This window comes from Ramlibacter monticola, from assembly GCF_016722785.1.
In the GTDB taxonomy this organism is placed as follows: domain Bacteria; phylum Pseudomonadota; class Gammaproteobacteria; order Burkholderiales; family Burkholderiaceae_C; genus Ramlibacter; species Ramlibacter monticola.
The window spans coordinates 788,367-1,119,131 of the sequence record NZ_JAEQNE010000002.1; the positions used below are offsets into that span (position 1 = coordinate 788,367).

Below are 330,765 nucleotides of genomic sequence, written 5' to 3' on the forward strand. Positions count from 1 at the left end.
GACCAGATGCGCACCGCGCTCGACCCCGAGGCGACGCTGGAGGACTTCATCAGCCCCGGCAGCGAATGGATCGAGATCGGCCGCCAGCGCAAGCACGTCAAGAGCTACCTGGGCGACTTCCTGTTCTCGCCCGCGCGCTCGACCTCGCCGGTGCGCTCGCTCTCCGGCGGCGAACGCAACCGGCTGCTGCTCGCGCGCCTGTTCGCGCGCCCCGCCAACGTGCTGGTGCTGGACGAGCCCACCAACGACCTCGACATCGACACCCTGGAACTGCTCGAGGAACTGCTGCAGGACTACGAGGGCACGGTGTTCCTGGTCAGCCACGACCGCGCGTTCCTGGACAACGTGGTCACCAGCACGATCGCCTTCGAAGGCGACGGCCGCTGGCGCGAATACGAAGGCGGTGTCGAGGACTGGTTGACGCAATCCAGGCGCTCCCGCGAGCTGGCGCAAGCGGCGACCGCGGCGACGCTCGCCCCAGTGCGCGACAAGCCCGCGGCCCCGCCACCGGCGGCCGCCCCCACGCAACGCCGCAAACTGGGCTACAAGGAACAGCGCGAGCTCGAGGCGCTGCCCGCGCGCATCGACGCGCTGGAGCAGGAGCAGAAGTCCATCCAGGCCGAACTCGCCGCCGGCGCGGTGTACCGCGACGATCCCGGCCGCGCCGCGCAGCTCGCGCGGCGCAGCGAGCAGATCGAGGAAGAACTGATGGCAGCCCTGGAGCGCTGGGAGGCCCTGGGTCAGCTGTAGGCTTCCGCCGGCAAGGAGTCCCGGCCCTTGCCGACCTTGCGCGGCCCCGCTGCGCAGGCTGCGCGGCTACAGTCGCTGGACCCTATGTCGACCAGCAGTTTCACGATCGTCCGGCGCCCCCCGCAGTCCCTCTTGCTGCTGATGGTGCGCTGGTTCACGATCACGCTGCTGTCCTGCGGAGCGGGCGGCTGTGCGAGCCTGCCGGCCAACGACGGACGCACCCCGTCCACCCACTTCGCGCAGCCCGAGATCACGCCGCTCGGCCAGCTGATGCTGGCGCGGCGCGCCCAGGCGGCAACCCGCACCGATTCCGGCTTCAACCTGCTCGATGCCGTCGACGCGGCCCTGTCCAGCCGGCTCGCGCTCATCGAGGGCGCGCAGCGCAGCCTCGACCTGCAGTACTACGCCATCCACGCGGACGCCAGCACCGAGGTGCTGCTGCAGCGCCTGCGCGATGCCGCCCGCCGCGGCGTGCGGGTGCGCATCCTGCTGGACGACTTCAACTCGGTCGGCGCGGACGCGCAGGTGCTGCGCCTCGCCTTCGAGCCCAACGTGGAGGTGCGCCTGTTCAATCCGCTGACCGGGCCGCGCGACAACATGATCGGCCGGGTCCTCACCTCGCTGCACGATGCCGGCCGCATGCAGAAGCGCATGCACAACAAGCTGTTCCTGGCCGACAACGCCTGGGGCATCACCGGCGGGCGCAACCTGGGCGACCGCTACTTCGGCAGCGGCGACAAGCAGAACTTCGTCGATCTCGACGTGCTGGCCGCCGGGCGCATCGTCGGCGACATGTCGGCCAGCTTCGACCGCTTCTGGAACGACGAACTCGCATATCCGGTGCAGACGCTGCTCGACCCGGAAGACCTGGAGCGCCTGCAGCAGGCGCAGCCGGCCTCGGCGCCGCGCGCGCCCGATGCGGCGCCGCCCCGGCCCGCGCTGCCGGTCTCCGTTTCACCCACCGTGCTGCCGTCCGTCACGCAGGCGGCGGCCGGCGCGGCGGACCGGCCCGCGATGGACCTGCGCACGATCCCGCTGGTCTGGGCCTCCTCCAAGCTGCTGGTGGACGAGCCGGGCAAGGTCGGCCCCGGCGACGACGAGGTGAATGCCGGCGACACGGTGATCGACGGCCTGCTGCAGCTGATGCAAGGCGCCCAGCGCGACGTGCTGATCATCTCGCCCTATTTCGTGCCCGGCGCGCGCATGCTCGCGGTGTACGAGCAGCTGCGCAAGCGCGGCGTGCGCATCCGCGTGCTGACCAACTCGCTCGCCTCCAACGACGCGCCCGCGGCGCACGCGGGCTATGCGCGCTACCGCAACGCGCTGCTGGACATGGGCGTCGAGATCCACGAGATGCGCTCCGACCCGGAAACCGCGGCGGAACTCCTGGGCAGCAGCAACAGCAAGCCCCCGGAACGGGGCAGCGGATCCCTGTTCGGCGGCGGTCCGGGCGGTTCCAAGGCCGCAACGTCAGCGCGCGCCAGCCTGCACTCCAAGGCGGTGATCATCGACGGGCGCCTGTCGGTGATCGGTTCGATGAACCTGGACCTGCGCTCGCAGCTGAAGAACAGCGAAGTCGGCCTGGTGATCCGCAGCGCGACGCTGGCGCAGCTGGCGACGAAGCAGATCGAAGACACCCTCGCCACGGCCGCCTACCGGCTCGAGCGGCGCGGCAGCGACTTCCACTGGCGCGCGCCCCCTGGCGCGGGCTTCGGCGACGAGGACAGCGAACCGGGCGCCAGCACGAAGCTGAAGCTGTTCGTGCGCCTTCTGGGCCCCTTCGCGCCTGACGAGATGCTGTAGGGCGGGCGCAGCGACAGCGCGACCCCGGTGCTGCCCTCACATCCTGCGCACCAGCTCCCCGTACTTCTTCCAGAACGCCGCATCCTGCGTGGTGGCGAAGTTGATGCGCATCAGCGTGCTCGGCTCGCGCTGCGCATGGAACAGGGCGCCCGGTGCGAGCAGGTAGCCCTCGTCCAGCATGCGCTGCGACAGCGCGTCGGTGTCCACGCCGGTATCCACCCAGCCGAACAGGCCCGCGGGCTCGGCCACGAAGCGGCAGCCGGCTTGCAGCGCCAGCTTCACGCTGCGGCTGCGGGCCAGGTCCAGCCGCGTGCGGATGCGCTCGCAATGCCGCCGCAGCTGGCCCTGGTCGATGCACAGGGCCAGCGCCTTTTCCAGCAGCGCCGGCGTGGTCAGGGTCGTGAGCAGCTTCGTGTCCAGCAGCGGCTCCACCAGCGCCTCCGGCGCGGCGATGAAGCCGATGCGCCAGTTGGGTGCCAGGATCTTGGCGAAGCCGCCGACGTAGATCGTGCGCTGCAGTCCGTCCAGCGCCGCCAGCCGCGTCGCATGGGCCGGCGCGATGTGGCTGTAGGTGTCGTCCTCGACGATGTGGAAGTCGTGCTGGTTGGCCAGTTGCAGCAGGCGGTGCGCGCTGCCCGGCGACAGGCAGTAGCTGGTCGGGTTGTGGAACACGCTCACGCTGACGTACAGCTTGGGCTTGTGCACCGCGCAGTACTTCGCCATCACCTGCAGGTCGGGCCCGTCGGCGCGGCGCGGTACCGGCAGCAGGTGCATGCCGAGCGCGGACAGGCGCGCGAACTCCACCGCCCAGCCCGGCTCCTCCACCATCACCGGGTCGCCCGGGCGCAGCAGGGTGCGGCTCACGATGTCGAGCGCGTGGGTCGCACCGACGGTGGTGATGATGTGATCGGCCGGCACGGGCACATTCAGGCCCGCCAGCTTGGTCGCGAGCGCCTGCCGCAGGCCGGCATCGCCGAGCGGCTCGCCGTACTGCAGCGAGAACGAGTGCAGCGACGGCGTGGTAGTCACCTTGCGCACCGCCGCCGGCAGGAATGTGGACTCCAGCCACTCGGTGGGCAGCACGCCCATGCCCGGCTGCGGCTTGTTGCTGGCGCGGTGGAACATGCCGCGGATCAGGGAGGTGGCGTTCACCGGTGCCGGCCCGCGCGCGCTCGGCGGCTGCGGAGGGCCAGCCCGGCCGGGCGCCGGTTCCTGCACGGCGGCCTCGCGCACGAAGAAGCCGCGGTTCTTGCGCGCCTCCACCAGGCCCTGCGCCAGCAGCTGGTCGTACGCGGCCACCACGGTCGACGGGCTCACCCCCTGCTGTTCGGCGCACTGCCGGACGGAGGGCAGGCGGGCGCCGGCGGCCAGCAGGCGGTTGCGGATGCGCTCGCCGAAACGGGCGGCAAGCTGGTCGGTGAGCGACTGCGAAGAGGCCTTGAGCAGCATGGGCGGTTCCTCCCTGTACTGGCGCGTCGGCCAATACAGCGCATCTTGTGATCTGGAAAACTGTACTGATAGTGTACTGATGCCGCCCGTACATTGGCTCCATGCATTCCCTTCCTCCCGATTCACGGAGCCAGCCATGACGCCGTCCGAGCGCCACGGCCTCTGGTACGGCGTCGCCGGCGTGGCGATCTTCGCGCTGACGCTCCCGATGACGCGGCTGGCCGTTGGCACGGCCGACGCACCGCTGATGTCCGGTGTGTTCGTCGCCATGGGCCGCGCGGCGGTGGCCGCTGCGCTCTCGGCCCTGTTCCTGCTCGTCACGCGGGCGCCCTGGCCGCGCGCCGGCGAATGGCGCGCGCTCGCCATCACCGCGGGAGGCGTGGTGTTCGGCTTTCCGCTCCTGAGTTCGATCGCCATGCGGCACGTGGAAGCCGTGCACGCCAGCGTGATCATCGGCGTGCTGCCGCTCGCCACCGCGCTGGTGGGCGCACTGCTGCATCGGCAGCGCCCTTCGCCCGCGTTCTGGGCCTTCGCGGCGCTGGGCAGCGTGCTGGTGGTTGCCTTCGCGCTACTGCGTTCGGGCGCGGCCCTGCGGCTGCACGGCGCCGACCTCCTGCTGCTCGGCGCCGTCGCCTGCGCCGCCGTCGGCTACGGCTGGGGCGCGCGCCTGTCGCAGCGGATGCCGGCCGAGCACGTGATCTGCTGGGCCCTCGTGCTCGCGCTGCCAGCCACGCTGCCGCTCGCGTTCTGGTCGCGCCCCGCGATGCCGCTGCCGGCGAGCGCCTGGTGGGCCTTCGGGTACGTCGCCGTGTTCTCGATGTGGATCGGCTTCTTCGCCTGGTACCGCGGACTCGCCCTGGGCGGCACCGTGCGCGTGAGCCAGGTGCAGTTGCTGCAGCCTTTCCTGAGCATGGTGTTCGCGGTGCCGCTGCTGCACGAACGCCTCGACGCGCTGAGCCTCGGCTTCGCGCTCGCCGTGATCGCCACCGTGTTCATGGGCCGCCGCATGCCGGTCGCCCGCGTCCCCCGCCTGCCCGTCCTCTCCCCTGCCGTGGAATCCCGATGAAACCCGACGACCTGCAGCCCACCCCGGGCTGGACCCTGGCGCGCCGCACCAAGCGCATGAATCCTTCCGTGATCCGCGAGATCCTCAAGGTCACCGAGCGGCCCGGCATCATCAGCTTCGCCGGCGGCCTGCCCTCGCCGCGCACCTTCCCGGTCGAGGCCTTCCAGGCCGCGTGCGACAAGGTCCTGCGCGAGGACGGCCGCGCGGCGCTGCAATACGCCGCCAGTGAAGGCTATGGGCCGCTGCGCGAGGCCGTGGCCGCCATGCTGCCGTGGCGGGTCGACCCGGCGCAGGTGTTGATCACCACCGGCTCGCAGCAGGGCCTGGACCTGGTGGCCAAGGTGCTGATCGACCACGGCAGCCGCGTGCTGGTGGAAACGCCCACCTACCTCGGCGCGCTGCAGGCGTTCGCGCCGATGGAGCCGGAGGCGGTCGGCGTCGCCAGCGACGACGAGGGCATCGACGTGGCCGACCTGGCGCGCCGGCGCGGCGAGGCGCGCTTCCTCTACGTGCTGCCGAATTTCCAGAACCCGACCGGCCGCACGATGAGCGAGGCGCGCCGGCAGGCGCTGGTGCAGACCGCGCGCGAGCTCGCGCTGCCGCTAGTGGAAGACAACCCCTACGGCGACCTCTGGTTCGATGCGCCCCCGCCGCTGCCGCTGTCCGCCCGCTATCCGGAAGGCGCGATCTACCTGGGCTCCTTCTCCAAGGTGCTGGCCCCCGGGCTGCGGCTGGGCTACCTGGTGGCACCGCCGGCGATCGCGCCCAAGCTGCTGCAGGCCAAGCAGGCCGCCGACCTGCACAGCCCCAGCTTCAACCAGCGCCTCGTGGCCGAGGTGCTGCGCGACGGCTTCCTCGACCGCCACGTGCCCACCATCCGCTCCCTCTACAAGGCGCAGCGCGACGCGATGCTGGAGGCCCTGGCGCGCGAGATGCGCGGCCTCGACGTGACCTGGAACGCGCCCGATGGCGGCATGTTCCTGTGGGCGCGCCTGCCCGAGGGGCTAGCTGCGGTCTCGCTGCTCCCCAAGGCGGTCGAGCGCGGCGTTGCCTTCGTGCCCGGCGCGGCCTTCTATGCGGACGGCGCCGATGCGCGTACGCTGCGCCTTTCCTTCGTCACGGCCACCCGCGAGCAGATCGCCACCGGCATCGCCGCGCTCGCCGCCACGATCCGGGAGACCCTCCACCCATGAGCCTGCGCCCCTTCAAGCAAGTCGACGTGTTCACCGCCGTCCCCTACCGCGGCAACCCGCTCGCCGTGGTGCTCGATGGCGAGGGCCTCTCCGACGAGGAGATGCAGCACTTCTGCAACTGGACCAACCTGTCGGAGGCGACCTTCCTGCTGCCGCCCACGCAGCCCGGCGCCGACTACCGAGTGCGCATCTTCTCGCCCGGGCGCGAGCTGGCCTTCGCCGGGCATCCCACGCTGGGCAGCTGCCATGCGTGGCTGGAGGCGGGCGGGCGCCCGCAAGGCGAGCACGTCGTGCAGGAGTGCGGCGTCGGTCTCATCAAGCTTCGGCGGCAGGGCGAGCGCCTCGCCTTCGCCGCGCCGCCGCTGCGCAAGAGCGGCCCGCTGCCGGAAGAGGACGTCGAGTTGATCGCGCGCGGCCTCGGCGTTCCGCGCGCCGACATCGTCGGCCACGCCTGGTGCGACAACGGCCCCAACTGGCGCGGCGTGCTGCTCCAGTCCGCCGAGCAGGTGCTGGCGCTGAAGCCCGACGCCGCGGTGCTGGCCGGCCTCGACGTCGGGGTGGTCGGCCCGCGCGGCAAGGTCGGTGTCGTCGGCTCGCACGCCGCGGGCGACGAGTGCGCCTTCGAAGTGCGCGCCTTCTTCCCCGGCAACAACGGGATGGCCGAAGACCCGGTGACGGGCAGCCTCAATGCGGCGCTGGCCCAGTGGCTGATCGGCGCCGGGCTCGCCCCGCGCGGCTACGTCGCGGCGCAGGGCACGGCGCTCGGCCGCGCCGGCCGCGTGCACGTCGAGCGCGACGAGGCCGGCGACACCTGGATCGGGGGCGCTTCCGTCACTTGCGTCGACGGTCAGGTGAAGTTCTAGCATGCGCGCCCGCGTCGACCACCTGGTGCTCGGTGCCGCCAGCCTCGACGAGGGCGTGGCCTGGTGCGAGGCCACGCTGGGCGTCACGCCCGGTCCCGGCGGCGAGCATCCGCTGATGGGCACGCACAACCGGCTGCTGCGCATCGCCACCGTGGACTTCCCGCGCGCCTACTTCGAGATCATCGCGGTGCAGCCCGGTCGCGCCGCGCAACGCCCGCGCCGCTGGTTCGACCTCGATGACGAGGCATTGCGCGACCGGCTGCGGCGCGAAGGCCCGCGGCTGCTGCACTTCGTCGCCAGCGTGCCGGACGTGCAGGCCGCGGTGCGGTCGCTGCAACCGCTCGGGATCGAGCGGGGCGAGGTGGTCGCGGCCTCGCGCATGACGCCACGCGGGCTGCTGCAGTGGCAGATCACGGTGCGGCCGGACGGCCAGCGCCTGTTCGACGGCGTGCTGCCCACGCTGATCGAGTGGGGCGAGACGCACCCCGCCGCCGCCATGCCGGAGTCCGGCGTCACGCTGCACGCGCTCGGCGCTTCGCACCCGGAGGCGGAGCGCCTGCGGGCCGCCTGCCAGGCCATCGGCCTCGACGCGCTCACGCCGACGGCCGGCGAGCCGCGCCTGCGCGCGGTGCTCGACACGCCGCGCGGCCGCGTCGCGCTGCAGTCCTGAGTCCCCGCCGGGACGGGCAGCCCGCGCGCGGCTTTGCCAGAATCGCTGCATGGGCACGCTCTACCTCGTCCGCCACGGCCAGGCCTCCTTCGGCGCCGCAGACTACGACCAGCTCAGCGAACTGGGCCAGCGCCAGAGCCGGCGACTCGGCGAATACTTCGCCGGGCGCGGCATCCACTTCGACGGCCTGATCGCCGGCACCCTGCGGCGCCACAAGCAGACGCTGGCGGGCATCCTCGAAGGCATGAACCGCGCCGGCGAGCACCTGGCCTGGGAAGGCCTCAACGAATACGACAGCGAGGCGCTGATCGCCACGGTGCATCCGGGCAAGCTGCCCAAGCCCGATTCCCCCGAGCTGTACCGGCACCATTTCCGGCTGCTGCGCGATGCCATGGGCCGCTGGATGGCGGGCGAGACCCGGCCCGTGGGCATGCCCAGCTACGCCGACTTCGTGGCCGGCGTCACCGGCGCGCTCGACCACGTTCGCGCCAACCACTTCGGGCAGAACGTCCTCGTGGTGACCAGCGGCGGCCCGATCGCCACTGCGGTCGGCGCTGTGCTGGGCACCAAGCCGGAAGCGACCATCGAGCTGAACATGCGGATCCGCAACACGGCGGTCACCGAATTCGCGTTCACCCCCAAGCGGCATGCGCTGCTCACGTTCAACGGGATCCCGCACCTGGATGCGGCGGAGTACCGGGACTGGGTGAGTTACGCCTAGGTTACGCCTAGGAGAAGACGATGCGCCAGGCGCGCCGCGCGCCAGGCAGTTCCACGTCGGGCTCGAAGGTGGCGCCGTGCAGGGCAGCGACCTTCTCCACCACCCGGTGGCCCAGGCCGAGGCGCAGGGGCTGCAGCGGCGGCGCCGTTTCCGCGGGCGCGCCGGCGTGCTGCTGGCCGTCGTCGGCGACCTGCAACGCACGGCTGGCCGGGTCGAGTTCCACCTCCACCTGCGTGCCGCGCGGCGTGTGCGCCAGCGCGTTCTGCACCAGGTTGCGCAGCGCCAGTTCCAGCAGCACGGGGTGGCCCGACAAGGGAAAAGGCCCGGGACTGGACAGCCCCAGTTCGCGCCCGCCGGCGTGGGCGTGCGGGGCGAATTCCGAGACAACGCGCCGCGCCACCGCATCCAGGTCCAGCGGCTGCGCCGTCTCGTGCAGTTCGGCGCGGCTGGTGCGCGCCAGTGCGAGCAGGTGCGCCAGCACCTCGCCGGCGCGCAGCGCGTCTTCCTCCAGCCGCCCCAAGGCTTCCTGCTGCCCGGGCCCGGGCGGGGCCTCGCGGGCGCCGCGCGCCTGCAGCGCCAGCGACGCCAGCGGCGTGCGCAGTTCGTGCGCGAACTCGTTGGCCAGGGCGCGCTCGCGCGCGAGCGCCGCCTGGTAGCGGTCCACCAGCCGGTTGATCGCATCCACCGTCGCGGCCAGTTCCTCGAAGCGCACGGTCGCCTCCACCTTCTGCGCCTCGCGCGGATCCAGCGCGTGCACCTGCTGCGCCAGCCGGCGCAGCGGCCGCAGCCCGCGGTAGATGGCGAGCCCGAGCACCAGCGCCACCACCGGCATCAGCCAGAGGCCCGGCTCGACCACCTGGCCGGCGATATCGGCCGCCAGGTCGTCGCGCTCGCGCTGCGACAGCAGCACCATCAGGCGGTACCGGTGGTCGTCGTCCCAGCGCGAAAAGGCGCGCCAGGGCGCCGGCGGCTGTCCCAGTTGCAGCGTGGCGAATCCGTCCGGCCCGACGAACGGCGGCATCGGCGCGTCACCCGAGCGCGTCAGCACCTGACCCTGCGCATCCCACACGATCACGCTGATCGAACGCTGGTAGTCGTGCGACTTCAGGTCGTGGGGGGACACGGCGGGCGGCGGCACCACATCGGGCTGCAGGCCGCCCGGCGCCAGGGGCAGCAGGAGCGAGCTCACGCTGGCCAGGTGGCCGTCGGTCAGTTCGTCGGCCTCGTGCTCGCCGGTCTTGTACCCGAAGGCGATGAAGGTGATCCAGACCAGGGCCAGCGCCGCCAGCGCCCAGGCCAGCAGGTGACGCGTGAGGCTGGGGCCGCGGCCGGTCATGGCGCGGGCTCTGCCGGAACGTAGTAGCCGACGCCGCGCACCGTGCGGATCAGGCCCTCGCCGAGCTTGCGGCGCAGCCGGTGCACGTGGACCTCGATCGCGTTGCTTTCCAGGACGCTGTCGAAGTTGTAAAGCTTGGCCTCCAGTTGCGGTCGCGAGAGCACGTGCGGCCGCGCCTCCATCAGTGCCAGCAGCACCGAGAACTCGCGGGTGGAGAGGTCCACCGGCGCGCCGGCCCGGGCCACGCTGCGGGCGGCGGGGTCGACTTCGAGCTCGCCATAGCGGATCGTGGGATGGGCGCGGCCCGCGAGGCGCCGCCGCAGGGCCCGCATGCGGGCCGCCAGTTCGTCCGGGTCGAACGGTTTGGTCAGGTAATCGTCCGCACCGAGGTCGAGGCCGGCGATGCGGGAGGCGACCTGGTCGCGCGCCGTCATGATCAGGACGGGCGTGGCGGGATCCGGCAGGCGCCCGACCGGGGCGGCGCGCAGCCGCCGCAGCAGCTCGGTTCCGTCGCCGTCGGCCAGGCCCAGGTCCAGCAGGATCACGTCGTAAGCCTCCGCGGTCAGCGCGGTCCAGGCGCCGGCAAGGCTCGGGGTGCAGTCCACGGCATGGCCGGAGCGCGCCAGGTGGGCAGCCAGCCCGCCGGCGATGCCTTCGTCGTCTTCCACCACGAGCACACGCATGCTCCCATTGTGCCGTTAAGGCTCACGTAATCCTTACGCCCGACGATGCCGCCCGATGGGAAGAGGAAAGGGACGTCGGGCCGCGCCCGCGCAGGCGGGCTGGCTTACGTTGGGACTTCTGGTGGTGGTCCTGGCCTGGGACGCGAGCGGCATGGATTTGCCGCTCGCGCGCCTGGCCGGATCGGCCACGGGCTTCCCTTGGCGCGAGCACTGGCTGCTGGCCGGGGTGGTCCACGAAGGCGGCCGGCGCGTGGCCTGGTTGCTGGCCGTCGTCCTGTGCCTGGGGGTCTGGTGGCCGGTGGGGCCGCTGGCGCGGATCGGCCAGGGCGAGCGGTTGCAACTGGCTGTAACCACCCTGCTGGGGGCCCTGACCGTGACCTTGCTCAAGATCGGTAGCCGGACGAGCTGTCCCTGGGAACTCAGCGACTTCGGCGGATTCATTCAATATGCATCCCACTGGAGCTTGCTTTCCGACGGTGGCGCCGGCCGGTGTTTCCCGGCCGGACACGCGTCGTCCGGCTTCACCTTTCTGGGGGGATACTTTGTGTTCCGGCGCACGGATGAGCGGATGGCGCGGCTGTGGCTGGTCGGCGCCACGGTGGCTGGACTGCTCTTCGGGCTCGCGCAGCAATGGCGCGGGGCCCATTTCATGAGCCATACGCTGTGGAGTGCCGCGGTTTGCTGGACCGTCGCTTTCCTGGTGGACGCCAGGTGGCCACGCACCTGGAGCCTCGAGAGGATTTGAAGATTGGATAAGACCCAGCCGCGGCGACTTCCCGCCGCTGTTCTCGTTGCCGGCGCCAGCGCCTGGATGGCCACCGCCGGCAACGCCGCCCTCTGGCGGGAACTGCAGGCCGTGGGCGTGGCCCAGGCGCAGGGCGGGTGGCTGCTCACGCTGACGCTGGCCGGCATGCTGGCGGCGGCCCTCTACGCGCTGCTGAGCCTGTTCTCCTGGCCGCGGCTGCTCAAGCCGGCCATCGTGCTGCTGCTGGTGGCCACCGCCGCCGGCGCCCATTTCATGTGGACCTACCGCATCGTGATCGACAGCGCCATGGCCACCAACACCCTGCAGACCGACTGGCACGAGGTCCGGGCGCTGCTGACACCGCGCTTCGCCGCGGTGGTGCTGGTCGGCGCGGTGCTCCCCTCCTGGCTGGTCTGGCGCATCCGCGTGGACCACCGGCCCTGGAAGCAGCAGGCGCTGCGCAACGTAGCCGGGCTGCTCGCCGGCATCGCCGCGGTGGCCGCCCTCATCCTGCTGAGCTTCCAGCCGCTCGCTTCCACGATGCGCAATCACACCCAGCTGCGCTACCTGATGAACCCGCTCAACCAGCTATGGGCGGTGGGACAGTCGGCCTTCGGCCAGCGCAAGTTCCACGGCCCGGTGGCGCCGCTCGGGCTCGACGCCCGGCTCGGCGCCGCCGCCAAGCCGCGGCTGCTGGTGCTGGTGCTGGGCGAAACGGGCCGCAGCGGCAACTTCGGCATCAACGGCTACCAGCGCGACACCACCCCGGAACTGGCCAAGGCCCGGGCGGTGAGCTTCCGCAACGCGTGGGCGTGCGGCACCAGCACCGCGGCCTCCGTCCCCTGCATGTTCTCGCACCTGGGGCGCGACGGCTTCCTGGCGCGCAAGCAGGATTCCGAGAACCTGGTGGACGTGCTGCAGCACGCCGGCCTCGCGGTGCTGTGGATCGACAACCAGCCCGGGGGCTGCAAGGGCGTGTGCGACCGCATTCCCAGCGTGAACACCTCGGGCCTGAACGACCCGCAGCTGTGCCCGAACGGCGAATGCCGGGACGAGATCCTGCTGCGAGGCCTGGACGAACGGCTCGCGGCCCTGCCGGCGGTGCAGCGCGAGAAAGGCGTCGTGCTGGTGATGCACCAGATGGGAAGCCATGGCCCGGCCTATGCGCAGCGCACGCCGCCCGCCTTCAAGAAATTCCTGCCGGAGTGCACCAGCAGCCACCTGCCGGATTGCAGTTCCGAGCAATTGCGCAACGCCTACGACAACACGATCGCCTACACCGACCACGTGCTCGGCTCCACGATCGCCTGGCTGCGCCAGCGCAGCGACTTCGACGGCGCCCTGCTTTACGTGGCCGACCATGGCGAGTCGCTGGGCGAGAACAACCTGTACCTGCACGGCCTGCCGTACGCGATCGCCCCCGACGTGCAGAAGCACGTGCCCTGGGTGACCTGGCTGTCCGGCGGCTTCGAGCAGGACAGCGGCCTGACCATGCACTGCCTGCGCGGGCAGGCCGACACGCGCGTCTCCCACGACCACCTGTTCCACTCGGTGCTGGGATTGATGCAGGTCAGCACCGCCGCCTACCGCCCGGACCTCGACGCCTACGCTGCCTGCGCCGCGCCCTGAGGGGCCGCTACACTGCGGCCATGGACGGCAGCAGCGCCTCGGAGCAGACCCCCTGGTGGGTGGTTTGCCTGTGCGCAGCCTGGTGCGGCGTCTGCCGCGAATGGCAGCCGACGTTCTCGGCGCAGGCCCGTGCCAACCCGCACCTGCGCTTCGCCTGGGTCGACGTGGAGGACGAGGACGACGCCATGGGCGAGGTGGACATCGAAACCTTCCCCACCCTGATGGTCGCCCGCGGCGAGGAGGTGCTGTTCCTCGGCCCGATCCCGCCCTCGAGCACGCAGTTCACCCGGCTGCTGGCCACCCTCCAGGCCCAGCCTCGCCCGGCGCCCGGCGTCGATGCCGAGGCCAACGCCCTCTTCCATCGCCTCCGACCCCAGGTACTGCCGCAGACCGCCGTCTGACGAGGTAGGGCCGCTCCTACACACGGCAGCTTTGGTGCCTGACGAGCGTAGTGCGTACTTGCAAGCTCAATCACTCCATGGCTGGCACAGACCCGCCATGCAGTTCCAACATTCAGTTTGCAAGGAGATCCTCACCATGGCTTCCAACAACCAGGGCAACCAAGGCGGCAAATCCAACCGCGGCTTCGCCTCCATGGACCCGCAGCGCCAGCGCGAGATTGCCAGCGAGGGCGGCCGTGCGGCCCACGAGAAGGGCACCGCCCATGAGTTCACTTCCGAAGAAGCCCGCGAAGCCGGCCGCAAGGGCGGCATGGCTCGCAGCGCCAACCGCCGCAACGCCACGATGAACCAGAACAGCGCCGTCAGCAGCTCGCACGCGAGCGGCGGCAACAGCGGCAGCAGCGGTTCCAGCCACGGCGGCTCGCAGGGCAGCAGCAGCGGCGGCTCGCACAGCACGGGCGGTGGCAGCAGCGAACACTGACGCCCCTCCCGGCCGCACGACGGCACGGCGCGCACTGCAAGGCCGCGCAAGCGGCCTTGCTCTTTCTAGTACACCTTGTAGGGCAGGAACTTGCCCGAAAGGACCACCTTCACCCGGTCGCCCTTGGGATCCGGCTCGCGCGAGATGTCCATCGAGAAGTCGATGGCGCTCATGATGCCGTCGCCGAACTCCTCGTGGATCAGCTCCTTGATGGTGGTGCCGTAGACGTTCACGATCTCGTACCAGCGGTAGATCAGAGGGTCCGTGGGCACCGGCGTGGGGAGCGACCCCTTGCTGGGCACCACCTTGAGCCATTTCTGCTCCTCGTCGGTGAGCCCGAACAAGTCGCCGGCAACGCGCGCCTGCGCCTCGTCGAAGCACATCTGCCCCAGGCAGGCGGCGGTGGTCCACTCCTTGGAGCGGCCCACCCTGCGGGCGATCTCCTCCCAGGTGAGGCCCCGCGAAACCTTCGCGGCAATGATCTTCTCGGTGACGTCGTTCCGGTTCATGCTGGCTCCTTCCGTGGACCGGAAAGAGCAACGCCCGTGCCCGGGAAAGAGGCTCGGCAGCTTGCGCCGCCTACCACTCGCCGATCATGCGCACGCGAGCATCGAGGTCGTCCGGCAACTCCTGGACCGGTCCGGCCTGAACGACCTGCACAGTGCGATCGGCGAGCGCCTCTTCCTTCGGCACGGCGTCCCGCAACGGCGCGGCAGGCTGCTGCGGCACGGCGGGGAGCTGGAAGATGGAGGAGAAACGCATGAGGTTCACCTGCCGATCAGTTTGGCAGCGAACCATTACACGAGTATTTCGGGTTTACACGCGAGCCGCCCTTTTTGCGCACACCCGTGGCCGCGCGGCAACTACTCCCTCATCGGGAGGATGGACGCTCAGCGATCCACGGCGCGTTGCAGTTCTTCCTTGGTCATCGCGGAGCGGCCGCGGATGCCCTTGCGGCGCGCCTCCTCGTACAACTGGTCGCGCGTGCGGCCGCCCTCGCCGCGGTGCGAGCGCTGGCCGCCTCGCACCGGCGCGGGCAGGTCGTGCAGCGTCTGCGCGCTGGCGTGCTTCGCCTCGCCGTGCTGCGCCCGCTCCTTGTTGACGGTCCTCGCCGCGATCTCCTCCGCCAGCGCCTCTCCCTTTCCGCGGGCGCGCAGGCCGTCCTTGATGTGCTCGTATTGGCGTTCGCGCTTGGCGCTCCAGGCTTTGGGCATGGCGGACCTCAGTGCGGCGTCCCGCCCCGGGACTGGGATTGGGACTGCGATGGAATTCCGGGTTCGGAGCGATCCGGTTCGGCCGGCGTGGAAATGTCGCCCAGCGACATCGCCACGTCGTCCTGCGCGTCGGGGTTCTTGGCGGCAATGTCGCCGAGCGTGACGATGCCGACCAGGCGCTGCTCCTCGTCCACCACCGGCATGCGGCGGATCTGAGCTTCGGCCATCTCGCCGAGCACCTGGTCCACGTCGTCGCCTTCGTGCACGCAGCGGACGTGTGCGCTCATGACGTCGGCGAGCTTCATGGCCTTCAGCTCGCCTTGCTGGGCCGCCACCCCGCGCACCACGATGTCGCGATCCGTCACCATGCCGACCAGCTTGTCGCCGTCGCATACCGGGATCACCCCCACGTTCATTTCGTCCATGCACTTCGCCGCCTCGACCACCGAGTCGTCAGGCCGCATCGTGCGCACGTCCCGCGTCATGACATCCGCCACCGTCGTCATCGATTTCTCCTTCGCCGTGAGGGTCCAACCCCCAATCTAGCGATGCGCGCGGCGACCGCTATCGGCGCGCTCGGAAGCTGGCGTAGGACGGTACGGCTCAGGCGCCCGGGGCGTAGAGCGCGTCGGGCCGGGAGCCGGCCAGGGCCTGCAGGAGGTTGGTGGTGGCCAGGCGCGCCATGGCGTAGCGCGTCTCGTGCGTGGCCGAGCCGATGTGCGGCAACGGCGTGACACGCGGGTGGCGGCGCAGCGGCGAGTCCTGAGGCAGCGGCTCGACGGCGAACACGTCGAGCGCGGCGGCCCGCAGGTGGCCCGCATCGAGGGCCTGCAGCAGCGCCGCTTCCTGCACGGTGGCGCCGCGGCCGCCATTGACGAAGATGGCGCCGGGCCGCATCCGCGCGAATTCGCGCGGGCCCATCAGGCCGCGGGTCTGCTCGGTGAGCGGCAGGGTCGCCGCGACGATGTCGGCGCGGGCGAGCAGTTCGTCCAGCGGCACATGGGTGGCGCGGCCGGCCAGTTCCGGCAGCTCCACGGCGGCGGGGTTGTGGTACAGCACCGGCATGCCGAAGCCCAGCGCCGCGCGCCGCGCGACCGCCTGTCCGATGCGCCCGAAGCCCAGGATGCCGAGCGTCTTCCCATGCACGTCCCAGCCGAACAGGTCCTCGCCGATGTTGCGGTCCCAGCGGCCCTCGCGCACGTGGTTGGACAGTTCGACCAGCCGGCGGCTGGCGGTCATGATCAGCGCGAATACCGTGTCGGCGGTGGTCTCGGTGAGCACGCCGGGCGTGTGGCACAGCAGGATGCCGCGCTCCTGCAGCGACGCGATGGGGTAGTTGTCGACGCCCACCGAGATCGAGGAGACCACTTCGAGCCGCGGGGCGCGATCCAGCAGTTCCGGCGTGATGCGATAGCTGGAGCCGATCAGGCCCTGCGCCCCCGGCAGGGCCGCCTCGAAGGCGGCGAGCTGCTCCGGTTTGCGCGGATTGGCGGTCGTCACGTCGTGCAGCGCGGCGATGCGCGCGAGCTGGTCTTCCGGCAGTTCGCGGAACACCAGGACGGACTTGCGCCCCGCGCTCACAGGCCCGCCGCGTCGAGTTCGGCCCGCGTGGGCAGGCCTTCGGTGTCGCCCAGCACCTGCACCGCGCGGGCGCCGATCCAGGCGCCGCGGCGCACCGCCTCCACCACCGTTCGACCTTGCAGCAGCGCGCTGATCACGCCGACCGCGAAGCCGTCGCCGGCACCCACGGTGTCGACCACTTCCTGCACCGGGAAGCCGGCGACGCGGCCGCTGCCCTGCACGCCGTCGTAGTAGGCGCCCTCCGGCCCGAGCTTGACCGCCACCAGCTTCACGCCGCGCTGGCGGTAGAAGCCCGCGATGCCCTCGGGGGTCGTCTCGCCGGTGAGGAAGCGCCCCTCCTCCAGGCCCGGCAGCACCCAGTCGGCCTGGCAGGCCAGCACGTTGATCTCGCGCCGCATCTCGTCGGCCGAGACCCACAGCGAGGGCCGCAGGTTGGGGTCGAAGGAGATCGTGCCGCCGGCCGCACGCATCACGTCCAGCGTTTTCTGCGCGGCGCCGCGCGCCGTCGCGGAGATCGCGGGAAACACGCCGGTGGCGTGCAGGTGGCGCGCCGAGCGCAGCCATTCCTCGTCGACGTCGGCGGGCCCCATCTGGCTCGCGGCCGAGCCCTTGCGGTGGTATTCCACCGGCGGGTCGCTGCCGTCGGTGACGCGGCCCTTGAACTGGAAGCCGGTGCGCTGCGCCGGGTCGCAGGCGACGCGCGAGCAGTCGACGCCCTCGCGCTGCATTTCGCCGAGCAGGTAGCGGCCCATCGAGTCGGTGCCGAGCCGGCTGGCCCAGCCCACGCGCAGCCCGAGTCGCGCGAGACCGATGGCGACGTTCGTTTCGGCGCCGGCCGTGCGCTTGGTGAAGCGCGCGACCTGCTCCAGCGGGCCGGGCGTTTCGGCGACGAACATCTGCATCATCTCGCCGAAGGTGGCGACGTCGTAGCGGTAGTCCTGCATCACGCGGCTTCCAGCGCCGCCGAGGCGGCGCGCAGGTGGCGGATCTCGCTGCGCGTGACGGCGAGCAGGTCCTCGCCCACCAGCGGATATTCGATGGCCCAGGGCAGGCCCCGCGGCAGCGCGCGCAGCACCGCGCGCCATGGCGCGGCCGAATCGTCCAGCGGCACCGCGACCCAGCGCCGCGGCTGGCGCTGCACGCCCTTGCAGTGCACGTAGCGGACGCGGACGCCGAAGGCACGCGCCGTTGCCTGCGGGCATTCGCCGGTCCAGTGCCAGTTGCCCATGTCGAAGGTCATGCCCAGGTCCAGGCCGGCGCGTCCGGCGGCGGCGAAGAAAGCCTGAAGCGCGTTCAGGGTGCCGGCGGCAGCGGTCTGGTCGTTCTCGATCACCAGTTCGGTGGGGCCGTGCTGGCGCAGCAGCTCCGCGAGCCGCGGCAGGTCGGCCTGCGATTCAGAGCCGAAGCCGCCGATCGACATCTTCAGCCGCGGGGCATCCAGCAGTTCGGCCGCCTCCAGCCCGCGCTGCAGCGCGGCGAGGTCGAGCGCGCCGTGGTGCGCCCAAAGCCCTTCGGGACTGGAATAGACGACCTGCGCGCCATGCTGCGCCACGAAGCGGCGGATCTCGGGCAGTTCCTCCGCCGGGCGGTTCAGGAGTTCGCCGCGCACTTCGACGCCGTCGGCGCCGGCTTCCTGCGCCAGGCGCGCGAACCAGAGCTGGCCATGGCGGCGCACTTCCGCCGCCCCGAAGGACGACAGGGAAATCAGGACTTTCTGCATCAGGCGGCGACCGGCTGCGTGGGGTGGTGGTGCGAGCTCAGGATCTGCCCGAGGAACTGCTTCGTCTTTTCGTGCTGCGGGTGCATGAAGAACTGGTCCGGCGGCGCCTGCTCCACGATGCGGCCGTCGGCCATGAAGATGACGCGGTCGGCCACGCTGCGGGCAAAGCCCATCTCGTGGGTGACGACCAGCATGGTCATGCCCTCTTCCGCCAGGCCGATCATGGTGTCCAGCACTTCCTTGACCATCTCGGGGTCGAGCGCGGAAGTGGGCTCGTCGAACAGCATGATGCGCGGCGTCATGCACAGTGCCCGGGCGATCGCCACGCGCTGCTGCTGCCCGCCGGAGAGCTGGCTCGGGTACTTGTGGGCCTGGTCGGGGATGCGCACGCGCGTGAGGAACTTCATCGCGGTGGCCTGCGCCTCCTCCTTCGAAATGCCGCGCGTGCGCATCGGCGCCAGCGTGCAGTTCTGCAGGATGGTGAGGTGGGGGAACAGGTTGAACTGCTGGAACACCATGCCGACCTCGGCGCGCACCTTGTCCACGTTGCGCTTGTGCGCCGTGAGGTCGATGCCGTCGACGACGATGGAGCCCTGCTGCACCGTCTCGAGGCCGTTGATGCAGCGGATCAGCGTGGACTTGCCCGAACCCGAGGGCCCGCACACCACGATGCGCTCGCCCGGCGCGACCGCGAGGTCGATGTCGGTGAGCACCTGGAATTTGCCGTACCACTTCTGCACGCCCTGCATGCGGATGATGGGTTCGGCGCCGGCGTCGGCCCTCTGGTCCATGCTGTTCCCCGCGTGAAGCCTTACTGCATCTTGGGCAGGTCGGCGCCCAGCCACTTCTGGTACAGCTTGTTCAGCTCGCCGTTGGCCGTGTTCTTGGCCACGAAGTCGTTCACCGACTTCAGCAGCGCGTCCTGGCCGGGGCGCATCGCGACGGCCATCTCCTGCTGGCGCAGCACGAACTTGGGCTCGAAGGCGCCGGGCTGGCGCTTGTTGATCTGCGCGGCCACCGTGGTGGAGCAGCCGATGGCATCGACCTGGCCGGAGATCAGGGCCTGCATGGCGGAGGCGTCGTCGTCGAAGCGGCGGATCTCGGTGCCCTGCGGGGCGATGGCCGTCAGCGCCACGTCCTGCGTGCTGGCACGGGCCACGCCCACGCGCACGCTCTTCAGGTCGGCCGGGGCCTTGATGTTGGCCTTCTTCTCGCCGTACAGCACGATGGTGGCGGCGGAGTACGGCTTGGAGAACTGGACCTGCTTGGCGCGCTCCGGCGTGACGGCCAGCGAGGCGACCAGCAGGTCGACCTTGTTGGTCAGCAGGAAGGGGATGCGATTGGGGCCGGTCACCGGGACCAGGTTCACCTTCACGCCCCAGTCCTTCGCCAGCAGGCGGGCCACGTCGGCGTCGTAGCCGTCCGGCTGGTTCTGCGCGTTCGTGGTGCCGTAGGGCGGGAAGTCCACCAGCAGGCCGACGTTGATCTCGCCCTTCTTCTTCAGCTCGTCCAGCGTCTGGGCGGCGGCCGGCGCGGCCAGCAGGGACACGGTGGCGGCGAGGCCGAGGGCGGCGAACACGCGGCGGGTGATGGTTTGCATATGCGAAGTCTCCAGTGGATGAAATGGGTCAGCGCGCCAGCGCCCTGGCCTGCCGGCGCTCCATGCGCGCGGCCAGCAGCGACAGCGGCCAGCACAGCGCGAAGTAGATGGCGGCCACCAGGCTGAACACGATCAGCGGCTGGAAGGTGGCGTTGTTGATGATCTGACCGGCGCGCGTGACTTCGGTGAAGCCGATGATCGCGGCCAGCGAGGTGCCCTTGACCACCTGCACCATGTAGCCCACGGTGGGCGGCAGGGCGATCTTGAAGGCCTGCGGCAGGACCACGTCGCGCATGCGGGCGAAGTAGTGCAGCCCCAGCGCATGGGAAGCCTCGGTCTGGCCGTGCGGGATGGCCTGGATGCAGCCGCGCCAGATCTCGCCGAGGAAGGCGCTGGTGTTGAAGATCAGCGCCACGCCGGCGGCGACCCAGGGGTTGACGTCGATGCCGAGGACCGGCGCGCCGAAGAAGACCAGGAACAACTGCAGCAGCAGCGGCGTGCCCTGGAACACCTGGACGAAGGCGGTGGAGACGGCGCGGGCCGTCCGGCTGTCACTGGTGCGGCCCAGCGCCACCAGCAGGCCGCCGAGGGCGCCACCGACGAAGGCGATCAGCGACAGCGCGATCGTCCACTTCGCGGCCTCGAGGATGAAGAGGAATTCGGGGTAGCCGAAGGTGCGCATCAGCGGCGGTCCGGGTAGTCCAGCGCGAGCCGGTAGACGAAGCGGAACAGCCCCGAGAACGCCAAGGCGAGGCCCAGGTAGATCACGGCGACGACGATGTAGATCTCGAAGCTGCGGAAGGTCTGCGACTGCAGGTTGGCCGCCACCGAGGTGAGGTCGTCGGCGGAGATCGCCGAGACCACGGCCGAACTGAGCATCAGCAGGATGAACTGGCTGGTCAGCGCGGGGTAGATCGCCTTCAGTGCCGGCTTCAGGACGATGTCGCGAAAGACCTGGTGCCGCTTCATGCTGAGCGCGAGGCCGGCCTCGATCTGGCCGCGCGGGATCGATTCGATGCCGGCGCGCAGGATCTCGGTGGCGTAGGCGCCCAGGTTCACCACCATGGCGACCAGCGCCGCGGCGTGGGCCGACCAGCGCAACCCCAGGGCGGGCAGGGCGAAGAAGAAGAAAAACAGCTGCACCAGGAAGGGCGTGTTGCGGATCAACTCGATGTACGCGTTGACCAGCCAGCGCGCCGGCTTCGGGCCGGAGGTCTTGGCCCAGGCGCAGACGATCGCGACCGCCAGGCCCAGGACCGTCGCCGTCAGGGAGAGCTGGATGGTCATCCAGGTGCCCTTGAGCAGCAGGGGCCAGGCGGCGAAGACGTCCTGGAACTGGAAGGTGTAGTTCACGACTGGGTCCTGAAACCGGTTTCTTATGCCAATTATAGAAACCGGTTTCAGAAACTAATGAGGGAAAACCCGTAGCCCGGAGTCTACGCCTGCCGGGAGGAGCGCCGGACGACCAGTTCGCCCTGCAACAGGATCTGCCGCGGCGGGACGTTCAGGCCGGCGAGGCGTTCCAGCAGGCAGGCGGTGGCGAGCCGGCCCAGCGCGTCGGTGGGCTGCGCGATGGTGGTGAGGCCCGGGCCCACCAGCGGCGCCCACTCCGTTTCGTCGATGCCCACGAAACCGAGGTCCTCGCCGAAATTCCAGCCGAGCCGGGCCACCGCGGCGGCCACGCGCAGCGTGATCACAGCGTTGCTGGCCAGCACCGCCGGCCGGCGGCCGCGGGCGCGCAGTTGCTGCAGTTCGCGTTCCAGCGCCTGCGAGTCGCCCGCCACCGACTCGAACACCGCGCCCCGCGCCTGCGGATGCGATGCGAGGAAGGCGCGGAAGGCCGCGACCCGCTCCTCGCGCGAACTCACGCCCTCGGACGGTTCGGTGACGAACAGCAGCTCGTCCCAGCCGCACTCCAGCAGGTGGGCGCCGGCGGTGCGGATCGCCCCCGCGTTGTCCAGCGAGACGAAATCGGCCTGCATGTTGCCGTGGCGCCGGTCCACCAGCACCACCGGGCGGCCCTGCCGCGCCACGGCCGCGGCGGCGCCGGCGTCGCGCCCCAGGGTGTTCAGGATGAGGCCTTCGACGTGGTAGGACGCCAGGGCCTGGATCGCCTCGCGCTCGCGCTGGCTGTCGTCGCCCAGGTTGAACAGCATCAGCAGGTACCCGGCCTCCTGGCAGGCCTTCTCGGCGCCGCGCAGCACCGCCACGGAGAAGGGGTTGGTGACGTCGGCCACCACCAGGCCGACCAGGCGGGAGCGGCCCCGCTTGAGCGCCTGCGCCATCGGGCTGGGCGTGTAGCCCAGGGCCGCGATGGCGGATTCCACCCGGGTGGCGATCTCCGGGGTCAGCAGTTCGTCACGCCGGTTCAGGAAGCGCGAGACCGTGGCCTTGGAGACCCCCGCCTTTTCCGCCACATCGGCGATCGTCGTCCGGCCGGCGGCGGCGGCGAAGGCGGGTGGTGAAGGCTTGGTGGGCATGAAGGTCTGAAACCAGTTTCAGACCCGATGCTAACGTGAAGCCGGGTGCGAGCGGAAGCCCGGGGACTTACGGCGCGAGCGTGGTCAGGGGCAGCGCGGCCATCTCCCGCAGCAGCAGGGCGAGCTGGCTTCCCGCCGCTTCCAGCACCACCTGTCCGTGCGCCGCGTCGGCGGCGGCGGCGTTGCCGGCGGCGCCCTGCGGGTTGTAGTCCTGCATGGCCCAGCCCAGCTTGGCGCTGCGGCCGTTGCCGAGGATCGGGTAGCGGGCGGCGCGCTCGCGCGAGGAGGAAGGGAAGTCGCGGGCCTGCGCCATGCGCACGGTGGCGGGCGCCAGCGCCAGCATCAGCGAAGTCTCGATCTGCCCCCCATGCACGCCGAAGCGGTGTTCGTCGGCGCTGAAGCGGCCATTGACCTCGTCGCCCACCGGCAGGTTCCACCAGCTGCAGCCGTAGACGATCAGGTTGCAGCGCACGCGCAGCTCGCGCGCGACGATGTCGAGGAGGCTCGCCTGCCCGCCGTGGCTGTTGAACAGCAGCAGCTTGCGCACGCCGGCGCGCGCGACGCATTCGCCGAGGGCGACCCAGGTGGCGATGACGGTCTCGATGGAGAGGGTCAGCGTGCCGGCGAAGCGGGCGTGTTCGGGGCTGTAGCCGACCTGCTGGGTGGGCAGCACGAGGACGGAGGCTTCGGCGGGCAGCTGCGCGAGCGCCTGCATGACGATGCCGTCGACCAGGCACTGGTCCACGCGCAGCGGCAGGTGCGGGCCATGCTGCTCGGTCGCGCCGACGGGGAGGACCGCCACGGTGGTCGCCGGGTCGAGGGAGGCGAAGTCGGTGGTGGCGAGGTCGGCCCAGAAGCGGGAGAGGGGCATGCCGGGATCTTCGCATAACGCGTCATTCCCGCGCCCCGCCGTCACCCCCGCGCAGGCGGGGGCCCGGAGCACGCGCGCTGCGTGTGAACCACGGAAGCCCCCGGATTCCCCGCCTGCGCGGGAATGACTGCGGGCTTACCCGCGAAGCGCGTGCAGGGCCGACTTCACGATGCTCGCCGCGTCGACGCCGAAATGCGAGCGCAGCGCCGCGCGCGTGTCGCTGCGGCCGAAGCCGTCGGTGCCCAGGGTCACGTAGCGGCGCGACGGGGGCACGAAAGCGCGGATGCTCTCCGGCACCGCGCGCACGTAGTCGCTCGCGGCGATCACGGGACCGCCCGACCCACCGAGCTGCTGCGCCACGTACGGCACGCGCTCCACGCCGCCGTCCAGGGACTCGCGCTCGCACGCCCGGCCGTCGCGCGCCAGCTCGCTCCAGCTCGTCACGCTGAACACCTCGCTCGCGATGCCCTGCTGCGCGAGCTGTTCGGCCGCGCGGATCACCTCGGTGAGGATCGCGCCCGACCCGAGCAGCGTCACGCGCTGCCGCGCGTTCTCCGCCCCGTAGACACCGAAGCGGTAGCAGCCCCGCACCACGCCTTCGTGCGCCGAGTCCGGAAGGTCCGGCTGCGCGTAGTTCTCGTTCATCAGCGTGACGTAGTAGAAAACGTCGTGCTGCTCCACCAGCATCTCGCGCATGCCGGCATCGACGATCATCGCCATCTCGCCGGCGAACGCCGGGTCGTAAGCCTTGCAGTTCGGGATGGTCGCGGCCACGAGATGGCTGCTGCCGTCCTGGTGCTGCAGGCCTTCGCCCGCCAGCGTGGTGCGGCCCGAGGTCGCCCCCAGCAGGAAGCCGCGCGCCCGCTGGTCGGCCGCCGCCCAGATCGCATCGCCCACGCGCTGGAAGCCGAACATCGAGTAGTAGATGTAGAAGGGCAGCATGGCGAAGCCGTGCACGCTGTAGCTGGTGGCCGCGGCCGTCCAGCTCGCGATGGCTCCGGCCTCGCTGATGCCCTCTTCCAGGATCTGGCCGTCCAGCGCCTCGCGGTACGACAGCACCGAGCCGATGTCCTCCGGTTCGTAGCTCTGGCCGGCGCTGGAATAGATGCCGACCTGCTTGAAGAGGTTGGCCATGCCGAAGGTGCGCGCCTCGTCGGCCACGATCGGCACGATGCGCGGCCCGAGCCGGGCGTCCTTCAGCAGGCCCCCGAGCAAGCGGACGAAGGCCATGGTGGTCGACATCTCCTTGCCCCCGGCCTGCAGCGCGAACTGCGCATAGCTCGCGGCTTCGGGCACCGGCACCGGCGCCGCCTGGGTCTGGCGCCGCGGCAGGTAGCCGCCCAGCGCCGCGCGCCGCTGGTGCAGGTAGCGCATCTCGGGGCTGTCCTCCGCGGGCTTGAAGAAGGCGAGGTTCTTCGCCTGCTCGTCGGAGATCGGCAGGTTGAAGCGGTTGCGGAATTCCAGCAGCTCGGTCTCGTCCAGCTTCTTGTGGCTATGGGTGGTCATGCGGCCCTGGCCCGCCTTGCCCATGCCGTAGCCCTTTTTGGTGTGGGCGAGGATCACCGTGGGCTGGCCGCGGTGCCGCGCCGCGGCTTCGTAGGCCGCGTGGATCTTCACCAGGTCGTGGCCGCCACGCTTGAGGCGGTCGATCTGTTCGTCGGTCATGCCCTGCGCCAGCCGCGCCAGTTCCTCGTTCTGGCCGAAGAAGTTGTCGCGGTTGAAGCGGCCGTCCTTGGCCGCGAAGGTCTGCATCTGGCCGTCGACCGTCTGGGCGAAGGCCTTGACCAGCGCCGCGGAGGTGTCGCGCGCGAACAGGCCGTCCCAGTCGCTGCCCCAGAGCAGCTTGACCACGTTCCAGCCGGCGCCGCGGAACAGCTTCTCCAGTTCGTCGACGATGCGGCCGTTGCCGCGCACCGGGCCGTCGAGCCGCTGCAGGTTGCAGTTGACCACCCAGACCAGGTTGTCCAGCTTCTCGCGCGAGGCGAGCGTGAGCGCGCTCATGCTCTCGGGTTCATCCATCTCGCCGTCGCCGAACACACCCCAGACCTTGCGGCCCTCGCAGTCGACCAGGCCGCGGTGCGTGAGGTAGCGCATGAAGCGCGCCTGGTAGATGGAGCTGATCGGGCCGATGCCCATCGAGCCGGTGGGGAACTGCCAGAAGTCCGGCATCAGCCAGGGATGCGGATAGCTGGAAAGGCCGCGGGCGCCGTTCGCCGGCGCGGCGATCTCCTGGCGGTAGTGCGCGAGGTCCTGCTCGCCGAGCCGCCCTTCGAGGAAGGCACGCGCGTACACGCCCGGAGCGCTGTGCGGCTGGAAGAACACGAGGTCGCCGCCCTGCTGCTGGCCTTGCTCCCCACGCTCCCCCGCTTCGTGCGGGTCGCTGCCCTCCCGAGGGAGGCCTTCGCCGCTTGGGGCGGCCCCGCGCGTCTCACTGCGCGCGCGGAAGAAATGGTTGAAGCCCACCTCGAACAGGTCCGCCGCGCTGGCATAGCTCGCGATGTGGCCTCCGAGTTCGCCGTAGGCGGTGTTCGCGCGCACCACCATCGCCAGCGCGTTCCAGCGCATCAGCGACGCGAGCTTCTCCTCGATCGCGAGGTCGCCCGGGAACACCGGCTGCCGCTCCACGGTCACCGAATTGACGTAGGGGGTCACCAGCTCCGGCGACCAGCCGATCACCGGGCTGCGACCCAGCACGGCAAGCTGGTCCAGGATGTAGCGGGCCCGCGCCGGCCCTTCGCTCGCCACCAGGGCCAGGAAGGCGTCGCGCCATTCCTTCGTTTCGGTCGGGTCGGTGTCGCCGCCTTCGTCGGCGAGGAAACGGGTGATGCTGTGGTCGGCCATCCCCGCACTCTAGACAGGACGGCGCGGCACGTGGCGTCGAAATGCGCGGATCGCGCCAGCTCGGCGGCATAAAATGCCTGCACCACGCATCCAAACGGCATTTCATGCAACTCGACGCCACCGACCTCCGCATCCTGGCCCAGCTGCAGCGGGACGGGTCGTTGACCAACGTGGAGCTGGCGCGCCGGGTCCACCTCTCGCCCTCGCCGTGCCTGGCGCGGGTGAAGGCGCTGGAGGCCGCCGGCGTGATCGAGCGCTACGTGGCGCTCGCCAGTGCCAAGGCGCTGGGCCTGGGGCTCAACGTCTTCATCAACATCAGCCTCAAGTCGCAGTCGAAGGAGGCGCTGGCGGAATTCGAGCGCCGCATCGCGGAGCACGAGGAGGTGATGGAGTGCTACCTGATGACCGGCGACAGCGACTACCTGATCCGCGTCGCGGTGCCGGACATCGCGGCGCTGGAGCGCTTCATCCTGGAGCAGCTCACGCCCATCCCGGGCATCGAGAAGATCCGCTCCAGCTTCGCCCTCAAGCAGGTCCGCTACAAGACTGCCCTGCCCTTGCCGGTCCTAGATTGACCGACACGGATGCAAGACCACCCACGCACATGTAGTCACACGGCCTACGGCCGGGTTGCAGGGCCGCGACGTCGTGAATGCGAATCCGGCCGAACGACAGGCCCCGCCCCCTTGGAGACCATAAGGGCATGGGGACTCTTCGAACTATCGCTGAAACGGCCTGGCGCGAAAGCTGGAACCGCGCCTTCTGGCCCTCGTTGGCCCTGACGCTCATCGTCACGATGGACAACTACACCCGCGGACCTTCGATCAGCGGGATGGTGTTGACCTACCTCTTCAGCTGAGTCAGCGGCCCGCGGGCGCCACGCGCCAGACCGTGTTGCCGACGTCGTCGGCCACCAGCAGGGCGCCGCTGCGATCCAGCGCCACGCCCACGGGCCTGCCCCATGCATTGCCATCCGGACTGACGAAGCCCGTGAGGAAGTCCTGCGGAGGCCCGGCCGGCCGGCCGTTGGCAAAGGGGACGAACACCACCTTGTAGCCACTGCGCGGCTGCCGGTTCCAGGAACCGTGCTCGCCGACGAAGGCGCCGCTGGCGAACGACCCCGGCATGCGCGGATCCGAAAAAGTCAGGCCGAGCGGCGCGACGTGGTTTCCCAGGGCGAAATCGGGCGCGACCGCGCGCGCCACCATGTCGGGCCGCGGCGGCTGTACGCGCTCGTCGACGTTCGGGCCCCAATAGCTCCAGGGCCAGCCGTAGAAGGCGCCCTCGCGCACCGAGGTCAGGTAGTCGGGGACCAGGTCGCTGCCCAGTTCGTCGCGCTCGTTCACCACGGCCCACAGCGAGCGCGTCTGCGGCTCGAAGGCCACGCCCACCGGGTTGCGCAGGCCCCCCGCGAACAGGCGCTTGCTGCCGCTGGCGACGTCGATCTCCCAGATCGCTGCGCGGCCTTCCTCGATCTGCATGCCGTCTTCGGCGACGTTGCTGTTGGAGCCCACCGAGACATAGAGCTTGCGGCCGTCGGGGCTTGCCACCAGGCCCTTGGTCCAGTGGTGGTTGCGGCCCGCCGGCAGGTCGGTCACCTTGACCGGCGCCGCGCTGATCTGCGTCTGGCCCGGCTGGTAGGGGAAGCGCACCACCGCGTCGGCGTTGGCGACGTACAGGTCGTTGCCCACCAGCGCCATGCCGAAGGGCGAGTGCAGGTTGTCGATGAACAGGCTCTTGTGCTCCGCCTGGCCGTCGCCGTTGGCATCGCGCAGCAGCATGATGCGGTCGGGGCTGGGCACTCCGGCACCGGCGCGCGCCATCACCTTCTTCATCATGAAGGCCCGGATGCCCTTCTTTTCCTCGCCGGGCGGGGGTTTCGGGGCGTTGCTCTGGGCCACCAGGATGTCGCCATTGGGCAGCACGTGCAGCCAGCGCGGATGCTCCAGCCCGCTGCTCACGGCGCTGACCTGGAAGCCCGCCGGCGCCTGCGGTTGCGCGCCGGCGGGCCAGCCCTGGGCCGGCGCGATGTGCACCGTGGGAATCAGGGAATGGGAGGGGGACGGCAATTGGGGTTGGGGCCCCACCGAAGCGACGTCGGGAAGATGCGCCATGTCACCGCAGCCGGCGAGGGCCGCCGCTGCCACCAAGCTCGGGAAAATGCCAGGACGGAACATGGCACAAAGTGTGCAACTTCCCCCGGCGCGCGTGTGGCGCGACAGGGGAAATCGAGAACAGGGACAATCCAGGGATGACGCAAGAGCTGTTTCGACAGGACGCCTACCTGCGGGAAACGTCCGCGACCGTCGTGGCCGCGGACGCGCAGGGCGTCGTCCTGGACCGCACGGTCTTCTACCCGCTGGGCGGCGGCCAGGCCGGCGATGCCGGCGTGCTGGTGCTGGCGGACGGCCGCCTGCTCCAGGTGGCCGACACCCGCAAGGCCAGGGATGAGCAGGGCCAGCCCATCGCCGCGATCGCCCATGTGCCGCAGCCCGGTCAGGAAGCCCTGCTGGCCGAACTGCGCCCCGGCGACACCGTCGTGGCCCGGATCGACTGGGAGCGGCGCCACAGGCTGATGCGCTTCCACACCTCGACCCACCTGCTGTGCCACCTGGTGCCGCAGCTGGTCAACGGCTGCTCCATCACGCCCGAGTACGCCAGGCTCGACTTCAACATGACCGATCCGCTGGAGAAGGAAGCGCTCACCGCGGGCATCGCCCGCCTGGTGGCGGCCGGCCACGGCGTGGAGATCGGGGCGATCACCGACGAAGAACTCGACGCCAATCCCGCCCTGGTCAAGAGCATGTCGGTGCAGCCGCCGCGCGGCACCGGCCGCATCCGCACCATCCGCATCGGCGGAGACAGCGCCATCGATTACCAGCCCTGCGGAGGCACCCACGTGGCCAACACTTCGGAAATCGGAGCGGTGGTCGTCACCAAAATCGAGAAGAAGAGCGCCACCACCCGACGGGTGGCGCTCGGCTTCGCCTGAACGCCGGAACTTCGCCTGTAATGCAGAGCTCCACCTGCTTGCCATGAGATTCGCCCGCCTGCTTGCCGCCTTCAGCCTCGCGGCCGCCTTCCTGCCCGCCGCCAGCTTCGCCCAGGCGGACAAGGCCGTGGTGACCACCGAGCACGTCCGCGCGGAACTGCTGGCCCACGCGCCGGAGGGCCTGGCGGCGGGCAAGCCGGTATGGCTCGGCCTGCAGATCCGGCACAAGCCGGAGTGGCACACCTACTGGATGAACCCGGGCGACTCCGGCCTGCCGACCACGGTCGCCTGGACCCTGCCCGCGGGCCTGGAAGCCGGCGAGATCGCCTGGCCGGTGCCGCACAAGCTGCCGGTCGGCCCGCTCATGAACTACGGCTACGAGGGCACGATGCTGCTGCCCGTGCCGCTGACGGTCACGCCGGCCTTCAAGCCCTCGCTCGCCGGCGACGCCGAGATCCAGCTGAAGGCCTCCTGGCTGGTCTGCCAGAAGGAGTGCATCCCGGAGGAAGGCAGTTTCGTGCTGAAGCTGCCGGCTCGCGGCTCCGTCGCCCTGAACGGCGGCGCCTTCCAGGCGGCGCTGGACGCCGGCCCGAAGCCGCTGAAATCCGCCGCCCAGGTCCGGATCGAAGGCCAGAGGCTGGAAGTGTCCGTGCCGGGCCTGCCGGCTACCGCGCGGGGAAAAAACCTCGAGTTCTTCCCCGAAACCGGGGAAGTGATCGACCCGCCCGGCGCCTGGACGCAGGCCTGGAAGGGTGACACCTGGACGGCCAGCGTCCCGCTGTCGCCCCACCGCGCCGCCAGCCCCACGGTGCTGCCGGTCGTGCTGGCCGAAGGCGGGCAGGCCTGGAGGGTCGAGGCGCCCGTCACCGGGACGTGGCCGGCCAAGGCCGCGCCCGCGGCCACCATCTCCCCCGCGTTGCAGGAGGCCCTGCGCCAGAGCGCCGCGGCCCCGAACACGCGCGCGCCCTCTGCCGCCGGCACGAGCTTCCTCGCCGCCCTCCTGGGCGCGCTGCTGGGCGGCCTGATCCTCAACCTGATGCCCTGCGTGTTCCCCGTGCTGGCGATCAAGGTGGTGGGGTTCACCAAGCATGCCGACGACCGCCGCGGCCACCGCATCAGCGGCATGGCCTACACCGTCGGCGTGATCGTCTCCTTCGCCGCGCTGGGCGCGCTGATGCTGGCGCTGCGCGCCGCCGGCGAGCAACTGGGCTGGGGCTTCCAGCTGCAGTCGCCCGCCGTCGTGGCGACGCTCGCGGCGCTGTTCACGCTGATCGCGCTGAACCTCGCCGGCATGTTCGAATTCAGCTCCTTCCTCCCGAGCTCCGTCGCGACGATGGAAGCGAAGCACCCGGTGGCCAATGCCTTCCTGACCGGCGTGCTGGCGGTGGCCGTGGCCTCGCCCTGCACCGCGCCCTTCATGGGCGCGTCCCTGGGCTTCGCGGCCACGCTGCCGGGCGGCGAGGCCATGGCCATCTTCCTGGCCCTGGGGCTCGGCATGGCCCTGCCCTACCTCGCCGCGGCCTGGATTCCCGCCTTCGCCCGCTGGCTGCCCCGTCCGGGCGCGTGGATGGAGACCTTCCGCCGCCTCATGTCCTTCCCCATGTTCGCCACGGTGGCGTGGCTGATCTGGGTGCTGGGCCAGCAGAGCGGCATCGACGGCGCCGCCTCCATGCTGGCGCTGCTGGTCGCCCTGAGCATGGTCGTGTGGGCGCTGACGCTCGACGGCCGCACCCGCGTGATCCTGGCGTCCCTCGCCGTCGCTGGCCTGGTCTTCGTCGGCTGGTGGACCGGCGGCGCGATCACCCGCCCCGCCCCCAGCGCCACCGTGGCCGCGAAGCAGGATGCGCGCTGGCAGCCCTGGGCGCCGGAGCGCGTGCAGCAGCTCGTGGCGGCCGGCCAGCCGGTGTTCGTCGACTTCACCGCCGCCTGGTGCGTGACCTGCCAGCTGAACAAGAAGACCACGCTGGCGCGCGGCGAAGTGCTGGCCGACTTCGAGAAGGGCAACTTCGCCCTGCTGCGCGCCGACTGGACGCGCCGCGATCCGGCCATCACCGCCGCGCTGGCCCGGCTCGGGCGCAATGGCGTGCCCGTGTACGTGATCTATCGCCCCGGCCGCGAGCCCGTGGTACTGTCCGAAGTCCTCGGCGTGGACGAAGTCCGCAACGCCATCGCGCAACTGTAGGGCCGGCCGCGGCAGCCGTGGCGGCTCCGTGGAGGTCCCCGATGAAGCGTCGTGCCCTGCTGGCCCTGCCGGCCCTGTCGCTCGCCTTCGCAGCCCGTTCGGCGCCCGCCGTGGGTGAAGCCGCCCCGGACTTCATGCTGAAGGACGCGGCCGGAAAGACGGTCAGGCTCTCCGACTACCGCGGCCGCTTCGTGGTCCTCGAGTGGACCAACCCCGGCTGCCCCTTCGTGCGCAAGCACTACGACAGCGGCAACATGGCGGCCACCCAGAAGGATGCGACCAGCCTCGGCGCCGTGTGGCTGTCGATCAATTCGACCCAGCGCGCCAGCTACGAGTACATGGAGCCGGCGAAACTGGTCGAATGGCAGCTGCAGCGCAAGGTCCAGCCCACCGCCACCCTGCTGGACGAGGAAGGCGTGACGGGCCGCGCCTACGGAGCGCGCACCACGCCGCACATGTACATCGTCGATCCGCAGGGTCGGCTGGTGTACGCGGGCGGCATCGACAGCATCCCTTCCAGCAGCACCGTCGACATCCCCAAGGCGGTGAACTACGTGCGCGCGGGGCTGGCGGAAGCGGTGGCCGGCAAGCCGATCAGCGCCGCCACCACGCGCCCCTACGGCTGCTCGATCAAGTACAAGTCCTGAAGGGGCGCCGCGCCGGCGCCGGTGCGTACACTGGCGCGATGAGCACGATCCACGAACTGCGCCGCATCCTGGGCACCTGCCGCACGCTGGCGGTGGTGGGCCTGTCGCCGCAATGGCACCGCCCGAGCTACTTCGCGGCCAAGTACATGCAGGAGCACGGCTACCGTATCGTGCCGATCAATCCTTCCGCGCCCGAGATCCTGGGCCGGCGCTCGTATCCCAGCGTGACCGCCGCGGCGGAGGCGGGCGAGCAGATCGACATAGTGGACTGCTTCCGCAAGAGCGCCGACATCCCGCCGATCGCCGAGGAGGCAATCGCGATCGGCGCGAAATGCCTGTGGATGCAGATCGGCGTGGTCGACGAGGGCTCGGCCGCGAAGGCGCGCAGCGCGGGCCTGGACGTGGTGATGGACCGCTGCGTGAAGATCGAACACGCGCGCCTGTTCGGCGGCCTCAACTGGGCCGGCGTGAACACCAAGGTGATTTCGGCCCGCCGCCCGCAGCAGCTGTTCTACTGAAAACGAAATGGCCCAGGACCACGACTACGGCTTCGGCACCCGCGCGATCCACGCCGGCGCCATCCCCGACCCGGTGACCGGCGCGCGCGCCACGCCGATCCACCAGACCACCAGCTTCGTATTCGACTCCGCCGAGCACGCCGCCAGCCTGTTCAACCTGCAGACCTTCGGCAACGTCTACAGCCGCATCAGCAATCCGACCGTGGCGGTGCTGGAGGAGCGCGTCGCGTCGCTGGAAGGCGGGCGCGCGGCGCTGGCCTGCGCCACCGGCATGGCGGCGCAGATGACGGCGATCCTCGCGATCCTGAAGGCGGGCGACCACATCGTCGCGGCCTCGACGCTGTACGGCGGCACCGTCGGCCAGCTCGGGATCGGCTTCGGCCGCCTCGGCATCGAGACCACCTTCGTCGATCCCGAGGACCCGGACAACTTCCGCCGCGCGATCCGCCCGAACACGCGCGCCGTCTACGGCGAGACGCTGGGCAATCCGCTGGTGAACGTGTTCGACATCGAGGCGGTGGCGAAGGTCGCGCACGAGCACGGCCTGCCGCTGATCGTCGACAACACGGTGGCCAGCCCCTACCTGTGCAACCCCTTCGCCTTCGGCGCCGACATCGTGGTGCACAGCGCCACCAAGTACCTCGGGGGCCACGGCACGACGATGGCGGGCGTGGTAGTCGAATCGGGAAAGTTCGACTGGGGCAGCGGCCTCGCGCGCGAGAAGTTCCCGGAGATGCTGGAGCCGAGCCGCGCCTACCACGGCGTGAAGTTCTACGAGACCTTCGGCGACTTCGGCTACACGATGAAGGCGCGCATGGAAGTGAACCGCACTTTCGGCGGCGCGCTGTCGCCGCTCAATGCGTGGCTGATCCTGCAGGGCATCGAGACGCTGCACCTGCGCATGCAGGCGCATTGTCGCAACGCGCGGCGCGTCGCCGAGTTCCTGAGCGAGCATCCACTCGTGGGCTGGGTCAACTACCCGGGTCTCGAGAGCTCGCCGCACCACGCGTTGGCGAAGAAGCAGTTCCGCGCGGTCGACGGCCAGCCCGGCGCCTCCGGCATCCTCACCTTCGGCATCCGCGCGGACGACGCCGTGAAGGCGGGCGAGCGCTTCATCGACGCCTGCGAGTTCCTCTCGCACCTGGCCAACATCGGCGACGCCAAGACGCTGGTGATCCATCCCGCCTCGACGACGCACCGCCAGCTGGACGACGAGGAACTGGCCCGCGCCGGCGTGCGACCGGACATGATCCGGCTGTCGGTCGGGATCGAGGATGCGGAGGACATCCTCTGGGACGTGGACCAGGCCTTGCGGAAGGCGGTGGCCTAAGCCCTTTCGAGCCAGAAGAACAGGCCCGGGATCGGCACCCGCTGGTCCTCGCGCACCGGCCGCTTCTCCATCGCGTCCACGGCGAACCCGTGCTGCTGCGCGAGCCGACGGATGCCGGACTCCGAGTGCGCGTAGCGCAGGCTCGCGCGCAGTTCCAGCTCCGGCCCTTGCGACTCTTCGACGGTGAAGCAGAAGCTCCCGCCCGCGGGCATGCGCGCGGCGAGCAGTCGGAACACTTCGTCCAGCGCGCCCACGTAGATGAACACGTCCGCGGCCACGACCAGGTCGAAGGTCTCCTGCGACTGCGCGAGGAAGGCCGCGACATCGCCCTGCACGAGCGCGTCGTACGCGCCCTTCGAGCGCGCCTTCTCCAGCATGTTGGCGGACAGGTCCACGCCCGTCATGCGCTCGGCCCGGGCGCGCAGGAAGGGCCCGCACAGCCCGGTGCCGCAACCGAGGTCCAGCGCGTGCGACCAGCGCCGCCCCTGCGCCGCGAGACGCTGCGCCAGCACCCGCGGCGCGTCGTAGCGCAAGGTCTGCGCGAGGTGGGCGTCGAACTGCGCTGCGTAGCCGTCGAACAGCGCCTGCACGTACTGTGCGGGCGCGTGCCGCGGGGCCGCCCCGCCCTCCAGGCCCGCGAGGTAGTACCCGAGCAGTTCGGGATCGCCGCCGCGCGCCAGCGCCTCGCGGAAGGACCGGGCGGCCTCGGCGCCGCGCCCCAGTTCCTTCAGCGCGTTGCCGCGCAGGATCCACAGGGTGGGCGGGCGCGCATCGACGGCCAGGGCGCGTTCGAAATGTTCGAGCGCCTCGCGGGTGCGACCCAATTCGGCGAGCGCGCTGCCGCAGTGACCCAGTGTTTCCGCGTTGCCCGGCTCCTGCGCCAGGGCTTCCTGCAACAGCGCCAGGGCCTCCCCGGTGCGACCGAGCTTCAGGCGCACGACCCCGAGGTTGCTCAGGACGGACAGCCGCCCGGGCGCCAGGGCCAGCGCGGCGGCGAAGCTGCGCTCGGCCTGCGGCAGGCGGCCCGCCTCGCAATGGGTCACGCCGTCCAGAAAAAACGCCCGCGCCTGTTCGAAATCAACTGTCATGCTGCCCATCCGGAAGCGGGATGATAGGCCCCTGCGACAATGGAGGGATGCGCTTCCAGCCCCTTGCCAACGACACCTTCCTCCGTGCCTGCCTGCGCCAGGCGACGCCCTACACGCCCCTGTGGCTGATGCGCCAGGCCGGCCGCTACCTCCCCGAGTACAAGGCCACGCGCGCCCGGGCGGGCAGCTTCATGGGCCTCGCCACCAACGTGCAGTACGCCACGGAGGTCACGCTGCAGCCGCTGGACCGCTTCGCGCTCGATGCCGCGATCCTGTTCTCGGACATCCTGACCGTGCCCGACGCGATGGGCCTGGGCCTCAGCTTCGCCGAAGGCGAAGGCCCCAAGCTGGCGCGCCCGCTGCGCGACGAAACCACCGTGGGCGCCCTGCGGGTGCCCGACCTGGACAAGCTGAAGTACGTGTTCGACGCGGTCACCTCGATCCGCAGGGCGCTCAACGGCCGCGTGCCGCTGATCGGCTTCTCGGGCAGCCCCTGGACGCTCGCCTGCTACATGGTCGAAGGCGGCGGCTCCGGCGACGATTGGCGCGGGGTCAAGAGCATGCTGTACAGCCGCCCCGACCTGATGCACCGCATCCTGGCGGTCAATGCCGAGGCCGTGGCGTCCTACCTCAACGCGCAGATCGACGCCGGCGCCCAGGCAGTGATGGTGTTCGACAGCTGGGGCGGCGCGCTCGCGGACAGCGCCTTCCAGCAATTCAGCCTCGCCTACACGACGAAGGTGCTGGCCCAGTTGAAGCGCACCGATGCCGAGGGCAATGTGATCCCCCGCATCGTCTTCACCAAGGGCGGCGGCCTCTGGCTGGAGGAAATGGGCCGGCTCGATTGCGACGTGCTGGGCGTCGACTGGACGGTGAACCTGCGCCGCGCCCGCGCGCAGGTCGGCGCCACGAAGGCCCTGCAGGGCAACATGGACCCGGCGGCGCTCTTCGCCCCGCCGGAGGCGGTGGCCGCCGAGGCCCGCCGCATCCTCGAGGATTTCGGCACGCCCCACACCGGCGCCGGCACCGGCCCCACCCAGGTCTTCAACCTGGGCCACGGCATCAGCCAGCACACGCCGCCCGAGCACGTGCAGGCCCTGGTGGAAACCGTGCACGCCCATTCGGCGAAAATGCGCGCCAACGCCTGAGGCCCTGGTATTCGGGCGTACCCTACGCCACCGCAGCTGGAACCTTGGCCCTGCCGCTTGACTTATGCACAAAAACTGTGTTGCGGGAGCTCGACCGGGCCTTGCGCGCGCCTGACGCGCTGCAAAAAAGCTAGCGCAGCTAAGTCCTTGATTTTGCTGCATTTCACTTTATGCACTTTTGCGGTGCGGCCCCGCCAACTCCTTGATTTCTCGGGCCTGCAGGCATTGCCGCGCGGCCGTATCAACAAAGTTATCCACAACTGTCGCCGGGGCTGGCAATCTCGTGTGGAATCAAGGACTTACCCGGATTTCCCCCAATCCGGGCCAAGCCGCCGCCGCAAGGCGGCCTAGGATGGCCCACCTGGTCCACGTGGTGGTAGCCACCCCCGCCCATAGCACGGTGGGCGGGCCGCTCAGCTATTGGAGCGAGGCCTCGCTGCCGGCGGGGGCCCTGGTGCGCGTGCCGCTGGGTCGGCGCGAGGTCTGCGGGGTGGTGTGGGATCCACCCGAGGGGGAGGCCGCGCAGCCCGATCCGGCCCAGCTGCGGCCGGTCGGTGCCGTGCTGGACGGCCTGCCGCCGCTGTCGGCTACCTGGCGCCAGCTCGTGACCTTCGCCGCGGGCTACTACCAGCGCAGCCTCGGGGAGGTCGCCCTGGCCGCGCTGCCACCGCAATTGCGCGAGCTCGACGCGGCGCAACTCGCCCGGCGTCTGCAGCGCACGCCGGTGGCCCCGGAGGTCGCGACGGTGGCGGCCGCCCCCGAGCTCACGGACGACCAGTCGCGGGCGCTCGCCGCGATCGCCGCCGAGCCCGGCCCCTTCCTGCTCTTCGGCGCGACCGGCAGCGGAAAGACGGAGGTGTACCAGCGCGCCGTGCAGGCCCTGCTCGAGCGCGACCCGCAAGCCCAGGCCCTGGTGCTGGTGCCCGAGATCAACCTCACGCCGCAGTTGCAGGCCCGCTTCGAGGACCGCTTCGGCACCAGCGCGGTGGTGGCGCTGCACAGCGGCATGACCAACCCGCAGCGCCTGAAAAGCTGGATCGCCGCCCACCTCGGCCGCGCGCGCATCGTGCTCGGCACGCGAATGGCCGTCTTCGCTTCGCTGCCGCGGCTGGGCCTCATCGTCGTCGACGAGGAGCACGACCCCAGCTACAAGCAGCACGAAGGCGCCCGCTACTCGGCGCGCGACCTCGCGGTGTACCGCGCGCGCACCGAGGGCGCGAAGGTGGTCCTGGGCTCGGCCACGCCTTCCCTGGAGAGCTGGCAGGCCTGCGAGCGCGGCCGCTACCGCTGCCTGGAAATGCCGAAGCGCATCGGCGCCGGCGAGCTGCCCCGGGTGCGGCTGGTGAACATGAACAACCAGCCGCGCGGCACCGTGTTTTCCGCCCCGCTGCTGGCGGCGCTCTCGGAGCGCGTGGCGCGCGGCGAGCAGGCGCTGGTGTTCCTCAACCGCCGAGGCTATGCGCCTGTGCTGGCCTGCAACGCCTGCGACTGGAAGAGCGAATGCAGCCACTGCAGCGCCTACCGCGTGTTCCACAAGGTCGACCGCACGCTGCGCTGCCACCACTGCGGCTTCACCGAGCGGGTGCCGCGCGCCTGCCCCCACTGCGGCAACGTCGACATCGCGCCGCTCGGCCGGGGCACCGAGCGGCTGGAAGAGCAACTCGGGGAGTTGCTCGCGGAGGTGCGCCGGCCCGACGGCGAGCCCGTCCGCATCGCCCGCATGGACGCGGACAGCACGCGCCTGAAGGGCGCGCTGGAGCATCAGCTGGCGCAGGTGCACGCCGGAGAGGTCGACGTGCTGGTGGGCACGCAGATGGTCACCAAGGGCCACGATTTCCGCCGCATCACCCTGGTGGCGGCGGTGAACCCGGACGGCGCGCTGTACTCGAGCGATTTCCGCGCGCCCGAGCGCCTGTTCGGACTGCTGATGCAGGCGGCGGGCCGCGGCGGCCGCGATGCCGCGCGGGCCGCGGCGAGCGAGATGTGGGTGCAGACCTTCAGCCCGGAGCATCCCCTGTTCGCCGCGCTGAAGAAGCACGACTATGCCGCCTTCGCCGGGCAGCAGTTGAACGAGCGCCGCCAGGCCGCGATGCCACCCTTCGCCTACCAGGCCCTGCTGCGGGCGGACGCGCGCACGCAGGAAATCGCGCAGGCCTTCCTGCAGGCGGCCGCCGAGGCCGCGCCCGGGCTGGACGGCAGCGGCCACGTGGTGCTGTACGCGCCGGTCCCGCTGACGGTGCAGCGGGTCGCGAACGTCGAGCGGGCGCAGCTGCTGCTGGAGAGCGGCTCGCGACCTGCGCTGCAGGCTTTCCTGGCGGCGTGGCAGCCGGTGCTGCAAGGGCTGCGGGTGCGCGGACTGATCCGCTGGGCGATCGACGTGGATCCGCTGCTGATCTAGGGCTGCTCGCCCTTCATCTGCAGAGCCGCCTGGTACAGCGCATTGCGCGAAGCCCCGCTGATCTCCGCCGCCAGGCGCACCGCGGTCTTCACCGGCAGCTCGGCCAGCAGCAGCTGCAGCACCCGCAGCGCCTCCGCGTCGTCGCTCTCCACCCGCACCGAATGCAGCACCAGCGCGAACTCGCCACGCGAGCGCGCCGCGTCCGCCTGCAGCCACGCCGGGAATTCCTCGCAGCGCAGGGCGGCGATCTGCTCGAACTGCTTGGTGAGCTCGCGCCCCACCGTGAGGCGGCGAGTTCCCAGGGCGGCGAGCGTCTCGGCCAGCGCGGCGATGCGATGCGGCGCCTCCAGCAACACCACGGACCGCGTCTCCTGCCGCAGCGCTTCCACCGCCTGCTGGCGCTCGCCCCCTTTCGCCGGCAGGAAGCCGTGGAACACGAAGCCCCCTTCCTCGCCCTCGCCGCCGGTCGCGCTCAGGATCGCCGTAACGCTGCTGGCCCCGGGCAGGGGCACCACCCGCAAGCCTGCAGCCACCACGGCGGCGACCACCCTTGCGCCCGGGTCACTCACGCCCGGCGTGCCCGCGTCGCTCGCGTAGGCGACCCGCTGCCCCAGCTGCAGTCGCCGCACGACCTCCTGCGCGCCCTCGGCCTCGTTGTGCCGGTGCACGCTCAGCAGGCTGCGGGACTCGATGCCGTAGGCGCGCAGCAGCGTCTGGGTGTGCCGAGTGTCCTCGCAGGCGATCGCGTCCACCAGTTGCAGGACGTGCAGGGCCCGCAGGCTGATGTCCGCCAGGTTGCCGATGGGCGTGGCCAGTACGTACAGCGTACCCTGCGGGTAGTGCTGCGCAGCCGCCGCGTCACGCGCCGCGGCCAGCGCGGAGGCAAAGGAAGCGCTCAAACAGACTCCTTCGAAAGGCGCCCGGAAGGTGAGCACCAAGGACGACGGCGATGCCGCCGAAGACCGCGCGCTGGCCCACCTGCTCGGGCAGGGGCTGCGGCTGGTCGCGCGCAATTATCGGACGCCCGGCCGTGGCGGCGGCGAGATCGACCTGATCATGCGCGACGGCGACGGCACGCTCGTGTTCGTGGAGGTCCGCAAGCGCGGCGGCCACGGCTTCGGCGGCGCGGCGGGGAGCATCGGGTGGCAGAAGCAGCGGCGGGTCGTGTTCGCGGCGCGGCACTACCTGCTGAGGCTGCGGCAGCCGCCGCCCTGCCGCTTCGACGTCGTCAGCATGGAAAACGGCGCGCTCCAGTGGATGCGCGCCGCTTTCGATGCCGGCTAGGACCCGCGCCTGCGGGTCCCAACACGGTGGACACGGGCTTAACCGCGGTCGGCCTTGCGGGGCATCACCGCCGGGGCGGGCGCCTGCTCGACCGGCGCCGGGGCGGCACCCATCTGCTGCTGCTCCTGGACCACGGGCGCCGGGGCCTGGGCCACGATCGGTGCCGGCTCTTCGACGCGCGCCACTTCACGCACGGTGGTGATCTGGGCGGTCTGGACCTGGTCGATCAGGCCCGGAACGCCGGTCTCGCCCATGGAGGTGAGGTGGGAGCTCTGCTGGCCCGCGCCCAGCGCGGGGTTGGACACGAACGGGTTCGGCGGAATGCCTTGGGCGACGGCAACGCCGATCACGGCGACAGCGGAAGCACCGGCGATGAGGCCGGCGATTTTTTTCAGAACAGCCATTGCAACTTCTCCTTGAGCTTGATTTGTGAACCTGCGGGCTTCGAAGCCAGCGGTGTCAAGAGTAGTGAGCGGGAACTTGCGCGGAGTCAGTTCCGTGCGGGAACTCGTGTCGGGTCATGTCCGCCACAGCGTCGGCCATTGCTTCCCGCATCCGTCCGACCGGACCTACACCCGAGGCTCGGAAGCGCAGGAATGCACACCCCGCAATGCAGAGCCAGCCTGGAATTGCACTCCTAGGGCGCGGCGCGAAGGCCCTCGGGCCGGTGGCGCAGGCTGGCCGCCGCATGCGAGAGCGCGAACGCCAGCGCGTGGCCGGTCGAGTCCATCAGGCAGGCCTTGCGCCACAGCTGCACGCCCCTGCGCGGGGCACCGCCCTTGCGCATCTCCGCGGCGCCGGGCAGAACCCAACGCTCCATGAACCGACGGGTCGATGCGGGCAGCGCCGCTGTCATCGCGGCCTGCACGTCGGCGTTGGCAAACTCCGGAAACATGCGGCAGGCGAGGCTCAGTGCGCCGTACAACGCACGCGCCGTGTGCCACTCGCGAGCGCGCTCGGCCGCGGCCATCGCCATGCCTGTCCGACGCGCGAGCAGCAGCCAGAGATCGACGTAGCGGATCAGGCGCACGTCGAACTGGTCGATCCCCATGGAGAGCGTGTGGTAGACCAGCGCATCGACGTCGTCGAGGCGCAGCACGCGGCGGCCCTCGATCTCGAGCGGCACGGCGCGTTGCCACAAGCCCTCATAGTCGACACGATTTCGGGGACGCTGGATGAAGGACTGGTGCACCTCGACGAGGATGCGCCCGTGGAAAAACACCCGCTCGTGGTGGGCGGGGTCCCTGGAAGCGCCGAACGAAGGCTGGGCGCGCATTCCGGCGGCCAGCAGGCGCTCGCACACGGCATCCATGCGATCCACGGGAACCAGGATGTCGATGTCCTGCATCGGGCGCAGGACGGCGTCCGGATAGAGTCGCCGTGCGTAGTCCGATCCCTTGATCAACATCACCGGCTCGCCGGCCAGGGCGTCACAGACAGCAATGGCTGCTTCGCGAAACCAACTTGCCCGAACCTGCAGGATGCGCTCCCAACCCCTTGCGGACTCCCTCGCGCTGCGCACCGCAGGTGGAAGATCGGACGCCGCGAACAGCAGCGGCAGCAAGCCGGAGGAGGAGCAGCGCTCCACCAGCAGCGCCGCGCCCGCTGCACTGACGGCGGGCCAAGCCTCGCCCGTGACCAGCCCGCAGACCGATGGCCAGAAAGAACGCGGAAGCAAAAGGGACATCGCTACGGGATCCTGGTGAGAGCCGACCCGCAGGGCGGCGGGGTCTTTGCAGCCAATCGCTTAACAAGGACGAACGGGCCTTGCGTCCCCTTGACGGGCCCCCGGTGGTCGCAGTACCGTCCCGGCCGTTTCTGCCCTTTCGTCCTATCCTAGGACAAGCGTCGGGCAGCAAGCAAGGAGGACCCAATGAGGACTGTCTTTGTTGCGACCTCGGGAGTGGAAACCGCCCCGCTCGCCAATGGCTCGGTGGTCTACAACCTGAAGACCACCAAGTTCATCATGCTGAACCCATCGGCGAATCTGGTTTGGAGCTCATTGGCGAAGCCACACTCCGAGGATGACCTGGTCGACCTGGTCTGCGAACGCTACGAGAGCGTCGATGCTCCGGCCGCCCGGCAGGCGGTGCAATACACGCTGCGCGAATTGCAGAAGCTCGAACTCGTCGCGAGCCGCGAAGGCAGCACGGAGACCGGTGATTCGCGTCCCGCCGCAACCCGCGCCGGCACCTCCGATCCGGAGGATGGTTTCGCGGCGCCGTCCGTCAAGGTCCTCGACGAGGAGGATCTCCTGAAGGTGTTCCAGATCACGGCCGCCGAGATCAGCGTGGCATCGTGCTGGTGGGGCGCCTGCTCGGTCGGTTGTCCGTAAGCCTGCTACGTCGTCGATGACTCCCCCGCCGACCAAGGTCGTGCGAGGCGTGACGTTGCGGGCCGATCCGGCCCGCGAGGCATGCTTTCAGATCGTGCACGACCCCGCCCATTTGGCCGACTACGCCGACATGTCCGAGGTCGCGATGCGACAGCGGCTGCACAAGCACATGCACAACGAGATGCAAAGTCTCGAGATGGCTGCGCAGTCGCTCGCCGATTTTCCCGACGCGCCGTGGGAATTGCGCCTGTGCCTCGCACGCCAGTGCTGGGACGAGTCGCGCCACACCCGCCTGCTTTATCGGCGTCTGCTCGAGATAGGCGGGCGCAAGGGCGAGTTCCCGGTGATGAACTACGAGTGGAGCGTCACCTGCATGGCCGACTCGATCTGGGCGCGCCTCGCGATCCAGAACCGCACCTTCGAGGGCGGCGAGATCGACCTGCTCCGACGCCTCACGGGGATGTGGAAGGAAGCGGGCGACCCGGTGACCGCCGAATTGATCGAGGGCATCCTGGCCGACGAGATCCAGCATGTGCGGTTCTGCAACGTCTGGATCAAGCAGACGTCCAAGCAGGATCCCGGCGTGTTGTGGAAGCTGGCGTCGGCGGTCACTTTCGTGCGCAGCGTGACGAAGGCGCTCGAGCCGGGTCCCGGCGAGGTCAATGCCGTCGGCGTCGACCTGACGGGGTTCGAGCATGTCGAGGTGATGGCCAACATCCCGGACCGGCGCCTGGCTGGCTTCAGCGAAGCCGAGATCGCGGAGATCGTGGAGCAGGAAGAGGCACTGCAGGCGCACCCCCGTCGAGGGGACGCAGCACCGGCCTCGGCGGCCGGCTGACGGCACCCCGGCCATGTTCGAGGGAGGAACCTGGATCGGTCGCGCGCAGGCGCTCCCCGCCGCCCAAGACTCGACAGGCGAGTGGTTTCGCCTCGGCGACCTGAGCCTGCAACTCGCTTCCGAGCCGCAAAGCTTCCTCGATGCGTTCCGGGCGCAGTGGGGCGACTGCACCGTTGCGGAACCGCCCCCCGGCCTTCCCAGGCTCCACTGCAGCGCGCGCTTGCTCGCAGGTTCGTCGCGGCTCCTGCTCTCGTTTGCCGGCTGCGAACTGCCCGACCTGCTCGACGCCTCGGCTACACCCGTGCGGATGCTGCGCCACCTCGCACGCTATGCGGACCAAAGCGGACCGGCGCCGGGTTGGCGCATGCTGGCGGACCGTAACGACGGCAGCCGGATCCTGGCCGCAGCGCACCGCGATCGTCTCGTCGTCGACCTCGATGAAGCACCGCCCGACTTCGCGATCGACGCCTTGATCGCTGTCGTGCAGAGTGCGCAGCCCGGACTGCTGTTCCTGCACGCCGCTTCTTTCGGGGTGGCCGGCGCAGGCGCCCTGCTGATTGGCGCCGCGCAGGCCGGCAAGTCCACGACCGCACTCGCGCTCGGGGCGCGCGGCCATGCCGTTCTTGGCGACGACATGGCCGCCATCCGTGCCGGCAGCAGCGAGTTGCTGCCCTTTCGCAGGACGCTTCGCCTGCGACCCGGGCCCTCCGTGGCGTCACTTGCTGCGCGTCTCGGCACCGTCCCGCATGCGTTCGCCGTCGATCCCGGTGGCACCATGCGAACGTTGGTGCGCGCGGGCGCTCTGTTCGCCACGCCTGCATGCAGGCCGCTTCCCCTGCGCTTTGCATTCGTGCTCGACGGCTTCTCGACGCAACCCTGCCTCACTCCGTTTCGGCCGGACATCAGCTCGGTAGAGCCACTCAGGGGGATCGTGAGCGAATCGGTGCCGGACTGGGGCCGGTCGCCGGGCCGCGACCTGATGAAGTTCTTGACCATTGTCGACGTCCTGTCGAAACTGTCCTGTCATCGCCTTCGGCTCGGAACGCCGGAAGCGAGCGCGTCTGCGATCGAAACCCTGATGATGGAGGCTACATGCAACTCAACGTGAAGCAGAGAGGCGACCATGTCGCGACCTTCCGCTGGATCGAAGTGCGGTGCATGGAAATGCTCGCGCGCTGGGTGCCGATGACGCCGGAGACCGAGGTGAAGCTCGCATTCGGCACGCACATCTGGGATCTCGCCCAGCACGCCGACAGCCTTGGCAAGCGCACGCACGAGTTGCGGCTTCCGGCGCAATACAGCCTCGAGCCCGCGAGTGGTTACGTCCGCTTCCTGTCCGACCTGGCCGAGACGTCCGCCTCCGACCGGCGCGTGGCCGCCTTCTACGACTGCCTGCTTCCTGCGCTGGAGCGTCGCTACCGTGACTACCTTGGCCGGGTCGATTCGCTGCTCGACGGCCCGACGCTGCGCATCATCGACCACATCCTGTTCGACCTGGCCCGGATGAAGACCGAAGGCCAGGCGCTGCGCGAGGAGTTGCCTGCGGTTGCGTCGACCGATGCCGCGTGGCTCGATGCCTTGCGGCGCCACGAGCTGGAATTCACCGAGATCGTGGTCGGCCGTCCGGCCGAACAGGCCGCGGCAGCCTAGAGCGCGGCATGCACACCATGGAAATCGGTACGGTCACGGTGCGGGGCAACGTGGTCCTGCGGGCCAGCCCCGCGCGCGAGCCCTGCTTCAATGTCGTCGACGACCAGGCCCGGATGGCCAAGTTCCCCGAGGGGTCGCTGGAACACAGGCGCGAGATGCTGCATGGCGACGTCAACGAGGAGGTGCAGAGCCTCGAAATCGCGGCGCAGTCGCTGGTCGACTTTCCCGATGCGGACTGGGAGCTCCGGCTCCAACTCGCGCGGCAGTGCTGGGACGAGGTGCGTCACGCGCGTCTCTTCCTGCACCGGCTGATCGAGCTCGGCGGGCACAAGGGGGAGTTTCCGGTCATCAACCAGGAGTGGGGCGTGGTCTGCATGTTCGACTCCCTGGTCGGGCGCCTGGCCGTGCAGAACAGGCTGTTCGAGGGTGGCTCGCTCGATGTCTTCAAGGAGGGCGTGGTTTCCTGGGCCCGCTGGGGTGACCACGCCACCGCCGAGATCATGGACGCGGTCGCCGCGGACGAGGTTCAGCATGTCCGCTTCGCCAACGAGTGGTTCGAGCGCCTTCGCAAGGAAAACCCGCGCTCGCTGCTGAAGGCCATTGCCGCGATGGATGCGGTGCGCGTGTGGTCGCTGGCCCTGACGCCGCCGGAGATGAAGATGGAGCACGAGATTCCCGTCAACGTCGAGGACCGCCGTGATGCAGGATTCACTGTCGAATGAGCCTGGCGCGGAAGCGCCCGACGGCGAACTGTTCGCCATCGGGCCGGCGCGCGACGCGCGCTACACGGTCAAGGAGCGCTGGCGCGACTGCGAGAATTTCCCGGGCGATCACCCGCTGCACCACGTGGAGTTCACCCACCGTCAGATGAACGAGGAGGTGAACGGCCTGGAGTGTTCGGCCGCCTGCCTGGCCGACTATCCGCAGGCGGACTGGGAGCTGCGGATGTGGTTTGCGCGTCAGTGCGCAGACGAGGCGCGCCATGCGCGGATGTTCCGCCGGCGACTCGAAGGAATGGGCGCGCACGTGGGCCAGTTCCCGGTCATGAACTTCCAGTACCGGATCATCTGCAGGGCCGACAGCCTGCTCGGCCGCCTGACCATCCAGAACCGCACTTTCGAGGCCGGCGGGCTCGACGCCGTCGCCTGGGTCGCCCGGAAGATGCACGACGAGGGCGACGCGCCCCTCGCCGACTTCTTCGAATCCCAGCTGGCCGACGAAATCCTCCACGTGCGCTTTGCCAACGAATGGCTGCGCAAGCTGATCCGGGACGATCCGCGCCAGCTGCTCGACATGAGCAAGACTCTGGGACGAGCGGCCCGGGGCTTCAGGTACGTGATGGGAAACGAAGGCACCGAGGGGGTCTACTATCCGACCGATCGGCTTGCGCGCCTCGAGGCCGGGTTCACCGAGGACGAAGTGAAGACGGCGTCCGAACTGGGCACGCAGGTCGCGTCCGGAGAGCTTCGTGGCCATCCACGATCCTGAAGTCGTCGCGGCGATCGGGCAACTCCTGCGCGGCGACCCCCAGCGCACGCTCGTCGTCGCCGACAGCCTGCGCGGACCGGATCGCTACATCGAGTCGACCGTCAGCGGGTTCAGCATGGGACCCGACCTGCCTCCGGGGTCGCGGATCCGCATCGCGCTGCTCCCGCCTTCGGGGCACGCGGCAGGACAGATCGTTGCCTACCTCGCCAACGACCAGGTCATCGTTCACCGGGTCCTGCACTGCGGTCGAGCGGGCCCGGCACGCAAGCACCTGATCGCCCGCGGCGATGCGACCCTGGTGCCGGATCCTCCGGTCGAGCTCACCCATGTGCTCGGACCTGTCACCGGTGTCTGGTCCGCAGGCGGCTGGAAGCCCCCCGCGGATCCACGGCCGCGGTCCGCGCGCGCCCGGTTGGTGCGCGCCCTCCTCGCGGCGCTGGCGATCGCTGGGATGTACCTGAGCCCGCGCGCCACCGCGCGGGCACTGATAGCGGTGCACCGTGGCGCGGGAGCGCTGCGCGGCGCCTGGGGGGCGGCATTGCAACAGCGCCGCGACCGGGGACGGCACGAACCCTCCTGAGCAGGCGCCGGCGTCGGGCTTCGCCGGTCAGGCGGAGGAAGTCTGCGCTTCGACGACCCGGCCACGCTCCAGCGTGTAGCAGCGATCGCAATGTGCCACCGTGCTGGCGCGATGCGCCACGATCAGCACCGTGCGCGAACCGTGCGAGCGCAACGAACGCAGCACCTCGTTCTCGGTCGCGGTGTCGAGCGCACCGGTGGGCTCGTCGAGCACGAGCACGGCGGGATCGCGGTAGAGTGCGCGCGCCAATCCGATGCGTTGCATCTGCCCCCCCGAGAGGCGGACACCGCGCTCGCCCAGCATCGTGTCGAGCCCCTCGGGCAGGTCGCGTACCAGCTCCGCGAGCCGGACGGCCCGCAGCGCGCGCCACAGCGCCTCCCGATCGACCTGGTCCGCAGGCACACCGAAGGCGACGTTGCTCGCCACCGTATCGTCGATCACGCAGACCGACTGGGGCACGAAGGCGACCTGGTCCTGCCAGGCACGCAGGGCGTCGCGCACGTCGATGCCGTCGACGCGCACCTGCCCCTGCTCCGGCGTCAGCAGGCCCAGGATGATGTGCACCAGCGTGCTCTTGCCCGCACCACTGGGGCCGACCACCGCGACCCACTCGCCGCGGCGCAGGTCCAGGGACAAGTCCGCGAGGGTGGGCTCGCTGGCTCCCGGATAGCTGAAGCTCACGCCGCGCACTTCGAGGCGGGTCCTCAGCGGCGCGAGCGGCACGCCGGCCGCGGCTGCGCCCTGCGGAGTCCCGAGGCTCAGCTCGGCGTGGAGAAGGTCGATCGCGTGCCGTGCATAGTGGAGCGCCTGGGCCGCGTTCATCAAGCGCTGCACGGACGGCATGAGACGGAACGCTGCCACCGCGAAGACGCCGAGCAGGGGCAGCACGGATGCCGGTCCCCGCCCCAGGACGACGAGGACGACCGCCAGGACGGTGAGCCCCAGCACCGCCAGCAACTCGAGCAACAGGCGAGGCAACTGCACCAGCGTCGCGAGCCACTGGCCGGCCCGGGCGCTCTCGACTGTGTGGATGCGGCAACGTTCGGCGAATTCGAAGGTCCGGTTCGTCAGCTTGATTTCCCGCACCGCGGCCAGGCCCTGCTGGAGGTGCTGCAGCCGCAGGCCCTCGTGGTGCTGGCGCGCAGCTCCGGCCCGGGCGATGGTGGTTCGCGTGAGCCGGTGAAAGCCCCATGCAGCGCCCCCCATCAGGGGAGCGAACGCGAGCGTCCCCAGCGGTTCGACCGCGATCAGCAGGGTGCCGATGCAGGCCAGTACCAGGCTCTCGGAAATGAACGCCAGCATCGCCTGCAGGCCATACGGGGCGAACAGGTTCACTTCGTTGACGACGTTTCGGACCAGCTCCGCCGAGTTGCGCTGGAGATGGAAAAGCCACGGCCGTCCGAGGTAGATCGAGAACAAGCGGTGCGAAAGCTGCGTTTGCACCGCGAAGAGGAAACGCGACTGGCGGTGTGCGAGAAACGCGAGGAATACCGCCTTGAAGGTATAGACCGCTGCCAGGACGCCCAACCCCAGCGCGACCAGCCAGGGCCCGCGCTGCATCCCGAGGGCTTGCAGCGCCGCATCGAACCAGGGATACCGGTGCGCGGCCTCGCCCTCACCATCGCCCAGCAGGATGATCGCCGGCAGCATGACACCGACACCGAGCGTCTCGATCGCGGTGCCGACGACGATGAGCACGAGGAGGAAACCAGCCTCGCGACGCGCGGGCGGATCCAGCAAGTCGCGGACCTTGCGAGCGATCTGACCGGCGTCCGCGGCCGAGTTCGACATGGCGTCTTATAGCACCACAGCCGCAGGTCTGACGCCGGCCCGCGGGCGCGCACGGATGGCGACGTCGTAGTTCCCGAAGACGAGGCCGAGCGAGCGTGTGACCAGTGGCGCGCTCGACGCGGCGAGGCGCGTCCTGGCCCACGCGCTCGCCCGCGCCCGGGCTCCCTGCGGCCGGCCGGACGAGAGTCCTGCGCCGTGGGGAGTGAGGAAGCGCGGGCTGGTGGAGAGCACCTCGAATCCCGCCAGTCTCAGCATCGCATGCAGCCCGGCGGTGTTCGCGCGCCACCACTGGAGCGGCGCGGGCTCCAGCCGCGCGCAGGGACTCGACGGATGCAGGAGATCGAGCCGGGCATCCACGGTCTCCAGCAACATCAGCTCGCCTGCGCAAACGCCGGCGATGCGCCGCAGGGCTCGCACCGGGTCCCGCAGGTGGATCAGCAGGGTGCCGCAAAAGATGACGTCGAAGACGCCATGCATGGCGGGGTCGAGGTCGTAGACCGAGCAGGCTATGCGACGCACGCGCGAGGAACGCGCGGCCGCGGCCATTTCGAAGCGCTTCTTGCGCCTTGCGGCCGACCGGCGCAACTCCTCGATGTCGCGATCCCGGACCTCCTGGGGAAGGTCGAGCTGCCACGGATCATCCACGTCGATCGCGAGCACTTCGGCAGCCCCGCGACGCTCGATCTCGAAGGCCCAGAAGCCATCGCAGGTCCCCACATCGAGGCATCGCGCCCCCGTGAGCGCGGGCCAGTCCAATCGCGCGCTGCAGCTCCGCATGTCGAACACTCCCGGGGTGCAGGACCCGTCGGGCAGTTCGATGGTGTGGAACCAGCGCTCGGCGTGCAGCGCCTCGACGTCGGCGCAATTCACCGCGCCCGCCGGGCGAATTCGTGCACCCGGGCCAGGTTGACCAGGAGGAACAGCGGGATCTCCTCCGGAGCGGCGTCGCCGCGCTCGAAAAGGCGGTCGTAGTCGACATCGGGAAGGCGCATCCGCGAGCTCCTGATGGTCTCCAGGCAACTTGCCGCATCCACGCGCTGGCCGACCACTTCCATGTAGTCGGATTTCGGGCGCTCGCGGATCGAATCGGGAAGGTCGCTCCCCAACGCCTCCATCATCAGCGACTTGGCCCGCACGGGATCCGCCTTCGCCGCGCAGGGCAGCGAGATCATGAAGTCCACCAGTTCGCGGTCGGCGAAAGGATGGCGCAGGTCGATGCCATGGCGTGCCGCCTCGATTTCCTTGTGCTCGAACGAAATCACGGCGGCCGGCAACAGCGGATGGACCTGGCGGACCTTCCAGCGCTGTGAAGGCCAGGACCAGCGATCGATGTCCTGCGCGCGGATCCGCGTGGAGAGATCTCCGAGAAAGTACGTCGCGACGCTCTCCATGTAGGTCGGGCGACGGGCGTACCGGCCACGCCGCAAGCCCGGTGGCGCGAGATCCGAGAGCAGGCCGTGCACCGCCCGGCGGATCCCGTAGCTGCGCGACAGCGCAATGAGCCGCTCGATTTCCAGGCCGAGCAGCAGCTTTCCCCAGGCCCCGCCCGAGGGGCCGAGCACGCCGTCACCATCGTGGCCATCGAGGGCGACCCGGACACCGCTCGCGCGAAGATGCGATTGCACCGGTTCGTCGATGCCGAACGGCAGCCAGCTGTACGGCACGCAGTGGACGTCGAGCTCCGCCTCGATGTCCCAGGGGCCGAGCTCACCGGGCACGCAATGCAGCGGTACGTCCAGCGCGGACGCCACCGCCTGCGCGTAGCGTGTTTCCTGCGTGCGAGGCAAGGGCGCGAACTCGACATGGACGAGGTACGGCTTGTCCGCCGTCGCCGGAATGCCGGCCGCAACCGCAGCCGAGTCCTGGCCTCCGCTCAGGACGACCGCGCTGCCGGGCGCGTAGCAACGCGCCACGGCGCTACGGAACCGCTCGCGCAACTCCCCGACCGCGTCGGCCCGATCGCCACCAAAGGTGCCCAGGCGCCGCGCCGGGTCCCAGTACCGCAGGGTTTTGATGCGCAGTTCACCGTCGATCTCGAGAGTGCAGCCGGGAAGCACTCGCCGGATGCCAGCCCATCCCGTTTCCTCATCGATCGGAGCAAACCCCGCGCGCGCAGTCAGGGCCGACAGATGCGGAGCGTCGGGCTCGATGCCCAACAGCGCGTGGACCTCGCTTGCGAGCCACACGGCCCCTTTCGCGACCCGATAGAAGAGCGGCGCGAGACCCATCGGATCGCGGGTCGCGCGCAGCACCGCGCCATCCCAGTGGAGGGAGGCGAAGCGGCTGCTGCCCGACTGCAGCACGGCCAGCGGATCCGCGGCCCCGCCGTGAACGAGCACGAGGGAACCGGACGTGCAATCGACAGTCGGCCCGTCGCCCGGATCACAGAGCGCGGCGATTTCCAGCCCTTGCTTGCGATACCGCATCCCGCTGCCACGGTGCCAGCGCAGGCGTTCGGCGGCGCGTTCGAGCCGCCCGCCGTGATCCCCGAGGCAAGCGACGAAGCCGCCTCTCATCGCGGGCAAAGGTGGAATCGTCCGCCCGCGACGCGGATGCTGCCTTCGACGACGTGCTGGTCGCGCTTCACCGGCGTTTCCGCGCACGCGTCACGGCGATGCTCGCAAAAGCCGCTGCGCCAGCCGTCGACGCGGGGCTCGACCGCTTCGACGGTGTCGACGAGGGAGAACCAGGGGCTGGCATGAACGGGAAGCTGCGGGTTCAGGTCGGAAGACAGTATCGCAGGTCACGACGACGACGACGACCTCCAGGGAAACACGCAGTGGTTCGACATTCGAGCGTTCGACCACAACCCCTGGAGCAACCGGCGCGCGGCATCCCGCCCTTGGCGCAGGGCCGCGTCGCATCACCCAAAGCTCGGCCCGGAGGTTGGTCTTCGCAAGTTGCCGCGTCCACCAAAACGGTGGATGGCTCGCATGCTCATCGTTGCAAGCGATGGGAATAGGCGGACGGACGCCTCCTCGATTCATGCCACCTGGCGCTCGCCGGCCCCTGTTTCACAACGCCCCGAAAACGGAATTCATCTTCCTGATACATAACTCCATACCCGGACACAAGGAGCCCGGGCAGTATCATGGAGCCATGCTCGAGCAACGGATACAGCAGAACTTCATCGAAAGCGCGGACCTGAAGTACCAGGCCGCGGAAACCCTCAGCAAGCCGATCGCGCAGGGCGTGCAGGCCGTGCTGGCCTGCGTCACCAGCGGCGGCAAGGTGCTGGCGTGCGGCAACGGCGGCTCGGCCGCCGACGCGCAGCACTTCTCGGCCGAATTCGTGGGCCGCTTCGAACGCGAGCGCCCCGAGCTCGCCGCGATCGCGCTCACCACCGACAGCTCCATCCTCACCGCGATCGCCAACGACTACGACTACAACCGCATCTTCTCCAAGCAGGTGCGCGCGCTGGGCCAGTCGGGCGACGTGCTGCTCGCGATTTCCACCAGCGGCAACTCCGCCAACGTGCTGGCCGCCATCGAGGCCGCGCACGAGCGCGAGATGACCGTGATCGCGCTCACCGGCCGCGGCGGCGGCAAGATGGGCGCGGTGCTGCGCGAGACCGACGTGCACATCTGCGTGCCGCACGAGCGCACCGCCCGCATCCAGGAGGTTCACATCCTGGCCCTGCACTGCATCTGCGACGGCGTGGATGCGCAACTCCTCGGCGAACAGGACAACCCCGCATGACCCGCAAGCTTTACGTCCTCCCCTTGTACGCGCTGGCAGCGGCCTCGCTGGCCGCTGCGCTGTCCGGCTGCGCCCCGCTGGTGGTGGGTGCGGCGGCCGTCGGCACCGGGATGATGGTCACCGACCGGCGCAGCTCCGGCGCGCAGGTCGACGACGAGTCGATCCAGTTCCGCGCATCCAGCCGCCTGGGCGAGCAGTTCGGCGACAAGGTGCACATCAACGTCACCAGCTACAACCGCCAGGTGCTGCTCACGGGCGAGGCGCCCAACGAGCAGATGAAGCAGCAGGCCGAACAGACCGTCACGCGCATCGACAACGTGCGCTCCGTCGTCAACGACATCGCGGTCATGGCGCCGACCTCGCTGCCGCAACGGTCCGGCGACGTGTTCATCACGGGCAAGGTGCGCGCCTCGCTGGTCGACGCGCAGGACCTGCAGGCGAATGCCTTCAAGGTGGTCACCGAGCGCGGCAACGTCTACCTGATGGGCCGGGTGACGACGCGCGAGGCCGAGCGGGCCACCAACATCGCGCGCCAGATCTCGGGCGTGCAGCGCGTGGTGCGCATCTTCGAGGTCTCGAGCCCCGAGGAGCTCCGCTCGGCGGGCGTGGACCTGCCGGCGGAGCCGGCAGCGCGGGCGAACCTGGCGCCCCCGCCGGTCACGAACCTCGCGCCGGCCGCGCCGGCTTCCCATCCGCCGTCGGCCGAAGCCGGGCCGCCGGTATCGGCCTCGGAGCCGGGGGCAGGCGGCGCGGTGGCGACGCCGGTGCGCTGAGCCGCCAGCGACCGCGTCAGCGGATCCGCTGGATCAGACTGGACGTGTCCCAGCGGTTCCCGCCCATCTCCTGGATGTCCGCATAGAACTGGTCCACCAGCGCCGTCACCGGCAGCCGCGCGCCGTTGCGCTTCGCCTCGTCGAGGCACAGCCCCAGGTCCTTGCGCATCCAGTCCACCGCGAAGCCGAAGTCGAACTTGCCGGCGATCATCGTCTTGCCGCGGTTGTCCATCTGCCAGCTCTGGGCGGCGCCCTTGCCGATCACCTCCAGCACCTGCTCCATGTCCAGGCCTGCCTTCGCGCCGAAGGCGATGGCCTCCGACAGCCCCTGGACCAGGCCCGCGATGGCGATCTGGTTGACCATCTTGGCGAGCTGTCCGGCGCCGCTGCCACCCAGCAGCGTGAAGGCGCGCGAGAAGGCCATCGCAACCGGCCTGGCGGCATCGAAGGCCGCCTGCTCGCCGCCGCACATCACGGTCAGCATGCCGTTCTGCGCGCCGGCCTGGCCGCCGGACACCGGCGCGTCGACGAACTGCAGGCCGCGCTGCTTCGCCTCGGCGGCCAGCTCGCGCGCCACGTCGGCCGAGGCGGTGGTGTGGTCGACGAACACGGCGCCGGCCTTCATGCCGCCGAAGGCGCCCTGCTCGCCCAGCGCCACGGAGCGCAGGTCGGCGTCGTTGCCGACGCAGCAGAACACCAGGTCGCAGTCGGCCACTGCCTCGCGCGGCGTGGGCGCGGCGGCGCCGGTGAACTCCTTGCACCAGGCCAGCCGCTTCTCGGCGCTGCGGTTGTAGACGGTGACACGGTGGCCCGCCAGCGCGAGGTGGCCCGCCATCGGAAAGCCCATGACGCCGAGGCCGAGGAAGGCCACCTTGCGGGAAGGCGTGGTTTCGTAGGTCCTGGGGTTGGTGCTTGGCATGCGGAATTCCGTTGTTTGAAGCGGCCGATTCTAGGAGAGGCCGCGGGCGGGACAGGTCGTAAAACCAGACAGCCGAACGCAGAGGGCGCAGAGGTTACGCAGAGGACGCAGAAGAACATCCTTCAAGGATTGTTCTGCGTCCTCTGCGTACCTCTGCGCCCTCTGCGTTCGGCTGTTCGGTTTTTCTGTTCGGCCTGCGCTCACACGATCGCGAGGTGCTCGGTGCCCGCCGCCAGGTCCTGCGACTTGGCGCGCTGGGAGTTGAGCTTGATCTGCAGCCGCAGGTCGTTGACCGAGTCGGCGTTGCGCAGCGCGTCCTCGTACGAGATCAGGTTGTTCTCGTACATGTCGAAGAGCGCCTGGTCGAAGGTCTGCATGCCCAGGTTGCGGCTCTTCTTCATCACTTCCTTGATCTCGGAGACTTCGCCCTTGAAGATCAGGTCCGAGATCAGCGGCGAGTTCAGCAGGACCTCCACCGCGGCGGCGCGCCCCTTGCCGTCCTGCTTGGGCACCAGGCGCTGCGAGCAGAAGGCCTTCAGGTTCAGCGACAGGTCCATCAGCAGCTGCGGCCGGCGCTCTTCCGGGAAGAAGTTGATCACGCGGTCCAGCGCCTGGTTGGCGCTGTTGGCGTGCAGCGTCGCCATGCACAGGTGACCCGTTTCGGCGAACGCGATGGCGTGCTCCATGGTCTCGCGGTCGCGGATCTCCCCCATCAGGATCACGTCGGGGGCCTGCCGCAGCGTGTTCTTCAGCGCGGCCTCCCAGCTGTCCGTGTCCAGCCCCACCTCGCGCTGCGTCACCACGCAGTTCTTGTGCGGATGCACGAATTCGACCGGGTCCTCGATGGTGATGATGTGCCCGTAGCTCTGCTCGTTGCGCCAGTCGATCATGGCCGCCAGCGTCGTCGACTTGCCCGAGCCGGTGGCGCCCACCAGCACGACCAGGCCGCGCTTGGTCATCACCACGTCCTTCAGCACCTGCGGCACGCCCAGCTTGTCGATGGTGGGCAGGATCTGGGGAATGACCCGCAGCACCATGCCGACCTTGCTTTGCTGCACGAAGGCATTGACGCGGAAGCGCCCCACGCCGGGCGGGGAGATCGCGAAGTTGCACTCCTTGGTGCGCTCGAACTCGGCGGCCTGCTTGTCGTTCATGATCGAGCGGGCCAGCGCCAGCGTGTGCGCGGCCGACAGCGGCTGCGGCGACACCTTCGTCACCTTGCCGTCGACCTTGATCGCCGGCGGGAAGTCCGCGGTGATGAACAGGTCGCTGCCGTTGCGGCCGACCATCAGCTTCAGCAGGTCGTTGATGAATTTCGAGGCCTGATCGCGTTCCATGGTGGATCCTGATTCGCTGAAAGCTGACTAGCGCTCGCCGCCGGGCCGCCCCAAGGCGAGCACGGCCCCCTCGGGGGGCAGCGCACTACACGAAGTGAGAAGCGTGGGGGCCATGATCATCCGGGGAAATTCTCGGGGATCTTGGCCTTGCTGCGGGCTTCGGCCGGGCTGATCATGTTGCGCCTCACCAGGTCCGTCAGGTTCTGGTCCAGCGTCTGCATGCCCATGCTGTTGCCGGTCTGGATGGCGGAGTACATCTGCGCCACCTTGGCCTCGCGGATCAGGTTGCGGATGGCGGAGGTGCCGATCATGATCTCGTGCGCCGCCACGCGGCCGGAGCCGTCCTTGGTCTTGCACAGCGTCTGCGAGATCACCGCCTGCAGCGATTCCGACAGCATCGCGCGGACCATTTCCTTTTCCTCCGCGGGGAACACGTCGATGATCCGGTCGATGGTCTTGGCGGCGCTGGAGGTGTGCAGCGTGCCGAACACCAGGTGGCCCGTTTCGGCGGCCGTCATGGCCAGGCGGATCGTTTCCAGGTCGCGCATTTCGCCCACCAGGATGCAGTCCGGGTCCTCCCGCAGCGCGGAGCGCAGCGCGTTGGCGAAGGACAGCGTCATCGGGCCCACTTCGCGCTGGTTGACCAGGCACTTCTTGGACTCGTGCACGAATTCGATCGGGTCTTCCACCGTCAGGATGTGGCCGTACTCGGTCTCGTTCAGGTGGTTGATCATGGCCGCCAGGGTGGTGGACTTGCCCGAGCCCGTGGGGCCCGTCACCAGCACCATGCCGCGCGGCTTGAGCGCCAGGTCGCCGAAGATCTTGGGCGCGTTGAGCTGTTCCAGCGTCAGGATCTTGGAGGGAATCGTCCGGAACACGGCACCGGCGCCGCGGTTCTGGTTGAAGGCGTTGACGCGGAAGCGCGCCAGGCCCTCGATCTCGAACGAAAAGTCACATTCCAGGAACTCTTCGTACTGCTTGCGCTGCGAGTCGTTCATGATGTCGTAGACCATCGCGTGGACCTGCTTGTGGTCCATGGGGTCCACGTTGATGCGGCGCACGTCGCCGTGCACGCGGATCATCGGCGGCAGGCCGGCCGACAGGTGCAGGTCCGATGCCTTGTTCTTGACGCTGAACGCGAGCAGCTGGGTAATATCCACGGATCCCTCTTACTTCCTCTTCTGGAATGGTCTCGCCAACGGCGACCCCCGCGCGGTTGGGCCGACCCATTATGACGACGATTGCAGCCAACCTCCAGACCGTGCGGGAGCGGATCGCGCACGCCTGTACCGACGCCGGACGCGACGTGACCGAAGTCACGCTGCTCACCGTGTCGAAGACGTTCGGACCCGACGCGGTGCGCGAGGCGCATGCCGCGGGCGCCACCGCCTTCGGCGAGAACTACATCCAGGAGGCGGTGGAGAAGCAGGCCCTGCTGGGCGACCTCGATGCCGAGTGGCATTGCATCGGGCCGATCCAGAGCAACAAGACGAGGCTGGTGGCCTCCCACTTCGACTGGGCGCAGACGGTGGACCGGCTGAAGATCGCGCAGCGGCTGTCCGAGCAGCGGCCGGCGGAGCTGCCGCCGCTGAACGTGTGCATCCAGGTGAACATCGACGGCGGCCCGAACAAGTCGGGCGTGGCGCCGCAGGAGGCGCTGGAGCTGGCGCGCGCGGTCCTCGCGCTGCCGCGGCTGCGGCTGCGGGGGCTCATGAGCCTGCCGGAGCCGGCCGAGGGTTTCGCCGCGCAGCGCGCGGTGCACGAACGCGCGCGGGAGCTGTTCGGGGAACTGCGCCTGCAAGGGCTGCCGCTGGACACGCTGTCCATGGGCATGACGGAGGACCTGGAAGCGGCGATCCACGCCGGCAGCACGATGGTCCGGGTGGGGACGGCGATCTTCGGGCGGCGGGACAAGCCTTAGGCGCCTGGGCTCCTAGAGCCGCAGCGGCAGCCGGCTCGTGCTCTTCACCTCCTCCATCACCGCATACGTCCGCGTCTCCCGCACCCCGGGCAGCTGCCACAGCACCGTCCCCGCGAAATCGCGGTAGGCGTGCATGTCGGCCACGCGCGTCTTCAGCAGGTAGTCGAAGCCGCCGGCGACCATGTGGCACTCCAGGATCTGCGGGTGCACCTGCACGGCGGCCTTGAAGGCCTCGAAGACGTTGGGCGTGGTGCGATCCAGCAACACCTCCACGAACACCAGCAGGCCGGCGCCCAGCTTCAGCGGATCAAGCCGCGCCTCGTACCCCAGGATGTAGCCCTCGCGCGTCAGCCGCTGCACCCGCGCCAGCACGGCGGTCGGCGACAGCGCCACGGCCTCGGCCAGCTTGAGGTTGGACAGGCGCCCGTCGGCCTGCAGAACCTGCAGGATTCTCAGGTCGATGCGATCGAGATCGGGGGCGGTGTCGCTCATGGTCCGAGTTTTTATCTCCAGGCGACCCCAACTTTAGCGAATTATTCGGATGACAACCGGGGACGATTCGGATCGTTCACCATCCGATCCACCATGCCCGCCACCGCCCAACGCCTGCCCTCCCCCTACCGGCCCGAAACCGAAGTCGTCTCTCGGCGCCTGCAGTTCCTGCAGGGCGCGCTCGATTGGGCCGCCGCGGCGCAGGTCGCGTCGCCCTGGGTCCGCGCGGTGCGCCGCCACCCGCCGCCGTTCTGGGCGATGGAAAGCCTGCTGAAGGAATACCCCATCTCCAGCGCCGAGGGGCTGGCGCTGATGCGGCTGGCCGAGGCGCTGCTGCGCGTGCCCGATGCGGAAACCGCGATCGCGCTGACCGCCGACCAGCTCTCGCGCGCCGATTTCGAAGGCAGCGCCGACAGCGCCCTGGCGCGCCTGTCGCACAGCGCCATCGCCCTGTCCAAGCGCTTCCTCCCGGGCGACGGCGCGCAGCCGGAAGGCGGCCTGTTCGCGCGGCTGGGAGCCCGCACGGTGGTCGGCGCGACACTGCGCGCCGTGCAGTTGCTGGGCCGCCAGTTCGTCCTCGGACAGACGATCGGCGAAGCGATGCACGAGGCGGCCGCGGCGCGCCGCCGCCAGCCGAACCTGCGCTTCTCCTACGACATGCTGGGCGAAGGCGCGCGCACCGCGCCCGATGCCGAGCGCTACCTGCAGCACTACCGGCAGGGCATCGCCGCCATCGGCGCGAACGCGGATCCGGCGCAGCCGGTGCAGGCCAACGACGGCATCTCGATCAAGCTGAGCGCGCTGCATCCGCGCTACGAGGCGCTGCAGCGCGAACGCGTGCTGGAGGAACTGGTCCCGCGCGTCTGGTCGCTGTGCCGCATGGCGGCCGACGCCAACGTCAACCTCACCATCGACGCCGAGGAGGTCGACCGGCTGGAGCTCTCGCTGGAGGTATTCGAGGCGCTGGCCGAACGGGTCGGCCGCGAAACCCCGCAGTGGCAGGGCTTCGGCCTCGCGCTGCAGTCCTACCAGACCCGCGCGCTGGAGCTGATCGCCCACGTGGCGGAGATCGCGCGGCGGCACCGCATCCGCCTCATGTGCCGGCTGGTCAAGGGCGCCTACTGGGACGCCGAGATCAAGCGCGCCCAGGAGCTGGGCCTGCCGCATTACCCGGTGTTCACGCACAAGCACCACACCGACGTCTCCTACCTGGCCTGCGCCCGCGCCCTGCTGGAAGCCAAGGACGTGATCTATCCGCAGTTCGCCACCCACAACGCGGGCACCATCGCGGCGATCCTGCAGATGGCGCGGCGCAACGGCGCGCCCTTCGAGCTGCAGCGCCTGCACGGCATGGGCGAAGGGGTGTATCGCGAAGTATCGCGATACTCCCCTTCGGGGCAGGATGGGCTCCCCCCCACCCAGCCTCCCCCTCCAGGGGGAGGAGCAATCCCCGTCCGCGTCTATGCGCCTGTCGGAGTGCACCGCGACCTGCTCGCCTACCTCGTGCGGCGCCTGCTGGAGAACGGCGCCAATTCCTCCTTCGTGCACCAGCTCGCCGACGAATCGGTGGGCCTCGACGAGCTGCTGGAGTCCCCGCTGCACCTGGCGCCGGAGCCTTCGCTGCCGCTGCCGCCGGATCTCTATGGCGCCGAGCGGCGCAACAGCGCGGGCGTGGACCTGACGGTACCGTCCCTGCGCGCGACGCTGGAGGAAGCCCTGGCGCAAACCACGGTGCCCGCCATCGCCCTGGCGGACCCGGCCCAGGTGCCCGCGGCCGTGGACCGCTCCCTGGCGGCGGGCGAAGGCTGGTCGCGCGTCCCGGTGGCGGAACGCGCCGCGGCGCTGCGCCGCGCCGCCGACGCCATGGAGGCGGACCTGCCGCGCCTGTGCGCCCTGCTGGTGAAGGAAGGCTTCAAGGCCTGGGGCGACAGCGTCGCCGAGGTGCGCGAGGCGGTCGACTTCCTGCGCTACTACGCGCTGCAGGCCGAGCGGCTGCTGCAGCCCGTCACCCTGCCCGGCCCCACGGGCGAAAGCAACGAGTTGCGCCTCACGGCCCGCGGTGCCTGGGTCTGCATCAGCCCCTGGAACTTCCCCCTGGCGATCTTCACCGGGCAGGTGGCCGCGGCGCTGGTCACCGGCAACTCGGTGCTCGCCAAACCGGCCGAACAGACCCCGGCCGTAGCGGCGGAAGCGGTGCGCCTGCTGCATGCCGCGGGCGTGCCGCGCGACGCGCTGCAACTGCTGCACGGCCCGGGCGAAACGGTGGGCGCCGCGCTGGTGGCGGAGCCGCGCATCGCCGGCGTGGTCTTCACCGGCTCGACCCAGGTCGCCAAGGTCATCCAGCGCGCGCTGGCCGCCAAGGACGGCCCCATCGTCCCGCTCATCGCGGAGACCGGCGGCATCAATGCCATGCTGGTGGACTCCACCGCGCTGCCGGAACAGGTGGTCGACGCGGTGGTGCAGAGCGCCTTCCGCTCCGCCGGCCAGCGCTGCTCCGCGCTGCGCCTGCTGTGCGTGCACGAGGCGATCGCCGACGGCGTGATCGCGATGGTCCAGGGCGCGGCCCGCGAACTGGTGACGGGGGACCCGGCCGAGTGGCGCACGGACGTCGGCCCGGTGATCGACGACGAGGCCTTCGCCAACCTGCAGCGGCACCTGCAGCGCCTGCAGCGCGAGGCGAAGCCCCTGCTGCCGCCGTCCGAGTTCGACCCGCGCACGCGGATGGTCCCGCCGCAGGCCTTCGAGGTCACGGCCGTCGACCAGGTGAAGCACGAGATCTTCGGACCGGTGCTGCACATCGCGCGCTGGCGCGGCGACCCGCAGGCCACCATCCACGCGATCAACCGCATCGGCTACGGGCTCACGCTGGGCATCCAGACGCGCATCGACAGCCGTGCGGAGGCGCTCGCGCGCGAAGCCCGGATCGGCAACGTCTACGTCAACCGCAACATGATCGGCGCGGTGGTCGGCGTGCAGCCGTTCGGGGGGGAGGGGATGTCCGGCACCGGCCCCAAGGCCGGCGGGCCGCACTACCTGACGCGGTTCTGCGCGGAGCAGACGGTCACGGTCAATACGGCCGCGGCGGGAGGAAACGTGGCGCTGCTGGCCTGATTCAGCCCTTGAGCAGGTTGCGGGAGACGCGCTCGCGCACCGGATCCCCCAGCAGGTCGGTGGCGCTGGGCAGCTTGCCGTCGTACTTGCCCAGCACGTCCTGCAAGGCCTGCAGCATGCGTTTCAGCGAGTCGGCGTCTTCGCCCCGGGCAGCCAGGTCGGCACGAGCGTCTTCCAGCGCACGGAACAGCAGTGCCCGGGTGTTGCCGCGGATCACGAGGTTGCCGTCGGATTGCCAGATGGCCTTGTGCAGGTATTTCATTCGAGGTCTCCCTGGTAGGACTCCAGAATGACGCACGCCGCGGCGCCCGGCTGTGGGCCGCCCGCACATCTTCGGGCCGGTGCGCATTGAAGCGGCACGTCAGCCGTCAGCACAGCGGTAGGCGTCGAAGCGTCGGCAATGCGATGTCAGCGGAGGCCGCGCGGCTGGCTCGGCCGCGCCTCAGTGGGCGCCGGCTGCCGCATCGCCTCCGCCGGCCCCGGCGCGCTGCGCATGCGTGAGCCACACCAGCGGCACCATCAGCAGGAACAGCAGCGCGGAACCCCAGAAGATGTCGTTGGCGGCCAGCATGAAGGCCTGCTGGTCCACCAGCCGGTTCACCTGCGCCAGGGCCTGGTCCGGCGTGAGGCCGGACGAAACGAGCCCGGAGAGCGCCGCCTGCGCCGCGCTGCTGCCGGGTCCCACCGTTTCAGCCAGGTGCGCGTGGTGCAGCGAGGCGCGGCTTTCCCACAGCGTGGTGGAGACCGAGGTGCCGATCGCGCCCGCCGTGATCCGCACGAAGTTGGTCAGGCCGGAGGCGGCGGGGATCCGGTCCGGCGTCAGCCCCGACAGCGTGATCGTGATCAGCGGGATGAAGAAGAAGGCCATCGCCACGCCCTGGATGATGGTCGGCACCATGATCGTGCCGAAGTCAGCCTGCGTGTTGAAGTGCGAGCGCATCCACAGCACCAGCGCGAACACCACGAAGGCGATGCTGGCGTAGCGGCGCGGGTCGACCTTGCCGATGGTCTTGCCCACCACCGGCGAGAGCAGCAGCGCCAGCAGGCCCACCGGCGCCATGATCATGCCGGCGTCGGTCGCCGTGTAACCCATGAACTGCTGCAGCCACAGCGGCAGCAGCACCACGTTGCCGAAGAACAGCCCGTAGCCCACCGACACCGCGAGCGTGCCCGCCCAGAAGTTGCGGCGCGCGAACAGGCGCAGGTCCACCACGGGATGGTCGTCGGTGAGCTCCCAGGCCAGGAAGAACACGAAGCCCACCACCGCGACCACCGCCAGCGCGACGATCATGGGCGAGGCGAACCAGTCGTACTCCTTGCCCAGGTCCAGCATCATCTGCATGCAGGCGACCCACACCACCAGCAGGGCGAGGCCGACCTTGTCGATGGGCAGCGCGCGGCGCGCCGTTTCACGCTTGCGGTAGATCGCCCAGGAGGCGAAGGCGGCCGCGATGCCGACCGGGATGTTGATGTAGAAGATCCAGGACCAGGAGATGTGGTCCGTGATCCAGCCGCCCAGCAGCGGCCCCATCACCGGCGCGACCAGCGTGGTCATCGACCACATCGCCATCGCCAGCCCCGCCAGCGCCCGCGGGTAGCTGGAAAGCAGCAGCGCCTGCGACAGCGGGATCATCGGCCCGGCCACGAAGCCCTGCAGCACCCGGAAGGCGATCAGCAGCGGCATGCTGGGCGCCAGCCCGCACAGCCAGGAGGCGATGACGAACAGCAGCACGCTGGCGACGAACAGCCGGACCTGGCCGAAGCGCTGCGACAGCCAGCCGGTCAGCGGCACGGCGATCGCGTTGGCGACCGCGAAGCTGGTGATGACCCAGGTGCCCTGGTTGGGGCTGACGCCGAGGTCGCCCGCGATGGAAGGCAGCGACACGTTGGCGATCGAGGTGTCCAGCACGTTCATGAACGTGGCGGCGGACAGCGCGATGGTGCCCCAGACGCGCGCGGAGCCCTCCAGCGGCGCAAGCGGCTGTGCTGCGCTCACGGCTTTACTGCGGGTTGCGGGTTGCGGGAGGTCCGCCGTGCGCCATCAGGCGCTGGGAAGGCCCGCCATTGGCCGCGATCACGCGCCGCACTTCGGCGTCGGCGCCGTCGTCCTGGGTGTCGAACACCTGCGTCTGCGTCATGGCGGCGGCCCGCGGCGCGTCGGCCAGCGTCTTGCCGTCCTGGCGGCTCACGTCCACGCTGGCTTCCATCGAGAGGCCGACGCGCAGCGGGTGCTCCGCGAGCTCCTTCGCATCGAGCGCGACGCGCACCGGCACGCGCTGCACCACCTTGATCCAGTTGCCGGTGGCGTTCTGGGCCGGCAGCAGCGAGAAGGCGGCGCCCGTGCCCACGCCGAGGCCGGCCACGGAGCCCTTGTATTCCACCCGCTTGCCGTAGATGTCGGCCGTGAGCGTCACCGGCTGGCCGATGCGCAGCTGGCGCAGCTGCACTTCCTTGAAGTTGGCGTCCACCCAGACCTGGTTGAGCGGCACGATGGACATCAGCGGCGTGCCGGCGGCGACGCGCTGGCCCAGTTGCACCGTGCGCTTGGCGACGTAGCCGTCCACCGGCGCCACCAGCACCGAGCGCTGCTGCGCCAGCCAGGCTTCGCGCACCTTGGCCGCCGCGGCCTGCACCTGCGGATGCTGCTCGACGTCGGTGCCGGCGGTCATGGCCTGGTTGCTGGCCAGCTGCTCGCGCGCGCCCACCACCGCCGCCTGCGCCGCGGTCACCGCGCTGCGGGCGGTCGTCACCTGGGCCTGGGCGTGATTGAGCTCCTCCTTCGAGATCGCGCCGCTGCCGACCAGCGCCGCGCGCCGGTTGAAGTCGTCGTTGGCGCGGGCGAGCTCGGCCTGCGCCTTGCCCACGTCGGCCTCGCGCAGCGCGACCTGCGCCGCCAGAGAGCCGTTGTTGGCGTAGAGCGTGCGGACCTGGCGGACGGTCTGGCCCAGGTTGGCCTCGGCCTGCTCCAGCGCCACCCTGGCGTCGGCCGGATCGAAGCGAACCAGCGGCTGGCCCGCCTTGACGAAGTCGGTGTCGTCGGCGTGGATGGCCATCACGGTGCCGCCGACCTGCGGCGTGATCTGCACCACGTTGCCCTGCACGTAGGCGTTGTCGGTGGTCTCGTAGTGGCGGGCGACCAGCCACTCGTAGCCGCCCCAGGCCAGGCCGACGACGGCGACGATGGCGGTGAGCGTGAGCAGCGCCTTCCGGCGCTTGGGATTGCCCTTTTGCGGGGCGGCGGCGGTTGCAACGGCTTCGGTCATGGTGTCGGTTCGGTGTTCAGTGGGCGGCAACGGTGGTGTCCTCGGTGGCGCCGCCGCCGAGGGCACGGAACAGGGCGACGCGCGCCTCCAGCACGCGGGCGGCGAGGTCGACGCCGAGGCGGCGCTGCGCCAGCAGCGAGGTTTCGGCGCTGAGGACGTTCAGGAAAGTGCCGAGGCCGGCACGATAGCGCTGCACGGCGATGTCGTAGGCGTCTTCCGCCGCCTGCTGGGCCTGCCGCTGTTCGTGCTGCTGGCGCGCCAGGGATTGCAGGCTGGCGACCGCATCGGCCGCCTCGCGGATCGCTTCCAGCACGGCGCCGTTGTAGCTCTCGATCGCGGCGTCCACGTCGGCGGTGCGACCGCGCAGGTTGGCGCGCAGCCGGTCCTGCTGGAAGATGGGCAGGCGCACCGCCGGCCCCACGCCCCACTGGCGGCTCCCCGTGTCGATCAGGTTGCCCAGGCCCAGGCTGGTCAGGCCGGCGAAGGCGACCAGGTTCACGCTGGGATAGAACTCCGCCCTGGCTTCGCGCACTTCCTGCGTCGCCGCTTCCACGCGGGCCCGCGCCGCCGCCACGTCGGGACGGCGGCCGAGCAGGTCGGCCGGCAGGGCCGGCAGGCTGGTGCCGCCGCGCAGGGAGGCGATCGCCGGCAGCTGCGCGAGCGGCGGCAGCTCCGTCGTGCCGACCAGGGCAGCGAGCGCGTTGCGCGTCACCAGCGCCTGCTCCCGCAAGGCCTCCAGTTGCTGGCGCGCGTCGGGCAGCGCGCCTTCGCTCTGGCGCAGCTCCAGGTTGGTGTCGAGGCCGGCGGCGACGCGCTGGCGCACCAGGCGCAACTGCTCCTCGCGCTGCTGCAGGGTGCGCTCGGCGACGGCGAGCTGCTCCTGCACGCGCAGCAGCTCGAAGTAGGTGCGGGCCACGTTGCTGGCGAGGACGACCCGCGCGGCGGCCACGTCGGCCGCGGCGGCGCGGGCCGAGCCCAGCGCGGCCTGCAGCGCCGCTTCGTTGCGGCCGAAGAAATCCAGCTCCCAGCTCGCCTGCACCTGCAGCGTGGCTTCGTTGCGCGACGAGCCGCCCAGGGGCGGCGGCGCCAGGCCGTTCTCGCTGAAGCGCTCGCGCGTCACGTCGGCGGTGGCGCTGAACTGCGGCTGGTTCGCGGTGCGCGCGAGGTCGCCGGCGGCCTGGGCGCGGCGCAGGCGGGCGCGGGCCACGCCGAGGCCGGGGTTGTCGTGCAGCGCCTGCTCCACCAGCGCATCGAGCTGTGCGTCGCCGAATTCGCGCCACCACTGGGCCGACACGGCCGGCACGTCCTGCGACGACGCTTCCGGCACCGGCGGCTGGCGCAACTGCGCCTCGGGTGCGATGCCTTGCGTGCTCGCGCAGCCGGCGAGCACCAAGGCGGCGGCGAGGCCGGCCAGCCGGCCTCGGGAAATGCGGTACTTCATTCTTTTCTCTCGGGGCTGCCCTGCAGCTTGAGCCCGTTTTCCAGGATGCGCTGCAGCAACGACTTGAACAGCTGCCATTCCTCCAGGCTGAAGCCTTCGAGGAAGGCGTTCTGCACCTTGCAGAGGACGGCGGGGATCTGCTTGGCGGCCGCGAGGCCTTCCGGCGTGAGTTCGATGTTCACCACCCGGCGGTCCTCGGAAGAGCGCACGCGCGCGACCAGGGCCTTGGCTTCCAGCCGGTCCAGCAGGCGCGTCATGGCGCCCGTGTCGAGCTGGCAGCAGCGCGCCAGTTCGGCCACCGTGGACGCCTGGCCCATGTGCAGCTTCAGCAGCGGCAGCCACTGGGCGCTGGTCAGACCCTGCGGCTCCAGCGCCTCGTCCACCTGGGCCGCCATCATGGCGAGGATGCGCCGCATCGAGTATGCGGCGCTCCCGTCCGGACGGTAGTTCTCCGGCGTGTAGAAGACGGGATCGGCGGTAGGAAGGGCAGCCATGGCCCGGAAATATAGTTGCCTAGGCAAATATTGTCAAGGCTGTGACTGCCGGGTCAAACGAATGCCGACCGGACGGATCAGGCAGGGTCGTAGCCGTCCCGCAACTGGCGCTTGAGGACCTTGCCGATGTCGCTGCGCGGCAGCTCGGGCAGGTAGCGCAGGTCGGCCAGGCGCTGGATCTTGCCGACCCGCTCGTTGGCCCAGGCGCGCAGTTCCTGGGCCGTCGGCGCCCCTTCGTCGGGCACCACGAAGGCGACCGGCGTCTCGCCCCAGGCCTCCGAAGGCACGCCGACCACCGCCACCTCGTGCACCGCCGGATGCCCGCGCAGCACCGCTTCGAGGTCGCTCGGATAGACGTTGAAGCCGCCGCTGATGATCATGTCCTTGCGCCGGTCCATCAGCGTCAGGAAGCCGTCCTCGTCGAAGCGGCCGACGTCGCCGGTGCGGATGAAGCGGTTGCCGGCGGCGTCGTACCACTCGGCCTCGCGCGTCTTCTCCGGTTGGTTGCGGTAGCCGGTCATCATCGAACCCGAGCGGCCCACCACCTCGCCCACTTCGCCGCGCGCGACTTCGCGGCCCTCCTCGTCGATCAGGCGGATGTCGTGGCCCTCGGAGGGCTTGCCCACCGTGTGCAGCTTGTCCGGGAACTTGTGCGCCTCCAGGATGCAGGTGCCGCCGCCCTCCGTCATGCCGTAGTACTCCACCAGCCCGCCGGGCCAGCGGGCGAGCACCTGCGCCTTCAGGTGGGCGGAAAAGGGCGCGCTGGTGCAGAACTTCATGCGGAAGGACGACAGGTCGTGGCGGTCGAACTCCGGGCATGCCATCAGGCGCTGGTACTGCACCGGCACCAGCATCGCGTGCGTGGCGCGCGCGTCCTGGGCCAGGTCCAGGTAGGCGCGCGGGTCGAAGCGGCCTTCGGTCAGCACCAGCGTGCCGCCCTTGGCGAGGCAGGGAAAGGCCGACACCAGCGTGGTGTTCGAGCACAGCGAGGTGGCCACCAGGGTCACGGCCTCGGGTCCGTAGCCGTAGTTCTCGCCGCGCGCCACGTGGGCCCAGCGCATCTGGTGCGGCTGGACGATGCCCTTGGGCGTGCCGGTGGTGCCGGAGGAATAGATGATGTTGAACGCCCAGTCCGGCTGGATCTGCACCGCCCGCGGTTCCGTGGCGCCCGACGCATCCAGCCACTGCGGCAGGCTGGCATCGTCCATGCGGATGCGCGGCACGCCGACGTCGCAGTCCGGCACGGCCGCGTCGGTGAAGAAGAAGCGAGCCCCGCTGTCGCGCACCATGCCGGCCAGCTGTCCGGCGGTCGCGCCCGTGGGAAGCGGCGCGACCACGAGGCCGGCCCGCAGGCCGCCGAGGAACAGCACCACGTAGGGGATGGAGTTGGCGCCGCAGATCGCGATGCCCTCGCGCGGCTGCAGCCCATGGGCCTGCAGCGTGGCCGCGACCCGGTCTGCGGCGCGATCGAGGTCCTGCCAGCTCATGCGCCCGGCCCCTTGGCGCAAGGCCAGATGGGCCGGACGGGCCTGCGCGTTTTCGCGGAGGAGGTCGGGGAGGGCACGGAAGGGCGGCAGCCCCGCCGCGACGGGGGCGCTCGCGGGAATCGAAGTCACGACGGTCTCCTTGGGTGGAGCGACTGTACGGCACGGCTGCGTCCGACACTCCCCGGTCGCGGGTGCCGACGCCGCGCTGCCCGGTGGCGCGCCAGACTGGCGCCAACCCCAAGAGGAGCATCCATGGCATACAGCAGCATCTTGGGCGCCGACAGCGCCCCCGCCCAGCCCAGCGGCCGCGAGGCCGAACTGCTGGGCCCGAGCGACAACTCGGACAGCGGCAGCGACACCATCGGCACCGGCGAGGCGAGCGACGACAGCATCGACTCCACCAAGACCGGCGACCGCGGCGCGGTGGCCGGCCGCGACGCCCGTGAAGGAGCGGACATCCTGCCGGACCAGGTGGTCCAGCTCGCGGATGGCGAAGGCTTTCCCGAAGCCGACCCGGACGGCATGGAGATGACCGACCTGGACGACGGCGACGTCCAGCGCCTCGCCGAACTGGACGAGTCGCGCATCGGCGCGAGCGGCGAAGACTTCGGCGAAGACGAAGAAGCCTGATCCCCATGGCGGCACGCGCGCCCTCGTCCGCCGCGATGCGGCGCGTGCGCACCGTGCTGCGCGAAACCTTCGGCCTGGCGCGGCTGCGGCCGGGCCAGGCCGCCGTCATCGAGCGCGTGCTGGCCGGGCAGGCCACGCTGGCCGTGATGCCCACGGGCGCGGGCAAGTCGCTGTGCTACCAGTTGCCCGCCCTGCTGCTGCCGGGCCGCACGATCGTCGTGTCACCGCTGATCGCGCTGATGAAGGACCAGTGCGAGTCGCTGCGCGAGCTGGGCATCGCCGCCGTGCAGATGAACAGCGCAATCGAGAGCGACGAGGCGCGCGCCGCCGAACAGGCCGTGGCCGACGGCTCCGCGCGCATCGTCATGACCACGCCAGAGCGGCTCTCCGAGCCCGCCTTCCTCGACCTGCTGGCGGCGCACCCCGTCAGCCTGGTGGCGGTGGACGAGGCGCATTGCATCTCCCACTGGGGCCACGACTTCCGCCCGGCCTTCCTCGAGGTCGGCCACGCCGTGCCGCGCCTGGGCCATCCCGTGGTGCTGGCGGTCACCGCCACGGCCACCGACGAGATCGCCGAAGACATCTGCGAGCAGCTGGGGATCCCGCCCGAGGGCGTGATCAACACCAGCGCCTACCGCTCCAACCTCGACCTGCGCGTGCTGGCGGTGGCGAACGAGGCGGAGAAGCAGGCGCAGGCGCTGAAGCTGGTGCGCGCCACGCAGGGCAGCGGCATCGTCTACACGGCCACCGTGAAGGCCGCGCAGGCGGTGCACGAGGCGCTGCAGGGGGCCGGCGAATCGGTGGGGCTGTACCACGGCAAGCTGGCGGCATCCGAGCGCGCGGCGGTGCAGGACGCCTTCATGAGCGGCGGCACGCGCGTGATGGTGGCCACCAATGCCTTCGGGCTGGGCATCGACAAGCCGGACATCCGCTTCGTCCTGCACTACCAGCTGCCCGCCACGCTGGAGGCGTATTACCAGGAAGCGGGCCGCGCCGGCCGCGACGGCGGGCTGGCGCGCTGCACGCTGCTGTTCCTGCGCGGGGACAAGGCGATCCAGCAGTTCTTCATGGCCGGGCGCTACCCCGGCGAGGAGGATGCCGCGGCCATCGTGCGCGCCCTGCGCGATCCGCGCGAGGATGGCGCGGCGTGGACGCTGCCGCTGCTGCAGGCGCGGCTCGGTCGCCCCCGGGCCAAGGTGCAGGTCGCGCTCGGGCTGCTGCGCAAGGACAGGATCGTGGCGCAGTCGCGCGATGGCAGCCTGAAGCTGCAGGCCCGGCCGGCCAGCGGCGCGCGCATGCGCGAACTGACCGAGGGCTATGGCAGGAAGCGCGATCTCGACCGCGAGGCGCTGGAGCGCATGGTCTTCTACGCCCAGACCGGGCAGTGCCGCTGGCGCGTGCTGATGGAACACCTGGAAGGCACTTCCCTGTTCGAGCGCTGCGGGCAGTGCGACAACTGCCGTCGCATCGCCGCCCACGAGGCGGTGGTGGAGGACCTGCTGCGCAAGGCGCCGGAAGAAGCGCCCGAGGCCGACGCCAGCGGACCGCCGGTGTTCGCGCGCGGCGACCTGGTGGAAGTGCGGCGCTACGGCCGCGGGGTGGTGCAGGATGCGAGCGGCACGCAGGTCACGGTGGTGTTCGCGGACCGCAGCCGGCGGAGCTTCCTGCCGGAATACGTGCGCAAGGCGCGCGCTCAGAAGGACGCGAAGCGGCCGCCCGCGGGAGACCGGGCGACCGCCTAGGTTCCGAAAAGAAAGGAAGACCCTTGCGGGTCTTCCTTCCAGGGCAGCGCCCTGCTCTCCTTCCGGGGTCAGATCACTTGAACACGATGTCGATCGCGATCGTGCCGCCAAGCGAAGGCAGCGTCGAGAACGCGCGGATGAAGGTCGGCGGCGTCGTCCAGACGGTGGCGCCCGCCTTCGGGTTCAGCGCGCCGCTCACCCCGACCTTGTCGATCCCCCAGGTTCCGAGCCCGCTCACCGGCGAAGTGCCGATGACGCAGTTCGGGTTGGTGGTGGTGCCATTGCACGGCGCCGAGGCGCCCTTCAGCAGGCCGTTCTCGTACACGATGGTGATGGTCTGGCCCTGGATGATGTTGTCGGTTCCATCGACCGTCCAGCGGTTCTTGTTCTGCTGGAACTGGTGCTTGCCGAAGGTGATGATCTCGTTCGGCGCCACGGCCACCGTGCCGGTCGCAGTGTTCGCCGACAGCAAGCCCGCGACGTCCTTCACCTGGTACTGGAAGCTGAAGGTGCCGGCGGCGGCGGGCGTGTACGAGATCACGCCGTTCAGCGGGTTGGGCTGGGCGCCGAGCTGCGCGGGCCACGTGAGGATCACGGCGTCCCGGACGTCGGCGTTGCCGTCCGGGTCGGTGGATGCGCCGATCAGGTTGATCGTGTTCTGCTTGCCCACCACCGCGCCCACCGAGATGTTGCCCGCCACGGGCGCGTCGTTCACCGGCGTGATCGTGATCGTCGCCTGCGACTGGTTGGACGGCTGCCCGTTCACGGACACGGAGTAGCTGATGCTGTCGGTGCCGTTCGCGTTGGGGTTCGGCACATAGGTCAGGATGCCGTCCGCGGAGACAGTGGCCGTGCCGAGGCGCCCGGGCTGCGCGGTGACGACCACGGTGCCGAGGTTGTTCGTCACCACGTTGCGCAGCGACGACGTCGTGCCATTCAGGCTGATGGTGTCGTTGGCCAGCAGGTCGATGGTCACGCCCTGGCCGACCGGGCAGGCGGCCGCGGAAACGGGCGAGCAGTCCTCGTTCACCGTCGCCACGTCGGCGTTGGCCGTCGGCACGCCGAACAGCACGGTGGTGCCGGTGGACGTGTCGGTGTCGCGCCGGCCCGTGCCGCCCTTCGTCGAAACCACCTGCACCACGCTCGGCGGTGCCTGCAGGCCCGAGACCGTGGCGCTGCTGCCCGCGAGTTCGAGGCCGGTGCCCGCGCCCTTGCCGACGGCCGTGCCGGATCCGGCCGGGAGCGCCGGGCCGTAGCCCGCCAGCGTCAGCACCGCCGTCGGGTCGCTGGAGGTGGCCGTGACGCTCAGGGTGCCGTTGTTCGTGCCGTCGAACGCCGCGGTGGCGATGGTGACTTCGTCGGTCACGGTGCGCAGCGAATAGGACGGCACCACCTGGCCGGCGGCATTGCGCGCGGTCTGGTCCACGACGCAGACGTGGCTCGGGGGCAGGCCGCCGGGCTGGCTCTGGGCCCAGTAGTCCGTGCCGGTGACCAGCATGGTATGCGGCGTGCCGGCCGGTGCGCTGTAGGGCGGCGGGTTGATCGTGGTGGCGCCCGTCACCGGGTCCACGGTGATCGCGCCGGCGCAGGGCTGGTCGTAGAACGCCAGGATCGGCTGCACGGCGATCTGCTGCGGCTGCGCCGGCACCCGCGCCTGCGTGGTCGGGGCACCGGTGGTGAACACGTCCAGGGCGGTCACCGTGCCGGTGGCGTCGGCCTTGTACACCGCGCGGCCGCCGGCGACCTTGCCGTCGAGCGCGCCGCCCATGAGGCGGCCCATCAGGGAGAAGTTCGACTCGCCGTCGAGCGTGTAGAACACGGCGCCGTCATGGGTGGGCGACGGTGCGCGCACTTCGACGCGGAAGGTGTTGTGGTTGCGCAGGGCGGAGGTGCCGTCCGTGTTGAAGGCGGTGAAGTCCGGCAGCGGCGAACCCGTGACGGTGCCGATGCGGGCCGGGTCGGCCAGGTACTTCTTGCCGGTGCCGGCATCCGCCGTCGCGCCGCCACCCGCGGCGAGCAGCGCGTCGTAGAACGGGTCGGTTCCGGGCGGGGCGGTCCTCAGGTCGGGAATCGGCGGCACTTCGGCGCCACCGGCCACGGCCGACGCCAGCAGGAAGGGGCCGACGGTCGCATTCAGCGCGCACTCGAAGGTGGCGGGGCAGCCGGTGCCGATGTCGATGGTTTCGAAGATGCGCGCACCCGCGCTCTGGGAAAGGTAGGTCGTGTCGGAGAACGGGGTGATGACGCGGTAGTCGCCGTCGAAAGGCAGGGGCCGCAGGTCGACGCGCAGGCGGCCGAAGGCGATCTGGTCGCCATCGACCACCGCACCGTTGGCGAACGCGGTCTCGAGCGCGACCACCAGGACGCCGCGGAAGCCGTTGGCGGCGTCGAGCAGCGTGTTGCCGGCGGCGTAGTAGAAGTGCTCGTCGAAGAAGTTCGTGGGGAAGGACTCGGGGATGTGCACGTCACCGGGCAGCAGCAGGCACCAGCCGCCATCGAGCTCGGCCTGCGTCGACGGATCGCAGAATTCCAGGGCGACCCCGGTCTTGTCCTGGAACCACGCGGGGAACCCCCCCACGGTGGGTGCCTTGTTGACCGGGCCCATGCGTTCGAGCACGGCCCAGGCAGGGGTGGCGGCAAGCGAGCACAGCACGGCCGCCGCAATCAGATTGCGCTTGGTCTTCACCGGGAAACTCCTCCAGAAGCTTTCACTTCCCTTTTGTTTGCGTCGCGGGCCCCATGCCGCACGACGTGACGTTCGTGCGCAAGTTGCGGACCTACGATCGGTACCCCGATGTGAAAGACACTGGTGCGGCCTATTCCATACTTTTCATGGACCGTTGATTGCCAGAACGAGATGCCGGCAACAATTGCGGATGGTCCGCTGGACGCACGCGCGGGAGGCGACTGGTGGGTTTTCCCCTTCTCCGGGGAATGATCCCCAACTACGGTGGGGATAACTGCACCTTTCGCGTTGACGCGATAAGTAATTGGTCAAACGACAGTACGAAAGCGCGATTCTCCAGCGGAGACCGCGACACGCACGAGAGCGATTTTCATTGGGATATGGCACGGCAATTCGCCTGAGATTGGCGAAGCCGACCGGCTATCAAATGCGTTAATAAGAGACTGACGAAAGTATGAATCTTCCGTTGCAGGTCTCTTGCAAGATCGGCCGGTATTCGAAAGCGCAGCGGAACGAGTCGTGCCGCTTCCGGCAGCCAGGTCGGTGACCGCCGTTGCTTCGGTTGGCAGATATTACGGGCGGTCGCATTAAGGGCACCTTAAGGCCCCGACAAAGGGTCCCCGGGCACCCTCACCGCGCCGCCACCGACATCCTCATCCACGCCGGATCCTGCCAACGCTGGAACGGCCCCAGCAAGCCGGGCTCGCCCGTCTGCCTTTGCGTCGCCAGGGAATCCAGGCCCACCACCTCGTAGCTGCGGCGATAGCGCCCCTCCCCGCGCGCTTCCCGCGCCACCAGCACCTGCTTGCCGCCCGGCACCCAGCCCGCGAATTCGGCATAGCCGGCGCCGGGCTGCAGGCCCGCCGGCGGGAGCACGTCGATGGCCCACCGGCCGCCCTGCTGCCGGAACAGCCACAGCTCGCGCCAGGCCTCCAGCGGCTGCACCGCCAGCGCCACGGCGTTGCCCTCGCGGTTGACGCTCACCGACTGCAGCCACACCAGCGCGTAAGTGCAGCGCTTCGCGAGTGGCTTCGAGGCATCGTGCTTCGCGTCCACCAGCAGCACGCAGGTCTCGCCGGGCTGGCCCGGCTGCGTGACGACCGCGGGGCGCGTTCCGGCCGGCACGGCAGGCGCGAGGGCCACCGCCGCCCAGCGCGAGGCGCCCACCCGCATGGCGGCATCGTTGTAGGCGGGCTGGTCGTCCTCCGTCAGTTCGCCGCGCTGCACCGATGCCAGCTCCGCGACCGCGCGCTCCGCCGCGGTGCCGCCGTTCCCCACTGTCAGCCGGACCTGCCCGTAGGCCAGGGTGCTCCACACCGAGGCGCGGCGCAGCGCGACGCGATGCTTCACGTGCGGCGGCAGGGCGGCCACGTCCACGCGCTCCAGCACGTCCGCGCGCCACCGATCGCGTTCGTAACGCTGCAGCGGCGCCAGGGCCGGGTCCAGGCATTCCGGCTGCGTCAGTGCAAGCGCCGCCCGGGCCTTCTGCTCCGGGGTCGCCGGCAGCGCCAGCACCCGCCGGAACGCATCGCCGTCGTAGCAGATGCGCATGCGGCCGTCCTGCTCGTAGCTCGCGAACTTCAGGCCATAGCGGCCGGCCACCTCGAGGTGCGCCGACAGCGCCACCTGCGCCTGCCGGCTCGCGCCAGTGCCGTCGGAAGCGCGTTGCGCAAGCCGGTTCGCGAACGTACCGAGCGCATCCAGCGCCTCGGCGCCTTGCGGCCCGCGCACGGACTCCGCCGGCGCGGCCTGCAGCCAGGCCGCGGCGATGCCGATCCCGAGCGACTCGGCGCCCGGCGCTTCGCGGACGAAGCGCAGCACGGCCAGCAGATCCGGCGCGTCCGCCGCCGCCAGGGCGCTGCGCCGCACCTGCGTGGCCTTCACGTAGCCGCCGCGCTCGCGGGCGTGGTCCCACACCTGCAGGTAATCGAGCGCTTCGCCGCGCACCTCCAGCGCTTCGCCCTGCCAGAGCTGCGCCTGCTGCGGTGCCGAGTCGCGCGGCGCCGCGCGCAGGACGGCCTGGTCGGTGGTCACGATGGCCGTGTGCAGGGCGACGGCGGCGGCAAGGGCGGCGACGGTAGCGGCCACGGCTCAGTCCTCCTCCGGCTTCGCGACGGCGTGCTGCGGCTCCGCCTCGCGGGCTGGCGGAGTGCCCACCAGGTTGGCGCCGATGAAGCCGCCCGCGGCCCCGGGCGGCGCGATGATCACCTGCACCTTGTCGGACAGCTTGTCGGCCAGCGTCTTCTGGATCAGGAGCGGATGGCGCGACAACAGCATGCCCTCGCGCGCCATCTGCTCCGCGCCGGCCTGCCCGATCTTCTCCAGCCGGAAGGCCTCGGCTTCGGCCAGCCGGCGGCGCGCGTCGGCTTCGCCGTTGGCCTCGATGCGGCGCGCCTGGGCGTTGCCTTCGGCGACCTTCACGCGCGATTCCTTCTCGGCCTCGGCCTCCAGCCGGCGCTGCTCGATCTGGCGCTGCTTGAAGGGCAGCACGTGCTTCATCGCATCGTCCTGCGCCCGCGCCGCGATCACCTGCTCGCGGGCCGCCGCCTCGGCGCGCACCTCGCGGCGGACCTTGTCGGCGGCGGCCTCCAGCTCGGTCTCCTTCACGCGCTTGTCCTTCAGCTGCAGCGTGTAGTCCATCTTCTGCGCCGCCAGTTCCTCGGCGAGCAGGCCTTCGAGGCCGCGCTTGTAGTCGGCCGGAAGGTCCACCTTGCCCACCAGCACGCCCTTGAGCAGCATGCCGTCGGCGGCCAGGCGCGGCCGCAGGTCGGCCTCCAGCGCCTGCTGAATCTCCACGCGCTTGGTGGAGAAGATCTCGCGCACCGTGTAGCGCGCGAACACCTTGTAGACCACGTTCTGCACCGCCGGCTCGACGATCTCCGCATCGAAGTTGGCCGGCAGGTTGCGCGCGGTGGCGGCGATGCGGCCCGGGTCCAGCGCATAGCGCACCGCGAGGTCGACGCCCACCGACAGGCCCTCCACCGACTGCACCGGCGCGGCGCCGGCGGCGCTGGCGATGCCGGCCGGCCTGTAGCTGCGGTCGCGCAGCGAAAACACCTGGGCCTCGTGCAGCCCGGGCACGACCAGGATGCTGCCGTCGCGCCATTGCACGGCGCCGCCCGTCAGCAGGTTGGTGCGCACGCCGACCTCGCCGGGGCCCACGGTCTGCACCGGCGGATGTGCGGCCAGCAGCCAGGCGCCCGCGACGCCGGCCGCCGTGAGCGCGATGGCGCGGCGCGCCTGCAGCACGCGGACGCAGGCGCCTTCGGCATACAGCAGGTTGCCCTGGCCGGGTCGGCGGACGCGGCGCGCCAGGCCGATGCGGAGGGCGCGGACGAGGGACTTCAGGCGGGCCAGCATGGTTCTTCTCCTTCGGGATCGCAAGCGTTCAGGAACCTTCTTCGGTGTAGTGCGCGGTGGGGCCGTTGCTGCCGGGGCGCGCCTGCGTGGACAGCAGCAGGTAGACGCCGTCGTCGACGTCGACGACGAAGTCGGGCTGGCGGTCGCCGTCGAGGTCGGCGATCGCGCGCACCACGGTGTGGTCGGCGCCGGCGCCGCCCAGCACGTAGCGGTAGGTTTCGCCGCCGTAGCCGATCGTGTATTCGATGCCCTGGGCGACGTAGCCCACGCGCAGGCTGAAGCGGGTGTCGGCCAGCGCCAGCTCGTGGTCCACGCCCATGCGCGGCTGCTGCAGGCGCTCCGGATAGCGGTAGCCGACGCGGCGCCCTTCCATCAGTTCAATGCCCGGCAGGCGGAAGTAGAGGGCGTCGGCCGCGACCGTCGTGTCCGGGTCGCCCGGCTTCACGGAACGCACCTCCACCGCCCTGTCCTGCGGCACCAGGCGAAACCAGCCCTGTTCCGGCCAGGGCCCGGTGCTGGCCGTCACCACCTCCTCGCGCCAGGTCTGGGCATCCAGCAGCAGGCCGGTCTCGGGGCGGCCCTGCGCCCACAGCGAAGCAGCGGCGGCGCCGGCGGCGGCCACGAGCGCGAACTTCGCGACGGCGACGAGGGTCTTGCGGGCTTTCATCGTGCATCTCCTTGCGTTGACGATGAAGCCATTGTTCGGACCCGCCCGGGAGCGAACAATGCGCCCGCGGGGCGGCTTCGTTCACGCCCCGGAAGAAATCTTCACAGGGCGCAACCAGCAAAGGCCGGAAAATGCGGACTGCCGGACGCAGAGGACGCGAAAGGGCGAAAGGACGCCAAAGCAATCCTTTTTGATTGAATTCTTCTGCGTCCTCTGCGTACCCTTTGCGTCCTCTGCGTCCGGAAGTTTGTCTTTCACCTGTACCCACCCCACCATGACCCGCGTCGCCGTCATCGAGGACGACCTTCCCACGAGCAACCAGCTGGCCGGCTGGATCCGCGCGGCCCGGCCCGGCGTCGAGATCGACCAGTGGTTCGACCGCGACGCGGCGGAGGCGGCGCTCGGGCGCGAGCACTACGACGTGGTGCTGCTGGACATCGAGCTCGGGCGCGAACGCCACGCCGGCGTCGCCCTGATCAACGCGATCAACAAGCAGCGTTCGGGCGTGCCCGTGCTGGTGGTGTCGGCCATGCCGGCGGCAATCTACCGCAGCATCATGAAGGCGCTGGACGCCTGGGACTACCTGCAGAAGACCACCTTCGAGGAAGCCGATTTCATCGAGACTTTCCTCGAGATCCTGCGGGTGGCGCGCGAACGCCGCGCGCGCACGCAGGCGCCCGCCGCGGCGGCCGACGAGCTGGCCCTCGATCCCCTGTGGCAGCGCACGCCCACCTGGCGCGGCGAACGCATCAACCTGCCGCTGACCGCGCAGCGCATCCTCGCCACGCTGGTCCAGCGGCGCGGCGAGGTGGTCTCCTACGAGGACCTGTTCGACGTGGTCAAGAGCGGTCGCAACCGCGACAACGTGCGCAAGCACGTGAGCACCATCCGCGATGCCTTCCGCGAGGTCGACCCCGGTTTCGAGCGGATCGAGAACGTTCCCATGCGCGGCTTCCGCTGGGTGGGGCCGCCGACCGGCAAGCCATGAAGCTGGCGGAACTGGGCCTGCCGGACCTGTCGCTGGCGCGCCTGGAGGTGCCGCGGCTGGGGCTGGCCTCGTTCCGCCGCCGCCTCCTGATCCGCGGCGTGTTCCTGCTGCTGGCCCTGGCCACGCTGGCGCTGGCCGTGGTGCTGCTGCAGGACGAGAAGGCGCGCAGCTACGGCAACTACCAGCAGGCCTTCCGCAAGACGCAGGCGGACGTGATGGCGCGCCTGCGCCAGCCCTCCGGCCTGCTGGGCCTGCTCAACCCCGATGCGGGCGGCCCGGCCACGCCGGTGCGCCCGGTCGTGCTGCCCTATGCCTCGCTGGACCTCGACGATCCCGGCAAGGCGCAGCAGGCGGTGGAGCTGGCCGGCTGCTCGGTGGTCTACGCCGACGACAGCGCCCTGTGCGCAGGCATCGGCAGCAGCCCCTATGCGGGCGGCTTCATCTACCTCGTGGGCAGCTTCGCCAGCGGCGACCTGGTCGGGCGCCAAGAGGACGACCCCGACCTGCTCGGCGTGCACCGCGCCGTGATCCGCCTCGACATGCCCGGCGAGCAGCGCACCTGGATCGCCCCCTTCGAGCGCCAGTCCCTGCGCGGCGAGCCGCTGGTGCGCGGCCGCTTCGTCGCCTACCCCTGGCGCGGCGAGAGCGAGCTGGCGCCCGGCGCGCGGCCGCTGCGCGATTTCCGCGCCAGCGTGTGGCAGAGCGCGGCCTGCGCCAGCGGCGGCGATCCGTCCGGCTGCGCGCGCCGCGTGTCCTACGCGATGCGCGTCCCGGTGGAGAACTTCCGCGCCGCGCTGGAGCACTCGCCGACGATGTGGCCGCCGCGCGATCTCGATCGCATCCGCCTGCGCGTGCAGGTGCTGCCGCCGGAACGCGACAAGCCGCTGTTCGACAGCAATGCCGACGGAGCGGTCGCGCCCGCCGCGGTGCAGGACCTCTCGACCCTGCTGCAGGCCGGCGAGGAACTGACCATCTCGCGCCAGGACGGCGGGGCCACGCCGCCCGTCGCCGTGCTGCGGGCCCGCGACGAGGGCCCCGGCAGTTCGCCGCTGATCCTGCGCCTGATCGACAGGCTGCCCGTGGCCGCCCGCCCCGGAACCCTGAGCGCGCGCGAGACCATCGCCACTCCGCTCGGCACCTTCGAGGCGATCCTGACCGGCGACGCCCGCGGCATCGACCGCGGCCTCGGCGTGATCGCCACCCGCATGGCCTGGTACGTCGCCGCCATGCTGGGCGCGATCGTGCTGGCCTGGCTGGTGATCGAGGTCGGGCTGATCCGCCGCATCTCGGTGCTGACGCGGCGCGCCGCCGCCGTGTCGCACAACGTGCAGAAGGATGCCGCGGGCCACGAGCGCATCGGCCGGCTCGACGTCTCCGACCTGCGCGGCCGCGACGAGCTCGGCATCCTCGCCGGCGGCCTCGCGGACCTGCTGCAGCGGGTGCAGGGCGACGTGCAGCGCGAGCAGCTGCGCGCCGAGCGCGAGCGCGACATGCTGCAGGCCGTGGGCCACGAGATCCTGTCGCCGCTGCAGTCGCTGATGGTGCTGCACCCCGACCCGGACGATCCGGCGCACCGCTACGTGCAGCGCATGCAGCACGCGGTGCGCGTGCTGTACGGGCAGGCTTCGCCCAGCGAGGCGCTGCAGGCCGCGCACCTGGAGCTCGCGCCGCTGGACCTCGACGCCTTCCTGCGCGAGGTGGCGGACAACGCTCACTTCGCCGGCCTCGCCGACGTGCGCTACGCCCCGCTGGCCGCGCCGCTCACGGTGCGCGCCGACGCCTTCTCGCTGGAAGACATCGTCACGCACATCCTGCGCAACGCCGACCGGCATCGCCGCCCGGGCACCCCGGTCACGCTGTCCCTGCAGCGGCGCGCGAAGCAGGCGGTGATCGGCATCCATAACGCCGGCCCGGCGATCCCCCAGGACATGCTGGAGCGCATCTTCGACTATGGCGTGAGCGAAGCGCCGGCCGAGGACGGCGGCGGCCGGCGCGGCCAGGGCCTGTTCGTGGCGCGCACCTACATGGCCAAGATGGGCGGCACGGTCGCGGCAGCGAATGTCGCGGACGGCGTACTGTTCAGCCTCTCTTTCCCGCTGGAGGCCTGAGCGCGTTCCGACACACCCGGCGCCGGGACTGCGCTAGGGTGTGACCATGGAAAGGGTTTCCGGTCCGCGCCGGCTGGGCTTCGTGCTGGCCATCGCGCTCGCCCTGCTGGCGGGCTGTTCCCGCGGCCCCGCGCCGCAGCCGGGCTTGCAGGAGCCGCCGCCCGCGCCGGCGGTACCGGCACCGGCCACGCCCCCGCCGCCTGCGCCGCGGCCGCCGGCCCAGCTCACGGACGAGGAGCGCAACGAGGTGCTGTTCACGCACTGGCGCAGCAGTCGCGGCGAGGAGGTGGACACGTTCGCGGCCTACCTCGTCGACCAGAGCCTGGCCGACGTCGTGCCGCTCTACCAGCTGCTGCGCAGCGCCTCCATGTGGAAGGAATGCCACGCGGAGCCCTTCGAGGTGCCGCCGATGAGCGAGTGGGAGAAGGTGCGCGACGTGCTGATCCTGCTGCGCGACCTGCAGCAGCGCGGCGTACTGCCCGGTGTGGAGGTCGTCTCCGCCTACCGTGACCCGCGCCTGAACCGCTGCGCCGGCGGGGCGCCCGGCAGTTCGCACCAGCACTTCGCGGTGGACATCGCGCCGCTGTCGCCGGAAGTCGGCGCCAGTCTCTGCCGCTTCTGGCGCGAAGAGGGCCGGAAGTGGGACATGGGCGTGAGCCGCTACCCGACCGGCCGCATCCACATCGACCGCACCGGCTACCGCACCTGGGGTGCGAGCCACAAGCGCGGCAGCAGCTACTGCCTCGACTAGCAGGCGGGCGACGCGGCGGCGGGCGGGGCGCTTTCCCGCAGCAGCAGTTCCCCGATGCCGTCGAAGGCGTCGCGCACCGTGTCCTCCAGGTCGCCGCCCTGCGCCCGGATCGCGATCACGCCGCCGTCGCGCAGTTGGGCCTGCGCCCGCACGGCGTAGCCGCTGCTGTACCAGGGCGCCAGCGGAGGCTGCAGGCTCACGTCCCAGCGGATCACCTCGCCGTACAGCGCGTCGAGCGCGCTGACGCAGGCGTGCGCGAGCGCCTCGGCCCGGGTCGAGGAGAGCATGCCTACAGAGCGGACGTGGATGGCGGACAGTGGCATGGCGGCACTCCTTTGACCGTCACGATCGCTTCCGGCGGCCCGAATCCAATTGATGCACCTCAACCGCGTTCCGATGCCATCCTAGGGAAAGCCCGCAGCTTCCGCCGCTTCCGCCCGTCGCTTCGGGATTCTTTCGATGGGCGCGCGCGGCCAATCCCGGTCCAATCCGCGCAGACCAAGGAGGCGCATGATCCGAGCCGCCCTCATCGGCCTGGGGACCTGGGGCCAGAACCTCGTGCGCAGCGTCCACGGCCGCAGTGCCGCCATCGGGTTCGTCGCCGCCGCGACCCGCACGCCCGACAAGGCGCGCGAGTTCGCGCGGGCGCACGGCCTGCGGATGCTGCCGAGCTACGAGGATGCGCTGCGCGACCCCGGCATCGACGCCGTGGTGCTGGCCACCCCGCACTCCCTGCATACGGACCAGGTCGTCGCGGCGGCCGCGGCCGGCAAGCACGTGTTCTGCGAGAAGCCACTGGGCCTGGACGCGGCCAGCGCCGAGCGCGCGGCACGCGCCTGCGCCGACCACGGCGTCACGCTGGCCGTGGGCTACAACTGGCGCTTCCAGCCGGCCCTGCGCGAGATCCGCCGCCTGCTCGACGACGGCACGCTGGGCCGCGTCCTGCACCTGGAGGGCAACTTCTGCGGCCCCAGCGCCTACCGCTTCCCGCGCGGCCACTGGCGCCACGACCGCGAGGAAGTACCCGCCGGCGGCATGACCGGCCGCGGCGTGCACGTGATCGACGCGATGCTCCATCTCGCCGGCCCCATCGAGGCGGTGACGGCGCAGAGCTTCCGGCTGGCCCAGGACTTCGGCGTGGACGACACCACCTCCATGCTGCTGCGCTTCCGCGGCGGCGCCACCGGCTACCTCGGCACCGTCATCGCGACCGCGGAAACCTGGAGGCTGCAGGTGTTCGGCAGCAAGGGCTGGGCCGAGGTCGGGGACGTGGAGCACCTGCCCACCTGGTCGCTGCGGACCTGCTTCTTCGACCCGGAGCACATCACGGTCAAGCAGAAGCCGGTGGTGCACACCTTTGCCGAAACCAGCACCGAACGCGCCGAACTGGAGCATTTCGCCGAGGCGGCCGCCGCCCGCCGTCCGCTCGCCACGCCGGGCGGCGACGCCGTGCACAACGTCGCCGTGCTGCAGGCGATCCTCTCCTCGATCGAGCGCCAGGCCGCCGTGCGCGTGGCCTGAACCCCCGGAGGTCTTCCGATGCACCCAGCGATTCGCCGAACCGCCGTCCTGGCCGCGCTCGCCCTGGCGGGAGCCGCGGCCTGCGCGCAGGGCTCGCCCGCCGCGCGCGACTTCCCCAACCGGCCGGTCAAGGTGGTGGTGCCCTCGCCCGCCGGCGGTCCGCCCGACCTGATCCTGCGCGCGATCCTGCCGAAGATGGCGCAGGTGCTGGGGCAGCCGCTCGTGATCGAGAACCGCGCCGGGGCCGGCGGCCTCGTGGGCACCGCCTTCGTCGCGAAGCAGCCGCCCGACGGCTACACGTGGCTGTTCACCACCGCGTCGCACGTGAACATCCCGCCCTTCAGCGAGAACGTGCCCTACGACCCGGTCCGGGACTTCACGCACGTGACGCTGGCCGCGCAGAACTTCGGCCAGGCGCTGGTGGTGAACCCCGGCCTGGAAGCGAAGAACCTGCAGGAACTGGTCGCGCTGGCGAAGAAGAATCCCGGCAAGCTGACCTACGCCAACGCCGGCAACGGCACGGCGAGCCACATCCCGGCGGAGCTGATGAAGTCCATGACCGGCACCGACATCCTGCCAGTGCCGTACAAAGGCATCCCCGAGGCCACCACGGACCTGATCGCCGGGCGGATCGACCTCTTCTTCGTCGGCACCAACATCGCGTTGCAGCACGTGCAGAGCGGCAGGCTGCGCGCCATCGCGCTGACGGGCAAGAAGCGCTGGAAAGGCCTGCCCGAGGTGCCGACCATGGACGAACAGGGCCTCAAGGGCTTCGAGAAGGTGAACTGGTTCGGGCTGTGGCTGCCGGCGGGCGCGCCGCCGGAGATCGCCAGGCGCATCCACGCCGCCGTGGCGGCGGCGCTGGCCGAACCGGAGGTGAAGGCGCAGTTCGAGCAGCAGGGCATCGAAGGCGTCGGGCTGCCGCCGGTCGAATTCGCGGCCTTCGTCGCCGACGAGGCGAAGGCCGCGCAGGAGATCGCGCAGCGCATCCAGGCAGGAGCGAAGAAATGAACGCGCCGCAACAGCAACCCTGGGAATGGCCGGAGTCCCATTGGCGCGGACTCGTGAACCGCGTGCGCGCCGGCCGCAGCCTGAAGCCGCGCCAGTGGCCGGGCGGCGCCCGCTGCGCGGTCGCGCTGTCCTTCGACTCCGACCACGAGACCAACGAGCTGCGGGAGGGCGGCGAGTCGATCGGCCGCCTGTCGCAGGGGCAGTACGGCAACCGCCAGGGCGTCCCGCGCATCCTGGAGATCCTGGGCCGCCACGGCGTGCGCGCCAGCTTCTTCGTGCCGGCGGTGAGCGCCCTGCTCCATCCCGAGGAGCAGCGCCGCATCGTGGCGGAGGGGCACGAGATCGCCCTGCACGGCTGGATCCACGAACGCAACTCGGTGCTGCCGCCGGAGGTCGAACGCGAGCTGATGCTGCGCAGTGCCGACACGCTGGAGCAGGTCGCGGGCATCCGGCCGGTCGGCCTCCGCACCCCGTCCTGGGACTTCAGCGATGCGACGCTCGCCATCGCGCGCGACATGGGCCTGCTGTACGACTCCTCGCTGATGGCCGACGTGGACTGCCACGAGCTCCTGCTCGACGGCCAGCCCAGCGGCCTGGTGGAACTGCCGGTCGAGTGGATCCGCGACGACGCGGTGTACTTCAACATGAACCGCTTCGCCGGCCTGCGGCCCTACACCCCGCCCGCCGACGTGTTCGACATCTTCCGCCGCGAGCTCGACGCCGCCTTCCGCGAGGGCGGCATCTTCCAGCTCACCATGCATCCGCACATCAGCGGCTACCGCTCGCGCATCTGGATCCTGGAGGAGTTGATCCTGCACGCCAGGAACCTCGGGCGCGTGTGGTTCGCCACCCATGCCGAGATCGCGCGCTACGTGCGGCAGCCGGAGTAGCCCCGCCATGATCGACAACTTCTCCCACACCCAGGTCGTGCGCAAGACGGTGATCGCCACCGAGGGCGGCGTGGTCGCCTCGCAGCACAAGCGTGCCGCGCAGGTGGGCGCCGCGGTGCTCGCGGCCGGCGGCGACGCGGTCGATGCCGCCGTGGCGACCTCGTTCGCGCTCGGCGTGGTGGAACCCTGGATGAGCGGGGTCGCGGCCGGCGGCTGCATGGTGCTGTGGCGGGCGGACGAGCAGCGCGCGCGCGTCGTGGACTACGGCATGCGCTCGCCGCGTGCGCTGGACCCGGCCGACTATCCGCTCACCGCGGACGGCCGCAGTTCCGACCTGTTCCCCTGGCGCGCCGTGGTGGACGACCGCAACGTGCAGGGCGCGACGGCCGTGGCCGTGCCGGGCGTGGTCGCCGGCATGGCGCTGGCGCACGCGAGCTACGGCCGCAAGCCGTGGCGCGAGCTGGTCACGCCCGCCGTGGGGCTGGCCGAGGAAGGCCTGCTCGCCGACTGGTACTCCGGGCTGGTGATCGCCTCGGCGGCCAAGCCCCTGTCGCAGGACCCCGATGCCGCCGCGATGTTCCTCGACGACGGCCGCTGGCCGATCGTGGGAGCCTGGAACGGCTCGGCTGACCGGCACCTCGACCAGAAGGTCCTGGCCCGCAGCCTGCGGCAGATCGCCGAGGAGGGCCCGCGCGCGCTCTACCAGGGCAGCCTCGCGCAGGCCCTGGTGCGCGACGTGCGCGCCAAGGGCGGCTGCCTGGGCGAGGACGACCTCGCGGCCTACCAGGCGGAGTGGGCCGAGCCGCTGGCGGTGCCCTACCGCGGCGGCACGGTGTACGCGGCACCCGGCCTCACCGGCGGGCCCACCTACGCGCACGCGTTGCAGATGCTGGAGCGCGAACTGGGCGACCCGGGCGGCGCGCCCGACGCGCATGCCTACCGCGCCCTCGCGCGCTCGCTCGACGCGGCCTTCCGCGCGCGCCTGTCGGACATGGGCGACCAGGACGCGCCGCAGGCGCCAGGCTGCACCACGCACTTCAGCGTGGTGGACCGGCACGGCAACCTGTGCGCCGTCACGCAGACCCTGCTGTCCATCTTCGGCTCGCGCGTGGTGTCCCCCTCCACCGGCGTCCTGTTGAACAACGGGATCATGTGGTTCGACCCCGAGCCGGGCAAGCCGAACTCGCTGGCGCCCGGCAAGCGCGTGCTGGCCAATTACTGTCCCGTGGTGGGCGTGGCGGCGGACGGGCGCCGCTTCGCGCTGGGCGCCTCCGGCGGCCGCAAGATCCTCGGCGCGGTGCTCCAGCTGAGCTCCTTCCTGATGGCGCACGGCATGTCGCTGGAGCAGGCGTTCCACCAGCCGCGCATCGACGTCAGCGGCGGTGGCCAGGTCACGGCCGACGCCTCGCTGCCGCGCGAGGTGTTTTCCGCGCTGGCGCTCGAACTGCCCACGACGGCGGCGCGCCGCGTGGTGTTTCCCTACGCGTTCGCCTGCCCGGCCGGCGTGCTGCGCGACGGCCAGCGGAACATGGGTTGCACGGAGATCATGTCGCCCTGGGGCGACGCGGTGCACGAGGCAAACGCGCCCTGAAGGCGCCGGGGATTCCGCGCTTCGCGGCTCAGGCCAGGCCGAGCTCCGCGCAGGCGCCCATTGCGGCCCGGCGCGGCGAGAGCGCCAGCGTGACCGCCGTGTCGCCCTGGAGTGCGCTGGCCAGCCGCGCGGCCCGCGGCTGCCAACTGCTGGAGGGGCCGAGGCTCTGGCAGGTTTCGGCCGAGATGTGGATGGAGCCGGGCGGCAGCCGCTCGGCGGAGTCGCCCGCCTCGCGCGCCTCGGGACCGATCGCCAGGCGCCGCTCGCCGTCCTCGTGCTCGAACACCGCGCTGGTGGAGTCGGTCGTGAGCAGGGTCATGCGCAGGCTGTAGCTGGAGGAACGCTGCAGCAGCAGCGCCATCTGCAGGGCATCGCGCGCCCGCGCGAACACCAGGACGCAACGCTGGTCGCAACGTTCGACGCGGCCGTCGTGGCGGGCGGCCGTCCTCCCGATCTCCTCCGGAGTCCAGTCGAAATCCAGGGTGTCCGTGCACAGGAAGGTGACCGTCTCGCGTTCGAAACGGATGCGCTCGTAGCCCGGGCCAAGGAACACCTTGCGCCACAGCTCCTGCGTGTAGTCGGCCAGCAGCCGCTCCGACAACGCCTCGAGCAGGCTCGCGTGCTCGTTCGCTCGCATCTTGTCCACCTTTCCTTGCCCGCTCCCCCCACCCGCTCATTCGTTCATTGAATGTGTCGGAGTGTGTCAAAGGACCGCCCGGCCGTACAGGCTGACGATTCAGTAAAGACTGTCGGTGGAATGCCTAAGCGTGCCCGGGCGGGTGGTGCGGCGTGGCGGGGTCGCCCGCGGCGGCGGCGGCGGCCTGACGGGCCGGAATGGCGGCGGTCCAGGTCGCCACGTCCTCTTCCGTCATGGTGCTGGCAGCGGTGAGGCGGCCGTCCAGGTAGCCCAGCTGCTCCACGTCGTGCAGGTACTGCTCGCGCGACAGCAGCGTGCCGCCGCAGACGTGCGGGTCCTGGGCCGGAGCCTGCTGCACCTCGGCCGCCAGCCGTGCCAGCAGGTCCTGCATCACCCACGCCGGGATGCGATGGCGCTCGCCGGGGTAGATGAAGCCGAACAGCGTGAGATGCGCCAGCAGCACGCGCCAGTTGCGGCCGAAGCGCTCCAGCAGGCCGGGCCAGTCGAGCCGTTCCGCGTTGGCCTGCAGCAGGTGCGCGATGTCGGCGCCGTCGTAGCGCTCGCGCTCCATGATGAAGGCCTTGGACAGCATGCTGTCTTCCATGTTGGCCACGCGCACCGGCACGCCGAGGATCTCGGCGACGGCGTTGTCGTGGAACCAGCGATCGTCCACCGGCGTGACGCCGTTGCCCGAGTTGAAGATCAGGTCGATGAAGTCCTCGCCCGCATAGACCTTGGCCAGCCAGTGCGGGTAGCTCATTTCGGTATTCCAGCCCTGGCCCCGCATCAGCTCGGCGATGTGCTCGTAGTCCTGCCGGCGGATGAAGAGGTCCAGGTCCTTGGTGGCCCGGCGGATGCCGGTGAAGCAGGCGTGGGAGAAGGCGCCGCCGACCAGGAAGGGCACGCCTGCATCCGCCAGCGTCTGCAGGGCGCGCCGATAGAACGCGGCCGTTTCCGGGGCGACTTCCTCCTCCAGCGAAGGGGCGAGGGGCATGGTGGAACACATGGCCCGGAGCTTGGGTCCGCGCCGCGTTTCCCCACCTCGGCGGGGACGCTAAAACACACTGGACATGGCACCTCATCGACCGTCGGCGCGCGCCTACAGCCGTCCGCACGGATGGACGATGCTCCTGGCGCGGCAGCGCAGGCAGGATGACGGACCATGAGCCAATCCCCCAGCACCGTGCGCTTCGCCGTCGTGGGCGACATCCATGTGACCAAGGACTCCGCCGGCACCCTGCGCGGCTTCTTCGCGCAGGCGGCCGACACGGCCGACGCGCTGCTCCTGTGCGGCGACCTCACCGACTACGGGACGGCGGAGGAAGCCCACGTGCTGGCGGACGAACTCAGCGCGGTGAAGGTGCCCGTGGTCGCGGTGCTGGGCAACCACGACTACGAGTCCGGCACGCCCGAGGTCGTGGCCGAGACGCTCAAGAAGGCGGGCGTGCGCGTGCTCGATGGCGAAGCCTGCGAGATCCAGGGCGTGGGCATCGCGGGCGCCAAGGGGTTCTGCGGCGGGTTCGGGCGGGGCTCGCTGGGCGCCTGGGGCGAGCCGGTCATCAAGATGTTCGTGCAGGAGGCGCTGCACGAAGCGATGAAGCTGGAGGCGGCGTTGGCCAAGCTGCGCACGCCGCGCCGCATCGCGCTGCTGCACTACGCGCCGATCTGCGGCACGGTGGAGGGCGAACCGGCCGACATCTTCCCCTTCCTCGGCAGCAGCCGGCTGGAGGAGCCGCTGTTGCGCTATCCTGTCGACGCCGTCTTCCACGGGCACGCGCACCGCGGCACGCTGGAAGGGCGCACCATCAACGGCGTGCCGGTCTACAACGTGGCCCGACCCCTGCTCCTGCGCAAGAGGCCCGACCAGCCGCCGTTCCACCTCTTCGAGTTGCCGCGCGAACAGCCCGGCACCGAGACCCTGGTGGGCACGGTGAGCGCCAGCGCGGCCGCCGCAGCCCATGGACACCACTGAACACCACCCACCCCGCATCGCCCTCATCGCGCACGACCGCAAGAAGGCCACCATCGTCGACCTCGCCCGGGAGTTCAGGCCGGTGCTGCGCCAGTGCAGCCTGTGCGCCACCGGCACGACCGGCAGCCGCATCGCCGCCGAGACCGGCCTGGAAGTCACGCGCATGCTGAGCGGCCCGCTCGGTGGCGACCTCCAGATCGGCGCGCTGCTCGCCTCCGGCCAGATCGACATGGTGATCTTCCTGCGCGACCCGATGACGCCGCAGCCGCACGAGCCGGACATCAACGCGCTGGTGCGCGCCTGCGACGTGCACGACGTGCCCTGCGCGACGAACGAGGCCAGCGCGCGCATGCTGCTCTCGCTGGTCGCGGCGCGGCACGGGCTCAGCGCGGAATAGCCGACCGGGCCTAACATTCGGCGCATGAGGCGCCCGCCCGCTTCCCTGCAATGGTCCGCCGCCGTGGCCGCGACGGCCGCCGCGACGCTGGCCTGCGTGGGGCTGGACGCCAGCATGTCGGTCGCGGGGCTCGCGATGGTGTACCTCGTCGCGGTGGTGCTGACGGCCGTCACGCTGGACCGCGGGCCGGGCATCCTCGCCTCGCTCCTGTGCGTCTCGGCGCTCAACTTCTTCTTCGTCCCGCCGCGCTACAGCTTCGACGTGGCCGGCGCCGAATACTGGTGGACGCTGGCGGTGCTGCTGGGGGTCTCGCTGGCGCTCAACACCCTGATCGGCTGGCTGCGCAGCGGACGCGGGCGCGCCGAGGCGGGCGAGCAGCGGGCGGGGCAACTGCATGCGCTGAGCGAGGCGCTGGCGCAGTGCGAAGGCCACGAGGCGATGGCGCAGCGCGCGGCCGGATGGCTGCACGCCGAGCTGCGGCGACCCTGCGCCGTGTTCGTGGCGCAGGGTGAAGGCAGCGAAGCGCGCTGCTTCGCCGCGGGCGCCGCCGGCGAAACGTTCCATCCCGCGTCCGCCCGCTGGGCGATGGAGCAGGCGCGCCGGCTCGGGCGCGGCTGCGACGACTGGCCGGACCTGCCGCTGTGGTGTGCGCCCTTCCCGGGCCGCGCCCCCGCGGGCGCCGTGCAGTTGCTGCTAGATCGCACCGTGCGGCCCGCGGCCGGCGAGCAGCAGCATTGGCTCGCCCTGGTGCGGCAGGTGGCGCTCTCGGTGGAGCGCGAACGCGCCGGCGAAGCCGCGCGCCGGGCCCAGGACAGCGCCCGCGCCGAGGCGGCGCGCAACACGCTGCTGGCCTCGCTCTCGCACGACCTGCGCACGCCGCTGGCGGGCATCCTGGGCAGCGCCAGCGCGCTGCGCACCCAGGGCCAGGCCATGGCCGAAGCGCAGCGGGAGAAACTGCTGGCGAACCTCGAGGACGAAGCGCGCGACCTCACCCTGATGGCCGACAACATCCTGCAGATGGCGCGCCTGTCGCAGCCCCATTCGGAACTGAAGCTGCAGTGGGAGTCGCTCGAGGAGATCCTCGGCGCCGCCACCGTGCGGATGCGCCGGCGCTGGCCGCGGGCCCGGCTCGAGTTGCGCGTCGCGCCGCAGCTGCCGCCGGTGCGGGCCGAGGCCCACCTGCTCGCGCAGCTGGTGGCCAACCTGGTCGACAACGCGGTGCGGCACGGCGGCGAGCAGCCGCACATCGTCGTCCGCGCGGGGCGCAGCCGCGAAGGCGTGTTCGTCGCCGTGCGCGACCACGGCGCGGGGCTGCCGCCCGGCGATCCGCAGCAGCTGTTCCGGCGTTTCCAGCGGCACGGCGGCGAAGGCAACACGGGGCTCGGGCTGACGATCTGCCGCCTGATCGCGGAGGCGCACGGCGCCCAGGTGGAGGCGCGGCGCTGCGAACCCGGCGCCGAGTTCCGGCTGGACCTGCCGGTGGTGGTGCAGGAGCTGCCGCTGTGACGCGCCCGGCGATCCTGGTGGTGGAGGACGAGAGCGCGATCGCGCAGTTCGTCGCGGCCAGCCTCGGTGCCGCCGGCATGGCGCCGCGCGTGGCCGGCAGCATCGGAGGCGCCGAAGCGGACCTGGGCGCGGCGCCGGCGGAGCTGCTGATCGTCGATCTCGGCCTGCCCGATGGCGACGGCGTCGACTTCATCGCCCGCCTGCGGCAACACCGGACGACGCCGATCCTCGTGCTGTCGGCGCGCACCCAGGAAGCGCAGAAGATCGCCGCGCTCGACGCCGGGGCCGACGACTACCTCACCAAGCCCTTCGGCGTGGGCGAGCTGCTGGCGCGCGTGCGCGCCATGCTCCGGCGCTCGGCCACCCCGCCCGCGCCGGCGCCGCGGCTGGAGGTGGGCGAGCTCGCCTTCGACCGGGAGGCGCACGAATTGCGGCTCGCCGGCGAAGCCCTGCACCTGACGCCGCTGGAGTGGCGCCTGTTCGAGCGGCTGGCCCGCGCACCCGGGAAGGTGGTCACGCACCGGCAGCTGCTGGCCGACGTATGGGGCAGCGAGCAGGTCGACCAGCTGCATTACCTGCGCGTCTACATGGGGCACCTGCGCGCCAAGATCGAGCGCGACCCGGCCGAGCCGCGCTACCTGCTGACGGAGCTGGGGGTGGGGTACCGGCTGGCGGACGAGTAGCGTCTTTATGCGATTTTGATGCGGCGCGGGCGAGAACGTGGTCCTGACCCACGAAGGAACTGGACCGCCTCATGGAAGCCTCAGCCGCGCTGGCCCGCACGCCGGCGGAGCACCCCGCGCACCGGGGCGGCACCGCTGCGCTGACGCTCGCCGCGCTGGGCGTCGTCTATGGCGACATCGGCACCAGCCCGCTGTACACGATCAAGGAGATCTTCTCGGCCTCCACCGGCGTGCCGGCCGACGCGGAGAACGTGATCGGGGCGGTGTCCGTCGTGTTCTGGCTCCTGATGCTGGTGGTCACGCTGAAATACGTGGCGCTCATCATGCGCGCCAGCAACGACGGCGAGGGCGGCATCATGGCCCTTCTGGCGCTGGCCTCGCGCACGGCGGCCGGCCAGCCGAAGCTGCGCCACCGGCTGCTGCTGCTCGGGACCTTCGGCGCCTGCCTGTTCTATGGCGACAGCGTGCTGACGCCGGCGATCTCCGTGCTGAGCGCGGTCGAGGGGCTCGAGGTCGTGGCGCCGGCGCTGAAGCCCTGGGTGCTGCCGCTGGCCATCGCGATCCTGGTGGGCTTGTTCGCCGCCCAGCGGCAGGGCACGGGCACGGTCGGCCGGTGGTTCGGGCCGGTGGTGATCGCCTGGTTCCTCGTCATCGGCGCGGTCGGCGCCTGGCAGGTCGCGCAGGCGCCGGAGATCCTGCGGGCCGTCGATCCGCTGCACGCCTGGCGCTTCCTGCACGCCCGCGGGTGGGGCCTGTTCGTGGCCGTGGGCGCCGCGGTGCTCGCCATCACGGGCGCCGAGGCGCTCTACGCCGACATGGGGCACTTCGGCAAGCGGCCGGTCCGCATCGCGTGGTCGGGGCTGGTGCTGCCGGCGCTGGCCCTCAACTACGCGGGACAGGGGGCCCTGCTGCTGCGCAATCCCGCGGCCATCGACAACCCGTTCTTCCTGAGCTTTCCCTCGGCGGCGCTCGTCCCCGCCGTGGTGCTGGCGACGGCGGCGACCATCATCGCCTCCCAGGCCGTGATCTCCGGGGCCTACTCGCTGACGCAGCAGGCGATCCACCTCGGCTTCCTGCCGCGCATGCAGGTCGTCCACACCTCGGCGCGCGAGCGCGGCCAGATCTACATCCCCTTCCTCAACTGGGTGCTGCTGGCCGCGGTGGTGCTGGCCTCGCTCGGCTTCGGCAGTTCGTCGGCCATGGCGTCCGCGTACGGCATCGCCGTCACCGGGACCATGCTGATCACCAGCCTGCTGACCTGGTTCGTGGTGCGCCGCGCCTGGGGCTATCCGCTCTGGCTCTCGGTCGGCGCGACGGTCTTCTTCGCCGCGCTCGACCTGCTGCTGGTGCTGTCCTGCGCGACGAAATTCCTGGAGGGCGGATGGTTCCCGGTGGCGCTCGGCGCCGCCATGCTGGTCGTGATGAGCGCATGGCACCGGGGAAGGGAGTTGCTCGTGGAAACCTTGCGTGCCGACCTGCTGCCGCTGGCCGGATTCGTCGATGGCCTGGCGCGCGACGCCGAAGTCGTGCGCGTGCCCCGCACCGCCGTCTTCCTCTCGGCCCAGCCCCTGGTGGTGCCGCAGGCGTTGCTGCACAACCTCAAGCACAACCTGGTGCTGCACCAGCGCAACGTGGTCCTGACCCTGTGCTTCCACGAACAGCCGTGGGTGTCCCCCGCGCAGCGCCTGGAGGTCCAGGATGTCGGCCACGGCTTCTGGCAGGTCTGGCTGCACTTCGGCTTCATGGACACGCCCGACGTGCCGGCGGCGCTGGAGCAGTGCGCGGCGCACGGGCTGGCCATCGACCTGTTCGCGACCTCGTTCTTCCTCAGCCGCGAGACGGTGGTGCCGCGACCGCGCGCCGGCATGGCCCGCTGGCGGCAGAACCTGTTCGAGGCGATGTCGCGCAACGCCGGCCGCGCGGTGGACTACTTCGGCATCCCGGGCAATGCCGTCATCGAACTGGGGACGCGCGTGCAGCTCTGAGCCGGGCCGTTGCGCCCTCATCCTCCTGGGCCTTCCGCCGGGAACGCAGTTGGTGCATGCTCGCGCCCATCCACCTTCGCAGTAGAGGGGAACGCCGATGCGCACGTTCGGCCCGAGACCGAGGACTCCCCCGACGGCGGCGGCCCAGCGCGTCGCGCCACGGCACGATCCGGGCTCCATCGAAATCCTGCATCGGACGATGGGGAACCAGGCCGTGCAGCGGATGCTGCAACTCGGCAGTCCGGGAAGTCACGCACCGGCAACGGTCCAGCCGAAGCCGATGGTGGATCGGCCGGGCGACGCCTTCGAGCGGGAAGCCGATCGCGTGGCCGACCAGGTCGCCGGCTCGTCCGGGACCGGCGCCCTTCCGGTGAGCCCCTCGAGCGCGCCCGCGGCGGTGCGGATGAAATCCATCGGAACGCCGGCCGCGTCGCCCGCCGACACGTTGCCGATTGCGCAGCAAGGCCTGGGGTCACCCGGCCACGCCATCGACGGGGCGACCCGCCGGTCGATGGAGTCGCGGCTCGGGGTCGACCTGTCGAACGTGCGCGTCCACACCGACGGCGCGGCCGCGGCCTCGGCGAATGCCTTGTCCGCCAGGGCCTTCACCCACGGTGAACACATCGCGTTCGCCGAAGGCGCGTACCGACCGGAGACGACCGAAGGCCGCCGCCTGCTGGCGCACGAGCTCACGCACGTGGCGCAGCAACGGGGCGGCCGCCCCGTGGTGCAGAGAAAGGAAGCCCCCAAGGAGGAGGCGCAGGGCACCGTGGGCACCGCCGCCCCGATCGTGGAAGTCAAGGCGGTCCAGGGGCAGACCGGTGCCGCCTGGGGCTACGACGCCAACGGCGGGATGACGCTGATCGAAATCCTCGCCAACACGCTGGGGCCGGGCGCCTACACGATCTCGCCGACGGTGCCTCCACACGGATCCACCGATCCGGACTACGTCCAGTACGTGGGCCCCGGATTCTCCTGGCGGCAACCGGCCGCGAACTTCCGGCCCGGCGAGAAGGTCACTGTGACCATCGCGGCGAAGACGGCGGATCGCTTCGCCGCCCTGCCGGAATACATCAGGAACCACCTGCTGGCGAGGGTGGCGACCGGTTCCTCCGCGCTCGACCTGGAACGCCTCGCCGACGAAGGCGAAAGGCTCGTGAGCGAAGGCATCACCGCGGCGGATCTCGCCCTGGCCGCCAATGCGGGCAGCGCGATCGAGGTCGAAGGTGCTGCGCCCCGCGAAGATCTCGTCGACTCGCTGCGCCGGCGCGGGTTTTCCGACTTCCCGTCGCGCGAGGAATACGATCGCCGCCTCGCCTGGCAGACGGCGCACTCATCGGACTACCGCAGGTGGTGGACCAACGACGATCTCGCCGCGTGGTGGAAGGAGTTCCCCGAGGAGGCCCGCGACGACTGGAACAAGTTCGTCAACGACCTCTACACGAGCGACAAGCAGGACGAGGAAGCGAAGTGGCTGGAGGCCTTCCGCCGCATCGACTCGGCCGCGGGCATCGCCAACGTGATCGCGGTGGTCACCGTCATCTTTGCGGGTGGCTTCGTGGGCGCGGAAGCCGCGGCCGTGCTTCCCGAGATTCCCGCGCTGCCGGCCACGATCCAGGGCGTGCCGACGGCGGTGTGGGCCAAGACCCTGGCCGCCGCGGGATTCGGTGCGTCCTACCTGAGTCACGTGGTTTCGCGTTCCACGGAGGGCGCCGAGCACGGCGAAACCAATCCTTTCGTGATCGCGGCAACGGCTTTCGACGATGCGATGGGTGCGGGCAAGGTGTACGAATCGATCGGCAACCAATCGCTGCTCACGGGAGAGGACCTCCACCTGAGCACGTCCGAACGCGTCGTCGGCGGGCTGGTCGGGGGTCTGGAAACGCTCATGAATTTCTGGGGCGCCAAGGATTTCATCGGCGAGCCGGTGCCCACGGTCAAGGTGCCCGAAAAGCCGACCCCGCCGGTGGAGCCCCAGGCGCCCCCGCCGGCGCAGGGCGCGTCGGGCGTGGCACCCTGGACGGCCGATGAACTGGCCGCGATGCAGGAGCAGGGCATCACGAACATCGGGGAGTTCAAGGCCGCCCGGGAAGCCGGGAAGCTGAAGGTCGCCGAACAGCAACAGGCCGTCGAGATCGTGCAGGCCGAAGCGCAGCCCAAGGTGGCGCAAATGTCCGGCGGCGGAGGCGGCTCCCGCGTGACGCCAGTCCGCTCCTCGGGCTCCGGCACGACGTCGACGGTGACCTCGTCGGGCGCCGGCGGGACGTCCACCCGCATCGGCCCGTTCAAGCGCGTGGGCCCCTCCACGGGGCAACGCACCCCCTACGATCTCGAGGCGGCCGCGGGCGGGCAGGCCGACGAGGCCGACGACCTGCTCGAAAGCATGAACGCGCTGAAGGGCCGCGATCCCGCCGCGGAAGGCAAGCTGATCGAAGGCGAGTTCGACCCGGCCAACGTGCGCCGGACGCCCGCGGTGCGGGTGACCGAATACGACCCCGCGGTCGGCGATTCGGCGCTCCTGGGCAAGCGGCTGCGCGCCGAGGGCCGGCTCCCCTCCGGGCCCGGTGCCCAGGCCCACCACATGGTGCCCTCCAACGAACCGATGGCGGACCAGGTGCGCAACTTCATCCGCGAGCGCGGGTTCAAGGACATCAACGACCCCGACAACGGCGTCTGGCTGCCGACCGGCAAGCAGACCACCAACATCCGCGGCGAGTTCAAGCACGAATTCACGTTCGACAACGCTTCGTTCGGCGGCGAGTACTTCCACCGGCTGGAGGACATCTTCATGGTGGAGGGCATCACGGAAACCGGCATCCGGCTGAGGATGCGCATGCTGCGCGAGAGCCTCCTGAAGGGCGAGCTTCCGCCGGCCGAAGCCTTCGCGAACCTGCCGCTGTGAGGCGGTCGCGCCGGCGGGGCTACACCGCGCCGCGGTGGCGGTCGGCCCACCCGGCCCACAAGGGGAAGAGCCAGGCGGCGAGGCCGACCCAGGCCACCGCGCGCGCGTCCGGCGGCGGCGGCGAGACGAGGTTGGCGAGCCAGATCGCCAGCAGGAACAGCACGAGGGCTCCCAGCGCGTAGCGCCCCACGCCGTCGCGCGCCCGGGTGGCACGCAGGTACAGCCCCAGGCCCGCGGCCATCAGCATGCCCTCGACGAGCAGCGTGCCGGGGACGCTGTTCCACAGGCCCAGCCCCAGCTTCGTGCTGCCGCCCGGCGCGAGCGGCAGGTCCGGCCGGTGCGCCACGAAATCGAGCAGCCAATGGCTGAACACCAGGGCGGCGAGCACGCAGCGCGCGCGGCTGCCGCGCACCCAGGGCGACAGGGCCAGCGCGAACAGCGCCGACCAGGCGAGCGCCAGCACCAGGCTGTGGGTCCAGGGATAGGCCACGAAATCGAGCGGCGTGAACGCCGTGTTGCCGGGGTCTATGCGCACCTGCTCGATGCCGAGCAGCAGGAACACCGGCCACACCAAGTCCAGCCAGCCGGCGGCCGCGAACAGCACGCCCAGCGACACCTCAGGCGCCACCCTCTTGGCCGCCAGCGCCACGGCGGCATGTCCGATGAACAAAGGCCCCTCCTGCGTTCCCGCGAGGCGACTCACTCCAGCCGGATGTCCGCCTCCTTCACCACCTTGCCCCAGCGGGTGAGTTCCTGCTGCAGGTACTCCGCCATCTCCTCGGGACTGGAGGGCGTGGGCTCGACTCCGGCGTCGAACAAGGCCTTCTTCGTGTCGGGCGCGGCCATCAGCTTGCCGATCTCCGCATTGAGCTTGTGCACGATCTCCTTCGGCGTGCCGGCGGGCGCCAGCAGCGCCAGCCACACCGCAGCGTCGTAGCCGCCCACGCCCGCCTCCTGCAGCGTGGGCACGTCGGGCAGCTGCGGGGCGCGCCTGCCGGTGGTCACGGCCAGGGCCCTGAGACGCCCGTTCGGCACCTGCGCGAGGGCATTGGGCACGCCGGCGAAGCTGCTCTCGACGATGCCAGCCACCAGGTCCTGCGCCGCCCCGGAGCTGCCGCGATACGGCACGTGCTTCAGCGGCGCGCCCGTCAGCGACACGAACAGGCCGCCCATCAGGTGCTGCGCGCTGCCGTTGCCGGAGGACGCGTAGTGGATCGTGTCCGGCGCGGCCTTGGCCAGCGCGACGAACTCCTGCACGTTCTTCGCCTGCACCTTGGGATGCACCAGCAGCACGTAGGGCGACTCCACCAGCTTGCCCACCACGGCGAAGCTCTTGACGGGGTCGTAGGGCAGGCTTTTGTAGAGCCAGGGGCTGATCACGTGCGTGCTCGACACCATCACCAGCGTGTAGCCGTCGGGCGGCGACTTGGCGACGAAGTCGGTGCCGATGGTGGAGCCCGCCCCCGGCTTGTTCTCGATCACGAACTGCTGCCCCAGCGCCTGCGACAGCTTCTGCCCCAGGATGCGCGCGGTCACGTCGGTGAAGCCGCCCGGCGCGAACGGGACGATCAGCTTGACCGGGTGCGTGGGCCAGGCCTGTTGCTGCGCGAAGGCGGGCGCACCGCCAGCCGCCACGGCCGCCGCCAACACCAGCGCGGGGACTGCGAAGCGCATGGCGTCACCCCCTGTAGAGGGGCTCCTGCAGCGTGTAGAACGCGTGCAGGATGTGGTACACGTTCATGTAGTTCTTCTGCTGGAAGCTGGCGTGCGAGATGCCCTCCATCACGGTGAACTGCTTGTTCGGATGGGGCAGGCGCGCGAAGAAGGCGAGCAGGTCGCCCACGCTCGCGATGCCGTCGAACTCGCCGCGCAGGACGATGGTGGGCACCTCGATGCGCTCCGGGTCCACCAGCGGCAGCTTCGAGCACATGTCCACGTAGGTGCCGGTGGGCATGGAGGAATCGAGCGTGAGGATGGCGTCGGCGAAGGCCTCCACGGTGGCCTCGTCCGCCGTGCCCGGGTGGTCCCGCTCGAAGATGCTGTGCACGAAGGCGCGGTCGATCGGGCGCCGGTTCCTCGCCTGGAACTCGGGCAGCTTCTTGCGCCGCTGCTCCAGCGTGGGGCTGCCCTCGCCGGTCCACACGAAGGCGTCCAGCGCCAGCTTCGCCACCCGCTCCGGATGGCGCTGCGCGAACAGCGCGGCCTTCAGCGCGCCGGAGGAGATGCCGTACATCAGCAGGTTTCGCGCGCCGGTGGCCTCCAGCACGTAGCCGGTGCCGGCCTCGAGGTCATCGGCCCCGTTGGCGATGTCGCAGTTGATGGCGCGCTCCTTGCCGGAGCGGCCGTAGCCCTCGTTGTCCATGGTCCAGGTGTCGAAGCCCTGGGCCGCGAACCAGTCCATCGCGGAGGAGAAGGGTCGGCCCGGCACCTGCAGGTCGAAGGTGGGCTGCGAGGCCATGGAGGAGCCGTGCACGAAGAACAGCGTGCCCCGGTGCGGCACGCCCGCGGCGGGCTTCTTGTTCCACAGGAACAGGCGCACGTCGCCCTTGCTCGTCCAGTGCTCGGTGCCGCCCGTCCACTTCACGTCCTTCATGCTTTTCGTTCTCCGCTGGGGTTGTGGGTGCGGGCCATTCTGGAAGCCGCGCTCCGCCCTGCGTATGCGGGTTTGCCGGGAGGAGGCGCGCCGCGATTCCAGCTCATGCGGACCGCCTCCGTTGCCGGGGCCCGACACGCGGACGGTCCCCGGTTTTGACCCAGCTCATGAAAGTCGCATTCCGGCACCCTGGTGCCGACGCACGGGATCTTGTCCTACAGAAGGGCCGGCTCCGGCTCCTATGCTGGGGCCCGCGAGTAGGGAAGGGACCGAGGAGACATGGACATCTGCGACGGCGACAAGTGCGCCCGCGCCGGAAAGGGCGGTTGCCCCGAACCCGTGGGCTACCGCATCCGGAGCGCCCGCCCCATCTGGGGCGCCCTGTGGCCCCGGCCCGGAGCCCACGAACTGGACGTGGCCCACCGCTGCGTCGCGGTCGCGATGGCGGCGAAGAGCCGTACCGAACCGGGCGCGGCCATCCAGGTGATCCACGTCGACACCGGGCAGGTCGTGTACCAGAAGCCCTCCGAGCCGCCCCGCGAAGGATTCGCGGCCGCCTGAGGCCGGCCCGGCCACGGGCCGTCGCCACGGTCCGGCTGGGGCTTGACCTGGCGCAAACTTGTGGGAACCCACAATGTCGCGGGTTTCTCCCGATCCCCAGAATCCGCGGTTTCCTCTAGCCCCAGGATTCGCTGCCATGCTCCCCCCGACCTTCGAAGCGGCTGCGCGCAAGCCGCTCTACCGTTCCCTCTACTTCCAGGTGATCTGCGCCGTCATCGCCGGCGTGCTGCTGGGCCACTTCTATCCGCAGCTCGGCGCGGAGATGAAGCCCCTCGGCGACGGCTTCATCAAGCTGATCAAGATGCTGATCGCCCCGATCATCTTCTGCACGGTGGTGGTGGGCATCGCGGGCATGGAGGACATGAAGAAGGTCGGCAAGACCGGCGGCCTGGCGCTGCTGTACTTCGAGGTCGTCAGCACGATCGCGCTGATCATCGGCCTGGTGGTGGTGAACGTGCTGCAGCCCGGCGCCGGCATGAACGTCAACCCGGCTTCGCTCGACACCAAGGGCATCGCGGCCTACACCGGCCCGGGCAAGATGGCGTCGACCACCGACTTCCTGCTGAACGTCATCCCGACCACGGTCTTCGATGCGTTCACCAAGGGCGACATCCTGCAGGTGCTGCTGTTCTCGGTGATGTTCGGCTTCGCGCTGCACCGCTTCGGCGGCCGCGGCACGCTGGTGTTCGACATGATCGAGAAGAGCTCGCACGTGCTGTTCACCATCGTGGGCTACGTGATGAAGGTCGCCCCGATCGGCGCGTTCGGCGCCATGGCCTTCACCATCGGCAAGTACGGCGTCGGCTCGCTGTTCTCGCTCGGCAAGCTGATGGGCGCGTTCTACCTGACCTGCCTGCTGTTCGTCTTCCTGGTGCTGGGCACCATCGCCCGCGCGCACGGCTTCTCCGTGTGGAAGCTGATCAAGTACATCAAGGAAGAACTGCTGATCGTGCTGGGCACGTCCTCCTCCGAGTCCGTGCTGCCGCGCATCATGGAGAAACTGGAGAACCTGGGCGCCAAGAAGAGCACCGTGGGCCTCGTGGTCCCCACCGGCTACTCCTTCAACCTCGACGGCACGTCGATCTACCTGACGATGGCGGCCGTGTTCATCGCCCAGGCGACCGACACGCCCTTGACCATCATGCAGCAGATCACGCTGCTGGCCGTGCTGCTGCTCACGTCCAAGGGCGCCGCCGGCATCACCGGCAGCGGCTTCATCGTGCTGGCCGCGACGCTCTCCGCGGTGGGCCACGTGCCGGTCGCGGGCCTGGCGCTGATCCTGGGCATCGACCGCTTCATGTCGGAAGCACGCGCGCTCACCAACCTGGTGGGCAACACGGTGGCGACGCTGGTGGTGGCCCGCTGGACCGGCGACCTGGACATGGCCAAGCTCAACAAGCACCTGGCGCAGCCGAACGCGCTGGAAGCCGACGAGCCCGAAGTCGTGCTGGATGCGAAGACCGAGCACATGGCCGTCCGGTCCGCGGCCGCTCCCGCGAGCAATTGACCTTTCTTAAGCGCGGCCCCCGTGGGCCGCTCCAGAATCCTGCATGGTTCGCGCCTTGCAGGATTTTTTTTGGCCGGGAGCGGCACGCCCCTTCGCGCTCGCCGTCGCCCTGGTGAGCGGGGCGCTCTGCATCGTCGGCGCCGCCGTGGCGCAGGTCGCCCCCCCGGACTGGCCGCAGGACCTGTTCGGGTCGCTGCCCGAGGCCCCCACCGACGCACCACCCCCGCCGGTGCTGGACCCGGCCAACCCGGATCACGCGAAGCTGCAGCGGCCGCAGGAGTCCTTTGCGGTCCTGCCGGCGGACGGGCGCGGCAAGCCCGACTGGGTGCGGGCGCTGCGCGAGGGGCTGATCCAGCCGCGCGCCTCGGTGCGCGGCGAGCAGGAGGCCATGACCCTGCTGGACCTGGACATCCTCATGAAGAACACGGCGCAGATGCCGTACGTGAAGTTCCCGCACGCGGCGCACACGCCCTGGCTGGCCTGCACGAACTGCCATGACGGCCTGTTCGTCCCCAAGGCCGGCGCCAATCCGACGACGATGCCGAAGATCCTGGCCGGCGAATCGTGCGGCGTCTGCCACTCCAAGGTGGCCTTCAGCGCCATGTTCACCTGCGAGCGCTGCCACAGCGTGCCGCAGCCGGGGCAGCAGCGGTGGTGGTGAGGGGCGGGGGGGAAATACAAATACCTAAACCAGATACCGAACGCACAGGGCGCAAAGGTCCCGCAGAGGACGCAGAAAAAACCAATAAAGGGAAAACCTTTTGAGGTCTTTTCTGCGTCCTCTGCGTATCCTTTGCGCCCTCTGCGTTCGGCTGTTTGGTTTTCCAGGACCTACACGTACGACCCCCGCGTCGGCGGCGCGTGCCGCAGGTGCAGCGCGATGTCCAGCGCCGCCAGGTGGTTCGCGTCGCGGGTGAGGATCGCGTCGGCCAGCGGCAGGAAGACTTCCTCCTCCAGCTGCGCGTGCTCCAGGTAGATCTCCACCAGCGCCGCGATGTCCTGGCGGAAGCCCGGCGCGCCGTGCGGCTTGCCCTGCGCCGTCAGCGCCACCGCGGGGCGCAGCCTGTGCCACATCTTCTCGATGCGCCGGTGGTCGGCCGCGAGCCGCGCCACCAGTTCCTGCACCCGGTGCCCTTCGCGGATGTCGGTGCAGCTCTTCTGCACGTGCACGAAGAGCTCCTGCTCCTCGTCCGCGTGGTGCTCGTGCACCACCCGGTCGAACAGCGTCAGCGTCAGGTGCGCGAGCTGCCGCGCCCGCTCCAGCGCCTCGGCCAGTGCGGGCAGGTTTTCCAGGGCATGCAGCCCTTCGATGATATGTTCGTGGGCGCCGTGGAATTCGTTCACGGGGCCATGCAGCTCCACCGCCGGGGGCATTCCGGCGCCCTTCTTGCCTTGCTCGGCATCCATCGTATGTTTGCTCCTGCTAACCGCTGGCGCCAGTCTGGGCGCCGATCCGCCCCCGGGTCTTGACGTGCGTCAACCGCCTCTTTCCCACCGCGCCGAATGATCCGCCCATGAAGCTGGCGCTGCTGTCCGACCTGCACGCGAACCGGCGGGCGCTGCTCGCCTGCCTCGCGCATGCCCGGCAGCTGGGGGCGGACCAGTTCGCCTTCCTCGGCGACCTGGTCGGCTACGGCGCCGAGCCGGTGGCCGTCCTGGAACTCGTGATGGAGCTCGCCGGGCGCGGCGCCTTCGTCGTGCGGGGCAACCATGACGCAGCCGCGGCGCAGGGCCCCGGGATCGGCGGCACCGGCGAGCAGCTCGCGGCCACCTGGACGCAGGCGCAGCTGGCGCCCGAACACCGCGATTTCCTGGCCGCCCTGCCGCTGACCGCCACCTTCGAGGACGCCCTGCTGGTGCACGCCGACCCCCATGCCCCGGCGCGCTGGCAGTACCTGGACCGCCCCGCGCTCGTGGCGCGCGCACTCGGCGCCGCCCAGCGCCGCGGCGCGCGCAAGGTGTTCGTCGGCCACGTGCACCAGCAGCAGCTCTATTACCGCGCGGCCGACGGCCACCCCATGGCCTTCGCGCCGGTGCCGGGCGTGCCGGTCCCGCTGGCCGCGCACCGCATGTGGCTCGCCGTGGTCGGCTCGGTCGGCCAGCCGCGCGACGGCGACCCGCGCGCCATGTATGCCCTGCTTGACGTGGCGCAGTCGCGGCTCGCCTTCCACCGCATAGCCTACGACCACACCGCCGCCGCCGCGGACATCCGCGCCGCCGGCCTGCCGGAAAGCTTTGCGCTGCGACTGGAGCGGGGACGATGAGACTGGAAGAGGGAACGGCGATCGACGGCTTCGTGATCGGCCCGCGGGTGCACGCGGGCGCGATGGCCGAGATCTACCGTGTCCGCTACGACGGCGGCCGTCCCGACCCGGGCTTCCCGATGATGATGAAGCTGCCGCGCATGGGCGGTGGCGAGGGCGCCGAGAACCTGGTGGGCTTCGAGGTCGAGCACCAGATGCTGCAGGCGGTGCACGGCCCGCACGTGCCGCGCTTCGTCGCCGCAGGCGACATGGGCCGGCTGCCCTACCTCGTCATGGAGTACATCGAGGGCCGCACCCTGCAGCAGATGCTCGACGAGATGTCGCCGTTGCAGCGCCGCCCCGGCCCCCGGGAGATCGCGCGCTGGGGCCGCGCCATCGCGCTGGCCGCGCACAGCCTGCACCGGCAGAACGCGGTGCACCTGGACCTGAAGCCCGCCAACGTGATCTTCCGTGCCGACGGCTCCTGCGTGCTGCTGGACTTCGGCCTGAGCTGGCACGCGCACTTCCCCGACCTGCTGGCCGCCGACATGCGTCCCGCGATCGGCTCGCCCGCCTGGATGGCCCCCGAGCAGGTGGTGGGCATGCGCGGCGACCCGCGCAGCGACGTGTTCGCCATCGGCGTGATGCTCTACGAGCTGGCCACCGGCGAGCTGCCCTTCGGCGCGCCGAGCACCTCGGGCGGGCTGCGCCAGCGCCTGTGGATGGACCCGTCGCCGCCGCGCGCGCTGAACCCCGACGTGCCGCCCTGGCTGCAGGAGATCATCCTGCACTGCCTGGAGACGGCTGCAGCGAACCGGCCCCCCTCGGCCGCGCACCTGGCCTTCGACCTCGGCGACCCGCAGCAGGTGCAGGTCGGGCCGCGCGGGCTGCGCACCACGCGCACCTCCTTCAGCTCGCAGTTCCGGCGCTGGATCCGCGCCGCCGGCATGCACTACGAGCCGAGTCCGCTGCCCACCGAGCGCATCGCCGAGGTGCCGATCGTGATGGTGGCGGTGCCGCACCACGACACGACGGACGCGGTGCTCTACGGGCTGCGCGAAGCCGTCAAGCGTTCGCTGGGCATCCGCCCCGGTGCCCGGCTCGCCTGCGTCACGGTGGTGGACGGCAATCCGCAGGTGGAGGAAGCGGTCGTGCACCGCTACCACAACGAACAGCTGCGCCAGTGGAGCCGCGGCATCGACCTGCACGATCGCCAGGTCTCCTACCACGTGCTGCAGTCCGACGACGTGGCCGGCGCCCTGCTGGCCTATGCCGAGTCCAACCACGTCAGCCTGATCGTGATCGGCGCGGCCACCCACGGCCTGGCGCTGCGGCGCTGGATCCCCACGGTGCCCGCCCGCGTCGCGGCAGAGGCGCCCTGCAGCGTGCTGCTGGTCAAGGACGCGGCGCCCTTCGCCCTGCTGCGCCAGGCTGCCGCCGAGATCGAGGAACAGGAGTGGTGACCCTGCCGGGGTGATCGGGTAAGACCCCCTCCCCCGGCCTCCGGCCGCCTTGGGATACTGCGCGCTCCAAACCCGGAGCACGCATGACACAACAACCGGCGTACACCTCGCCCACCGAACGCGTGCAGGCCTGGGCCGAAGGGCCCACCCTGCACATCCGCTTCAACAATCCCGAGCGCCACAACGCCCTGTCCGTCGACATGTGGCAGGCGGTGCCGCCGCTGCTGCGGCAGGCGGAGCAGGACGAGGCCATCCGGCTGGTCGTGTTCTCCGGCGCCGGCGACAAGGCCTTCGTCTCGGGCGCCGACATCTCGCAGTTCGAGGACATGCGGGCCGCGCGCGAGGCGGTCAGGCAATACGAGGCCATGGCCGAAGAGGCGCTGATGGCGATCTATCACTGCGCCAGGCCCACCCTCGCCTGCATCCGCGGCTACTGCATCGGCGGCGGCGTGAACGTGGCGATCAGCTGCGACCTGCGCATCGCCAGCGACGACGCTACCTTCGCCATCCCGGCCGCCCGGCTGGGCCTGGGCTACCGCCTCTCGGCGCTGAAGAACCTGGTGGACCTGGTGGGCGTCGGCACGGCGAAGGACCTGTTCTTCACGGCGCGCCGCATCGCCGCCGCCGAGGCGAAGTCGCTCGGCCTGATCACCCGGGTGTGCCCAGGGGACGAGCTCGACGCGCTGCTGAAGGAGTACATCGACGCGCTGGCGCAGAACGCTCCGCTGACGGTGTACGCGGGCAAGCGGATCATGCAGGAGATCCTCGAGCCCGACGCCGACCTCGACCGCGACCTGTGCCAGGGCCTGATCCGCGCCTGCTTCGAGAGCGAGGATTACGCCGAGGGCCGGCGCGCCTTCATGGAAAAGCGCAAGCCGCAGTTCCGGGGGAAATGAGATGCGCGCCTGGTGGCTGAACACGGACGACCACGAAGCGCGCACCGAGCTGCGCGAGACGCCGCTGCCCGAGCCCGGGCCGCGCCAGCTGCTGGTGCGCGTGCGCGCGGCCGGCCTCAACCGCGGCGAGTTCATCATCGGCGGCCTCACCAAGGCCGGCAGCGCCAAGCCCCTGGGCATCGAGGGCGCCGGCGAGGTGGTGAAGGCGGGCGCCGAGGCCACGCGCTTCGCGCCCGGCGCGCGCGTGATGGGCCGCTTTCCCGGCGCGATGGCGGACTACGTGCTGGCCAACGAGGCCGACGCGATGCCGGTGCCGGACGCGCTCACCTGGGAAGAGGCCGGCGCCATGCCGACCACCTACATGGTCACGCACGACATGCTGGTGCTGCAGGGCGGACTGCGCGCCGGCGGCTGGCTGCTGGTCACCGGCGTGACCGCCGGCGTGGGCGTGGCCTCGCTGCAGCTCGCCAAGGCGCTGGGCGCGAAGGTGATCGGCACCTCGGGCTCGCGCGAGAAGCTCGCGCGGCTGCAGGCGCTGGGCCTGGACGTGGCGGTCTGCACGCGCGCGCCCGACTTCCAGGCGCAGGTGATGGACGCCACCGGCGGCACCGGCGTGAACCTGGTCGTCAACAACGTGGGCGGCACGGTGTTCGCGGAATGCGTGCGCTGCCTCGCGTTCGAAGGGCGGCTGGCGACCGTGGGCTACGTCGACGGCGTGCTGAAGTCGGAGATCGACCTGCAGGCCCTCCATGCGAAGCGGCTGGTGCTGTTCGGCGTGTCGCAGAAGATGACCAGCGCGGCGCAGAAGGCCGAGGGCGCGCGCCGCTTCGAGCAGGAGATGCTGCCGCTGGCGGCGCAGGGCAGGCTGCGGCCGCTGGTCGACCGCGTGTTCGCCTTCGACCAGCTCCCCGCCGCGCGGGCGCACATGGAGGCGAACGCGCACGTCGGAAAGATCGTGATCGCAGGAGGACAGTGATGTTCGGATCCTTCGTGGCCGGCGCGCTGGCCTTCGCGTTCTGCGGCGCCGTCGCCGCGCAGACCCCCGGCTGGCCCGAGCGGCCGGTGAAGCTGGTGGTGGGGTTCACGCCCGGCGGGGCGGCCGACTACGTGGGCCGCGCGGTGGGCGACGCGCTGGCCCGCGTGCTGGGGCAGCCGATCGTCATCGACAACAAGCCGGGCGCGGGCTCGAGCATCGCGACGGACTTCGTGGCCAAGGCCGCGCCGGACGGCTACACGCTGCTGATCGCCAGCCCGAGCTCGATCTCGGTGAACCCGGCGATCGATCCCAAGTGGGCCGGCGGGGTGCAGAGCCTCGTCCCCGTCTCCAAGCTCACGGCCTCGCCGCTGGTGGTGGCGGCCAATCCGCAGCTGGGGATCAAGTCGATCGCCGAGCTGATCGAGTACGCGAAGAAGAACCCGGGCAAGGTGAACTTCGCCCATGCCGGCATGGGCTCGGCGCCGCACCTCGGCGGCGTGCTGTTCAACCAGCTCGCCGGCGTGAACATCACGCCCATTCCCTTCAAGGGCGGCGCGCCCTCGGTGCAGTCGGTGATCGCGGGCGACACGCAGGTGACCTTCGCCACGCCGCCCTCGGTGCTGCCGCAGATCAAGGGCGGGCGGCTGGTGGGCCTGGGCGTGACCACGACCGAGCGCTTCCCGCTGGTGCCCGACCTGCCGGGCATGCGGGAAGCGGGCCTGCCGAACTACCGGATCGACTTCTGGTACGGCTTCTTCGTGCCCGCCGGCACGCCGCCGGAGATCGTGAAGAAGCTGTTCGAGGCGACCCAGCTGGCGCTGCAGAGGCCCGAGGTGAAGGCCGCGCTCGCCCGCGAAGGCACCGACGTCTCCGCCTCGGCGTCGCCAGCGGACTTCGCGGCGTTCATCCGGGAAGAGAACAAGTTCTGGGCGAAGCTGGCGAAGGATTCGGGCGCCAAGGCGGATTGATGGAATTCCTCCCTCCCCCGCCGGGGGAGGGCCGGGTAGGGGCACTCAGGGCGTCAGGTCCAGCGCCACGCTCACGTTGGTGAACGGAATCTGCGCCTTCTCGTTCAGCGCCTTCACCGTCTCCTGGTCCTGGCTCTCGAACAGGCACATGCACCGCCCGCTCTCCGGCACGAAGGTGGAGCGGATGTAGCGGATCGGCTTGCCCTCGGCCGTCATTTCCTGCGCCGTCGCGATCGCGCGCTGCTGCGCGGCGGCGAGCTGGTCCATCGGGATGCCCTTCAGCGAACGCTCGACCATGAATACTTCCATGACGCTCTCCTTCGAGGTGGTGTGTGTGGGGACCGCCAGTGTCGCGAGAGCCCGCCCACGCCGCAAGGGGTCCTGCTCTCGATTGGACAGACGCGTTGCGCGCCGCCTTCCGCGCCGGCGCGCCGACCCCCAGGGCCGGGGACAATCGCAGCCCATGAAGGAAATCCACGACGAGACCCGCGCCGTCCTGTTCGACCTCGGCGGCGTGGTGCTGGACATCGACCTCGCCCGGCCGCTGCAGGTGTGGCAGCCGCATTCACGCCTCGCGCCGGAAGCGCTGCGCGAGGCCTTCCGGCAGGACGAGCCGTGGTGTCGCCACGAGACGGGCCACCTGCCGCCCGAGGGCTTCCTGGCGCACCTGCGCGAGGTTCTGGCCCTCGACTGCGATGCCGCAACGGTGCGGGCCGGCTTCAACGCCCTGCTGGTCGCCGAGATCGAGGAGACCGTGCGCCTGCTGGACGCGATCCGGCCCGGCGTGCCGCGCTACGCGATCAGCAACACCAACCCCGTGCACGTGGCCGAGATCGAGCGTGCCTTCCCCGGGCTGCTGCCGCGCTTCGACCGCGTGTTCGTGTCGCACGAGATCGGCCACCGCAAACCGGATGCCGCGGCGTTTCGGTACGTGCTGAAGGCCATCGGCGTAGCGGCGCCCGAGGCGCTGCTGTTCGACGACCTGTTGCCCAACATCGAGGCTGCGCGCTCGCTCGGCATGCAGGCGGTGCAGGTGCGGGGGCCGGATGACGTGCGCCAAGGCCTGATCGAACGCGGCCTACTGAATCTTGGGCGGACCTGACGTCGGGCCGAGGGGCAGCCCAGCACCAGGGCCCCCGATTCCTTCGCCCACCACCATTGGGGGGGGAGCCGTTCCGGGCCAAGGTGCAAATTCGCGCCCTGACGACTCTCGTATTGGAAATCAACCATGAACTTCAAGCTCTTCTCCCCTCTTCTCCTCGCCGGCGTCGCCATGGTCTCGCAGCAGGCCCTGGCCTCCGACGGCACCATCACGTTCAACGGCGAAATCGTGGCCAATACCTGCGTCGTCAACGGCGGGAACGGCAACTTCACCGTCACGTTGCCGAAGGTGGGGGCAAACTCCCTTGCCGCCATAGGCGCCACCGCCGGGCGCACGCCATTCCAGATCGCCCTCAGCGGCTGCAGCTGGCCAGACGGCACGAAGGTGCACTCCTACTTTGAAGCCGGCACCACTGTGGATTCGACCACGGGCAAGCTCATAACCGGCAACAGTACCGTGCAGATCGCGCTGTTGAACGCCGACGGCAACCCCATCACGGCCGGCTCTCCCGATGCGACGCAGGCCTCCCAGCAGGCCACCCAAATGGTCGTCGTCACCAATGGCGCGGCGACCCTTCCGTACTTTGCCGAGTACTACGCCACCCAGAAGGCCGTGCCTGGCATGGCCAACACCATGGTGGTCTACACCATCGTCTACAACTGAGCGACGCAGTGCGGATGAGCGAGCGCAGGCTCCCGCCATCCGCACTCATGAACGTTGGATTCACCGACCCCCTGAGGACTGAACATGGACAGCGCGCGACTCATTCGGTATGCAATGAACCTGGCATTGTTCTGTGCCGGGCTCGGCATGGCCTTGGTCGCGCAGGCTTCGGTGGTGATCGCGGGAACCCGCGTGATCTACAACGCCAAGGAGCGCGAGGTCACTGTCAAACTGAGCAACGAGGGGCAGCTGCCGGCGCTCACCCAGGTCTGGCTGGACAAGGGCGACCCCGGTGCCTCGCCCGCGACGATCTCGGTGCCTTTCACGGTAACCCCCCCGATGGCGCGCATGGACCCCGGCAAGGGCCAGACGCTGCGCATCTTCTACACCGGCGAGCCCCTGCCGCAGGACCGCGAGTCGGTCTTCTGGCTCAACGTGCTGGAAGTTCCGCCCAAGCCCAAGGACCAGGCCGACACGAACCAGCTGCAACTGGCGTTCCGCTCGCGCATCAAGCTGTTCTTCCGGCCCGCCGGCCTCGCCGGATCGGCCCAGGACGCGCCCGCGCAGATCGAGTGGCGCCTGCGAGCCGAAGGCGGACGGGTCTCGCTCGAAGCGCGCAATCCATCCCCTTACTTCGTCTCGTTCAGCGCGCTGGAACTCACGGGGACGGGCACGCCGGCCAGGTTCGACGAGGGCGGCATGATCGGCCCGGGCGAGACCAAGGTGTTCCCCCTCACCGGCCTGGCACCGGCGGGCCCGCTGAAGCTGCGCTACCACGCCATCAACGATTTTGGCGGCGCCATCGAGGGGGAGTCGCCGCTGCGCTGACCTCCGCCGTGGCGTTGTCCACGGCCTTCCCCGCCAAACCCGTTCTTCACTGGGGTCGGCCAGCACCGCTTGCCGACCGGGGTCGAGGCTTGCCTGAGCGCCCTCAACTGCAATGCGTGTCTCACCTGCACCGCTGTCGAAGCGTTCCCGCATCCGCGAGGCAGCCTGCCTGCTGATTGCGGGCGCGGCCGCTGGCGCGGGCGCAGCCGGGGTGGGGGACACCGAGACTGCGGACGTCGAATTCGACGGCACCCTGCTGCAGAACACGGGCGCGCAAATCGACGTGAGCCGCTTCAACGGCCGCAACGTCGCATTGCCTGGCACCTACCGCGCCGAGGTGCACGTCAACCAGGTGTGGCTGGGGCGTTTCGACGTGTCCCTGCGGGAAGTCGGCGGCGACCGCCGGAACGTCCAGCCGTGCTTCGACCGCGCCTTCCTGGAGCGCATCGGCGTGGACCTGGACCGGCTCACCGCGCAGGCCGTCGGGCGCCTGGACGAAGGCGGGGGCGCGTGCGTGCCGCTGTCCGCCCTGGTGGAAGGGGCGGCAGCCAGCTTCGACATCGGTGAGCAACGCCTCGACGTAGGCATCCCGCAGGCCCTCATGGCGCACCAGCCCCGGGGCTACGTGGACCCGAAGTACTGGGACGATGGCGTCAACGCGGGCCTGCTGCAGTACCAGGGCAACGTCTTTCGCAGCGAAAGCCATGGCGTGGCCTCCACCCAGGGCTATCTCGGCCTGGAGGGCGGCCTCAACGTGGGTGCCTGGCGCCTGCGTCATCGCGGCAACTACACGCACGAAGAGCAAACGGGCAATCGCTACCAGGGCGTTCAGACCAGCCTGCAGCGCTCCCTCATCGGGCTCAAGAGCAAGCTCGTGCTCGGGGACGCGTTCACGGAAGGAGCGATGTTCGACAGCGTCGGATTCCGGGGGATCCAGCTGGCCAGCGACGACCGCATGCTTCCGCAGTCGCAGCGCGGCTATGCGCCCGTCGTGCGCGGCATCGCCCGCAGCAATGCGCGCGTCCAGATCCGGCAGAACGGCAACCTCCTCTACGAAACCACGGTAGCCCCCGGCCCCTTCGAGATCAACGACCTGTATCCCACCGGCTACGGCGGCGACCTGGAAGTGACGCTCACCGAAGCCGACGGCAGCTTGCACGTCTCGCGCGTGCCCTTTACCGCCATCGTGAATGCGCTTCGCCCCGGCAGCACCCGCTACAGCCTCACGGCCGGGCAGTTCCGCGGCGCGACCGGCGACTTCAAGCCCTACCTGGTGGAAGGCACCGTCCAGCATGGCTTCTCCAATCAGGTGACCGGCTATGGCGGCGCCGTCCTGTCCAAGGACTACGCGGCGGCGGGTGTTGGCGTCGCGCTGAACACGAACTACGGTGCCGTGGGCGTCGACCTCACGCATGCGACGACCCAATTGCTCGAGCAGCCCAGCCGCAGCGGCCAGAGCCTGCGCCTGAGCTACAGCAAGCTGCTGGAGCCGACCCAGACCAACCTGACCGTGGCCGCCTATCGCTACTCCACCCGCGGCTATCTGGGCCTGGCCGACGCCATGGCCGTGTGCGAACTGCAGGAGAACGGCGGGCCCTTCGTCGCGCAGGACGTCCAGCGCGCGAGGTTCGAGCTCATGCTGAACCAGAGCCTGAGCAAGGGCTATGGCGATGTCTACCTCTCCGGCTCCGTCCGGGATTACTGGAGCCGCAGCGGCCGCGACCTGCAATTGCAGGCTGGGTACGGCAACAGTTACGGACGCATCGCCTACGGCTTGTCGCTGGCGCGCCAGCTCGATCCCGGCAGCGGCCGCTGGGAGAACCGCCTCACGTTCAACGTGAACATTCCGCTGGGCGACGGCCCGAACACGCCCTACGCGACCACCGAAGTGCAGCGCGACTCCTCCGGCCGCAGCAGCTTGCGGGAAAGCGTGACCGGAAGTCTCGGCAGGGACCATGCCCTTGCGTACGGGTTGAACGTCGCGCGCACGAGCGACGCGGATCGCGCGGGCGACCGCAGCGTGGGGGGCAACGTTTCCTACGCTTCGCCCATGGCCACTTTCAGCGCCAGTGCCAGCAATGGCACCGACTATTCGCAGCTCAGTGCCGGCGTCTCCGGTGGCTTGGTGGCCTACTCCGGCGGAGTCGCCTTCGCGCCCAGCCTGGGCGAAACGGTGGCCGTGGTGGAGGCCAGGGACGCTGCCGGCGCGCGCCTGGCCGGCGGCACCGGCCTGCGGGTGGATCCCTGGGGACATGGGCTCGTCCCCAACCTCACGCCCTTTGCGCGCAACCCGATCGAGATCGATCCGCAAGGGCTGCCCATGAACATCGAACTCAAGTCGACCCTGCAGATGGCCGCGCCCACCGCCGGTGCCGTGGTCAAGATGAAGTTCGAAACGGAGAACCTCGGACGCACCGCCATCATCGACGCGACGCGTTTCGACGGCAAACCCTTGCCCTTCGGCGCCGAAGTGCGCGATGCCAGCGGGCGCACCGTGGGCACCGTGGCCCAGGGCGGACGGATCCTGGCCCGCGGCCTGAAGGAGGACAGTGGCGTGCTGACGATCATCCTGGACGCCGAGCGCAGGCGGGAATGCCGCCTGCCCTACCACCTGCCGGCCGGACCGGGCGCGCGGGCGGATGCGCCCGTGATGACGAGTGGCATTTGCAGCGACCTGATCGACGTGCATGAAAGCCGGCCCGCCCCGGAAGTCGTCTCGGGAGTCCATCCACGATGAAGCACATTCTTCTGAAGATCGCGCTGGCGGCCCTGCTCCCGCTGTTCTTGCTGCACCAGGAAGCCTGGGCCAGTTGTCCCAAGGACAAGGAAAGAACCATCAGGATCACCCTGCCGAACAAGGTGTACGTGTTCAGCAATGCTGCCGTGGGGACGGTTGTCTGGACCAGCACGGGAAGCGGCAAGGCGCTGCCCATCAACGTCGAATGCCAAGGCCAGACCTACGGCGTCCACAGGCTCGGAAACCACCAGAATGAGGTGACCGGAATGCCGGGTGTCTACAGGACCGATGTGCCTTACCTCGGCATCAAGGTGGTCGAGACCACCAGCTACACCACGGTCGGCGACGCCGTGACGCGTTGGTACACCCCAGCCGCCAACCTCAAGGGACTCTGGGCGCGCCCGTCGTACCAGGTATCCCTGGTGGTGATCGGCAAGGTGACGGAGAACCGATCGCTCAGCATGCAGAACCCGATCGCCCGGGACTATGCCAGTGACTCGCCTACCAGCCTGGTGAACGAAGTCTTGCGATACCAACTGGAGGTTTCCAGTACCAACATCGAGCTCCAGGAGGCGGGCGCATCCGCCTGTACCGCCGCCAACGTTTCCGCCAACCTGGGCACCCATCAAGCGTCCGCGTTCACCGGAATCGGCTCGACCACCGCAGCGACGAGCTTCAACATCCGGCTGACGAATTGCCCGACGACCGGCAAGAGCTCCGTCATGTACCAGGTCGATCCCATCACGGCGGTGGCAGACCCCGACCAGTCGGTCGTGACGCTCAATCCGGCTTCCACGGCGACGGGGGTGGGCGTCCAGTTGCTCGATGGCAGCGGGACACCGTTTCCGCTGGGAACTCCGACCAGTCCGGGCGCCACCAGCGCCAGCTACACGATTCCCCTGAAGGCCCGCTTCTACCAGACGGGCACCGCCGTCAAGGGAGGTGCGGCCAATGCGGCGATGACATTCACGATCACGTACCAGTGACGCGTCGATGCGGCCTGCTCAGGGGCGCAGACGCGCCTGCAAGGCCGCCCACGACGTCAGTTCGCCCGCCAGCGCGCTGGCCATCACCGTCGCCGGGCTGGCCAGCCACACCTGGCCCGGGCCCGAGCGGCCCGGGAAGTTGCGGTTGATGGCGCTCACCGTGACCTGGCCGGCCGCGGTCGAGGAGCCCGGCCCGCAGTTGGCGCAGGCCCCGCAGGAGGGCTGCAGGATGCGCGCGCCGGCGGCTGCGAAGGTGCGGTCGTAGCCCTGCGCGATGCAGTAGTCGCGCACCGCCGTCGTGCCGTACTGCAGGTACAGCTGCACGTGCGCCGGCACGCGCAGCCCCCTTGCCAGCCCCCACGCCAGCACGGCGTGATACTGGTCGAAGTCCTCGCGCTTGCCGGCCGTGCAGGAGCCGCCGTAGGCGATGTCCACCGGCACCCGCTCGCCGAGCTGGTCCAGCGGCAGGCCGTTGCCGGGATCGCCGGGCCGCGCGACCATCGGAGACAGCGCGCTGCAGTCGACGCGGATCGTGTCGCTGTAGGCCGCGCCCGGGTCGCTGCGCATCCACGGCTCCAGCGTGAACGCGACGCCCCGGCGCTCCTGCAGGAAGCGCAGGGTCTCCTCGTCCGGTTCCACGAGGCCGGTGAGGCCGCCCAGCTCCGCGGTCATGTTGGTGAGCGTCGCGCGTTCGTCGGTGGCCAGTGCGGCCAGGGCCGGGCCGCCGAACTCGAACACCTTGCCGACACCCGCGCCGGCGCGGATCGCCGGGAGGCGCAGCAAGTGCAGCGCCACGTCCTTGGCGGCGACGCCCGGCGGCAGCGCGCCTTCGAGCTCGATGCGCAGCACCTGCGGCATCGTCAGGCGCACGGCCCCGGTGACGAAGGCATTGGCCATGTCGGTGGTGCCGACGCCGAAGGCGACGCAGCCCAGCGCCCCGCTGTGCGGCGTGTGCGAGTCGGTGCCCGCCACCAGCTGGCCCGGCAGGGCGTAGTGCTCCGCCATCATCGCGTGCGAGATCCCGGCGACGTTGCTGCCGTCGTCGGCGCGCGCCTCGTCCTCGGTGAGCGTGCGGTGGCTGCGCAGCCCGTATGCAGCCGCGAAGTCCCGCTGCGCCTGCTGCATCGCGTGCATGTTGGGCAGCAGCGGCGAGCCGGCGTGCGCGGGGCTTTCCTCCACGTAGGAGGTGTGGTCCTCGAACACCAGGATGGAGCCCGGGTCGTGCAGCGCCAGCGGACGCCCCAGCGTGGCGTGCAGCATGTGCGCCGCCATGCCCGTGTAGTACTCGTGGATGAAGCGCCAGTCGGCGCGCACGAAGAAGCCCTCGCCCGGCTGCGGCGCGTCGGGCGTCACCGGCGTGTGCAGCATGTGGCGCTGCACGATCTTCTCGAACAGCGTCAGCGGACGCGCCCCGGAAGGCACGGCCACCGGCCGCGCGGCCCGCAGGTGCTGCTGGCCGAAGCGCAGCAGGCCGCCGCTCTTCAGGATGGCCGCCGCCAGCGCATCGCGGCCGGCGACCAGTTCCTCGATGGGGATCGCCTCGCCGCGCTGCAAGCGCTCCACCAGCCCGAAGTCGGTGGAGGTGAAGAGGCCGATGTTGTCGGCGTTCTGGCGGTAGATGCGCTCGAAGCTCTCCGCGATCACCAGCCGGATGCCGGCCAGCAGCTCCGCCGCCGGGCTGTGCTCGCGCGACGAGCCCTTGCCGTAGCGCCGCCCCGCGACGGCGACCTGGAAGCCGCCGGCCTGCACCGCGCCGGCCGCGATCGGCTGCTGCCCGTCGGCGGTGGTGAAGCCGGTGTAGGGGAAGCGCGCGAGCTTCGCGTCGTAGTGCGACATGATGCGCACCGGGCTGATCTCGTCGGTGGAGATGTCGTCGCGCAGGGGGCCGGCCTCCGCGCGCGCGAGCTGCCGGCCGGCAAGCTGCGCGCGCAGGGCGTCCGGGTTCTGCGCGAGGAACAGGAGGCGCGGCTGGGCGCCGAAAGCGAGGACTTCGTTCATGGCGTTGGGGCGAGCGACGCCAGGTGCTCCACCAGGGCCTGCGCCGCCGGCGTGAGCGACGGGGCGTCGCGGAAACAGAGGATGAAATGCCGCCGGGCCCAGGGCTCCTCCAGCGGCAGCAGCACGAGGCCGGCCGGCGCGCTCGCGCCCGCTTCGGCCACTTCGCGCGGCACGATGCTGATCGCGAGGCCGGCCCGCACCACCCGCAGCGCGGCCTCGAAATTGGTGACGACCACGCGGTGGTCGACGCCGCGCCCGAGCGCCGCGGCCCGCCGCTGCAGCATCACCTGCACCGCGCTGTTCACGGGCAGGCTCACGTGCTCGTAGGGCAGCGTGTCGGCGAAGCGCAGCTTGCGCCGCCCGGCCAGCGGATGGCCGCGCGGCACGGCGACGCAGAGCGTGTCGCTGCGATAGGGCCGCGACTGCAGGGCGCCCACGTCGGCGGCATCCCAGCACACGCCCAGGGAGGCATGGCCCTCGCGCACGCCGCGCACGATCTCCGGGCTGACGCGCTCCTCCAGGTCCACCTTGATCGCGCGGTGCCGCGGCTGGCGCAGGAAGGCGGCGACGTCGTCGGCCAGCGACTCGGTCATCGCCGACACCGAGGCGAGGATGCGGACCTGGCCACGGCCGCCGGCGACGTAGGCCTCCATGTCGCGCTCGATGCGGGCCGCGCCATCGAGCATGCCCCGCGCGTGCTCCAGCAGGGTCTGCCCCGCCGGCGTGGGCTCCACGCCATGGCGCCTGCGCACCAGCAGCGGCGTGCCGACCTGGTCTTCCAGCTGGGCCAGCCGCTTGCTGATGGCGGATCCCACGATGCTCGCCTTTTCGCCGGCGCGCGCGATGTTGCCCGTCTCGCAGACGGAGACGAACAGGCGCAGGGTGGTCAGGTCGAAGTCGCGCAAGGAATTCCGGATTGGAACTTGATCGTTCCGAAATTGATATGAAAGGCCAATACGGAAATTCTAAACTCACCTCCCATGCAAGCCTCCTCCTTCACCGAATCCCTGCCGCGCCGCGTGGTCGTGCGCGAGATGGGCCTGCGCGACGGCCTGCAGAGCGTCGCGACCGTCGTGCCCACCGCCGCCAAGCTCGAGTGGATCCGCGCGGCGTACGAAGCCGGCCAGCGCGAGATCGAGGTCGGCTCCTTCGTCCCGCCCAGGCTGCTGCCCCAGTTGGCCGACACCGGCGAGGTGCTGGCCTTCGCGCAGACCCTGCCCGGGCTGCGCGCCACCGTGCTGGTGCCCAACATGAAGGGCGCCGAGCGCGCCATGGACGCGCACGCGGAGATGATGCTGCTGCCGCTCTCGGCCAGCCACGCCCACAGCCTCGCCAACCTGCGCAAGGCGCCGGACGAGGTCGTGGCCGAGATCGGCCGCATCCGCGCCGAGCGCGACGCCCGCGGCGTCCGCACCGCAATCGAGGTCGGCATCAGCACCGCCTTCGGCTGCACGATCCAGGGCCGGGTCGAACCGGAAGAGGTCGTGCGCCTGGTGCAGGCCGTGCTCGATGCCGGCGTGGACGCCGTGAGCCTGGCCGACACCGTGGGCTACGCCGATCCCGCGATGGTCTCGCGCCTGTTCGAGCGCGTGCTGCGCGTGGCCGGCGACCGGCTGGTGTGCGGCCATTTCCACGACACGCGCGGCCTGGGCCTCGCCAATGTGTTCGCCGCGATGCAGCTGGGGATCGCGCGCTTCGATGCCTGCATCGCCGGCATCGGCGGCTGCCCGCACGCGCCCGGCGCCAGCGGCAACGTCTCCACCGAGGACCTCACCTACATGCTGCACAGCATGGGCGTGGAGACCGGCCTCGAATTCGACCGCCTCCTCGCCCTGCGCGCGCGCGTCGTGCAATGGCTGCAGGGGGAGCCGACCCATGGAACGATCTGGAAGGCCGGCCTTCCGAAGACGATGAAGGAGGCCCTCCATGCCTGAACCCCGAGCCACTACTGCGCCGCAGCCCCTGAAAGGCCTGCGCGTCATCGAGTTCACCCACATGGTCATGGGCCCCACCTGCGGCATGGTGCTGGCCGACCTGGGCGCGGAGGTGATCAAGATCGAGCCGATCGACGGCGACCGCACGCGCGGCCTGCTGGGGGCGGGCGCCGGCTTCTTTCCCATGTTCAACCGCAACAAGAAGAGCATCGGGATCGACCTGCACCAGGGCGAAGGCGCGGCGCTGGCGCGCCGGCTGTGCGCCTCGGCCGACGTGGTGGCGGAGAACTTCAAGCCCGGCACCATGGAGAAGTACGGCCTCGACTACGCTTCGCTGAGCGAGGGCAACCCGAAGCTGATCTACGCGACCTGCAAGGGCTTCCTGCCCGGCCCCTACGACCACCGCACCGCGCTCGACGAAGTGGTGCAGATGATGGGCGGCCTCGCCTACATGACCGGGCGCCCCGGCGATCCGCTGCGCGCTGGCACCAGCGTCAACGACATCATGGGCGGCCTGTTCGCGGCCATCGGCGTGCTGGGCGCGCTGATCCAGCGCGGCATCACCGGCCGCGGCATGGAGGTGCAGTCGGCGCTGTACGAGAACAACGTGTTCCTCATGGGCCAGCACATGCTGCAGTACGCCGTGACCGGCAAGCCCGCGGCGCCGCTGCCCGCCCGCGACAACCCCTGGGCGGTGTACGACGTGTTCACCGTGAAGGACGGCGAGCAGATCTTCCTCGCCGCCGTGAGCGACGCGCAGTGGCTCAAGTTCTGCGACGTGCTGGGCTTCCCCGACCTCAAGTCCGAGCCGGACTACGCCACCAACAACCAGCGCGTGCTGCAGCGGCCGCGCCTGCTGGCCGTCCTGCGCGAGCGCCTGCGGGACCGTGGCGCGGCGGAGCTGGCTTCCCTGATGGAACAGGCGGGCTTGCCCTTCGCGCCGATCCGCCGGCCCGAAGACCTGTACGATGACGAGCACTTGCTGGCCACCGGCGGCCTCGCCGACGTGCGGCTCCCCGATGGGCCGAAGGCCGGCGAGACCGTCAAGACGACCCTGCTGCCCTTCACCCTCGGCGGCGAGCGCCTCGGCGTGCGGCTCGACCCGCCCGCCCTCGGCGCCCACAGCCAGGAGCTGCTTCGCTCCGTCGGCCTGGCCGACGCGGAGATCGCGGCGCTGAAGGCGAAAGCGGTGGTGGCCTGAGACGAAGCACGCAGTTCAGGAGACAAATTGAGCCACATCGCCAAGTCCGTTCGCCGCCGCCAGCTGCTGGCCGCCGGCACCGCCCTCGCCGCTTCCGGCGCCCTGCCCTTCGCCGCGCTGGCCCAGTCCGGCACGGTCAAGTTCATCCTGCCCAACGCCACCGGCTCGGGCGTCGATGCGATCACCCGCGCGGCCGCGCCCGCGCTGGGCAAGGCGCTCGGCGCCTCGGTCGTGGTGGACAACCAGCCCGGCGCCGGCGGCATCGTCGGCCTGCAGGCCCTGGCGCGCTCGGCGCCGGACGGCAGCACGCTGTCCATGGTGTCGAACAACGTCGTGATCTTCCCCAGCGTGATGAAGTCCCTGCCCTTCGACATGCCGGGCGACTTCACGCCGATCGCCGTCGTGGGCGCCACGCCCATGGTGATGGTGGTCAACCCGCAGAAGGTCGCCGCCAGCAACGCGCGCGAGTTCTTCGCCCTGCTGAAGGCCAAGCCGAACACCTACAACTTCGGCTCGGGCGGCAACGGCACGATCCTGCACCTGGCCAGCGAGCTGGTGCTGGACGCCGCCGGCGTCAAGGCGCGCCACATCCCCTACAAGGGCGTGGGCCCGATGGTGACCGACCTGCTGAGCGGCCAGATCGACTTCGCCACGGCGGCCATGCCCAGCGTGCAGGCGCACATCAAGAGCGGCGCGCTGCGCCCGATCGCCATGCTCACGCCGCAGCGCGCGCCGGTCGCGCCGGAAATCCCCACCTTCGCCGAGCAGGGCCTCGCCAACTTCGCGGTCGAGGCGTGGTTCGCGGTGATCGGCCCGAAGGGCATGAGCGCGGCCAGCGTGAAGAAGGCGCACGACGCCGTCGTGGCCGCCTTCGACGACGCGGCCGTGAAGGACGCGATGGCCAAGCAGGGCAACCCCATCCACGTCGGCACGCCCGAACAGGCCCAGGCCGCATTCCGCAGCGAACTCGCGAAGTACGCCGCGCTGGTGAAGAAGGTCGGGCTGGAACCGCAGTAGCGCCTGCGCGGGCATGACGCAGGGGCTGGGCCCCGGAGTCAGGCCCGCGACTGGACCGCCGCGACGAACTCCGTGAACGCCTGCTCCAGTTCGTCGAGCAGTTTCTCCAGGTCCGGCGCGCTCGCCTGCGCGGCGCGCTCTTCCAGCGCCGCCGCGACGGCGGCATAGCGCCCGGCCGAGACCATCAGCCCGGCGCCCTTGGCCGAGTGCGCCAGCAGGCCGAAGGTCTGCCGGTTGCCCGAGCGCAGGGTGGTGCGCAGCTTCGCCAGCAGCGGCGGCGTGGCCTGCTGGAAGGTGCCCAGCGCCACCTGCTGCAGTTCCTCGTCGCCGCCGAAGCGCGAATCGAGGTCGCCCGGCGAGAACGGCGGCAGGTCCGCCGGCGTCGACTGCGGCTGGCCCCCCGCCCAGCGGGCCAGCACGCCCCGCAGCAGCCGCAGGTCGACCGGCTTCGGGATGTAGTCGTTCATGCCGGCCTCGAGGCAGCGCTCGCGGTCGCCCTTGATCGCATTGGCCGTCATCGCCACGACGGTGGTGGTGCAGCCGGCCGCGCGCAGCCGGCGCGTGGCTTCGTAGCCGTCCATCTCCGGCATCTGGCAGTCCATCAGGATCAGGTCGAAGGGCTCGGCGAGGGCCAGCTCGCACGCTTCGATGCCGTTGGCCGCCAGCCGCACCTCCTCGTAGCCCAGCTTGCGCAACAAGCCGAAGGCGACCACCTGGTTGGTGACGTTGTCCTCCGCGACCAGGATGCGCGTGCTCGCCGCGGGCGGCGGCAGGTCATGCCACACCGTGGCCGGCGCGGCCTCCTGCGCCGCCAGCAGCGGCAGCGAGATGATGAAGCGGGAGCCGTGGCCCGGCGCGCTGCGCACGCGCACCGCGCCGCCCATCAGGTTGACCAGCTGCTGCACGATCGCGAGCCCCAGGCCGGTGCCGCCGAACTTGCGCGTGGTGGCCGTGTCGGCCTGCATGAAACGCGTGAACAGCTGCGGCTGCACCTCGGGGGGGATGCCGATGCCGGTGTCGGCGACGGCGAATTCCAGCACGTAGGCGGCCGCCTCGGTGGTGGCGCGGATGTCCAGCGAGATCGAGCCGGCGTGGGTGAACTTCAGCGCGTTGCCCAGGAGGTTCACCAGCACCTGGCGGATGCGCGTCGGGTCACCCTGCACGAACTGCGGGACGCCCGCTTCCATGCGCACGCGGAACAGCAGGCTCTTCTCCGTCGCGCGCAGGCGGTACAGCGTCGCGAGGTCCTCCACCAGCTCGTACAGGTCGAAGGCCACGCTCTCGATTTCCATCTGGCCGGCCTCGATCTTGGAGAAGTCGAGGATGTCGTTGACCAGCGCCAGCAGCGAATGCGCGCTGCGGTCGATCAGGTCGGCGTGGCGCCGCACTTCGGGCGTGAGCGTCTCGTCCAGCAGCAGCCGGGTCACGCCGATGATCCCGTTCAGCGGCGTGCGGATCTCGTGGCTCATGGTGGCCAGGAACTGGCTCTTGGCCCGGTTCGCCTGGTCGGCCGCATCGCGCGCCTCGCGCAGGTCCTGCTCGGCCTGCTTGTGCTGCGAGATGTCGCGGTTGGTGCCCACCATGCGCAGCGGCACGCCGTAGGCATCGCGCTCGGCGACGCGCCCCTCGCTGTGGATCCACAGCAGCGAGCCGTCCAGCTTGCGCACGCGGTGCTCCACGGCATAGTGAGGCGAGCGGCCGTCCAGCACGTTCTCGAGCGCCGCCTGGATGCGCGGCAGGTCCTCCATCGGCACCATCTGCAGCAGCTCCTGCGCCGGGACGTGGGTCTCGTGCGGCTCGCCGCCGCGCATCGCGGACCAGGTCGCGGAGAGATAGATGACCTCCGTGTGCACGTCCAGGTCCCACAGCGCCAGGCCCGAACCCTCCAGCGCGCGGTGCAGCCGCTCCTGGCTCTGCTCCAGCGCCATGCGCGCCTGCCTGCCTTCCGTGATGTCCTGCAGCGCGCCCACGATGGCGGCCGGCCGCCCGGCCCGGAATTCGACGTGACCGATCGAGCGCACCCAGATCGGCCGGCCCTGCGCGGTCGTCATCGGCAGTTGCACGTCCCAGGGCTCGCCGGTGGCGATGCTGTGTTCCGCCGTGTTGCGGATGGTCTCCTGCGCCTGCGCGGAGAAGTAGCGCTGGTGCTCGTCGCCGGTCGGCCGGTAGTCCGGCGGCAGGTCGTGGATGCGCCGCGTCTCCGCGGTCCACAGCACTTCGCGCGTCTCCAGGTCCATCCGCCAGCCGCCGACGCCCGCGATCTGCTCCGCGCTTGCGAGGAACTCGTTGCTGGCTTCGAGCTGCCGGTGCGCGGTGACCGCGGCCTGCCGCAGCAGCAGCACCTGCATCGTGGCCTGCGCCAGTTCCTGCAGTGCCGCGCGCTGGCCGGGCTCGAGCCCCGCGCGCGGCACGACATCCAGCACGCACAGCGTGCCGACCACGTAGCCCTCGGCCGTCGTCAGCGGCGCTCCGGCGTAGAACACCAGGGGCGGCGCGGCCCGCACGCAGCTCTTGGAGACCGTGCGCGGATCGAGACGCGTGTCGGGGATCTCGACGTACTCGCGGGTGGCCAGCACGGTGGTGCACAGGGCCTCGGCCCGGGGGATTTCGTCGTAGCCCTCGAGACCCGCCCGCGCCTTGATCCACTGCCGGTCCCGGTCGATCAGCGTCATCGCCGCCATGGGGGTGCCGCAGGCCGCGGCCGCACTGCGCACCAGGGCATCGAGCACCGCCTCGGCGGGCGTGTCGAGGATGCCGAGGCGATGCAGGGCCGCCAGGCGGGCGGCTTCGTCGGCTTCGGAGGGTCGGGTGGCGGGAATCGCGGTCTCCACGCTACCGACTCTACCGTGCCAGCGTCGATGCTCCAAACAGGCTCTGGATGAAATCGACCGCCAGTTCCGCGGTCCGGTTGCGGACGTCGAGCGCAGGATTGATCTCCACCACGTCGAGCGAGCCGAGCCGGCCCGTGTCCGCGATCATCTCCATGCACAGCTGCATCTCGCGGTAGGTCGGCCCGCCGCGCACGCCGGTACCCACGCCGGGCGCCTCCATCGGGTCGAGGCAGTCGAGGTCGAAGCTGACGTGCACGTGCGTGTTCTCGTCCACGTCCTGCAGCACCTCGGTCATGGTGTAGCGCATGCCGTGCTCGTCGATGTGGCGCATGTCGAACACCTGCAGGCCGAGCCGCCGGATCGCCTGCTTCTCGTCGGCGTCCACGCTGCGGATGCCGACGAAGTCGAGGCTGCCGGCGTCGAGGGCGGCGGGCTCGCCGCTCCAGCCCACCAGGTCGGCCGGGCCGTGGCCCAGCAGGCAGGCGACCGGCATCCCGTGGATGTTGCCGCTCGGGCTGATCGCCTCGGTGTTCACGTCGGTGTGCGCATCGAGCCAGATCACGCGCAGCATCTTCTGCTCCTGCCGGCACTGCCGCGCCACCGCGCTGATCGAGCCGATCGCGAGGCAGTGATCGCCTCCCATCAGCAGGGGCACGTGGTCCATGGCGAGGGCGGTGGAGACGGCGTCGAAGACCGCCCGGTTCCAGGCGACCACCTCGGGCAGGTGCCGGATGCCGCGGACGGGCGTCTGCCACGGGTTGGGCGGGCCGGCGAGGTTGCCGCGGTCGATCACCTCGCAGCCATGCGCCCGCAGCGATTCGCCCAGGCCGGCCACGCGCAGCGCGTCGGGGCCCATGCCCGCGCCGCGCACGCTGGCCCCGACGTCCGTGGGCGCACCGATGAGGCTGATGGTGGTCATCTTTGGCAGGGAGTGCAGCGCGCATTGTGTCGCAAGCACAGAGCCTCCGGGCCGCTTGCAACGGGATGCATCCGCCGCCCCCATGGCCGCGTTCGAATCGCGAGAATGGTCCGCACTGACACCCAGGGAGAACCGATGCTGGCGATGCAATACCGCGGGCCCTACCGCGTGCGGGCGACACAAAAGGCCGAGCCCCGGATCGAACACCCCAACGATGCGATCGTGCGCGTGCTGCGCTCGTGCATCTGCGGCTCCGACCTGCACCTCTACCACGGGCTGGTGCCGGACACGCGCGTGGGCCACACCTTCGGCCACGAGTTCGTGGGGGTGGTCGAGCGCGTCGGCTCGTCCGTGCGCAGCCTGCAACCGGGCGACCACGTACTGGTGCCCTTCAACATCTTCTGCGGCACCTGCTACTTCTGCCAGAAGGAGCTGTTCTCCAACTGCCACAACGTGAACCCGGAAGCCACCGCGGTCGGCGGCATCTTCGGCTATTCGCATACGGCCGGCGGCTACGACGGCGGCCAGGCCGAATACGTGCGCGTGCCGATGGCCGACGTCGGGCCGATGAAGATCCCGGCGGACCTCAGCCTCGACGACGCCGTTCTGCTCACGGACGCCTGCCCGACCGGCTACCACGCCGCGGAGATGGGCGACATCGCCGAAGGCGACACGGTGGTGGTGTTCGGCGCCGGCCCGGTGGGGCTGTTCGCGGCGAAGTCCGCCTGGCTGCTGGGCGCCGGCCGCGTCATCGTGGTCGACCACGTCGAGTACCGGCTGGAGTTCGCGCAGCAGTGGGCGCAGTGCGAGGTCGTGAACTTCAAGGATGTGAAGGACATGGCCGAACACCTCAAGGGCATGACCGACTGGCTCGGCGCCGACGTCTGCATCGACGCCGTGGGCGCCGAGGCGGTGGGCAACGCGCTGCAGACGCTCAGCGGGCGCTACCTGAAACTGCAGGCCGGCGCGGCCACCGTGCTGCACTGGGCCATCAATTCGGCGCGCAAGGGCGGCAAGATCTCCGTCGTCGGGGTGTACGGCCCGACCGGCAACATGATCCCGATCGGCAACGTGATCAACAAGGGCCTGACGCTGCGCGGCAACCAGGCGGCGGTGAAGCGCCACCTGCCGCGGCTGATCGAGCACGTCCAGGCCGGGCGGCTCAAGCCCAGCGAGGTCATCACCCACCGCTTCCCGCTGGAGGAGGTGGCCGATGCGTACCACGTCTTCTCCAGCAAGCTGGACAACTGCATCAAGCCGGTGCTGATCCCGCCGTCCGCACGCGACTACGAGCGCCGGGCGCCGGCGCTGGTGCATTGAGGAGGCCGTCGTGAGCAACCATCCGGAAGACATGACGATCTACGTCGAGAAGACCGCACCCGAGGCGCGCCAGCGCAAGCCGCCCGAGGGCATCCAGGGCTGGGGCGCCGACCTCGACCCGCAGGCCCGCCCCGCGTACCCGAAGGAACGCACGCCGCCGCGCTTCATCCACCGGCACTGGGACGAGCTCGAGCAGCAAGAGCCGTCGGTGAAGGTGTTCCACTCCACCGAGCGTCCCGGGCTCACGCCGGTGTTCGGCACGGCGCAGCCGCCTTCGGGCCTCTCGGGGATGCTCCGCGCCGGCGCGTTCCGCTACAGCGAGAACGACCTGCGCCACTGGCTGATGCTGCTGTTCGCCGACCGCGTGAACGTGGTGGAGGGAATCCTGGACGACCTGGCGCACGGGCACGTGCCGAACCTGTTCCGCGAGATGGGCGGGCCGGCGGAGTGGCGGCACAACCGAGCCGGGTTCGTGCGCAAGGCGGCCATCGCGGCAGGGGTGGTGGCGCTGCTCCTGTACGTGAATGGTCGGCGCAGGCGCCGCTGAGGGCCGACGTCCCCGCGCTACGGGCTTCCCTCCAGCCGGAACACCGCCCGGCGCTCCCCCACGGGAGCGCCGCGGATGCTCGTGATCGCCTCGTACCGCCATGGCCGCAGCGCCTCCCGCTGCGCATCGTCCAGCCACCCCAGCTGGTCCAGCACCTCCACCGTGGCGGCGTGCAACGCCAGCTTGTTGCCGTCGCCGATCTTGATCGCCAGCGCCTGCCCGCGGCTGCGGCTCGCCACCACCTGCACGCCTTCGGCGCCCACCTTGGTGACCCAGTCGCCGCCGCCCGCGCGCATGAAGGCGAGATCGTTGCGGCCGGTACCGGAGACCAGGTCCGGGTGCGAGGTCATCGCCGCGGCCAGCAGCGCGAAGCTGTCGCCGAAGCGGCTGTCGCGCAGGCCGGTGCCGAGCCGCGCGAACCCGCGTGCCAGGTGCGACAGGGGCATGGCGTAGTTCGGCGCCGAACAGCCGTCGATCCCCATCGCGAGCTGGTGCTCCTGCAGGCCGACGACTTCGGCCACCGTGGCGCGGATCGCCTGCTGCAGCGGGTGCGAGGGTTCCAGGTAGGTGTCCAGCGGCTGCCCGTGCTGCACGCACCAGGCGAGGAAGCCGCTGTGCTTGCCGCTGCAGTTGTGGTGGCGCTCGTCGAAGCTGCCCGGCGCGGGCGGGGGCCAGCCCCCGAGCTCCGCGTAGTAAGGCACGTGGCAGCCGCACTGCAGCCGCTTGTAGCCCACCCCCGCACGCGCGAGGATCTGCTCGACGTGCTCCACGTGCATCGCCTCACCGCTGTGGCTGGCGCACAGCAGGGCCAGGTGCGCGCTGCCGAGCCCGAAGTGCCGCGCGCCGCCGTCGCGCACGAAGGGCAGCGCCTGCAGCGGCTTGAGCGTGGACCGCGTGAAGGTGACCCAGTGCGGATCGCCGGCGTGCGCGAGCACCTGCCCCAGCGCGCCGACGACCGCGATGGCGCCGAAGTGCACGCATTCGCGGGTGCCTCCGCGGAAGGTTTCGACCAGGGGGATCAGCGCAGGCATGGCCCATTGTGCGACGCCGCTCCCGCGCCGAGGCAGGAACTAGGGAATCGCCCCAACGCGCCCGCGCTCCGGCGCGCGGGCTTCAACGGTTGGCGGCGAGCCGCGCCTTGCGCGGGACCAGCAGCAGCAGCATCGCGATCAGCAGCGCCAGTGCGATCAGCGTCCACGCAGCCGGGACGCGTCCGAAGGCGCCCCCCTGCACGTAGGCGCTGACGATGCGGAACACGCCGAAGGCGGCCGCCGCGACGCCCAGCCACCAGGCCCAGGCTCTCCTGCCGAACAGGCCGAACAAGAGCAGCAGCGCGATCACGAGCACGATCCACAGCTGCGGCTGGATCAGCCCGTGCACCAGGCCGCGCAGGCTCCCGGTGTGCCGGAAGCGTTGCACGACGCCGCTGACGGCGAGCAGGCCATAGGCGAACGCGCAGAGCGCGGCGAGGCGAAGTTGGGTCGGACCGGACACTGGAAGGACTGCAAGGAAAAGGGAATCGGGCTCCCGCTCGTGGCGGAGACTATCGCCGAGGCCGGGGGCGAAGTGAACCCCGGCGCCGCGCGGTGTCGGGCAAAGCCGACACGCGCGGCCGCCCGTCCGCGCATGCGCACCGCCTGCCGAGTGCGCTCGATGGCGGCGATGGGCTCGGGCGAGCCCTCAGCGCCCCGTGTCCAGCAGCGCCACCGCCGCCGAGAAGGTGAGGAAGGCCGCCGCCGTGGTCAGCAGGATGATGCGCGCGATGCGGCCGGTGTCGGCGCCGAAGCGCTCCGCCAGCAGCGACACGTTGCTGGCGCTGGGCAGGGCGGCCACCAGCACCATCACCGTCAGGGCGAACGAGTCCAGCGGCAGCCCCGCGGCGCGCGCGGCGAGGCCCACGCCCCACACCAGCAGCGGATGCACCAGCAGCTTGGCGAGCGCCACCGGCACGAAATCGCGCGCGGCCAGCGGGCCGTGCTCCCCCGCCGCCGCCACAGCCTGCGAGCGCGCCAGCACGGCGCCGATGGTGAACAGCGCCACCGGCGAGGCCGCATCGGCCAGCAGGCCGATCGTGTTCATCACCGGCGCGACCGGCTTGCGGCCGATGGCCGACGCGATGCCGCCCAGCAGGATCGCCCACGGCATCGGGTTGAGCGCCACGCCCTTGAGCGCCTTCTTCGCCGCCTCGGCCGCGCCGTGTTCGTCGGCGCTGTCCAGCCGCGACAGCGCGATGCACAGCGAACTGGTGATCACCAGGTCGATCAGGATGGTGAGGATCGCCGGGCCGGCCGCGCGCGGACCGAGCAGCGCCACCAGCAGCGGCACGCCCATGAAGCCCGTGTTCGGGAAGGCGGCCACCAGCGCGCCGAACGAGGCGTCGTTCCAGCGGATGCGCGCGTTCATGCTGAATTTCACGGTCGCGGCCACCATGGCCAACGCGCACGCGAGCCACACCGCCAGCCCGGAGGGATCGAGCATCTGCGCGATCGGCGTGCTGGCGCCGAAGCGGTACAGCATGCAGGGCAGCGCGAAGAACAGCACGAAAGTGTTCAGGCCGGCGATCGCCTCGAAGGGCAGCATCCGGCGGCGGGCGGCGACGTAGCCGGCCAGCACCAGGGCGAAGAAGGGGAAGGTGACGAGCAGGACGTCGAGCACGGCGGGTATTGTCGCGGAGCCGGCCGTCGGGGGCTGTCAAGCCGCTGGCCGCGTGCCGTGGCAAAGTGCCGGGTCTTCCGGCCGGCGGGCCGCCGCCGCCCGTATCATTCGCGGCTCCCCCGCTGTTCCCCTGCATGTCCGGTCTCAATCTCGCCCAGCAAGAAGCCGTCAATTACCTGCATGGCCCCTGCCTGGTGCTCGCCGGCGCGGGCTCCGGCAAGACGCGCGTGATCACGCACAAGATCGGCCGCCTGATCCAGACCGGGCTGGAAGGCCACCGCATCGCGGCCATCACCTTCACCAACAAGGCCGCCGCCGAAATGCGCGAGCGGGCCAAGTCGCTGGTGGGCAAGCCCGCCAAGGAGCTCCTGATCTGCACCTTCCACGCGCTGGGGGTGCGGCTGATGCGCGAGGACGGCAAGGTGCTGGGGCTCAAGCCGCAGTTCTCGATCCTCGATTCCGACGACGTCACCGGCATCCTGAAGGACGCCGGCGGCACCACCGACGCCGCCACGGCGCGCCAGTGGCAGTGGGCCATCAGCCTGTGGAAGAACATGGGCCTGGACGCCGCCCAGGCGCTGGCGCAGGCGAAGGACGAGAACGAGCGCGTCACCGCCACCGTGATGGCGCGCTACGAGGAGCGGCTCGCGGCCTACCAGAGCGTGGACTTCGACGACCTGATCGGCCTGCCCCTGAAGCTGCTGCGCGACTTCCCGGAAGTGCGCGAGAAGTGGCAGAAGAAGCTGGGCCACGTGCTGGTCGACGAATACCAGGACACCAACGCCACCCAGTACGAGCTGCTCAAGCTGCTGGTGGGCGAACGCGGCCGCTTCACGGCCGTGGGCGACGACGACCAGTCCATCTACGGCTGGCGCGGCGCCACGCTGGACAACCTGCGCAAGCTGCCGCAGGACTACCCGACGCTGAAGGTCATCAAGCTGGAGCAGAACTACCGCTCCACCAGCGCCATCCTGCGCGCCGCCAACAACGTCATCCAGCCCAACCCGAAGCTGTTCCCGAAGACGCTGTTCTCGGAGCTGGGCGAAGGGGAGCCGGTGCGCGTGGTCGACTGCGACAACGAGGAGCACGAGGCCGAGCGCGCCGTCGCCCGCATCCAGTCGATCCGCGCCAACGGGCTGGGCAAGGAGTGGAAGGAGTTCGCGATCCTGTACCGCGCCAACCACCAGGCCCGTGCGCTGGAGAAGGCGCTGCGCAAGGCGCAGGTCCCCTACAAGGTGTCGGGCGGCCAGAGCTTCTTCGACCGCGCCGAGATCCGCGACCTGTGCGCGTGGCTGCGCCTGTGGGTCAACAACGACGACGACCCGGCCTTCCTGCGCTGCGTGACCACGCCCAAGCGCGGCATCGGGCACCAGACCCTCGGCTCGCTGGGCGTGTTCGCGAGCCAGTACAAGCTGTCGCTGTTCGAGGCGCTGTTCTCGTCCTCGCTGTCCAGCGTGCTGAGCGCACGCGCGCTGGGCAGCCTGCAGGAGTTCGGCCGCTACGTGAACGACCTCGAGTACCGGGCCCGGCACACGGTGGGCGCGGAGGACGCGAAGACCTTCCTGGCCGACTGGCTGAAGGACATCGGCTACGAGAAGCACCTGTACGAGGGCGAGGAGAACGAGAAGGTCGCCGCGGCGCGCTGGACGAACGTGCTGGAGTTCTGCGACTGGATGGCCAAGCGCTGCGGCGGCGAGATCGACGACACCGCCGGCGTGTCGACCGTCAGCGAGCGCAAGTCGGTGCTGGAGGTGGCGCAGACCATCGCCCTGCTGTCGACGATCAGCGAGCGCGAGAAGGACCAGAACGTGGTCACGCTGTCCACCCTGCACGCCTCCAAGGGCCTGGAGTGGCCGCACGTGGTGCTGGCCGGCTGCGTGGAGGGCATGCTGCCCTTCAAGCCGGAGGACGCCGAGGGCGGCGCGGGCAGCGAGTCGTTCCTGGCCCGGTTGCAGGAAGAGCGCCGCCTGATGTACGTGGGCATCACGCGCGCGCAGCGCTCGCTGGTCGTGAGCTGGAGCAAGAAGCGCAAGAAGGGTCGGGACATGGTCGCGACCCAGCCGAGCCGCTTCATCGCCGAAATGGCCCTCGACAAGGCGACCGTGAAGGAGGATCCGCGCGAGAAGCTGAAGGCGCTGCGGGCCGAGTTCGCGAAGAAGAGCGCGGAGGCGGCCGCTGCCGCCGCCGCGGCAAGCCCGCGCGCGGCATGAAGGCCATCCCCTTCGCGCTTTTGCTGGCGTGCGCCGTGCCGGTGGCGGCGCAGGGCGAGTGCCCGCATTCCAGCGAAGTCACGGCACGGCACCTGTTCGGGTCGTGGCGTGCCGAGTTCGCGGGCGAGGGCCAGGTCGGCACGCTGCTGCTGGAAAAGCACGCGCTCTATGCCGGCAGCCTGAGCGGCACCCTCGAACGCAACGGGGAGCGCAGCAAGCTCGCGGGCGACATCGAGGACGGCGAGTTCACGCTGGAGGAATCGGCCGACGGCGTGCGCATCGCCGCCGCCTGGCTCGGCGAGGTGGTGGAAGGCTCCTGCGGGCGCGAGATCCGCGGCGAGTGGCGGCGCGACGGCGCGGCCTCGGGGACCGCATTCATCCTGCGCAAGGAGTAGCCTTCCGGACTGGTTAGCATCGGCGGATGCGCCTCGTCCGGATCGCCTGCCTCCTCGCCGCCCTGCTCCCCTTCGCCTCCCACGCCCAGGCCGCCGACGCAGCGTGGCAATCGTGCACCGCGATCGCCGACGCGATGCAGCGGCTCGCCTGCTTCGACGCCTGGGCCCGGAACCAGCGGCCGCCGGCGGAAGCGAGCGCGCCGGCGCCGGTGGCGCAACCGCCCTCCCCCGTCGCCGCGCAGGCCGCGCCCGCGCCGCGCCGCGGCCTGCGGCTCACCCCATCGGACGGCTGCCGCGACGCCGACTACGCCGAGCTCTCGCGCTTCTGGGAGCTGGAGCCGGGGGCGGACTGCGGCACCTTCGGCCTGCGCGGCTACCGGCCGCTGAACCTGGACCTGGCCAAGGGGGACAGCGTCAACAGCCAGCCGACCTCGGGCAATCCGGCCAACAACGCGACCACCTCGCAGGATTTCCGCACGACCGAGACGCGGCTGCAACTGTCGGTGCGCACGAAGATCGCGCAGGGGCTGCTGGTCGGCCGCGCGGACGCGATCGATTCGCTCTGGTTCGCCTACACGCAGAAGTCGTACTGGCAGCTCTTCACGCCCAGCCTGTCGCGGCCCTTCCGCAGCACCGACCACGAGCCCGAAATGCTCTACGTGTTCCCGCTGCAGCCCGCCCAGCAGGACCGCTGGCGCCTGCGCTACGGCGGGCTGGGCATCGTGCACCAGTCCAACGGGCAGTCGCTGCCGCTGTCGCGGAGCTGGAACCGCGTGTACCTCATGGGCGGCGCCGAGAACGACCGCCTGCAGTTGCTGGGGCGCATCTGGCACCGGCTGCCGGAGGACGCGGCAAGCGACGACAACCCCGGCATCGAGGACTACATCGGCCGCGGTGAGCTGAACGCGATCTGGCACCAGAGCCGCACCAACCTGTTCTCCGCCACGGCGCGGCATTCCCTGCGTTCGCCGGGTCGCGGCTCGCTGCGGCTGGAGTGGTTCCGCACGCTGGCCGACGCGGGCGAAGGCGTGCCGGGCGGCCTGCAGCTGCACACGCAGATCTTCACCGGCTACGGCGACACCCTGCTCGATTACAACCACAAGCGCACCGTGTTCAGCATCGGGCTCAGCCTCGTGGAGTGGTGACCCTCGGGCGCCCAGCCGCCGCGGCGGCCACGCCTTTCAGGTGAGCTGGCCCCTGACCGGCAGCAGGGGCGGCGGCAGCTCGGTGTCGCCCAGCGACTCGCGCAGGTTGACCTCGATCTCGCGGCACAGGGCGTCGAGCGGCAGGTGGTTGTCCGCCAGGCCGAAGGGCTCCTCGATCTCGTCGCCCAGCGCGTCGAGGCCGAAGAAGGTGTAGGCCACGATCGCCACCACGAAGGGCGTCATGTAGCCGACCGAGTCCACCAGCCCGAAGGGCAGCAGGAAGCAATAGAGCCAGGCGGTGCGGTGCAGCAGCAGCGTGTACGGGAACGGGATCGGCGTGTTCTTGATGCGCTCGCAGCCTGCCGCCACGCTCGCCAGCGCCGACAGCGTCTGGTCCATGCCGGCCGCCACGGGCGGATCGAGCTTGCGTTGCCGCAGCCACAGGCCCAGGTCCTCCCCGGTGCGGCGCAGCAGCCATTCGGTGCCGCAGCGCGCCTCGGCGAAGGCCCGCGCCTCGTCCTCGGGCAGCAGCCGCCGCATGTCCTCGCGCGCGTCGCCCTCGCGCAGCTGGTGGCGCAGCGCCGAGGCGAAGGCGACGATGCGCAGGATGGCCCGCCGGCGCGGATCCGCGGCGTCCCCGGGACCCGCCGGGGCCTCGAAGTGCAGCAGCGTCTGCACCTGCCGCGCGAAGCTGCGCGAACGGTGCATCAGCTCCCCCCACAGCTTGCGCGCCTCCCAGTAGCGGTCGTAGGCGGCGTTGTTGCGGAAACCGAGGAAGATCGCCAGCGCCAGGCCGATCAGCGAGAACGGCGCGGTGGTGAGCGTGACCTTCCACTGGTAGACGAGGCCGTGCGTGAGCGTCACCAGCAGGGCGACCGTCGTGCAGGTGACGAGTTCCCACGCGATGCGCGGCAGCACCGAGCCGCGCAGGATGTAGAACAGCTGGATGCCGCGGGGGCGGTCGCGGACGATCATCCCGGGGCCGGCTCGTACTCCACCGTGATCGGTGCGTGGTCGGCGCAGCGCTGGTCCCGGTCGATGGCCTCCGGGCGCGCCAGCGGCGCGATGCGCGGCGTGGCCAGGTGGTCGCAGGTCGGTCGGAATCCCCCCATTCCATCCAGTTTACCGGGGAGTGCGGTGCGGCCCCATACTGGCCGAAGTGAGAAGTCTCCGGTCCACGGTGACTGAGCGGCGAGGTTCCTGCCCGGGAAACTATTTGTGCCAGGCCCCCGCTCGCCCGGCGGGAAGTGCACACTGGGTGCCACGCGCCTGCAGCAGCGGCGCCGGCGCCGTGCTCTCCGGCCCCCCAGCAATGCATCCCCTCGACCTGCCATGATCCGTCTCCAGCTGAAGGTGGACCTCGCTTACGAGATCGCCGACGCGGCGGGCGCCGATTTCATCTTCAATGTCCATGCGGCCCACACCGCGCACCAGACGGTGGAGAGCGAGAGGCTCGTCCTGAGCCAGCCCGTGGTGCCTGACATCGCCACCGATCCCGCGACCGGAACCCGCTTCATGCGACTGCATGCGGGTCCCGGCCTGCTGCACCTGAGCTATGCCGCCACCGTGGGCATCACGCATCATCGCGCCGAGCCCGACACGTTGGCTGAAGTCCCCGTGCGATGGATCCCGCTGGAGGTCCTTCCGTACGTGTATCCCAGCCGCTATTGCCAGTCCGACCGCCTGCTGCGGCTCGCATCGCGCACCTTCGGCAAGCTCTGGCAAGGCTACAGCCGCATCCTTGCGATCCAGCACTGGGTGCAGGAGCAAGTCACCTTCGTCGCCAACACCAGCAACACCAACACGTCGGCCGTCGATACGCTGGTCGAACGGGTCGGCGTATGCCGCGACTTCGCCCACCTGATGATCGCGATGTGCCGGGCGTTGAACATCCCGGCGCGCACCGCGACGGGCACCGATTACGGAGCGGATCCGGCGCTCGGTCCGCCGGACTACCACGCGTACGTGGAGGTGTACCTCGGGGACCGCTGGTACATCTTCGACGCCTCGGGGACGGGGATCCCGATGGGCTTCCTGCGCTTCGGCACCGGGAGGGACGCCGCGGATGTCGCGTTCGCCACGATCTTCGGTGACGTCGCCCCGGCGACGCCCTCCATCAGCGTGCGGGCCCTCGAAGGTCCGGGGCTGGAGCTGCCCCACCATTGCCGCGAGGCGCTGTCGACGGCCGCCGCATCGCCGGGCCCGCTGTCGGGTTGTGCTTCCTTCGGTGGGCAAGCCGATGCCGCGAAGGGGACGCGGCCGCTTCTCCCCCAGGTGCCCGGCTAGCTGCGGCACCACCCTGTTCGACGCACCGCGTCGCCTTTCACGCCCCTGATCCCGCACATCACGGCTGAGCCAGGTGAATGCCTCCCGACCGGTGGCTGTCGTTCCCGCCCGGCTTGTAGGCCGGCACCCCGCGACGTCCGCGTGGGGGCACAAAGCTTCTTCGCGAGAGCGTGCAAGTACCCGTAACGCGTGGATATGGTTTATGGTGCAGTGCAGCAAAGCGAAGCGAAGGACCGTGATGTACATCTCCCTGGATGAAATGAAGAGGGCCTCCGAGCTCACCCGTGAAGGGAGGCTGCTGGAAGCCACCCGCATCATCCGGCAGGCCTTGGGAGAGACGTCGGCGACGCAGCCGGCAAGCCCCGGCGCGGCGGAGGTCGCTCTCCCGCCGGGGCAACACGCCTCGGGGGACAGCGACATCTCGGACGTGGAGTTCCGGGAGTTGCCCCCGAGCGCGCACGAGGTGGCGCCTCTCCTCCTGCCCCAACGCGAAGCGGCACGGGCGCAGCCGGATCGCTTCAGGCCGGCCAGCTTCGAGGCGCACCGCTTCGCCTCGAACGGCCGGACCCATGCGTACCGGCTCTACGTGCCGCCGAGGAGCGACGACAGGCTGCTGCCCGTGATCGTCATGCTGCACGGGTGCACGCAGGACGCCGCCGATTTCGCCGCCGGCACGGCGATGAACGAGCTGGCGGCCCAGCGCGGATGCATCGTCGTCTACCCCGAGCAGCTGGCGCGGTCGAACAGCATGCGGTGCTGGAACTGGTTCGACCCGTCGCACCAGCACCGCGGGCGCGGCGAGCCCGCGATGATCGCCGCGCTCGCGGCGGACGTGGTGCAGCGATGCGAAGGCGATCCTTCGCGGGTGTACGTGGCCGGCTTGTCGGCCGGCGGCGCCATGGCGGCCCTCGTGGCGCAGCTCTATCCGGACGTGTTCGCAGCCGTGGGGGTGCACTCGGGCGTGCCCGCGGGCGCCGCGACGGACGTCCCCTCCGCCCATGTCGCGATGCGCAGGCCCGCGCGCAAGCCGGGTGCCGGCGCGACCTCGCTCGCGGTCGTCCCGACGATCGTGTTCCACGGCGACTCGGACCGCACCGTGCATCCCGACAACGGCTGCCAGCTCATCGCCGAGGCGGTTGCGCGCGCAACCGTCTCGGACATCGAGCTGCAACCGCAGGAGCAGTGCCTGACGCTGGCCGGCCGCACCGTGAAACGCACCATCTACCACGACCCGCTGCAGGTGCCTCGACTCGAGCACTGGGAGATCGCCGACGGAACGCATGCCTGGTCGGGAGGCAGTGCGGACGGGTCGTACACCGACCCTTCGGGGCCGAGCGCATCGGCCGCCATGATCGACTTCTTCCTCGCGCAGCAACTGGCACCGGACGCGGTGCGCTCGACCTGAGGCCGCCGACCGGCGCAGGATTGCACAGGCGCGATCGGCCCGCACGCGGCCGTGCCTATTGCCTCGGGTCGCGATTGCGGAAAAGCGGCCGAAGCGCCACGAAGACCGCCGCGGCGCCGATGGCGGCGCCGGCCTCGGCGCGCCAGAGCTCGCCGACGGCAAAGGCAATGGACGCGAGCACGAGCGCGGCGCACAGGTGGGTTTCCCAAGGGCGGGGCATCCTGCATGGTACCGCCGGGAAAGCACCCGACCGGTCGGCCTCCAGGAGGAGCCGGCCTAGCCGGCGTTCGTTGGCTCGGGTGTGCCCGTCACTGCGGTGAGGTGTGCATGTCGGGAAAGGCGGATCGAAAACACGCACCCGGTCCCGGGCAGGTTCCGCACGGTCAGGTTGCCTCCTGCGCTTTCCACGTTCGCACGCGCAATGCACAGCCCGAGTCCCAGTCCACTCTTGTCCTGGGTGCCGCGGGAGAACGGCCGGAACAGGATTTCCGCGATCCCTGCCGGAAGACCTCCGCAGTGATCTGCAACTTCGATCAAGACCGCGCCGTCATCGCCCGCGTAGGCGTTCAAGGAGACTTCCGTCTGCGGGAGGGTGAACTTGAAGGCGTTCTGGAGCAGGTTCATCAGCGCGCCCATGAGAAGCTGGCGGTCCCCCTCGACTTCGAGTTCCGTGTCGACATGCCTGACTTTGAAGGAAGATCCGCGCGCGTTGGCGTCCAGCATCGCCGCGCTGCCGGCATCGGCGATGAACTCGGCGACGGAGAAGACTTCCGGGTCCCGCGCAAGATTGGCGTCGACGCGCACCTCATCGAGGGCGTGCTTGACCAGTGACGCCAGGGCTGCCAGGCTGCGCTTCAACACTGCGCCCGTGGCCCCTGTGACGGGCAATTGCCCGCTTTCCAGCGCCGTGAGGGCGAGTTTGGCGCTCAGCAAGGAGTTGCGAAGCTCGTGCAGGAGGAAACCGAGCCGCTCGTTCGACTCCCTTGCGGCCTGGCGGGATTGGGCCGCATCGCGCTGAACGCTGAACGCAGTCACGGCGTTGGCAATGGCGTTGTCCAGGCAGCGATTGAGGGTCCTGAATTCGCCGACGCTGAAAGGCGCATCCCGCTCCTCGGCAAGATCCGTGATGGCCTGGCACAGGTCGCCATAGTCGTGGACGACCTGGTCCAGCGTGTACCCGAGTTCCAGGAGTTGCCCTCCATGCGCGCTGGCAGTGGTGCTCATCTCGGAGAGGACACCCAACGAGCCGCCCGCAGCGCCGGAGATCCTGAGACTTTCAGCGGGAAGGTCCGCCTTCTCCGCCTGGAGAGTCCGTATCAACTGATCCAGGAACAGGGGAACCCCGTTCTGCAGTTGCTCTGGAGTGGCAGCACGAAGCGGTCGCTGACCTACCTTGGCCTTGCAGCGCTCTACCAGTTGCTCACGATTGTGGATCAGGAATTCATCCATGATCGTCTCCCAAATCTCGGCGGCAGGCACCGACCGGCAGACACCGACCGGCAGACACCGACCGGCAGACACCGACCGGCAGACACCAGTGTGCGCCTTTCGCCAATGACGAGCACCCTGGAGCCCAGCGCGCTCCGGGTAAAGATTCACCCTGCTCGCAGGAGTGCGGTTGCGGCCGCTACGCCGTCGAAGCATGTGAGCGGAGGCCGGCCCCCTTGAACGACGCGGAGCGAAAGGATCGGCTGTTCTCGTCCCGTCGTCGATCGCCCCTGTTCCGCCTGCGCGAAGGTCACAGGGACATCTCGTAGTGGATCGTCAGCGGCGCATGGTCGCTGAAGCGCGCGTCCTTGTAGATCGAGACCGCGCGCGCCGTCTGCGCGATGCCTGCGGTGGCGATCTGGTAGTCCAGGCGCCACCCGACGTTCTTGGCGTACGCCTGGCCGCGGTTGCTCCACCACGTGTAGCAGGTGTCGGTGGTGTCCGGGTGGAGGTGACGATATACGTCCACCAGGCCCGTTTCGGACAACAACTTTGTCATCCAGGCCCGTTCCTCGGGCAGGAAACCGCTGTTCTTCCGGTTGCCCTTCCAGTTCTTCAGATCCCGTTCCATGTGGGCGATGTTGACGTCGCCGCAGAGGACGAATTCGCGCGTCTCCTTCAGCGCCGCCAGGTGCGGGTCGAACACGTCGAGGAAACGGAACTTGGCCTGCTGGCGGTCCTCGCCGGAGGAGCCGGAGGGGAAGTAGCAGCTGATGATGGAGAGCTTGCGCCGCGGGGTGTCGAAGCGCAGTTCGACATAGCGGCCCTCGGCGTCGAATTCCTCGCAGCCGAAGCCGACGATCACGTCGCTGGGCTCGTGCCGGCTGAAGGCGCCCACGCCCGAATAGCCCTTCTTCCGGGCGAAGTGGAAGTGGCCCTTGAGGCCGGCCAGCGCGTCGTACTTGCCATGCACGTCGGGCGCCTGCGCCTTCACCTCCTGCACGCAAATACAATCCGGACTGGTCTGGGCAAGCCAGGCCTCGACCCCCTTGCTGGCCGCCGAGCGGATGCCATTGAGGTTCAGGCTGGTGAGTTTGAAGAAGGAATTTCCCATGGTGGCGGATGGCAGCCAGGACGCCCTGGCCCAGGATTTCGTGGAGTTCGCCGTGCGCTCCGGCGTCCTGCGTTTCGGTGAATTCAGGACGAAGGCCGGGCGCCTCTCCCCCTATTTCTTCAACGCGGGCCTGTTCGACGACGGCGCGAAGCTGGGGCGGCTGGCGCAATTCTATGCAGGCCGCATCCTCGCTTCGGGCATCGAGTTCGACATGCTGTTCGGGCCGGCCTACAAGGGCATCCCGCTGGCCGCGGCCGTGGCGATCGAGCTGGCCCGCATGGGCCGCAACGTCCCCTACGCCTACAACCGCAAGGAAGCCAAGGACCACGGCGAGGGCGGCACCCTGGTCGGCGCGCCGGTGCGCGGCCGGGTGCTGATCGTCGACGACGTCATGTCCGCCGGGACGGCCGCCCGCGAGTCGATCGCCCTCATCCGGGCGGCCGGTGCCACCCCCCACGCGGTGGCCATCGCCCTCGACCGTCAGGAGAAGGCGACGGAGGACGGGCACGACGCGCCGTGGAGCGCCGTGCAATATGTCCGGGAAAGACTGGGATTGCACGTCTGCGCCATCGCCAGGCTGGCAGATCTCTTGCATTATCTGCAAGTGCACGCCGGCCAGGAGCTGGGGCAGCACCACGCGAAGGTGCTTGCCTACCGGGATCGATACGGAGCCGGCTGAAGAGGAAGCCCTGTTGCTTGTAAACCGCTGTATCCGACTGCTTTCCGGCGCCCTGCTGGCCGCCGGTTCGCTTGCGCCCGCCTGGGCGCAGCCGGCCCAGACGGGCAGCATCTACACCTGCATCGACGCGCGCGGGCAGCGGCTGACTTCCGACCGCCCGATCATGGAATGCCTCGACCGCGAGCAGAAGGAGCTCAAGCGCGATGGCACCGTGCGCCGCACCATCGGCCCTTCCATGACGGCACAGGAGCGCGCGGCCTTCGAGGAGCGTGAGCGCCGGCTCGCCGAGGAGCGCCTGCGCCAGGTGGACGAGAAGCGGGCGCAGAAGGCCCTGCTCACGCGCTACCCCGACCAGGCCGCCCACGACGCCGAACGCGTCAAGGCCCTGCGCGCCGCCCAGGACGTGCTCGCCGCCGGCCAGCGCCGCCTGCACGACCTGCAGGACCAGCGCGGCAAGCTGCTGCAGGAAACCGAGTTCTACAAGGACCCGGGCAAGCTGCCGGCCAAACTCAAGCGCCAGCTGGACGAAAACGAGGAACAGCTCGCCGGCCAGCAGCGCTTCATCGCGGCCCAGGAAGAGGAGAAGAAGCGCATCGACGCGCGCTTCGACGAGGAACTGGTGCGCCTGAAGGCCCTCTGGGTCCAGACGTCGGCTCCGTCCACGGCGACCTCGGGCGCGGCGAGCGCGGCCGGCGGGGTGCCGCAGCCGCGCCGCTGATCTTCGTCGCCGGGGCGACGATTCCCCCGAGGGTGGGGCCCCGCGTCCCCGCGCTTGCCCCTCAGATCCCCAGTTTCCGGCGCAGCAGGTCACCCACCTGCTGCGGGTTCGCCTTGCCCTTGCTGGCCTTCATGGCCTGGCCGACCAGGGCGTTGAAGGCCTTGTCCTTGCCGGCGCGGACCTGTTCGACGTTGGCGGCGTTGGCGGCGATCACCTCGTCGACGATCTGCTCCAGCGCGCCGCTGTCGTTCATCTGCCTGAGGCCCTTGGCCTCGATGACCTGGTCGACGTCGCTACCTTCGCCGGTCCACAGCGCATCGAACACCTGGCGGGCGGCGTTGTTGGACACGGTCCCGTCCTGGATGCGCCGGATCAGGGCGGCCAGCGTCGCCGCCGCCAGCGGCGCCTGCTCTATCCCGATTTCCTGCGCGTTCAGGCGGCGCGACACCTCGCCCATGATCCAGTTGCTCGCCAGCTTCGGCTGGCCGGAGGCGCGCGCGACCTCCTCGAACCAGGCGCCCATCGCCTTGCTCTGGGTGAGCGTGGTGGCGTCGTATTCGGGCAGGCCGTAGTCGGCGACGAAGCGCGCCGCCATCAGGCGCGGCAGCTCGGGCATCTCGCCCTGGATACGCTCGATCCACTCGGGGGCGATCACCAGCGGCGGCAGGTCGGGATCGGGGAAGTAGCGGTAGTCGGCCGCGTCTTCCTTGGTCCGCATGGCGCGCGTCTCGCCGGTGTCGGGATCGAACAGCACGGTGGCCTGCTCGATCGCGAGGCCGTCCTCCAGCCGTTCGATCTGCCAGCGCACCTCGAAGTCGATCGCCTCCTTCATGAACCGGAAGGAGTTCAGGTTCTTGATCTCGCGGCGGGTGCCCAGGGGCTGGCCCGGCTTGCGCACCGAGACGTTGGCGTCGCAGCGGAAGCTGCCTTCCTGCATGTTGCCGTCGCAGATGCCGATCCAGGTGACGATCTTGTGCAGCTCCCTGGCATAGGCCACCGCCTCGTCGGAGGAGCGCATGTCGGGCTCGGTCACGATCTCCAGCAGCGGCGTGCCGGCGCGGTTCAGGTCGATGCCGGACTGGCCCACGAAGTCCTCGTGCAGCGACTTGCCGGCGTCTTCCTCGAGGTGGGCGCGCACCAGGCGCACCGTCTTCTTCTCGTCGCCGAGGAAGAAGCCGATCTCGCCGCCCTGCACCACCGGGATCTCGTACTGCGAGATCTGGTAGCCCTTGGGCAGGTCCGGGTAGAAGTAGTTTTTGCGCGCGAAGATGCTGCGCGGCGCCACGTGCGCGCCGATCGCGAGTCCGAAGCGGATCGCGCGCTCCACCGCGCCCTCGTTCATCACCGGCAGCGTGCCGGGCAGCGCCAGGTCCACCGCGCTGGCCTGCGTGTTGGGCTCGGCGCCGAACTCGGTCGGTGCGCGGCTGAAGATCTTGCTGTGCGTGGAGAGTTGCGCGTGGGTCTCGAAGCCGATGACGACTTCGTAGCCGTGGATGAGCTTGCTCGTGGACATCAGAAAGCCTCCGGGCGGCGGAGGTGGAAATCGGTGGCCTGCTGGAACTGGTGCGCCGCGTTCAGCAGCTTTCCTTCCCCGAAGTAGTTGCCGATCAACTGCAGGCCCACGGGCATGCCGCCCTCGCCGAAGCCGCAGGGGATGCTCATGCCGGGCAGGCCGGCCAGTGAGCCGGGCAGCGTGAAGATGTCGGCCAGGTAGTCGGCCACCGGGTCGCCGCCATGCTCGCCCAGGTGCCACGCCACGGTGGGCGCGACCGGCCCGGCGATCACGTCGCACTCCCTGAACGCGTTCTGGAAGTCGTCCGCGATCATGCGGCGGATCTTCTGCGCCTGCAGGTAGTAGGCGTCGTAGTAGCCGTGCGAGAGCACGTAGGTGCCCACCATGATGCGGCGCTGCACCTCCAGCCCGAACCCTTCGGCGCGCGACTTCTTGTACATGTCCAGCAGGTCGCCGTACTGCTTCGCGCGGTGGCCGAACTTCACGCCGTCGAAGCGCGAGAGGTTCGAGCTGGCCTCGGCCGGCGCGATGATGTAGTAGACCGGGATCGCGAGCTCGGTCCGCGGCAGCGAGATCTCGACGCGCCTGGCGCCCAGCTTCTCGTACTGGCGCAGCGCCGACTCGATCGCCGCGCGCACGTCCGCCGACACGCCCTCGGCCAGGAACTCCTTCGGCACGCCGATGCGCAGGCCTTCGATGGAGCCCTGCAACGCGCGCGTGAAATCTTCCGCGGGAACGTCGAGTGACGTCGAATCGCGATCCGGGTCGGGTCCGCAGATCGCGGACAGCAGCAGCGCGCAGTCTTCCGCCGTGCGGGCCATGGGCCCCGCCTGGTCCAGGCTGGAGGCGTAGGCAATCATCCCGTAGCGGGAGGCGCGGCCGTAGGTGGGCTTGATGCCGGTGATGCCGCAGAAGGAGGCCGGCTGGCGGATCGAGCCGCCGGTGTCGGTGCCGGTGGCCGCCGCGGCCAGGCCGGCCGCCACGGCGACCGCGCTGCCACCCGAGGAGCCGCCGGGGATGCGGCTCTTGTCCCACGGGTTCTTCACCGGGGCGTAGGCGGAATTCTCGTTGGACGAACCCATGGCGAACTCGTCGCAATTGAGCTTGCCCAGCGTCACCGCGCCCGCGTCGGCCAGCCGCCGCACCACCGTCGCATCGAAGGGGGAGCGGTAGTTCTGCAGCATCTTCGAGCCGGCGGTGCTGGGGAAGTCGCGCGTGACGAAGATGTCCTTGTGCGCGATGGGCACGCCAGCCAGGGGCCCGCCGTCGCCGGCGGAGATGCTCTGGTCGGCGGCGCGCGCCTGCTTCAGCGTGCATTCCTCGCTGGTGGCGAGATAGGCGCCGAGGTCCGCGTGCGCCCGCACGCGCCCGAGGAAGTGGCCGGCGAGTTCGACGGCGGAGACTTCCTTCTTCTTCAGCTTGCGCGCGAGCTCCGCGACGGAAAACTGGTGCAACTGCGTCATTCGATCACCTTCGGCACCAGGAACAGGCCCCGCTCCACGGCAGGAGCGCTTTTCTGGTTCTGCTCGCGCGCGTTCGGCTCGCTCGCGACGTCCGCGCGCAGGCGCAGGGCGACGTCGCGGATCGCGGCCACGGGGTGCGTCAGCGGCTCCACGCCGGAGGTGTCCACCGCGCGCATCTTCTCGACCAGGTCGAAGAAGCCGTTGATCTGGGAGAGCATGCGCTCGCTCTCCTGGGGATGCAGCTCCAGTCGCGCGAGATGCGCGATGCGGGCGATGTCTTGGGAGTTCAGGGACATGGTGAAAACGGGTCTTGCCACTCAACGGCTTGTAACGGCCGCCGGGAGGGCGCACGGGGAGTCCGGCACAGGGGATCGGGTATTATCCCGCCTTCGGCGAGCGATGCTCCGCCGCCCGGTGCAACGGCCGCGCAAAGCGGCCGCTTTCGCAGAAGAAACGAGGATTTCCCCAATGTTCGGAGCTTTCCGACGCTATTTATCCACGGACCTGGCCATCGACCTGGGTACCGCCAACACCCTGATCTTCGTACGCGACAAGGGCATTGTCCTGGATGAGCCGTCGGTCGTTGCAATCCGCCACGAAGGCGGCCCGCAGGGCAAGAAGTCGATCCAGGCCGTCGGCCACGAGGCCAAGGCCATGCTGGGCAAGGTGCCCGGCAACATCGAAGCGATCCGCCCGATGAAGGACGGCGTGATCGCCGACTTCACCGTCACCGAGCAGATGCTCAAGCAGTTCATCAAGATGGTCCATCCCCGGTCCGTCCTGAAGCCCAGCCCCCGCATCATCATCTGCGTGCCCTGCGGCTCCACCCAGGTGGAACGGCGCGCGATCCGCGAATCGGCGCTGGGCGCCGGCGCCAGCGAGGTGTACCTGATCGAGGAACCCATGGCCGCCGCCATCGGCGCCGGCCTGCCCGTGTCCGAAGCCTCCGGCTCCATGGTCGTCGACATCGGCGGCGGCACCACCGAGGTCGGCGTGATCTCGCTGGGCGGCATGGTCTACAAGGGCAGCGTGCGCGTGGGCGGCGACAAGTTCGACGAAGCCATCATCAGCTACATCCGCCGCAACTACGGCATGCTGATCGGCGAACCCACCGCCGAGAGCATCAAGAAGCAGATCGGCTCCGCCTTCCCCGGCAGCGAGGTGAAGGAGATGGAAGTCAAGGGCCGCAACCTGTCGGAAGGCGTGCCCCGCAGCTTCACCATCAGCTCCAACGAAATCCTGGAAGCGCTGACCGACCCGCTGAACAACATCGTGTCGGCGGTCAAGAACGCCCTGGAACAGACGCCGCCCGAACTGGGCGCCGACATCGCCGAGCGCGGCATGATGCTGACCGGCGGCGGCGCGCTGCTGCGCGACCTCGACCGCCTGCTGGCCGAGGAAACCGGCCTGCCGGTGCTGGTGGCGGAAGACCCCCTCACCTGCGTGGTGCGCGGCTGCGGCATCGCCCTGGAGCGCATGGAACGGCTGGGCTCGATCTTCACCAGCGAATGACGAAATGACCGCGCCGGGTGCGGCGCGGGATGACACGCTGGCTTCGCCCAGCATGACAATATCGGTCTCCTTTGTCATTCGTCCCTGAGCGAAGCGAAGTCATCCCGCCATGCCCTTAGGCACCCTCGATCGCACACCCCCGCCGTTCTTCAAGCAGGGCCCCTCGGCGCTCTCGAAGCTGATGGTCTGCAGCGCGCTGGCGCTGTTCCTCATGGTCGCGGACGCGCGCTTCAAGATCACGCAGCCGGTGCGCTCGGCCATGGCCACGGTGCTGTTCCCGGTGCAGTGGCTCGCGATGCGCCCGGTGCTCGGCGTGCGCACGGTGCAGGACTACTTCACCAGCCTCAGCACCGCGCTGCAGAACGAGGAGGCGGCCCGCCGCAAGCTGGTGATGCAGTCGCAGCGCGCCAACCAGGTCGAGCAGCTCACGCTGGAGAACAACCAGCTGCGCAAGCTGCTGCAGCTGCGCGACCGCCTGAACACCACCACCCAGACGGCCGAAGTGCTCTATGACGCCGCCGACCCGTACACCCGCAAGGTGATCATCGACAAGGGCATGGCGCAGCACATCGAGCCCGGCTCCCCGGTGATCGACGAATCCGGCGTGCTCGGCCAGGTGACGCGCGTGCACCCGCTCATCAGCGAGATCACCCTGGTGACGGACACCGAACAGGCCATCCCCGTGATCAACACCCGCACCGGCGTGCGCGGCATCACCTATGGCGATGCCGGGCGCTACGGCAGCGGAGGGCTGGAGCTGCGCTACATGGCGGCCAACGCCGACGTGCAGCCCGGCGACCTGCTCACCACCAGCGGCGTGGACGGCGTCTATCCCCCCGGCATCCCGGTGGCCAAGGTCGCGCGGGTGGAGCGCCGGGCCGATTCGGCCTTCGCCAAGATCGTCTGCCATCCGCAGGCCCGGGTGGACGGCGCGCGGCACGTGATGGTGCTGCGGCCGCTGCTGTCGCAGATCCCGCCGCGGCCGGCGCCGGAAGATCCGGCCCCCGTCGTGAGGCGGGGCCGCAAGTAAGGAAGCCGACCGCATGATCATGCGCCCCGGGCAGCCGCTGCTGCTGCCTGCCAACCCGTTCTTCATCTGGTTCACGCTGATCGTCGCGATGATGATCAACATGCTGCCGCTCGGCCGCCTCCCCTGGATGCCCGACGTGCTGGCGGTGGTGATCGTGTTCTGGAGCGTGCACCAGCCGCTGCGCGTGGGCGTGATCGCCGCCTTCCTGTTCGGCCTGGCGGTCGACGTGCACCAGGCCTCCCTGCTGGGCCAGCACGCGCTGGCCTACACCACGCTGAGCTACTTCGCGATCACCATCCACCGCCGGCTGCTGTGGTTCAAGGTGCCTTCGCAGGCGGTGCAGGTGCTGCCGCTGTTCGCCGCCGCCCATGGCATCGAACTGGCCATCCGCATGCTGGCGGGCGCCCCCTTTCCCGGCAGCGCCGTGCTGCTCGCGCCCGTGGTCGAGGCCGCGCTGTGGCCGGTGGTGAGCGTGCTGCTGCTGCTGCCGCAACGCAGGGCGCCGGATCCGGACGAGAATAGGCCCCTCTGAGGGAGGTCTGGAGTCCATGACCGAACTGCGCAACGTCGAAGCCGACCTGTCCCGCTTCCGCGGCCGGGTGCTGGTGGCCAGCGTCGCCGTGCTGGTGCTGTTCCTGCTGCTGGTGTCGCGCCTGGTGGTGCTGCAGGTGGTGCGGCACGAGGAACTCGACGAGCAGGCCGAGGCGAACCGCACGGCGATCGTTCCGATCGTGCCGAACCGCGGCCTGATCCTGGATCGCAACGGTATCGTGCTGGCGACCAACTACTCCGCCTACACGCTGGAGATCACGCCCTCGCGCCTGACGCGCCCGCTCGACACCGTGATCGACGAACTCGGCCACGTGATCGACATCCAGAGCCGCGACCGCCGCCGCTTCAAGAAGCTGCTGGAGGAAAGCAAGAGCATCGACTCGCTGCCGATCCGCACCAAGCTCACCGACGAGGAAGTGGCGCGCTTCACGGTGCAGCGCTTCCGCTTCCCCGGCGTGGACATCAAGGCCCGGCTGTTCCGCAACTATCCCTGGGGCGAGCTCGCCAGCCACGCCATCGGCTACATCGGCCGCGTCAACCAGGCCGAGAAGAAGCAGATGGAGGACTGGGCGGAGGACGAGCAGGCCAACTACCGCGGCACCGAGTACATCGGCAAGCTGGGCGTGGAGCAGAGCTTCGAGAAGCAGCTGCACGGCATCACCGGCGTCGAGCAGGTCGAGACCTCCGCCGGCGGGCGCGCCGTGCGCAAGCTGGCCAGCAGCCCGGCGACGCCCGGCAACACCGTGAAGCTGTCCCTCGACATCAAGCTGCAGAAGCTGGTGGAGGACCTGTACGGCGACCGCCGCGGCGCCATGGTGGCCATCGATCCCAAGACGGGCGAGATCCTCGCCTTCGTCAGCAAGCCCACCTTCGACCCGAACCTGTTCGTGGACGGCATCGACCAGGAGAACTGGCAGATTCTCAACGAGTCGATCGACAAGCCGCTGCTCAATCGGGCGCTGCGCGGCACCTATCCGCCCGGCTCCACCTTCAAGCCCTTCATGGCGCTGGCGGCGCTGGAGACCGGCAAGCGCCGGCCCGAGCAGGCGATCTCCGACCCCGGCTTCTTCTGGTTCGGCGGCCACCAGTTCCGCGACGACAAGCCGGGCGGGCACGGCTCGGTGGACATGTACAAGTCCATCGTCCAGTCCTGCGACACCTACTACTACATCCTCGCCAACGACATGGGCGTGGACCTGATGCACGACCAGCTCTCGCACTTCGGATTCGGCGAGATCACCGGCATCGACATCCAGGGCGAGTCCAAGGGCCTGCTGCCCTCCACCGCGTGGAAGCGCCGGGCCTACCGCCGGCCCGAGCAGCAGAAGTGGTACGCCGGCGAGACCATCTCGCTGGGCATCGGCCAGGGCTACAACAACTTCACCATGCTGCAGCTGGCCACCGCGGTGGCCACCGTCGCCAACCCGGTCGGCGCGCGCATGAAGCCCCACCTGGTGCGCGAGATCGTCGACACCGTGACCCGGAAGACCGAGGTGACGCCGCCGCAGCAGCAAGGCCAACTCGCCGCCAGGCAGGAGAACCTGGCCGTGATCCGCAAGGCGCTGGTGGGCGTGAACATCGAGGGCACTTCCGCGGCGGCCTTCAGGGGCGCGCAGTACACCAGCGGCGGCAAGACGGGCACGGCCCAGGTCGTGGGCATCGCGCAGGGCGCCAAGTACAGCCATGCCAACACCGAGGAGCGGCACCGCGACCACGCGCTGTACATCGCGTACGCGCCGGCCGAGGACCCGAAGGTGGCGATCGGCATGATCGTCGAGAACGCCGGCTTCGGCGCGGCCAACGCCGCGCCGATCGCGCGCCGCGCCTTCGACTACTACCTGCTGGGCGTGTACCCGAGCGAGGAAGACATGGCGGCGGTGAAGCTCGGCAAGGCCACCACGCCGATCGGCGTGCCGCGCTCGGCCGCGGAGTTTGCCTGGCCGCCGACCAACGTCACCGCCGCCGGCGCGCCCGTCACCCCGGCCAGCGCCGCGGTGCTGCCGGCCGCCGCGGTGCAGATCGGGCAGACCATCGCGGCGGCGTTCTCGCCGGTCGCCCACGCCAACATCGGCACGCCGACGGCGGGCACGACCCTGTGGGTGCCGCGCTGGCGCGAGGCGCCCGTCACGGCGGGCGCGAGGCCGGCCGCCGCGGGCGCGAGGCCGGCCGCCGCGGGCGCGAGGCCGGCTGCCGCGGGCGCGAGGCCGGCTGCCGCGGGCGCGTCCGCGCCGAAGCCGGTCGCTCCCGCCCGGGTGGCCGCCACCGGCGCGCCGCCGCTCAGGAAGCCGGCACGGTAAGAGGCGGGTCCCGCCACGCCTGCAGCGCGGGTGGGGCGATCCCGGCGGCCTGCAGCAGCCAGGCCGTGACGGCCTCCGGCATCGCCAGCACGTGGCCCGGGAAGCTGCCGGAGGGGAAGCCCACGTGGCCGCCTTCGCGCGGCTGCCACAACGTGACCCAGGGGCTGATCTCCTGCGGCCGCGGCAGGCTGGCCGCCGGCACGAAAGGATCGTTGCGCGCATTGAGCGCCAGCGCCGGGATCCGGATGCGGTGCAGGTGCGGCTTGGCGGAGGCGCGCGACCAGTAGTCCTCGGTGCCGGTGAAGCCGTGCACGGGCGCGGTGAAGATGTTGTCGAACTCGTAGAGGTCGCGCGCGCGCAGCATCGCCTCGCGGTCGAACAGGCCCGGGTGCTGCGCCCACTTCTGCAGCGCCTTGGGCTTCATCGAGCGCAGGAACATGGTCGTGTAGACCACGCGGTTGAAGCCCTTGCCGATGTGGTGGCCGCCCGCCGCCAGGTCCAGCGGGGAACAGACCGCCGCCACCGCCTGCGCGACGCGGCCCGCCTCGGCGCCGTGCTCGCCGGCCCAGCGCAGCAGCGCATTCCCGCCCAGCGACACGCCCACGGCCACGATGGGCCCCTCGTGCTGCTCGCGCAGGCGGCGCAGCATGAAGTCGATCTCCTCGTGGTCGCCCGAGTGGTAGGCGCGCGGCGCCAGGTTGATCTCGCCGCTGCAGCCGCGGAAGTGCGGCACGGCGAAGCCCAGCCCGCCGCGCGCCGCGACGTCGGCGAAGGCCTCGGCGTAGTGGCTGCGCGAGGAGCCTTCGAGGCCGTGGAACAGCACGAGCAGGGGCCGGCGCGCGGACACCTCGGCGTCCAGCAAGTCGAGGTCGACGAAATCGCCGTCGGGGGTCGTCCAGCGCGTGCGCCGGTACGAGGGCACCGGCCCGCGCGTGCGGCGCGCCATCAGCGCGGCCCAGATGGTCTGGAGGTTGCCTCCGGGCAGCCACGGGGGCGCCCGGTACTCCTGCACGGAAGCGCTAGTGGAGGACCGAGGGGGCATCCGAGACTTCCTGGATGTCGCTCGTGGTGCCCGGGCTCGCATGGTGCGCCACCAGGCGCCAGCCCTGGGCAGTGCGGTGGTACACGTTGGTCGCGATCACCCAGGCGTTGGTGGGCCCGCCGGCGGTGAGTACTTCGACCCGTTCGACCAGGTTGTGCACGCAGCTCGCGACCGACACGATCTTGCGCACCTGCTCGGGCCACGCCCGCACCGCGCCGCCCTCGGCGAACATCGCCCCGAAGGTGGCCCGGATCGCGGTGGCGCCCACCACGCGCGGACCGCCGGGATGGATGCAGACGATTTCGTCCTCGTCCGCCCAGCACGCCATCAGCTTCTCGATGTCGCCCCGCTGCAGGGCGTCGTAGAAGGCGGCTTCGATGTCGTCGGCGTCGCCTTCGAGGTGGGCGGCCTGGAGCTTGGACTTGTGCATGGGGGTCGTCTTTCCTGTCGATTGTGCCGGACCTATCCGAGCCAGCGGCGCGCCACGGCCTCGAGATCGCCCTGCGCGGCCTGCCACACCAGCTCGGGCGCGGCGACGTGGATGCCCGGCGGTGCGCGCCGCAAGGCCAGCGCGAGCAGTTCCGCAACCTTGACGGCCCGCACCGGCTGCTCGGCCGAAGGCACCATGTACTTGAACACGCCCAGCATCCAGCGCGCCAGCCGCTGCAGCGGATGCTGCTGCGCGGCGGCCGCGCGCTTCTGCGCCGAGCGCAGGATCAGCACGCGCTCGAAGCCGAGGCTGGCGACGGCGTGCTCGTCCAGGCTGGCGAGCCCGCTCTTGAGCGCTTCCGGCAGCCGCCCCGGCGCATGCGGCAGCACCACGGCCAGCGTGCGCACGCCGCTGGCGCGCAGCCAGCGCGCCAGCTCCGGCAGCTGCGCGGGCGCGGGCGTCCAGAGCGCGCGCTCGCGGTCGTAGAACAGGCGCGGCGGATCGAACAGCACGACCGCGGTGTCGGCCTGCGCGCGCGGCCAGTCCGCCGGCGTGGCCGACGGCACGAGCAGCGTCTGCACGTTGCGCATGCCTTCGGTGACGGGCTCGCGCGCGAGCACCTGCGTGAGCGCATAGGCGGAGGACCCGGCGAGGCGCCGCAGCACTTCGTTGCCCAGCGCGCCGGTGGCGCCGGCGATCAGCAGGCGCGGCCGGCCGACGGATGGCGCCGTGCGCGCGGCCGCTTGCAGCACTTGAAGCGGATCCTGCCGCATCCCATCTATGCTACCGTCGACAGGTTTGCCCTGGGGTAAGGAACCGACATGAAGAAGTGGCTGCTGATCCTCATCGTGCTCGCATCCCTCTCGGGCTGCGGCTACAACGACTTCCAGCGTCTCGACGAACAGACCAAGTCGGCCTGGAGCGAGGTGCTCAACCAGTACCAGCGGCGGGCCGACCTCGTGCCCAACCTGGTCGCCACGGTGAAGGGCGAGGCGAACTTCGAGCAGGAGACGCTCACCCGCGTGGTCGAGGCGCGCGCGAAGGCCACGTCGGTGCAGGTCACGCCCGAGACGCTGAACAACCCCGAGGCGTTCCAGAAGTTCCAGCAGGCGCAGGGCGAGCTCTCCAGCGCGCTGTCGCGGCTGCTGGTGGTGAGCGAACGCTATCCGGACCTGAAGGCCAACCAGGGCTTCCGCGACCTGCGCGTGCAGCTCGAAGGCACGGAGAACCGCATCACGGTGGCGCGCAACCGCTACATCCAGGCGGTGCAGCAGTACAACGTGCTGGCGCGCAGCTTCCCGACCAACCTCACTGCGATGGTCTTCAGCTACCAGCCGAAGCCGAGCTTCACGGTGCAGAACGAGGCGCAGATCTCCACGCCGCCGACGGTGGACTTCGGCAAGCCCGCCGGCCCGGCGGTGACGACCCCGCCTGCAGCACCTTCGTCGGCCGCGCCCGCGCGCTGAGGTGATCCGGCTCCTCGCCCTCCTCCTCGCGCTGCTCGCGTGGGCCGGCGTGCGGGCCCAGGACGTCCTGCCCGTCCCCCCGCTCACGGCCCGCGTCGTCGACCAGACCGGCACGCTGGATCCCATCCAGCGCAAGGGCCTGGAGGACAAGCTCGCCGCCTTCGAGCAGAAGAAGGGCACGCAGATCGTGGTGCTGCTGGTGGCCACCACGCAGCCCGAGGACATCGCGAGCTACGCCAATCGCGTGGCCAACGAGTGGAAGATCGGCCGCAAGGAGGTGGGGGACGGCATCGTCGTCATCGTCGCGAAGGACGACCGCAAGGTGCGCATCGAGGTCGCCAAGACGCTGGAAGGCGCGGTGCCGGACCTCGCCGCGAAGCAGATCATCGACGACGCGATCACGCCGCGCTTCCGGCAGGGCGACTTCGCCGGCGGGCTGCAGGCCGCGGCCGACCAGCTGATCGCGCGCATCTCCGGCGAAGCGCTGCCGGCGCCGCCGCAGCCGCGCGCGCCGGGGCAGCCGCAAGGCGGCGAGGGCTTCGACTTCTTCGACCTCGCGATCTTCCTGTTCTTCGCGGTCCCCATCGCGGGGGCGGTGCTGCGCGGCGTCCTCGGGCGCAAGCTCGGCTCGCTGGTCACCGGCGGCGGTGCGGGTGTCCTCGCCATGCTGTTCACGTCCAGCATCGTGGTGGCGGCGGTCGCCGGGGTGATCGCCCTGCTCTTCACGCTGCTGACGGGCGCGGGCCCCTTCGCCGGGCGCCGCCGCGGCGGCTTCGGCGCGCCGGTCATCTTCCCCGGCGGCGGCTGGGGCGGGGGCGGGGGCGGAGGTGGCGGCTGGGGCGGCGGCGGCGGCGGCGGCGGCTTCGGTTCGGGCGGCGGGGGCGACTTCGGCGGCGGCGGCGCCTCGGGAGACTGGTGATGATGCAGCGCCTGCGACGCATGTTCCGGCACCGCTGGCTCGACGAGTCGGATACGCGGCGCGCGATCCCGCCCGCGGTGGCGCAGCGCGTGGCCGAGCGCGTGGCGGCCAGCGAGCGGCGCCACAGCGGCGAGATCCGCGTCTACATCGAGGCCGGCCTGCCCCTGAGCTACCTCTGGCGCGACGCCACGCCGCGCGAGCGGGCCATCGCCATGTTCGGCAAGCTGCGCGTGTGGGATACGGAGCACAACAACGGCGTGCTCGTCTACCTGTTGCTGGCCGAGCATGCCATCGAGATCGTGGCCGACCGCGGCCTCGCGCGCCACGTGCCGCAGGCGCAGTGGGAGCAGGTCGTGCAGGACATGCGCAGCGCCTTCCGCGCGGGCCGCTACGAGGAGGGGCTCGCGCAGGCGGTGGACGCGGTGAGCGCCCTGCTGGAGCGCCACTTCGCGCTCGCGCCGGGCGCGGCCAACCCCAACGAGCTGCCGGACCCGCCCCTGCTCGGCTGAAGACCTACTTCAGCTGCGAGTCGACCGTGTAGACGGTGCCGCCCCAGCTGGCCTGCAGCGCCAGCCCCGATTCGGGGATCTGGTAGATGTCGATCGAGGGGTTGAAGGAGCGCGTCATGCCGCCGGTGCCGGTGCTGACCGAGGCCCCCAGGTCGCCGCCGGCGCTGCCGGCCATCACGAACTGCTCCAGGGCGGAACGGCTCTTGAAGACGAAGACCTGGAAGACCTTCTGCTTGCCGATCCCCGGGCCGGTGCCCGCGCGCGTGCTCAGCATGAAGGTGGGCGCCTTGGTGCTGTTGTCGAACAGCACGCCCTTGCCCCTCTGCCCCACGAACAGCAGGGCGTAGATCGAGTCCACCTCGAACACCGCATAGCCGGCCGATTGCTCCACCGCGGCGCGGGCCTCCGGCTGCAGGGCGTAGAGCTTTTCCAGGCCGGTCGAAGCAAGCTGCAGGCGCGCAGTGCGCTCGGCTTCCCGGGCCTCCGGGCTCAGGGCGGCGGCGGTGTCCTGCGCGGCGGCCGGAGCGAGGCTCGCGAGTTCCGCGGCGGCCAGGGCCGCGGCGGCGAGCAGGCGGGAGAGGACATGCATGGCGAGTGCCTCCAGTGCGCGGGAACACGCCCCGCACCCCGCGGGGGCAAGGGAGAATCGCGCAGGAAGTGCCGCCGCAGCATTGGACCTTGGTCCCACCCGCGCCCGTGCCTGCCGCGGCGTGCCGCCGCTCCGTGCCCGGTGGGCGCCAGGGTGGCTTCTTCGCGCCGGCGTCAGTCGCGCACTTCGCCGTTCGGCTTCAGCAGCGCCATGCCCACGTAGCTGCCGCCGTGGCGGAAGTTGGGCTTGAAGTCCACGACGTAGCCACCGGCGTCGTAGCGGCCCAGGGCCGACAGCGACTTGTGCAGCGTGGCGCGCGTGACGTGGCTGCCGCTGCGCTTCATGCCCTCGACCAGCACCTTGGCCGCGATGCAGGCCTCCAGCGCGGTCACGCTCATCGCCTCCTTGTAGCCCGCGCCGGACCAGGCTTCGCTGCATTCGCGCACCACGGGGACGGCCTGCGAGCGGGGCGTCGGCACCGTGATGGCGACGGACACGCCGAGGGCGTCGGGGCCCAGCGCCTTGGCGAGCTGGCTCGCGCCCGCGAACGACAGGCTGGTGGTCATGGTGGCCCGGCCCTGCGCCTTCAGCTTCTTCAGCATCTGCGCGGCCGGCGCGTAGAGCGTGGTCACCACCAGCACGTTGGGATCGGACGCGATGACTTCGCGCACGTTCGCGTCGGACACCTCGGCATTGCGCTTGATGGCCACCGAGACGGGCTTGCGGTCGAACTTCTGCAGCACGTTGGCCACGGTCTCGAAGTTCTGCTTGCCGACCGCGTCGTCGTAGTGCAGCACCGTCACGCGGGTGTTGCCCAGGTTGCCCCAGAAATTCACGATCTTCACGATCTCGTCCGCGTACGTCGCCCGCACGGTGTAGACGTAATCGTTCTGCTTGCGGATCGTGTCGGCGCCGGTGAACGGGGCGAAGAAGGGGACCTTGTGTTCCAGCACGGCGGGCATCGCGGGGATGCTCAGCGTGGAGGAGGCATAGCCGAACAGCGCCACCGCGTTCTGCTCTTCCAGCAGCTTCTGCGTGTTCTCGGCCGAGAGCTTGGTGTCGTTCCTGTCGTCGAGGGTCACCAGCTTGATCTTCGCGCCCGCGACACCGCCCGCCTCGTTCACCTTGCGGAAGTAGGCCAGCGCGCCGTTGCGGATGTCGTTGCCCAGTTCGGCGTTGCCACCCGACAACGGAGCCGACTGGCCGATCACGATTTCCTGGGCGAGGACGGGGGCTGCGGCGAGCAGCAGCGTGCAGGCAAGGATGCGCATGGGGTTCCTCCAACGAATGCAACAGGCCGTCTGCCGCGGCCGTTCCGCGAGCAAGCGTACTCCTGCTCGGCCATGTCGTCCTCGGGACAGACCCGGACAGCCAGGCGCCTACGCCTGGGTACCGCGACCCCACGAACGCCCGCGGCTGCGGCAGCATTGCGTCCGATGCAGTCCCTGAAAGAACCCTGGCCCCACGCCCTCTGGATCGTCCGGCACGGCCAGAGCGCGGGCAACGTGGCGCGCGATGCCGCCGAGGCAGCGGGCCACGCGCTGATCGACGTGGAGCACCGCGACATCGACGTGCCTCTCTCGCCGCTGGGGGTGGAGCAGTCGCGCGCGCTGGGGCGCTGGTTCGGAGCGCTGGCGCCGGAGCAGCGTCCGCAGGTGGTCCTGTGCTCGCCCTACGTGCGGGCTCGCGACACGGCGCGCCTGGTGCTGGAGGAAGCGCGCCTGCGGCCCGGCGCCGAGGTGCGCCTGCGCGTCGACGAGCGCCTGCGCGAGAAGGAGTTCGGCATCCTCGACCGGCTGACCAAGCTGGGCATCCGGCAGAAGTACCCGGAGCTGAACGAGCAGCGCTCGCACGTCGGCAAGTTCTACTTCCGGCCGCCGGGGGGCGAGAGCTGGTGCGACGTGATCCTGCGCCTGCGCAGCCTGACCGAGATGATGACGCGCGAGCACGGCGGCGAGCGCGTGCTGGTGGTGGCCCACCAGGTGATCGTCAACTGCATGCGCTACCTGCTGGAGAACCTGGACGAATCGCAGATCCTCGGCATCGACCGCCTGGGCGACGTGCCGAACTGTTCGGTGACTTCGTACGCGCTCGATGCGCAGGCCCGCTGCCTGCACCTGGACCTGGTCAACTTCGTCGCGCCGCTGCTGGAGGCGGGCGCGCCGGTGACCGCGGCGAAGGACATTCCGGCGGCGCCCAAGCCATGAGCGCGGTCGTCGACGAAGCCCTGCTGCGCGGCTGGCCGCTGCCCCAGCCGGGCGCGGATTCCGACAAGGAGGACCGCGGCAGCGTGCTGGTGCTGGCCGGCAGCCGCGAGATGCCCGGCGCGGCGATCCTGGCCGGTACCGCGGCGCTGCGCGCGGGCGCGGGCAAGCTGGTGATCGCCACCCCGCAGTCGGCGGCGACGGCGGTGGCCGCCTCCGTGCCCGAGGCGCGTGTGCTCGCCCTGCCGGAAGGTTCCGAGGGCGCGCCCACCCTGTCCGGCCTGCCTCCGCTGCAGGCGATCGCCGCCTCGCTCTCCGCGGTCGTGATCGGCCCCGGCATGATCGGTTCGCAGTCGACCATCGCCTTCGTGCAGGCGGTGCTGCCGCTGTTCCGCAACGCGGTGGTGCTGCTCGATGCGCTCGCGCTCGATTGCGTGCGCATGCCTGGCCGCTTCGAGCAGCCGGTGATCCTGACGCCGCACGCGGGCGAGATGGCGCACCTGACCGGCCACGGCAAGGAGGACCTGCAGGACGAACCGCGGGAGGCCGCGTGTGCCCAGGCCGCGGCGTGGAACGCGGTGGTGGCCCTGAAGGGCGCGACGACCTGCGTCGCCGCGCCCGACGGCCGCTGCTGGACCCACCGCGCGCAGGCGCCGGGGCTGGGCACCTACGGCTCGGGCGACGTGCTGGCCGGGATCATCGCCGGCCTCGCCGCGCGGGGCTGCGCGCCGGAGCAGGCCGCGGTGTGGGGCGTGGCGCTCCATGCGCGCGCGGGCGAGGCGCTCGCGGCGCGCATGGGGACGCTGGGCTTCCTGGCGCGCGAGTTGGCGGGCGAAGTGCCGGCCCTGATGGAAGCGCTCGCTGCCTAGCTTCGCGAGCAGGTCCGGCTGCAGGATCGCGATCCAGTGAACGTCCGGGGTCCTTGACGAAGGTGACGTCCTTCATCTTGCGCCGCGCCGCCAGCGGCGCAGCCCGCATGCCGCGACCGCGGCGCTCAGGGCGCCGGCCGCTGCCAGCGTACGCGACAGCGCCGCCACACGTAGAGGGTCAGCGGCAGCATCGCCAGGTTGATGAGCAGCACGCTGATGGCGATGCCCGCGGCGCCGTGGCTGCGGCCGATCCACCACGTGGCGCCGCCCTGCAGCAGGCCATGGAAGACCGCCAGCGCGACCAGCGGTTCTCGCTTGAACGCACGCAGGTAGATCGCGAAGTGGCTCATCAGGACCTGCAGGCCCGCGCCGGCGAGCAGCAGGGCCACCTGCGTCCACGGCAGGAAGCGCGCGCCGATCGCGAAGCCGCCCTGCAGGATCGCGACGGCGAGGGTGCCCGCCAGTGCGCCGGCGAAGGCGAGCGCCGCGCCCTGGCGCAGCACGCGGAAGAACTGCCGGTCGAGCGCCTGCCACTCGGACTGCGCCACCAGGCGGCCGAACTGCGGCACGTTGGCGTTCACGAAGGTCAGCGCGATCGCCGTCAGCGCATTGGCGGCGGCGATGGTGATGCCCATGCGGCCGGCTTCCGCCGCGCCCTGGTAGTAGAACAACACCGGCGTGAACAGGTGGAAGACGACGTACCCGGCCATCCACGACAGAGAGATGCGCCACTGCAGCGGCCACACGTCGCGCCACCAGGAGGCGCCCTCGACCGCGCGCCGGGGAAGGCGCGCGAGGCCGCGCAGCAGCACGGGCCGCCGGCGCACGAAGTAGCGCGCGTAGACGAGGAACTTGAGCAGCAGCGAAGCGCCCAGGCCGTAGAGCCCCACGCCCGCCAGCAGGCAGGCCCACAGCGACAGCGTGCCGAGGAGGGCCGCCTGCGCTTCGCAGCGGGCCATCTCCGTGACGTGGCCGCTGCCGGACTCCAGTGCCACCAGCGGCGACAGCGCGAGGTTGGCGGCGACGCCCGCCACGGCCAGCACCCACGGCAGCTGCCAGCCGGCAAGGCCGCCGCCCGCCCGCCGGAAATAGGAGAGCCCCAGCGCGACGAGGACGATCGCCAGCAGCGCGCTGGCCGCGCCGAACCACAGCGCCGCCTTCGCCAGCAGGCTCCTCAGGCGCGCGTGCGCGAGCCGGTCCCCGGTGATCCGCCCGTGCGCCGCCCAGCGCAGCGCCACGAACTCGTGGCTGAAGAACTGGACCAGCACGGTGGCGAGCCCCAGTTCGAAGAAGACCTGCAGGGCCATGAGGCCCGCCATCGTGTAGTAGTAGCCCTGGGCCTCCGGCGTGAGCCTGGCGGCGATCAGGTAGAGCGTGAGCGGCGTGCTCGCGAGGCTCCACGTCCGCGCCAGCAGCCCGTAGCCGACGGCACGCCGGAGCGCGGTGGGCGAGCCGGAGCTCATGCCGTGACCAGCCCCAATCGCTTGAGCAGGCGAACGGCCGCGGCGCGCAGGCCTTCCGGCAGGCGGGCCCCCGGGCCGAGCACGGCGGCGTCGACGCTGCCCGTGCGCGCGGACGGCCGGTCGCGCAGTTCGCCGATGAAGGCGAGGTAGCGCTGCGCCATGCGGTCCGCTCCGAACTGTTCGTGCGCGCGCGCCAGCGCGCCGGCCGAGAGCCGCGCCAGCCGCTCGGGATCCGCGCCCAGGCCGGCGATCGCGGCGACGAACTGCTCCACCCGGCCCACGTCCACCAGCAGCCCGTTGCAGCCTTCCTCGATCACCGGATCGGTGATGCCCTCCAGGCGCGAGGCCACGGGAACGACGCCGCGCGCCATGGCTTCCAGCAGCACCAGCGGCATGCCCTCGAAGTGCGAGGGCAGCAGCAGCACCTCCGAGGCCGCCAGCACCTGCATCGCCTGCTCCGGTGCGAGGGCACCGTGGATGCGCAAGGCGGCAGGAGGGAGGTGGCCGGCGAGCGCTTCCGACAGGCGAGGCAGGTCGGGCCCGTCGCCGACCACGTCGAGGGTGAACGCCACGTCCTGCCGCCTCAGTCCCTCCGCGATGGCCGACAGGTAGAGCACGCCCTTCTGGCCGTGCTCGATGCGCCCCAGGTAGACTAGCCGCATCGGCGCGTTCGCATCCCGCGCCCGGCGCGGCGCGGGATCCGGCAGGCGGATGCCATTGGGAATGCACCGCAGCGGGAAGGTGGCGGGGACGTGGCGCGCCGCCTCGCGCCGCACCGCCTCGCCGACGGCCACCGCGCCATCGAGATTGCGCGCATTGGCGAGCCCGACGCGGAAGATCTTGACGTCGAGGTTGTGCAGGACCGCGATGGCGCAGGTCGAAGCCGGCAGCAGCCCCAGCGCGCCCTGCGCGAAGCGCGCGTGATTCAGCAGGCACGCATCGTGGCCGCGCAGGCACTCCGCGATGCGCTGCGCATGGCGGATGCGCGACTGCCGCGGATCGGGCAGCACCTCGCGCACCTCGAAGCCTTCGCGCCGCGGCTCGGCATGCCAGGGCCCGATCGCCTCGGTGACGACGAAGGTCACTTCGCAGCCCTGGCGCCGCAGCGCGAGCGCGAGCTGCAGCAGCACGGTCTCCATGCCGCCCACGTTCAGCGCATAGACGACCAGCGCGATCCTGGGCATCACGGAACGCTGGCGATGGCCCACAGGCCCAGCGGCTCCGGCCGGCCGATGCGGCCCAGGAGCCTGAGCACCCCGTGCTTCAGCTGCCGCAGCAGCCCCCGCGGCGGCGTGTTGACCCAGATCTCGCCGGTCTCCACGTCGGTCAGGCCGGCGCGCTGCAGCATCTCCCTCAGCGCCCGCTGGTTGAAGAACAGGACGTGCACCGGCGGCACCCAGTCCTGCCGCGTGGCGCTGCGCACGCTGGGGCTGTCGACATTCGGCACGGTGCAGAAGAACCGGCCGCCCGGCTTCAGCGCGCGGCGGATGTGGCCCACGAACTTCTTCGGCTCCGACAGATGCTCCAGCACCTCGAAGGAGGTGACCACGTCGAACTTCTCCCCGCCGGCGGCGAGTTCCTCGATGGGCATCACGGCGAGCGGAAACGGCGCGTCCTTGCGGCCCGCCTCGATGGCGGTGCGGGACACGTCGATCCCGCGCACCTGCCAGCCCTTCGCGTACGCCGCGCGGCAGAACCGGCCGACGCCGCAGCCCACATCGAGCAGCGCGCCCCGCGCGTCCCGCAGCCGGTCGAAGAAGGGCCGGTACGTGGGGTAGTTCGCGAAGGCCAGCCAGTCCTTCGTCCGGTACAGCGCCTCGAGGTGGTGTTCCTCGTACTCCGGCGTCCGGTAGACCTCGTCGTAATCCACCGTCCGGGCCTGCGCCGGGTCGAAGAACCACAGGCCGCAATCCGCGCAGACCTGGACCTGGAAGGCCCCGATCCGCGCCGGGCGGTCCGTGTTCAGGCCGTCGCAGACAGGACACGCGCTCATCTTCACCTCGTGCATGGGGACCACCGATTGTGCCTGCGCAAGAAAAAAGCCCCGACCTTTCGACCGGGGCTTCAGGGCGCGGGTTTTTAGCGCGTTCTTGTTTCGCGAAGCTTCTTTTTCTTCGGATCTGCGAGGATTCTTATTTTTTCTGCATGTACCTGCGCAAGGCAGCCATCTCGGCGGCGGCAATGGCAAGTTCCGATTGGGCGCGGGCGATGTCGATCTCGCTCTTGGCGTTGCGCAGCGCCTCCTGGGCGGCGTTCTTCGCTTCGTTGGCCTTCTCTTCGTCCAGGTCCTTGCCGCGGATGGCGGTGTCGGACAGCACGGTCACGCGGTTCGGCTGCACCTCGAGGATGCCGCCGGCGACGAAGATGAACTCCTCGCTGCCGTCGGACCGTTCGATGCGCACCGAGCCGGGCTTCACGCGCGTGATCAGCGGCGTGTGGCGCGGGTAGATGCCCAGTTCGCCGGCCTCGCCGGGAAGCGCGACGAAACGCGCTTCACCGGAGAAGATCGACTCCTCGGCGCTCACCACGTCGACGTGGATGGTGTGCGTGGTGTCGACCATGTCTTAGGCCGCCAGCTTCTTGGCCTTCTCGAAGGCTTCGTCGATGGTGCCGACCATGTAGAAGGCCTGCTCGGGCAGGTGGTCGCACTCGCCGGCCAGCAGCATCTTGAAGCCGCGAATGGTTTCGGCCAGCGGCACGTACTTGCCGGGCGAGCCCGTGAACACCTCGGCCACGTGGAACGGTTGGCTCAGGAAACGCTGGATCTTGCGGGCGCGCGCCACGATCAGCTTGTCTTCCGGCGCCAGTTCGTCCATGCCCAGGATGGCGATGATGTCGCGCAGTTCCTTGTAGCGCTGCAGCGTCTGCTGCACCGCGCGGGTCGTGGTGTAGTGCTCTTCGCCGACGACGTTGGGGTCCACCTGGCGACTGTTGGAGTCCAGCGGGTCGATGGCGGGGTAGATGCCCAGCGAGGCGATGTCACGCGACAGCACCACGGTGGCGTCCAGGTGGGCGAACGTGGTGGCGGGCGACGGGTCGGTCAGGTCGTCCGCGGGCACGTACACGGCCTGGATCGAGGTGATCGAGCCGACCTTGGTGGAAGTGATGCGCTCCTGCAGGCGGCCCATTTCCTCGGCCAGCGTCGGCTGGTAGCCCACGGCGGACGGCATCCGGCCCAGCAGGGCGGACACCTCGGTGCCGGCCAGCGTGTAGCGATAGATGTTGTCCACGAAGAACAGCACGTCACGGCCTTCGTCACGGAAGGACTCGGCGATGGTCAGGCCGGTCAGCGCCACGCGCAGGCGGTTGCCCGGGGGCTCGTTCATCTGGCCGTACACCATGGCCACTTTCGACTCGGCCAGGTTGTCCAGCTTCACGACACCGGATTCGGCCATCTCGTGATAGAAGTCGTTGCCTTCGCGGGTGCGCTCACCCACGCCGGCGAACACCGACAGGCCCGAGTGCGCCTTGGCGATGTTGTTGATCAGCTCCATCATGTTGACGGTCTTGCCGACGCCGGCGCCGCCGAACAGGCCGACCTTGCCGCCCTTGGAGAACGGGCAGATCAGGTCGATCACCTTGATGCCCGTTTCGAGCAGTTCCTGCGAGGGCGACAGTTCGTCGTACGCGGGGGCCTTGCGGTGGATCGGCGCGGTCAGCGCCTGGTCCACGGGGCCGCGCTCGTCGATCGGGTTGCCCAGCACGTCCATGATGCGGCCCAGCGTCGCCTTGCCGACCGGCACCGTGATGGCCGCGCCGGTGTTGTACACCGTGTAGCCGCGGCGCAGGCCTTCGGACGAACCGAGCGCAATCGTGCGCACCACGCCGTCACCCAGCTGCTGCTGCACTTCCAGCGTCAGGGCGCTGCCTTCCATCTTCAGCGCGTCGTACACGCGCGGCATCTGGTCGCGCGGGAACTCGACGTCCACCACGGCGCCGATGCACTGAACAATTTTTCCTTGGGTCTGAGCCATTCTCTCGCTCCGAAATTTTTTAAACCGCCGCGGCGCCCGACACGATCTCCGAAAGTTCTTTCGTGATCGCGGCCTGGCGCGTCTTGTTGTAGACCAGCTTGAGCTCGTTGATCAGGTTGCCGGCGTTGTCCGTGGCGGCCTTCATGGCCACCATGCGCGCCGACTGCTCGGAGGCCATGTTCTCGGCCACCGCCTGGTACACGAGGCCTTCGAGGTAGCGCAGCAGCAGCTCGTCGATCACGGTCTTCGCGTCCGGCTCGTAGATGTAGTCCCAGCTCGGCTCGCCCTGGTCTGCCTTCAGCTGGCCCTCGTCGAGGGGCAGCAGGCGCTCGATCACGGGCTCCTGGCGCATCGTGTTGATGAACTTGGTGTACGAGATGTACACGGCGTTCAGCTTGCCTTGCGCGTACTGGTCCAGCAGCACCTTCACCGGCCCGACCAGCCGCTCGAGGTGGGGCGTGTCACCGAGCTGGGTGACATGTGCGACCACCTGCGCGCCGATGCGGCTCAGGAAGCCGAGGCCCTTGTTGCCGATCGCGACCGCCTGGACGCTCACGCCTTCCGTCTGCAACTCGCGCAGCTTCTGCGTGACGCCGCGCAGGATGTTGGTGTTCAGCCCGCCGCACAGGCCCTTGTCGGTGGTCACCACGATCACGCCCGCCGCCTTCGCGTCGTTGTGACGCATGAAGGGGTGGACGTACTCCGGGTTGGCCTTGCCGAGGTTGGCGGCGATGTTGCGCACCTTGTCGCTGTAGGGCCGGGCCGCGCGCATGCGGTCCTGCGCCTTGCGCATCTTGGACGCGGCCACCATTTCCATGGCCTTGGTGATCTTCCTGGTGTTCTCCACCGATTTGATCTTGCCGCGTATTTCCTTGCCTGCAGCCATTGCCGTCCTTCCTTGGCTCGTGCTTTAGGCGAAGGACTTCTTGAACGCTTCGATCGCGCTGGTCAGCTCGGCCTCGGCATCCTTGTCCATGGCCTTGTTGGTTTCCAGCTTGTTCAGAAGCGCCGCGTACTTGTCCTTCAGGTACGTGTGCAGGCCGTGCTCGAAGGGCAGGACCTTCTTGAGGTCGATGTCGTCGAGGTAGCCCTTGTTCACCGCGAACAGCGAGGCGGCCATCAGGGCGATGGACAGCGGGCTGTACTGGGGCTGCTTGAGCAGTTCCGTCACGCGGGCGCCGCGATCGAGCTGCTTGCGCGTGGCGGCGTCCAGGTCGGACGCGAACTGCGCGAAGGCGGCCAGTTCACGGTACTGCGCCAGGTCGGTACGGATACCGCCGGACAGCGACTTCACCAGCTTGGTCTGGGCGGCACCGCCCACGCGCGACACCGAGATACCCGCGTTGATGGCGGGACGGATGCCGGCGTTGAACAGGCTGGTTTCCAGGAAGATCTGGCCGTCGGTGATCGAGATCACGTTGGTCGGCACGAACGCGGACACGTCGCCGGCCTGCGTCTCGATGATCGGCAGCGCGGTCAGCGAGCCGGTCCTGCCCTTGACTTCACCCTTGGTGAAGGCTTCCACGTAATCGGCGTTCACGCGCGCGGCGCGCTCCAGCAGGCGGGAGTGGAGATAGAACACGTCGCCGGGGTAGGCTTCGCGGCCCGGGGGGCGGCGCAGCAGCAGCGACACCTGGCGATACGCGACGGCCTGCTTGGACAGGTCGTCATAGATGATCAGGGCGTCCTGGCCGCGGTCGCGGAAGTACTCGCCCATCGTGCAGCCGGAGTACGCGGACACGTACTGCATGGCGGCGGACTCGGAGGCGGACGCGGCGACCACGATGGTGTATTCCATCGCGCCGTTCTGCTCCAGCGCGCGCACGATGTTCTTGATCGTGGACGCCTTCTGGCCGATCGCGACGTACACGCAGGTCATGTTCTGACCCTTCTGGTTGATGATCGTGTCGACCGCGACGGCGGACTTGCCGGTCTGGCGGTCGCCGATGATCAGCTCGCGCTGGCCACGGCCGATCGGCACCATGGAGTCGATGGCCTTCAGGCCGGTCTGCACCGGCTGGTCCACGGACTTGCGCGCGATCACGCCGGGAGCGACCTTCTCGATCACGTCCGTCATCTTGGCGTTGATCGGGCCCTTGCCGTCGATCGGCTGGCCCAGGGCGTTCACCACGCGGCCGATGAGTTCGGGGCCGACGGGCACTTCCAGGATGCGGCCCGTGCACTTGACGGTGTCGCCTTCCGAGATGTGCTCGTACTCGCCCAGGATCACGGCGCCGACGGAGTCGCGCTCGAGGTTCAGCGCGAGGCCGTAGGTCGGCTCGCCGTCCTTGGTGGCGGGGAACTCCAGCATTTCGCCGGCCATCGCATCGGACAGGCCGTGGAGGCGGACGATGCCGTCGGTCACGGAGATGACCGTGCCCTGGTTGCGGATGTCGGCGCTGGCAGCCAGGCCTTCGATCCGGCTCTTGATCAGTTCGGAAATTTCAGCGGGATTGAGCTGCATGACTCGTTCCTTAGTCCTTGGGAGCGGGACAGCCTCAGGCCGTCAGCGCAACTTTCATTTGTTCCAGGCGGGCCCTGACCGAGGTGTCGAGCACTTCGTCTCCCACCACGACGCGGATGCCGCCGATGAGGGACGGGTCTTCCTGCACGGTGAGATTCAGCTTACGGCCAAAACGTTTCTCGAGAGCCAGGGAAACCTGGCCCAGCTGGTCCGGCGCGATCGGGAAGGCGCTGAACACGACCGCATCGGACGAGCCGCTCTGCGCGTTCTTCATCTCGTGGAACTGGCGCGCGATCTCGGGCAGCGCGGCCAGCCGGCCGTTGTCGATCACGGTGCGCAGGAAGTTCTGCGCCTGCGCGGTCAGCTGGAAGCGCACGACGTCGGTGACGACGTCGTACACCTGCGGGTTGGTGACCTTCGGGTTGTCCGCGAACTGCTGCAGCTGGGGCTGGCTCGCCACGGCGGCGAGCGCATCCAGCCACTGCGCGGCGCCGTTGACGTCGTTGCCAGCCGTCTTGAACAGCGCTTCGGCGTAGGGGCGGGCGATGGTGGCGAGTTCGGCCATGGCTTACACCAGCTCGGCTTGCAGGCGGTTCAGCAGGTCGGAATGCACGGAGGGGTTCACCTCGCGGCGCAGGATCTGCTCGGCGCCCTTGACGGCCAGCATCGCGACCTGGTCGCGCAGGGCCTCGCGGGCACGCACCGTCTGCTGCTCGGCGTCGGCGCGGGCGGCGGCGATGATCTTGTTCGCCTCTTCCGTCGCACGACCCTTGGCCTCTTCGACGATGCCCTGCGCGCGGCGCTCGGCGTCGGCCAGCAGCTGCGCAACCTCGGCGCGAGACTTCGCCAGTTCCTGCTCCACCTTCTTGTCGGCTGCCTGCAGCTCGGCCCTCGCCTTGTCGGCGGCGGCCAGGCCTTCGGCGATCTTGCGCGCGCGCTCGTCGAGCGCAGCGGCGATCGGCGGCCAGACGAACTTCATCGTGAACCCGACCAGGATCAGGAAGACGATGACTTGAATGATGAGGGTACCGGTGATGCTCACTTGTTCATCCTTGCTCCCGCGCGCCCGGGGCCGCGGAAAGGGGTTGAAGGAGGATGGGGTGAATTACTTCGGCAGGTTGGCGATCTGGCCCAGGAACGGGTTGGCGGTGGCGAACCACAGCGCGATACCGGTGCCGATGATGAAGGCGGCGTCGATCAGGCCGGCCAGCAGGAACATCTTGGTCTGCAGTTCGTTCATCAGCTCGGGCTGGCGGGCGGCCGACTCGAGGTACTTGCTGCCCATCACGCCGATGCCGATGCAGGCGCCGATGGCACCCAGACCGATGATCAGGCCGGCGGCCAGGGCGACAAAGCTGATAACTTCCATGATTGCTCCTAAGGACTAGAGGTTGACGAGAAAAAAACGGGGGGCGAGAAAAATCTAGGCTGCCCGAGGTCCTGCTTCGCGTGCCACCGCGGAACCGGCTTTGCCGGGCCGGTGGTGGCGCCCCCTCGAGGGGGAGGCGCCGCAGGCGCTTCGGGGGTGGGCCATGTTAGTGAGCGTCGTGCGCCTGGCCGACGTACACGAGCGTCAGCATCATGAACACGAAGGCCTGCAGGGTGATGATCAGGATGTGGAAGATCGCCCAGGCGGAGCCCGCGATGATGTGGCCGATGGCCAGGCCGATGCCCGTGCCGGTCAGCGAGAACGCGCCGCCCATCAGGGCGATCAGCAGGAAGATCAGTTCGCCGGCGTACATGTTGCCGAACAGTCGCATGCCGTGCGAGACGGTCTTGGCGACGAACTCGATGATCTGCATCAGGAAGTTGAACGGCCACAGCAGCGGGTGCGAGCCGAAGGGGGCGGTGAACAGCTCGTGCAGCCAGCCGCCCAGGCCCTTGATCTTCACGTTGTAGATCAGGCAGACCAGCAGCACGGACAGCGACAGGCCCATGGTGATCGACAGGTCGGCGGTCGGCACGACGCGCATGTAGGCGTGCTCGGGATCGTGGCCGGCGGCGCCGAAGATCTTCTGCCAGAGGTACGGGATGAGGTCGACCGGCAGCAGGTCCATCGCGTTCATCACGAAGATCCAGACGAACACGGTCAGGGCCAGCGGCGCCACGAACTTGCGGCTGGTGGCGTTGTGCACGATGCCCTTGGCCTGGGCGTCGACCATCTCCACCAGGATCTCCACCGCGGCCTGGAAGCGGCCCGGCACGCCGGCGGTCGCCTTGCTGGCGGCCTTCCAGAGAAAGAAGCAGACGAGGACGCCCAGCAGGATCGCCCAGAACAGGGAGTCCCAGTTGAAGACGGAGAAATCGACGACGTTGCCCGGCTTCTTGTTCTGCAGGAACGTCAGGTGGTGAACGATGTATTCACCCGCGGTCGGAGCGTGCGCCGCGCCAGCACTTTCAGCAGCCATGTTTCTTTCAGCTCGATTGCGTCTTCGGCCGAGGCGCGAACGCCAGGGCGACCCAGTAAACCTTCATCGCGAGGATCAGGCCCACCAGCAGCGCCGGCCAGCTCAATCCCGCAACCCACCTCGGCGCCACCACCAGCAGGGTGATCGTCAAGGCGACCTTCACCATCTCCCAAAGCAGGAACCCGACTGCCGCGGTGCCCGCATTGAGCGACGAGAACTTCCCGGTCAAGCCGCGCGCGAACACCGCCGCGGGGAACACCACCGCGAAGGCGCCGTACGCGACGGACCAGCCCACGTTCTGCTTTCCGGTCAGCAGCCACCCCAGGAGGGCGGCCACGCAGCCGACGGCAGCCTGCCCCGCCACGACCCACCAGGGATTGACCGGCGGGTTCTGTTCGCGCACGCGACGCGCCTCTTCGGCGCTCAGCGGCTGGACGGGGGAGGCTTCCTCTGCGTCATCGGGCAGCGGGGCGATTCTTCTGGTTGGCATGCCGGCCCGCTGTCGGTCCCGAGGATTTCTGGAAAGCCGCTCATTATAGGTAGAAACCACGACTCGACTCCAGCCCCCGGGACATCAGCGCCCCGTAAGGGGGGCATGGCTGATGGCGCCGCGCCACAATCGGCCTCCCGAAGCCCGAGGATCCCCGCATGCGCAACCTGTTGCTCTTCCTGCACGTCGCCGGAGCCATCTTCTGGATGGGCGGGATGGCCTTCACGGTGATCGCCCTGCGCCCCGCCCTGCACGCGCAGTTGGAGCCGCCGGTGCGGCTGCCGCTGGTCGTGCTGGTGCTGCGGCGCTTCTTCGTCGTGGTGATCGCGAGCATCGCGCTGCTGCTCGCCACCGGAGTGCCCCTGCTGCTGCAGGTGCCGGGCGCGATGGCGCCGCGCGGCTGGCATGCGATGGCCGGGCTCGGCGTGCTGATGATGCTGATCTTCGGCCACATCTTCTTCTCGCCGTGGCGCAAGCTGCAGCGCGCGGTGGAACTGGGCGACTGGCCCGACGGCGGCCGGCGCATGCAGCTGATCACGCTGCTGGTGAAGATCAATCTCGGGCTGGGATGGGTCGCGATCGCGGCCGTGCTGCTATGGCACTGAAGCGCGCCGCGCTGGCGCTGGCCGTGGCCGGCCTGCTGTGGGCCGCGGCGGCGCAGGCGCGCCACGGCGAGGACGCGGCGCGGCCGCACCACGTCGCCGGCGGCTTTCGCAACGTGACCGGCGCGCAGGTCGCGAAGCCTTTCTCGTGGCTGGTGCGCTGGCGCGTCGACCAGTGGCGCGAGGGCCTGCCGCAGGCGCCGCGCCAGCCCACGCCCGTGACGCTGCCGCAGCTGCAGCTGCTGAAGGCCAACACCGAGCCGGTGCGGCGCATCGCGGTGCAGGGCGCGCGGCCGCCGGTGCCCTCGGCGACCTGGATCGGCCACGCCACCGTGCTGGTGCAAAGCGGGGGCCTCAACATCCTCACCGACCCGGTGTTCAGCGAGCGCGCCTCGCCCGTCACGTTCTTCGGCCCGAAGCGGGCGCAGCCGCCGGGCATCGCGCTGGCCGACCTGCCGCCCATCGACGTGGTCGTCGTCTCGCATAACCACTACGACCATCTCGACCGCCTGAGCGCGGTGCAGCTGAACGAGCGCTCCGGCGGCCGCACGCTGTTCCTCGTGCCGCTGGGCCTCAAGGACTTCCTCGCGCGCCAGGGCATCGCCAACGTGGTCGAGCTGGACTGGTGGGACGCGTACCGCCACGAAGGCGTGGAATTCCGGCTGGTGCCGGTCCAGCACTGGTCGGCGCGCGGGCTACACGACCGGTACGACACGCTGTGGGGAGGCTGGGCCGTGTTCGCACCCGACCTGCGCTGGTATTTCTCGGGCGACGCGGGCTACAGCGGGCACTTCGCCGAAACGCGCGAGCGCCTCGCCGTGCAGGCGCGCGAGGGCACGCTGTTCGACCTCGCCCTGCTCGCCATCGGCGCCTACGAGCCGCGCTGGTTCATGCGCGAGCAGCACATGAACCCGGCCGAGGCCGTGCGGGCGCACCAGGAGCTGGGCGCGCGCCGCAGCCTGGGCATCCACTGGGGCACCTTCACGCTCACGGACGAGGCGCTGGACCAGCCGCCGGTCGACCTGGCCGCGGCCCGCCAGGCGCAGGGCCTGGCGGCCGGGGACTTCTTCGTGCTGCCGATCGGCGGGACCTGGTGGGCGGGCACGCCGCCCGCCGCCGGCGCGAAGCAGTGACAATCACGCCATGAGCGAAGCGATCCCTGCCCTGCCCTGCTGGCTCGACGGCGAGATGAGCAACATCCGCGACGCCAAGGTGAGCGTCCTCGACCGCGGCTTCATCTTCGGCGACGGCATCTACGAAGTCGTGCCGGCCTACGAAGGCCGCCCATTCCGGTTCGACGAGCACATGGCGCGGCTGGAGCGCAGCCTCGCCGAGCTGCGCATCCGCAACCCGATGGACCGCGCCGGCTGGCGCGCGCTGGTCGACCGGCTGGTCGCCGCCTATGCGCAGCACGTGGGCAAGCCGGTCGCGGAGACCAACCAGCTGGTCTACCTGCAGGTGACCCGCGGCATCGCCATGCGCGACCACGCCATGCCGCCGGACATCGCGCCGACGGTCTTCGGCATGGTCAACCGCCTGTACATCTACACGCCGGAGGAGCGCGCCCGCGGAGTGGACTGCTACACCGCCGACGACTTCCGCTGGAAGAAGGCGCACATCAAGAGCACCAGCCTGGTCGGCGCCGTGCTTTCGCGCCAGATCAGCGCCGACCAGGGCGGCAACGAAACCATCATGTTCCGCGACGGCTGGCTGAGCGAAGCCTCCTCGTCGAACGTCTGGGTGGTGAAGGACGGCGTCGTGCTGGGACCACCGAAGGACAACCTGGTGCTGGAAGGCATCCGCTACGGCGTGCTGGAGGAGATCTGCATGCGCCAGGGCATCCCCTTCGAGCTGCGCCCGGTCGCCCGCGAGGAGGTGTTCGAGGCCGACGAGATCCTGCTGTCCTCGGCCACCAAGGAGGTGCTGCCCTGCACCCGGCTGGACGGCCAGCCGGTTGGAAACGGCAGGCCCGGCCCCATCTACCTGAAGTTGTTCGAAGGCTACCAGCACGCCAAGAAGGCTTCTTCCTGAATGTCCGCAACCATCACCCCGCCCCCGTCCCAGCCGGATCCGCGCAAGGATTCGCTGATCGAGTACCCCTCGCGCTTTCCCATCAAGGTGATGGGCATGAAGGTGGACGGCTTCGTCCACGCCATCACCACCCTGGCGCGCGAGTTCGACCCCACCTTCGACGCGTCGACGGTGGAACTGCGTGACAGCCGGGAAGGCAAGTACCTGGGCATCACCATCACCATCACCGCCACCAGCCGGCAGCAGCTCGACGACCTGTACCGGGCCCTGACCGCGCACCCGATGGTCAAGGTCGTCCTCTGATGCAGGTGAAGGTACTCGGGCAGGTGGAGTACCTGCCCACGTACCGGGCCATGCAGGCCTTCACCGAAGGCCGGGGCCCGGACACCCCCGACGAGATGTGGATCTGCGAGCACCCGCCCGTGTTCACGCAGGGCCTCGCCGGCAAGGCCGACCACGTGCTGGAGCCGGGCGCGATCCCGGTGGTGTCCACCAACCGGGGCGGGCAGGTCACCTACCACGGCCCCGGCCAGGTGGTCGCCTACCCGTTGATCGACCTCCAGCGGGCCGGCTACTTCGTCAAGGAATACGTCTACCGGCTGGAGGAGGCGGTGATCCGTACCCTGGCCGACTACGGCGTGACCGGCCACCGGGTGGCCGGCGCCCCCGGGATCTACGTGCGGCTGGCCGACCCCGGTTCCCACCACGCCCTGACCGGCCCGCAGCCGGGCGCAAATCCCTTCGCCGGACTGGGGAAAATCGCCGCCCTCGGCATCAAGGTCAGCCGCCACGCCACCTACCACGGGCTGGCTTTCAACGTGGGAATGGACCTGGAGCCCTTCCGCCGGATCAATCCATGTGGTTATCCGGGGCTGGAAACGGTCGACCTTTCTACAATAGGGGTTTTCACCCACTGGAACGAGGCGGCTGCCCGGCTGGGCCACAAGCTGCAGTCGCTGCTCGCCCCCTGACTCCCAAGGACCCCATGAGCTCCAGCAACGTCGTGCGCGAGGCGCAATCCGTCGAGACCTACGAAGCCACGGCCAAGCAGAAGGCCGCGGCCAAGCTGTCGCGGATCCCGGTGAAGGTGGAGCAGGGCGAGATCCTCAAGAAGCCGGACTGGATCCGCGTGAAGGCCGGCTCGGTCAACAGCCGCTTCTACGAGATCAAGCAGATCCTGCGCGACCAGGGCCTGCACACCGTGTGCGAGGAAGCCTCCTGCCCCAACATCGGCGAGTGCTTCGGCCACGGCACGGCCACCTTCATGATCATGGGCGACAAGTGCACCCGCCGCTGCCCCTTCTGCGACGTGGGCCACGGCCGCCCGGACCCGCTGGACGCGGCCGAGCCCGGCAAGCTGGCGCAGACCATCGCGGCCATGAAGCTCAAGTACGTGGTGATCACCAGCGTGGACCGCGACGACCTGCGCGACGGCGGCGCCGGCCACTTCGTGGAGTGCATCCGCAAGACCCGCGAGCTGTCCCCGGCCACGCGCATCGAGGTCCTGGTGCCCGACTTCCGCGGCCGCGACGACCGCGCGCTCGAAATCCTGAAGGCCGCGCCGCCGGACGTGATGAACCACAACCTCGAGACGATCCCGCGCCTGTACAAGGAAGCGCGGCCGGGCTCGGACTACCGGTTCAGCCTCAACCTGCTGAAGAAGTTCAAGGCGCAGTTCCCGCACATCCCGACCAAGAGCGGCCTGATGGTGGGCCTGGGCGAGACGGACGAGGAGATCCTCGAAGTCATGCGCGACATGCGCGAGCACGACATCGAGATGCTCACCATCGGCCAGTACCTCGCGCCGACCACCTCCCACCTGCCGGTGCGCCGCTACGTCCACCCCGACACCTTCAAGATGTTCGAGCAGAAGGCGAAGGAGATGGGCTTCACCCACGCGGCCGTCGGCGCGCTGGTGCGCAGCTCCTACCACGCGGACCAGCAGGCCCACGCGGCCGGCGTCGGCGCCTGAAGATACCCGCGGCCGCCCCGGGGCGGAGCCGGATGGAATAAAACGCGCGTTCGCAGCGTTCTTTCTTCCGCCCCCATTCGTCCCGGAGAGCACCGCATGCAAGAAGAACAAGACCGCCCGGCCTCCAGCAGCCGGCGCGACTTCCTCAAGATCGCCGGCACCCTGCCGCTGGCCGCCGCGCCCGGCCTGGCGCAGCCCCAGGCCGCGGCGCCGCCGGCGCGCGTGCCCGGCATCGAGGCCGCCGACCGCGTGTTCATCACCAACGAGGACTCGAACACGGTGGTGGTGATCGACCCGGCCACCAACAAGGTCGAGAGCACGATCAACCTCACCAGCTTCGACGAGGACCCGCGGCCGCCCTTCCGCTACGTGACCGCCGGCGTGGCGCCCAGCCATGCGGCGATGATCCACAAGCCGCTGTACCACGGCTGCATCGACGCCCACGGCGCAGTGCCCTCGCCCGATGGCCGCCTGCTCGCGACCAGCGGGCGCGGCTCCAGCAACATCTACCTGATCGACGCGGCGCAGAAGCGCGTGATCGGCAACACGCCCAATCCCGCGGCCGGCGCCACCACCAACGCGGAGCGCATCAGCACCGGCATCCTGGTGGGGCGCGAGCCGCACGAGCCCACCTTCTCGCGCAACGGCAAGGAGCTGTGGGTGACGGTCCGCGGCGAGGACCGCATCGCCGTCCTGGACGTCGAAGCCACCCTCCGGTCCCTGCGGGGCGATGCGTCGGCGCAGGCGATCCGCATGTCCATCGGCACCCTCCCCGGGCCGGCGCAGGTCTGGTTCAACCGGGAGAACACGACCGCCTTCGTGGCCAGCCAGAAGGTGGCGCGGGTCGACGTGTTCGACCTGCGCATGGACGCGGGCGGCTTCACCCTGCCGCAGCGGCGCGTGACGCTCGACATCTCCGAGCAGGACCGCCCCGGCTTCACGCCCTTCCTGAAGACCAGCCCCGACGGCGTCGAGGTGTGGTTCTCGCACAAGCTCGCGGACACGGTGTCGTGCCGCTCCACCCGGCCGGACTTCCAGCTGCTCGACGCGGTGCCGCTCGGCGCCAACGCGCGGCCCAACCACGTGGAGTTCGTCGAGAACGCGCGCGGCAAGGTGCTGTACGCGAGCCTCGCCCGGGTCGACGACAACGGGCCGGGCGGCGTCGCCTCGAGCCAGATCGCCATCATCGACCGCGCCGCCGCCGCGGGATCGCGCAAGGTGGTCGGCACCTTCTTCACGCACGGGCGCGAGGCGCACGGCCTGTGGACCAACCCCGAGAACACCCTGCTGTACGTGGCGCACGAACAGGACGAACTGCCCGGCACGCCCGGCGCGGGGCAGACCGTGTGCAGCGCCTTCGACGTGCGCGATCCGCTGCGGCCGGTTTTCGTGGCCCAGATCCCGCTCGGGTCGGTCGCCTTGCCTTCGGGCGAGTTGCGCAACAAGAAGAGCATCAACCTGGTGTACGTGCGGGTCGGCGCGCGGGGGCAGACGGGATGAGTTTCGCGGGCGAGATGGACGACGCGATGGCCCGCATGATGGCCGGCATGCATGCGCCCGCGGCGAGCGGCGACGCGGACATCGATTTCCTGGCGATGATGATCCCGCACCACGCGGGCGCGGTGGACATGGCGCGCGCGGTGCTGCGCCACGGGCGGGACGCCGCCACGCGCCGGCTGGCGGAGGACATCATCGCGGGGCAGACGATCGAGATCGAGGGCATGCAGCGGAGGCTGGCGGCCTTGCGGAGTCCGGGGCGCGAACCCGAGTACCCGGCCCTCGGAGGCACGCGCGGCCCCTGACGGACGGGTTAAAGTCCGCCCCCATGTCCCCCCAGCTCTACGCCCTGGGCGCCATCGCGCTCTGGGCCTCCCTGGCCGCGCTCGGCGTCACGCTGCGCCACGTGCCGCCTTTCCTGCTCACCGGCCTCGCGCTGGTGATCGGCAGCGTGCCGGCCTGGCCGCTGGTGAGGCAGTGGCGGGTGCCGCCGCGCACGTTGGCCCTGGGCATCTACGGCCTGTTCGCCTACCACTTCCTGCTGTTCATCGCGCTGCGCATCGCCCCGCCGGTGGAGGCCAACCTGGTGAACTACCTCTGGCCGCTGCTGATCGTGCTGCTGGCGCCCGTGCTGCTGCGCGAGGTGCGGCTGAAGCTGGCGCACGTGCTCGCCGGCCTGGCCGGATTCGCCGGCGCGGCGGTCGCGATCCTGGGCGGCGGCGGAACCAGCGGGGCCTGGTCCTGGGGCTACCTGCCTGCCCTGGGTGCGGCCTTCATCTGGTCCAGCTATTCGCTCTGGACGCGCCGCGTCGACACCTTCCCGACGGCGGCGGTGGGACTGTTCGGCCTCGTCTCCGGCCTGCTCTCGCTCGCCTGCCACGCGCTGCTGGAACCGCCGGCGCAGCTGTCGACGCGCGACCTGGCCCTGATCGCCGTGATGGGCCTCGGCCCGCTGGGCGCGGCCTTCTTCCTCTGGGACAAGGCGCTGAAGACGGGCGACGCGCGCCACATCGGCATCCTGAGCTACCTCACGCCGCTCGCCTCCACGACGCTGCTGGTGCTGGTGACGGGCCGCTCCTTCAGCCCCAGCATCGTCGCGGCCGCGGCGCTGATCATCGGGGCGGCAGTATTGGGGACGCGGGCGCGCTAGCATCGGGTCCGGGCGACGGCATCGTTGCCAAGGAGCCGCATCCATGACCGATCTGGCCCTGCCCGAAGCGGGCGACTCGCTGCGCGCCGACACCCTCGGTGTCCGCCGCTTTCGACAGATCCTGCTGTGGCCGCTGCAGCTCATGCCGCAGGCCGAAGGCGTCCAGATCCAGCGGCACTGGGAACGCATGGGCGACGGTGGGGAAGGGAATCCCTGGCGCGAAGTCGCCGACGAATTCGCCGGCGATGCGCAGGAGTTCCGGGAACGGCACTACGCCGAATTCGTCAACTTCCTTCCCTACGTGCAGCGCGTCCTCTACGGCACCGGCAAGGGCATCACGGATCGCGCGGACGGCGCCGGCGTGGACTCCGCCCTGCGCGTCTTCCGCCGCACCGACGTGCGCGGGGTGCGGATCACCCTGGAGCGGCGCAGCGCCCCCGTGGAACTGGGCGTCGCCCATGTGGACCTGTATTTCTTCTTCGACCTGGACGTGGTGATCCCGGTCGTCGAGATCGTCGGCGCGGACCTGGACCTCGCCACGGCGCAGGACATCCTGTTCCGCTTCGGGCGCGCCTACCCGCCCTCCTGGGAAGCCGACGGCCGGGGCGCCCACTGTCCCTGGCTGGTGGAGTGGCTCGGCGCGGACGGGGACGTCCTCGCGAGGTCCGACTACGAAGCGCGCGCGAAGTACCTGGACTTCGTCCGCGAGCACCGGACGCCCACCGTCGCGGCGCACTGGGAATGGCTGCTCCGGCCGATGGTGCAACACCATTCGAACGAGCTCGGGACCGTGCGCTACCGGCAGCTCGAGTACCACCGGCTGCCCACCATGGCGTATCTCGCGCTGGACGACATCGATGCCCTGACGCGGGCCGACTGGGTCCGGCTGGGCCTGGTCGCACCCCCGGGCGATTCGGGCGTGCTGCCGTATTCGGAGCAGCACCTGGCGGACTTCGAGCAGCGCCATTGCTTCGACCGCTACTTCGAACCGGGTTGCGGCAAGCGCTGGATGAACACCCGGCTGATGTGCAGCGGCCACTCCTTCGTCATGGTCGGCCGCGGCACGGAAGAGCGATTCGTCGACGTGGAAAGCGGCCTGCAAGGCCAGTTCCGCCACCAGTACTTCCTCGTGTTCCTGCTGACCCACGTGCAGAAGGCCGCCTTGCTCATGCTCTCCGACCGGCTGGTCGTGGCGCTGTCGCACCTGGACATCCAGCGGGTCGAGACCATCCGGCATTTCAAGCGGGACATCCGCCAGACGCTGGAGATCTTCCTGCGCTTCAACCATCGCTACTGGTTCCACGAGATCTCCAACCAGGTGCAGTTGCGCGACCTGTACCGGATGCTGACCAGCCACCTGGGCTCCGGCGTCCTCTTCGAGGAGGTGCGGGACGAGGTCAAGGACATGGGCCAGTACCTCGAGAGCGACACCCTGCGACGCCAGGCCAACACGGTGGTGCGGCTGACGGTCGTCACGATGTTCGGGCTGATCGGCACCGTGCTCACCGGCGTCTTCGGGATGAACCTGTTCGACTTCCCGGGCATTCCCTGGCTCGTGCAGGTGCTGCTGTTCGCGCTGGTGGCCGTGGCGGTGACGGCGCTGCTGTTCTACACGCTGGCGAAGTCGAAGGCGCTGGCGGACTTCCTCGACGCCGTGTCCGACACCCGGCTGCCCGTGCGGGCGAAGTTCAAGGCGTTCTTCGACGTCTGGACGCGGCCGTGAACCGACCGCGTCAGGCGCCCAGCGCCTGCGCCGGGTCCTCGGAATCGACCACCTCGCGCGCCCAGGTCTCCAGCCGGCTCGCGTCGGCGCGCAGCACCTCCTGCTTCACCGCCAGGATCTGCGCCGGGTGCATCGAGAAGCTGCGCAGGCCCAGCCCGAGCAGCAGGCGCGTGAACTGGATGTCGCCGGCCATCTCGCCGCACACGCTCACGCCCTTGTTCTGCCGCCGGCATTCCGCGATGGTGTCCGCCACCAGCCGCAGCACCGCCGGGTGGCAGGGGTCGTACAGGTGCGCCACGGACTCGTCGGAGCGGTCGATCGCCAGCGTGTACTGGATCAGGTCGTTGGTGCCGATCGACAGGAAATCGAAGTACTTGAGGAAGGTCCGCAGCGACAGCGCCGCCGCCGGGATCTCGATCATCGCGCCGACCTCCGCCGGCCCGTAGGCGACGCCGCGGTTGTCCAGCTCGGCGCGCGCGAAGTCGATCAGCGACAGCGTCTGCCGGATCTCGCTGGCGTGCGCGATCATGGGGATCAGCAGCCTGATCTTGCCGAAGGCCGCGGCGCGCAGGATCGCGCGGATCTGCGTGCGGAACATCTCCGGCTCCGACAGGCTCCAGCGGATCGCGCGCAGCCCCAGGGCGGGATTGACGTGCGCCTCGTCGCGGCGCGCGTCGTCGAGCGGCTTGTCGGCGCCGACGTCCAGCGTGCGGATCGTCACCGGCAGGCCCTGCATGCCCTCGACCGCGCGCTTGTAGGCCTGGAACTGCTCCTCCTCGTCGGGCATGTCGCCGCCGCGGCCCATGAACAGGAACTCGCTGCGGAACAGCCCGACGCCCACCGCGCCGGCCTTCAGCGCCGCGGCGGCGTCCTCGGGCAGCTCGATGTTGGCGACCAGTTCGATCTTCTGGCCATCCAGCGTGACGGCCGGCGTGTGCCGCAGGCGATTGAGCCGGCTGCGTTCCAGTTCCCCCTGGCGCTGCTTGAAGCCGTATTCGGCCAGGATGATCGGCGACGGGTCGACGATCGTCACGCCGGTGTCGCCGTCGATGATGACCCAGTCGTCCTGCCGCACCAGCTGGCTGGCGCTTCGCGCGCCCACCACCGCGGGGATGTCGAGGCTGCGCGCCACGATCGCCGTGTGCGAGGTCTTGCCGCCGACATCCGTCACGAAGCCGGCGAACACGCTCTGCTTGAACTGCAGCATGTCGGCGGGCGAGAGGTCGTGCGCGACCAGCACCAGGGGCACGTCCACGCTTTCGTCCAGCAGCAGGTCCTGCTGCGTCTTGCGGCGCGGCGCCACCGGCTGCGTGACCGGCGAGGAGATGCCCTTCATGTAGCGCAGGATGCGCTCGGCCACCTGTTCGAGGTCGGCCTTGCGCTCGCGCAGGTAGTCGTCCTCCATGTCGTCGAACTGGCGCGACAGCACCTCGAGCTGGGTGGTCAGCGCCCATTCGGCGTTGTAGAGGCGGTCGGTGATCCAGTGCTTCACGCCCTCGATCAGCTCCTCGTCCTGCAGCAGCATCAGGTGCACGTCCAGCAGGGCCGAGAGCTCGTGCGGCGCCTCCTTGGGGCCGAGGGCGGCGATGGTCTGCTGCAGCCGGTGGATCTCGTCGACCACCTGGTTGCGGCCGACGCGGATGCGCTCGATCTCGGCCTCGACCTGGTCCGGCTGGATGAAGTAGTGGACGACGTCGGCGCGCCCGGAGCCGGTCACGACCGCGCGGCCGATGGCGATGCCCCGGGCGACCGCGATGCCGTGGATGGAAAAGGTCACTCGCCCTCTCCGAACCGGTCGGCGATGAGGGCCAGCAGGGCGTCCATCGCCTCCTGCTCCTTGGCGCCGTCGGTCTCGATCGTGATCTCGGTGCCGAGGCCGGCGGCCAGCATCATCACACCCATGATGCTCTTGCCGTTGACGCGGCGCTCGGCGCGGCTGACCCAGACCTCGCAGGGGAAGCTGCCTGCCAGCTTGGTGAGCTTGGCCGAGGCGCGGGCATGCAGGCCGAGCTTATTGCTGATGGTCGTGGTGGTCTTGATCATGGTTCCGTCGGGGCTGGTTCTGCGGCGCCGTGATGGCCACCTGCATCACGCCCTGGGTGCCGCCGATCACCGCGCGCGACACCAGGGTCTCCAGCGGTTCGTGGCGATAGCTCACGCTGCGCAGCAGCATCGGCAGGTTCACGCCCGTGATCAGGCGCGAGCCGACGCCGTCCACCAGCTTCTGCGCGACGTTGCTGGGCGTGGCGCCGAAGATGTCGGTCAGCACCAGCACCCCCTGCACGCCGCCGGCGCCGGTCAGCTGCTGCATCGCGACGCGCGCCGCGGCGAGCGTTTCCTCGGGGGACAGGTTCGGCTGCACGTCGATCGCCGTCACCGCCGCGCCGCAGTCCGGGAAGACGTGCAGCGCGCACTGCCGCAGGGCATTGGCCAGCGGCGCGTGGGCGATGAGCAGGATGGCGTTCATGGGCTCTGTGGCCGATTATGGCTTTTGCTCCACAGGAACCACGCGTAAGACAGCATGCAGCAGGCCAGGAAGATGGAGAAGGCGAAGCGAAATGCCGACACTTCGCCGGCGCCGAGGGCCGCGAACAGGTCCACCAGCAGCCCGATGCCCCACTGGAGGACGAACACCCCGAGGAAGATCACCAGGTTGAAGGCGGACAGGGCCCGGCCGGCCAGGGCTGCCGGAAAGGCCATCCCGACCGCCGGCTGCGCCAGCGAGACGAAGGTGGCGGTGACGCAATAGACCGCCAGCATCCCGGCGCCGGCGGCGGGGCCGGCGCCGATCAGGGCCGCCGTGGCCAGGAAGTGCCAGGGTACGCCCCAGGCGATGAGCCGGTCCGCATGCAGCCCGCGGCGCTGCAGCCAGGGCGTGAACCAGCCCCAGGCCCAGAATGTCGCCAGCATGGCGAGGTTGATGGTGAACAGCCCGCCGGCGGAGGCGACCGGGTCGTAGCCGGCCACGCGCACCATCCAGGGGCCGGCCCACAGGGTCTGGACGGCGATCAGCCCGCCGTAGACGAAGAAACCGATCGGCGCCATCTGGCGGAAATAGGGGTGGCGCCAGACCTCGCGGTAGCTGGGCCGTGGGGCGCCTGTGGGGGTGGCGGCCTGCCACCCCGGCACCACCAGCGCGATGACCAGCATGGACACCCCCAGCAGCACGGCCAGCCACCAGAACAAGGGCCGCCAGCCTGCCACCGGCAGCAGCCACTGCACCGGCAGGGTGGAGGCGAGCATGCCCAGCGAGCCGGTCATCAGCATCCAGGAATTGGCGCGCAACTGGGTCGGCGGCGTGAACCAATGGCGGTACCCGGTGAGCGGCGCCATCAGGCAGGCCCCCAGCCCGGCGCCGCAGAGCACGCGCGCCGCCAGCAGGGCCTGGAAACTCGTGGCCAGGGCGAAGGCGACGCAGCCCAGCACCGCCAGCACCATGAAGCCCAGCAGCACTTTTTTCGGCCCGTGGCGGTCCAGCCAGCTGCCCAGCGGCAGCTGCAGGGCCGAAAAGCCGAGGAAATAGCCGCCGGCCAGCAGGCCCAGGTCGCGCGCATGGAGCTGGAACTCCTGCGTCAGCGTCGGCGACAGCGTGGCGGTGACCGCCCGCAGCAGCGCCGAGAAGAAGTAGGTGAAGGCGAACGCGAGGAACACGGCCACCACCTGGCGGCCCGCGAGCAGGGACATGGAATGTTTCTTCGGGGGACGGCGGCGGCCTCTGGCGGACCGCTGGACGCATTATCGGTTTCCCGATAATGCGCGCATGAATGCTCTCGATGGAATCCGCGTGCTCGACCTGTCGCGCGTGCTGGCCGGCCCGTGGTGCACCCAGACCCTGGCGGACCTGGGCGCCGACGTGATCAAGATCGAACGGCCCGGCACGGGCGACGACACCCGTGCCTGGGGGCCGCCGTTCCTGAAGGACCGCGCCGGCCAGGACACGCACGAAGCCGCCTACTACCTCGGCACCAACCGCAACAAGCGCTCCGTCACCTGCGACATCGCGCAGCCCGACGGCCAGGCGCTGATCCGCGAACTCGCGCGGCACTGCCATGTCTTCGTGGAGAACTTCAAGGTCGGCGACATGGCGCGCTACGGCCTCGACTACGAATCGCTGAAGGCGGTGAACCCCGGCCTCGTGTACTGCAGCGTGACGGGCTTCGGCCAGACCGGCCCCTACCGCGAGCGCGCCGGCTACGACTATGCGATCCAGGGCATGGGCGGCCTCATGAGCATCACCGGCGAGCGCGACGACCTCGGCGGCGGTCCGCAGAAGGTGGGCGTGGCCGTGGCCGACCTGTTCACGGGCATGTATGCCACCGTGGGCATCCTGGCGGCGGTGCGCCACGCCGAGCGCACCGGCGAGGGCCAGCACCTGGACATGGCCCTGCTCGACACGCAGGTCGCGATGCTGGCCAACCTGGGGGCGAACTACCTGGTGAGCGGCAAGGTGCCCGGCCGCGCCGGCAACGCGCACCAGAACATCGTGCCCTACCAGGTGTTCGAGGTCGCGCCGGCGGACGACGGCCACAAGGACCACATCATCCTGGCGGTGGGCAACGACGGCCAGTACGCCAAGTTCTGCCAGGTGGCGGGCCGGCCCGAGCTCGCCAGCGACCCGCGCTTCGCCAGGAACCAGGACCGCGTGCGCAACCGCGCCGTGCTGGTGCCGATGCTGGAGGAAGTGTTGAAGACGCGCCGCAAGGCCGACTGGCTGGCGGCGCTGGAGGCGGCCAAGGTGCCCTGCGGCGCAATCAACAGCATCGGCGAGGTGTTCGCCGACCCGCAGGTGCGCGAGCGCGGCATGGTGCATGAGTGGGAGCATCCATTGTCCGGGGCGCTGAACCTCGTCGGCAGCCCGCTCAAGCTCAGTGGCACCCCGGTGCGCACCGATCTGCCGCCGCCGCTGCTGGGCCAGCACACCGAGCAGGTGCTCGCGAGCGTGCTGGGCTGGGACGAGGAACGGATCCGCGCGCTGCGCGCCAGTGAGGTGATCTGATGGCGAACTTCGTCCTCGTGCACGGCGCCTGGCATGGCGCCTGGGCCTGGCGGCGGGTGGTCGATGCGCTGCACGCGCAGGGGCACCGCGCGCTGGCCGTGACGCTCACGGGCGTCGGCGAGCGGGCGCACCTGATGTCGTCGCTGATCACGCTGGAGACGCACATCGACGATGTCGCCAACACCATCGAGGCCGAGGAACTGCAGGACGTGGTGCTGGCCGTTCACTCCTATGCCGGAATGATCGGCACGGCGATCGCCGACCGCATGCCCGGACGCCTGAAGCACCTGGTCTACGTCGATGCGGTGGTGCCGAAGCCGGGCGAGAGCTGGAGCAGCACGCACGCCAGCGCCACGCGCGAGGCGCGGCTGGCGGCGGCCAAGGCGTCGCCGGAGTTCAGCTTCCCGCCGCCGGATCCGTCCGTGTTCGGCCTCGCGGCCGAAGACCACGCCTGGGTGCAGCGCCGGCAGACGCCGCACCCCGGCCACACCTACCAGGCGCCGCTGCAGTTCGACCCCCGGCGCGTGGCGTCCGTGCCCCGCACCTTCATCGACTGCGTGCAGCCGCGGCTGGGGACGATCGACTCGATCCGGCCGCGCGTACGCGACGCGAGCTTCTGGGAGGGCGAGTGGCAGCGCGGCGGCGGTGCCCGGGTGCGGGAGCTGGCGACCGGGCACGACCCCATGGTCAGCGCGCCGGGCGAACTGGTGCGCCTGCTGGTCGATTGCGCCTGATCCGGGCGCGGGCTTCCGGCCTGGGAGAGAATCGCGGCATGGGCAAGCAGTGGATCCTCGGGACGGCGGCGGTGGTCATCGCGGCCGCGGGCGCTTTCTTCGTCGTGGGCGGCTCGCAGGCCGCGCCGCAGACCACCTTCGTACTGCTGGATGGCTCGAAGGAGACCACGGCGGGACTGAAGGGCAAGGTCGCCCTGGTGAACTTCTGGGCCACCAGCTGCGTGACCTGCGTGGCGGAGATGCCGAAGATGGTCTCCACCTACGACAAGTACCACGCGAAGGGCTACGAGCACATCGGCGTGGCCATGAGCTACGACCCGCCCAGCTACGTGGTGAACTACGCCGAGACGCGCAAGCTGCCGTTCAAGGTGGCCATCGACAACACCGGCGCGGTGGCCCAGGCCTGGGGCGAGGTGCGCCTGACGCCCACCAGCTACCTGGTGAACAGGAAGGGCGAGATCGTGAAGCGCTATGTCGGCGAGCCGGACTTCGCCGAACTGCATCGCCTGATCGAGAAACTGCTGGCGGAGTCCTGAACGGCACCCCCGCGCAGTCGGGGGCCGGAGATGCAAAAGCGGCCATCGGCCGCTTTTGTTCTGGATGCCCTGGATTCCCGCCTGCGCGGGAATGACGGGGGTGGGTTTACTGGTTGCGGAAGTTGTCGTGGCAGCCCTTGCACGCCTTGGCGGTTTCGCCGAACTGCGCCTTCAGGGTGTCGAGGTTGTTGGCCTTGGCCACGGTCGCCAGCTTGGGCGCTTCGGCCTGCAGCTTCTCCGACGCTTCCTTGAACTTGGCCGGCTCGGCATAGATCTCCGGCTTCGCCTTGGTCTGCGTGATCTTGTCGGTACTGGGATGGAAGCCGGGCCACGGCAGCTTCGCCATGTCGGCCACGACCTCCGCGCTGGCCGCGGCGGCGGCGGCGTCGTACGGGGCCTTGCCGTTGACCATCGCGCCGATGCGGCCGAAGTGCTGGCCCATGATGAACATGGCGCTCTGGCGGTACTTGACGGCGTCTTCCGGTTTCGCGAACTGGGCCGAAGCCGGTGCGGCGAGGGTGACGGCCGCGGCCGCGAGGGCCAGGGAGGCTACAACTTTCATCGATTCTTCTCCGGTGGGTAAAGTGGCGGGTGCCACAGCGGATGACCAGGGCCCGTGAAAAAAGTTCGGTCGGGAACTCGCCATCGCGGGAATTTACTAATACGTCGGGCCCGGGCCATCGGGCCTTACGCCAATAACAGGAAGATCGATGTCTTACCGCGTCCGCGTCTGGGACCTTCCCACGCGTTTATTCCATTGGTTACTTGCGATGTGCGTGGTGGGGCTCGTCGCGACGGGCAAGGTGGGCGGCGAGGCCCTCGAGTGGCACGCGAGGCTCGGCTATACCGTGCTGGGCCTGCTGCTGTTCCGGCTGGTGTGGGGCTTCATCGGCGGACTCTGGTCGCGCTTCCGCTCCTTCCTCTATGCGCCGACCCATGTCATGGCCTACCTGGTCGGCCGCGCGCATCCCGACCACCTCGTGGGACACACCCCGCTCGGGGCCGCTTCGGTCTTCGCGATGCTGCTGGCGCTGCTCGCGCAGGCGGGCACCGGCCTGTTCACCGACGATGAAGTGGCCTTCACCGGGCCGCTCAATCGCTTCGTGTCCAGCGCGCGGGGGCTGGCGCTCACCTCCTACCACCGCAAGGTGGGCCAGTGGCTGGTGATCGGGTTGGTGCTGCTTCACATCGCGGCGATCGCGTTCTACGTGCGCCGGAGGCGGCAGGTGCTGGTGCGGCCCATGATCACCGGCGACAAGGAGCTCGCGCACGCGGCACCCTCGGCGCGCGACGACTTCGGCTCGCGCACGGTGGCCGTCGCCGTGGCGCTGGCCTGCGCCGGGCTGGTCACGTGGATCGTCAAGCTGGGGTAGGCCGGTTTAAGCTCGGCCGTGTCGGGTCGCTAAAATCCGGCGTCCATGGACTTCCCTCCCGGATCTTGGACACAGCCCCTTTACCGGTCATCGAACTGACCACTCCCGCGGGGCGCGAACTGGACGAGGTGCGCGCCGTCATCCGCGAGTACGCCGAGGGCCTCGGAGTCGACCTCTGCTTCCAGAGCCTCGATGAGGAACTCGCCGGCCTGCCCGGCGAGTACGCACCACCGCGCGGTGCGCTGTTCATCGCGCGCGTGGACGGCGAAGTCGCCGGCTGCTGCGCGCTGCGCCCGCTGGACAACGCCGACTATCCCGACGCGGCGGAGATGAAGCGCCTGTACGTGCGCAAGCCCTTCCGCGGTTTCGGCCTGGGCCGCCAGCTGGCCGAAGCGGCGATGGATGCCGCGCGCCAAGCGGGCTATGCCTGCGTGCTGCTGGACACGCTGGACGACATGGAGGCCGCGCGCGCCCTCTACGACGACCTCGGCTTCGAGGACATCCCGCCCTACTATCACAACCCCATCCCGGGGGCGCACTACCTCAAGGCGGACCTCTGGGTGACGGCCCCGGCGCCTTTGAGCAGCCGGGGGTGATTCACGCCCTCCCCTGCGGGGGAGGGAAGAAGGCTCAGCCGCGCACCTGCGACAGAAGCGTCCCCGCGTCGCTCACCTCGAACTTGCCCGGCCCCTCGACGTTCAGGCTGGCCACCTTGCCATCCTTGACGACCATCGAATAGCGCTGGCTGCGCACGCCCATGCCGCGGGCGGTGAGGTCCAGCGTCAGGCCGGTCGCCTTCGCGAAGTCGCCGCTGCCGTCGGCCAGCATGCGCACCTTGCCGCCGCTCTTCTGGTCGCGGGCCCAGGCGCCCATCACGAAGGCGTCGTTCACGCTCAGGCACCAGATCTCGTCGACGCCGGCCTTCTTCAGCTCGTCGAACTTCTCGACGTAGCCGGGCACGTGCTTGGCGGAGCAGGTGGGCGTGAACGCGCCAGGCAGCGCGAACAGCGCGATGGTCTTGCCCTTGGCCACGTCGCGCACCTTCACGGGATTGGGGCCGATCGAGCAGCCGTTGCCCTCGACTTCCGAATATTCCTGCAGGGTGACGTCAGGGAGTTGGTCGCCGACCTGGATCATGTGCTTCTCCTCGAGAAAAAATGCCGGACAAAAGAAAACGGCCCACGATTGTGGGCCGTTTCCGTATTGCCTGCAGCGCAGCGAGGCTTTAGACCTCGATGGCCTTCTCCACCAGACGGGTCGCGACCCAGTTCTTGGTCTTGGAGATCGGACGGCTTTCCTGGATCTCGATCACGTCGCCAGTGTGGAACTGGCCGGCTTCGTCGTGCGCGTGGTACTTGCTCGACTTGATCACGATCTTGCCGTACAGCGGGTGCTTCACGCGGCGTTCGACCAGCACGGTCACGGTCTTGGCGCGCTTGTCGCTCACCACCTTGCCGACGAGAGTGCGCTTGAGGGAGGGCTTGGCTTCCGTCATGTTCACTCCTTGGACTTGGCGGATTCCGCACGCTTCTGGGCCAGGATGGTCTTGGCGCGAGCGATGTCACGGCGCGTGGAACGCAGCGTGGCGGTGTTGTTGAGCTGTTGAGTGGCCTTCTGCATGCGCAGGCCGAAATGGGCCTTCTGCAGGGACTTCACTTCGGCTTCCAGGCCGGCGGCGTCCTTGGTGCGGAGATCCTTGGCTTTCACGGTCATGGTTCTCTCCTCCTCAGGCGCCGATCATGCGGGAAACGAACGTGGTGCGCAGCGGCAGCTTGGCGGCGGCCAGCTTGAACGCTTCGCGCGCGAGTTCCTCGGGCACGCCGACGATCTCGAACACGATCTTGCCCGGCTGGATCTCGGCCACGTAGTACTCCGGGTTGCCCTTGCCGTTGCCCATGCGGACTTCGGCGGGCTTCTGGGAGATCGGCTTGTCCGGGAACACGCGGATCCAGATGCGGCCGCCACGCTTCACGTGACGGGAGATCGCGCGACGCGCGGCCTCGATCTGGCGGGCGGTCAGGCGGCCGCGGTCGGTGCACTTCAGGCCGAAGTCACCGAACGCCACGGAATTGCCGGTGGTGGCAATGCCCGTGTTGCGGCCTTTTTGCTCTTTGCGGTATTTGCGGCGAGCAGGTTGCAGCATTTCTTCTCTCCTTTACCGTCGGATCAGCGCTTGCTGCCCGGCGCGGGAACGCGCTTAACGGTAGATTTCGGCGCTTCCGCGCCTGCGGTTGCTTCAGCGGGCTTGTCGCCACCTTCGGCGGGAGCGACGTTGGTCGCACCGGCGTCGCGGCGGGGGCCACGGCCGGGGCCGCCACGGCGGTCGCCGCCGGGGCCGCCACGGCGGTCGCCGTCACGGCGCGGGCCGCGCGGGCCACGGCGCTCTTCGCCTTCGGGACGCGGCGTGGAGTCGAGCGACGGCAGGTCGGTGCGACCCAGCGTGTCACCCTTGTAGACCCACACCTTGACGCCGATGACGCCGTAGGTGGTCTTGGCTTCGGAGAAGCCGTAGTCGATGTCGGCGCGCAGCGTGTGCAGCGGCACGCGGCCTTCGCGGTACCACTCGGTGCGGGCGATCTCGATGCCGTTCAGGCGGCCCGACGACATGATCTTGATGCCCTGGGCGCCGAGGCGCATGGCGTTCTGCATCGCGCGCTTCATCGCGCGGCGGAACATGATGCGCTTCTCGAGCTGCTGGGTGATCGAGTCGGCGATCAGTTGGGCATCGACTTCGGGCTTGCGCACTTCCTCGATGTTCACCGCGACCGGCACGCCCAGGCGGGTGGCGAGTTCCTTCTTCAGGTTCTCGATGTCCTCGCCCTTCTTGCCGATCACCACGCCGGGACGGGCGGAGTAGATCGTGATGCGGGCGTTCTTGGCCGGACGCTCGATCAGCACGCGGGAGACCGCGGCGTTCTTCAGCTTCGTCTTCAGGTAGTCGCGGACCTTGATGTCCTCGCCCAGCATGCCGGCGAAGTCACGGTTGTTCGCGTACCAGCGGGAATTCCAGCTGCGGGTGACGGCCAGGCGGAAGCCGGTCGGATGGATCTTCTGTCCCATAGTTCTTCCTGCCTTAGTTGCCCACGGTCACGTACACGTGGCACGTGCCCTTGCTGATGCGGTTGCCGCGGCCCTTGGCGCGCGCGGTGAATCGCTTCAGCGTCGTGCCCTGTTCCACGTAGATGCTCTTCACGCTCAGCTCGTCGATGTCGACGCCGTCGTTGTGCTCGGCGTTCGCGATCGCGGACTCCAGCACCTTCTTGACGATGACGGCACCCTTCTTCTGGGTGAAGTTCAGGATGTTCAGCGCCTGGTCCACCTTCTTGCCGCGGATCAGGTCGGCCACGAGGCGGCCCTTGTCGACGGACAGGCGCACGCCGCGGAGGATCGCTTTGGTTTCAGCCATGGTTCATCCTCACTTCTTCTGGACTTTCTTGTCCGCGGGGTGACCCTTGAAGGTGCGCGTCAGGGCGAATTCGCCCAGCTTGTGGCCCACCATCTGGTCGGTGATGTAGACCGGCACGTGCTGCTTGCCGTTGTGCACGGCGATGGTCAGCCCGATGAAATCGGGCAGGATCATCGAGCGGCGCGACCAGGTCTTGATCGGCTTCTTGTCCTTGATGGCGGTGGCCTTCTCGACCTTGGCCACCAGGTGGTGGTCCACGAACGGACCCTTCTTGAGAGAACGCGTCATGTTGCGGACCCCTTACTTCTTGCGGCGCGAGACGATGAACGTCTGCGTGCGCTTGTTGTTGCGAGTACGGTAACCCTTGGTCAGGTTGCCCCACGGGTCGACAGGGTGGCGGCCCTCGCCGGTCTTGCCCTCGCCGCCGCCGTGCGGGTGGTCGATCGGGTTCATCACCACGCCGCGGACGGTCGGGCGGATGCCCATGTGGCGCTTGACGCCGGCCTTGCCGAGCTGGCGCAGGCTGTGCTCTTCGTTCGCGACTTCGCCGATGGTGGCGCGGCACTCGATGTGGATCTTGCGGACCTCACCGGAGCGCATGCGGACCTGGGCGTAGGTGCCTTCGCGGGCCAGCAGCGTGGCCGACGTGCCGGCCGAACGCGCGATCTGCGCGCCCTTGCCGGGCTGCAGCTCGATGCAGTGGATCGTGGAACCCACCGGGATGTTGCGGATCGGCAGCGTGTTGCCGGCGCGGATCGGCGCCTCGGAACCGGACACCACCGTGGAGCCCACTTCCAGGCCGCGCGGGGCGATCACGTAGCGGCGCTCGCCGTCGGCGTACACCACCAGGGCGATGTGGGCCGAGCGGTTCGGGTCGTACTCGATGCGCTCCACCTTCGCCGGGATGCCGTCCTTGTTGCGGACGAAATCGACCACGCGGTAGTGGTGCTTGTGGCCGCCGCCCTTGTGGCGGGTCGTGATGTGGCCGTTGTTGTTGCGGCCGGCCTTCTGGATCTGCGGCTCCAGCAGCGGGGCGTACGGGGCGCCCTTGTGCAGGTGGTCGCGCGAGATCTTCACCATGCCCCGGTTGCCGGGGGAGGTGGGTTTGATCTTGATGACTGCCATGATTAAGCGGCCTCCCCGGAGAAGTTCAGCTCCTGGCCGGGCATCAGCGACACATACGCCTTGCGGATGTTGTCGCGGCGGCCCTGCGAGCGGCCGAAGCGCTTCTGCTTGCCCTTGATGTTGGCGACCGAGACGCCCTTCACCTGCACGTTGAACATCAGTTCCACGGCGGCCTTGATCTCGGGCTTGGTCGCATCCTGCAGGACCTTGAAGGTCACCGCGTTGGTCTTGTCGGCCACCATGGTCGCCTTCTCCGAGATGATCGGAGCGACGAGCACCTGCATCAGGCGGCCTTCGTCAAACTTTTTGGGAGCGGCGCTCATGCGAACATCTCCTTGAGCTTGTCGATCGCGCCCTTGGTGACGAGCACTTTCTTGTAATGGACAAGCGACACCGGGTCGGCGTAGCGGGGCTCGACGATGTACACGTGCGGCAGGTTGCGCGACGCGAGGTACAGGTTCTCGTCGATCTGGTCGGCGATCACCATCACCGACTCCAGGTTCATGGCCTTGAACTTGGCGGCCAGCTGCTTGGTCTTGGGGCTGTCGACCTTCAGGGAGTCGACGACCGCCAGGCGACCGTCACGGGCCAGCTGGGAGAAGATGGAGGCCATGCCGGCGCGGTACATCTTCTTGTTGATCTTCTGGGTGAAGTTCTCGTCCGGGCTGTTCGGGAAGATCCGGCCGCCCCCACGCCACAGCGGGGAGGACGTCATGCCGGCGCGGGCGCGGCCCGTGCCCTTCTGGCGGAACGGCTTCTTGGTCGAGTGCTTGACCTGCTCGCGGTCCTTCTGGGCGCGCGTGCCCTGGCGGGCGTTGGCCTGGAAGGCGACGACGATCTGGTGAACCAGCGCTTCGTTGTATTCGCGGCCGAACACGGTTTCAGGGGCGTCGAACTTCGACGCGGCCTGGCCCTGCTCGTTCAGGAGTTCGAGTTGCATTTACTTCTTCCCCTTCTCGGCAGCGGGAGCGACCGGCTTCGGCTGGCCCTTGGCGGCCAGGCGGACGGTCACGAAGCCGTTCTTCGCGCCCGGGACGGCACCCTTGACCATCAGCAGGCCGCGGGTCTCGTCGACGCGGATCACGTCGAGGTTCTGCACGGTGGTCGTCACGTCGCCCAGGTGGCCGGACATCTTCTTGCCCGGGAACACGCGGCCCGGATCCTGCGCCATCGAGATGGAGCCGGGGACGTTGTGCGAACGGGAGTTACCGTGGGAGGCGCGCTGCGAACTGAAGTTGTGGCGCTTGATCGTGCCGGTGAAGCCCTTGCCGATGGACACGCCCTGCACGTCGACCAGCTGGCCGGCGGAGAAGACGGCCTGCACAGGGACCTGCGCGCCGGCGGCGTACTTGCCGGCGGTGTCGGCGTCGACGCGGAATTCACGGATGATCTCACCGGCTTCGACACCCGCCTTGGCGAGGTGGCCGGCGATCGGCTTGGTCACGCGCGAGGTCCTGCGCGAGCCGTACGTGACCTGGAGGGCCACGTAGCCGTCGTTGTCCTGGTTCTTGACCTGGGTCACGCGGTTGTTGGACACGTCCAGCACCGTGACGGGAACGGCGTCCCCGTCATCGGTGAACAGGCGCATCATGCCCACCTTGCGGCCCAGCAACCCGAGGCTGCTCAGACTCATGTTGTTACTCCGTTGCTCTCGCCGCGGCCGCTGCAATTGGCTGCCGCGTTTGGGATGCGAGAGAGGGTTGATGAATAGCTTCGCCCACCTTTGGCAAGCGAAGCCAAGCAGTATAGCATGGCTGCAACGGGGCTGCCAGCCCCCCAGCCCGCGTGCCGGGAAGACTCAGGCGTAGGCGGCTCGCATGGTGAGCGCCGGCTCTTCCGCCGGGCGCCCCAGCGCGAGGCAGGTGGCGAACAGCAGTTCGTAGGCGGGCGACATCGAGAGCGGCTCGACCAGGCTCCAGGCCGTCAGCACCACCAGGCCGAAGTAAACGCCCGCCCAGACGTCGGACGTCTGCGCGCGCGCGCACGCGGTGCGCAGCACCAGCGCGTAATAGGCGATGCACAGTCCGATGCCGACCAGGCCAAACAGGGCACCGATCCAGAGCACCGCGTTGTGCGGATTCCAGAACACGCTGTAATCGTGGGCAGCCATGATGAAGGAACGCGGCTGTCCGATCAGCGGGCTGTCCATCAGCACGCGCGCCCCGCTCTGCCAGTAGGAGATCCGCGCCGAAATGGAGGCGAGCGGGGGGTAACGGGCGATCATGTCCCCCGCGGCCACCAGGAGGAACAAGCCGCAAACCACCACGACCAGGGTGCCCAGGCCAAGTTTCGCGCCCCCGGACGGCTTGCGCCCCATCAACCACAGCAGGGCGGCAAGCGCCAGGAACCCGAATCCGAACCGCGACAAGGTCCCGCAGGTCAGCAGTACGAACACGGCCGCGAGCAGGAAGCGGCGCGTGAACAGGCAAACCGTGAAGCAGAACACCAGGAAGGCCGCTATGTAATTCGAGAAACCGAGCGCATTGCGGGCACGGCTCTTCACGCCATACATCTGCATGGACGCGCTGTCGGTTGGGGGAGCGAACTCGGCAGTCACGTCGGGCTGGATTCTCGGCACCGACGCGCGTTGACCCCCACCGCCGGCGCGCGGCGAGGTTCCGGTCCCTTCGCCCGTGCGCGGCGAGACGGCAGCGTCCGGGGCGGGTTGCGGCACGGTCCTGCCGTACTTCTTCAGGTGGTCCGCGTAGGTGCCCTTGCCGACGAGGAACTGGCTTCGCACGAGGTAGGTGTCGTCCCCGGCGAACAGGAACATTCCACACATGACGAGGCCGGTGATCAAGCCTCCGCCGATGATTCCTTTGCGAAGGAGGTCATCCGGAATCCCCTTCCCGCCAAGGACCACGAGAGCAAGGACGGCGTATGCGACCGGCAGGTACGCGACCATGTCGGCCTTGCCGTTCGGGGGCTGACCGGTCAAGGCCTGCACTCCCACGACGACCCCGAGCCCACCGAGCAGCAGGAGGGGCACCACGAGCCTTCCGGCGGGGCGCCTGATGCCCCCGAGCAGGAGGCATCCCAGCAGGAAGAACACGCCCAGGGGAAGCGTCACGCCGACGAACACGTCGCCGTAGAAGATAGCGGCCACGAAGCACGTCACCAGAATGCCGGCCCACCTCGATTTCCGCGCTTCAATGCCCGTCATGAAGAAATTCCCCCTGGATCCGCACGCATGGATTGCCTTGGTGCGGCAACTGCCTCGCGGGCGATCATAAGCGCTCTCATTGCCGGTCCGAATGGTGAGAGGAGTGATGCGCGCCTCACCCTGGCCGTGCCCCAAAAGGAAAAGCCGCCCGAGGGCGGCCTTTCCGGCAGGGCGGCAGGTTTACTGCAGCTTGATTTCCACGTCCACGCCCGCGGGCAGGTCCAGCTTCATCAGGGCGTCGACCGTCTTGTCGGTCGGGTCGACGATGTCCATCAGGCGCTGGTGCGTGCGGATCTCGAACTGGTCGCGGCTCGACTTGTTGACGTGCGGCGAACGCAGGATGTCGAAGCGCTTCATGCGCGTCGGCAGGGGCACGGGGCCCTTGACGATGGCGCCGGTGCGCTTGGCGGTGTCGACGATCTCGGCGGCGGACTGGTCGATCAGCTTGTAATCGAAGGCCTTGAGGCGGATGCGGATCTTCTGCTGGGCCATCTCGATTACTCCATGATCTTGGCGACGACGCCGGCGCCGACGGTCTTGCCGCCTTCGCGGATGGCGAAGCGCAGGCCTTCTTCCATGGCGATCGGGGCGATCAGCTTGACCGTGATCGTCACGTTGTCGCCGGGCATGACCATTTCCTTGTCCTTCGGCAGCTCGATGGAGCCGGTCACGTCGGTCGTGCGGAAGTAGAACTGCGGGCGGTAGTTGTTGAAGAACGGCGTGTGGCGGCCGCCCTCGTCCTTGCTCAGCACGTACACCTCGGCGGTGAAGTGCGTGTGCGGCTTGATGGAGCCGGGCTTGCACAGCACCTGGCCGCGCTCGACTTCTTCGCGCTTGGTGCCGCGCAGCAGGATACCGACGTTGTCGCCGGCCTGGCCCTGGTCCAGCAGCTTGCGGAACATTTCCACGCCGGTGCAGGTGGTCTTCTGCGTGGTCTTGATGCCCACGATCTCGATTTCCTCGCCGACCTTGATCACGCCGCGCTCGATACGGCCGGTGACCACGGTGCCGCGGCCGGAGATGGAGAACACGTCTTCCACGGGCATCAGGAAGGTGCCGTCGATGGCGCGCTCGGGCGTCGGGATGTAGCTATCCAGCGCATCGGCCAGCTTCATGATGGCCTGCTCGCCCAGCTCGCCCTTGTCGCCTTCGAGCGCCAGCTTGGCCGAGCCCTTGATGATCGGGGTGTCGTCGCCGGGGAAGTCGTACTTGGACAGCAGCTCGCGCACTTCCATCTCGACCAGTTCCAGCAGTTCGGCGTCGTCCACCATGTCGGCCTTGTTCAGGAAGACGATGATGTAGGGCACGCCCACCTGGCGGCTCAGCAGGATGTGCTCGCGCGTCTGGGGCATCGGGCCGTCGGCGGCCGACACGACCAGGATCGCACCGTCCATCTGGGCGGCACCGGTGATCATGTTCTTCACGTAGTCGGCGTGGCCGGGGCAGTCGACGTGCGCGTAGTGGCGCGCCTTGGTCTCGTACTCGACGTGGGCGGTGTTGATCGTGATGCCGCGGGCCTTTTCTTCGGGAGCCGCGTCGATCTGGTCGTACGCCTTGGCTTCACCGCCGAACTTGGCAGAGAGAACCGTGGTGATCGCCGCGGTCAGGGTCGTCTTGCCGTGGTCGACGTGACCGATCGTGCCGACGTTGACGTGCGGCTTGGTCCGCTCGAACTTGCCTTTTGCCATTGAAAAATCTCCAGAAAGAGCTATGCCCGTGTGAGGGTTTTACGTCTGCATCCCGCTGCTCGTTCTCTCGCCACGGGCAACGAGAGGCGCGGGATCGCAGACAAAACAAGATACCGAACGCAGAGGTCGCAGAGGGCTCGCAAAGGTCGCAGAAGGAATCCTCTTGATGGATGTTCTTCTGCGTCTTCTGCGTGCTTTTGCGCCCTCTGCGTTCGGCTGTTAGGTTTTGCTTACTTCGTGCGGGCGGCGATGATGCTTTCGGCGACGTTCTTCGGAGCTTCGGCGTAGTGCTTGAACTCCATCGTGTACGTCGCGCGGCCCTGCGACATCGAGCGCAGCGTCGTCGAGTAGCCGAACATCTCGGACAGCGGGACTTCCGCCTTGATGATCTTGCCGCCGCCGATCATGTCGTCCATGCCCTGCACCATGCCGCGACGGGACGACAGGTCGCCCATCACGTTGCCGGCGTATTCCTCGGGCGTCTCGACTTCCACGGCCATCATCGGCTCGAGGATCACGGGGCTGGCCTTCTTCGCGCCTTCCTTGAAGCCGAAGATGGCGGCCATCTTGAACGCCTGCTCGGACGAGTCCACTTCGTGGTACGAACCGAAGGTCAGCGCAACCTTCACGTCCACCACCGGGTAGCCCGCCAGCACGCCGGAGTTGAGGGCCTCTTCCACGCCCTTCTGCACCGCCGGGATGTACTCGCGCGGGACCACGCCGCCCTTGATGGCGTCGATGAACTCGAAGCCCTTGCCGGTCTCGTTCGGCTCGATCGTGAACACGACGTGGCCGTACTGGCCCTTGCCGCCCGACTGGCGAACGAACTTGCCTTCCTGGTCGGTCACCTTGCGGCGGATGGTCTCGCGGTAGGCCACCTGCGGCTTGCCCACGTTGGCCTCCACGCCGAACTCGCGCTTCATGCGGTCGACGATGATTTCCAGGTGCAGTTCGCCCATTCCGCCGATGATGGTCTGGCCGGATTCCTCGTCCGTGTTCACGCGGAACGACGGGTCTTCCGCGGCCAGGCGCTGCAGCGCCACACCCATCTTTTCCTGGTCGGCCTTGGTCTTGGGCTCCACGGCCTGGCGGATCACCGGCTCGGGGAACACCATGCGCTCCAGCGTCACGATGGAGTTGGGATCGCACAGGGTTTCGCCCGTGGTCACGTCCTTCAGGCCCACGCAGGCGGCGATGTCGCCGGCGCGGATCTCTTCGACTTCCAGGCGGTTGTTGGCGTGCATCTGCACGATCCGGCCGATGCGCTCCTTCTTGCCGCGCACCGGGTTGTAGACGCTGTCCCCCTTGGTCAGCACGCCGGAGTACACGCGCACGAAGGTCAGCTGGCCCACGAACGGGTCCGTCATCAGCTTGAACGCAAGCGCCGAGAACTTCTCGTTGTCGTCCGCCTTGCGGGTCGTTTCCTTCTCGTCTTCGTCCGTGCCGGCGACCGGGGGGATGTCCACCGGCGAGGGCAGGAAGTCGATCACGGCGTCCAGCATGCGCTGCACGCCCTTGTTCTTGAAGGCGGTGCCGCACAGCATCGGCTGGATCTCGGTGGCGATCGTGCGCGTGCGCAGGCCCAGCTTGATCTCGGCTTCGCTCAGGTCGCCTTCCTCGAGGTACTTGTTCATCAGCTCCTCGGTGGCTTCGGCGGCGGCCTCGACCATCTTCTCGCGCCATTCCTTGGCGGTTTCCACCAGCTCGGCCGGGATGTCCTCGTAGGAGAACTTCATGCCCTGCGAGGCCTCGTCCCAGATGATGGCCTTCATCTTCAGCAGGTCCACCACGCCGGTGAAGCTTTCCTCGGCGCCGATCGGGATCACGATCGGCACGGGGTTGGCCTTCAGGCGCAGGCGCATCTGGTCATAGACCTTGAAGAAGTTGGCGCCGGTACGGTCCATCTTGTTGACGAACGCGAGGCGGGGCACCTTGTACTTGTTGGCCTGGCGCCAGACGGTTTCCGACTGGGGCTGCACGCCGCCCACGGCGCAGTACACCATGCAGGCGCCGTCCAGCACGCGCATGGAACGCTCCACCTCGATGGTGAAGTCCACGTGGCCGGGGGTGTCGATGATGTTGAAGCGGTGCTCCGGGTAGGACAGGTCCATGCCCTTCCAGAAGCAGGTGGTGGCGGCAGACGTGATCGTGATGCCGCGCTCCTGCTCCTGCTCCATCCAGTCCATGGTGGCGGCGCCGTCGTGCACTTCGCCGATCTTGTGGTTCACACCCGTGTAGAACAGGATGCGCTCGGTGGTCGTGGTCTTGCCGGCGTCGATGTGAGCGGAGATACCGATGTTGCGGTAGCGCTCGATGGGCGTTTTGCGAGCCATGATGAGAATCTTTCTTCAATGGCGCAGGCCCGCTCGTGGCGGGCCCGCACCTTCACAAGATGGGGACGATGCTTAGAAGCGGAAGTGGCTGAAGGCCTTGTTGGCCTCGGCCATGCGGTGCACTTCGTCGCGCTTCTTCATGGCGCCGCCACGGCCTTCGGTGGCTTCCATGAGCTCGTTGGCCAGCCGCAGGGCCATCGACTTCTCGCCGCGCTTCTTGGCGGCTTCCTTGATCCAGCGCATCGACAGGGCCAGGCGACGCACGGGGCGAACCTCGACGGGAACCTGGTAGTTCGCGCCGCCGACGCGGCGGGACTTCACTTCGACCATGGGCTTCACGTTGGCGATGGCCATCGTGAAGGCTTCCAGGGGATCGCGCCCGGGGTTCTTCTTCTCGATCTGCTCGAGGGCACCGTACACGATGCGCTCGGCGACCGCCTTCTTGCCGCCTTGCATGATGACGTTCATGAACTTGGCGAGCTCGACATTGCCGTACTTGGGATCCGGCAGGATTTCACGCTTAGGGACTTCGCGACGACGTGGCATTTCTAACCTCTCTCTTTGCTTCAGTTGGCCATGGCCTCTGGCCGGGCCGCGGGAGCCATCAGGGCTTCCCACTTACTCGACCCTTGTTCAGGGTCACTACGCTTTTCTCAGCCTGCCAGGGCTGGAAGAGCACCGACAAACTAACCTGGTTGGCTTCTTAGGCCTTCTTCGGGCGCTTGGCGCCGTACTTGGAACGGGACTGCTTGCGATCCTTCACGCCTTGCAGGTCCAGCGAACCGCGGACGATGTGGTAACGCACGCCCGGCAGGTCCTTCACGCGGCCGCCGCGCACGAGCACCACGGAGTGCTCCTGCAGGTTGTGGCCTTCGCCGCCGATGTACGAGATGACCTCGAAACCGTTGGTCAGGCGCACCTTGGCGACTTTACGAAGCGCCGAGTTCGGCTTCTTCGGCGTCGTGGTGTACACGCGGGTGCACACGCCACGGCGCTGGGGGCTGTTCTGCATCGCGGGGGACTTCGACTTGGTCTTTTCGACCTCGCGCCCCTGACGCACGAGCTGGTTGATGGTTGGCATTGAAAACGTCCCTAAACGTTCGTGAAATCAGACAAAAGCATTCCCCGCCCCAAATTGCGGGAAAGCCCGCGAGTATATCCCGGCTGGTGAAAACCCGCAAATGACAGCCGAGTCGGCCGTCCTACCCCGCGGAGGCGGGGGTCGCCAAGGGCCCGACGACGGGTGCTGCGCGCCCGTCCCGGGTCCCCGCCTGCGCGGGGATCCCGGCTGTCGCCCTACTTGATCCAGAGCCGCACCGCGTCCCAGGCGCGCCCGAAGACCCCCGCCTGCTCCACGCCCTGCAGCGCCACCAGGGGCACCTCGCTCAGGAGCTGGTCGCCGGCCAGGATCTTCAGGGTGCCGACCTGTTGGCCCTTCTGGATGGGGGCGACCAGCGGATCCGGCCGCGCCACCTGGGTCTTGATCTTCGAGCTGCTGCCGGTCGGCACCGCCAGCACGATCGGCCGGGCCTGGCCGAGCTTGACGCTCTTCTCGGAACCCTTCCAGACCTGCGGCTCCAGCACCGGCTGGCCGCCATCGAAGAGCTTCAGGCCCTCGTACGCCGTGTAACCCCAGTTCAGCAGCTTCTGTGCTTCGTTCGCGCGCGCCGCCTCGCTGGTGGCGCCCAGCACGATCGCCAGCAGCCGCCGGCCCCTCAGGTTCGGGAAGTCGCGCCTGGCGGTGGCGATCAGGCAGTAGCCGGACGCGTCCGTGTGGCCGGTCTTCAGGCCGTCCACCGTCGGATCGCGGAACAACAGGATGTTCCGGTTGGTGTCGTTGGCCGTCGGCGTGCCCTGGTAGCGGTACTTCTTGATCGAGTAGTACTGCAGGTCCTCGGGGAAGTCCTGCATCAGCCGCGTGGCGAGGATGCCCAGGTCGCGCGCCGTGGTGGTGTGGCCGGGCGCACTCAGGCCCTCGGGGTTCTTGTACGTCGTGTTCTTCATGCCCAGCGCCTGGGCCTGCTGGTTCATCAACTCGACGAAGCGCTCCACCGAGCCGCCCACGGCCTCGGCCAGGGCCACGGTGGCGTCATTGCCCGACTGGACGACCATGCCCTTGATGAGGTCCTCCACCGGCACCTGCATCTTCGGGTCGATGAACATGCGCGACCCCGCCATCTTCCAGGCACGCTGACTCACCGGCATCGCCTGCTTCAGGTCGATCTTCTTCGCCTTGAGCGCCTGGAACACCAGGTAGCCGGTCATCAGCTTGGTGAGCGACGCGGGTTCCACCGGCGCGTCGATCTCGCGCGAGGCCAGGACCTGGTTGGCGCTGACGTCGATCAGCAGGTAGCTGCGGGCTGCCACCTCGGGGGGCTGGGGCACCTGGGCGGCGGCGAAAAGCGAGAAGAAGAGCAGCACCGGCGCGAGGAGCGCCTGCGACCAACGGGATTTCATTCCTGCGCGCGAAGGTGGCGGACCACCAGGTTCTTCAAGAGCGGCAATTGTCCGTGAAAGAAGTGCTCGACCCCGGGAACGACCGTAACGGGCAGTGACTGCGGCCGGGCCCATTCGAAGACGGAAGACAAGGCCACCGTGTCGTCGGCCTCGCCATGGATGACCAATGTGCGCTCGTGCGCTTCGGCGGGCAGCGCCGGCACCGGAAATCGCGACGCGGCGGTACCCACCAGCACCACCGCACGCACGTCGCGCGAGCCCCAGAGCGACTGCAGCGACTGCGCCGTGACGTAGGCGCCGAAGGAGAAGCCGGCCAGCGCCAGCGGCCCTTCGGACGCGAGCTCGCGCACGACCGCCAGGAAGTCCTCCGCTTCGCCGCGCCCTTCGTCGTAGCTGCCCTGGCTGGCGCCGACGCCGCGGAAGTTGAAGCGCAGGGCCGTCCAGCCGCATTGCACGAAGGCGCGCGCCAGCGTCTGCACCACCTTGTTGTCCATCGTTCCACCGAACAGCGGATGCGGGTGGGCGATCACGGCGACGCCGCGCGAGGCGCCTTCCGGCGCGTTGCGCAGCAACTGGATCCGTCCGGCCGGGCCCGTGAGCTCCAGCCGTTCCGTCTGCGCGATCATCAGCGCCCCAGGTGCGGGGGCGTCAGCAGGCGTTCGACCACCTTGCCGTTCTGCAGGTGCGACTCGACGATCTCGTCGATGTCCTTCTCGTCCACGTAGGTGTACCAGACGCCTTCGGGGTAGACCACGGCGATCGGGCCGCCCTGGCAGCGGTCCATGCAGCCGGCCTTGTTCACGCGCACCTTGCCCGGGCCGTTGAGGCCGCGCGCCTTCACCTGCGCCTTGCAGCGGTCGAAGGCCGCCTGCGCGCCGTGGTCGGCGCAGCAGGCCTCGCCATTGGCGCGCTGGTTGAGGCAGAAGAAGATGTGGTGTTCGTAGTACTGGGACGGTGCGGTCGCGGTCATGGCGGGATTCTAGAAGTGGCGTCCGGCCGCGAGACGCGCAGCAGCACATACACCAGCACGGCGTAAGGCCAGATCCAGCCAAGCCACTGCGCCAGGCCGTTGAAGCGGATGAAGCGCCCCTGCTCCCAGGCCTGCAGCGTGTCGGTGAAGTAGGCACTGGCGGGCGCTGCGTTCAGCACGCCCAGGTGCACCACCAGCACCAGCAGCAGCACCGCCGCGCAGCCGCGCCGCGGCACTGCCAGCATCAGCAGCGACAGCATCAGCCCGAACAGCAGGCCGAGTCGCACCGGCATGCTGAGCCAGGCCCACGCGTGCGCCGGCCCCCAGCTGAGGGCGGCGGACAGGGCGGTCACCAGCGTGCCGAGGCCGATCGCGGCCAGCGCGAAGACGGCGCGCCGGCCCGTGGAGCGCAGGATGGTGTACCCGAGCAGGCAGGGGACGAAGGCGCCCAGCCCCACGCACAGAAGCTCCGCCGCCGGCACCAGCGGCTGCAGTTCCACGTCGCGCACCGGCAGCCACTCGAGGAAGGGCGTGTCCTGCAGCCAGTCGGCCAGGCCGGTTTCGAGCCGCTCGAGCACCTGCCCGAGCCCCAGGGGCACGGCGGCGGGGAACAGCAGCGCGAACGGCCACAGGGCCAGCAGCACCAGCGCACCCCGCGCCTGCGGGATGAACCAGCGCTCGCGGAAGCGGCTCCAGTGGTCGACCACGCCCGCCAGTTCCAGGCCGGCGGCCAGCGCGGCCCCGGCCAGCGTGCCGGCCACGTTCAGGCCGAAGTCCACGTTGGAGGCCACGCGCGAGGGCAGGAAAGCCTGCAGCGACTCCATGCAGAAGGACAGGGCGGTGCCGGCCCCGACGGCCACAGCGATCGCGGCGACGTTCGGATGCGCGGCGAAGAAGCGGACGTTGCCGCGCCGCAGGAAGCTCAGGGCCAGCAGGAAGCCGAGGGGCACGTAGCCGGCCACGTTGGCCGCGACGTCGAAGCCGGTCCAGTAGCGCGGCCAGCCGGCGAACAGGAACTCCCACGGCGGGATCTCCTGGTTGCGCCACCCCGAGAAGGGATAGAGGCTGGCATACACCACCAGGACGGTGTACGCACCCGCCAGCGGCCACGCCGATGTCTTGTGCATCAGAAGGGCTTGAGGACGACGAGCAGGATGGCGCCCAGCAGGAACAGCACGGGGATTTCGTTGAACCAGCGGAAGAAGACGTGGCCGCGCTGCATGGTGCCGGCTTCGAACTTGCGAAGCAGCACCGAGCAGGCATGGTGGTAGCCGACGATCAGGATCACGATCAGCAGCTTGGCGTGCATCCAGCCCTGACCGCGCCCCACGCCGACGCCCAGCCACAGCCAGAGGCCCAGCCCCAGGGCGGGCACCGCGATCATCGTCATGAACTTCAGGAGCTTGCGCGACATCAGCAGGAGCCGCTGCCGCTCCGCCTCCGAGCCGGCCGGCACCATCGCCAGGTTCACGTAGATGCGCGGCAGGTAGAACAGACCGGCGAACCAGCTCGCCACGAAGAAGATGTGGAAGGCCTTGATCCAGAGCATGGCGCGAGTGTAAGGAAGCGCCGGACCTCCGGGCGCTGCGCGGACCGGCCACGCCGGGCGCCCGCAGGCAAAAAAAAGCCCCGGCTTTCGGCCGGGGTGGGAAGCCTTTTTGCTGTCACACATCAAGGCGCCCGCTCAGGGAGGAAAAGCGGGGGGCGGCAAGCCGCCCGAGCCGTAATTTAGCAGCGCACAGTTCGGCTTTCAAGCATAAAGGCTTAAGCTCACTGACGCGGGCCACGCCTCCCGGCAAGCCCGCGGCAGGGGCCCGGAACGGCCGGAAAACTGCGCCCGGGCTGGCTTGGGGCACAATTTTCGGTATGACTTCCTTCTTCGCCCCCTACCCGAACGGCCGTCCGCGGCGCCTGCGGCGTGACGAGTTCACGCGCAACCTGGTACGCGAGCACGCCGTGAGTGCGAACGACTTCATCTATCCGGTGTTCGTCCTGGACGGCCAGAAGCAGCGCCAGGCGGTGGCTTCCATGCCCGGGGTGGAGCGGGTCAGCGTCGACCTCCTGCTGCCGGTGGCGGAGGAGTGCCTCAAGCTGGGGGTGCCGGCGCTGGCGCTGTTCCCGGTGATCGACCCGTCGAAGAAAACGCCCGACGGGCGCGAAGCCTTCAACCCGGAGGGCCTGGTGCCCCGGGCGGTGCAGCGCCTCAAGAGGGAATTCCCCGAGCTGGGCGTGATGACCGACGTGGCCCTGGACCCCTTCACCAGCCACGGCCAGGACGGCCTGCTGGACGAGACCGGCTACATCCTGAACGACGAGACGGTGGAGGTCCTGGTCAAGCAGGCGCTGACCCAGGCGCAGGCCGGCGTCGACATCGTGGCCCCCTCGGACATGATGGACGGCCGCATCGGCGCGATCCGCCAGGCGCTGGAAGCCGACCGCCATGTCCACACCCGCATCATGGCGTACAGCGCCAAGTACGCGAGCGCCTTCTACGGCCCGTTCCGCGATGCCGTGGGTTCCTCCGCCAACCTGGGGAAGAGCAACAAGAAGGTCTACCAGATGGACCCGGGCAACAGCGACGAGGCCGTGCGCGAAGTGGCGATGGACCTCGCCGAAGGCGCCGACATGGTGATGGTGAAGCCCGGCATGCCCTACCTGGACATCGTGCGGCGCGTGAAGGACGAATTCAAGGTCCCGACCTTCGCCTACCAGGTCTCGGGCGAGTACGCGATGCTGAAGGCCGCGGCCGCCAACGGCTGGCTGGACCACGACCTCGTGATGATGGAAAGCCTGCTCGCCTTCAAGCGCGCCGGCGCCGACGGCGTCCTGACCTATTTCGCGCTCGACGCCGCGCGCCAGCTGCGCGCCTGAGGCGCCACGGGAAGACGGCAGCGTGCAGATTGTCGAATTCGGCGCCGGCACGCTGCGGTTCCTCGACCATGTTCCCACCCGGGCGCCGCAGGGCGGCTTCGTCTGGATCTACCTGGAACGGGAGCACCTCGAGCAGGACCTGCCCGTTCTGCAGCGGGCCGCCCAGGCCCTCGGCGGCTCGCCCCTGCTGGACCTGCACGTCAAGGACCTGGGCAACCGCGGCCACCCTTCCCGCTACGACTACACCTCGGTCTACGACCTGGTGATCTTCCGCCGGCTCGCCAGCGAGCCGGAGGTGCGCGCCGAGCTCGGCGAGGCGGCGATGGCCGGCAAGGGGCCGCTGGCGGCCTTCGGCCGCATCAGCACGCGCGCGCTGGGTTTCGTGGTGTTCGACCGCCTGCTGATCACGGTGCACCCGGCCGGCTGCTTCGCCGCGCGCGCCTTCATCGAGCGCTACCTGCAGGACGCCCTGCGCAGCGAAGGCCTGAGCGCCTCGGCGCGCACCCGGCTGCCCTCCGGCGCGGCCGACCTGATGCTGCGGATGCTGAACCTGGTGGTGGACAGCTACCTGGAGCTGCGCAAGGTCCTCAGCGCCGAACTCGATGGCTGGCAGCAGGCGCTGCTCGCGCCGCGCACCACGGCCGAGGTGGACTGGGCGGCGCTCATGACCGCGCGCAACGCGCTGCACATGCTGCAGGACCTGTGCGAGGAGCAGAACGACGCCATGCAGGAATGGCTGGACAGCCAGCGGGAGCAGCCGCCACCCTGGATGTCGCAGGCCGAGCGCGACGGCCTGCTCGCCCGCGCCCGCGACGTGGTCGAACACGTGGAGCGCGTGGTGCACCACGTCAACCGCATGGAGCAGAGCGCGGAGACCGCGGTGCAGATCCACTTCTCCGCGGTCGGCAACCGCACCAACGACATCATGCGCACGCTCACGGCCCTCACCGCCATCTTCCTGCCGCTGAACCTGATCGCCGGCATCTTCGGGATGAACTTCGAACTGCTGCCCCTGACCCACCAGGCGGCGGGGTTCTGGTGGACCCTGGCCGCCATGGGCGTCATCGCCGTGCTGCTCGGGATCGTGTTCTGGCGCAAGCGCTACCTGGCGCGCACGGGGCATTGACGTGGAACACGCGACGGGCGACAACCACCGCGAGCATTCCAGCTACCGCCGGCCGCGCACCGTCGCGGACCTCACGCGCGAGAACGTGCAGGCGATGCGCAAGCTGGAACAGCTGGCGGTGGCCAAGCGCACCACCGCCGACCGCATCGCCGAATTCGTGGCGAGGTTCTGCGGCAGCATCACCTTCGTGTGGATCCACGCCGCCGTGTTCGCCTCGTGGCTCGGGTGGAACGTGCTGCCGGGCCTGCCGCACTTCGACCCCTACCCGTTCACATTCCTCACCCTGGTGGTGTCGCTGGAGGCGATCTTCCTGTCGTCCTTCATCCTGATCGCCCAGAACTACGAGATGCGGGTCACCGAGCGGCGCAGCCAGCTGGACCTGCAGATCAACCTGCTGGCCGAGCAGGAGAACACCAAGATCCTGCAGCTGCTCGATCGCATGGCGCGCAAGCTGGGATTCACCGAGGAGGACGACCCCGAGGTCCGCGTGCTGGAACAGGCCACGCGGCCGGAGACCCTGGCACGCCAGATCGACGACGCACTGCGCGAGCACTCGGGCCAGCCGCCGCGCTCCCACGCCAACGGCAAGCCCGCCAAGTGATCCTCGTGGGCTGCGCGGGCTGGAACCTGCCGCGCGAGCTGCAGGCGCGCTTCGGGCCCGGCGCGAGCCACCTCGCGCGCTACGCCAGCCGCTTTCCCGCCACCGAGATCAATTCCTCGTTTCACCGGCCGCACCAGCCCTCCTTGTACGAGCGCTGGGCGCAGGCGGTGCCGGCGGGGTTCCGCTTCAGCGCGAAGCTGCCGAAGACCATCACGCACGAGCGGCGGCTGCTCGGGTGCGAACAGGCGCTCGACGAATACCTGGCGCAGGCCCGCCACCTGGGCGACCGGCTCGCGTGCCTGCTGGTGCAGCTCCCGCCCAGCCTGGCTTTCGATGCGGGCGCGGCGCGGCCCTTCCTGGCCCTGCTGCGCGCCCGCTTCGCCGGCCGGCTGGCGCTCGAGCCGCGCCACGCGTCGTGGTTCGGCGCGGAGCCGGACGCGCTGCTGCGCGAGCTGCAGGTCGCGCGCGTGCTCGCCGACCCGGTCCGACACGCAGCCGGCGCCTGGCCCGCGGGCTGGCCGGGGCTCGTGTACCTGCGGCTGCACGGTTCGCCCCGCATGTACTACTCGGCGTACCCGCCCCCGCTGCTGCAGGCGCTGGCGCGCCGCATGCGACAGGCCGGGGCCGAGGGCGCCGAGGTCTGGTGCATCTTCGACAACACCGCTTCCGGCGCCGCGACCGGCGACGCCCTGACGCTGCTGCGCCTGCTAGAAGAAGGGCGCTGAGAGCCCTTCGGCGGCGAACACGCGCTGCACCGCGGGCCGCTCGCTCATTCGCTGCAGGTAAGGCCCCAGGTGGTCGCGCTCACGCGCCTTGCCGGCGCTGAAGTTGCGCGTCCAGCGGCACAGGGTGAACACATAGGGATCGAGCGCGCCGTACGAGTCGCCGAGCAGCCACGGCCCGCCGTGGCGCGCCACCAGCGCATCGAGCTGGTCCAGCAGCGGCCCCACCCGTTCCTGCGCCCTCGCCTTCACTTCCGCCGCGCCCGCGGCATTCCCATCCGCCACCCAGCGCTCCGGGTAGAAATAGACCATCAGGGTGGCCTGCAAGGTGTTCGTCAGCCAGGCCAGCCACTGGTGGAAATGGGACCGTTCGGGCGTCCCGGCAGGCGGCGCGAGGCGCGCCTGGGGGAAGCGGTCGCACAGGTGCAGCACGATGGCCGCCGTCTCGTACAGGACGAAATCGCCGTCGGCCAGCACCGGCAGCGTGCCGTTCGGATTGAGCTTCAGGTAGGCCCCGCCCTTGTGTTCGTCGGCGGCGCGGTCCACGAACACCCGTTCGTAGGGCTGGCCGATCTCCTCCAGCAGGATGTGCGGAATCATCGCCGCGGTGGCGGGGTAGTAATACAGACGCAATGCCATGGGAAGCCGCTCCTTGGCCCCGAACATTACAGCAGCGGGCGACCGCTTCCCGCTCAGGGCTGCCGCAGGCCGAACAGCGTGGCGCCGTTCTCCCACGCGATGCGGCGCGCCACGTCGGCGGGCAGTTCGCCCAGCCAGGCCCGGTAGCCCTTCATCGTGTCGTCGTAGTACAGCCAGCGCTGGTTGACCCAGGTGTCCGACCCGAGCAGGAAGCGGGTCGGGTACTTCAGGAGCAACTGGCGCCATTCGGGGCAAAGCCTGCCGCCCTCGCAGGTGAGGCCGGGGCGGTAGGAGAGCTCGCCCATGAGGCGCGGGTACTTCGCCAGCAGCTGCTCCACCCGCGCCACCGGGGCGCCGCCGATGCCGGTGTGGGCCCAGATCAGCCGCGCCTTCGCGCCCTTCGAGGGCGTGTGCGCCATCAGCAGGTCGATCGCCGCATCGTCCACGTGCGCCAGCACCGCCAGCTCCTTCTCCTCCGCCAGCGCCATCAGCTTGCGCGCCACCGGCCCGTTCGCGTTGGCGGACTCGTACAGGTGGAACTCGCCCAGGCCGCGATAGGGTCCGGCGGCGGTGCCGCGCGCCAGCTCCGCCTGCACCATCTCGTAGATCGATTCGTCACGGAACCAGCTGTCGTAGTCGGCGCGATTGCGGTACAGGCGGACGAAAGGCACCACCGTCACGCCGGCCTGGCGCGTCTCCGGCGCCTGCGCCAGCGAGCGGGTGCCGTCGTTGGGGCGCGAGTTCGCGACGATCGCGCGCACGCCGTTGCGCTGCATGCGCCCCAGCACGTCGGGCAGCGGATGCGGGCCCTCGCTGCCGTTGAAGGCTTCCTCGTTGTAGTGCAGGTGCGCGTCGAAGATCGGCCCGCCGTAGTCGGCGGCCAGCGCCGCCGAACCGAGCACGCAGGCCAGCAGGCCGGCCCAGCGCATGTCAGGCCAGGTGCTGCGCGAAGAAGGCCAGCGTGCGCTCGCGCGCCAGCTTCGCGGCTTCGGCGTTGTACGAGCCGCGCTGGTCGCAGTTGAAGCCGTGGTTGGCGTGGTACACGTGCACCTCGACCTCGGGATGCGCCTTCTTGAACACCTCGACGCTCTCGAGGGTGATCCAGTGGTCCTGGTCGCCGAAGTGGGCCAGCACCGGGCACTTGGGCTTGCGCGCGACCTCCTGCGGCGTGGTGACGCCGCCGCCGTAGTACGGCACCGCGGCGCTGAGTCCGTCGAGCGTGCAGGCGGACCGCCACGTCAGCAGGCCGCCGTAGCAGTAGCCGACGATGCCCACCTTGCCGGCCTGCGAGACCTGCTTGATCGCCGCCTGGATGTCCTGCATCACGCCGGGTGAAGGCAGGTTCTCGACCGCGTTCTTCAGCGACATGCCCTCGGTCATGTCGTCTTCCTGGTAGCCGAGCTCCACGTTGGGCTTGATGCGATGGAAGATCGCCGGCGCGATCGCGAGGTAGCCCTCGGCGGCATAGCCGTCCGTCACGGCGCGGATGTGCGAGTTGACGCCGAAGATCTCCTGGATCACCACGATGCCGCCCTTGGGCTGGCCCTTGGGTTGCGCCAGGTAGGCGGGAATGGCCTGGCCGTCGGCTGCCTTGAGGTCCGTGAACTGCCCCATGTCGTGTCTCCTGTGGCTGGGTGGTTTTCGGGAAGGCGCGAGCTTCCCTCAGCCGCCCGGCCGCGTCAACAAGGAGCTTTTGATGTAATGGCGGCTCGCGCGCAGTGCGCGGCAGTGGAGAACGGAAGAATGGAAGAAGTCCTGTTGGTCACCGGCGGCAGCCGCGGCATCGGTGCGGCCACCGCCGTGCTGGCCGCGCGCAAGGGCTGGAAGGTGGCGGTGAACTACACGCGCAACGAGGCAGCGGCCGAGGAGGTGGTGCGCGCCATCCGCGCCGGCGGCGGCACGGCGGTGGCGATCCACGGCGATGTGGCCGACGAGCAGCAGGTGCTCGCGCTGTTCGCGCAGGTGGACGCCCAGCTGGGGCGCCTCACCGCGCTGGTCAACAACGCCGGCGTGGTGGACCGCGCGCAGCGCGTCGACGAGATGAGCCTGCAGCGCCTGAAGCGCATGTTCGACATCAACGTGATCGGCAGCTTCCTCTGCGCGCGCGAAGCGGTCCGGCGCATGAGCACGCGCCACGGCGGCCGCGGCGGCGCGATCGTCAACGTGTCCAGCGCCGCGTCGCGCCTGGGCGCGCCCGGCCAGTACGTCGACTACGCGGCCTCCAAGGGCGCGATCGACAGCTTCACCATCGGCCTGGCCAAGGAGGTCGCGGCCGAGGGCATCCGCGTCAACGCGGTGCGGCCGGGCCTCATCGAGACGGAGATCCACGCTTCGGGTGGACTCCCGAACCGCGTGCGCGACCTGGTGCACCAGGTGCCGATGCAGCGCGGCGGCAGCGCCGAGGAAGTGGCGCAGGCCATCGTCTGGCTGCTCTCGCCCGAGGCGAGCTACACGACCATGTCGCTGGTCGAAGTGTCGGGAGCCCGCTGATGGCCGTCACGATCTGGTGGGAGGACATGCAGCCCGGCACGGTGCGCGAACTCGGCACGGCGACAGTGACGGCGGAAGAGATCAAGGAGTTCGCGCGCCGCTACGACCCGCAGCCCTTCCACCTCGACGAAGAGGCCGGGCAGCGCTCCATGTTCGGCGCGCTGTGCGCCAGTGGCTGGCAGACCTGCGGACTGGCGATGCGCCTCACGGTCGACAACCTGCTGCGGCACACCGACAGCAAGGGCTCGCCCGGGCTCGAGAGCCTGAAGTGGCTCAAGCCGGTGTACCCGGGCGACGTGCTCTCGCTGCGGCACACCATCGTGGAATCGCGCGCGCTGCGCAAGCGGCCCGACACCGGCATGGTCCGCGCGCGGTGGGAGCTGTTCAACCAGCACGGCGACAAGGTGATGGAGATGGAAGGCTACGGCTTCTTCGGCCGCCGCGCGCCCGCCACGGCGGAGGAACTGGCCCGCATCGACGCGCAGCGCGCCTCCTGATGGAATTCAAGCCCCTCATCACGCTGCTGGCGATCGTGAACCCGCCGGCGATCATTCCTTTCTTCATCTACTACACGCAGGGCCTCTCCGCCGAACAGCGGCGGCACACCGTGCAAGTGTCGGCGGTGTCGGCCTTCCTCGTGATCGCCGGCTGCGCGCTGCTGGGGATCCGCATCCTCGAGTTCTTCGGCATCTCGCTGGCGAGCTTCCAGGTGGGCGGCGGCATGCTGCTGCTCACCAGCGCGCTGAACATGCTCAACGCCAAGCCCGCGGAGGCCAAGGCCTCCAGCAACGACCTCGAAGCGGGCGCGGAAAAGGCCGCGATGGGCGACAGCGTCGCGGTGGTGCCGCTGACGATCCCGCTGCTGACGGGGCCCGCCACGATGTCGACGGTGGTGATCTATGCCGAGCGCGCGCGCAACGCGCTCGACATGGCGGTGCTCCTCGGCTACGGGGTCGTGATCGCGGTGGTCACGGCCGTGTGCTTCACCCTCGCCGAGCCGATCGCGCGCGTGCTGGGCCGCACGGGCATCAACGTGCTCACCCGGCTGATGGGCCTCATCCTGGCCGCGCTTGCTGTCGAGGTGATGGCGGAGGGACTGGGCAATCTGTTCCCGATCCTGGGGCGTGTCGCGGGCTCCGGCTGAGCACGAAGGATTGACACGCCGGCAGGGTTATCAGCGGATTGCCGGGAATCGCGTTTAAAACCTCGGTACCCCTCGAATTCCCGGGGGTTTCTCTCGCACACGAGGGGAGGTCGCGATGGACGCTCTCATGGGCCTGCGTAGCTCGCAGCGGCATGCCACCGACTGGATCGCCGCGGCGGTTGCAGGTTTTGCCGCGGGCGCGGTGCTGATGGTGCTGGACCTTGTCTGGTCGGCCCTCTTCAACCCCGGCGGGCCCTGGCGCACATCGCACATGATCGCGCCGATCTTCCTCGGCGACAGCGCCTTGCGCTCCACCGGCTTCGGCTTCAATGCCGGGGTGGTGGCCGTCGCGCTGGCCATCCACTACGGCGTCGGGGTCGTGTTCGGCCTCGCCACCGGCTGGGTGCTGGCACGACTCGACCTCGACACCACGCCAGCGCACGCCATCGCGGCGGGCGCGGTGATGGGCGTCCTGCTCTACCTGGTCAATTTCCACTTCGTGGTGGTGAACTTCCTGCCGTGGCTGGCCGACCTCGTCGGCGGGCCGACGCTCGCGGCCCATGTGGTGTTCGGCAGCGTGGCCGGCCTGCTGTACTGGAGGCTCAACAGAACCGCCACGGAGCCCTAGGATGGCGATCGCCATCGCGTTGATCGTGCTGGCCCTCGGCTCGGTGCTGTTCCACATCCTGAGCCCCTGGTACTTCACTCCCATCGCCTCCAACTGGGCGACCATCGACAACACCATCAGCATCACCTTCTGGGTGACGGGCGTCGTGTTCATCGCCGTGTCCGGGTTCACGGCCTGGGCGGTGATCCGCTATCGGCACCGCCACGATGCGCGGGCCGAATACGAGCCGGAGAACAAGAAGCTCGAATGGCGCCTGCTGATCATCACCACGCTCGGCGTCGCCTCCATGCTGGCGCCGGGCCTGGTGGTCTGGGCGCAGTTCGTCAACGTGCCGCCCGAGGCCGACGTGGTGGAGGCGGTCGCGCAGCAGTGGAACTGGAGCTACCGGCTGCCCGGCAAGGACGGCAAGCTCGGGACGGTGGACGCGCGCTTCGTCGACGCGGCGAATCCCTTCGGCATGAACCCGAACGACCCGAACGGCCGCGACGACGTGCTGGTGTCCAGCCCCGAGCTGCACCTGCCCCTGGGCCGGCCCGTGAGGGTGCTGCTGCGTTCGAAGGACGTGCTGCACAACTTCGCCATCGCGGAGATCCGGGTGAAGATGGACCTGGTGCCCGGCCTGATCACGCGCGTGTGGTTCACCCCCACCAAGGCGGGTACCTACGACCTGCTGTGCCAGGAACTGTGCGGCATCGGCCACTACGCGATGCGCGGCCGGATGGTGGTGGAGGACGCCGCCACCTTCCAGGCCTGGCTCGATCGCCAGCCGACGTACGCGCAGATCAGCGCCCGCGCGCCCGCCGACGCGGGGGCCGGCAAGGGCCTGTTCGCCGCATGCGGCGCCTGCCATGGCCAGCAGGGCGAAGGCAATGTCGCGATGAACGCCCCGAAGCTGAGCGGCCAGCCGGCGTGGTACCTGGAGCGGCAGCTGAAGCAGTTCAAGCAGGGCTCGCGCGGCACGCACGAGAAGGACACCTTCGGCAAGATGATGGTGCCGATGGCCGCCACGCTCCCAGACGATGCCGCCATCGCCAACGTCGCGGCCTACATCGCGAGCCTGCCCGACACGCCGGCTCCCGCGACGATCCAGGGCAACGCCAGCAGCGGCAGCCGGCGCTACGCGACCTGCGCGGCCTGCCACGGCGCGCAGGGCCAGGGCATCGTGGCGACGAACGCGCCGCGGCTCAAGGGCATGAGCGACTGGTACATGGCCAGGCAGCTCAGGAACTTCCGGGAGGGCGTGCGCGGCACCCACGCGCAGGATCCCCACGGCGCCCAGATGGCGCTGATCGCCGCGATGCTCGCGGACGATGCGGCGATCGGCGACGTCATTGCCTACATCAACAAGCCCTGAGGCCGGGCGCAGGAGGTTTCGATGTCGTCCCACGTTTACCACGACGAAACCGAATTCGCCCCGCCTGCGGAGGTGGGTGAGGTCGAGCTCTACCACCCCAAGACCTTCATCGGCAAGTACGTCTGGAGCCAGGACGCGAAGGTGATCGCGATCCAGTACTCGGTCACCGCGATCGGCATCGGCCTGGTGGCGCTGGTGCTGTCCTGGCTGATGCGGCTGCAGCTCGGCTTCCCCGGCCGCTTCGCCTTCATCGACCCCAGCAACTACCTGCAGTTCGTCAGCATGCACGGGATGATCATGGTGATCTACCTGCTGACGGCGCTGTTCCTGGGCGGGTTCGGCAACTACCTGATCCCCCTGATGGTGGGTGCGCGCGACATGGTGTTCCCGTACGTGAACATGCTCAGCTACTGGGTCTACCTGCTCGCCGTGCTGCTGCTGGTCGCGAGCTTCTTCGTCCCGGGCGGGGCCACCGGCGCGGGCTGGACGCTCTATCCGCCGCAGGCGATCCTCGACGGCACGCCGGGGTCGCACGGCGGCATCATCCTGATGCTGCTGTCGCTGATCGTGTTCATCATCGGCTTCACCATGGGCGGCCTGAACTACGTGGTGACCGTGCTGCAGGCGCGCGCCCGCGGCATGACCATGATGCGGCTGCCGCTCACGGTGTGGGGCATCTTCATGGCCACGGTGCTGGCGCTGCTGGCGTTCCCCGCCCTGTTCGTCAGCGCGATCATGATGACGCTGGACCTGACGCTGGGCACCAGCTTCTTCATGCCCGCGATGGTCTCCAAGGGGCAGCAACTGAGCTACTCCGGCGGCAACCCGCTGCTGTTCCAGCACCTGTTCTGGTTCTTCGGCCACCCCGAGGTCTACATCGTGGCGCTGCCCGCCTTCGGCATCGTGTCCGACCTGATCAGCACGCACGCCCGCAAGAACATCTTCGGCTACCGGATGATGGTGTGGGCCATCCTGATCATCGGCGGCCTGAGCTTCGTCGTGTGGGCGCACCACATGTACGTCAGCGGGATGAATCCGTATTTCGGCTTCTTCTTCGCCACCACGACGCTGCTGATCGCGATCCCCACCGCCATCAAGGTCTACAACTGGGTGCTGACGCTGTGGCGCGGCAACATCCACCTGACGGTGCCGATGCTGTTCGCCATCGGCTTCATCTTCACCTTCGTCAACGGCGGCCTCACCGGCCTCTTCCTCGGCAACGTGGTGGTGGACCTGCCGCTGTCGGACACCATGTTCGTCGTGGCGCATTTCCACATGGTCATGGCCATCGCGCCGATCCTGGTGGTGTTCGGGGCGATCTACCACTGGTACCCCAAGATCACGGGGCGCATGCTGGACGACACGCTCGGCAAGATCCACTTCTGGATCACCTTCGTGGGCAGCTACGCGATCTACTACCCCATGCACTATCTCGGGTTCATGGGCGTGCCGCGGCGCTACTACGCGATCTCGGGCACCAACTTCATCCCCGAGTCGGCGCACTCCCTGAACGTGGCGATCACGCTGGCGGCCCTGGTGGTCGGCGCCGGTCAGTTCTTCTTCCTCTTCAACCTGGTGACGAGCTACTTCCGCGGCCGTCCCGCCGGCCACAACCCGTGGAACGCCACCACGCTGGAGTGGCAGACGCCGCACACGCCGCCCAGGCACGGGAACTTCGGCAAGGAGTTGCCGGCGGTGTACCGCTGGCCGTACGACTACGGGGTGCCGGGGTTGAAGACCGACTTCATCCCGCAGAACGTACCGCCCTCGCAGGTGGCGGCCGAAGCCTGGGCGAAGGCGCCGCAGCCGACGGGGAACTGACGCCATGACCATCGGACTGGTGCTCCTCTCGGGGATGATGGGCGTCATCGTGTGGTGGCTGTTCCGCCAGACCATCAACGTGCAGCCCTGGCAGGCGCAGGCCGTCCTGCCGGAAGTGCCCGCCGCCGCGGCCTCCACCTCGGCGAAGACGGCGCTGTGGGTCTTCCTCGGGGTGGCGAGCTCGCTGTTCGCGCTGTTCGTCAGTGCCTACGCGATGCGATTGAGCTTCCAGGACTGGGCGCCGCTGCCGCGTCCGCCGCTGCTGATGCTCAACACCGCCGTGCTGGTCGGCGCCAGCCTGGCGATGCAGTGGACGGTGCAGGGCGCGCGCCGCGAGGATTCGCAGCGCGTGCGCCGCGGCCTGCTGGCGAGCGGGCTGCTGACGCTGGGCTTCCTCGCGGGGCAACTGGTCGTCTGGAAGCAACTGGATGCGGCCGGCTACTTCCTGACGTCCAGCCCGGCCACTTCCTTCTTCTACCTCCTGACCGCGGTGCATGGCGCGCACGTCCTCGGCGGGCTGGTGGCCTGGGCGCGCGCCACCTCGCGCGCGTGGCGCGGAGGGGATCCGGCGCGCGTGCGGCTCGGCATCGAACTCTGCGCCACCTACTGGCACTACCTGCTCGGCGTCTGGGCGGTGCTGTACGCGCTGCTGGTGTCGAACGAGCTCGGCCTCGCGATCTGTTCGGCGGCGACCCCCTTGTGACCGGCCCCTCCCCATCCACCCCAGGAGCGGAATCCATGACGACGCACCAGGCCCTCGACCTCGATACCGCGGAAGTGCTGCCGGCGCCCAGCCGCTGGCAAAGCGTCGCCACGGACGTGTCCTCGGACCAGCGCGTCTTCAAGGACGTGCCCTGGGGCAAGCCGATGATGTGGATCTTCCTGCTCAGCGACACCTTCATCTTCGGCAGCTTCCTGATCTCGTACATGACGGTGCGCATGTCGACCACCGTGCCATGGCCGAACCCGAGCGAGGTCTTCTCCCTCCACATGTTCGGCCGCAGCGTGCCGCTGCTGCTGATCGCCATCATGACCTTCGTCCTGATCAGCAGCAGCGGGACGATGGCGCTGGCGGTGAACTTCGGCTACCGGCGCGACCGCAAGACGACCTTCTGGCTGATGCTGGCGACCGCGGCGCTGGGCGCGACCTTCGTCGGCATGCAGGCCTTCGAGTGGACCAAGCTGATCATGGAAGGCGTGCGGCCCTGGTCGAACCCCTGGGGAGCGGCCCAGTTCGGCTCCTCCTTCTTCATGATCACCGGCTTCCACGGCACCCACGTGACGATCGGCGTGATCTTCCTGATCATCGTCGCGACCAAGGTGCGGCGCGGCGACCTCGACCACCAGCGTCCGGGCTTCCTGACCGGCCGCAAGGGCAACTACGAGATCGTCGAGATCATGGGCCTGTACTGGCACTTCGTGGACCTGGTCTGGGTCTTCATCTTCGCATTCTTCTATCTCTGGTAAGGAGCCCGCCATGGACCACGCCGAACATGCGCATGGGGCGCCGGGGGCGCACGACGAGCCCGCCGCCCACTCCAAGGGCCAGCAGCATCCCCTGGGGATCTACTTCAAGATCTGGGGCCTGCTGTTCGTGCTCAGCGCGGCCTCCTACATGGTGGACTTCTTCCATGTCCAGGGCCTGCTGCGCTGGTCCCTGATCATCATCTTCATGCTGCTGAAGGCGGGCCTGATCGTGTCCGTGTTCATGCACATGCTCTGGGAGCGGCTGGCGCTGCTGTACGCCATCATCGTGCCGCCGCTGCTGCTGGTCACGCTGGTGGGCATCGGCGCCCTCGAGGCCGACTACACCTTCCTCGCGCGGGAGACCTTCTTCGCGCCGCCGGCCGCACAGAAAGCGCCGCCGCCGGCCCACTGATTTCGTTGTCGTTGTCGTACTGAGGGGCCGCGCGCCCAAGGAGGTCACCATGCATAGTCGGATCTACTGGTTGCTGCCGGACCTGGAGAGCGCCCGGGCGGCAATGGACGACCTCCTGCTCGCGCGCATCGAGGCGAAGCACATCCACTTCGTTGCGCGCGAGGACACGGACATGCGGGGCCTGCACGCGGCCAACGTGCTGCAGACCTCGGACGTGGTGCGCGCGGCGGAAATGGGCCTGATCCTCGGGGCCAGCATCGGGGCCCTGCTGGGCGCGCTGGTGGCCGTGCACTATCCCATCGTCGGCGACGAGCCGCAGTGGGGGCTGGCCGCGGCGCTGGCCGTCGCGGGGGCGCTGTTCGGCGTCTGGACGTCCACCATGATCGGCATTTCCACGCCCAGCAAGCGGCTGCAGCGCTTCTCGGCCGACATCGAGCAGGGCAAGATCCTGCTGATGGTGGACGTGCCGATGTGGCGCGTCGAGCAGGTCGAGGAACGCCTGCGGGCGCTGCACCCCGAGGCCCACCTCGAGGGCACCGAGCCGGATATCCCTGCCTTCCCCTGAACCCTCTCAGGGCGTGAGCGCCGGGGCCTCTGCCTCGGGGTTCGCGGGGGGCGCTTCGGCGCTCTCCTGCGGCGGCAGCGGTTCCGCGTCGAGGACCTGCTCCTCGGCGAGGCGGAAGCGGGCCACCGTGTGCATCAGCAGGTCGGCCTGGTGCCGGAGGGATTCGGTGGCGGCCGCGGCCTCTTCGACGAGGGCCGCGTTCCGCTGCACCACGTGGTCCATTTCGGCCACGGCAGTGTTGACCTGCTCGATCCCGCTGCTTTGCTCCTGCGTCGCCGCCGCGATGTCGGCGATCAGCGTGTGGACCTGCTCCACCGCCTTGACGATCGCGTCGATCTTGCTGCCGGCGGCTCCCACTTCGCGGGTGCCGGCGTCCACCTGCCCCGACGCATTCGCGATCAGGCTCCGGATTTCGCGGGCCGCCTCGGCGCTGCGTTGCGACAGCGTGCGGACCTCGCCGGCGACGACGGCGAACCCGCGACCTCCCTCGCCCGCGCGGGCGGCTTCCACCGCCGCGTTCAGCGCCAGCAGGTTGGTCTGGAAGGCGATGCCATCGATCACGCCGACGATCTCGTTGATCTGGCGCGACGCCGCCGAAATGCCGCCCATGGTGCGCACCACCTGCTTCATGGCGTCGCCGCCTTCGCGCGCGACCTGCGCGGCCTGCGCCGCGAGTCCCTTGGCGCGCAGCGCGTGCTCCGTGTTCTGCTCCACCGTGGACGTGATCTCCTCCATGGAGCTCGCGGTTTCTTCCAGCGTGCTGGCCTGTTCCTCGGTGCGCTGCGACAGGTCCGCGTTGCCCTGGGCGATCTGCGTGCTGCCTTCGGCCACCGTGCGGGCTCCCTGGGCGACCTCGCTCACCAGCGCGCGCAGTTGGCCGGCCATGCGGTCGAGCGCGCGCAGCAACTGCCCGGTCTCGTCGCGCGCGCCGCTTTCGATGTGCACGGTGAGGTCGCCGTCCGCCACCCGCTGCGCCGTGGCCACCGCCTGACGCAGCGGCCGCGTGATCGAGCGTGTCATCAGCGTGGCGGCCACGATGGCCGCCAGCAGGCCGCCGGCGCAGAACGCCATCAGCAGCTCGCGGCCGGAATCCGCGCTGCGCGCCGCCGCCGCCGCGTCGCGGGTCACTTCCTGCGAGTAGTGGTCTGCCAGGGCCTGGATCGCCGCGACATACGCGTCGAGTGCGGGGAACATCTTCCCGTCCATGGTGTAGAGCGCACCCTCGGTGTCCGAATTGCTCATCTGCTTGAGGACCTCCGCGCGCACCGCCTCGTACGCGCTGCGGCGCGCGCCGACCTGCGCGAACAGCGCCCGGGCCTGGTCGGAGTCCAGCAGCCCCTCGACCTCGCGGTGCAGTTCGTCGATGCGCTTGCTGGCGGCCTGCTGCGGCTCGCCCAGCAGCCGCTGGAGGTCCGCATCGTTGGAGTACGTGAGCACCGTCGCCCGCACCGCGTTGGTACGCGCCTGCGAGAGCCATTCGCCCACCAGCCGCTCCATGCGCAGGTTCACCGTGGCCATGGTGTGGGTCGCGCGGTTGAGGTCGGCGAGGCGCCAGGCGCCGACACCGGCCATGGCTGCCATGAGGAGGATGCCTCCGGAGAAAGTGATCACCAGCCGGGTCCGGATGGAGCCGGCGTTGGCCAGGCGGCTCAGGCGCGAAACGACTGTCATGCTTCTCCTCTCTCCCGGCCCTCCAGGTCCGGCCCGGGAAGCGGGAATCTGTAGAAATTCCGTCTTACCTCATAAGGATGAGGCTCCCTCCCATGTCTGCGGTTGAGCATCGTCAAGCGGGAGTAGGTCATCTCCTTACTGTGGATATTCAGCCAAGGCAGGGCTGAAATAGCCCTGGCTTTCAGAGTGCGGGGCTCGGGGCATTTCGCAATGCGGGATGTGGATCGACGGGTCGCGCCTGGAACCGCCTCCGCCCAGACCTGAATGGCGAACCCCTACAGCCCAGGACGGCGGCGGCGATGCGGATGGGCGCCGGCGGATGCCGGCGTTCTTGCACCATCAGGGCCAGCAATGCGGTCTGGCGCTCCCGTCCTCGGCTTCGTTCGCGTTGCGCGTCCCCCGGCGCGGTTCCGCCGGGGGACGGCGGTGTTCATGCCACCGGGTCGCCCGGATGCGTGGGGGCATCGTTGCCCCGGATCCGACCGTCAGCAGTGAGCGGCCCCCCGCCCAACAGGCCATGCTGGCCGGTGACCATGGTCCCGACCTGCAAGCCATCGTCATCGATGATGTACTCGCGCAACTCGTTGGAATGCATGCTGCTGCGCACCTTCACCACCGCCATCACGCGGCGCAGGCGGCTGTCGATTTCGACGTAGCGCTGCACGATGATCGCGTCGGTCAGGAAGGCGGTTCCATAAGGGCTGAAGCGCAGGTCGGTGTACCGGTCTTCCAGCTCGGAGGTCATCAGCACCGTGACGCCAGTCGCCGAGAGCGCCGCCACCAGGCGCGCCAGTTCCTCGCGAAAGTCCTCGCGGAAGGTGGGTGCGATGGCCAGCTCGAACCCCGACAGCGAATCGATGACCACGCGGCTGGCGTTCAGGCGCCGGATCTCGGTCATGATCAGGCGCAGGATTTCGTCGATCGACAAGTCCGACGGCCGCGCGTCCACCAGGCTCACACGACCTTCCTTGATCAGGTCTGCCACCACGGGATTGCGCGCGCGGTCGGGACGCTGCTCGAACGCCGCGAGCACTCCGGTCTCGCCGCACCGGGCCCCTGCGGCCAGGAAGGCCGCCGCCAGGATGCTCTTGCCGGATCCAGAGGGGCCGGCAATCAGCAGCGAGTATCCGCGCGGCAGGCCGCCTCCGAGCATCTCGTCCAGGAGAGGCACGCCGACCAGCAGGCGGTCTCCCGGTGGCTCGGAGCGCGGCAAAGCGCCAGCGGGGATGGCCGCGCCAGCCGGGGGGAACACTTCAATGCCGGCCGAAGACATGCGGAAGGTGTGCAGGCCCGGAAGCGAGGCCTGCCCGCGCATCTTCATCACCTCCATCTTGCGCACCATGGAGTTGCGCTCCACGCTCTGGCGCAGCCAGATCAGCCCGTCCGCCACGGTGAACACCGGGTTGGCATCGGTCTCCACGAAATACTCGCCGATCAGGAAGGTGGTGGCTTGCCAGCTGGTCATCAGCATGCCCAGCTGCTGCACGAAATGCTGCAGGCTGTTGTGCGCGTTGCCCGCGGCCGCGTCGGCCAGCATCACGGAGCGGAAGGAGTCGACGAAGACGAAGGCAGGGTTGTGCGCCTCCACCTCGGACACGATGCGGGACAGCACCTTGTCCAGTTGCCCGCTGAGCGTTTCGTCGGCGAGGTTGATGAACTGCACCGCCCGATTGATTTGAGCGGCGTCGAAGAAGCCGAACTGCTGCTGGTAGCGCAGCATCTTCAACGGCGGTTCGCCCAACACTGTGAGGTACAGCGCCGGGCGCTCGGGCGTGGCCAGCGAAAACATGAGCTGGTGGGCCAGCGTGGTCTTTCCGCTGCCGGGCTGGCCGGCAATCAGGTTGAACGACAGTTCGGGTAGCCCGCCGCCCAGCACCTCGTCCAGGCCCGGCACGCCCGTCGACAGACGGTTGATCTTTACTCTCGTGGTCATGGAGGCGGGTCCTGCGCGGGCGAACCGCTGAAAAACTTGGCCCACACTTCGCCGAGCAACGTCCCGGAAAGCGAGGGACCGATCAGGCTGTCCACCAGGCCGTGGAAAGACAGCAAGAGTGCGGCACCGGCCGCCGCCGCCTCGGCGCCGTTGCGCCGGGCGAACTCGGCCCGCAGCAGCGAGAGGTCCATGGGCGCAAGGCCGCCAGTGGGCTGCGCCGCGGCGAGCCACGGATAAGTCATGGCCGCCAGGTGCAGGCTTCGCTTGTAGAGCGCAGCGACGCCGCGCTGCCCGATCACCGGCGCCATTGCGGCGTGGATCTGTTGCCAGACCGAATCGATCAGATCCGCCACCTGGGCCGCGCTGGCGCCTTCCCTGGCTCGCTGCGAGAGGAAGGGCTGGAACGGAGGACCGGTCGGGCTGTCCATGAACTTCGGAAACCTTTGTCGTCCGCGAATGGGCGGGGAAAGATGGCGCCAATGTACGCTACCGAACAGCCCTCGTGGCTCGGGGCGATACCATGGTCCCATTCACCGTCCGCCAACCCGATCCACTCGCCCGTCCCGTGTCCTCTACCGAACGATTCACGAATTCGTGTGCCGAGTGCCGCAAGCTGATCGCGCTGCAACTGGAGGCACGCGAACAACTCGAGCGGGCGCTGTTGCAGTCGCCCGAGAGTCCGACGGTTGCCATCCTCCGCGACAAGGTCCGCAAGCTGGCGGCCAGCACCGAGTCGGAGTTCATGAAGGCGATGGCTGCACTGTCCCCCTCCCGGTCCTGAGCGTCGTCGCGCGGCCACGCATACCGGGCAAGCACAGGGCCGCTTCGGACGGGCATGATTCAGGGGAGCGCTCGCGACTACAGGACAACAGCCTGCTCGCGATGTTGTTGCCGCACGTGCAGCGCTGGCTCCCCCGGCTGGAACTCGTGGAACTGCGGCTCGGGAAAGTCCTGTGCGAGGCTGAGCCTCGACCGGATGGAGGGCAACGAGCTCGTGATGACGCACGAGCTCATCGCCAACATGCTCGGCGTGCGCCGCGAAGGAGTTACCCAGGCAGCCTGCAAGATGCAGCGCGCCGGGGTCATACGCTATTCCCGCGGGCGCATCACGGTGCTGGAACGCGCCGAACTGGAACGCCACGCGTGTGAATGCTACGTGGTCGTCAAGAAGGAGTACGACCGGCTCTTGTCGAACGTGCGAGTTTCAGCGGTTGCGCCGTGATCGACGACGGTCCTGCGCCGCGGTTCACGCGTTGCGGGTCCTCGAGCACGCCATTGCCCCATTAGCTCCAACGTGCCGTCCACGCCCGTGGACGCCGTCATGGATTTCGAATAACTTGCATTCAATCCATGAACCGCCACATTCTCGTGCTCCAGTACGCAGGGAACTTTGCCGAGGCTTTCTGGCGGCTGCACGCAGGAGGAGCGGAAAACTATGCCGCCCAGGCCTACTCGCTCGACAGCGTGGCCGCCCTGGTGGACCCCGCCACTCGCGTGACTTCGGTCTGCTGCCTGTCCGCGCAGGCCGACGACCAGTTGCTCCCGAACGGCGTGCGCTCGATTGCACTGGGATTGTCGGGCACGGTGGATACCCGGCTCGTCTCGCGCTTGGTGGACGACCTGCGCCCCACTCACCTGTTGCTCAGGACGCCGATGTTGCGTGTGCTGGTGTCGGCGCGACGACAAGGGATCCCCGTCGTGGCGACGTTCGCGGACTCCTTCGTGAAAGGCGGATTGCTCGCCCGACTGCGCCGCCGGGCGCTGGCGCGCGAGTTGAACGATCCCAATGTCCTGGTGGTGGGCAACCACGGCCGCAATGCCTGCCGCAACCTGGAGAGCATCGGTGTCCGCCCCGAAAAAGTGGTGCCCTGGGACTGGCCGCAGGTGTCTTCCCAACTGCCGCCGAAACGCTATCCCGACGCAGCCGAGTGGAAACTCGTCTACGCCGGATTGATGGACCCGCGCAAGGGTGTAGGGGACATCATCGAAGCCATCGCGCTGCTGCGCCGCGATGGTGTCCGGGTGCGGCTCCAGTGTTTCGGCAGCGGTGCGGTCGGCGAGTTCCGCCGCCTCGCGGCCGCAGGCGGCGTGGAGGACTGCATCGACTTCGCGGGGCAAGGAACGAACTCAGTAGTCTGTGACGCCATGCGGCGCGCCGACGTGGTTCTCATCCCCAGCCGGCACAGCTATTCGGAAGGCTTGCCGCTGACCATCTACGAGGCGTTCCGATCCCGCACGCCCATCGTCGGATCCGACCACCCCATGTTCGACGGCATCCTGGTCGACGGCGTTTCGGCCATGGTCTTCCGCGCCGGTGATCCGGCGGCTTTGGCGCGCGCGCTGCGCGCCCTCCAGGCGAATCCGCAAGCGTACGAGGCGTTGTCCCGCAACGCGCAGGCGTCCTGGCAGGGCCTGCAGATCGCCACCCGCTGGGGAGACCTGGTACGGCAATGGCTTGCACCGGCCATGGGCCCATTGGAGCTATCACCGCGCACGAATCCGCCAGGGTTGTTGGCCTAAGCTGAAACCCTCATGACCGAGAAAGCAGTCGCACCGGGCGCAGCGCGCGATCCCACGATGATGGAGGCGTGCCTTTCCAATGCCCTGCGCATGCTGCCGATCAAGCATGGCGCCCACAGGATCCTGGACCGGCTCAAGCCGAGCGCGTGGACGGGCGGGTCGCCGGTCGTGGATATCCCGTACCGCGGCCATGTCGTCCGCATGGACGTCTCGGACCTCGTGGGCTGGCACTTCCTGATGCTCAGGAACTTCGATCCCGAGGTCACGGAAGTGCTGGAGCGATTCAGTGCCGGCGACGAGGGGGACGTGTTCTGGGACATCGGCGCCAACAAGGGGGCGTGCTCCTACGAGATCGCGACGGCCTTGCCTCGCGCCAGGATCGTCGCCATCGAACCGCAGCAGGAGATGCAGGCGCTGCTGCGCAAGAACCTGGCCGCCATCGCGCCGGGACGGCACGAGCTCTGGCGCTTCGGCATCGGTGAATCGCCGGGTTTCGGGGAAATCTTCATCCCGCAAGGCAACAGCGGGGCCGCGTCCATGCTGGCGGCGCATCGCACGGCAGCCAGCAGGACGGAGCTCGTGCCGGTGACCACGGCTGCGGCCGTGAGGGAACTGAGTGCGTTCGGCTGGCCGACGATCGTCAAGATCGACGTCGAAGGCTCCGAGCCATCGGTGGTCCGCTCGCTGGAACCGGCCTTCGCCGACGCACGCGTGAGGTGCTGCGTGTTCGAGTGTCACCCGCCAGAGGCTGCCGGCTACGCGGCGATCCGCGCCTGCACCGAGAAGCACGGCTACTCCCTGCATGCCATCCGCAAGACGGCTTTCTCCACCACGCTCGTTCCTGCGCCTTTCCTCGCACCCGGTTCGACCGACTATGCCATCGTGAGGCACGATCTTGGCTGAAGGCCGGATCCACATCGGCGTCTTTGCGCACAACGAGGAGAACAGGATCGCCGGCGTCCTGGAGGATCTTGCGCGGCAGGACATCTTCACCCGGGCCGATGTGTCGGTGCGGGTCTTCGTGCTGGCCAACGGCTGCGAGGATGCGACGGTGCGCGTGGCGCGCGACGCGGTGCGCAGGCTGCCCGCCGCATTGGCCGCGTGCATGGAGGTCGTGGACCTTCCCTTCAGCGGCAAGTCGCGGACCTGGAACCACTTCGTGCACGCGCTGTGCGTGGGCCAGGCGGAATACATCTGCTGCGTCGACGGTGACATCCGCGTGCCGTCGCGGAGCAACCTCAGGCTGATGCTCGAACGCATCGAGGCCGGCGATGCCCATGTCGTCAACAGCCGTCCCCGCAAGGATATCGAGCTGGCCGATGGCCCCCTGTCGCTCGTGGAGCGCATCATCGTGATGGGCTCCGGCACGGGCTCCGACTACCGCAATTCGATCGCCGGCTCGCTGTACCTGGCGCGCACCGCCGCCGTGGAAGGCATCTACATGCCGGTGGGCCTGCCGGTCGAAGATGGTTTCCTGCGGGCGATGATCCTCACCAGGCTGCTGACGCAGAGCGAGGACTTCGGGCGGATCCACGGCGACCCGGGGATGTGGCACGTGTACGAGTCGCTGCGGACGGTGCCTGCGCTGGTGCGGCACCAGACGCGGCTGGTGATCGGGAGTGCCATCAACACGGTGGTGTTCGATCACCTGTGCGCGCATGCACAGGGCTTCCCGCAGCGCAGTGCGCTCCTGCGCAGCGCGGCGCAGGACGAGGGGTGGCTCGCGGGGGTCCTGGGCCGGACGCTTCCGCGCTGGCCCTCGGGATTCGTGCCCCTGCACTTCCTGCTCAAGCGCCTCGAAGGCCTGCGCTCACGCAAGGAGATCGGGGCCCGGCGGATCGTCCTGCTGGCGACCCTGGGGTTCGCTTTCGACCTCCTGGTCTACGTGAACGCGCAGCTGCAAATGGCACGCGGCAAGGGGGCCGGCTACTGGTAGCCGGGGAACCATGCGCTCGTGGATGAATGCCTTGCTGTGGACGGCAGCCCTGGCGGTTGCAGCGGCTCCCGCCATTTCCATGGCCGCCAACCAGCGCAAGCCGGGCGCGCCGGCCAGCAGCGTTTCCGCTGGCGCTGGAGTGGGCGTCGGCGTCAATCTCGAGGGAGTGAAGGACTGGGCACGGCTGTCGCCTTTCGTGGACCTGATGAAAAGCTCCCGTGCCTGGGGCTTGCCCGACCAACCGTGGGTGCACAAGGTGCGCACCGACGAACTCGGCTGGCCCCTGCAGGACGCCGGCGTCGTGGTCAAGGTGATGGACGAGGATGCGGGCGAGCCGGGCTCCGGGCGCAGGAGCCTCGACCCCGGCGTGTACCGGCTGTCCTTCCGGGGGCGCGCAGCCCGGGTGGTGCCGGTCACCTCGCCGGCCGTGGCCGTTCGCAATCTCGCCCACGACGCGACCACCCGCATGTCGACGGCGGAAGTGGTCATCGGCGCCGACGCCTCGCAACTGATGCTGGGCTTCGAGGGCACCGACGGTGGCGTGCGCGACGTGCGGCTGGTGCCCGCCGGCGCCGCGGCCAGCCAGACTTTCAGTTCCGAGTTCCGCGCGGCGATCGCACCCTTCGGCACGCTGCGCCTGATGGACTTCCTGGAAACGAACGCCAACCCGTCGCGCCAGTGGAGCGAGCGCACCACGCCGCTGGCGGCCACGCAGGGAGGCGAGCGCGGCGCGGCCTACGAGTACGCGGTGCAGATGGCCAATGAACTGGCGAAGGACATCTGGATCAATGTTCCCGCACTCGCGGACGACGCTTACGTGCGTTCGCTGGCGGTGCTGCTCCACCAGACGCTGGCGCCCGGCCGGGTGGTGTACGTGGAATACAGCAACGAGTTGTGGAACACGCAGTTTTCACAGACCTCCTGGAACCGCGAGGCCGCAGTCGCCGAGGCGGTGGCCGGCGACACCACCTTGACGAAGGGGCAGCGGTGCACGCCGGAGATGTTCAAGACCGTCTCGGGCGAGTGCAATCCGTACTGGGCGGGGTATTTCCGCGTCGGGAAGCGGACCGTACGCCTTGCGCAGATCTTCTCGGAAGTGTTCGGCCCGGACGCACTGAACACGAGGGTCCGCGTCGTGTATGCGACCCAGTTCGCCGATCGCGCCATCGCCGAACAGGTCCTCAAGAACATCGCCAAGTACCGTGGCAGGCCGGCGGCGTTCCTGTATGGAGTCGCTGGCGCGCCCTACTTCTACCTCGACGAGGAACTCGCGCGCTCTGACAGCCTGGACGTCGAGGCGATCCACGCCTCCATGCAGCAGTCGCTGGAACGCGAGGTCCTGCCTGTGCTCGCCTCCGGAGTGACGCAGGGGGACGTCTTCGTCAAGGGTCTGCCGTACCGCGGCGGCGACTGGAGCCGGCCCTCGCTGAAAGCGCTGGCCGATTTCTACGGCCTCAGGAGCCTCGCCTACGAGGGCGGGCCCGACCTGCGCCAGGCGAACGTCAGCCTCCCGGCCAAATTCGCCGCCAACGCCGACGCTCGCATGGGCGCCAAGATGGAGCGGCTGCTCCGGCAATGGTACGGCTGCGGCAATGGCATGTTCGTCCACTTCAACCTGACCAGTGCCTACGGTCGCCACGGCTACTGGGGCCTCACCAACGATGCGCGCGACCTCCAGACGCCGAAGTACCGGGCGGTGGCAGCGGCTGCACGGCGCCCGGCATCGGACTATCGGGTCTGCGGGTAGCCAGCCCTCAGCGGCAGGTGGTCCAGGCCGACCGCGCGCTGTTCGCGATGTCGCGCGCGGCGGTGTACTTCGCTCCTGCCAGGTCCGACGGGTCGTTCGTCAGTCCCCAGTAGCCGTAGCGGTCCCAGGCAGAGGACAGGCTGAAATACATGAAGAGGTCGTTGCCGCATCCCAGCCATTGGCCCACTTCGCTCTTCACCAGTTCTCCCATCGCGGGATCGCGGTTGGCAGCGATCTTGGCGGCCCCGTTCGCCGCACTCTGGCCGAGGTCCGGACCGCCTTCGTAGGCGAGGCTCTTGAGGCCGTAGTAGTCAGCCAGCGCCTTGTGGCTGGCGCCGGTGAAATTGCCGCCGGTGTAAGCCCTGCGGACGAAGAGGCCGTTCTCCTTCACGCCTGCCGCGAAGAACGGTTCGTCCTCGGTGCGAAGGGAGGTTTGGAGGCTGTGCAGCACCTGGTCCTTGGTGGCGGCCGGCGCGTTGGCGAGCTCGGGCGAAAGGTAGAAATACGGCGCGGTGGCCACGCCATAGAGCAGGGACGACGGGGTGGCGCGGTAGGTGGCGATGTTCTTGAGCACCTGTTCGGCCACACCGGGGTTGGCGAACTGGGTGGCGTACACCACGCGCACCTGCTTGTTCATTGCCGCGGCCCCGAACACCTCCGAGAAGATCCTGGCGACCCGCACCGTGCGCTTGCCCACCCGGTAGTACCCCGCCCAGTACGGATTGCACTCACCGGAGCTGGCGTTGAACAGGGCCTGCGTGCAGGACTGGCCCTTGGTGAGGGTGGTGTCGCCGGCGATCGCTTCGGCCATCGCCGCGTTCATGTTGTCCCTGGCTTGCGAGAACTGGAAGTTCCACAGCTCATTGCTGTACTCCACGTAGACCACCCGCCCCAGGGCGAGGCGCTGCTTGAGCAGTAGCGCCAGCGAGCGGACGTAGGCGTCATCCGCGAGCGCCGGGACGTTGATCCAGATGTCCTTTCCCAGCTCGTTGGCAAGCTGGATGGCGTACTCGTAGGCCGCTCCCTTGGGGGTGACCTGCGTCCCCGACGTCGGCTCGGTGCGCTCGGCCCAGGTGCGCACGGGGTTGCCGTTCGTGCGCAGGAAATCCATGAAGCGCACCACCTGGAACGGTGCCAGTGCCTGCACGAACTGGCTGGTGAACGTCTGGGTGTCGTTCACGTCCGGCCGCCGCAGCGATACGTCCCTGACGCCCTTGTTGGTGTTGCGGAAGGCCAGCATCAGCTGCGTCGTGGCGGGACCGACCACGACTTCGGCTCGGGACTTGTTGGTCACCGCGTCGTAGACGTAGTTGCGGATCACGATGTCGGAGCCGCTCGTCACCGTCGCACGACCGGTGAAACGCAGCCGGTAGACACCCGGCGTCATGTACCGATACCGCTTCCCCTCGTCGCCGGGCTCGAAGGTGCGGACGTTCACCACCACGCCGGCATCCCCCGTCGGCCAGCCGAGCGCGTCCACCGCCGCAGCCTCGTCCCAGGGCGCTTCGGGCGTGCCCCAGGGCCGCGAGCTTTTCATGGTGTCGGCGAACGGCTGCAGGCGAGCCCAATCCCACAGGCCCTCGAGGTTGACTCCCAGCGGCGCGCGGTCCGAGGCGACTGGCAGCGCCGTCGCCGACAAGGCAGCGACTGCCAGGGTCGTATCGGTCGAAGCAGCGACTGCGGTGGTGGGGCTGGTGGGTAGAGTTCTAGGTCCCGCGGTTGCCGACTCGGTCGCGGTTGCCGGTTCGGTGGCGGTCTCCGCTTCAATCACGGTCCCCGCTTCGGTCACGTTCCCCGCTTCGGTCGAGGCCACCGGATCATCGGTGCTCCCTCCACCACATGCGCTCAGGCCCAACGCAAGAACAACGGCAAGCCACCCCTTGGCCGCCCCCCTGTGTTCGAAGCAGACAAGGCTTCGCCCCGGCACTGTCTTTTGGATGTGCATTGAGTCCCGCTCCTCGCGGGGGATTGTTTACGAGCCGGCGCGATGATAGGCGCGGCAATGACGAGGCACGGCGAGAACGCAACCCCGAGATACAGACGTTGCCCCGTAGGACAAAGCCGACAGAAGCTGTAGTTGGACTTCCACTTTACTGGACTTAATGCACGCTTGAGCCAGCTCTCGCGCTCCTCCTCGCCGGCAAGGACACCATCGGCTCATACCCGCGCGAGGAACGCTGTTGTAGTCTGGGACGGTGCGACGTGCGCTTCGCCGCATCCCCAACAGGCATGTCGCAACCTTCTCCCCCACCCCGTTCGCCGGAACTCACCGCGCTCGCTGCCGTGGTGCGCAGGAACAGGAGCGGCGATTCGCGGCGCCTGACACGAGCGAACTGGCATACCTTGTCCAAGTTCATGCTGCGCAGGACCGCCGAGCCGCGAACCTGCCTGATCCAGCAGGGCGAGAACGAGCGGCGCGTGTACTTCGTCGAGTCGGGGCTGCTGCGCGTGTTCAGGTCGGAAGCGCGCGACAAGGTGCAGATGGGGGTGATCGGCGCTGGAAGCCTCGTGGGCGAAGGCGCCTTCTTCGCGCCGCTGGTGCGCAACGCGTCCGTCGAGGCGATCGAGCCTTCCGTGCTCTGGGAGCTATCCACCGAGGCCTTCGCGGCCATGACAGCGCACCAGCCCGAACACGCGCTGGCGCTCGCCCTCTACGTGGGAGCCGTGCTTTCCGAGCGCATGCTCAAGCCCGGCGGACGACTCTCGGTCACCTGATCACCGCGAGCGATGCAGGCGTTGTCTTCCTCAATGGCTCGCGAAGCCGAACAGCCCGAACACGCCCACGAACAGCGCCAGTGCGACGAGTTCACGCCGCACCGACAACAGGCGCAGGCGCGGCTGGAAGAGCAGGAGGCCCGCCAGCGATCCGCTCAGCTGCCCCAGCGCGACTCCCCACGCCGCGCCCGTGGTGCCGAGCAGGCGATAGCCCAGCCCGATGGCGAAGACCGACCCGGTGAGCCGGAACGCCTGTTCCGCGGCCATCAGCCCCGGGCGGCCCAGCAGCAGGTACATGTAGGGAACGACGGAGTAGCGCGACCCCACCAGCGCGATCGCGAGGATGTGCAGGAACTCGCCGGCCTGCTCATACCGGTTGTCGTAGAGGATGCGGACCACGTCGCGGCCGAACCAGAACAGGAAGGCCGCGAGCACCAGGCAGAAGGCGTCCGTCGGAATCCGAACGCGGTAGTAGGTGCGCGCCAGCCCGAGGGCGTCGCGTTCATACGCCTTGGTGAGGGCCGGGAAGGCGACCCGGCTCGAGATGCGGGCCACGACGTCCGTGAGCGCGCCGACCAGGAGTGCGGCGATGGCGAACTGTCCCATGGTGTGCGAACCGAGCAGCCATGCGAGGAAGAGCTTGTCGATGTTGCCGGCAAGGAAGGTCAGTGCCGACGACAAGACGATCCAGTTGCTGATCCGGCAGACCTCCCGGACCACCGGCCAGGAGAAGTGCAGCCGGTTGCGGATGCCACTTGCCAGCAGGTGGCTGGCGCCTACCTTGATCGCGCCGCTGACGATAGCACCGAGCAGCAGCACGAAGATGCTCGGGTGCACGAGCGCCGCGGCGCACGTCGCCAGCAAGCCTGCCGCCTGGCTGCCCAATTCGATCAACACCACCGGACGCAGCAGCATGTCCTTCTCTGCCGTCGCCAGTCTGGTCGACTCCAGGCCGGCAAGGACCGCGCCAAAAGACAAGCCGGCAATGAGCAGGGGCAGGTCCTTGCTCGCATAGGTGCTGTCGGCGGGAATGCGGCCGGCGTGCTGCGCGTAGGCAACGCCGCCGGCGATCAGCAACAGGAGCGAGGCAACCGCCAGGCCCTGCAGGAACTGCAGCGTCCAGACGGTGTTCACGAATACCGGGTCGGACGCCCGATTGCTGCGCACGATCACCTGCCGCAAGCCCAGGTCCGAGAACATGACGACGCCAACCGATACCACCGTGGCGATGGACATGACGCCGAAGGATTCCGGCGCGAGCAGCCGCGTGAGCAGGAGGTTGCCCAGCAGGCGCAGCACCTGGCTCGAGCCATGACCGGCCAGGGTCCAGATCCCGGCGGTCACGGCAGATCTCACAAGACTGGGATGCTGCATGGGTGGATGAAGTGGAGGAGCGAAGCGCCGCGAGCCGGTAGCCATTCTGGGCGCGACTCTTCCGCCGTCATGCCACTCGCGATAGTCCTTTCGTGCCTTGACCGCAACCCGCCACCTTCCCATGTCTGAGCACCATCGCGTCCTGGTCGTGCTCCTGTTCATCGGCCTGGCGGTCTATCGGCTGGTGGGCTGCCTTCAGCCGGAGCAGTTGCCGCGCGCCCAGGCGGTTCGGCGCGGCCTCTGGTTCGCGCTCACGATCGCGGCATTCGCGCTGGGGGATTTCTGGATGTTCGTCGTGCTCGCAGTGCCCCTCGTGCTTTGGGGCCGCGGCAGGGAGCAGAACGTCCCGGCGCTGTTCCTGGCGCTGCTGTTCCTGGTCCCGCCGGCGCAGTTCGACATCCCCGGGATGGGGCTCGTGAATTTCTTCTTCAGCCTCAGCTGGCCGCGCCTGCTCGCGCTTATTCTGCTCCTGCCAATGGTGCCGCGGCTGATCCGCCAGCCGCCCAGGTCGGAGGGGACACTGCCCCGCCTGGCAGACCGCCTGTTCCTCGGCTACCTCTTCGTGCAGGTCCTGCTGCTGGGGCGGGAGGCATCCCTCACCTCCGCGCTGAGGAGCGTGTTCTACCTGTTCGTCGACGTCGCGCTGCCCTACTTCGTGTTCAGCCGGGCGTTCGACACCCTCCCGAAGCTGCGCGATGCCGTGGCTGCACTGGTCGTCTCCGGCCTGTTGCTGGCGGCCGTGGGCGTGTTCGAGGCCAGCCGGCACTGGCTCCTGTATGCAGCGCTCACGCAGGCCTGGGGCTCCGCGGACCAGCTCGTGTACCTGGGCCGCAGCGGCGTGCTGCGGGCAATGGGCAGCACGGGGCATGCGATTGCGCTCGGCTACGTGCTGGCGATCTGTCTGCTTCTGTACCTGCCCATGCACGCGCGGCTGCGGGGGCGCTGGCAGCCTTGGGCCGTGCTGATCCTTTTCGCGGCAGGACTCTTTTCACCCCTGTCGCGCGGCCCGTGGCTCGGGGCCGTGGCGGGGCTTCTTCTGTATCTCGGCCTGGGCGAGCGACCCGTGAGAAACCTGCTGTCGTTCGGGGTCGCCAGTCTCTTCGTGTTCGCGGTCCTCTCGCTCCTGCCATTCGGAAGGTTCGTGCTCGAGCTGGTCCCTTTCATTGGAACCGTGGAAACCGGGAACATCGAATACCGGCAGCTCCTGATGCGAAACGCGGCGGGACTGATCTGGCGACACCCGGTGCTCGGGTCGACCGACTACGTGGAGCGCCTGGCCGCAATGGGCATGGTGCAGGGCCAGGGCATCGTCGACATCGTCAACAGCTACGTGGAGGTCACGTTGCGCAGCGGCCTCGCGGGGCTGGTGCCGTTCGCAGGCCTCATGGCGACCGCGTTGTTCTCCGCCCTGCGTGCGCGCAGGCTTTCGCTGGGCGCCGCCCAGCGGGAGGCGGCCGACCTCGGTCGCTCGCTGGCGGCGGCTCAACTCGCCGTGATCGTGACCATCGGCAGCGTCAGCAGCATTCTCGTCATCCCCTGGATGTACTGGTGCCTCGCCGGCATGCTGGTCGGCTACGCGCGGGTGGTGCACGCCCGCGAGCGCGAGCCGCGCAGCACCGCCGGGGAGCTTGGTTTCGCCTGATCAGAGGGGGTGGGCTCGACGGGCGCCGGGTCGCACGCGGCGCCACGCCTCCCGGGCAAGCAGGACAAAGAAGTACAGGTCCTTCGTGTAGCGGCCGATCAGCCGTCGGGGCTCGTGCGAAAGCCTGAACAGCCATTCGAGTCCCGCGTGCTGCATCCAGCCCGGCGCGCGCCGCGTCGTACCGGCGCAGAAGTCGATGGCGGCGCCCACGTCGAGAAACACGCCGTTGTCGAACTGCGCCAGGTGCTCGCAGGTCCAGACTTCCTGCTTCGGGGAGCCGAGGCACACGAACACCAGGTCGGCCCCGCTGCGGCGGATCGCTTGCACGATCGCCGCGTTCTGCTGAGCGTCGTGCTCGAAACCCGAGGGTGGGCACGACGTGCCGGCGATCACCAGGCGCGGGTGGCTGCGAACCAGGTTGTCGGCCGCACGCTCGGCGATTCCCTTTGCACCGCCGAGGAGGAAGACCTTCAGTCCCCGTTGCGCTGCGATCTCGCACAGCCTGGGCATGAGGTCCGCTCCCGTCACGCGCTCTTTCACCGGCGTGCCGAGCAGCCACGCCGCCCAGACAACCGGCATGCCATCCGGCACGACGAGATCGGCCCGCGCGTACGCCGCACGAAGCGCCGGATCGCGTTCCAGGTTGACCACCTGGTCGGCGTTCGGGGTGACCACCATCGCCGGGGCCGCGCGTGCGGCGAGCAGCACCACCTCCTGCGCGACCTCTTCGAGACTGTCACGGTGGATCAGCGCGTGACCCAGTTCGAAACGACCTGACAACAGCATGCGGCCTCCGACTTCGGTGAAGGAGGGAAATCCTATGGCCGCGAAGTGCGTTGCGCCGCCTTTGCGTTAGCCCCATGGAGCTATCACGCGGTCGCGCCCGGTCGGCCACACTGGCTTCGCAGTGCGCGCTCGTGTCGCGCGGGCAGTCGCCCTTGAGGCTGGAAGGTGGTGAGCATCTTGCGTTGGGCATATGAAGGCAGTGTCGTGAACGACTCGCAGGCCAGTCCGCTGGAGAACCCCGCATCCCGCGTGGTCGACCTGCTCCTGGTCACCTTCAATTCGGCCCATCTGCTCGAACGGCTGCGCCACACGCTGATGCAGGCGGAAAGGCACGGCGTGATATTGCGCCTGCTCGCCGTCGACAACGCGTCGTCGGATTCCTCGGCGGCCATCCTGCGACGCTCTTTCGGCTGCGACGTGTTCATCCAGAACCGCGAGAACGTGGGCTTCGGCCGCGCCAACAACCAGCTGCTGGAGCATGTGCGTTCCGAATATGCGCTGCTGCTGAACACGGATGCATTCGTCTCACCGCGGACGATCGCCATGACCATGAGGTACATGGATGAACACCCGGGCTGCGGCATCCTGGGCGTGCGCCTCACCGACGAGGACGGCGGCCTTCAGCCTTCCCGGCGCTCGTTTCCGACGCCGTCGACGACCTTCCTGCGCCGCACCGGGCTCGAACGCCTGCTGGCCCTGCACGGGGCGCGTCACGACATCGAGGAGGACCACACGACGCAAGCCGAGTGCGACTGGGTGCCCGGCTGCTACTACCTGGTGCGCCGGGCGGTGCTGGACGACATCGGACTGTTCGACCCCCGCTTCTTCCTCTACTTCGAGGAGGTCGATCATTGCCGCCGCGCGCGGGAGGCCGGCTGGACCGTGGCCTACCTGCCCTCGACCAGCGTGGTGCACCTCGGCGGGGAAAGCGCCAAGTCGGTGTCTCCCCTGTGTGCGGGACGGCAGATTTCCGCGCTGCAGGCCGAAAGCGAGCTGCTGTACATGCGCAAGCACTTCGGCCGCCGCGGACTCTGCTCGCACGTGCTGCTGGTCATGCTGGGCGACATCATCCTCGCGGGGAAGGACCTGCTGCGGGGGCGCGGGCCGGCGTTCGCGTTCCGTCATTTCCATGCATCGAGGCTCACCTGGCGGCTCGTGCGCAGCACGGCGTGGGCCACACGTCCCACCCGGTAGCGGGCCCTCCATGACCCCCCGCATCGGTATCGTCGTGATCGGGCGCAACGAGGGCGAGCGCCTGCACGCCTGCCTGGGCGCCGTTCCCTTCCGCGCCTGCGACGTGGTCTACGTGGACTCGGGCTCCACCGACGGATCGCTGGAAATGGCAGAGCGCTGCGGCGCCGTCGGCCTTGCCCTGGATGCGGCGGGGCAGTTCACCGCGGGACGCGCTCGCAACGCAGGCGTTCGGGCCTTGCTCGCCATCGCGCCCGCCGTGGAATTCGTCCAGTTCCTCGACGGCGATTGCGAGCTGGATCGCGACTGGCTCGGCAACGGCCTCGCGTTCCTGTGGCAGAACCCGCGCCATGCGGTGGTCTGCGGCCGCGTGCGCGAGCGCGATCCGGAGCGCTCCGTGTTCAACCGCTTGTGCGACTGGGAGTGGCAAACGCCGGCCGGCGAGGTGAAGGCCTGCGGCGGGAACGCCCTGGTCAGGGTCTCGGCGTTCCGCGCGGTCGGCGGTTTCCGCGAGGAACTGATCGCCGGGGAGGAGCCCGAGATGTGCTTGCGCCTGCGCCAGGCTGGCTGGCAGGTGCACCGTCTCGCGACCGAGATGGTCCTGCACGACGCGGCAATGACGCGCTTTTCGCAGTGGTGGCTGCGTACCACGCGCAGCGGCCATGCCTTCGCGGAGGGGGCCTGGCTGCATGGCCTGGGGCGGGAGCGCCACTGGGTCCGCGAGACCTTGCGGGCGGTGTTCTTCGGGGGCCTGCTGCCCCTCGCCGCCATCGTACTCTCCGCGACGCTGGGCGCCTGGTTCCTGTTGCTGCTGTTGCTGTATCCCGTGCACGTCTTGCGCCTGTCGCGCGAGCAGGGCGGATTCACGCGCGCCTTCTACCTCGTGCTGGGACGGTTCCCCGAGTTCCTGGGCGTGCTGAGGTTCGTCGCCAGGCGGCTGGGGCATGTGCCGCCCCGTCTCATCGAGTACAAATGATGCGCGTCGCTTACCTGGTCAATCAGTACCCCAAGGTGAGCCACACATTCATCCGTCGCGAGATCCTGGCGCTGGAAGCGCTGGGCGCGTCCGTGCTGCGCGTGGCCTCCCGCGGCTGGAACGATGCGGTGGTCGACCCGGCGGACGAGGAAGAGCGCAGGAAGACGCACTACCTGCTCCAGCAAGGCGGGGCGCCCCTGCTCGCCGCGTCGCTTCGGGTCTTCATGGCCTCGCCCCGTCGCTTCCTGCGCGCCGCCCGGCGGGCCATCGCCATGGCGCGGATGTCGCCTCGGCCCCTGCCGGTGCACTTCGCCTACCTGGCGCAGGCCTGCCGCCTGCGCGAGCTCGCGCGCGACGAAGGCGTGGGACACGTGCATTCCCACTTCGGAACCAATGCGGCCGAAGTCGCCCTGCTGTGCAGCGAACTTGGGGGACCTGCGTTTTCGTTCACCGTCCACGGGCCCGAGGAGTTCGACATGCCGCGTGGGCTGCACCTGGGAGACAAGGTGCAGCGGGCAACGTTCGTGGCGGCGGTCAGCTCGTTCGGGCGAAGCCAGCTCTATCGCTGGATCCCGCACGCGGATTGGCCCAAGGTGAAAGTCGTGCACTGCGGCATCGACGAGGGCTTCTTGCGGCACACGCCTGCGTCCACTCCCGATTCGCGCACGGTGGTCTGCGTGGGCCGGCTTTGCGAGCAGAAGGGACAGTCGCTGCTGCTCGTTGCGGCGCGCGAGATGGCGCGCCGTGGCATCGACTTCCAGCTGGTGCTGGCAGGCGACGGGGAACTGCGTGCCCAGCTGGAAGGTCTCATCGATGCGTACGACCTGCGCGACCGGGTGCGGATCACCGGCTGGGTGAGCGGCGAGCAGGTCCGCTCCCTGCTGCTGCAGTCGCGCGGTCTCATCCTTCCCAGCTTTGCCGAAGGCCTCCCGGTGGTGGTCATGGAAGCGATGGCGCTGGCGCGGCCCGTCATCGGCACGCACATCGCCGGAATCCCGGAGCTCGTGCGGCACGGTCATGAAGGCTGGCTCGTGCCGGCCGGCGATTGCGCCGCGCTGGTGCAAGCGTGGTCCGAGCTTCTCGACGCCGATGCCGACCGCCGCCAGGCGATGGGGTGCAGCGCGCGAGAACGGGTGCTGCAGCGGCATTCGGCTGCCGCCGGTGCACGCAGGCTGATGCAGCTGTTCGGGACCCCGTCATGAGCGCCCTCGTCTACGCGGTCGGATCGGTGTGGATCTCCTTCGTGGCGGTCCTCGTCCTCGCGCTCCTGGTGGAGGTACTGGCGGGCTGGCGCGCCCGGCCGCCAGCCCGCCGGGGCGACGTGCAGCCTCCGTTCTACGGCGTGCTCATGCCCGCCCACAATGAAGCGGGGACGATCCGGGCGACGATACTCGCGGTGCTCAGGCAGCTGCCGCCATGGGGCCGACTGCTGGTGATTGCCGACAATTGCTCCGATGGCACGGCCGCCGAGGCGCGTGCCGCCGGCGCGCAGGTCGAGGAGCGGAGCGATCTCCTGCTGCGCGGCAAGGGCCATGCGCTGGCCTTCGGCGTGGCGCACTGGAGGAGCGACCCTCCGGAGGTGGTCGTGATCCTGGATGCTGATTGCATCCCCGCCCCGGGAGCGCTGGATCTGCTGGCCGCCACTGCGGCCAGCAGTGCGGACCGGCCCGTGCAAGCGCTGTACCTGATGTCGGCGCGGCCGGGCAGCTCCCTGCGGGTGCGCATGGCTGCCTTTGCATGGGCCGTGAGGAACCAGCTGCGCCCCCTGGGCATGCACCGGCTCGGCCTGCCCTGCCAGCTGATGGGTTCCGGCATGGCGTTCACGTGGCCGTGCCTGGCCAGCGTCGAACTGGCGAGCGGCCACCTCACCGAGGACCTGCAACTCGGCGTCAAGCTGGCCGCGGCCGGACAGGCGCCCCGCTTCTGTCCCGAGGCGTGCGTGGAGAGCTGGTTCCCCGAGCAGAAGGCGGCGCTGGACGCCCAACACACCCGGTGGGAACACGGCCACCTGTCGATGATCCTCGCCGGCGCCCCGTCGCTGTTGTGGCACGGTGGACGGACCGGCAACGCCGGCGCGCTCGCACTGGCGCTGGACCTGTGCATCCCGCCGCTCGCCCTGCTCGCCCTCCTGCTGCTCGTCTCGTGCGGCTTTGCCGGCTGGATGGCCTCGGGCGGCGCGGTCGGACGCGTGGCCGCGGCAGTCGCGACGGGCTGCGTTCTGTGCTTCACGGCCGCGGTGCTCCTGGGGTGGTGGAGTGTCGGGCGACGCTGGGTGAGCTTCGCGGAACTCGCATTCGCTCCCATTCACGTCCTGCGGAAGCTGCCCGTCTACCTGGCGTTCGTGTTCAGGCGTCAGAAGGAGTGGGTGCGGACGAGCCGCGAGCCCTGAAGCACCTGCGTTTCGACATGCAAGACCAGACCCTCACCAAGCCGGCCATCATCCAGCGGCGCAGCAGCATCATCGACGTGCAGGCCACGCTGGACGGCCTGGCGGTCGCCGGCCTCTGCTACCTGCTGATCAAGAGTCACATCGGCGCGCTCACCGCCCAGTACACCATCTTCGTGGTCCTGCTCCTGTGCACCCTGGGGCTGGTGTACGACGTGTTCGGCATCTACCGCAGGAGCACGAGCTTCACGCGCAAGGCCGGCGACCTCCTCCAGGCATGGTCCCTCGCCTTCTTCATCCTCATGGCGCTCGGCTTCGCGACCAAGCAGACCGAAAGCTTCTCGCGCCTGCTGCTGGGGCAACTGTTCGTCTTCGGCTACGTCTGCCAGGCCCTGCTGCACCTCCTGGTGCGGCTTCTGTTCAGTGCGGTCCTTCGGCATTCGGCGGAACCGGACAACGTGATCATCGTGGGAACGGGCCGGCTTGCCTCTTACCTGAATCAGCGCATCCAGCACAACGAGTGGCTGGGACAGACGGTGGTCGGCTTCGTGCGGCTACAGGAGGCGTACGCCGCCCCTGCAGCGGCTCAGCCCTTGAACTTCGGACCTGCCCCTCGTTGCCTGGGCACCGTGGACCAGCTGCTGGAACTGATAGCGCAGCACCAGGTGCGAACCGTCTACCTTGCCATTCCGCTCAACGCGTCGGAGATCGTCGAAAGCCTCTATGCCCGGCTTCTGGACAGGCACGTCGCCGTGCACTGGGTGCCCGACATCTTCTCGCTGCCTCTGGTCAATCACACGGTCAGTGAAATCGCCGGGATCCCCGTGCTGACGCTCTCGGAAACTCCCCTCATCGGCACCCGGCGGCTGCTCAAGCTGATGGAGGACCTGTGCCTGTCGGCCGTGCTGCTCGTCCTGCTCGCTCCTGTGCTGGTCGGCATTTCCCTCGCAGTGAGGCTGGACAGCCCGGGGCCGGTGTTCTTCCGCCAGGCAAGGCTCGGCTGGGGCGGCAAGCAGTTCCGCATATGGAAGTTCCGGACCATGTACGTGCACGACGACCATGGGATCGTGGTGCAGGCCGGCCGCGGCGACCCGCGCATCACCCGTGTAGGCGCGTTCCTGCGCCGCGCCAGCCTGGATGAACTGCCGCAGATCTTCAACGTGATCCGCGGGGAGATGTCGCTCGTCGGTCCCCGTCCGCACGCGGTGCAGCATGACCTCGAATACGGTGAGAAGATCGCGCACTACTTTGCCCGGCACAACATCAAGCCCGGTATCACGGGGCTGGCACAGGTGCGTGGCTACCGCGGAGAAACACGCGACCTCGCCACGATGATGCTGCGCGTCGAAAGTGACATCGAGTACATCAACAACTGGTCGCTGTGGGTCGATCTCGCGATCCTGGTGCGCACCACCCGTGCGCTGACCGGGCGCAATGCCTATTGAGTTCCGCGCTGCAGATGCGTGCTGGCACCAACGGATCATTGCGACAGGTCGCGAGACGCCGTACCCTGAAGCTCGTTCAAGGGAGCAGCAGACATGATGAAAGCGCGGCTCATTGCGCTCGCTGGCGCCGCGACATTCGCCTTCGCCGGCCTCTGCGACGCCGAAGTGCTTCCGGCCAGTCCAGCTCCAGCACAAGCGGCCAGCGCCGGTGCGGGCACCTCCATCGTCGTCGCGATGGTCGTGCCAGTCCACGCCGGTGAGGCAACTTCCATGACTGCGCGCCGTCCCGCTGCGGCGCTCGCCACGTCATCCGGCGACCGGAAGGGCGGACCCTTCCAAACCTACCTGCTGGGTGCCGGCCGGTACATGCTGGACGTCGGCACGTTCGCGCGGGCGCGGCCGGTGCTGTCCACCATCTCCGCGGTGCCACTCCCGGGTGCCCTCTGGTTGATCGGCTCGGCACTGCTCGTGTTCCTGGGCATCTCGGCCCGGCGCTCGTTCTGACCCCCGCGCGCCTTCAACGGATTGGACGACCCATGATCTCCCGCACCGCCGCCTTCCTGCTTTTCCTTCTTGCGACCTGCAGCACCTTCGCGCAGTCCGCCAACGACAGCTACGCACTGCGGCATGGAGACCGGCTGCAGGTTTCCGTGTGGAAGGAGGAGGCCCTCAACCGCGAGGTGCGCGTGCTGCCCGACGGCAGCATCAGCTTCCCCCTGGTGGGCCGCATCGTGGTGTCCGGCAACACGACGAGCGAGGTGGAAGGGAAGATCCGCGAAGGGCTCAAGTCCTACATTCCCGAGGCTGTGGTGAGCGTCGTGGTCATGGCCACCGAAGGGAATACGGTCTACGTGCTCGGCAAGGTGCTCAAGCCGGGGCCGGTTGCGCTGACCAGCGCGGACACGACCGTCCTGCAGGTCCTCAGCCAGGCCGGCGGGCTCGACCGCTTCGCCAACGCGGATGCGATCGTCGTCCTGCGCAAGACCTCGCCGGACGCGCGTCAGCAGACGCTGCGCGTGCGCTATGGCGCCCTCCTCAAGGGCGACGCACTCGATTCCAATGTGGTCATGCGCGCCGGTGACACGGTGATGGTGCCTTGAGCGTGCCCGGCCGCGCACCCGTGAGGCAACAGTTTGCCTGCGGCCTCCTGGTTGCGGCAGGCGTGACTGGCGCGGCGGGTGCGGCGGCGCAGTCGCGGACGATCTATTCGCTGTCCGTGCCGACCGAGATCGAGCACGACTCGAACCCGAACCTGGCGGTCGGGCCCTCCGCGGGCACCACGTGGTTCCGGACGATTCCCAGCCTCACTGCGGGCTACGTGCTCGGGAACGAGGTATTCAGTCTCGAAGCGGCGCTGACGGCGGAAAAGAGCAGCAACCAGGAAGTGGCAAGGGACCGGCTCGATCCGCGCGTGCGTGCGGCGTGGAAGCACGTGGATTCCCGGAACACCACCGAACTCGCCGCACTGCTGGACCGGCGGGCGCTGCGCGCCCTGGACGTGCGCGAGCAGGTCCCGCTGGGGGTCGACGGATCACGCACGCTGTTCGCCCTGTCGGGAAGCTGGCTCCACGACCTGGACGCGCGCACGGTGGTCGGAGCGGACGTGCGGCAGGTATGGGAGCGATTCAGCGACACCACGACCCCGGACTTCCGCCACACGACGGGAGCGGTCCGGCTCACGCGCGAGCAGGACGACCGGCAAAGCTGGTACGCGGCCCTGACCGGGCAGGCGTACGACCCGGAGAGCGATCCGGATCCCCTTGACAACGCCGCCGCTCCAAAGCGCTCCCACGCATTCGGCGTGCTGGTCGGCGTCACCCGGTCGTTGAGCGACACCTGGCGCGTCGATGCGAACGCGGGGCCGGTGCATTTCACTTCTCCTTCGTCACGGGACGACTGGCAGGGAGCCCTGAAGCTGGAATACAGGGGTGAACGCTGGGTCAGCGGACTGGAGCTTGCGCGCGCACCGGGCGTGAACTCCACGTTCGGCGGCCTTGTGGTCACCGAGGAAGCGCGTTTGCGCCTGCGGTACGAGCTGGACGCCTTGTCCCGGCTCGAGCTGGACGCGGGGCATGCCCGCGAGAAGGAAACGCGCACCAACCGATCCGCGGCGAGTGTCGCCTGGGTGCGGCAATGGAGCGCCAGCTGGCAGGTGGCGGTGAGGGCTGCCACCCATCGCCACGAAGGCCCCGAGGGCACGGCCAGGAGCAACCGGATCGCGGTGTCGCTGGTGTACACGGCGCCGGATCTCTGAGGGACGTATGGACGACTACCAGTTGACGCTCTCCGACTACCTGGCGATCCTGAGCCGCCGCGCCTGGCTGATCCTCGCAAGTTTCGCCGCAGTGCTTGCGGTCGGCGTCGCGGTGACGCTGCTGATCCCACCCGTCTACCGGTCTGCCGGAACCATCCTGATCGAAGCGCAGCAGATTCCCACGGACGTCGTGCAGTCCGCCGTCAGCTCCTTGGCCGACGAGCGCATCGAAGTCATCAAGCAACGTGTCATGACGCGCGAGAACCTGCTGCGCATCATCCGCAAGTACAGCCTGTTTCCCGGCGGCAGCGCCCGTTTCACTGATTCAGACCAGGTCGACGTGATGCGCAAGACGATCTCCGTCGACCTGGTGAATGCCAATGCCCACTCGGATCGCACAGGGCCGGCCACGATCGCCTTCAGCATTTCCTTCGAACACCGGTCCGCGCAAGTTGCGCAAGCCGTCGCCAACGACCTCCTGACGCTCTTCCTCGATGAAAACGCCAAGGTACGGACGCAGCGGGCTTCGCAGACCACCGAATTCCTGACGGAGGAAGCCGGCAAGCTGAAGAAGGACCTGGACCGGATCGAGTCCCGGATCGCCGCCTACAAACAGGAGCACGGCGCTGAACTGCCCGAGAACGTGGCCCTCGGCCTGGCGGGCATGCAGCGCGTGGAATCCGACTTGCGCCAGGTGGAGCGGGACCACGCGGCTGCCGAAGACGCGCTGCGGGCGCTCGAGGCCGAGCGGACACTGGCGCCGGTGACTGCCGGCGCGGCGACGAGCGAGGCCGAGCTCCAGCGCGCCCGCACGGAGCTCGCGCGCCTGGGCGCCAGCTACACCGAGAACCATCCGGATCTCAGGATCGCCCGGCGCCGCGTGGAGACCCTCGAACAAGCGGTTCTGGCGGAAGCGGCCGCGCCCAGGCGGCCGATCCCGGCGAACGACCCCGCGATCGCGCGGATCGACAGCCGCGCGACCGCTTTGCGCCAGCGCATCAGGGTGCTGGACGGGCAGCGCAGCAGCCTGCGCGCGAAGCTGGGCCAGCTGGATGTGACGCTCGTGCGCTCGCCGCAGGTGGAGCGCGGCCTGCTGGCGCTGACCCGCGACTACCAGGCCGCGCAGAAGAAGTACGAAGAGATCGTCACCAAGAGGATGACGGCGCAGGTCGCCGAGAACCTCGAGGATGGGCAGAAGGCGGAGCGCTTCAGGGTGCTCGAGCCGTCGACGCTACCGGACAGGCCGGTGAGGCCCGATCGCAAGAAGTTGCTGACGCTGAGCGTCCTTCTTGCGCTCGGTTCCGCGGCGGGAGCGGTCGCGTTCATGGAGGCGCTGCAGCGCATGGTGCGCGGCGCCGGCCAGGTCAGCGCGCTGATGGGCCAGGAGCCGCTGGTGATCGTCCCGGTCATCCCGACGGCGGCGGAGGTCGAGCGTCGCAGGAAGCTCGTCCTCGCGCTCGTCGGCGGCGCAATGGCGGCGAGCTGCCTCGCACTGATCCTGATGCACCTTCTCGTCCTCCCTCTTGACCTGCTGTTCATGAAAGCGATCACCCGGCTCGGCTGAGATCCCCATGGAACGCATCAAACTCGCCATCGAACGGGCACGCCAGCTCACACTCACCCAGCACGACTCCGTTGTATCGGCTGCGGTACGAAGCGCGCCGCCGGAGCCGGACACCCCTGCAGCAGCGGACCGGGGTGTCGCAGTGAACCTGTTGCCGCTCGATGCCGGACACCTCGAGAGGCACCGCGTCGTCACGCTCGACCAGGGCAATCCGTTGCGCCAGTCATTCGACCTCCTGCGCACCCAGGTGCTGCAGAAGATGCAGGAGCATGGCTGGCGCACGATCGCCGTGACGTCGCCGTCCATGCAGTCCGGCAAGACGGTGGTCGCGATCAACCTCGCACTCAGCATCGCACATCATCCGTCGAGGACGGCGCTGCTGGTCGACTTCGACCTGCGGCGGCCCCGCGTGGCGTCCTGCCTGGGGCTGCCGGACGAACATTCGCTCAACGAGGTGCTGGACGGCAAGGCGGAATTGGGCAGCGCGATCGTGCATGCCGGCATTCCCGGCTTCCAGGTGCTGCCAACGCGGCGGAAGATGCCCGGTGCCGCCGAGGTCCTGGCGTCGGAGCGCGTCGGCCGGATCATCAGCACCCTTCGTGACGACAATCCGGAACGCATCATCGTGTTCGACCTCCCGCCGGTGACCGCAGTCGACGACGTCATCGCGGTGCTGCCGCACATGGATTGCGTGCTCCTGATCGTAGGCAGCGGCAGCAGCACGAAGCGGGAGATCGAAGCGAGCCGGCGGCACCTGGCTCGCTTCAACCTGCTGGGATTCGTGGTGAACAAGGTCAACCAGCGCACCGCGCGCAACGCGTACTACTGAGCCTGGTCCTGCAGGAACCCATACTCCCGGCGGTCCTGCAGCACCTCATCGACCATGGCCGCGTCGATGCTGGCGGCCTCCGCGGAGAAGCCGTACACCAGCGCGGTATCGCAAAGGATGTTGATGCTGCGCGGCACCCCCCTGGACGCCTGCGCGATCCGGCCCAGCGCCTCCTGCGAGAACAGTTCCTGTTGCCGGCCGGCGACCTGCAGGCGATGCTGCACGTACAAGGCCACTTCGGGAGCGGCCAGCGGGGGGATGAAGAAGTCGACGCCGACACGCTGGGCGAACTGATGCAGCTCGGGACGGTTCAGAAGCTGCTTCAGCTGCGGCTGCCCGATCAGGATCACCTGCAGGAGCTGGTCCTTGTCGGCGTTGATGTTGGAGAGCATGCGCAGGGACTCCAGCGCGCCTGCATTCAGGTTCTGTGCCTCGTCGACGATCAGCACGACGCGTCGGCGCGCCGCGTACTCGGCCAGCAGGAACTGCTGGAAACGGTCGTAGCGTTCGACCTGCGTCGCGGCCAGGTAAGGCTGTCCGAAGGCCAGCATGATCCATTCGAGCAGGTCCGCGATCCCGGTGTGCGTGTTGTACACCAGCCCGACGGTCACCGACGCGTCGAGCGTGGCCAGCAGTTTGCGCACCAGCGTTGTCTTGCCGCATCCGATCTCGCCGCAGATGACCGAGAAGCCCACCCGGCACTGGATGCCATATTCGAGCATCGTGAAGGCGAGGCGATGCCGCTTGCTCATGAAGAGGAAGTCGGGATCGGGCTGGATGGAGAAGGGCTTCTCCCGGAGTCCGTAGAAGGCTTCGTACATTGCTTGCCTGGGAGCTTTGCGGCCACTGGCGCGGCTGCCGGAACCGGGTCAGCGACCTGCGTAAGCGGAGGTGGCGTACGCGCCCTCCAGGCTGCCCACGGCTTGCGCGCGATTGAGCACGTCCAGCTTCCTGTAGATGCGCCGCATGTGGTTCTTCACCGTGAACGTGCTCAGGTTCAGGATCATCGCAATTTCGGAATTGGTCTTGCCCATGCGAACCCACTTCATGATTTCGAGTTCGCGGGCACTCAGCGGGCTGCTCCCGGGTGCGCTCTCTCCCAGGACCGGCGCGGCATGCGTGGGTGGTGAGGCGACCGTGTGGGCCGTCTCGGGGGTGAATGGACCGTCCGCGAAGATGCTGCAGGTGAAGCCGGTCTCGACCAGGTCCTGCTCGGCGTCCTTCTGCCCCCGGTCCGAAAGCTGCCGGAAAGCCGTGTCGATGTAGGGCAGCGCGATGCGAAACAGGCGCCGGGAGACGGGGCTCGAAAGTGCGTCCGGGCCCACGAAGACGTAGATGCAGTCGTGGCGGCTGCGGTAGTCCTGCACGCCATGAATGAGCGCACGTGGGGAGCGGGAGAACAGCGCGCTGCCCACGCTGCGCAACGAGCGGGTGTCGACGGCGACCGGGTTCTGGTCGGCTGCGAGCCACTGCTCGAACAGGGTGCCCATCAGGGGGACGATGATGTCCCTCGGAAAGGCGTCGATCGGCAGCGCCGGGGTGCAGGTGATGACGTCGTACGCGAAGTCGCCGGTCCGGACATCGCCCCATGCGGCGATCAGTGCGTCGTGTGGAAGGACGTGCTGGATCTCACCGTGCAGCCAGCGCGACCAGCCCACCCGGCTGCGCGCGGACAGTGCCGATTGCAGGAGGCCCATGAGCCCCTCCGCCATCGCATTGATTTCTTCTTCTGCGAGTACAACGCTGCCCATGAGGAACTCCCAACTACTTTTTGCATTCTGGTGCCCGATGAAATCCGGTATGACGAAGTCTTGGTCAACTCTCGTGGTGTGTCATCGCGCATTTGCACCATGGCGCATCATCTGAAGTGATGACGCAGCACCCGGCGGGAGGCGGTGTCCGGCGGCATCACGTTGTCGAAAGTGTTCGGACCGAATGAAGCGATGAGCTTCTTCTGTGAATGATGGCCCGTCTTTTCGAGGATGGTGGCGATCTGGCTGCGCACGGTGTTGACCGACGCTCCGCGCGTGCTTGCGATCACCTTTGCAGTCTGGCCGAGCAGCAGGCTCGCGAGCACTTCCAGCTCCGCTTTCGTGAGCGGGCCGAAGGCGCTCATCGAACGCGTTCGCGTCCCGGCACCGATGGACCGCTCGAACATCGCGAACATGAGATGCCGCGGCACGCCGTGCACGGGGCTGCTGATGCAGGAGATGGGAACGACGTGGCCCTTCCATTCCTCGCCGCTGGAGCTGGTGGCCAGAAGGTACTGCGTCGCGGCCGTGAAACGTCCTTCCTGCAAGGCCTGTAGCCACGAGTCCTGCAGGAAGGGGTCGTCGAACACCACGGGGCCGCCGCTCGCGACGTCCGAAGTCGCGTCCAGGACGCGGCTGAACACATGGTTGCGCGCGATGCAGCGCCCCTCCTCGTCGGTGAGAACGCAAGGTGTGGGCATGAGCTTGGTGAGCTGCACCACACTTGCCACCGTCGGCGACTGGCACGCGAGCTGCTCGCCGAGTTCGAAGGCGGCGCCGATGTGCACCAACATCAACTCCAGCCAGGCGCGCTCTCCTTCGGTGAACGGGTCTGACTGGCGCAGGACGACGATGGCGTCGACGCCGCGTGGAACGAAACGCGCGATGCCGAACAGGCCGTGGTCGCATTCGGACATCCCGACCGAGGGGGGCAGAGCCATGCGCCCTGCGCGAGGATCGAGCACGTGCACGAGTGATGTGTTGTTGCGGCCGGCGGGCGGCTCGGCGCAGTCGCGCAACAGATGCACGCTCGACGCGCCGAACATCGCGGCCAGGGCAGCCCACGCAGGTGCGTAGTGCTGGCCATCGGTGGCCCCGGCCTGGAGCTTGCGGCAGAAGTCGGAGAAGTTGAATTCCGAGGCGGTAGGACCCGTGCCGCGCAGGCTGGTCAATCTGAAAGTGGGCAGCACTGTTGTATGCGAGGTGTCACTCGCGCTGGCAAGGTGAGGCAAGGTAACACCTGTGGGCGCGTGTGGATGTGCGGCAGCGGACATAGGACGTGGATATCCATCGTCGCGAGAGAGGCGAAGCATCCTTGCCTCAGCGGTTAGGCCCTGCTGAGCCTGCGGAGGCGCTACTCAGTTCACGATGCTCGCAAATAGCTGTGCGTCGTCGGCATGGTGCGGGCGCACACGACGGTCATGCCGATCGGCTTTTCTTTCGACAGAGTCCTGAACGCGCCGGAACAGCGAGCCAAGCATCTCGTTGCGCCTGCGATAGAGGGCCCTCTTCCTGGAAGGCACCTCGTCCAGCGGGCGAGCGGAGGGCGCCAGCGGGAGTTCGAAATGGGTGGGAGCAACGCGCTGCCCTCCGCGCTCCGACCAGATTTCGTCGTAGTTCGTCAGCACGTCGGGATGAGGGTTGTGCCCGAAGTAGGGGTGCCGGAAGTAGCGGTGCTCGTCGGCGACCGCAAGAATGCGGGCCACGCCGAGGACCGACACGCACGCTTTCAGCATGTCGATCAGAAGGTCCCGGGGCCGTAGCCCCTGGAAGTCGTGGGTGAGCCGCCGGTATTGCGCCAGGGCATCGGCAGAGCGGCGGCCTTGCAGGCCGCCGACGAACACCTGCGTCTCGGTGCCTTGCCGCTGCAGCGAAAAGCTGAGGGAATAGGCGCGATCTTCGTCCAGGAAGATGCTCAGGGCCAGAAGGCCTTCGCGAAACAGCCACTTCGGCTGGTCGAGGATCAGACGGGCGCCTTGACTGCGGTCCGTCAAGTCGGCGAGAAGCACTCTGGCCGAAGTCCCGAAGCGGAACTGCTCTGGCGCAGTGTCCAGCACGGAAAAGTGACTCTCGATGCGCGCGAATCTTTCAGCGGCGGACCAGGACGCGCACTGATACGGCCATATCAGTGCACCGCAGACCTCGGGCCGCTCGCTGACATAAGCACGGAGCGACGAGGAACTTGCACTCGTGGCATATCGTTGGAGGACGGCCGGCCGCATCAGCGCGTTCAGCAGGAACCTGGCCTGGTGTCCTTTGCTGCCTGCGAGCTCCCGCAGGACAGCGAGGACCAGGCCCCCCACGGTGGCCGAATCCCGGCCTTCCGGGTGGAGCGACTCAGCTGACGCCGGGACTTCGAGGGTCATGTTACGGTCTGGCCGGCATCGCGGACACGGAATTCGGTTGCGACCATCATGGAGGCATTCACCCCGGCGCGTATTGACTCTTTGGAGCCAGTCCCTTGCGGCCGCCCCCTTGCCCGCAAGGGTCGCTGGTGTAGTCGTCGGGGTAGGCATGGCCAACGGCGAGCGACGGACACATTGACCCTCCAGGCCCCACGTCCTTCACCAGCCCCAGGCTGGTTGCTCAGCTGAACGTTCCTCAGCTTGAAGCGATGCCGTAGTCCTTCAGTACTCACTGGGAATCACACTTACAGCTGGCCGGGCTTGAAACCGACAAGACTTCCCTTATCATTAGCACTCGTTGGAATTGAGTGCTAACAGCAGAGTTGGCACCCAACTCCACGCTTGTTAATGAGCGCTAACTTTCGTTGGCGCTTTTTGATGTCAACAAAGTTTCCGATGAAGGAGATGCAATGAAACTTCGCCCCCTGCACGATCGCGTGATCGTCAAGCGCCTGGAAAACGAGACCAAGACCGCCTCGGGCATCGTGATCCCGGACAACGCTGCCGAGAAGCCCGACCAGGGTGAAGTGCTGGCCGTCGGCCCCGGCCGCAAGAACGACAAGGGCGAGCTGATCGCCTGCAACGTCAAGGTCGGCGATCGCGTCCTGTTCGGCAAGTACAGCGGCCAGACCGTCAAGGTCGATGGCGACGAACTGCTGGTCATGAAGGAAGACGACCTGTTCGCGGTCGTCGAGCGCTGATCCATCCCTCATCCCACTGAAGATCCGGAGTAAAGAACATGGCTGCTAAAGACGTGGTTTTCGGCGCTGACGCGCGCCACCGCATGGTCGAAGGCGTGAACATCCTGGCCAACGCGGTCAAGGTGACCCTGGGCCCCAAGGGCCGCAACGTGGTGCTCGAGCGCTCCTTCGGCGCCCCCACCGTGACCAAGGACGGCGTGTCCGTGGCCAAGGAAGTCGAGCTGAAGGACAAGCTGCAGAACATGGGCGCGCAGATGGTCAAGGAAGTCGCTTCCAAGACCAGCGACAACGCCGGTGACGGCACCACCACCGCCACCGTGCTGGCCCAGGCCATCGTGCGCGAAGGCATGAAGTACGTGGCCGCCGGCATGAACCCGATGGACCTGAAGCGCGGCATCGACAAGGCCGTCGTGGCCCTGACGGAGCAGCTGAAGAAGGCCACCAAGCCGACGACGACCTCCAAGGAAATCGCCCAGGTCGGCGCGATCTCCGCCAACAGCGACGAGTCGATCGGCAAGATCATCGCCGACGCGATGGACAAGGTCGGCAAGGAAGGCGTGATCACCGTCGAGGACGGCAAGTCCCTGGACAACGAGCTGGATGTCGTCGAAGGCATGCAGTTCGACCGCGGCTACCTGTCGCCCTACTTCATCAACAACCCCGAGAAGCAGTCCGCGCTGCTGGACAACCCGTTCGTGCTGCTGTACGACAAGAAGGTTTCCAGCATCCGTGACCTGCTGCCCGTGCTGGAGCAGGTGGCCAAGGCCTCCCGCCCGCTGCTGATCATCGCCGAGGAAGTCGAAGGCGAAGCGCTGGCGACCCTGGTGGTCAACACCATCCGCGGCATCCTGAAGGTCGTGGCCGTCAAGGCGCCGGGCTTCGGCGACCGCCGCAAGGCCATGCTGGAAGACATCGCCATCCTGACCGGCGGCAAGGTGATTTCGGAAGAAGTCGGCCTGACGCTCGAGAAGGTGACGCTGGCCGACCTGGGCCAGGCCAAGCGCATCGAAGTGGGCAAGGAAAACACCACCATCATCGACGGCGCCGGTGCCGCTGCCGACATCGAAGCCCGCGTCAAGCAGGTTCGCGTGCAGATCGAGGAAGCCACCAGCGACTACGACCGCGAGAAGCTGCAGGAGCGCGTGGCCAAGCTGGCCGGCGGCGTGGCGGTGATCAAGGTCGGTGCCGCCACCGAAGTCGAGATGAAGGAAAAGAAGGCCCGCGTGGAAGACGCGCTGCATGCCACCCGCGCTGCCGTGGAAGAAGGCATCGTGGCCGGCGGCGGCGTGGCCCTGCTACGTGCCCGCCAGGCCATCGGCGAGCTGAAGGGTGACAACGCCGACCAGGACGCCGGCATCAAGCTGGTGCTCAAGGCCGTCGAGTTCCCGCTGCGCGAGATCGTGGCCAACGCCGGCGGCGAGCCGAGCGTGGTGATCAACGCCGTGCTGGGTGGCAAGGGCAACTACGGCTTCAACGCCGCCAACGACACCTACGGCGACATGATCGAGATGGGCATTCTCGACCCGACCAAGGTGACCCGCACGGCCCTGCAGAACGCCGCGTCCGTCGCGTCGCTGATGCTGACCACCGAAGCGATGGTCGCCGAGGCGCCGAAGGACGAGTCCCCCGCCGGCGGCGGCATGCCCGGCGGCATGGGCGGCATGGGCGGCATGGACATGTAATGTCCGCCTGAGCCTCTTTCGAAGCTCGAACGAAAAAGCCGCGGCGCGAGCCGCGGCTTTTTTCATTGGGGCGAAGGAATCAGGACAGCTTGCGGCGCAGGGTGTTGGCGCGGATCGCCTGCACGGCGGGATTGCGCGAAAGGCTCTCCAACTGGTCCCGCGTCAGTTCCACCACGAAGGAGCCACTGAGTTCGTTGCGGTGGGCCCGGCCCACGCCCAGGTCCTTGAGTGCGGCCTCCACGGCGCCCATCGCGTCCGCCGGCACCGAGGTCTCCACGCTGCCGGAGCGCAGCGCGCCGCCCCCGGCGGGGAGCAGTTGGCGCGGAGACGTCCGCACGCCGGCCTGCGCCGTCCTCGGCACCGCAGCCGGGGCGCGCTTCGCCTCCACGATGACGGTCGCCTTCCCGCGGCTGCTGTCCTCGTCGAACAGTTCCAGCAGCTTGCCCCGGATGACGGAAGTGGCGCCCATGTCCTGGGACAGACTACCGGAAGCACCGGATAGTTTCAACCAAGGCTCAGCAGGCCTCGCTCGAGGCCCATGGCGAAGGCGTTCAGCACGTTGAGCCGGCCCCAGCCGTAGCGGTGGTCCTGGCCGTTCTCGCCCAGTTCGTGGACCGCGCCAAGCAGCAGGGCGCGCAGGGTCTCGACGCGGTCGCGGCCGGTCGCCAGCCGCAGGTCGGAATCGGGTGCGCCGTCCAGGCGGCTCAGCAGGAGGGCCGCCGCGCCGCTCACGTGCGGGCAGGCCATCGAGGTCCCGCTCTCGTAGCCCCAGCTCCCCTTGCCGACGCAGGAATAGACGTCCACGCCCGGCGCGCACAGGTCGGGCTTGGAATACACCAGGGGAAGCACGGAAGGATCCACGTAGCTGGAGTTGTGGATCACCTGGGTGCGACCGCCGCTGAAGGCGGAGATGCCGTCCTGGATGTCGGTGGCGCCGACCGCGAGGGCGAAGACGTCGTTGCCGGGCGAGCCGCTGGTCTGCAGCCCCTCGTTGCCGATCGCGGCGACCACCATGCAGCCGGCGTTGTGCGCGGCGAGGATGGCGCCGGAATACGTGTCCAGCACGTCCGGCTCCCAGCTCACGCCGCCCAGCGACAGGTTGATCACGTCCGCCCCGTTGGTGATCGCCCATTCGATGCCGGCGATGATCTGGGAGTCGTAGCCGCCCAGCCGCCCGAGCACCTTGCAGGCCAGCAGGTCCGCCTCGGGGGCCATGCCGATCCAGCGTCCGCTGGCGCGGCCGCCGGCGATGGTGCCGCAGACGTGCGATCCGTGCCCGCCCTCGTCCCTCGCTTCCTTCACCCCATGGCGGACGATCTTGCCGTTGGTTCCGATCTCGGCGAATTTCTTGACGCGTGCCGCCAGGTCCGGGTGCTGCGCGTTCACGCCGGTGTCGAGCACCGCCACCTGCACCCCCTTGCCGCGCGCGCCGAAGGCGCCCCAGCACGCCAGCGCGCCGGTCTTCTCGAGGCCCCAGGCGTGCGCGGTCCTGCGCTCCACCTGCGCCGGCACGTCGCGCGACTGCATCCGCGGCGGCAGCGCGATGCGCCGGTTCGGATGGACCGAGACCTGCGGCGGCAACGTCGAGGCCAGCGCGACGAGATCGTCGCGGTCCACTTCGATGGCCGCCGCGCCGGCGAGCTCGAAGATCTGGGGCACGCCGCGCCCGCCCCCCTGCCGCGCCACCCGCGACAGGCTCAGCACGCTGCTCTCCTGCAGCGGACGCAGCGCCTGCGCCCCGACCGCGCGGGCGTCCGCGATCCGCTGCTCCCGCTCCGCCGCCCGACCCTTTTCGGGAGTGCGCGCCTTGCGGTGCGGCCCGCGGGACTCGGGCAGGAGGTCGCGGGCGCGAGTCAGCGCTCGCGTCTCCGTCAGCCGGCGCGCGGCGTCGCCCGCGGCGTCGCACAGGCGCTGCGGTACACCCTGGAAGATCACGGCCAGCTTGCGGGCGTTGTTCTGGTCCAGGATTCTCTCGATCTGCTTCTCTCGGGTCGGCTTGGCCATGGCTCCTCCCTTTCGGCGGCCATTTTGCGGGAGGACCTAAACCGCGCGCTGCGTGCCTGGATGTAATGTCCGAGTCACGCAACATGGAAACTTCCGCCGACTTCGACCGCCTCCTTGCCGAAGGCCTGGCCGCCAGCCGCCAGGGCGAGGGCGAGTCCGCCATGGCGCTGTTCCAGCGCGCGAGCGAGGCCGATCCCGCTTCGGCCCTGCCGCACTTCCTGCTCGCTTCCGAACAGGCCAGCGCGGGCGACTTCGCCCGGGCCGAGCTGGCGTTCGCCAAGGCCCTGCTGCTGGCGCCCGATTTCGCCCTGGCGCGCTACCAGCTCGGGCTGCTGCAATTCAGCTCCGCCCGCGCCCCGGTGGCGCTCCTCACCTGGCAGCCGCTGTTCTCGCTGCCCGAAGAAGAAGCCCTGCTGCACTTCGTCCGCGGCTTCTCCGCCCTGGCGCAGGAGGCCCCCGGCGAGTCGCTGGCCCACTTCCGCCGTGGCCTCGCCTGCACGCCGGCCAACCCGGCGCTGTGCACCGACATCCTCCAGGTCGTGGAGGCCGTCGAGCGGCTCGCCGCCGGCACGCCGCCCGCCAGCGAAGACGCCCCGGCCAGCCACGTGTTGCTGTCCGCGTACTCGCGCGGCCTGCACTGAACATGGGCACCATCGTTCCCAGCCAGCGGCTGGCCGCCGCGGTCCGTGCCCAGCTGGCCCCGCTGCAGGAGCGCGCGGCAGCGCGGCCCGGTATCGGCGCGCCCGCCGAAGGCACCCGCCGCAAGCCGCACGAGGTGTCGGTGGCCATGGCCCGGCGCATCGCCGCGCTCGCGCCGGAAGACCCGGACCGTCCCCGCAAGGCGGTGCGCATCTACCTCGAAGCGGAACTCGCGCGCGAATTCGGGGCAGGCCTGCTGAACGACCCGCAGTTTCCCGCCCTGCTCGATGCCGTGCAGGAGCGCATGCAGGAAGACGCGCAGACGGCCGGCGCCGTCGCCGCCCTGGCCAGGCTGCTGCTGGCCGGAAAGCCGCGCGCCGCCTGAGGCGCTCAGCGCGGCAGCGATTCCACCTCGCGCACCCAGCGGTCCACCAGCCGCCGGCGCTCCGCCGCCTTGCCGTATTTCTCGAAGTCGTACTTGATCAGGCGCACGTTCTCCAGCGTCGGGATGCGCGGGTCGGGCCGGAAGGTCTTGTTGGCCGGCACCTGCAGGCTGTTGGCACGCGCGCCGATCTGCTGGCCCGCGGGGCTCATGAGCCAGTCGTAGTAGCGTTTCGCCTCCGCGCGGTTGCGCGCGCCCTTGACCAGCGCGATGCCGCCGATCTCGTAGGGCGTGCCCTCGCAAGGCGCGGCGGAGAGCACGGGGAACTTGTTGGTCAGGCGCTCGTTGTCGAACCCGAAGAGGAAGCTCACCCCGATGGCGACCTCGCCCTTGGCGACGCTGCGCGCCTGCGCGGTGCCGCTGCGGGTGTACTGGGTGACGTTGCGGTGCAGCTTCTTCAGGTAGTCGAAGGCCGCGTCCTCGCCCATCATCTGCACCAGCCCCGCCAGGATGGTGTAGCCGGTGCCGCTGGAGCCGGGATGCGAGGTCTCGATCTCGCCCCGGTAGCGCGGATCGAGCAGGTCCTTCCAGCACTTCGGCGCCGGCAGCTTCTTCTTCTTCAGCACTTCCTCGTTCCAGCCGAAGCCGATCGCGCTGGTGTAGAAGCCGCCCACGTGGTTGCCGCTCATGGCGTACTGGCGCACCGCCCACCCGTGCAGGTCGCCCAGGTAGTCGGGCCGGTAGGGCTCCAGCAGGCCCACTTCGGCCGCCTGGTAGAAGGGATCGCCGGTGCCGCCCCACCACAGGTCGGTCTTCGGGTTCGCCGCTTCGGCGCGCAGTTGCGCCAGCGCCTCGCCGGTGGGCTTGCGCGTCTGCAGCACGCGGATGCCGGTGGCCTTGCCGAATTCCTGCGCGGCCAGTTCGCACCAGGACTGGTCGGTGCTGCAGATCGCGTTGACGGTGCCCTGCGCGTGCGCGGCGCCGCAGGCCAGGGCCAGCAGGGCCAGGATGCGGGTCGGCTTCATGGCGGTTCCTCCCGTCGGTTCAGAAGCGCTCGTGCGGCCCCAGGTAGCGCCATTGCCCCAGGGGCAGCTGCCCCAGCGTCACCCGCCCGATGCGCACCCGCTTGAGGCCCATCACCTTCAGCCCCACCGCCTCGCACATGCGCCGGATCTGGCGCTTCTTGCCTTCGTTGAGCACGAAGCGCAGTTGCTCGGGGTTCTGCCAGTCCACCCTGGCGGGCTTGAGCGGCTGGCCGTCGAGGCTGAGGCCGTGGCGCAGGCGGGCCAGCTGCGCGGGCGGGAACGCCGCCTGCACGTCCGTCGCCACCGCGCCGAAGGCCACGCGCACCAGGTATTCCTTCTCGATCGTCGAATCCTCGGCGATCAGCTGGCGGGCCACGCGCCCGTCCTGCGTCAGCACCAGCAGGCCGGTGGAGTCGATGTCCAGCCGTCCCGCCGGCACCAGGCTCTGGAGCTGCGAGGGCGCGAAGCGCCGCGGCGAGAGGTCCCCCTTCCAGCGGCTGCGGGGCTGCACCAGCACCTTGGCGGGCTCGTAGCCGTCCTCCGCCTGCCCGCTGACGTAGCCGACCGGCTTGTGCAGCAGGATGGTGACCTGCTCGCGCTGCTGCCCGCGGGCCTTGGGGTCGACTTCGATGCGAGCGTCCGGGCCGACCTGCAGGCCCATGGGCGCCACCTGGCCGTTCACCTTCACCCAGCCGCGCGCGATCCACTCGTCGGCCTCGCGGCGCGAGCACAGGCCGAGGTCGGCCATGCGTTTGTTCAGGCGGGTGGTGCTGGGTTCGGTCGTCATGGGAAGGCACGATTGTGCACAGGCGCGCCCGCCGGCGGCTGCTTCGGTACGATCCCGCCATGCCGTGGCTCGTCGCGCTGCTCCTCGCGCTCCTCCTGGGGAGCTGGGCGGCATGGTCGCGCGGCCTGCAGGCGGTGGCGGCCGTCCTCGCCGTCGCCGCGTTCGCGCTGGCCTTCGTGGTGGGGCGGCGCATCGAGGCCCAGCGCGACGCCGACTGGGCCGCCGCCGCCCGCGCGGTGCAAGGGACGTTCCGTGCAGGAGACGCCGGCTACTGCGCCGGCTTCGGCCGGCCGGCGCCCTGGGATGCGTGGGCGCGCGACGGCGAGCTGCAATGCACGCGCGTCATCGACGGGGCCGGCGCCAGCCCGCCCTTCGCGCTGGTGCAGATCCGCTATTCGGTGCGGGAGTCGCGCGGCGAGGAGCATCCGGACAGCTGGTACGAGGTCACCGTGGCGGTGGTGCGACGCCCGGGGGCCGCGGGGCTGCCGCAACTGCAGGACGTGCCGGCGCCCGCCGGCCATGCCGCCGTGCACAACGGGCAGTCGGTGTTCGTCTGGAAAAAAGCGAACCGCGGCGCGGGCGCATCGCTGACGGCGGACGAATTGCCCGCCTTGCTGGACACCGCCCGCCACCTCGCGCCCTAGGGGCTGGGCTCCTAGACGGCGGCGGAGACCTTCAGCGGCTGGCCGGCCAGCTTGATCCGCGGCGCCGGCATGGCGGTGCGCAGCGCCTGCATGTCCAGCACCCGCAGGCCGCCGTATTCGACCTGGATGATGCCCTGCTCCTGCAGGGTGGCCAGCGCCTCGTTGACGCGCTGGCGGGACAGGCCGACCAGGTAGGCGAGTTCCTGCTGCGTGATACGCAGCACCTCGCCCACGCCGGGGAACAGCACCGCGTTGAACAGCGCCGCCAGGCTGCGCGCCACCCGCAGGTCGGGGTTGCTCATGCGGTCGATTTCGCGTGCCGCGATGAACTGGCCCAGCCGCTCGTTCAGCTGGTTCATCACGAAGCGGTTGAAGCCGATCGAGTGATCGAGCAGCCAGTGGAAGGTGTCCGCCGGCAGGCCGGCCACCACGCTCTTGCGCAGGGCCTGCACGTTGTACCGGTAGGTCTCGCGCTTCAGCACCGTGCCTTCGCCGAACCAGCCGCCCGGGGGCAGGCCGCTGAAGGTGATGCTCTGGCCCTGCTCGTTGTCGTTGCTCATCTTGAGCAGGCCTTCGATCACGCCGAACCAGTAGGTCACCGGCCGGCCCACGCGGCACACATAGTCGCCGGGCAGGGCGTCGCCCACCTTGATCTGCGGTATGGCGCGTTCGCGTTCTTCGGGCAGCAGGACCGCAACCCAGGGAATGCCGGCGAGTTCCGCCGGCGTGGGATCGCGCCTCCGCTGGTGCAGTGTAAGTTCGGCCGGCATCATCATTTCCGCAACCCTGATGGAGATGTTGATCCCATTCTCATCAGCGGCAGCTTGCAAGTACCTGCTTTAGATCAAGGTGTCCTTGCATCGTCTTCTCTAGGGCATCCTGTTCCAGGGTAGTCATGCCGTCCGACACCGCCAAACGGAGGATTTCATCGGCGGGCGATTTCTGCTGGATGGCCTTCTTCACCGCCGGCGTGTTGACCAGCATCTCGTACACGCCCAGGCGGCCCTTGTAGCCGCTCTGGTCGCATTCGGGGCAGCCGCCCGGTGCGTACAGCGTGATCTGGCCCTCGGCGTTGCCGTAGCGCGAACGCCAGCGCGCCGCGATCTCCTCCGGCGGCTGCCCCGTCTCGCGGCAGTACTCGTGCGCCAGCGCGTCGACCTCTTCCGCGCTCGCCGGGTGGGGCCGCTTGCATTGGCACAGCTTGCGCACCAGGCGCTGGCCGACCACCCCCAGCAGGGCGTCGGAGAAGTTGAACGGGTCTACTTCCAGGTCCAGCAGGCGCTGCACGCTTTCCACGGCGCTGTTGGTGTGCATGGTGGAGAGCACCAGGTGGCCGGTGAGCGACGCGGCCGTCACGGTGCGCGCGGTTTCGGAGTCGCGCGTCTCGCCCACCATGATCACGTCCGGGTCCGCGCGCAGGAAGCTTTTCAGCACCTCGGGGAAGCCCAGTCCCAGCTTGGGGTTGACCTGCACCTGGCACAGCCCGTCCTGCGTGATCTCCACCGGGTCTTCCACCGTCCAGATCTTGCGGTCCGGCGTGTTGATGTGCGAGAGCAACGAGTGCAGCGTGGTCGTCTTGCCGGAGCCGGTCGGCCCGCAGACGAACAGGAGGCCATAGGAGCGCGCGGCCATCGCCTTGAGGTGGTCCAGGGCGCGCGGCGTCAGCGCCAGCTGCTCCAGCGAAAGCGCCCGCGGGGCGGCCAGGATCCGCAGCACCACGTCTTCCAGGCCGGCCGCCGTCGGGATGGTGACCACCCGCAGCTCGATGTGGCGCGGCCCCCAGTTCTCGAACAGGATGCGGCCGTCCTGCGGCCGCCGGCGCTCGGAAATGTCGAGTTCCGCCATGATCTTCAGCCGCGCCACGAAGGCGCAGCGGAAGTTGGGCGGCACCTCGATGTAGGGCTGCAGCACGCCGTCGATGCGGAAGCGCACCCGGCTCGGCTTGTCGTCGGCGCGCGACTCGATGTGGATGTCCGACGCCCCCTGCTCGAAGCCGTCCATGATCATCTTGTTGACCAGCCGCACCAGCGTGTTGTCGGACTCGGAGACCGGGTCTTCCTTCACCACCTCCGGCTGCAGGGCGCCTTCCTCGCCGAGGCGCTGCAGCAGCTGGCTGACCTTCTCGTTGCTGCGGCGCTCGCCGTAGAACTGCTCGATGGCCGCCTCCAGCTCCTGCCGCGTGGCCATGCAGGGATCGACCTTCAGGCCGGTGAAGAACTCCAGTTCGTGCAGCGCCTCCCAGGACAGCGGGTTCTCCAGCGCCACCGTCATGCGCTTTTCCGATCGGAACAGCGGGATCGCCAGGTGCTTGCGCGCCAGCTCGGGCCGGATCGTCATCAGCGCGTTGGGGTCGAAGGGGAAGCGGGCCAGGTTCACCGCCGGCACGCCCAGCTGGCTCACCATCACCTGCCGGATCACCTCGCGGCTGACGGCGCCCATCTCCACCAGGATCTCGTGCAGCTGCCGGCTCTCGTCCTTCTTCTGGCGCTCCATGCCGTCGTCGCGCTGCTGCGGCGTGATCACGCCTTCCTGCACCAGCACGTCGGCCAGGTGCTTGCGACTGAGCTTGCGGCGGGCCAGCGCTTCCTCGACTTCCTGGCGCGTCTCGCTGCGGTCCTTGCCGAAGAATTCGCCGCCGTTGGCCGCCTGCGCGGGCTGGGCCTGCGCCATGTCGTGGACCATCGGGCTCACGTGCTCGCCCACGCGGTAGTGCGCCACCGCCTGGGCCGGCACGAACCAGCGCAGCACCGCCTCGGCATAGTTCACCACGTACAGGAACAGTCCGGCCTGGCGCGGCAGCACCGCGGCGATGTCGCACTGGAGCACGGCGCCATCCTTCAGGCGCACGGTGCAGGCGCGCTTCACGCGCCTGGGGCGCACGGCGACGGCGCCGGGGGGCGCAGCCAGCGGCACCGGCTCCAGCTCGATCGACCGGGACAGGAACAGGCTGCGGAAATCGCGGAAGGCGAGCGCGCGCTTGCCGCCGGCCTCCGGCTGGAAGTCCAGCCGGCCGCGCTCGAAGTCGATCGAGAGAATGGTTCCGAGCAGCTTCTCGCCCCCGGTCAGCGTCACCAGCGCGCGCTCGGACTCCTCGCCCGCATGGTTGTCGATCACCCGCATGTGGTGCGGGGACGGCCAGGCGAAGGGAGCGAAATCCGGCGTGTCGTCCCCGGCGGGGACGACGTTCGACTGCGTCAACATTTCCAACCTTTCTATCCTTGCTGCGGCCGCCGTCTTTCGCGGCGGGAGCGCAGTTCCCAACGACACAACAATCCTCAGGCGGGCGGCGGCGCGAATCCCCGTTCCCGGTACAGCCGCAGGCAGGCGTCCACCGCCTGCGCGTCGAGCCAGCGGCCGCGCATGCGCTCGATCTCCTGCAGCGCCGCCTCGACGCCCAGCGCAGGCCGGTAGGGGCGGTGCATGCTCAGGCCGTCCACCACGTCGGCGACGGCCAGGATGCGGGCCTCCAGCAGGATCTCCTCGCCCTCCAGCCCCTGCGGGTAGCCGGTGCCGTCCATGCGCTCGTGGTGCTGCAGCACCATCTGCGCCACGGGCCAGGGGAAGTCCACGTCCTTGACGATCTCGTAGCCGGTGACGGGGTGCTGGCGGATCAGTTCCAACTCCAGCGCCATGAGCTTGCCCGGCCTGATGAGCAGTTCGGCCGGCGTGTGCAGCTTGCCGATGTCGTGGATGGTGGCGGCCAGGCGCAGGCCTTCGCTGCGCTCCGGAGCGAGCCCCATCTCGGCGGCGATCGCCACGGCGATCAGCGCCACCCGCTGCTGGTGCCCGGAGGTGGAGGGATCGCGCTTCTCGACGGCGCGCGCCACCATGGCGATGGTCTGCTCCAGGCTGCGCAGCAGCGTCCGGCTCGCCTCGCGCGCGGCATCCTCGGCGCGGCGGCGGCGCGTGATGTCCTGGGCGTACACGTTGACGTAGCCGTCCTCCGGCACGGGCGCGAAGGTGACGTCGTAGAAGGCGCCGCCGACCTCGATCTCCTCGCTGCGCGCGATGCCGAAGTCGCAGGTCTCGCGGATCAGCGCGGCCCAGCCCGCCGGGACGCGCCGGCCTTCGGCGGCGCCGCTGGCGGCCAGGAAGGGCGCCGCCGCCGGATTGGCGTACAGCACGGTGCCGGCCGTGTCGAGCCGCAGCACCGCGTTGGGACTCTCCGCCGCCAGTCGCGCGAGGGTGCGCAGCTTTTGCTGCGGGCTGTCATCCGGCGGCGGCCGGACCTCCGGCTTGCGGGCGGAAATGTCTTCCATCGCGGCCAGCAGGGCGGAAACGACCTGCTGCGGAGGCGGCCTCGCGGGCGCTTCCGTGCCCCCCGGCCCCGGCAGGCGTGGCCCCTCGACGCTCCCGGAACCGGTATGTACAGCTTCCATGGAGCCATTGCACCAAGGGTGGCGGTTTAAGCACTTGACCTGCCTCAACGCGGGTGCCCTAGGGTTACGCCCTACTAGGACAATCCCTTGGAATGTCGGCGTAAAGACAGATCGACGTCAAAGCGATCCCTACATTGCCGGTCTACGGACCAGGCAAGGACAAGGCATGGAGACAACTTTCCCTCGGCTGCTGTTGCAGCATGTGGGGCAACGGCCGGACGCGGACGCGATGCGCGAGAAGGAATACGGCATCTGGCAGTCGCTCTCCTGGTCGGCGCTCGCGAAGATGGTCGAGCGGCTCGCCTGCGGGCTGCAGCAGGCCGGGCTGCGGCGCGGCGAGCACATGGTCGTGATCGGCGCGAATCGCCCGCGCCTGTACGCCACGATGCTGGCCGCGCAGTCGCTCGGCGCGATCCCGGTGCCGCTGTACCAGGACGCGGCGGCGGACGAATGCGCCTTCCCGATCAACAACGCCGAGGTGCGCTTCGCGCTCGCCGAGGACCAGGAGCAGGTCGACAAGCTGCTGGAGATCCGGACGCGCTGCCCGCAGCTGGTCGCGATCTTCTACGACGACCCGCGCGGGCTGCGCAACTACAGCGAGCCGGGCCTGGCGGCGCTGGACGCGTTGCTGGAGCAAGGCGCCCGCGCCGCGGAGGCCGATCCGGCCCTGTTCCGGACCGAAGTGGACAAGGGCCAGCCGGACGACGTGGCGGCCATGTTCTTCACCTCCGGCACCACGGGCCAGCCGAAAGGCGTGGTGCACACGCACCGCACCCTGCTCGATCGCGCCAAGGCCGGCCAGGAATTCGACCAGCTCAGCGAGCGCGAGGAAGTGCTGGCCTACATGCCGCCGGCCTGGATCGGGCAGAACATCTTCAGCTATGCCCAGTGGCTCGCCTGCGGCTACGTGGTGAACTGCCCCGAGTCGGCCAGCACGGTGATGATCGACCTGAAGGAGATCGGCCCCACCTACTACTTCGCCCCGCCGCGGATCTTCGAAGGGCTGCTCACCAGCGTGATGATCCGCATGGAGGACGCCGGCGCCCTCAAGCGCCGCATGTTCCATGCGTTCATGGACGTGGCGCGCCGCGTCGGGCCGGCGCTGCGCGATGGCAAGCCCGTGGGCGCGCTCGATCGCCTCAGGTACGCGCTCGGCAACGTGCTGGTGTACGGGCCGCTGCGCAACAACCTCGGCATGTCGCGCGTGCGCGTGGCCTACACCGCCGGCGAGGCGATCGGGCCGGACCTGTTCGCCTTCTACCGCGCGATCGGCGTCAACCTCAAGCAGCTCTATGGCAGCACCGAGACCGCGGTGTTCGTCTGCATGCAGCCGGACAACCAGGTGCACTCCGACACCGTCGGCATCCCGTGCCGCGGCGTCGAGATCAAGCTCGCCGACAGCGGCGAGATCCTGGTGCGCTCGCCGGGCCTGCTGAAGGAGTACTACAAGAACCCGCAGGCCACCGCCGAAGTGAAGACGCCCGATGGCTGGTACCACACCGGCGATGCCGGCTTCCTCGACGCCCACGGCCACCTGAAGATCATCGACCGCGCCAAGGACGTCGGGCGGCTGGCCGACGGCTCGATGTTCGCGCCCAAGTACATCGAGAACAAGCTCAAGTTCTTCCCGCACATCAAGGAAGCGGTGGCGGTGGGCGACGGCCGCGAGCGCGTCTGCGTGATGATCAACATCGACTTCGACGCCGTGGGCAACTGGGCCGAGAAGCGCAACCTGCCCTACGCGGGCTACACCGACCTGGCGCAGAAGCCCGAGGTGTACTCGTTGATCCGGGACTGCATCGAGAAGGTCAACGCCGACCTGGCGGGCGACGAGCGCCTGGCCAACAGCCAGGTCGATCGCTTCCTCGTGCTGCACAAGGAACTCGATGCCGACGACGGAGAGCTGACCCGCACCAACAAGGTCCGGCGCGGCTTCATCGCGGAGAAGTACCAGGTCCTGGTCGATGCGCTGTACGGCGGCAGGCTGGAGCAGTACATTGAGACGCAAGTGAAGTTCGAGGACGGTCGCACCGGCAGCGTGAGCGCGACGCTGAAGATCATGGATGCCCGCACCTTCGCGCCGGTGAGGGCGGCGGCATGAAAATCATGGCAGAACTCGCCCCCTCCCTGGACACCGCATTCACCACCCTGCCCGCCGAAGGCGCGGCCGCCGCGCCGGAACGCACGACCGCCGCGCCCTCCGCGGAACCCGCGCCCGCCGCGGGCCGCCGCATCGGCGAGGTGATCCTCGACGTGCAGAACATCTCGCTCGCCTTCGGCGGCGTGAAGGCGCTCACCGACATCTCGTTCAACGTGCGCGAGCACGAGATCCGCGCCATCATCGGCCCCAACGGCGCCGGCAAGAGCTCGATGCTCAATTGCATCAACGGCGTGTACCAGCCGCAGCAGGGCACCATCACCTTCCGCGGCCGCCACTTCAAGGGCATGAAGAGCCGGCAGGTGGCGGAGATGGGCGTGGCCCGCACCTTCCAGAACCTGGCCCTGTTCAAGGGCATGAGCGTCCTGGACAACATCATGACGGGGCGCAACCTGCGCATCCGCAGCAACATCCTGCTGCAGGCGCTGCGCATCGGCCCGGCCGAGCGCGAGGAGATGCGGCACCGCGAGTACGTCGAGCGGATCATCGACTTCCTGGAGATCCAGGCCTTCCGCAAGGTGCCCGTGGGCCAGCTGCCCTACGGCCTGCAGAAGCGCGTGGACCTCGGGCGCGCGCTGGCGATGGAGCCGCAGGTGCTGCTGCTCGACGAACCGATGGCCGGCATGAACCTGGAGGAGAAGCAGGACATGTGCCGTTTCATCCTGGACGTCAACGACGAATTCGGCACGACGGTGGTGCTGATCGAGCACGACATGGGCGTGGTGATGGACATCTCCGACCGCGTCGTGGTGCTCGATTACGGCAAGAAGATCGGCGACGGCACGCCGGACGAAGTCCGCAGCAACCCGGACGTGATCAAGGCCTACCTAGGAACCTCGCACTGACATGGGCTTCTTCCTCGAAACCCTCCTCGGCGGCCTGATGACGGGCATGCTGTATTCCCTGGTGGCGCTCGGCTTCGTGCTGATCTTCAAGGCTTCCGGGGTGTTCAACTTCGCGCAGGGCGCCATGGTGCTGTTCGCGGCGCTGGCGATGGCGCGCTTCTCCGAGTGGCTGCCGAAGTGGCTCGGCTTCGAGAGCGCCATCCTCGCCAACCTGCTGGCCTTCCTCGTCGCGGGCGTGATCATGTTCGCGGTGGCCTGGCTGGTGGAGCGGCTGGTGCTGCGCCACCTGGTGAACCAGGAAGGCGCGACCCTGCTGATGGCCACGCTGGGCATCGCCTACCTGCTCGATGGCCTCGGCCAGACGCTGTTCGGCAGCGACATCTACAAGATCGACGTCGGCATGCCGAAGGAGCCGGTGATGGCGTTCGAGAGCGTGTTCCAGGGCGGCATCCTGGTGAACAAGGAGGACCTGATCGCCGCGGCCATCGCGGCGGCCCTGGTCGGCGCGCTCGCGCTGTTCTTCCAGAAGACCGCCACCGGGCGCGCCCTGCGCGCGGTGGCGGACGACCACCAGGCCGCGCAGTCGATCGGCATTCCCCTCAACCGGATCTGGGTCGTGGTGTGGTGCGTGGCCGGCGTCGTGGCGCTGGTGGCCGGGATGATCTGGGGCAGCAAGCTGGGCGTGCAGTTCTCGCTGTCCACCGTGGCGCTGCGCGCGCTGCCGGTGGTGATCCTGGGCGGCCTCACCTCGGTGCCGGGCGCCATCATCGGCGGGCTCATCATCGGCGTGGGCGAGAAGCTCTCGGAAGTGTTCCTGGGGCCCTACGTGGGCGGGGGCATCGAGATCTGGTTCGCCTACGTGCTCGCGCTGCTGTTCCTGCTGGTGCGCCCGCAGGGCCTGTTCGGCGAAAAAATCATCGACCGCGTCTGAACGGAGCCCCGCAATGCTTTACAGAGAAAACGGCCAGTTCAGGACCACCTACCGGGCCGACCAGCAGATCTTCCCGATCCTGCAGGACCGCTACTTCATCTTCGCCGTGCTGCTGTTCGCGTTCCTCGCGGTGCCGAACCTGGCCAGCGGCTACATGTTCCGCGCGATCCTGATCCCCTTCCTGATCGTGTCGCTGGCGGCGCTGGGCGTGAACATCCTGGTGGGCTACTGCGGGCAGATCTCGCTGGGCTCCGGCGCCTTCATGGCCGTCGGTGCCTACGGTGCCTACAACTTCTTCGTGCGCGTGCCCGGCATGCCGCTGGTGGTCGCGCTGATCCTGGGCGGCGTGTGCGCGATGGCCTTCGGCATCCTGTTCGGCCTGCCGAGCCTGCGGGTGAAGGGCCTGTACCTGGCGGTCGCCACGCTCGCCGCGCAGTTCTTCTCCGACTGGATGTTCCTGCGCATCAAGTGGTTCACCAACGATTCGGCGTCCGGCTCCGTGTCGGTCTCCGGCCTGCAGGTGATGGGCATGCCGATCGAGAGCCCGGCCAGCAAGTACCTCCTGTGCCTGACCATCCTGGTGGTGATGGCGCTGCTGGCGAAGAACCTCGTGCGCAGCGCGATCGGGCGCGAGTGGATGGCGATCCGCGACATGGACGTCGCCGCCGCCGTGATCGGCATCCGCCCGATGTACGCCAAGCTCAGCGCCTTCGCGGTGAGCTCCTTCATCATCGGCGTGGCCGGCGCGCTGTGGGGCTTCGTCTACCTCGGCGCCTGGGAGCCGGCGGCCTTCTCGCTGGAGATGTCGTTCCGGCTGCTGTTCATGGTGATCATCGGCGGCCTCGGCTCCATCATGGGCAGCTTCTTCGGCGCCGCCTTCATCGTGCTGCTGCCGATCGCCCTCAACCAGCTGCTCCCGGTGCTGGCCGGCTGGGTGGGCCTGTCCATTTCCACGGCCGGCATCTCGCACGCCGAGCTGATGATCTTCGGCGCGCTGATCGTGTGGTTCCTGATCGTGGAACCGCACGGGCTGGCGCGCCTGTGGTCCACCGGCAAGCAGAAGCTGCGGCTGTGGCCCTTCCCGCACTGAGATCTCAAATTGGCAACTGTTCCAAATCGACAAAGGAGACAAGCATGAATTTGCGCAACGTAGTCCTCGCGGCGGCCGTGCTGGCCGCGGCCGCCTCGTCGGGCATCGCGACGAACGCGTTCGCCCAGGCGAAGGAGCAGTTCTTCCCGGTGCTGCCCTACCGCACCGGCCCGTACGCGCCCAACGGCGTGCCGTGGGCCAACGGCTACGTGGACTACCTGAAGCTCACCAACGCGCGCGGCGGCATCAACGGCGTGAAGATCGTGTTCGAGGAATGCGAGACGGGCTATGACACCGCCCGCGGCGTCGAGTGCTACGAGCGCCTGAAGGGCAAGAACGGCGGCGCCACCCTGTTCCAGCCGCTGTCCACCGGCATCACCTTCGCGCTGACCGAGAAGGCCCCCGGCGACAAGATCCCGCTGATCACCGCCGGCTACGGCCGCAGCGAAAGCCAGGACGGCGGCGTGTTCAAGTGGAACTTCCCGCTCGCCGGCACCTACTGGCTGGCGGCCGACGCGCTGGTGCAGACCATCGCCAAGCGCGAGGGCGGCCTCGACAAGCTCAAGGGCAAGAAGATCGCGCTGGTCTACCACGACAGCCCCTACGGCAAGGAGCCGATCCCGCTGCTGCAGGAGCGCAGCCACATGCACGGCTTCGACCTGCAGCTGCTGCCCGTGACGGCCCCCGGCGTGGAACAGAAGGCCACCTGGTTGCAGATCCGGCAGGCGCGCCCCGACTACGTGATGCTGTGGGGCTGGGGCGTGATGAACTCCACCGCCCTGAAGGAAGCCGTGGCCACGGGCTATCCGCGCGACAAGATGTACGGCGTGTGGTGGTCGGGCGCCGAGCCCGACGTGAAGGACGTCGGCGAGGGTGCCAAGGGCTACAACGCCGTGACCATGCAGCACGGCGCCGAGCCGCAGTCGGCCGTGGTCAAGGAAATCCTGGAGAAGGTGCACGGCAAGGGCCAGGGCACGGGCCCGAAGGAGGAAGTGGGGTCGGTGCTGTACATGCGCGGCGCGATGAGCGCCATGCTGGGCGTGGAAGGCGTGCGCCGGGCGCAGGAGCGCTTCGGCAAGGGCAAGGTCGTGACGGGCGAGCAGGCCCGCTGGGGCCTGGAGAACCTGGCCCTCAGCCAGGACAAGCTCGACGCGCTGGGCTTCAAGGGCGTGATGCGCCCGGTCAGCACCTCGTGCCAGGACCACATGGGCTCCAACTGGGCCCGCGTGCACACCTGGGACGGCAAGCAGTGGAAGTTCAGCTCCGACTGGCTGCAGGCGGACGAACAGGTGCTGAAGCCGCTGGTGAAGAACACGGCGGACAAGTACGCGGCGGAGAAGAAGCTGACCCGCCGTTCGCCTGCTGACTGTCAGTCCTGACAGTCAGCTTGCTCGGCGGGCCGCTTCGCGCTGCTGACGGCACCCTCCCCTGCCCCTCCCGCCAAGCGGGAGGGGACGCGGCTCCAAGGAGCCGCCAAACGAAAGTGACACGCCCTTTCGTTTGGTTCACACCCTAAGCCCATGGAACAAAGACCTATCGTTTTGAACGTCAACGGCATCGAGGTCATCTACAACCACGTGATCCTCGTGCTCAAGGGCGTGTCGCTGCAGGTGCCCCAGGGCGGCATCGCGGCGCTGCTCGGGGGCAACGGCGCCGGCAAGACGACCACGCTGCGTGCCGTCTCCAACCTGCTCAAGGGCGAGCGCGGCGAGGTCACCAAGGGCTCCATCGAGCTGCGCGGCGAGCGCATCGAGAACCTCACGCCGGCCGACCTCGTGCAGCGCGGCGTGGTGCAGGTGATGGAGGGCCGCCACTGCTTCGCCCACCTCACCATCGAGGAGAACCTGCTGACCGGCTCGTACACGCGCTCCAGCCGCAGCGAGGTCGCCGCCAACCTCGAGAAGGTCTATGCCTACTTCCCGCGCCTGAAGCAGCGCCGCACCTCGCAGGCGGCCTACACCTCCGGCGGCGAGCAGCAGATGTGCGCGATCGGGCGGGCCCTCATGGCCAGCCCCAGCCTCGTGCTGCTGGACGAGCCGTCCATGGGCCTCGCGCCGCAGATCGTGGAGGAGGTGTTCGAGATCGTGAAGGACCTCAACGCCAAGGAGAAGGTCACCTTCCTGCTGGCGGAGCAGAACACCAACATGGCCCTGAAGTACGCCGACTACGGCTACATCCTGGAAAGCGGCCGCATCGTGATGGACGGGCCGGCCAGCGAACTGGCCAACAACGAAGACGTCAAGGAGTTCTACCTGGGCGTCGGCGGCGGCGAGCGCAAGAGTTTCCGCGAGGTCAAGAGCTACAAGCGCCGCAAGCGCTGGCTGGCCTGAGGCGCAAGCGAGGGAAAGAGGGAAAGACGACATGCAGGACTACTTCGACAGCCTCGAGACCCGGCCGGCGGGCCAGCGCGAGGCCGACCTGATGGCGGCGCTGCCGGCGCAGGTCGCCCATGCCCAGCACGCCACCACGGCCTACGCCGAAATCCTGGCCGGCGTGGACGCCGCGAGCATCGTCTCGCGCGCCGCGCTCGCCCGGCTGCCCGTCACCCGCAAGCACGAACTGCTGGAACGGCAGAAGGCGCAACGCGCCAGCGATCCCTTCGGCGGCTTCGCGGCCGTGCGGCGCGGCCCCGCGATGCCCCGCGTCTTCGCCTCGCCGGGCCCCATCTACGAGCCGGACGGCAGCACGCGGGACCACTGGCGCATGGGGCGCGCCCTGTTCGCCGCCGGCTTCCGCAGCGGCGACCTGGTGCACAACTGCTTCAGCTACCACATGACCCCCGGCGCCTTCCTGATGGAATCGGGCGCTCACGCGGTGGGCTGCACGGTGTTCCCGGCCGGCACCGGCCAGACCGAGCAGCAGCTGCAGGCCATCGCGGAGCTGCGACCCGGTTGCTACACGGGCACGCCCAGCTTCCTGCGCATCCTGGTCGAGAAGGCCCAGGAGTCGGGCAGCGACATCTCCAGCCTGCGCAAGGGGCTGGTGGGCGGCGAGGCCTTCCCGCCCAGCCTGCGCGACTGGTTCCTGGAGCGCGGGCTGCACGTCTTCCAGAGCTATGCCACGGCGGACCTGGGCCTGATCGCCTACGAGACCGCGTCGCGCGAGGGCATGGTGATCGACGAGGGCGTGATCGTGGAGATCGTGCGCCCCGGCACCGGCGATCCGGTCGCGCCGGGCGAAGTGGGCGAGGTGGTCGTCACCACCCTGAACCCCACCTACCCGCTGGTCCGCTTCGGCACCGGCGACCTGTCGGCGGTGCTCCCCGGCCAGGACCCGACGGGCCGCACCAACACGCGGATCAAGGGCTGGCTCGGCCGCGCCGACCAGACCACCAAGATCCGCGGCATGTTCGTGCACCCCAGCCAGGTCGCGGACATCGCCCGGCGCTTCCCCGAGATCGTGAAGGCCCGGCTGGTCGTCAGCGGCGAGATGGCCAACGACGTGATGACCTTCCAGGCGGAAGCGGCCGCGCCGCCGCAGGGCCTGGACGCCCGCATCGGCGAGGCGGTGCGCGACGTGACCAAGCTGCGCGCCGAAGTCCAGCTGGTGCAGCCGGGCACGCTGCCGAACGACGGCAAGGTCATCGAGGATGCGCGCAGCTACAAGTGAGCGCCCGCTGCCTCGCCACAAAGATTAGCGTGCGCGACATACTGCGGTGTCCCTTGATGCCGCTCAATCGGAATACGTAGTTCCCGCCGAGCTGGATTGTCAGCGGATCTCTATCATCCCGCGTTTTTTGCGTTTTCCACCAAACACGGAGTCGAGACAATGAAGAAGCTGTTCCAGTCGCTCCTGCCGCTGGCCCTGGCCGCCGCCACCTTCGGAGCGGGCGCCCAGGAATTCCCCGGCAGCAAGCCGATCACGATCATCGTGCCGTTCGCCGCCGGCGGCCCCACGGACAAGGTCGCCCGCGACCTGGCCGAGGCCCTGCGCAAGCCGCTCAGCGGCGCCACGGTGATCGTCGACAACGCCGCCGGCGCCGGTGGCTCGATCGGCGCCAACAAGGTCGCCAAGTCGCCCGCCGACGGCCACACGCTGCTGCTGCACCACATCAGCATGGCCACCATGCCCACGCTGGTGCGCAACATCCCGTTCAGCGTCGAGAACGACTTCGAATACCTCGGCCTGATCAACGACGTGCCGATGACGATCATCGGCAAGCCCTCCCTGCCGGCCAACAACTGGAAGGAGCTGGTGTCCTGGATCCAGGCCAACAAGGGCAAGATCAACCTGGGCAACGCCGGCGTCGGCTCGGCCTCGCACCTGTGCGGCATGCTGTTCCAGCACGCGATGGGCGTGGACATGACCGCCGTGCCGTACAAGGGCACGGGGCCGGCCATGACCGACCTGATGGGCGGGCAGATCGACCTCATGTGCGACCAGACCACCAACACCACCAGCGCCATCGAAGGCAAGAAGGTGAAGGTGTTCGCCGTCACCACGCCCAAGCGCCTGGGCATCCCGGTGCTGAAGGACACGCCGACCCTGCAGGAAGTGGGCGTGAAGGACTTCAACGTCACGATCTTCCACGGCCTCTACGCGCCCAAGGGCACGCCGGCGCCGGTGCTGAAGAAGCTGAACGACGCCCTGAAGGCCGCCCTGAAGGACCCGGACTTCCTCAAGCGCGAGGAAGCGCTGGGCGCCGTCGTCGTCAACGACAACCGCACCGAACCCGCCGAGCACAAGAAGTTCGTCAAGAGCGAGATCAACAAGTGGAGCCCGCTGATCAAGGCGGCGGGCGTCTACGTCGACTGAGCGCCCCTGGCACCTGCGCGACAAGCCGCCTGCGGGCGGCTTCTTCTTTGGCATGATGGTCCGTTCAGCGCAGCTCGCCGGGCTGCCACGCACAACGAGAAAACCCAGGAGATCCGCCGTGAGCCCTCGCACCGCCCCTTCCGCTTCCCGCCGCCGCCTGCTCGCCTGCGGCTCCGTGCTGGCCGCGGGCAGCCTGCTGCCTGCCGTGTCCTTCGCCCAGGCCGCCTGGCCGAACAAGCCCGTGCGCATCGTGGTGCCCTTCAACGCCGGCGGCACCACCGACATCCTGGCCCGCTCGGTGGCGCAGGAACTCACGAAGGCGCTCGGCCAGTCCTTCGTCGTCGAGAACAAGGCCGGCGCCGGCGGCAACATCGGCGCCGACATCGTCGCCAAGTCGGCCCCGGACGGCTACACGCTGCTCATGGGAACGGTGGGCACGCACGCGATCAACAAGTCGCTGTACGCCAGGATGCCCTTCGACCACGTGAAGGACTTCCAGCCCGTCACGCTGGTGGCCGCCGTGCCCAACGTGATGGTGGTCAACACCGAGAAGGCAGCGGCCCGCAACATCCGCAACGTGCAGGATTTCATCAAGTACGCCAAGGCCAATCCGGGCAAGCCGAACATGGCCTCGAGCGGCAACGGCACCTCCATCCACCTGGCGGGCGAGCTGTTCAAGACGATGACGGGGACGTACATGACGCACTTCCCCTTCACCGGTTCCAACCCCGCGCTCCTGAGCCTGATGTCGGGCGATATGGACGTGATGTTCGACAACCTGCCTTCGGCCATGACGCACATCAGGTCGGGCAAGCTGAAGGCGCTGGCGGTGACGAGCGCGCAACGTTCGACGGCGCTGCCCGACGTGCCGACGGTGGAGGAAGCCGGCGGACCCACGCTCAAGGGCTTCGAGGCGACCTCCTGGTTCGGGCTGCTGGCGCCGGCGGGCACGCCCATGGACATCGTCAACCGCATCCAGCAGGAAACGGCCAAGGCGCTGGCCACCCCGGCGCTGAAGGAACGCCTGCAGGCGCAGGGCGCGATCCCGAGCGGCAACACGCCCGCGCAGTTCGCGCAGCTGATCGAGCGGGAGACGAAGAAGTGGGCGGCGGTGGTGAAGGCTTCGGGCGCGAAGGTGGATTGAGCCGGCGGGGGCTCACACCCCCCAGACGATCTCTTTTTCTTCCTTGCCGCAGCGATTCAGCATGTCGATGAAGGGCACGGCCCGCTGGCGCAGGGAGACCCCTTCGAACTTGGGCGGCACCTCGCCTTTCGCCTTGGCCTCCTCGATCAGGCGCTTGTGTTCGGCCTCCTCGTCGGCGATCGCCTGTTCCAGCTTCGCGATCGCGCCCGGCATTTCCTCGGGCAGGATGATGCCCTGGGGCCCCGGGTCCTTGCCGATGATCTGCAGCACGCGGCGGCCGTTCGGCTCGAGCATGATCAGGTCGCCGGCAGCCTTGGATTTGAATTTGTAGAGCATCAGCGGTAGATGTAGTCGCGATTGAAGGGATAGGGCGATTGTGCGCCCCGGTGCTTGCCAGTGCTCATCCTGCCATCCGGCCGCGTGGCGAGGAACTGGTGCAGCGCGATCCAGCCACGCTCGAAGGACATGGCGCAACCCGCCAGGTAGAGCCGGTAGGCCCGCAGCACCCGGCCGGCGGCCTCGGCCCCCTGGCTGCGTTCGAGCACGGCCCGGGCCTCCTCCAGCCGCGCCTCCAGCGCGTCGGACCAGGCCCAGAGCGTGCGGGCGTAGTGCGGCCGCAGGTTCTCGGTGTCCACCATCTCCAGCCCGCCGATCGCCATCTCGCGCAGCAACAGGCTCGCATGCAGCAGTTCGCCGCCGGGGAAGATGTACTTGCCGATGAACTCGCCCATGCCGGCCCCGAGCTGCCCCGGCTCCAGCGCGCCGGCCGTGATGCCGTGGTTCATCACCAGCCCGCCGGGCGAGAGCAGCCGCCAGATCTTGCCGAAATACGCGCTCATGTTGACCAGGCCGACGTGCTCGACCATGCCGACCGACGCGATCTTGTCGAAGGACTCGTCTTCCTCCAGCTCACGGTAGTCGCGCAGCAGCATGCGCACGCGGCCTTTCAATCCCTTCTTCTCGATCAGCTCGTTCACGTAGGCATGCTGGTTGTGCGACAGCGTGATGCCGGTGGCCTGCACCTCGTAGTGCTCGGCGGCCCACAGCAGCAGCCCGCCCCAGCCGGCCCCGATGTCGAGGAAGCGCTCGCCGGGCTGCAGCATCAGCTTGCGGCAGATGTGGTCCAGCTTCGCCTCCTGCGCCTGCGCCAGCGAGTAGCCCGGCTCGCGGAAGTAGGCGCAGGAATAGACCCGGCGCGGATCCAGCCACAAGGCGTAGAAGTCGTCCGAGACGTCGTAGTGGAAGCGGATCTGCTCGGCGTCCTTCTGCGGCGTGTGGTTGGCCAGTGACTTCGCGCGGCGCAGCACCTGCGTCCACCAGCCGGTGTCGCTGGGCACCGGGCTGCCGGGCAGCAGGGCGGCCGCGGCGGCCATCACGTCGCGCATGTGGCCCTCGATGCGCACGCGCTGTTCGACGAAGTCTTCCGCGACCTTGCCAATGAGGCCGGCCGCGAAGGTGGCCAGCCCCGACCAGTCGTTGAACTCCAGGCGAACGGCGGGATCCGGCGAGCCGATCCGCTTGCCGCCGGGCAAGGCGACGGAGAGTGGAACCGGCAATCCCGCGAGTTGTGTTTCGAGCTTGTGCAGGAGGACTTCCATGACAAATTCTCTGCACGTCCGGCGCGGCCCGTCAACGGAGTGTCTGTAGGACGGCGGCGCGAAAGTTCGACGGCAAACGCGAAGCGGACGTTCGCTTGCGATCCGATATGTTTAAGCCTAAACTATTTGACGGACATCGAAAGGACGCCCCATGGACATCGAAGCGCGCGCCCACAGCGAGCACCCCGAGGCGCTGCGACTGTGGCTGCGCCTGCTGACCTGCACGCAGCTGGTGGAAAAGCAGGTGCGCACTCTCCTGCGCGAGCGCTTCGACACCACGCTCCCCCGCTTCGACCTGATGGCGCAACTCGAACGCGCCCCGGCCGGCCTGAAGATGAACGAGCTGTCGCGCCGGATGATGGTCACCGGCGGAAATGTCACCGGCATCACCGACCAGCTCGCAGCCGAGGGCCTGGTGGAACGGATCGACGTCGAGGGCGACCGCCGCGCCTGCCGGGTGCGCCTGACCGCGCGCGGCCGCAAGCAGTTCCAGGAGATGGCGCGCCAGCACGAGGACTGGATCGTCGAGGCCTTCACGGCCCTCAACGAGAAGGAGATCGCCACCCTGCACAAGCTGCTGGGGAAGGTGAAGGAGCACGCCGCGCGCGGCCGCGAGGAGGCCGCCGCATGAGCGCGCCGGGCCGCCCCAAGCGCGAATACCGGAGTGCGCAGCACGAAGGTACTCCAGTGAGTTCGGCCCAGTCGGACCGCTTCGTCCACCAGCGCCTGCCGGCCGCGGACCGCTGGCCGAAGCTGCTCTACGAACTGCCGGAGCTGCAACTGCCGCCGCAGTGCAACGTGGTGGAGCAGCTCCTGGACCGCGCCGCGGACCGCGGCTGGGGCGAGCGCCCACTGATGCGCTCGCCGGCCGGCATCCTCAGCTACGGCGCGGTGCGCGAGCGCGTCGATCGCATCTGCCGCGTGCTGGTGGAAGACCTGGGCCTGGTGCCCGGCAACCGCGTGCTGCTGCGCGGCGGCAACTCGGTGGGCATGGCGCTCGCGTGGCTGGCGGTGGTCAAGGCCGGCGGCGTGGCGGTCGCGACCATGCCGCTGCTGCGCGCGCGCGAGCTGGGCGACATCATCGACAAGGCGCAGCCGACGCTGGCCCTGTGCGATATCCGCCTGCTGGAGGAACTGGAGCTGGCCCGCAAGGACCGCCCCGTGCTCGCGACCGTGGTGCCGTTCAACGCGGCGAACGAGCCCGGCTCCCTGGCCGTGCGCGCGGCGCGCAAGGAAGGCGGCTTCGCGGCCTGCCCCACCGCCGCGGACGACATCGCGCTGCTGGCCTTCACCTCCGGCACGACGGGCCAGCCCAAGGCCGCCGTGCACACGCACCGCGACGTGCTCGCCGCCTGCGAGACCTGGCCGCGGCACGTGCTGCGCGCCACGCCCGAGGACATCGTGGTCGGCACGCCGCCGCTCGCCTTCACCTTCGGCCTCGGCGGGCTGCTGGTCTTCCCGATGTGGGCCGGCGCCTCGGTGTATTTCCCCGACGCGCCCTACACGCCGGAGAGCCTGGTGCGCACCATAGTGGAGGTCGGCGCCACCATCTGCTACACCGCGCCCACCTTCTACCGGCAGGCGGCGCCCTTCGCGCGCCAGCTGGGCGTCGGCCGCCTGCGCACCAGCGTCAGCGCCGGCGAGGGCCTGCCCGATGCCACGCGGCAGCTCTGGACGGAGGCGACCGGCCTCGAGATGCTCGATGGCATCGGCGCCACCGAGATGTTCCACATCTTCATCTCCTCCGCCGGCAGCGAGGTGCGGCGCGGCGCGATCGGCAAGGTGGTCCCGGGTTACCAGGCGCGCGTGGTGGACGACGACGGCAGGGAGCTGCCGCGCGGCACCGTCGGCAAGCTGGCCGTGATCGGCCCCACCGGCTGCAGGTACCTGGACGACCCGCGCCAGGCCAACTACGTGAAGGACGGCTGGAACCACCCCGGCGACGCCTTCCTGCAGGACGAGGACGGCTACTTCGTCTACCAGGCCCGCGCCGACGACATGATCATCACGGCTGGCTACAACGTGGGCGGCCCGGAGGTCGAGGACGCGCTGCTGAAGCACCCCGCCGTCGCGGAGTGCGGGGTCATCGGCCAGCCGGACGAGGAGCGCGGGATGATCGTCAAGGCCTTCTGCGTGCTCAAGCCGGGCCACCAGGGCGACGCCGCGATGGTCAAGGCGCTGCAGGAACACGTGAAGGCCACCATTGCGCCGTACAAGTACCCGCGCCAGGTCGTGTTCGTGTCCAGCCTGCCGCGCACCGAGACGGGCAAGCTGCAGCGCTTCAGGCTGCGGCAGATGTGAGGAGCCTGGACGGCACGTCGCCGGCCGTCGAGGGTTCCCCGCTCAGTGCGGCATGTCGCCGGCGGCCTGCGCGGCCTGGCGGCGCGGCGGCCGCATCAGCGCGAGCAGCGGGATCGCGAGCGCCGTGACGGCCATCATGATCCAGAAGTCGTTCACGTAGGCGAGCAACGCCGCCTGCCGCGTGACCTCCGCGTTGAGGAGTTCCATGCCGGCCGGAGAGCCCGGGAGCAGCGCCGCCGGCAGGTCGGCCAGCGCGGGGTTGCCCGGCGCAACGAAGGTCGCGAGGCTTGCATGCCCCTGGGCCATGCCGCGCGTCAGCAGGGCCTGCACCACCGAGATGCCGACGCTGCCGCCGATGTTGCGCACCAGGCTGTAGATCGGCGTGCCCTCGTTGCGCAGCCGCGGCGCCAGGGTGGCGAAGGCAGCGGCCGACAGGGGCACGAAGGTGAAGCCGATGCCCAGGCCCTGGATGAAGCCGGAGGTGACGATCAGGCTGCTGTCCATCTGCAGCGTGATGTGCGTCATCTGCCAGAGGGCGATCGCCGTCAGCGCGAAGCCGGTGGCCATGATCAGCCGCAGGTCCACCTTCTGCACCAGCCGGCCGACGACGATCATCGCGATCATGGTGCCGATGCCGCGGGGCGCGGTGATCATCCCGGTGTAGACCACCGGGTACTGCATCAGGCCCTGCAGGAACAGCGGCAGCAGCGCCATCGTCCCGTACAGGACCACGCCGACGATGAAGCCGAACACGCAACCGGTGATGAAGTTGCGGTCCTTCAGCAACTCGCGGTCCAGGAAGGAGGTGCCTTGCACCGTCCATGTGTGCACCGCGAGGAAGGCGAAGGCGATTAACGCGCCGGCGGCTTCCAGCCGGATCTCCCAGGAATCGAACCAGTCCAGCAGCTCGCCGCGGTCCAGGAACATCTGCAGCAGGCCGATGCCCAGGCTCAGCGCGACGAAGCCGAACATGTCCAGCGGCGCCGCGCGCGGCCGGTTCTCCGGCAGGTAGCGCCAGATGCCGTACAGCGCGAACGCGCCTACCGGCAGGTTGATGAAGAACACCCAGCGCCAGTCGAAGTTCTCGGTCAGCCAGCCGCCCAGCATCGGGCCCAGGATGGGGCCCACCATGATGCCGGCGCCCCAGATCGCCATCGCCTGGCCTACCTTCTGCGGCGGGTTGATGTCCAGCAGCACGGCCTGCGACAGCGGCACCAGCGCGGCGCCGAAGATGCCCTGCAGCAGGCGCGCGGCGACGATGCCGGCCAGCGAGGTGGCCAGCCCGCACAGGGCCGAGGCGATCGTGAAGCCGATCACCGAGATGAGGAAAACCTTGCGCCGGCCCCACTGCGTGCACAGCCACCCCGTCAGCGGCAGCGCGATGGCGGAGGCCACGATGTAGGAGGTGAGCACCCAGGTGATCTGGTCCTGCGAGGCCTGCAGGCTGCCCTGCATGTGGGGCAGCGCCACGTTGGCGATGGTGGTGTCCAGCGCCTGCATGATCGTGGCGAGCATGATCGAGAGGGTGATCATGCCGCGGTGCGGCACCGCGGCCGCTGGTGCCGGCGCGCTCATTCGGGCACTCCCGCGGCGGTGGCCTCCAGCAGGTTCTCGCGCGCCTTCGCCAGCAGCGCGAGCAGTTGCTTGCGCTCGGCGGCCGCGAGGCCGGCCAGCGCGGTAGCGGTGAGCTCGTCGCCCAGCCCCAGCGCCTTTTCCAGCGCCTTGCGCGCGCTCGGGTCGATGTGCAGGCGATTGACCCGGCGGTCGCCGGGATGGGCCCGCCGCTCGATCCAGCCGGCGGCCGCCAGCCGGTCACACATGGTCGCGACGGCCATGGCCGTGAGGCCCAGCTTCTGCGCCAGCTCCGCCTGCGACAGCGCCTCCTCGCCTTCGTGCCGGGCGAGCGCGGCGAGCAGGCGGCATTGCGCCAGCGAGAGGCCGAGCTGCTCGCGGGCGAGGCGGTCGAACTGCTGGGAGTACAGGCGCGAGACTTCGTTGACCAGGAAGCCGAAGCGCCCCGAGAGGGCGAGTTTCATCTACCGGCAGATTATATATGTGCTTATTATCTGCCGGCCCGAAGGGCTATTGCCGCGACGCCGCCTCGTAATACCGCGGCTCGTAATACGACGCCACCGGCTGCATCTTCTTCGGCGGCTTGCCGTACTTCTCGCGCAGCGCGATGACCGTGCGCGTGCCCTCCTCGCTGAGCCTCGCCTGGCGGTCGAAGCCGTTCACCGGGTGCAGCAGGATGTCGTAGGCGGTGGCGGCCGCCTGCGGGGTCGCGTTCGGCACGTTGCGCTGGAACAGCTCGAGCGCGGCCTGCCTGTGGGCCGGGTCGAACAGCCAGTCCAGCGACTGCCGGTAACCCCGGATGTAGCCCACCACCGCGCGCTCGTTCTGCCGCGCCCAGCCGCGCCGCACGCCGGCGACCAGGCCCTGGTAGCTGCCGAAGGCGGCCGAGGCGTCGGCCAGCACGTTGAGGCCCCTGGCCTTCGCCAGCACGTCGAAGGGCGACAGCAGCAGCGTCGCCGCGTGCTTGCCTTCCAGCAGCTGTTCGTAGCGCTGCAGCACGCCGCCGGCGGGCACGGTGGTGTAGTCGCGATCGAGCACGAGGCCATTGCGTTCCAGCAGTTCGATCAGCACGAAGGCATAACCCGTGGTCAACGCATCGACCGACACCTGCTTGCCCTTGAGGTCGGCGATCGAGCGGTTCTCGGCCGTCGAGGCGAGGCGCAGGAAGCCGTTGTCGGCCCCCATCACCGCCACCAGGTCGCTGCCGTCGACCCCCGGCGCGCCCTGCCCTTCGCGGTAGGCGATCAGGTTGTCGATGGCGGTCATGGCGATGTCGAAATCGCCCTTGGCCAGGCCGGTGAGCTGGAACGTGGAGTTGGGCGTGTTGACGATCTTCACATCCAGGCCCTGCTGCGCGAAGAAGCCCTGCGCCAGCCCGGCCCACAACGGCCAGTTGAAGCCGCCGGGGAACACGATCACTTTCACTTCCTGGGCGGCGGCCTGGGCGCGCGCGGCGACAGGCGCGAGCAGCGAAGCCGCGGTGGCCAGCGCGAGGAGCATCTTGAGCAGCTTCACGGCGCCCTCCTAGAACATTCCGTTGGCGTTCTTCGCTTCCTTCGGCACCACCTGCAGCACGTCCCAGTGCTCGACCACCTTGCCCCCGGCGTCGAGCCGGAAGATGTCGATGCCGGCCCAGTGCGGGTCGGCATCGCCCGGCCAGTGCTGGTAGCAGTGCAGCACGACCAGGTCGCCCTCGGCGACCGCGCGCCGGAACTCCACCCGCTTGCCGGGGTAGTCGCGCGCCATCTTCTCGAAGTATTCGATGAAGGCCGCCTTGCCGTCGCCGACGTGCGGGTTGTGCTGGATGTACGTGGCGCCGGCGTAGCGCTCCATCGCCGCGGCCGGCTGGCACTGGTTGAACGCCAGGTCGTAGAAGGCCTGGGCGTTGCGCTTGTTGCGCTCGAGGATGTCCTGCATGGCGTCTCCCACGGCGGCCGCGCGGGAGGGCCGCCAATCACTCGGGCTTGATTCTGGCCCGTTCCACCACGAGCTTCCAGCGCTTCTGTTCCTGGGCGATGAACTGCGCGAACTGCGCCGGCGTGCCGCCCACGGCCTGGGCCGCGTCCTGCGTCAGCCGCTCCAGCGCGGCATTGGACTTCATGGCCTTCTGCGTCTCGGCGGCGAGACGGTCGACGTTCGCCTGCGTCATGCTCGCCGGCGCCAGCATGCCGTACCACTGCGTCATCTCGAAGCCGGGGAAGCCCTGCTCGGCCACCGTGGGCACGTCCGGCAGCTGCGGCAGCCGCTGGGTCGAGCCGGTGGCGATGCAGCGCAGCTTGCCCGCCTTGATGTGCGGCAGGATGGCGGAGGCCCCGACCGAGGCGGCGTCGAGGCGGCCGGCCAGCAGGTCGGTGAGCTGCGGGCCGGTGCCCTTGTAGGGAATGTGCAGCAGGAAGATGCCGGCGGTCATCTTCAGGTACTCGAAGGCGAGGTGGCCGGCGCTGCCATTGCCGGCCGAGCCGTAATTCATCCGGCCGGGCTTGCTCTTCGCCAGCGCGATGAACTCCTTCAGGTCCTTCGCCGGCACGTCCGGGTGCACCACGTAGAGGCTGGGCACCTTGGCCAGCAGGCTGACCGGCTTGAAGTCCTTGTTCGGGTCGTACGGGATACGGTCGTACATGTACGGGTTCACCGCCAGCGTGCCGATGTGGCCCAGGATGATGGTGTGCTGGTCGTCCGCGCGCGCCACTTCGGCCATGGCGATGTTGCCGGAGGCGCCGGGCTTGTTGTCCACGAACACGTTCTGGCCCAGGGCCTTGCTCAGTTCGCCGGCCGCGGAGCGGGCGATGATTTCCGAGCTGCCGCCCGGCGCGAAGGGCACCACGAAGCGGATCGGCTTGGCGGGCCAGCCGCCCTGCGCGAAGGAAGCGGCCGGCAGCAGGCCGGCCAGCGCGGCGCCGCCGCCGGCGGCCAGGATGGAGCGTCTCGTGTGGTTCATGGGGACTACTGGAAGGAAGCCGCATCGCGGCAAGGCCGCGAGCTTACCCGCCGGCGCTGTCGACGCGCTGTCAGTCGCCCACCGGTCCCGCCTCGGCGAACACCCGCGCGTACAGCACGGTGTCGATCAGGCAGCCGTCCTTGGTCGCCGCGCTGCGCAGCACCGCCTCGCGCGCGAAGCCGGCCTTCTCCAGCACGCGCATCGAGGCCGGGTTCCAGTCGAACACCTGCGCTTCCAGCCGCGCGAACAGCCGCTCGCGGCCGATGCGCCCGGCCAGCGCCGCGGCCGCCGCGCTGGCGATGCCGCGGCCCCAGTGCGGTTCGCCCAGCCAGTAGCCGAACTGCGCCGTGGCGGCGAAGATGCCGTCCCCGGCGATCACGCCGATGCCGCCCACCGCGCGCCCGTCCATGGCGATCGCGAGCTGGATGCTGGCGCCCGGGTTCGCCGCGATCTCCAGCCAGTGATCGGCGTCGCGCTCGGTGTAGGGGTGCGGAAAGGTGTGCGTCATGTTGCGCCACACCTTGCGGTTGTTGGCTTCCCGGATCAGGTCTTCCTTGTCCGCGGCGCGCCAGGGGCGCAGCACGCACCCGGGCAGGTCGGTCGGCAGGTGCACGCTCATCCGGCAATGCTATTTCAGCTTGCGGTCCTCCCGCTTGGCCTCCTCCATCGCCTCGGGTTCCAGTTCCTCGGCCGAGCGGTTCAGGTGCAGGAACAAGCCCCAGGCGGCGAGCAGCAGGGAGATCGCGCCCAGCAGGGCCGCCGGATAGACCAGCAGCTGGATGTCCTGGTGCAGCGCCTTGAAGGTGGCGACCAGGCCCTCGATGACCAGCGCCACCACCAGCACGACCAGGAAGCGCGAAAGGAAGCGCCGCACCCGCGTGGGCGCGCTCACGTGCGCCTCGCGGATCACCTCCTCCTCGGCGATGGTCTGCGCCATCTGCAGCGCGACCACCGCCGCGGCGAGCAGGCCGACGGCTTCGATGATTTCCTGCGCGGCCTGGGCGTCGAGGCCGGAGGCGGCGGCCTGCCAACCCATGCGGGCGGCAACGGCCGTGAGCAGCAGGGAGGCGGCGCCGAACAGCAGCGCCATGACGCCCTGCACGACGCCGAAGGCGGTCAGGACGCGCTTGAGCCGCATCGCGCTCAGCCGCCGAGTTCCTTGACGCGATCGGAAGCCCAGCGCGCCACGGCCTGTTCGTCTTCGATGGCGATGCGATCGGGCTGCTCGCCCGGCTGGCTGTCCATGGCCTGGTCACTCCCTGGTGTGGTCGACCCGCAAAGCTAACGCAGCCGCGCCGCGTCCCCTGTAGGCGCGGACCGTATGATCCGGACATGCCGGCATATGCATTCGAGGCCCTGGACACGGAAGGCGCCACCCAGAAGGGCGTGATCGAGGCCGACACGGCCAGGGCTGCGCGCGGATTGCTGCGCGGCCGCTCCCTGGTGCCGCTGGAGGTGCGCCCGGTCGCGGCCGGCGACGCCGGGACGGCCGGCGCCGCCCGCGGGCTGCTGCGCCGCCGGGTGTTCACGGCCACCGGGCTGTCGATCTGGACCCGGCAGCTCGCCGGCCTGGTCGGCTCCGGCCTCACCCTGGAACGCGCGCTCACCGCCCTGGCCGACGAGGCCGAGAACGAGCACCACCACCACCTCGTGGCCGCCCTGCGCGCCGAGGTGAACGCCGGCTCGTCCTTCGCCAAGGCGCTGGCGCGCTTCCCGCGCGAGTTCTCCGAGATCTACATCGCGGTGGTCGGCGCGGGCGAGCAGAGCGGCCATCTCGGGCTGGTGCTGGAGCGCCTGGCCGACGACCTGGAGGAGCGCCAGGCGCTCAACGCCAAGCTGCTGGCCGCCACCCTGTACCCGGCCATCGTGACGGTCGCCGCGATCGTGATCGTGCTGCTGCTGATGACCTACGTGGTGCCGCAGGTCGCCAACGTGTTCGCCGGCACCAAGAGGGCCCTGCCGATGCTGACCGTGCTGATGCTGGCGCTCAGCAGCTTCGTGCGCAGCTGGGGCCTGGTCGTGCTCGGGGCGCTGGCCGTCGCGTTCGCGTCGCTGCGGCTGTCGCTGCGCAATCCGGCCTTCCGCGAACGCTTCGATGCCGGCTGGCTCAAGCTGCCGCTGGTGGGCCGCCTCGCGCGCGGCTACAACGCGGCGCGTTTCGCCGGCACGCTGGCGATGCTGGCCGGCGCCGGCGTGCCGATCCTGAAGGCGCTGCAGGCCGCCGCCGAGACCCTCGGCAACCGCGCGATGCGGGCCGATGCGCTGGACGCGCTGGTGCTGGTGCGCGAAGGCGCGCCGCTGGCCTCCGCGATCGGCCAGAAGAAGCGCTTCCCCGGGCTGCTCGGCATGTTCGCGCGGCTGGGCGAGCAGACCGGCCAGCTGCCGACGATGCTGCAGCGGGCCGCGAACCAGCTCTCCGCCGAAGTGCAGCGGCGCGCCCTGCAGATGGCGACCCTGCTGGAGCCGCTGCTGATCGTCGGCATGGGCCTGGTCGTGATGCTGATCGTGCTGGCGGTCCTGCTGCCGATCATCCAGCTGAACCAGTGGGTACGATAAGGCCATGCCCCCGCCTTCCCTCGAGAACAAGCTGGTCGTCGCGATCGCCTCGCGCGCCCTGTTCGACTTCGAGGAAGAGAACCGGGTGTTCGAGAGCGGCGACGCCGCCGGCTACATGCGGCTGCAGCTGGAGCGGCTGGAGCAGCCGGCCCGGCCCGGCATCGCCTTCTCGCTGATCCGCAAGCTGCTCGCCTTCAACGACGCCACGGCGCAGCGGGTGGAGGTGGTCGTGCTTTCCCGCAACGACCCCGTCTCCGGCATGCGCGTGTTCCGCTCGGCCGACCACGCCGGCATCCACTTGCAGCGCGGCGTGTTCACCCAGGGCCGCTCGCCCTTCGGCTACCTGCGGCCGCTGAAGGCCACGCTGTTCCTGTCGGCCAACGGCGACGACGTGCGCGGTGCGCTGGCGGCCGGCTTTCCCGCCGCCCACGTGCTGACCGAATCGGTGCTGGCCAGCGCGAACTACCCGAACGAGGTGCGCATCGCCTTCGACGGCGACGCCGTGCTGTTCTCCGACCAGGCCGAGCGCGTGTTCCAGGCCGAGGGGCTGGAGGCGTTCCAGCAGCACGAACTGACCCACGCCGCCGAGCCGCTGCCGGGCGGCCCCTTCAAGCCGCTGCTGGCCGCGCTGCACCGGCTGCAGCAGGCCGGCGACGCGCAGATGCGCATCCGCACCGCGCTGGTCACGGCGCGCAGCGCCCCCGCGCACGAGCGCGCGATCCGCACGCTGATGGACTGGAAGATCCACGTCGACGAGGCGATGTTCCTCGGCGGCCTGGACAAGAGCGAGTTCCTGCGCGAGTTCGAGCCGGACTTCTTCTTCGACGACCAGACCGGCCACGTGAAGCGCGCGGCGCTGCACGTGCCCGCAGGGCACGTTGCCGCGGGGATTGCGAACGCAGTGCCTTGACGGGGACAGGAAAACCTTTGACGGTTTCTTTTGCGTCCTCTGCGTACCCTTCGCGTCCTCTGCGTCCGGATGTTGGCCTTTACCGCGGCCCGCGCGCTTCCCGGCGGGCAATCCACAGCGTCGACAGGCAGATCACCAGGCCGCCGGCCAGCGTCGAGCGGCTCGGCCGGTCCGCGAACCAGATCCAGCCGATCAGCGTGGCCCACACCAGTTCCAGGAACTTGACCGATTGCGTGGCGGAGATGTCCGCCGTCGCATAGGAGCGCGTGAGGCAGTAGTGCGCCGTGCTTCCCAGCAGCCCGCAGGCCAGGAACAGCAGCCAGTGCACGAGCCCGGGCGCCTGCCAGTGCCACAGCGCCAGCGGCAGGCTCAACGCCGTGACGCTGATGCTCTGCCACGCCACGATCACCTCCGGCCGCTCGTAGCGCGTGAGCGCCTTGGTGATCAGGAAGGAGGCGGCGAACACCGGCGAGGACGCCAGCATCACCAGGTTGTAGAGGCCGCCGCTGCCGGCCAGCTTGGGCGCCACCACGACCAGCACGCCCGCCAGCCCGATCCCGGCGGCCAGCCAGCGCTCCCACCGCATCGGCTCCTTGAACACCAGCACCGCGCCCAGCATGATGAAGATCGGCCCGATGAATCCGATCGCGGTGACGTCGGCGATCGGGATGTGCGGCAGCGCGATGAACCACAGCACCAGGCCGACCGTGTGCACCGCGCCGCGCGTGAACTGCCCCGCCACGTTCTTCGGCCAGTAGGCGCCCAGCCCGGCGCGCAGCATCAGCGGCAGCATCACGGCGAAGCCCATGAGGTAGCGCAGGAACTGCGTCTGGAACGGGTCCAGCGTCAGCGACAGCCCGCGCATCAGCGAGTTCAGGATGACGAACAGGAGGCCGGAGACCGTCGACCAGAGCAGCGCCCGCACGTTGGGCGGCAGGCGCTCCATGCGGCGCTGGACGACCGCCGCGTGGCGGGCGAACAGGTGGCGCCGCGCGGCGCGGCGTCCGGCGGCGGGCGGGCTGGACTGCATGGAAGCAGCCACTATAGGGCGGAAGCCCGGAAGAGAACGAAGGCAGTACGCTCAGGGCTGCACGCGGCAGGTCGCCCCGTGCGTGTGCTGCGCGTGCACGTCGCCCGGCACCACCTTGTGCACCATCAGTTGCGCGTACATCGCCAGCCGCAGCACGAAGCCATGGCGCAGGTCGCAGCGCACGGCGGCAGGCTCCTGCCCCACGGCCTGGGCCTGGCTGCCGGTCAGGTCCACCCGCACGGTGGCCGCTTCGCGCCGGGAGCCCTCGATGCTGATGGCCATGATCACCGCCAGCACGATCCACGGAACGAAATGACCCCAAGCGTGCAGCATTTCGACGGGCCGCGCGTGGGTTCGGTGGGCGCTTGCGATCGGCATGCACGCACGGTACGACTGCGCCGGGCTCGCTTCGTTGACAGCTGTCAATGTCGCCGATGGCAAGCGCCGGCGTCGGATGGCCGGTAGGCGCTGCTACGCGCCCGGCTTAATGCGAGGAATCAACCGGCGGCGGTGTTCACCACGATACGCCCTCGTACCTGGCCGGCCATGAGCCGCTGCGCGGCGGCCACGGCCTGCGCCAGCGGGACCTCGCTGGTCATGGTCTCCAGCAGCGCCGGGTCGAGGTCGCGGGCCAGCCGGTGCCAGGCCTGCTCGCGCAGGTGCATCGGAGCCATCACGCTGTCCACCCCGAGCAGAGCGACGCCCCGCAGGATGAAGGGCATCACCGTGGCGGGCAGGTCGAGGCCTTGCGCCAGGCCGCAGGCAGCGACCGCGCCGCCATAGCGCACCTGGGCGCATGCGTTGGCGAGGGTATGGCTGCCCACCGCATCGACCACGCCGGCCCAGCGCTCCTTCTGCAGGGGCTTGCCCGGTGCCGCCAGTTCCGCGCGGTCGATCACCTCGGCGGCGCCCAGCTTGCGCAGGTACTCGCCCTCGCTCGCCTTGCCGGTCGCGGCCACCACCTTGTGGCCCATCTGCGCCAGCACCGCGGTGGCCACCGAACCGACCCCGCCGGTGGCGCCGGTCACCAGCACTTCGCCGTCGCCCGGACGCAGGCCGTGGCGCTCCAGCGCCAGCACGCACAGCATGGCCGTGTACCCGGCCGTCCCGATCGCCATCGCCTGGCGGGCGCCCAGCGCCGCGGGCCGGCGCACCAGCCACTGGCCCTTCAGCCGCGCCTTGCCGGCCAGGCAGCCCTTGTGGGTCTCGCCCACGCCGAAACCGTTGAGCACCACCGCGTCGCCCTGCTTCCAGCGCGGGTCGGCGCTGTCGACCACCGTGCCGGAGCCGTCGATGCCGGCCACCATGGGCCAGCTGCGCACCACCGGCGAGCGGTTGGTGATCGCGAGCCCGTCCTTGAAATTGAGGGTGGAATATTCGATGGCGACCGTGACGTCGCCTTCCGGCAGGAAGCTGTCGTCCACCTCGCGGACCGTCGCGCTGAACTCCGGGTTCTTGTCGAGGACCAGGGCCTGGAACATGGTGCACGCCTCCTTTGCGGTACGAATCTTCGGCTCACCCGACACGCTGGCGCAAGACCTTGACCAGCTGGCTGCTGATGTTGCGCAGCCTTTGCGCCAGCAGCTGCGTCAGCTTGACCAGCAGCTTGGCGCCGATGTCCGGCCGCGCGCGGATCAGACGCTCGACCCCGGCGCGGTCCAGCACCGCCGCCTCCACCTCGCCCAGCGCCCAGCAGCTCGCGTAGCGGGGTTCGCCGTCGAACATCGACATCTCGCCCAGCACCGTGCCGGGCCGCAGGACGGCGAGCCGGGTATTGTCGCCCCGCAGGTCGCGGTCGGCGTCCGGCCCGATGCGCTTGCCGACGTCCACCGAGCCGCGCAGCAGCAGCATCATCCAGTCGTCGGCGTCGCCCTCCGCGATCAGCATCTGCCCCGGCTGCGCGCGCACGTGGACCATCAGCGAGCCGAGCACGTCCACTTCCACCGGCGTGAAGTCCTGCAGCAGCACGCTGTGCTCCATCAGTTCCGGCAGGCCCGAGAGGCGCTCGCAGCATCCCAGCACCTCCAGTCCGGCGGCGCGCATCTGGTCCTCCAGCGTGGGGGTGGCCATGGCGTTCAGCGTTGCTGCAGCCAGGCGGCAATGTCCTCGGCCGCGGCGTCGGTGGCCGCCGCCAGCGCGCGCACGCCGCCGGGCGCATCGGCGCTGGTCGCGGGGCGCTGCACGCTGAACCTGCGCTGCGCCACCAGGCGCTCGCCGCCGCCGGTGTTTTCCAGCAGGGTGCAGCGCAGGCGCAGCACGCCCTGGCTCGCGGTGGGCGACTCGAACAGCTGGCTGAACTCCTCCAGTTCCACGCGCAGCACCGGGGGCGGGCTGCCGCCGCGGCGCGCCAGGGCCGCGGCGGCGGAGGCGTCGAGCACGGGCCGGTCGCGCCCCAGCACATCGCGCAGGCGCTGCCGCAGCAGCTGCCCGGGCGGGGCGCTCCAGCGCGCATAGGCGTAGGGACGCAGCTCGTTGGGATCGTCGTAGCCGAGGCGGTACAGCAGCGCGGGCGTCTCCAGGATGCCGCTCGTTTCCACCTCCGGCAGCACCAGCGCCGGGCGGGCCGGCGCGGTGGCCGAGGCCGCCGAGGGCTCCGGGCCGAAGTCGTACAGGGCCGGGCGCGCCGGCTTGCTGGGGAGCGCGCTGCAGCCCGCGAGCAGCAGCGCGATCGAGGGGAGCAGCGTGCGCCGCCTCATCGACGCGCCCCCGGCGCCTGCCAGCCCGGCTCGCCCGGACCGGGATGGGGTGGGCCTTCACCGTAGATCAACATCTGGGGATTTTCCGTGAGCTCGTTGATGGCCCGGCGCAGCGTGCGCAGGGTGTCGTTGCCTTCCTCGGCGAGATTGTTGACCCGCGGCAGCGTGGTCGTGCTGAAGGTCTCCACCACGTGCGCCAGCGAGTCGGTGCCCTCCCCGATGCGCTGCAGCGGCCCCCCCGGCGCGTTGATGCTCTGCGCGAGCTGCCCGAACTGCGCCGCGGCCGCGCTCACCTGGTCGGCGGTCGTGCGGAAATGGGTCGACGTCGCCTGCACGTCGCGCAGCGTGACGGAGGCCTGCGCGATGGCGGGATCCAGCTTCTGCTTCACGGTGGCGTCGAGTCGCTGCGCCAGCTGGTTGGTCGCCCCGGCGGCCTGGCTGACGTTCTCCAGCGCATCGGCGATGCGCTTCTGGTTCGGGTCGCTCAGCAGCGCGTTGACGCGCTCCGTCACCTCCTGCACGCGCTCCAGGATCACCTCGCCCTTCTCCTCCAGCCGCCCCAGCAGCCCCGGCTCCAGCGGGATGCGCGGCGGGTTGTCGTCGTCGGGGACCAGCCGCGGCGCCTGCTTGCCGTGGTCGGACAGCTGGATGAAGGCGAGGCCGGTGACGCCCTGGTAGCTGAGGGTGGCGAAGGTGTCGCGCGTGAGCGGCGTGTCGCGATCGACCTCCAGCCGCACCAGCACGTTGCCGACGGCCTTGGGATCGAAGCCGATGCGCCGGACCTTGCCGACGTCGACGCCGCGGAAGCGCACCGGCGCCTGTTCCTGCAGGCCGGTGACCGTCTCGCGGGTGGAGATCTCGTAGGTGTCGCGCACGCCGGTCTCGCGCGTCAGCCAGGAGGCGAGCCCCAGCACGAGCGCCGTCATCAGCGCCACGAAGATGCCGGCGGCCATGGCGTGGGCCTTGTTTTCCATGATGCGTTTCTACCTTGATCAGATCGCGAACGGGTACTCGCGCAGCAGCTCCATCGCGCGCTGGCCGCGCTCGCCCAGGAAGAAATCCTCCACGAAGGGGTGCCGGAAGGCGATCACCTCCCGCGGCTTGTCGTTGACGATCACGTGCTGGTCCGCCAGCACGGCGATGCGGGTGGACAGCTCGAACAGCGTGTCCAGGTCGTGCGTCACCATCACCACGGTCAGCGCCAGGTCGCGGTGCAGCGAGCGCAGCAGGCTGACGAAGCCGTCGGAGCTGTCGGGGTCCAGGCCCGCCGTGGGCTCGTCCAGCAGCAGCAGCGGCGGGTCCATGATGAGGGCGCGCGCCAGCGCGGCGCGCTTGATCATGCCGCCGGACAGTTCCGAGGGCATCTTCTCGGCGTCGGCGGGCTTCAGGCCCACCATCTGCAGCTTCACCATGGACGCCTCGACGATCAGGCGCCGCGGCAGGGTCTTCAGCTCGCGCAGCGGGAAGGCCACGTTCTCCAGCACCGTGAAGGCGGAAAACAGCGCGCCGTGCTGGAACAGCATGCCGATGCGGCTGGAGGCGCCCGGCCCGGCGAACTGGTCGACCGGCCGCCCCATGATGTGCACCTGGCCCCGATGGGGGCGCTCCAGTCCCAGGATCTGGCGCAGCAGCACCGTCTTGCCCGAGCCGGAGCCGCCGACGATGGAGACCACCTCGCCACGGTTGACCGTCAGGTCCAGGTCCTTGTGGACCACGAGACGGCGGTCCGGCGTGTCGAAGACCGACCACAGCTTGCGGATCTCCACCACGGGCCGGGTGCCGTCGGGAAGCGGGGACAGGGTGTCGGCCATCAGATCCCCACGTTGCTGAACAGGATGGCGAACAGCGCATCCACCAGGATCACCACGGTGATCGCGGTGACCACCGAGGCCGTGGTGCCCTGCCCCAGGCTATTCGTGTTGGGCTGCACGCGCAGGCCGAAGTGGCAGCCGATCAGCGCGATCAGGATGCCGAACACCACCGACTTGGACAGGCCCAGCACCAGGTTCGACACCCGCACCGCGTCGGGCAGCGCCTTGAGGAAGAACAGCGGGCTGATGCCCAGCGACAGGTCGGCGGCGACCATGCCGCCGATCAGGCCGGCGATCGTCGTCCAGCAGGCGATCAGGGGCATGGCGATGGACAGGGCCATGGCCCGCGGCATCACCAGCCGGTAGGTGTGCGAGATTCCCATGACGCGCATCGCATCGAGTTCGTCGGTCACCCGCATCACCCCGATCTGCGCCGTGATGGCGGAACCGGAGCGCCCGGCGATCAGGATCGCGCCCAGCATGGGCCCCAGCTCGCGCACCAGCGCGATGCCGAGGATGTCGACGATGTAGGCGTCGGCGCCGAACTGCTTCAACTGCTGCGCCGTGAGGTAGGCCAGCACGACGCCGATCAGGCCGCCCACCAGCGCCGTGATCGGCAGGGCCGTCGCGCCGATGCGGTAAAGGTGGCCGGAGAAGTCGCGCCAGGGGGCCCGGTGCGGCGCCCGCACCAGTTCACGCAGGTCGATGGTGAGTTGCCCGATGAGCTGGACGAAGCCCTTGACGTGGTCGAAGGCGCGCAGCAGCAGCCCCCCGAAGGCCAGATAGAGCATCCAGAGGCTGGTGCGCTTGCGCCGCGACCGGCGGGTCGTGAACTGGGCCACCCGTTCGAGGATGGCGCGCTGCGCGGGCAGCAGCTCCAGCTGCTCCGGCCAGTGGTGGCCCCAGTGGTCCCACAGCAGCTGGGCGCCGACGTGGTCCAGCGCCGCCTCGCGCAGGTCCCACTGCTGCTGGCGGCCTCCGCGCGGCAGCCCGCGCTCCAGGTCGCGGAACAGGTTCGGCCGCGCGAACTGGGCGGAGGTCCATTCTCCGAGCAGCCGCACGGCATGGCCCTGCGCGGCTGGCGCTTGCTCGAGGCGGGGCGTGGCATCGACGGTCGTCACCATGGGGGCTGTCCATCGTAACGGCAGAGCCTTCGCCTGTGGGGGCTGCCGGACCCCGGGCGGTATAACGTTGGCGGAAGGAGACTGCCATGGCCAAGGACGTCGTGCGCATCGGGGGTGCTTCCGGCTTCTGGGGGGACAGCAGCGTCGGCGCACCGCAGCTGGTGGCGCGCGGCGGGATCGACTTCCTGGTGTTCGACTACCTGGCCGAGCTGACCATGTCCATCCTGGCGGCGGCGCGGGGCAAGGATCCCGGGCTGGGCTATGCCACCGACTTCGTGCAGGTGACCCTCAAGGACCTCCTGGGTGACGTGCTGCGTCGCGGCATCCGCGTGATCAGCAATGCCGGCGGCGTGAACCCGCAGGCCTGCGCGGAGGCGCTGCGGGCCCTCGCCATCGAACAGGGCCTGGACGTCCGGGTCGCGGTGGTGACTGGAGACGACGTGCTCCCGCTGCTGCCGGCCCTGCGCGACGAAGGTGTGCGCGAACTTCAGACCGGTGCGCCGCTGCCGGCGAAGCTGCTCACCGCCAATGCGTACCTCGGCGCACTGCCGATCCGCGCCGCGCTGGATGCCGGCGCGCAGGTGGTGATCACCGGCCGCTGCGTGGACAGCGCCGTGACCCTGGGCGCGCTGATGCATGCCTTCGACTGGGCGGCCGACGACTGGCCGAGGCTGGCCCAGGGCAGCCTGGCCGGCCACGTGATCGAGTGCGGCTGCCAGGCCACCGGCGGCCTGCACACGGACTGGGACGCCGTGCCGGACTGGGCGCACATCGGCTACCCCGTCGTCGAGTGCCACGCCGACGGCGGATTCGTCGTGACCAAGCCGCCGGGGACGGGCGGGCTGGTGAATCCCGCGGTGGTGGCCGAACAGGTCCTGTACGAGATCGGCGATCCGCGACGCTACCTGCTGCCGGACGTGAGCTGCGACTTCTCGCAGGTGCGGCTGGAGGCGGCGGGCGAGCATCGCGTGCGGGTGAGCGGCGCGCGGGGCTGCGCGCCCGGACCGCAGTACAAGGTGTCCGCCACCTACCCGGACGGCTGGCGCTGCACCGGGCAGCTGACGATCGTCGGCACCGACGCCGCGCGCAAGGCGCAGCGCACCGGGGAGGCCATCCTGGAGCGCACCGGCGAGCTGCTCGCCGCGCGCGGCTGGGGCGGCTGGACGCGCACCCGCATCGAGGTGCTGGGCTCGGAGCGCGCGAACTTCGGCCCCCATGCGCGGGCGGCCGACGTGCGCGAGGCGGTGCTGCAGGTGTCCGCGATGCACCCGCGCAAGGAGGCGCTGGAGCTGTTCGCGCGCGAGATCGCGCCCGCCGGAACGAGCTGGTCGCCGGGCACGACCGGGGCGGGCGGGCGGCCGGGCCCCGCGCCCTGCATCCGGCAGTACGCGTTCCTCGTCGACAAGGCGCGGCTCGCGCCGTGCGTGCACCTCGAGGGCCGGCAGCTGGCGGTCGACATCCCGACCGGCCAGCCTCCGGTGCCCGCGCCCGAGGACACGCCTGCCGTCGCGGCGGCCCTGCCGCCCGGGCCCTGGATCGAGGTTCCGCTGCTGCGCCTCGCCTGGGCGCGCAGCGGCGACAAGGGCGACCAGTCCAACATCGGCGTGATCGCCCGGCGGCCCGAGTGGCTGCCCTGGCTGCGGGCGCAACTGACCGCGGACCGGGTGAAAGCGTGGCTGTCGCACCTGGTCGCCGGCGAGGTGCGCCGCTTCGACCTCCCGGGCCTGCACGCGATGAACTTCGTCTGCACGCAGGCGCTCGACGGCGGCGGGATGGCGTCGCTGCGCAACGACCCGCTGGGCAAGGGCATGGCGCAGGTGCTGCTCACCCTGCCCGTGCAAGTCCCCGCAGGCTACGACTCCGCCACGAATCCGCGCGCGAACGACGCGCGCAAGTGATCCACGAAGCACTGCACCGCCCGCGGCACCCGCGCCGACCACGGCCGGATCGCGTACACCGCATCGCCGAAGAAGCCCAGCGGCCGCCACTCGGGCAGCAGCTGCACCAGCTCGCGAGGCCCCAGGTGCGCCGCCGCGCTGAAATCCGGCAGCAGCCCGATCCCGATGCCCCCCAGCACCGCTTCGCGCAGCACCTCGCTGTTGTTGGCGCGCAAGGGCCCCTCCACCGCCACCACGACGCGCTCCGCCTTGCGGCCGGCGCCGCGTTCGAATGACCAGCTCTGGCTGCCGCCCTGGCGCAGGTAGGCCAGGCAGGCGTGCTGCGCCAGCTCGGAAGGATGGCGCGGCGTGCCATGCTCACGCAAGTAATCGGCGCTGGCGACCAGCAACGAACGCGAGGCGCAGAGCTGCCAGGCCACGTGCGTGTCCGGCGGCGCCTGCGCGTGGCGGATCGCCAGGTCGAAGCCCTCCTGCGCCAGGTTCACGAAGCGGTCGCTGAGGTCCAGGTCGAGGCGGATCTCCGGATACTGCCGCAGGAAGCCCGCCAGGGTGGGCGCCACGTACTGGCGACCGAGCGCGACCGGGGCGCTCACGCGCAGCAGCCCGCGCGGGGAGCCGGCCAGGTCGCGGATGCCTTCGAAGCTGTGGGTGATGCGCTCGAAGGCGCCGCGGGTCTCGTCGGCGAGTTGCTGCCCCGCCTGCGTGAGGCCGACCGAGCGCGTGGTCCGGCGCACCAGCGGCACGCCCGCGACGCGTTCCAGCTCCGCGATGCGGGCGCTGACGGAGGCCTTGGAGATGCCGAGCCGGCGCGCCGCCTGGGTGTAGCTGCGCGTCTCGGCCAGCACCGTCAGCAGGTGCAGGTCGGCGAAGGAGGGATGCGGGCTGCTTGCGCTCACATTGTTCATTTTCCCAAACAATCTGATCGGCGTCCGCGCCTTTGCAAACGCTCCCCGCGGGCCTAGACTGGCCCTCCACCGCATTGGGAACCCCGCCATGAACGCACCCGACAAGAACCGTCCCGCCGCCACGCAGGCCTCGATCGAACACTGGATCGGCGGCAAGCTGGCAGCCGGCCAGAGCGGCCGCCGCGCCGACGTGTTCAACCCCGCCACCGGCCAGGCCAGCGGCCAGGTCGCGCTGGCCAACGCCACCGAAGTGGCGCAGGCCGTGGCCGCGGCCCAGGCCGCCTTCCCGGCCTGGGCCGACACGCCCCCGATCCGGCGCGCCCGCGTCATGTTCAAGTTCCTCGAATTGCTGAACCGGCACCGCGACGAGCTGGCCCGCATGATCACGGCCGAACACGGCAAGGTATTCACCGACGCCCAGGGCGAGGTCACGCGCGGCATCGAGATCGTGGAGTTCGCCTGCGGCATCCCGCAGCTGCTCAAGGGCGACTACACCGACCAGGTCTCCACCGGCATCGACAACTGGACGATGCGCCAGCCGCTGGGCGTGGTGGCCGGCATCACGCCCTTCAACTTCCCGGTGATGGTGCCGATGTGGATGTTCCCGGTGGCCATCGCCGCCGGCAACGCCTTCATCCTGAAGCCGAGCCCGCTCGACCCGACGCCCTCGATCCGGATGGCCGAACTGCTCAAGGAAGCCGGCCTGCCCGATGGCGTGTTCAACGTGGTCCAGGGCGACAAGGACGCCGTCGACGCGCTGCTGGAGCACCCCGACGTGAAGGCGGTCTCCTTCGTCGGCTCCACGACGATCGCGCAGAAGATCTACGAAACCGGCGCCAGGCACGGCAAGCGCGTGCAGGCCCTCGGCGGCGCCAAGAACCACATGGTGGTGATGCCCGACGCCGACATGGACCAGGCGGTCGATGCCCTGATCGGCTCGGCCTTCGGTTCGGCCGGCGAGCGCTGCATGGCCATCTCCGTCGGCATCCTGGTCGGCGAGGCCGCCGACCGGATCATGGAGAAGCTGGCCGAGCGCACCCGGCAGCTGAAGGTGAAGAACGGCGTGGAGCTCGATGCCGAGATGGGCCCCATCGTCACCTCGGTGGCGCACCAGCGGATCGCCGGCTACATCGCGCAGGGCGAAACCGAGGGGGCGAAGCTCGTGGTGGACGGCCGCAAGTTCCAGGGCGCCATGGCCGGCGCCGGCTGCGACAACGGCTTCTGGCTGGGCGGCACCCTGTTCGACGGCGTCAAGCCGGACATGAAGATCTACAAGGAGGAGATCTTCGGCCCGGTGCTCGGTTGCGTGCGCGTGAAGGACCTGAAGGAAGCCACCGACCTGGTCAACTCCCACGAGTACGGCAACGGCGTGTCCTGCTTCACCCGCGACGGCAACGTGGCGCGCGAGTTCTCGCGCCGGGTGCAGGTGGGCATGGTGGGCATCAACGTGCCGATCCCGGTGCCGATGGCGTGGCACGGTTTCGGCGGCTGGAAGAAGAGCCTGTTCGGCGACATGCACGCCTACGGCGAGGAAGGCGTGCGCTTCTACACCAAGCAGAAGTCGATCATGCAGCGCTGGCCGGAGAGCATCTCGAAGGGCGCGGAGTTCGTGATGCCGACTGCCAAGTAGAGGGCAGGCGAGGAAAACCCAAGACCGAACGCAGAGGACGCAAAGGTACGCAAAGGGCGCAGAAAGGACAGGAATCCTTTAAAGGTATTCTCTGCGTCTTCTGCGTACCTTTGCGCCCTCTGCGTTCGGCTGTCTGGTTTTGCGGCTGCCGGGGCCGGGGAGGAGACCTTGAGCGACACCAGCTTCGACTACATCATCATCGGCGCGGGGACCGCGGGCTGCCTGCTCGCCAACCGGCTCAGCGCCGATCCGGCGAAGCGCGTGCTGCTGATCGAGGCGGGGCCGCGCGACGACTACCACTGGATCCACATCCCGGTCGGCTACCTCTATTGCATCGGCAACGCGCGCACCGACTGGCTGTACTACACCGAGCCCGATGCCGGCCTCAACGGCCGCAAGCTGCGCTATCCGCGCGGCAAGACGCTGGGCGGCTGCTCCAGCATCAACGGCATGATCTACATGCGCGGCCAGGCGCGCGACTACGATGGCTGGGCCCAGCGCCTCGGCGACCAGAACTGGTCCTGGGAGCACTGCCTGCCCCACTTCAAGCAGCACGAGGACTACTACAAGGGTCCCGACGCCATGCACGGCAGCGGCGGCGAGTGGCGGGTGGAGAAGCAGCGCCTGCGCTGGGATGTGCTGGACGCCTTCGCCAAGGCGGCGCAGCAGGCCGGCATCCCGCACAGCGAGGACTTCAACCGCGGCAACAACGAAGGTGTCGGCTACTTCCAGGTGAACCAGAAGAACGGCTGGCGCTGGAACACCGCCAAGGCCTTCCTGCGCCCCGCCTGCTACGGCCGCCCGAACTTCGAGCTGTGGACCAAGGCGCAGGTCAAGCGCCTGCTCTTCGAGACCCTCCCGGACGGGACGAAACGCTGCACCGGCGCCGAGGTCTGGACCGGCGAGGGCATGGAGTCGGCGCAAGCCGCGCAGGAAGTGCTGCTGTGCGCGGGCAGCATCGGTTCGCCGCAGATCCTGCAGCTCTCCGGCATCGGGCCGGCGGCGCTGCTGCGCGAGCACGGCATTCCCGTGGTGCAGGACCTGCCCGGCGTGGGCGAGAACCTGCAGGACCACCTGCAGATCCGCGCGGTCTACAAGGTGGACGGCGTCGCCACGCTCAACACGCTGGCGAACAGCTGGTGGGGCAAGCTGAAGATCGGCATGGAGTACGCGCTCAAGCGCAGCGGGCCCATGAGCATGGCGCCCTCGCAGCTGGGCGCCTTCACGCGCAGCTCGCCCGAACAGCCGTACCCGAACATCGAATACCACGTGCAGCCCCTGAGCCTCGATGCCTTCGGCGAGCCCTTGCACGGCTTCAATGCCTTCACGGCGAGTGTCTGCAACCTCAACCCGACGAGCCGCGGCTTCGTGCGCATCCGCAGCCCTCGCTTCGAGGACGCGCCGGCGATCGCGCCGAACTACCTGAGCACGGAACACGACCGCAAGGTCGCGGCCGATTCGCTGCGCGTCACGCGCCGCATCGCCTCGCAGCCGGCGCTGGCCGCATTCAAGCCGCAGGAGTGGAAGCCCGGCGAGCAGTACCAGAGCGACGAGGACCTGGCGCGGCTGGCCGGCGACATCGCCACCACGATCTTCCATCCGGTGGGCACGACCGCCATGGGCCCCGACGACGACCCGATGGCGGTGCTCGATGGGCGCATGCGCGTGCGCGGCATCGCCGGCCTGCGCGTGGTGGACGGCGGCGCGATGCCGACCATCACCAGCGGCAACACCAACTCACCGATCCTGATGATGGCGGAGAAGGCCGCGGAGTGGGTGCGGCAGGACGCGCGGCACTAGACATCATGGTCGCCCCTCTCATCAGAGAGAGGCGGCCAGCCTAGAAGCTCAACCCCGCGCGCAGCATGACATCGTCGATTTCGATGCGCGGCTGCCGCACGGTGCCGGCCGGGGCACCGGCGCGCAGCAGCGGCTGCACCGGGCTTGCGGACTGGCGCGCGCGCGTCCAGGCGAAGCCGAAGTGCCAGGGCGATCCGGCCGGCGAAGCGTCGAGCCCCAGCAGCAGTTCGCGCCGGCCCCCGCCCTTCAGGTCCGCCGTGTCGAAGACACCGTGGAAGTCCACCTCCAGCCGGTGCCGCACGCTGCCCCTGAATTCGGCTGAGGGTTGCCACCGCCAGCCAGCCCCGTCGAAGACATGGCTCCACCGCACCCCGGCCAGCAGCAGGCTGGAGGTTTCGCGCAAGCCCTGCGCCGACGGCGTGGAGGCGATCTGGCGCCGCTGCTGCAGGCCGTGCAGACCGAGCCAGCCTTCGCCCCATGGGGCAGGCGCGAGCGGCCGCCAGGCGAAACCGAATTCCAGGTCGCGGTGGCCGGAGTCCGTGTCCAGCGGCACGCCGGCCTGGGTCTGGCCGCGATAGTCGAGCCCTCCCGCGGCGATGCCCGCGCTGGCACGCAGCGCGCCGCCGCGCGCCAGCTCCAGCTCGCCTTGCGCCTGCAGCCGCAGCAACTCGCCGCTCTCGGTGACGAGGCGGCGGCCGTCGTCGGCGCGTTCCACCAGCCGGCGGTGGACCACGCCGGCGGCAACCTCACCCGTCGCCCCGGCGGCGTGTTGCGCCCCCGCGCCGGCCGCGCAACACGCCAGCCCCAGGACCAGGCCTGGCCGGCCCCAGCCTCCCCTCCTCACTTCAGAGCTGGAGGCGCGACAGGCTGCGGGACGTGTCGTAGGTCCCGTCTCCGTTCGTGTCCACCTGGAGCTGCAGGGTGTCGTTGCCCGTCACGGTCATCAGCAGGGCGGAGCCCTTTCCGGTCACCTTCATGCTGCCGCTCAGGAGCATGCCGTTCGCGAACGGGTTGACCACCACCGCTTCCGGCGTGCCGATGTCATAGGTCGTCAGCGCCGTGCCGAGGCTCGGGTTGTCGCTTTCCACCGTGGCGGAGATCTGGATCCTGGCCCCGTCGAACGAGAAGGTCTCCACGCGGTGCGAATAGTTCTTCAGGGTCAGCGTCCTGGGCGTCGAAACGGCCGTGACCTTCCAGGAGAACGAGGGGGAGGTCATGGTCACCGCCGCCCTGACGCTGTCGCTCTGCACCAGATGCAGGTCGAGCGCGCCATCCAGGAGCACGTTGGCGAGCGACAGGCTGCTGGCCTGCATCCGCAGGGTGACGTCCTTCGGGTAAGTGGAGGAGACGGAATCGAAGCTGCCTGCCGTGATGGTCAGCGTCAGGTGGCCATTCAGGCGGGCGTTGCCGCCGCCGAAGTCCTCCACGCAGCCGCTGGCGCTCAGGCTCAGGGCATCGCCCGGCACCGCGTTGGCGCTGCCGGAACCGCTGGCGGTCACCGTGACCGTGCCGCCGCCGGAGCAGGCGACGGTTTCCGTCTGGGTGACACCCGTCGCCAGGGCGGGCGTGCGCGGGGCCATCGCCAGCATCTTGCGCGCTACGCCTGCGATGGCCACGGGCCCGGGCAGGGCGGCGCCGCCGCTGACTTGCGCGCCCGTGACCAGGGACCCCCCGAGGTCGGCGACGGACGTGCCCTCGCCCGCGATCTGGACGGCTTCGGCCGCGACCGCTTGCTGGTTGGACGGCGTGACCACGAGCTGCACCGCGACCGGGCCCACGGGCCCGGGAGTGGGATCCGCGGCACCGCCGCCACCCCCGCCGCAGGCGGTGAGCAGGGAGAGCAGGGCCACCAGCGCGGCCTGCGGGGCGGCGCTGCGCACAATCTTCGATCGGGACAAGGGAAACTCCTCTGGCTTCTTGGTTTGGAACTGATGAGCTTAGCTTTCCCCGGGCCTGGCTTTCCTCGTCCGAAGGACGGAAAGCAGTTCGGTGTGTGTCATTTGCCCCACACATCCATGGTCCAGCCGGGAAATCCCGGATGCACTGCGGTTGTGCAACACGTTACAGTCCCGGCACTCGCGCTGCACCCCCAGAGGGCGCAGCAGGACGAGGGACCGAGGAGACAACCCCCCAGAACACCAATACATTGCCGGGGCCCCACGAAGGGCCGCCGACTCGCAGGCGCCGCTGATGCGGCGCCTTCTTTTTTGGGCTCAGCCATTCGCAAGGGCCGCAGCCGCCCGGCTGCCACAATCGCGCGCCATGGAATTGCTGCTCGTGTCGCTGGCCTCGGTGCTGGCCGGGTTCATCGACGCGGTGGTGGGCGGCGGCGGACTCATCCTGGTGCCGGCCCTGTTCGCCGTCTTTCCCGGCGTGCACCCCGCCACCCTGTTCGGCACCAACAAGAGCGCCTCCATCTGGGGAACAGGCATCGCGGCGGTGCAGTACAGCCGCCGCGTCCAGGCCGACGTGCACTCCCTCCTGCCCGCCGCCGGCGCGGGCTTCTGCGGCGGTTTCGCGGGCGCGTGGGCGGTCACCGTGGTGCCGCCGGATTTCCTGCGCAAGCTGCTGCCCCTGATCCTGCTCGGGGTGCTGCTGTACACGCTGGTGCGCAAGGACCTCGGGCGCGAGCACCTGCCGCGGCTCACCGGCCGCGCGCAGACGCTGGCCGCCTGCGCCATCGGCCTTGCCCTCGGCTTCTACGACGGTTTCTTCGGCCCCGGCACCGGCAGCTTCTTCGTCTTCCTGTTCGTGCGGGTGCTCGGCTACGACTTCCTGAACGCTTCGGCCGCGGCCAAGCTGCTGAACACGGCCACCAACCTCGCCGCGCTGATCCTGTTCGCGCTGAAGGGCCACGTGTGGTGGAACTACGCCCTGGCGCTGGCCGCGGCCAACATCATTGGCAGCCTGCTGGGCACGCACCTCGCGCTCAAGCACGGGGCCTCCTTCGTGCGGATCATGTTCATCCTGGTCGTCAGCGCGCTGATCCTGAAGACCGGTTACGACGCCTTCCTGCGCTAGCCCCGGCGCCAGATAATGGCCCATGGACGACATCGTGCGCCAGGCCATGGCCAAGTGGCCCAACGTGCCGCATTGCTACGGCTGGCTCGGCCTGGACGACCGCGGCAACTGGTACATGCGCGACGACAGCGTGCAGGCCGCGGGCGCCTTCCCGCAGGCCAAGGGCTCGCTGCTGCGGCACGAGAAGCTGATCGAGTTCATCCACCGCAACTACGACCGTGACGCGCAGGGCCAGTGGTTCTTCCAGAACGGCCCGCAGCGCGTGTACGTCGAACTGCAGGCCACGCCCTGGATCTGGCGCGTGGCGGACGCCGATGCGGTGAGCACCCATACGGGCCTGCCGGCGCAGGTGAAGTCCAGCCTCGTCGACGAGGAGGGCCGCCTGTACCTGGAATGCGACCGCGGCTTCGGCCTCGTGCACACGCAGGACATCGTGCGCGCCTCCGAGGCAGTGGAGGCCGGCCGATGGGTTCCGCTGGAAGTGCGCGCCGCCGACCTGCCCGGGCGCTTCGGCTACGTCCCCAGCCCGGCGCAGAGGGCGCGCGCGACGCCCTGAAACGACGAAGCCGGCGCGAGGCCGGCTTCCGTGCGGGGAATGCGCGCCGCTTACTTCGCGGCGTTCGCCATGTATTCCACGGCGGCCTTGATGTCGGCGTCGGGCGCCGGGCTGCCGCCCTTCGGGGGCATCGCACCCTTGCCCTTGAGGGCGCTGTTCACCAGCGCGGGCACGCCCTGCGCGAGGCGCGGAGCCCAGGCGGCCTTGTCGCCGAACTTCGGCGCGCCGGCGACGCCGGCGCCGTGGCAGGCGACGCAGGTGGAATCGTAGACCGTCTTGCCGTTGCCGCCGGCAGCGGCAGCCGGGGCGGCAGCGGCAGCCGGAGCGGCAGCGGCGGCCGGCGCAGCGGCCGTGGCCGTGGCGGCAGCCGCGGGGGCTGCGGCCGGAGCCGCGGCTGCGGCGGGCGCAGCCGGGGCAGCGGGCGCAGCGGCGGCAGGTGCGGGCGCGGCGCCGGCCGCAGGTGCGGCAGGCGCGGCCGGCTCGGCGAACTTGGCACCGCCGGCGTTGGCCATGTAGGCGACCGCGCGGGAGACTTCCACCTCGTTGTACTCGCCGCCGGCCTGGGGCGGCATGGCGCCCTTGCCCTTCACCGCGGAGGCGACCAGCGCCTCGAAGCCGTTCTTGATGCGGTTGGCCCAGGCGGCGGCGTCACCGAACTTCGGCGCGCCGGCGGCGCCGGTGCTGTGGCAAGCCGTGCACTGGCCCTTGAACACGTCCTCGCCGCTGCGCAGCGGCCGGTTGGCGTCGCGGATCTCCACCGTGCCGACCTTGCGGATGCGCTCGGCCACGCCGCGCTCGATGTCCTGCGCGGTCACGCCGCCGAGGGCGTACTTCTCGATGTCCTTGCTGCCGGCCGGCTTGTTGTCGGCCACGACGTAGGCCACCAGCGCGATGATGATGAACACCGGGACGATGAACGCGAACAGCACCGTGACCAGCAGTTGCTTCGGCGTCTTGATCGGGCCGGTATGACCGGTATGGGCTTCCATCGGGCTGTCGCTCATGTGTCTCTCGTTTGGCGGCGTTCTTTGATGAACCCGCGATTATATCGGCGGGGCTGGAGGCGCCTTCCCCTGTGGCATGCTTCACGACGCGCAGCCGCGTGCGATGTTCGTCACGGCGCCTAGTTGACTTGCATCATCGCACCCCGGCCCGATCTCCCCGAAGCTTCGAAGTGGAGGTCTGATTGCATGTCCGGTTCATCCGCCCTGAGCATCATCCGCGAGGAACACGCCGCAGTGTCGGCGCTGCTTCGCTCCCTGCGCCTGCTGGTGGACAAGGGTCCAGGCGAGCAGCGCGTCCGCTTCTTCGAGTCGGTGCGCGCCATGTTGTTCTACATGGACGAATTCCCCGAGCGCCGGCACCACCCGAACGAATCCAGGCTCCTGTTCCCGATGCTGTGGCGCGCGGCGCCCGAGGTGCAGCCGATCCTCGAGCGGCTGGAGGAGGACCACGCGGTCGGCGAGCGCCGGGTGCGCGAGCTCCAGCAGATGCTGGCGGCCTGGGAGTTCCTGGGCGAATCGCGCCGGACGGCCTTCGTCGCCGGGTTGCAGGACTACGTTCACAAGTACCTGCAGCACATGCACACGGAGGAAATGCACCTGCTGCCCCTCGCCGCCACGCGCTTGAGCCCGCAGGACCACGCGGAGCTCAACGCCGCCTTCGAGGCCGCGCGCGATCCGCTCGCGGGGGGCAGGCAGGACGCCATGTACGCGGAGCTGTTCGACCATATCGTGCAGCACGCCCCCGCGCCGATCGGGCTCGGACAGGGCTGACGCAAGCCCCGCATTCGCCCCTTCGCGCCGGCATGCCCGGCACTGCCCGTACAATGGGCGTCCTCGCGCGGCTGTAGCTCAGTGGATAGAGTATTGGCCTCCGAAGCCAAGGGTCGTGGGTTCGATCCCCGCCAGCCGCGCCATCTTCCGCCAGGCCGTTGATCCGCAACGGCCTTCCAGGCCAGCCTCCCGCTCTCAGCTCGCCCCCGGATCGGGCCGCTTCGCGCGCCCCAGTACGGTGTCGCTCAACTTGCCGCCAAAGAAGCCGGGCCGGTCCAGCAGGCGCCGCGCCAGCCGCTCCAGCGCGGCGCGCTCGCCGGCCTGGCCCGCCAGCAGGGCGCGCGCATAGCGGCCGGTGACATTCGCCGGATCGAGGCGGTCGGCCGTGTCCAGGTGATGCAGGGCCTCCGCCGCTTCGCCCATGAGCCCCAGGACGAGCCCCAGCGCGCCGTGCGTCTCGGCGAAGTTGCGGTCGATCGCCAGCGCCTGCCGGAAAGCCTGCAGCGCTTCGACCCGCTTGCCCTGCAGCAGCCGCGCCCACCCCAGGGCATGCCAGGTGCCGACGTGATCCGGCATGCTGCGCGTCGCGCGTTCCAGCCGGGACTCGGCCAGCGGGAAGTCTTGTGCCTGCAGGCTGGCCAGGCCCAGGCCGGACCAGATGCGGCCGTCCTCCGGGTTGCGCTCCAGCGCGCCCTGCAGCAGTTGCGAGGCGAGCGCCGGGTCCCCTTCGGCAAGGGCGACCGAGCCACGGGCTACTTGCGCCTCGAGCTGCCCGGGTTCGGCCGCCAGGGCCGCATCGGCCAGCCGGCGGGCAGCGGCGAAGTCTTCCAGGTCCACCGCGATCAGGCTCGCGGCGCCGCGCGCGGCGGGCTGCAAGGTCCCCGCCGCCTCCTGCGCCATCGCCCACGCCATGGCCTCGTCCAGCGACTGCAGCCGGTGCATCGCGCGCAGCCAGAGCAGCTGCAGGGCCTGCACTTGCTCCGCCGGCGCCTGCGCGCCCGGCGCGGCATCCAGCCAGGGCTGCACCAGCGCGCGGCAGGCTTCGAACTCGCCCTGCAGCAGGCGGACATGGGCGAGATCATGAGCCGGCACGGGATGCTCCCCGGCGAGCGCGCGCACGCGCTCCAGCAGTTCGGCCGCCTGCCGCAACTCCCGTCGCGCGATCGCGATGCGCGCGCGGCGGAACAGCCACGGCGCGGCATCGAGGTCCAGCCGCTCGGCGCGGGCGATGTAGCCCTCGGCCCGCGCGTGCTCGCCGCAGCCGATCGCGGCTTCGCAGGCCTCGGCCAGCAGGGCCGGATTGGACGGGTCCTGCGCCAGGTACCCGGCCAGGCGCTCCAGGCGGATGGCGGCGGAAGAGGAGGGTGTGGCGGTCATGGTCTGCGTTATATCCACGGAAGTCGCCTGCCGTTTAGGCCCGCCCACGCCCCGGCCCCCGGAGCGCTCCCCGCTCTGCGGCACACTCGCTCCATGACCTCCGCCACGCCAGGGCAGCCGCATCCCCTCGCGCGCCAGCGCATCCTCTTCATCCACCAGAACTTCCCCGGCCAGTTCGTGCACCTCGCCCAGGAACTGGTGCGCCTCGGCTGCGAGGTGAAGGCGCTCGCGATCGAGCAGCGGGCCGTGCCCGGGGGCGTGGACGTGCGGCGCTACGAAGTCCGGCCCGAGACGCTGCTGCCGCGCGAAGACATCGGCGCCGACATGGAGGTGAAGACGCGTCGCGCGCTGGCCTGCGCCGCCGCCATGCGCAAACTGGCGGCGGAGGGTTTCCAGCCCTCGCTGATCGTCGCCCACCCGGGCTGGGGCGAGAGCCTGTTCTGCAAGGACGTGTGGCCCGACGCCGTGCTCGTGGCCTACGGCGAGTTCTACTACCAAGCCGACGGCGCCGACTTCGGCTTCGACCCGGAGTTCTCGCGGGCCACCGTGGACAGCCGCATGCGCCTGCGCATGCGCAACACCGCCCTGCTCCATGCGTACCAGGCGGCCGACGCGATCCTGTGCCCCACGCACTGGCAACGCTCCTGCCTGCCGCGTGAATTCCAGGCCAAGACGACCGTGATCTTCGACGGCGTCGACACGCGCGTGGTGCGCCCCGAGCCGAGCGCCTTCGTCCGCCTGGGACGCTCCGGCCTGCAGGTGGGGCGCAACGACAGCGTGCTGACTTTCGTGAACCGCAACCTCGAGCCCTATCGCGGTTTCCACGTCTTCATGCGCGCGCTGCCCGAGATCCTGGCGCGCAACCCGCGCACGCGCTGCGTGATCGTGGGCGACGACTCCGTGTCCTACGGCACGCCGCCGCGCTCGCACCGCAACTGGCGCGAGGCCATGCTGCAGGAAGTGGGCTCGCGGCTTCCCGCGGACCGCATCCATTTCGTCGGCTGCGTCGCCTACGCGGATTACCTGCGGCTGCTGCAGGTCTCCACCTGCCACGCCTACCTGACCTACCCTTTCGTGCTGTCCTGGAGCTGCATCGAGGCGCTCGCCTGCGGCTGCCGCGTGGTCGGCTCGGCCACGCCGCCGGTGCGCGAGGTGATCACGCCCGGCCACAACGGGCTGCTGTTCGACTTCTTCGACGTCGCGGGGCTGGCACGCACGGTCAGTGACGTGCTGCAGGATCCGGGAGCGTACGACCCGCTGGCGGCAACGGCGGTGCGCGAGGCGCGGGCGAAGTACGACCTCGAGACGGTGTGCAAGCCGCAGCAGGTGCAGTGGCTGGCGTCGCTGCTGCGCGACGCGCCGCGCCCCTGAAAAAAAGAAGCGGCGCCCATGGGCGCCGCTTCCCCCTCCTGCCTCCGTGACTTATTGCTTGCTCAGTGCGACCAGGTCGGCCCTCGTTCCGCTGTCGGTCGTCCTGCAGAGTCAGCGGGGGAGAGACAACCGCCTCCTGCAACGAGCCCTTGATCCCGTCGCAGCCTCCATTTTGGGGAAAGCGTGTTTAGTTGGGACGCTGATCCCTCAGCCTTCGCTCTTCGGGATCTCGAGCCCGCGGGCGACCGCCGGCCGTGCCACGAACGCGGCCAGCACCCGGCTCACCTCGGAATAATGCGCGAATTGCACGAGCTCCGCCGCCCCGTAGAAACCGACCAGGTTGCGCACCCAAGGGAAGATCGCGATGTCCGCAATGCTGAAGTCTTCGCCCAACATCCAGGCCCGGCCCTGGAGTTGCCGATCCAGGACGGCCAGCAGCCGCTTCGATTCGGCCACGTAGCGGTCCCGCGGGCGCTTGTCTTCATAGTCCTTGCCCGCGAATTTGTGGAAGAACCCCAGCTGGCCGAACATGGGCCCGACCCCGCCCATCTGGAACATGAGCCACTGGATTGCCTCCCAGCGCTTCGCCGGATCGCGGGGGATCAGCTGGCCGCTCTTTTCGGCGAGATAGAGCAGGATGGCGCCGGACTCGAACAGCGGCAACGGCTTTCCCCCGGGCCCCTGCGGATCGATGATCGCGGGTATCTTGTTGTTCGGGTTGAGCGAGAGGAACTCGCCCGAGAGCTGCTCGTTGCGTTCGAACGCGACCCGGTGCGGCTCGTAGGGCAGCCCCGTCTCCTCCAGCATGATCGAAGCCTTGACGCCGTTGGGGGTCGGAAGCGAATAGAGCTGAATGCGGTCCGGGTGCTTCGCGGGCCATTTGCGGGTGATGGGGAAGGCGCCGAGATCGGCCATCGGGGGGGTCTCCTTGGGACGGGAGCCCCGAGCGTACGGCGGTTCAGGCCTCGGCGCTGGAGCGCGCTTCGAACACCACCATCTGCACGAACTGCAGCTTGGCAACGGCGGGCCGGGAGATCACGAACGGGTAGAAGTCCGGCTGCCCCATGCTGCGGGCCATCTCGTTCATCACCATGGCGATCTCCATCCAGCCATTGAGCAGTTCCAGGAAGCGCGCTGCATTGGGGTCGTCCGGGGCGTACAGGGCGTCCCTTTCGAACGGGATGACGTAGCCCTGGATGTCGTCGGCGTCGAGCCCGAAGCCCATCGCGGTGGTCAGGCTGTCCACCACGTGGAGGTAGTGCGCCCAGGTCTCGGCCCAGTCTTCCCACGGGTGCACGGTGGCGTAGGCACTGATGAAGGTGGCCGCCCAGTTGGCCGGCGGCCCCTGCTCGTAGTTGCGCTTCAGGGCTTGCGCATAGTCGGCGCGCTCGTCGCCGAACAGGTCGCGGAACGGTTGCAGCCACCGGCCGTCCCGGACCAGCCGGTCCCAGTAGTAGTGGCCCACCTCGTGCCGGAAGTGGCCCAGGAGCGTGCGATACGGTTCGCGCATCGCGTGGCGGATGGCCTCGCGCCTGGCGTCGTCCGCTTCTTCCACGTTGAGGGTGATGAGACCGTCGGCGTGGCCGGTCATCACCTGCGGCCCCTCCCTGGGCGAGCGCAGGAAGTCGAACATCAGCCCGCCCTCGGGGTCGTCGTGGATCTTCGAGCGCACCGGCAGCCCGAGCTGCAGCAACTGCGAGACCAGCCGACGCTTGGCAGCCTCGATCCGGATCCAGTAGCGGCCGTTGTCCTCGTCGTCCAGGTCGGGGATCGTGCGGTTCAGTCGACAGGCGATGCAGAACGGGTGCGGGTTGTCCGCGTACAGCATCCAGTTGCACGCGGCGGGCGAGTCCCGGTTGGCGCAGAACTTCAGCAGGTCGACGCGACCCGGCGTCTTGCAGGTGCCTTCGCGCGGCCCGGGCTCCATGACCGCCACGCGGCCCTCATCGGGGAGATAGCCGAGCGTCGAGTCGCACTTCAGGCACAGCGTGTTGTCGAAGAAGACCTGGTTGCCGCAGCGGCACCGGTAGGACCGCGAAAGGCGACGCGCCCGTTCCCGGGCGGCCGCGCGCTGGGCTTCGAGGTTCTCGCCCAGGGTCTGAATCAGGTCTTTCATGGAGGCGCCTCTGTCGGAACGGGCTCCTCGACTTATAGACCGAGGCGCGGACCGGCCGGAATTGCTCCAAGGGGCAACTCCTCAGCGGGGACTGGCGTCCGCGCCCATCTGCCGCGGCGAACCGACGGGCCGGGAATTCGAAAGCCAGCGCCCCACGAAGTGCCTGATCGTCGTGGCCTGCACCAGCAGGCTGAACGCGACCACCACGTAGGTGACGGTCTGGACCAGGTCGCGACCGGCGAAGCCCGGAAGCGCCAGCGCCAGGGCGATCGACACGCCGCCGCGCAGGCCGGACCACGTGAGGATCTTGGCGCAGACCCACCTGGACGGGCTTGGCGTCCGCTGGCGCACGGCGCCCAGCGGCAGGCCCACGCTCACGAAGCGCGCGAACAGGACGATGACCACCGTCGCCACCCCGATGGCGAGGTAGGCCGCATTGAACTCCAGCGACAGGACCAGCAGGCCGATGAGGCCGAACAGCAGCAGATTCAGCAGCTCGTCGAGCAGGCTCCAGAACTCGAACAGCCGCCGCCGGCCCCTGGTGGACGCGTCCGGCTGGAAGCCGTCGGAGCCGACGATGAGGCCCATGATCACCACCGCCAGCGGGCTGGAGGCGCCCAGTGCATCGGCCGTCGCGTAGCCGGCCGTGGCCAGCGCCAGCGTGATGAGGATCTCCACGGCGTGGCTGTCCACGCGGGACAGCAGCCACGCGGCGCCCAGCCCCAGCGCACCACCGACCGCGACGGCCCCGACGACCTCGCGCACCAGAAGGCTGGCAATGCGGGAGAAGGAAGGATCCTCGATCGTGCCGCTGGCCAGGCCCACGAGGGTGATGAAGAGGACGACCGCCACGCCGTCGTTGAAGAGAGCTTCCCCGGTGATCTTGTCCTCCATCGACTTCGGCAGGGGCGAGCCGCGCAGCATCGACAGGACCGCCACCGGGTCGGTGGGCGAGATCAGCGCGCCGAAGGCGAGGCACCACCACAGGCTCAGCTCGATGCCCGCCAGCACGACCAGGCCGTACAGGAGGGTGCCGGCGATCGCGGTGGACAGCAGCACGCCGACGCTGGCCAGCATGCCGACGGTCCAGCGGTGCCTGCGAATCGTGCGCACGTTCACGTGAAGGGCGCCGGCGAACAGCAGCAGGCCGAGGAAGCCATTGAAGACAAGGTCGGAGAAGTCGAACTCGGCCACGAACGACTGCGCCTTGCCGAGCAGGGGCGTGACCCGCAGCTCGCCGACGATCATGAGCGCGATGCTCAGGACCATGCCGATGGCGGTGATGCCGATCGTGTCGGGCAGCTTCACCACGCGCTGGTTGATGTATGCGAGGCCGGCCAGGATGGTCAACAGCAGGCCGACGAGTTGGAAATCACTCATTGGGGGGCTCGCTCCCCTTGGGTCGGGGAGAAGTTCAAGGGTAGCCCTGCATGGATGAGACACCGGATCAGCTGGTGTAACTCTTCAGCAGAATGTGTCCACGAGGGCTGGCCGAGAGGAAGCTCCGGAGACCCAAAAAGCAAAAGGGCCGGCGGAAGTACCGTCGGCCCTTTGCTGGCAATGTGGTTGCGCGGGCAAGATTTGAACTTGCGACCTTTGGGTTATGAGCCCAACGAGCTACCAGGCTGCTCCACCGCGCGTCAGAGAGGGAGAGTATAGCGCACTTTTGGTGCCTTTCCCCGGAGAAGGTCCTGGGTCAATCGCAAAGGGCATCGGGCCGCGGAAGGGCCTCGGCCTCCGCGCCCGGCCGCCCCGGCGCGGGCGCCTGGGTGGCGAGCAGCGCCAGCGCGCGCTCGCGCACCACTTCGCACAGGCGACGTCCGCGCCGCTGCACGATCCCGTCCTGTTCGAGCTGGGCCATCGCGCGCGCGATGCTCTCGCGGCTCGTGCCCAGCAGCGCCGCGAGCGACTTCTGGTCCGGCAGTTCGACCGAGAGGCTGTGCTGGCCGCGGGACAGCAGCAGCATCGCGTACGCGAGCTGCCGGGCCACACCCGGCAGGCGCAGCGCTTCCGACCAGGCCGCGATGTTGCCGAAGGCGCGGGCCATCGTCGATTGCATGCGGGCGGCGAGCGCGGGGTTGCGGCGCGCCTCCTCCATGAGGCCGGCGATGTCGATGGCGCAGGACCGGCCGGCCGTCGCGCCGACGCCCGACAACTGGCTCGGTTCGCCGTAGTAGGAGGCCAACCCGAAGGTGGTGCCGCGGCCCCACAGGCCGACGGGGCGGATCTCGCCGTCGAGTCCGCGGCGGACGCCGAAGACGAGGCCGACCTTCACCACATGGACCGTGTCCGCGCGGGAATGCTCCTCCACCAGCACCTCGCCCTTGCGGAAGCTGCGTTGGCGGATCGCCGGCTGCAACTGCCGCAACTGGGGCACTTCCAGGGGGGCCAGCAAGCACACGGAGCGCGTTGCGCAGTGCTCGCACTCTCCCTGGCCTGCCGCGCGCGGCAGATCCCGCGGCACCCGCTCCCCCGTCGAACTCGTCACCTGCAATCTGTCCTTCGCCCTTCGGCCGGGGCCGAATCACTCATCCGTTGTACGAAATTGGACTTTAACCGATGGCATGCCGCACTACGAACGGAGTGACAGGAAGCCCTCATATGTGGACGGACGGCCCGGAAAGCAAAACGCCCACCGAAGTGGGCGTTTCGAAAAAGCAGCGGGGCAGCTTACTGCGCGGCGCCCTGCTCGCCGGCCGGCGCTTCGGTCGGCTCGGGGCGGTCCACCAGTTCGACCAGCGCCATCGGCGCGTTGTCGCCGACGCGGAAGCCCATCTTCAGGATGCGGGTGTAGCCGCCCGGACGGGTCTTGTAGCGCGGGCCCAGCTCGTTGAACAGCTTGGCGACGTTGTCGCGGTTGCGCAGGCGGTCGAAGGCCAGGCGCTTGTTGGCGAGGGTGGGTTCCTTGCCCAGCGTGAGCATCGGTTCGACGACGCGGCGCAGTTCCTTCGCCTTCGGCACGGTGGTCTTGATCACCTCGTGCTCGATCAGCGAGTTCATCATGTTGCGCAGCATCGCGAGGCGGTGCTCGCTGGTGCGATTCAGTTTGCGGAGGCCGTGGCCGTGACGCATGGTGTGTTTCCTTTCCTTATGAGTGCCCCAGCCGGATCAGGTACTGGGGGGACACCAACTTCAAAACAAACTTCCGGACGCAGAGGACGCGAAAGATACGCAGAGGACGCAAAAGAAACGAAGAAACCTTCAGAAGGTTTTTTTCGCGTCCTCTGCGTACCCTTTGCGTCCTCTGCGTCCGGCTGTCCGGCTTTTCCTCAGCGCTTGTCGAGGCCGGCGGGCGGCCAGGACTCGAGCTTCATGCCCAGGGTGAGACCGCGGGAAGCCAGGACTTCCTTGATCTCGTTGAGCGACTTGCGACCCAGGTTGGGGGTCTTCAGCAGCTCGTTCTCGGTGCGCTGGATCAGGTCGCCGATGTAGTAGATGTTCTCGGCCTTCAGGCAGTTCGCGGAACGAACCGTGAGTTCGAGTTCATCGACAGGACGCAGCAGGATCGGGTCGAACTGCTGCGAGCTGCGCTGCACCGGCTGGTCGAAGGCGGCCAGTTCGCTGCCTTCCAGCTGGGCGAAGACGGCCAGCTGTTCCACCAGGATCTTCGCGGAAGCGCGCACGGCGTCCTCCGCGGTGATCGCGCCGTTGGTCTCGATCTCCATCACCAGCTTGTCGAGGTCGGTGCGCTGCTCCACGCGGGCGCTTTCGACCGTGTAGCTCACGCGCTTGACGGGCGAGAACGACGCGTCCAGCACGATGCGGCCGATCGACTTGGTGGGCTCGTCGCCGTAGCGGCGCACGTTGCCGGGGACGTAGCCGCGGCCCTTCTCCACCTTGATCTGCATGTCGATCTTGCCGCCCTGGGACAGCGTGGCGATCACGTGGTCGGGATTGATGATCTCGACGTCATGCGGGGTCTGGATGTCGGCCGCGGTGACGACGCCTTCGCCGTCCTTGCGCAGGGACAGGGTGACCTCGTCGCGGTTGTGGAGCTTGAACACCACGCCCTTGAGGTTCAGCAGGATGCCCACCACGTCTTCTTGCACGCCGTCGATCGACGAGTACTCGTGCAGGACGCCGGCGATGGTCACCTCGGTCGCCGCATACCCCACCATCGACGAGAGCAGGACCCGGCGCAGCGCGTTGCCCAGCGTGTGGCCGTAGCCACGCTCGAACGGCTCCAGGGTCACCTTGGCGCGGTTGATGCCAAGCTGTTCCACGTTGATGGACTTGGGTTTCAGCAGGTTGGTTTGCATGCAGGACTTTCCTCTCAATACCCCCGGCTCGTTACACCGGTAAGGCTGGGGCCCCATCGCCGTGCCCGGCCAGGGCTACAAAAACTTCTTGGCACGGGGCTGCGCCTGCAGCCCCGTGGTGTCCGCTTAGCGGGAGTAGAGTTCGACGATCAGCGACTCGTTGATGTCGGCGCCGAATTCGTCGCGGTCCGGGACCTTCTTGAAGGTGCCCTCGGCCTTGTCCACGTTCACTTCGATCCAGGCCGGGATGCCGACCTGCGTGGCCAGCTGCAGGGCCTCGACGACGCGGTTCTGCTTCTTCGACTTCTCGCGCACCGCCACCACGTCACCGGGCTTGACCTGGTAGGACGGGATGTTGATCGCCTGGCCGTTCACCGTGATCGCCTTGTGGCTCACCAGCTGGCGGGCTTCCGCGCGCGTGGAGCCGAAGCCCATGCGGTACACCACGTTGTCCAGGCGGGACTCCAGCAGGAACAGCAGGTTGGCGCCGGTGTTGCCCTTGCGGCGGTCGGCTTCCTCGAAGTAACGGCGGAACTGGCGCTCCAGCACGCCGTACATGCGCTTGACCTTCTGCTTCTCGCGCAGCTGCAGGCCGAAGTCGCTGGTGCGCTGGCCGGAGGTGCGGCCGTGCTGGCCGGGCTTGGAGTCGAACTTCGCCTTGTCGCTGATGGCGCGGCGGGCGCTCTTCAGGAACAGGTCGGTGCCTTCACGGCGGGAGAGCTTGGCCTTGGGGCCGAGATAACGTGCCACTTTTACTTTCCTTCAAATGACTACCGCGCCCTGATGGCGCGGGAGCTGGCGGCCGGTATGCCGCCAGCGGTGGGCTTCGACGAAAAAACTTAGATCCGGCGACGCTTCTGCGGGCGGCAGCCGTTGTGCGGGACCGGCGTCACGTCGCTGATCGACGTGATGCGGATGCCCAGCGCGGCGAGCGCACGCACGGAGGACTCGCGGCCCGGGCCGGGGCCGCGGATCTCGACGTCCAGGTTCTTGATCCCCTGCTCCATCGCGGCGCGGCCGGCGACTTCCGAGGCGACCTGGGCGGCGAACGGGGTCGACTTGCGCGAACCCTTGAAGCCCTGGCCACCGGAAGAAGCCCAGGACAGCGCGTTGCCCTGGCGATCGGTGATCGTGATGATCGTGTTGTTGAAGGACGCGTGCACGTGGCAGACGCCGTCGCTCACGTTCTTGCGGACCTTCTTGCGCACACGCTGCGCGGCGTTGCTGGAGGGAGCCTTGGCCATGTTCTATCTCTTTCCCGGATTTATTTCTTCAGCGCCTGGGCAGCCTTGCGCGGACCCTTGCGGGTACGGGCGTTGGTGCGGGTGCGCTGGCCGCGCATGGGCAGGCCGCGGCGGTGACGGAAGCCACGGTAGCAGCCGATGTCCATCAGCCGCTTGATGTTCATCGTGGTCTCGCGGCGCAGGTCACCCTCGATGGTGAACTGGGCGATCTGGTCGCGGATCTTCTCCATGTCGGTGTCGGTCAGGTCCTTCACCTTCTTGGAGTAGGCGATGCCGCAGGCTTCGCAGATCTTGCGCGCGCGGGTGCGCCCGATGCCGAAGATGGCCGTCAGGCCGATCTCGGTGTGCTGATGCGGCGGAATGTTGATGCCAGCAATACGTGCCATGTCGTTCCTCTAAATCTCTATCAGCCCTGGCGCTGCTTGTGGCGCGGATCGGTGCAGATCACGCGGACCACGCCCTTGCGGCGGATGATCTTGCAGTTGCGGCAGATCTTCTTGACGGAAGCCGAAACTCTCATGTTCTATCTCTCCTAATTCCTGTCCGCCTACTTGCTGCGGAACACAATGCGTGCCCGCGACAAGTCGTAGGGCGTCAATTCCACGGTGACCCTGTCACCCGGCAGGATGCGGATGTAGTGCATCCGCATCTTTCCCGAAATGTGTCCGAGCACGACGTGCCCGTTTTCCAGCTTGACCCGGAAGGTTGCATTGGGAAGGTTTTCCATCACCTCGCCCTGCATCTGGATCACATCGTCCTTGGACACGTTCAGCCACCGAGCGACGTCTTGAAGTTCGCCTTCTTCAGCAGCGATTCGTACTGCTGACTCATGAGGTAGTTCTGAACCTGCGCCATGAAGTCCATCGTCACGACCACGATGATCAGCAGCGAAGTCCCGCCGAAGTAGAACGGCACGTTGTACTTCAGGATCAGGAACTCCGGCAGCAGGCACACGAACGTGATGTAGACCGCGCCGGCCAGCGTCAGGCGCGCCAGGATCTTGTCGATGTACTTGGCCGTCTGCTCGCCCGGACGGATGCCCGGGACGAAGGCGCCGCTCTTCTTCAGGTTGTCCGCCGTCTCACGGCTGTTGAACACCAGCGCCGTGTAGAAGAAGCAGAAGAAGACGATCGCCGCGGCATAGAGCATGACATAGATCGGCTGCCCGGGGCTGAGCGTGCTCGCGATGTCCTTCAGCCACCGCATGCCATCGCCGGTCGAGAACCAGCTGACGATGGTGGCCGGCAGCAGGATGATCGACGAGGCGAAGATCGGGGGGATCACGCCGGACATGTTGAGCTTCAGCGGCAGGTGCGACGACTGGCCGCCATACACCTTGTTGCCGACCTGGCGGCGCGCGTAGTTCACGAGGATCTTGCGCTGGCCGCGTTCGACGAACACGACGAACCAGGTCACCAGGATCACGATCGCCACGATGAAGATCGCCACGAGGGGACCCATCGCGCCGGTGCGCACCAGCTCCAGCAGTCCGCCGATCGCGTTGGGCAGGCCCGCGGCGATGCCGGCGAAGATCAGGATCGAGATGCCGTTGCCGAGGCCGCGCTCGGTGATCTGCTCGCCGAGCCACATCAGGAACATCGTGCCGGAGGTCAGGCTCACCACCGCGGTGACGCGGAAGCCGAAGCCAGGGTTCAGCACCAGGCCCGCCGAGCCTTCCAGCGCCATGGCGATGCCCAGCGACTGGAAGATGGCCAGGCCCAGCGTCCCGTAGCGGGTGTACTGGGTGATCTTGCGTCGGCCGGCCTCGCCCTCCTTCTTCAGCTGCTCGAACTGCGGCAGGACGTACGTCAGCAGCTGCATGATGATCGAGGCCGAGATGTAGGGCATGATGCCCAGCGCGAACACCGTGAACCGGCTCAGAGCGCCACCCGAGAACATGTTGAACAGGCTCAGGATGCCGCCCTGCTGGCCCTTGAACAGCTGCGAGAGCTGGTCCGGGTTGATGCCAGGCACGGGGATGTGCGCGCCGACGCGGTAGACCACCAGGGCGAGCAGCAGGAAGACCAGCCGGCGACGCAGGTCGCCGAACTTGCCGGTCTTCGCGATCTGGGCTGCGTTGGTTGCCACGGAAGCCTTTCTCAGTCAGCCAGTGCTCAGGCCAGGGAGCCGCCGGCCGCCTCGATGGCAGCCTTGGCACCCGCGGTCGCACCGATGCCCGTCAGCTTGACGGCCCTGGTCAGGTTGCCCGACTTGATGACCTTGACGGTCTTCGCGTGCTGGGTCACCAGGCCGGCGGCCTTCAGGGACAGCAGATCGACTTCGGCCGCGCCCAGCGTCTCCAGCTGCGCCAGCGACACTTCGTCGTTGAACTTCAGGTTCAGCGACTTGAAGCCACGCTTCGGCAGGCGGCGCTGCAGCGGCATCTGGCCGCCTTCGAAACCGACCTTGTGGTAGCCGCCCGCGCGGGACTTCTGGCCCTTGTGGCCGCGACCGGCGGTCTTGCCCAGGCCGGAGCCGATGCCGCGGCCGACGCGACGACGCGCCTTCTTCGAGCCCTCAGCGGGCTTGATCGTGTTGAGTTCCATCTCAGAGCACCTTCACGAGGTAGTCGATCTTGTTGATCATCCCGCGCACGGCGGGCGTGTCCTCGAGTTCGCTGACGGAGTTCAGCTTGCGCAGGCCCAGGCCGCGCACGGTGGCACGGTGGTCCACCTTGGTGCCGATGGGGCTGCGCACCAGCTGCACCTTGACCGTCTTCTTCTGTTCGTTCGCCATTTAATCGACTCCTCAGGCGGCGAAGATGTCTTCGACCGACTTGCCGCGCTTGGCCGCCACTTCCGCGGGGGTCGTGGCGTTCTTCAGCGCGTCGAAGGTGGCGCGGACCATGTTGTAGGGGTTCGTCGAACCGTGGCTCTTGGCCACGATGTCGGTGATGCCCATCACTTCGAACACGGCGCGCATCGGGCCGCCGGCGATGATGCCGGTACCCTTGGGGGCCGGAGCCATCATCACGCGGGCGGCACCGTGGTGGCCGAACACGTTGTGATGGATCGTGCCGTTCTTCAGCGTCACCTTGGTCATGTTGCGGCGGGCTTCTTCCATCGCCTTCTGCACGGCCGCGGGCACTTCCTTGGACTTGCCCTTGCCCATGCCGACGCGGCCGTCGCCGTCGCCGACCACGGTGAGCGCGGCGAAGCCGAGGATCCGGCCGCCCTTCACCACCTTGGTCACGCGGTTCACCGCGATCATCTTTTCCCGCAGGCCGTCTTCCGGACCGTCACCCTGGGTCTTCGCTTGAATCTTTGCCATGTTGGTATCCGTGTCCGTTAGAACTGCAGGCCCGCTTCGCGGGCAGCTTCGGCCAGGGCCTTCACGCGGCCGTGGAACGCGAAGCCGGCGCGGTCGAAGGCGACGCGCTCGACACCGGCGGCCTTGGCCTTCTCGGCGATGCGCTTGCCAACCTGCGCGGCGGCCGCCACCGTGGCGCCCTTGCCGGCGCCGCCGAGCGCGGAACGCACTTCGGCTTCGTTGGTGGAGGCCGTGGCCAGCACCTTGGCGCCGTCGTCGGAGATCAGCTGCGCGTAGATGTGCAGGTTCGTGCGGTTGACCGTCAGGCGGGCCACGCCCTGCGTCGCAATCCGGATGCGGGTCTGGCGCGCGCGGCGCAGACGCTGCTCTTTCTTGTTCAACATTTCAGTGGCTCCTTACTTCTTCTTCGTTTCCTTGATCACGACCTTTTCGTCCGCGTAGCGGATGCCCTTGCCCTTGTAGGGCTCGGGCGGACGAACGGCACGGATCTCGGCGGCGAGCTGGCCCACGCGCTGGCGGTCGGCACCCTTGATGACGATTTCCGTCGGGGTGGCGGTGGCCACGGTGATGCCGGCGGGCATCTCGATGTTCACGGGGTGCGAGTAGCCGACCTGCAGGTTCAGCTTGTTGCCCTGCGCGGCGGCGCGGTAGCCCACGCCCACCAGCGTCAGCTTCTTCTCGAAGCCCTTGGTGACGCCCAGGACCATGTTGTTCACCAGCTGGCGCATGGTGCCGCTCATGGCGTTGGCTTCACGCGATTCGTCGACGGGGGCGAACGTCAGCTTGCCGCCCTCGTTGTTCACCTTGACCAGGTTGTTGGTGGCGAGCTGCAGCGTGCCGCCCGTACCCTTGACGCTGATCTGGTCTTCCTTGATGGCCACGTCGACGCCCTGGGGGACGGCGACCGGCATTTTTCCGACTCGGGACATGTTCCTATCCTTCGCTTAGGCGACGTAGCACAGCACTTCGCCACCGACACCGGTAGCGCGCGCCTTGCGGTCGGTCATCACGCCCTTGGGCGTGGTCACGATGGCGACGCCCAGGCCGTTCATGACCTGCGGGATCGCGTCGCGGCCCTTGTACACGCGCAGGCCGGGACGGCTCACGCGCTCGATGCGCTCGATCACGGGACGGCCGGCGTAGTACTTGAGGGCGATCTCGAGCTCGCTCTTGTTGCCCTCGGTCTTCACCTGGAAGCCGTCGATGTAACCCTCGTCCTTCAGCACCTGGGCGATGGCCACCTTCACCTTGGAAGAGGGCACCGACACCGTGGCCTTGGAGACCATCTGCGCGTTGCGGATGCGCGTCAGCAGGTCGGAGATGGGATCACTCATGCTCATATCTGTCTCTCCTGCCTGCTTACCAGCTGGCCTTGATCACGCCCGGGATGTCGCCGGTGAAGGCCATCTCGCGGATCTTGTGGCGCGTGATGCCGAACTGGCGGAACGTGCCGCGGGCGCGGCCGGTCAGTTCGCAGCGATTGCGCTGGCGGGTGGGGTTCGCGTTGCGCGGCAGCTTCTGCAGCGCCAGGCGGGCGGTCATGCGCTCGTCGTCGCTCTTCTTCGCGTCGTTGGCGATGGACTTCAGTTCTTCGTACTTCTTCGCGTACTGGGCGACCAGCTTGTCACGCTTCAGTTCACGCTGGATCAAAGCAGTTTTTGCCACAGTGCACCTATCAGGACTTGAACGGGAAACGGAAACCGGCCAGCAGCGCCTTGCACTCTTCGTCGGTCTTCGCCGTGGTGGTGATCGAGATGTTCAGGCCGCGGATGGCGTCGACCTTGTCGTACTCGATTTCCGGGAAAATGATCTGTTCCTTGACGCCGATGTTGTAGTTGCCGCGGCCGTCGAAGGCACGCGACGACACGCCACGGAAGTCGCGCACGCGCGGCAGGGCCACGGTGACGAAGCGGTCGAGGAATTCGTACATGCGCTGGCCGCGCAGCGTCACCATCGTGCCGATGGCCTGGCCTTCGCGGATCTTGAAGCCGGCGATGGCCTTCTTGGCCTTCGTCACCACGGGCTTCTGGCCGGCGATCTTGGTCAGGTCGCCGACGGCGTGTTCCATGACCTTCTTGTCGGCGACGGCCTCGCTCACGCCCATGTTCAGCGTGATCTTGGTGATGCGCGGCACCTGCATCGGCGACTTGTAGCCGAACTTCTCGGTCAGCTCCTTGGCGACCTTGGTGCGATAGTGATCTTGCAGACGTGCGGTCATGTTCAGGCCACCTTGATTTCTTCGCCGGACGACTTGAAGACGCGCTTGCGCGTGTCGCCGTCGACCTTGATGCCGACGCGGTCGGCCTTGCCGGTCGAGGGGTTGTAGATCGCCACGTTGGACTGGTGGATCGGCATGGCCTTCTCCACGATGCCGCCGGTGGTGCCCTTCAGCGGGTTCGGCTTGGTGTGCTTCTTCACCAGGTTGATGCCTTCGACGACCACGTGATCGTCGTCCTTGCGCAGCACCACGGTGCCGCGCTTGCCCTTGTCGCGGCCAGCCAGCACGATGACCTGGTCACCCTTGCGGATCTTGTTCATGGCGGTTCCTTAGAGGACTTCGGGGGCCAGGGACACGATCTTCATGAACTTCTCGGTACGCAGTTCGCGCGTGACCGGGCCGAAGATGCGGGTGCCGATGGGCTCCAGCTTGTTGTTGAGCAGCACGGCGGCATTGCCGTCGAACTTGATGAGGGAGCCATCGCCACGGCGGATGCCCTTGGCGGTGCGGACCACCACGGCGCTGTAGACCTCGCCCTTCTTGACGCGGCCGCGCGGCGCGGCTTCCTTGATGCTCACCTTGATGATGTCGCCGACGCTCGCGTAGCGACGCTTGGAGCCGCCCAGCACCTTGATGCAAAGAACGGACTTCGCGCCGGTGTTGTCGGCGACTTCGAGCCGAGATTCAGTCTGGATCATTTCGTTTGTTCCCAACTTGACCCGAACACTCCCTGCGGGACGATCCAACAGGGCATCGGGACAGTCTTGGGCCCGCCGTCACCTCAGGACCCGCAGGCCCGTCAGTTCCGAGTGGGCGACGCCGCCCCAAGGAGCGACATGGAAAAAGCCAACTCACCCCCCAAAAGGAGGCGAGCCCGCGATTATGACCGATGACCAGGATTTGTCAACAGGGTCCTACACGCCGGCGCACTGCATATAAGAAGCAGCGAGCTCCCGGAAGGCGGCGACCTGGGGGTCCAGGCCGGTTTCCTCCCGCAGCAGCGCGCCCACCTCGGGCGCCAAGTCCCCCGCCATGCGGGCATCAAGGAACAGCAACCGGAACCGCCGGGCCAGCACGTCCTCCACCGTCCGCGCATATTCATGGCGGGCGGCGAAGCGGACCATGGCCGCCGTCAGGCCGCCACCCAGGTCGCGCCGGTCCCCGGGCAGGGATGCGACCTGGTCGGCTTCGGTGCCATACAGATGGGGACCCGGCGGCGCACTCAAGGGTGTGGCGGCCTCGCGACGGTGCGGCGCTCCGACGAGCGGCAAGCTGGCGGTCACGCCCGAGGCGCCGCGCGGCAGCAGGTGCGCCTCGTAACAGCGTTCCAGCACGTCCTCCGCCATGGCCCGGTAGGTCGTCCATTTCCCGCCGGTGACGGTCACGAGTCCGGACCGGCTGACCAGCACCGTGTGCTCGCGACTCAGCGACTTGGTCGGCTCATCGCCGTTGCGGACCGGCCTGACCAGCGGTCGCAGCCCCACCCAGGCGCTGCGGATGTCCCCTTGGCCCGGGGCCCGGACCAGATAGCGCGCCGATTCGCCCAGGATGAATTCCAGCTCCTGCCGGAACGGCCGGGGTTCACGCGGCAGGTCGTCGCGCGGGGTGTCGGTCGTGCCCAGGATGAGCTTGCCCAGCCAGGGCACCGCGAACAGCACCCGGCCGTCGGCGGTCTTCGGCACCATCAGGGCGTGCTGGCCGGGCAGGAACGCGCGGTCGACCACCACGTGCACGCCCTGGCTGGGGGCCACCATGCCCTGGACGGTGCGGCCGATGGCCTTGCCGTCCTGCTGGCGCAGCGTGTCGACCCACACCCCGGTGGCGTTGACGACGCATCGGGCGCGCACCGTGAACTCCCGCCCGCTCTCCGCATCCCGCGCGCTCAATCCGGCCACGCGCCCCCCTTCGTGCAGCAGCTGCGTAACCTCGCAGTAGTTGACGACCAGGGCCCCCTGGGCCGCCGCGGTGCGGGCGAGCGCCAGGGCCAGCCGCGCGTCGTCGAACTGGCCGTCCCAGTAGCGGATCCCGCCCTTGAGGCCCTCGGGCCGGGCGGTGGGGAGCGCCGCCAGCGTCTTGCCGCGCCCCAGGAACTCGGTGCGCCCGAGGCCGGCGATGCCCGCCAGCGCGTCGTACATGACCAGCCCCGCGCCGTAGTACGGCAGCTCCCACAGCTTGTAGGCGGGCAGCACGAAGGGCAGCGGCTGCGCCAGGTGCGGCGCGTTGCGCAGCAGCGTGGTGCGTTCGTGCAGGGCCTCGCGCACCAGGCCGATGTCGCCTTGCGCGAGGTAGCGCACGCCGCCGTGTACCAGCTTGGTCGCGCGCGAGGAGGTGCCCTTGGCGAAGTCGTGCGACTCCAGCAGCACCACGTCGAGCCCGCGCGAGGCGGCGTCCAGTGCCACGCCCAGGCCGGTGGCGCCGCCGCCCACCACCGCAAGGTCCCAGGTCCCGCCCCGGGCCAGGCGCTCCAGCAGGTCTTCGCGTCGGGTCGGGGCCGCGGGCGCCGCCACGCCTTCCGTCACGGCCGGGCCCAGCCCTTCGCGCGCTCCACCGCTTCACGCCAGCGCGCCAGCTTGGCCTGCCGCTGCGGCTCCGGCAGGCGCGGCTCGAAGCGGCGGTCCGCCTGCCACTGCGCGGCGATCTCGTCGCCGCCCTGCCAGAAGCCGGTGGCGAGCCCGGCCAGGTAGGCCGCGCCCAGCGCCGTCGTTTCCGTCACCTGCGGGCGCACCACCGGAACGCCCAGGAAGTCGGCCTGCATCTGCATCAGGAGATTGTTGCGCGAGGCGCCGCCATCGACCCGCAGTTCGGTCAGGGGAATGCGGGCGTCGCGCGTCATGGCGCCGAACACGTCGGCCGACTGCAACGCGATCGCCTCCAGCGCCGCCCGCGCGATGTGCGCACGCGTGGTGCCGCGCGTGAGGCCCACCAGGGTGCCACGCGCATAGCCGTCCCAGTCCGGCGTTCCGAGCCCGGCGAAGGCGGGCACGAGGTACACGTCGCCGGTGTCGTCGACCTGGGCCGCGAGCGATTCCACCTCGGGGGCCGACTGGAGGATCTGCAGGCCGTCGCGCAGCCACTGCACCGTCGCGCCCGCGACGAACACGCTGCCCTCCAGGCAATAGGCGGTGCGGTGCGGACCCATGGGCCCCTGCCAGCCCACCGTCGTGAGCAGGCGGTTGCGGCTCGCCACGGGCGCGGCGCCGGTGTTCATCAGCATGAAGCAGCCGGTGCCGTAGGTGTTCTTGGCCATGCCGGGCGCGAAGCAGGCCTGGCCGAAGGTGGCGGCCTGCTGGTCGCCGGCGATGCCCGCGATCGGCAGCGCCGCGCCGAACAGGGAGGACTCGGTCTCGGCGAGCACGCCGCTGGAAGGCAGCACGTCGGGCAGCACCGCGCGGGGGATGCGCAGCAGCTCCAGCAGTTCGTCGTCCCAGTCCAGGGTGTGCAGGTCCAGCAGCAGCGTGCGCGAGGCATTGCTCGCGTCGGTCGCATGCACGCGCCCGCCCGTGAGGTTCCACACCAGCCAGCTGTCGATGGTACCGAAGGCGAGTTCGCCAGCCTCCGCCCGCGCCCGCGCGCCGGGGACGTGGTCCAGCAGCCATTCGAGCTTGGTGCCGGAGAAGTACGCATCGATGACCAGGCCGGTCTTCTGCTGGATGCGCGTGGCGGCGCGCCCATTGCGCCGCAGTTCGTCGCAGCGCGGGGCCGTGCGCCGGTCCTGCCACACGATCGCGTTGGCCACGGGCTGGCCGGTCGCGCGGTCCCACAGCACGGTCGTCTCGCGCTGGTTGGTGATGCCTATCGCTTCCACCTGCGAGGGGCCGCCCACCTGCTCCAGCGCCTCGAGGGCCACCGCGTGCTGCGTCGCCCAGATCTCGCGCGCGTCGTGTTCCACCCATCCCGGCTGCGGGAACAGCTGCGCGAATTCGCGCTGCGCCAGCGCCGCCACCCGGCCCGCGCGATCGAACACGATCGCGCGCGAACTCGTCGTGCCCTGGTCCAGGGCGAGAACGTATGTCATGGGCCGGCAGCGTAACCCAAGGCCGTGGGACCGGGGGTCTGCGCGGCAGAGAAACGGGCCTGCGTTGGGTCTGCAAGGGGCGGGATGCTAGGCGCCGGAGCGGGTCAAGCCTGGCTGGCTTGACCCGCTCCGGCAACGACGCAGACGGCCCCTTGCAGGCCCAACCCTCCGGGCCGGGGTCTGGGGGCCCGCCATGCGTCGTTGCATACTCCTTGCGTACATAAAGTACGCGGCGATCGTATGCGCCTAGCCTGCCGGGCCCCCAGACCCCGGCGCAGGCCCGTTTCTCTGCCGCACAGACCCCTGGACTCGCCCGCCATGCCGTTGCCTTCCGTTCCCACCCTGTCGCGCCGCACGCTGCTGCGCGGCGCCGCCGCGGCCTGCGCGCTCGCCGCCACCGGCTGCGCCACGCGTGCGCCCTCCCCGCCGCCGCAGGGCCTGTCGCAATTGCGACTGCTCGGAGAGAAGATCCTGCCGCACGGACTGCAGGTGGCGGGCACCACCGTCGGCGGCCTCTCGGGCATCGACCACGACCCGGCGACCGGCCTGTGGGTCGCCATGTGCGACGACCGTTCCGAGTTGCAGCCCGCGCGCTTCTACACCCTGCGCGTCGACCTGCGCCCGGCCGGCCTCGACGTGGAAGTGCTGGACGCGATCACGCTGCGCCAGGCCACCGGCACGCCCTTCCCCAAGCGCCAGCTCGGAGGCGAGGTGGTCGACCCCGAATCGATCCGCCTGCTGCCCGGGCGCCGCGGCATCCTGTGGACCAGCGAGGGCGACTATCCCGCCAACCAGTCGCCGACCCTGCGCGAGTCGCGTCTCGACGGCAGCCTGGTGCGCAACTTCGAAGTGCCCGCCATGCTGCAGTTCGGGCGCCCCGGCAGCGGCCCGCGCGCCAACCTCACCTTCGAAGGTCTCGCGCTGTCGCCCGACGCGCGCACGGCCTGGGTCGGCATGGAGGCGGCGCTGCACCAGGACGGCCCCGAGCCCGCGGTCGGCCGCCCGGGCGGGCCCTGCCGCTTCACCGCCTTCGACGTGGCGAGCGGCCGCGCCGTGCGCCAGGTCGCCTACATCCCCGACCCGATCCCGCAGGCGCCCGCGCTGCCAGGCGGGGGGGACAACGGCGTGAGCGAGATCCTGATGATCGACGCCGACCGCATGCTGGTGCTGGAGCGCGCCTACATGGCGGGCGTCGGCATGTCGCTGCGCATCTACGAGATCGACACGCGGGAGGGCAGCGACACGCTGGCGATGCCGCGGCTGCAGGAAGGCGCCTACCGCGCCTGCGGCAAGCGCTTCGTCGCCGACCTGTCCCAGCTCGGCCTCTCCCGCCTCGACAACACCGAAGGCATGTGCTGGGGCCCGCGCCTGCCCGGCGGGCGGCGCTCGCTGGTGGTGGTGAGCGACGACAATTTCAGCTCCAAGCAGGTCACGCAATTCGCGGCCTTCGAATACCTGGGACAGGAATGATGGACACCTCGCGCATCGCATTCGTCGGCGGCGGCAACATGGCCAGCGCCATCATCGGCGGGTTGATCCGCCAGGGCCTGCCGCCGGCCCAGGTCGCCGTCGTCGAACCGTTCGCGGACGCGCGCGAGCGGCTGCGCCAGCAGTTCGGCGTCGAGGCCGAAGAACAGGCCGGCGCCGCGCTCGCGTCCTGCGGACTGGTCGTCTGGGCCGTGAAGCCGCAGACCTTCCGGGACGCCGCGGCCCAGGCCCGCGCGCACGTGCAGCAGGCCCTGCACCTGAGCGTGGCGGCCGGCATCCGCTCCGACAGCATCGCCGCCTGGCTGGGCACGGACCGCATCGTGCGCTCCATGCCCAACACGCCGGCGCTGGTCGGCAAGGGCATGACGGCGCTGTTCGCGCGCGCCGGCGTGACGGCGCAGGAGAAGGCGCGGGTCGAGCAGGTGATCACGACCACCGGCGAATTCCTGTGGGTGGATGCCGAGAAGCAGCTCGATGCGGTCACCGCGCTGTCGGGGTCCGGCCCGGCCTACGTCTTCTATTTCCTCGAGGCGATGACGCAGGCCGGGGCGGAGATGGGCCTGGATGCGGACCAGGCGCGGCGGCTGGCGGTGGGCACCTTCGCGGGCGCCTCGGAGCTGGCGCGCGCGTCGGAGGAGCCGCTGCAGGTGCTGCGCGAGCGGGTCACGTCCAAGGGCGGCACCACGCATGCGGCGCTCACCTCGATGGAGCAGGACGGGGTGAAGGCCGAATTCGTCCAGGCGCTGCACGCCGCCTGCAGGCGGGCCGCGGAACTGGGCGACGAATTCGGGAAGTGAAACTCAGGCCAGCGCGTAGCCCACGATCGTCCCCGCGAACAAGGTGAACCCGAACCAGTGGTTCACCCGGAAAGCCCGGAAGCACCCCTCGCGCGAGCGCTCCCGGATCAGCGTGTAGTGCCACGCGGCCTGCGCGCCGGCGGCCGCCGCGGTCAGCGCGAGGGTCCAGGCGGGGATCCGACCCGCCAGCACCACCGCCCAGATCGCGATCGCGGCGACGTAGCAGGCCATCACCACCGCGACGTCCGCGCGGCCCAGCGTGATCGCCGAGGTCTTGATCCCGATGCGCAGGTCGTCGTCGCGGTCGACCATCGCGTATTCCGTGTCGTAGGCCAGCACCCAGAACAGGTTGCCCAGCAGCAGCACCCAGGCCAGCAAGGGCACCTCGCCCCGCACCGCCGCGAAAGCCATCGGGATGCCGAAGCTGAAGGCGACGCCCAGCACCGCCTGCGGCATCGACACGAACCTCTTCGCGTAGGGGTAGGCGATCGAGATCGCGAGCGCGGCGAAGGACCAGGCGATGGCCGCCGCATTGGTCGTCAGCACCAGCGCGAACGCGAGCAGCGCCAGCACCGCACCCAGCACCAGCGCCTCCCGCACCGACACCGCGCCGGTGGTGACCGGCCGCTTCGCCGTGCGCTTCACGTGCTTGTCGAACTCGCGATCCGCGACGTCGTTGACGCAGCAGCCCGCGCTGCGCATCAGGATGGTGCCGAGGGTGAACACCGCGATGAGGTGCCAGCCGGGGAAGCCGCCCGCGGCGATCCACAGCGCGTAGAGCGAGGGCCACAGCAGCAGCAGCCAACCCGCCGGACGGTTCCAGCGGATCAGGTCGAGGTAGAGGGGGAACTTCTCGCGCAGCATTCAGAGCCCGAGCCGGCGCAGGTCCAGCCGGCCGTCCTTCATCGGGGGGCACCAGAAGTACGCGCCGGTGAGCGGTCGGGAGATCGAGAACATCGCGTCGACGATGCCGTCGTCGTGCCCCGCCATCCGCCGCATCTGCTGCTCGAAGGCCTGGTGCGACTTGCCGAAGGCGATGAACATCAGGCCCGCCTGCATGCTCAGCATCCAGGGCATGGAGCGGCGCAGCAGGAAGGCCTCGGGCTCGAAGCTTTCCTGGGCCGTGCGCTTCACGTGCGCGGTCTGCGGCGCGTCCTCGATCTCCTCGTTGTCGGCCAGGCGGCGGCCGAAGTGGGCGTCGCGCTCGGCGTCGCCCAGGCGCTCGAAGGCGTCGAGGTCGTGGATCCACTGCTGCACGGCCACGAAGCTGGAGCCGTCCAGGCCCTCGCCCGCGCCGTGCACGAAGGCGGCCTGTTCCGCCTCCTCGCCGGTGGGGTTCTCGGTGCCGTCCTCGAAGCCGGTGAGGTCGTGGCCGTGGCCGCTCTCGCCCAGCTTGTGAAGGAAGGCATCGAGCACGTGCTCCACGGCGAAGGCGGGCTCCAGCGCCTTCTGCACCTTGCGCGTGACGTGCAGCAGGTCGCCGAGGTCGCTGCCGCGCAGCCAGCACCACAGCGTGCCCGGCGTCACGGGCACCTTCACGTCGGCGCGCGAGAAGTCGGGGTATTCGTGCAGGCCCGGGACCTGCGCGCCCAGCTTGCGCACCAGGGACGGGCCGATGCCGACCACGACGTCGCTGCCGTCCACCAGGGGCGACAGGCGGCCCAGCGCCTCCCGGATCGCGCCAGCGTCCACGCCCGCGTTCACCGGGTGGAACAGCACGTAGCGCGCGACGGGGGGCGGCGCATCGAGGATGCCCGGCTGCCAGGGCTTGTCGGCGTTGGGGGAAGTGGAATCTCTCATGACAGTCTCTTCACGCCCGGCAGTTCGCAGGCGTAGATGGAGTTGCGCAGGGCGGCGATCGCCTCGTAGCGGGTGAAGCTGCGCCGCCAGGCCAGCACCACCCGCCGGCTCGGCGGTTCGCCCTCGAAGGGGATGTACTTGACGAAGGCCTGGTCCTCGCTGCGCCGCTTCGGCCGTGTCGAGAACGCCTCCTTGGGCACCGACAGGCGCGGCACCAGGGTCACGCCCATGCCGGCGGCGACCATGTGCTTGATCGTCTCCAGCGAAGAGCCTTCGAAGCTCTTGCGGATGCCTTCCGCATCGCTGGAGAAGCGCGCGAACTCCGGGCAGACCTCCAGCACGTGGTCGCGGAAGCAGTGGCCGGTGCCGAGCAGCAGCATGGTCTCCTGCTTCAACTCCTCCGCCCGAACCGCCTTGGTCGCGGCGAGCGGATGGTTGCTGGGCACGGCGGCGAGGAAGGGCTCGTCGTACAGCGGTGCGATGGCGAGGCCGGTGTCCGGGAAGGGCTCGGCCATGATCGCGCAGTCGATCTCGCCGGTGCGCAGCATCTCCAGCAGGCGCACGGTGAAGTTCTCCTGCAGCATCAGCGGCATCTGCGGCGTGCGGGCGATCGCCTGCCGCACCAGGTCCGGCAGCAGGTAGGGGCCGATCGTGTAGATCACGCCCAGCCGCAGCGGGCCGGCGAGCGGGTCCTTGCCGCGCTTGGCGATCTCCTTGATCGCGGCGGCCTGCTCCAGCACGCTCTGGGCCTGGCGGACGATCTCCTCGCCCAGCGGCGTCACCGCCACCTCGTTGGCGCTGCGCTCGAACAGCTTGACTTCCAGTTCCTCCTCGAGCTTCTTGATGGCGACGGAGAGGGTGGGCTGCGAGACGAAGCAGGCTTCCGCCGCGCGGCCGAAGTGCTTTTCCCGCGCGACCGCGACGATGTACTTGAGCTCGGTGAGCGTCATTCTTGGTTTGGTTTCCGTCGGGCAAGCCGCAGGCTATCGACTCCGGTCAGGCCTTCAGATATTCCGATTTTCCACCCAACCAGCGGCTCACGTGATGCTCCGCGAGCTCGGGGTGACGGTCGAGCATCAGCGGCGCGACTTCGCGCGCCCACTGCAGGAGGGCGGTGTCCAGCGAGAGGTCGGCGAATCGCAGCAGCGGGGCGCCCGACTGGCGCGCGCCCAGGAACTCGCCGGGGCCGCGGATCTCCAGGTCGCGGCGCGCGATCTCGAAGCCGTCGCCGGTCTCCGCCATCGCCTTCAGGCGGGCACGCGCGGTGTCGCCGAGGCGCCCGTGGTCGCCGGCCGAATAAAGGAGGACGCAGGCCGAGGCAGCGGCCCCGCGGCCCACGCGTCCGCGCAGCTGGTGCAGCTGGGACAGGCCGAAGCGCTCGGCGTGCTCGATCACCATCAGCGAGGCATTGGGCACGTCGACGCCCACCTCGATGACCGTGGTGGAGACCAGTACCCCCATCTGGCCACCGGTGAACAGGGCCATCACCGCCTTCTTCTCCGGCGCCGGCATGCGCGAATGCAGCAGGCCCACCATGACGCCCGGGAGCGCCTCGCTCAGGTCCTGGTGGGTGGCGGTGGCATTGGTGAGATCCAGGGTCTCGCTCTCCTCGATGAGGGGACAGACCCAGTAGACCTGCCGCCCCTGCGCCACCTGGGCGCGGATGCGTTCGACGACCTCGCCGCGGCGGCTGTCGGAGATCAGCTTGGTGACCACGGGCGTGCGGCCCGGGGGCAGCTCGTCGATGGTGGAGACGTCGAGGTCCGCGTAGTAGCTCATGGCGAGCGTGCGGGGAATGGGGGTGGCGGACATCATGAGCAGGTGAGGTTCCCGCTGCGCGGAAACCTCGCCTTGTGCGTCCGTGGTTCCCCCCTCCCCGGCCCTCCCCCTCGAGGGGGAGGGTGCCATGTCAGCCCGCATCTTCCCCCGCAGCGCCAGCCGCTGCTCCACGCCGAAGCGATGCTGTTCGTCGATGATCGCCAGGGCCAGCGCCTTGAACTGCACCTGCTCCTGGATCACGGCATGGGTGCCGACCACCAGCGCGGCCTCGCCGCTGGCGACCAGGTCCAGCATCTCGCCGCGCTCCTTCTTGCGCTGGCTGCCGGTCAGCCACGCCACCCGCAGGCCGCGCGGCATCAGCAGCGGCTCCAGCCAGCCGATCAGCTTGCGGAAATGCTGCTCCGCCAGGATCTCGGTCGGCGCCATCAGGGCGCACTGCCAGCCCGCGTCGATGGCGATCGCCGCCGCCAGGGCCGCCACGACGGTCTTGCCGGAGCCGACGTCGCCCTGTAGCAGGCGGTGCATGGGGCGCTCCCGGCGCAGCCCCTGGGCGATCTCCTCCGACACGCGGCGCTGCGCCTGCGTGAGCTGGAAGGGCAGCGCGGCGAGCAGTTGCTCGTGCAAGCCCCCTTCCCCCGCGCGCAGCGCCGGCGCCTGCAGCCGGTCGTGCTCGCGCCGGCTTTGCAGCTGCGACAGCTGCTGCGCCAGCAGTTCCTCCGCCTTCAGCCGCTGCCACGCCGGGTGGCTGCGGTCCTCCAGCGCCACGATCGAGACTTCGGGCGCCGGGTGGTGCAGGAACTGCAGCGCCTGGAGCAAGGTCCATTCGCGGGCACGGCCGGGGGCCGGCGGCGCGTCGGGCGGGATGGTCTCCGACAGGTCCGCGCGCTGCAGGCCGCCGGCCACCGCCTTGCGCAGATAGGGCTGCGGCAGTCCGGCCACCGTGGAATAGACCGGCGTCAGGGCCTCCGGCAGGTCGCCCCCTGCCTGCTTCCAGCTCGGATGGACCATCTGCCAGCCGAGGAAGCCGCCCTTCACCTCGCCCCGGATGCGCAACTGCGTACCCACCGCCAGCGACTTCTGCTGGGAGGGATAGAAGGTGAAGAAGCGCAGCACGCAGGTGTCGGTGCCGTCGTCCACCTTCACCACCAGCTGGCGCCGCGGCCGGTACTGCACCTGGCAGTCGACGACGGTGGCCTCGACCTGGATCGTGTCGCCCTCGCGCGCATCGCGCAGCTTCACGATGCGGGTCTCGTCCTCGTAGCGCAGGGGGATGTGGAGGGCCAGGTCGATGTCGCGTGCGAGGCCCAGCTTGGCGAGGGCTTTCTGCGGCTCCGACAGCGCCTTGGTTTCCGGCATGGGACAATTCTGCCCTGCTATTCCCCCCACCCACTTGGAACGGGCCCGTCCGGCCCTCAAGCGCATGCGCCACTTCACCCTGGGCGATTTCGACTTCGCCCTCCCCCCGGAACTGATCGCCCAGCACCCCGCCGCCGAACGCAGCGCGTCGCGCCTGCTGGATGGCACGGGACCCGCCCCTGTCGACCGCGTCTTCCGCGAACTGCCGCACCTGCTGCGCGAAGGCGACCTGCTGGTGTTCAACGACACCCAGGTGGTCAAGGCCCGCCTGTTCGGCGAGAAACCCACCGGCGGCAAGCTGGAACTGCTGGTCGAACGCGTCCTCGGCGACCGCGAGGTTGCCGCCCACATGAGGGTGAGCAAGAAGCCGCCCGCGGGCACCGAACTGCGCATGGACGGCGGCTTCGGCGCGACCCTGCTCGGTCGCTGGCCCGGGGAAGACGGTCCGCTGTTCCGCTTCGCCTTCAGCGAAGACCCGTACCGCGTGATGGAGCAGCACGGCCACGTGCCGCTGCCGCCCTACATCACCCATGCCGACACCGCCGAAGACGCGCGGCGCTACCAGACCGTGTTCGCCAAGAACCCGGGCGCCGTCGCCGCCCCCACGGCCGCCCTGCACTTCGACGACGCCGTGCTGGCCGCCCTGGAGGCCAGGGGCGTGCGGCGCGCCAGCGTGACCCTGCACGTGGGCGCCGGCACCTTCCAGCCGGTGAAGACGGAGGACATCGCGCAGCACCGCATGCACAGCGAGTGGTACCAGGTGCCCGAAGCCACGCAGCAGGCCATCGCCGAACTGCGCGCGCGCGGCGGCCGCCTGGTGGCGGTGGGCACGACCACGGTCCGCACGCTGGAATCCTGGGCGCGCAGCGGCCAGGCGAGCGGCGACACGGACATCTTCATCACCCCGGGCTTCCAGTTCCGCCAGGTGGACCTGCTCCTCACCAATTTCCACCTCCCCAAGTCCACCCTGCTGATGCTGGTGAGCGCCTTCGCCGGCTACGAGCACGCCATGCAGCTCTATCGCCACGCGGTCGAAAGCGGCTACCGCTTCTTCAGCTATGGCGACGCCATGCTGCTCGCGCGCACCTGAACACGACGATGCTGAAGTTCGAACTCCTGAAAACCGAAGGGCACGCCCGCCGCGGCGTCCTCACCCTCAACCACGGCGTCGTGCAGACGCCGATCTTCATGCCCGTGGGCACCTACGGCACCGTCAAGGGCGTGACGCCGCGCTCGCTGGAGGAGATGGGCGCGCAGATCATCCTGGGCAACACCTTCCACCTGTGGATGCGCCCCGGCCTCGACGTGCTGCAGCAGTTCGGCGGCCTGCACCGCTTCGAGCAGTGGGACAAGCCGATCCTCACCGACTCGGGCGGCTTCCAGGTCTGGAGCCTGGGCGAGATGCGCAAGATCAGCGAGGAGGGCGTGAAGTTCGCCTCGCCGGTCAACGGCGACCGGCTGTTCCTCACGCCGGAGATCTCGATGCAGATCCAGACCACGCTGAACTCCGACATCGTGATGCAGTTCGACGAGTGCACGCCCTACGACACGCAGGGCCACATCACGACGGAGGCGGAGGCGCGCTACTCGATGGAGCTGTCCCGCCGCTGGGCGCTGCGCTGCCAGGCCGAATTCGCGCGGCTGGAGAATCCCAACGCCCTGTTCGGCATCGTGCAAGGCGGCATGTACGAGCACCTGCGCGAGGAGTCGCTCGCCGCGCTGGTCGACATGGACTTCCCCGGCTACGCGGTCGGCGGCGTCAGCGTCGGCGAGCCGAAGGAGGACATGCTGCGCATCATGGCGCACACGCCGCACCGCCTGCCGGCGCACAAGCCGCGCTACCTGATGGGCGTCGGCACGCCGGAAGACCTGGTGGAGGGCGTGGCGCGGGGCGTGGACATGTTCGACTGCGTGATGCCCACGCGCAATGCGCGCAACGGCCACCTGTTCACGCGCTACGGCGACCTGAAGATCCGCAACGCCAGGCACCGCAGCGACGAGCGCCCGCTGGACGAGACCTGCACCTGCTACACCTGCCGCGGCACGACGCGCCCCGACGGCACGGCGAGCGGCGGCTTCTCGCGCGCCTACCTGCACCACCTGGAGCGCTGCGGCGAGATGCTGGCCCCCATGCTCGCCTCGATCCACAACCTGCACTTCTACCTGAACCTGATGCGGGAGATCCGCGAGGCGCTGGAGCTGGGGACCTTCGAGGCGTTCGCGCTGGCCTTCAGGCGGGACCGGACACGAGGCGTGTGAACGGCCCCGCGCCGGCGCTCCCCGCCGACGCCCCGCAGCTGTGGCAGAACTTCGCGAACGCGCTCTTGCGCGTCGCGCAGCTCCCGCAGCGGTCGAACAGGCCGATGCCGCAGTGCGGGCAGTAGTCGATCTTCTCGTCGCGCAGGTCGACCGGGCGCTCGCAGCCCGGGCACACGCCCTTGGCCAGGCGCGCGAGCGCCGTGTCGTAGCTCAGTTCCTCGCGCCGCTGCGCGTCGGGTAGCTGCTCCGCCGCCTTCTGCCGTTCGAGATAGCGGTTCAGCGCCAGGATCGCCTGCCGGCCGACCAGCACCGTCACCACGATCCCCACGAGGTAGCGCACGTAGCCCCCGTAGCTGGGGAGGTAGGGCACCAGCTCCACGAAGAAGGTGAAGAGCGCGAACAGGGCGAAGCCCCAGACGAAGGGCCACCAGGTGCCGTGCCGGCGGGTGCGCAGCAGCCAGCCGGCGACACCCAGCAACGGCAGGGTGAGCGCCAGCCGGTAGAGGAACACGCGCAGTTCCACCCGGCGCGCCTCCATGTTCATCTTCCGGGCGGCTTCGCGCTCCATCTCCTGCAGCTCCTGCCGGGCGCGCGACTCGGCCTGGCGCGCGTCCAGCAGCGCCTGGTCCTGGCGCTGCTCCGCGGCCTGGGCGGCGCGCTCGGCCTGCTTCAGCGCATCGAGCTGCCGCGTGCGGGCGAGGACCTCGGGATCCTGTTCCGGCAGTTGCGTCGCGCGGCGGGTGGCCAGCCAGTTCTGCAGGCTTTCGCGGGCCGCCTGCGTGTCGGATTCGGCCACGCGCCGCTTCAGCCGCGCCTGCTCCAGCGCGTCCTGCGCCTCGCGTGCCGTGCGTCCGGACTGCTCGATGCCGGCGCGCAGGCGTTCGCCCGCGGCGCGGTCCATGAAATCCTCGACGCGCAGCGGCTTCTCCACCTTGGGCAGGTCGCCGACCAGGGTGCCGCCCAGGCCGATCAGGAAGCCTGCGAAGACGACCGCCACCAGCCACAGGCCGCGGCGGAACCATTTCTCGGACAGGCGCAGTGCCTTGCTCATGATCCCTCCTCTTCTTTTCCGCCATCATGGCAGGCGCACCGGCGCGCCGCCAAGCCCGGATCGCTGCATCCAGGCGAACACCGAATCGACCGTCACGGTTTCGATCCGGTCGCTGAAGCGCTTCGCGTCCGGATGGTCGTCGAAGGCGACGTTGGCCGCGGCCAGGCGGCCGCCCAGGCGCGTGAGCGGACCGAGCCGCAGCACGCTCGGTTCGTAGCCCTGCAACTGCAGCCAGGCCTGCGCGCGCAGGCGCGAGGTCGCGGCGGGCTCCTGCGCCAGCGCCATGGTTTCCAGCACCCACTGGTTGGACTGCTGGTAGCGCTGGCCCCAGGCGTAGGCCACGATGCTGTAAGGCCTCTGGTGCAGGCGCTGCGCGCGCGCATCGTCCGCCAGCAGGGCGAGCAGCCGGCGCTGCAGTTCCGGCGTGGGCACGATCCAGGCGGCCTCGAAGCGCCACAGGTCGTCGAGGAAGAACTCGGCCAGGCCCTGCCGGTACAGGTCGGCGCTGTCGCTGCCGCAGGAATTGAGCTTGTGGAACACGCGCCATGCGGGGCGGCCGGACGCGTCCCGGGTGCGGAAGGCCACGCCCAGGTGGGACCAGCGCAGGCCGTACTTCGTCAGGTCGCGGCCGGCGCGGGCGAGCAGCACCAGCTGCACGCCATCGCGCGCGTAGGCGGCCTCCAGCGCCTCGTGCGTGCGCTGGGCCAGCCGCAATCCCTGTTCCACCGTCGCCACGGTGGGCTTGCGCGGCTCGCAGGAGCGGCCCGCCCGGGCGGCCGGCGCGAGGGTGAACGCGGCGAGGAGCACCAGGCCCGCCAGCAGTCGCTTGCCGTCCATGGCGGCCTCAGTGCGTCACGCGCTCGTTGTACAGCAAGGCCTCGCCCAGCGCGTTGGGGACGAAGGCCAGCACCTCGCCGGCGGCCGACAGCAGCACGCCGGCGCCGACCACGCTCACGGTGACGGCCGAGCCGACGGCCAGCGCCCCGGCCTCGATGCCGCGGCCACTCACTTCGATGCTGGCGCGGGCGCCGTCGGAGGCGCGCTCCAGCACGTAGACGGTGCCGCGCGCGCTCACTTCCACCGTCTTCACGACCAGCACGGCGCCGGCGGTGGACAGGGCCACGGGAAGCACCACCACGGCGCCCGCCGCCACGCTGGCGCCGCCGACCACCGACGCCACGGGCAGGGCCGAGAGCGCGCTCAGCGCGGAGAGCTGGTCGTGCGCCTGGGCCGATGCGGCCACGGCCGCCGCGAGGGCCAGGGTCAGGATGCTGCGCTTCATGTCATTCCTCCCGGGCGGCTTCGGCGCTGTCGGCGTTGTGCCGGTCGCGCAGGGTCTTGGCGAGCGTGAAGGTGCACGTGATCAGGTAGAGCCAGCTCACCGCGAGGAAGGCCTTGTAGGTCTCGCCGATCTCCATGCGGACGAGACCCCAGCCGGTGAGCGCCATCGCGAGGCCGAAGCCGCCCCACACCACCAGCGCGAACAGCGGCGTGTCGGCCGTGCGGCGTTCGTGCCGCGCCTGGTCCTGGTCGCGCACGAACTTCGCCAGCACGAAGGCGGCGGACAGGCAGAAGAAGTAGCCCATCACCATGAAGGCGCGGTCCAGGTCCCGTCCCGGCAGCCAGGCCAGGCCGACGCCGCACAGGAACACGGCCAGCAGGAAGGAGACCCAGACCTGCAGTTGCCAGGCACGGGTGTCGCGTCGGATCAGCACTTGCATCGTGAACCTCTTGGAGGTGTTGAACACGAGGGGCAGTGTGGGGAGCGGCTCGTCGACGCCGTCGGGATTTCGGCCGCGGCAGCGCGCGGCGGCATCACGGGTATCGAATGACGCTACTTTTGGTGCCGTGACGGCGGAGGGGGCCGGAGGGTTCTTCGTCGATCTCCGGGAGGCTTCGGAAGGTGGTGGATGCGGGGAGTCGTTGGTGCGCGCAGTTGCTTTCTTGCCGGACCAGAACGGGGCTGTCCGTCTCCGCGACTGTCCCCCGGCGCGGATGAGAACCGCGGCCCGGGGTGAGCGCCGCGCCCGCGCCTCCTCCTTTATGTCGCCGAGCCGGACAGTGACCCGTCCTGCTTTAGGTTGACACCTGTTCGGGACTTGTTGCCGGCCGCCGGTGGGCGGCCAGAGACGCCCGGTGCTTGGCATCGGGCGTTTCGTATTTTAGGGATAGGTGTGGCCGCTTCTCGTTGTACAGGCGCACGGATTCACTCACCATGCGCCTCGCTTGCTTGAGATCGGCTGGAGTCTGCAGCAGGTATTCCATCTTCAGGATTCCGTTGACCCTCTCGGCCAGCGCGTTCTGGTAGCAGTCATAGCCGTCCGTCATCGAGCAGGTGATGCGGTTTCGGGCGTGGATGCGCTGGTATTCCACCGAGCAGTATTGGGTGAATTCAACTCGTCGTAGCAACACGTCCTGATTGGAGGTGTTGATGAAAGCGAAGAAGCGGAAGTCGAATCGGTCACTACGCGCGAACCTGCGCTCGCCTGGTCGACCGCCGGTGTTGCA

Annotated in this window: 337 protein-coding genes, 2 tRNA genes and 1 pseudogene (1 of these 340 cut by a window edge); 158 read left to right on the forward strand and 182 right to left on the reverse strand. The window is 69.5% G+C overall.

Annotated elements, in window-relative coordinates; all coding sequences use genetic code 11:
- A protein-coding gene (locus tag JJ685_RS11660; protein WP_201674389.1) for an ATP-binding cassette domain-containing protein crosses the window boundary here: on the forward strand, positions 1 to 750 show its final stretch. Its footprint begins 1,137 nt before the window's first position; the window shows 750 of its 1,887 coding nt (coding positions 1,138-1,887); its start codon lies beyond the left edge, outside the window; its stop codon occupies positions 748 to 750.
- A gap of 84 nt (positions 751 to 834) precedes the next feature.
- Complete coding sequence (locus tag JJ685_RS11665) at positions 835 to 2,553, forward strand: phospholipase D family protein (RefSeq protein ID WP_201674390.1); 1,719 nt, start codon at positions 835 to 837, stop codon at positions 2,551 to 2,553.
- A gap of 36 nt (positions 2,554 to 2,589) precedes the next feature.
- On the opposite strand, the gene JJ685_RS11670 is transcribed toward JJ685_RS11665, so the two are convergent.
- Positions 2,590 to 4,002: an aminotransferase-like domain-containing protein gene (locus JJ685_RS11670; protein WP_201674391.1), complete on the reverse strand. Its 1,413-nt coding sequence runs from the start codon at positions 4,000 to 4,002 to the stop codon at positions 2,590 to 2,592.
- A gap of 136 nt (positions 4,003 to 4,138) precedes the next feature.
- Between JJ685_RS11670 and JJ685_RS11675 the strand changes: the two genes are divergently transcribed.
- The 5 genes from JJ685_RS11675 to JJ685_RS11695 are packed head-to-tail and all read left to right on the forward strand — an operon-like array spanning position 4,139 to position 8,515.
- A complete protein-coding gene (locus JJ685_RS11675) occupies positions 4,139 to 5,068 on the forward strand; it encodes a DMT family transporter (protein WP_201674392.1) in 930 nt (309 codons plus the stop codon).
- Positions 5,065 to 6,261 carry an aminotransferase-like domain-containing protein gene (locus JJ685_RS11680; RefSeq protein WP_201674393.1) on the forward strand — a complete coding sequence of 399 codons (1,197 nt, stop codon included), beginning with the start codon at positions 5,065 to 5,067 and terminating at the stop codon, positions 6,259 to 6,261. The genes JJ685_RS11675 and JJ685_RS11680 overlap by 4 nt, the downstream gene beginning before the upstream one ends.
- On the forward strand, positions 6,258 to 7,124 hold the full coding sequence (locus tag JJ685_RS11685; RefSeq protein ID WP_201674394.1) for a PhzF family phenazine biosynthesis protein: 867 nt from the start codon (positions 6,258 to 6,260) through the stop codon (positions 7,122 to 7,124). Before JJ685_RS11680 ends, JJ685_RS11685 begins: the two co-directional genes overlap by 4 nt.
- Before the next feature lies 1 nt (position 7,125).
- On the forward strand, positions 7,126 to 7,794 hold the full coding sequence (locus JJ685_RS11690; protein ID WP_201674395.1) for a VOC family protein: 669 nt from the start codon (positions 7,126 to 7,128) through the stop codon (positions 7,792 to 7,794).
- Positions 7,795 to 7,843: 49 nt separating this feature from the next.
- On the forward strand, positions 7,844 to 8,515 hold the full coding sequence (locus JJ685_RS11695) for a histidine phosphatase family protein (protein ID WP_201674396.1): 672 nt from the start codon (positions 7,844 to 7,846) through the stop codon (positions 8,513 to 8,515).
- Between the two features lie 7 nt (positions 8,516 to 8,522).
- On the opposite strand, the gene JJ685_RS11700 is transcribed toward JJ685_RS11695, so the two are convergent.
- Positions 8,523 to 9,851 (reverse strand): histidine kinase dimerization/phospho-acceptor domain-containing protein, encoded by a 1,329-nt coding sequence (locus JJ685_RS11700; RefSeq protein WP_201674397.1) that lies wholly within the window; start codon positions 9,849 to 9,851, stop codon positions 8,523 to 8,525.
- Positions 9,848 to 10,534 (reverse strand): response regulator transcription factor, encoded by a 687-nt coding sequence (locus tag JJ685_RS11705; RefSeq protein WP_201674398.1) that lies wholly within the window; start codon positions 10,532 to 10,534, stop codon positions 9,848 to 9,850. Before JJ685_RS11705 ends, JJ685_RS11700 begins: the two co-directional genes overlap by 4 nt.
- A gap of 151 nt (positions 10,535 to 10,685) precedes the next feature.
- On the opposite strand from JJ685_RS11705, the gene JJ685_RS11710 reads away from it, so the two are divergent.
- The 4 genes from JJ685_RS11710 (at position 10,686) to JJ685_RS11725 (ending at position 13,790) form a co-directional block, all read left to right on the forward strand.
- Positions 10,686 to 11,279, forward strand: coding sequence for a phosphatase PAP2 family protein (locus JJ685_RS11710; RefSeq protein WP_236598884.1), 594 nt, complete (start codon positions 10,686 to 10,688; stop codon positions 11,277 to 11,279).
- A 3-nt stretch (positions 11,280 to 11,282) separates the two neighbouring features.
- Positions 11,283 to 12,908 carry a phosphoethanolamine transferase gene (locus JJ685_RS11715; RefSeq protein ID WP_236598885.1) on the forward strand — a complete coding sequence of 542 codons (1,626 nt, stop codon included), beginning with the start codon at positions 11,283 to 11,285 and terminating at the stop codon, positions 12,906 to 12,908.
- Between the two features lie 20 nt (positions 12,909 to 12,928).
- Positions 12,929 to 13,309: a thioredoxin family protein gene (locus JJ685_RS11720; protein ID WP_201674400.1), complete on the forward strand. Its 381-nt coding sequence runs from the start codon at positions 12,929 to 12,931 to the stop codon at positions 13,307 to 13,309.
- 136 nt (positions 13,310 to 13,445) lie between these two features.
- Complete coding sequence (locus tag JJ685_RS11725) at positions 13,446 to 13,790, forward strand: KGG domain-containing protein (RefSeq protein ID WP_201674401.1); 345 nt, start codon at positions 13,446 to 13,448, stop codon at positions 13,788 to 13,790.
- A 65-nt stretch (positions 13,791 to 13,855) separates the two neighbouring features.
- Here JJ685_RS11725 and cynS read toward each other — a convergent pair whose 3' ends face one another.
- The 14 genes from cynS to aceE form a co-directional block, all read right to left on the reverse strand.
- On the reverse strand, positions 13,856 to 14,299 hold the full coding sequence (gene cynS, locus JJ685_RS11730) for a cyanase (RefSeq protein WP_201674402.1): 444 nt from the start codon (positions 14,297 to 14,299) through the stop codon (positions 13,856 to 13,858).
- Between the two features lie 70 nt (positions 14,300 to 14,369).
- Positions 14,370 to 14,552 (reverse strand): hypothetical protein, encoded by a 183-nt coding sequence (locus JJ685_RS11735; RefSeq protein ID WP_201674403.1) that lies wholly within the window; start codon positions 14,550 to 14,552, stop codon positions 14,370 to 14,372.
- A 128-nt stretch (positions 14,553 to 14,680) separates the two neighbouring features.
- Positions 14,681 to 15,004: a plasmid stabilization protein gene (locus tag JJ685_RS11740; RefSeq protein ID WP_201674404.1), complete on the reverse strand. Its 324-nt coding sequence runs from the start codon at positions 15,002 to 15,004 to the stop codon at positions 14,681 to 14,683.
- A gap of 8 nt (positions 15,005 to 15,012) precedes the next feature.
- Positions 15,013 to 15,510 carry a CBS domain-containing protein gene (locus tag JJ685_RS11745; RefSeq protein WP_201674405.1) on the reverse strand — a complete coding sequence of 166 codons (498 nt, stop codon included), beginning with the start codon at positions 15,508 to 15,510 and terminating at the stop codon, positions 15,013 to 15,015.
- Between the two features lie 97 nt (positions 15,511 to 15,607).
- Entirely contained in the window at positions 15,608 to 16,585 is a 978-nt protein-coding gene (locus tag JJ685_RS11750; protein ID WP_201674406.1) for a 2-hydroxyacid dehydrogenase, read from the reverse strand.
- Positions 16,582 to 17,529 (reverse strand): sugar kinase, encoded by a 948-nt coding sequence (locus JJ685_RS11755; RefSeq protein ID WP_201674407.1) that lies wholly within the window; start codon positions 17,527 to 17,529, stop codon positions 16,582 to 16,584. Before JJ685_RS11755 ends, JJ685_RS11750 begins: the two co-directional genes overlap by 4 nt.
- Complete coding sequence (locus tag JJ685_RS11760) at positions 17,529 to 18,305, reverse strand: sugar phosphate isomerase/epimerase family protein (protein ID WP_201674408.1); 777 nt, start codon at positions 18,303 to 18,305, stop codon at positions 17,529 to 17,531. Before JJ685_RS11760 ends, JJ685_RS11755 begins: the two co-directional genes overlap by 1 nt.
- Positions 18,305 to 19,096 carry an amino acid ABC transporter ATP-binding protein gene (locus JJ685_RS11765; RefSeq protein ID WP_236598886.1) on the reverse strand — a complete coding sequence of 264 codons (792 nt, stop codon included), beginning with the start codon at positions 19,094 to 19,096 and terminating at the stop codon, positions 18,305 to 18,307. Before JJ685_RS11765 ends, JJ685_RS11760 begins: the two co-directional genes overlap by 1 nt.
- 20 nt (positions 19,097 to 19,116) lie before the next feature.
- On the reverse strand, positions 19,117 to 19,905 hold the full coding sequence (locus JJ685_RS11770; RefSeq protein ID WP_201674409.1) for a transporter substrate-binding domain-containing protein: 789 nt from the start codon (positions 19,903 to 19,905) through the stop codon (positions 19,117 to 19,119).
- A gap of 28 nt (positions 19,906 to 19,933) precedes the next feature.
- Complete coding sequence (locus JJ685_RS11775) at positions 19,934 to 20,587, reverse strand: amino acid ABC transporter permease (RefSeq protein WP_201674410.1); 654 nt, start codon at positions 20,585 to 20,587, stop codon at positions 19,934 to 19,936.
- Positions 20,587 to 21,258, reverse strand: a complete 672-nt coding sequence (locus tag JJ685_RS11780; RefSeq protein WP_201674411.1) for an amino acid ABC transporter permease — start codon at positions 21,256 to 21,258, stop codon at positions 20,587 to 20,589. The genes JJ685_RS11775 and JJ685_RS11780 overlap by 1 nt, the downstream gene beginning before the upstream one ends.
- A gap of 83 nt (positions 21,259 to 21,341) precedes the next feature.
- On the reverse strand, positions 21,342 to 22,385 hold the full coding sequence (locus JJ685_RS11785; RefSeq protein ID WP_201674412.1) for a LacI family DNA-binding transcriptional regulator: 1,044 nt from the start codon (positions 22,383 to 22,385) through the stop codon (positions 21,342 to 21,344).
- 67 nt (positions 22,386 to 22,452) lie between these two features.
- The gene (locus JJ685_RS11790; protein ID WP_201674413.1) at positions 22,453 to 23,256 is read right to left on the reverse strand and encodes a creatininase family protein; all 804 of its coding nucleotides are present in this window, start codon (positions 23,254 to 23,256) and stop codon (positions 22,453 to 22,455) included.
- Between the two features lie 135 nt (positions 23,257 to 23,391).
- The gene (gene aceE / locus JJ685_RS11795) at positions 23,392 to 26,097 is read right to left on the reverse strand and encodes a pyruvate dehydrogenase (acetyl-transferring), homodimeric type (protein ID WP_201674414.1); all 2,706 of its coding nucleotides are present in this window, start codon (positions 26,095 to 26,097) and stop codon (positions 23,392 to 23,394) included.
- A 104-nt stretch (positions 26,098 to 26,201) separates the two neighbouring features.
- On the opposite strand from aceE, the gene JJ685_RS11800 reads away from it, so the two are divergent.
- Both JJ685_RS11800 and JJ685_RS11805 read left to right on the forward strand, forming a co-directional pair.
- Complete coding sequence (locus JJ685_RS11800; RefSeq protein ID WP_201674415.1) at positions 26,202 to 26,672, forward strand: Lrp/AsnC family transcriptional regulator; 471 nt, start codon at positions 26,202 to 26,204, stop codon at positions 26,670 to 26,672.
- 128 nt (positions 26,673 to 26,800) lie between these two features.
- Positions 26,801 to 26,956: a hypothetical protein gene (locus JJ685_RS11805; RefSeq protein WP_201674416.1), complete on the forward strand. Its 156-nt coding sequence runs from the start codon at positions 26,801 to 26,803 to the stop codon at positions 26,954 to 26,956.
- Position 26,957: 1 nt separating this feature from the next.
- Here the strand turns inward: JJ685_RS11805 and JJ685_RS11810 are convergent, their stop codons facing one another.
- Complete coding sequence (locus JJ685_RS11810) at positions 26,958 to 28,274, reverse strand: PQQ-dependent sugar dehydrogenase (protein WP_201674417.1); 1,317 nt, start codon at positions 28,272 to 28,274, stop codon at positions 26,958 to 26,960.
- A 74-nt stretch (positions 28,275 to 28,348) separates the two neighbouring features.
- Here JJ685_RS11810 and JJ685_RS11815 point away from each other — a divergent pair, with 74 nt between their 5' ends.
- Genes JJ685_RS11815 through JJ685_RS11835 form a run of 5 tightly spaced genes read left to right on the forward strand, consistent with a single transcriptional unit; the run spans position 28,349 to position 33,766 of the window.
- Positions 28,349 to 29,089: an alanyl-tRNA editing protein gene (locus JJ685_RS11815; RefSeq protein WP_201674418.1), complete on the forward strand. Its 741-nt coding sequence runs from the start codon at positions 28,349 to 28,351 to the stop codon at positions 29,087 to 29,089.
- A 43-nt stretch (positions 29,090 to 29,132) separates the two neighbouring features.
- Positions 29,133 to 31,271, forward strand: coding sequence for a protein-disulfide reductase DsbD family protein (locus tag JJ685_RS11820; protein ID WP_201674419.1), 2,139 nt, complete (start codon positions 29,133 to 29,135; stop codon positions 31,269 to 31,271).
- A 41-nt stretch (positions 31,272 to 31,312) separates the two neighbouring features.
- On the forward strand, positions 31,313 to 31,918 hold the full coding sequence (locus JJ685_RS11825; RefSeq protein ID WP_201674420.1) for a thioredoxin family protein: 606 nt from the start codon (positions 31,313 to 31,315) through the stop codon (positions 31,916 to 31,918).
- 38 nt (positions 31,919 to 31,956) lie between these two features.
- Positions 31,957 to 32,436: a CoA-binding protein gene (locus JJ685_RS11830; RefSeq protein WP_201674421.1), complete on the forward strand. Its 480-nt coding sequence runs from the start codon at positions 31,957 to 31,959 to the stop codon at positions 32,434 to 32,436.
- Between the two features lie 7 nt (positions 32,437 to 32,443).
- Positions 32,444 to 33,766: an O-acetylhomoserine aminocarboxypropyltransferase/cysteine synthase family protein gene (locus JJ685_RS11835; protein WP_201674422.1), complete on the forward strand. Its 1,323-nt coding sequence runs from the start codon at positions 32,444 to 32,446 to the stop codon at positions 33,764 to 33,766.
- Here JJ685_RS11835 and JJ685_RS11840 read toward each other — a convergent pair.
- Positions 33,763 to 34,854: a tetratricopeptide repeat protein gene (locus tag JJ685_RS11840; RefSeq protein ID WP_201674423.1), complete on the reverse strand. Its 1,092-nt coding sequence runs from the start codon at positions 34,852 to 34,854 to the stop codon at positions 33,763 to 33,765. The two genes, JJ685_RS11835 and JJ685_RS11840, sit on opposite strands and share 4 nt — an antisense overlap.
- A gap of 47 nt (positions 34,855 to 34,901) precedes the next feature.
- Between JJ685_RS11840 and hemE the strand changes: the two genes are divergently transcribed.
- On the forward strand, positions 34,902 to 36,002 hold the full coding sequence (gene hemE / locus JJ685_RS11845) for a uroporphyrinogen decarboxylase (RefSeq protein WP_201674424.1): 1,101 nt from the start codon (positions 34,902 to 34,904) through the stop codon (positions 36,000 to 36,002).
- 352 nt (positions 36,003 to 36,354) lie between these two features.
- Positions 36,355 to 38,400, forward strand: coding sequence for a primosomal protein N' (locus JJ685_RS11850; RefSeq protein WP_201674425.1), 2,046 nt, complete (start codon positions 36,355 to 36,357; stop codon positions 38,398 to 38,400).
- Here JJ685_RS11850 and rsmI read toward each other — a convergent pair.
- Entirely contained in the window at positions 38,397 to 39,299 is a 903-nt protein-coding gene (rsmI, locus tag JJ685_RS11855) for a 16S rRNA (cytidine(1402)-2'-O)-methyltransferase (protein WP_201674426.1), read from the reverse strand. The genes JJ685_RS11850 and rsmI overlap by 4 nt on opposite strands.
- A gap of 28 nt (positions 39,300 to 39,327) precedes the next feature.
- Between rsmI and JJ685_RS11860 the strand changes: the two genes are divergently transcribed.
- Positions 39,328 to 39,684 carry a YraN family protein gene (locus tag JJ685_RS11860; protein ID WP_201674427.1) on the forward strand — a complete coding sequence of 119 codons (357 nt, stop codon included), beginning with the start codon at positions 39,328 to 39,330 and terminating at the stop codon, positions 39,682 to 39,684.
- 38 nt (positions 39,685 to 39,722) lie between these two features.
- Here the strand turns inward: JJ685_RS11860 and JJ685_RS11865 are convergent, their stop codons facing one another.
- Positions 39,723 to 40,088 (reverse strand): hypothetical protein, encoded by a 366-nt coding sequence (locus JJ685_RS11865; protein WP_201674428.1) that lies wholly within the window; start codon positions 40,086 to 40,088, stop codon positions 39,723 to 39,725.
- Positions 40,089 to 40,321: 233 nt separating this feature from the next.
- Positions 40,322 to 41,371, reverse strand: a complete 1,050-nt coding sequence (locus JJ685_RS11870) for a nucleotidyltransferase family protein (RefSeq protein WP_201674429.1) — start codon at positions 41,369 to 41,371, stop codon at positions 40,322 to 40,324.
- Positions 41,372 to 41,557: 186 nt separating this feature from the next.
- On the opposite strand from JJ685_RS11870, the gene JJ685_RS11875 reads away from it, so the two are divergent.
- The 7 genes from JJ685_RS11875 to JJ685_RS11905 are packed head-to-tail and all read left to right on the forward strand — an operon-like array spanning position 41,558 to position 46,575.
- Positions 41,558 to 42,019 carry a PqqD family protein gene (locus JJ685_RS11875; RefSeq protein ID WP_201674430.1) on the forward strand — a complete coding sequence of 154 codons (462 nt, stop codon included), beginning with the start codon at positions 41,558 to 41,560 and terminating at the stop codon, positions 42,017 to 42,019.
- Positions 42,020 to 42,035: 16 nt separating this feature from the next.
- Positions 42,036 to 42,857, forward strand: a complete 822-nt coding sequence (locus JJ685_RS11880; protein WP_201674431.1) for a DUF455 family protein — start codon at positions 42,036 to 42,038, stop codon at positions 42,855 to 42,857.
- Between the two features lie 13 nt (positions 42,858 to 42,870).
- Entirely contained in the window at positions 42,871 to 43,965 is a 1,095-nt protein-coding gene (locus JJ685_RS11885) for a hypothetical protein (protein ID WP_201674432.1), read from the forward strand.
- Complete coding sequence (locus tag JJ685_RS11890) at positions 43,950 to 44,507, forward strand: hypothetical protein (protein ID WP_201674433.1); 558 nt, start codon at positions 43,950 to 43,952, stop codon at positions 44,505 to 44,507. Before JJ685_RS11885 ends, JJ685_RS11890 begins: the two co-directional genes overlap by 16 nt.
- Before the next feature lie 8 nt (positions 44,508 to 44,515).
- Positions 44,516 to 45,229 carry a DUF455 family protein gene (locus tag JJ685_RS11895; protein ID WP_201674434.1) on the forward strand — a complete coding sequence of 238 codons (714 nt, stop codon included), beginning with the start codon at positions 44,516 to 44,518 and terminating at the stop codon, positions 45,227 to 45,229.
- Positions 45,207 to 45,995, forward strand: a complete 789-nt coding sequence (locus JJ685_RS11900) for a DUF455 family protein (protein WP_201674435.1) — start codon at positions 45,207 to 45,209, stop codon at positions 45,993 to 45,995. Before JJ685_RS11895 ends, JJ685_RS11900 begins: the two co-directional genes overlap by 23 nt.
- On the forward strand, positions 45,976 to 46,575 hold the full coding sequence (locus tag JJ685_RS11905) for a hypothetical protein (RefSeq protein ID WP_201674436.1): 600 nt from the start codon (positions 45,976 to 45,978) through the stop codon (positions 46,573 to 46,575). Before JJ685_RS11900 ends, JJ685_RS11905 begins: the two co-directional genes overlap by 20 nt.
- Before the next feature lie 27 nt (positions 46,576 to 46,602).
- On the opposite strand, the gene JJ685_RS11910 is transcribed toward JJ685_RS11905, so the two are convergent.
- From JJ685_RS11910 to JJ685_RS11920, 3 genes are read right to left on the reverse strand one after another with little or no spacing between them, the layout of a single operon-like run.
- Positions 46,603 to 48,366, reverse strand: coding sequence for an ABC transporter ATP-binding protein (locus JJ685_RS11910; protein ID WP_201674437.1), 1,764 nt, complete (start codon positions 48,364 to 48,366; stop codon positions 46,603 to 46,605).
- Between the two features lie 6 nt (positions 48,367 to 48,372).
- Positions 48,373 to 49,236, reverse strand: a complete 864-nt coding sequence (locus JJ685_RS11915; RefSeq protein WP_201674438.1) for a class I SAM-dependent methyltransferase — start codon at positions 49,234 to 49,236, stop codon at positions 48,373 to 48,375.
- Positions 49,233 to 50,882: an asparagine synthase-related protein gene (locus tag JJ685_RS11920; RefSeq protein ID WP_236598973.1), complete on the reverse strand. Its 1,650-nt coding sequence runs from the start codon at positions 50,880 to 50,882 to the stop codon at positions 49,233 to 49,235. The genes JJ685_RS11915 and JJ685_RS11920 overlap by 4 nt, the downstream gene beginning before the upstream one ends.
- Before the next feature lie 583 nt (positions 50,883 to 51,465).
- Between JJ685_RS11920 and JJ685_RS11925 the strand changes: the two genes are divergently transcribed.
- The gene (locus tag JJ685_RS11925; protein ID WP_201674440.1) at positions 51,466 to 52,065 is read left to right on the forward strand and encodes a phosphoheptose isomerase; all 600 of its coding nucleotides are present in this window, start codon (positions 51,466 to 51,468) and stop codon (positions 52,063 to 52,065) included.
- Positions 52,062 to 52,838, forward strand: a complete 777-nt coding sequence (locus JJ685_RS11930; protein WP_201674441.1) for a BON domain-containing protein — start codon at positions 52,062 to 52,064, stop codon at positions 52,836 to 52,838. The genes JJ685_RS11925 and JJ685_RS11930 overlap by 4 nt, the downstream gene beginning before the upstream one ends.
- A 16-nt stretch (positions 52,839 to 52,854) precedes the next feature.
- Here JJ685_RS11930 and JJ685_RS11935 read toward each other — a convergent pair whose 3' ends face one another.
- The 3 genes from JJ685_RS11935 to JJ685_RS11945 form a co-directional block, all read right to left on the reverse strand.
- Complete coding sequence (locus tag JJ685_RS11935) at positions 52,855 to 53,757, reverse strand: NAD(P)-dependent oxidoreductase (protein ID WP_201674442.1); 903 nt, start codon at positions 53,755 to 53,757, stop codon at positions 52,855 to 52,857.
- A 200-nt stretch (positions 53,758 to 53,957) separates the two neighbouring features.
- Positions 53,958 to 55,094, reverse strand: a complete 1,137-nt coding sequence (locus JJ685_RS11940) for a PilT/PilU family type 4a pilus ATPase (protein WP_201674443.1) — start codon at positions 55,092 to 55,094, stop codon at positions 53,958 to 53,960.
- A 116-nt stretch (positions 55,095 to 55,210) separates the two neighbouring features.
- On the reverse strand, positions 55,211 to 56,254 hold the full coding sequence (locus JJ685_RS11945; protein ID WP_201674444.1) for a type IV pilus twitching motility protein PilT: 1,044 nt from the start codon (positions 56,252 to 56,254) through the stop codon (positions 55,211 to 55,213).
- A 71-nt stretch (positions 56,255 to 56,325) separates the two neighbouring features.
- Between JJ685_RS11945 and JJ685_RS11950 the strand changes: the two genes are divergently transcribed.
- Positions 56,326 to 57,015 carry a YggS family pyridoxal phosphate-dependent enzyme gene (locus tag JJ685_RS11950; RefSeq protein ID WP_201674445.1) on the forward strand — a complete coding sequence of 230 codons (690 nt, stop codon included), beginning with the start codon at positions 56,326 to 56,328 and terminating at the stop codon, positions 57,013 to 57,015.
- A gap of 12 nt (positions 57,016 to 57,027) precedes the next feature.
- Here JJ685_RS11950 and JJ685_RS11955 read toward each other — a convergent pair whose 3' ends face one another.
- A complete protein-coding gene (locus JJ685_RS11955; RefSeq protein ID WP_201674446.1) occupies positions 57,028 to 57,507 on the reverse strand; it encodes an Lrp/AsnC ligand binding domain-containing protein in 480 nt (159 codons plus the stop codon).
- Positions 57,508 to 57,600: 93 nt separating this feature from the next.
- On the opposite strand from JJ685_RS11955, the gene JJ685_RS11960 reads away from it, so the two are divergent.
- Complete coding sequence (locus JJ685_RS11960) at positions 57,601 to 60,618, forward strand: L-glutamate gamma-semialdehyde dehydrogenase (RefSeq protein WP_201674447.1); 3,018 nt, start codon at positions 57,601 to 57,603, stop codon at positions 60,616 to 60,618.
- Between the two features lies 1 nt (position 60,619).
- Here JJ685_RS11960 and JJ685_RS11965 read toward each other — a convergent pair whose 3' ends face one another.
- The 6 genes from JJ685_RS11965 to JJ685_RS11990 all read right to left on the reverse strand — a co-directional run bounded on the left by JJ685_RS11965 (position 60,620) and on the right by JJ685_RS11990 (position 67,432).
- On the reverse strand, positions 60,620 to 60,880 hold the full coding sequence (locus tag JJ685_RS11965; protein WP_201674448.1) for a hypothetical protein: 261 nt from the start codon (positions 60,878 to 60,880) through the stop codon (positions 60,620 to 60,622).
- 180 nt (positions 60,881 to 61,060) lie between these two features.
- Positions 61,061 to 62,614, reverse strand: a complete 1,554-nt coding sequence (locus JJ685_RS11970; protein WP_201674449.1) for a DHA2 family efflux MFS transporter permease subunit — start codon at positions 62,612 to 62,614, stop codon at positions 61,061 to 61,063.
- Positions 62,615 to 62,618: 4 nt separating this feature from the next.
- Positions 62,619 to 63,881, reverse strand: coding sequence for an HlyD family efflux transporter periplasmic adaptor subunit (locus JJ685_RS11975; protein ID WP_201674450.1), 1,263 nt, complete (start codon positions 63,879 to 63,881; stop codon positions 62,619 to 62,621).
- A gap of 16 nt (positions 63,882 to 63,897) precedes the next feature.
- Positions 63,898 to 65,322 (reverse strand): efflux transporter outer membrane subunit, encoded by a 1,425-nt coding sequence (locus JJ685_RS11980; protein WP_201674451.1) that lies wholly within the window; start codon positions 65,320 to 65,322, stop codon positions 63,898 to 63,900.
- Entirely contained in the window at positions 65,319 to 65,816 is a 498-nt protein-coding gene (locus JJ685_RS11985) for a MarR family winged helix-turn-helix transcriptional regulator (protein WP_236598887.1), read from the reverse strand. Before JJ685_RS11985 ends, JJ685_RS11980 begins: the two co-directional genes overlap by 4 nt.
- A gap of 77 nt (positions 65,817 to 65,893) precedes the next feature.
- Positions 65,894 to 67,432, reverse strand: a complete 1,539-nt coding sequence (locus tag JJ685_RS11990; protein ID WP_201674452.1) for a class I adenylate-forming enzyme family protein — start codon at positions 67,430 to 67,432, stop codon at positions 65,894 to 65,896.
- A gap of 123 nt (positions 67,433 to 67,555) precedes the next feature.
- Here JJ685_RS11990 and JJ685_RS11995 point away from each other — a divergent pair, with 123 nt between their 5' ends.
- Positions 67,556 to 67,933, forward strand: coding sequence for a hypothetical protein (locus JJ685_RS11995; protein WP_201674453.1), 378 nt, complete (start codon positions 67,556 to 67,558; stop codon positions 67,931 to 67,933).
- 5 nt (positions 67,934 to 67,938) lie between these two features.
- Positions 67,939 to 69,675 (forward strand): RecQ family ATP-dependent DNA helicase, encoded by a 1,737-nt coding sequence (locus tag JJ685_RS12000; protein WP_201674454.1) that lies wholly within the window; start codon positions 67,939 to 67,941, stop codon positions 69,673 to 69,675.
- Between the two features lie 73 nt (positions 69,676 to 69,748).
- On the opposite strand, the gene JJ685_RS30275 is transcribed toward JJ685_RS12000, so the two are convergent.
- The 4 genes from JJ685_RS30275 to JJ685_RS12020 all read right to left on the reverse strand — a co-directional run bounded on the left by JJ685_RS30275 (position 69,749) and on the right by JJ685_RS12020 (position 76,388).
- Entirely contained in the window at positions 69,749 to 72,361 is a 2,613-nt protein-coding gene (locus JJ685_RS30275; protein WP_201674455.1) for a cadherin-like domain-containing protein, read from the reverse strand.
- Between the two features lie 630 nt (positions 72,362 to 72,991).
- Positions 72,992 to 74,449, reverse strand: a complete 1,458-nt coding sequence (locus JJ685_RS12010; RefSeq protein WP_201674456.1) for a hypothetical protein — start codon at positions 74,447 to 74,449, stop codon at positions 72,992 to 72,994.
- A gap of 3 nt (positions 74,450 to 74,452) precedes the next feature.
- Positions 74,453 to 75,721 carry an SPFH domain-containing protein gene (locus tag JJ685_RS12015; protein WP_201674457.1) on the reverse strand — a complete coding sequence of 423 codons (1,269 nt, stop codon included), beginning with the start codon at positions 75,719 to 75,721 and terminating at the stop codon, positions 74,453 to 74,455.
- A gap of 28 nt (positions 75,722 to 75,749) precedes the next feature.
- Positions 75,750 to 76,388, reverse strand: a complete 639-nt coding sequence (locus tag JJ685_RS12020; RefSeq protein ID WP_201674458.1) for a hypothetical protein — start codon at positions 76,386 to 76,388, stop codon at positions 75,750 to 75,752.
- 274 nt (positions 76,389 to 76,662) lie between these two features.
- Here JJ685_RS12020 and JJ685_RS12025 point away from each other — a divergent pair, with 274 nt between their 5' ends.
- Genes JJ685_RS12025 through JJ685_RS12035 form a run of 3 tightly spaced genes read left to right on the forward strand, consistent with a single transcriptional unit; the run spans position 76,663 to position 80,235 of the window.
- Positions 76,663 to 77,376, forward strand: coding sequence for a response regulator transcription factor (locus JJ685_RS12025; protein WP_201674459.1), 714 nt, complete (start codon positions 76,663 to 76,665; stop codon positions 77,374 to 77,376).
- On the forward strand, positions 77,373 to 79,484 hold the full coding sequence (locus JJ685_RS12030) for a sensor histidine kinase (protein WP_201674460.1): 2,112 nt from the start codon (positions 77,373 to 77,375) through the stop codon (positions 79,482 to 79,484). The genes JJ685_RS12025 and JJ685_RS12030 overlap by 4 nt, the downstream gene beginning before the upstream one ends.
- 46 nt (positions 79,485 to 79,530) lie before the next feature.
- Positions 79,531 to 80,235, forward strand: coding sequence for a D-Ala-D-Ala carboxypeptidase family metallohydrolase (locus tag JJ685_RS12035; protein ID WP_201674461.1), 705 nt, complete (start codon positions 79,531 to 79,533; stop codon positions 80,233 to 80,235).
- Here JJ685_RS12035 and JJ685_RS12040 read toward each other — a convergent pair.
- Complete coding sequence (locus tag JJ685_RS12040; protein ID WP_201674462.1) at positions 80,232 to 80,558, reverse strand: hypothetical protein; 327 nt, start codon at positions 80,556 to 80,558, stop codon at positions 80,232 to 80,234. The two genes, JJ685_RS12035 and JJ685_RS12040, sit on opposite strands and share 4 nt — an antisense overlap.
- A 187-nt stretch (positions 80,559 to 80,745) precedes the next feature.
- Between JJ685_RS12040 and JJ685_RS12045 the strand changes: the two genes are divergently transcribed.
- From JJ685_RS12045 to JJ685_RS12060, 4 genes are read left to right on the forward strand one after another with little or no spacing between them, the layout of a single operon-like run.
- Positions 80,746 to 81,756: a Gfo/Idh/MocA family protein gene (locus tag JJ685_RS12045; protein ID WP_201674463.1), complete on the forward strand. Its 1,011-nt coding sequence runs from the start codon at positions 80,746 to 80,748 to the stop codon at positions 81,754 to 81,756.
- Between the two features lie 18 nt (positions 81,757 to 81,774).
- On the forward strand, positions 81,775 to 82,767 hold the full coding sequence (locus tag JJ685_RS12050; protein WP_201674464.1) for a Bug family tripartite tricarboxylate transporter substrate binding protein: 993 nt from the start codon (positions 81,775 to 81,777) through the stop codon (positions 82,765 to 82,767).
- A complete protein-coding gene (locus JJ685_RS12055; protein WP_201674465.1) occupies positions 82,764 to 83,657 on the forward strand; it encodes a polysaccharide deacetylase family protein in 894 nt (297 codons plus the stop codon). Before JJ685_RS12050 ends, JJ685_RS12055 begins: the two co-directional genes overlap by 4 nt.
- A gap of 7 nt (positions 83,658 to 83,664) precedes the next feature.
- Positions 83,665 to 85,248 carry a gamma-glutamyltransferase gene (locus JJ685_RS12060; protein ID WP_201674466.1) on the forward strand — a complete coding sequence of 528 codons (1,584 nt, stop codon included), beginning with the start codon at positions 83,665 to 83,667 and terminating at the stop codon, positions 85,246 to 85,248.
- Positions 85,249 to 85,276: 28 nt separating this feature from the next.
- On the opposite strand, the gene JJ685_RS12065 is transcribed toward JJ685_RS12060, so the two are convergent.
- Together JJ685_RS12065 and JJ685_RS12070 are read right to left on the reverse strand one after the other, a co-directional pair.
- Positions 85,277 to 85,885: a hypothetical protein gene (locus JJ685_RS12065; protein ID WP_201674467.1), complete on the reverse strand. Its 609-nt coding sequence runs from the start codon at positions 85,883 to 85,885 to the stop codon at positions 85,277 to 85,279.
- A gap of 124 nt (positions 85,886 to 86,009) precedes the next feature.
- On the reverse strand, positions 86,010 to 86,879 hold the full coding sequence (locus JJ685_RS12070; protein ID WP_236598888.1) for a nucleotidyltransferase: 870 nt from the start codon (positions 86,877 to 86,879) through the stop codon (positions 86,010 to 86,012).
- Positions 86,880 to 87,047: 168 nt separating this feature from the next.
- On the opposite strand from JJ685_RS12070, the gene JJ685_RS12075 reads away from it, so the two are divergent.
- The 6 genes from JJ685_RS12075 to JJ685_RS12100 all read left to right on the forward strand — a co-directional run bounded on the left by JJ685_RS12075 (position 87,048) and on the right by JJ685_RS12100 (position 95,330).
- Entirely contained in the window at positions 87,048 to 87,857 is an 810-nt protein-coding gene (locus JJ685_RS12075) for a metallophosphoesterase family protein (RefSeq protein ID WP_201674469.1), read from the forward strand.
- The gene (locus JJ685_RS12080; protein WP_201674470.1) at positions 87,844 to 88,254 is read left to right on the forward strand and encodes a methylglyoxal synthase; all 411 of its coding nucleotides are present in this window, start codon (positions 87,844 to 87,846) and stop codon (positions 88,252 to 88,254) included. The genes JJ685_RS12075 and JJ685_RS12080 overlap by 14 nt, the downstream gene beginning before the upstream one ends.
- A gap of 24 nt (positions 88,255 to 88,278) precedes the next feature.
- Complete coding sequence (locus JJ685_RS12085) at positions 88,279 to 89,760, forward strand: sensor histidine kinase (RefSeq protein WP_201674471.1); 1,482 nt, start codon at positions 88,279 to 88,281, stop codon at positions 89,758 to 89,760.
- Positions 89,757 to 90,443: a response regulator gene (locus JJ685_RS12090; protein WP_201674472.1), complete on the forward strand. Its 687-nt coding sequence runs from the start codon at positions 89,757 to 89,759 to the stop codon at positions 90,441 to 90,443. The genes JJ685_RS12085 and JJ685_RS12090 overlap by 4 nt, the downstream gene beginning before the upstream one ends.
- Before the next feature lie 71 nt (positions 90,444 to 90,514).
- Positions 90,515 to 92,428, forward strand: a complete 1,914-nt coding sequence (locus JJ685_RS12095; RefSeq protein WP_201674473.1) for a potassium transporter Kup — start codon at positions 90,515 to 90,517, stop codon at positions 92,426 to 92,428.
- Positions 92,429 to 92,627: 199 nt separating this feature from the next.
- A complete protein-coding gene (locus JJ685_RS12100; protein ID WP_201674474.1) occupies positions 92,628 to 95,330 on the forward strand; it encodes an eCIS core domain-containing protein in 2,703 nt (900 codons plus the stop codon).
- 19 nt (positions 95,331 to 95,349) lie between these two features.
- On the opposite strand, the gene JJ685_RS12105 is transcribed toward JJ685_RS12100, so the two are convergent.
- Genes JJ685_RS12105 through JJ685_RS12115 form a run of 3 tightly spaced genes read right to left on the reverse strand, consistent with a single transcriptional unit; the run spans position 95,350 to position 97,923 of the window.
- Complete coding sequence (locus JJ685_RS12105) at positions 95,350 to 96,000, reverse strand: hypothetical protein (RefSeq protein WP_201674475.1); 651 nt, start codon at positions 95,998 to 96,000, stop codon at positions 95,350 to 95,352.
- A 29-nt stretch (positions 96,001 to 96,029) separates the two neighbouring features.
- Entirely contained in the window at positions 96,030 to 97,004 is a 975-nt protein-coding gene (locus JJ685_RS12110; RefSeq protein WP_201674476.1) for a tripartite tricarboxylate transporter substrate binding protein, read from the reverse strand.
- A 4-nt stretch (positions 97,005 to 97,008) separates the two neighbouring features.
- Positions 97,009 to 97,923 carry an alpha/beta hydrolase gene (locus JJ685_RS12115; RefSeq protein WP_201674477.1) on the reverse strand — a complete coding sequence of 305 codons (915 nt, stop codon included), beginning with the start codon at positions 97,921 to 97,923 and terminating at the stop codon, positions 97,009 to 97,011.
- Positions 97,924 to 98,202: 279 nt separating this feature from the next.
- Between JJ685_RS12115 and JJ685_RS12120 the strand changes: the two genes are divergently transcribed.
- The 3 genes from JJ685_RS12120 (at position 98,203) to JJ685_RS12130 (ending at position 100,652) form a co-directional block, all read left to right on the forward strand.
- On the forward strand, positions 98,203 to 98,484 hold the full coding sequence (locus JJ685_RS12120) for a hypothetical protein (protein WP_201674478.1): 282 nt from the start codon (positions 98,203 to 98,205) through the stop codon (positions 98,482 to 98,484).
- A gap of 136 nt (positions 98,485 to 98,620) precedes the next feature.
- Positions 98,621 to 99,991 carry a dicarboxylate/amino acid:cation symporter gene (locus JJ685_RS12125; RefSeq protein WP_201674479.1) on the forward strand — a complete coding sequence of 457 codons (1,371 nt, stop codon included), beginning with the start codon at positions 98,621 to 98,623 and terminating at the stop codon, positions 99,989 to 99,991.
- A gap of 43 nt (positions 99,992 to 100,034) precedes the next feature.
- A complete protein-coding gene (locus JJ685_RS12130; RefSeq protein WP_201674480.1) occupies positions 100,035 to 100,652 on the forward strand; it encodes a c(7)-type cytochrome triheme domain-containing protein in 618 nt (205 codons plus the stop codon).
- Positions 100,653 to 100,822: 170 nt separating this feature from the next.
- On the opposite strand, the gene JJ685_RS12135 is transcribed toward JJ685_RS12130, so the two are convergent.
- Positions 100,823 to 101,398 carry a hemerythrin domain-containing protein gene (locus tag JJ685_RS12135; protein ID WP_201674481.1) on the reverse strand — a complete coding sequence of 192 codons (576 nt, stop codon included), beginning with the start codon at positions 101,396 to 101,398 and terminating at the stop codon, positions 100,823 to 100,825.
- Positions 101,399 to 101,505: 107 nt separating this feature from the next.
- Between JJ685_RS12135 and JJ685_RS12140 the strand changes: the two genes are divergently transcribed.
- From JJ685_RS12140 to JJ685_RS12160, 5 genes are all read left to right on the forward strand, one after another.
- Positions 101,506 to 102,255 carry a metallophosphoesterase family protein gene (locus JJ685_RS12140; RefSeq protein WP_201674482.1) on the forward strand — a complete coding sequence of 250 codons (750 nt, stop codon included), beginning with the start codon at positions 101,506 to 101,508 and terminating at the stop codon, positions 102,253 to 102,255.
- On the forward strand, positions 102,252 to 103,697 hold the full coding sequence (locus tag JJ685_RS12145) for a serine/threonine protein kinase (protein WP_201674483.1): 1,446 nt from the start codon (positions 102,252 to 102,254) through the stop codon (positions 103,695 to 103,697). Before JJ685_RS12140 ends, JJ685_RS12145 begins: the two co-directional genes overlap by 4 nt.
- 83 nt (positions 103,698 to 103,780) lie before the next feature.
- Entirely contained in the window at positions 103,781 to 104,593 is an 813-nt protein-coding gene (locus tag JJ685_RS12150; RefSeq protein ID WP_201674484.1) for an enoyl-CoA hydratase, read from the forward strand.
- A 1-nt stretch (position 104,594) separates the two neighbouring features.
- The gene (locus tag JJ685_RS12155; protein ID WP_201674485.1) at positions 104,595 to 105,569 is read left to right on the forward strand and encodes a quinone oxidoreductase family protein; all 975 of its coding nucleotides are present in this window, start codon (positions 104,595 to 104,597) and stop codon (positions 105,567 to 105,569) included.
- The gene (locus JJ685_RS12160) at positions 105,569 to 106,537 is read left to right on the forward strand and encodes a Bug family tripartite tricarboxylate transporter substrate binding protein (RefSeq protein WP_201674486.1); all 969 of its coding nucleotides are present in this window, start codon (positions 105,569 to 105,571) and stop codon (positions 106,535 to 106,537) included. The genes JJ685_RS12155 and JJ685_RS12160 overlap by 1 nt, the downstream gene beginning before the upstream one ends.
- Positions 106,538 to 106,582: 45 nt before the next feature.
- Here the strand turns inward: JJ685_RS12160 and JJ685_RS12165 are convergent, their stop codons facing one another.
- The gene (locus JJ685_RS12165; RefSeq protein WP_201674487.1) at positions 106,583 to 106,846 is read right to left on the reverse strand and encodes a DUF4242 domain-containing protein; all 264 of its coding nucleotides are present in this window, start codon (positions 106,844 to 106,846) and stop codon (positions 106,583 to 106,585) included.
- A gap of 154 nt (positions 106,847 to 107,000) precedes the next feature.
- Between JJ685_RS12165 and JJ685_RS12170 the strand changes: the two genes are divergently transcribed.
- From JJ685_RS12170 to JJ685_RS12190, 5 genes are all read left to right on the forward strand, one after another.
- A complete protein-coding gene (locus JJ685_RS12170; RefSeq protein WP_201674488.1) occupies positions 107,001 to 107,639 on the forward strand; it encodes an HAD family hydrolase in 639 nt (212 codons plus the stop codon).
- Positions 107,640 to 107,765: 126 nt separating this feature from the next.
- Positions 107,766 to 108,302 carry a fimbrial protein gene (locus JJ685_RS12175; RefSeq protein WP_201674489.1) on the forward strand — a complete coding sequence of 179 codons (537 nt, stop codon included), beginning with the start codon at positions 107,766 to 107,768 and terminating at the stop codon, positions 108,300 to 108,302.
- Between the two features lie 114 nt (positions 108,303 to 108,416).
- On the forward strand, positions 108,417 to 109,130 hold the full coding sequence (locus JJ685_RS12180; RefSeq protein WP_201674490.1) for a fimbria/pilus periplasmic chaperone: 714 nt from the start codon (positions 108,417 to 108,419) through the stop codon (positions 109,128 to 109,130).
- Between the two features lie 112 nt (positions 109,131 to 109,242).
- Positions 109,243 to 111,867 carry a fimbria/pilus outer membrane usher protein gene (locus JJ685_RS12185; RefSeq protein ID WP_201674491.1) on the forward strand — a complete coding sequence of 875 codons (2,625 nt, stop codon included), beginning with the start codon at positions 109,243 to 109,245 and terminating at the stop codon, positions 111,865 to 111,867.
- Positions 111,864 to 112,853: a fimbrial protein gene (locus tag JJ685_RS12190; protein ID WP_201674492.1), complete on the forward strand. Its 990-nt coding sequence runs from the start codon at positions 111,864 to 111,866 to the stop codon at positions 112,851 to 112,853. The genes JJ685_RS12185 and JJ685_RS12190 overlap by 4 nt, the downstream gene beginning before the upstream one ends.
- An 18-nt stretch (positions 112,854 to 112,871) precedes the next feature.
- Here JJ685_RS12190 and JJ685_RS12195 read toward each other — a convergent pair whose 3' ends face one another.
- Together JJ685_RS12195 and JJ685_RS12200 are read right to left on the reverse strand one after the other, a co-directional pair.
- Complete coding sequence (locus JJ685_RS12195) at positions 112,872 to 114,851, reverse strand: aconitase family protein (protein WP_201674493.1); 1,980 nt, start codon at positions 114,849 to 114,851, stop codon at positions 112,872 to 112,874.
- Positions 114,848 to 115,756 (reverse strand): LysR family transcriptional regulator, encoded by a 909-nt coding sequence (locus JJ685_RS12200; protein WP_201674494.1) that lies wholly within the window; start codon positions 115,754 to 115,756, stop codon positions 114,848 to 114,850. The genes JJ685_RS12195 and JJ685_RS12200 overlap by 4 nt, the downstream gene beginning before the upstream one ends.
- 75 nt (positions 115,757 to 115,831) lie before the next feature.
- Between JJ685_RS12200 and JJ685_RS12205 the strand changes: the two genes are divergently transcribed.
- From JJ685_RS12205 to JJ685_RS12215, 3 genes are read left to right on the forward strand one after another with little or no spacing between them, the layout of a single operon-like run.
- Positions 115,832 to 116,785: a hydroxymethylglutaryl-CoA lyase gene (locus JJ685_RS12205; protein ID WP_201674495.1), complete on the forward strand. Its 954-nt coding sequence runs from the start codon at positions 115,832 to 115,834 to the stop codon at positions 116,783 to 116,785.
- A complete protein-coding gene (locus JJ685_RS12210; RefSeq protein ID WP_201674496.1) occupies positions 116,778 to 117,986 on the forward strand; it encodes a CaiB/BaiF CoA transferase family protein in 1,209 nt (402 codons plus the stop codon). The genes JJ685_RS12205 and JJ685_RS12210 overlap by 8 nt, the downstream gene beginning before the upstream one ends.
- 36 nt (positions 117,987 to 118,022) lie before the next feature.
- Positions 118,023 to 119,003: a Bug family tripartite tricarboxylate transporter substrate binding protein gene (locus JJ685_RS12215; RefSeq protein ID WP_201674753.1), complete on the forward strand. Its 981-nt coding sequence runs from the start codon at positions 118,023 to 118,025 to the stop codon at positions 119,001 to 119,003.
- A 38-nt stretch (positions 119,004 to 119,041) separates the two neighbouring features.
- On the opposite strand, the gene JJ685_RS12220 is transcribed toward JJ685_RS12215, so the two are convergent.
- Both JJ685_RS12220 and rocF read right to left on the reverse strand, forming a co-directional pair.
- On the reverse strand, positions 119,042 to 121,834 hold the full coding sequence (locus JJ685_RS12220; protein WP_201674497.1) for an ATP-binding protein: 2,793 nt from the start codon (positions 121,832 to 121,834) through the stop codon (positions 119,042 to 119,044).
- Positions 121,835 to 121,844: 10 nt separating this feature from the next.
- On the reverse strand, positions 121,845 to 122,753 hold the full coding sequence (gene rocF, locus JJ685_RS12225) for an arginase (protein WP_201674498.1): 909 nt from the start codon (positions 122,751 to 122,753) through the stop codon (positions 121,845 to 121,847).
- Between the two features lie 135 nt (positions 122,754 to 122,888).
- Between rocF and JJ685_RS12230 the strand changes: the two genes are divergently transcribed.
- Together JJ685_RS12230 and JJ685_RS12235 are read left to right on the forward strand one after the other, a co-directional pair.
- Entirely contained in the window at positions 122,889 to 124,073 is a 1,185-nt protein-coding gene (locus tag JJ685_RS12230; RefSeq protein ID WP_201674754.1) for a zinc-dependent alcohol dehydrogenase, read from the forward strand.
- A 10-nt stretch (positions 124,074 to 124,083) separates the two neighbouring features.
- Entirely contained in the window at positions 124,084 to 124,620 is a 537-nt protein-coding gene (locus JJ685_RS12235; RefSeq protein ID WP_330901750.1) for a hypothetical protein, read from the forward strand.
- Positions 124,621 to 124,637: 17 nt separating this feature from the next.
- Here the strand turns inward: JJ685_RS12235 and JJ685_RS12240 are convergent, their stop codons facing one another.
- The 3 genes from JJ685_RS12240 to JJ685_RS12250 form a co-directional block, all read right to left on the reverse strand.
- On the reverse strand, positions 124,638 to 125,651 hold the full coding sequence (locus JJ685_RS12240) for an asparaginase (protein ID WP_201674499.1): 1,014 nt from the start codon (positions 125,649 to 125,651) through the stop codon (positions 124,638 to 124,640).
- Positions 125,652 to 125,733: 82 nt separating this feature from the next.
- Positions 125,734 to 126,114, reverse strand: a complete 381-nt coding sequence (locus JJ685_RS12245) for a hypothetical protein (protein WP_201674500.1) — start codon at positions 126,112 to 126,114, stop codon at positions 125,734 to 125,736.
- A 186-nt stretch (positions 126,115 to 126,300) separates the two neighbouring features.
- Positions 126,301 to 127,275 carry an AEC family transporter gene (locus JJ685_RS12250; protein WP_201674501.1) on the reverse strand — a complete coding sequence of 325 codons (975 nt, stop codon included), beginning with the start codon at positions 127,273 to 127,275 and terminating at the stop codon, positions 126,301 to 126,303.
- A 134-nt stretch (positions 127,276 to 127,409) separates the two neighbouring features.
- On the opposite strand from JJ685_RS12250, the gene JJ685_RS12255 reads away from it, so the two are divergent.
- Genes JJ685_RS12255 through JJ685_RS12265 form a run of 3 tightly spaced genes read left to right on the forward strand, consistent with a single transcriptional unit; the run spans position 127,410 to position 131,025 of the window.
- Positions 127,410 to 129,485 (forward strand): ATP-dependent helicase, encoded by a 2,076-nt coding sequence (locus JJ685_RS12255; protein WP_201674502.1) that lies wholly within the window; start codon positions 127,410 to 127,412, stop codon positions 129,483 to 129,485.
- The gene (locus JJ685_RS12260) at positions 129,482 to 129,880 is read left to right on the forward strand and encodes a hypothetical protein (RefSeq protein ID WP_201674503.1); all 399 of its coding nucleotides are present in this window, start codon (positions 129,482 to 129,484) and stop codon (positions 129,878 to 129,880) included. Before JJ685_RS12255 ends, JJ685_RS12260 begins: the two co-directional genes overlap by 4 nt.
- A gap of 26 nt (positions 129,881 to 129,906) precedes the next feature.
- On the forward strand, positions 129,907 to 131,025 hold the full coding sequence (locus JJ685_RS12265) for a phospholipase A (protein WP_201674504.1): 1,119 nt from the start codon (positions 129,907 to 129,909) through the stop codon (positions 131,023 to 131,025).
- Positions 131,026 to 131,061: 36 nt separating this feature from the next.
- Here the strand turns inward: JJ685_RS12265 and JJ685_RS12270 are convergent, their stop codons facing one another.
- Together JJ685_RS12270 and JJ685_RS12275 are read right to left on the reverse strand one after the other, a co-directional pair.
- On the reverse strand, positions 131,062 to 132,000 hold the full coding sequence (locus tag JJ685_RS12270; RefSeq protein WP_201674505.1) for a bestrophin family protein: 939 nt from the start codon (positions 131,998 to 132,000) through the stop codon (positions 131,062 to 131,064).
- Positions 131,997 to 132,137: a hypothetical protein gene (locus JJ685_RS12275; protein ID WP_201674506.1), complete on the reverse strand. Its 141-nt coding sequence runs from the start codon at positions 132,135 to 132,137 to the stop codon at positions 131,997 to 131,999. The genes JJ685_RS12270 and JJ685_RS12275 overlap by 4 nt, the downstream gene beginning before the upstream one ends.
- A 220-nt stretch (positions 132,138 to 132,357) precedes the next feature.
- Here JJ685_RS12275 and JJ685_RS12280 point away from each other — a divergent pair, with 220 nt between their 5' ends.
- Together JJ685_RS12280 and JJ685_RS12285 are read left to right on the forward strand one after the other, a co-directional pair.
- Entirely contained in the window at positions 132,358 to 133,311 is a 954-nt protein-coding gene (locus JJ685_RS12280) for a transglutaminase-like domain-containing protein (RefSeq protein WP_201674507.1), read from the forward strand.
- Between the two features lie 238 nt (positions 133,312 to 133,549).
- Positions 133,550 to 134,716 (forward strand): extracellular catalytic domain type 1 short-chain-length polyhydroxyalkanoate depolymerase, encoded by a 1,167-nt coding sequence (locus tag JJ685_RS12285; protein WP_236598890.1) that lies wholly within the window; start codon positions 133,550 to 133,552, stop codon positions 134,714 to 134,716.
- 55 nt (positions 134,717 to 134,771) lie between these two features.
- On the opposite strand, the gene JJ685_RS12290 is transcribed toward JJ685_RS12285, so the two are convergent.
- The 3 genes from JJ685_RS12290 to JJ685_RS12300 form a co-directional block, all read right to left on the reverse strand.
- Positions 134,772 to 134,936 carry a hypothetical protein gene (locus JJ685_RS12290; protein WP_201674508.1) on the reverse strand — a complete coding sequence of 55 codons (165 nt, stop codon included), beginning with the start codon at positions 134,934 to 134,936 and terminating at the stop codon, positions 134,772 to 134,774.
- A 56-nt stretch (positions 134,937 to 134,992) separates the two neighbouring features.
- A complete protein-coding gene (locus tag JJ685_RS12295; protein WP_201674509.1) occupies positions 134,993 to 136,165 on the reverse strand; it encodes a sensor histidine kinase in 1,173 nt (390 codons plus the stop codon).
- A gap of 289 nt (positions 136,166 to 136,454) precedes the next feature.
- Positions 136,455 to 137,258 carry an exodeoxyribonuclease III gene (locus tag JJ685_RS12300; protein WP_201674510.1) on the reverse strand — a complete coding sequence of 268 codons (804 nt, stop codon included), beginning with the start codon at positions 137,256 to 137,258 and terminating at the stop codon, positions 136,455 to 136,457.
- Between JJ685_RS12300 and pyrE the strand changes: the two genes are divergently transcribed.
- On the forward strand, positions 137,257 to 137,937 hold the full coding sequence (gene pyrE / locus JJ685_RS12305; protein WP_201674511.1) for an orotate phosphoribosyltransferase: 681 nt from the start codon (positions 137,257 to 137,259) through the stop codon (positions 137,935 to 137,937). The genes JJ685_RS12300 and pyrE overlap by 2 nt on opposite strands.
- Positions 137,938 to 137,950: 13 nt before the next feature.
- The gene (locus tag JJ685_RS12310; protein WP_236598891.1) at positions 137,951 to 138,655 is read left to right on the forward strand and encodes a DUF4124 domain-containing protein; all 705 of its coding nucleotides are present in this window, start codon (positions 137,951 to 137,953) and stop codon (positions 138,653 to 138,655) included.
- 61 nt (positions 138,656 to 138,716) lie between these two features.
- Here JJ685_RS12310 and gatB read toward each other — a convergent pair whose 3' ends face one another.
- Genes gatB through gatC form a run of 3 tightly spaced genes read right to left on the reverse strand, consistent with a single transcriptional unit; the run spans position 138,717 to position 141,927 of the window.
- The gene (gatB, locus tag JJ685_RS12315) at positions 138,717 to 140,168 is read right to left on the reverse strand and encodes an Asp-tRNA(Asn)/Glu-tRNA(Gln) amidotransferase subunit GatB (protein ID WP_201674512.1); all 1,452 of its coding nucleotides are present in this window, start codon (positions 140,166 to 140,168) and stop codon (positions 138,717 to 138,719) included.
- Positions 140,168 to 141,631: an Asp-tRNA(Asn)/Glu-tRNA(Gln) amidotransferase subunit GatA gene (gatA, locus tag JJ685_RS12320; RefSeq protein WP_201674513.1), complete on the reverse strand. Its 1,464-nt coding sequence runs from the start codon at positions 141,629 to 141,631 to the stop codon at positions 140,168 to 140,170. The genes gatB and gatA overlap by 1 nt, the downstream gene beginning before the upstream one ends.
- Positions 141,628 to 141,927 (reverse strand): Asp-tRNA(Asn)/Glu-tRNA(Gln) amidotransferase subunit GatC, encoded by a 300-nt coding sequence (gene gatC, locus JJ685_RS12325; protein WP_201674758.1) that lies wholly within the window; start codon positions 141,925 to 141,927, stop codon positions 141,628 to 141,630. The genes gatA and gatC overlap by 4 nt, the downstream gene beginning before the upstream one ends.
- A gap of 172 nt (positions 141,928 to 142,099) precedes the next feature.
- On the opposite strand from gatC, the gene JJ685_RS12330 reads away from it, so the two are divergent.
- The 4 genes from JJ685_RS12330 to mrdA all read left to right on the forward strand — a co-directional run bounded on the left by JJ685_RS12330 (position 142,100) and on the right by mrdA (position 147,022).
- Positions 142,100 to 143,143, forward strand: a complete 1,044-nt coding sequence (locus JJ685_RS12330) for a rod shape-determining protein (RefSeq protein WP_169422959.1) — start codon at positions 142,100 to 142,102, stop codon at positions 143,141 to 143,143.
- A gap of 109 nt (positions 143,144 to 143,252) precedes the next feature.
- Positions 143,253 to 144,173 carry a rod shape-determining protein MreC gene (gene mreC / locus JJ685_RS12335; RefSeq protein WP_201674514.1) on the forward strand — a complete coding sequence of 307 codons (921 nt, stop codon included), beginning with the start codon at positions 143,253 to 143,255 and terminating at the stop codon, positions 144,171 to 144,173.
- A gap of 13 nt (positions 144,174 to 144,186) precedes the next feature.
- On the forward strand, positions 144,187 to 144,705 hold the full coding sequence (gene mreD, locus JJ685_RS12340; RefSeq protein WP_201674515.1) for a rod shape-determining protein MreD: 519 nt from the start codon (positions 144,187 to 144,189) through the stop codon (positions 144,703 to 144,705).
- A gap of 16 nt (positions 144,706 to 144,721) precedes the next feature.
- On the forward strand, positions 144,722 to 147,022 hold the full coding sequence (mrdA, locus tag JJ685_RS12345) for a penicillin-binding protein 2 (protein ID WP_201674516.1): 2,301 nt from the start codon (positions 144,722 to 144,724) through the stop codon (positions 147,020 to 147,022).
- Here the strand turns inward: mrdA and JJ685_RS12350 are convergent.
- From JJ685_RS12350 to JJ685_RS12360, 3 genes are read right to left on the reverse strand one after another with little or no spacing between them, the layout of a single operon-like run.
- A complete protein-coding gene (locus JJ685_RS12350; protein ID WP_201674517.1) occupies positions 147,003 to 148,064 on the reverse strand; it encodes a YheT family hydrolase in 1,062 nt (353 codons plus the stop codon). The two genes, mrdA and JJ685_RS12350, sit on opposite strands and share 20 nt — an antisense overlap.
- On the reverse strand, positions 148,042 to 148,494 hold the full coding sequence (locus JJ685_RS12355) for a YybH family protein (RefSeq protein ID WP_201674518.1): 453 nt from the start codon (positions 148,492 to 148,494) through the stop codon (positions 148,042 to 148,044). Before JJ685_RS12355 ends, JJ685_RS12350 begins: the two co-directional genes overlap by 23 nt.
- A 32-nt stretch (positions 148,495 to 148,526) precedes the next feature.
- On the reverse strand, positions 148,527 to 149,267 hold the full coding sequence (locus JJ685_RS12360) for a Rossmann-fold NAD(P)-binding domain-containing protein (RefSeq protein ID WP_201674519.1): 741 nt from the start codon (positions 149,265 to 149,267) through the stop codon (positions 148,527 to 148,529).
- Between the two features lie 48 nt (positions 149,268 to 149,315).
- Between JJ685_RS12360 and JJ685_RS12365 the strand changes: the two genes are divergently transcribed.
- Genes JJ685_RS12365 through JJ685_RS12375 form a run of 3 tightly spaced genes read left to right on the forward strand, consistent with a single transcriptional unit; the run spans position 149,316 to position 151,388 of the window.
- Positions 149,316 to 149,960 (forward strand): LemA family protein, encoded by a 645-nt coding sequence (locus JJ685_RS12365; protein WP_201674520.1) that lies wholly within the window; start codon positions 149,316 to 149,318, stop codon positions 149,958 to 149,960.
- 1 nt (position 149,961) lies between these two features.
- Positions 149,962 to 150,879, forward strand: coding sequence for a TPM domain-containing protein (locus JJ685_RS12370; protein WP_330901752.1), 918 nt, complete (start codon positions 149,962 to 149,964; stop codon positions 150,877 to 150,879).
- Entirely contained in the window at positions 150,879 to 151,388 is a 510-nt protein-coding gene (locus JJ685_RS12375) for a TPM domain-containing protein (protein ID WP_201674521.1), read from the forward strand. Before JJ685_RS12370 ends, JJ685_RS12375 begins: the two co-directional genes overlap by 1 nt.
- A 4-nt stretch (positions 151,389 to 151,392) precedes the next feature.
- Here JJ685_RS12375 and JJ685_RS12380 read toward each other — a convergent pair whose 3' ends face one another.
- A complete protein-coding gene (locus JJ685_RS12380; protein ID WP_201674522.1) occupies positions 151,393 to 151,977 on the reverse strand; it encodes a lipid-binding SYLF domain-containing protein in 585 nt (194 codons plus the stop codon).
- 173 nt (positions 151,978 to 152,150) lie between these two features.
- Entirely contained in the window at positions 152,151 to 153,248 is a 1,098-nt protein-coding gene (locus tag JJ685_RS12385; RefSeq protein ID WP_201674523.1) for an ABC transporter substrate-binding protein, read from the reverse strand.
- A gap of 165 nt (positions 153,249 to 153,413) precedes the next feature.
- Between JJ685_RS12385 and JJ685_RS12390 the strand changes: the two genes are divergently transcribed.
- Both JJ685_RS12390 and JJ685_RS12395 read left to right on the forward strand, forming a co-directional pair.
- A complete protein-coding gene (locus tag JJ685_RS12390) occupies positions 153,414 to 154,184 on the forward strand; it encodes a histidine phosphatase family protein (protein WP_236598892.1) in 771 nt (256 codons plus the stop codon).
- Positions 154,181 to 155,050, forward strand: a complete 870-nt coding sequence (locus tag JJ685_RS12395; protein ID WP_201674524.1) for an NAD(P)H-hydrate dehydratase — start codon at positions 154,181 to 154,183, stop codon at positions 155,048 to 155,050. The genes JJ685_RS12390 and JJ685_RS12395 overlap by 4 nt, the downstream gene beginning before the upstream one ends.
- A 125-nt stretch (positions 155,051 to 155,175) precedes the next feature.
- On the opposite strand, the gene JJ685_RS12400 is transcribed toward JJ685_RS12395, so the two are convergent.
- From JJ685_RS12400 to JJ685_RS12455, 12 genes are all read right to left on the reverse strand, one after another.
- Positions 155,176 to 156,513 (reverse strand): hypothetical protein, encoded by a 1,338-nt coding sequence (locus tag JJ685_RS12400; protein ID WP_201674525.1) that lies wholly within the window; start codon positions 156,511 to 156,513, stop codon positions 155,176 to 155,178.
- Positions 156,510 to 157,697, reverse strand: a complete 1,188-nt coding sequence (locus JJ685_RS12405; protein ID WP_201674526.1) for a glycosyltransferase family 4 protein — start codon at positions 157,695 to 157,697, stop codon at positions 156,510 to 156,512. Before JJ685_RS12405 ends, JJ685_RS12400 begins: the two co-directional genes overlap by 4 nt.
- Positions 157,697 to 158,506, reverse strand: a complete 810-nt coding sequence (locus tag JJ685_RS12410; protein ID WP_201674527.1) for a class I SAM-dependent methyltransferase — start codon at positions 158,504 to 158,506, stop codon at positions 157,697 to 157,699. Before JJ685_RS12410 ends, JJ685_RS12405 begins: the two co-directional genes overlap by 1 nt.
- A gap of 139 nt (positions 158,507 to 158,645) precedes the next feature.
- A complete protein-coding gene (locus JJ685_RS12415) occupies positions 158,646 to 159,074 on the reverse strand; it encodes a F0F1 ATP synthase subunit epsilon (RefSeq protein WP_201674528.1) in 429 nt (142 codons plus the stop codon).
- Positions 159,075 to 159,077: 3 nt separating this feature from the next.
- Positions 159,078 to 160,487, reverse strand: a complete 1,410-nt coding sequence (gene atpD / locus JJ685_RS12420; RefSeq protein ID WP_201674529.1) for a F0F1 ATP synthase subunit beta — start codon at positions 160,485 to 160,487, stop codon at positions 159,078 to 159,080.
- A gap of 19 nt (positions 160,488 to 160,506) precedes the next feature.
- Entirely contained in the window at positions 160,507 to 161,373 is an 867-nt protein-coding gene (gene atpG / locus JJ685_RS12425) for a F0F1 ATP synthase subunit gamma (protein WP_201674530.1), read from the reverse strand.
- 24 nt (positions 161,374 to 161,397) lie between these two features.
- Positions 161,398 to 162,951 carry a F0F1 ATP synthase subunit alpha gene (atpA, locus tag JJ685_RS12430; protein ID WP_201674531.1) on the reverse strand — a complete coding sequence of 518 codons (1,554 nt, stop codon included), beginning with the start codon at positions 162,949 to 162,951 and terminating at the stop codon, positions 161,398 to 161,400.
- A 34-nt stretch (positions 162,952 to 162,985) separates the two neighbouring features.
- A complete protein-coding gene (locus JJ685_RS12435; RefSeq protein WP_201674532.1) occupies positions 162,986 to 163,516 on the reverse strand; it encodes a F0F1 ATP synthase subunit delta in 531 nt (176 codons plus the stop codon).
- A gap of 3 nt (positions 163,517 to 163,519) precedes the next feature.
- A complete protein-coding gene (locus JJ685_RS12440) occupies positions 163,520 to 163,993 on the reverse strand; it encodes a F0F1 ATP synthase subunit B (protein WP_201674533.1) in 474 nt (157 codons plus the stop codon).
- A gap of 63 nt (positions 163,994 to 164,056) precedes the next feature.
- Entirely contained in the window at positions 164,057 to 164,320 is a 264-nt protein-coding gene (gene atpE, locus JJ685_RS12445; protein ID WP_236598893.1) for a F0F1 ATP synthase subunit C, read from the reverse strand.
- A 166-nt stretch (positions 164,321 to 164,486) separates the two neighbouring features.
- Positions 164,487 to 165,359: a F0F1 ATP synthase subunit A gene (atpB, locus tag JJ685_RS12450; RefSeq protein ID WP_201674534.1), complete on the reverse strand. Its 873-nt coding sequence runs from the start codon at positions 165,357 to 165,359 to the stop codon at positions 164,487 to 164,489.
- 7 nt (positions 165,360 to 165,366) lie between these two features.
- Positions 165,367 to 165,849: an ATP synthase subunit I gene (locus JJ685_RS12455; RefSeq protein WP_201674535.1), complete on the reverse strand. Its 483-nt coding sequence runs from the start codon at positions 165,847 to 165,849 to the stop codon at positions 165,367 to 165,369.
- Between the two features lie 158 nt (positions 165,850 to 166,007).
- Here JJ685_RS12455 and JJ685_RS12460 point away from each other — a divergent pair, with 158 nt between their 5' ends.
- The 10 genes from JJ685_RS12460 to JJ685_RS12505 all read left to right on the forward strand — a co-directional run bounded on the left by JJ685_RS12460 (position 166,008) and on the right by JJ685_RS12505 (position 174,824).
- Complete coding sequence (locus JJ685_RS12460) at positions 166,008 to 166,454, forward strand: CopD family protein (protein WP_201674536.1); 447 nt, start codon at positions 166,008 to 166,010, stop codon at positions 166,452 to 166,454.
- The gene (locus tag JJ685_RS12465; protein WP_201674537.1) at positions 166,445 to 167,584 is read left to right on the forward strand and encodes an MBL fold metallo-hydrolase; all 1,140 of its coding nucleotides are present in this window, start codon (positions 166,445 to 166,447) and stop codon (positions 167,582 to 167,584) included. Before JJ685_RS12460 ends, JJ685_RS12465 begins: the two co-directional genes overlap by 10 nt.
- Positions 167,585 to 167,594: 10 nt before the next feature.
- Positions 167,595 to 168,482 carry a D-amino acid aminotransferase gene (locus tag JJ685_RS12470; protein ID WP_201674538.1) on the forward strand — a complete coding sequence of 296 codons (888 nt, stop codon included), beginning with the start codon at positions 167,595 to 167,597 and terminating at the stop codon, positions 168,480 to 168,482.
- Positions 168,483 to 168,785: a YbeD family protein gene (locus JJ685_RS12475; RefSeq protein WP_201674539.1), complete on the forward strand. Its 303-nt coding sequence runs from the start codon at positions 168,483 to 168,485 to the stop codon at positions 168,783 to 168,785.
- On the forward strand, positions 168,785 to 169,453 hold the full coding sequence (lipB, locus tag JJ685_RS12480) for a lipoyl(octanoyl) transferase LipB (protein WP_201674540.1): 669 nt from the start codon (positions 168,785 to 168,787) through the stop codon (positions 169,451 to 169,453). Before JJ685_RS12475 ends, lipB begins: the two co-directional genes overlap by 1 nt.
- A 14-nt stretch (positions 169,454 to 169,467) precedes the next feature.
- The gene (gene lipA, locus JJ685_RS12485; RefSeq protein ID WP_201674541.1) at positions 169,468 to 170,454 is read left to right on the forward strand and encodes a lipoyl synthase; all 987 of its coding nucleotides are present in this window, start codon (positions 169,468 to 169,470) and stop codon (positions 170,452 to 170,454) included.
- Between the two features lie 96 nt (positions 170,455 to 170,550).
- Positions 170,551 to 171,954 (forward strand): YncE family protein, encoded by a 1,404-nt coding sequence (locus JJ685_RS12490; protein ID WP_201674542.1) that lies wholly within the window; start codon positions 170,551 to 170,553, stop codon positions 171,952 to 171,954.
- Complete coding sequence (locus JJ685_RS12495) at positions 171,951 to 172,256, forward strand: DUF305 domain-containing protein (RefSeq protein WP_201674543.1); 306 nt, start codon at positions 171,951 to 171,953, stop codon at positions 172,254 to 172,256. Before JJ685_RS12490 ends, JJ685_RS12495 begins: the two co-directional genes overlap by 4 nt.
- Positions 172,257 to 172,279: 23 nt before the next feature.
- On the forward strand, positions 172,280 to 173,101 hold the full coding sequence (locus tag JJ685_RS12500; RefSeq protein ID WP_201674544.1) for a DMT family transporter: 822 nt from the start codon (positions 172,280 to 172,282) through the stop codon (positions 173,099 to 173,101).
- Between the two features lie 43 nt (positions 173,102 to 173,144).
- Complete coding sequence (locus tag JJ685_RS12505; protein ID WP_201674545.1) at positions 173,145 to 174,824, forward strand: CorA family divalent cation transporter; 1,680 nt, start codon at positions 173,145 to 173,147, stop codon at positions 174,822 to 174,824.
- Between the two features lie 10 nt (positions 174,825 to 174,834).
- Here JJ685_RS12505 and ptsP read toward each other — a convergent pair whose 3' ends face one another.
- From ptsP to JJ685_RS12525, 4 genes are read right to left on the reverse strand one after another with little or no spacing between them, the layout of a single operon-like run.
- Positions 174,835 to 176,601 (reverse strand): phosphoenolpyruvate--protein phosphotransferase, encoded by a 1,767-nt coding sequence (gene ptsP, locus JJ685_RS12510; RefSeq protein WP_201674546.1) that lies wholly within the window; start codon positions 176,599 to 176,601, stop codon positions 174,835 to 174,837.
- Entirely contained in the window at positions 176,598 to 176,867 is a 270-nt protein-coding gene (locus tag JJ685_RS12515; protein WP_201674547.1) for an HPr family phosphocarrier protein, read from the reverse strand. Before JJ685_RS12515 ends, ptsP begins: the two co-directional genes overlap by 4 nt.
- Positions 176,836 to 177,291, reverse strand: a complete 456-nt coding sequence (locus JJ685_RS12520) for a PTS sugar transporter subunit IIA (protein ID WP_201674548.1) — start codon at positions 177,289 to 177,291, stop codon at positions 176,836 to 176,838. The genes JJ685_RS12515 and JJ685_RS12520 overlap by 32 nt, the downstream gene beginning before the upstream one ends.
- On the reverse strand, positions 177,288 to 178,508 hold the full coding sequence (locus JJ685_RS12525) for an MFS transporter (protein WP_201674549.1): 1,221 nt from the start codon (positions 178,506 to 178,508) through the stop codon (positions 177,288 to 177,290). Before JJ685_RS12525 ends, JJ685_RS12520 begins: the two co-directional genes overlap by 4 nt.
- Positions 178,509 to 178,584: 76 nt before the next feature.
- Here JJ685_RS12525 and JJ685_RS12530 point away from each other — a divergent pair, with 76 nt between their 5' ends.
- Genes JJ685_RS12530 through JJ685_RS12540 form a run of 3 tightly spaced genes read left to right on the forward strand, consistent with a single transcriptional unit; the run spans position 178,585 to position 181,090 of the window.
- The gene (locus JJ685_RS12530) at positions 178,585 to 179,820 is read left to right on the forward strand and encodes a CaiB/BaiF CoA transferase family protein (RefSeq protein ID WP_201674550.1); all 1,236 of its coding nucleotides are present in this window, start codon (positions 178,585 to 178,587) and stop codon (positions 179,818 to 179,820) included.
- Entirely contained in the window at positions 179,820 to 180,554 is a 735-nt protein-coding gene (locus tag JJ685_RS12535; protein WP_201674551.1) for an alpha/beta fold hydrolase, read from the forward strand. The genes JJ685_RS12530 and JJ685_RS12535 overlap by 1 nt, the downstream gene beginning before the upstream one ends.
- A gap of 38 nt (positions 180,555 to 180,592) precedes the next feature.
- Positions 180,593 to 181,090 carry a TlpA family protein disulfide reductase gene (locus tag JJ685_RS12540; RefSeq protein ID WP_201674552.1) on the forward strand — a complete coding sequence of 166 codons (498 nt, stop codon included), beginning with the start codon at positions 180,593 to 180,595 and terminating at the stop codon, positions 181,088 to 181,090.
- Between the two features lie 106 nt (positions 181,091 to 181,196).
- Here the strand turns inward: JJ685_RS12540 and JJ685_RS12545 are convergent, their stop codons facing one another.
- Positions 181,197 to 181,652: a c-type cytochrome gene (locus tag JJ685_RS12545; protein WP_201674553.1), complete on the reverse strand. Its 456-nt coding sequence runs from the start codon at positions 181,650 to 181,652 to the stop codon at positions 181,197 to 181,199.
- 148 nt (positions 181,653 to 181,800) lie between these two features.
- Here JJ685_RS12545 and JJ685_RS12550 point away from each other — a divergent pair, with 148 nt between their 5' ends.
- Together JJ685_RS12550 and JJ685_RS12555 are read left to right on the forward strand one after the other, a co-directional pair.
- Positions 181,801 to 182,463, forward strand: coding sequence for a cytochrome b/b6 domain-containing protein (locus tag JJ685_RS12550; protein WP_201674554.1), 663 nt, complete (start codon positions 181,801 to 181,803; stop codon positions 182,461 to 182,463).
- A gap of 65 nt (positions 182,464 to 182,528) precedes the next feature.
- Entirely contained in the window at positions 182,529 to 183,059 is a 531-nt protein-coding gene (locus tag JJ685_RS12555; RefSeq protein ID WP_201674555.1) for a GNAT family N-acetyltransferase, read from the forward strand.
- A 34-nt stretch (positions 183,060 to 183,093) separates the two neighbouring features.
- Here the strand turns inward: JJ685_RS12555 and JJ685_RS12560 are convergent, their stop codons facing one another.
- From JJ685_RS12560 to JJ685_RS12665, 22 genes are all read right to left on the reverse strand, one after another.
- Entirely contained in the window at positions 183,094 to 183,600 is a 507-nt protein-coding gene (locus JJ685_RS12560) for a peroxiredoxin (RefSeq protein ID WP_201674556.1), read from the reverse strand.
- Between the two features lie 88 nt (positions 183,601 to 183,688).
- Complete coding sequence (rpsQ, locus tag JJ685_RS12565; RefSeq protein WP_201674557.1) at positions 183,689 to 183,958, reverse strand: 30S ribosomal protein S17; 270 nt, start codon at positions 183,956 to 183,958, stop codon at positions 183,689 to 183,691.
- Positions 183,959 to 183,960: 2 nt separating this feature from the next.
- Positions 183,961 to 184,176 (reverse strand): 50S ribosomal protein L29, encoded by a 216-nt coding sequence (gene rpmC, locus JJ685_RS12570; RefSeq protein ID WP_201674558.1) that lies wholly within the window; start codon positions 184,174 to 184,176, stop codon positions 183,961 to 183,963.
- Positions 184,177 to 184,189: 13 nt separating this feature from the next.
- The gene (gene rplP, locus JJ685_RS12575; protein WP_201674559.1) at positions 184,190 to 184,606 is read right to left on the reverse strand and encodes a 50S ribosomal protein L16; all 417 of its coding nucleotides are present in this window, start codon (positions 184,604 to 184,606) and stop codon (positions 184,190 to 184,192) included.
- Between the two features lie 23 nt (positions 184,607 to 184,629).
- Positions 184,630 to 185,523, reverse strand: a complete 894-nt coding sequence (gene rpsC, locus JJ685_RS12580; RefSeq protein WP_201674560.1) for a 30S ribosomal protein S3 — start codon at positions 185,521 to 185,523, stop codon at positions 184,630 to 184,632.
- Positions 185,524 to 185,536: 13 nt separating this feature from the next.
- Positions 185,537 to 185,869: a 50S ribosomal protein L22 gene (gene rplV / locus JJ685_RS12585; RefSeq protein WP_201674561.1), complete on the reverse strand. Its 333-nt coding sequence runs from the start codon at positions 185,867 to 185,869 to the stop codon at positions 185,537 to 185,539.
- A 9-nt stretch (positions 185,870 to 185,878) separates the two neighbouring features.
- The gene (rpsS, locus tag JJ685_RS12590) at positions 185,879 to 186,157 is read right to left on the reverse strand and encodes a 30S ribosomal protein S19 (protein WP_201674562.1); all 279 of its coding nucleotides are present in this window, start codon (positions 186,155 to 186,157) and stop codon (positions 185,879 to 185,881) included.
- A gap of 12 nt (positions 186,158 to 186,169) precedes the next feature.
- Positions 186,170 to 186,994 (reverse strand): 50S ribosomal protein L2, encoded by an 825-nt coding sequence (gene rplB, locus JJ685_RS12595; RefSeq protein ID WP_201674563.1) that lies wholly within the window; start codon positions 186,992 to 186,994, stop codon positions 186,170 to 186,172.
- Between the two features lie 2 nt (positions 186,995 to 186,996).
- Positions 186,997 to 187,317 (reverse strand): 50S ribosomal protein L23, encoded by a 321-nt coding sequence (gene rplW, locus JJ685_RS12600; RefSeq protein ID WP_201674564.1) that lies wholly within the window; start codon positions 187,315 to 187,317, stop codon positions 186,997 to 186,999.
- Complete coding sequence (rplD, locus tag JJ685_RS12605; protein WP_201674565.1) at positions 187,314 to 187,934, reverse strand: 50S ribosomal protein L4; 621 nt, start codon at positions 187,932 to 187,934, stop codon at positions 187,314 to 187,316. The genes rplW and rplD overlap by 4 nt, the downstream gene beginning before the upstream one ends.
- Positions 187,935 to 188,627 carry a 50S ribosomal protein L3 gene (gene rplC, locus JJ685_RS12610; RefSeq protein ID WP_201674566.1) on the reverse strand — a complete coding sequence of 231 codons (693 nt, stop codon included), beginning with the start codon at positions 188,625 to 188,627 and terminating at the stop codon, positions 187,935 to 187,937.
- Between the two features lie 165 nt (positions 188,628 to 188,792).
- Positions 188,793 to 190,157 (reverse strand): O-antigen ligase family protein, encoded by a 1,365-nt coding sequence (locus JJ685_RS12615; RefSeq protein WP_201674567.1) that lies wholly within the window; start codon positions 190,155 to 190,157, stop codon positions 188,793 to 188,795.
- Between the two features lie 180 nt (positions 190,158 to 190,337).
- On the reverse strand, positions 190,338 to 190,649 hold the full coding sequence (gene rpsJ / locus JJ685_RS12620) for a 30S ribosomal protein S10 (RefSeq protein WP_145895499.1): 312 nt from the start codon (positions 190,647 to 190,649) through the stop codon (positions 190,338 to 190,340).
- Positions 190,650 to 190,654: 5 nt separating this feature from the next.
- Entirely contained in the window at positions 190,655 to 191,845 is a 1,191-nt protein-coding gene (gene tuf / locus JJ685_RS12625; RefSeq protein ID WP_201674568.1) for an elongation factor Tu, read from the reverse strand.
- 230 nt (positions 191,846 to 192,075) lie between these two features.
- Entirely contained in the window at positions 192,076 to 194,178 is a 2,103-nt protein-coding gene (gene fusA / locus JJ685_RS12630; RefSeq protein WP_201674569.1) for an elongation factor G, read from the reverse strand.
- A gap of 72 nt (positions 194,179 to 194,250) precedes the next feature.
- A complete protein-coding gene (gene rpsG, locus JJ685_RS12635; protein WP_201674570.1) occupies positions 194,251 to 194,724 on the reverse strand; it encodes a 30S ribosomal protein S7 in 474 nt (157 codons plus the stop codon).
- A 157-nt stretch (positions 194,725 to 194,881) separates the two neighbouring features.
- Positions 194,882 to 195,259, reverse strand: coding sequence for a 30S ribosomal protein S12 (rpsL, locus tag JJ685_RS12640; protein WP_017759704.1), 378 nt, complete (start codon positions 195,257 to 195,259; stop codon positions 194,882 to 194,884).
- A gap of 215 nt (positions 195,260 to 195,474) precedes the next feature.
- Entirely contained in the window at positions 195,475 to 196,635 is a 1,161-nt protein-coding gene (locus tag JJ685_RS12645; RefSeq protein WP_201674571.1) for a D-alanyl-D-alanine carboxypeptidase family protein, read from the reverse strand.
- On the reverse strand, positions 196,632 to 197,261 hold the full coding sequence (locus tag JJ685_RS12650; protein ID WP_201674572.1) for an alpha/beta hydrolase: 630 nt from the start codon (positions 197,259 to 197,261) through the stop codon (positions 196,632 to 196,634). Before JJ685_RS12650 ends, JJ685_RS12645 begins: the two co-directional genes overlap by 4 nt.
- Positions 197,261 to 197,605, reverse strand: a complete 345-nt coding sequence (locus tag JJ685_RS12655) for a (2Fe-2S) ferredoxin domain-containing protein (protein ID WP_201674573.1) — start codon at positions 197,603 to 197,605, stop codon at positions 197,261 to 197,263. The genes JJ685_RS12650 and JJ685_RS12655 overlap by 1 nt, the downstream gene beginning before the upstream one ends.
- Positions 197,602 to 198,732 (reverse strand): VanZ family protein, encoded by a 1,131-nt coding sequence (locus tag JJ685_RS12660; protein WP_201674574.1) that lies wholly within the window; start codon positions 198,730 to 198,732, stop codon positions 197,602 to 197,604. Before JJ685_RS12660 ends, JJ685_RS12655 begins: the two co-directional genes overlap by 4 nt.
- The gene (locus JJ685_RS12665; RefSeq protein WP_201674575.1) at positions 198,732 to 199,154 is read right to left on the reverse strand and encodes a CopD family protein; all 423 of its coding nucleotides are present in this window, start codon (positions 199,152 to 199,154) and stop codon (positions 198,732 to 198,734) included. The genes JJ685_RS12660 and JJ685_RS12665 overlap by 1 nt, the downstream gene beginning before the upstream one ends.
- 317 nt (positions 199,155 to 199,471) lie before the next feature.
- Between JJ685_RS12665 and hemB the strand changes: the two genes are divergently transcribed.
- The 4 genes from hemB to JJ685_RS12685 are packed head-to-tail and all read left to right on the forward strand — an operon-like array spanning position 199,472 to position 202,928.
- Positions 199,472 to 200,476: a porphobilinogen synthase gene (hemB, locus tag JJ685_RS12670; protein WP_201674576.1), complete on the forward strand. Its 1,005-nt coding sequence runs from the start codon at positions 199,472 to 199,474 to the stop codon at positions 200,474 to 200,476.
- Between the two features lie 22 nt (positions 200,477 to 200,498).
- Positions 200,499 to 201,602 (forward strand): magnesium transporter CorA family protein, encoded by a 1,104-nt coding sequence (locus JJ685_RS12675; protein ID WP_201674577.1) that lies wholly within the window; start codon positions 200,499 to 200,501, stop codon positions 201,600 to 201,602.
- Between the two features lies 1 nt (position 201,603).
- The gene (locus JJ685_RS12680) at positions 201,604 to 202,203 is read left to right on the forward strand and encodes a DUF1003 domain-containing protein (protein ID WP_330901753.1); all 600 of its coding nucleotides are present in this window, start codon (positions 201,604 to 201,606) and stop codon (positions 202,201 to 202,203) included.
- Positions 202,200 to 202,928 (forward strand): DUF72 domain-containing protein, encoded by a 729-nt coding sequence (locus tag JJ685_RS12685; protein ID WP_201674578.1) that lies wholly within the window; start codon positions 202,200 to 202,202, stop codon positions 202,926 to 202,928. Before JJ685_RS12680 ends, JJ685_RS12685 begins: the two co-directional genes overlap by 4 nt.
- On the opposite strand, the gene JJ685_RS12690 is transcribed toward JJ685_RS12685, so the two are convergent.
- Genes JJ685_RS12690 through JJ685_RS12700 form a run of 3 tightly spaced genes read right to left on the reverse strand, consistent with a single transcriptional unit; the run spans position 202,911 to position 205,178 of the window.
- Positions 202,911 to 203,564: a glutathione S-transferase family protein gene (locus tag JJ685_RS12690; protein ID WP_201674579.1), complete on the reverse strand. Its 654-nt coding sequence runs from the start codon at positions 203,562 to 203,564 to the stop codon at positions 202,911 to 202,913. The two genes, JJ685_RS12685 and JJ685_RS12690, sit on opposite strands and share 18 nt — an antisense overlap.
- Before the next feature lie 53 nt (positions 203,565 to 203,617).
- Positions 203,618 to 204,493, reverse strand: coding sequence for an amidohydrolase family protein (locus JJ685_RS12695; protein WP_201674580.1), 876 nt, complete (start codon positions 204,491 to 204,493; stop codon positions 203,618 to 203,620).
- Between the two features lies 1 nt (position 204,494).
- Complete coding sequence (locus JJ685_RS12700) at positions 204,495 to 205,178, reverse strand: dienelactone hydrolase family protein (RefSeq protein WP_201674581.1); 684 nt, start codon at positions 205,176 to 205,178, stop codon at positions 204,495 to 204,497.
- A gap of 129 nt (positions 205,179 to 205,307) precedes the next feature.
- On the opposite strand from JJ685_RS12700, the gene JJ685_RS12705 reads away from it, so the two are divergent.
- The 10 genes from JJ685_RS12705 to JJ685_RS12750 all read left to right on the forward strand — a co-directional run bounded on the left by JJ685_RS12705 (position 205,308) and on the right by JJ685_RS12750 (position 213,445).
- Entirely contained in the window at positions 205,308 to 206,054 is a 747-nt protein-coding gene (locus JJ685_RS12705; RefSeq protein ID WP_201674582.1) for an SDR family oxidoreductase, read from the forward strand.
- Entirely contained in the window at positions 206,054 to 206,551 is a 498-nt protein-coding gene (locus tag JJ685_RS12710) for a MaoC family dehydratase (protein WP_201674583.1), read from the forward strand. The genes JJ685_RS12705 and JJ685_RS12710 overlap by 1 nt, the downstream gene beginning before the upstream one ends.
- The gene (locus JJ685_RS12715; protein WP_201674584.1) at positions 206,551 to 207,198 is read left to right on the forward strand and encodes a MarC family protein; all 648 of its coding nucleotides are present in this window, start codon (positions 206,551 to 206,553) and stop codon (positions 207,196 to 207,198) included. The genes JJ685_RS12710 and JJ685_RS12715 overlap by 1 nt, the downstream gene beginning before the upstream one ends.
- 115 nt (positions 207,199 to 207,313) lie before the next feature.
- A complete protein-coding gene (locus tag JJ685_RS12720; RefSeq protein ID WP_201674585.1) occupies positions 207,314 to 207,826 on the forward strand; it encodes a hypothetical protein in 513 nt (170 codons plus the stop codon).
- Position 207,827: 1 nt separating this feature from the next.
- Positions 207,828 to 209,180: a c-type cytochrome gene (locus JJ685_RS12725; RefSeq protein WP_201674586.1), complete on the forward strand. Its 1,353-nt coding sequence runs from the start codon at positions 207,828 to 207,830 to the stop codon at positions 209,178 to 209,180.
- A gap of 21 nt (positions 209,181 to 209,201) precedes the next feature.
- Positions 209,202 to 211,001 (forward strand): cytochrome c oxidase subunit I, encoded by a 1,800-nt coding sequence (locus tag JJ685_RS12730; protein ID WP_201674587.1) that lies wholly within the window; start codon positions 209,202 to 209,204, stop codon positions 210,999 to 211,001.
- Between the two features lie 4 nt (positions 211,002 to 211,005).
- The gene (locus JJ685_RS12735) at positions 211,006 to 211,704 is read left to right on the forward strand and encodes a cytochrome c oxidase subunit 3 (protein ID WP_236598894.1); all 699 of its coding nucleotides are present in this window, start codon (positions 211,006 to 211,008) and stop codon (positions 211,702 to 211,704) included.
- 35 nt (positions 211,705 to 211,739) lie between these two features.
- Positions 211,740 to 212,468: a heme-copper oxidase subunit III family protein gene (locus JJ685_RS12740; protein ID WP_201674588.1), complete on the forward strand. Its 729-nt coding sequence runs from the start codon at positions 211,740 to 211,742 to the stop codon at positions 212,466 to 212,468.
- A 10-nt stretch (positions 212,469 to 212,478) separates the two neighbouring features.
- Positions 212,479 to 212,880, forward strand: a complete 402-nt coding sequence (locus JJ685_RS12745) for a cytochrome C oxidase subunit IV family protein (protein ID WP_201674589.1) — start codon at positions 212,479 to 212,481, stop codon at positions 212,878 to 212,880.
- A 49-nt stretch (positions 212,881 to 212,929) separates the two neighbouring features.
- The gene (locus tag JJ685_RS12750) at positions 212,930 to 213,445 is read left to right on the forward strand and encodes a DUF1269 domain-containing protein (RefSeq protein WP_201674590.1); all 516 of its coding nucleotides are present in this window, start codon (positions 212,930 to 212,932) and stop codon (positions 213,443 to 213,445) included.
- A gap of 6 nt (positions 213,446 to 213,451) precedes the next feature.
- On the opposite strand, the gene JJ685_RS12755 is transcribed toward JJ685_RS12750, so the two are convergent.
- From JJ685_RS12755 to JJ685_RS12765, 3 genes are all read right to left on the reverse strand, one after another.
- The gene (locus JJ685_RS12755; protein WP_201674591.1) at positions 213,452 to 215,116 is read right to left on the reverse strand and encodes a methyl-accepting chemotaxis protein; all 1,665 of its coding nucleotides are present in this window, start codon (positions 215,114 to 215,116) and stop codon (positions 213,452 to 213,454) included.
- Between the two features lie 430 nt (positions 215,117 to 215,546).
- Positions 215,547 to 217,049, reverse strand: a complete 1,503-nt coding sequence (locus JJ685_RS12760) for an ATPase domain-containing protein (RefSeq protein ID WP_201674592.1) — start codon at positions 217,047 to 217,049, stop codon at positions 215,547 to 215,549.
- Positions 217,046 to 217,477 carry a hypothetical protein gene (locus JJ685_RS12765; RefSeq protein WP_201674593.1) on the reverse strand — a complete coding sequence of 144 codons (432 nt, stop codon included), beginning with the start codon at positions 217,475 to 217,477 and terminating at the stop codon, positions 217,046 to 217,048. Before JJ685_RS12765 ends, JJ685_RS12760 begins: the two co-directional genes overlap by 4 nt.
- A gap of 92 nt (positions 217,478 to 217,569) precedes the next feature.
- On the opposite strand from JJ685_RS12765, the gene JJ685_RS12770 reads away from it, so the two are divergent.
- From JJ685_RS12770 to JJ685_RS12795, 6 genes and pseudogenes are all read left to right on the forward strand, one after another.
- The gene (locus JJ685_RS12770) at positions 217,570 to 217,830 is read left to right on the forward strand and encodes a hypothetical protein (protein WP_201674594.1); all 261 of its coding nucleotides are present in this window, start codon (positions 217,570 to 217,572) and stop codon (positions 217,828 to 217,830) included.
- Between the two features lie 180 nt (positions 217,831 to 218,010).
- A pseudogene (locus JJ685_RS12775) lies at positions 218,011 to 218,271 on the forward strand (Crp/Fnr family transcriptional regulator); the annotation flags it as partial.
- Positions 218,272 to 218,399: 128 nt separating this feature from the next.
- A complete protein-coding gene (locus JJ685_RS12780; protein WP_201674596.1) occupies positions 218,400 to 219,569 on the forward strand; it encodes a glycosyltransferase family 4 protein in 1,170 nt (389 codons plus the stop codon).
- A gap of 12 nt (positions 219,570 to 219,581) precedes the next feature.
- Positions 219,582 to 220,472, forward strand: a complete 891-nt coding sequence (locus tag JJ685_RS12785) for an FkbM family methyltransferase (protein WP_201674597.1) — start codon at positions 219,582 to 219,584, stop codon at positions 220,470 to 220,472.
- Entirely contained in the window at positions 220,465 to 221,505 is a 1,041-nt protein-coding gene (locus tag JJ685_RS12790; protein ID WP_201674598.1) for a glycosyltransferase, read from the forward strand. The genes JJ685_RS12785 and JJ685_RS12790 overlap by 8 nt, the downstream gene beginning before the upstream one ends.
- A gap of 22 nt (positions 221,506 to 221,527) precedes the next feature.
- On the forward strand, positions 221,528 to 223,252 hold the full coding sequence (locus JJ685_RS12795) for a hypothetical protein (RefSeq protein ID WP_201674599.1): 1,725 nt from the start codon (positions 221,528 to 221,530) through the stop codon (positions 223,250 to 223,252).
- A gap of 7 nt (positions 223,253 to 223,259) precedes the next feature.
- On the opposite strand, the gene JJ685_RS12800 is transcribed toward JJ685_RS12795, so the two are convergent.
- Positions 223,260 to 225,023: a hypothetical protein gene (locus JJ685_RS12800; RefSeq protein WP_201674600.1), complete on the reverse strand. Its 1,764-nt coding sequence runs from the start codon at positions 225,021 to 225,023 to the stop codon at positions 223,260 to 223,262.
- A 572-nt stretch (positions 225,024 to 225,595) separates the two neighbouring features.
- On the opposite strand from JJ685_RS12800, the gene JJ685_RS12805 reads away from it, so the two are divergent.
- Positions 225,596 to 225,967: a cyclic nucleotide-binding domain-containing protein gene (locus JJ685_RS12805; protein WP_201674601.1), complete on the forward strand. Its 372-nt coding sequence runs from the start codon at positions 225,596 to 225,598 to the stop codon at positions 225,965 to 225,967.
- A 30-nt stretch (positions 225,968 to 225,997) separates the two neighbouring features.
- On the opposite strand, the gene JJ685_RS12810 is transcribed toward JJ685_RS12805, so the two are convergent.
- Positions 225,998 to 227,386 (reverse strand): oligosaccharide flippase family protein, encoded by a 1,389-nt coding sequence (locus JJ685_RS12810; RefSeq protein ID WP_201674602.1) that lies wholly within the window; start codon positions 227,384 to 227,386, stop codon positions 225,998 to 226,000.
- A 76-nt stretch (positions 227,387 to 227,462) separates the two neighbouring features.
- Here JJ685_RS12810 and JJ685_RS12815 point away from each other — a divergent pair, with 76 nt between their 5' ends.
- Positions 227,463 to 228,983: an O-antigen ligase family protein gene (locus JJ685_RS12815; protein ID WP_201674603.1), complete on the forward strand. Its 1,521-nt coding sequence runs from the start codon at positions 227,463 to 227,465 to the stop codon at positions 228,981 to 228,983.
- Here JJ685_RS12815 and JJ685_RS12820 read toward each other — a convergent pair whose 3' ends face one another.
- Positions 228,984 to 229,769 (reverse strand): WecB/TagA/CpsF family glycosyltransferase, encoded by a 786-nt coding sequence (locus JJ685_RS12820; RefSeq protein ID WP_201674604.1) that lies wholly within the window; start codon positions 229,767 to 229,769, stop codon positions 228,984 to 228,986.
- 204 nt (positions 229,770 to 229,973) lie between these two features.
- Between JJ685_RS12820 and JJ685_RS12825 the strand changes: the two genes are divergently transcribed.
- The 10 genes from JJ685_RS12825 (at position 229,974) to JJ685_RS12870 (ending at position 240,414) form a co-directional block, all read left to right on the forward strand.
- Complete coding sequence (locus JJ685_RS12825; protein WP_201674605.1) at positions 229,974 to 230,963, forward strand: glycosyltransferase family 2 protein; 990 nt, start codon at positions 229,974 to 229,976, stop codon at positions 230,961 to 230,963.
- 10 nt (positions 230,964 to 230,973) lie between these two features.
- Complete coding sequence (locus JJ685_RS12830) at positions 230,974 to 231,936, forward strand: glycosyltransferase family 2 protein (protein ID WP_201674606.1); 963 nt, start codon at positions 230,974 to 230,976, stop codon at positions 231,934 to 231,936.
- Positions 231,936 to 233,138 (forward strand): glycosyltransferase family 4 protein, encoded by a 1,203-nt coding sequence (locus JJ685_RS12835; RefSeq protein ID WP_201674764.1) that lies wholly within the window; start codon positions 231,936 to 231,938, stop codon positions 233,136 to 233,138. The genes JJ685_RS12830 and JJ685_RS12835 overlap by 1 nt, the downstream gene beginning before the upstream one ends.
- The gene (locus JJ685_RS12840; RefSeq protein WP_201674607.1) at positions 233,135 to 234,325 is read left to right on the forward strand and encodes a glycosyltransferase family 2 protein; all 1,191 of its coding nucleotides are present in this window, start codon (positions 233,135 to 233,137) and stop codon (positions 234,323 to 234,325) included. The genes JJ685_RS12835 and JJ685_RS12840 overlap by 4 nt, the downstream gene beginning before the upstream one ends.
- A gap of 17 nt (positions 234,326 to 234,342) precedes the next feature.
- Positions 234,343 to 235,767, forward strand: coding sequence for an undecaprenyl-phosphate glucose phosphotransferase (locus JJ685_RS12845; protein ID WP_201674608.1), 1,425 nt, complete (start codon positions 234,343 to 234,345; stop codon positions 235,765 to 235,767).
- Positions 235,768 to 235,860: 93 nt separating this feature from the next.
- A complete protein-coding gene (locus JJ685_RS12850; RefSeq protein WP_201674609.1) occupies positions 235,861 to 236,271 on the forward strand; it encodes a hypothetical protein in 411 nt (136 codons plus the stop codon).
- Between the two features lie 32 nt (positions 236,272 to 236,303).
- Positions 236,304 to 236,867: a polysaccharide biosynthesis/export family protein gene (locus JJ685_RS12855; RefSeq protein ID WP_201674610.1), complete on the forward strand. Its 564-nt coding sequence runs from the start codon at positions 236,304 to 236,306 to the stop codon at positions 236,865 to 236,867.
- The gene (locus tag JJ685_RS12860) at positions 236,864 to 238,021 is read left to right on the forward strand and encodes a hypothetical protein (protein WP_201674611.1); all 1,158 of its coding nucleotides are present in this window, start codon (positions 236,864 to 236,866) and stop codon (positions 238,019 to 238,021) included. The genes JJ685_RS12855 and JJ685_RS12860 overlap by 4 nt, the downstream gene beginning before the upstream one ends.
- A gap of 7 nt (positions 238,022 to 238,028) precedes the next feature.
- On the forward strand, positions 238,029 to 239,585 hold the full coding sequence (locus JJ685_RS12865; RefSeq protein ID WP_201674612.1) for a GumC family protein: 1,557 nt from the start codon (positions 238,029 to 238,031) through the stop codon (positions 239,583 to 239,585).
- Between the two features lie 7 nt (positions 239,586 to 239,592).
- The gene (locus JJ685_RS12870; RefSeq protein ID WP_201674613.1) at positions 239,593 to 240,414 is read left to right on the forward strand and encodes a CpsD/CapB family tyrosine-protein kinase; all 822 of its coding nucleotides are present in this window, start codon (positions 239,593 to 239,595) and stop codon (positions 240,412 to 240,414) included.
- On the opposite strand, the gene JJ685_RS12875 is transcribed toward JJ685_RS12870, so the two are convergent.
- The 4 genes from JJ685_RS12875 to JJ685_RS12890 all read right to left on the reverse strand — a co-directional run bounded on the left by JJ685_RS12875 (position 240,408) and on the right by JJ685_RS12890 (position 244,531).
- Entirely contained in the window at positions 240,408 to 241,235 is an 828-nt protein-coding gene (locus JJ685_RS12875; protein ID WP_201674614.1) for an ExeA family protein, read from the reverse strand. The two genes, JJ685_RS12870 and JJ685_RS12875, sit on opposite strands and share 7 nt — an antisense overlap.
- A gap of 48 nt (positions 241,236 to 241,283) precedes the next feature.
- The gene (locus JJ685_RS12880; protein WP_236598896.1) at positions 241,284 to 242,111 is read right to left on the reverse strand and encodes a LuxR C-terminal-related transcriptional regulator; all 828 of its coding nucleotides are present in this window, start codon (positions 242,109 to 242,111) and stop codon (positions 241,284 to 241,286) included.
- Positions 242,112 to 242,272: 161 nt separating this feature from the next.
- On the reverse strand, positions 242,273 to 243,355 hold the full coding sequence (locus JJ685_RS12885; protein WP_201674615.1) for a helix-turn-helix transcriptional regulator: 1,083 nt from the start codon (positions 243,353 to 243,355) through the stop codon (positions 242,273 to 242,275).
- A gap of 168 nt (positions 243,356 to 243,523) precedes the next feature.
- Positions 243,524 to 244,531 carry a DUF535 family protein gene (locus JJ685_RS12890; protein ID WP_201674616.1) on the reverse strand — a complete coding sequence of 336 codons (1,008 nt, stop codon included), beginning with the start codon at positions 244,529 to 244,531 and terminating at the stop codon, positions 243,524 to 243,526.
- A 449-nt stretch (positions 244,532 to 244,980) separates the two neighbouring features.
- On the opposite strand from JJ685_RS12890, the gene groES reads away from it, so the two are divergent.
- Complete coding sequence (gene groES / locus JJ685_RS12895; protein WP_201674617.1) at positions 244,981 to 245,271, forward strand: co-chaperone GroES; 291 nt, start codon at positions 244,981 to 244,983, stop codon at positions 245,269 to 245,271.
- Between the two features lie 38 nt (positions 245,272 to 245,309).
- A complete protein-coding gene (gene groL / locus JJ685_RS12900) occupies positions 245,310 to 246,953 on the forward strand; it encodes a chaperonin GroEL (RefSeq protein WP_201674618.1) in 1,644 nt (547 codons plus the stop codon).
- Positions 246,954 to 247,032: 79 nt separating this feature from the next.
- Here groL and JJ685_RS12905 read toward each other — a convergent pair whose 3' ends face one another.
- Positions 247,033 to 247,422 (reverse strand): hypothetical protein, encoded by a 390-nt coding sequence (locus tag JJ685_RS12905; protein ID WP_201674619.1) that lies wholly within the window; start codon positions 247,420 to 247,422, stop codon positions 247,033 to 247,035.
- Between the two features lie 35 nt (positions 247,423 to 247,457).
- On the reverse strand, positions 247,458 to 248,957 hold the full coding sequence (locus JJ685_RS12910) for a S8 family serine peptidase (RefSeq protein WP_201674620.1): 1,500 nt from the start codon (positions 248,955 to 248,957) through the stop codon (positions 247,458 to 247,460).
- An 83-nt stretch (positions 248,958 to 249,040) separates the two neighbouring features.
- Between JJ685_RS12910 and JJ685_RS12915 the strand changes: the two genes are divergently transcribed.
- Together JJ685_RS12915 and JJ685_RS12920 are read left to right on the forward strand one after the other, a co-directional pair.
- On the forward strand, positions 249,041 to 249,598 hold the full coding sequence (locus JJ685_RS12915; protein WP_201674621.1) for a tetratricopeptide repeat protein: 558 nt from the start codon (positions 249,041 to 249,043) through the stop codon (positions 249,596 to 249,598).
- Between the two features lie 2 nt (positions 249,599 to 249,600).
- Positions 249,601 to 249,981, forward strand: coding sequence for a hypothetical protein (locus JJ685_RS12920; protein WP_201674622.1), 381 nt, complete (start codon positions 249,601 to 249,603; stop codon positions 249,979 to 249,981).
- A 5-nt stretch (positions 249,982 to 249,986) separates the two neighbouring features.
- On the opposite strand, the gene JJ685_RS12925 is transcribed toward JJ685_RS12920, so the two are convergent.
- Positions 249,987 to 251,003, reverse strand: coding sequence for an ABC transporter substrate-binding protein (locus tag JJ685_RS12925; protein ID WP_201674623.1), 1,017 nt, complete (start codon positions 251,001 to 251,003; stop codon positions 249,987 to 249,989).
- A gap of 19 nt (positions 251,004 to 251,022) precedes the next feature.
- Positions 251,023 to 251,790 carry a pseudouridine synthase gene (locus tag JJ685_RS12930; protein WP_201674624.1) on the reverse strand — a complete coding sequence of 256 codons (768 nt, stop codon included), beginning with the start codon at positions 251,788 to 251,790 and terminating at the stop codon, positions 251,023 to 251,025.
- A 59-nt stretch (positions 251,791 to 251,849) separates the two neighbouring features.
- On the opposite strand from JJ685_RS12930, the gene JJ685_RS12935 reads away from it, so the two are divergent.
- Positions 251,850 to 252,434, forward strand: coding sequence for a hypothetical protein (locus JJ685_RS12935; protein WP_201674625.1), 585 nt, complete (start codon positions 251,850 to 251,852; stop codon positions 252,432 to 252,434).
- A gap of 11 nt (positions 252,435 to 252,445) precedes the next feature.
- Here the strand turns inward: JJ685_RS12935 and JJ685_RS12940 are convergent, their stop codons facing one another.
- The 3 genes from JJ685_RS12940 to JJ685_RS12950 form a co-directional block, all read right to left on the reverse strand.
- Positions 252,446 to 253,204: a Crp/Fnr family transcriptional regulator gene (locus JJ685_RS12940; RefSeq protein WP_201674626.1), complete on the reverse strand. Its 759-nt coding sequence runs from the start codon at positions 253,202 to 253,204 to the stop codon at positions 252,446 to 252,448.
- Between the two features lie 43 nt (positions 253,205 to 253,247).
- Positions 253,248 to 255,635 carry a GspE/PulE family protein gene (locus JJ685_RS12945; protein ID WP_201674627.1) on the reverse strand — a complete coding sequence of 796 codons (2,388 nt, stop codon included), beginning with the start codon at positions 255,633 to 255,635 and terminating at the stop codon, positions 253,248 to 253,250.
- Positions 255,636 to 255,709: 74 nt separating this feature from the next.
- Positions 255,710 to 256,813 carry an HD domain-containing phosphohydrolase gene (locus tag JJ685_RS12950; protein WP_201674628.1) on the reverse strand — a complete coding sequence of 368 codons (1,104 nt, stop codon included), beginning with the start codon at positions 256,811 to 256,813 and terminating at the stop codon, positions 255,710 to 255,712.
- 166 nt (positions 256,814 to 256,979) lie between these two features.
- Here JJ685_RS12950 and JJ685_RS12955 point away from each other — a divergent pair, with 166 nt between their 5' ends.
- The 9 genes from JJ685_RS12955 (at position 256,980) to JJ685_RS12995 (ending at position 267,736) form a co-directional block, all read left to right on the forward strand.
- The gene (locus tag JJ685_RS12955) at positions 256,980 to 258,914 is read left to right on the forward strand and encodes an AMP-dependent synthetase/ligase (RefSeq protein WP_201674629.1); all 1,935 of its coding nucleotides are present in this window, start codon (positions 256,980 to 256,982) and stop codon (positions 258,912 to 258,914) included.
- Between the two features lie 5 nt (positions 258,915 to 258,919).
- A complete protein-coding gene (locus JJ685_RS12960; RefSeq protein WP_236598897.1) occupies positions 258,920 to 259,816 on the forward strand; it encodes an ABC transporter ATP-binding protein in 897 nt (298 codons plus the stop codon).
- 1 nt (position 259,817) lies between these two features.
- Entirely contained in the window at positions 259,818 to 260,747 is a 930-nt protein-coding gene (locus JJ685_RS12965) for a branched-chain amino acid ABC transporter permease (protein ID WP_201674630.1), read from the forward strand.
- Between the two features lie 13 nt (positions 260,748 to 260,760).
- Positions 260,761 to 261,837: a branched-chain amino acid ABC transporter permease gene (locus tag JJ685_RS12970; protein WP_201674631.1), complete on the forward strand. Its 1,077-nt coding sequence runs from the start codon at positions 260,761 to 260,763 to the stop codon at positions 261,835 to 261,837.
- Positions 261,838 to 261,881: 44 nt separating this feature from the next.
- Positions 261,882 to 263,216, forward strand: coding sequence for an ABC transporter substrate-binding protein (locus JJ685_RS12975; RefSeq protein WP_201674632.1), 1,335 nt, complete (start codon positions 261,882 to 261,884; stop codon positions 263,214 to 263,216).
- A gap of 141 nt (positions 263,217 to 263,357) precedes the next feature.
- On the forward strand, positions 263,358 to 264,167 hold the full coding sequence (locus tag JJ685_RS12980; protein ID WP_201674633.1) for an ABC transporter ATP-binding protein: 810 nt from the start codon (positions 263,358 to 263,360) through the stop codon (positions 264,165 to 264,167).
- Positions 264,168 to 264,198: 31 nt separating this feature from the next.
- Positions 264,199 to 265,446 (forward strand): phenylacetate--CoA ligase family protein, encoded by a 1,248-nt coding sequence (locus JJ685_RS12985; RefSeq protein WP_201674634.1) that lies wholly within the window; start codon positions 264,199 to 264,201, stop codon positions 265,444 to 265,446.
- A gap of 159 nt (positions 265,447 to 265,605) precedes the next feature.
- Positions 265,606 to 266,592, forward strand: a complete 987-nt coding sequence (locus JJ685_RS12990; RefSeq protein ID WP_201674635.1) for a tripartite tricarboxylate transporter substrate-binding protein — start codon at positions 265,606 to 265,608, stop codon at positions 266,590 to 266,592.
- A gap of 55 nt (positions 266,593 to 266,647) precedes the next feature.
- The gene (locus JJ685_RS12995) at positions 266,648 to 267,736 is read left to right on the forward strand and encodes a Bug family tripartite tricarboxylate transporter substrate binding protein (RefSeq protein ID WP_201674767.1); all 1,089 of its coding nucleotides are present in this window, start codon (positions 266,648 to 266,650) and stop codon (positions 267,734 to 267,736) included.
- A gap of 12 nt (positions 267,737 to 267,748) precedes the next feature.
- Here the strand turns inward: JJ685_RS12995 and JJ685_RS13000 are convergent, their stop codons facing one another.
- Positions 267,749 to 268,072: a DUF1840 domain-containing protein gene (locus JJ685_RS13000; protein ID WP_201674636.1), complete on the reverse strand. Its 324-nt coding sequence runs from the start codon at positions 268,070 to 268,072 to the stop codon at positions 267,749 to 267,751.
- A complete protein-coding gene (locus JJ685_RS13005; RefSeq protein WP_201674637.1) occupies positions 268,072 to 269,334 on the reverse strand; it encodes a class I SAM-dependent methyltransferase in 1,263 nt (420 codons plus the stop codon). The genes JJ685_RS13000 and JJ685_RS13005 overlap by 1 nt, the downstream gene beginning before the upstream one ends.
- A gap of 151 nt (positions 269,335 to 269,485) precedes the next feature.
- Here JJ685_RS13005 and JJ685_RS13010 point away from each other — a divergent pair, with 151 nt between their 5' ends.
- Positions 269,486 to 269,965: a MarR family winged helix-turn-helix transcriptional regulator gene (locus JJ685_RS13010; protein ID WP_201674638.1), complete on the forward strand. Its 480-nt coding sequence runs from the start codon at positions 269,486 to 269,488 to the stop codon at positions 269,963 to 269,965.
- Complete coding sequence (locus JJ685_RS13015) at positions 269,962 to 271,635, forward strand: AMP-binding protein (protein WP_201674639.1); 1,674 nt, start codon at positions 269,962 to 269,964, stop codon at positions 271,633 to 271,635. Before JJ685_RS13010 ends, JJ685_RS13015 begins: the two co-directional genes overlap by 4 nt.
- A gap of 42 nt (positions 271,636 to 271,677) precedes the next feature.
- On the opposite strand, the gene JJ685_RS13020 is transcribed toward JJ685_RS13015, so the two are convergent.
- The 7 genes from JJ685_RS13020 to JJ685_RS13050 all read right to left on the reverse strand — a co-directional run bounded on the left by JJ685_RS13020 (position 271,678) and on the right by JJ685_RS13050 (position 277,283).
- Positions 271,678 to 273,210 carry a DHA2 family efflux MFS transporter permease subunit gene (locus JJ685_RS13020; protein ID WP_201674640.1) on the reverse strand — a complete coding sequence of 511 codons (1,533 nt, stop codon included), beginning with the start codon at positions 273,208 to 273,210 and terminating at the stop codon, positions 271,678 to 271,680.
- Positions 273,207 to 273,671: a MarR family winged helix-turn-helix transcriptional regulator gene (locus tag JJ685_RS13025; protein WP_201674641.1), complete on the reverse strand. Its 465-nt coding sequence runs from the start codon at positions 273,669 to 273,671 to the stop codon at positions 273,207 to 273,209. The genes JJ685_RS13020 and JJ685_RS13025 overlap by 4 nt, the downstream gene beginning before the upstream one ends.
- A 46-nt stretch (positions 273,672 to 273,717) precedes the next feature.
- Positions 273,718 to 274,722, reverse strand: coding sequence for an ABC transporter substrate-binding protein (locus JJ685_RS13030; protein ID WP_201674642.1), 1,005 nt, complete (start codon positions 274,720 to 274,722; stop codon positions 273,718 to 273,720).
- A gap of 9 nt (positions 274,723 to 274,731) precedes the next feature.
- Entirely contained in the window at positions 274,732 to 275,124 is a 393-nt protein-coding gene (locus JJ685_RS13035; protein WP_201674643.1) for a nuclear transport factor 2 family protein, read from the reverse strand.
- A 37-nt stretch (positions 275,125 to 275,161) separates the two neighbouring features.
- The gene (locus JJ685_RS13040) at positions 275,162 to 276,145 is read right to left on the reverse strand and encodes a Bug family tripartite tricarboxylate transporter substrate binding protein (protein WP_201674644.1); all 984 of its coding nucleotides are present in this window, start codon (positions 276,143 to 276,145) and stop codon (positions 275,162 to 275,164) included.
- Between the two features lie 70 nt (positions 276,146 to 276,215).
- A complete protein-coding gene (locus JJ685_RS13045) occupies positions 276,216 to 276,764 on the reverse strand; it encodes a GNAT family N-acetyltransferase (protein ID WP_201674645.1) in 549 nt (182 codons plus the stop codon).
- 9 nt (positions 276,765 to 276,773) lie between these two features.
- Positions 276,774 to 277,283, reverse strand: a complete 510-nt coding sequence (locus JJ685_RS13050) for a hypothetical protein (protein WP_201674646.1) — start codon at positions 277,281 to 277,283, stop codon at positions 276,774 to 276,776.
- Between the two features lie 194 nt (positions 277,284 to 277,477).
- On the opposite strand from JJ685_RS13050, the gene gspF reads away from it, so the two are divergent.
- Both gspF and JJ685_RS13060 read left to right on the forward strand, forming a co-directional pair.
- The gene (gene gspF, locus JJ685_RS13055; RefSeq protein ID WP_201674647.1) at positions 277,478 to 278,701 is read left to right on the forward strand and encodes a type II secretion system inner membrane protein GspF; all 1,224 of its coding nucleotides are present in this window, start codon (positions 277,478 to 277,480) and stop codon (positions 278,699 to 278,701) included.
- A gap of 4 nt (positions 278,702 to 278,705) precedes the next feature.
- A complete protein-coding gene (locus JJ685_RS13060) occupies positions 278,706 to 279,611 on the forward strand; it encodes a 5'-nucleotidase (RefSeq protein WP_201674648.1) in 906 nt (301 codons plus the stop codon).
- Between the two features lie 79 nt (positions 279,612 to 279,690).
- Here the strand turns inward: JJ685_RS13060 and JJ685_RS13065 are convergent, their stop codons facing one another.
- From JJ685_RS13065 to JJ685_RS13100, 8 genes are all read right to left on the reverse strand, one after another.
- The gene (locus tag JJ685_RS13065; RefSeq protein ID WP_201674649.1) at positions 279,691 to 280,641 is read right to left on the reverse strand and encodes a DMT family transporter; all 951 of its coding nucleotides are present in this window, start codon (positions 280,639 to 280,641) and stop codon (positions 279,691 to 279,693) included.
- Between the two features lie 51 nt (positions 280,642 to 280,692).
- A complete protein-coding gene (locus JJ685_RS13070) occupies positions 280,693 to 280,974 on the reverse strand; it encodes a hypothetical protein (protein ID WP_201674650.1) in 282 nt (93 codons plus the stop codon).
- 164 nt (positions 280,975 to 281,138) lie between these two features.
- Positions 281,139 to 282,122, reverse strand: a complete 984-nt coding sequence (gene acuI, locus JJ685_RS13075) for an acrylyl-CoA reductase (NADPH) (RefSeq protein ID WP_201674651.1) — start codon at positions 282,120 to 282,122, stop codon at positions 281,139 to 281,141.
- A 34-nt stretch (positions 282,123 to 282,156) separates the two neighbouring features.
- Positions 282,157 to 282,711 (reverse strand): cyclic nucleotide-binding domain-containing protein, encoded by a 555-nt coding sequence (locus tag JJ685_RS13080; RefSeq protein WP_201674652.1) that lies wholly within the window; start codon positions 282,709 to 282,711, stop codon positions 282,157 to 282,159.
- Between the two features lie 5 nt (positions 282,712 to 282,716).
- Positions 282,717 to 283,337, reverse strand: coding sequence for an ABC-type transport auxiliary lipoprotein family protein (locus JJ685_RS13085; RefSeq protein ID WP_201674653.1), 621 nt, complete (start codon positions 283,335 to 283,337; stop codon positions 282,717 to 282,719).
- Positions 283,334 to 284,311, reverse strand: coding sequence for an MlaD family protein (locus JJ685_RS13090; RefSeq protein WP_201674654.1), 978 nt, complete (start codon positions 284,309 to 284,311; stop codon positions 283,334 to 283,336). Before JJ685_RS13090 ends, JJ685_RS13085 begins: the two co-directional genes overlap by 4 nt.
- Positions 284,312 to 284,329: 18 nt before the next feature.
- Entirely contained in the window at positions 284,330 to 285,148 is an 819-nt protein-coding gene (locus JJ685_RS13095) for an ABC transporter ATP-binding protein (protein WP_201674655.1), read from the reverse strand.
- The gene (locus JJ685_RS13100) at positions 285,148 to 286,272 is read right to left on the reverse strand and encodes an MlaE family ABC transporter permease (protein ID WP_201674656.1); all 1,125 of its coding nucleotides are present in this window, start codon (positions 286,270 to 286,272) and stop codon (positions 285,148 to 285,150) included. Before JJ685_RS13100 ends, JJ685_RS13095 begins: the two co-directional genes overlap by 1 nt.
- An 86-nt stretch (positions 286,273 to 286,358) precedes the next feature.
- On the opposite strand from JJ685_RS13100, the gene JJ685_RS13105 reads away from it, so the two are divergent.
- Positions 286,359 to 288,170, forward strand: coding sequence for an acyclic terpene utilization AtuA family protein (locus tag JJ685_RS13105; protein ID WP_201674657.1), 1,812 nt, complete (start codon positions 286,359 to 286,361; stop codon positions 288,168 to 288,170).
- Here JJ685_RS13105 and JJ685_RS13110 read toward each other — a convergent pair.
- Entirely contained in the window at positions 288,125 to 289,075 is a 951-nt protein-coding gene (locus tag JJ685_RS13110) for a LysR family transcriptional regulator (protein WP_201674658.1), read from the reverse strand. The genes JJ685_RS13105 and JJ685_RS13110 overlap by 46 nt on opposite strands.
- Positions 289,076 to 289,163: 88 nt before the next feature.
- Between JJ685_RS13110 and JJ685_RS13115 the strand changes: the two genes are divergently transcribed.
- The gene (locus tag JJ685_RS13115) at positions 289,164 to 290,705 is read left to right on the forward strand and encodes a CoA-acylating methylmalonate-semialdehyde dehydrogenase (RefSeq protein ID WP_201674659.1); all 1,542 of its coding nucleotides are present in this window, start codon (positions 289,164 to 289,166) and stop codon (positions 290,703 to 290,705) included.
- Between the two features lie 168 nt (positions 290,706 to 290,873).
- On the forward strand, positions 290,874 to 292,505 hold the full coding sequence (locus JJ685_RS13120; protein WP_201674660.1) for a GMC family oxidoreductase: 1,632 nt from the start codon (positions 290,874 to 290,876) through the stop codon (positions 292,503 to 292,505).
- A gap of 40 nt (positions 292,506 to 292,545) precedes the next feature.
- Here the strand turns inward: JJ685_RS13120 and JJ685_RS13125 are convergent, their stop codons facing one another.
- Positions 292,546 to 293,238: a hypothetical protein gene (locus JJ685_RS13125; protein ID WP_201674661.1), complete on the reverse strand. Its 693-nt coding sequence runs from the start codon at positions 293,236 to 293,238 to the stop codon at positions 292,546 to 292,548.
- Between the two features lie 112 nt (positions 293,239 to 293,350).
- Entirely contained in the window at positions 293,351 to 294,403 is a 1,053-nt protein-coding gene (locus JJ685_RS13130; protein WP_201674662.1) for a hypothetical protein, read from the reverse strand.
- A 364-nt stretch (positions 294,404 to 294,767) separates the two neighbouring features.
- Between JJ685_RS13130 and JJ685_RS13135 the strand changes: the two genes are divergently transcribed.
- On the forward strand, positions 294,768 to 295,526 hold the full coding sequence (locus JJ685_RS13135; RefSeq protein WP_201674663.1) for a TSUP family transporter: 759 nt from the start codon (positions 294,768 to 294,770) through the stop codon (positions 295,524 to 295,526).
- A 22-nt stretch (positions 295,527 to 295,548) separates the two neighbouring features.
- Positions 295,549 to 296,082 (forward strand): DUF2946 family protein, encoded by a 534-nt coding sequence (locus JJ685_RS13140; protein ID WP_201674664.1) that lies wholly within the window; start codon positions 295,549 to 295,551, stop codon positions 296,080 to 296,082.
- 50 nt (positions 296,083 to 296,132) lie between these two features.
- Here the strand turns inward: JJ685_RS13140 and JJ685_RS13145 are convergent, their stop codons facing one another.
- A complete protein-coding gene (locus JJ685_RS13145; RefSeq protein ID WP_201674665.1) occupies positions 296,133 to 297,086 on the reverse strand; it encodes a c-type cytochrome in 954 nt (317 codons plus the stop codon).
- Between the two features lie 186 nt (positions 297,087 to 297,272).
- On the opposite strand from JJ685_RS13145, the gene JJ685_RS13150 reads away from it, so the two are divergent.
- Together JJ685_RS13150 and JJ685_RS13155 are read left to right on the forward strand one after the other, a co-directional pair.
- The gene (locus tag JJ685_RS13150; RefSeq protein ID WP_201674666.1) at positions 297,273 to 297,857 is read left to right on the forward strand and encodes a hemerythrin domain-containing protein; all 585 of its coding nucleotides are present in this window, start codon (positions 297,273 to 297,275) and stop codon (positions 297,855 to 297,857) included.
- Between the two features lie 67 nt (positions 297,858 to 297,924).
- A tRNA-Arg gene (locus JJ685_RS13155) sits at positions 297,925 to 298,000 on the forward strand.
- 52 nt (positions 298,001 to 298,052) lie between these two features.
- Here the strand turns inward: JJ685_RS13155 and JJ685_RS13160 are convergent.
- Positions 298,053 to 299,234 carry a tetratricopeptide repeat protein gene (locus tag JJ685_RS13160; protein WP_201674667.1) on the reverse strand — a complete coding sequence of 394 codons (1,182 nt, stop codon included), beginning with the start codon at positions 299,232 to 299,234 and terminating at the stop codon, positions 298,053 to 298,055.
- A gap of 93 nt (positions 299,235 to 299,327) precedes the next feature.
- Between JJ685_RS13160 and JJ685_RS13165 the strand changes: the two genes are divergently transcribed.
- Complete coding sequence (locus JJ685_RS13165; protein WP_201674668.1) at positions 299,328 to 300,605, forward strand: glycosyltransferase; 1,278 nt, start codon at positions 299,328 to 299,330, stop codon at positions 300,603 to 300,605.
- 207 nt (positions 300,606 to 300,812) lie between these two features.
- Here the strand turns inward: JJ685_RS13165 and JJ685_RS13170 are convergent, their stop codons facing one another.
- The 25 genes from JJ685_RS13170 to glpK form a co-directional block, all read right to left on the reverse strand.
- On the reverse strand, positions 300,813 to 301,520 hold the full coding sequence (locus JJ685_RS13170) for a glutathione S-transferase N-terminal domain-containing protein (RefSeq protein ID WP_201674669.1): 708 nt from the start codon (positions 301,518 to 301,520) through the stop codon (positions 300,813 to 300,815).
- A gap of 43 nt (positions 301,521 to 301,563) precedes the next feature.
- Complete coding sequence (locus JJ685_RS13175; RefSeq protein ID WP_201674670.1) at positions 301,564 to 302,721, reverse strand: zinc-binding metallopeptidase family protein; 1,158 nt, start codon at positions 302,719 to 302,721, stop codon at positions 301,564 to 301,566.
- Positions 302,722 to 302,802: 81 nt separating this feature from the next.
- Positions 302,803 to 304,101 carry a cation:proton antiporter gene (locus JJ685_RS13180; RefSeq protein WP_201674671.1) on the reverse strand — a complete coding sequence of 433 codons (1,299 nt, stop codon included), beginning with the start codon at positions 304,099 to 304,101 and terminating at the stop codon, positions 302,803 to 302,805.
- A 183-nt stretch (positions 304,102 to 304,284) separates the two neighbouring features.
- Positions 304,285 to 304,361, reverse strand: a tRNA-Met gene (locus JJ685_RS13185).
- 56 nt (positions 304,362 to 304,417) lie between these two features.
- Positions 304,418 to 305,116 (reverse strand): Crp/Fnr family transcriptional regulator, encoded by a 699-nt coding sequence (locus JJ685_RS13190; RefSeq protein ID WP_201674672.1) that lies wholly within the window; start codon positions 305,114 to 305,116, stop codon positions 304,418 to 304,420.
- 275 nt (positions 305,117 to 305,391) lie between these two features.
- Positions 305,392 to 305,793 carry a 50S ribosomal protein L17 gene (rplQ, locus tag JJ685_RS13195; RefSeq protein ID WP_201674673.1) on the reverse strand — a complete coding sequence of 134 codons (402 nt, stop codon included), beginning with the start codon at positions 305,791 to 305,793 and terminating at the stop codon, positions 305,392 to 305,394.
- 197 nt (positions 305,794 to 305,990) lie between these two features.
- Entirely contained in the window at positions 305,991 to 306,980 is a 990-nt protein-coding gene (locus JJ685_RS13200; RefSeq protein ID WP_201674674.1) for a DNA-directed RNA polymerase subunit alpha, read from the reverse strand.
- Positions 306,981 to 307,106: 126 nt separating this feature from the next.
- Positions 307,107 to 307,730, reverse strand: coding sequence for a 30S ribosomal protein S4 (gene rpsD, locus JJ685_RS13205; RefSeq protein WP_201674675.1), 624 nt, complete (start codon positions 307,728 to 307,730; stop codon positions 307,107 to 307,109).
- An 89-nt stretch (positions 307,731 to 307,819) separates the two neighbouring features.
- Positions 307,820 to 308,224 carry a 30S ribosomal protein S11 gene (gene rpsK / locus JJ685_RS13210; RefSeq protein ID WP_201674676.1) on the reverse strand — a complete coding sequence of 135 codons (405 nt, stop codon included), beginning with the start codon at positions 308,222 to 308,224 and terminating at the stop codon, positions 307,820 to 307,822.
- Positions 308,225 to 308,244: 20 nt separating this feature from the next.
- A complete protein-coding gene (rpsM, locus tag JJ685_RS13215) occupies positions 308,245 to 308,610 on the reverse strand; it encodes a 30S ribosomal protein S13 (protein ID WP_201674677.1) in 366 nt (121 codons plus the stop codon).
- 20 nt (positions 308,611 to 308,630) lie between these two features.
- Complete coding sequence (rpmJ, locus tag JJ685_RS13220) at positions 308,631 to 308,744, reverse strand: 50S ribosomal protein L36 (RefSeq protein WP_011481465.1); 114 nt, start codon at positions 308,742 to 308,744, stop codon at positions 308,631 to 308,633.
- Between the two features lie 27 nt (positions 308,745 to 308,771).
- Positions 308,772 to 308,990: a translation initiation factor IF-1 gene (gene infA, locus JJ685_RS13225; protein ID WP_201674678.1), complete on the reverse strand. Its 219-nt coding sequence runs from the start codon at positions 308,988 to 308,990 to the stop codon at positions 308,772 to 308,774.
- A 2-nt stretch (positions 308,991 to 308,992) separates the two neighbouring features.
- Complete coding sequence (gene secY, locus JJ685_RS13230; RefSeq protein ID WP_201674679.1) at positions 308,993 to 310,312, reverse strand: preprotein translocase subunit SecY; 1,320 nt, start codon at positions 310,310 to 310,312, stop codon at positions 308,993 to 308,995.
- A 26-nt stretch (positions 310,313 to 310,338) separates the two neighbouring features.
- Positions 310,339 to 310,770 carry a 50S ribosomal protein L15 gene (gene rplO / locus JJ685_RS13235; RefSeq protein WP_201674680.1) on the reverse strand — a complete coding sequence of 144 codons (432 nt, stop codon included), beginning with the start codon at positions 310,768 to 310,770 and terminating at the stop codon, positions 310,339 to 310,341.
- 1 nt (position 310,771) lies between these two features.
- Positions 310,772 to 310,960 (reverse strand): 50S ribosomal protein L30, encoded by a 189-nt coding sequence (gene rpmD / locus JJ685_RS13240; RefSeq protein WP_201674681.1) that lies wholly within the window; start codon positions 310,958 to 310,960, stop codon positions 310,772 to 310,774.
- A 12-nt stretch (positions 310,961 to 310,972) separates the two neighbouring features.
- The gene (rpsE, locus tag JJ685_RS13245) at positions 310,973 to 311,494 is read right to left on the reverse strand and encodes a 30S ribosomal protein S5 (RefSeq protein WP_201674682.1); all 522 of its coding nucleotides are present in this window, start codon (positions 311,492 to 311,494) and stop codon (positions 310,973 to 310,975) included.
- A gap of 17 nt (positions 311,495 to 311,511) precedes the next feature.
- A complete protein-coding gene (gene rplR, locus JJ685_RS13250) occupies positions 311,512 to 311,877 on the reverse strand; it encodes a 50S ribosomal protein L18 (protein ID WP_201674683.1) in 366 nt (121 codons plus the stop codon).
- Positions 311,878 to 311,889: 12 nt separating this feature from the next.
- Complete coding sequence (gene rplF, locus JJ685_RS13255) at positions 311,890 to 312,423, reverse strand: 50S ribosomal protein L6 (protein WP_201674684.1); 534 nt, start codon at positions 312,421 to 312,423, stop codon at positions 311,890 to 311,892.
- A gap of 15 nt (positions 312,424 to 312,438) precedes the next feature.
- The gene (rpsH, locus tag JJ685_RS13260; RefSeq protein WP_201167680.1) at positions 312,439 to 312,834 is read right to left on the reverse strand and encodes a 30S ribosomal protein S8; all 396 of its coding nucleotides are present in this window, start codon (positions 312,832 to 312,834) and stop codon (positions 312,439 to 312,441) included.
- 19 nt (positions 312,835 to 312,853) lie between these two features.
- Complete coding sequence (rpsN, locus tag JJ685_RS13265) at positions 312,854 to 313,159, reverse strand: 30S ribosomal protein S14 (protein WP_201674685.1); 306 nt, start codon at positions 313,157 to 313,159, stop codon at positions 312,854 to 312,856.
- Between the two features lie 10 nt (positions 313,160 to 313,169).
- On the reverse strand, positions 313,170 to 313,712 hold the full coding sequence (gene rplE / locus JJ685_RS13270; protein ID WP_201674686.1) for a 50S ribosomal protein L5: 543 nt from the start codon (positions 313,710 to 313,712) through the stop codon (positions 313,170 to 313,172).
- Between the two features lie 2 nt (positions 313,713 to 313,714).
- A complete protein-coding gene (gene rplX, locus JJ685_RS13275) occupies positions 313,715 to 314,032 on the reverse strand; it encodes a 50S ribosomal protein L24 (RefSeq protein WP_201674687.1) in 318 nt (105 codons plus the stop codon).
- A 9-nt stretch (positions 314,033 to 314,041) separates the two neighbouring features.
- Positions 314,042 to 314,410 (reverse strand): 50S ribosomal protein L14, encoded by a 369-nt coding sequence (rplN, locus tag JJ685_RS13280; RefSeq protein WP_187075638.1) that lies wholly within the window; start codon positions 314,408 to 314,410, stop codon positions 314,042 to 314,044.
- 216 nt (positions 314,411 to 314,626) lie between these two features.
- Positions 314,627 to 316,231 carry a glycerol-3-phosphate dehydrogenase/oxidase gene (locus tag JJ685_RS13285; protein ID WP_330901754.1) on the reverse strand — a complete coding sequence of 535 codons (1,605 nt, stop codon included), beginning with the start codon at positions 316,229 to 316,231 and terminating at the stop codon, positions 314,627 to 314,629.
- Positions 316,228 to 317,727, reverse strand: coding sequence for a glycerol kinase GlpK (gene glpK, locus JJ685_RS13290; RefSeq protein ID WP_201674688.1), 1,500 nt, complete (start codon positions 317,725 to 317,727; stop codon positions 316,228 to 316,230). The genes JJ685_RS13285 and glpK overlap by 4 nt, the downstream gene beginning before the upstream one ends.
- A gap of 318 nt (positions 317,728 to 318,045) precedes the next feature.
- Here glpK and JJ685_RS13295 point away from each other — a divergent pair, with 318 nt between their 5' ends.
- Positions 318,046 to 319,197, forward strand: coding sequence for an esterase-like activity of phytase family protein (locus JJ685_RS13295; RefSeq protein ID WP_201674689.1), 1,152 nt, complete (start codon positions 318,046 to 318,048; stop codon positions 319,195 to 319,197).
- Positions 319,197 to 320,012, forward strand: coding sequence for a pyrroline-5-carboxylate reductase (gene proC / locus JJ685_RS13300; protein ID WP_236598899.1), 816 nt, complete (start codon positions 319,197 to 319,199; stop codon positions 320,010 to 320,012). Before JJ685_RS13295 ends, proC begins: the two co-directional genes overlap by 1 nt.
- A gap of 3 nt (positions 320,013 to 320,015) precedes the next feature.
- Here proC and ubiA read toward each other — a convergent pair whose 3' ends face one another.
- Genes ubiA through recG form a run of 4 tightly spaced genes read right to left on the reverse strand, consistent with a single transcriptional unit; the run spans position 320,016 to position 324,947 of the window.
- A complete protein-coding gene (gene ubiA / locus JJ685_RS13305) occupies positions 320,016 to 320,876 on the reverse strand; it encodes a 4-hydroxybenzoate octaprenyltransferase (RefSeq protein ID WP_201674691.1) in 861 nt (286 codons plus the stop codon).
- Positions 320,877 to 321,812: a Dyp-type peroxidase gene (locus JJ685_RS13310; RefSeq protein WP_201674692.1), complete on the reverse strand. Its 936-nt coding sequence runs from the start codon at positions 321,810 to 321,812 to the stop codon at positions 320,877 to 320,879.
- Positions 321,809 to 322,762, reverse strand: a complete 954-nt coding sequence (locus JJ685_RS13315; RefSeq protein ID WP_201674693.1) for a LysR substrate-binding domain-containing protein — start codon at positions 322,760 to 322,762, stop codon at positions 321,809 to 321,811. The genes JJ685_RS13310 and JJ685_RS13315 overlap by 4 nt, the downstream gene beginning before the upstream one ends.
- 46 nt (positions 322,763 to 322,808) lie before the next feature.
- Positions 322,809 to 324,947 carry an ATP-dependent DNA helicase RecG gene (gene recG / locus JJ685_RS13320; protein WP_236598900.1) on the reverse strand — a complete coding sequence of 713 codons (2,139 nt, stop codon included), beginning with the start codon at positions 324,945 to 324,947 and terminating at the stop codon, positions 322,809 to 322,811.
- Between the two features lie 64 nt (positions 324,948 to 325,011).
- Here recG and queA point away from each other — a divergent pair, with 64 nt between their 5' ends.
- Complete coding sequence (queA, locus tag JJ685_RS13325; RefSeq protein WP_201674695.1) at positions 325,012 to 326,037, forward strand: tRNA preQ1(34) S-adenosylmethionine ribosyltransferase-isomerase QueA; 1,026 nt, start codon at positions 325,012 to 325,014, stop codon at positions 326,035 to 326,037.
- Positions 326,038 to 326,045: 8 nt separating this feature from the next.
- Complete coding sequence (gene tgt, locus JJ685_RS13330) at positions 326,046 to 327,206, forward strand: tRNA guanosine(34) transglycosylase Tgt (protein WP_201674696.1); 1,161 nt, start codon at positions 326,046 to 326,048, stop codon at positions 327,204 to 327,206.
- Here tgt and JJ685_RS13335 read toward each other — a convergent pair.
- The 5 genes from JJ685_RS13335 to JJ685_RS13355 form a co-directional block, all read right to left on the reverse strand.
- Positions 327,178 to 328,257 carry a zinc ribbon domain-containing protein gene (locus JJ685_RS13335; RefSeq protein ID WP_201674697.1) on the reverse strand — a complete coding sequence of 360 codons (1,080 nt, stop codon included), beginning with the start codon at positions 328,255 to 328,257 and terminating at the stop codon, positions 327,178 to 327,180. The genes tgt and JJ685_RS13335 overlap by 29 nt on opposite strands.
- 24 nt (positions 328,258 to 328,281) lie before the next feature.
- Positions 328,282 to 329,094, reverse strand: a complete 813-nt coding sequence (locus JJ685_RS13340; RefSeq protein WP_201674698.1) for a DUF2145 domain-containing protein — start codon at positions 329,092 to 329,094, stop codon at positions 328,282 to 328,284.
- A gap of 7 nt (positions 329,095 to 329,101) precedes the next feature.
- Entirely contained in the window at positions 329,102 to 329,539 is a 438-nt protein-coding gene (locus tag JJ685_RS13345) for a hypothetical protein (protein ID WP_201674699.1), read from the reverse strand.
- A gap of 1 nt (position 329,540) precedes the next feature.
- Positions 329,541 to 329,978 carry a YiaA/YiaB family inner membrane protein gene (locus tag JJ685_RS13350; RefSeq protein WP_201674700.1) on the reverse strand — a complete coding sequence of 146 codons (438 nt, stop codon included), beginning with the start codon at positions 329,976 to 329,978 and terminating at the stop codon, positions 329,541 to 329,543.
- Between the two features lie 355 nt (positions 329,979 to 330,333).
- On the reverse strand, positions 330,334 to 330,765 hold a 432-nt coding region (locus tag JJ685_RS13355; RefSeq protein WP_236598901.1), incomplete at its 5' end, for an integrase core domain-containing protein.

Bases quoted from the DNA above. Each gene is read 5' to 3' on its own strand.
- JJ685_RS11665 (WP_201674390.1), top strand. From the start codon at position 835: ATGTCGACCAGCAGTTTCACGATCGTCCGGCGCCCCCCGCAGTCCCTC.
- JJ685_RS11670 (WP_201674391.1), bottom strand. From the start codon at position 4,002: ATGCTGCTCAAGGCCTCTTCGCAGTCGCTCACCGACCAGCTTGCCGCC.
- JJ685_RS11675 (WP_201674392.1), top strand. From the start codon at position 4,139: ATGACGCCGTCCGAGCGCCACGGCCTCTGGTACGGCGTCGCCGGCGTG.
- JJ685_RS11680 (WP_201674393.1), top strand. From the start codon at position 5,065: ATGAAACCCGACGACCTGCAGCCCACCCCGGGCTGGACCCTGGCGCGC.
- JJ685_RS11685 (WP_201674394.1), top strand. From the start codon at position 6,258: ATGAGCCTGCGCCCCTTCAAGCAAGTCGACGTGTTCACCGCCGTCCCC.
- JJ685_RS11690 (WP_201674395.1), top strand. From the start codon at position 7,126: ATGCGCGCCCGCGTCGACCACCTGGTGCTCGGTGCCGCCAGCCTCGAC.
- JJ685_RS11695 (WP_201674396.1), top strand. From the start codon at position 7,844: ATGGGCACGCTCTACCTCGTCCGCCACGGCCAGGCCTCCTTCGGCGCC.
- JJ685_RS11700 (WP_201674397.1), bottom strand. From the start codon at position 9,851: ATGACCGGCCGCGGCCCCAGCCTCACGCGTCACCTGCTGGCCTGGGCG.
- JJ685_RS11705 (WP_201674398.1), bottom strand. From the start codon at position 10,534: ATGCGTGTGCTCGTGGTGGAAGACGACGAAGGCATCGCCGGCGGGCTG.
- JJ685_RS11710 (WP_236598884.1), top strand. From the start codon at position 10,686: ATGGATTTGCCGCTCGCGCGCCTGGCCGGATCGGCCACGGGCTTCCCT.
- JJ685_RS11720 (WP_201674400.1), top strand. From the start codon at position 12,929: ATGGACGGCAGCAGCGCCTCGGAGCAGACCCCCTGGTGGGTGGTTTGC.
- JJ685_RS11725 (WP_201674401.1), top strand. From the start codon at position 13,446: ATGGCTTCCAACAACCAGGGCAACCAAGGCGGCAAATCCAACCGCGGC.
- cynS (WP_201674402.1), bottom strand. From the start codon at position 14,299: ATGAACCGGAACGACGTCACCGAGAAGATCATTGCCGCGAAGGTTTCG.
- JJ685_RS11735 (WP_201674403.1), bottom strand. From the start codon at position 14,552: ATGCGTTTCTCCTCCATCTTCCAGCTCCCCGCCGTGCCGCAGCAGCCT.
- JJ685_RS11740 (WP_201674404.1), bottom strand. From the start codon at position 15,004: ATGCCCAAAGCCTGGAGCGCCAAGCGCGAACGCCAATACGAGCACATC.
- JJ685_RS11745 (WP_201674405.1), bottom strand. From the start codon at position 15,510: ATGACGACGGTGGCGGATGTCATGACGCGGGACGTGCGCACGATGCGG.
- JJ685_RS11755 (WP_201674407.1), bottom strand. From the start codon at position 17,529: ATGCAGGACTACCGCTACGACGTCGCCACCTTCGGCGAGATGATGCAG.
- JJ685_RS11760 (WP_201674408.1), bottom strand. From the start codon at position 18,305: ATGCAGAAAGTCCTGATTTCCCTGTCGTCCTTCGGGGCGGCGGAAGTG.
- JJ685_RS11765 (WP_236598886.1), bottom strand. From the start codon at position 19,096: ATGGACCAGAGGGCCGACGCCGGCGCCGAACCCATCATCCGCATGCAG.
- JJ685_RS11770 (WP_201674409.1), bottom strand. From the start codon at position 19,905: ATGCAAACCATCACCCGCCGCGTGTTCGCCGCCCTCGGCCTCGCCGCC.
- JJ685_RS11775 (WP_201674410.1), bottom strand. From the start codon at position 20,587: ATGCGCACCTTCGGCTACCCCGAATTCCTCTTCATCCTCGAGGCCGCG.
- JJ685_RS11785 (WP_201674412.1), bottom strand. From the start codon at position 22,385: ATGCCCACCAAGCCTTCACCACCCGCCTTCGCCGCCGCCGCCGGCCGG.
- JJ685_RS11790 (WP_201674413.1), bottom strand. From the start codon at position 23,256: ATGCCCCTCTCCCGCTTCTGGGCCGACCTCGCCACCACCGACTTCGCC.
- aceE (WP_201674414.1), bottom strand. From the start codon at position 26,097: ATGGCCGACCACAGCATCACCCGTTTCCTCGCCGACGAAGGCGGCGAC.
- JJ685_RS11800 (WP_201674415.1), top strand. From the start codon at position 26,202: ATGCAACTCGACGCCACCGACCTCCGCATCCTGGCCCAGCTGCAGCGG.
- JJ685_RS11805 (WP_201674416.1), top strand. From the start codon at position 26,801: ATGGGGACTCTTCGAACTATCGCTGAAACGGCCTGGCGCGAAAGCTGG.
- JJ685_RS11810 (WP_201674417.1), bottom strand. From the start codon at position 28,274: ATGTTCCGTCCTGGCATTTTCCCGAGCTTGGTGGCAGCGGCGGCCCTC.
- JJ685_RS11815 (WP_201674418.1), top strand. From the start codon at position 28,349: ATGACGCAAGAGCTGTTTCGACAGGACGCCTACCTGCGGGAAACGTCC.
- JJ685_RS11820 (WP_201674419.1), top strand. From the start codon at position 29,133: ATGAGATTCGCCCGCCTGCTTGCCGCCTTCAGCCTCGCGGCCGCCTTC.
- JJ685_RS11825 (WP_201674420.1), top strand. From the start codon at position 31,313: ATGAAGCGTCGTGCCCTGCTGGCCCTGCCGGCCCTGTCGCTCGCCTTC.
- JJ685_RS11830 (WP_201674421.1), top strand. From the start codon at position 31,957: ATGAGCACGATCCACGAACTGCGCCGCATCCTGGGCACCTGCCGCACG.
- JJ685_RS11835 (WP_201674422.1), top strand. From the start codon at position 32,444: ATGGCCCAGGACCACGACTACGGCTTCGGCACCCGCGCGATCCACGCC.
- JJ685_RS11840 (WP_201674423.1), bottom strand. From the start codon at position 34,854: ATGACAGTTGATTTCGAACAGGCGCGGGCGTTTTTTCTGGACGGCGTG.
- hemE (WP_201674424.1), top strand. From the start codon at position 34,902: ATGCGCTTCCAGCCCCTTGCCAACGACACCTTCCTCCGTGCCTGCCTG.
- JJ685_RS11850 (WP_201674425.1), top strand. From the start codon at position 36,355: ATGGCCCACCTGGTCCACGTGGTGGTAGCCACCCCCGCCCATAGCACG.
- JJ685_RS11865 (WP_201674428.1), bottom strand. From the start codon at position 40,088: ATGGCTGTTCTGAAAAAAATCGCCGGCCTCATCGCCGGTGCTTCCGCT.
- JJ685_RS11870 (WP_201674429.1), bottom strand. From the start codon at position 41,371: ATGTCCCTTTTGCTTCCGCGTTCTTTCTGGCCATCGGTCTGCGGGCTG.
- JJ685_RS11875 (WP_201674430.1), top strand. From the start codon at position 41,558: ATGAGGACTGTCTTTGTTGCGACCTCGGGAGTGGAAACCGCCCCGCTC.
- JJ685_RS11880 (WP_201674431.1), top strand. From the start codon at position 42,036: ATGACTCCCCCGCCGACCAAGGTCGTGCGAGGCGTGACGTTGCGGGCC.
- JJ685_RS11885 (WP_201674432.1), top strand. From the start codon at position 42,871: ATGTTCGAGGGAGGAACCTGGATCGGTCGCGCGCAGGCGCTCCCCGCC.
- JJ685_RS11890 (WP_201674433.1), top strand. From the start codon at position 43,950: ATGCAACTCAACGTGAAGCAGAGAGGCGACCATGTCGCGACCTTCCGC.
- JJ685_RS11895 (WP_201674434.1), top strand. From the start codon at position 44,516: ATGCACACCATGGAAATCGGTACGGTCACGGTGCGGGGCAACGTGGTC.
- JJ685_RS11900 (WP_201674435.1), top strand. From the start codon at position 45,207: ATGCAGGATTCACTGTCGAATGAGCCTGGCGCGGAAGCGCCCGACGGC.
- JJ685_RS11910 (WP_201674437.1), bottom strand. From the start codon at position 48,366: ATGTCGAACTCGGCCGCGGACGCCGGTCAGATCGCTCGCAAGGTCCGC.
- JJ685_RS11920 (WP_236598973.1), bottom strand. From the start codon at position 50,882: ATGAGAGGCGGCTTCGTCGCTTGCCTCGGGGATCACGGCGGGCGGCTC.
- JJ685_RS11925 (WP_201674440.1), top strand. From the start codon at position 51,466: ATGCTCGAGCAACGGATACAGCAGAACTTCATCGAAAGCGCGGACCTG.
- JJ685_RS11930 (WP_201674441.1), top strand. From the start codon at position 52,062: ATGACCCGCAAGCTTTACGTCCTCCCCTTGTACGCGCTGGCAGCGGCC.
- JJ685_RS11935 (WP_201674442.1), bottom strand. From the start codon at position 53,757: ATGCCAAGCACCAACCCCAGGACCTACGAAACCACGCCTTCCCGCAAG.
- JJ685_RS11940 (WP_201674443.1), bottom strand. From the start codon at position 55,094: ATGGAACGCGATCAGGCCTCGAAATTCATCAACGACCTGCTGAAGCTG.
- JJ685_RS11950 (WP_201674445.1), top strand. From the start codon at position 56,326: ATGACGACGATTGCAGCCAACCTCCAGACCGTGCGGGAGCGGATCGCG.
- JJ685_RS11955 (WP_201674446.1), bottom strand. From the start codon at position 57,507: ATGAGCGACACCGCCCCCGATCTCGATCGCATCGACCTGAGAATCCTG.
- JJ685_RS11960 (WP_201674447.1), top strand. From the start codon at position 57,601: ATGCCCGCCACCGCCCAACGCCTGCCCTCCCCCTACCGGCCCGAAACC.
- JJ685_RS11965 (WP_201674448.1), bottom strand. From the start codon at position 60,880: ATGAAATACCTGCACAAGGCCATCTGGCAATCCGACGGCAACCTCGTG.
- JJ685_RS11975 (WP_201674450.1), bottom strand. From the start codon at position 63,881: ATGACCGAAGCCGTTGCAACCGCCGCCGCCCCGCAAAAGGGCAATCCC.
- JJ685_RS11980 (WP_201674451.1), bottom strand. From the start codon at position 65,322: ATGAAGTACCGCATTTCCCGAGGCCGGCTGGCCGGCCTCGCCGCCGCC.
- JJ685_RS11985 (WP_236598887.1), bottom strand. From the start codon at position 65,816: ATGGCTGCCCTTCCTACCGCCGATCCCGTCTTCTACACGCCGGAGAAC.
- JJ685_RS11995 (WP_201674453.1), top strand. From the start codon at position 67,556: ATGGCATACAGCAGCATCTTGGGCGCCGACAGCGCCCCCGCCCAGCCC.
- JJ685_RS12000 (WP_201674454.1), top strand. From the start codon at position 67,939: ATGGCGGCACGCGCGCCCTCGTCCGCCGCGATGCGGCGCGTGCGCACC.
- JJ685_RS12015 (WP_201674457.1), bottom strand. From the start codon at position 75,721: ATGCTGGCCCGCCTGAAGTCCCTCGTCCGCGCCCTCCGCATCGGCCTG.
- JJ685_RS12020 (WP_201674458.1), bottom strand. From the start codon at position 76,388: ATGAAAGCCCGCAAGACCCTCGTCGCCGTCGCGAAGTTCGCGCTCGTG.
- JJ685_RS12025 (WP_201674459.1), top strand. From the start codon at position 76,663: ATGACCCGCGTCGCCGTCATCGAGGACGACCTTCCCACGAGCAACCAG.
- JJ685_RS12030 (WP_201674460.1), top strand. From the start codon at position 77,373: ATGAAGCTGGCGGAACTGGGCCTGCCGGACCTGTCGCTGGCGCGCCTG.
- JJ685_RS12035 (WP_201674461.1), top strand. From the start codon at position 79,531: ATGGAAAGGGTTTCCGGTCCGCGCCGGCTGGGCTTCGTGCTGGCCATC.
- JJ685_RS12040 (WP_201674462.1), bottom strand. From the start codon at position 80,558: ATGCCACTGTCCGCCATCCACGTCCGCTCTGTAGGCATGCTCTCCTCG.
- JJ685_RS12045 (WP_201674463.1), top strand. From the start codon at position 80,746: ATGATCCGAGCCGCCCTCATCGGCCTGGGGACCTGGGGCCAGAACCTC.
- JJ685_RS12050 (WP_201674464.1), top strand. From the start codon at position 81,775: ATGCACCCAGCGATTCGCCGAACCGCCGTCCTGGCCGCGCTCGCCCTG.
- JJ685_RS12055 (WP_201674465.1), top strand. From the start codon at position 82,764: ATGAACGCGCCGCAACAGCAACCCTGGGAATGGCCGGAGTCCCATTGG.
- JJ685_RS12060 (WP_201674466.1), top strand. From the start codon at position 83,665: ATGATCGACAACTTCTCCCACACCCAGGTCGTGCGCAAGACGGTGATC.
- JJ685_RS12065 (WP_201674467.1), bottom strand. From the start codon at position 85,885: ATGCGAGCGAACGAGCACGCGAGCCTGCTCGAGGCGTTGTCGGAGCGG.
- JJ685_RS12070 (WP_236598888.1), bottom strand. From the start codon at position 86,879: ATGCCCCTCGCCCCTTCGCTGGAGGAGGAAGTCGCCCCGGAAACGGCC.
- JJ685_RS12075 (WP_201674469.1), top strand. From the start codon at position 87,048: ATGAGCCAATCCCCCAGCACCGTGCGCTTCGCCGTCGTGGGCGACATC.
- JJ685_RS12080 (WP_201674470.1), top strand. From the start codon at position 87,844: ATGGACACCACTGAACACCACCCACCCCGCATCGCCCTCATCGCGCAC.
- JJ685_RS12085 (WP_201674471.1), top strand. From the start codon at position 88,279: ATGAGGCGCCCGCCCGCTTCCCTGCAATGGTCCGCCGCCGTGGCCGCG.
- JJ685_RS12095 (WP_201674473.1), top strand. From the start codon at position 90,515: ATGGAAGCCTCAGCCGCGCTGGCCCGCACGCCGGCGGAGCACCCCGCG.
- JJ685_RS12100 (WP_201674474.1), top strand. From the start codon at position 92,628: ATGGGGAACCAGGCCGTGCAGCGGATGCTGCAACTCGGCAGTCCGGGA.
- JJ685_RS12110 (WP_201674476.1), bottom strand. From the start codon at position 97,004: ATGCGCTTCGCAGTCCCCGCGCTGGTGTTGGCGGCGGCCGTGGCGGCT.
- JJ685_RS12115 (WP_201674477.1), bottom strand. From the start codon at position 97,923: ATGAAGGACGTGAAGTGGACGGGCGGCACCGAGCACTGGACGAGCAAG.
- JJ685_RS12120 (WP_201674478.1), top strand. From the start codon at position 98,203: ATGGACATCTGCGACGGCGACAAGTGCGCCCGCGCCGGAAAGGGCGGT.
- JJ685_RS12125 (WP_201674479.1), top strand. From the start codon at position 98,621: ATGCTCCCCCCGACCTTCGAAGCGGCTGCGCGCAAGCCGCTCTACCGT.
- JJ685_RS12130 (WP_201674480.1), top strand. From the start codon at position 100,035: ATGGTTCGCGCCTTGCAGGATTTTTTTTGGCCGGGAGCGGCACGCCCC.
- JJ685_RS12135 (WP_201674481.1), bottom strand. From the start codon at position 101,398: ATGGATGCCGAGCAAGGCAAGAAGGGCGCCGGAATGCCCCCGGCGGTG.
- JJ685_RS12140 (WP_201674482.1), top strand. From the start codon at position 101,506: ATGAAGCTGGCGCTGCTGTCCGACCTGCACGCGAACCGGCGGGCGCTG.
- JJ685_RS12145 (WP_201674483.1), top strand. From the start codon at position 102,252: ATGAGACTGGAAGAGGGAACGGCGATCGACGGCTTCGTGATCGGCCCG.
- JJ685_RS12150 (WP_201674484.1), top strand. From the start codon at position 103,781: ATGACACAACAACCGGCGTACACCTCGCCCACCGAACGCGTGCAGGCC.
- JJ685_RS12155 (WP_201674485.1), top strand. From the start codon at position 104,595: ATGCGCGCCTGGTGGCTGAACACGGACGACCACGAAGCGCGCACCGAG.
- JJ685_RS12160 (WP_201674486.1), top strand. From the start codon at position 105,569: ATGTTCGGATCCTTCGTGGCCGGCGCGCTGGCCTTCGCGTTCTGCGGC.
- JJ685_RS12165 (WP_201674487.1), bottom strand. From the start codon at position 106,846: ATGGAAGTATTCATGGTCGAGCGTTCGCTGAAGGGCATCCCGATGGAC.
- JJ685_RS12170 (WP_201674488.1), top strand. From the start codon at position 107,001: ATGAAGGAAATCCACGACGAGACCCGCGCCGTCCTGTTCGACCTCGGC.
- JJ685_RS12175 (WP_201674489.1), top strand. From the start codon at position 107,766: ATGAACTTCAAGCTCTTCTCCCCTCTTCTCCTCGCCGGCGTCGCCATG.
- JJ685_RS12180 (WP_201674490.1), top strand. From the start codon at position 108,417: ATGAACCTGGCATTGTTCTGTGCCGGGCTCGGCATGGCCTTGGTCGCG.
- JJ685_RS12185 (WP_201674491.1), top strand. From the start codon at position 109,243: ATGCGTGTCTCACCTGCACCGCTGTCGAAGCGTTCCCGCATCCGCGAG.
- JJ685_RS12190 (WP_201674492.1), top strand. From the start codon at position 111,864: ATGAAGCACATTCTTCTGAAGATCGCGCTGGCGGCCCTGCTCCCGCTG.
- JJ685_RS12195 (WP_201674493.1), bottom strand. From the start codon at position 114,851: ATGAACGAAGTCCTCGCTTTCGGCGCCCAGCCGCGCCTCCTGTTCCTC.
- JJ685_RS12205 (WP_201674495.1), top strand. From the start codon at position 115,832: ATGCAAGCCTCCTCCTTCACCGAATCCCTGCCGCGCCGCGTGGTCGTG.
- JJ685_RS12210 (WP_201674496.1), top strand. From the start codon at position 116,778: ATGCCTGAACCCCGAGCCACTACTGCGCCGCAGCCCCTGAAAGGCCTG.
- rocF (WP_201674498.1), bottom strand. From the start codon at position 122,753: ATGACCACCATCAGCCTCATCGGTGCGCCCACGGACGTCGGGGCCAGC.
- JJ685_RS12230 (WP_201674754.1), top strand. From the start codon at position 122,889: ATGCTGGCGATGCAATACCGCGGGCCCTACCGCGTGCGGGCGACACAA.
- JJ685_RS12240 (WP_201674499.1), bottom strand. From the start codon at position 125,651: ATGCCTGCGCTGATCCCCCTGGTCGAAACCTTCCGCGGAGGCACCCGC.
- JJ685_RS12255 (WP_201674502.1), top strand. From the start codon at position 127,410: ATGTCCGGTCTCAATCTCGCCCAGCAAGAAGCCGTCAATTACCTGCAT.
- JJ685_RS12260 (WP_201674503.1), top strand. From the start codon at position 129,482: ATGAAGGCCATCCCCTTCGCGCTTTTGCTGGCGTGCGCCGTGCCGGTG.
- JJ685_RS12265 (WP_201674504.1), top strand. From the start codon at position 129,907: ATGCGCCTCGTCCGGATCGCCTGCCTCCTCGCCGCCCTGCTCCCCTTC.
- JJ685_RS12270 (WP_201674505.1), bottom strand. From the start codon at position 132,000: ATGATCGTCCGCGACCGCCCCCGCGGCATCCAGCTGTTCTACATCCTG.
- JJ685_RS12275 (WP_201674506.1), bottom strand. From the start codon at position 132,137: ATGGGGGGATTCCGACCGACCTGCGACCACCTGGCCACGCCGCGCATC.
- JJ685_RS12280 (WP_201674507.1), top strand. From the start codon at position 132,358: ATGATCCGTCTCCAGCTGAAGGTGGACCTCGCTTACGAGATCGCCGAC.
- JJ685_RS12285 (WP_236598890.1), top strand. From the start codon at position 133,550: ATGTACATCTCCCTGGATGAAATGAAGAGGGCCTCCGAGCTCACCCGT.
- JJ685_RS12290 (WP_201674508.1), bottom strand. From the start codon at position 134,936: ATGCCCCGCCCTTGGGAAACCCACCTGTGCGCCGCGCTCGTGCTCGCG.
- JJ685_RS12295 (WP_201674509.1), bottom strand. From the start codon at position 136,165: ATGGATGAATTCCTGATCCACAATCGTGAGCAACTGGTAGAGCGCTGC.
- pyrE (WP_201674511.1), top strand. From the start codon at position 137,257: ATGGTGGCGGATGGCAGCCAGGACGCCCTGGCCCAGGATTTCGTGGAG.
- JJ685_RS12300 (WP_201674510.1), bottom strand. From the start codon at position 137,258: ATGGGAAATTCCTTCTTCAAACTCACCAGCCTGAACCTCAATGGCATC.
- gatB (WP_201674512.1), bottom strand. From the start codon at position 140,168: ATGTCCACGAGCAAGCTCATCCACGGCTACGAAGTCGTCATCGGCTTC.
- gatA (WP_201674513.1), bottom strand. From the start codon at position 141,631: ATGACGCAGTTGCACCAGTTTTCCGTCGCGGAGCTCGCGCGCAAGCTG.
- gatC (WP_201674758.1), bottom strand. From the start codon at position 141,927: ATGTCCCTGAACTCCCAAGACATCGCCCGCATCGCGCATCTCGCGCGA.
- JJ685_RS12330 (WP_169422959.1), top strand. From the start codon at position 142,100: ATGTTCGGAGCTTTCCGACGCTATTTATCCACGGACCTGGCCATCGAC.
- mreC (WP_201674514.1), top strand. From the start codon at position 143,253: ATGCCCTTAGGCACCCTCGATCGCACACCCCCGCCGTTCTTCAAGCAG.
- mreD (WP_201674515.1), top strand. From the start codon at position 144,187: ATGATCATGCGCCCCGGGCAGCCGCTGCTGCTGCCTGCCAACCCGTTC.
- mrdA (WP_201674516.1), top strand. From the start codon at position 144,722: ATGACCGAACTGCGCAACGTCGAAGCCGACCTGTCCCGCTTCCGCGGC.
- JJ685_RS12350 (WP_201674517.1), bottom strand. From the start codon at position 148,064: ATGCCCCCTCGGTCCTCCACTAGCGCTTCCGTGCAGGAGTACCGGGCG.
- JJ685_RS12355 (WP_201674518.1), bottom strand. From the start codon at position 148,494: ATGCACAAGTCCAAGCTCCAGGCCGCCCACCTCGAAGGCGACGCCGAC.
- JJ685_RS12360 (WP_201674519.1), bottom strand. From the start codon at position 149,267: ATGCGGCAGGATCCGCTTCAAGTGCTGCAAGCGGCCGCGCGCACGGCG.
- JJ685_RS12365 (WP_201674520.1), top strand. From the start codon at position 149,316: ATGAAGAAGTGGCTGCTGATCCTCATCGTGCTCGCATCCCTCTCGGGC.
- JJ685_RS12375 (WP_201674521.1), top strand. From the start codon at position 150,879: ATGATGCAGCGCCTGCGACGCATGTTCCGGCACCGCTGGCTCGACGAG.
- JJ685_RS12380 (WP_201674522.1), bottom strand. From the start codon at position 151,977: ATGCATGTCCTCTCCCGCCTGCTCGCCGCCGCGGCCCTGGCCGCCGCG.
- JJ685_RS12385 (WP_201674523.1), bottom strand. From the start codon at position 153,248: ATGCGCATCCTTGCCTGCACGCTGCTGCTCGCCGCAGCCCCCGTCCTC.
- JJ685_RS12390 (WP_236598892.1), top strand. From the start codon at position 153,414: ATGCAGTCCCTGAAAGAACCCTGGCCCCACGCCCTCTGGATCGTCCGG.
- JJ685_RS12395 (WP_201674524.1), top strand. From the start codon at position 154,181: ATGAGCGCGGTCGTCGACGAAGCCCTGCTGCGCGGCTGGCCGCTGCCC.
- JJ685_RS12400 (WP_201674525.1), bottom strand. From the start codon at position 156,513: ATGAGCTCCGGCTCGCCCACCGCGCTCCGGCGTGCCGTCGGCTACGGG.
- JJ685_RS12405 (WP_201674526.1), bottom strand. From the start codon at position 157,697: ATGCCCAGGATCGCGCTGGTCGTCTATGCGCTGAACGTGGGCGGCATG.
- JJ685_RS12410 (WP_201674527.1), bottom strand. From the start codon at position 158,506: ATGAGCGCGTGTCCTGTCTGCGACGGCCTGAACACGGACCGCCCGGCG.
- JJ685_RS12415 (WP_201674528.1), bottom strand. From the start codon at position 159,074: ATGGTCGACACCACGCACACCATCCACGTCGACGTGGTGAGCGCCGAG.
- atpD (WP_201674529.1), bottom strand. From the start codon at position 160,487: ATGGCTCAGACCCAAGGAAAAATTGTTCAGTGCATCGGCGCCGTGGTG.
- atpG (WP_201674530.1), bottom strand. From the start codon at position 161,373: ATGGCTGCAGGCAAGGAAATACGCGGCAAGATCAAATCGGTGGAGAAC.
- atpA (WP_201674531.1), bottom strand. From the start codon at position 162,951: ATGCAGCTCAATCCCGCTGAAATTTCCGAACTGATCAAGAGCCGGATC.
- JJ685_RS12435 (WP_201674532.1), bottom strand. From the start codon at position 163,516: ATGGCCGAACTCGCCACCATCGCCCGCCCCTACGCCGAAGCGCTGTTC.
- atpE (WP_236598893.1), bottom strand. From the start codon at position 164,320: ATGGAAGTTATCAGCTTTGTCGCCCTGGCCGCCGGCCTGATCATCGGT.
- atpB (WP_201674534.1), bottom strand. From the start codon at position 165,359: ATGGCTGCTGAAAGTGCTGGCGCGGCGCACGCTCCGACCGCGGGTGAA.
- JJ685_RS12455 (WP_201674535.1), bottom strand. From the start codon at position 165,849: ATGCCAACCAGAAGAATCGCCCCGCTGCCCGATGACGCAGAGGAAGCC.
- JJ685_RS12460 (WP_201674536.1), top strand. From the start codon at position 166,008: ATGCGCAACCTGTTGCTCTTCCTGCACGTCGCCGGAGCCATCTTCTGG.
- JJ685_RS12465 (WP_201674537.1), top strand. From the start codon at position 166,445: ATGGCACTGAAGCGCGCCGCGCTGGCGCTGGCCGTGGCCGGCCTGCTG.
- JJ685_RS12470 (WP_201674538.1), top strand. From the start codon at position 167,595: ATGAGCGAAGCGATCCCTGCCCTGCCCTGCTGGCTCGACGGCGAGATG.
- JJ685_RS12475 (WP_201674539.1), top strand. From the start codon at position 168,483: ATGTCCGCAACCATCACCCCGCCCCCGTCCCAGCCGGATCCGCGCAAG.
- lipB (WP_201674540.1), top strand. From the start codon at position 168,785: ATGCAGGTGAAGGTACTCGGGCAGGTGGAGTACCTGCCCACGTACCGG.
- lipA (WP_201674541.1), top strand. From the start codon at position 169,468: ATGAGCTCCAGCAACGTCGTGCGCGAGGCGCAATCCGTCGAGACCTAC.
- JJ685_RS12490 (WP_201674542.1), top strand. From the start codon at position 170,551: ATGCAAGAAGAACAAGACCGCCCGGCCTCCAGCAGCCGGCGCGACTTC.
- JJ685_RS12495 (WP_201674543.1), top strand. From the start codon at position 171,951: ATGAGTTTCGCGGGCGAGATGGACGACGCGATGGCCCGCATGATGGCC.
- JJ685_RS12500 (WP_201674544.1), top strand. From the start codon at position 172,280: ATGTCCCCCCAGCTCTACGCCCTGGGCGCCATCGCGCTCTGGGCCTCC.
- JJ685_RS12505 (WP_201674545.1), top strand. From the start codon at position 173,145: ATGACCGATCTGGCCCTGCCCGAAGCGGGCGACTCGCTGCGCGCCGAC.
- JJ685_RS12515 (WP_201674547.1), bottom strand. From the start codon at position 176,867: ATGATCAAGACCACCACGACCATCAGCAATAAGCTCGGCCTGCATGCC.
- JJ685_RS12520 (WP_201674548.1), bottom strand. From the start codon at position 177,291: ATGAACGCCATCCTGCTCATCGCCCACGCGCCGCTGGCCAATGCCCTG.
- JJ685_RS12525 (WP_201674549.1), bottom strand. From the start codon at position 178,508: ATGTCCCTGCTCGCGGGCCGCCAGGTGGTGGCCGTGTTCCTCGCGTTC.
- JJ685_RS12530 (WP_201674550.1), top strand. From the start codon at position 178,585: ATGAATGCTCTCGATGGAATCCGCGTGCTCGACCTGTCGCGCGTGCTG.
- JJ685_RS12535 (WP_201674551.1), top strand. From the start codon at position 179,820: ATGGCGAACTTCGTCCTCGTGCACGGCGCCTGGCATGGCGCCTGGGCC.
- JJ685_RS12540 (WP_201674552.1), top strand. From the start codon at position 180,593: ATGGGCAAGCAGTGGATCCTCGGGACGGCGGCGGTGGTCATCGCGGCC.
- JJ685_RS12545 (WP_201674553.1), bottom strand. From the start codon at position 181,652: ATGAAAGTTGTAGCCTCCCTGGCCCTCGCGGCCGCGGCCGTCACCCTC.
- JJ685_RS12550 (WP_201674554.1), top strand. From the start codon at position 181,801: ATGTCTTACCGCGTCCGCGTCTGGGACCTTCCCACGCGTTTATTCCAT.
- JJ685_RS12560 (WP_201674556.1), bottom strand. From the start codon at position 183,600: ATGATCCAGGTCGGCGACCAACTCCCTGACGTCACCCTGCAGGAATAT.
- rpsQ (WP_201674557.1), bottom strand. From the start codon at position 183,958: ATGACGGAAGCCAAGCCCTCCCTCAAGCGCACTCTCGTCGGCAAGGTG.
- rpmC (WP_201674558.1), bottom strand. From the start codon at position 184,176: ATGACCGTGAAAGCCAAGGATCTCCGCACCAAGGACGCCGCCGGCCTG.
- rplP (WP_201674559.1), bottom strand. From the start codon at position 184,606: ATGCTGCAACCTGCTCGCCGCAAATACCGCAAAGAGCAAAAAGGCCGC.
- rpsC (WP_201674560.1), bottom strand. From the start codon at position 185,523: ATGGGACAGAAGATCCATCCGACCGGCTTCCGCCTGGCCGTCACCCGC.
- rplV (WP_201674561.1), bottom strand. From the start codon at position 185,869: ATGGCTGAAACCAAAGCGATCCTCCGCGGCGTGCGCCTGTCCGTCGAC.
- rpsS (WP_201674562.1), bottom strand. From the start codon at position 186,157: ATGACGCGTTCTCTCAAGAAGGGTCCGTTCGTGGACCACCACCTGGTG.
- rplB (WP_201674563.1), bottom strand. From the start codon at position 186,994: ATGGCAGTCATCAAGATCAAACCCACCTCCCCCGGCAACCGGGGCATG.
- rplW (WP_201674564.1), bottom strand. From the start codon at position 187,317: ATGAGCGCCGCTCCCAAAAAGTTTGACGAAGGCCGCCTGATGCAGGTG.
- rplD (WP_201674565.1), bottom strand. From the start codon at position 187,934: ATGCAACTCGAACTCCTGAACGAGCAGGGCCAGGCCGCGTCGAAGTTC.
- rplC (WP_201674566.1), bottom strand. From the start codon at position 188,627: ATGAGTCTGAGCAGCCTCGGGTTGCTGGGCCGCAAGGTGGGCATGATG.
- JJ685_RS12615 (WP_201674567.1), bottom strand. From the start codon at position 190,157: ATGACGGGCATTGAAGCGCGGAAATCGAGGTGGGCCGGCATTCTGGTG.
- rpsJ (WP_145895499.1), bottom strand. From the start codon at position 190,649: ATGGCCCAGCAGAAGATCCGCATCCGCCTCAAGGCCTTCGATTACAAG.
- tuf (WP_201674568.1), bottom strand. From the start codon at position 191,845: ATGGCAAAAGGCAAGTTCGAGCGGACCAAGCCGCACGTCAACGTCGGC.
- fusA (WP_201674569.1), bottom strand. From the start codon at position 194,178: ATGGCTCGCAAAACGCCCATCGAGCGCTACCGCAACATCGGTATCTCC.
- rpsG (WP_201674570.1), bottom strand. From the start codon at position 194,724: ATGCCACGTCGTCGCGAAGTCCCTAAGCGTGAAATCCTGCCGGATCCC.
- rpsL (WP_017759704.1), bottom strand. From the start codon at position 195,259: ATGCCAACCATCAACCAGCTCGTGCGTCAGGGGCGCGAGGTCGAAAAG.
- JJ685_RS12645 (WP_201674571.1), bottom strand. From the start codon at position 196,635: ATGAAATCCCGTTGGTCGCAGGCGCTCCTCGCGCCGGTGCTGCTCTTC.
- JJ685_RS12650 (WP_201674572.1), bottom strand. From the start codon at position 197,261: ATGATCGCGCAGACGGAACGGCTGGAGCTCACGGGCCCGGCCGGACGG.
- JJ685_RS12655 (WP_201674573.1), bottom strand. From the start codon at position 197,605: ATGACCGCGACCGCACCGTCCCAGTACTACGAACACCACATCTTCTTC.
- JJ685_RS12660 (WP_201674574.1), bottom strand. From the start codon at position 198,732: ATGCACAAGACATCGGCGTGGCCGCTGGCGGGTGCGTACACCGTCCTG.
- JJ685_RS12665 (WP_201674575.1), bottom strand. From the start codon at position 199,154: ATGCTCTGGATCAAGGCCTTCCACATCTTCTTCGTGGCGAGCTGGTTC.
- hemB (WP_201674576.1), top strand. From the start codon at position 199,472: ATGACTTCCTTCTTCGCCCCCTACCCGAACGGCCGTCCGCGGCGCCTG.
- JJ685_RS12690 (WP_201674579.1), bottom strand. From the start codon at position 203,564: ATGGCATTGCGTCTGTATTACTACCCCGCCACCGCGGCGATGATTCCG.
- JJ685_RS12695 (WP_201674580.1), bottom strand. From the start codon at position 204,493: ATGCGCTGGGCCGGCCTGCTGGCCTGCGTGCTCGGTTCGGCGGCGCTG.
- JJ685_RS12700 (WP_201674581.1), bottom strand. From the start codon at position 205,178: ATGGGGCAGTTCACGGACCTCAAGGCAGCCGACGGCCAGGCCATTCCC.
- JJ685_RS12705 (WP_201674582.1), top strand. From the start codon at position 205,308: ATGGAAGAAGTCCTGTTGGTCACCGGCGGCAGCCGCGGCATCGGTGCG.
- JJ685_RS12710 (WP_201674583.1), top strand. From the start codon at position 206,054: ATGGCCGTCACGATCTGGTGGGAGGACATGCAGCCCGGCACGGTGCGC.
- JJ685_RS12715 (WP_201674584.1), top strand. From the start codon at position 206,551: ATGGAATTCAAGCCCCTCATCACGCTGCTGGCGATCGTGAACCCGCCG.
- JJ685_RS12720 (WP_201674585.1), top strand. From the start codon at position 207,314: ATGGACGCTCTCATGGGCCTGCGTAGCTCGCAGCGGCATGCCACCGAC.
- JJ685_RS12725 (WP_201674586.1), top strand. From the start codon at position 207,828: ATGGCGATCGCCATCGCGTTGATCGTGCTGGCCCTCGGCTCGGTGCTG.
- JJ685_RS12730 (WP_201674587.1), top strand. From the start codon at position 209,202: ATGTCGTCCCACGTTTACCACGACGAAACCGAATTCGCCCCGCCTGCG.
- JJ685_RS12735 (WP_236598894.1), top strand. From the start codon at position 211,006: ATGACCATCGGACTGGTGCTCCTCTCGGGGATGATGGGCGTCATCGTG.
- JJ685_RS12740 (WP_201674588.1), top strand. From the start codon at position 211,740: ATGACGACGCACCAGGCCCTCGACCTCGATACCGCGGAAGTGCTGCCG.
- JJ685_RS12745 (WP_201674589.1), top strand. From the start codon at position 212,479: ATGGACCACGCCGAACATGCGCATGGGGCGCCGGGGGCGCACGACGAG.
- JJ685_RS12750 (WP_201674590.1), top strand. From the start codon at position 212,930: ATGCATAGTCGGATCTACTGGTTGCTGCCGGACCTGGAGAGCGCCCGG.
- JJ685_RS12755 (WP_201674591.1), bottom strand. From the start codon at position 215,116: ATGACAGTCGTTTCGCGCCTGAGCCGCCTGGCCAACGCCGGCTCCATC.
- JJ685_RS12760 (WP_201674592.1), bottom strand. From the start codon at position 217,049: ATGACCACGAGAGTAAAGATCAACCGTCTGTCGACGGGCGTGCCGGGC.
- JJ685_RS12765 (WP_201674593.1), bottom strand. From the start codon at position 217,477: ATGGACAGCCCGACCGGTCCTCCGTTCCAGCCCTTCCTCTCGCAGCGA.
- JJ685_RS12770 (WP_201674594.1), top strand. From the start codon at position 217,570: ATGGTCCCATTCACCGTCCGCCAACCCGATCCACTCGCCCGTCCCGTG.
- JJ685_RS12780 (WP_201674596.1), top strand. From the start codon at position 218,400: ATGAACCGCCACATTCTCGTGCTCCAGTACGCAGGGAACTTTGCCGAG.
- JJ685_RS12785 (WP_201674597.1), top strand. From the start codon at position 219,582: ATGACCGAGAAAGCAGTCGCACCGGGCGCAGCGCGCGATCCCACGATG.
- JJ685_RS12795 (WP_201674599.1), top strand. From the start codon at position 221,528: ATGAATGCCTTGCTGTGGACGGCAGCCCTGGCGGTTGCAGCGGCTCCC.
- JJ685_RS12810 (WP_201674602.1), bottom strand. From the start codon at position 227,386: ATGGCTACCGGCTCGCGGCGCTTCGCTCCTCCACTTCATCCACCCATG.
- JJ685_RS12815 (WP_201674603.1), top strand. From the start codon at position 227,463: ATGTCTGAGCACCATCGCGTCCTGGTCGTGCTCCTGTTCATCGGCCTG.
- JJ685_RS12820 (WP_201674604.1), bottom strand. From the start codon at position 229,769: ATGCTGTTGTCAGGTCGTTTCGAACTGGGTCACGCGCTGATCCACCGT.
- JJ685_RS12830 (WP_201674606.1), top strand. From the start codon at position 230,974: ATGACCCCCCGCATCGGTATCGTCGTGATCGGGCGCAACGAGGGCGAG.
- JJ685_RS12835 (WP_201674764.1), top strand. From the start codon at position 231,936: ATGCGCGTCGCTTACCTGGTCAATCAGTACCCCAAGGTGAGCCACACA.
- JJ685_RS12840 (WP_201674607.1), top strand. From the start codon at position 233,135: ATGAGCGCCCTCGTCTACGCGGTCGGATCGGTGTGGATCTCCTTCGTG.
- JJ685_RS12845 (WP_201674608.1), top strand. From the start codon at position 234,343: ATGCAAGACCAGACCCTCACCAAGCCGGCCATCATCCAGCGGCGCAGC.
- JJ685_RS12850 (WP_201674609.1), top strand. From the start codon at position 235,861: ATGATGAAAGCGCGGCTCATTGCGCTCGCTGGCGCCGCGACATTCGCC.
- JJ685_RS12855 (WP_201674610.1), top strand. From the start codon at position 236,304: ATGATCTCCCGCACCGCCGCCTTCCTGCTTTTCCTTCTTGCGACCTGC.
- JJ685_RS12865 (WP_201674612.1), top strand. From the start codon at position 238,029: ATGGACGACTACCAGTTGACGCTCTCCGACTACCTGGCGATCCTGAGC.
- JJ685_RS12870 (WP_201674613.1), top strand. From the start codon at position 239,593: ATGGAACGCATCAAACTCGCCATCGAACGGGCACGCCAGCTCACACTC.
- JJ685_RS12875 (WP_201674614.1), bottom strand. From the start codon at position 241,235: ATGTACGAAGCCTTCTACGGACTCCGGGAGAAGCCCTTCTCCATCCAG.
- JJ685_RS12880 (WP_236598896.1), bottom strand. From the start codon at position 242,111: ATGGGCCTCCTGCAATCGGCACTGTCCGCGCGCAGCCGGGTGGGCTGG.
- JJ685_RS12890 (WP_201674616.1), bottom strand. From the start codon at position 244,531: ATGACCCTCGAAGTCCCGGCGTCAGCTGAGTCGCTCCACCCGGAAGGC.
- groES (WP_201674617.1), top strand. From the start codon at position 244,981: ATGAAACTTCGCCCCCTGCACGATCGCGTGATCGTCAAGCGCCTGGAA.
- groL (WP_201674618.1), top strand. From the start codon at position 245,310: ATGGCTGCTAAAGACGTGGTTTTCGGCGCTGACGCGCGCCACCGCATG.
- JJ685_RS12905 (WP_201674619.1), bottom strand. From the start codon at position 247,422: ATGGGCGCCACTTCCGTCATCCGGGGCAAGCTGCTGGAACTGTTCGAC.
- JJ685_RS12910 (WP_201674620.1), bottom strand. From the start codon at position 248,957: ATGGCCAAGCCGACCCGAGAGAAGCAGATCGAGAGAATCCTGGACCAG.
- JJ685_RS12915 (WP_201674621.1), top strand. From the start codon at position 249,041: ATGGAAACTTCCGCCGACTTCGACCGCCTCCTTGCCGAAGGCCTGGCC.
- JJ685_RS12920 (WP_201674622.1), top strand. From the start codon at position 249,601: ATGGGCACCATCGTTCCCAGCCAGCGGCTGGCCGCCGCGGTCCGTGCC.
- JJ685_RS12925 (WP_201674623.1), bottom strand. From the start codon at position 251,003: ATGAAGCCGACCCGCATCCTGGCCCTGCTGGCCCTGGCCTGCGGCGCC.
- JJ685_RS12930 (WP_201674624.1), bottom strand. From the start codon at position 251,790: ATGACGACCGAACCCAGCACCACCCGCCTGAACAAACGCATGGCCGAC.
- JJ685_RS12935 (WP_201674625.1), top strand. From the start codon at position 251,850: ATGCCGTGGCTCGTCGCGCTGCTCCTCGCGCTCCTCCTGGGGAGCTGG.
- JJ685_RS12940 (WP_201674626.1), bottom strand. From the start codon at position 253,204: ATGCCGGCCGAACTTACACTGCACCAGCGGAGGCGCGATCCCACGCCG.
- JJ685_RS12945 (WP_201674627.1), bottom strand. From the start codon at position 255,635: ATGTTGACGCAGTCGAACGTCGTCCCCGCCGGGGACGACACGCCGGAT.
- JJ685_RS12950 (WP_201674628.1), bottom strand. From the start codon at position 256,813: ATGGAAGCTGTACATACCGGTTCCGGGAGCGTCGAGGGGCCACGCCTG.
- JJ685_RS12955 (WP_201674629.1), top strand. From the start codon at position 256,980: ATGGAGACAACTTTCCCTCGGCTGCTGTTGCAGCATGTGGGGCAACGG.
- JJ685_RS12960 (WP_236598897.1), top strand. From the start codon at position 258,920: ATGGCAGAACTCGCCCCCTCCCTGGACACCGCATTCACCACCCTGCCC.
- JJ685_RS12965 (WP_201674630.1), top strand. From the start codon at position 259,818: ATGGGCTTCTTCCTCGAAACCCTCCTCGGCGGCCTGATGACGGGCATG.
- JJ685_RS12970 (WP_201674631.1), top strand. From the start codon at position 260,761: ATGCTTTACAGAGAAAACGGCCAGTTCAGGACCACCTACCGGGCCGAC.
- JJ685_RS12975 (WP_201674632.1), top strand. From the start codon at position 261,882: ATGAATTTGCGCAACGTAGTCCTCGCGGCGGCCGTGCTGGCCGCGGCC.
- JJ685_RS12980 (WP_201674633.1), top strand. From the start codon at position 263,358: ATGGAACAAAGACCTATCGTTTTGAACGTCAACGGCATCGAGGTCATC.
- JJ685_RS12985 (WP_201674634.1), top strand. From the start codon at position 264,199: ATGCAGGACTACTTCGACAGCCTCGAGACCCGGCCGGCGGGCCAGCGC.
- JJ685_RS12990 (WP_201674635.1), top strand. From the start codon at position 265,606: ATGAAGAAGCTGTTCCAGTCGCTCCTGCCGCTGGCCCTGGCCGCCGCC.
- JJ685_RS12995 (WP_201674767.1), top strand. From the start codon at position 266,648: ATGGTCCGTTCAGCGCAGCTCGCCGGGCTGCCACGCACAACGAGAAAA.
- JJ685_RS13000 (WP_201674636.1), bottom strand. From the start codon at position 268,072: ATGCTCTACAAATTCAAATCCAAGGCTGCCGGCGACCTGATCATGCTC.
- JJ685_RS13005 (WP_201674637.1), bottom strand. From the start codon at position 269,334: ATGGAAGTCCTCCTGCACAAGCTCGAAACACAACTCGCGGGATTGCCG.
- JJ685_RS13010 (WP_201674638.1), top strand. From the start codon at position 269,486: ATGGACATCGAAGCGCGCGCCCACAGCGAGCACCCCGAGGCGCTGCGA.
- JJ685_RS13015 (WP_201674639.1), top strand. From the start codon at position 269,962: ATGAGCGCGCCGGGCCGCCCCAAGCGCGAATACCGGAGTGCGCAGCAC.
- JJ685_RS13020 (WP_201674640.1), bottom strand. From the start codon at position 273,210: ATGAGCGCGCCGGCACCAGCGGCCGCGGTGCCGCACCGCGGCATGATC.
- JJ685_RS13025 (WP_201674641.1), bottom strand. From the start codon at position 273,671: ATGAAACTCGCCCTCTCGGGGCGCTTCGGCTTCCTGGTCAACGAAGTC.
- JJ685_RS13035 (WP_201674643.1), bottom strand. From the start codon at position 275,124: ATGCAGGACATCCTCGAGCGCAACAAGCGCAACGCCCAGGCCTTCTAC.
- JJ685_RS13040 (WP_201674644.1), bottom strand. From the start codon at position 276,145: ATGAACCACACGAGACGCTCCATCCTGGCCGCCGGCGGCGGCGCCGCG.
- JJ685_RS13045 (WP_201674645.1), bottom strand. From the start codon at position 276,764: ATGAGCGTGCACCTGCCGACCGACCTGCCCGGGTGCGTGCTGCGCCCC.
- JJ685_RS13050 (WP_201674646.1), bottom strand. From the start codon at position 277,283: ATGCGGCTCAAGCGCGTCCTGACCGCCTTCGGCGTCGTGCAGGGCGTC.
- gspF (WP_201674647.1), top strand. From the start codon at position 277,478: ATGCCGGCATATGCATTCGAGGCCCTGGACACGGAAGGCGCCACCCAG.
- JJ685_RS13060 (WP_201674648.1), top strand. From the start codon at position 278,706: ATGCCCCCGCCTTCCCTCGAGAACAAGCTGGTCGTCGCGATCGCCTCG.
- JJ685_RS13065 (WP_201674649.1), bottom strand. From the start codon at position 280,641: ATGCAGTCCAGCCCGCCCGCCGCCGGACGCCGCGCCGCGCGGCGCCAC.
- JJ685_RS13070 (WP_201674650.1), bottom strand. From the start codon at position 280,974: ATGCTGCACGCTTGGGGTCATTTCGTTCCGTGGATCGTGCTGGCGGTG.
- acuI (WP_201674651.1), bottom strand. From the start codon at position 282,122: ATGTTCCAGGCCCTGGTCCTCGACAAGAACCCGGAGTTCAGCGCGACG.
- JJ685_RS13080 (WP_201674652.1), bottom strand. From the start codon at position 282,711: ATGGCCACCCCCACGCTGGAGGACCAGATGCGCGCCGCCGGACTGGAG.
- JJ685_RS13085 (WP_201674653.1), bottom strand. From the start codon at position 283,337: ATGAGGCGGCGCACGCTGCTCCCCTCGATCGCGCTGCTGCTCGCGGGC.
- JJ685_RS13090 (WP_201674654.1), bottom strand. From the start codon at position 284,311: ATGGAAAACAAGGCCCACGCCATGGCCGCCGGCATCTTCGTGGCGCTG.
- JJ685_RS13095 (WP_201674655.1), bottom strand. From the start codon at position 285,148: ATGGCCGACACCCTGTCCCCGCTTCCCGACGGCACCCGGCCCGTGGTG.
- JJ685_RS13100 (WP_201674656.1), bottom strand. From the start codon at position 286,272: ATGGTGACGACCGTCGATGCCACGCCCCGCCTCGAGCAAGCGCCAGCC.
- JJ685_RS13105 (WP_201674657.1), top strand. From the start codon at position 286,359: ATGGCCAAGGACGTCGTGCGCATCGGGGGTGCTTCCGGCTTCTGGGGG.
- JJ685_RS13110 (WP_201674658.1), bottom strand. From the start codon at position 289,075: ATGAACAATGTGAGCGCAAGCAGCCCGCATCCCTCCTTCGCCGACCTG.
- JJ685_RS13115 (WP_201674659.1), top strand. From the start codon at position 289,164: ATGAACGCACCCGACAAGAACCGTCCCGCCGCCACGCAGGCCTCGATC.
- JJ685_RS13135 (WP_201674663.1), top strand. From the start codon at position 294,768: ATGGAATTGCTGCTCGTGTCGCTGGCCTCGGTGCTGGCCGGGTTCATC.
- JJ685_RS13140 (WP_201674664.1), top strand. From the start codon at position 295,549: ATGGACGACATCGTGCGCCAGGCCATGGCCAAGTGGCCCAACGTGCCG.
- JJ685_RS13145 (WP_201674665.1), bottom strand. From the start codon at position 297,086: ATGAGCGACAGCCCGATGGAAGCCCATACCGGTCATACCGGCCCGATC.
- JJ685_RS13150 (WP_201674666.1), top strand. From the start codon at position 297,273: ATGTCCGGTTCATCCGCCCTGAGCATCATCCGCGAGGAACACGCCGCA.
- JJ685_RS13160 (WP_201674667.1), bottom strand. From the start codon at position 299,234: ATGACCGCCACACCCTCCTCTTCCGCCGCCATCCGCCTGGAGCGCCTG.
- JJ685_RS13165 (WP_201674668.1), top strand. From the start codon at position 299,328: ATGACCTCCGCCACGCCAGGGCAGCCGCATCCCCTCGCGCGCCAGCGC.
- JJ685_RS13170 (WP_201674669.1), bottom strand. From the start codon at position 301,520: ATGGCCGATCTCGGCGCCTTCCCCATCACCCGCAAATGGCCCGCGAAG.
- JJ685_RS13175 (WP_201674670.1), bottom strand. From the start codon at position 302,721: ATGAAAGACCTGATTCAGACCCTGGGCGAGAACCTCGAAGCCCAGCGC.
- JJ685_RS13180 (WP_201674671.1), bottom strand. From the start codon at position 304,101: ATGAGTGATTTCCAACTCGTCGGCCTGCTGTTGACCATCCTGGCCGGC.
- rplQ (WP_201674673.1), bottom strand. From the start codon at position 305,793: ATGCGTCACGGCCACGGCCTCCGCAAACTGAATCGCACCAGCGAGCAC.
- JJ685_RS13200 (WP_201674674.1), bottom strand. From the start codon at position 306,980: ATGCAAACCAACCTGCTGAAACCCAAGTCCATCAACGTGGAACAGCTT.
- rpsK (WP_201674676.1), bottom strand. From the start codon at position 308,224: ATGGCCAAGGCTCCCTCCAGCAACGCCGCGCAGCGTGTGCGCAAGAAG.
- rpsM (WP_201674677.1), bottom strand. From the start codon at position 308,610: ATGGCACGTATTGCTGGCATCAACATTCCGCCGCATCAGCACACCGAG.
- rpmJ (WP_011481465.1), bottom strand. From the start codon at position 308,744: ATGAGAGTTTCGGCTTCCGTCAAGAAGATCTGCCGCAACTGCAAGATC.
- rplO (WP_201674680.1), bottom strand. From the start codon at position 310,770: ATGGAACTCAACACGATCAAGCCCGCTGAGGGCTCGAAGAAGGCGCGT.
- rpmD (WP_201674681.1), bottom strand. From the start codon at position 310,960: ATGGCGAACGAACAGAAGAAGACGGTCAAGGTGCAGCTGGTGCGCAGC.
- rpsE (WP_201674682.1), bottom strand. From the start codon at position 311,494: ATGGCAAAGATTCAAGCGAAGACCCAGGGTGACGGTCCGGAAGACGGC.
- rplR (WP_201674683.1), bottom strand. From the start codon at position 311,877: ATGTTGAACAAGAAAGAGCAGCGTCTGCGCCGCGCGCGCCAGACCCGC.
- rplF (WP_201674684.1), bottom strand. From the start codon at position 312,423: ATGTCCCGAGTCGGAAAAATGCCGGTCGCCGTCCCCCAGGGCGTCGAC.
- rpsH (WP_201167680.1), bottom strand. From the start codon at position 312,834: ATGAGCATGAGTGATCCCATCTCCGACCTGCTGACGCGCATCCGCAAC.
- rplE (WP_201674686.1), bottom strand. From the start codon at position 313,712: ATGACCGCACGTCTGCAAGATCACTATCGCACCAAGGTCGCCAAGGAG.
- rplX (WP_201674687.1), bottom strand. From the start codon at position 314,032: ATGAACAAGATCCGCAAGGGTGACCAGGTCATCGTGCTGGCTGGCCGC.
- rplN (WP_187075638.1), bottom strand. From the start codon at position 314,410: ATGATCCAGACTGAATCTCGGCTCGAAGTCGCCGACAACACCGGCGCG.
- glpK (WP_201674688.1), bottom strand. From the start codon at position 317,727: ATGACATACGTTCTCGCCCTGGACCAGGGCACGACGAGTTCGCGCGCG.
- JJ685_RS13295 (WP_201674689.1), top strand. From the start codon at position 318,046: ATGCCGTTGCCTTCCGTTCCCACCCTGTCGCGCCGCACGCTGCTGCGC.
- proC (WP_236598899.1), top strand. From the start codon at position 319,197: ATGGACACCTCGCGCATCGCATTCGTCGGCGGCGGCAACATGGCCAGC.
- ubiA (WP_201674691.1), bottom strand. From the start codon at position 320,876: ATGCTGCGCGAGAAGTTCCCCCTCTACCTCGACCTGATCCGCTGGAAC.
- JJ685_RS13310 (WP_201674692.1), bottom strand. From the start codon at position 321,812: ATGAGAGATTCCACTTCCCCCAACGCCGACAAGCCCTGGCAGCCGGGC.
- JJ685_RS13315 (WP_201674693.1), bottom strand. From the start codon at position 322,762: ATGACGCTCACCGAGCTCAAGTACATCGTCGCGGTCGCGCGGGAAAAG.
- recG (WP_236598900.1), bottom strand. From the start codon at position 324,947: ATGCCGGAAACCAAGGCGCTGTCGGAGCCGCAGAAAGCCCTCGCCAAG.
- queA (WP_201674695.1), top strand. From the start codon at position 325,012: ATGCGCCACTTCACCCTGGGCGATTTCGACTTCGCCCTCCCCCCGGAA.
- tgt (WP_201674696.1), top strand. From the start codon at position 326,046: ATGCTGAAGTTCGAACTCCTGAAAACCGAAGGGCACGCCCGCCGCGGC.
- JJ685_RS13335 (WP_201674697.1), bottom strand. From the start codon at position 328,257: ATGAGCAAGGCACTGCGCCTGTCCGAGAAATGGTTCCGCCGCGGCCTG.
- JJ685_RS13340 (WP_201674698.1), bottom strand. From the start codon at position 329,094: ATGGACGGCAAGCGACTGCTGGCGGGCCTGGTGCTCCTCGCCGCGTTC.
- JJ685_RS13345 (WP_201674699.1), bottom strand. From the start codon at position 329,539: ATGAAGCGCAGCATCCTGACCCTGGCCCTCGCGGCGGCCGTGGCCGCA.
- JJ685_RS13350 (WP_201674700.1), bottom strand. From the start codon at position 329,978: ATGCAAGTGCTGATCCGACGCGACACCCGTGCCTGGCAACTGCAGGTC.